This window comes from Erythrobacter sp. Alg231-14 (assembly GCF_900149685.1).
Lineage (GTDB): Bacteria > Pseudomonadota > Alphaproteobacteria > Sphingomonadales > Sphingomonadaceae > Erythrobacter.
Genome location: NZ_LT702999.1, coordinates 1 through 461,373, shown reverse-complemented (window position 1 = coordinate 461,373; position 461,373 = coordinate 1). Strand labels below are relative to the sequence as shown.

Here is a 461,373-nt window from a genome sequence, read left to right as displayed (position 1 = left end):
TTCGCGGCTGCGATCTGCGGTTCTATGCGGTGCGCGCACGATTGAATTGTCAAGTGATGCGCAGGGTGATGAACTGTGCGCCCCAGTTTCTCCGGTTCAATTGCAGAGAATTTCTCCGTTCATCGCATGTCCCGCTCTTGCCAACCGTTCAATGTGGCCTGTCCTCTTGATTGTTCATTTGCGCGCAAGGAAGGGGCGAACATCGCTTTCATTCACGACTGAATGCACCCGAGAGGATAGGCGATTAACCTAAGTTCAAAGGGGGTTATGCAAGCTATATCTGCGACAGGCGGCTAGGGGATACGCCTCCTAGAGCCACGATTGTGGCACAAATATGCAGATATGGCGGATAACTGTCGAAGGAGTACCACTATGAAATTCACAGCCAACACATCCATGATGACTGCCACAATGTCATCAAGAGCGCTGATTTGTGCGGCATTGCTGGCCGTGCCGGCGGCGGCTGTTTCGGCGCAGCCTGTTCCTGTGCCTGCCCAAGGCGCAACAGAAGCCGAAGTTTTGACCACCGTATACGCGCCTCAACCACCTGCATTGGAAGGCCTTGCAGAAGGACCAGAGCTTGATGGATTTATCTCCGCACGCAATGGCAACCGGGTTCAGGTCACCACAGCCGACGGCACCAACACGATCGTCACGATCACCGACGAAACTAGCATCCGCGCACGCGGCGGCTTTCTGGGCCTTGGTCGGGACACATTGGGCGCTGACGCGCTATTGAATGGTTTGCCTGTTCAGGTGCGCACGCGCCAATGGGATGGTGGCCTTGTTGCCAGCCGTGTCCGTTTCTCTGACGAAAATCTTGAAACGGCCACCATGATCCGCAGCGGTACGTCGCAACGTTTTGCCGAAAATGAGATGGCCATCGATGAAAACGCGCAAGCAACCCAAGCGTTGCGCGGTCGCTTTGGCGATATCGATCAATACAATATCCGTGGCACAACCAATGTCTATTTTGACAGCGGGCGGTCCAATCTCTCGCCTAGCGCACGCAATCAATTGTGCCGCGCCGCAGCGCAAGCAGAGCGAACCGACAACGCGTTGTTGCTGGTCGTGGGATACACCGATTCGACGGGCAGTCAGGAAGTGAACCAGCGGTTGAGCGAAGCCCGCGCATCCAGCGTGGTAAACTACCTGCAACAACAATGCGGTTGGGCCCCATATCGCATGTTGACCCCAACCGGCATGGCGGCATCGGACCCTGCGGCGGACAACACAACCGAATACGGTAAATCGCAAAATCGCCGTGTCGCTGTGAATGTCTTGGTCAGCAAGAGCGTCGATGGATTGTAAGGCGCGATCCACATGACACAGCAAAAAGGGCGGGCCGCGTGGCTCGCCCTTTTTCGTATCAGGTCATGACCCTGGTGCTCAATTGGCGGCGGCTAGGCTCTGCATTCGCTTAAGATAGCGGGCCAGAACATCAATCTCGAGATTGACGTTCGCGCCTTCGGTCAATCGACCCAAAGTGGTCACTTCGCCGGTATGGGGAATGATGTTCAGCAAGAAGTCGCACGCGCCATCGGGCCTGTCTCGCACGTCATTGACCGTCAAGGATACGCCATCGACCGTGATGGATCCTTTCTCCGCGATGAAGGGCGCCATTTCGGCCCGCGCACGAATAGCGACTTTCCAACTGTCCCCGCTTCGTTCGGAAAGAACCACTTCGCCAATGGAATCCACGTGGCCTGTCACAATGTGGCCGCCCAATTCGTCGCCCATCCGCAATGACGGTTCAATATTCAGTCGCTCGCCTTGAGCCCACATGTCTGGGCGGGTTCGGCTAACGCTTTCCGCCGAAACATCGACATCAAACCAAGCTTCGCCTTCGGCTGTCCCTTTGTCGACGACAGTTAAACAGACCCCTGAACACGCAATGGATGCGCCAATATCGATGCGCGCCGCATCCAAGGGTGCAGCAATGCGCAGCCGCAAATCGCCGCGCTGATCGCTGTGTTTGATTGTGCCGATGGCGGTTACGATCCCGGTGAACATGCAGGTACCTTTTCTTGGGGTCTATTTTCTATCGCGCAGATAGGCGTTGAAGTCATCGCTGCCAAGTTGGCGTCTTTCGGTTTGTATCCAGCGGCCATGCGCGCCTTCCAATTCGGATAGCCCAATATCCCCTAGGCTGCGCATCCCATCACCGATCACGATCGGTGCGCGGTACAAGTGGATCTCGTCGATCAAATCCTCTTTCAAAAAGCTCGCTGCGGCACCGGCACCACCCTCTACATACAAGGTCAGAACGCCATCAAGATCCGCGATTTGAGCGGGCCGATTGATAACACGAACCCCATCGGGCGGCACGCCGCGTGACAACAAGATCCGGCTAGGACTGCGATCCTCCAACCCCGGGAGACGAACAGTTAATCTGGGCTTGTCGCTGCGCCATGTCGCACCGCCGACAAGGATCGCGTCGTGACGTGCACGTTGGGCATGGACATGGGCGCGGGCGACTTCGCCTGTGATCCATTCGCTGGTGCCATCGGCCAAGGCGATACACCCATCCAAGCTCGTCGCCAGTTTCAGCGTGACGCGCGGCCGGCCAAAATTGGCGCGGGAGAAATATCCACCCAAACTTTCGCGCGCGCTTTCGTCATTCAAAACAGCGACCGAAATGCCCGCTTTCTTTAACCCATGGACGCCTTTGCCCGCCGTGCGTGGATCGGGATCGAGCTGTCCTATCACAACGCGCGATGGTCTTATGGAGGCAACCAAATCGGTGCAGGCCTGGCCACGGTCGGATTGATGAGCGCACGGCTCCAACGTCACATAAAGAGTGGCACCGTTGGCTTGTTCAGAGGTAATTCCTGCCAAAGCCATTGCCTCGGCATGAGGTCGCCCCCCTGTCTGGGTCCAACCGCGCCCAAGAACGCGCCCATCCTTTACCAACATCGCGGCAACACCGGGGTTGGGGCGGGACAAGGGGTGTGCACGCGCGGATAGGCGGATGGTAGCCGCCATCCAATCTGCGTCACCGGGCAGATGGGCAGTTATTGAGAGGGGCCTTCGCTTGGGGGTGGTTGCACAGGCTGTGCAGGGTCAGCGTTTGCTTCTGCAGCACCACCTTCGCCCTCACCTTCGCCAACGCCTTCGCTTCCAAAGATTTCATTGCGGCGTTCCAATGCGGCGGCTTCTTCTGCGGCGCGTTCTGCGTCGGCGCGCCGTTCAATTTCCTCGACATCCATGCCTGCGGCCGCGCCCAGTGCTTTGTATAAGTCCCGTTTGCGCTGAGCGAGTTCGGCATCGCGTTCTTCGCGAAGGTCTTTCACTTCCTGATTTTCAATGTTCGATGCGATGATCTCTTCGTCGGTGCGATCGGGATCAAATGTCGTAATGTAATCGATTTGGGGACGCGCGGGGTCGACATAAAATGTCTCCCATCCCAGCGCGTAAAAAATCAACGCAAAAGGCGCCGCCGACGCAATCAGGATCGGAAGGCGATAGGGGTTTGGCTTTCGGAATTCATTCCAAAAATCCATAATGCCCGGTGCGGGATTGAAGCGCGAATTTGCAAGCATGTTTTGGGATATAAGGGGTGCGCGCCCGCAACACCAGAGGGCGCTTTGGCCAAAATCAATTTGCTTGGTTTAGGGGTATTCCACGCTGATCGGCACGCGGCCACGCAAATTCCCACTCGCATGGGTTTCAGCATCGATCACCAAAGTGCCCGAGAAGTTAAACTCAAGCTGGCCATTGGAATCGAGCGTTGGGAACCCTTCCAAATCGCTGACAAAGTCTCGGATGCGGGCGTTGCCACCGGTTGGATCGCGCATTGCAACCTCATTGGGAAGATCGACTACGATTTGTTCAAACGGTGCGCCGGTGATCATTGCGCGACCTGTGATGGGCATTCCACCCAAATCATCAACGTCACCAACAAGGTATTTTTGCCCGCTGTCGAGATCGAGAATAATGCGCGCCTCGCCATCTCCCAGCAGGACCACGCGCCCAAAGTCTATGTCGCTTTCGATGGTGATTTCGAGCCGTTGGCAGTTGCGGTTTTGATTTCCGTTTCCGTTGCCGTTGCCGTTTCCGTTACCATTCCCGTTGCCACGGCATCCCGGGGGTAAATCGCAATTCGGGCAATTGCCTTGCGCGCGCAGCTCTGCACCCACCCCGGTAAGAGCGGGAATCATGAAGGCTAACGCCATCAGAGCAAGAGGGATCGCCCGAAACATGACCGCAAGTTAACCGGATAGGGTTAATGAAAGCCTACGCGTTGTTTGGTTGCCACTGTTTGCCGCGCGCAGGCTTCAACCGAAACTGGTGTAAAGGGTCCGCCCTTTTTCTTTCAGCCAACGGTCGGCAGTCTTCAAATCGTCTTCGTAAATGGCACCCAACAACGCATAAAAGGCCGGGCTGTGATCGAAATGGATCAAATGCGCGACTTCGTGAGCGACGACCGACCGCCGGACGAAATCAGGCGCCTGAACCAATCGCCAATTCAGCCGAATGCGGCTTTTTTCTGAACAGGAACCCCATCGTTTCTGCGCTCGCGATAGGGCGACCGGCACAGGGGATAAGGACGCGTTGGCCGTGTAGTCGACCATGTCGATCTCAAACAAAGCGAGCGCCTCACGCTCCATCCAACGTTTTAGTCGGGTTTCAAGCCCGGCCAGCGCGCCGCCCAATCGTATGGTGTTGCCGGCTAAGACCGGCTGACGCGGCGCGGCCTCTTCCCAATCGACCCGCCGAGTTTCGCCGCGATAGAAAATCTCGCTGTCCGGGCCCAAGATTTGGCGTTGGGGAATTTTGGCGTGTTGGGTGGTCAACCATTCGTGCCGAGCATTGGCAAAAGCAACGGCTTCATCAGTGCGGGCCCATCGCGGTAAAGTGATGCGGACTTCACTGCCATCGGGGGCTAAGCGCAAAGTCATGCGTTTTGCGGTCGCATGTCGGCGCAAAACAATCGAAGTGGGCACCCCGTTCAGTTCTATCTGGGGATCGGCGTCTTTTTCAAAAGTGGATCGTTTGAGCCAGTCGATCACTCACCGGCCTCCTCGTCCACGGCAAAACCAACAGGGGCATTCGCAGCGACGTTGGGTGAGGCCCATTCGATGATGTGATGTTCTAATGGTCCTGCATCCACTTCGCTGATGACACGCCCCGCAACCGAAACTCCGGCGCGCTTAACCGCTTCACGATCGCCGCTGATCAAATAATGCCAACTGGGCAGGGATCGTCCTTCGGCTCTACGCCGATAGGCGCAAGTGGTCGGTAACCAAGGCACGTCCTCCACGATCGCCAGCGTCAACCGAAGGCAATCGGGCACGAACGCCTTGCGGTTGCGATAATCGGAACATTGCGCCGTTTCACAATCCAGCAATTTGCACGCCACATTGGTGTCGGCGATGGCGCCGGTGTCGGCGTCTTCGATTTTGTGCAGGCAACATCGGCCACACCCATCGCACAACCCCTCCCATTCAGCGCGGGTGAGCGAGGCGAGGGGCATCTCCCAAAACTGATCCCGCAATTCGCTCACATCAACGGACCCAAAGGTCGAGTTCCGCGGCGACTGCATCGGCACCCTGATCGGTGGGCAGCGTCGCAAGCGGTTTCCCTTCTGGATCGAAGAGGTAGACGATGGTGGAGTGGTTCATCAGATACCCGCCTCCCGGCGTGTCTTCACCGCGGGAATAGGCAACCGCGAATGTTTTGGCAGCGGCTTCGGTTTGCTCCTTAGTTCCGCGCAGGCCAATGATGCGATCCGAAAATGCGCTGGTGAATTGTTCTAGAACTTCGCCTGTATCGCGTTCAGGATCGATGGTGATGAAGATCGGTTGGATCTTGGCTGCCAATTCTGGCTCACTTTCTGCGAAAGTGTTCAATCCTTGCGCCATGCGTTGCATGTCTGTGGGGCAAATGTCGGGGCAATAGGCAAACCCGAAATAGACAATTCGATATTGCCCATCAAAGTCGGCCCAGCGGACAGGTTCGCCCGCGCTGTTCGACAATTCAAATTCACCGCCGATTGTAGCCCCTTCAAGCGGCGGTTCGACGGGATAGTCGTTTCCGGTGCCGCAACCCGACGCCAACATCGCGGCAGGAAGAGCAAAAAGGGTGAGGAAAGGCTTTGGAATGGCGCGGATGTTCATGGTCTGCTAATTGCGTCCTTGCAAAGGGGACCCTATCTAATGGGGGCCGCGATTGTATGTGGCAGGAAATCCGAAAGGTTCAAAGCGTGGCGTTAAATCTCATCCGCAAATTAGGGGCGAATTCTGGCGTTACCAGTGCGGTCTTTGCGTCGCTGTTTGCATTTGCTGCGATCTCTCCCGCTGCGGCACAATTGTATTCCGAAGGCTACGAATTCCTCGAAGCGATTAAAGACCGCGATGGCGACGTCGCGACCGAGATGTTGAATGTGCCCGGCACACAGATCGTCAACACGCGCGACATCACGACCGGCGACACCGGTTTGCATGTTGTAACCGCGCGGCGCGATACATTGTGGGTTCGGTTCCTGCTGCAACGCGGTGCCAATCCAAACATCCGCAACAACGAGGGCGTTACGCCGCTCCAACTGGCAACCCGGATGGGTTTCATCGAAGGGGTCGAAGAGCTTTTGAAAAAGGGCGCGATGGTCAATGTGGCCGATAGTCAGGGCGAAACGCCTTTGATTGCGGCGGTCCATCAACGCAATGTTGCATTGATCCGGCAATTGTTGAGCGAGGGGGCCGACCCTGATCGCAACGACAATTCGGGCCGGTCGGCGCGCGACTATCTCGGATTGATGAGCGGCAATTCATTGATGGTGCGCGAATTCGAAGAAGCCGACGCCGCGCGCCAAGGTTCTGGAACGCAAGAGCAATACGGGCCCTCTTTCTAATATGACCGACACAACCCCAGATTTCGCTGATATGACATTGGATGAGCTGCGCATTGCGTTGGCTCCTGATATTGCGGCATCGGCAATTTTTGACGGTTGGAATGAAACCGCGTTGATCGCGGCGGCCGAAATGGCAGGCGCGGATCCAGACATTGCGAAACTTGCCTTTCCCGATGGCGGGTTGGGGGCCAGCCGCGCCATGGATATGATTGAAGCGTGGATCACATCGGTCGACATGGCGATGGAAGCGGAATGGCCGCAAGAACGCCTCGCTGAACTAAAGATTCGTGAACGAATTCGCGTGCTGGTTGCGTTCCGGTTGGATGCTGTGGAACACATTGATGAAGCGGTGCGCCGTGCAATGGCGATTATGGCTATGCCGCAAAACGCCTCACGTTCCATGCATCTTGGTTGGCGCTCGGCAGATATTATGTGGCGGTTGGCCGGCGACACGGCGACCGATTACAATCATTATACCAAACGCGCGATTTTGGCTGGGATCTATTCCGCAACGCTCGCGGTTTTCGTCAATGATGACAGCGAAGGGAAGGCAAAGAGCCACGAATTCCTTGGCCGGCGTATTGATGGTGTGATGAAGTTTGAGAAATTCAAACATCAGTTGACCAGCGGAGAGCGGGAAATGCCCAGCCTGACGCGGTTCCTTGGGCGTTTGCGCTACCCCTCGCGGTAATTACCCCCAATTCAAAGGTGTAAAAAGCCACAGGGCTTCTCGCTCTGCGCTTCGCGCTGTCCTATCACCGGGTTCAACAGATTCGCGCGGGCATGGCGCTGCGCATTTTTTACCGGAAGGAATGGTTCATGGCGGGCTCGCTTAATAAGGTCATGTTGATCGGCAATCTTGGGGCGGATCCTGAAATCCGCTCGTTCCAAAATGGTGGCCGCGTTGCCAATCTGCGCATCGCGACCAGCGAAAATTGGAAAGATAAGAACACCGGTGAACGCCGCGAGAAAACCGAATGGCACACGGTTGCGATTTTCTCTGATGGGCTCGTCAATGTTGTCGAACGCTACCTAAAAAAGGGCAGCAAAGTCTTTGTCGAAGGCAAACTGCAGACCCGCAAATGGCAAGATCAAAGCGGCAATGATCGCTACTCCACCGAAGTGGTAATCCAAGGTCTCGGTGGGACGCTTACTATGCTCGACGGTCGCGGCGAAGGCGGCGGTGGCGGCGGCTCCGGTGGTTATGGCGGCGGCAATCAAGGCGGCGGCCAAGGCGGGGGTGGCGGCGGCTGGAACCAAGGCGGCGGCGGCTCAGGCAGCGGTAATGGTGGCGGTTCGGGCGGCGGATTTGGTGGCGGCGGTCACGATGATTTGGATGACGACATCCCGTTTTGATCAGACACGGTTGACCAAGAAATCAAATCGGCCTCGCAGGGAAACTTGCGGGGCCGAATTGTTTGAAGGGTGCTCTTGGCGCTCGTGGGATTGCTCCCCAAGGTTATTCACGTCGTCAGATAAAGGGTTTCGGCGACGCGTTGCCATTCTTGTGTTGGCCCAACAAGCATCCGGATCGCCGTTCCGCCAAACCCCACCACAACCGCCAAAATGCTAGCCCAATGAAGTCGGCCGAGTGAGCGCCAATCATAGATCAGGAAGATTATTGGGAAGGCAATGGCGACAACGCCCGCCAAGGGTTCAATGCCAATGGTAAGGCCCAATCGGGCCGAGGCCGGAGCAAGCATCATCACGCCTGCTAAGACTACGAGGCGCTTATGCGCCGACGCATTCTTGCGGTTTGCGAGCGCCAGAATGTAGAAAAGCGCAAAACCGATCAAATCCATTGTCGGGAAAATCGTCGACCCAGCTGGGGAAAGACCCGCGATCGACGATGCAGGATTGACGATCATCCCCTTTGTCACAAAATAGCCGGTGATGAGCATGAACAAGGTCAAAGCGACGCTCGATGCTCCCAGCTGTTTGTGGAGCTTGAACCGTGAGCCGCGGATCAAGCGGGCTTGGTATGCCGTTAGACCGTACCATCCCAGCATGATCACCCCATGGGCAATTAGCATGGGGCTTGGGGGATAGATGAATTGATCCAGGAACATTGCGGCCGAGCCGAAGCCGGCAAAGATCAGCGCTATCATCAACAGCGTAATGTAGAAGAAAAAGCTCTCCGAGCGCGCGTTAATCGTCATTGTACCCCACCCCAATTGACTCGCCCATCAAACTGACAGGGCGATGGCATGAGTGCAAGGTGGGGCCGGATGTCAGCTTTTAGTTAGCCCCTTGAGCATTTCAGCCATCGGACCGTCTTGTTCGCCTTCGCCGACAATCCCGGCCTTTTTGCGCGCGGCGTCGGCTTCTGGACCTTCGGCAAAGGGATCGATGGCTAGGCCCAATGTCTGAGCAACCGCTTCTCCCAAATCAAAGGCGTCGCCGGAATAATCGATTTCGTCGCAATCCTCTGCGTCCAACTCAACCTCGATCTCTCCATCCTCGGTATGGGCGGGATCCACGGCACCTTCCTCAATAAAGCGGAGGTCCAGCGCTTCATTGACGGTCACTGGGAAATCCTCGCCCGAAATGGCGCAGGTTTGAAGAACCGCGGCGCGCAATGTCCCGGTTGCGCGAATAGAAGAGCCACGCTGTTCCAGGGCAACTTCTGCGCGCAATTGATCAACGCTGGGCAGGGCAAAACGCGCGGCCAAGGCGGCACGCTCATCTGCATCCGCTTCGACGACGACTGTGTCGCCGGGAAGCCCTTTGACTTTAATTCGTCTGGATAATTCCGGCGAAAATTCGGGGGAGAGGCTTGGTTCGCTCACCATATCTCGTTCGCTTTCAAAACTTTTTCGTCATCAAAACCGGCGAGACGTTCAGACAAGGCGAGCAATTTATCTGCAACCTTTGGCGCTGCGATTGCATCATCGGTGCCTTCGCTGAAAGTGACATTGCGCGATACCGCTGCGATCAATTTGTCGCGATCTTTGTCGACCAATGCTCCCCGATACGCGCCGAGCCGGCCGCCCAAAACGCTCATCAATTTGCCGATACGTTTGCCCACGACAACATCGTTGACGCCGAATTCGCGCAATTGTCCGTCCATGTCTTCAACAAACAGTTCCGCCAATAGCGCGCTTTGAGCCCGTTTTTCACTGGCTTCGACCCGCACCATCACCGTGCACAACACCGCCGTGATCAAATCAAACCGCCCACCAACGGTGTCCGATACGTTGCAATCGGCGTAAAATGACGGTTCACGCGCCAATTCGACGACACGGTGCCAAAGCGGTCGCACCGCTTCGCGTGGGTCAGGGGCGGTGCCTAAGAGGCGGGAGAGAAACGACATAAAGGGCTTTCTGAAAGAACATTTTTGGCGACCACGCCGCATTCATCGACAATTCACAGGATTAATCGCAGTTCCCAATACACCGCTTTGGGTTACGCGTGGAAGGACCGGCGTTGCAAGGCCCTGCGACACGCCGTAAGGCGGTTGAGATATAAGCTGCGCAGCGCGCGCGACAAGACATACAATGTAACGGGAATTGGTCGACAAAATGGGATTGAACGGTTTGGCAAATAGCGGTGTATCTCGCAAATACGTCAGAGCGGCGGTGCTTGGATGCGTTGTAATCGCATTGGGTGCGTGTTCTTCGATCCGCGAATCGCGCGGATTTATCAACGATCCCGTTTTGACGCGCTCGGTCCAACCGGGGATCGACAATATCCGTTCGGTCGAAGGTACATTGGGACGGCCAACATTTGCCAGCCAATACGGCAATCCCACTTGGTATTACATTTCCAGCACTACGGGCCGTCGTCCGTTTGTGCGCCCGCGTATTGATTCGCACTCCGTTTTGGCGGTTCGTTTTGATGCTGCGGGCAATGTCGCATCGGTTGATCGCTCCGGTATCGATGAAGTAACGTATCTTCAGCCCGATGGCGACATGACGCCGACTTTGGGCCGTGAGCGTAGCTTCCTCGAAGATCTGTTCGGCAATATCGGTCAGGTCGGAGCAGGCGGACCGGGCGCAGGGCCGGGCGGTCCATAAAGGCGGACTTAGTCTTAGGGCGGTTGGATAAACTTGATCCCTTTGATTGAACGCCCATATCGCAGGGCATGACAGACGCACATTCCACCTCCCATTCGAGCCACGGTCTAATCCAGTGGCACGGCACCACAATTATTGGCGTGAAGCGCGGCGATCAGACGGTGATCGCGGGCGATGGTCAGGTGTCGATGGGCAACACCGTGATGAAACCCAATGCCCGTAAGGTACGCCGGATCGGCGATGGCGGCAAAGTCATCGCAGGTTTCGCAGGCGCGACCGCCGATGCGTTCACATTGTTTGAGCGTTTGGAGCGGAAGTTGGAGCAATATTCCGGACAATTGCTGCGTGCATCGGTGGAATTGGCCAAGGATTGGCGCACGGATAAATATCTACGCAATCTCGAAGCTTTGATGATCGTGGCCGACGATGAATGTTTGTTGGTCCTTACCGGAAATGGCGATGTCCTTGAGCCGGAAGGCGGCATTGCCGCGATCGGATCGGGCGGGAATTACGCGCTCGCCGCAGCACGAGCATTGTCCGATTACGAAGAAGACGCAGAGCAGATTGCGCGCAAGGCTATGGCCGTTGCTGCCGACATCTGTGTCTTCACCAACGGCAATCTGACCGTTGAAACCGTTTGAATATTTCGAAAGACACCATGACTGATACCTCCACTCCCAATGCGCTGACGCCGAAGCAAATCGTCGCGGCTCTTGATGATCACATTATCGGCCAAAAGGATGCAAAACGCGCGGTCGCCGTCGCCTTGCGCAATCGGTGGCGGCGTCAACGCCTCGGCGCGGATTTGCGCGATGAGGTGACGCCAAAGAACATCTTGATGATTGGCCCTACCGGTTGCGGCAAGACAGAGATTAGTCGCCGTCTTGCGAAATTGGCCGAGGCACCGTTTGTCAAAATCGAAGCGACCAAATTCACAGAAGTGGGATATGTTGGCCGCGACGTAGAACAAATCGCGCGTGACCTCGTCGAAGAGGCGATCCGGTTGGAAAAAGAGCGTCGGCGTGAGGCAGTCCGCGAAACCGCGTCCGAGGCGGCGATGGAGCGTCTGCTCAACGCATTGTGTGGTGACAGCGCATCCGAAGCGACCCGCGCCAGTTTCCGCGAACGGATCGTGCAAAACGCGATGAATGAAGTTGAAGTCGAAATCGAGGTTTCGGATTCGCCCAATGTGCCATTTGATATGGGTAACATGGGCGGCAATATGCAGATGATCGACTTGTCTGACATGATGGGCAAGGCATTCGGCAAAGCGAAAAGCAAAAAACAAAAACTGCGCGTGCCCGAAGCGTGGGATAAATTGGTCGATGAAGAGGCGGACAAACGTCTCGACGACGAAGACGTAGCACGCGTCGCTCTTTCGAATGCGGAAACTAACGGCATCGTTTTCCTTGATGAAATTGATAAGATCGCTGTTTCCGATGTGCGCGGCGGCAGTGTTAGCCGCGAAGGCGTTCAGCGCGACCTGCTCCCCTTGATCGAAGGGACCACGGTTTCGACCAAATACGGCCCCATGAAAACAGACCATGTCCTGTTCATTGGATCGGGTGCGTTTCACCTTTCCAAACCGTCTGATATGCTCCCCGAATTGCAGGGGCGTTTGCCAATTCGCGTGGAATTGCGTGCGTTGACGCAGGAGGATTTCGTGCGGATTCTCTCCGAAACACGCGCCAATCTGGTTGAACAATATCGCGCTCTAATTGCGACAGAGAACGTGACGCTCGACATCAAAGACGACGCGGTAGAGGAAGTGGCAAGCATTGCTGCGCGCGTGAATGAAGGTGTTGAAAATATCGGCGCCCGACGGCTTCAGACTGTGATGGAAAAGCTGCTCGAAGAAATCAGCTTCGAAGCCGAGGATCATGGCGGCGAAACGATCACGATTGATGCCGTTTATGTGCGCGATCGGTTGGGTGATTTGGCGGGCAACACCGATCTGTCGAAGTACATCCTCTAAATGAAGTCTGGCTCCGTCAGCGATCTAAAAGCCATGTTGTTAGGCATGGACCCCGTCCTGTCCGATAGGGTTTGGGCTTTTCATGCGATTTCGGACCCGGCATTTATTCCCGACACCGCGTTCGCCGTTATCCGAGAGGCGGAGGGTGTAAGCTGCATTTTACCTGCCCAAGCCGCTCCGACGGATGCGCCCCAATTCGCACAGATCACTTTGCAAGTGCATTCCGATCTCGAAGGGGTTGGGTTGACTGCGGCGGTGTCGACCACGCTCGCCACGTCGGGAATCGCATGCAATGTGATCGCTGGATTGCACCACGATCATTTGTTTGTTCCATGGGATAGGCGCGAAGACGCGTTGGAGCTCCTTAAACGCCTTAGCCTCGACGCGCGTCGATAATTTTCGATCGTTCAGCAGATAGGATGGGCCATAGGATGGAATTGCCGGTTGAAACGTGCGCGGCGGCGCGCTTTAAAGCTCCATTCGTTTTATAAAATGGGGCCCTCTACATGATCCGCACATTCTTGCTCGCCAGCGCCGCTGCAACCGGCCTGGCATTGGCGGCGCCGGCATTCGCCGAAGCGCATTCCGAAGCAACCGATGCAGCGCCTTTGAGCGTGCCCGAAATCGAATACACGATGTGGACACTCGACAACGGGTTGCGGGTGATCGCGATTCAAGACGACACGACCAGCACCGTCACGACATCGCTTTGGTATGACATTGGATCGAAGCTGGATCCTGAAGGGCGCAGCGGTTTTGCGCATTTGTTCGAACATATCCTGAGCCGCAAAACCGAAAACATGCCCTACAATATGATCTATGGGCTTACGGCGGATATCGGGGGCACGCGCAACGCATCGAATTGGGTCGATCGGACCAACTATTTCGAACAGGTCCCCGCCGCTTATCTCGAAACGATGTTGTGGACCCATCGCGAACGGATGGCCAACGTGGTCGTTGATGATGAAGTGTTCGAGACCGAGCGCAATGTCGTCAAGGAAGAGCTGCGCCAGCGGGTGCTTGCACCGCCATATGGCAGGCTACAACGATTTGTTTTGCCAGAAAATGCATATGACGTGATGCCGCATCGTCGGCCGGGCATTGGATCAATCGAAGATCTCGACAATGCGACGTTGGATGATGCACGCGCATTTTACGAAGCGTATTATGGGCCGGACACCGCATCCTTGATCGTCGCGGGCAATTTCGACATGGCCAATTTGCGCGCGTTGGTGGATCAATATTTTGGCGATATTCCGCGCCGGGCAAATCCAATTGATTTGACCATCGAAACCCGTGAACCCGAAGTGACCGGACCGCGCACTGTCAACGCGACCGCGCCCAGCGTGCCATTGCCTGTGGTTGGCGGCGTGTGGAAAGGCGTACCGGCGACACATCCCGATGCCGCCGCGTTGCAGGTGCTCGATTCCATTTTGGATCGGGGTGACAACAGCCGATTGAACAACGCCCTGGTCCGTACAGGGCAAGCGGTGGAAGTCGCATCAGGCGTTTCCAGCTTTCGCGAAGCGGGGGCATTTCAGGTCTACGCCATTGTTCGTGGACCGGGCCAGATGGACACCGCTTCCGCCACATTGGACGCGGAGTTGGAGCGAATCCGCTCCGAATTCGTAACCGCTGCGGAATTGGCAGAGGCCAAGAACGAAATCATAGCCAGCACCCTTCGTCGTCGGGAAACCGCGCGTGGGCGCGCATTCGAATTGGGCGAGGCATTGGTGTCCACCGGCAACCCTGACGCCGCCGATATGCGGTTGGCCGCCATCAACGCGGTGACCGCCGATGACGTCTTGCGCGTGGCAGCGTTTTATCTGGACCCACAAAAACGTGTGACCGTCACCTACACTGCGGGAGAGGATGACGCGGCGACTTATGCCAATCCCACTCCAATGCCGGAATTTCGGACATTGCCACCAGCGGTTGGTGTTATTCGTGAAGTCCGACCCGAAGGGCAGCGCATGGCGCCCCCTCCACCTGGTGAGAGCCCAGCGGTGATGGCGCCTCAGATTGTTGAGGCGACTTTGTCCAACGGAATCGAAGTGGTGGCGGTGCAGACCGGGGACGTTCCTATTGCGACGATTTCGATGCTGATGCCCGGGGGCAGTAAAACCGACCCGCGTGAATTGGCCGGTGTCGCGCAAATGGCTGCGAGCTTGGCTGATCGCGGCATTCATGGAATGGATGCAAGCGAGATTGCTGCAGGTTTTGAAAGCTTGGGAGCGAGCTTTGGCGGCGGCGCGGGGAGCGACGGTACAAGCTTTAGCCTGACCGCGCCGGTTGCAAACCTTGCGGAAGCCGGAGCATTGGCGGCGGAAATCGTCAAAGGCGCAATTTATCCAACCGAGGAATTTGAGTTGGAACGCGCACGCGCTTTGGATGGGTTGCGCGTGCAAATGCAGGAACCCGGCGGTCTGTCACGCTATGTCGCGCGGGTCGCGATGTACGGCGATGCGCCCTACGGCACACAGCCAAACGGCACGGATGAAAGCCTGTCGGTGATCACCCGCAACCATCTGCTCGAACATCGTCAGCGATATTTCCATCCTGATCGGATGAAGATTGTTATCAGCGGTGGCATTGCCCCAGACGTAGCGATCGCCCGAGCCGAAGCGATGTTTGGCGATTGGAGCACTCTTCTCCGGGCTGGCCCTCTTCCCGAGGAAGCGGCGGGTGCGCCGCAACCGGTGCGCACCATCGTTGTCGATTTGCCTGATGCGGGACAGGCTGCGGTTGTCGCGGCCGTTCGCGCGCCATCGCGGACCGATGCAGACTTTTTCCCTTTAGAATTGGCCAACAGCGTTTTGGGTGGCGGATCCAGCGGGCGTTTGTTCGAAGAAATCCGGACCAAGCGGTCTTTGTCCTACGGTGCCTATTCCGGTTTTGCCGATCGCCGAGACACCTCGATCCTAACCGCCAGCGCGCAGACCAAGAACGACACAGCGGATGAAGTGGCGCAGATATTCCTTGATGAGTTTGACCGACTTGGATCGGAAGAATTGAGCGAAGATCTCCTACAGCGCCGCAGGCTCTATCTCAGCGGTGCCCATGCCCGGGCGTTGGAGACGAGCGGTGGTTTCAACCGGATCGTAGCGACCTTGCTGCAACAAGGATTGCCGGCTGAGGAAGCCGCGCGATTTGCAGCGCGATTGGCTGCGGTCGATGCCCAAGCGGCAACCGCAGCGGCCCGCGAATATGTTGATCCCGATGCGGCCACGATTGTCATTGTCGGCGATGCTTCACAGTTTCTCGACGATCTTTCGGCGGTGCGTGACAACATTGAAGTGATCTCCGGCGATCAATTGGATCTGACCTCAGCTACCCTTAGAAAACCGGAAGAGCCAAGCGCGGTTGAGGAATGATGCGGAGAAGGGGCGGCGGCTATTCCGCTGCCTCTTCCACGTTCTCGTTCGCCTGTTGCGACCACATTTCGGCATAGAGGCCACGCGCTTCCAACAGGCTGGCATGGGTACCGCTTTCTGCGAGTTTCCCACCATCCAACACAATGATCCGATCAGCATCCGCGATCGTCGAAAGCCTGTGTGCGATGGCAATTGTTGTCCGCCCTTTGGCCAATCGTTTGAGCGTGCCTAGGATCTCTTGCTCGGTCCGGGTGTCCAACGCGCTGGTCGCTTCGTCCAACAACAAAATCGGCGGGTTCTTAACCAGCGTCCGTGCAATGGCGACGCGTTGTTTCTCTCCGCCTGATAGTTTCAATCCACGTTCTCCGACGGTGGTGTCGAACCGGTCCGGTAGACGATCGATCAACGGCATTAGGGCGGCATCGCGCGCGGCCTGCTCAACCACAGATTGATCGGTGCCTTCTGCGCCATAGGCAATGTTGTATGCGAGCGTGTCGTTGAACAAGACGCTGTCTTGCGGGACAATGCCGATTGCCGCGCGCACGCTGTCTTGTTGTGTGGCGGCAATATCCTGACCATCGATCAAGATCCTGCCGCCTTGCGGATCGTAAAACCGGAATAGCAACCGGCCTATCGTGCTTTTGCCAGCGCCGGAGGGGCCAACAATCGCCAGTGTGGATCCGGCCGGAACTTCAAAGCTTAGGCCGTTTAAGATTGTGCGTTCGTCTTCATAGCCGAACGTCACATTGTCAAAACGCAGGGATGGTTCCTGCACGGCCAATGCGGGGGCGCCCGGCGCGTCTTCCACTTCGACTGCGGTGTCCATCAATCGGAACATTTCGGCCATGTCGACCAATCCTTGGCGGATGGTCCGGTAAACCCAGCCCAATAGATCGAGAGGCCGGAAGAGTTGCATGAGGTACGTGTTCACGAAAACCAGATCGCCAACCGTAAGCTCCCCTTTGCTCCATCCCCAAACCGAATAGGCCATTGCGCCCGCCATCAAGGCGTTGGTAATTCCGGCTTGAACCACATTGAGCAAGGCGAGCGAGTTTTCCGATTTCACCGCCGCTTGGGCATAGGCACGTGCGGCGCCGGCATAGCGATCTTCTTCGCGTTGCTCCGCGCCGAAATATTTGACCGTCTCAAAGTTCAAAAGGGAATCCACGGCACGGTGCAGAGCCTGGCCGTCGAGATCGTTCATTTCCCGGCGCAATTTAGTGCGCCATTCGGTTATCCAGCGGGTGATCGCGATATAGGCAACAACCGTCACCGAAGTCGCGGCGACCAGCTCCCACCCAAAATTCAGGTAGAAGATGACCGCTACAGCAATCAATTCGATCGCCGTCGGCGCGATGTTGAACAGCAGAAAATAGAGCATGGAATCGATGCTCTTTGTCCCGCGTTCGATAATCTTCGTAACTTCGCCTGTGCGACGATTGAGGTGAAAGCGCAGGGATAGACGGTGCAGTCGATGGAAGACGTCTTGGGCCAATGACAACGTGGCCATTTGCCCGACCCGTTCAAATGCGACATTGCGCAAATTGTCGAACATCAAAGATGTGAACCGGCCCAACACATATGCAGCGACAAGTGCCATTGCGACCTGGGCACCCGCCGCGATTTCTGCCGCGGCGCCGCTGCCCTCCATCGCGTTGACCGCACCCTTATACGCAAAAGGTAATGCCAATGTGACACCCTTTGCGCACAGCACCAATGTCATTGCGATGGCGATGCGCACCCGCAATTCGACATTATCGCTTGGCCATAGATAGGGCAGGAAACGCCGCAGCGTTTTCCAGCTTTCCCCTTCGGGTGCGGAGGGGCGATCGGAAGAGGCGGTATCGGGCGGCATTGCGACGCCCATGTGGGCCTCCCATTGCCTTACGACAAGGTGAGGACCCCGGTTCGTCTAATCTTTGATACGTTTAAAGCAGGGATCAGTTGATCGGCGCTTGAATACCTCGGATCCGGTTGCGACGCATTTCGCGCGCAACATTGCGAGGCACGTCAAACAAGATCCGGTTGCGCGAAAAATCGATCGCGACCCGATCAAACATCTTCAAATGTTGCATACCAAGAGCCAGAACCGGTCGGTCGCTCAATCCCAACGCTTCGAATGCCGGTGCATCGGCGAACGCCAATGGCACATTGGTCAGTTGAAGCCCTTCGATAGTGAGCGAGCGAACAAACGACATTTCGCCCACAATAGAAACGCCGTTCACATCGGTCGTCGTGACCTCTTGTGCGCGTTGTGTGCGGATGCGGTTTTGCAAGGCGAGATTGCCGAGACTGCCTTGCGCCCCAGTATCGATGATAACGGTCGCACGAACCCCTTCGACCATAGCATCTGTGATCAACAACTGGCCCAATTCCTGTCGTGCGCGCACGATGATTTCGAAGCCTCTTCGGTAATTGCGGATGTCGGAAACTTCTTGCAGGGCGATTGTGTCGTCGCGAAAATCAATAAGGACGCGGAAATCTTGAAGGCTATCCAATCCCAAGATGCCATCCGCACCCACATGCTGGCGATCCAACACGGGCGAGATTAGGTCGCGGACCGTGTGGCTGCCGAAAGTCATCGTGTCGACTTCGACCACATCGACCGCGCGGCGGCTGGCCATGCCGACCAAAGTGGCGGTTCCGAATGGGGTCAATTGAAGACCTTCATTGATCTGGTGCGTAACCGCGGTCGCTTGGCTGCCGGTGTCGATCATGAAATCGAACGGCCCGGCACCTTCAATCATTACGGGGACGGTGAACCGATTGTTGCGGTCGCTGTCGAGGTCGAGGATCTCGGTTGTTGGATCGGTCAGACTAGGCGCAATCGCTTCGGTGATCGCTTCGGTGGCGGGTGATTGGGGAACGGCGGGCGGTTCAACAGCGGTGGTTGCCGCGCTGGATCCAATCAGGCTGGCTGTGATTGCGGGCAACGCCCATAGATATGTCATAGTCTCATCCCATCACAATTTCGCAGATAGGGGTTCTGCGTTTGTATGGGGAAGGTATCAGAGAAGCGGGGGTTCTCCAAAAACACGCTCGCCTACTGGCACAGCTCTTACGGTGCAGCGTCTTAACGATGATGTTATGCGGCGACGCTTGTCGTATCTTTGTTTCGGAGCATCGCCCAAGTCTCCCGAACGATACTGCGATATCCGAACCAGAACGTGGCTCCGTATACCGAGGCGCCAATGGCCGCATAGGATAGAAGAGCGAAGAGGGGGCTTTCCAATTCTAACAAGCGTTGCGCCAACGTAACCGCCGCGGCCATTGCTGCACAGGCCAACGCGATTGGGATAACGGCACCAATCAATGCGATTGGTGAAACGCCAATGCGCGGCAATGTAACCGCCAACGTGACGGCGCACAAAGCGGGCGCGGCAATCCACCACGCATAAACCAAGCCCATTGGGCCTGCGGTTACTCCCCAAAGGAAGACGCATGGAAAAATGATTGCGCCGCTAATCGCGGTAAAGAGATAGACTTTTGTTCTGCCCATGGCGTTGGTCACCGGAGAACAGATCAATTGCAGCGCAAAAGCGGGCATCACTATAGCAAGGCCGGACAGGATCGGGATTAACCCGGTCCACTTCTCTCCCATCAAGACAAGGATCGCCGGTTCGCTGGTCAGCGCGAGGCCTATATATGCAGGCGCGCTAACCATCATGACCAATCGGACCGTTTTTAGGAAGTAGGGCCCCAACGGTTTCTTCGCTCTGTGCAATTCGGAATACGCCGCGAGCGCGACTTCGTTGATGGGCGGGATAAACCGACCAGTCACTATCAGTGCGAGGAACAGCGCCTGAGTATAGAGACCCAGATCGTAAGTCGTCATCAAGCGACCGGCGATCACAACGTCGGCTTGGCTTTGGATGATCCAGAACAACTGGCACAAAGTCAGGGTCCCGCCATACGTAAATAGGTCCCATGCGCCGGCGGGGTTAAAGATGGGGCGTATCCAAAGCCGTGCGGCGATCATCAATCCGATGGCGCGCGTGACAAAAATCGACAGGCCGGAATAGATCAAGGCCCATACACCCCAACCGAGCCATGCCAGCACCAGCGCCGTCATTGCCCCGACGAGCGCGCTGAACATGTTGACCTTGCCTTGCTTGCGGAACTCCAATTGGCGCGCCAACCATTCCGATGGCATCGCGATGAATGGGATCGTCAAAAAGATCGCTGCCTGGACGCGCAACATATCGGCGACGATGGGTTCTTCGAAATATGCGGCTGCATAGGGAGCAAAGGCGAATTGGATGCAGGCCAAGATACCATTGGCCAAGAGCAGCATTCCGAAAACCTGACCGACGCGCCGATCATCCAAATGATCGGTCTGCACTATAGAGGTGGCGAAACTCTGACCATTAAGGAAGGCGAGGGCGGTGACGACCACCTGGCTCATCGCAAACAAGCCGTAGTCAGACGGGTCCAGCAAACGCACCACTAGAAAGGTGGAGGTCCATGTGATGATCTGGGCCGCCACTTGTGCGCCCCACCGCCACGCGACTGCCGAACGCACGCGTGTCGCAAAGTTCGAATCATCGTGCGCCTCTGCCCCGTCTTTATGCGGTGCAAAGGCCGAATCTGATTCGGATGAGGTGGCGGCTTGGTCCATAAAGAGGCCGATAGACGTCAAAAGTGAAGAAATGGCCCAATTGATTCACCGATTCAGACGTGAATCAGAGGCCAAACCGCGACCCAAACCAGCCTTATCGCTTGAAAATCACCGCACAGACCCCATTTCAACAGGATACCGGGGCTCTGAAACCCGCGGAATTCTGGGAAAAATGCGCTTTTTTGAAATATTATTGCAAAAAGGCGTTGACCGAATCTCAGACCCCGCCTAGATGAGCTCCACCGACGCGGCGCAGACGGCTTCTACCGCCTTCGCAACGATCGGTCGCCAACATAAACGGATAGCCGGTCCCCCGGTGTAAATCGGGGAAACCATTGCTGTCCGCCATTTGTGTCTGGTAGGCTCTTTGACATTGTTAGTTTTTGATGAAGGGACATGTGGGCGACGGCGTCCGGTCTGGGGATATTAAGGCTCCAGATACCGGTTAAATTCAAGCCGATGCCACATCCTTATCACCTCCACAGGTGGTATGTGATGATACATGTTCATTCGTATCCATTACGTTTGACAGTGCAGGTATCGGCTCCTTGATATTCTGGCTTGTTAAGATGGCAGGGCTTGACCCTGTGCTTGATAGGTTAGTTTCACAAACTTGAGAGTTTGATCCTGGCTCAGAACGAACGCTGGCGGCATGCCTAACACATGCAAGTCGAACGAACCCCTCGGGGTGAGTGGCGCACGGGTGCGTAACGCGTGGGAACCTGCCTTTAGGTTCGGAATAACTCAGAGAAATTTGAGCTAATACCGGATAATGTCTTCGGACCAAAGATTTATCGCCTTTAGATGGGCCCGCGTTAGATTAGATAGTTGGTGGGGTAATGGCCTACCAAGTCGACGATCTATAGCTGGTCTGAGAGGATGATCAGCCACACTGGGACTGAGACACGGCCCAGACTCCTACGGGAGGCAGCAGTGGGGAATATTGGACAATGGGCGAAAGCCTGATCCAGCAATGCCGCGTGAGTGATGAAGGCCTTAGGGTTGTAAAGCTCTTTTACTAGGGATGATAATGACAGTACCTAGAGAATAAGCTCCGGCTAACTCCGTGCCAGCAGCCGCGGTAATACGGAGGGAGCTAGCGTTGTTCGGAATTACTGGGCGTAAAGAGAACGTAGGCGGCTATCCAAGTCAGGGGTGAAATCCCGGGGCTCAACCCCGGAACTGCCCTTGAAACTAGGTAGCTAGAATTCTGGAGAGGTTAGTGGAATTCCGAGTGTAGAGGTGAAATTCGTAGATATTCGGAAGAACACCAGTGGCGAAGGCGACTGACTGGACAGATATTGACGCTGAGGTTCGAAAGCGTGGGGAGCAAACAGGATTAGATACCCTGGTAGTCCACGCCGTAAACGATGATAACTAGCTGTCCGGGCTCATAGAGCTTGGGTGGCGCAGCTAACGCATTAAGTTATCCGCCTGGGGAGTACGGTCGCAAGATTAAAACTCAAAGGAATTGACGGGGGCCTGCACAAGCGGTGGAGCATGTGGTTTAATTCGAAGCAACGCGCAGAACCTTACCAGCCTTTGACATCCTAGGACGATTTCTGGAGACAGATCTCTTCCCTTCGGGGACCTAGTGACAGGTGCTGCATGGCTGTCGTCAGCTCGTGTCGTGAGATGTTGGGTTAAGTCCCGCAACGAGCGCAACCCTCATCCTTAGTTGCCATCATTTAGTTGGGCACTTTAAGGAAACTGCCGGTGATAAGCCGGAGGAAGGTGGGGATGACGTCAAGTCCTCATGGCCCTTACAGGCTGGGCTACACACGTGCTACAATGGTATCTACAGTGAGCAGCGATCCCGCGAGGGTTAGCTAATCTCCAAAAGATATCTCAGTTCGGATTGTTCTCTGCAACTCGAGAGCATGAAGGCGGAATCGCTAGTAATCGCGGATCAGCATGCCGCGGTGAATACGTTCCCAGGCCTTGTACACACCGCCCGTCACACCATGGGAGTTGGTTTCACCCGAAGATAGTGCGCTAACCTTTTAGGAGGCAGCTAGCCACGGTGGGATCAGCGACTGGGGTGAAGTCGTAACAAGGTAGCCGTAGGGGAACCTGCGGCTGGATCACCTCCTTTCTAAGGATAATCATGAAAGCGCCGATGCTAGCCATCGGAAGTGCTTCATGGCTTCCAAAGAACATTGCCGTCGTCCTCATGTCCTTTCATCAATCAGATACAGCGTTACGCTGGCTGCAAAGCTGTGTGTTTCGTTGTTTGCCTGAGCCGGCTCACGCCCGTTGCGGCAGCCTCTTATTTAAGGGGCGGTCGGAATTGGTAGATGTGGGCCTGTAGCTCAGTTGGTTAGAGCGCACCCCTGATAAGGGTGAGGTCAGAAGTTCAAATCTTCTCAGGCCCACCACGCCTAGCCATTAGGGGCCTTAGCTCAGCTGGGAGAGCACCTGCTTTGCAAGCAGGGGGTCATCGGTTCGATCCCGATAGGCTCCACCAGGCATTTTAATCTGATAGATGAAAAGAAAGCAGATCCGGCTACGGCCGGTCAGGCGACATTGGTCGCCGAACATTTGACATTGTGAATGGGTTTTTAAATCGATGCCGTGGCGGTATCGTCGCAAAGGATCAAGCCTTCGGGTTTGAGTTCTTAACGCGATCGATATCATCACAATATCAATCAAAATTGATTATCTGGCTGAGATAATTCTTCTATATCATCGTTAAGACGCACAGTCCTTATGCAAGGCTGTCGTTGATGGTGTAGATTCTCAAGCGTGAGGTAAGAGCATTTGGTGGATGCCTTGGCATGTACAGGCGAAGAAGGACGTGGCACGCTGCGATAAGCGTCGGGGAGATGTGAGCAATCTTTGATCCGGCGATTTCCGAATGGGGAAACCCACCTTCACCATTTCTTTCTGATTACTTTCGAGTGATCAGAGCGAGGTGGATAAGGTATCACCTTAGTGAATATATAGCTTTGGTGAAGCAAACCCGGGGAACTGAAACATCTCAGTACCCGGAGGAAAAGACATCAACCGAGATTCCGTTAGTAGTGGCGAGCGAACGCGGACCAGGCCAGTGCCTTTTCATAAATTAGCAGAACTCTCTGGAAAGTGAGACCGTAGTGGGTGACAGTCCCGTATGCAAAAATGATTGAAAAGGACTTGAGTAGGGCGGGACACGTGAAATCCTGTCTGAACATGGGGGGACCACCCTCCAAGCCTAAATACTCGTACATGACCGATAGCGAACAAGTACCGTGAGGGAAAGGTGAAAAGCACCCCGATTAGGGGAGTGAAACAGTACCTGAAACCGAATGCTTACAAGCAGTTGGAGCCCCTTTGGGGGGTGACAGCGTACCTCTTGCATAATGGGTCAGTGACTTAATCTAGCATGCGAGCTTAAGCCGTTAGGTGTAGGCGAAGCGAAAGCGAGTCTGAATAGGGCGACTGAGTATGTTGGATTAGACCCGAACCCCGGCGATCTAGGCATGACCAGGTTGAAGGTGCAGTAACATGCACTGGAGGACCGAACCGTTTAATGTTGAAAAATTATCGGATGAGTTGTGTTTAGGGGTGAAAGGCCAATCAAGCCGGGAAATAGCTGGTTCTCCGCGAAATCTATTGAGGTAGAGCGTCAGATGTATGCCGATGGGGGTAGAGCACTGGATGGGCTAGGGCTGCGCGAGCGGTACCAAACCTAACCAAACTCCGAATACCATCGAGTCTTGTCTGGCAGACAGACGGCGGGTGCTAAGGTCCGTCGTCAAAAGGGAAACAGCCCTAACCTACAGCTAAGGTCCCCAAGTCATTACTAAGTGGGAAAGCATGTGGGAATCCCAAAACAACCAGGAGGTTGGCTTAGAAGCAGCCATCCTTTAAAGAAAGCGTAACAGCTCACTGGTCTAAATAAGGGTTCCTGCGGCGAAGATGTAACGGGGCTAAAGTAATGCACCGAAGCTTAGGGTTCATAGTTTACTATGAGCGGTAGCGGAGCGTTCCGTAAGTGGTTGAAGCCAAAGGGTAACCGATGGTGGACATATCGGAAGTGCGAATGCTGACATGAGTAGCGATAAAGAGGGTTAGATGCCCTCTCGCCGAAAGACCAAGGGTTCCTGTTCAATGCTAATCAGAGCAGGGTAAGCCGGCCCCTAAGACGAGCCCGAAGGGGGTAGTCGATGGGAACCACGTTAATATTCGTGGGCTTGGAGATGTGTGACGGATGGTGGAAGTTGTGTGGCCTTATTGGATTGGTCATGCAGCCAAGCTGTTCCAGGAAATAGCCTCTCCGTATAAACCGTACCCGAAACCGACACAGGTGGTCAGGTAGAGTATACCAAGGCGCTTGAGAGAAGTATCCTGAAGGAACTCGGCAAATTGCCTCCGTACCTTCGGAAGAAGGAGGCCCTCTCACTGGGCAACCAGTGTGGAGGGGGCACAGGCCAGGGGGTAGCGACTGTTTATCAAAAACACAGGACTCTGCTAAGTCGGCTTCAAGACGACGTATAGGGTCTGACGCCTGCCCGGTGCTTGAAGGTTAAGAGGAGGAGTGCAAGCTCCGAATTGAAGCCCAAGTAAACGGCGGCCGTAACTATAACGGTCCTAAGGTAGCGAAATTCCTTGTCGGGTAAGTTCCGACCTGCACGAATGGCGTAACGACTTCCCCACTGTCTCCAGGATATGCTCAGCGAAATTGAATTCTCCGTGAAGATGCGGAGTACCCGCGGTTAGACGGAAAGACCCCGTGCACCTTTACTGCAACTTCAGAGTGGCATTAGGAAAGAGCTGTGTAGCATAGGTGGGAGGCTTTGAAACTTGGGCGCCAGTCCGAGTGGAGCCATAGGTGAAATACCACCCTGCTGTTTTCTGATGTCTAACCAACTACCGTTATCCGGTAGTGGGACCCTCTGTGGTGGGTAGTTTGACTGGGGCGGTCGCCTCCTAAAGAGTAACGGAGGCGCGCGATGGTAGGCTCAGGCCGGTTGGAAACCGGCTGCGAGAGTGCAATGGCATAAGCCTGCCTGACTGCGAGACCGACAGGTCGAGCAGAGACGAAAGTCGGTCATAGTGATCCGGTGGTCCCTCGTGGAAGGGCCATCGCTCAACGGATAAAAGGTACGCCGGGGATAACAGGCTGATGATTCCCAAGAGCTCATATCGACGGAATCGTTTGGCACCTCGATGTCGGCTCATCACATCCTGGGGCTGGAGCAGGTCCCAAGGGTTTGGCTGTTCGCCAATTAAAGTGGTACGTGAGCTGGGTTCAGAACGTCGCGAGACAGTTTGGTCCCTATCTGCCGTGGGCGTCGATACTTGAAAGGAGTTGCCCCTAGTACGAGAGGACCGGGGTGAACATACCTCTGGTGTACCAGTCATGCCGCCAGGCGTGCCGCTGGGTAGCTATGTATGGACGGGATAACCGCTGAAAGCATCTAAGCGGGAAGCCTCCCTTGAGATTAGGTATCTTCGAACCGTCGTAGACCACGACGTTGATAGGCTGGGTGTGGAAGCGCAGTAATGCGTGTAGCTAACCAGTCCTAATAGTTCTGATCGCGCTTGAGAGTCTGCACTGTCAACGACAGCTTTGCTGTCTTTGGTAGGAAGATTTTCCAGCCAGATACGCCCAAGTAACACTTCGCACGGTGAAGATTGTCCCGTGCGACATCGATTTAACCCAAACTTTCGCTGGCCCCATTGCTTGGTGGTCATAGCGTCTGTGACCCACCCGATCCCATCTCGAACTCGGCCGTGAAACCAGATAGCGCCGATGGTACTATGTCTTAAGGCATGGAAGAGTAGGTCGCCGCCAGGCATTGAAGCCAGCGATAGCGCGGGAATAAACCCATTCACTAGTCAAAGGGCTGACCTTCACGGGCAGCCCTTTTGGCGTCTTTAGAATCCGCTCATGATGTTCGGTTTTGGAGACTCCAAAGCTCGGTAGCGCGGGATGGAGCAGTCCGGTAGCTCGTCAGGCTCATAACCTGAAGGTCGTTGGTTCAAATCCAACTCCCGCAACCAGCATCATATTGAATTCATTCAGCAAAAAAGGCCTCGCCGTTACCGGCGAGGCCTTTTTTGCGTTTGAACTGTAAGCATATAGGAAGCAATATCCTTTAAATTTGACCACGCGCCTGCAAGCGGGATGCTCAACGGCATGCTAACGACAAGAGCACTGACGCGATCGGCCTTACATACTTTGACCCGCCTCCTGGCCTCGAGCGGTATATTTTGGCCTTGTTTGATGTCCAGTTTCATTCTGACGTTGTCGAAGGTGTTCACCCCGCTTCTTTAGGGCAGTTGTTCTTGACGGTTCGCGGCAGTGTGAGTGGCAACTTCGGTGGAGGGGAGGACATTGCTGACGATTGTGCCGTTCTGTTCAATGCCTTTGATGTAGCCCCCCTATCGGGCCGCAGGTCCATTTTGGTGTCGCTGTCTCCGTATGGCCGGGCCGCACTCACCCAAGCCTCCCTTGAGGAATATGGGAACAGAGTAGTCCCTGCGGATAAGCTGCTTGGAAACGAGGTTAGTCGTTTGAATGACGATATCTCCCATCGGCGTCTCTCCCATGAATCCGCCGCCGAACAATGTTGCATCGAGGTTGCGGGCTGGATTAGCCAGCGATTGTCACCCATTCCGGCCGCGCATGAAGAGATCATTGACCAAACGCTTGCGTGGGTTGGCTGATCTCTCAACGCATCGGTTGAAGAACTGTTCAAAGATACCGAGTGCTCGCGCCGGCAGGTCGAAAGGCTGGTGCAACGATATTATGGCTTCGCACCCAGAGGACTGGCTCGAAAATTCCGTGCAATCCGCGCGGCCAACCTTCTGGCCCAACCCAATCTTACAGACGAGGGCGAAGCAGAAATCGCATGCGCCTTTGTCGATCAACCGCATATGATCCGCGAGATACGCAGATTTTGTGGTTACACGCTCTCTCGTCTTGGCGGTAGCGGCGACCCTATGTTCATGCGCCAAACGGATATGCAAAACCTCGATAGGTTCAGACCATACCGGCCGATTGGAAAGGGGGAACGGGCCGAAGGATCGCCACTTTGAAGCAATGCCAATTGGGGTAGACCAAACCGTCGTTTCTAACGTTTCAAACGCTTCAAACTATGGCCAAAGATCCTGCATCTCATCGTAAGAACTAACACCCGTTTTAGCTGATGCTGCGGGCGGCTTACGATCGGTTGCTTCTGCTTCGAACCCACATCGATCACGGGGCGCTATGGTTCCCTCGTATACGTCTGACGCCACGCCAAGCCATCCACGCTGTTAGGAATAGGGCACCAACAATCCCAACCAAAACCAGATAGAGCCAAGGGTAGTTTTCCAGCATCCGTGCGGTAGTGTTCGATCTGATCTGGCTTACAGTGTCGTACCCCTCAGGCATTTCAATAACACCTGCCTCCTTAGTGTAGGCTTCGTATTCGTTGAGAAGGTCGTCCAACACAGCCGGCTTTGTTTCGGAAAGATCGGTCGTCTCTCCCGGGTCTAAGCTGAGATTGAACAATCGCCAGTTGCCATCGCCGACCGGCGGCATGCTCCGCGTGATTTTGTAATCGCCTTTGAAGATCGCCGAGTTTCCGGAAACCTCAATCGCGCGGATGTCTCCATCATCATACGCGCTTTCTGCCTCTCCCCTCAGGACCGCCAAAAGGCTGCGCCCGCTCATCGGGGTTGCGTCCTCTGGGGCGCCACGTGCACCAACCCAGTCGAGAAGTGTTGGCGCGATGTCTGTCACCATCGCAGGGCTGTCAATCCGCGCAGCCTCCAACCCTGGACCTGCCACGATAAGCGGCACTCGAATTCCGCCTTCTGTGGCGTAGAACTTGTACCACGCGCCCGGGGTGGCTGCGGCGGAAGCCCATTCTGGACCGATGAAGCCCCAGCTGCCTTGGCCGCCCAAATTCTCTAGACCGGTGTTATAGCCCGTGAGCTGAAGATAGATCGCAAGCGCCGCATTGTTGTCTCCGCGCGATGGCTCTGGCCCGTTGTCGGAAGTCACCACAAAAATAGTGTCTTCATACTGGCCGGTTGCCTTCAGATGATCGATAAATCGGCCGATATAATGATCCATCGCGTCAAGCATCGCCGCGTTGACCGCCATCCTCGCGGCATACAGCGCGCGTTCTTGTTCGCTCAGATCATCCCATTGTCTTAGATCCGGCGGGAGATCGGCTAGGGCCGATCCTCGTGGGATCAGACCCAATTCGATGGCCTTGCCGTGGCGCTCTTCGCGCAGTGCGTGCCAACCCGAATTATACCGGCTGTCATACTTGGAAATGAACTCCGGCGGGGCTTGGACAGGAATATGGATCGCTTGAAACGGCAGATAGGCAAGGAATGGCTTTTGGCTATCGGTTGTCTCAAGGTAATCGATCATGCGATCAACGATGAATTCTGACGAGTAAAAATCATCTGGCAAAACCGCTTCTACCCCGTCCTCGAACCACGGCGCCTCTGCGTAAAACGGGATGTATGACTTGTCCTCCCAATTGTCCGCACCAGAAGCGGCCAAAGCGAAGCTCCGATCAAAGCCATGAGCCTGCGGCATTTCGGTTGGCTTCTTCCCCATGTGCCATTTGCCGACCATGAGAGTCCGATATCCCTCCACCCGCAGCCGATCAGCGATGGTCAAAACGCCGGGTTCAAGAGCCATTGAATAGCCAGGCTGTCCCGCTTGCTCATCGGGCAATACTTCGGGAATGGTTGCGACGCCCGTCCGATGATTGTCGACCCCAGTGAGCAACATTGCTCGCGATGGAGAGCACAATGGCGAGGACCGATATTGGGTGAACATGGCCCCCCGACGCGCCAAAGCATCGATGTTTGGGGTGCTGGCCTCCCCGCCATAAACCCCAAAATCCATCAGAGCCGCGTCATCGACTAGGATGATTACGATGTTGGGTTTTGTGCTAGGCTGCGCCTGTGCGATGCCAACAGTGGCGGTGATCGCGATAAAGAAGAGGCTCAGAGCGGCAATGGCTGGCAGGCTCGAGCGTGCAAATAGCATGATCAGGGTCTCCACTGTTTTGCCCGGTTTCTAAGGCAGTTGCTCCGACGCAAACATGGTGGCATTAATAGTGTCATAATATGGGGGAGGTCAATCCTTGATCCCGTCATTGGTCCACTCGCGAAGAGGAATAACATGGCAAATCCGTTGAAAGCAGTCTGGCGCGACGCAAAATTTGGTCTACGTTTGCTGCGTGTGTTGCGTCTGTTTGGCGACCTTAAACCGGACGATACCAGAACGATTGCCGATGATTTCGAAGAAGTAATCGATGCCCACCCCAACAAAGTGGCGTTCGTCTTTGAGGGAGAGAGCACGACCTATCGCCAGTTTGAAGAGCGCGCCAACCGCGTCGCGGCTTGGACGATGTCGCAGGATCTCAAGCCCGGTGATGTCGTCGCGCTGGACTTGGAAAACTGCCCCGATTTTGCAGCGATCTGGTTTGGCCTGTCCAAAGTCGGCGTCGCCAGCGCGCTCATCAACACCAATCTCGAAGGTGAGGGATTGTCGCATTGCATCGGGATCGTAGATGCAAAGGCGGTGATTGCTGGCGGCGTGCAGGCGGCGCGGGTGAAGGCATGCCTTCCTAATCTGGAGAGCAAGCCCAACCTTTGGGACCTTGATGGTGAACACGGACAAAATCTGTCACTGGCGGTCAAAGGGCAAAGAGCGACCAGACCCGATCGAGCTGTGAGACAGCATTTGCAGGGTAAAGACACTGCTCTGTTTATCTACACATCTGGCACCACTGGCCTGCCGAAAGCGGCCAAGATCACGCATCTCAAGATCAGAGGGACCGCAAGGACCTCTAAGGCGCTCGTCCGGATAGAGGCCACTGATCGTCTCTACATCACGCTGCCTCTCTATCACATCACTGGTGGAGGATTGGGACTGGTCGGGGCTCTAAGCGTTGGCGCGACGATCATTTTGAGGCGCAAATTCTCAGCGTCTGAGTTTTGGGATGACGTAGCGGATAACAATGCCTCTTTGTTCGTCTATATCGGCGAATTGTGCCGCTATCTTCTGGGCGCTCCGGATCATCCCAAACAGAACAGCCACGTGCTGCGCGCGGGATTTGGCAACGGTCTTCGCGGTGAAGTCTGGAGCCCGTTTGTCGAACGGTTTGGGGTTCCGACAATGCGGGAACTTTATGGATCGACCGAGGGCAACGTATCCTTCCTGAACCTTGATGGCACGATTGGTGCAATTGGCCAGATGCCGGCCTGGATGGGTGCGAAGATTGGGATGGAGCTGGTAAAGTTCGATGTTGTCGAGGAACAGCCCATTCGTGGGCCGGATGGGTTTTGCATTAGGGCAGATGTGGATGAACCCGGCGAAGTCTTGGGCAAGATCACCGATGTCGGGAGGCAGTCGTTCAGCGGATATCACGATAAGAAGGCAACCGAATCCAAGATCCTGACAGACGTCTTCGAGCGGGGCGACAAGTGGTTCCGAACTGGTGATCTGATCCGCCGTGATGCCAACAATTATCTCTATTTTGTCGATCGGATAGGCGACACTTTTCGTTGGAAGGGTGAGAATGTCGCCACCAATGAAGTGGCAGATGTCATGTCCAAATACCCCGGCGTTGAATTGGCGAATGTCTATGGCGTTGAGGTGCCGGGCTTTGAGGGAAGGGCGGGGATGGCAGCGCTGACGGTTGCGGATGATTTCTCCATGCCCGGCCTTGCGCAGCACTTGCGTGCAGGCTTGCCAGTCTATGCCGTGCCCCTCTTCCTTCGCATTCAGCCAGAGGCTGAAACGACCGGAACCTTCAAATTCCGCAAGGTGGAGTTGGTAAACGAAGGCTTTGATCCAGCGCGAACTGAAGACCCGATTTGGTTCCTGAAGCCCGATGAGAGCGAATTCAGCCCTCTTGATCAAAGGATCCATGAAGGGATCACAGGCGGAGCATTGCGCCTTTAAGTCCCGGCTTCCATTGTTGACACTTAAATCAGCACTAGTTATGCCAAAAGAATATGGCACGTTAGATGCTGATATATGGGAGAGAGATGATGGCGCTTACTCGATTGAGTGGTTTTGCACGCGGTGGTTCGAAGGTTGCACTGGCTGCGGTCCTAGGTTTGGGAGCAGTAGCGAGCCCCGCAATGGCGCAAGAGGCCAATGCTGAGGGTGAAGAGGCGCTTGAGGCTGACGAATCGGTCATCATCGTTACCGCGACACGCCGTGCACAGGACGTGCAAGATATTCCGATTGCCGTGACCGCGGTTGGTCCAGCTCAGCTTGAGGCGCAGGCGGTTGACGATGTCACCGACCTTGGCAGCGTCGCCCCTAGCTTTAACGTGTCGCGAGCGGCAGCCGCTTCCAACGGCGTCACGCTGCGAATTCGCGGTGTTGGCACAACGTCCAACAATATCGGTTTTGAAAGCGCCGTGGGCGTCTTTATCGACGGGGCTTACCAATCGCGTCCAAGTGTCGCTCTTTCGGAATTTGTCGATGTTGAGCGGGTCGAAGTGCTTCGCGGGCCGCAGGGAACGCTGTTCGGTCGCAACACCTCGGCAGGCGCGCTTAACGTGATAAATCGCCGCCCTGATCTGGGTGAATTTGGCGGCTTTGTGAATGCAAGTTACGGCAATTTTGACCAGTTCAGCCTTCAGGGCGCGATCAATGTTCCGGTGGTTGAAGGCGCTGTGGCGCTGCGCCTTACTGGTGCTTACCGCGAGCGCGAAGGATTTATCACCGTCGTTGATGCAAGCGGTGCCGAGATCGGCAAGACCAATGATGTCGACCGGTATCTTGTGCGCGGTCAGATTGGTTTTGCGACAGATGGCGGGATCGAAGGCCGATTGATCGCTGATTTTTCGAAAGACACCAGTTCGTGCTGCGGAGGGATTGAACTTTTGCAATCTCCGATTGAAACCGCTGGGCTGTTCAATCTGGTGGGCCTTGGCCCGCGTGGAGGCATGGCGTCACCTGCGGTCGCGACCAACGCTTTTGATAACACGACAGCGCGCCAAGCTCTCGATAATCGCACCGTGACATTGAGCCGAACCCCGAGCGCGGATGTTGAAAACTGGGGCATCACTGGCGAGATCGAGGTGCCGATCAGCGGCAATGTCGATCTGATTTATGTCGGGTCGTACCGCGAATATGAGGCGAACGAGGCGTTCGATTCCGACTTTTCGGCGCTCGATGTGTTCAATGTCGTCAGGAACACGACGACGATTGACACCATGACGCATGAACTGCGTTTGCAGGGTGATGCCTTCAATGGCCGTGTCGATTGGCTGGTCGGTGCGTTTTATTCTGACGAAGATATTCTGGGAGACGGCATCTTGTCCCTAGGGCAGGACTACGATGCGTTGGTCGGGGCCACTTTGTTCGGGCCGACCGGCGGTATGTTCGGTGCCAACCCCTTGCGCATTTTGTCCGGGGGTTTTGATCCGGCTGCTACGATTTCGAACAATCAGTTTGGACAGTCGGCGGAGAGTTTCTCGGTCTTCACTCATAATGTGTTTTCGGTGACGGACAGGCTCGATCTGACCCTTGGTCTGCGATATTCCGATGAGAGCAAAGATGGCTTCTACGCGCAGCCATCCAACACAAATCCCGTCTGCACCTCGCTTGCGGTACGGGCTGCAGCTGGCGCTCTTCCGCCGGCTTTGGTCGGGCCGGTAATCGGGCTTGGCTGTTTCCCACTGACGGCGCCAGCGAACTTGCCGCAATCCGTGGCGTTGCCATTGCCGCAGACCTTCGCTGCCAATTTTGAAGATGATGAGCTGATCTACACCGCCAAGCTTGGTTATGAGTTTGACGCCGTAAATGTCTATGCCAGCTACACGCATGGCTACAAATCGGGCGGTATCAACCTGGATGCAACAGCAGGCGTGAATGCGTCTGATCCGACTTTCGCTTCGGAAGAAGTGGACGCGTATGAAGTGGGTTTGAAGGGACGCTTTCTTGACGGTGACATCACCGCAAATCTTGCCGTCTTCTACGAGGATTTCAGCAATTTTCAGGTGCTTGAATTCACGGGAACTCAGTTTCAGAGTTTCAATGTGCCCAAGGCCAAAAGCACAGGTTTTGAGCTAGAGGCGGTGCTGCGCCCGACCGATGGCCTAACCATCAACACCTCGCTGGCTTACACCGATGCGCGCTACCCTTCCGATTGTGCGACGGCGGCCGATGCGCTCTCGGTTCAAAACCTGTGCGGGTTCAGCCTGACGAACGCGCCTGATATCGTCGCGATTGTGGGGGCAAATTACGAAGTCGCGGTGTCAGATTTGCTCGATTTCTTCGTGAATGCCCAAGCACGCACAGTGAGCGATAGCCGAACTTCTACGCAAGGGCGCGCGACGCCGCCAAGCGCTGCTGCGCTTGGCCAAACGCCGCTTCTGCCGTTTGATGTGCAGGATGGACTGACGACGGTGAACCTGCGTTTTGGGATCAAGCAGGCCGAAAGCGGCTGGGCGATTGAGGCTTGGGCGACCAACCTTACCGACCAAACCGCGCGCGGGGTTACATTCAACACGGCTTTGCGCAGCGGTTCCAGGTCCGCTTTCATTGCGCAAGAACCGCGCATGTATGGAGTTACCCTCAGGGGTGAATTTTGACGTTCTCTCCACTTTGGTCAAAATGGAAGGGGCGGCCGCATGGGGCTGTCCCTTCTTCGTTTTTGCAAAATTGAGGTCAATCGATGAAGAAATGGCAGAAAATTGTTGGCGTTGTTCTGGTCTTGGCCGTGGTTGCGGCAGCGCTCGCCTACACGTTTAGGACAGACCTTATCCTGTGGGGCGTAAAGAACCGCGACCTGCCCGCAATCGCAGCTGAGACACCTGAGATAAATTGGGAGCAAGGCCCAGAAGAAGCCGTTCAGCCAGCTGGAGAGCGGCCTCCCAACGTCATTCTAATCCTCGCAGATGATCTTGGAATCAACGATATATCAACTTTTGGTGGTGGGGTTGCGGGTGGTCTTGTCCCTACGCCAAACATTGATCGTTTAGCCGCCGAGGGTGTGAATTTCACCAACGGTTATGCGGGCAATGCAACTTGCTCGCCTTCGCGCGCGATGCTCATGACGGGGCGCTATGCGACCAGCACAGGGTTCGAGTTTACCCCCACGCCGGCCAGCATGGGGCGCGTCGTCAGCTCGGTTTCTGGAGACATCAGACCTGACCTCCCCTCTGGCGTGTTCAATTCCGAAGCCGCTGACCTGCGCCCGCCCTACGAGGATCAGGGGCTGCCATCTGAGGAAGTCACTGTCGCTGAGATGCTCGCGGGGAAGGGCTACCACAATATTCATATTGGTAAGTGGCATCTCGGGGTCAGCGAAGAGATGGACGCGCTGGGCCAAGGATTCGACGAAAGCCTCAATATGAGCGAAGGGCTCTATCTGCCCGAGGACAGCCCCGATGTCGTGAATGCGAAGGTCGAGTTTGATCCCATTGATCGGTTCCTATGGGCGTCTCAGCGTTTTGCCGGATCATTCAATCGGTCAGAACTGTTTGCGCCCGGCGGATACCTTACCGACTGGTGGACCGACGAGGCTGTTGAGGCGATTGAGGCAAACAAGAACCGCCCATTCTTCATGTATGTAGGCCATTGGGCCCCGCACACGCCCTTACAAGCAACGCGCGAAGACTATGAAGCGGTTGGCGACATCAAACCGCACCGTCTGCGGGTTTACGCAGCGATGATTCGGGCGCTTGATCGCAGCGTTGGTCAGATCCTCGATAAACTCGAGGAAGAAGGCCTCGCGGACAACACCGTTGTGATCTTCTCAAGCGACAATGGCGGGGCGGGATATATCGGTCTGCCCGAGGTCAATGCGCCCTATCGCGGCTGGAAACTCACCCTATTCGAAGGCGGCGTCCGGGTGCCTTATATGATGCGTTGGCCTGCTGGTATTCCCGCTGGTCAAACAATTGAGCAGCCGGTCACGCATATCGACATTTTCCGCACGATTGCCTCGATGACCGGGGCCCAATTGCCTGACCGTAAGATCGACGGTGTTGATCTTTTGCCTGTTGCCTCTGGCAGAGGCCCGATCGAGCGCGCCGATGACGCGATTTACTGGCAGAGCGGCACCTATTGGGCCGTACGCGCGGGCGATTGGAAGTTCCAGATTGATCAGCATCAGAACAAGAGCTGGCTATTCAACCTTGCTGACGATCCGACCGAGCAGGTCAATCTGGTCGAGCGGGAGCCTGAGATGGCTGCCCGCCTCTTGGGCCTTTTGAACGAACACCACAAAGATCGTGAACTGCTCTACCCTTCCACGACCTTGATGCCGGCAATGATCGATAAAACGCTCGCCGATCAATATGAAGAGGGTGATGAGCTGATTTATTGGCCAAACTAGGGGGGGAGCAGGAAATGAACCGTGCGAAATGGATTTGGCTCGTTTGCCTTGGACTAGTCTATGCCAGTTTTTGGGTCTGGTATGGCGGCAATGGCGATCCGATTTCTGAGGAAGAGGGATTGGAGATGCTCGCCAAGGTTGAGCAGGTTCACTCTATCAAACTGGAAGATACGCCCGAGGGCAGCATGAGCCGCAATTTGCGCGACATGCTTCCCAATGATGACGGCAAGGAGTTCTACGCCGTCAACTTGGAAACGCGCGCGGATGGCCCGGCAGCGCTGGAGGCAGAGGCGAAGTATGGCGCAATCGTTTTTCCGCTTCTGCTGGAGCGGGGCGGGCACCCTGTCTTTGTGAGTGAGCGCGTAGGACTGATGCTCGGCAAATATGGCGAGGGCGTCGATCGGGTGGCTGTGGTGCGCTATCGGTCTCTACGTGATCTCATTGACATGATTGCGGACGAAAGGATGGTCGAGGGCAATGCGTTCAAGAACGCCTCTCTCGCGCATACCGAGGTTTTCATTACCCGCCCAACAATCACCTTCGTGCAGGTCAGGTTGATGGTTGGGATGTTTCTTGGTCTCTTTGCATTTCTAGGGTTGGTTGTGATTGGGCGTATCCAGAGAGGGCGCGGGGATGCCACTGCAACCTGAACCGAGGAACAACCCGAACGGGCGGATGATGACTGATCCGCCAGCCTTGTTGCGCCATCTTATGCGGCGAATGTTCGACCGCGTAACCAAGCTCGATCAGCGCAACAAAGCGCGCGCCAAAGCGGAAAGGGCGCGGGTAAAGGCCGCTGAGCCGCACAGGGTTGAATACTTCCACCAGCATGACGATCCCTATTCGCGTCTTGCTGAGCAAGTTCTTGGCCTTCTTGCTGAACGCTATGACGTGCAGCTCGTGCGCCATGAAATCCGGGCGAGCGGGGGCGAGAATCAGCCTGAACTTGAAAAGCTTGATACATGGGCGCGCCGCGATGCGGAGTTGATTGCGCCGCATTATGGGCTGCTAAGACCATCTGAACTGGCTGAATGCGAGCACACGCTCGCTTCACAAGAGGCCCTCGATGCAGGAAGCAAACGCCTCGCTGAGCTCGGACACTATTCCGGTGCGATGTTTTATTGCGGCGGTGAATGGTATTGGAGTGTTGACCGGTTGTTCCACCTTGAACAGCGGCTGCGCGATCTTGGCGCGTGTCTTGATCCGTCGAGTCCCTTCATTTGCCCCAGGCCCGACATCGATGTGTGCGGGATCGACGCAAGCATGCTCACGCTCGATTTCTACCCCTCGCTCAATTCGCCCTACACCTCGATCATCTATGACAAGACCATTGCGATGGCGCGTGAATGCGGCATTCAGTTAAATCACAAGCCCGTCTTGCCTATGATTATGCGCGGTGTTCCGGCGACCCGCGAGAAGGGTATGTATATCATGTTCGACACAGCCCGAGAGGGCGAGCATTTGGGCGTTGGCTTTGGCCCGGTGATGACACCGATTGGAGAGCCCACGCGGCAAATCTATTCGCTGCTCCCTTGGGCGCGTGAGCAAGGACGAGATACGCATCTGCTATCGGCAGCTCTGGATCTGGCGTTCCGCAAAGGCATTGCGCTTCATCGCAAATCTGGGGTCAAGCAGGCGGTTGAACAAGCAGGTCTCGATTGGACAGAAGCCAAGCAGCATCTTGGAAGCGAAGGCTGGAAGGATGAAACAGCGCGCCACCAGATTGAGATGAGCGAAGAGCTCGGCCTTTGGGGTGTGCCGAGCTATCGCTTGCAGGGCGGCGTCGGCGAAGAAGATTTGTGCGTCTGGGGTCAAGATCGCTTGTGGCTCATCGCCGCCGAGATACGAAGACGCGGCAAAAGCGCTGGAATTGTGGCACAATGAGTGCCACTGAGTGGCCCGAAAAGATAGGGGAAGGCATGAGCCAGGCCAATATTGCAATAGTTGATGCGCTGAAAGCCGAAGCGCCGTCGAGCGACGGTCGCCGAGCCCGCAGTCAGGCGAGCCGGTCCAAGATTATTCGCGCGATGATGGACCTGATCGAGGGCGGCGACCCAGATCCCAGTACTGCCACTGTTGCGAAGACGGCAGGTGTAGGACTTCGCTCCCTCTTTCGTCACTTTGAGGACAAGGACGCCATCTATCGCGAAATAGATGCGGCCCTGATGAAGGGCTATCGGCCGATCCTTGAAGCGCCCTACAAGTCTGATGATTGGCGCGAGCGCCTGATGGAACTCATCGAACGCCGCTGCGAAATCGATGGCGCGACTGCTCCTTATCGAATCTCTACCACGGCTATGCGCCAGCGTTCGAAGTTTCTGAAAGAGAACTTTCAGAGGGTGCACGATACCGAAAAAGCGCGATTGAACTCGATCCTGCCTAGCCAGCTGCACACAGACACCGCGTTGGGCCGTTCGATCTTAGTCGCGATGAGCTTTGATACTTGGCGAATGCTTCGCGAAGATGAGCATTTGTCCGCGGGCGAAACGGTCAAGGCGGTGAAACAGATGGTCGGAGATGTTATCGCGCGCTTGGATGACTGATGGTGCGGCGTTCGGCATTCTTTCTGCTCCTGCTTTTGGCTGGATGTTCTGTAGGTGAGGAGCAAGAGGGCGCTCTTGCGAGCGGTGCACTATGTGACGGAATTGCAGAGGCTCAGATGATCTGGGTCGAAGGCGGCAGTTTCGTAATGGGCGAGGATCCACTCTACCGCGAAGAAGGCCCGCCTCGCACGGTAAGTGTCGATGGATTCTGGATAGCCCAAACGGAAGTGACCAATGCGCAGTTTGCGCAGTTCGTCTCCGCAACAGGATATGTGACAGCGGCGGAACGAGGGCCTCCTCAAATTGAAGGCGCACCGTCTGAAATGCTCCTACCTGGCTCTGCCACGTTCCGCGTGCCGACACAGGATAATCGGAGTTGGTGGGCTTGGACTGTCGGCGCACAGTGGCGTAGGCCCAATGGCCCGGCCTCGTCTATCGAAGGGCGCGACAATGATCCCGTGGTCCAGGTCTCCTATGACGATGCGCTAGCCTATGCGAGCTGGGCACGCATGAGCCTGCCAAGCGAAGAGCAATGGGAATATGCTGCCAGAGCCGGTGCGGGCAGTCTGCCGGAGCCTATAGATGCTTCTGGCAAACCCCAAGCAAACTATTACCAAGGCGTCTTTCCAGCAAAAGACGTAGGCGATGATGGCTACACCTCGCGTGCGCCGGTAGGGTGCTTCGAACCGAACGCGTTTGGGCTCTACGATATGATCGGTAATGTCTGGGAATGGACCACAAGTAGTGCGGGGAGGGCCGACGCACCCGGCCCAGTCCCAACGCCTGTAAACGTGATCAAGGGTGGATCTTTCCTGTGCGCGGCCAATTATTGCGCGCGATATCGGCCCGCTGCGCGCCAGTTCCAAGAGCGTGATCTTGGCACCGACCACATCGGCTTCCGATTGGTCGATACGCGGCGCCCCCCTCCTTCAACTAGTTCACCTTCAAACTAGACAAGCCCGCCCCTTCAATATATTGACACTAATAGTGCTACAATATGGAGTGGGTTGATGCAGGTCGTAAACCAGACGGTTCCATCGCCGGAACAAATGAAGGAATTTTTCGGCTCTGGAGAAGACGGCCCGTTCGTGATGGTCAACCTGCTGAAGTTCAAACAGCGGGCCGAATATGCAGATGGCCGTGATAACGATCTCACTGGTGCGCAGGCTTATGCAATCTACGGTGCAGCGGTTGGGCAATGCATCGCAGATGTCGGGGGAACACCGGGCTTCGCGGGCGAAGTTACGGGGCTGCTGCTCGGCGAAGTCGAGGAAAACTGGGATACCGTTGCACTCGTCGAATATCCGTCGCTCGAGGCATTTCGCTCCATGATGATGTCGCCCGAATATCAGACAATCGCTGTGCACCGTTCGGCTGGCCTTGAAGGCCAACTCAACATCCGCGCCAAAGCGCGTCCGCTCGGCTAATCGGAGAACTTTGAAATGAAGAAGCTTGCTCTTTTTGCTGGCATCCCACTGCTTTTGATCGCTGGCTTCGCATTGGCTTTGCCATCCATTCTCAATGCTGCCGGACTGCATCCTCATTACGAGGGAGCGGAGGTAAATCTCAGCGAAAAGCGCGCGCTGATCATTACGACCAGCCATGCAACGCTAAATGCTCCGGGTGAAACCTCTGGCGACCCGACAGGCGTGTTCGGCTCCGAGATGACGGAGCCGTATTACGAGTTTCTTGCTGGGGGCATGGAAGTCGATATTGCCAGCATCAATGGGGGTGAGGTCCCGATCGACCCGCAGAGCTTTCTCTATATGATAAAGACCGACGCCGATGAACGCTTCCTCGAAGATGAGGAGTTTCAAGCTAAGGTCGGAAACTCAATCCCTGTCAGCCAAGTTGACGTGTCGCAATACGACGTAATCTTTCTCGCTGGCGGCTGGGGCCCTGCCTATGACTTTCCTGAGTCAGAGGCGCTGGCAAGCTTGGTCAGCGAAGCTTACTACGCCGACCATACGCCAATCCTCGCCGGGGTCTGCCACGGTCCCCTAGGCTTCGTGCGTGCGCTTGATAACGAGGGCAATCTCCTGGTCGCGGGACGCCGCATGACGGGTGTTACGGATAAGCAGGTCAAGGAATTGGGGATCGAGATCACGCCTTATCATCCCGAAACCGAACTCCGCAAAGCGGGTGTGTCGTTTGAGTCCTCGACCGCATTCAGAGACATGTTCGCCAATCACGTCACGACTGACGACGAAAGGCGCTTCGTAACCGGGCAGAACCAGAATGCCGGCGCTGAAGTCGCTAACACCGCCATGGTCCTGGTTAGTCAGTCAGGTTCCTAGTCGGCCCTTTTCTCGGGCCACAACGCCAAGACCAGCATGACCGCTGCGACAATCGGTAATACCGTCGCAGCGGTTGCGCCGGGGGCCGTCCCCACGGTTTCAAGCGGCTTATAAATACCGACAAGCTTTCGTCCGGCATATTCGAGGAAGATAAGCAGCCACAAAAGCGGTACCATCGACTTGTAGCGGACAGCTGCAAGCAACATCACCAGTCCCATGGCAAGCTGCGCCAAACCCCACAAGGCAAAGATCGTGATGATGCCTTGTGCGCCGCCCTGTGTGTAGGTGTCCAGCGGAATAGTGGCGATACTTTGTGCCCCGCCATCGGGCGCAGTAATGTGGTGCTGGCTGCGCCATAAGGTCACGGCGGTCAGCGGGTAGAAAAGCCACAGCGCGATCTTGTTGCCGCGATAGACATTGTCAAACTGCTTAGGAAACAGGCGGTTCAAAATTGCATTGGACATCGGCGGCTCTCCTTCACTGCGCGAAACTTGAACGACCCTTGATACCCCAGCGACCGTCTTCAAAAGTCACGATATAGAGCGATTCATAGGACTGAATTTTCGATCCATCTTTGCGAAAGCGCACGAAGGTGGTGGCTACATGAACCTTTGTGTCATCTGCCTGCACAATATCGCGCTTGGTCCACGCACTATGGTCCCAGTCGGGCCCAAGATATTGCAGCAGATTTTGCCGCCGTTGTTCCTTTGACGTGTTGAGGAGCGGCATGAAATCTTCGGCGTTTTCGGCGATCGTGATTGTCCCGCTGGCATAGCGGAAATGCGGGAAGTGATAAGCCGTGAAATGCTTGTCCAAATCGAGCTCGTTCAGCCCGTCCATAAAGACGTCGAGCACGCGCATGATTTCTGCATCACGCGCCTCGTCGGACGCTTGATGTGCCTTCGCGGTACTCATCGTGCCTAAAGAAGCGACTACCAATGCCAGGCATGCCCAAAACATCTTGAGCGGTTGATCAAAATGGCGGCGCGTCATTGCAAGAACTCGAAGCAGTTACTGTCACTCAAGATCGGATCAACCTTCGCCCGCGTATCGGCGTCGAGTTTGCCGTAACGATGCCGCAATTCGCGCAGGCATTTCAGCTGATATTTGAAGGTGCCTTGCGAATAGGGGAGGCCGGCAACTTCGATACTGAACGTGTCTTCGCCTGCCTCGGCGGCAGCTTCATTGGCGAGAAGGAAGGGCACATAGACACGGCCCACTTCGGCCAGGAGGCTCTCCACCACTGGCTTTAGCGGGGCACCGTCTTCGTCCCATTCACCCTCGATGCCTGATGCGTCATCCACGTGAAGAAGCCACCGAAAAGCATAAGGGAAATCGGCGCGCATCATGGCCTGTGCAGTGGGATCCACGCCGAGCTGTGAAAGCTGCCCATAAAGGCTGAATTCAGCGAGCGAAGGACGCGTGCCGAAGAGCCAATGTTCGTCCGCCACATGATCCTCAAACGCTTGCAATATTCGCCTGGTCGAAGCCTCGATCAACGGGAAATTCTCGGCGGTGCAGCCCACCATTGCCATGCGTCCAACCTGCCGCTCGCGGAACACTTTTGCCATGCCTTGGTTTGCGTCTAACCCGCCGCCTTTGAGCGCGTCAAAGGACAGCCAGCGGCTCATCTGCAACTGATCGATCTCTTCCAGCCAGCGATAGCCAAACATCGCCTTTGTCACCCATTCATCGGCGAAGTCTTCGAGGATATGGGCGATGAACGCTTTTGCCGGATCAGTTGGCACAATGCTCCGCTCATGGTGGCGCGTTTCCAGATCGTAGAGCACCGGGGTGGAGTCATTGCGAAAAGTCCCGTCGGGATATTCGATCACGGGAATAACCGGGGGAAGCGATTTTTCCGTCGCCAATTGCTGAACATATGCGCCCGATGACCAGAGGTGAGTGATCCGGCGATACCGCATCAGGCTGCGCATTTTCATCGAATAGGGCGAGCCCAGCGCGCCATGGATCGTGTAGGTCATATGCGCTCTCACAATTGGTTTGATTGAGTGATTTCGTCGTTGCCTGCAGGCATGGAAAAAAGCATTCCGTCTTCCCCGACCACTATTGAACCGTCAAAGCGGTTTTCCGCATCGCCCAAGAATGCCGGATAGAGAAACTCGGACGGTAACGGCGGGACAAGGTGGGACAATACGAGCATCTTTGCGCCTGCCGATTGCGCGCTTTGCGCAGCGTCTTCTGGCGATGCATGATAGTCTTGGATATCGAGCATAATTCTAGCGGCAAATGGATTGTCTAGCTCCAACATCCGCTGCCGCATCTCTTCGACCATCACGGGCTGAAGCGCGTCGTGGACAATGATGTCAACGCCTTCGCACACGGCTTCAAGGTTGGATGATTTAGAGGTGTCGCCGCTGATGCAAACCGATCGGCCCTTGTAGTCGAACCGGTATCCTACTGCCGGGTCAATCGGCGCATGGTCGACCGTGAATGCGGTGATGGTGAGGCCACCTTGCTCGAGAATGACGCGGCGCTGACCGTCCATCTCAAAAGGAAGGGCAAGCGCGCCGCCTCCAGAAGGTGGCACCACTTCCTCGCCGTGGTGTGCAATGCGATAGGTGTCGTCGGTCGCGTAGGCCGCGTTAAAACCATCGACGATCACTTCCACACCGCTTGGCCCGTGGATGGAGATAGGAGCCGTCGATGCTCCTCGAGTCCAGTGGAACAACATAAGCGGTCCCAGCCCATCGATATGATCCGAATGGAAATGGGTCAGCAACACGCCGTCCAAGGCGGCAGGGTTGATCCCCATGAGGTTGAGAACCCTGTTCCCGCCTTCGCCAATATCGACAAGGAACATCTGGTCGCCAGCGACAATGACATTGCACGGTCCAGCCCGCTCAGGATTGGGCATAGGAGAGCCCGTTCCACACAGGCCAACATGCAAGCCGTCATCGAGCCCTGCGAGGGTATCGCGGCTTGCATTTGCCTCAACACCGCGCTGGAATAGCCAACCGCCAATCGGCTTTTGCAATAACAGTACTGCAACGACCCCGACGATAACGAGAGCGCCCGTTGCGATGACGATTTTTCTGGCCACACTTCCTCCCCCGTTCGGCTAAAACTGACACTTCGCATGTCGAAAGGCAATTGCCAAATCGACCCCCATCATGCAAAGTGGCATGAATAGTGTCAATAGGGGGTCCTCTTTGGAGGTGGATTTGGAGATGGGCATAGAGGCAATGCAGCTTCGAATGACGGATTACCCGGGGCAAGCAGCGCCGCGCGATTTTTGGGCTCTGACCTGCGATCCGTTGCGCGAATGCGGCGATGGCGAAGTGGTCGCCGCGATTGATACGGTCTCCATTGACCCGGGCATGAGCGGCTGGATCACCAACAAGCGCAGCTACATGCCGCCGGTTAAACCCGGCGGCGTCATGCGCGCTTTTGGCGTGGGCGAATTGGTTGAGAGCAAGTCCGATAAGTTTGCAGTCGGCGACTGGGTGACTGGTCTTACTGGCGTTCAGACCCACGGCGTTTTCCGCGAAGGACATCTGAGGAAGATCGACGCCTCGCTAGCACCGCCTCAAAAATTCCTAAGCGGGCTTGGCATGACCGGATTCACCGGTTTTTTCGGCATGAGCGATATCGGCCAGCCCAAGCAAGGTGAAACCGTCGTGGTATCGGCTGCATCGGGCGCGGTCGGCTCCATCGCCGCACAGATCGCCAAAGCGGCAGGCGCGCGGGTGATCGGTATTGCTGGCGGACCAGACAAGTGCGCTTATTTGCAAGGTGAACTCGGTCTCGATCACGCGATTGACTACAAGAACTGCAATGTGGGCGAAGCTCTGGCGCAGGCGTGTCCTGACGAAATCGACCTCTATTTTGACAATGTCGGCGGAGAGACGCTTGAGGCCGTACTGGGCCTGATGAAGTACCAAGGCCGCATCGTCGTATGCGGTGCAATCTCGCAATATGATGACTTTGCAGGTGCACAAGGCCCGGCGAACTTCATGTCAGTCGTAACCCACAGTCTTAGCCTGCGCGGCTTTACCATGGCCGACTACATGCATCGTGTGCCCGAAGCGCTCGATTGGCTTGTTCCGGCATGGAAAGAGGGGCGTCTAAAAATGCGCGAACATGTGGTTGAAGGGATTGAGCATTTTCCTGATGCCTTTGACATGATCTTTCGCGGTGAGAACCATGGCAAATTGCTTTTGAAAGTGAACGGATAACAATGGACTATTTGCGCACCCCAGACGAGTGTTTTGAAAACCTTGCTGACTATCCTTTCGCTGCGAATTATGCCGATGTCTCCGATCAAGAAGGCGGCACGTTGCGGATGGCCTACGTTGATGAAGGCCCGCGCAATGGACAGCCTGTGGTGATGATCCACGGCAATCCAACGTGGAGCTATATGTGGCGAAAGCTCATCCCGGTTTTGGCTGATGCAGGCTACCGCGCGATCGCCATTGATCTGATCGGGATGGGGCGTTCCGACAAACCCACCAAGATGCACGACTACACCATTGCGCGCCATGTCGAATGGGTGCGTGAGGCATTGTTCGAAAAACTCGACCTTTCTAATGCGAATATGATCTTGCACGATTGGGGCGGGATCATTGGTCTTCGCGCACTTGCCGATCATCAGAACCGCGTGGCCAGCATTATCATGTCGAACACCGGCATCCCAGTACGCGATCCCAGTGAGCCGATCACGCATATGGCGCGTAGCGGCACCAAAATGCTGCGTCGTTTCCAGCTGTATATTCGGTTTCGCAAGAACTGGAAGCACTGGAAACTGCTTCGTAGAATTGTCTTTGCAGATATGCCTGACGGTGATGTCGCTGGTTTTGCTGCGCCCTATCCGCACAAGCGATACCTGATCGGAAATCGCCAGTTTACGCAAATGTTGCCAACCCGGAACGACAACCCGATCCTGGAAGAGAACTGGCATGCAATGCAGAAATTGAAGGGCTTTGAGAGACCATTCCTCAATCTGTTTTCTGACAAAGATCAGGTGATGCCAAAAGGCTACGAAACTGTTCGACCAGCCATTCCCGGGACTCGCGATTACGAACCCGTGATCCTAAAAGGCGGGTCGCACTTCCTGCTTGAGGATATCCCTGAAGACTACGCAGAGGCGGCTCTCGCGTTTCTAAATTCGATCAAAGGTAGCTGACATGGGCGGACGAACAGAACTGTGGGTGAATCGCAAAAACCTCCGTGAAACCAAAACGGCCCGGTTGGATCAGCGGCCTCTCGAAGAGGGTCAAATCCGTGTGAGCATCGACAAGATGGGCCTGACAGCCAATAATATCAGCTATGCCTTGTCGGGCGATATGATCGGGTATTGGAAATACTTCCCCGCTGAAGGTGAGTGGGGGAATGTGCCGGGCTGGGCCATGGGCGGTGTCGTGGAATCGCGCAGCGCTGCTATTGCAGTTGGTGAACGCCTCTATGGCTTTTTCCCAATGGCGAGCGAAGTTGTGCTTGAGCCAGGCAAGGTTGCCGATGACCTGTTTGTGGACGCCGCGCCCCACCGCGCCGAACTGCCCACGCTCTACAACCAATATTCTCGCACCGGGGGCGAGCCGGACTATCTGAAATCACTCGAAGACGAACGGTGCCTTCTCTTCCCGCTCTTTGTCACAAGCTTCGTCTTGTATGACTATCTGATCGACAATGCGTTCTTTGGAGCGCAGCAGATTGTCATTGGATCGGTTTCCTCAAAGACGGGCTTTGGACTTGCACATCTGCTCAAGAATGACCCCAATGTTGGACAGCAGGTCATCGGCATCACATCACGGGGCAATGTGGACTTTGTTCAAAGCCTCAATTGCTGCGATCAGATTGTGACCTACGGCGATGAAAGCGCGATTGACGCGAACCTTACCGCTGCATGGGTTGATATGTCGGGCAATGGCCCGCTTACCAGCAGGCTGCACCACTTGCTGGGTGAGAATATGGTCGAGAGCTGCATTGTAGGGGCAACCCATTGGGACGCCGAGCGAGGGCGGGAAAATGATCTGCCGGGCGCAAAACCCAGTTTCTTCTTTGCTCCCGGTCATATCGCCAAACGCGATGCGGAATGGGGGCAAGGTGAGATCTGGCGGCGCGGGTCGGTCGCTGGTGCTGAAATTGCGAAATCGGTTTCCGATCACATTGCGGTTGAAGCCATCTCGGGTTCAGGCGGCGTCGCTAAAATCTGGCGCGATATGCTGGATAACAAGGTTTCACCCAAGCGCGGAGTAATGATCTCTATTTGATCTTTTGCCTATTCAGGAGAGTGTCCAATGAAAACATCTATACCAATTGCCGTTTCAGCCCTTCTTGTGGCGACACCCTTGCTAGCGAACGAAGTGGCTGACGATCAGGCAAAGGCACGGGAGAATTTCCAGCAGGCGGACGCAGATAATGACGGAGAGCTGACCCCAGCCGAATTTCGAGAATTCATTAATGCGAATGCTGATGATGGGTTGGGTCGGGCAGGGATGGTGCGCCGCTTTGGCGCGTATGACACTGCATTTGGGAGGATAGACAAGAATGAGGATGGTTTGGTGACACCAGCTGAGCTGTCTGCGGCAAGGAGAAATTGAGCCATGGCTTTGAAACTTCATTTTGCGCCCAATAGCCGCGCCAGTCGGATTAGCTGGTTGTTGGAAGAATTGGGACTGCCTTACGAACTTAACATGATGTCTTTTCACCCCAAGGACTTGAAGTCGGATGAGCATCGCGCGCGTCACCCGCTTGGCAGAGTGCCCGTATTGGAGGACGGTGACATCACCATCTTCGAATCCGGCGCAATCGTTGAGTACATTTTGGAGAGGCACAAAAACGGCGGGCTCAAGCCCGATGTAAACGACGCCGCATTCCCACAATACCTCCAATGGTTTCACTATTGCGAAGGCATGGTGATGCCGCCGGTCAACACAATCGTGGTGCACACGTTGTTGTTGCCTCCTGAACGACGCGATGAAACGGTGTTGATGCAAGCGCGCAAGCTGCTGACGCGTGCGTGGCAACCTGTCGAAGAATCGCTGGAAGGTGATGACTACCTTATCGGTGATTTTTCCGGCGCCGACATTATGCTGGGCCATGCCGCCTTTATGAGCAATCGGCTTGGGTGCATCACCGACGATATGCCAAATCTAAAGGGGTATGTTCAAAGGATTACCGAGCGGCCTGCATTTGCAAAAGCGATTGCGATGGGAGCGTAATTTAGCGGCCGCGAAAATCGGGAGGACGATTCCCTAGAAGACTGCTGACCCCTTCGCGAAAATCTTTGGTCTTGTCGGCGATGTTTTGCTCGTGATCCGAGGCTGCGAAAGCATCGTCGTAGCAATCGTCGATTGCTGTCCAAATTTGCGCCTTCATCGCGGCGAGTGAGCGTGGCGCAGAATTGCGGGCCAGATTGCGCGCATATTCGTTTGCGTGATTCATCAATGCATTGTCATCAAGCACGGCGTTGACCACGCCCAGACGCTCGGCTTCCTCTCCGTCAAATCGGCGGGCAGTATAGAGGAGGTCGGCTGCTCTCGCTGATCCGATAAGGCGCGTCAAAAGCCAGGCGGAATTCTTCTCACCCGGTACGCCTAGCCGGGCAAAGGTCGCGTTGAACAATGCCGATCGTGCGGCAAATCGAATGTCGCAATGGAGAGAGAGGATAAAGCCCCAGCCAAATGCAGGTCCATTCACGGCTGCAATCGTTGGCTTGCGGCTGGTGATCAGTCCGTTCCAACCGCCGCTGAAAAAGCGCTTCATGGCCGGGCCGACTGTGTCGTCCCAACGCGGATTTGTCGGTGGGTTGGTCTCTACGCGGCCGCTTTGGCCGGTGCCAATGACATCCAGATCAAGCCCGGCAGAAAAGCCACGGCCGGAGCCGGTGACAAGGATAACCCGCACGGCATCGTCTTCGGAAGCCGTCGCCACGAGTTTGAAGAAACCGTTCAGCATCGCCGGCGTTAATGCATTCAATTTTTGGGGGCGATTGAACGTGATGGTCGCCACACCTTTTTCGACCGCATAAAGAATGTGGTCGTCAGTCATGGTTGGATGTCTCCCCAGACTTCCTGATTATCCTGACGTTCCATCCTGCGATTGGTGCGAAGGGTGAAGAGGGTTTCGAGTCCGGTGCTTTCGAAGATTGCTCGGATCGCAGTTTGCCCCTCTTGTGGTTGGCGGTCAAAGGCGTCTTGAAGCCTTTGCAGCAGGTAAAACCGGTAGGGTATGACCACGGTATTGATAGCCGCCCCTCTCCACTCAAAAGGCGCCAACCCCAATCCGCTTTTCATCGATTTGTTGTTTGTCTGGGCACCGGTCTCGACTTCTGGGTTCGCTTCCAGCCAACTGTTGGCGCGATCCACATGGGCGGTGATTTCCGGCACGTAATCGTCCGAGATGAAGCGCATGATGTGCAGAAGACTATCAGGCAGAGCGTCACTCTCGAATAGATCACCGCCGGAACGATCCATGGAGTCGTCAACAAAGACCTCCGCCATGTTCATCCGCTCGACCCAGCGGAATACATTGGGGGCGCTGATCTGCATCAAGCGCAATGGGGCGGGGTCGCGACCCAAATGCGCATACATAGCGCCGATCAATCCGTAATCGGCGATCGTCGCGTGGCCACCAAGGATGAACGGATGTTCCTGTAGATGCCGTTCCATGAGTAAAAGGAACTGGGCGTAGCTTTCTTCGACAAGCTTGTAGGTGTCAGGATTGACCCCGAACACCTCCGCCGCTTTGCGCATACGGCCGCTGGCATGCAGAAAGGCTGCGTCTTCCGCTTCTTTCGGTAGACCTGATGGGAGGACATCGCGGAATGTCTCTCTTAGGAACGGCAGGTTCACCTCATCAAAGTTCCAACGATAATGCATCGCCGGGCGTAAAAGGCCGTGTGAACCGAACAATTCGAACAGATGCGCAATAAGCAGCAGCTTGGGGTCGGTTGGATAGATCGGATTCTTGCTAAAACCAGCGCCGTCGAGATGGTCGATAATTTCTGCGCCATCCTGAATGATTGCATCGTCGGGTGTTTTGATCACCGGAATGATCCACCGTCCGATTTGCGGAACGACTTTGCCAACAAACTCCTCACTTCCAGCCTTCACTTCGGAGAATGGGACAGAATGTGTCCGCATGTAAGAGCGTGCGCGAGCCGTGTAGAGAGATCCGGCCATTCCATAGAGTGTGTAGGTCAAAGTTCAGCCTTTTCTGGCATTTGCCAAATACGATGAATATGGCACTATTAGTGCAAATACATTATATCCGTCAATGCGCCACGCGACTAGACTCAATAGTGAGCCTTAGGAACCGCCGACATAAAGCGGCCCCAAAAACGAGCGCCTGGCCATTATTGCAAATTCGTCGCAGAAGCATTAGTATTGTTATTGACTCTTATTCGCAATAAGATCAAAAGTGCTCCCAGCTAATCATCATTCCTGGCGTTCAAGGGGCCCTATCAGTGATTTCCAAACTTCATTCCTCATCCGTTTTTGCGCTTTCCGCTTCCGCATTGGTCGTAGCTGCACTGCCCAATATGGCCCAGGCACAATCCGCGCCCGGCCCAGATTATGAGAACAACGATGGCTCCGAGCCGGGTCAAATCACTGTCACCGCCACGCGTACGCCCGTGGCACTGGAAGAAGCTCCGGCCACGATATCGGTCATCACTGACGACGAGATCGCCGATCAATTGGCGACGGACACCCGAGATTTGGTGCGGTTCGAACCGGGCGTCACGGTCCGGCGCGCGCCCGCTCGATTTGGAGCCGCGCTGGGTTCAACCGGACGTGCGCGCAATGAAGATTTCGTCGTTCGCGGTATCGGCGGCAACCGTGTGTTGATTCAAGTTGATGGTATCCGGTCGCCGCAAGGTTTCAGCTTTGGAGCTCAAGATGTTGGTCGGGGTGGATCGACCGATGTCAGTTTAATCAAACAGGTTGAGATTCTGCGCGGTCCCGCCTCGGCGCTTTACGGCAGTGACGGTCTTGCCGGTGCGATCAGTTTTACCACGGCCGATCCAGGAGACTTGTTGGGCGCTGACAGCTTTGGCGGCTTTGCTCGTGCGCAATATTCCAGCGAGGATGATGAGTACGCCAACACCATCACCTTGGCGGCGCAAAGTGGGAACCTCTCCGGCTACATCGGGTACACTCGTCGGGATTTTAGCGAGCTGGAAAACCAAGGGGAAACCGGCGGCACAGGATCAACTCGCACTTTGCCAAATCCGACCGACGGCCACTCAAACGCCGTCTTGGGCAAACTGGTTTGGAGTGATGGAGAGCACCGACTGCGCCTTACCGGCGAACGGCTCGAAACCGAAATCGACACAAATGTCCTTTCAGGAATTGGCCCGGTGTTTCTGTTTGGCCCTTCACCCACATGGACGGTGGATCGATTGGAGGCGAGCGACACCACAAGTCGCGCGCGTGTTTCCGCCGATTGGACGTTCACAGGAGAGGCCGGCGATGCCATCGAATACGCATTTCTCACAGCCTATTACCAGCAAGGTGAAGATGAGCAGTTCACCGAAGAAGACCGCACGCAATTAAGCTTTATCCCTGCGCCCAATCGAACCCGCCTCAACACGTTCGACAACGAAGTATATGGCCTCAGCGCCGAGGCGCGCAGTGCATTTTCGTTCGGTTCCATCGCCAACACGATTGCCGTGGGCGGCGATGTAAGTTGGACCCGTCAAGAAGGGCTACGCGATGGGACAATCCCCCCGACCGGGGAGGTATTCCCCACGCGCGCCTTCCCGGTCACCGACTTTACGTTGGGTGGTGTTTTCATCGCGAATGAGATTGCGCTCTTTGATGGGGTTTTGACCTTGTTCCCGGCGTTGAGGTTTGATTTCTATGACCTCAACCCAACGAATGATCCCTTGCTGCCAACATTTGAAGCCAGTGACCAAAACGACAATCGCGTGTCGCCCAAGCTGGGCGCCGCCCTACGATTGGCAGATGATTTCCTCATTTTCGGAAACTACGCCCAAGGCTTCCTCGCGCCCACGCCCAGTCAGGTGAACAACTTCTTTGAAAATCTGGCTTTTGGATACACGTCGTTACCCAATGCCGACCTAGGGCCGGAAACAAGCGAAAGTTGGGAATTGGGCGCGCGCTATGTGGGCGACATTTTCTCTTTGCAAGTCGTTGGGTTTCAAGGAGACTATGACGATTTTATCAGCCAGCAGGTCGTGGGCGGTTCGTTCACACCGCAAGACCCTGCGGTGTTTCAGTTCGTCAATTTCAATCAAGTTGAGATCGATGGGTTCGAAGTCAAAGGGTCAATGAAGCTCGACAGCGGCTTCACCGCTCGATTGGCCATCGCATACGCCAATGGCGATGTGATCAACTCCGATGGAAGCCGCACGCCGTTGGACACGGTTGATCCATTTAGCGTTGTCGTGGGTTTGGGCTACCGTGATCCACAGGGTCGCTATGGCGCCAATCTCATCGCCACCCACACTGCGCGCAAAGACGCCGATAATGTTGAGCGTGCGCCGGATGGTTTGGATCTTTTTGTGCGGCCTGATCAATCGACCATCTTTGATCTTACTGCATTCTATTCGGTGACCGATAATCTGAAACTGCGTGCGGGCATCTTTAATGTGTTCGATGACAACTATGCCCTTTGGTCCGATGTGCGCGGCCTAGGCGTTGACGACGCTGCCATCGCCAGTGCCTTCACGCGCCCCGGACGCAATGCAAGCGTTTCAGCAACGTTCCAATTTTGAATTATTCCATGTTCTACCAAGGAAGGATTTCGACGATGCTCACTCTCAAAAAAACGATGCTTATGGGCGGCTTTGCCCTGACCGCTTTGATCACAATTCCGGCACCAGCTCTCGCCGATGATCCAATCGAGCGGAGTGGGGATGCAGCGCAGGCGGCATTCCAGGAAGACCGGGCTACCATTCTGGCCATGGCGGGGGATTTTCGTGTCCGGTTCGACATGCAGGAATCCACTGCTTGGATGGATGGGTATGAACCGATCGAGCCCAAAGTATCCGGGGGTCATGAAAGTGTGCGCGTGATCGAAGACACCGGAACGCGCATCGTATTGCAACATCTCCTTGTGGTTGGGTCCGACGAAGCGCCGTATATCGTCAAACACTGGCGTCAGGATTGGGAATTCGAACCGCAACAGATCCTTGCCTATGAAGGTGGTGACGGTTGGGCGATGAAGCCCGTACCCGAAGCGCTCAGGGCAGGACGTTGGTCGCAAACGGTTTATCAAGTTGACGACAGCCCGCGATATGCGGGGTGGGGCGAATGGCAGGTAACCAATGGCGTGCGGCGCTGGCGTTCAAATTGGACAACGCGGCCGCTGGCGCGACGTGATGCCACTCGATCTCCGATTTACGATCGCTATATCGGTATCAACCGTCATCAGATGACACCCAATGGATGGATCCATTGGCAAGACAACACAAAGATGATGCCGTCCGAAGACGGCCGCGAAGATTTAGTCCCGGTCGTGCAGGAATATGTTCTCAACACCTATGAACGGTTTGACGGATATAACGTAGCCGCAGCCGATGCATATTGGACCAACACATCCGAGTTTTGGGCGGCCGTGCGTGGAAAGTGGGATGAAGTGGCCGAGGCGCAGGGCGGCATTCGGATCGCACAGGAGGCCAATTACGGCACCGATATTGCCGCGGAATTGCTGCGATTGGCCGATGCAATCAACAAAGGTGAAACGCCATCCGCCGACGCGACACGCGCCGCGCTTGCTTTGATCGAAGAAGGGACAGCACAAAACGGCGGGTAGTTCAGTGTTGCAGAGTCGAGGGGGAGCCAAGCGTTATCGCGATGAACACACGGCTTCCCCCAATCCAGCGAAGGGTCGCTCCACCCAACTTCGACTGCTTATTTCCTCCGCTTGAAACTGCGCCCCTCATACGTTCGGACCGCGTTGCCCCGCTCAACCGATTTGTTTTCAGACCACATCGCCGCGTCCGATTGTTGCGCCTGCGCGGCTTCGCGTTCTTCCAACATCAATGCAATTCTGAGTTGGGCGGTCTTCTTGTTTGCTAACTGCGATCGTTGATCTTGGCAAACACATGAAAGGCCGGTTGGCGTGTATTTCGCGTCATTGAACAAAATGGGAAAAGACTTCGCCGCTTATAGGGTGTTTGCTGTGATCAGCGACTAACCCTCTCTTACCCGGTTCAAGAATGCTGTGACTTGAGCGTTGAGGGTGGATGCCTGATGTTCCAATTCGTTGGCACTGGCCAAGACTTGGTTGGCGGCGGTCCCGGTTGAAAGCGACAATTGGCGAACGCGATCGACATGGCCGTTCACTTTGTCGGTCCCCCGCGCGGCGAGATCGATGTTTCTGGCCAGATCTTGGCCCGCGACCGATTGTTGATTGACAGCGCTAGCAATGGCCATTGTTGTGCTGTCCAGGTCTCTTACTTGGTTCGCAATGGCACGCAGAGCGGCGACGCTTTCGCCGGTCTTGTCCTGCATGGCGCAAATTTGGTCTGCAACCTCCCGCGTTGCCCGACTGGTCTGCATGGCCAGTTCTTTCACCTCGCTGGCGACCACGGCGAAACCACGTCCCGCTTCGCCGCCGCGCGCCGCCTCTATCGAAGCGTTGAGTGCAAGCAGATTGGTGCGTTGGGCGATGGTCTGAATCAATTCGACGACTTGGCCAATTTGATCGGCAGAATCGGACAGTGCTGAGATCGTCGTATCGGCCTCTTCGGTTGCGTCATGCGCGAGCCTTGCCATTGCGCTCGAGGAAGTGGCTTGTTGGCTAATCTCTGAAATCGAAAGGGCGAATTGGTCGCTGGCTGCGGCGGCGGCGGTTGCTCCAATGCTGGCCTCTTCCATGTGCCGGGCAAGGTCAGATGTCCGCTCGCTTGCTTCATCGGCGGTTGAGGCCATTTTGGACGCTGTAGTGCCAAGCTGACCTGATGCGGTTGCCACTGTGCTCACCACATCGCCAACCGTCCGTTCAAATTCCAGTGCGACATCATGAAGCAATGCCGTTTTGCGGGCCTCTTGATTTTTCCGTTCTGTTTCACGTTCTTGTTGCAAACGCATTTCTTGATCGGCCCGCTCGCTGCGTTCGTGGGCCCACAATTCAAGCTGTTTGTTGGCGCGTTTGAACATTGCCAACGCGCGCAGCATTTCCCCGAACTCGTCCTTGCGATCGTGTCCCTTGATGGTGAAATCTCGCTCGCCTCGGGCGAGCGCTGTCATGCCTTTGGAGATTTCGAGAATCTTCTGCGATACGTTCTTGGAGAAATAGCGCAGGCCGACGCCCAAAATCATCGCGGCTGCTGCGCCCAATGTTACAAGGACCGCGATCATATAGGCGAAATATGTAAGGCCTGCCGCTTGGCTCCGTTCGCGTTGGTCGATGAATCCGTCGGCAAGCTTTCGGGTTGCCTCCACCAATTGCTCGCCACTATCTGTCAGTCGTTGACCCAACAGCGATAGCCGTTCGGGGTTGGCCCCTTGCTGTTGGGCGGTTGTAACGATGATGAAAGCTCCGTTGTAGCGATCCAAGTTCGACTGCATCCGCGCAATCTGAGGGCGCAGCGATGGCATCGTGTCGCCAGTGACTTGATCTATTGCATTGATGCGCGCCTTGGCGTTCTCATAGGCGTTGCGTTGCTGTTCCAGCATGGTTTGCTCGCCGGTTAAGACGAAGCGCGCAGAGGCGTAGCGAAGGTCACCGGCAAGACTGCGCAGTTCAACAGCTTCGTAGAGCGCATCGTTTGCTTTTTCCGACGCGGAGTAACGCAGCCGCAATTCCCCCAAGCCCAGTGCAAGGATCAATGCCATCGCAAATGATATGAAGAAAAAGACGCCGAAAATGGCGTGAACTTTCCCTCGAATACTAAGGTGTCGAAACCATGCAATGCGTTCCAAAGCCGCGCGTTTTGGGCGCTGTATCAGACGGGAACTAGGAGAGGCAGAATCACCGGCGCCGGTTCGGCTGGATTCCTCCACCCGCGTCATCATGTTCATGAAATGCACCCCAATCCCGACTGTCGCATGCAGGCGACGGACCGAGGGCTTTGGTGAAGGAAAGTCCTTTACAATGCTGGGATCTGCACCCCAGTCATTGCACTTAGACGGGGTTGGTCACAACGCTTAGCCTTCGCGGACTTTGGCAAGGAAAGTGTCGACCTGACTGCGCAGTGTCGACGCCTGTTGTTCCAATGCGGTTGAGCTCGACAAGACTTGGCTCGCGGCTGACCCGGTTGAGATCGACAATTCGTGCACTTCCTTGATGTGGCTTGCCACTTGCTCCGTGCCACGCGCTGCAAGATCGATTGAATGGGCAAGATCTTGCCCAGCAACCGATTGCTGGTCGACGGCGCTCGCAATAGAAACGGCCGTCGTTTCCAATTGCTGCACTTCGTTGGAGATGGATTTCAACGCTTTCACGCTTGCACCGGTCGTATCCTGCATTGAGCAAATTTGTTCAGCGATTTGCTCGGTCGCACGGCTGGTTTGCATCGCCAATTCTTTCACCTCGCTGGCAACAACGGCGAAACCACGTCCGGCCTCGCCGCCACGCGCCGCTTCGATTGATGCGTTCAAGGCGAGCAAGTTGGTGCGTTGAGCGATGGTCTGGATCAACTCAACAATCTGACCAACCTGCTGTGCAGATTGAGACAGTTCAGCGATTGTAGCATCGGCTTCGTTGGCGGAATTCGTGGCCTTGCGAGCCAGTTGCGCGGAAGATGCGGCTTGGCGACTGATTTCACCGATGGACATGGCAAATTCATCGCTTGCTGCGGCCGCCGCGGTGGCGCCGGAATTGGCTTCCTCCATGGAAACCGCGACATCGCTTGTGCGGGTGCTCGATTGCTCCGCCGTTGCGGCCATCATGGTGGAGGTGGATTGAAGCTGGCTCGATGCGCTTGCCACGCCGCTCACCACATCGCCAACGGTCCGTTCAAACTGGTCCGCGATGTTGCGCAGCGTTTCTTCACGCTCTTGGCGCGCCGCATCTTCTTTATTCTGCTGACGCGTTTTCTCTTCCAATTCCTCACGCGCTTTCTCTTCGCGCTCTTTGCCCAATCTCTCCAAGTGCTTACTTGCACGCAGGAAAACCGACATGGCGCGCGCCATGTCACCGATTTCGTCGGTGCGGTCTTTGCCTTCGATTTCGATTGCTTTTTCACCAGCCGCCAAATCGCCCATTTGATCGGACATTGTACGAAGCGGAAGTCCGACATTGCGATCAAAATACCGCTGAGCCACGACGGTCAGAAGGGTGAGCAAGCAGGCGAGGGCGATCCAACCCAAGAGCAGGTTTGAAGCCAATTGCGATCCGGTTTCGGACATTTCGTGCGCACCGGTTTCCAGCGCGGTGGCCATGCCGCTCGCCGCTTCGAATGCCGCTTCCCCGCTCGAAGCGATGATGGCTTGCGTTGATGCAGGAATTCCATTGCCATTTGTTGCGCTGGCGATTGCATCGCGCATACGCTCCACCGGAACTCGCACAGAATTTATGACTTCAGCGCTCGGCCCGGTTGCCTCTGGTGCGACTTCGCGCAGTTGGGCCAGTTTGGCGGATGCTTGATCCAACCGTGCGGTCGCCTGAGCGGCACGTTCAGTGTCACCGTTGGCAATGAATGTTTCGGCGTGCCGTTGCGCTTGCGAGAGATCGACTACGATGCGTTCCGAGACGACGGCTTGGTCATGAGCTTCGCCCATGCCGCTCGCGCTTGAACTCACTTCGACAAAGCCAGCAATCATCATCAAGCCAGCGAACAAGGCGAAAGCCAGATTGACGCCAAAGAACCATGTGATCTTGCGCCCAATGGGCAAGCTAGAGAACCAGCCCAAAAGCCCGGTTTTGGACTGTTCCAATTCCACGCCTGCGGCCGCTTCTTCGACTCGCTTTGCTTCCAAGTCGACTGCGATGTCTTGTATAGCGCTCATGAAAAATTCCCACCCGTCCCTGTTGCTGCGGATGCAGACGCGGCGGTCTGCTCTGCACCCACATTTGGTTGATTGGCCGTATTCTGCGGCATGATTAGTCTGTCGATTTCGTTTGCAGGCATGGCTTTGTAATACAGCCACCCTTGGATCTGATCGCACCCTGCAAGGCGAACCATATCAGCCTGTTCTTGTGTCTCGACGCCTTCTGCAGTGACATCCATGTGCAATGCGCGCGCAACCGCGATGCTCGACAACATCATTGCGCGGCTGCCGTCGTCTTCTCCGGCCTGCACCACCAAGCTGCGATCCAGCTTGAGTTTCTCAAATCGGAATTGACGCAAAAATCCGATCGAAGCGTAACCGGTTCCAAAGTCATCAAGCGAAATTCGAACACCAAATTTGCGGATCACATCGAGGCTGCGTTCGGCGACGACGGGATCAAGCACAAGACAGGTTTCGGTCACTTCTAGTTCGAGGAGGTGGGCCGGGAAGCCTGTTTCTTCCAAGATTTCGCCCAATTTGATGGGGAACTCTGGATTGCGCAATTGCGCGGCCGAAATGTTGACCGAAAGCGTGATGTTGTCCCAACGAAGCGCATTCTTGACTGCTTCGCGCAAGACCCAAAGGCCAATTGGGTTGATGATCCCAGATTCCTCTGCGACCGGGATAAAGACATTCGGACCGATCTTACGATTGTCCTGGCGGTTCCAACGCAAAAGCGCCTCAACCGCAACAATCTTACCCTTTTCAGCGTCGACAAGCGGTTGATAAGCCAACTCAAACTCGTCATTTGCGAGGCCAGTGCGCAGATCGTCTTCGAGCTCACGTACAGCTTCGCGGCGTTGGTCAAACGTTTCGTTGAACCATGTGCAGCGCATTTTGCCACCGCGCTTTGACATATACATCGCTACGTCCGAACGACGCAGCATTTCGGTCGATGGGAGGCGGCTTGCGGCTGTGCTGCGGGCCAATCCGATGCTGGCACCAACAGTGATGGAGCGGCTACCGACCTGAATTGGTTTTTGCAGTTTTTCTAGGACTGTTCGGCAAATCCCTTCTAGGATCGTGCCGGCGACCCGACCGTTCATGACTGCTGCGAATTCATCCCCACCCAAACGGTAACATTTCGCCTCTTCGCCGCATGTCTCTTGAAGCAGCTTCGCGCATTCTTGGATCAATTGATCGCCAAGCGAATGGCCGTAGTGATCGTTGACCTGCTTAAAACTGTCGAGATCGATGAGAGCGATTGCGACTTCTTCGTCGCCCCGCGAATACCGTTCAACATCGGCATGCAATGCGCGGCGATTGGGGAGTTTGCTCAATGTGTCCGTGTTGCCCAGCGTTTCCAGTTCGCGAACATTGGCGATGCCGGTCCGACTCAACAGAAAAATCGTCGCAGCGTAGATCAACGCCCCGGCGATCAATAAAGCTTGTGGTGATGCAAAGGCCAATACGTCGCTGGCGATGACGACCATCGCTATCAATGCAAAGACGAATGAAATCGTGGCGAGCGGAACCATGACCAGCCCGATTGGGGTCAAGCGCATTGGTTTTCTTGGTTTTGGCACCACAGTTCCTTTGCTCACGCCGATCGGCGCAGTTGCGTCGACGGGTTTTCTAAAGAGCAATGGCTAATTTATGGTAAAATACTTAGCGCGCCGGTCATCAAATCTGGCCCGCGATGTTAACCTCAACCCGCCAGCGGGACGGGATTGAGCACCGAATTGTCCTGCAATTCGTAGAGGCTGGCCCGTTGGGCCGACGGTTTGAAAGCGCGGGTTTGACCGACCACGGTTTCCCCCGCTCCCAACATCAAAAATCCGTCGCTGGCCAGCGCATTGGAAAGGCGATGGAACGCCAGTTCGCGGGTCTCTCTCTCAAAATAAAGCAAGACATTGCGGCACAATATGAGGTCAAATCGCTGCCGGGCAGGGGGTTCGGTCAATACATTGTGTTGTTGAAACCGGGTGATGGTGCGCACGTGGTCGCGAATTTGCCAACCATCGGGCGTCTCATCAAAATGGCGGAGCATTTGCGCAACGCCCAGTCCGCGCTGAACCTCAAATTGGCTGTACAGACCTGTCCGCGCGGTGCGCACAACCGTGTGCGACACATCCGTGCCCAAAATGTCGATTGTCCAACCGCGCCATTTTTCCTTTTGGTCTTCGAACAACATGGCGAGGGAGTGAACCTCTTGTCCGGTGGAACATCCGGCGCACCAGATCGAAATCCGTTTTGTGTGCTCACGTCGGCGGGCGATTTCAGGAAGAAGTTCGTCCGGAATCTGATCAAAGGTCGGCTTGTCACGAAAGAAATAGGTTTCGTTGTTCAACAGCGCTTCGACCACTTCCGAAGCCAGGTCATGATCCGTGGCTCTACGTCGCGGTACATCGAGCAAACAAACAAGTTGATCGACATTGCTGATATTGTGTTCGCGAAACACTCCGGCGAGAGCGGTGGCAACGCGCCAGCGGCGGCTTTCGGTCAAATGTTGTCCGGTCCGCTCGGCCAGAAGGTCGGCGATGATTTGATAAGAGGCTTGGCTGACTTCCATACCGGTCAGCGTGCTGCGCCTTGTGTCTCAGGTTGTTGGGCGACGGCCCCAGTTAAGGAGAATTGATCCATTATCGCTGCCCCCAATTCTTCGGGAGACGCAACGAGGCTGGTTAAGCCAGCCTTTGCAACGGATCCGGGCATGCCCCAAACGGCGCTGGTTTCGGCATCTTGTGCCCACACTGTGCCGCCTGCAGCGGTCAAAAGTTCGGCCCCTTCCAGCCCATCACGTCCCATTCCAGACAAGATGATGGCGAGGACGCGGCCTTCGCAGATCTCTGTTAAGCTCGACAGCATGGGATCAACCGATGGCATGCAGCCATTTTCTACCGCTTCGACTTTGATCCGGGTGACAAGACGATCGCCAATGCGGCGCGCAACCATGTGTCCATGACCCGTGGCGATCGCAATCTCGCCTCTGCGAATTTCGGTGCCATCTTCCGCGATATGCGTTGGCCGTCCGCTGGCGACTTCGATCTGACGGGCGAAGACAGGGATGAATGAACTTGGAAGGTGCTGTGTGATCAAGATCGGCAGATCAAAATCAGGGGTGAGTTTCCGCATCAAGACGTTGAGCGCGTGGATGCCACCTGTTGACGCGCCAATTGCCAGAACATCGGGCCGTTTTGTCCGTCTTTTCTGACGGTCGGTTTGCTTGCGCGTATCGTCGGGTGTGGCCGACCCGGCGCCTGATTTGGCGGGATCGTTGGCTCCGCCCAGCGCGCGGATCTTGGATAAAAGTTGGCTGCGATATTCTTCGTTGAATCCACCAGGTCGGGGCTTCAACATGGTGTCCGCTGCGCCAGTTGAGAGCGCCTGAACGGTGGCCTCGGCCCCGTCTTCGGTAAGCGATGACACCACCATGACTTGCGCCTCGGGTGCGACCTTCAATATCATCGGCAACGCTTCGAGACCGCCCATTCCGGGCATTTCAAGGTCGAGCAGAATGACATCGATGTCTGCGTCTTTAAGTTGAGCAATCCCGCGTTCAGCGCTGCTCGCGGTTTGAGACACGACCATCCCTGCGTCGCTTTCGACCATGCGTTTGAACACTGTGCGGACGGTCAAAGAATCGTCGATCAACATCACACGGATTGCGTCGGCCGGTCGGTTCGCCACAGGCGCAGCACCCGCCTGACCAGTTGAAGTTTCATCCAACGGATTGGCTTTGCGCAGCAAACGCGAGGGGGAGGAAGTCGGTGCGTTCACGCGAAACCCACCAATTGCAGTTTGATCTGAAGAGTTTCGTGATCAAAAGGTTTCATTACATATTCGTCCGCGCCGGCGCTGATCGCTTCGCGGATATGGGCGACATCATTTTCCGTGGTGCAAAACACGACTTTCGGTTTGTCCCCGCCCGGTCGCTGGCGCAGTTGCGTGATGAATTCGATCCCGGTCATGACCGGCATGTTCCAATCCAAAAGGACAACGTCAGGCATCGCAACAAGGCACGCATCCAGACCCATTTGACCGTTTTCGGCTTCGTCCACGGTGAAACCGAGGGTTTCGAGGATATGTCTCGAAACTTTGCGGATTACTCTGGAATCATCGACGATTAGGCATGTTTTCATGGCGCATCCTTCGATCTTGGTCGCCGGTGGGGCGATCTTACTGATCGGAACGTTTGAGTATTAGGCTAAGAAAGTAAGCATAGAATTAAGCCGCCCCTGCGAAGGGTTCGGGACCAGCGATCATTTGAGGCAGATCGATCAACAAGACGGGGCCGTCATGGGTTTCGATCATTCCCGTTGCAGCGCGCGCCCATTCTCTGCCAAACCCACCGGGAACCTGTTCCGGTTCACTCGCAGCGGTGGTGATGTCTTCGATGGAATCCACGCGCAGAGCGTAAGAATAATTTTCGACGGCCACGACAATCGCACGATGATCAAGCGACCACCTATTGGCATCAAAACCCAATGCACGTCGGCAATCAATCACCGTCAATGCCTGACTGCGCATGGCAGTGATCCCCGAAATAAAGTCGGGCGAGCGCGGCACGGGAGTGACCGAACCGACTTCGATGACCGAGCTCACGTCATGCGCGTTGAATGCGCAACGACGCCCAGCGATTTGAGCCAAAACAAGCAAGTTGTTCATCACCGTTCCCCTCCGACAGCGCGCGCTTTGCGCAAGGCATCGATGACCGCTTCGCGATCGTAACGATAGATCGTTGACGCGCCCTCAGTGGCTTCGGGCAGATCACGAAGGCGAATAACCGGAGAGTTGAACGTCACATCCAACGCCAGAGCGGCTTCGTATTCATCATCAAACCAAATCGCCACATCCTGATCCGGTTCATCAGATTTCGCGATGTTATAGCCAGCAGACGTCACCAGTGGGCCTAGGATTGTCCGGGCCCAATCAGAGTCCGGTAACCGGCATTTTGGTTTCTCGGCGTCTTGCGGTGCCTCACCATGACGGGCGAACAATTCGTGGCCATCGATCAAGGCGATGGTTTGGCCGTTCACCAACGTCACAGCCTCTATCAAGGCGTCATCGGTTTCGGGTTTTAGAACGTCGTCCAATTGTGTGGCATCATCAATTTCACGCACTGCATAGAGCAATTCACATGCACCATCGGTTAGTCGCAATAGACGTACTTTTTCCGATGATATTGGCCCGTCGGGCAATCCAATCAGTGGAAGTATTGCGCCATCAATGACCGCGCGCGGTGATGCACCAGAAAGATCAATTGCTGATACGGGAGCGGTTTCGATCCGTTGCACCAGTTCCAACCGAACGGCACAGCGGCGCCCGTTGTAATCGGTAAACACCATGGCCCGGCATGCATCTTGTTCGTCGTCTGCCGATTGGTCGTCGAACGATTGAAGTACCCGGTTGCGAGCGTCTGAGACAAGGCCGTATTCACCCGCAATGTTGGTCACATCGAGAAGCAAAACAGGTTGGCCATCATCAAGCAGCGTGGACCCCGCGTAATACCCGCTGCGCATCACTGCAGGGGCTAAAGGTTTGACCACAACATCGCCGTGAGAATGAATTCGGTCCACCGCCAAGGCAAACAAGTCGCCGCTGGCCAAACGCAACATCACCATTGTGTGTTCGCCTTGGACCAAATCTCCGGCCGGTAGATCCAATACTTCGGTCAGCATCAGGCATGGAACCCGGTTGCCCCGGAATGTGACCAAGGCCGTTTCACCCATTTGCGTGTAATCGAGAGCCTTGGATGATGCGTGGATGATCTCTTCGACATAACTTTGCGGAATGGCAAATCGTTGATCGCCAATCTCGACGGTCAATCCGGCAATGATGCTAAGGGTGAGGGGCACTTGCAGAGTGAACATAGTGCCCACCCCAAGAGTGCTGGTGACTTTAATGCTGCCACCGACCCGTTCCAAATTCTGACGAACGACATCAAGGCCCACACCTCGTCCGGATACGCTGCTGACTTCTTCGGCTGTCGAAAAACCAGGCTCAAAAATCAATTGCAGGATGTCTTCGCGGCTCAATTCGGTGCGCTGACTTTCCGAAATTAGGCCGGTCGCAATGCCTTTTGCCAAGATACGCTCAGAATCAATACCCGCGCCATCATCGCTAACGACGATAGAAATTGTGTTTCCGGATTGGCGCGCAGAAATAGACATGATGCCCACCTCGCGTTTGCCATTGGACAAGCGGGTGGTTGGGCTTTCCATCCCATGGTCAATTGCGTTTCGTATGATGTGAGTGATCGGATCTCGGATCGTCTCAATCATCTCACGATCCAATTCCACGTCACCGCCTTCGAGGTCGACCATGACTTGTTTGCCGAGTTCAGCAGAAAGGTCGCGGACAAGCCTGGGCAGGGCAGCGAATAATGTCTCAATCCGCTGCATCCTCATGCGGGTGATGGCATCACGTACATCGGCAAGTATGGTGGTCAGCCGCTCAAACGGACCGTCGATAGTTGGTTGGGTGCCCGCTTGGCGCAGTCGATGCGCAAGATCATTGCGTGCTAAAACCATGTCGGAAACGCCGCTCATGACACGGTCGAGCAAATCAACCGGCAATCGGATTGAGCGTTGAGGTGTGGGAACGTTTTCGGATTTCTTGCCAACGGGGTCGTCGCCGGGCGCAGGGACGGCGTCGTTCAATAGATCGCTCGCAGGCGCATGCGGGAAGACCGGAATGTCAGCTGTCTGTGCGCCGGGTGCCAAGGCTGCGATTAATTCCTCATCGCCGCCCTCTGTAAATTCTTCACCTGCTTCGATGGCGTCGACCATGAGCGCGATCCGGTCGATAATCGCTAGAACCGCCGTGACCAGCGCGCCGTCGGCTGTGCGTCGTTCGGATCGGCAATCTGCCAATGCATCTTCGGCGGCGTGCGACAATTCGGCAAGGCGCGGAAAATCGAAGAAGCCGCAATTGCCTTTGACTGTGTGCACAAACCGGAAAATTGTATCGAGGCGCGCGCGGTCGGCCGGATCGGCTTCCCAAGCAACGATCTCCCCTTCGCTGGCCTCCAGCATTTCCCTGGTCTCTGCGACGAAGTCCGTCAGCAGGTCATCCATGACACATTTGCCCCTTTACGACGCGCGGTATTCGCGCACGGAGCACTTATGAAGCGGGATGGTTAACGAAAGCCTATCGCCGGCTTGGGCGTCATCGGACAGGTGCGCGACGGACCAACACCCAATAAATCAACGCGACGCCGGTAACGCCGCCAAACAGGTTCGCTGCCAATTCGGCTGTGTAGATCGCTTCGCTTCCCCAAGTTGCGACTAAAAGCCACGCAACCGGCAGCATAACCAGAAAGACACGAACCGCAGATTGGGCGAGTGCAAAGGACGCTTTGTCGACCGCGTTCAAAATGCCGTTGGCAACAATCAACAGACCAAATCCCGCATAACCCCACGCCGCAATGTTGAGGTACAATGCGAACTCTTCGACCACTCTTGCATCCTCCGTAAAGAGATATGCGAGGAATTCTCCGCCAGACACCATCGCGATGGCAATTCCAAGGCCCCAAATGATGCAGAACGCGAAGGCATAAAGAGCCGCTTGGCGAGACCGATCAAACTCGCTTGCGCCCCAATTTTGACCAACGATGGCCCCAATGGACCCAGACAGCGCGAGCAAAGGCACAGTTGCGAAACTTTGCAACCTTCCGGCGGCGCCAAATCCGGCGACCGCGGCTTCCCCTTCGAGCGCGACAAGAGCGGTAAGGATGGAAAGACCAATCGGGTTGATCGAATTTGAGAACGCCGCCGGACCGGCGACACGCATGATCGAAGCCGCTGGATCGACCAAACTGGTGTTGCGCAACAATCCAAAATCAAGCGGGATGGCCGATTTTCGGGTCAAGACGACCGCCACGGTAAGGCCGATCACCCAACCGATAATCGTCGCATAGGCTGCCCCTGCCATGCCGAAACCTTCAACACCAAATGCGCCGGTGATTAGGAACGGGTCCAAAACCCAGTTTGCAGCCGCGTATGAAATGGAAATAGTGCTGGTCTTTCGCGCTTCCCCTTGACCGCGAAGCACACCGTTGAAACCCATGATCGCCAGGATCAACGGAAAACCGAGAGCAAATGGCTCCATGTAAATACGTATCAAGCCCAAGAGATGATCGGGTGCGTTCATCAGCGCAAAGAGCGGATCCAGCAATGCAAACAGGATCAATCCTATCATCACGCCTGCGCCCGCCGCGAACACAATACCAAAATTTGCCCGCTTTGCCGCGCGGGCATCATCGCCTTCACCCAGCGCGCGCGCGATGACGGAATTGATCCCGACCATCACCCCAACACCTAAAGATGAGAGCGCAACCGAGATAGGGAATATGAAAGAGATGGCGGCGAGTTCTTCGCTGCCCAATTGGCCGATGAAATACGCATCCACCAGCGAAATAGACATGATCGCAGCGACGCCAACAATCGCGGGCATCGTTTGATCGATGAGGTGTCCGATGATGCTGCCGCTGGCCAGTTTGGCATTAATCGGCCGATTTACCGGAGTTTGGGCCGAGCTGGTTTCATCATCTTTCATGCAATGATGCGCCTAGCTGCATGGAGCACAGGTGGCAATTCAATGCGACCAAATGACGCAAAGGAATTGCGGGATTGTTTGAAATGCGACCGGTTGATAGCCGTCTCCTGCAGGCCAATATCGCGGCAATGCGCGAAAACCTTTTGCAGCCGATGCCCACCATGCGATAAGGTCGGGCAAAATATCAGACCGAAGGGATCATTCCATGGCAACACAGCTAAAGCCAGACGCAAGCCTTGAAGGCAAAGTCAGCAAAGAAGAATGGCAAGCGCGCCTAGATTTGGCCGCGTGTTACCGCATTTTTGACCACCTCGGCTGGTCCGAATCGATCTACAACCACATTTCATTGAAAGTGCCGGGGGAAGAGAACACTTTCCTGATCAACCCGTTTGGCTTGCTTTATGATGAAGTGACGGCTTCGAACTTGGTCAAGATCGATGTCGATGGAAACAATGTTGGCGGATCACCCTATATGGTGAACAAGGCCGGCTTCACCCAGCACGCCTATTTCCACAAACATTTGGGTAGTCGCGCAGATGCGATTTGCCACGTCCACACCACCGCAACAATGGCAGTGTGCAGCCACAAAGATGGCCTGGTCCCAACAAACTTTTATGCCTGCAATTTTCAGGATCAAATCGGCTACCATGATTTTGAAGGCGTGACGGTTCGTGCCGAAGAAGGCGAACGATTGGTCCAAAACCTCGGCAATCACACGATCTTGATGCTGCGCAATCATGGCCCCGTTGTCATGGATAGCGGCATCCAAGGGATGTTTGTGAAGATGTGGGCATTGCAGCGGGCTTGCGAAATTCAAGTCGCGACACTTTCACAAGGCGAAGCAAACATCGTCCCGCAAGAAGTCGTTGATGTGCACCAACGCGATCTTCACGTCATGCAATCACAAGGCGGAGCGGGCATGTTCGACTTCGAAGCGTGGAAACGCCGCGTCGATAAGATTGATGACAGCTGGCGCGCCTAATTCCAACGTTTTGACATAAGGTGCGCATATGCCGCGCATGACCATCAATGACCGTCCGGTGGAGTTCGATCTCGATCCGGACATGCCGTTGCTTTACGCGCTGCGTGAGGCCGCGAACCTAACCGGCACGAAAAGCTGTGGTGGGGGCGATTGCGTTGGCGCCTGTATGGTATTGGTCGATGGTACTGCGCTTAGATCATGCCGCATCACTTTGGCTGAAGCAGAAGGCCGCCTGATCACCACAATCGAAGGTTTATCTCGCGATCGTTCGCATCCGATGCAGCAAGCGATGGTCGCCGAACAAGCGATCCAGTGCGGATACTGCACGCCCGGGATAGTCATCGCGGGCGCGGCTTTGTTGCAACGCAATTCCGCACCTACGAAGGCGGAAATCGAAGACGCTATTCCCAACCTTTGTCGCTGCGGGGTGTATCCGCGGTTGATGCGCGCGGTTGAGCGGGCTGGCCGGGTGGTCCAACGACGTGAAAGCATAAGCGCCGCACCGGCGCCGGGTATAGAGGCGGCCGATGCGGCGCAGAATGTTCCGGCTCTCAGAGTGCCCTCGGACGCTTCCAATCCCGAAGCATCCGAGGATTGATCCCGCTTAGAATCGCCCAGTGATGGCGAACCGGGCGTTCAATGGCGCGCCCACTGTCGCCTGATGGGTCGAATGGCTGTTCGGGAAGTAGAGCGTATCTGTGAGATTTTCGACGTTCACTTGCACCCGGAAATTGTCCGACAAATCGTAATATGCCGACGCATCAATCCGCGTATAGGCCGGCAACACAGCCGAATTCCCGTTGTTGATGAAGCTCTCATCCTGATGCGTCAGGCCAAGTCCGATGCCGAAGCGATCAGTGACTTCCACTTGGTTCCAGATTGAGAACATGTTTTCCGGCAACTCGCGTGGACGCAAACCAGTTGGGCCAGCCTGAGTAACCTGTTCACCATCAAGGAAGCTGTATCCGGCAGAGACGGACCAGCCCGGCATAATTTGACCTTGCACCTGAAGTTCGACCCCCTGGACGGTGGAATCGACGACCACGAAAGCAGATGCATCGTTGTCATCGACCTGCGGAGAGCTTTGTTCGATTTCGAACACGGCGGCGGTCAGGCTGAGGCCGGAAACGAAGTCCCATTTCACGCCGGCTTCGAGGTTGGTGAACGTGTTGGGGGCCAATACATTGTTGTCGCCGTTGATGTTGGCAAATTGCTCACCAGAGCGCGGCTGAAAGCTCTCCGAATAGCTGGCATAGATGGAGATGTTGTCCATCGGTTTGATGATCAGACCGCCGCGTGGAGAGAATTCCTCGTCCTTGCGCGTGCGCAGATCCGCAGCGGGTACATTCAACACTTCGATGTCGAAGCTGTCGAAACGTCCGCCAATTACGATATTCAGCCAATCGGTGAGCGCGATCTCATCCTGGATGTAGAGAGAGATTACATCCACTTCGACTTGCGTGAAATCGTTAAGGTCGCTGAAGCTGTTGGTTGTCGTGCGCCCGTCGGCCAAAACGCCCACATTGCCGCGCAGGTTCAACGGCCGCGTTGCGTCGAATACGGCGCGGTCCGTTCGTGGTGAACCAAAGAATGGGAACGGGTTGGTTGTTTCATCAACTGCAAAATTGGCGACATCGGTCACCGATGTGTCGAACCGTGTGTTCAACCGATTCTGATCGGATGATGTGCTGATGAATTCGCCGCCCACCAACAATGTGTGGCCAAGGCTTCCCGTTTCAAATTCGCCGATCAGATTGCCCGATAGGATGAAATTCTGACGTTCCGTGGTGTCAATGTATCCATCCAGTTCGACTTGGTTTGTGGCTGGATCGTAATCGTTGGCAAAGAAGTTGGAATAGACCTTTTCATAGTCGCCATAAAAAGCTGTGATGACGCCTTTCCAATTGTCGGAGAAATTGTGTTGGAGGTTGGCGCGCAACAAATGCGCTTCGAGGTCGAGGAAGTTGTTGTCCTCATCGCCAAAAACGACGTCTTGCAACGCTTCGACAGGGCGTCCGTCGTCACCAGTGACGATGCCGCGATCAATGAACCTGTCGTGGTTTGCATATTCATAGGACAGGTCGAGGATCGTGTTCTCGCCCAAGGCCAAGCGCGCGGTCGGATTAAAGCCAATCCGTTCACCATCGTAAAAATCACGATGGTTGTTGAGGCTCTCATACGAAGCATTCAAACGAAATGCGGCGTTCTCGCTCGAGGAAAGGTTGATGTCGCCCTGGATGCTGAATTCGCCAAACGTGTCGATGGCGATTTGTCCGCCGCTGAAGGTTTCGCCCAAGACACCCTTTTTCGTGACTCGGTTCAAAACGCCGCCCGTGCCACCCCGACCGAACAGCAAAGCGTTGGGACCACGCAGGATTTCGACCTGTTCCAGATTGTATAGGCCGCGATAGTATTGAACGTCGTCGCGAACGCCATCGATGAAGAAGTCGGCTGTTGACCGAACGCCCCGGAAGACAATTGCGTCGCGGTGGCCCTCGCCTTGCGATGTGTTTACGCCCGGCGTGTAGTCGACAATCTGACCCAGACTGGTGATGCCGCGTTCAAGGATTTCTTCATCCGAGGTGATCGTTAGGCTTTGCGGAATGTCGATGATTGGGGTCGGGGTCTTGACCGAATTGATCTGGCTCGACTGCAAGACTTCACCCGTCACGATAATATCAGAGCGATCTCCATCGTTGCTGTTTTCCGCTGTGTTTTCGTTGGCTTGCGCGGTCACAGGGAATGCAGCCGCCGCGCATGATAGCAGCAAAACTGCGCGGGAAATCGATCGAGTCATTAAGTTTCCTTCCGAATATGCGGCTGTCGCTATTGCAACCTACTCGCAAGTGCAAGGAATCTTTTGAGAATAGTTATCAAAAACACCCAATCGGAGATTTTGCTTCAGATTGTGTGGCCAATTTGCTTCAAATCTATTAGTCGGAGGGCAATCTAAATCGCACCATCACAAGGATCGGCTAACTATGAAAGCGACACTCTGGCACAATCCGAAATGTGGGACATCGCGCAAAGTGATGGCCATTTTGGAAGAGCGTGACGGCGTCGAATTGACCGTTGTGGAATACCTCAAAAACCCGCCAACCGCTGCAAAGCTTGAACAGCTTTACAAGGATGCGGGTATCACACCGGCAAAGGGGCTGCGATTGCGCGGGACCGACGCTGAAGAACGCGGCCTACCTGATGCGGATGCGCAAACGGTCATCGATGCAATGGTGGCCGATCCCATTCTGATCAATCGCCCATTGGTCGAAACGGATAAGGGTGTCGCGATTTGTCGCCCGCAAGATGAAGTGCTCAAATTGCTATAGATCTCATTCGAATGTCTCGCGTTCGGCGGTGAGCGATGAGTCACTCGCCAATCCGCGCCACCCTAAGACGAACACGGCAAAGCATAAGGCGATGATCAAGCCAAAGCCGAGCCAATCATTGATGTTGTAGAGCCAGACGCCAAGGGCGGGAGCGTAGATAAAGCTCGCTCCGGCGACGCTGGCGACGACGCCCGATGCTTGCCCTTGTTCTGCCCGTGTCACTGCCAGCGATGTGCCGGCGGTGGTTCCAGGACGAAACAGACCAAAGCCGAGAGAGGCAATTGCATAGCCCAATGCGATCGTATGCAGATTGCCCGCCAATCCCAACATGGCCACGCCAAATGCAGCGACTAGAATGCCCGACAACGTGGCAGCACGGGGGCCAAGGTTGAACCGTGGGATCAATCCCCATTGGGCCAACAAAGTCGCAATTGCGCCCGACATTAGGACAAGACCGACCGGGCCAGCCCCCTCGGCGGGACTGTCGCGTAGTCCAAGACGGTCCAAAACTAAGAAGCCCGAGATGCCCAAGACCATCGCTTGAGCGTGGCCGCCAACCAGACCGCTAATCACCCAAGCGCGCAAACGCGGCTCAAACCATTTTAGCCGTCTTGGTTCGGCGTCTTGATTGGCGTCGTTCTCGTCGTCGTCATCGCCGCTGCCGTGTTCTTGCAATGTTGGGGCGCCCGGCCCGCTGGAATACGCTGCAGTGCGCCCTCTGGCGGCAAACTGCGGTTGGTCATTGGGCAACCGAAACCGGAGGATGATCAGAGCCACTAAGCCAATCGCGGCGAAGCAAATAAACGGTCCAGTAAGGCCCAATCCTAAGAACGGTAGAACCATCAATGGGGCAAGGGCTGGGCCGATAACCGTGCCAAGTCCAAAACTTGACGCGATCAAGGATAGAGCATTGGTACGTTCCGCCCGCGGCGTGCGCGAGGCGACATAGGCTTGAACAGCAGGAGGGGCTGCGCTGCCAAACCCGCCATACAAACTGCGCGCAGCAGCAAAGGCGATCAAAGCCCAAAACGCAGTCATCCAACCTGAAAGTCCGGCCCAAAGCGCGGCACCGCAAAGAGCCATGGATACGACAAAACCGACCAGACCCAAGGCCATCATCGCTTTGCGCCCGCGTCTATCGGATCGCCGCGCCCAAATTGGTGCGCACACAACCCATAGCAAAGCGGACCAACTGTACGCCAAACTGATCCAAACGTCGTTTACCTTCAACGCGGTGCCAATAGATGGCATCACGGATTGCATCGCGGTGTTGCCCGCCGCGGTGACGAGCATGACCACAAATAGCAACGCCATCCGGCCGCTTGAAATTGGGTTGGTTGTTGATTTTTCCGAAGTGGGTGAGGACATCAATGCGCGCTTATTCGAATGTCTCGGCATCTACGTCGCCGGTTGATGATGAAAGTTGGCGATGGATTGCGGCAACCACAATCAAGAAAATGCCGCCCGTAGTTGCATCAATCAAGCTTGAGAAAAAGCTTGTTCCGATCTGACCAGCAGTGCCGCCGACAATTGAGAAAATGGTCCCGAACACCATGCTGGAGATCACGGCGATTAGCCCAACAGTGATGAGCAGCACCAAAAAGAACACAAACAAAAGAATCGAGTTCCCTTTGGTCAAAACCCATGAGCGCTTCATCGCTGCGATTGGATTGAGAACTCCTTCCATGCCGATGATCGCTGGGACCAAAGTCAATTTGATGGCGATGTAGACGAAGCCAACGACCATCAACAAAATGACAGGAATGCCCAAAAGCGGTGAAATGGCTATGGCAAGACCGCCGATCAGACTGATCAGAGCAACGACCCCGATCATTACGATCACTTGGCTAGCAAGATAAGAGGGTGTGCCCTGAATTCCGGTTTTGATCGCCTCGCCAACGGTTGGCGCGCCGCGGTCAGAGAACAGCGCCAGCGTGGCAATGGCGCCAGCAAACTGCGCCAACAATCCAATAATCAAAAACGGCCAAGCGCCCGCATAGGCATCTCCGATATACCCTGAAAAGATCTCAATCGCCGCCTCGGGCGATGCGCCGGGTGGTATCTCAGGCGGAGTAGGGTTCGAAATTTCAGGAAAAAGCAGCGCAATCGTGAAAGCCGGCAAGAAATAGAATATGCCCAATACGGTCGCGATTAGGCCCAAATTGCCCATCAACAGCGCAACTGCATCGTCCCACGCTTTGCCCATGTCGAGTTTCAACGCACTTCCCCTATCTACGCTTTTGGCCTTTGCATTTCGGTCCCGCCCATTGTGACATGCGCGGCCTCAATTACAGCCGAGTTGATTGGCCGGGCACAATTCGCCCTTGATCTAAGGGTTCAATGCCCCCACCCAAGAACTATGGCAAGCACAGCTCCTCATTTGACCCCATTGACCAGCGCGTTAAGCGTCGAATGGCGACGTGAGAGTGGCCTTGTGCCTTATGCTAATGCACTCAACCAAATGGACGAACGCAATGCGGCCATTGCCGCGGGCAAGGGGCAGGAGCAGGTGTGGTTGCTGGATCACCCACCGGTCTACACTGCCGGAACCAGCGCGGATAAGGCAGAGTTAATCAACCCTCAGTTCGACGTGATTGAAGCCGGTCGGGGCGGCCGGTACACGTATCACGGACCGGGCCAACGCGTCGGCTATTTGATGCTCGATCTTGGCAAGCGGGGTAAGGATGTTCGCTGTTTTGTCCATTCAATTGAGGGATGGGTGATCGATACACTTTCCGATTTCGGTGTCGATGCATGGCGATCTCAGGGGCGCGTCGGCATTTGGACCCGTGACATAGATGGCAAAGAAGCAAAGATTGGCGCGATCGGCGTGCGCGTGCGCCGTTGGGTCACGATGCATGGGTTCTCTGTGAATTTGGACCCGGACCTTTCGCATTTCGGCGGGATTGTGCCGTGCGGGATTGAGGAATTTGGCGTCACAAGTTTGGCTAAGCTTGGCAAAACCGTGACCAATGATGAATGGGATTCGGCTTTATATGCGCGCGCAGAAGGCTTCTTCGGCGCGTTGGAAGCGGCCCGGCAAAAGGCGTGTAAGACATAATGAGAAGTCTATTAAAACTGAGTGCGATCGTCGCGCTGCCGATGGTTGTATTGACCGGTTGCGAAGAGGAAGCTGCGCCCGAAGAGGCAGTGGTCACCGAAACGGGCGGCACTGTCAGCGGCGAAGTGTTGGGCGGCACCATCAGCGACGACATGATTCCGCTCGAAGAGCTCTCTTCGACCTCTCCACCCGCAGAGCGCTCTGTGGTTACGACGCAGCAACGCCGAACCGATGGCGGTCAAACGACCGTTGAAACCACCATCGAAACGACGGTTGAACCGGCGGATGGCACGCAAAGCGCCGATCAACCGGAGCCGCCAGAAACACCAGCGACCCCGGAATAAACGGCGAGTTACGCGGCGTCTGCGGCCCTTTCTTCGGCCAACGTCGGGTAATCAATATACCCTTGTGGGATGGGGAAGTACCAGCTTTTAGGGACGTCCTTGTTCGGGTTGAACTCCGCGCCTGCTGCGATCCGTTTTTCCAGATCAGGGTTGGAGATATATGGGCGACCAAAGCTGATCGCATCGCATTTGCCGCTTGTTACATCGTCATCGGCCTCTTGCGCTCCATAATCGGAATTGAGGATAAGCGGTCCCGAAAAAATGCCGCGGATCATCGGACTTTGCTTGGGCACGTCGGTCTGTCCAAAGGTTCCGTCAGGGCCGGGTTCGCGCAGTTCGAGGAAGGCGAGGCCAAGTTCTTCGATTACCCGTGTTGCGGCGCCAAATGTAGCTTCGGGATTGCTGTCATCGGTTCCTTGTGAGTCGCCATTGGGAGATAGGCGAATACCGACCCGATCCGCGCCCCAAACATCGATAATCGCTTCGAGCACTTCGCGCATGAAACGGGTGCGGTTTTCGGGGGAACCACCGTATTCATCCGTGCGCAGATTGGTTTTGTCGCGCAGGAATTGGTCAACCAGATATCCGTTGGCGCCGTGCAATTGCACGCCGTCAAAGCCGGCCTTTTTGGCATTTTCTGCCGCACGCCTGTAATCTGCAATGGTCCGATCAATGTCGGCCTTGGTCATTTCACGGGCGGTCGCATATTCGCTTTTGCCTTCGGGAGTATGTGCTTCGCCGGGGGCCTTAGTGGCGCTGGCAGAAACGGGCGGCTCGCCGCCCAAGAAATAGGGATGCACGATCCGACCCATATGCCAAAGCTGCAGCACGATCATTCCGCCCGCATCGTGAACGCGATTTACAATCGGTTTCCACGCCTCGGTTTGTTCATCGCTCCAAATTCCAGGTGCAGAAGGCCAGCCCAAACCTTCGACACTGATCCCGGTTGCTTCGGTCAAGATCATACCGGCGCCTGCACGCTGTTCGTAATAGGTGCCCATCATTTCATTGGGTGTGAACATCGGATCCGCCGCGCGACCGCGCGTGAGTGGGGCCATGAAAATGCGGTTCTTAGCTTCAAGCGCACCCATCTTGAGCGGCTGTAAAAGAGCGTCATGCATTGAAGATATCCTCTGATCTTTGACGTGTAACTTCTAACTTTCCTATTCACTTGGCGACAGGCGAGCTACGGCGCAAGTATGGAAATGAAGAGGCTATCAAAAGCAAATCTTGGCAAAGGGCACGCCTTGCTCTTGGGACTGGCTTTGTTGGGTGGTAATATCGCGCTCGCATTGGGGCCCTGGCTTGTGCGATTGACCGATACGGGACCGGTAAGTGCGGCGTTCTGGCGCTTGTTTCTCGCGCTGCCTTTTCTGATCGTTTTCGCCAAGGTTGCCGGACAAAAACTGACCGGAATGCCAAAGCGGACGATGGTGTTGGTGGCGATTGGGGCACTGGCATTCGCCAGTGATCTTGCCAGTTGGCACATCGGGATCGGCATGACGCGATTGGGCAATGCGACCCTTTTTGGCAATGCCGGGTCGATCATCCTGCTGTTTTGGGGGTTTGTTGTCGCGCGGATGTTGCCGCGCGGGCTGGAGTGGCTGGCGATTGTTTTTGCGTTGTCGGGTGCGGGCATCTTGCTGGGCCGCAGCCTTGAGATTTCGACAGAGACATTTGTCGGCGATCTATTTTGTGTCATCGCTGGTCTGCTTTACGCAGTGTATTTGCTGACCCTGCAGGGAGAACGCTCGCGCTTTGGTGCGTGGAGCCTGTTGGTCTGGGTAAGTGTGTTTGCATGCCCCGCATTGTTAGGACTCGCGGTGTTTTTGGGAGAACCGATTTGGCCATCTGATTGGACGCCGGTGGTGGCGTTGTTCATCACTAGTCAGCTGATTGGGCAGGGGCTGCTGGTCTATTCTCTCGGCCATTTCCCACCGCTCATCATCGGCCTCGCATTGCTAACCCAACCCGCCATCGCAGCGGTGATAGGGTATTTGGTGTTTGGCGAAGTACTGACGCCTCTGGATATGGTGGGCATGGTGCTATTGGGGAGCGCGCTGGTGGCGGCGCGGGCTACTCAGAAGAAAGCAGTGGAGGGCAAATCACCAAGCCCAGCCTAACCTAGCCGCCTAAAGCTATGCCTTCTTCGGCCAATTGCGGCGCTATTTGATCTCGTATTAAGGATGCTATTTCGGATAGTGTAATTGTGAAGACGCCCCCGTTCGCCTCCTCCCAGTTTTGCTTACCCTCCATATAATCAGGGAATTCAATGTCTCGGTTCGCTTCGGCAGTAACCGACGCATCGAGAGCTTCGCGAGAAACTGGAATATGGCTGATCTCAATTGGATCACTTTGCCCCGGTATTGCGATGCCAATCATTGAAATGTGATAGACAGTCATCGGTTCATCTTTGGGGCCAATTTGACCGACTTCTTGAATTTTGATCAAGGCCCCTTCGTCAATTCCTCTGTCACTAAATGCCCAGACTTGCCCAGCCTCATAGCGCTCATTCTGGGCGTATGCCGATGCGCTCATCGCGAATGCGGCGATTAAGGCTAGCAAGGCTGCCCAGAGGTTAGGGCGCACTAAACGGCACCTTGCCCAAATCGCCCAGCCCGACAGTTCCGCTGGCCATGCCAAGCATCCGGTCGAGGCTTTCTTTTGCCTTTAAGCGCATGCCTTCTTCGATCTCAATCTTCGGTTCCAGATCCCGCAGAGCGGTGTACATTTTCTCCATCGTGTTGAGCGCCATGTACGGGCAGATATTGCATGAGCAGTTTCCGTCCGCACCTGGTGCGCCGATAAAGGTTTTTTCCGGCAGCGCCTTTTCCATCTGGTGCATGATGTGCGGCTCTGTTGCGACGATCAAAGTGTCCCCTTCGAACGCTTGCGCGAACTTCAAAATACCGCTGGTGGAACCGACATAATCGGCGTGATCGACGATCGTGGGTGGGCATTCTGGGTGAGCGGCAATCGGCGCGCCGGGGTGCTTCTCTTTCAGCTTCAGCAGTTCTGTTTCACTGAACGCTTCGTGGACGATGCAGACGCCGGGCCACAGCAACATTTCTCGGTCAAACTTGCGGCTCAACCATCCGCCTAGGTGGCGGTCGGGACCGAAAATGATCTTCTGATCGGCCGGAATTTGCTCAAGGATAGTCTCCGCACTGGAGGAGGTGACGATGATGTCTGACAACGCCTTCACCTCGGTTGAGCAATTGATGTAAGTCAGCGCGATGTGATCGGGATGCGCCTCGCGGAAGGCCTTGAATTTCTCCGGCGGACAGCTGTCCTCGAGCGAACAGCCGGCATCCATGTCAGGCAGAATAACGGTCTTTTCAGGCGACAGAATTTTCGCTGTGTCAGCCATGAATTTGACGCCGCAAAATAGGATGACGTCTGCGTCGGTTTCGGCAGCCTTGCGCGACAATTCGAGGCTGTCGCCCACGAAATCGGCAATATCTTGAATATCGGGCGTCTGATAATAATGCGCGAGGATCACTGCGTTGCGTTCTTTGCGCAGGCGGTTGATTTCAGCGTGCAGATCATCGCCGCTAGGAACTTTGGTTTCGATGCTCATCGTGTGATCCTCAATAACAATCTTACGTGCAATGTAGTGATTAATGCGTCGATTTGCGAGCGATTTACGCTGTTAATGTGCTAGCCTCTTCTCAGGGAGAATCTTGAATGTACGCACTCAATCTGACGGAAGCCTATTGCCCGGCACAGGCGGACACCGAATATTGTGAGCGCACCATCGAACAGGTGCTGCGCGAAAAGGTTGCGGTGCAAGGCGAAGCAAAGGCTTTGCGCGAATTGTTGGCCGATGGAACGCTCGGGCGTGAGTGGACATACGCACAACTTCTCCAAGATGCCGAACGATGCGGTCGTGCGCTGGCGGCGCGGCATCAGGCGGGCACGCGGATCGCAATCATGGGCGGCAATTGCCCGGAATGGGTGCTGGTCCAATTGGGTGCGGCAATGGCGGGCCTTGTTTTGGTGACAGTCAATCCCTCTTTCACCGTACGCGAAGTGAGATATGTGTTGGAACAATCGGGCGCGGGTGCGGTCTATTACCAACCCAATGTGCGCGGAAGTGCGCTGCGTCCCGTCGTAGACGAAGCGGCCGTTGGCACCACGGCGTCAGATTTCGTCATCGACATCGAAGATCACGCCGAATTGTTTTCAGGAGAAAGCGATGGAGAGCTGCGCGCGACGAAGCCGCATGACGTTTGCATGATCCAATACACGTCCGGAACCACGGGCTTTCCCAAAGGGGTCCTGTTGCACCAACACGGCTTGGTCCAAAGCAATTACGATGTGTTCGCGCGGTGGGATTTGGCGGCGAGCAAAACTGTTATGTGCCCATTCCCCCTATTCCACACAGCGGGCAGCGCAGTCTGTGTTTTGGGCGTATTGACGCACGGCGCGACATTGCTGTTGGTGTCCGTGTTTGATCCCGTTGCCGTTGCCAAAGCGATTGAACGCGAGAAACCCGAAGTTTTGGGCGGTGTTTCGACCATGATTTTTGCCGTTATCGAAGCGGCCAGGGCGACCGGAACCGACGTATCTGCGATCCAACAAGTGATCAGCGGCGGCGCAATGGTGCAACCGGAATTGAACCGCGCGGCGCAAGAGGTTTTCGGCGTACCGATCCTGATTGTTTACGGTCAGACAGAGACATCCCCCACGATCACGGCGGCATGGCCCAACGATACTGGCGCGGATTTGACCGAAACAATTGGGCAGGCGGGCTCGCATATGGAGGTGGCCATCCGCTCGCCGTCGGACAATTCGGTTTGCGCGGTGGATGAACAGGGTGAGATTTGCATGCGCGGGTTCAACATGATGGTCGGCTACAACGACAATCCGGCGGCGACTGCTGAGACGATCGACAAAGACGGTTGGTTGCACACTGGCGATCTGGGCACGATGTGCGCTCGCGGATACGTGCGGATCACAGGCCGAGTGAAAGAGATGATTATTCGCGGCGGCGAAAACCTGTTTCCGGCGGAGATTGAGGCTGCGATGTTGGAGCATCCCGCCATCGCCGAAGTCGCCTGCGCCGGTGTACCGGATGACAAATGGGGCGAGATTGTCGCGTGTTTTATGCGGATGGCGGACGGGGCAGAGCGTCCGGATGACGATGCGTTAAAAGCCTTTATCCGCGAGCGACTGTCACCGCAAAAGACCCCTGCGCATTGGGTGTGGCTCAAAGAGTTCCCGCTAACAGGTTCAGGCAAGATCCAGAAATTCGCGCTGGCAGAGGCGTTTGCTAAGGGGGAGTTCGGCTAGGTCCGCGTCCAATCCCAATTTCAGCCGTCTGAATAATACTAACCCAGCCTGCCTAAATCACGCGCCAAATTTCCCCTTCTTCTGATCCATCCATCACCGCCAAACCGCGTCTTTCCAAGTCAATCAAATGCGCCGTCACGCTCATTTCCGCCGCACCGATCAGGCGCTCATCCAGACCTTTGTACATGTCAGGAATGAAATCTGATACAGGCCGCGCGCGTTCGGTCATTAACCGTACAATCTGGTTCTCACGCTGGCGGCGATGGCCGATCATGCCGCGCACCAATTGACGTGGCTTTTCAATCGCGGCCCCATGGGCGGAGTGATAACGGACGTCTTCGCGGGCCTGCAGTTTATCCAAGCTCGCCATATAATCGCCCATATCGCCATCAGGCGGGATCACCACGCTGGTGGACCACCCCATGACGTGATCGCCGGTGAATAGCGCGCCGCTTTCTTCCAAAGCAAAGCACAAATGGTTTGATGTATGACCCGGCGTTGCGACGGCGGTTAACGTCCATCCGGTCCCGCGCATCTGCTCGCCGTCTTCCATCACGCGGTCGGGTTCATACGTGGTGTCAAAAGCCTCGTCAGAGCGTGGTCCATCCACTTTTAGCACCAACGGTGCGCAGCCCACGATGGGCGCGCCTGTTTGCTGAGTCAGTGGCGCGGCTGCGGGTGAATGGTCGCGGTGGGTGTGGGTACACATGATCGCGGTAACTTTGCGCGGCCCAATGGCGGCTTGGATGGCCTCGATATGCTCTGGATCGTTCGGCCCCGGATCAATCACCGCGCAATCGGGCCCGTCTTGTGGTCCGACCACATAAGTCTGTGTCCCGGTGTAAGTGTAAGGAGAAGCGTTGGGCGCCAGAACGCGCAGCACCAAAGGTTCGACTTGATCCGCCAGCCCGGTCGGCCACGGTTTAGGGGGAATGCCTGCCATGGGGTTGTATATGAAGCGGAGAATGGCAGAAGTCGATTGCGAGTTTTGTTTGAGTGTCGCGGGTCGCCCGGCATTTCTGGAGAATTGAATGTCTGACTACATCCTTGTCCTAGACGAAGGCACCACCTCCACCCGTGCAATGTTGTTTGCAAGCGACGGTGTCTTGGTCGCAAGCGCGCAAGAAGAATTGACGCAGAATTATCCGCAGTCCGGCTGGGTCGAACATGACGCGGCGGAGATATGGGACAAGACGTTGAAATGCGCGAACGCTGTCATCCCCAAATCTGGCGGTGCGGCGATGATCGCAGGGATCGGCATCACCAATCAACGTGAAACGGTTGTTGCTTGGGACACCGCGACGGGCGAACCGTTGACCAATGCGATCGTTTGGCAGGATCGCCGCACTGAACCGCTCTGTGTAGAATTGCGAGCAGCCGGCCATGAAACCGACGTGCAACGCCGCACTGGCCTATTGTTGGACCCCTATTTCTCCGGCACAAAAATGCGCTGGATGTTGGACAATGTTCCGGAGGTTCGTGCCGCGGCTGATGCGAACACGCTGGCATTTGGTACCATAGAGAGCTGGTTGGTCTACAAACTCACCGGGGGTGCTGCTCACATCACCGACGCCAGCAACGCCAGCCGAACCTTGCTGATGGAACTGGCCGGAGAGGGATTCGATGCGGGGCTATGCGATTTGATTGGGGTGCCGATGTCCGCATTGCCAAAAGTGACCGATATGTCCGGAGACCTTACTCAGACCGATGTCGGCTTGTTCGGCAGCGCCATCCCGATCACGGGTTTGGTTGGCGACCAACAGGCAGCGACAATCGGGCAAGCATGTCTTTCGCCCGGAGAGACGAAGGCAACTTATGGCACCGGAGCATTCGTTCTAACCAATCAAGGCGAAACCATTCCGCATTCGACAAACCGGTTGTTGGGCACGGTTTTGACCCAAATCGATGGCAAACGGACCTATGCCATTGAAGGATCGGTGTTTGTCGCTGGCAGCTTGGTGCAATGGCTACGGGATTCAATTGGGATCGTGCAAACGGCTAAGGAAACCGAGGCGTTGGCGCGATCGATTGAAACAAGCGCAGGGGTCACCATAGTCCCAGCCTTGTCGGGGCTGGGTGCGCCGCACTGGAATGCCGAAGCGCGCGGGGTGATCACGGGATTGAGCTTCGCTAGCGGCAAGGCCGAGATCGCAAGGGCCGCGTTGGAGGCGATGGCGCATCAAACGCACGATTTGGCGAGAGCCTTTGCTGCCGATGGCACGGCATGGGGCACTTTGCGGATCGACGGCGGCATGGCCGCGAACGACTGGATGGCTCAGGATTTGGCCGATGTTTTGGGTGTCCCGGTAGAGCGGCCAGACTTTGTCGAAACGACAGCTTTGGGTGCTGCAATGTTGGCCGCGACAGGGGCGGGGCTGTACCCTGATCTTGAAAGTGCCAGCGATGCGATGCGCGGAAAGCTCACCACGTTTACGCCGAATATGTCGAATGCGACACGCAGTGAGCGGCTTGCCCAATGGGAAAAAGCGTTGTCGGCCGTTTAGCCGAGGTCGGAAAGCCGGCGTTCCAAACGCGAATGGATGGCACGAGCGGGTGATGCCATTTCGAACCCACTGCGCCACGCTTCATCAAGCCTGGCGATCCTTTGGTGCAGACGTTCAGTTTCCGCGATCAACTCGCAGGTCTCTGGCTCAAGACAGCTCAACGCCTTTGGGTCTGTTTCGCGATCAGACGGAAGGGTTCCGTTACGACGCACTTGGTTTTCGCTGAGTTCGCCGGAAAAGAACGCCCGTTGATTCAACAACCAGGCGAGGATGTGCATCATCCGGGTCGTTGTCTTCAGTCCTTCGGTGGACAGAGCTAAACGTACCGTCGCGTCTTCGCCTATCTCTGGCTCACGAACGCCCAATGCGAACACGGCACGAACATCATCAGCAAGGACCAAGGCCTCGCTGTACAAAGCCTCGATGATCGGGCGTGAAAGGTTCGTTGTGCGTGTCATATGTCGGTTTCGATATGCTCCAACGGTGCGCAAAGCCAGCCGACTATGGTTACTATCCTGATAGGATTTTTCTGCGTCCCGGAACGGAACATTATGTGCCGTATATTAACGATAATTTGAATTTCGACGCGGGTGTAAGTAATAATTCGATGTGCGCAATCAAATTCTATGACATAGATATAATTAAGTGATCCTGGAAGTATTAGGCAATTATGTCTGGAAGCAAAGTGTCTTCGATTATTGATATTTGATCTTTTAGTCTCAACTTACGCTTTTTCAGCCGCGCAATCTGAAGCTGATCGGACGATCCAGCAAGAGTCAAAGCCTCCACCGCCGCGTCCAGGTCGCGATGCTCAGATTTGAGCAGTTCCAACCGGTGCTGCAATTCTTGCTCGTTCATTGCTGTCAAAACTCGCCTGATCAATCAAAGGGGCGCGCGCGATATGCGGTATTTTCAATGAAACCGCTACGCTCTTTTGCGCATTAGCGGTTTGGTGCCACCGTCGTTGGATAGGTGGTGACCCTATGTGGAGTCCCGTGTGAGCGTTCAGAAAACCAGCAGTTCGTCGCAAAAACACGCACAGGCGGCGATTCATCTTTAATCAGCCCTTTGCAAGTTAGCTTGAGTGTGATCAATTCGTGATCAGCGGCCCGGCCGCTTTGTGCCGAGTCGCTCCCCCGGAGTTGGCCCACACACATGGTGTGATGGTCGATCCAGTGAAATAGGAGACACGCAAATGGCATCAACCGCAGCATCATCTCACATGAACGCTCTCCAATCGAAGCACGCAGGGCTCGAAGCGCAGCTCCGCGATGAACAAACCCGCCCGGTGCCAGACGCGGTAATGATCCAGGAAATTAAGAAGCAGAAATTGCGACTTAAGGAAGAGATTGCTCGCTGTTAGCGGCGCGTTCTCATTCAATATTGATTGGTCGCAGCGGTCACGGTCCCGGTTTGGGCGTTCGCTCGTCGTGTAGGCCCATTGCAGAGAGGGGCTCTGGCCTCTAACCCGTATCCACCATGACCGCCGCTGCTTCCAACTCTGCCCGTCAAATCCTCACTCGTCTGCACGAAGTGATGGCATCGCGGATGCATGCCCAAGGCAAACTTGATCAGGTCGTAGAGACGATTGGTGAATGCCTTACGTCCGAGGTGTGCTCAATATATCTTCTGCGCGAAGGGATGTTGGAATTGTTCGCGACGCGCGGCCTTAATCAAGAGGCTGTGCACGTTACGCGCATGGCGATCGGGGAAGGGTTGACCGGTGTTATCGCGGATAATGTCGAAACCCTTAATCTGGCTGAGGCTAAGGCGCATCCTGATTTTCAATATCGGCCAGAGACAGGAGAGGAGAAATTCCACTCCTTTGCTGGCGTACCGATTGTCTATCGCGAACGCGCCGTGGGCGTGTTGTGTGTGCAGCATCTTGACCCGCGCCGGTACGAAGAGATCGAGATTGAGGCGTTGCAGACCACGGCGATGGTCTTATCCGAATTGATTGCCAACGCCGAATTGGTAGACGAAGAAGAAGCGCTCGGTCTGTCTCCAACTCAATCCGGTCAACAGACAATATCCGGTCTTACCTTGGTGAAGGGTTTAGGCGCCGGGATCGCCGCCTATCACCAACCGCGCGTTCAAATCACTCAGGTGATGGCGGACGATATCGAGGCGGAGCGGGAGCGGGTTTATCGCGCGTTTGATAAAATGCGCGAACAGATCGACACTCTCGCCGGCCAAGCTGAATTTGGCATCGGCGGCGAACATGAAGAGGTCTTAGAGACCTACAAAATGTTTGCTTATGATGAAGGTTGGTCGCGTCGCATCAATGAATCGATCGATAGCGGTCTAACCGCAGAAGCGGCGATTGAGCGGGTGCAACAGCACACCCGGATGCGCATGCGAGAAATTGACGATCCGTTGTTGGCGGATCGCATGCATGATCTGGAAGATTTGGCCAATCGCCTGCTTCGCATTGTCGCTGGGCAGATTGGGACCGCCGCCCAGCAAGGATTGCGCAAGGACACGATCCTTATCGCGCGAAATTTGGGACCGGCGGAATTGCTCGAATATGACAAGCGTCGTTTGAAAGGCGTCATCCTCGAAGAAGGCTCGCTCACGGCGCATGTTGTCATTGTCGCGCGGGCGATGAATGTCCCGGTTTTGGGTCGGGCGAAAAGCCTTCGCGGGATCGTGCGTGAGGGCGATGAAATCCTATTGGACGCGACGGCCGCCACCGCAACTGTGCGGCCTCAATCTCAAGTCGCTGAGGTTTTTGCTCAGCGCTTTGCCAAGTCACGCGAGAAACAGGCCACCTATGCGACTTTACGCGATGTCGAACCGTTCACGCGTTGCGGGACGCGCATTCAGGTGATGATGAATGCCGGTTTGCGCGACGACATCAGCTCGCTTGCGCTGACGGGTGCCGATGGCGTCGGCTTGTTTCGGACCGAATTCCAATTTCTAGTCTCGGCAACTTTGCCGCAACGGGAACGACAATTGCGATTGTACCGTGATGTGTTGGACGCGGCGGGTGACAAACCAGTTATCTTCCGCACGGTTGATATTGGCGGCGACAAGGCTGTTCCTTACCTCAATTCAGACATAGCAGCGAATGATGAAAATCCTGCGATGGGGTGGCGGGCTCTAAGGCTGGCGCTTAACCGCGAAGGGTTGATGAAAGCGCAGGCGCGTGCGTTGCTAGAGGCGGCGGCCGGACGCTCATTGTATGTCATGTTCCCGATGGTGTCGGAGCCATGGGAATTTGATGATGCAAAGGCGGTATTCGAAGATCAATTGAAATTCTTGAGATCAAAGAAGAAGCGTGTGCCGGAGCATGTCCGATATGGTGCGATGCTCGAAGTGCCCGCCTTGGCTGAGGTGCTCGATCTGCTGCTGCCCAAATTGTCATTTTTGTCGATCGGGACCAATGATCTGACCCAATTCCTATTCGCTGCGGATCGCGGCAATCCGGCATTGGCGGAGCGGTACGATTGGCTCAGCATGCCGATTTTACGGTTCTTGCGGCGGGTCATCCGATCGAATGTCGGCAGCGATGTTGAGATCGGTGTTTGTGGTGAGATGGGCGGGCGCCGATTGGAGGCGTTGGCGCTGCTTGGGATTGGATATCGTCGATTGTCGATTACTCCGGCTGCGGTTGGGCCAATCAAAGAACTGGTCCGAAAGGTTGATCTGAACGAAATCAGCGCCGCAATGGAAACATGGCTCGCCAATCCCGAGACCAACCTGCGCACAGAGTTGACCGCATGGGCCGCTGAAAGAGACATCGAAGTCGATTGATCAGGATTTGAAGCCGCGTTCGAACCGGACCTGCAAAAGCGTCATTTTCCGCGTTTTGGCCATCGAAAAGCTCTAATTGGCTCTGTTCTCGGTCACTTCGGCGGCCAATACATGATTTTACGCAGTGAATCCTTGACAGCTGGTAAGTCTGGCAGCTTCAACGGGTTTACAACGAATCCAAAAACCACGGTTAAGTGGATGGGGTCATGGATAGCGAACTGGACAGCAACACCGAAGAGCTAGGCGAGCCTGTTGAAACAGTGCCCGCTGGACCTGGCGATCGCCTGCGTTCAGCGCGCGAAGAGAAGCGATTGGAGTTGTCGCATATTGCGGCAGAGACACGCATCCCCGTGCGTCATCTGCAATCCATCGAATCCGGTGATTTCGACAATTTGCCTTCGCGGACTTACGCGATTGGATTTGCCAAAACCTACGCTCGTTCGGTTGATTTGGATCCCGAAGAAATCGCCCAGGCTGTGCGCGAAGAATTGGCCGATGGTCATGCACAACATTCCGCAATGGCGGGAGGGATGGAGCCCGGCGATCCCGCGAAACTGCCTTCGCGAGGCCTTGCGTGGTTTGGTGGCTTTGCGGCCTTTGCTTTGGCGGTTGGCGTCATCGCTTTCGCCAGCACCTATTTTGGCGCAGGGGCCAATCCAGCCTCTCTTATTGCAAATACCGAAGAAGCAACCGACGAAGAGGCATTGGCCGATGCATCCAACCCCACGCAGGGCGAAGGTTCCAACGCGCCAGCGATTTCGGGTGGACAGGTGATTTTTACCGCGCTCGAAGATCTCCAATGGGTCCGTTTTTACGACGATGGCGGGGAAGTGTTGTTCGAGGCGGGCATGGCAACTGGCGATACATTCGAAGTGCCAGAAGCCGCTGTCGATCCGCGTATCAACACCGGCCGGCCTGATTTGTTTTCGATAACGATCGGCGGACAATCGGTGCCCAAATTGGCAGAAGAGCCGATCACGTTGGGTGATGCACCAATTTCCGCCGATGCGCTTTTGGCGCGTTCTGATTTGGCCGGCGCTGCGCAGTCTGTGAACTAAGCAGCCGATTGGGCAATATTGGCGGTGCGTTGATAGTGCACCGCTGCTCTTTCTCTTTCACCCAAGGCTCTGGCTCGTTTTGACCTGATTGCCGCGCATTCCCCCGATAAGTCGCTTTGCGGGGTCGACTTGAGGCCGACGGTTGGGCACAGATTCCACCTGTGTTCATGCGCGCAATTCTACGCCGACGATGACTTATGTCCTTCGCGTAATCGCGCCAAAGCAAGTTTTGGGAGCCTAACCCGCCATGACCTCTTTTAAGATGCCGCCATTGAAGATCACTGCATTGAGCGCCGCCCCAGCGATTGGCGCACTTGTTTGCGCAGCTCTTGTCGCGACCACGCCTGTTCCGGCGATGGCGCAAGACGATACAGAATCCCGCCTTCGCCGCGCCGAAGCGGAAATCCGCGCTCTACAACGCACGGTTTTCCCTGGTGGTGATGGCCGCTTTTTTGAGCCGCAAATTTCGTCCGATGGATCAGGGAGCACGAATGGAGCACGCTCAAACGCGCCATCGACGACGGCAGTGACCGATATTCTTGCGCGGTTGGATGCATTGGAAATTCAATTGCAACGCTTAACCGCTCTCACAGAAGAAAATGCCAACGCGGTTGGTGGTTTGGACGTTCGTGTAACTGCGCTTGAAGACCGGGCCGTGGCTGCGCCAGCAACCGGCACGACAACGTCAGACGGTGCGATCGCTGATTCCGCAAGCACCTCGCTACAATCATCCGACCAAAACAGCGCGTCCACCGCAGGGGCCGACAGTAGCGATGTCGCAACGGGACCATCGCCAGAACGGATCGCAGCGGTTCAGGAAATCACCAAGCCACAGTCCGAAGATGCAGGCGATGATGAATATTCATACGGTTTCCGACTTTGGAATGCAGGCTTTTATCCTGAAGCTCGCCAACAACTCGCGTCTTATGTCGAAGGGTATCCCGACCATTTCCGTCTAACCTATGGCCGAAATCTACTGGGCCGGGCGTTCCTTGATGATAATATGCCCGAAGAGGCGGCGCGATGGTTCCTGCGCAATTATCAAGCGGATCGCACCGCCCGACGGGCGCCTGACAGCTTGCTGTATTTGGCTGAGTCGATGATTGCGATGGAAGACACACGGCGTGCCTGTATCGCTTTGGCCGAATTTGGCGACACGTATCCGGCGGTAGCTTCTGGCCGTTTGGCAGATCAGTATGAGAGCAATTTGCGCCGAGTAACCTGCGAATAACGCTTATGCTTGGCCTGGTTAGGGGGCGCTGATTGATACGTCCATTGACATTGCTCGTCTGAAACAACGTCATACGGATGTTGTTGCGCGCTTTCGTGACGCAGTCGACGAACTGTGGCCGCAGGAGGATCGCGATCCATCGGATGTAGGTGCGGCGGGCCCATTGGGGCTGGCCGTATCTGGCGGGCCGGATAGCCTCGCTTTGTTGTTGCTGGCTCATGCGGCAATGCCCGGCAATATTGCCGTTCTCAGCATCGATCACGGACTTCGGCTTGAGGCGAACAACGAAGTTGCCTTGGTCGAAGGGATCTGCTTGCAATTGGGCGTGCCGTTCACTGGCGTTCGCGTTGATGTCGGGCCCGGCAATGTCCAAGCAAAAGCCCGAGATGCGCGCTACGCCGCATTGGCACGATGGGCACAAGAAGATGGCGTTGGCGCCATTGCCACCGCGCATCATGCCGATGATCAGGCCGAAACACTGTTGATGCGTTTGGCTCGCGGCAGCGGAATGGCAGGGTTGGCCGGAGTGCGGTCGTGGTCGTCACTACCCAATTCAGATATCCCGTTGATCCGGCCGCTCTTATGGGCGCGCAAGGGTGAATTGGAGGCCTTGGTGGGTGACGCTGGGATACTTGCCGTCAACGATCCTTCAAACTCCAACCGTGCTTTTGACAGGGTCCGAGTGCGCGATCATTTGGCAAAGCACGATTGGTTGGATGCAGAAGCCTTAGCGAGCAGCGCGGGTCATTTGGCGGAAGGATGGCGAGCGCTTGAATGGTACGCCGAACTGGATTGGGCCGAAATGGTCGCCCCTGATCCCGATGCCGCCGTTCAGCCCGCATTGCAGTATTGCGTGAACGTTCCGCGGACCATTCAAATTGAAACGGTTTGCCGGATCATCGCTGAACTGGGTGGCCGCGTGACGCGCAGTGAAGCGGGGCGTGCAGCGGATCGATTGTGGCGCGGTAACAACGCATCGATTGGCGGCGTTCTTGCCATGGCAGGCGTTGAAAAAGTCGCAAAGGTGGGCGTTGAAATGCGCGTCTGGCGGTTCTCACCCGAACCGCCTCGCAACGCGCATTAGGACATAATTTTGTCGCCAATGCCGATCATTTGACCGCGTGTGATCACAACACGATCACCGCGCTTAGCAATTTCGAACAGTTTTTCGGCAAACGGATCAGGCACGCCAATGCAACCATGCGACGCATAGCCGTTTTGGACCGGCGAACCGTGGATGGCGATGCCATCCCAAGTCAGACGTAGAGTCCATGGCATTGGCGCGTTGTTGTATTTCTCCGAAACGTTGTCGCGTTCTTTGGTCAAAATCGGGAAGGTGCCGAGCGGGGTCGGATGCGATGTGGTGCCCAGCAGCGCAACCGCTGTTCCAATTTCGTGACCATCGCGGAAAACGCTAATGACGCGGGCATCGAGGTCCACGGTCATCACCAATTCACCTGTCGCAGGGGCACGGGATTCGTCCCAATACCATTCTCCGTATCGGATAGTGCCTTCGATCGGAAGGATGCTTTTGACCACAAATGGATCATCGCTGACTGCGATCCGCGGGGCAGAAGGTGTGGGGGCAGGGGTGGCCTGCACTTGCGGATTTGAAATCATGCGGGCGGCTGGACCTCGAGGCGCCTCTTCCACTGCGATTGTTGGCTCAGGCAGAATAGGGGCGGCAACAGGTGCCGGCAAAGACGCTGTGACCGGTGCAGGCGGAAGTTCTGGTAGATCTTCGACGTCGGTCGCTTGCACGTCGTAGGGTTGAGGCAAGCTAGGATCAACAACAAGTGAGGCACCGCCGGTCGTGGGGTCAATCGCGCGAATGGCACTTTCTGCGTCGGCAGCAACTTCGACAGCGGCGTCTGCGGCATCATCGACAGAGCTCTGTGCAGCGACAAGTGTAGCCCCGCCAAGAAGCGCAGCGGCAGCAGCAAAGGCGGTCAATCGGAGGGTTGTAAAAGCCATCATGCCAAAATCCTAAATGCGAATCCTTAAAGGAACGCTCTTTGTAACTGGCCCACGTTATGCCGCTTTCGGCGGTGAACGGCCAGTGACTAACGGGCGCAAACGGCCCGCCGTCCCTTCGGGGGACGGGGGCAGAGCAAAGGTTAATATGTAAAAATTCGTAAGAGAGCCGCGATGGATCGGATCCCTAGCGCTTTATCCGTGCGCTCCAAATTGATTGGCGATTGCCACAGACAGCCGCAACATCAACGCGTAGGCTCGCTCAATCGGATCGATGTAGTCGCGCGTGATTTGCGCATACCCCTCGACGGACGCATCCGGATAATCGGCGGGAGCATCCATCGCAAAATCGCTGGTCGATGGGAAATGCGTCGGGAAAGCGCGCCGCATTTGGGCCAATGCATCGTCAATTCGCAAACTGAACACCATTTCCAAAACATCTTCGCGGCTGATGTCGTTCGCGCGGCTAAACACCGGAACGGACACGGCCTTCAAGAAAATATGCTGCATCAAAGCGAGTCTTAGAGCCTGCGCCGCACCAATCATGCGACGGGTGTTCTCTGTTGTCGGTTCGGGTTCTTCTGGCGGAAGGTGGTCCAACAACCGATGGAATTTGAGCGCGTCGACGCGCAATCGTGAGGCAAGCCGCCGGAACACGCCGGTGCGATCATCCTTGGTCAGATATTCCGCCAACACTTCGCAAGCGCGCGACAAATGCGGCTCTGTCCCTCGATAGGGGCGGGTCGCCCAGTAGGCGGAATTGAACAATTCGCCGTGGGCCGCGACGGTCTTAACGCTGGCCAATGCGTTGGACGTCCGCGCAAGCCGCAGCAATTGCTGACCCCGCTCGCTTTCGGTCAACAGCGCGGCGACCTCTTCGTAATTTCCGTCAGCCGCAGAGCCTATCCCAGCGATGACATTCACTGGATAACCCAATTGTTGAAGGATTGAATTGTGCGGGATTGCGCGGATCTGCCGTAGGTTCATGTCGCGATCCGCCGAAAGGTCGGATTGGCGGCGGGAAACTCGGCTTCCGGTGGAATTGAGAAGGCCCAATCCGAACGCGGTTACGGCGCGAGAATAGGTTGCGCTGCGCAAATGAGCGCGTTGATGCGCGCGTATCGCACGATAGAAATCGAGGCTGATGTCCGTGCGCGTGTACAATGGGTCGGTGTTTTCCCGGGTTGAGTCGGGGCTTTGCGTGATGATCCGGGTCAACGTGGCGCGGGCCAGCTCGGGCCCTCTGAAATACATATACCCGTCGCCGCCCTGGAAGCTGACTTCGGGCTCCAGCTCAATGTCCGACCCGGCAAACTGACTGCGTGCCCAAGGGCTCATCGGCCAAGTCAATCGGTCGGCAAAGCCGGATGGATGTGCCCCGCGTCCCATGCTTTCGCCATGGGTGTTGAAGATCAATGCGGAGACATCGGCCAAATTGTTGCGTGCCATGGCCTGCGCCATGCGCCCATGCAGCCGCTCAATCGCAAGGCTGGCTGGGATTTGACCCACAAACCGGCCAGCGTCCGAAAAGCCGGTTTGGATACACACACGGCCGCGCAGTCGTGCGTAGGATTGGTATTGCTCTTCGGCGCACAAAGCCTCGAGGAAGCGGCCGCCATGCTCAAGCGCGCTTTCAGTCTCAAACAAAGGAGAGACATCGACCCGATCATCAATTCCAAACAGTTTCGACAGATACAACGCAGCCAACACAGTGGATGGTTGTTCGCATTCCGCAATCAACATCCGAATGGGCGTGTCGGCGTCGATGTGTCCGAGTATTTGCGCTATGGCCAAGAATTGCCGCGTCGCCGTTGAGCTTTCGATGGCGAGGCTGGCGAAATTGGTGCGTTTGGGTTCAACATCCGCGAGCATTCGCCGCAAAGTTCCCATCGCCCCCTTGCTGGCCAGATCGAGTTCGGGTGTGTCGCTCAAATGGCTGCGGATTGCGTTGTGCAATTGTTTCGCGTTCACGCGGAAATGGACATGCGCCATACCAAGGCCATCAGACCGCATCGTGGCGGCCAGTGTTTTTAATGCAACGGCTGTGCTCGTATCGGAGGCGCCCCGAGAGTCTGCTTCTAGCGTGGCAATAATATCGCCCAATGAAGTCAATTTGTCCGGACTGTCGGCGGTCAATTGGTTCGCTGCGCGTGACAAATCCGCCGGATCGGTAAGGTCATCGGCAAACGCAGTCGCACACATATTGGTGTGGTCTTCGGCCGCGCGCAGTTTGGCTACAATGGGGTGGGCAGCATCAATAGCCTCTAGCGCCTTCGCATAACGCGCCAAACGCATCGCTTTTTCCTGAAGTCGGAACAGGATCGATGTGTACCATTTGATGTCGGTGCGACCGTCCATGTCATAGCCGACCCATGTCGCGAAACGAAACGGCAATGGGGTCACATCATGCCAATCATCCGGCCACGTCGCGGCGGCATGATTTAGTGTTTCAGAGACGATATCGGCGCGCGCATCTTGCGCATCAGCGATCGCCGCCATCGCCTGTTCGTGTTCATACTGAAGGGTGACCGCCGGGCGTTCTTCGCCCGATGCGCAGGTTTCCCGATTGATCGTCGTGCCTTTTGTCGCTTTGTCCGCAACGGCCCCGGTTTGGGCAGGGGTCAACAGAAAGGTCGGATGCGCGGTGAAAACCGCGTGGAGACGCGGCGTTTCCCAGCGTGCTTTGAACGCATCAAATGACCCGTCGCGTTCAAAAACCGATGCGAGATCGGCGCGATTGTCCGTCTCGCCAACCGGAGCAAGCAAGCGTTCAAGGCGCTTTGCTCGCGATTTTAAACTGCCGCATTCCAATTCTGCGACCAAACTTTCGAGTGCATCAAGGTCTGTTCCCCCGCCTTCGAGATCGCGCGACAAGTCCAATCCCAATTGGAAAACAGGATTGAACAAAGGGGTTTCGCGCGTTCGGGCGTGCAATTCCTTCAACCGTTCACCAAGATCGGCGACAGAATTCAGGGGGAGCGTCATGGTCATAGGTCCTCAAAATACTTTTGGCTGAACGCCGCCGCCGCCCCGAAAAGGCCGGGTTGCGGATGGCTTATAAGTTTAACGGGCATGGTCGCCATGAGGGATGCGAACCGCCCTTTCGCCTTAAATCGTTCGGCAAAGCCGGATGATAGCAAAGTGTCGCGGATCCGGTAACCGAGCCCGCCCGCGATCACTACGCCATTCGCGCCTTGGGTCAACGCGATATCGCCCGCAACGGAGCCCAACGCCAAACAAAACCGGTCCACCGCGGCAGATGCTAGGCTGTCTCTGCCATTTTCGCCGCCGGATACCCCCGCGCTCCACACGGCAACGTCGTCCAATTCATGGACAGCGCGCCCCTCAAGCGCGGCAAGCGCGTGGTAGATATCGACAATCGCCGGGCCCGACACCACGCGTTCGTTGGACACACGGGTTAATTGTTTGCGCAGCCGCGCTAAAATCGCGTCTTCAATCGCATCAAGCGGCGCGAAATCGCCATGCCCGCCTTCTGTCGCTTGAACGCGATAGTCGTCGCCCGCTTTGCGCCAGAAATACGCAACCCCCAACCCAGTGCCTGGGCCAACAACCGAGATTGTGCCGGTATCGGGTAAGTCTTGATCGGGTCCGGTTAGGTGGACAAATTCATCCGATGATGCGCGCGCGGCGGCATGCGCGACCGCCTCGAAATCATTGACGATAAGATGGCGATTGCAACCCAGTTTTTCTTCGATCAAGGGCGGTCGAATGATCCATGGATTGTTGGTAAACCGGATGATGTCGGGGTTCACTCTCCCGGCAACGGCCATTGCAACGTCGCGAGGTAGATCTCCACCCATCTGCGCGCGAAAGGCGCCCCAAGCTGTTTCAAAACTGGCGAACGCTTCGGTTTTCAATGTGACCGGTTCACTTAGCCCAACGGTTCCGTCGTTCTTGATGGAGGCAATTGCGAACCTTGCATGGGTGCCGCCAATATCAACCGCGACGATGTCTCGCGTTGTAATCTCTGGGCCAACCATCCTATTACAGTCCCGCGCTGGCCAGCATGGCCGATGCGCCTTGTTCCGCTCCATCGGCGTGCACTTGGAACATCCGGAAAAGTTCGCGCCCAACGCCATGCTCTGCAATAGGCTCTTTGGCGGGAATGCGATCGGTCAGATCTGCCGAGGTTGAGAGCGCGCCGGTTGCGGCACAAACCCGAACAATATCCCCATCGCGCAGCAAGCTGAGCGGTCCGGCCTTCCCATCCTTGGCCTTTGCTTCGGGTGTTATGTGAATGGCAGCAGGCACTTTGCCGCTAGCGCCAGACATGCGGCCATCCGTAACCAATGCAACCTTGTGCCCGCGATCTTGAAGCACAGCGAGAGACGGCGTCAAAGCGTGCAATTCTGGCATTCCGTTGGCTCTTGGCCCTTGGAAACGGACCACGACGACGACATCGCGATCCAGTTCACCGGCCTTAAATGCATCGGTCACCGCGCTTTGTGTTTCGAAAACGCGGCACGGCGCCTTTATGGTCCAACGATCTTTGGAGACCGCCGACGATTTGAAACAGGCGCGGCCCAGATTGCCGGTCAAAAGCTTCATCCCGCCGTCAGTCTGGAATGGGTCACTCGCCGGACGAAGCATCGTTTCATCGCGAGATGCTTCGACCTTCTGCCATGCCAGCTCATCATCCTGCCAAACCGGCTCTGATGCGTAGGCCGACAATCCGTCGTCCCAAACTGTAAGGATATCTCCATGGGCGAGGCCTGCATTCACCAGTTCATCGATGACATAAGCCATGCCGCCCGCGCTGTGAAAATGGTTCACATCGCCCGCGCCGTTGGGATACACTCGGGCAAGCAAGGGAACGACGCTCGACAGCTCGGCCATGTCGCTCCAATCAATGTGAATCCCTGCTGCACGTGCCATTGCGGGAATATGGATCGCGTGATTGGTGGATCCGCCAGTCGCAAGCAGGCCAATGACGGCGTTGATGATCGCTTTTTCATCGATCACTTGCGCCAATGTTCTTTCGGTTGTGCCGGCCAATTGAGCCAATCTGTGAACGGCCGCTCGGTCTAAGGCTTGTCGTAATTTGGTGCCCGGCTGGACAAAGGCCGCGCCTGGCACATGGAGCCCCATCATCTCCATCATCATCTGATTGGAATTGGCGGTGCCGAAAAAAGTGCAAGTGCCCGGCGAGTGATAAGAGCCGAGCTCGCTTTCCAGCAATGTGTCGCGACCGACTTCGCCGGCTGCGTATTTTTGACGGGTTTCTTGTTTTTGCTTGTTTGAAATGCCGCTTGGCATGGGGCCGGATGGAACAAAGATCGCCGGCAAATGGCCAAACCGCAACGCGCCGATAATCAACCCCGGCACAATCTTGTCGCAGATGCCCAACGCCGCCACGCCATCATACATTTGATGCGACAAGGCGACGCCCGTTGCCATGGCGATGTTGTCGCGGCTGAAAAGCGATAGCTCCATTCCGTCTTCGCCTTGCGTTACGCCGTCGCACATGGCCGGGGTGCCACCAGCAACCTGCGCGGTTGCGCCGACTTCACGGGCAAAGATTTTCAAGCGATCAGGATACCGACCATAGGGTTGGTGTGCTGAAAGCATGTCGTTGTAGGCTGTAACAATACCGATATTGGGCCCGCGACCCGACTTCATCGCGTCTTGATCCTCCAACGCGCCGGCGAAGGCATGGGCAAGGTTGGAACAGGCGACATCTTTATGTTCGGGGCGACGATCCGCTTCGCGCCGCATCAATTCAAGATAATCAGCGCGCCCTTTGCGAGAATTCTCGATCACACGCGATGTCACGCGGTGCAGGGTGTCATGCAGCTTACTCATGCCAGCTTACTCCGTCGCGTTCCGTCAAAGCTATGGCGGCGCTTGGCCCCCAATTGCCTGCATTGTACGGTTTGGGCGTTACGCCATGCGCCTCCCATTCGGACCTTATCGCATCGACCCATTCCCATTGAGCTTCGACTTCGTCGCGGCGTACAAACAAAGTCTGATCGCCTTTGATCAGGTCGAGCAGAAGGCGTTCATAGGCAATTCGTCGATGTTGTCCGACAAAGGCGTCTGGCATCTTAATTTGCAACGGCACTTCGCGCAGGCGCACGCCGTTTTCATCAAGACCTGGAACTTTTGCCATCAACGATAAGGTGATGTCTTCATCGGGCTGGATGCCAATAAGCAAGCTGTTGGGTTGCAAGCCAGTGCCAGCCGATGTGCCGGATGCTGTGCCGCCTTTGCCACCGGCAAAGATGGAGTGTGGGACGCATCGAAACTGCACCAAGATTTCCGTCACGCGTTCGGGCAGACGCTTGCCTGTGCGCAAGTAAAACGGAACACCTTTCCAGCGCCAATTGTCCACATGCGCTTTGATCGCAGTGAACGTCTCTGTGTTCGAATCTTTGCCCAATTCTTCATCGTAACCGGGCACTGCCTTTCGATCGATTGCGCCGGCGCGATATTGTCCGGTGACTGTTTCATTGGCCTGTGGCGGGCGCAGGGCGCGCAGCACTTTGACCTTTTCATCGCGAACGGCCGTTGCATCAAAACTGGTCGGTGGCTCCATCGCCACCAATGCCAACAATTGCAGCATATGGTTTTGAACCATGTCCCGTAGCGCGCCTGCATCATCGTAGAATGCTACGCGTCCTTCGAGGCCGACAGTCTCTGCGACGGTGATCTGAACGTGCTCGATCACATTCGAATTCCAGATCGGCTCAAACAGGATGTTGGCAAAGCGCAAGGCCAACAGATTTTGAACCGTCTCCTTGCCCAAATAGTGGTCGATGCGGAAAATGCGATCTTCGCTGAACGCGGAGGCGACCGCGTCGTTGATCTCTGCCGAAGAGCCAAGGTCTGTGCCAAGCGGTTTTTCCAAACACATCCGCACGCGTTCGCCGGTCAAACCGGCATGTTCAAGCCCTGCGATGGTGGGGCCGAAAAGGCTGGGCGCGGTTGATAGGAAAATCGCCAATCCGCCGGAGGTGCCAGCCTCTTCTTCATCACCTTTAGCTGCGCCTGCCTGTGCGACTTTCTCTGCAAGCGTTTCGAACCCTTCGATCGAACTGGCGTCCAACTGTTGGTAGCTTAGTCGATTGAGAAACGTGGCCATTCCGCCGCGGCGTTCAGCCGGCAGGAATTCCTCCAAAGAGGCGCGCGCCATTTCACGGAATGTCGCGTCATCCATGTCGCTGCGCGCTGTGCCGATAATGGCGAGATTTTCGGGAAGAAGCCCATCAGCATCCAAAGCGCAAAGGCTTGGCAACAATTTGCGGCGTGACAAATCGCCAGTCGCTCCGAACAAGAGCAGTTTATCGGCGGCAAATGCGGTCATCAAAATCCCCTTAAACCCCATCGGGTATCAGGCCCAAAAAGGGCGCACAATTGTTAGCGTTAACAATACAGCATTTCAATCGCTTATGGGCGAAAATATCAGTCTCAAAATGCGCCCATCATTGATGGTTTCTCACCTTACGCAATTTTCCCGTTTCGCACAGGGGCTTACGCGGTGACTTGGCTTTTAACATCGACCGCGCTGCTCAAAAATTCAACCGGGCCAAATGTGGTGAGAAAGCTAACATCGGCGGCATCGCGGCCAACGCCGATGATCGCGGCATTGGAAAGGTCGGCCATTCCTGTGGCGTCGACCAATTGCCAATAGCCGTCGCAACCGCCGGCTTGGTTATCGGTTTGCGGGTTGGTTTTGCTGCTTACAAAGACCTGAGCAACTGCGTGAAAATCCTGTGGTGTGACACCCGGTGCGTAACACGCCACGTACCGTGCAGGAATGGACGACGCGCGCGCCAATGTGACGAAGACGTGCGCGTAATCACGGCAAATGCCTTGTCGTTTGATAAAGCTTGCGGTTGCATTGGTGGACGCATCGGATGAGCCGGGGACGTATTCGAAATTATCGAAAATCCATCGACGAATGGCCTCAATTCTCGCTCCGCCGTGCGTGCCCGCAAATTCTGATGCAACCAGCCCTTGAAAGTCATCGGCGCGGCAATATCGCGAATCGAGCAGATATTTGACCGCATCCCCGGGAAGGTCATGCGGTTCTATCGCGCGGCAATCGGTCAATTCTAGATGCTGGCGTTTGGGGGAAACTTGGGCGGAATATTGCACCTCGATCCGCCCAGCACCGCGGAGCCAGATCCGTTCGCCAACGCCATCATCGGCCGCCACACGGGAGAATTTCTCTGTGTCGGTGATCCGTGTTTCGCTTTGTATGTCGCTTTGATCGGGTGTTTGGGCCACCTCAAATTGCAACAATGCCGATGTTGGCCGCTCGAATGAGAAAGCAAATTGAGAAGAGATCTGGATGGTCATGCTGATCTCTCATCTACCCAATGTTCGCAAAATTTGCGCTTTCAAAATTTCCGATGCCAATCCGATTGCCTACCGCAACGGCTACCCACCCTATTTGGTGATTAAGCGTCGGAAATGGGATCGCCCGCAATCGCTCCAAAAAGGTCATGGGCATCGGCATCTTCGATCGCAACTTGGACTATGTCACCGGCTTTGAGCGTGGTGGGAACTTCGCGAAGATAGACCGCTCCGTCGATCTCTGGTGCGTCGGCTTGGCTCCGTCCCGTTGCACCGATGTCGCCGTCTTCGTCAGCTTCGCCAACTTCGTCGATAATAACCGGCAAAGTGCGGCCCACTTTATCGGCCAACTTGGCGGCGGAAATGCGCTCTGTGACTTCCATCAAGCGAGCGTAGCGTTCTTCCTTGACGGGTTCGGGAACTGGGTCGGGCAGGTCGTTGGCTTTGGCCCCTTCGACGGGTTCAAAGCGGAACGCGCCCACCCGGTCGAGCTGTGCTTCTTCGAGCCAATCGATGAGGTATTTGAAATCATCCTCGGTCTCGCCGGGGAACCCAACCACGAAACTGGATCGAATGGCGATGTCTGGACAGATGTCGCGCCAGCTCTTTAGGCGTTCCAGCACCTTGGCTTCGTTCGCCGGACGACGCATGCGTTTCAAGACCGATGGCGCAGCGTGTTGGAAGGGAATGTCGAGATAGGGGGTAAGAAGGCCCTCAGCCATCAGTGGGATGACCTTGTCAACATGGGGGTAGGGATAGACATAATGCAGGCGCACCCAAGGGGCGATTCCATCCGCTGTGCGCAATCCGCCAAGTTCGCGCGCCATATCGGTCATGTGAGCGCGCACGGGGGAGCCCTTCCAATCGCGTTCCTCATGCCGCGTGTCGACACCATATGCCGATGTGTCTTGGCTTATAACCAGCAGCTCTTTGGTTCCTGCTGCGACCAATTTTTCCGCCTCGCGCAGCACCGCATCAATCCGGCGGCTCGTCAATTTGCCGCGCAAATCAGGGATGATGCAGAATGAACAGGAGTGATTGCAGCCTTCGGAAATCTTGAGATAGCTGTAATGGCGCGGGGTCAATTTGATGTCGGGCTGTGGGATCAGGTCGACATAGGGACCCTGCGATGGAGGCGCGTGTTCATGCACCGCGTCTACGACTTGTTCGTATTGATGCGCGCCGGTTACTGCCAACACTTGGGGATGAGCGGCGCGGATCGCGTCGGCTTCTTCGCCCATGCACCCGGTGACTATAACCCTGCCATTTTCATTAATGGCTTCGCCAATCGCGGCCAGGCTTTCTTCCTTTGCGCTGTCTAAGAAGCCGCAAGTGTTCACCAACACCACATCGGCGCCGGCGTAATCCGGGCTCATCGCGTAGCCATCCGCGCGCAGACGCGTAAGAATACGTTCGCTGTCGACCAAAGCTTTTGGGCAGCCGAGGGAAACCATGCCGACACGCTTTTGTGGGGCAACGCGTTGAGCATCGGGGAGGGGGGGTGTGGTGTTCATAAGCGCAGCGCCCCTACACTGCTTTGTTTCGAGGTGCCAGCTTTCCTGCGCACCCGTATCGCGTTAAAGATAGGCGCAGTTAGGGAGGGATGGATCAATGAATGATTTTGCATTGTGGCCTGTGCTGGCCGGAGCGGCTGCGTTTTTCGCGGTGGGTGCCCTTTGGTATGGGGTGTTGTTTGGCAAAGCGTGGCAGGACGCGGCCGGATTGTCGGATGAGGATGTTCAGAGCGGCAACATGGCTCTAATCTTCGGCCTTACATTCCTGTTTGAAGTGTTGATCGCCATGGTGTTGTGGCATTTGATCGCGCGCACAGGTGCAGCGCCACATGTTGTGATGATGATGTCCGTTGGCTTCGCGCTTGGCATTATGGTCCCAGCTATTGGGATCAATTACTTGTACCAACGCAAATCGGGCAAATTGTTCGCGATCGATGCGGGACACTTTACCCTTGGCATGGCCGCGATGGGCGGGGTCTTCCTGCTGTTCCTATAGAGGATTATTCGCCGTTACCGTTGCCATTGGTGGACGGGACAATTTCAACAATCACGTCGCCGGGCTGGAGGTTGTCACATTCCTCTTCCCAAAAACCGATCGCGCGGCCATTGCGGTAAATTCGCAGGCCGCGCCCGCCGCTGGTTAGGTCTGTGATCGAAGAGCCGCATTCTTCTTCTTTCACCACGCGTTCTACCAATTGGACGCGGCCAGAAACCGAGGCAAGATCGGCTAAATAGTCGGCGATATGCGCGCCTTTAGCGCTTCCGGCGAGCAACAATCCGGTAAAACGGACCGGGTTGATGACGTTGTTCGCCCCGGCTTGGCGGGCCAGCAATTCGTTGTCATCTGCGCGCACAACGACGCTGATCGGCACTTTTGGAGCAAGATGACGAACGGTCAGCACGATAAGGATCGACGTGTCATCGCGACCTGCCGAAACTAGAACGGATTGCGCCTCTTGAATGCGGACCGCCTTCAATGTTTCATCCCGCGTGGCGTCAGCGGCGATAACATTCACGCCCAGTTTTTCTGCCGCAGCGAGGCGATCTTCGCTCGGATCAACAACCACGATGTCGTTTGCGTCCGTGCCGCGTTGAATAAGCTCCTCGACGCTTTGTGAACCAGAAATGCCATAGCCAAGCACGACGACATGACCGGAAAGCTTGTCTTGAATACGGGCCATACGCCACTTCTCCCAGCTGCGTTTGATGATGAAATTGTAGGCGGTGCCAACGAAAATAAAGAACACGGCGAACCGGATCGGCGTAACGATGACCGCTTCGACCAATCTGGCTTTATCCGTAACCGGTGCGATGTCGCCAAACCCGGTCGTGGTGATCGAAATCATCGTGAAATAGACGATATCCAAAAAGCTGACATGGCCATCGACGTTGTCGACCAATCCATCGCGATCGAACCAGTGGATCAAAACCACAATCGAGATCAGGAAAAAGGCTGCGCCCAATCGGATGCTGAGGTCGCCCCAAACCGGGATTTTAACCGCGCGCCTCAAAGGTTTGAACTTGCGCGCAGCCACCGTCTTGTCCGGCTTTGCCTTGAAAATCTGATCGGTTTCGCTTTTTGCCATGTCCCGCCGTCTTATTCTGCAAACCTGCTCGCAAGCGTATCAAGGCTCGCATAATGGGTCAGGTCGAGCTGCAACGGTGTCACCGCAACATAGCCATCGTCAATGGCTTCTAAATCGGTGCCATGATCAAGCGTGTGTTCAATAGCATGCAGGCCGAACCAAAAATACCTTTGCCCGCGGGGGTCTTTTCCTTCGACAATGGAGCCGCGCGCGTAATCGTGGAAACCTTGGCGAACTATTCGAACACCTTTGACCGCATCGGATGAACATGGGGGGAAATTCACATTAATCAAAGTGCGCGATGGGAACTGAGCATCCAACAGCGGCTTGATAACCTTCGGACCCCAGTTCCGAGCGGCAGCGAATTCTGCATCGGTCCCGGCTGTTTCGTGGCTGTACACCTGACTAAAGGCGATAGAACGGACGCCGGCCAACGCCCCTTCGATCGCTGCCGAAACGGTGCCCGAATAGGTGATGTCATCCCCTAAATTGGCCCCGCGATTGACGCCGGATAAGATGAGGTCAGGCGCATCGCCCATCACTTCGCGCAATGCCATCATCACGCTATCGGTGGGTGTGCCGGTTACAGCAAATCGACGTTCGCCAAACTTCTGCAAACGCACCGGACGATTTAGCGTGAGCGAATGACCCGCACCCGATTGTTCTTCGGAAGGAGCGCAAACCCAGATATCATCGGAAAATTCGCGGGCTATTTCCTCCAACACGGTGAGGCCCGGTGCGTGGATTCCATCGTCATTGGTGATGAGAATGCGCACTACGAAATCGGTTCCAACTTGGTCACGCCGCCCATGTATGGGGCAAGAACTTCGGGTACAATGACGCTGCCATCTGCCTGTTGGTAATTTTCAATCACCGCGACCAAAGTGCGCCCCACCGCGAGGCCTGATCCATTGAGAAGGTGGAAGTATTCGCTCTTTTTCGATCCTTCGGGGCGATATCGCGCGTTCATCCGGCGCGGTTGATAGGTTCCGCCATCAGAACATGAACTGATCTCACGATAAGCACTTTGACCCGGCAACCAGACTTCGATGTCGTAGGTTTTCATCATGGTGGCGCCCATGTCGCCAGAGCACAACGCCATTACCCGATAATGCAGGCCGAGATTTTGCAGCAATCCTTCTGCGACGGCCGTGATCCGTTCATGCTCTGCTGCTGCGTCTTGGGGCAGGGAGGCACAGATCATTTCCACCTTTTCAAACTGATGCTGTCGAATGAAACCGCGCGTGTCGCGCCCTGCCGCGCCAGCCTCGGATCGAAAGCACGGGGTCAAGGCCGTTAAACGCATTGGAAAATCGCTTTCCGCAAACAATTGTTCGCGGAAAGAATTGCCCAGCACCATTTCGGATGTCGAAATGAGCAAGCGGTCATCGGTTGTGCGGAATAGATCTTCGGCAAATTTGGGCAATTGCCCGGTGCCATAGCCGGCCTCTTCGTTGATCAAGAGCGGCGGATTGCATTCCGTAAATCCGTGCTCACGCGTGTTAGTGTCAATCATATATTGACCCAATGCCCGATGAAGTCGGGCCATATCACCGCGTAAGAATGTGAAGCGCGCGCCCGAAATTTTCGCACCCGTCTCGAAATCCATGCCCAAGGCTGGCGCAATATCGGCGTGCTCTTTCGCGTCGAAATCAAAGCTCGGTTTTTCACCCCACTCTCGAAGATATACGTTGTCATCTTCGCTTTCGCCGTCGGGAACGGACGGGTCGAGCATGTTGGGCAGCACTATCAAAGCGTCTTTCAACGCCTTTCCAGAATCGCGCTCACGTTCTTCAATGTCGGACATGGATTGCTTCAATTGAGAAACCTCGGCTTTTAACGCTTCGGCGGTTTCTTTGTCGCCTTGGCCCATGGCTTTGCCAATGGCTTTCGATGCCTCATTGCGGCGACTTTGCGCCTCCTGCAGTTGGGTCGATAGCGAGCGCCGCTCTTCGTCCAAAGCAAGAATGCTCTTGGCAACGGGTGCAATTCCACGCCGTGCCAACCCTGCGTCAAACCCATCTGGGTCGTCTCTTATCAAACGTATATCATGCATAAGCGCAGCCTATGCCCGCTTCGTTAGGTGAATAAAAGAGCGGATCCGTCGCGCACTGCCTGCCCAGCTTTATGGAAGGTCCAGCATCACGCGCGATGCAAGGGCAGAAACTTGCCCAGGATCCGTTGGCGTATCGGGCGCAATCGGTGCGTTATCCGGCCAACGGTCAAGCATAGTGTCCAAAGTTTCACGAACGGCAACTGCTTTGGGTGCGTCCAATGTTTCGGCAATGTCGCGCGCGACTTTAACAAAGCCCCACGCGTCTTGATATTCCGCCGCATCGGTGACGACACCTTCGGTGACCGAAATCGTGTATTCTGCGACGGCGGTTTCCATCAAGAAACGGATTTGGGCGGAGGGGTCGGCCTGCGAAGCGTCGCGCATCGCGGCAAGGTTCGCCTCAGCCGCGTTTAACAATGGTTCGATTTCATCGGCGCTTTGCCCAGCTTCCAAAGCGGCGGAAACGCCTTCAAATGGGGCGGGGTCAAACCCAAGCGCATCGAGCCCGGCGCGTTCATCGGCGTGGGTTTCGGATACGGGGTGCATCAAATGGGGGGCGGCCATCGCGCTTTCCCCGGCTCTATACAGCGCAAGACCAGCTTCGACATGACCAGCCATAAAGACCAACCGTTGATCTATAGGGAGCGCGCCTGGTCCTCCGCTTTCGCCGTTTTCTCCAGCCTCGCCTGCTTCACCGATCTCCCCGGCCTCGCCTAGTTCGCCAGACTGCGCCGCCTGTGCGCTTTCGCCCGCTTCGCCGCTTTCACCGGCTTCGCCCGAACATCCGGCCAAACCGGCCCCTGCGAGCGCCGTTGCCAAACCCAAACCGGCCCATGTTTTCAACTCGACTTTCATTTCCGTCGCTCCGCAGATACTGTTTCGGCCCTCAACTTTAACCACCTGAGGACACTATGCAAACCTTGATGCCAGTCACGCGGAAGCACGGGTTATGATACTCAAAATCGCCGCAGTTCAGGATCGTGACCTGCTGATGAAAATGCGCGATGGATTATCGACGTTGAATTGGCGCGACGGTCGCGAAACTGCTGGCGCGGTGGCGCGTGGGGTTAAGCGAAATGAACAAGCGGTGATGAATGATACTGCAGGCGCACAAATGCGCGATGCGATTGTTCCCATCATCTCTGAAAATCCGGTCGTAAAGGCGGCCGCGCGGCCGCGTCGAATTTCCGCCCCGATGATCGCCAGAACAGGGCCACGAGGATATTATGGCGCGCATGTCGACAACGCATTGATGGGCACTGGCGATGCGCGACTGCGCAGCGATATTTCCTTCACCTTGTTCCTTTCCGAACCCGATGAATATGACGGTGGAGAACTGGTTGTGCACACGGCGGGCATGACGCAGTCGATCAAGGGCGAGGCGGGGGAACTGGTTTTGTATCCTTCGACAAGCATCCACGAAGTGCGCCCCGTCACCAGAGGCTCTCGGGTCGTGTGCGTCGGTTGGATCGAAAGCCTGATACGCGATCCATCCCAGCGAGAAATGTTGTTCGATCTTGAGAATTTGCGCGCGACATTGCGGGCCAATCTGCAAACAGACGCTGCCGAATTGATCACCTTGGACAAGACGATCGCCAATCTGCTGCGAATGTGGGCGCAGGCTTAAACTAAGCGACCTCTGAATCAGAATTGTATTCTGAGAGTGGATACAAAAAGCCCACCCGAGCGGGGCTGTTCGCCGCCACTCGGATGGGCCAATTTCATTGCGCTTCTTAGCTGCTCGGCAGTGCCTTTTGCGTTGGGGGAGCGGAAAGCTCGGCCAGAATATCATCGGCCGAACTGCTTTGCCCGCCAATTCCGGCTTCGAGCAATTGTTGGTCGAGGTCTGCGCCCGATTCCAGCGCCGCCAATTCTTCACCAGCTTCAAGGCGCGCGGAGACGGTCGCTTGCTTGTCGCGAATACGCTCCAATGAACCCATCGCGCTGCCCAATTTGGAATTCACACCGGAATGCGACGATGCAATCGCGGATTGTGCGCGTTGCAGGGAGTCTGTGGCTTTGACGCTTTCGACTTCGCGTTTCATCGCGGAAATCCGGGTTTCGGTTTCCTTGACGGTGCGCATCATCGCTTGTTGTTGGGCCTGCATATTCGCAAGGTCGCCTTCGTCGCGCGCCAAATCTGCGCGGGTTTCGGCCACACGCTCTGCCAATCCACGCGCCAAGTCTTCCCGACCAGCATCCATCGCAGATCGGGCATTTGCGATGTCGCGTTGCTCTTTATCGCGCAGGTCGTTGGTGCGTTTTTCCAATTTCTTGGCGTTGGCCATCAACCCGGCCAGATCGCTGCGCGCCTGACGCAGAGAATTGTCGGCATCGCGCAATTCCTGATCCAGGATACGCATGGCTTGGCTGTCGGCTACGCCTTCAGCGGCTTCGTTGACTCCGCCACGCACCGCGGTGAACAATTTACCCCAAACGCTCATGCCTGCTCTCCCAATTTTTCAGCGTCGCCGCCGCTTTCGATCCATTCGCCGATCCATTCCGCCGCATCCACGGCGTTTGCGCTCAGCACGCTGACTTCTTCCACCATGGCAGTGGCATCCGACCATGCGGACAACGCGCCAAACAATTCGTACCAATCCGCGCCATCAACGCGCGTGATACCAAATGTTGAAAGGGGGATCAGTTTGTGAACGGCCAACAATGTCCGTTCGAATGCTTCGCGATTGGGAACGTCGCTGGCTGGAATTAACATCACGCTTGCCAAGACCTGCTCTCCGCTGGCCGCGACTAGCACATCGAGATCACCGCGTTCTTTCAAAGTCACGCGCAAAACATCGCTGCCCGGTGCCACGTCAACATCCACATCGCCCAATGCTTCGGGGTCCGAAGCAAAAAGCTCGGTCAAAGTGGACAAACTCCACCCACTTTCGGGAACAGGCCAGTTTTCCAGCATTTCAAAATCCTTTGCTTTGGTATTGTGCTCCTATTAGAAGAAGCGCGATTACCGATCAATTACATGTCATTCAGATGGGCGTTAATCAATCCAATGCCAAGGGCTTAATGGCAAGGATTTGCTGCCTAGAAATTGGTGGCGTAGATTTGACGTCATAGGCACGGATAGGGCAATCAACTTGAAAGACCGTGAACGGGGGTGGGCGAAATGCCAGTGATCAAAAACGTCTGGCAACGCGTCTATATCGCAGTGGCGACGCTTTCGTGGTTCGTATTGATCGCCGCCTTCATTGTGCATGCGTTGATTTCTTACGGTGTCTTTGTCCATGCGGGCGAAGAGGGCCTTACTGATAGTTTTCTGACATTTGCGTATTATTATGTCACAACTGCAACGACGGTGGGTTACGGCGACCTGTCACCGTCAAGCGGCGAAGGGCGGCTGATCGCGCTTTTGTTCGTGTTGCCAGGCTCAATCGCGCTTTTTACAGCATTTTTGGGTAAGGCGGTCGCCGATATCGGTGGATTTTGGAGACGACGATTGAACGGCTTGGGTGATTACCGATTGAGGGCTAACCACACCATTATTGTCGGCTGGCAGGGCGGGCGTTCGCGCCACTTATTGACCATGATGATGGATGATTGCCCAGACGCAGAACGAATGGTGCTGATCGCGCCGGATCTCGAAGAAAACCCCCTGCCAGAACAATTGGATTTTGTTCGCGCAGAAAGCCTTTCGTCGGTAGCGACCTATGAACGCGCCGGCAGCGCCGGAGCGCGCGCCGTCGTCGTGCGCGGCGACAGCGATGACGACACATTGGCGGCAACATTGGCCGCTAAGGCGGCGGCGCCCAACGCGCATGTGGTTGCGTATTTTGATGACGAACGTTCCGCCGAATTGATCACGCGACACGACAGCAGCGTTGAGGCGATCTCTTCCATTGCGATTGAGTTGATGGTTCGCGCGTCTCGCGATCCAGGGGCATCGCGCCTCGCCAATCTGATGTTCTCTTCGCACACTCAGGATACTGCGTTTTCAATGCAGATCCCGAATGATGCGCCGACATTGCCGTACATGACATTGTTGCAGGGGCTAAAGCGTTCGCATGATTTGATGCTCTTGGGAGTGTGTGACACCAAGACTGGTGATGTCGATCTCAACTGCGATCTCGAAACGCTTTTGGCCGGCGGACAAACTATATTCTACCTTGCGGATAAGCGGGCCGACCCGTCTGATATCAACTGGGGCGCATTTGAAGGCGTTGTAGCGGCATGATCCGCAAATTTTTCGGTAAGAAGGACGAACCAGAAACACCGCGCGAATGGGGCCCCTTGGCGGTCGCGATTGGCGGCGCTTTGGACGTGGACATGTTGGGGGTCGAGGCGGCGATTGTTGCTGGTGAGCCGGGCATGCCGGTTCCTTCAGGTGGACCGTTCATTGTTGCTGCGGTGGGCACCGCGCAATTCGACGCCGATGTTTTTCTGACGCGGTATTATGACGAAGATAACCGCATATTGCAGGTGCTGGCTCCGAAAGGTGCGTCAGCCGAACGCATTGCCGATATCAGCATCTACCAACCATGGGACAGTGTGAGCCCGGCAAGCGAAGCCGATTGGAGGACATGGACTGGCCCCAACGGATATGTCGGCGCACGGGTGTATGACGCAGACGGTTTGCTGTTTGATCGATATTGGGGCGATGGCGATGGGCAAGCAGAGCTTGTCGAATTTGTCGAAAGCGTCAATGATGGCGATACGACAACGCGTATCCACCAAAGATGCATGTTGTACGCGCGCCCAGTCGGCAATGGAGAAGAGATGCTCCTTTTAAATATTGAGCGCGATTTGGATGATGATGCGACCGAGCAAGGGGCATCGATTGAGTTTCTTTTGGGATACGGCCTGGGCGCGGCTGATGTGCGCCGAGTTTGATTTTGATAGGCAATCGGGGAGAGTTTAGATGAATGGATATGTTAGCGGATTGCCCGCTTTTTTGGCGTATTTCGGAACAGGCGTTGCGCTGTTGGTGGTGTTTGCGACGATCTATTCGTTGATCACCCCGCACAAAGAATTGAAGCTCATCCGCGACGGCAACAGCGCAGCGGCAACGGCCTATATGGGTGCATTGCTTGGCTTTAGCATGCCGCTCGCATCCGCAGCAGCCAACTCGGTTTCCTTGGTTGATTTTGCGATTTGGGCATTGATTGGTGCGGTCATCCAATTGATCGCGTTCTTCATCGCATCGCTTTCGCAAAAGGGTCTGTCTGATCGGATTACTGGCGGCGAAATGGGCGCAGGCGTTTGGGCGGGCGGCATCGCGCTGATCACCGGGATGCTAAATGCCGCTTGCATGACATATTGAGGAGGACGGCATGACCGCAATTGCATCAGCAAAAAAACGCCGCCGCTTCGCTTCTGGCACTCGCAAAACGCTCGCTTTAGGCGGTATTGCGGCGGCAGGCTTAGCCGTATCGGGATGTTCGGACGACGTGCCCGCAGAGTATCAATTCTCTAGCGTTCAGCAATGCACCACAGCCGGGTTCGATCAGGCCGTGTGCGAAGAGGAATTCAAGCAAGCGCAGGCGTTGCACACAGAGAATGCCCCCAAATTCGACAATGAAGCAGCATGCGAAGAGCAATGGGGCGAAAATCAGTGTCGACCGGCCTATTATCAATCGCAACGCAGCAGCTATTTTTCGCCTTTCTTGACCGGATATTTGGTCTCATCGGCGTTGCGCGATGTGCGCGGGTACAATGGGTACTACGATTATCGTGCGCGAAATCCGGGCTATGCGCCCACCACATTGTACAAAGGGCGAACCGGCGGCGACGTCACCATTTCCCCTCGCAGCAAGACGGTTACACCGGTGAACGTCAACACTCGTACGGCGGCGCGCGGTGGATTTGGCGGGCGTAGTTCTGGACGCAGCAGTTTTGGCGGATAGATAGGTATTTGTGGAGCGCGTAGCCCTTCCCGAACGCCCTAATTGGCGCGAAAAAGCAGCAGAAGCCGGTTTCGGATTTCACGAAATGTACGGCGAGCCATATTGGCTCGACGATGCGGCGTATGTGTTCTCGCTTGATGAGATTGAGCGGGATATTGAGACACCAGCAGAAACTCTGCACGCAATGTGTTTGGACATCATGCCGGACATTGTCGCGAGCGAAGAGATGCTGACAAAGCTGGCCATACCGGCCGAGCACCACGATTGTGTTCGAGACAGCTGGAACGATGGCGACCGGCATATCTATGGCCGGTTTGACTTCGCCTACACCGGCGATGGCCATAGTGGAGACGGCGGCGTTGCTAAATTGCTGGAATACAATGCCGACACGCCAACCTCAATTTTCGAAGGTGCCTGGTTTCAACACAATTGGATGATCGATCAAATCGAAGCTGGCGTCCTGCCGGAAGATGTCGACCAATTCAATTTGTTGCAGGAATCCTTGATCGATGCATTCGCAACCTTCGCGCCGGATCGGATTTTTCACTTTGCTTGTTGGATGTCGAACGAAGAGGATCGCGGCACCACCACTTATTTGATGGATTGTGCGGTTCAGGCCGGGCACCAAACCGAGATGATCGACATCCAAGACATTGGAGTGGATGATGAAGGGCGGTTCACAGACATGTCTGATCGAACCATCGATCGGTGTTTCAAACTGTATCCATGGGAAGACATGTTTACAGAGCCGTTCGCTGAACATTTGCGGCCCGGCGTGTTTGTCGAACCCGCTTGGAAAGCGGTGCTCTCTAACAAAGCGATCTTGCCCTTGCTGTGGGATCGTCACCCCGGCCACCCCAATTTGTTGCCAAGCTATTTCTCGGATGACCCACGGGTTGCCGATCTGGGCGAATATGTGACGAAACCCTATTTCTCACGCGAGGGTCAGAATGTCGACCTGATTCAAGGCGGTAAAACGACTGAGGCAGCGCAGGGCGCATACGGCGGATCGCCGCGTGTGGCTCAAGCCTATTCTCCGTTGTTTGAAACTGAAGGGCGGCACGCGGTCTTGGGCGTTTGGATGGTTGGTGACCGCGCCGCCGGTCTGGGAATGCGAGAGGACAGTTCACGCATAACCAAGGATATGTCGCGCTTTGTCCCGCATATTATCCAAGACTAGCAATCGGTAGCCCACACGCATTCACAGATGAGGCGCGCTGAATGGCGCTATATGCTTTCGGAAACTGTGTGCCCGGAATGGTGGGCGCGGCAAGGATTGAACTTGCGACCCCACCCGTGTGAAGGGTGTGCTCTACCACTGAGCTACGCGCCCGTCCTTTGCAGAGCGGCGTAAGCGCACACTCTGGACAGGCGCGGGCATCTACTGCGCCACAATGGGTAATGCAAGGTCAGAACCGGGCATTCGGCATGCCTCAATCATTGCCGAAACGGACACACAGGGTGCGCGCCATGTTTATCGCGCGAGCCATGCCCCAATCAGATCCATCAGCCCGTGCGTTTCGCGAGAAGAGACCGGACGCATTTGTGTAGGGCATTCAAGGCAATAGGCCTGAATACCTTGTGACCCTGAAAGCCGTTGGGCATCGCGGGTCAATTGGCCCAAGAGATTGCCACGTCGGCGCGCTGCCATAGCGAAAAGATCGCCGCCCCGCATAGTCGCATCGGGAACGGCGACAACCATCGGCGCGATGGCATTTGTCGCCAATTGGCGGATCAGTGAATCGTAATTGGCCGGCGACGAACCGAGGAAACGCGCGCTCCAATCATCGCTTTCGAGACCGGCCTCACCGGCCACCCAATTCAATGCCTCTTCCATTCCTCCGAATTGATCGATCAGGCGATTTTGATTGGCGGTGCCGCCATCCCAAACGCGACCTTGCGCGATTTGGTCGACCGCTTCGACTGTCATGCCACGTGCTTCCGCGACGAGGGAGAGGAAGTCGGAATAGGTGTCGTTCACACCTGCTTGCAAAATCGCGTCCACTTCGGGGCTAAGCCCCGCGACCAAATCGGGCTGACCCGACAAGGGTGTGGTTCTATAACCATCGGCCGACACACCGATTTCGGCGGCAGCATCCTCGAACGTTGGCAACACTGCAAATACGCCGATAGACCCGGTGATGGTTTCTGGTTGTGCAAAGATACGATCGCCCGCAGTCGCGACCCAATATCCGCCGCTTGCCGCGACGTTGGCAAAGGAAATAGCAACAGGAATATCTTTGCTGCGATAGCGTTCGACGGCGCGGCGAATCTCTTCGGATGCGAGGACCGAGCCGCCCGGTGAATCCACGCGCACGACAAGCCCTTTTAGACCATCGTCATCCAGAGCTTCATCGAGCAACCCCGCAATGCGATCGCCGCCTGCACTGCCTGGGCCGGTGTCACCATCAACGATGATGCCAGCCACGGTTACAACCGCAATTTGATTGCTCGAACTGCCGGTTCCAGGGCCTACATCAGCCAAAAATGGTGACAGGTCGCTCGCTGCAAAGGATCCGGGTGCGTCGCTCCAACTGTCTTCGCCCGCAATTTCCGCAACGCGGGTACCAAACTCAACTCTGTCGCCAAGCGCATCAACCAATCCGGCATCCAGCGCCGCCTTTGCCAGATCGCCAGACGATGCCTCAATCCATGCAACTGGATCGCTGGTCACTCGGTCGAGCTCCAATTCAGGGCGAGCTTTGCTGACATTTGCCCGCCACTCTTCCCACAAAGCGCCATAGAGACCAGCCCGGTTTTCTCGCGCGGCGTCGGAAGGACCATCGAGAATATAGGGCTCCACCGCGGATTTGAATTCGCCCACCCGATAAACGCGTGTGTTGATGTTCAACCGATCGAGCAGTTCAGCGTAATATAGATTGCTACCACCGGGGCCCGCGATCAACGCGCCGCCTAAGGGATCGGCCCAAACTTCACTGGCATGGGCCGCGAGATGCATGTGATCGTCGCCATAGCCAATGGCGTAGGTCAAAACAGGCTTTTCGGTTTGACGCACGCGGTCCATCGCCTCGCCAATGGCTTGCAAATGGACCTGACCGCCGCCGGCAAACGCGCTCATATCAATTACGACCGCTTTAATGCGCTCATCACCCGCCGCTGCATCCAATGCACGCACGAGATCACGGGCCTGATGTTCAACCGGCGGGGCAGTTCCCGAAAGCAATGTAGATAGCGGATCAACTTCGGAGCGCTCTTCCACGACGAATCCTGAAAGGTCGATATACAGCGCGCCATCGCGGACCTGACCGGGATTGGGCGAAGCGGACAGAATGCTGAATAAAGCCAAGAAGAACAGCAGCATGAATATTAGGACAAGTGCATCTTTGATCCCAACGATGACTTTCCATGCTTTGCCAATGAAGCTCATGCGTATTTGTGTCCTTGTCGTAGCCTTATCATCCGTCTGCGCGCGGATGGTGACGATGTTGGTGCCATATAGCCACGCAAATTCCAAACTTCCATGGCGCTGAGTCGTTGAATGGGTTGAGCGTTGCACGCACCTCGACTAGAGGCTTGGCTTTAATGGACACGACGACTTCTTCTGACGCGCTTCAGCGGTTTCCCGCTGGACGGCTCGCCTTTCCGCATCGGGACCTTACCGGCATTGGTAAGCTTGAACGGCATGAGATCCTCTATTTGCTGGCTCAGGCGGAGCAATGGGTCGATTTAAACAGACAGAGCGACAAGCATGCAGGGCTGTTGTCTGGCCTCACCATCATCAACGCCTTTTTCGAAAACTCGACACGCACCCTGCTGTCGTTTGAGATTGCCGGAAAAAGGTTGGGTGCGGATGTTGTGAACATGCACGCGGCGCAATCAAGCGTGAAGAAGGGGGAGACGCTGATCGACACGGCAATCACCCTTAACGCGATGCGGGCCGACGCGATTGTCATTCGGCATGCCTCAAGCGGCGCGACGCAATTGATTGCGGACAAGGTTGATTGCCCAGTCTTGAACGCCGGTGATGGTAGTCACGAACACCCGACGCAGGCGCTGTTGGACGCGTTGGCGTTGCGTTATGCGTTTGCGCGTCGCGGCGAAGAAGCGGAAGATTTCACCGGGCGGACAATAACGATCTGCGGTGACATCCTTCACAGTCGCGTGGCCCGATCCAACATTTTGTGTTTGCAAGCGATGGGCGCAAATGTCCGGCTGTGCTCCCCGCCAGCATTGATGCCCGACGGGGTCGAGGCGATGGGCGCGCAGCCGTTTCACGATTTTGACGCAGCTTTGGATGGGACCGATGTAGTCATGATGCTGCGCCTTCAATCCGAACGGATGGCTGGTCAATTCATACCTTCCGCTCGCGAATATCATCATCTCTATGGTCTCACTCAGACCCGTTTGGACAAGGCTGCGCCCAATGCTTTGGTCATGCATCCCGGACCGATGAATAGGGGTGTTGAGATCGACAGTGATGTCGCCGACATGCTGGATCGATCGATTATCACGCAACAAGTTGAAATGGGCGTCGCTATTCGCATGGCCTGCCTTGATGTTTTGACCCGGTCCGCCCGCGGTGTGGAGGGATGGTCATGAAACAAGCGTCTCCCCTTACGATTACAAATGGCCAAGTGATTACGCCCGCTGGCATTGTGGTCGGCGCGGTTCGATTGATCGATGGGGTCATTGATGCGGTCGGCGCTGATGTCGCTGCGCACGATGGTGACACTGTGTTGAACGCCCAGGGAAAATTGATTGCACCTGGATTGGTCGATTTGGGCGTGTTTGCGGTGGACAAACCGGCGTTTCATTTTGGCGGGATTACACGGGCAGCATTGATGCCCGATCAATCTCCGCCGCTCGATTATCCCAGCCGAGTTGCTTATGTCGCCAAAAGCGGAAAACCCGATCTTTGGGTGCATCCGTTGGCTGCGGCAACACGCGGGTTGGAGGGCGCCGAATTGGCTGAGATCGCCCTGATGCGCGAGGCCGGCGCTCGTGGAGTAGCAACCGGGCGCGGCTGGATTTCAGACAGCGGCGTGATGCTGCGACTGTGCCAATATGCTGCGATGCTCGACCTAACCGTTGTCGCCCATGCAGAGGATGGCGATCTTGTCGGGGACGCTGCTGCGACATCCGGTGAAATTGCGACCAGATTAGGATTGCCAAGCGCACCTGCACAAGCCGAAGCACTTGCTTTGGCTCGTGATATCACATTGGCCGAGATGAGCGGTGCGCGCGTGCACTTCCGTCAGGTAACAACAGAGGCCGGTTTTGACCTAATCCGCGCGGCCAAGGCGCGGGGCGTTCGCGTCACTTGCGGCATCACGCCTGCGCATTTCATGCTGTCCGATTTGGCCAGCGCAGATTTCCGCACATTCACGCGCCTTTCTCCGCCATTGCGCAGCGAAGCCGATCGCCTCGCGGCGCGCGCGGCTATTGCCGAGGGGGTGATCGATGTCATTTCCAGCGGGCATGATCCGCGCGGTGCAGAAGATAAACGCTTGCCCTTCGCGGATGCAGAACCGGGCATGGCGGGGGCAGAGACACTGCTAGCCATGGTGTTAAGCTTGGTCCGCGACGATGTGATCGATCTGGCCCGTGCGTTCGCGATGCTCGCCGAAGCGCCAGCCTCGCTCTTGGGAGTGAAAGCAGGGGCGATTGTTCCCGGGTACGAAGCCGACATCGCTATCATCGATCCTGATGCACCTTGGGTGATTGATCGCCGGAAGATGGAGGCGACGGGCGACAACACCCCGTTTGACCGTTCGGGCGCGCAAGGCCGCGTGAAAGCCTTGATCAAGGGTGGCGTTTCAATTCCGATCTAGAGGTCGATCCCTTCGCTCCAACCTTTGTGATGGCCGATCCTCATTGGATGGCGTTGTCATGGGTGGACCGGTGCTAGGAATCTCATGCACAAAAAAGCCCCCGATCGCATTCGCTATCGGGGGCAGTTTTTGCTGAATCTCTCAGTGATGAGAGGGGATTGGTTTACCGCGTGCGAGCCGCGATCCGAACGCCGCGATCCACGGCGCCAGCTGGTGGGTTGGCCGCGGCATAGGCGAAGCAACCGCCGCCCGATGACTTAACCGAATTGCACATGTTGCGCGCCGAGCGTTGGCCGAAACCAGCGGCGGCTACGCGGAAATAGGTGCGGTCGTTCACTTGCGCTTCGGTGATTACAACGTCGTGATCGGCCAATTGTGGCCAACGGCTCTTCATTTCGCGCCACTTGCCTTCGGCCAATGCGCGACTGCTAAAGCTGCCCAATTGGACAAGGTGCGTGGCCGAAGATCCGGTTGCAACTGCCATACGCCGTTGTGGGGTAGGGGTTGCAACGCGGGTTGGAGCGCGACGCGGAGCAGAAGCGCGTTCTGGAACGGCTTGCACAACAGCGTTTGATACAAAGCGTGGTCCAACGCGGGCTGGGGCTGCGGCCACTGCTGGCATAGACAGCGACGCGGCGGTGCTGGACGGATTGGTCACAGGCGTAGGAGCAGCAGCAACACGAACAGGAGCAGGTGTTGGATCAAATGTTCCGACTGGCTCTGGGTTGTTCGATGCAGGAGCTGCCGCCGGTACGGTGTCGATGCCGAACGCCATCGCTTCGCTTTGACGTGGGCTTACAGGAACAGAGCTCTCTACGTCAGCGGCGGCCAATTCTGGCGCTACGTCGGCATTGATTTCGTCGGCGCGCGTTTGTTGCGCTTCGGCCACCAACATGGGCTGGCTCGGGAAGTTCGCCAAAGCCAAATGTTGTGGTTGACCGGCGTCGCTTACTGGATTGATGCCCAGCAATCCCGCAACGCGGACTTGGTAATCTTCGGGACGCGCGGTGGCGGCCCAATCGGCGAGACGCGCATCGATTTGATCGGCGGGCACATCTTCGGCTGCCATTACGCGCGCTGCGGGCCAATTGCCGGCCAATGCATAGGCATAAGCGAGGTTTTGACGCGCCTTGGAGGTGTTGTTTCCGTTGCGGATGGTGTTCACGAGGTGGTGAACGCCCTGCTCAGGCTGTCCCGCCAAGGCGAACGCCAGGCCGAGGTCAGCGGAAGGAATGGCAGTTTCGAAATCGCGCAGCATAGACACGGCCGCGTCGTTTTCTCCGAGGGCAACTTTCGTCAAAGCAAAGCTAAGAACCGTGCGCGGATCTTCGTCGCCCAGATCAATTGCCTCACCAAAAGCCGTTGATGCGGACGCGAAACGACCCGATTCCAAATAGGCAGCGCCCAACATTGCCCGGTAACCGGCATTGCGTGGCTCTGCCAATACGGCCGCCTCAGCGTGTGTGACGGCGCGATCGACTTTGCCATCTTCAAGCGCGGTTTGAGCTTTGGCAAACGAGACTTCACCAGCGGGGGCCGATGCGGCACAACCAGCCAAGGCCATGCTCGCCAAAGCGGTGCTGATGAAAAGGGCCATGTTTGGACCACTTGAGTGTTTGCCGGAAAGGCTCTGATTGCGGCTGGAGTTGCGGCGGGCCATTTGCGTTTCCTCTAAATTAACCATGATAAATTGCGGTTTGGTGTTCGTAGAAAAATGAATGTCAGGTGCGTTTCATGCGGCTTGTAAGAAGATCGAGGTCATCGATTTCGGCGAAGGTCGCATCGAGAGCTTGGGTGACCAATGCTTGGGCGCTGATCCCTTGCATCGTTGCTGCGAGACGCAGTTTGAGATGGCGATCAGTGTCGAGCCGCAACGTGAATGCTGCGCGACGCGCATGCCTTTCGGTGATTGGCTTTGCCTTGGCTTTGGTCTTAGATTTCTTAGCGTCTTTCTTCGCCAATCCGCGCTTTTTGGTAACGGGCTTCGATTTGATCAAAGCCTGTTCGGCATCTTCCACACCGGCTTCGTTTGCGGCCTCATTGAGGACGACGTTTTTGGCGGAGTGATTGATGGAAACGATTTGAGCGCTTTCACCATCCTCTGCACCCATATCGTTCCAGCCCAAATCTTCGAGCTGTTCCTCTGCCACCATTTCAGGCAGCGGTGCGAGTTGAGGACGCATGGCGGGTTTTGCACCGCCCTTTCGAGCGAGCAAAGTCGGTCCTAGCGAGGCGAAGCTGGCTTCGGACATAGCGCTGCGACCCCTTACTGAGCCACTCGGCGGCCAAAGCCACCGCCGGGACGATTAACCCCGTTTGATTGCGCATGCGCATGACCGGTTCCCGGTGCTGCGAACACGGTGCGCCGGAAATTCTTTTCCAGTCGATCCGAAATATACTTCCACAATGCGGTCATTTCCGCAGCAGAGCGACCTTCAGGGTCGACCTCCATCACGGTGCGACCATCGATCATCGATGCGGCGAAATCCGTGCGATGATGCAGAGTGATAGGAGCCACGGTGCCATGTTGTGACAATGCAACGGCGGCTTCGGAGGTGATCTTCGCCTTCGGTGTCGCAGCGTTGACCACGAACACCAACGGTTTGCCTGCGCGTTCGCACAGATCCACCGTAGCACCCACAGCACGCAAATCATGCGGACTGGGGCGGGTTGGAACCACGATCAACTCAGCCACACCGATCACCGATTGGATCGCCATCGTAATGGCGGGCGGTGTATCGATCACAGCGAGTTTGAAACCTTGTTGACGCAACACCGCAAGATCATTGGCCAGCCGAGCAACGGTGGTTTGTGCAAAAGCGGGATATTCCGCTTCGCGTTCATTCCACCAATCGGCAAGCGATCCTTGCGGGTCGATATCGATCAGAACGACCGGGCCTGCGCCTGCGCGCTGAGCCTGAACGGCCAGATGTCCGGATAGGGTCGTTTTCCCCGATCCGCCTTTCTGCGATGCCAAAGCGAGTACACGCAACGCTTGGGTCCCCCTGATAATAGACCTGTAAACCGCCTGATTGCGGTTGGATGAGATAGTGGATCGCAGACTACCCCTAATTTTGAGTTAACAAGCGATGCCGGGGATTGCGGTTTGATCGGTGTCGTGTGCTGGCTTTTGATCGTTTGCGCGGTCCGATCCTGCGCCATTGGCCGAACTCTATCGGCGCGCATTAACTAAGGAGTGCGCGCATCGTTGCCGCCTCCATTGACCAATGCATGGGGCGCGAGAAACGAAATGCTAACCATTCCTTCACTATGATCGTTGGCAATCAATGCGAATTTCGCGGCCCAAAAAGTTGGGACCATCACAAGGAGTGCAGATCAAATGGCATATCGCACAAAACGTTCATCGCTTGGCTGTTGTTTGACATCAGTGGCAGCAGCGCTTGCGTTGCTTTCTTCGCCTGCTTTGGCGGATGTGAAGACAGGCGTCGATGCATGGAGCGCGGGCGACTATGTCACGGCTGTGAATGAGTGGCGCGGTCCAGCGCAAAATGGCGATGCCGATGCTCTGTTTAATCTGGCGCAAGCGTACCGTCTTGGACGCGGCGTGGAAGCGAACATAACGCGCGCCCGTGAATTGTATGCCGAAGCAGCAAATCGCGGCCATGTTAAGGCGGCCGATAACTACGGATTGTTGTTGTTCCAACAAGGTGAACAGTCCACGGCCATGCCATTGATCGAAGCGGCCGCGGGTCGCGGGGATCCGCGCGCGCAATACGTTTTGGGCTTGGCGCATTTCAACGCAGATTACGCGGCCAAAGATTGGGTGCGCGCTTATGCCTTGATGACATTGGCGAACAGCGCTGGCCTGCCACAAGCAGGCACAGCTCTGGCACAAATGGACAATTATGTTCCGTTGACACAACGTCAGCAGGCCCAATCGCTCGCGCGTCAATTGGAAGCGCAAGCGGCACAGCGACGTGCAGCAGAATTGGCTGCAATTGATCTAGGCACAGGACCTGCAGGTGGCTCACCTGTCCCCGCTGACATTTCCAACACACGGCCAGCTGCTAGCGCTCCGACGCGAACCGCAGCAATTACGCGACCTGCTCCGTCGCCGAGGCAGTCAGAGCCGGCTCTTGCACCGGCCCCCGTTTCAGCGCGTGCTGCAGACCCTGTGACGCAGAGCCCATCGGCTGTGATGAACGGATCTTGGCGTGTTCAACTCGGTGCGTTTGGCGTTTCTGGCAATGCAGAGCGTCTCTGGTCGAGATTGTCGACCAATCCCGCGCTTTCGGGCACCCGCAGAAGTCTCGTCTCCAGCGGCAGAATAACCCGATTGCAAGCGGTTGGCTTCACCAGCAGGGCGCAGGCACAAAGCGCATGCGACACCTTGAAACGCCAAGGTCAGGCTTGCATGGTGGCTGGCAACTAGTCTCACATTGTTACGCTCATCGATTGATATGCGCGCGCGGTCACTAAATTCCTTTCCCTCATCGAGCTGAATGCTACGATGGCGGCCTTCGTTCCAAACAGCGGAGTTGAGGGGGAATTCATCATGAGCGATCCGGTAACCGCCGATCAAACGCAACCGGCAATCAACGCTGATGAAACAGGTGGCGCTGTTTCGGCGCCTGTTGGTGTTGCCGACCGGATCGAGAGTCTCGATTTCATTCGCGGCATTGCTGTCATGGGCATCTTGGTGGCGAACATCGTCGCGTTTGGCCAACCGTTCAGCGCGTATATGTACCCCGAAGCTTTCCTAACCGAACACGGCGAAGTCTCAGAATGGCTCGCCGTGGCGCAATATGTTTTGATCGACACCAAGATGCGCGGCCTGTTCACATTGTTGTTCGGCGCGGGGCTGTATTTGTTTATGGAGCGTGCCTGGGCACGTGGGCAAACGCGCTGGTTACAGGTTTGGCGATTGGCGGTTTTGTTGCTGTTCGGGGCTATCCATTTCTACCTGATCTGGATTGGCGACATCCTCATGTATTACGCTTTGATTGGGTTCGCCGTGGTCCCCATGCTGCGATTGTCGGCAAAGACCCAAATGGGGATTGGTTTGACCGGATATTTGGCAGGAGCCATTTTCTTTGGTGCGGCCATGACGGTCCCATATCTTGTTGCAGAAACGGACCTAGGTGAAAATACTGCTTTTGCCGAAGCCGCGACATCGATGGAGACCGCCAAAACGATGGCGTTTGCCAATGATCGGATAGAAACGCAGTTGATTCAGTCCGGCGATTGGGTCGGCTTGGTTTCGCATCGGGTTGTCCAAAATGGGTTAGATCCGATTGGGAACGTCCTATTTTTTGGCTTCGAAACGTTGCCGTTCATGCTGATTGGTATTGCCCTCTATCGAACCGGCTTCTTTAGCGGGGCGATTGAACGATCCACCTTGCTCAAATGGGGTTGGATTGGTGTTTCGGTCGGCGGTGCGATGAGCCTTGCGATCGGGGTATGGCTGAAATCCGAAGGGTTTAGCTATTACGGCACGCTGGCAGCGTTCATGGGGTGGAGCCCGATCCCGCAATTCTTCATGGTGTTAGGCATTGCAGCTTTGTTGGTCGCGTATTCTCCGGGGTGGACAGGTTGGCTGGCGGACCGTGTGCGTGCGGCTGGGCGCGCAGCTTTCACCAACTACTTGGGGACATCTCTCGTGATGATCTTTGTGTTTCAGGGATGGGGTCTGGGATTGTTCGGTGAATTGAACCGACCTCAATTGTACGGGGTGACCTTTTTGACCTGCGCTTTGATGCTCACATGGTCAAAGCCTTGGCTGGATCGTTTCCGCTACGGGCCTTTGGAGTGGTTGTGGCGGTGCTTAACCTATCGGAAGATGTTCCCTCTCAAACGCTAAGATCGCGATTTTGGGCCTTGTGCATCGTTAGGTGAGCCCGCGTTGCGCGCCTATTCCGGCGACAACATATAGGCGGCCATTTCTGGCTCTTGTTCGTCGGGGAGGGCAGACAGCCCTGCATAGACAGCCACGCCGACTTCGCATTGCTCTTGCGGTGACAACGCCGCCATGGCCGCATCCGATGCGAGTGCAGCCTGCAATTCGGGGGCAATTCCGGTCGCCGCGATCGAATCGCCCAATCTGTTGAAATCGGCTTCGGTTGGCTCGGCATAGGTCTGCGGATTGTCACGCCCTGCTGCGGATGCGCGGACAAGCGCCTCGTTGCGGCGAGCTATCGCGGCGGTTGCCAGGGCATTTCCGTCATCGATCAGGACCCATTCCCCCATGGTCATCGCGCCGCATTGTTCGACTGCGCTGCGTTGAAGCGTTTGGTATAATTCGCTTTCTGCGGCGCTCCAACGGATCAATTCTTCTGCCGGTGCTTTGATCGAATCCAACCCAATCCGCGCAAAAAACTCTTGCGACCAAACTGCGCCAACCTGTTTGCTCAATTCATCATAATTGCTGGCGCTAAGATCCAATTCGAGAGCTCGACCCACGAGTTGGTTAAAATCATCGGGATATTCTTCTTTGATAGTGGCCCATAGGTTTTCCGCGCCGGGAGTGGACAGGATGCCCTCTTCGATGGCGGCGGCTTTCTCTTCGGGAGACAGTGCGCATGCCGATAATGACGCACACATCACACCCGCGATCATGAGCTTTGCGAATTGTGTGCGTTTGATCATTCTGTGAGCCCCGGATTGATTGGTTTTGACGGCGACGGCCATCATGAATCGCATCCAGTCTACGGTCCGAATTGCGCGGAGCAACAGGAAATGGTGGTGAAAGCCGCTGTGAGTTATCGGATAATCGCGCCATCGCATGGCGAAATTCGCTTGCTATTGAGATTAATTCGCATAAATAGGTTGTGCAAACGATTCGCAGGAGTGATTAGCGCCCCATGTATACTTGCATTTGCAATGCAATTCGCGAAACCGACCTGCGCGCTGCCGCGCTGAAGTCGGGCGGCAACGCTGAATCGGTGTATGCAGCTCTTGGAAAACGGCCCAATTGTGGGCAATGCCTTGGGAAGGCAGGAGAAATTATCGATCAAGAGCGGGCCGGTTGTGCGGCCATGTTTTCTTGCGAAAAAGTCGCAATATAGACTCGCTACCCGCAACTGCGAACGTGTCGCAACGCGTTGATTTTTAAAGAAAAATTTTGACACCCCCCTTGCAATAGTGTGGTTGTAACTCCTATTTATAGGCTCACAGCCGCGCGGATATCCCTCTGGCGCGGACCACCGAAATTAGGGGACACCGTCATGAAGGGCGATCCAAAAGTAATCGAATTTTTGAACAAGGCTCTCACCAATGAGCTGACTGCGATCAATCAATATTGGCTGCATTACCGTGTGCTTGATGATTGGGGTGTGACCAAGCTTGCCGATTATGAGCGCAAAGAATCCATCGAAGAGATGGAGCATGCCGACAAATTGGCCGAGCGTGTGCTGTTCCTTAATGGATTGCCCAATTTTCAAGCGATCCACAATTTGCGCGTAGGCGAAACGGTCCTTGAAATTCTAAAGGCTGATATGGCGTTGGAAGAAGACGCTATCCCGCTTTTGCGCGATGCGGTCGCTTATTGTGAAAGCGTACGCGACTATGTCAGCCGCGATCTGTTCAACGGCATCCTCACCAACGAGGAGGAACACGTCGATTTCCTCGAAACGCAATTCGACATGATTGAGAGAATGGGTTTAGAAAACTACGTTCAGCTTCAATCCAAATCGGTCGCTGAGTAATAAGCAACCGGGAATTTGCGTAACGGTTTTACGGGGCGGGGCATGTCTGCTCCGCCCTTTTTCGTGTTCGACGTCGCGGTCTTACGGTTCCATCTTGGCCGACCCATCGGCCGCCAATAAAGTTTCGCGAAGGAAATAAATCAAACCTGTGATCAACAGGCCGATCGTAGCCACCCACAATATCGCCACCAAAGAACCGATCGGTGTTTCAATGTAGGCGGACAAAAACAGCACCGCGATCACGATGCTAATGACAACGCCAGCACCGGTCGAAAACTTGATCGCCATCCGGGCAAACTTCCGTCGCATTCGTAACCATGCGAGCTCCTTGGCATGGCTCACTTCGCACGCGCCGTTCACCGGATCGGCCAACCGCTCTATCCGGCCGGCTAGCCAGATCAAACGCGACATCATTACATTCATGATGCTGCCAATACCCACCAATAAAAATGCCGGCGCCAGACTAAGCTCTACCGCTTGCTGCACACGAGCCGTGGAGGCGGTGCGTTCCAATAGGTCGGTCGCGATTCCGGCGCTTAGAATGTCGACGATCATGTCTTGTTCGATCCGCTGGAATAATTCCCGCCTCCGCCTTTGTTGGCGTTGTAGGGGTTCTTGGGCGATTTCAACGTGACCCGAACAGGCACTGCATCAAAGCCAAGTTTGGCTCGGATACCGTTCACCAAATAGCGTTCATAGCTCGTCGGCAAGTCATCGAGCCGGCTGCCAAAAACCACAAAACGCGGCGGGCGCGTTCCGACTTGGGTGATATAACGCAGTTTGATCCGTCGGCCGCCAGGCGCAGGCGGGGGGTTGGCGTCGAGCGCATCGTCAAACCAGCGGTTCAGCGCGGCGGTCGGTACACGCTTTGACCAACTTTGGCGCAATTCAAATGCGGCGCTGAGCATGGTGTCGAGCCCTTTGCCGGTTTTTGCAGAGACCGCGAACAACGGAACGCCGCGTACCTGCGCAAGACCATCGTGCAACGCGCCCTTGATCCCGTTGAAAAGGCCGCTGGGCGTGTCATTGCCGCCTTGGCCTGCAATGTCCCACTTGTTGATCGCCACCATCAAGGCGCGCCCTTCTTCAAGCGCGTGGGCGGCGATTTTGAGATCTTGGTGCTCCAGTCCCTGAGTCGCATCGAGCAACAGGATCACAACCTCCGCGAAATCCACTGCGCGCCGGGCATCCGCAACCGAAAGCTTTTCAAGCTTCTCGGTGACATTGCGTTTCTTGCGCATGCCCGCTGTGTCGATCAGCCTAATTTCTCGTTCGCTGTTTACATTGCCGTTTTCGTCGGCTGCGGCCTTGGGATCGTGCCAGATCCAATCGATCGCAATCGAATCGCGCGTGATCCCTGCTTCGGGACCGGTCAACAATCGGTCTTCGCCCAAGAGTCGATTGATCAATGTCGATTTACCGGCGTTCGGGCGGCCAACGATGGCGAGCTTTAAGGGGCCTGCGGGTCTCTCTTCCTCTTCGTCGTCTCCGAACTCATCGGCATATTGCGCGGCCTCTTCGGCGGCGTCGGCCTTTTCGCCAATAATTGGCCACAAGCCTTGGAATAGGTCTGCAATACCTTCTCCATGCTCTGCGGATATGGCAACCGGCTCTCCAAAGCCCAACGAATAGGATTCGAAAACGCCGCTTTCTCCGGCTGCGCCTTCTGCTTTGTTGGCGACCAGAACGATCGGGACGTCGTTTTCGCGCAAGTACCGCGCAATTTCATTGTCGAGAGGGGTCAGACCCGCCCGCGCATCAATCACGAACATCGCCGCGTCCGCGCCCTCTAAGCTGGCCTCTGTTTGTTTGCGCATCCGGCCGGGCAGAGTGAGTTCATCTTCGTCTTCCCAGCCTGCGGTGTCGACGACGGTGAATTGAAGACCGGCAATTTCGGCATCGCCGAGACGCCGATCTCGCGTTACGCCCGGTTGATCATCAACAAGCGCAAGTTTCTTACCCACCAGCCGATTAAACAGGGTGGATTTGCCCACGTTGGGACGACCGATGATGATGACCTGAGGTTTCATAACTTGCACGAAAAGTGGCGCTTCACTCGCCACATGGCAAGCGAGCAGCCCCTTTAGTCCTTTTTGGCAATAGGGGGATTGTCGCCCAAGTCTTCGAACCAGGCTTCAACCGGGCCGGTCAACTTGATGGTCAGCGGCTGACCTTTGCGATCGAGAGTTTTGCCCGCTTGGACACGGACCCAGCCTTCGGTGATAGAATATTCTTCGATATCGTTCCGCACGCGGTCCTTAAAACGGATGCCGATTCCACGCTGCAACGTTTCCGCATCGAAATGCGGGCTGCGTGGATTAACCGAAAGGTGATCGGGCGGGGTGTCGTTTTTTGTTTCTTCGCTCATATCCGGCCCTTTAATCGTGTGATGCACGCGAAACAAGCGCGTTCCACTTGCCCTTTCATCCAAGCGGCGATACAGGCCCGCTACGTTATACGCGCGGGTTGGGCTTTTAGGCTCTCCCGCGCGGCTTCGTTCGGGGCTGCGGGCGTGGCGGAATTGGTAGACGCGCTGGTTTTAGGTACCAGTATCGTAAGATGTGGGGGTTCGAGTCCCTTCGCCCGCACCAATTCGCCCCGGCGGCGGTGTATATTCGGACTATGTGATACCTTGCTCAAGAAGGCTTTAGTGTAAATCCTATGCAAACCAAGCAGACCACAAACGAAGGGCTCAAGCGCGCCTATTCGATCACCATCACGGCTGGCGAAATTGCCGCTAAAGTTGACGCAGAAATCAAGAAGGTTGCACCGCAAGTGCAGATGCCTGGTTTCCGGGCGGGCAAGGTTCCTGCGAATCTCGTCAAGAAAATGCACGGCGAACAGCTGCACGCACAAACATTGAACGATACGATTCGCGAATCGGTCGACGGTTTGCTGAAAGACGAAGATCTTCGTCCCGCAATGCAGCCTGCGATTTCGCTGAACGAAGATTACGAAGAAGGCAAAGACGCAGAAATTTCGGTTGAGCTCGAAGTGCTCCCGACTGTTGAAGCGCCAAGCACGGACGATCTGAAGCTTGAAAAGCTGGTCGTTCCAGTGACCGACGCTCAAATCGACGAAGCGATCGAAGGCATCGCCGGTCAAAACAAGAGCTACAAAGACGCGGCCAAAACCAAGAAGGCTGCCGACGGCAACCAATTGATCATCGACTTCCTTGGTAAACTTGACGGGGAGCCATTTGAAGGCGGCGCCGCCGAAGACGCAGCTTTGGTCATCGGTTCGGGTACATTTATCCCAGGCTTTGAAGAACAATTGGTCGGCGCGAAGACCGGTGATGAAAAAACCATCACTGTGACATTCCCTGAGGAGTATCAGGCAGAACACCTCGCCGGTAAGGAAGCGACTTTCGACGTAACCGTGAAAGCGGTGAAGGTAGAAACCGACACCAAGATCGACGATGAATTCGCCAAGAACCTTGGCCTCGACAGCATCGACAAGCTGCGTGAGATCATGTCAGGTCAATTGGAACAGCAAACCGCTGGTCTCACTCGCACGCAAATGAAGCGTTCGTTGTTGGATCAATTGGCTGCTGGCCACGACTTCGAAGTTCCTGCGACCATGGTTGATGCGGAATTTGAACAAATCTGGGCTCAGCTTCAGCAAGAAGCGACGAAGGAAGAAGATCCCGAAGCGGCTTTGAAGCAGATCGAGGAAGAAAAAGACGATTACCGCGGCATTGCCGAACGCCGCGTGCGTTTGGGCTTGCTCTTGTCGGAAATCGGACAAGCGAACAGCGTCGAAGTCACTCAGCAAGAGATGTCGATGTTGGTCCAACAGGCATCGCAGCAATATCGCGAAGAAGATCGCGAACGGTTCATGCAGTATATTCAGCAAGATCCGATGGCTGCGGCACAATTGCGCGCGCCATTGTACGAAGACAAGGTCGTCGACTTTCTCTTTGACAAAGCGGACGTGACCGAACGCGAAGTGACTGTCGAAGAATTGCAGGCGGCTATCGAAGCGGACGAAGAAGCCGAGGTCGAGAAAGTCAAAGCTGCTCCAAAGAAGAAAGCGGCTGCGAAGAAGGCACCGGCCAAGAAACCAGCAGCGAAAAAAGCACCGGCCAAGAAAGCCGACGCGGACGCAAAACCTGCGGCTAAGAAAGCGCCTGCGAAGAAGGCTCCAGCTAAGAAAGCACCGGCCAAGGCTGCCGCCAAGCCTGCTGCCAAAAAAGCCCCAGCCAAAAAGGCTCCTGCAAAGAAGCCAGCGGCAAAAAAGGCACCGGCAAAGAAAGCTGACTAATTCGGCAGATCTGCCCTATCGGGCCGGTCTCCAACGACGAAATGAGGGCTCGGGCAGCGTTGCTGTCCGGGCCCTTTCATATGCGGCGCCGGCTTTCAAAACATCGTGATCGGCCCATTGTGCGCCGAAAAAGCTGATGCCGACAGGCAGGTTTTCGACCGACCCCATCGGCACAGTTAGGTGCGGATACCCAGCAATGGCGGCGGGTGATCCGAAACCAATCGACCCGTTGAAATGATCGCCCAGCACTAGATCACTCATCCAAGCGGGGCCTCGTGTTGGCGCGACCAAGAACTGCACGTCGTTGTCCGATAGAAGCACGTCGAGTGTTTCTTCGCCTGCAATGCGAATGGCATTGGCGCGGGCCGTTTCGTAGGTCTCTTGGTCTGTGGTTGCCTGTGCGGTTTGAAAGATACCTTGATCGAACCATCGCATTTCGGTCGCTGCATTGGCGTCGTTAAATGCGATGATATCTGCGAGCGAACGGGGAGTTTCCCCTTCGTCAAATTCTGGGATCGAAGCCAGATATTTGCCCATCTCTTCGCGCAATTCATATAGGAGCACGGTGAAGCTGTCGGAATACATTTGTGGATTCGGTTCAAAGCTGATGTCGACCAAAATCGCACCCGCCTCTTCCAAATCGGAGAGCGCGGCGTTGAAAACGGCTTCTACCGATTCATTGCTGCCCACTTGGTCGCGCATCACGCCAATCCGCACACCCTCCAACGAAAATTCGCGCAAGCCAGCGGTGTAGTCTGTGATCCGCTGTGCACCGATCGTGGCGCTGTCTGCGCTGTCTTCACCGGACATAGCCGACAACAACAGAGCCGCGTCATAGACATTTTTTGTCATCGGACCGGCGGTGTCTTGGGTGGAGGAAATGGGAACAATATGGGTTCTGCTGACCAAGCCAACACTGGGTTTAAACCCGACAACCCCGTTGATAGAGGCTGGGCAAGTGATGGACCCGTTTGTCTCGGTCCCAATCGCTGCCCATGCGAAACCGGCGGCAATCGCTGCCCCGCTGCCTGATGATGATCCGCATGTGTTGCGATCAACGGCGTGGGGGTTGCGTGTTAATCCCTCGACCGCGCTCCACCCGCTTGTTGAATTGTTGCTGCGAATATTCGCCCATTCGGAAAGGTTCGTCTTACCCAGAATGACTCCGCCCGCTGCGCGAATATTGGCGATCAGTGGCGCATCGCGCGCCGTCATGTTTTGCGCCAAGGCCAAACTTCCGGCTGTTGTGGCGAATTCGCTCGTCTCAATATTGTCTTTCACCAGAATGCTGCGCCCACGCAGGATGCCGGTTGATGCGAGACGGCGTGCCTCGACAGGGGCTTCGACATTGTAATCAATCACTGCGTTCAACATCGGGCCGTTATCGTCGAGCGCCTGAATACGCAGAATGTATTCGGTCACCGCCATCGTTTCACCGAAAGAAGTGTGCATCTGCGATTGTTCGACCGCTTCGGCTGCGTCACCTTCTGATTGTGGATTGTCCTGAGCGTTCGCGAAGCTGGGCATTGCGCCAGTCACTAGGGCGGTTGAAGCGAGCAATGCGCCAGCGAAGAGAGGCGTGATCAATGATTGTTTGTCCATGTCAGCATCCTGCGACAAATGCTGCCATCATGGCAAGTGGCGGATCAACAGGCGCGGATATGTGAGCTGAGCCTCGTGATCGGTAAAGCGGCTGGTAACGGTTTTGCACTATGGCTCTGCGAAATTAGACACCGCGACATTGCCCCTTTTGGAGCCACCTTCCGATGACGACCCCTGAAACGATCGGTGCACCGCGCAAACACTATCACGATATTGATGGTGCGCGTTCGGTTCTGATGTTCCTATCCGTCGCATTGCATGCAGGCACGGTCTACGCACCTGCGCGGCCATGGATCACTGCAAATACGGCCCGCGCAGATTTCTTCGATTGGTTGATTTTTGGATTTCACCTTTTCGTGACGCCGACCTTTTTCTTTGTTGGTGGGTTCTTTGCTGTCTTGCTGCTGTCGCGGCGCAGCGCAGGGGACTTTCTTTGGAACCGGTTCTTGCGAACCGCGGTGCCTTTGATCGGCGTGGCGCTGACATTCAACATGGTCGAACACTACCTACGCTGGGTTGATGCATCTGGATCCAACGGAGGCGGCGCAACTGGTGTTCTGGATTGGGTCGGATCCCCCGCCTTTGTCGACATGTGGGTCGGGGGCACTTGGCAATTGCACCTGTGGTTCCTTGTCAGTTTGATCCCAATGTTCGTGTTGGCGATGGCGGTTCAAACCATTGTCCCGACGAATTCAAGGGCGCGTGGATTCGCTGTTTCTGTGGCGGATTGGTTTGGGGGATTGATTGCGGGCACTGTGCCTTTTGCATTCGGCTTGATCGTCCTCGCGGCGGCCAACACGGCGAATTACGCCTCTGCCAGTATGGTGCCTGGAGCATACGATCTGATCGTGCCGGGCTTTCAAAGCTGGTACAAATTGACAGGCGAATTTCCGTTCTTTGTCATCGGTGTGATGGCCGCTTTGTCGCCGCGATTGCTCAACGCGTTGGTTCAATGGCGGTGGTGGATGCCGCTTGCCGCTGCCGCGGCGCTCTATTTCCAACCCTATGCAAACCCGGATCAAACTCTTGTGGTCGGCTTGACCATGCTGTTCCTCAATCAGCTATCGATCTGGACCTTGGTTCTGTTCATCCTACAATTCTTCCACCGCTTCTTTAACGAAGGTGGTCCGCGCACCACGTGGCTCGCCGATTGTGCGCTGTCGATGTACCTGTTCCACCATTGTTTCGTGTATATTTACGGGCGGATGTTGGTCGATGTGGATTGGCCGATTGGGATTGAATTTGCGATACTCACCATTGTGGCCGCCGCCACTGTCATTGCCATTCACGAAGGGGTCGTGCGACGGTTCGGCCTCATCCGATTGCTGTTCAACGGCAAGACAGATGTGGTTCAAGTGCGCAAACAACCGGGCCTTTTGGGCGCGTTCTTTCCCGAACGGACCAATCTGGTGGCAAAAAGCGCGACAAAATCGGGACAATCGGCAAAGCTTTCCCCAAAGGTATAGCTGCGCCCCCTTGAAACTGTGGCGGGCGCGTCCGACATGTTTCATTCGGAATTAAAAGGACTGCATTCATGATCAACTTGTTCGGCAATGATGGCGAAACTCACGGCACACAGGGTCAGTTTACGACCGATCCATTGACCGGCGCATTGGTGCCGATGGTGGTTGAACAGACCAGCCGCGGTGAACGCAGCTTCGACATTTTCTCGCGGCTCTTGCGCGAACGCATCGTGTTTGTGACCGGCCAAGTCGAAGACGGCATGGCGTCGCTGATCACGGCACAATTGTTGTTCCTTGAAAGCGAAAATCCATCCAAACCCATTTCGATGTACATCAATTCGCCCGGTGGCGTGGTCACCGCCGGCATGGCGATCCATGATACGATGCAATACATCAAACCACGCGTTTCGACGGTGTGCATGGGACAAGCGGCGTCGATGGGCAGCTTTCTTTTGGCGGCCGGTGAGCCTGGCATGCGCGTAGCATTGCCCAATTCACGGATCATGATCCACCAACCTTCAGGCGGTGCGCGCGGCATGGCGTCGGATATCGAAATTCAGGCGCGCGAAATTCTGCGCATCAAATCCCGGATGAACGATCTGTATGTGAAATACACGGGCAAGACGTTGAAGGTTATCGAAGATGCGATGGACCGCGACACGTTCCTTGAGGCGGAAGAGGCCAAGGAATTCGGTCTGGTTGACAAAGTGTTTGAAACACGACCGGAATCAGAAGAATCCGAAGATGAAAAAGGTTCGGGCGGCGCTCCTGAGTGATTGTGCTTGGGGTGGCGGGCTTGATCGTTGATCGGCGCGCTAACGCCTTCTGAAAAACCGGCCCAACTCGGGACGTCCTTACCAATCCTTCAGGCATCATGCGCTATTCAGGCAATAATGGTGCATGAAAAGCACTTAACTGGACCCAAAACCCTCAGCCATATGTTGATTCATCTGGCAGTGAGGATACACTTGCCGAATCCGCGCGCGCCCATCTTCGCATGCGTTGGCCGGATTTGAGGACAATAGGAATGACCAAATTGAGCGGATCTGACAGCAAAAGCACCCTATATTGCAGCTTCTGCGGCAAGTCTCAGCACGAAGTGCGCAAATTGATCGCAGGGCCTACGGTCTTCATCTGTGATGAATGCGTTGAGCTGTGCAATGACATCATCCGCGAAGAGACAAAAGCAGGGATCGCCGGCAAGAAAGAGGGCGAAGTCCCTACGCCGTCGGAGATTTTTGCGACACTCAATGATTATGTCATCGGTCAGAACTCTGCGAAGCGGAACCTGTCCGTGGCGGTTCACAACCATTACAAGCGCCTGAAACATTCGGGTAAATCGGGCGAAGTCGAACTGGCGAAATCCAACATCCTGTTGGTTGGCCCAACCGGTACGGGTAAGACTTTGCTGGCCCAAACATTGGCGCGCACTTTTGATGTGCCGTTCACAATGGCCGATGCGACGACCCTAACCGAGGCGGGTTATGTCGGTGAAGATGTTGAAAACATCATTCTTAAACTGCTGCAATCCTCCGACTACAACGTCGAGAAGGCACAGCATGGCATCGTCTACATCGATGAAATTGATAAGATCACGCGTAAGGCAGAAAATCCATCCATCACGCGCGATGTTTCGGGTGAAGGTGTGCAGCAGGCATTGCTGAAGCTTATGGAAGGCACGACCGCGTCGGTGCCGCCACAAGGTGGCCGCAAGCATCCTCAGCAGGAATTTTTGCAAGTGGACACGACCAACATCTTGTTCATTTGCGGCGGCGCGTTTGCGGGTCTTGATAAGATCATCGCGGACCGTCTGCAAAAACGCTCCATCGGTTTCGGCGCGCATGTTGCCGACCCGGACAAGCGCAATATTGGTGAACTGCTTGAGCAGAGCGAACCAGAAGATCTGCTGAAATTTGGCCTGATCCCTGAATTCGTTGGCCGTTTGCCGGTCATCGCAACGCTGCATGATCTTGATGTCGATGCTCTGGTTACGATCTTGAGGGAGCCGAAAAACGCTTTGGCAAAACAATATGCCAAGCTGTTTGAGCTTGAGGATGTTGAGCTGACCTTTACCGAAGAGGCGCTCAAAGCAATCGCGGAAAAGGCAATCTTGCGCAAAACAGGCGCTCGCGGACTTCGCTCCATTGTTGAGGCGATCTTGCTCGATACGATGTTCGACTTGCCCGACATGGATGGTGTAACAGAGATCGTGATCGACGAAGACGTGGTTGCGGGCAAAAAAGAACCCATCCAAGTTCACGGCGGCGAGGCTAAGGAAGAGGCGGCTTAACCCCCTCACTGGAGCCTGTTGGTAGAACGCAATTACTTGTTTGTATGCAGCCAGAACCGGCTGCGTACCCCGACGGCTGAGCAATCTTTGCTGATCTGCCAGGTATCTGCACGATGTCTGCGGGCACAAACAGAGACGCCGAAACGCCATTGTCCGACGAATTGATCGAATGGGCGGACTATATCTTTGTGATGGAGCGTCCTCACCGCAAGAAGTTGCAAGACAAGCATCGCGCTGCGTTGAAGGACAAGCGGCTGGTTGTTCTTGATATTCCCGATGGTTTTGAGCTCATGGATCCAAATCTGATCCATATGCTCAACGTGAAGATGAGTCGCTGGATTCCCACGAATTGAACCCATGAAAGTTAAAACCCCGCCCGATACTTGGAGGAGCATCGGACGGGGTCGGGATGTAGCGCCACCCCTTGTAATTGGGAGGGGAACGGCAGAGCGGCGCTATCTAAGCAAAGCTACGGTTCAGCCCGGCAGAAAGACGCCATCAGTCACGTGAATAATTCCATTTGATGTGTTCACGTCGGCTGTGGTCACTGCGGTGGCCCGGCCTGCGGCATCAGTGATAACAATCGTATCACCCGAAAGCCGTGCCGTAAGCTCAACGCCAGCCAGCGTTTCGATGGTGGCTTCGCCGCCGTGGCGGTTGATCAGGTTGACCAAATCCGATGACGTCACCGAACCGGAAACTGCATGATAAACCAACACGTTAGTTAGCTGACCTTTGTTCTCTGGACGCAGCAATGTTGCGACGGTGCCATCAGGTAATTTAGCAAAAGCGGTGTCTGTCGGCGCGAACACGGTGAAGGGGCCGGGGTTTGATAATGTGCCCGCCAGATCGGCGGCAACAACTGCTGCGACCAATGTTTCATGGACGCCGGTGCTTTGTGCGGTTTGCACAATGTTCGGCGATTGGTTCGCCGAGTTGTGGTGATGCGCGGATACCGGCGTGGTGGCAATCGCCGCCAAACCAGTTGTCGCAGCCACAGCAGCGAGAAGGGCGGTCTTAAGTGGCTTTGTAGGGATAGGCATTGGGATCTCCTTAGTTAAGGCAAGCCCTCCCGATCTTGCGCAGAAGCTACGCTTTGTGTCGCAAAGCGGATGCGGAGATGTGCAAATTTATTTTAAAATTGCGATTTTGCGTCTTTGGTCGACGGACCCTCACAGTGATCCGTACGCCAGAATGACGTTGATTACACCTGAGAGAACGCCCCTTCGGCAACAACCGGACCGGCCGCATCACCTTCCGGTTTTCCGCCAATTGGTTCGCGTGTCAGGACAATCGAAACCCCGTCGCCCATATTGCCAACAATCTCTTCTGAAAGCTGGGTCGCGATGACTTCGCCGGGTGAGACCAGGCCTAGCGATTGCAATTCGCTGCCATCCGCTGGGACCAACCACAATTCGTGATCGTGAACACCATCTGCCGTTAGGCCGATGGCCCCAACCAACATTTGTTCACTTTCGGGCATATAGGTCACATCCAACCGCAATCCGGTGTCGCCGATTGGCACCTGAGCCACCAAGGGGTCGGCAGCGGCGAGAACGGGATCATTAGGAGCTGTTTGATTGCCGGGCACTGTCAATATCACGGCAAGCATCAAAGCAGCCGCCGCCGATGTGATGGCGGCGGTCCAACGCCACCGTGTCAGACGCGATTGCAAAACGACGATTTCGGCGCCGTCGGGCGTGTTAATCTGAGCGTTCACTTCCGCATCAATGCGCGCCCAGACATCGGAACTGGGTTCCATGGCCGTGACGTCGTCCGTTAGTGGAACGAACCAATTGTCCCACCAATCTTTGCGCCAGGCGAAGTCCTTATCCGTTGCGACTTTCCCGCGCGCTGCCATCAATTCTTCGCCCTCAAGAAGGCCGAGCGAGTATTCCGCCGCGATCATCGGATCGTCGCGTGTGATATCGGCGGCGCCATCTTGTGGGGTGTTGGTAGGATCCTGGCTCATGATGCCACCTCACTCGCTTCGAGGCAGGCACGCAGTTTTTGTAAGCCGCGTCGGATCCAGCTCTTCATTGTACCCAAAGGCACATCGGCGTGCTCGGCCAATTCGGCATAGGTGTAGCCATCAAAAAACGCGCTGCGGATGTGGTTTTGTGTGTTTTCGTCCAGTCCGCCCAAACAGGTGTGAATTTGTGCCGTTTTCTCCGCATCCACCAACAACATATCGGCCAAGGGTGCGGAATCGGGAAGCGGGTTCGCTTCTTCAACCGGGACCGCTCCGCCACGGACTTTGCCAGTCCGCAGTCGGTCCACTGCGCGGTTGCGTGCAAAAGTAGCCAGCCACGAAATCGGGCTCGCCCGTGTTGGGTCGTACCGGTCGGCGCGCTGCCACAAATTCACATAGACGTCTTGCAAAGCGTCCTCGGCTTCCTTTCTATCCCCCAAGATACGGAAGCAAATTCCAAAGAGTTTCACTCGGGTAGCGGCATATATTTCTTCAAGTGCCGCGCTGTCGCCATCGGCAAGGCGTACCATCGCCGCGCGCAATTGTTCGCGTGCCGCCGATGCGGCGTCTGCGGCGTTGTTTTTTGACGTGTCGGACATCAGCATCCTATCCCGCAATTTTTTGGGTCGCGCGCGATTTGGATCGTGACATGACCAATGCCAAACCGTTCTTGCAGAGTATCGGTAACGTCGTGCAAAAACGAATCTGCGTTTGCTTGACCTGCGCCGTCTTGCAACGATCCGCCTGCGGTTGCGTTCGGCATCACGAGATGCGCGGTTAGCGCGGTCTCTGTTGTCGACATTGGCCAGATATGCAGATCGTGCACGGCGTCCACCCCTTCTAGCGATGCCAAATGCGCCCGGACTTCGCCGACGTCAATACTTGCGGGAACTGCAAGCAAGCCCATTGTTATGCTGTCTTTAGCGAGCCCCCACGTTGCCCACGCGATCACTGCAACAATTGCAAAACTTACAAGCGGATCAATCCACCAAAAACCGGATAGAATGATGGCCAATCCCGCGATGACAACTCCGGCCGAAACCAGTGCATCGGTCGCCATGTGGAGATAGGCACCACGAATGTTGAGGTCGTTTTGTCCGCGCATAAACAGCCAAGCGGTCACGGCGTTGATCAAGATGCCGACGCTGGCAACCACAACCATAACCATGCCTTGGGGCTCACTGGGTTCGAAAAGACGGCGGATGGATTCGAACAGGATCGCCCCGACCGCGACCGCCAACAACAAGGCGTTTGCCAAGGCGGCGAGTATCGTCGAGCTCTTAAATCCGTAGGTGAACCGACCCGATGGTGCTTGTTTTGCCGCGACGCTTGCACCCCAAGCCAGCATTAGCGCGAGCACATCGGACAGATTGTGACCTGCATCCGCGACCAATGCCATTGAACCATAGGAAAACCCGAATGCGGCTTCGACGACGACAAACCCAGCGTTAAGCACAATCCCTATCGCAAAGGCACGACCAAAATCCGCGGGTGCATGGCTATGTCCGTGGGCGTGCCCATGTCCATGTCCGTGATCATGATGACCCATATGCCCGTGAGAGTGTCCCATAGCGTTCAATCGTAGACGCAGGAATCCAGTCCGTCACGTTGAACGATCGCAATCCGGCGTTCGATTGAGTTTCCATGGCGCGCGAGCCAGCCGCTGGGATTGATCACCGCGCGCTTTTTGGGTTGGGGCAATGCAGCGGCCATACGGCTAGCTTCATCAGGGCTAAGCCGGGCGGCGGAATGGCCGAAATAACGCTGCGCCCCGGCTTCGGCGCCGTAGGTGCCTATCCCGGTTTCTGCGACATTGAGATAGACCTCTATTATGCGCTCTTTGCCCCAGACTTTCTCGATCCAAAACGTAAACCAAGCTTCCAACGCTTTGCGGAGATAGCCGCCGCCCTGCCACAAGAACACGTTTTTGGCGGTTTGTTGGCTGATGGTGGAGCCGCCGCGAATGCGCCCCCCTTTGGCGTTGTCACGTGCGGCTTGTTCGATGGCCTCGGTGTCGAATCCCCAATGGTCGCAAAATTTGGAATCCTCCGACGCGATCACCGCCGCGACCAAATTGGGATCAATGTTGGCAAGGTTTTCCCAATCTTTGGTGATGCTGTTTTCATCCATCACCATGGTCGCGGTCACCGGCACAGGTATCCACTTGAACGCGATCACAAGAATAAGGCTCAATCCGACGAACCATAAAATGGCCTGGGCAAGGAGGCGGGCGACGCGCCGTATGATGTTCGATGCCATAGAACTGAAAATAGGCACCCGTTTCGACCTTCGCAATCGCGGAAATTGGTCGCCAGCTATCCTTGCAGCATTGGGGCCTAGTTATCCGGATGTGCATGCGCCCAAACAACGTAGCGCAGTGGGCCAGCTTCATCGCTATCAAACGGATAGCAGGTGGTCAGCGCGATCATGCCTGTTACGCCTTGAACCCGACCGTCGGTCGGATGGGAGAATTCATCCCAACGCACAATCTCAACGCGCGCGACGCGGAAATTGGCGGTGCTTCCATCGATCCGTTCCAACCAAACGTCATCCCCGATCAACAAATGCTGCACGAATTCAAAATGCGTGTCGCGATGTGCGGCAAGGACCGTCATCCCCTTTGATCTGTCGTCAATCAAAGCGGTGGGACCGAAGGCCATTGCTTCGCCTGATCCGCCCGAAAGCACGATCTCACTTTCTCGCAATCTGGGCGCGCTCACCCGAGCAATTGGCGCGGTATCGGCCCAGTTCCACGGTTTGACCGGCGTTCTCGTGGCGAGCCCTTCGTCAAAAGCCTCCGCCAATAGAACCTGAGCGACTTGTGCCTTGACCGGGATGTACAATGATTGAGCGATCAATACCCCACCGGCGACAATGGCGGCGATGAAAACCCACCGACTAAGGGCGCGCCGGACTACTCCTTCCTTTGCGACGCGCCCATATGCGGTGGGGGTGGGTAGAGCGGCATCCATCAGCCGGCCGCCCGCAGAAGGCGATGCGAAACCAGCCGCCTCAGGATCCGTTCACGGCCGGCCCCGACCAATCCCAGCAGCAGGATCATTAGGCCCAGCATTAGGGTGAGCCTGTACCCAGTGGAGGTGTTGGGAAGTTCGAGTCGTTGGCGCTGTTTCTCGCTTTCGATCGGCATATCGCGCGATCCCATCGCGGCATGGGTGCCAAACAGATGATCGAAATCCCAACCCGCCGGCAACAGCAACGGCAATTCCTCGCGGGTCAACTGAGCCCCGTCCGGGCGGCTTGGCGTGTCATCCACCGCGATCAAGCTGGTCCGGGATGTGACTAGGTGAAAATCCATTCCCAACTCCTCGATCGCAGTATCAGCAAGGGCATGCGACATTTGTCCCGACCAACGTTCGGCTTCCACTTCGGCAATTCTGCGGTTGGCCCAAAGTTTGGCGACCACGTCGCTAGGCGTTGCTTCGCCTAGGTCGAGGCTGTGGCTCCACCTTTCGCCTTCGATAGTACCGCTGACCGTCAAAGTGCCCCGCAAATGACGGGTTCGACCCAGAAGGACTACCGGCTCCCCGGCATAGAGATCTGGAAGTTGGCGTGGGGCAAAATCAATGTTGCCGCCTTCGACCCGCGCAGTCAGGTCGGTGACAACGGGCTGGGCCAAGCGGCTGAGGAGACGTTGCATTTGATGCTCGGCCTCTTCGCCCATGCCGACATGGGTGAACGTGCCGCGCCCAGCTTCTGCCATACGTCGCATCAGAAAGGAGTTTGGCGCAGAACCAATGCCGACCATGAAAACTCTGCTTCGACCGCGATTCTGATTGATTTCCTCCATCATTGCAGCCTCATTCGACAGCGAACCGTCGGTGAGAAAGACGATCTGGCGCACTGATGTCGTTTCTGCGCCGTCTCGGCGGGGACCAAATTGATCGTCCAGCGCAGCGCGGAGAGCAGGGAGCATCTGGGTCCCGCCATTGGCGTTTAGCGCGTGAGTGAATGTCTTTGCCCGCGCTAGATTGCGATCATTGGCAGTCACAGACGCGCCGAAGAGATTGGTGATCGTATCGTCAAACCGGATGATGTTGAAACTGTCCTGCGGGCGCAGTGTTTCCAAGGCGTAGAGCAAGCTGCGCCGTGCGGCGGGCATGGATTCGCCAGCCATCGAGCCAGAATTGTCGATCACAAACACCATCTCGCGCGGCGGTGCTTCGCGCGCTGTTTGCGCAGAGGGCGGGGTGATTGTCGCCATCACATAATCCAATTCAGAATGCGTTTGCCGAAACAGGCCCAGTTCCGGTGCGCCTCCACTTGCGCTCCATCGCAATTCGAAGTCGCGATTTGCTGGGATCGATCCGTCGGCCAAAGAGACGGTGCGAGTTGGTCCTTCCCCGGCAATATTGATGGCGTGATAGGGGCTTGAGATTGCCCCTGCTGTGAAACCGGGGTCAAGATTGACGGTGATCGACACCGGGTTCAATCCTCCACCGGCGCGGGCAACCATATCGGGATCCGCCGTTGGTGCGGTTAGGTCAGCGGCCCCGACAAGAAGTGCCGCATTGTAAAGCGATCCTGTGGTTGTGTCTGACCCGCCGTTGTCGTTGCCCGCCAAATAGCGTGGCCCAACGACCAATGGCATGCGTAGGGAATAATCCCCGGCAACCTGAGCGATGGGGGCCTGAAACTCGATCTGGACCAGAACCGTTTCACCGGGACCGACATTGGCGATGGAATTGCGGAACATGTTGGGCCGATGTTGTTCGACAAGAGCTGCCTTTTGGCCGTTCTCCTTGGCTTCCTCATACATCTCCTGCGCGATCTCCTTTGGTTTGATCACGCCGTCAAAGATGCGGCTGCCGACCACCATTTTGAGCGTGTCGACCGCTCCATTGTCGGGCAGGGGGTAGAGATAGGTCGCCTCCATCCATTGATCGGATGTGTTGCGAAACGCCTGTGTTACGATGACGCGCGCGGTTTGGCCCGACACGTTAGCCACAATGTCGGTGCCCAGCCGAACAGCCGGAATTTGGGTAGCAACATTGCCGGTCCCGCGAAGGATTAGACCGCCTTGCGATGACGCCGGTATAGGGCTTCTTTGGGCTGGCTCATCGGGTGTTCCGGTGCGCGCGGTCACATTGCCGATGGGGTTGGCCGTTGCCCTAGAAGATAGAGTTGAAATGGTCACCGCGAACAGCGCAGCCACCCCCAAAATAAGCATAACCACCAGCCCATCTCTATCAGGAAATCCTGCAATTCGTCGCATGTAAGCCTCCATTCATCGTCTACATCTATCCCCTTATCGGCGACGAGTGGCGGCGCGCCATGGCCAAGAAAGGCCGATTTCCGCCACTTATGCGGACAGGTCGGTAGCGATTTGAGGAATTGTGCGGATGTGTGCGGTTTTGTGCGGATTGAAACAAGACAGGGGATGAACGATGGGGTATGCGAGTTTCATGAGTGACTTTGACAATGCGCAGGTGGCGTTTCGCCTAAAGGAAGAAATTGCGCGTCGGCGCCTTTCGCGCGCCGGTTTGGCAGAAACGGCGCGTTTGAGCATTTCGACGTTAGAAAAAGCGATGTCGGGCCGGCGGCCATTCACATTGGCCACTATTGTCCGGTTGGAAGAGGCGTTGGGTTCATCGCTTCGGGGCGAAGCGGAGGTGGAACCGGCTGGGCCGGCGCTAGCCCCGCCTGAAATGGGATCATATGTCCGGCAAGCGGTTGAATGGATCGAAGGGGAATACCTCACCCTGCGCGCCAGCTTCGGTGAGGAGAACGCCGTCTATGCCTATCGCACTCAAATCCGCTGGAGCAGCGCGAAGGGGCATCTGGTCTTCGCCGAAAGCGATCGGGTGGACGCAACCTTTGAACAGGCTGGGTTTGTCTCCATGCCGCATTTATCGGGCCACACTTATTTGATGACAAGCGAGGCAGGTCAGTACCGTATGATCATGTTGGGACGCGCCACGCGGGAAAGGCGGATGTTCGGCCTGTTATCGACATTGCAAGTTGGGCAGGGGTCGCAATTGGTGCCGGTGTCGTGCCCTGTCGCATTTGTTCCGATGGCGCAGATGGACAACCCGGATTTCGGATTGGTGCGCGATGGCGATGCGCGTTGCACCGAATATCGCGGGCTATTGGACACCGCGCTTGATGGCGATTTTTGCCGGCTAAGGCGGTGAGGCGTTTGAGCCATGATCATTGTAGCAGAAGGGATCAGCGCAGCCGGTAAAACCACCTTTGCGCGCCAATTCGGCGAAGGCCGGTGGCTGCCAGAAATCGAGGCCAAAGGGGAAAGGCCGGGACCGGATGATCCGCTAAAGGATCACGCGCGTTTTTGGGCGGATCACAACGCATTCCGGTTTCAACTCTCGCAAGAAATTGAAGCGAAGCATGGCTTTGCAATTTGCGATACCGACCCGATGAAGGTGCATTATTCATGGTGTATGGAGAGGGCCGGTTTTCATTGGCCGGACAAATTCGAAATTGCGGTGCCGTTTGTGCGTGATGCGATATCGGAACGCCGGCTGGGTTTTGCCGACTTGTACTTCGTCAAACGCATTGAGCCAGAAATCGCGCGCGCCCAGAAAGAAGGCGATGCAACGCGACGGCGTGGCAATTTTGACCAACATCTTGCGCTTCAACCGCATTTGATCGACTGGTTTTCTGCAATGTCAGGTGCATTGCCCGGTTGCGTTCGGTGGGGCTTTCCGGAAACGGATGCTCTTATTGGCGAAGTGAAAACAAAAACGCCGGAGGATAACCCCCGGCGTTTTGATGTTTCGGTGTTCGACGATCTGATCCGCCGATTGCCGGATTGACCTTACGCCATTCCAGGCAAAAGCTTCTCACCTGCGATACGCTGCATTGCCTTTTGAAGTTTCTCAAAGGCGCGCACTTCGATTTGACGGATGCGTTCGCGTGACACGTCGTAAACTTGCGACAGTTCTTCGAGTGTCTGCGGTTTTTCCGTCAATCGGCGTTCGGTCAAAATGTGCTGTTCCCGCTCATTGAGCGAGTCCATTGCCTCAACCAACATACCGTGCCGCACATCGGCTTCTTCTGCGTCGGCAACCGTTTCATCCTGCAAAGGACGATCATCGGTCAACCAATCTTGCCATTCGCCTGCGCCTTCTTCGCCGTTGCGCATCGGTGTGTTGAGCGATCCATCGCCCCCCATCATCATGCGGCGGTTCATGTTGACGACTTCTTGTTCTGGAACGCCTAAATCGGTCGCGATTTTCGTCACGTCATCGGGGTGAAGATCGGAATCTTCATACGCCTCAAGCTGCTTCTTCATCCGGCGAAGGTTGAAGAACAACTTTTTCTGAGCCGCGGTGGTGCCCATTTTTACAAGGCTCCACGAACGCAAGATGTATTCTTGGATCGACGCTTTGATCCACCACATCGCATAGGTTGCGAGGCGGAAGCCGCGATCGGGTTCAAATTTCTTGACGCCCTGCATCAACCCGACATTCCCTTCGGAAATGAGGTCGGATACGGGCAGGCCATAGCCGCGATACCCCATCGCGATTTTCGCAACGAGACGAAGGTGGCTCGACACAAGCTGAGATGCTGCCTGTGGGTCCTCATGTTCGGCGTATGCTTTCGCGAGCATATATTCCTGCTCTGCGGTCAGCACGGGGTACTTTTTGATCTCCGACAAATAACGGTTGAGGCTTTGCTCTCCGCTGAGTGACGGGACGGTGGACTTTGCTTTGCTCACTTTTTCCCAAACCTTTCTAGTGTCGACCTCTGATGCCGGACCCCTGATGGGCATCCGGTCTTTTGGGCCACATGGTTACATATACAGTGCGTATGTCTGTATTACGAGAGTTTGACGCAAAATGTTGCGCCATTCATCGATTAAAACGCGCCAGTTCGTCGATTAGTTCCTGCATATCGTCGGGTAAATCCGCGCGAAACCTAAGGTTTTCTCCGAGAATCGGGTGTAAAAACCCCAGTTCCGCCGCATGAAGTGCCTGACGCGCGAAACTCAATTCAGACAGGATCGGCTTCAACGCCTTGGGTGTTTTGCCATACAATTGATCTCCTAGTAGCGCATGGCCGATTGATGCGCAGTGAACACGCACCTGATGCGTCCGACCAGTTTCGAGGCGACATTCAATGAGTGCGCTCGTTTCCAACCGTTGAAGAGCTTTGTAATGGGTAACGGCATGTTTTCCGCGTGAGGAATTCTTTTCAAGCACAGCCATTTTCTTGCGGTCGCGATCGCTGCGGCCCAGTCTTTCGTCGATCGTGCCCTCAGCGGGGGTCGGATATCCGCCGCAAACGGCCAAATACCGCCGATGCACGCTGTGTTCCGCGAATTGCGCAGCCAGCCCTTCGTGCGCTGCATCGGATTTGGCGACCACCAACAGGCCCGATGTGTCTTTGTCGATCCGGTGAACAATGCCGGGCCTTGCGACCCCTCCAATACCGGATAACTGCCCGCCAGATTGAGTTGCGCAATGGTAAAGCAAGGCGTTGACCAATGTTCCATCGGGATTGCCCGCCGCCGGATGTACAACCATCCCAGCGGGCTTGTTCACCACAATAAGGTGTTCGTCCTCAAAGGTTATCGAAAGGGGGATGTCTTGTGGCATCGCGGTGGCAGAAACGGGCGCGGGCACTATGATGCGGAATTCGGCTCCGGCTTTGACCTTAGCCGAAGGCGACATCACTGGCGCACTGTTCAATTCAACCATTCCGTCGGCGATCAGCGATTGGACCCGCGCACGCGACAGATCCGTCGCATCGGCAAGCGCTTTATCAAGCCGAGCCGGGGCGACGATGACACCAATGATGATTTCCGCATCGGACATGCGTAAAGCCATGCGCGATGGACATTCATGTGACAAGCCAAACGCTAAACGCGATGATTGCCGCCGCGCATGAGGCGCATCCAAACGAGGCCTGTGGAATCTTACTTGGGCGGTTCACCGGCCACGCAAAGAGCGACAGTGTGACCATTGCAGCCTTCATCCCGGCCAAAAATGTTCATCAGAGCCCGCAAACTCACTTTGAAATCGATCCCCAGACGCTCATTGATGCGCATCGCAATGCCCGCCATGGGGGCGCGCAAGTGATTGGGTGTTTTCATTCACACCCAAAAGGCGTGGCCAAGCCATCCCAAACCGACCTCGACTTGGCCGCCAATGACGGAGCAATTTGGGCGATCTTCGGCGCAGTTGAAGGAGCAGACGGCGACCCAAAAGCGATCCGTTTCTTTCGTGCACCGGTTGAGCCGGTGGATGGTTTTGGGGAACGGAGTTTTGCGGAGCTTTTCATCGTCCCGAACGAAAGCTAGAACACGTCTATGACATCACAAACTGAACTCGCCGCGCTTATGTGTTCGCGGCTATGCCACGACATGCTTTCACCTGTTGGTGCCTTGTCGAATGGCCTCGAATTGCTTGCCGATGAGCAAGATCCCGAAATGCGCGCGCGTTGCATCGAATTGCTCGAACAAAGCGCCAAAATTAGCACCGACAAGCTCAAATTCTTTCGCCTCGCCTTTGGCGCGGCCGGTGGGTTTGGCGAAGCCGTGCCGGTTGAAGAAGCGCAGGAGGTGATCGCTGCGTTGGCCAGCGATGCGAAGCGGGTCGAACTCAATTGGGCCATTTCGGAGAGCTCTTTGCCCAAACCGGCTGTGAAGGTGCTGTTGAACTTGTCCCAGATCGCTTTGGACGCTTTGGTGCGTGGCGGTACTCTGGACATCGGGGCAGAACGGCGCGGCGGCAATGTTGAGATTGTCGCACGGGCAACGGCAGAACGGATCGCCTTCGACGAAGCGATCGGCAACACTTTGCAAGGCGAAGTCGGCGCGGACGACATTTCCAGCCGGAATGCAGCGGCGCATATGATTGCGCTTTTGGCCGAGGAAATGGGCGGCGGTCTGCAATACCAGATTACCGACGGTGCTTTGGTATTGGGGGCGGTCTTGCCCGAACCCGAAGGCATGATCGGGTGAACGGCGAATTGGGAGAATTGCCGGAATGGCGTGACATGGAAACCAGCGAGCTGGTCCATGCAGTCGCTCCCTCTCCCAATTGCAATGATCGCAAACTGCCCATCACAATGTTGGTGGTGCATTACACCGAAATGAAACCGATTGAGACCGCATTGGCGCGGTTGACCGATCCCGATGCGGGTGTCTCGGCGCATTATTTGATCAGCGAAGAAGGCATTGTCACCCAGTTGGTATCGGAGGCAAAGCGTGCTTGGCATGCCGGAGCATCCTATTGGCGAGGCACAAAAGACGTTAACTCCGCGAGCATTGGAATTGAATTGGATCACCCCGGTCACGCCGGCGGCTATCGAGATTTCACAGATGTTCAGTTTCAGGCGCTGGTTCCACTAATCGCTCGCATTGTGAAACAATACGATATCCCAAGAGCGAACGTCGTGGGCCATTCCGACGTTGCTCCGCTGCGTAAGATCGATCCGGGCGAGTTATTCCCTTGGGATCGTTTGGCGGAATATGGGTTGTGTTTGAAACGCCCAGAGAGATTGGAACAGATTGATCCGTTTCACAACGAAGGGGCTTTTATCCTCGCGCTGGAACGGTTTGGCTACGACATTACCGAAGGCCGCAAAGCGATAGAGGCGTTTGAACGCCGGTGGCGGCCCGAAAAGATTGAAGGAAAGCCAGACGCGCAATTGGGCGCGATATTATGGCATTTGCTATTGGAACGTGACCGCGGGACGGCACGATAAATGCGAGATTGCCGAGCGCGCCGAAACACGAAGTTTACAAATCGGTACAGCGCGCTTCGGCAAAATCTGCTCTGATCGGAGCAACGATAATCATCAATGGGAGGGAACATGCGATGATGAAGAAACTTGCAGCCGAATTTATCGGCACATTTTGGTTGGTTTTTGGGGGCTGTGGCTCGGCTGTATTGGCCGCTGCATTTCCAGAATTAGGCATTGGTTTTGTGGGCGTTTCGCTCGCCTTCGGCCTGACCGTTTTGACGATGGCCTATGCAGTTGGCGGTATCTCCGGTGGTCACTTTAATCCAGCCGTCTCGTTGGGTCTCGCTATCGGTAAGCGTTTCAGTTGGGGTGATTTGATCCCCTATTGGGTCGCACAAGTTCTCGGTTCCTTCGTTGCAGCAGGCGTGTTGTTTGTCGTCGCCAGCGGTGTTTCCGATTTCCAAGCGGGCGGTTTTGCATCCAATGGATACGGCGAATTGTCACCGGGTGGATTTTCCATGACTGCCGCCTTGGTGATCGAGATCGTTTTGACCGCAGGGTTCCTGATTGTGATTCTGGGTGCAACATCTTCCAAGGCTCCGGCTGGCTTTGCGCCGATTGCGATCGGTTTGGCACTGACTCTGATCCACTTGATCTCGATCCCGGTAACCAACACATCGGTCAATCCGGCACGCTCGACCAGCGTGGCGTTCTACGCAGACACTGCCGCTGTGCCTCAACTTTGGCTGTTCTGGGTTGCTCCGTTGATCGGCGCTGCGATTGGCGCGCTAATCTGGAGCTTCCTGCTTTCGCCTGACGAAGCCGAGTGATGGCCGCGCAGATAGAATGAAGACATTGGAAGGGCCGGCTTTGCTAAAGTCGGCCCTTCCTCTATGGAGCTACCCATCAGGGGGCTGAGGCAGCCGCGTGGATCCGTTTGGGTTCGCGAGGAAAGTCCGGGCTCCACGAAACAAGGGTGGCGGGTAACGCCCGCCGAGCGCCCGCAAAACGGGCGTTTAGGGAAAGTGCCACAGAGAGCAAACCGCCGATGGGCCACGCTGTTCACACAGAAGGCCACAGGTAAGGGTGAAAGGGTGCGGTAAAAGCGCACCGGGGCGTTGGTGACATCGCTCGCATGGTAAACCCCACCCGGAGCAAGGCCAAATAGGGGTCTCGCGCCTGTTTTCAGGCAGGAGTGGTTCGCTCTGAGAGATCCGGGTTGGCTGCTTGAGCCGTTCAGCGATGGACGGCCCAGATGAATGGTTGCCACCGCGCGTCAGGTCCTTTCGGAAACCGCCCGCGGATACAGAACCCGGCTTATGATGCCCCCTGATACATATTCTGAGATGTTGGAACGGCTCGGCGATGCAGTCGTTGGCACACCATGACACATCAAACGGATATCCGACGCAGCCTGATGCAACGCATCGCTGTTCTTATCGCAGTCTTTGTCCAAATTGGCGCAACCTTTTTGCCGCAGCTTGGGTTTGGCGAGCCAATCGGCGATCGATCGGATTCAGTCCGCACCTTGATTACTCCTTCGGGATGGGCATTCGCCATTTGGGGGCCGCTCTTCCTTGGCTCGGCTGTGTTTGCAATTTGGCAGGCCCTGCCAGGGCAGAGCCGAAACGGATTGCTCAATACAATCGCGTGGCCTGCGGCCGTCGCCCTATCGGCGCAAGGCGTCTGGGCGACCTACACGCAGTTTGCCAATCTAACCGCGATTTCGGCGATCATCATTCTGGTGTCGCTAGGCGGGTTGTTGATGTGTCTTCGCGCATTCGTCTCTGCGCAGAGCATGTCCAATGGTGAACGTTGGTTCGCGGCGCTTGTGTTGAGCGCATTGGCCGCGTGGCTCACGGCGGCTAGCATCGTGAATATTTCGGCCACGCTCGCTTTTTATGGGATTGGCGGCGGGTTTGCGTATCCGTTGGCTGCGGCGACAATGATTGTCATTGGCGGTGTGATCGCTTCGGTTGCGGTTGCGCGGTCTCGCGGCAACCCTTGGTACGCCCTTGTCTTTGGCTGGGCATTGCTTGCGATCTATTTTCGCGGCGGACAAGAATCGAGCAGCATCGCAATCGCATGCGCCGCATCGGGCGTATCGGTGATGGTCGCTATGGCGGTGACCATCGCAAAGCCATCCAATCGTCGTCACTGGATTGGCATATAGAAAAGGGGCCTCACCATATTGGCAAGGCCCCTTGTTCTGCGTTGTAGGTTCGACCCGGCGCTAGAAGCGCCAGCTTAGCGAAAGTCGCCCTTGGTCGTTGGAAAGCGCACCACGCCCCATATCCGACGTCACCGAAAGCGATGCCGTTAGATTGTCACCAACGCTCATCTCTGCGCCAGCATTGACCGAAACCCATTGTGGGTCCAGCGCATTGGCGATTGTGAATGGTGTGTCCGCCGCACCAAAGAAGCGCGCCGTGACCACATCCGACGTATCGGCCAATTCGCGCGCATAGGCGACAGAACCGAAGGCCCGGATCGCGCTCTTCTCACTCGTCGCAATGTCGAACGATGTCATCGCACCGATCTTTGCCCCCATCGATGTAAAGGTCCGGTCGGCCACCGATAGGCCAAATGAACCCGCGCCGACCTCGTCGTATCCGCCGATGGAATTGCGAACATAATCCATGCTCACAACAGGGCCGACTTCAAAGCCTTGGGCCAAATCAAACGCATACCCGAACCGGACGCCGCCAAAGGTTTGTTCCCCATCGGATTGACCGACCGCATTTGTGTATGCGTTTATGAAATCACCTTGGGCTGCTCTGTCGCTGCCGAATTGTTGTTCTGCGGTCCCAGCATAGCCATCGGCGAACAATCCGCCATCGGACCAAGATGCATAGATCGCCACCGACTGGCTTTGATCTTGTTGCGCCCGAAGCGTGCCGGTGGACTGGCCAGAATTGCGGATGTTGGACACCGCAACGCCAAAACTGAACCCTTCGGTGACCTGCAAATCGGCGCCGATGGTGATTTCGCCCGCTTGGGCTAGAGACGCTTGTTCAAGGGCATTGGCTCCGATCACGCTGCCGTGACCGGCATGACCCGTAACCGCGCCGTTGGTCCCGAAAGAACCAAATCCGGCGGCGCCATTCCCAAGAACGCCCGAATGCTGTCCGCCGTTTAGGTAGACACCCGAGGCGCTGCCAAAGACTCCAAGTCTGCCTGTCTCAATCGGCGTGTTCCCAGCAAGAGCAAAGCTTGCATTGCCCGCAGCCGAGAAACCACCGGCCGCACGCGATCCACCGCGCAGCGCGAGATTGCGTTGCGCAAGTTGACCGGTGAAGCGTTGGGAGAAGCTGTTCGCGGTAAAGGTCTGGTTGAACGCGTTGACCGGTGTCAACGACGTCAATGTCGCCCCCAAAGTATCGACCGTCGCGCCATCCAAGACGGCAAACATATCGGAAAATTCCGTGAAATTGGATGCCCGCAATGTGTCGAGAGCGGAACCCAATGACCTAAGCGAGCTGTTGCGGCCTAGAATGTCTCGGATGCTGCGCGCGCCGACTTCGACGATCACACTGTTGTCCTCAATCCGATGTTCCGCGATCAACAAGGCAGAATTGCTGAGGAAGGTGACATTCGCAAAATCGCCGTCGATTTGATCCGCGGTTAGCAAAGTGAATTCTGTGCCAAAACGGACCCGGCGGTCTGTGTTGGACAAGATCAATTCGCCATCAAGGATCGCAGCGCCTGTCACTGTGTAGCTATCGGCGCTTACTACGCTGCGTCGGCCCACCGAAAAATCGCCCCACAACGCGCCGCCGCTGGTTTGGATGTAGTCACCATCGATGGTGAGCGATCCAAAACCCTCTGCTCCGCCTGCGCTCAACATCCCTTCGAGGTTGAACAAAGCGTTGGTGTTGATCGTGCCGCCGTCGCCTCGCAATTCACCACCAGCAAGGGTATAAATCGCGGTATTCAATGTGCCGTCGATCTCAGCAAATCCATCAAATTGTTCAACACCGATGATACTGGTGAATTCCCATTCATTGGGGAGCACGAAACCGGCCCGCCGGTGATCAACAACAAGTTTATCGATTTCAACGTCAAGATCGACCGTGGTTATGCCGCGCCGTGTTAGATGCACTTCAAAATACTGAGCCGGATTTTCGAATGCTGTGCCGATTTCACCGTCGGTGTTTTGTGGAACAAATCCCGTTGATCCAGGGCCAACCAACACAGAGCTCGAAGGAGTATTTCCACCGAAATTCGGCGTTCCTTCCGCTGGCAAACTGACCGAATTGATGTCGGGATATTCCGACACATCATTGCCAAGTATCAATCCAATGCTCGGCCCGGTTTCAAAGACACCGGGTTCATCGCCCGTTGGCAGTCCGTTGACCAAAGTGCCGGTTCCATCATCAATGAGGAAACCGGGGTCAAGATCCTGGGTCCAATGATCGGGGTCCGACCAATTGCCGTTTCCGCGTTTCGCCGAGACATATTTGTACGCGGTGTTTTCGCTTAGGAATTCGAAGAACGGATAGAGCGGGTTGTAAAAGCTGATATCGCCAAATGTATTACCAACCCCAAAGAAGTCGTACCCGCCGCTCAAAACGGCTGTGATAACAGGCGGGCCGCCCAATTGGTCTGCGATTAGGGGCGATCCGCTATCGCCTCCGGCGGTGGCAACCTCATTCGGCAGGGCATCGCCATCAAACCAATCGATGGAAAGTACCGCATCGAGGGTCTCGCAACTGATTCTGCCATCGCCAAAAAAGACACAGCGATCTTCGCCAGGGCCGATGCGATCCGGGTTGTCAAAATCGGTAAAATAGAAATTTTGAGTGACTTCGCCGAAATTCGCTGTCGGGGCAAAATCAGGGGCAATCGTGTCAATCAAGTCGGCGGGTGACGCGATCGCGCCCAACATGTTCTCGCCGACCCGGCGCAGAAAGCCGATCGGGAGATCGCCGAACAATGCGCTATCCGCGGTCCCGAAACTGCCATAGCCGACCTGCACAACATGCGTCAGCTCTGTCAGCGGAGTCAGAAGAATGGGCAATGATGGTACGTCAGTGATCGGCGTGTCGACCGCGATCAATGCGATATCGGCCCAAGGAAATCCAAGTCCGCCATTGTCCAGATTGGACGACGCATGAATGACCACATCGGTGCTGCGCGCGACGCCGCCTTCGGTGTAGTTCGCGCCAGTGCCTAGATATTCAAAGAACCGAGTTGATGAATTGACCCCGGTCGAGATCAATTGCGTGCGTGCCGCGCCGTTTTCGGCCAGGCCATACGCTTCGGAAGAGTTCGAATTGACGCAGTGCGCGGCGGTCAAAATCGTGCGTGGGTTGATGACGCTCCCGGTGCAATTGAAAAAGATCTGACCCGATCCATTCACCTGGCTAAAGATTTGGACAACGCTGGGTTGCGTGTTGTCGAAATCAATCGCGCCGTCCAATCCGACATCATCCCGCGAAACGATGCGCGGTTCTGCGGGAACATCCAATGCAGAGATGTCGCCGGTGAAACGCGGCAAGGCCAAAGTAACGGGCTGATCAAACGTTGAACTGATTGGGCCGCTGTTCAAACCTGCAAATGTGTCGATCGGTGATTTGTCCGGCACGCGAGGATCGTAAACTTCCCGGCTTTCCGGGGCGTATTCCCGGCCAGTCGTCAGGTCAAAACTCGACTGAAGCTGATCCTTGGTGGATCCAATATCGGAAGAATCCGCTGTGTCTTCGTCAAGAAATTCAAAGCTCAGATTGGCATCGCTCGCCGCGTTGTCATCGCCAGATGCGTATGCTGGCGTTGCTGCAAGCGCACCCGAAAGCGCGACCATGCCTACGCCTGAAAGAAATCTACGTTTGATCATAAAAGCCCCCATGGATTGAATTACCCCTACCCGAGCAGGAGGCTACAATAAAAAGGGCGAAATTCCCAATTGGCAGAGCAATTTTTTCGCTGAACCAGAGGCTTGGTGGGACAGGCGATGCACCTCTGCCCATAACGAAAAGCGCCGGTTTGCGTTTCTGTCGCAAACCGACGCTTTTCATTGTCAGATCGTGTTTTGGATCGCGAGAGGTTAGCTACGGCCGATGCTTGTATATTCGAATCCAGCGGCGCGCATGTCGTCCGGATTGTAGATATTGCGCAGATCAACCAAGGTTGGCGACGACACCAGATCTTTGACTCGGTCCAGATCAAGCGCGCGGAACACATCCCATTCGGTCACGATCGCAACAACATCGGCGTCTTTGATCGCAGCATAGGGTTCATCGCACATTGCGACTTGCGGCATGAGCGGTTTGGCGATTTCCATCCCTTCGGGATCGAACGCGGATACGATGACACCGGCATCGGTGAGTGTCTGAGCGACTGCGATCGCGGGCGAATCGCGCATATCATCTGTGTTGGGTTTGAACGTCAGGCCCAAAAGCGCCGCGCGTTTGCCGCGGGCATTGTCGGCACCACCAAGCGCATCGAGCACTTTGCGGCCCATTGCGCGTTTGCGGCTCTCGTTCGTTTTGACAACCGCCTCAACAATCCGAGTAGGGCTATCATAATCTTCTGCGGTCTTGAGCAATGCCAGCGTATCTTTGGGGAAGCATGATCCGCCATACCCCGGCCCAGCATGCAGGAATTTGGACCCGATGCGGTTGTCCATTCCGATACCGCGGCTCACATCTTGAACATTCGCGCCGACTTTTTCGCACAGATCGGCCATTTCATTGATGAAAGTGATCTTTGTCGCGAGGAACGCGTTGGCGGCGTATTTGATCAGCTCGCTCGTCCGGCGTTCGGTAAACAATATGGGCGATTCATTGAGGAAAAGCGGGCGATAGACTTCGCGCATCACGTCGCGACCGAAATCGTCTTCGGCACCGATGACAATGCGATCGGGACGTTTGAAATCGCCAATCGCCGCGCCTTCGCGCAGAAATTCTGGATTGGACACAACGGAGAATTGATGGGCCGTCCCGCTGTCTTTCAGAATGCGCTCCACTTCGTCGCCTGTTCCAACGGGGACGGTCGATTTGGTGACGACCACGGCGGGGTTTGCCATGCTGTCGCCAACTTCTTTGGCAACGGCGTACACAAATGACAGGTCGGCATGGCCATCGCCGCGACGGCTGGGTGTGCCAACAGCGATGAAGATGGCCGCCGCATCTTTGATCCCTTCGGCAAGGGACGTTGTGAAAGACAGACGTCCGGCTTTCACGTTGTTTTCGACCAATGAGTCCAATCCCGGCTCATAAATCGGCATGACGCCTTCGTGCAGTCGATCAATCTTGCTTTGATCTTTATCAATGCAGACAACGTCGTGGCCAAAATCGGCGAAACAAGCGCCCGAAACCAGGCCAACATAGCCCGAACCCACCATTGCAATCTTCATGGCGTTATGCCCCTAGTATTTCTCAAATGCTTCTGCGCGCGCCTTTAGCGAAGGGGCACAAAAATATGGTAAAGACGCAGGTGATACCAACGCCCTTGGTTTGGTTTTATGCCCGTTCGCCCTGAAAGACTTCGATCGGGCCGCCGTCAATCTGGCTGGCCTGAAGGACGCGTCTTTGATCGTCTTCGAGCACGAGGGCCGTAAGCACACCTGAACGAAAAGCGCCAGTGTCAATCCCGATCCGGTTGCCGCAATCCATGACCTTGTCAAAGATCGTGTGACCATGGACTACAACCTTATCCAAGGCCCCTTCGTGATCGAGGAAACGGTCACGGATCCAAAGCATATCGGCGCGTTTTTGCTGATCAAGCGGCACGGCTGGATCAATGCCAGCGTGTACGAAGAGATAGTCACCGGCGATGATCATCTCTTCGAAATCTTTCATGTAGTCGATGTCGGCTTGGGGGATCAGTTGCGGCATAAGAGCAAACAATTCGTCCAAGTTCATCGCGTTGAATTGCTTGCGCGACAAACCATAGGACAGCACGGTTTCGCGTCCGCCATGTTTCAAGAAATGGCGAAGAATCTCGGGCTTCTTAAACGAGTTGAGGAACATTTCCTCATGATTGCCGGCCAATACGCGCACCGATCGTTCGGCTTGCCATGCTTTTGTGCGGGCAATAACGCCGGCACTTTCCGGTCCGCGGTCCACCAAATCTCCCAACAGGATTACATGGCTTTCGGATTCGGGACGGGACGCGTCATCGACATCGATTGCTTCGATTAGAGCGGCGTATAGATCAAGCCGACCATGGATATCGCCAATCACATAGTAGCGCGTGCCGGCGGGCACCGCAGGAAGCGGAGCGCTGGGCCGGGGACGGAACATTTTGCGGATGGCGTTGAACATAGTTGATCTAAATTTGAGCCTTTAACCGGACATTTCTTCGCGTTGATCCAAAGTCATGCGGTTTACAAATAAGGCCGCCGGATGGGACCGCATACGCGGGTAAAAAGGGAAGGTGTCGTGAGGTTGCCGCTTTAATAGGATGCAAGCTGAACGGCAACTGAGCTGTTGTATGTTGTTGTGTGCGCGACGGAATTGCGTCCGAATGAACCGATGCGGTGGTGCAAAATTTCAACAGTTGGCCGGACTTCTTTCGCGAAGTTGTGCGCAGCGTCGCAATTTCTCTTGTGCTGTGCAGCATTTGTGTGCACGATTGTTTCACATTCGGATGAGATTGCTCATAAAAATACGCAGCCTCCGAGTGTGCAGGTGGGACGAAGCAACAACATTAAGTTTAAGGAAGTTGTAATGCTCACGTCCATCCGCGGCCTTTCGGCCGCAACCCTCTCCGCTGGTCTGCTCTTTACCGCAGCTCCTGCATTCGCTTCGGAAACAACCGAGGCTCCTGTTGCTGATGATACTATCAGCCCAGAATTGATCGCAGCATCCGCCGCGCTCGATAGCAAATCCGCCGATTCGTCCGATGTGGCTCTGTCCACAAGCACAGAGCGCGCTGTTGAAACGATTGATGTCGATTCAACCAGCTCCTTTGGCGGTGAAAGCGGTCTGACATTCTCCGGAAATGTCGCGTTCACTACCGAATACCGTTTCCGCGGTGTTGATCTGTCTGGTGGTGAATTTGCCGTACAAGGCGGGTTTGACATTGGTCACTCGTCCGGATTCTACGTCGGCACTTGGGCATCAAACCTTGATGAACAAACCGTTGGCTATGGCTCGACTGAGCTTGATCTGTATGGCGGTTGGAGCGGTGATCTGACCGATGGCGTTTCCGCCGACGTCGGCGTCATTGCCTATCTGTATCCGGACGCTGGTCCCGGTGATTTTGACTACGTCGAATTCTACGGCTCACTGAGTGTTGGAATTGGCCCTGCATCGCTTACAGGCGGTCTTGCCTATGCTCCTGATCAAGATTCATTGGGCAGCACCGACAACCTGTATCTCTACACCGATCTGGGCATCGGCATCCCTGACACACCGATCACAATCAACGGCCATATCGGTTACACCGATGGGTTCTTGACGTTTACTGGCGACAGCAAAGCGTTCGATTGGTCAATTGGTGCCGATTTCGCGACCGGTCCGGTCACTTTCAGCGCAGCTTATGTTGGCGTTGAAGGCGATGCATTGATCGATGCGGGCAAAGTCTTCACCGATGACGCATTCGTGCTCACGGTTGCTGCGAGCTTCTAAGGAATGCTTTAGCACACGGACAATAACCTGCAGTTTAAGCAGGAGGAACGGGGCGCGGGACTGTAATGGTCTCGCGCCTTTTTCTGTTGTGACGGCACTGTATTCATTGGGTTGCTGATGCGCTTCCCCGGCGTGCCCGCTGCTGGTGATCCACCGATCCCCTTGCGGGGCATTGCGCCGCGCCCTAGCTGTATCGGCGAAAGGACATCCCCAAATGACTCAGTTTCTTCATTCCATGATCCGCATCACTGATCCCGATGCTACGGTCGATTTCTTCAAACTCATCGGCCTTGAAGAGGTGCGCCGTTTCGATGTTGAGGCAGGGCGCTTCACGCTCATTTTCCTTGCTGCGCCGGGCGAAGAAGGCGTCGCAGAAGTGGAATTGACCTACAATTGGCCACCCGAAGACGGCAGCACGCCGGAAACTTACGATGGCGGGCGCAATTTCGGACACCTCGCTTATCGGGTCGAGAATATCTACGAAACGTGCCAGCGGATTGCGGATGCTGGCCACATCATTCATCGCCCACCGCGCGATGGTCATATGGCGTTTGTTAAATCACCCGATGGAATTTCGGTTGAATTGCTTCAGAAAGGCAATTTGGAACCGCAAGAACCATGGGCCAGTATGGAAAACACCGGCACTTGGTGAAGCAATAGGAAGCGGGCCCAGCGCGCATTACGCTGCGCTGGGCGCTTCTCCTTGATCGTCGCATTCGTCCTCGGGATGCGTCGTCGTTAGGCGCAAGACCACAAAGCCAAGAACCGCCGAAATCGCCGATCCGGTCAGAATGCCAATTTTGGCTTCTTCGATAAACATTGGCTGATTCGGGAATGCGAGGCCGCCGATAAACAGGCTCATCGTGAATCCGATTCCGCAAAGGATCGATATGCCCCAAATTTCGGGCCAACTGGCGTTCTCAGGACGGGGCGCAAAACCTGTCTTGTCCGCGATGAACACTGTCGTGAAAATGCCAACTTGCTTGCCCACGACCAAACCAGCGGCAATCGCGATGGGCAGCGGATCCAACAACGCCTCTGGCCCCATGCCTGCGAACGACACGCCCGCATTGGCAAAGCCAAAGACCGGAACAACCAAATACGCGCTCCACGGAGCAAGGCCGTGTTCCAATTTTTCCAACATGGAATTGCCGTCACGCCGATGCAGCGGGATGGTCAACGCGGCCAAGACGCCAGCGATTGTCGCGTGGACACCCGTGTTCAGGACGCAATACCAAAGGACCACCGACATCAAAATGTAGGGCCAAAACACGCTAACCTTCATACGGTTTAGCCCGACCATGATGCCCAAAACGACCACAGCGGCGACCAACCAGGCCATTTTGATCGTCGGCGTGTAAAACACCGCAATAACCATGACCGCGCCTATATCATCAACAATCGCAACGGTGAGAAGGAAGAGGCGCAAAGATGCAGGCACTCGGTTGCCGAGCAAGCCGAGCACACCCATCGCAAACGCGATGTCTGTTGCCGCAGGGATTGCCCAACCGCTTGTGTATTCACCGCCACCGGACACTGCCATGTAAACCAGAGCAGGCGCCGCCATCCCCGCCAGCGCCGCAACCATAGGCAGGCGTCGCGCAGCGGGATCAGACAACGATCCTGAGATCAGTTCACGTTTCACTTCCAGCCCGACGACAAAGAAGAAAATCGCCATCAAACCATCGTTGATCCACAAATGGAGATCATACAGTTTGGGGATCGGGGTCCATGGCAATTTGCCGTAGAACAGATCTTTGTATTCCGTCGCGAACGGAGAATTCGCAGCCAACATCGCGGCCGCAGCGACAAGGATCAAAAGCACGCCCGCAGACGCATCACCGACGAACAATGCGCGCACAGGCGCAAATAAACGGCGAAGTGGAGGGGCGGTCGTGTTCGATGTGTCAGACATAATGGTGCCCCTTTTCAGAAAAGTGATGGTGGTTGCAAGGTTAAACAGGGGGCGTTAGGTTGAATTCTTAACAGGGAGTGGGGTCGCTTTGTCTGTGTTTGGATCTGTATTTGGATCCCTTTCCGGGGCCATTACCGGGATGGGCGACGCTTCGGGTGTTGTTACCGGCCTTGGTTGGAACCTGTGGCAATGGACCGCGATCTTACAGCATGAATTGTTGTTGTTCGCCGGTATTTTCTTCCTGATTGGCGCTTTGGATGATCTCGCGGTGGATCTTCTGTGGCTTTGGCAAAAGCTCGCTGGGCGCATCAACACTCCACAGATTGAACGGCGAAGGTTGCAGCAGGCTGACCTACACGGAAAGGCCGCGATATTTGTGCCCGCTTGGCAAGAGGCAGAGGTTATCGGCGCAACGATTCAACATCTGCTAGAATCATGGCCGCATGAAGAATTGCGACTGTATGTCGGGATCTATCGCAATGATCCGCAAACATTGGAAGCCGCAATGCGCGGTGCGCGTAGCGATGCTCGGTTGCGATTGGTGATCCATGATCGCCATGGTCCCAGTACGAAAGCCGACTGTTTAAACCGATTGCACGATGCGATGCGTGCCGATGAAGACCGCAGCGGTGCCCGCTTTTCTACGATTTTGTTCCATGACGCCGAAGATATGGTCGATCCCGCTGGTTTGGGATTGCTGGACCATGCGATCGCATCGGGTGCCGATTTTGCGCAATTGCCGGTTGAACCGTTGCCACAAGGCGGGCGCAATTGGTTGGGCAATCATTATTGCGAAGAATTCGCCGAGGCGCATGGCAAAGGCATGGTCGTGCGCAGCGAAGTCGGTGCCGCGCTTCCGGCGGCGGGCGTCGGCTGTGCAATTTCCCGCAGCGCGCTCGACAAATTATGCGCAAAACACGCTGATGGTGAGCCGTTTGAGCGGGAATCGCTAACCGAGGATTACGAATTGGGCCTCTCTATCTTTGAAAGCGGCGGGGCATGCGAATTCGTAAGAGCGCGAGGCGATGATGGTCTTTTGATCGCAACGCGGGCGTATTTCCCTTCTCGGTTGGAGCACATCGTCCGTCAGAAAACCCGCTGGGTTCATGGCATTTCACTACAGGGATGGGATCGAACAGGATGGTCCGGCGGTGTAATCGAAACCTGGATGCGCGCGCGTGATCGCCGTGGGCCCATTACCGCACTTGTTTTGCTGCTGGGTTATACGCTGTTTGTCTTGACGTTGGCATTGTCGATCGCGGTCGGCATGGGATTGGCACAACCGACACCCTTAAGCCCGTTTTTGACCGGGCTGCTCATCGTGAATTTGTGCTTTTTCGGTTGGCGCGTTGCATGGCGATTTACCTTCACAGCGCGCAACTACGGATTGGTCGAAGGCGTGCTTGCCGTGTTGCGTATCCCGGTGACCAATGTGATCGCAATCATGGCAGGTTGGCGCGCGGTTGTTGCCTATTCGCGGACCTTGTCAGGGCGCGCGATCGAATGGGACAAAACGCCGCACACGCGCCACCCTTTGGGCGGGGTGCCGTCTTCTAAAGGACTGGCCACCAATATGAGGGCGCCTGTGCCACGAACCGGCCCGGTGCGAGCATGAACGGCGGTATGACAACCAAAGGCACGGCTTTGCCGGTTGGGACAAGAAATCGGGGCGGGCCGCTGATCATGCTCGGCCTCGTGCTGCTCGTATGGATTGCGGCTCGTGTGGTCCTTTGGGAAAGTCCATTTGTTGCGATTGAATTGCCATCGGTTGAATTGCTGATCGCCAAGGACGATCGTTCTCTTAACGGCGCGGGTGGCGAGTCGACGAACGTGCTCGTCGGTGAAACGGACCCTGCGCCACCGCCTCCACAAACTCTGGCGAAGGCAACAATCGGCCAACCTTGGACTGACAGTTCTTTGATGTTTGGTGCCGAAACCGGGGCGTTTCAATCGGCCAATGATCAATCGGCTGGGCTGCAAAGCCACAACAGCTATGGCACAAGCCCCCTTATCGCGTCCGGGCACAGTTTCCTTATGGCCGCTGCGTTCCGTGTGGATTGGGCCGATAGTTCCGATACCTCGGTTTCAAATGCGGAGATCGCGGAGCTTAAGGAGCGCGTCACCGAAGTTAGCCCTATTGGTCCGGCTGTGATGTTGCCCATTCGCAATCTGGATCGATGGTCCCTCGATGCGTTTGCGTTTTATCGACAAGGGTCGGGCTCCACCTCTATTTCGCAAGGGCGCGTGCCGGTCTACGGAGCAAGCCAGATTGGCGCTAACATACAGTACCGGATTGCGCCGGGATCGGACCTTGATCCACGTGCCTTTGTGCGGGCCTATCGCGCATTTGTGCCTGACGGAGAAAACGAAGTGGCTGCAGGCCTGTCGGCGCGCCCGGTGAAGGCGATACCAGTTCGGGTTGCGGCTGAAATGCGGGTGACGAACAACTCGTTCGGAACTCAGGCGCGACCGGCTGCCTATGCTGTCACCGAATTGCCAGTTTTGCCTTTGCCGTTTGATATCCGTGCCGAAGCCTATGGCGGAGCCGGTTACGTCGGGGGGCGGGCCAACACGCCATTTGTCGATGGCCAGGCCTCGGTTTCGCGTCAGGTTATGAGCATTGATCGTCCCGGTGGCCGTTCGGTTAATTTCAGTGTCGGCGCGGGTGCATGGGGCGGGGCACAACGTGACGCCAGCCGGCTGGACGTGGGCCCAAGCGCGCGGATCGATCTGACCATTGGCGATGTGCCCGCGCGCATTTCTGTCGATTGGCGCGAACGTGTTGCGGGCGATGCTGCGCCCAATTCTGGCATTGCAGCAACGCTTTCTACTCGTTTTTGATCGAGAATTCTTCACGATAGCGGGGATCAGGGGCACGCCCTCACTTCCCACTTTCGCATCGCTCAGCTAGTCCGTTTCTATGGATGTTTACCTCCCCATCGCGAATCTTTCAGTGAACGGCCTGTTCATTGTGCTTTTGGGCGGGTTGACTGGAATTTTGTCGGGCCTGTTTGGGGTCGGCGGCGGTTTCTTGACCACGCCTCTTTTGATTTTTTACGGCATTCCACCAACGGTTGCGGCCGCATCCGCCGCGACTCAGGTGACAGGCGCGAGCGTTTCGGGCGTTTTGGCCCATGGTCAACGCAACGGCGTCGATTATCGTATGGGCCTAGTGATGGTGGGCGGCGGCGTGGTTGGCGCCCTGATGGGGGCGGTTTTGTTCCGCTTGCTTCAATCTTGGGGTCAGATCGATGTCGTCATCAGCTTTCTCTACGTCATTTTGCTTGGCACGATTGGATCGCTGATGATGCGAGAGGCGTTGGAGGCCCTGCGCCCCGGCGGCACATCCGGCGATGCGAACCCTCGTAAACGTCGCCATCACCCTCTTGTCGCAGGGTTGCCCTATCGTGTGCGATTTTACCGTTCTGGCCTCTACATTTCACCCATCGCGCCTTTGATCTTGGGTGTGTTGGTGGGCATTTTGACGATGTTGATGGGCGTTGGCGGCGGCTTTATTCTGGTCCCGGCCATGCTCTACATCCTCGGTATGAGCGGAAACGTCGTTGTGGGCACATCGCTTTTCCAAATCCTGTTTGTGACGATGGTCACAACCATGACCCACGCATTGACCACGAAGGCTGTCGACATAGTTTTGGCGGGATTGTTGTTGTTGGGATCGGTGTTGGGCGCACAATTCGGAACTCAGATCGCTATGAAAGCGCGTCCCGAAGTTTTGCGGATGGTTCTGGCCGGAATTGTTATCCTTGTCGCGCTTCGGATGTTGTATGGTTTGGGCGTGCAGCCCGATGAAATTTACACGGTGAGCCCGCTGTGAAACGCGGCGGCGTTTCTCGAATTCTTGCCCCTTTGGCGCTGTTAATCTCCGCCCCTTTTTTGATGGGGCAACGCGAACCGGTTCTGGTGCCGGAGGTAAGCCAATCCCGCATTGAGGTTCGACAGGGATTCACCGGCGCGAACCTGTTGCTCTATGGTGCGGTGATTGATCCCGCTGCTGCGTCTAGCCGGACCGAATATGATATTGTCGTGGTGGTAAAAGGGCCAACTGAACGCATCCGACTGCGCGAAAAGACGCGGATCGCCGGTGTTTGGATGAATGCCCGATCGAACGACTTTCAATCCGCACCCTCATTCTTTGCCGTATCGGCATCCCAACCCATTGATGAGATCGTGGATGCGCGCACCGCCGCCATCTATGAACTAGGCACCCGATTTATCCAGCTTAGTCCGACGGGCCAGATTGAACCGGAAGAACAGGCCCGGTTTGCCCGCGGTTTGGTGGAAACCCGCGAACGGCTGGGTCTCTATAAGGAGGAATCCGGCGGCGTCCGCATCAGCGAGGGCGTGTTGTATCAGGCGCGGATTGAGCTGCCCTCCAATGTAACGACGGGGCAATACACGGCGGAAACTTTTGCGATCTCGGATGGTCGAGTCCTGGCCAGTGCCACAGCGGATATCGAAGTGGTAAAAGTCGGCCTCGAAGGGACCGTCGTTTTCGCAAGCCAGCGTTGGTCGCTCTTCTATGGAATGGGCGCGATTATCCTTTCGGTTGGAATGGGATGGTTGGCGGGCCGGTTCTTCGCCCGCGGCTAAACGTCTGGTCTTTGGCAATTAAAGCCTCAAGCGATCGACAATATTGACCCGATCTTAACCTCGTTCCGGCAATTGTTGATGCCAAGTGGTCATAGGGCCACGGGCTAAGGAACACCGCATGACCGATATGGGTAATCACAATTTCGCTTCTTCAGGTGACAGCGCTCAACAAGGCGCTCCGGCTGCTGCAGAGCCCGCTGCTCCGGCCACTTACAGCAACGAGAACGCGACCCAACCTATTGGGGTTGTGTTGGAAATTTCCGGCGCAGGTTCGCAAATTGCACTTGATCTACAACGCCTTAGTGAATGTATGGAAGACGAAGATCGATCGGTGGCTTTGGCCGGTCAGGTCGGCAGTCAGATCAAGATCCGCGTCGGCAATGCATGGCTGCTCGCGAATGTGCGGGATCAACGCAAGGATCGCCGCAATGAGAGCGGCATCATTGCGCATATCGATTTCCTAGGTGAGGGTTCCGAAGAAAAGCTGACGGGGCGAATCCACGGGTTCAAACGCGGTGTGACGCGTTATCCTGTTCCGGGCGCCCTTATCTATCCCGCGACGACCAAAGACCTTGAACAGATCTATGCCAGCGACGGCCGCGCGAACATCACCATCGGGACGGTTTTCCCGACAAAAGATATTCGCGCTGGCCTGTATATTGATGCGATGTTGGGCAAACACTTCGCGCTGCTGGGTTCAACCGGTACGGGTAAATCGACCAGCGCGGCATTGATCCTGCATCGCATTTGTCAGGCCGCGCCCGAAGGTCACATCGTGATGGTTGACCCGCACGGAGAATATTCCGCGGCCTTTCGTCAGACCGGTCAAATCCTTGACGTGGGCAATTTGCAGATGCCCTATTGGTTGATGAATTTCGAAGAGCATTGCGAAGTGCTTCTCACCAGCGACGGCAACGAACGTCAGGTGGATATGGATATTCTGGCCAAATGCTTGCTGCATGCGCGGTCGAAGAACCGACTCGCCGAAACTATGGGCAAGATCACCGTCGACAGCCCGATCCCGTATCTGTTGTCGGATCTTTCGACCAAAATTCAGGACGAAATGGGTAAGCTGGATAAGGCGACCTCTTCTGCCCCATACATGCGTATCAAAGGCAAGCTGGATGAGTTGAAGAACGATCCGCGCTATCAATTCATGTTCTCCGGCATGTTGGTTGGCGACACGATGGCCGATTTCATTTCCAAAGTTTTCCGGATGCCCGGCGACGGCAAACCAATTTCTATCATCGATGTGTCGGGCGTTCCGTCGGACATCACATCGACGGTGGTTGCGGTTCTATCGCGGCTTGTATTCGATTTTGCGATTTGGGGCCGCGAAGAACGCACTCGGCCAATCCTGCTCGTTTGCGAAGAGGCGCACCGTTACGTGCCCAATGAGAAGAATTCGGACGGGTCATCGGTGGCCAAAATCCTTAGCCGGATCGCGAAAGAAGGCCGGAAATACGGTATTTCACTGGGCCTAATCACTCAGCGTCCTTCTGACCTTGCCGAAGGCGTCTTGTCGCAATGCGGCACGATCCTTTCGATGCGTCTCAACAACGACCGCGATCAGGCTTTCGTGAAAGCGGCGATGCCCGAAGGCGCGCGCGGCTTCCTCGATTCCATTCCCGCATTGCGGAACCGAGAGGTGATCATTTGCGGCGAAGGCGTCGCAATCCCTATCCGCGTCAATTTCGACAATCTCGAAGAGCACAAACGGCCGGCATCGGAAGATCCGAGCTTTGCCGAATTGTGGAACAATGGCGGCGGCGAGGAAGAATTGGTCGAACGCGTCGTATTGCGTTGGCGATCACAAGGGTGATTCAGCCGCTCTTGGCATGTTCTCTCCGATTGACACGCCCTGTTTCTGCTGAAGAATCGCTAGCGCGCTAGTTGCTGGCCACCACACGTCCCAACAAGGCATCGAAATTCTCGATCTCGGTCCAATCCGTCGCTGACGGGTTGTAGCGCAGGTTGTACAAAGGCCGTGTGCCGCCTGCCTGCCCGCTGTTCTGACCCAGATCGTTGAACGCAATCTCGCCGGTGACCCCGTTGAAACGCTGTGTGCGAAGGGTTTCGACCAATCGTTCGGAAGTGATGTCGCCGCCCATGCCGGCGATCGCCTGCTTGATGACAAGGCCGGAATCGAACGCGATGGCTTCCGATGTTAGGCTTGGCGTCAACGGACCGAACACCGCTTCGAAGCGGCGAGAATCCGGCAGGCCGCGCGTGTCCGCAGGGCTTCGGCGTATCTCGTCCATCGAGAAGAGACGATTGTGCTGAATATCCATCTCGTTGCTGACTTGCTGGACAACTCTGCTTGTGTTCCAGCCCCCCAACAATGCGGCACGCGGCGCCTCGGAAGAGGCATAGAAATTCTCGACCAAGACCTTAAAATCGGTGCTGTAACCGAGGACTATAATCATCTTGTTCTCGTCAAAAATCTGACGCGAACTGGCCAATTCGAAACTGTCCATGATTTGGCCACGGCGGAAGTTTATCGTCCGAACGCGCCCTTCATTGTACCAGTCTGACCATTGCGGCAAACGGTCGGTGATGCCGCGGAAAAACAGTTCACCGTAACTCGGTTCTGCGGAATTTGGCACCGACTCAACCATCAAGACCAATTCCACACCGCTTTCGATGGTGTTCTGCGCCAGTCGCGCAAATTGTTCAGACCGTTCGTCAACGCCGGATCGGACGCGGAACAACGGCAGGTCCCTTTGCTCCCATCCCAGATCCCCGCGTGATGCCGCGGTTGTAAGAAGGATCGCAGGCGATCGACCGCTTTCCTCAACCACTTCTAGAACGCTGGGCGTGAATTCCGTGATTGTTGGTCCGACAATTGCAATCACATTGCGTTGCGCCAAATTGGTCCGCAATCCTTCCATCAGTTCCGGGGCGTCGCGTCCCTTCATTTCGTCGATCGTTGCGGTCAGATCGCGGATCGTGACGGACGGCGTGTCGCGGAAGGACGCTTTCAATCCCTCCGCTTGGTTCACACCGAAACCATCGCTGGGAAAGATGCTTAGGACCACCGGAGACATGTCATCGGGTGGAGGAGGGGCGCTTCGACCGCCAAACATTTGCAGGGCCAGCAATCCTGCGACCACGATACCCACGACGCTTGCAGCGGCAGGCCAATAGCGTTTCCACACCGGAGCACCGTTGGTGTCGTTGGATGCTGCGGCAGCAGAAGGCGCCGGGCTTTGCACGGCAGCAACAGACGCAGTGGCCTCGGGCGATGATGTGATATCGTCGAGCAATTCCGCCTGAGTCTTTGGCGTACCCGATTCTGGAAGACCGGTCGCCGGACCGGCCAGCTTACGCACCGAGTCCAAAAATTCGGGCCAATTTGCGCTTTTCGTGGGGTCTTCACCGCCATCCTGCAATTCGGCGGCTTGAATGCGGCGGAAACCGCGAGGGATCACGACCTGATCGATGGTAATGGGGACCAAGGTGTCGGTTTCAACACCGTCTTCGGCCTCTTCCTTTACCCAGCGGCTGTTGATGGATTGGTTGGACCAAACCACGATGATGGCCTTGGAGCTTTTGATCGCTTTGTCGATCACATGGTCGAATTCTTCGCCCGCGCGAATGTCGCGGTCCCACCACACTTCATACCCTTCGGCTTGAAGCGCTTTGGCGATGTAATCGACACGTTCCCGGTCTGCCCGGGAATAACTGATAAAAATATCCATGAACCTTGCCCCTGCATGAATATTAGGTTGCGCGCGTGTCCCCGTAAAGATGAATATGCAAACGGTCTGACATGCGAAATTTGTGTTCAACACACACACCGCTGAGCCATTTTTGCCTATTTCTCAGCGTGTTACTATCGATGCCCTCGGCCATGAGGAATGTGCGGTCCGATGCGAGGCGAAATTTATCCCGAAGCGCGATCACCTCTTCGACGTCCGACGAATCGGAAATGACGAATTTGAAAAAGGCGCGCGGATCGGCCGCAAACGCATCGAGTCGCTCAGGAACAAGGGCGAGCTTCGACGGATTGCCTGAATGGCCCAGCTTTGGGCTGATGTTGAATTGATCGATCCGAATGTCGAGCCGCGCGGGCGGTTTAACGGTGCCGTTGGTTTCAACCTCCACCGACATATCCGGCAACAATTCGAGCATCTCGGCAAGTGCGCTCGATTGAAGCAGAGGCTCTCCGCCGGTGATGACCAAGCGTTTTTGGCCCAATGCCGCGATTCTGGCCGCTGCATCCTCGGCGCTCAAGGTGACCTGATTGGACTTTCGGTCAAACGTGATCCCATCGCGATGCGGCTGGTTCGACGGGTTGGATGCTCCGTCAAAATTCCATGTGTAGGGCGTGTCGCACCACGTGCATGCAAGATTGCAGCGCGACAGACGAATGAATGCGACCGGCATGCCAGCGCTCGGCCCTTCGCCTTGCAGGCTGGCGAAGATTTCGGGGCCGCCATGTTCCTCATCAGTTGCGAGCGTTAGATCCACTTACCCGAGCCGCGCCAATGCCTGCTCAAGCCGTTCTGCCTCTTCGGAATGATGCGCAAAGTCTGCCTTTGCCTTCTCGACGGCTTCGGGTTTGGCGCGTTCGACAAAGTTCGCGTTGGACAGACGTCCTTCGAGAGACTTCGCTTCCTTTTGACTCACGGCGAGCGCTTTTTCGAGGCGGGCTTTCTCTTCCGCGATGTCGATGATCCCTTCGAGAGGGATGATGAAGACATCGGTTTGACCGCCCGCTTGCGCCGTCACCTGCATCGCAGCCCCATCGGGCGCATCGCCGACGGTGACCGGGGTAAGCCGAGCCAACCGTTCAACGGCGGCGCTGCTGCGTTCCAATGTGCTGGCCGCAAGGGACGAAGCGTTGGGTAAGAACGCTGCCAGTTTGGCGCCGGGTGCAATGCCCAATTCGTTCTTGGCGCTGCGCACATTGCTGGTCAGGTCGATGACCCAATCAATTGCATCGGTGGCGTCTTTGGACACTTCGGCGCGTGGGTTGGGCCAGCTGGCCGTGATTAGATCGTATTGGCGTTTTCCACCGGCAAAGGCAGCTTGAGAATGCCACAATTCTTCGGTGATGAAAGGCATGAATGGATGCAACATTACAAGAATTTGATCCAGCGCCCACCCTGCAACGGCGCGTGTTTCGACGGCTGCTGGGTTGTCGTCTTCGCCATTGAAGACCGGCTTGATCAATTCCAGATACCAATCGCAAAACTTGCTCCAGGTGAATTGATAGATGGCACTTGAGGCCGCATCGAAACGCAGATCGGCCATAGCGGCTTCGATTTCTGCGCAGACTTGAACGACTTCACCGATGATCCATTGGTTTGCTGCAAGACGCGCTGGCGGCGCCTTCAATGTTTCGGAGGCCCCGATGCCATTGGATTGGCAGAACCGTGTCGCGTTCCAAAGTTTGGTGGCGAAGTTGCGGTATCCTTCCACCCGCTTTTCATCCATTTTGATATCGCGGCCTTGGCTTTCCATGGCGGCCATAAAGAACCGCAATGCGTCCGCGCCGTATTCATCAATAAGGCCAAGCGGATCGACCACATTGCCTTTTGATTTCGACATTTTGGATCCGTCGGCGGCGCGCACAAGGCCATGCAAATAGAGTTTTGGCCATGGGGCCTTACCCATATTGTACTGGCCCATCATCATCATTCGCGCATCCCAGAAGAACAGGATGTCGAACCCGGAAACGAGCAGGCTGTTGGGAAAGTGCTTGTTGAGAAGCGGTTGGTTTTCTTCGGGCCAGCCAAGCGTGGCGAATGGCCAAAGGGCAGACGAGAACCACGTGTCGAGAACATCGCTGTCCTGCGTTAGAGCAACGCCTGCGCCTGCTTTTCCTTGGGCTTCCTCTTCAGTCGCGGCGACAAAGATGTTGCCATCAGCATCGAACCAAGCTGGAATACGGTGACCCCACCACAATTGACGAGAGATGCACCAAGGTTGGATGTTTTCCATCCAATTGAAGAATGTCTTTTCCCACGTTGCGGGTACAATTTCGATTTCACCGGATTTCACTTGCTCGATCGGCTTTGCAGCGAGTTTCTCCGCATCAACATACCATTGATCGGTCAGCCACGGTTCGATCACGACACCGCCGCGATCGCCAAAAGGCGTTGCGATTTTGCGCGGCTCGGCGTCGTGTTCGACCTCTTCGCCTTTCTTCGTCTTGGCGATGTGCGGGATGAGGAAGCCGTCTGCTTTCAACCGCGCAACCACGGCTTCGCGCGCACCGTCTTTACCGTCGCGCTTAAACCGGTGGAGATCGATGAATTCATCCGGCACCAATCCGTCGGAGACTTGGCAAACATCGGCATTGCCATCCAACATGTTCAACATATCGCCCGCGGCGATACCGGCGCGTTTGCCGACCTCGAAATCGTTGAAGTCGTGGCCCGGCGTGATCTTCACCGCGCCGGAACCCAATTCAGGATCGGCGTGTTCATCGGAGACAATCGGGATGCGGCGTCCCGTAATAGGCAGCACGACATGCTTGCCCACGACGCTGGCATAGCGTTCATCGCTTGGGTGAACGGCAACGGCCATATCGGCGAGCATTGTTTCAGGGCGGGTGGTGGCCACTTCGATGTAATCGCGGCCATCGCCCAATGTTACGCCGTCTTCCAACGGATATTTGAAGTGCCAGAAACTGCCCTGCAAATCCTGCGTCTCAACTTCGAGGTCGCTAATAGCGGTTTTGAGCTTTGGATCCCAATTCACCAGACGTTTGTCACGATAGATTAGACCATCATTGTAGAGATCAACAAAGGTCTTGAGCACCGCTTTGTCAAAGTGCGGGTCCATTGTGAATTGTTCGCGCGACCAATCCATTGAACAGCCAAGTCGCCGCAATTGGTTGGTGATTGTCCCGCCGCTTTCGTGTTTCCATTCCCACACTTTATCGACGAATTCTTCGCGGCTGTAATTGGTGCGTTTGTCCTGACGCTCCTCCATCTGGCGTTCGACCACCATTTGAGTTGCAATCCCAGCGTGATCCGTGCCGACCACCCACAATGCGTCTTTGCCGCGCAACCGTTCATACCGGATCACGATGTCTTGCAAGGTGTTGTCCAACGCGTGGCCAATATGCAGCGATCCGGTCACGTTGGGTGGCGGATTCACGATGGTGTAGGGTTCCGCATCTGGCCGTTCGGGGCGGAAACCGCCGGTTTCTTCCCAATGGCTGTACCATCGCGCCTCAATATCGGCGGGGGTGAATGTGGTGGATAGTTCAGAATTGGACATTGTTTTGGCTCACTAGCGTTCACGGATGGCATCACACCCGAGAAAAAAGAATCCCGCCCCCATGCCAAGCCATTGGTTGCGGTGCAACAACTGACAAGCATGGCTTGTGATGCGCGGCATTTGCTCGCATATCGTGTTCGTTATGAATGGGGCCGCGCAATTCACACTGGAACATGGCGATGACGGGCGCACTGTGCTTGCTCTGTCGGGGCCATTAGTTGTGTCGACGATTGGTCCAATCGATCAGGAATTGCGCGCGGTCGCCGATTCGGTGACCACCATCGATCTGGCGAATGTTGAAGAGTTTGACACCGTTGGTGCGTGGGTCACGTGCCGATTGGCGGCGCATCACGGCGCCACGATCACCGGCGCGGGTCGACAGGCTCAACGGTTGCTTGATGCGGTCGAAGGGGCTGCGGGCGATTCAGAGATGACTCCGCCGCGCGTTCCCGTCTGGAAAAGAGTGCCAGCCGGGGTCGGTGAACAGGTTTTCGCTGCCAAATCGGGAATTTTCGGGGTGATCGGGTTTTTCGGTCACATCCTGATCGGGTTTGGCAGTTTGATCAGGCATCCTTCCCGTTTTCCGATGCGTGCATTTGTGCGCCAGATGGAATTGGTTGGCGTTGCCGCTTTGCCGATCATCGGTTTGATGAGTTTCTTGATCGGCATCGTCATCGCGCAGCAAGGGGCGGTGCAATTATCTCAGTTCGGCGCGGAAACACTGACGGTGAACCTTGTTGGTCGGATCACTCTTCGCGAACTGGGCGTGTTGATGACCGCGATCATGGTCGCGGGACGCTCTGGCAGCGCGTTTGCCGCTCAAATCGGAACAATGAAATTGACCGAAGAGGTCGATGCGATGCGCACGATCGGCATTTCACCGATTGAAAAATTGGTGATCCCGCGGATCCTCGCCTGCACGTTTATGATGGTGCTTCTGGGGTTTTACGCTTCGGTAGTGGGGATCATTGGCGGCGCAGTGATCGGCCAATTTGCGCTAGGCATTCCTTTCTTCACCTTCATTGAGCGCATTCAAGAGGTGGTGCCATTGCACGATGTGTGGGTCGGATTGGTAAAGGCGCCGGTGTTTGGATTGATCGTCGCGTTGGCCGGTTGTTACCACGGCATGCAGGTCGAAGGAAATTCCGAAGAGGTCGGCAAACGCACGACCTTGGCCGTCGTCTCGGCAATTTTCGCGGTGATTGTGTTGGACGCTTTTTTCGCGGTCTTCTTTACCGAAATCGGATGGGGTTGATGCGATGAGCGAACGGGAAGACGCCACGCCAGCGCCCCTTGCCGCGACCAGAGCCGCGCGCGATACGCCGCCAATCGTCATCGAAGGGTTGGTCAACAAGTTCGGTGATTTTGCCGTGCATGACGGGCTCGACCTGACAGTGAATCGGGGCGAGATTATCGGCGTCGTTGGCGGGTCCGGCACAGGCAAATCGGTCCTGATGCGGTCAATTATTGGCCTGCAACACCCCGATGCAGGGCGGATTGATGTTTTGGGCCAAACCATCACCGAAGTGGATCCCGATCAGGATATTGGCGTGCGATGCCGGTGGGGGGTTTTGTTTCAAGGTGGTGCGTTGTTTTCGACGCTCACGGTGGGCGAAAATGTCGAAGTTCCTCTACGGCAGTTTTACCCCGAAATCGGGGATGAGTTGCGACGGGAAATTGCGCGGTACAAAGTGTTGTTGTCGGGTCTGCCCGAAGAAGCGATCGCAAAGTATCCGTCGGAATTGTCGGGCGGGATGAAGAAGCGTGCGGGACTTGCTCGCGCCTTGGCGCTTGATCCAGAATTGTTGTTCTTGGACGAACCGACGGCAGGGCTTGACCCTATTGGCGCGGCAAAATTCGATCGCCAAACCCGTGAATTGAAAGAGACATTGGGTTTGACAGTGTTCTTGATCACTCACGATCTCGATACGCTGCACGAAATTTGTGATCGCGTCGCGGTGTTGGCGGATAAGCGGGTGATCGCAGTCGGCACAATCCCGGAATTGATGGAAACCGGGCATCCGTGGATCGAAGAATACTTCAACGGCCCGCGCGGTCGCGGCGCACAGGCGGCGCATGATGGCGTCAGTGCGGGGGAAGCGTAATTCATGCCAATGCACAAGATCATAGACACGCATCGCGCAAGGCGTTCATAGAGGCGGACGATGGAAACAAGAGCCAATCACCTTTGGGTAGGCGCGGTCACGCTGGCTTTGCTGGCGGCGATGGCGGTGTCGATCGTGTGGATCGCCCGACTGGGTCAGGGCGCGGTCAACGAATATGATATTTTCTACGGTCAATCGGTGTCCGGCCTCGCGAATGGCAGTCAGGTGGCCTATGCCGGTGTGCCTGTTGGCCAGGTAATCGATATCGCATTGTCGGATGACAATCCGGAATTTGTACGGGTCCGCATCAGGGTAAAGGACGAGGTGCCGATCCTGGTCGGGACCACCGCCACCATTCAATCCAGTTTTACGGGCGTATCGACCATTTTGCTTGATGGGGCTCGGGGCGGGGCACCGGCGATTACGTGCGAAACGACTGCTTGTCCTGAAGAACGCCCGGTCATCCCGCCCAAAGATGGTGGCATCAACGCATTGCTCAACAACGCGCCATTGTTGTTGGAGCGACTGGCCACTCTGACGGAAAATCTCAACATCCTGTTGGGACCAGAAAATCAGGAACAGTTGGCCGGGATTTTGGAAAATTCCAATCGACTGACTCAAGAATTGGCACAGACTGCGCCCCGGCTTGAAGGTACCTTTGCCGAGCTTGAGGTCGCCTTGCGTGAGGCAGGAGAGGCTTTGAACGCGTTTGAACAAGCGACCGCGACAACGGACAAATTGTTGAACGAAGAAGGCCCGCTGCTGGCACAAGAACTGCGCGGCACACTTTCATCGGCGAACGATGCGGCGGCGGCATTGGCCGCCACATTGGAAGACACGCGGCCTGCGGCGCGGCAATTGCGCGAATCAACCCTGCCGGCGGCAGAAGCCACTTTGCAGGACTTGCGGACCACCAGCCGATCGTTGCGCGCCATCACTGAACGGCTTGAAAATCAAGGCGCAGGCGCGTTGATCGGCGGTCAAACACTACCTGATTACGAGCCGTGAAGAGGGCGCTGGATATGAATTCGATCAATAAAGCGCGGGTCCTGTTCGCCGCTGCGATTGGCTTAGGACTTTCGGGCTGCATCAGTTTGGGCGCTGCCGAACCTCCCGAAAGCCTCATCACGTTGTCGTCCACCGCCGTTGCACCGGCGGGATCGGGCGCAGAGACCGGCAGTGAGGGATCCGTGGGGGCCATCGCAGTTTTAACGCCGGAAACACCAGCGAAGCTGGATGTGTTGCGGGTGCCAGTGAACGTCTCAGACACCGAAATCGCCTATTTGCAAGAAGCGGTTTGGATTGAGAAACCGGCGCGATTGTTCCGGCGACTCTTGGGTGAGACGCTGAGAGTGCGGGGCGGTGCGCTTGTTCTCGACAGTGACGACACGCCAATCTTGGCGAGCCAATTTGTACGCGGAACATTGATCGACATGACGTTCGATGCGCCAAGCGGTTCGGTCGTTGTGCGCTATGATGCCATCCGAACGAATGCCGATGGCGTCGTGACATCGCGTCGGTTCGAAGCGCGCGAAGACGGCATTGCACCCGAAGCAGTGTTTGTCGGTCCTGCGCTGAATCGCGCGGCCAACACAGTCGCGAGCGATGTCGCTGACTGGGTGCTTTCCGGCGAATAATCCGTTGATTTACAATCCGGTTTTGATTTGGTTGGCGAAACCTTAGATTGCCAATCTCGTCGCCTTTTGCGCCTTAAGAAAATCAGATTGTCGCTTTGCTCTGCGCTCTTCGGCTTCGGGGTCACGGCCCCACAGGTCCGCCTGCCATTCTTCTTCCAAGCTCGCGGCCTGCCACAAGGCCATTGCCTCTGCATCGTCGTCCGTCTCGCTAGCTGTAAGACCCACGATCAGCGACGCAGCAAGGCTGGTCATCAACTCAATCCCAGCAAGCGCAAATGGGCTTTGCGCGCCCAGTCTTTTGCGCAAATGGGCGAGGGCAGCATCGCTTTGTGGCCGGTGGATGACGCCGCTCACTCGCGTCATTGCAACGCCCTCTCGTGCTTCGAAATCTGCAACTATCGGTTCCCAAACGTCGATTTGGCGTGGGTATAACGGCTCGTCCGGATCAGCGCGGTACAGAAGAGTATCGGTGTCGCCATAAGCAACAATCTTGTCGGCGGCGGCAGCCGTGTCGGCGCCGACTACATCAATCGCATAATCGACCATATCGCGAATGGGAAAAGTGGTCGGATCCAACTCTTCGCTTTGAACTGCCCACTCTTGAGCCAAAGCCGTTGCCAATCGTTGGGTTGGAACGATCTGTGTGGTTCCTTTTACAGTTTTTAGACCGCGCCCGTCCAAGGTCACTTGCCAACCGCTGCCTTCGACAGAGCGTGTGCCCACATCATCGTAAAACCGTTTCATGGTTTATGGTTTCTCCGGCGGATCGCGCAATTCTTTATCGTTCGTGGTGAAACGGCGAGCCAAGAGTGGAGGGCCAAAGAAAAACCCGCCCATACCGATCACGACCATGACGATGCCAACCCAATAGGGCGCGTTCAATGCATCTTGGGTAACCGCAATGCCCGCAAGGAGAAGACCCAATGATATCAGGCGCAAGACATTGAGCCACAGAAATTGTGCTTGGGCGCGGATGCGCGCTTCGTCGGTGGTGTCGTTCATTCTGTGTCACTCAAAGTGTTTTGGCCTAACAATTCATCGCCCAAATGCGCCGCATTGCGGGTTACGATATCGGCACCCGTGGCCATCAGCTCGGGTGTCTCGTGATAGCCCCATGCAACGCCGACGGCGCGAACATTCGCGGCGCGGGCCATCTGCATATCAAAACTGGTGTCCCCTATCATCACCGCGTCCGCCGCGTCGGCGCCCGCTTCGAACAAGGCGGCTTCCAACATGGCGGGATGGGGTTTTGATGGATGTCGATCGGCTGTTTGGAGAGAGACGAAAAGATCGCTTAGATCATGCGCGGCAAGGACGGCGTTCAACCCGCGATCCGATTTTCCTGTCGCCACCGCCAAACTCCATCCTGCATCGCGCAGTCGATGCAATAGATCGGCAATTCCATCGTATAGCGGTTCATGCAGCATCCCTTCCTGACGTCGGGCGAAATAGCTGCTTTTGTAGAATTCGACTACGTGACGGACTTGGTCTTCGTCCAATCCCGGCGACAATTGCCTGATTGCAACCGGCAGGCTTAGGCCGACGATGCGCCGAATATCATGGCGACTGGGCGGCGCAATTTTTGCACGATCAAAGGCGCTTTCCATCGTGTCGCAAATATCCGCCTGACCATCGACCAATGTCCCGTCGCAATCAAACACCGCCAGTTTTGTCATCGTGCAACCTTACGCATCCATTGAGCCAATTCTGAATTGCCAGCCTTTTCAACTCCGTCGGCGATCCGGGCGCGTTCGGCGGCATTTTTCTTTTGCGACAATTTGAATGTTGGCCGCCATTCTTCAACCGTCATCGCAAAACCGGCGATACCGCGAAACAGGCCAGACCACACCCGGTCGCTGGATTCCGAAGCTTGCCAAGGCACCCCTTCGATACGGCTTTCGAATGTGGTGATCACATCATGCAGGAGAGTTTCCAATTCTTGATCTTCGAGATTGCGGATCGTCCCTTCCATCTCGAGCGCGGCGTAATCCCATGTCGGTACCGTGTCACGATTGTCGTACCACCGTGGCGACACGTATCCATCGGGCCCGTTCACCGTAATCAACGCGGTTGCGCCATTCAGGTGCGGGGTCAACGCATTGCTTTGTGCCAGATGGAACCGAATTTCATTTTCACGCGAAAGCAGGATTGGAACATGTGCCACCCGCGGCCCGTCGGGTGTGGTTAGAAACACCATGCCAAACCCGATATCGGCAATCATGGATTTGAACATTGCCCGGTCTTCGCTTCTGAACGCGGGGTTTGGGTGCATTATCGGCGACCCTTGGGCTTTGCTCCGGGCTTGGTGCCGGGTTTGCCTTTGGCCTTCTTCTTCGCTTTAGCGACTTTGTTGGCGGTGCCCATCGACGTTGTGCGACCGCGTCGCTCGCCGCGCCGATCTTTGCGAAATTGTTTTGCGTGACGCCGAGCGGCCTGTTTCTTTTCCGCTGGCGTGCGTTCCGGCGTTTCTTCGCGCACTGGGGAAGCATCGCTTTGGCCCTCTTCAAACCCCAAGGCCTCCATGCTTGCGGAGAAATGAGCCGGAAGGTCGGCGGTCACATCGAGCTTTCCGCCGGTCCCTTTCCCTTCGGGTGTCGCAATGATCAAACGGCGCGCATGAAGGTGCATTTTACGGCTTATGCTGCCAGTGAGGAAGGCGTCTTGGCCTCCATATTTGCCATCACCAACGATAGGATGGCCAATCGCGGCCAAGTGCACCCGCAATTGGTGAGTGCGCCCGGTAAGCGGTTCGAGCTCAACCCAAGCTGCTTTCATCCCGGCGCGTTCGATGACGCGATATCGGGTCTTTGCCGTGGCGCCCTCTTCCTCGTCCACGTGCATTTTTTCGCCGCCTGTGCCAGGTTGCTTGGCGAGAGGGGCATCGATGGTTCCTTCGCGAACCTGAGGCACTCCCACCACCAACGCCCAATAGACTTTGCGAGCGCTGCGCCCAGCGAAACGACGCGAATAACTGGCAGCGCTTCCGGGGCTGCGCGCGATCAACAACACGCCTGAAGTGTCTTTATCAAGTCGATGGACCAAGCGCGGGCGAACGCCGCCGCCCTCGGTTCCGTCATCTTCAACGAATGCATCAAGCAAACCATCAACGTGCTTTGTAGTTTTGCTGCCACCTTGCGTGGCAAGACCGGGCGGTTTGTTCAAGACAATCGCGCTGGGCGTTTCACGGATCACCATGGCTTGCGCCTCGGCAATATCCTCTGCGGTCAGCTCACGGCGTTTGCGCGGGGCTTTGTGTTTGGCCTCGCCACCCGGCGGCACACGCAGCACTTGACCTGCGGCGATGCGATCTTCGGGCTTTGCGCGTTTGCCATCGACCCGAATTTGCCCGGTGCGGGCCCAACGTGAAATGGTAGCGAAACCGATCTGCGGCAGGTTTCGTTTGAACCATCGATCCAGGCGCACGCCATCATCGTCTTCGTTGACGGTAAATTGGCGCACCTCTTTCGCGGGCGATTGCGGTTCTTGCGTCGGTTGCGGTGTGTGTTCGCTCATGGTGCGCTCTGTATCATGGCCAGTCCGATAAGAAACGCGGTCATCCCCGCGATCATCGACACCGATCCATAGGCAAAAGAAAGGAGAATATGGCCGCGTTGGACCAATGTGATCAATTCGGCGCTGAATGCGCTGAATGTGGTGAACCCACCCAGCAACCCGACACCAATCAACAAACGCAGCGTTTCACTCGTTTGATCGGGCTGAGATCCCCGCGCCAGCCAACCCAGCAAAACACCCATGGCCAAGCTGCCTGTGACATTGATCATCAAAGTTGCCCATGGGAAACCGCTGGCCGAACCCAATGCGTGAGTGATCAACCGTCCCAATTGGAACCGGGCAAGCGCGCCCATTGCGCCGCCAAGCGCAACGCAAAGCGATGCAAACACAGGAGAGAGGCCAGTAGACGACATTTGCGGCTGCTCTTAGCCCTGCGGATTGCTCCTGCATAGCGTCGCGTGGGTTTCGCTTGGTTAAAGAGAGAGCAAATACGGCGCGTTGATATCTTGCCATTTTGTAGATGCGCCGCTATGTGCGCCTCAGATAGAGCGTGTTCTGGGCCGTTTTGGCGTGGATCTGCGCCCGTTCCAGCGTCAATTTTACGCGCATTTACCGCGATTCGCCCGGTGGTTTGTCGGGCGAGTGGTTTTGGTGGTTTTGTGCGCCGATAAACACATAAGGTAGTAGTCGTTTATGCAAATCATGGTTCGCGATAACAATGTCGATCAGGCCCTGCGCGCGCTTAAGAAAAAGCTGCAGCGTGAAGGCGTTTATCGCGAAATGAAACTGCGTCGCCACTACGAAAAGCCAAGCGAAAAGCGCGCGCGCGAAAAAGCCGCTGCGGTGCGTCGTGCACGCAAGCTTGAGCGTAAGCGTATGGAACGCGACGGCATCAAGTAAGCCGTAAGCGTGGGATTAATCGCGTTGCACCGATAAGAAGGTGCATCAATCGCTTGAATCCCGACACTGGATAAGCCATCAGGGCGCGGACCAATTCCGCGCCCTTTTGTCATGCGGAAAAGGGGGTTTTCGCATGACTGTGCCGTTTAAAGGCCCACCGGGCGCCATTTTGCAAAGAAGAACACTATGACCGAAGTCACTCGCGTTCCGCTCCAACCTATTGCCAAAGGGTCTTTGACCAAGCTGTGGTTGGGCGTCCTTTTTGCCATTTTACTGGGCGGCGCGCTGGCCTGGTCGGCGATGCCCAAGGGATTGGCCGTGGACACAATCGTCGCCGGCGAAGGCGCCAATCCGCAACCCGGCGATATGGTCTTTGTGAAATACAAAGGCATGCTGGCGTCAAACCGCGAAGTGTTTGACGAATCGCAAGATATTCCTTTGCCGGTTCAAGGTGTCTTCCCAGAAGGCAGCCCGTTCCCAGTGGAGGAAGGTGCCACGATTGAAGGTTTCTATCAGGGACTGCAGCAAATGCAGAAAGGTGGGACATACGAACTCTATATCCCGTCGGATCTCGCCTATGGCGCAGAGCCGCCGCAGGGCGCGCCCATTCCACCAAATGCCGATCTTATTTTTGAGATCGAAGTGGTGGATTTCATGAGCCGCGAAATGTTCGATCAAAATCTGGAAATCCTGCAACGTGCCATGGCAGCCAGCCAAGGTGGGTTGGGTGGACCTGGTGGCGCCGAAGGTGCTCCGGCTGGACCGCCTCCGGGACAGTAACGTTAAGATTGGCCCGGGGTTTGTCGTCGGGCCCGTATAAAGACGGAAAAATGCATGTCGGTTGATAAACAGACCGTCGCCAAGATCGCGTCGCTGGCGCGCATCAAAATGGGCGATGAACAGCTTGAGGCGCTTGTGCCTGAGCTGAACAATATCCTCGATTGGGTCGAGCAGTTGGGTGAAGTGGACGTGACCGGTGTTGAGCCAATGTCCGCGGTGATCCCCAACACTTTGCGCCTGCGCGACGACGTAGTGGACGCAGACCCCAAAACCGGCGGCGGCAAGCGCGACGAAGTGCTCGCCAACGCTCCAGCGGCTGAGCACGGCTTTTACGGCGTGCCAAAAGTGATTGAATGAGCATGACTGATTTTACCTCTCTGGGCGTGAAGGCCATTCGCGATGGTGTTGCCGGTGGCGACTTTACCGCACGCGAAGTGGCCGAGAGCTTTAACACCGCCGTTGCTTCAGCTGCCGAATTGAACGCGTTTATCGTGACCACGCCGGACCATGCATTGGCCGCTGCGGATGCGGCGGATAAAGCGCGCGCTGATGGCAAGGAATTGGGCGTGATGGCCGGCGTGCCAATCGGCATGAAAGACCTTTTTGCCACCCAAGGCGTGCAAACGACCGCTGCCAGCCATATCCTCGAAGGGTTCACACCCGAATATGAGAGCACGGTTTCACAGAATTTGTGGAATGCAGGCGCGGGGATGTTGGGCAAGCTGAATCTTGATCAATTTGCGATGGGTTCATCGAACGAGACATCGTATTTCGGCAATGTGTCTTCGCCTTGGCGCAAAGAAGGCAGCAATTCCGCGATGAGTCCGGGCGGTTCATCGGGCGGTTCATCGACCGCCGTTGCCGCGCGTATCGCACCGGCCGCGACCGGCACAGATACGGGCGGTTCGATCCGCCAACCCGCCGCCTTTACTGGGATTTGCGGGATTAAGCCGACCTATGGCCGTTGTTCGCGTTGGGGCGTGGTGGCGTTTGCCTCTTCCCTAGACCAAGCGGGCCCAATGGCGCGATCGGTTGAAGATTGTGCCATTATGTTGGGCGCGATGGCGGGCTTTGATGCCAAGGATGCAACCAGTCTGAAGATGGACGTTCCCAATTGGGAGGCGGCCCTGTCCAGCGACCTTAAAGGCAAGAAGGTCGGCATTCCGCGCGAATATCGCATGGATGGCACGGACGATGCGATCATGGCATCATGGGAGCAGGGTAAAGAATGGCTGCGCGATGCAGGCGCCGAGATTGTCGATGTGTCGTTGCCGCACACCAAATACGCGCTGCCTGCTTATTACATCATCGCCCCAGCCGAGGCGTCTTCGAATCTCGCCCGGTATGATGGTGTGCGTTATGGTTTGCGCGATCTGCCGGATGGCGCCGGACTACAGGATATGTACGCCGAAACACGCGCCGCCGGATTTGGCGATGAGGTTAAGCGCCGGATTTTGATCGGCACCTATGTGTTGTCGGCTGGATTCTACGATGCTTATTACACGCAGGCGCAAAAGGTGCGGGCTTTGGTCACGCGCGATTTTGAAAACGCTTGGGCCGAATGCGATTTGATCCTTGCACCCACGACGCCAACGGCTTCGTTCCCATTGGGTTCGCTCAACGACGATCCATTGACGATGTATTTGAACGATGTGTTCGCGGTGCCAGCGTCGCTCGCTGGTTTGCCTGCGATGAGCGTCCCTGCGGGTATGAACCCCGATGGATTGCCGTTGGGGCTGCAACTGGTTGGCAAGGCGTTTGACGAACAAACTGTTCTTAATGCGGGTCTTGCGATTCAAGAACGCGCCGGGTTTACGGCACAACCGGAGAAGTGGTGGTGACACCATTTGAATGGGGCATTTTGGCGATTGTCGCGTTGGGCTTTGTTGTGCCGGCGTGGATCGTAGCGTTCGGATTTCTCGCTCGATCACGGCGTCCTGAAGCCGAAGAACCGAACAAACGGTATTTCGCTTATGCGGCTCTTTTGCAGTCGCTGCACGCACAGATGGACATCAAAACTCGCACAGTGCGCAACGGTCCTTTGTTTGCGGCCACTGTGCGCGAGCTGGCGAATTACCCCGAGTATCGCACCTTAAGCGTGTTGTTCCTCGAAGAGATCACCGTGACCGGCACGAAGAAATTCGACAATGTCGTGCGCGCGGAATTGAAAGCGGTTGAGGCGGGGCTGTTGGACGCGGCTGATGCTTGAACGCATGACAAAAATGCATTGGTTCCAGATTGGCTGGACCCTTCTTGTGATCGCATGGATGATCAAGTTCGATTACTGGGAACGCATTGTCGACGGCGGTTGGGTAGACGCCTTGATCGGATTGGGGGTTTACCTTGCTGTCACGGCGTTGGCGCATCTTGGCCAGAGATTGGAAAAGACATTCAACATCGGCGAGGCGCGCTTTAACAGCCGCACGGGCAAGGTGCTTAAACCGGGTGAGCCGAACAGATGATCGCTGTCACCATCTTCCTCGTTTGCTTTGTGATCCTTGTCGGGGTTGTCATGTATCTTTCGCAAACGATTGAGCATGGTGAGGCGCGGTTCGACAAAGATGGGAAAGTCATTCGAAACGACGATGATCGGGCAGCGGGTCCGGCAAGACCGGCTGAGCGGATTGAAGATAAGGACGAGACTTAATTGGAAGAATTGTTGCTGCTTCCTGTGATCGCTGCAGCAGCGCTTATCGAACCAATTGCGTTATTGATCGCGGACCTAGTTGGCATGGCAATGGGATTGGGTTGGCGCCATTATTCGAAGAAACGGGCCGCGCAAAAGGCCGAAAAGAAGAGACTGAAAGAGACCTTTAAATGAGTGATTACCGCATTCAGGGACAAACGGGTGAGTGGGAGGTTGTTATCGGCCTGGAAGTCCACGCCCAAATCACGACCCATTCAAAGCTGTTCTCCGGCGCTTCCACCACATTTGGTGCAGAGCCCAACAGTCAGGTTTCCTTGGTGGACGCCGCGATGCCGGGCATGTTGCCCGTACCAAACCGCGAATGCATCCGTCAGGCCGTGCGCACCGGCATGGCCATCGAAGCAGAGATCAACGCGTGGTCGCGCTTTGATCGCAAGAACTACTTCTACGCCGATTTGCCTCAGGGCTATCAGATCAGCCAGCTTTACCACCCATTGGTGGGAGAGGGATCTCTGCTCATCGAAGCGGACGAGAAAACCGGGATTCCCGAAGACAAAGTGATCGGCATCGAACGTATCCATGTTGAACAGGATGCAGGCAAATTGATGCATGATCAGCATCCGACCATGTCCTATGTCGATTTGAACCGGTCCGGCGTTGCTCTGATGGAAATCGTCAGTCGCCCGGATATGGGTTCGCCCGCAGAAGCCGGCGCCTATGTCCGCAAATTGCGCAGCATCCTGCGTTATGTTGGATCATGCGATGGAAACATGGAAGAAGGTTCCATGCGTGCTGACGTCAATGTCTCCGTGCGTAAGGTGGGCGATGAGCTGGGCACGCGTACCGAGACGAAGAATGTGAACTCGGTCCGTTTCGTGATGCAAGTGATCGAATATGAAGCCGCGCGTCAGGTCGATCTGATTGAAAGCGGCGGCAGCGTGGATCAAGAAACACGCCTATTTGACGTCGCAACGGGCACCACGCGGACAATGCGGTCGAAAGAAGACGCGCATGATTATCGCTACTTCCCAGACCCCGACCTTTTGCCGTTGGTTTTGGAAGACGACTTTTTGGCCGAATGCCGCGCAAGCCTTCCCGAATTGCCGGATGCAAAGCGTGTGCGTTACACCGACGAACTGGGCCTTACTGCATACAATGCGCGCGAGCTGACCGCTGAAGTGGAAACGTTTGGACGTTTCGAAACGCTTTTGGGTGTTGCTGCGGATGCTATGGGCAAAGCGGAAACCGAAGTCGCGACTCAGGTGGCGAACTGGGCGTTGTCCGTGGCGCCGGGTGTGATCAAATCGGCCAAGGAAAACTTTGGCGACGAAGTTGATCCGACCCGCGCAACCGGGGAACGCCAGGCTACGATCCTTGCCATGCAAGACAAAGGTGAGATCAGCGGCAAGCAAGCCAAAGAGATATTCGAACTGGTCCTGCGCACTGGCCGCGAACCGGGCGAAATTGCCGATACCGAAGGGTTGAAACAGGTCAGCGACACCGGCGCGATCGAGGCTGCTATTGACGAAATCCTCGCCAATAACGGCGACAAGGTTGAGCAATATAAGGGCGGCAAAGACAAGCTGTTCGGTTTCTTTGTGGGTCAGACCATGAAGGCGATGCAGGGCAAAGCAAACCCGGGCGTGGTCAACCAACTGCTCAAAGACAAATTGGGCTAGAATTGCTTAAACGGGTCGCATTGTTGGGACCGCTGCTGATCGCGGCGCTTCTGGTTGGCGGTTATGTCTATTTGCACGATCCCTTTGCGCGCGATGGGACGCAATTGTTGCAGGTTGCGTTGTCTGAAGAGGATCCGGCGCTGGACCGGGTCGGAGCTCTAAAATATCACGGCGGCTTGGACATTCCACGCATGGGTCAGAACATTGGCGGTCTGTCGGGCCTTCGCTGGGATGCGGATAGCGGACGTTTGCTGGCGATTACCGATGATGCGCGCTGGGTTCGGATTGCGCCGGACGAGTCGGGTGATCGGCTCATAGGAATTTCCGCGATAGAGTCTGGCAATTTGCTCGGCCCGGATGGCCAAACGCTGACCGGAAAAGAAGACGGTGACAGCGAAAGTCTGATCTATGATGCCGAAGGCGGGTGGTTTGTGACTTTTGAACGCAATCATCGCATTCTGAGTTATGGAGAAAGCCTCTCTGGCGTTGGCATTCAGACCCTGTTCGATGCCGAAGCAGAGCTAGGTGAACTGGAGGGCAACAGTGGTATGGAGGCGGTCGCCGTCAGCGCAGAATCCCAGTTAATCTGCGCTGAGCGGAAAGCTCAATCCCAACGATCCAACTGTGTGCTCCATCGCACCGAGACCGATAGCTACACTGATTTGTCTGTGCATCCGCCGTCAATGCTCGAAGGGTTGGGTGCGGTGCCGACCGATGCTGACGCGCTGGGTGATGGCGTATTTCTTGTGCTTTTCCGTTCCTACTCACCCACCGAGGGAAACAGCGCAGCGATTGTCGCCTATTCTCCCGACGGTTCGCGTCGTGACTTAATGACCCTGCGCCCACCCATGACGGTCGACAATTTCGAAGGGCTGGCCGTGCGCGAAGAGGTCGCCAAAGATGGGCAGCGCCGTACATTCATCTACATCGTTAGCGACGACAATTTTTCGGGCGGACAGCGGACTTTGTTGATGAAATTTGAGATCGTCGCGAACGATTGATTGGAGGGGTTTGCGGCCAATCTCTCCGTTATCTCCCCCGAGCACCTTACAATTTGTGACTTTACACGTGCCCGCTGCGCTGCGAGCCTTACCGAAAGGGAAGGGAACAGTTATGCAGGGTTTAACCAAGGGTTTGCTTGGCGCCGGTGTTGCGTCGCTGCTTGCGTGGGGCACGCATGCGATGGACGGCGCGAACTATATCGACACAATTGAAACGGATATGCAGGGGGCTTTGGCTTCGGCAGGAGTGGAGGGCGCATCGCTTTCGATGCAGCGCGATCCGTTGTCGCGGATTGCGATTGTGGACGGTGTAACTGATCCGGATGAACGCGCTCGGATTGAGGCAATGTTGATCGAAACTGGCAAAGTATCCCATGTGCGCTGGGCCGATGATGGGATCGCGGATGCCGAAATGTATTCCGGCGAACTGACCTCCACCGATGGGGCAGAAGGTACAGCGGCCGACCTTGCGACTGGAATCGAAGACACCTCAGCAGTGACCGGCGCAAGCGAAGAGCAGGTCGCCGATTGCCAAAGCGGTGTTGACGCATTCATGGACGGAAAATCGATCCTGTTCCAAACGGGAAGCGCCTATCTGGCCGAAGAATCGATCGCAGTAGTCGATGGGTTGTCTGAACGTCTCACGGCCTGCACTGGCATGAGTGTCACGATCGGCGGACACACCGATGCGACCGGTACAGATTCGGTCAATATGAGCATCAGCCAAGCGCGCGCGGACGGTGTTGCCAGCGCTTTGGCCGAACGCGGTGTCTCCACCGCTCGGATCACGGCGATTGGATATGGATCAAGCCAACCGGCCGTTGAGGGCGACGGTGCGAATGCCGCCAATCGGCGGATTGAGTTTACACTTGATGCTGGCGCTGGTGCGCAAGGGGGAGAGTAATCATGTCGCTACTTTTGGAAAGTTGGCTCATCGTAATCGCTGTGTTTCTGATCGGTCTTGCGATCGGTTGGTTCATCTGGGCGCGCAATTGAAGAGGCGGGGGAAAGACACATGTTTCAGATAATTATGGATAATCCGCTGCGCTTCATTCTTGCATTGGTGATCGGGATCGCCACTGCGTGGTGGATATGGGGGCGCTTGAGCGCTTCGGGATCGACCGCTTCGCGAGAAGGCACTTCTCAAGCTGCACCAAAAGTAGAACCGGCCCCAACGCCTGCGCCAAAACCCGCTTCGGCACCAGAGCCTGAGCCAGCGCCTAAGCCTGTTGTTGAGCCGGAAGCTGTTGCGCCGGTCGCCGCAGCGGGAGCAGCGCTTGCCGCCGCATCGGATGGCGACGAAGACAAACCGAAAATCGCCGCCGCTGTTGGTGAAAGCGATGATTTGACCCGGATCAAGGGTGTTGGCCCTAAACTGAACGATCTGTGCCTATCATTGGGCGTTCGCCGGTTTGATCAAATTGCGCAATGGTCAGATGCAGACGTTGCAGAAGTGGATCAATATTTGAAGATAAAGGGCCGCATCACTCGCGACCGTTGGGTAGATCAGGCAAAGCTTTTGGCCACTGGCGATGATGCCGGGCACAAGGCGGAGTTTGGCTAAACGCTCGACGTTTGGAGAGTTCCAAACTGGATAAGAAAACCCGCCGAAAGCGAAAGCTCTCGGCGGGTTTTCTGTATTTGTGTTCGGCGCGGACGTCCGCGCCAAAGGCTCGCTTAAGCGCGCGTGCCCGACAATGGCATCGCACCGAATGCACCAGCATTCACGGTGCCGGTCAAGCTGTCGCCGTCAATGGTCGCTTCACAATCGAGCGTCATTGGCATTGGAACAGTCATGTTCATTTTCCATGTGAGCGTGTTGCCGTCGACTTTACCTTCTTCGGTGTCCATCGAGCCCATGCCGCCTTCGAGTTTACCAGCGAAAGAGCCATCGCCGTTGTCGGTGACGGTGAAAGTGCCGGCTTGATCGCCCATTGGGCTTTTGACGGTGGTGTTATAAGTTCCTGCAACAGACATGTGTCTCTCCTTTGAAATGATCGCAATTATCGCGCCTCCGCCATGTTTGGCCAAAGCTTGCGGCGTGTTCTTGCACGTCAAACGGGGGTGTTCAACCTCTATTGGGCAGATGCGAAAATGGGGCGGAACCCGCGCAATTGCGAGGTCCACCCCATTGTTTAGTATGCCGTAGCGTCAGGGTTATTCTGAGCTTTCGATTTCGCGCACTTCGACGGGCAGGCCAAGTTGTTCCAACTGTGGAGCAACCACCTCTGCATCGCCGACGATCACCCAAACGAAGTCTTCAACATCAAGCGCTGCACGGGCAGCGGCATCAAGGCTGTCGGCGGTTTGCGCGCTGTAACGGCCCACCAGACTTTCGTAATAGTTATCTGGACGGTCATACAGGGAGATGGCCTGCATGGCGCCCAGGACGCTACCGGATGTTTCGAAACGTCCCGGCAATTCGCCGATCTCGCTCGCCACATTGCGGGCCAGTTCATCCTGCGTCACGCCATTCTCGGTAAGGAATTCGGTTGTTTCACGGATCATCTCTGCGACCGAATCCCCGGTGCGATCCGCCTGAACGCCGCCAGAAATTGCGTAGACCACACTGTTTTCACGGGCCCGGGCGCCACCGCGAACGCCATAGGACCAACCCTTTGTCTCGCGCAGGTTCATATTGAGCCGCGCGAGGAAGTTTCCACCCAGCGAATTGTTCGCATTCGTGAAATCAACATAGGCCGGGTCGCTTGCATCCAATGGCGTGACTTGAGCAGCCAGAATGAAGCTTTGTGGAGAATTAGGACGGTTGATCAAAACGATGCGATTGCCGTCGGTGGTCTCACTGACAAGGGTAGAGAAATCTTTCTCACCTTTTTTGACATCGGCCGCTTCCCAATCGCCGAATGCGGCGTTCAGTTGAGAGACGATGTCGTCCATTGGCAAGCTTGAAATGACGAAGACTTGGCCGTTGTCCGGACGGATCCATGTGTCCTTAAACGCCACCAGATCATCACGAGTGATGGCGCCAACGCTTTCGATTGTGGTTGCGCCGCCATACGGAGCCATCGTGCCGAACAATTCAGTGCCGATGGTCCGACCTGCGATCCCTTGGGGGGAACGCATTTGCGAACGAATGCCGGTAATGGTCTGTGCCTTCACCCGTTCAAGGTCGGCTTCATTAAAGGCCGGCTCACGGATGATTTGACGATACAGATCCAGCGAAGGCGCGAGATTGGCCGACAACGCTGACAAGGTGAACGATGAACGATCATCGCCGCCGCCCACATTAATGCTCACACCAAGACGTTCGCGCGCTTCGGCGATCTCTTGGCTGCTCATATTGGCGGTGCCTTCGTCGTAAAGGCCTAATGTCAGACTTTCGAGCCCGCGCATGTCCACGGGATCGGCCGCGGTGCCGGCGTCAAACGACATCGTGATGTATGTCGCGGGGACCGCATCTCGCATGGCGTATGTAAGCTGCATTCCATTGGCCAATGTGGTCCGTTGAAATTCAGGGAAGTCGAGCTGGGCGACCGATTCAATCGCAGGGGCCGGGCGAACCACTGACACCGTGATTTCTTCTGCAACGCCTTCGTCCGCCGCTTCTTCGTCGCTTTCGGCGGCAACACTGGCGGCTTCTTCATAAGTGTCTTCGCGCTCACCCGGTTCCATAACCAGGGTGAAGGCAGGCCGGGTCATCCACCGCTGCATCGCTGCGGTCACGGCCTCTGGCGTGATTGAGGCAAGCACTTCGAGTTGGCTGACTGCAAAGCCGGGATCACCGGCCAGAACTTCGCCGCGTGCAAGCGCAACAGCTTTGCCGCCGAAGCCGCCGACTTGTTCAAGCCCGCGGATTGTGCCGGCCAAATCGCTGGTCGCGGATCGGCGCACTTCGTCGGCCGTTGGCCCTTCGGCCACGTATTCCGCAACAATTTCATTCAACCGCGCTTCAAGCACTTCGAGCTCAACACCGTCGCGCAGCGTTGCGCTGACATTGACGATGCCGACACGTTGGAAATCAAAGTTTCCGGCGGACACGCCCACGGCAAGCTGCTCTTCGCGGACAAGGATTTGATCCAAGCGGCTGGACAACAATCCACCCAATACATCCGCTCCAACGGTGAGAGCGGTTAGCTCGTCGCTGGTGATGCCCGGAACAGGCCAGAATAGGTCAACGGTGGTGGCTGCAACCTGATCGCGCATCACGGTGCGAACTGGCTCTGACAATGTGGGCACTTCGGCGGCGGCTTGTGTGTTAACCGGGCCGCGCGCGATGGGGCCAAAATATTGCTCCACCATTGGGCGCGCTTCTTCGGCGGAAATGTCACCGGCCAAAACCAATGTCGCGTTGTTCGGGCCATACCGATCGCGGAACCAGTTTTGCACCGTGTCCATCGATGCGGCGTCCAAATCGGCCATCGATCCAATTACAGAGTGTTGGTAAGGGTGACCGTCTGGAAAGAGAGTTTCCAAGATCTCATAGAACACCAAACCACCCGGCTGATTGTCACCTTGGCGCTTTTCATTTTGGACAACGCCGCGCTGATTATCGAGCTTTTCCTGCGTCACAGCGCCCAACAAATACCCCATGCGATCGCTTTCCAACCAAAGCGCGCGTTCCAATGCGGGGCGGGGCACCGTTTGGAAATAATTGGTGCGGTCGAAATTGGTGGTACCGTTGTAATCGGTTGCACCCATTTCCTGTAGATACTGGAAGTAATCAGCGGGCGCGTTTTCCGACCCGTTGAACATCAAGTGTTCGAACAGATGAGCAAAGCCGGTTTGGCCAACGGGCTCGTCTTTCGATCCAACATTGTACCACACGGCGACGCCAACGATCGGCGCTTTGCGATCTTCATGGACAATAACGGTCAATCCATTTTCAAGCTCAAATTCCACATAAGGGATTTGGACCTGAGCGACGAGGTCTTGCAGGTCGCCTGCGCCCTCATTCTCGGCGGCTTCCACATGCGCATCGGCAAATGCGGGTGAGAAGGGCGCAGCGATGGCGATGCTGATCGCGGTCAAGCTGGCGGTGGCAAAACGTAATTTCATGGATTGTGTCCCTTTTAGAAATTATTTGTGTTGGTTTGGATCGTTGCGCGACGGGCATGGCCCGATCAACCAACTCGCGATCCTCATCGACGAAACGTATTCACTGCTCGATAGGTTCCTTTCACCGCGCGTTGGTGAATGTTTCGGAGCTGGTCGCAGCGGCGCGCACATCCTCTTCCCAGAACCGCACCGGCTTTAACCCATGATCGACATAGATTTGCATTTGGTCGGTGTAATGCGGGCTGCTTGGTCGGGTTGTTGCCGCGCCAAACGGTTGAATGGACCGGGATGACACGCGGCCACCATCAGTGGGCCATTCAACCCATTGGATAAAGCTGTCGCCGTGAACCAGGCTTAACCGGCCATCATCATCGACCACCCATGTTGTGGACGCGCGCAAAGTGTCCGATCCACCGTCCAAAGGCAGGTCAACATCACCCTGGCGCAGGCGGAGTAGGTCCGACATTGGCGGATCAATTCGCCCAAAATGGGTGTTGAGATGTCGGACTGCCGTTTCCAATGCCTCTGCGGCGTCCGGCCATGGCTTGTTGTTGTATTCGGCGCCCATAAAGTCGCGGATGATCAACAAGGCCAAAGCGTCGCCTCCGCCGACATTGTCCGCAGTAAAATCCCATGCGAGCAACAATTCACGTCCACGCGCCACATCGCCTTCCAACGCGTCGCCGTCCATCGCTTCGAGGTCAGACCACAATTGCTCCAAATACCCTTCGCGGACATAGCTGGTGTCGTACTTGATACGCTCCAACGCGGCGCGGTCCAACTGACCGGCCTCGGATAACAACGTATAGGCCCGTCGTGAACGGTTCGTCTGCTTGCGCTCCACGCCCAAGACCGGTGAGAAATCGGTCGGATCGAGATCGCTTCCCTCGCCTGCTGCGGTGAATGGTTCGTTGTTCGCATTGTAAAGCCAGCCAGAGGCCGGGTTGATCAATTTGGGAATCTCTTCAAATTCGACCGTACCGTTCCAAATTAGATCGCTGCGATTGCCGGGCAGTATGCCGCGCCAATTGGCCTGAACAACGTCCAGTTCGGGGCGATCCGGAATGGCGGCGTTGTAAATATAGGCGATATTGCCTTCGCGATCGGCATAGACGAAATTTGTGCTGGGTATGGCCATGCGGGCCATTTGGGACTGCCATTCTTCAAGGTTCGCGGCTTTGTTGATGCGATAATAGGCATCCAATTGGTCCACGCTTTCCATGCCGCCGAACCGGATCGCGAAATAGCCGTTGTCGTTCTTGATCACTGGGCCGTGTATGCTGCGATAAATGGTGCGGCTAACGGGAAGTGTGATGGGGCCAAATTTCACCGGCAGCGTGACTTCCTCCACGCCCAATTCCAACCATTCGCCATCCATTTCATAGGTAAGGGTGTGGTTGTTGCCTTCGACAATCTTGCTGACGGTCAATTCATAGACATCCGTCATATCGGGGCGGTTGACCGTGTTGGTCCATCCAAGGTTTTCGTTGTGGCCCAAGAATGGGAACGGCGATCCTGGGAAATTGGCGCCCGTAAAGTGCCATCCTTCTCCGCTTTGAACGCCCAATTCGTACCACGCCACACCGCCGCGAAGGGGTTGGTGTGCGTTTGAGATTAATGTTGTTGGGCCGCCCGATCGTTCCGGCGTTACCGCCCACGCATTGGAACCAAGATGACCGGCTTCTTCGCCCCACGGCAGCACAAGTCCGCCGCGTTGTTCTCGGGGCTCTAATGTATCGGATGCGCGAGCTACGTCGTCCCCCACTTCGTTCAATGCTGGATCTTCGGTGACCGGGGCAATTTTGCTCGGCCTTGGAAAGCCGGGAATGTCTTCGCCAAATTCACGGCGCAACTCTTCGCCCGCAACCAACGGGCCGATTACATTGCCAAGGCCGTAAAAGAACGGTTGCCTCAGGATAAAGCCGGCGGCGATGTCTTCGCCGTTCACGGGGAACAACTTGGCCAGCTTTAACTCATCCGGATTGTCTTGGGCATATTGGTTCAAACCGGCAGCATAGGCTTCGAACAATGCGCGAGTGTCGGCCGGCAACTCGCCGTATTTACGCTCTGCAGTGCCGCGCGCATCAAGCAGGTGATAGACATAATCGAATGTCGCGCCATCTTGCCCTGCGATTGCGCCGTATCGCCCCTTGGACATTGCGGCGACATCCTGAAGCGTGAAGAAGTCATCTTGGGCGTGTGCAATCGCGACACCATACGCGACGTCGGCGTCGGTGTCGCCGTAGATCATAGGCACTCCAAATTCGTCGCGCACGATTTCTGCGGTGTATACGCGATATTCTGGCGCTTCGCTTTCATGCGCGAAGAACGGTTCCCATGTCGCCAATCCAATGAATGTGACGATCAGCACTGCCACGATTCCCCACGCGGCGCCTTTTACGAATTTCATCTGTGGTTCTCTCCAACCCTAATGCCGCACCAATCGCCGGGACAGAGGAGGAGGTCAAGCAGACCTTGAAAAGCAACCCGCTTTGACCCACCTATTCAAGTAACACACCTAGATACTCTCTGATCAAGGGACATGAGATGAATCTCGATAAATTCACTGACCGCGCAAAAGGCTTTTTGCAAAGCGCCCAAACGGTAGCAATCCGGATGAACCATCAACGGATCACTCCGCTGCACTTGCTCAAAGCTTTGTTGGAAGACGAAGAAGGCATGGCGGCCGGATTGATCCAACGCGCTGGCGGCGATGCATCATTGGCGGTGAGCGCGATTGACACAGGGCTGGGCAAGATACCGGTTGTGACCGGGGGCGGGGCGCAACAAACGCCGGGTCTCGATAACGACGCGGTGCGTGTGCTCGACAACGCCGAACAACTCGCCGAGAAAGCCGGCGACAGCTTCGTGACGGTTGAACGGTTGCTGACCGCGCTCGCGCTTGCGACGGGCAAAACAGGCGAAGCGATGAAGGCGGCCAATGTCACTCCGCAATCGTTGAACACTGCGATCGAAGATTTGCGCGGCGGGAAAAAAGCCGACAGCGCCAACGCCGAAGCCAATTACGATGCGATGGAAAAGTTCGCGCGCGACCTGACTCAGGCGGCGCGTGATGGCAAACTTGATCCGGTGATCGGTCGGGACGAAGAAATTCGGCGGACGGTCCAAATCCTTGCCCGGCGGACCAAGAACAATCCGGCTTTGATCGGTGAACCCGGTACCGGCAAAACCGCCATCGCCGAAGGGCTCGCGCTGCGTATCGCCAACGGTGATGTGCCCGACAGTCTCAAAGGACGCACTTTGATGAGCCTAGATATGGGCGCGTTAATTGCCGGTGCGAAATATCGCGGTGAATTTGAAGAGCGGTTGAAAAGTGTTTTGGACGAAGTGAAGAATGCCGATGGGCAGATCATCTTGTTCATTGACGAAATGCACACCCTAATCGGGGCCGGTGCTAGCGAAGGCAGCATGGACGCGTCGAACTTGCTGAAACCTGCTTTGTCGCGGGGTGAGTTGCATTGCATTGGTGCAACCACACTGGATGAATATCAAAAGTACGTTGAAAAAGACCCGGCTCTCCAACGTCGATTCCAAATGGTCTATATTGACGAACCCAGCGTCGAAGACACGATCAGCATCTTGCGCGGGATCAAAGACAAATACGAACTGCATCATGGTGTGCGCATCACCGACAGCTCAATCGTTGCAGCGGCGAGGTTGTCTGATCGATACATCCAAAACCGTTTCCTACCAGACAAGGCCATCGACCTTATGGATGAGGCCGCATCGCGTATCCGTATGGAGGTGGAGTCGAAGCCTGAAGAGATTGAGGCGCTGGACCGCCGTATCATTCAGCTCAAGATTGAAGAAAGCGCTCTCGCAAAAGAAGACGATGCCGCATCGCGCGACCGGCTGGAAAGCCTGCGCAAGGAATTGGCGGAGTTGGAGCAAGACAGTTCCGAGCTGACCACCCGTTGGCAGAACGAGCGCGACAAGATCGAGGCCGAGGGCAAGATCAAGGAAGAGCTTGATCACGCGCGGCTGGAATTGGAGCAGGCGCAACGCGAGGGCGATCTCGCTAAAGCGGGTGAGCTTTCATACGGAACAATCCCAGATCTGGAAAAACGTCTCGCGGCAGCGGAAGATCTCACAGAAAACGCTCTTTTGCGCGAAGAAGTGACCGAAGAAGATATTGCGAGCGTTGTTAGCCGCTGGACCGGGATCCCCATCGACAAAATGATGGAGGGTGAGCGAGAAAAGCTGATGGAGATGGAATCCCTCCTCGGTAAACGCGTGATCGGCCAAATCCCCGCGATAGAGGCCGTGTCCAAAGCCGTGCGGCGTGCGCGGGCGGGCCTTCAAGATCCAAACCGTCCATTAGGCAGTTTCCTTTTCCTCGGACCAACCGGCGTCGGCAAAACCGAATTGACCAAAGCCCTGGCCGAATTTCTGTTTGATGATGATCAGGCACTCGTTCGGATCGACATGTCCGAATTCATGGAAAAGCATTCAGTCGCACGCTTGATCGGCGCGCCTCCGGGATATGTCGGGTATGATGAAGGGGGCATGTTGACCGAAGCGGTCCGCCGCCGGCCTTATCAGGTCGTGTTGTTTGATGAGGTGGAAAAGGCACACACCGACGTGTTCAACGTCCTGCTCCAAGTGCTTGATGACGGGCATTTGACCGATGGGCAGGGACGCAAGGTCGATTTCTCGAACACTTTGATCATTCTGACCTCCAATCTGGGCAGCCAACATCTCGCCAATTTGGGTGATGATCAAAAGGTCGCCGAAGTCGAAGATCAAGTCATGGATGTCGTTCGCGGACATTTCCGTCCCGAATTCCTCAACCGTTTGGACGAAATTATCTTGTTCCACCGTTTGGCGATGGAGCACATGGCGCCAATTGTGAGCATTCAGGTAAAGCGTGTTCAAAAGTTGCTTGATGATCGCAAAATCACTCTGGATCTCACCGATGCAGCTTTGCGTTGGCTGGGCCGGGTTGGATACGATCCAGTGTATGGCGCGCGGCCGTTGAAACGTGCGGTTCAACGCTATCTGCAAGACCCCTTGGCTGAGAAGTTGATCGAGGGAACCGTTAGCGATGGAGCCCATGTGAAAGTCGATGAAGGCGATGGGCAACTGCAGATTGAGGTCGTCTGACCCGCCCACTCACGCACAGCGATTATTCAGCGAGATCATCCAGCGTCGAAGGGGCGATTCTGGGCGATTCTTGCGATGCATTTGTGACGCAGGCGCTCACTGCGGCCCGTTAACCTGACTATTCAGTTTCGGCCCGATTTGGCTTGTGGCGCGGTTTATTGCGCAGGAGCCGGGTGAATTTATACTATTTGCAAAGTGCAGCGGCCGCGATGTTGCATGTGCGAAGAAGGGGCTGTGGGATTCTCGCAACACCGCCCCGAAAAGTGTTTGTTACATGAACGTCTCATTTACATAGATCACCGCCTATTGCACACAAACGACACCGCAGGGGCTTTGTGCCGTAACCACCAAGGGGATTCTGCGCACACAAACGGGTAATTTGTGTGTTGTTGAATGAGTTGGTTCGGGACCAAGGCTTCGGTTGTCGCAACTGGAGTGATCATGAAGAAGTTTCATAACAATTCAATGAAGGCGCTTGCCTTCTCAGCATCGGCTATCGCGTTCGTGATGGCTGGCCCCGTTAGCGCTCAGGACGCTGGCGATGAGGGTTCCGAAGAAGAGGAAGAAGAGCAGGTCGACGTTACGACTGATGCTTCGGGTCAAACGCAAGGCCAGGGCGGCATCACCGTTACTGGTTCGCGCATTGTCCGCGATACATACAGCTCGATCTCACCGCTTCAGGTTCTCAGCACAGAAAACCAACAAGCCGTTGGTGCTTTTGACCCCGCGCAAATTCTGCAGCGTTCGGAAGCGGCCGCTGGTCAGCAAATCGACGCGACCTTCCAAGGCTTCGTCCTTGATAACGGTCCGGGTTCGCAAACGATTAACCTTCGTGGTCTCGGCGCTGGCCGTACCCTGGTTCTCGTAAACGGCCGTCGCCTTGCACCTTCGGGTGTGGAAGGTGCGCCGGTTAACCCGTCGATCAACCTTATCCCTGCATCGCTCGTCGATCGCTACGACCTTCTGACTGACGGTGCTTCGTCGGTTTACGGTTCTGACGCTGTTGCTGGTGTTGTGAACGTCATCTTGCGCAAAGACTTTGATGGTCTTGAGCTTCAGGTGAACGGCGACATCAACCCAATGGGCGCAGGCGAAGATTACACGATCAGCGCGGCTTGGGGCTTTAACACCGACCGTGCAGTGTTCGGTATCGGTGCGGAATATCAATTCCGTGACGAAGTCCGTGCACGTGACCGTGACTTCTTGTCCGGTTGTAACACGCACTATGAAGTGGATCAGGATGGTAACATCTTTACCACTGGCTTGCGTGACAACGCGGTTGTTCAAAACCGTACGCCAGGCGTCAGTGTTTCTGAAAGCGAATGTAAGATTGCCGGTATTTCCGGTCGTATCTTCCAGCCGTTTGCACGCTTTGGTTCGGTTTATTTCCCAGCCAACGGAAATATCGCCAACTTCCCGATTGATCCCAACACGGGCAATCCATTCAACTTTGGTGAGTCGACCGACGCATTCGGTACGGATCTTGACTCCAATGGCGACGGCATCCGTGATATTGACTTCCAAAACGTCAACACCAACGCTTCCGAAGCGGAATTGAACCGTACGTTCATTTCGCAACAGGAATTGTACAATGTGTTCGCCTATGGTGAATACACGTTGCCGGGTGAAGCCAACCTGACGCCGTTCTTCGAAGCGCAATATACGCGTGCCGAAATTTCGGCTCCGGGCGCTGGTCTGCCGCAGATCTTCCCATCTGTTCCGGCTCCGAACCAGTTCAACCCATGCAACTTGGCACAGCCTAACGGCGTTGATTGTCGCTCGGTTGATAACGCCTTGCTGGGCTTGACCAACGGTGTTGCTCCGGCGCTCTCGACTGGCTTCTCGCTTCCAACCATTCCAATCGCCTCGATCGTAGGTGACCGGAACAACTTTATGGTTGAGCAAGAGCAGTATCGCGGTGTGATCGGTCTGCGTGGCGATTTGCCATTCATCGGTTCAAGCTGGACCTTTGAAGCGTCGGCTTCGTACTCGCGCTCGGATGGTACATCTTCGCGTGACGGTATTCGTGAAGATCGCCTCGCACTTGCTTTGGGTCTCGATCCAACAGCAGACTACGATGGCGACGGTATCGTCGACAACGACGGTGACGGCATTGCCGACGATTACGACAATGGCGTGAACGTCTTTGGCGGTAACCCACTGTTTATCGGTGAATGTAACAGCGCTGGATTGGCTAACCCTGATCTCGCGGCGCCTGACTTGATTGCTGGTTGTGTGCCGGTGAACTTGTTCGCTGCAAGCGTGCTTACCGGTGCGCAAGGTGACTTCGAAACACAAGCTGAGCGTGACTATGTCTTCGATCAGCGGACGTTTGACACCACTTACGAGCAAATCCTTCTGTCGGCATACGTCACAGGCGATCTTTTCGATCTTCCTGCTGGCCCGGTCGGCGTTGTGATCGGTGGTGAATGGCGCGAAGATAAGATCGACTCTGAGCCTGCATTCACGGCTTCGAACGGTCTGTTCTTCGGCTTCTTCTCCGATGGCGGTGCCAGCGGTTCGAAGACCATTCGTGAGCTCTTCGCTGAGGTCGACATTCCGTTGATGGCTGGTGAAACTCTTGTTGAAGAACTGACACTGAACGTGTCGGGTCGCTTCACTGACGAAGAGTTTTACGGTTCGAACGGCACATTCGCCATCAAAGGCGGCTGGCGTCCGGTTCCACCACTCTTGTTCAAGTTTAGCTATGGTACGTCGTTCCGTGCACCGAACCTTCGTGAGAACTTCTTGCGCAGCCAGTCGGGCTTCTTGAACTTGTTCGATCCATGCGCCGTTCCTGACGATGCATTTGTTGCCGGCGCTTACGATCCAACCTTGGATCAGCGCGACGACTTCGTACTGAACAACTGTCTCCGTGAAGGTCGCGATCCAACCCGCGTTGGTATCGACGATGAAAACCTGAACACACAACAGTTCGTCAGCGGCGAAGTGACTTCGGGTGGTACATTCGACCTCGAACCGGAAACATCACGTTCGATCACAACCGGTTTCGCGTTTGAAGAAAGCTTCGCAAGTGGCTTCGATTTCGCGTTCAACTTCAACTACTACGACATCAAGTTGAAAGACTCGATCATCGAGCCAAGTGCGCAGTTCATCATCAATGACTGCTACAACCGCGAAGATGAAAGCGTCAGCCAGTTCTGTTCACGAATCGGCACTGAGACGATCAACCGTCAGCTTATCGACGGCGTCTTCCAAGGCTTCTTGAACCTTGACCAAGAATCGGTCCGTGGTTTGGATATCAACACAACCTTTGGTTACCCTGTGACCATCGGTAGCGAAGTGTTCGATCTTCAATTGAACCTGGTTGCCAACAAGTTGATTGAACGTTCGAACCTCTTCACCAACGATGATGGTTCGATCGAACAAGCAGACTTCGCTGGTGAGTTCGGCTTCCCAGACTGGACTGGTCGTGTGACCCTTAACGTCGATTGGAAGGACTTCCGCTTCACGTGGCAGACCCGTTACATCGATGCGGTTGCTCAAGATCCAGTGGGTGTTGATGAATTCGACGATGCCTTCGGTAACCTCGGCACTGGTTTCCTTTCGGACACTTGCTTGGGTGATGGCACTGCAAACGTTGCCGGTGACGGTCGTTTCTGCCGTGACGTTGGCTTCGCTGATGAATACTTCGAGAGCTCGGCTTCGGTCCGTTGGGACAATGGCGATCTCCGCATCATCGCGGGTGTTCGCAACCTCTTCGACGAAGCTCCACCACTCGTGGATAGCGACGAAGTGCTCGCCATTTCGAACACACCAATCGGCAACGGCTATGACCTGAACGGACGTGAGTTCTTCGGTCAGCTTCTCTACCGCTTCTAAGGCGTAGACAGCTTGATTAGGCTATAAAGAGCGGCCTCTCGGCACTTGCCGAGGGGCCGCTTTTTTGTATAAATGTCCTCAGTGCGTTTTCACCGAGTGGAGGTGACGTGAAAACGTGGGGATCACTGGAACACAAAACTGAAAAGAGTTTGACCATGAAGATTTTGAAGAAGCCTCTTATGGCCGCAATGTTGGGCGTATCCGCGCTTGGTCTTAGCGTGGCTGCACCCTCCGAAACGCAAGCAACATCATCGGTTCCAATCGATGTTTGGGCGCTGCGGGATGTTGTGAACGCAGTGCAAATTTCACCTGATGGTGAGCACTTGCTGGTCCACATCAACCCAAGCCGCGAAGGCGATTATCTGCTCCAGATCTACAAGACATCAGATCTGTCGACTCCGTATCGCACACTCGCTGCCGATCCGATGGAAATCATCAGTGCGCGCTGGGTTAGCGATAATGTGATCGTCGGTAACGCTTGGGAAATTAAGCGCGAAACCGTGCGTCGTCAGGAAGATGACACGCGCAATTACGCCACTTATTTCTACAATCTAGAACGCAACAAGTTTAGCCAGGTTTCCGGCAATCTCGCCATCATCAACACATTGCCGGATGAGCCTGACTCAGTTCTCGTTGCGGCGGCCGATGCTGTGGCAGATTTGGGCGTTGACCCATTCGCAGCATTCCGTCCGCGGTCCTATTATCGTCTGAACCTGCGCACTGGTTCACAAAGCCTCGTGATGCGCGGCACACGGAAATACGGGAACATCCAATTCGACAACCAAGGCAACCCACGCTTTGCAATCGGGCAAGACTCTGATTTCACAGTTAAAACCTACTACCGTAAGCCTGGTGATGGTTCGTGGACCCAATTCGGCGAAGTCTACGATCAAGACGACCACGACAATCTGTGGCGCTTCCTTACTGGCTTCCAAGGCCTCGCTCATATTGACCAAGACAATCCAAACCTCGGTTACATGATCGAAGCGCGCAACGGCGCCGACAAAGCATCGCTGTGGGAGTTTAACTTCGAAACCGGTGAATTCGGTGCCGAAGTCTTCGCTGCCGAAGACGCCGATGTCATGGCAGTGGGTACCCACTCAATCCCGGGCAACGAAACGCTTGCGTTCGCTCAATATCCGGGCGCCAAATGGGAACGTCATTGGTTCGATGAGGAAGAAAAAGCGCTGTACGAAGCTCTCGAACAGCAAATTCCTTACGCGCACCAAGTGAGCATCTCGAGCCGTTCGTATGATGGTCGCACAATGGTTGTAAGCAACCGTGGTCCGCGCGATCCAGGATCGTTCTGGCTTGTGAAAGACGGGCAACTTGCCAAACTTGGCAGCCGCAACCCGCTTCTCAATCAAGACGCGCTCGCGGACGTTGAGTACATCCGTTACACTGCGCGCGATGGCATGACCATTCCGGGCTATGTGACCAAGCCACGCGGTGAAGGTCCATTCCCATTGGTCGTTTTGCCACATGGTGGTCCGCACGTACCGGAAGTGATCGGCTATGACGAATGGGGCCAATTGCTCGCTTCGGCGGGCTACATGGTGCTTCAACCTGGATACCGGATGACGGTTGGCTGGGGTAAGGCGCACTTTGACGGCGGTTACGGCGAACATGGCGGTGCCATGCAAGACGATAAAGATGACGGCGCGCTCTATCTTGTAGAGCAAGGCCTTGTTGATCCGGATCGGATCGCGATGTTCGGTTGGTCATATGGTGGTTACGCCGCGCTCGTCGCGACCAGCCGCGAAGACAATATCTATCAGTGTGCCATCGCCGGTGCAGCTGTGGCCGACCCTGCGAAGACATATCGTCTTGGTGCTGGCCGTGCGGGACGTATCCCGCGCGCGCTTAACGATTGGGCGGAGCGTCGTGGTACGATCGGCATCAACCCAATTGAGGAAGTTGAAAAGGTCAACATTCCGCTCTTGATGGTGCATCCTGAAGATGACAGTCGCGTGCTGTATTACCACTTCGAAGACTACAAGAAGGCCTTCGAGGAAGCGGGTAAAACGGGCGAATTCGTGACACTCGAAGACGCTGACCACTTCTACCGTACCTTGATGTACACCCACCAACAGCAATTCTACACCAAGATGCTGGACTATCTCGCAAACGATTGCGGGCCCGGTGGTCTCTAAGACGATTGCTTGAACCGGGCGTTCTTTGAACGCCCGGCTTCGGCACAAAAAAGGCCCGGCCATAATGGCCGGGCCTTTTTGTTTCTGACGAGAACTATCGCCTCATTGGATGCGGCGACCTTTTACGCCCAACTGACCGTTGATACGGATGAAGAAGTAGCCGAGCGCCGCCGAATTGAACTCCACCGTGTCGCCTTCTTGAATGCGGCGCAGGCGGCGTGGGATGTTCTTCATTTCCCAAACTGCACCCTCTGCGGTCGTAAAGCGGGCCTTGCGTGATGACAGATACCGCACACTCACGACGGTCGTGGTGAAGAGCTCTTCCTCCTCCTCCTCCTCATCATCGTCGCTCCCAAAAATCCCAAGATCTGGAAGGTTGAAGCCGAACAAGCTGCGGCGAGTCTGACGCACATCATCGCGATCGACCACCTGAACTTCGCCTTCATCGCTCGCGGTAACAATGCTCCCCACGGCGGAGTCGAAACATTCCAACCGCTGCGCATCTTCGGCAATTTGTTGGCAAGCCTTCAGCCCTTCAAGATAATCGGCATCCTCACCCGGGGCGTCTTGGGCCTGCACAGGGCCGGCAAGCATTGCCATCGCCGCAGCCGCCGATAGCGCGGTCATGGACACACCTTTGGTCAAGAAGGCATCGTCCCGGATAGCTCGATACTTCTTCATGACAGCCCGCGGCGTCCGCGAAACGAGCAAAGTCGGCAATTCCATCGAAAGTCCTCCGAAATGTGCGCATCGCGAACGATCTGACGCACTGTAATGATGCGCGGCGAATGCCACCGCGCCCGTTCAATTGGGCCACCCTATGGTGCACAGGAGATGGAATAAACCCCTTGCACACACAACTGTAGCGTGAATGCCACAGGTCACACTGAACCTAACAACTATGATACATGTGAGATTGCGGACGAGGAATGTAATGTCATAAGTCCGCCACATACGGGTAACTGCCCGTACGTTTGAATTGTGCGTCGTTTTGACGTGCATATCCAAGGGGACTAAAATGAACCGCTTTAGCAAGGGCTCGCTCCTGGCTGGGACAATCATGGCCGGTGCCATGGTCGCCACACCAGCGATGGCTCAAGACGCCGAAACTGGCGAAGGTGCATCCGAAGACAACCGTATCGTTGTTACAGGTTCGCGCATTCAACGTCGCAACGTCGAAACAGCTGCTCCTGTCGCTGTCGTCGAAGCAGAAGAGTTTCAGCTTTCGGGTACGGTCAACGTTGAAAACGTGATCAACACTCTTCCGCAGGTTGTGCCAGGCACGACCTCATTCTCGAACAACCCAGGTAACGGTACTGCGTCGCTGAACCTTCGTGGTCTCGGCTCGACTCGCACCATGCTGTTGGTCAACGGCCGTCGCTGGATGTTCTTTGATACCAACCAAATTACCGATTTGAACACCATCCCGAACTTCCTTCTGGAATCGGTTGATGTTGTTACCGGTGGTGCTTCGGCCGTTTACGGTTCTGACGCTCTTGCTGGTGTTGTGAACTTCCGTCTGAAAGAAGTCGAAGGCGTCGAAGTTGGTGGTCAGTACTCGATCACTGAAGAAGGCGACGGTTCGCGTTATCAGATCCACGCTGCAATCGGTTCCGATTTTGCAGATGGTCGCGGTAACGTCACTGTGTTTGGTGAGTACTTCAATCGCGAAGAAATCTTCCAGGGCGACCGCACGTTCTCGAACTTCGCTCTTGGTGGTAACCCACTTCAACAGCTCGGTTCTTCGCTTCCACCTGAAACACGCCTCCGTTACGACGGTGATGGCGATGTGACTGGTACTTCGTTCGAAGCCAACAACAACCTCGCGATCTTTGGTTCGCCTGGTTCGCTTCGTGCATACGAAACACCGCGCGATCTTTATAACTACGCGCCGGTCAACTACCTGCAGCTCCCACAAGAGCGTTATTTGCTTGGTGGTATCGCTAGCTACGAAGTTTCGAGCGCTCTCGAAGTTTACGGTGAACTCACATACGTCAACAATCGCGTTGACGCTGAGCTTGCTCCTACTCCGATCCTCGTAAACACCTTCCTCGACATCGATTCGTTGGTTGCCAACGGTTTCATCGATGCCGGTTCGGAAGCTGAGCTTCGTTCGCTTGACGCATCGGAAACTGGCGCTGATCAGAACAACGGCCTCGTCGATGTTCAAATCCGTCGTCGTCTCCAAGAAGCTGGTGGTCGTCGCAACTTGGACGAGCGTAACGCATTCCGCGTTGTTGCTGGTGCACGTGGCGAGATCAACGAGTACCTGAACTACGATGCGTATTACCTGTTCTCACGGACACGTAACTCGAACATCCAACAAGGTAACGCTTCGGTTTCACGCTTCACGGCTGCTGTTAACGGCACCGGTGCTGACCAAATCAACATCTTCGGTCTGAACACTTTGTCGGCTGACGATGTGGATGTGTTCCGCATTCAAGCGCAAAACGGTGACATCTCCACTCTTGAAGTCGTTTCGGCTGTGCTTTCGGGTACATTCGGTGACTTCGCTCTGGGTGCGGCTGAGCCCGTAGGCTTCGCGTTCGGTGCAGAGCACCGTTCGGTTAGCTCACGGTTCATCCCTGATGAGTTCTTGGCTTCGGGCGACGTTGCTGGCTTTAACGCTGGTCAACCTACCGAAGGCAGCTACAGCGTTGACGAGCTCTTCGCTGAGGTGAACATCCCTTACGAAACCGAAAGCGGCATGCGTTTCGAAGTTAACGGCGCTGCTCGTTACTCCGACTACTCGCTCAGCACCGTTGGTGGTGTTTGGACTTACGCCGGTGGCGCTCAGTTCACACCAATTCCTGATGTGACCCTTCGTGGTCAGTATCAGCGTGCTGTTCGTGCTCCAAACGTGGGTGAATTGTTCCAAGGTACAGCCATCGGCTTCCCTGGTGCGAACGATCCATGTGCTGGTGACGGCGCAGGCGGTGGACCAATCCCAACAGGCGCGCTTCTGGCAATCTGTCAGGCAAACGGCGTTCCTGCTGGCAACATCGGCAACAACGCTGTTCTTCAGCCAGACGGCCAAATCGCAGCACTCTTCGGTGGTAACCCTAACCTTCAGGAAGAAACTTCGGACAGCTTGACCTTCGGTGTCGTGCTTCAACCGTCGTTTATCCCAGGTCTGACCATCACCGCTGACTACTTCGACATCACTGTCGACGATGCGATCCAAACGATCAGCCTTCAGCAAGCTCTGGATATCTGCTTCAACCAGGTACAAGATCTGACTGACCCACGTTGCCTCAACTTTGTTGGTACACGTGACGCTCAAGGTGCGTTTGGCCGTGACAATCCACCGGTTCTCGGTGGTGCGAACATCGCAGAACTCAGCGTTTCGGGTATCGATCTTCAGGTCAACTACTCGACCGACGTTCCGTTCTCCTTCATGAGTGATGGCGACGCGCGTCTTGATGTCCAATTCTTGGGCACCTGGACCGAATCGTCTGACGTTGCACCGGATCAAAACGATCCAACCAACATTGACACATGTGCTGGTGAATTTGGTCTGACATGTGGTGAGCCAACGCCTTCGTTCAAATGGACGTCGCGCTTCAGCTACATCGATGGTCCTGTGACTGTTACGACGCGCTGGCGTCACCTCTCGGGCGTTCAAGATGACGATCCGGGCGTTGACTACATCGTTGAGCGTATCAGCGCATACGACCTCATCGATCTGACGCTTTCGGTCGACGCGACTGAAAACTTCACTGTGACAGCTGGTATCAATAACCTGTTCAACACCTTGCCTTCGACTCCTCAGTTCGATGCAAGCGGTCAGGTTATCAACAACACCAACTCACTGCTTCTCGGCGACTTTAACAACGCTGAGCAGTCGAACACTTACCCGAGCACGTATGACGTGCTGGGCCGTGACTTCTTCGTCTCGGCACAGTTCCGCTTCTAATCGGACATGCACCAGCCCCGGTTTCGACCGGGGCTGGATGCAAACAAAAAGGGCGCCAGACTTCGAGTCTGGCGCCCTTTTTCGTTTTTCCGTCGAACGCGCCTAGTTCAAGGCGTGCCAGATCGAAGAGGCTTGGCGTTACGAAAAGGTGATAAAGTCCGCCAATTCTCGGCCGGTCGGTTCACGAATCGCAAGCGTCTCGTTCAAGGTTAGACCGTGCTTTGCAAAAGCCTCTGCTACCTTGTCACGGGCATCGGCGGTGGTGCATGCCCCCGCCAACGATTTGATCCGGCCCAGCTCGTTTTTGGCATGGCCCTCAATAATCCCGATTGTTTCTGTGATTGAACCAACACCTGCCTGACGACCCATAAGGCACGACCGTCGGATTGCTTCGGGAATTTCCCATGCGGGCGATGTTTCACCAAACTTCGCGGCGCCTTGTGTAGCGACTTTGCCAGCGAGTTTTGCAGCACGATCAATCCCGGATGCACCACCTTTCAAAGCGGCTTTTACCTTCCTCGCCACGCCTTTCTCTTTCAAAGCCCAGAGCAATTCGTTGCGACGTTGCCGGTTGTGTTCCAGGATCGGACCATCGCCCCGATGAACCATCAAGCCCACTCTACCGCCGGAGGCCAATACGCGCGCTATCTCATTTGCGACCCTTTGAGTGTCTCCATATTCGAAGCCAAATTGGCTGGTGACGGCGTTAAATCGGCCGTCATCAAATGGGAGGCTCTCCATCGCAATACCGCCGCGTGTTTCGGTGCCGGCAGGGGGAAGGGGGAGTTTTGGAGCGAGGTCGATACCGAGCAATTGCAGATCTGATCGTTTTGAAAGCATCCATCGCAGGACCCGACCGTCACCCGTAGCCAAGTCCAAGACTTTGGCTTTGTCCGGCAAATCGGCGCAAAATCCGAACCACGCTTCTTTCTGCGCCTGTTCGATTGCAGCCCATCGTTGCGGCAAACAGCCGCCACCGCTGCTATCGCCGCTGGTCCCTTGCGAATTGAGCGCCCAAAAATCGCTCCATGCCTCTTGTGATTGGTTTGTCGCCATGGCTGTTCGTATGTGTCCTTAAGAAACCACGTCAAAGGCAACCGTCATGCGTTCTGATGCTGCGGTCTTTCCCGATGCGAATGGAGTTGTGCCGTGATAGGCTGTGCTGGGGAACAGCGCCAGATGCCCTGGCTTTGGTTGAATAGAAGCAAGCGGTTCGAGATTTAGACCAAGGTCCGATTTCGGACGCCCAATCTCTAACCAGCCTTGGCGGTCCTTCCCGCCGACTTGTTGGGAAGAGGCATCAGGCACAACCAAGTACAGCGCCGATGAGATCATCCCTTGAGGATGGATATGCGCAGTGTGGTGGTCGCCGCCCCCCGTCAGCCTTACTGACCACGACCCCGCCAAACGCCATGGTTCATCGCGCAACCGCAACATAGGATGGGTCTTGTCCATCTTCGGCAGGTCCGCGCGATACTCCTCCAACGTTGCCACAATCGCATCGTGCAGTTCGGACAGTATCGCTTCCGTTCGATGAAATAGGACGCCGCGTGTTTGCGTTCCACCGCGCAAGGATTGCCCCAACGGCATCGCCGATCCCGCGTGCAGAACGCGCAAATGTTCAGTCGCGTCATCCAAAAGGTCGCTGCGGGCAACCAGCGGACGGAATTGGATCAATCCATCCTGTTCGTGCAGCCACGCGGCGTTCGCTTTCGCCGTTTCGCCATCCAGCAAACGCCAAACTATGCCGCGCAATGACCATGCGGTTATGTCCCACGGTTCATCGGCCAAGGCTTCTTCCAACAACCCATCAGCTCGATCGAATTCACCCGTCCGGATCCTATGGCGCGCTTCGTGCACCGCGCGTCGCGGCGTCCCGGAGGGCAACTGCGCAAAGACGGCTTCGGCCCGCGTCAAATCTCCAGCGGATCCAGAATGGACCGCTTCCAACAATGTGAAATGCGGTTCATTGGGGAACCGTGCGCGCGCATCGGCTGCGACGTCTGCCGCTTCCGCTGCGAAATCCAACCCTGCCAAGGTTTCGGCATGGGTCGCGGCGATGTTGGGATCTTGCGGTGCCTTTAAACCCGCATTGCGAAAGGGCGCCGCAAAGTCGCTTTCCCCGGCGGCCAATCGCAATCCGGCAAGAAAGGAATGCGCGGCGATGAATCCGGGCGCTTGCGTCGACAATTGTTCGGCAATGGCCAGCGCGCCGGCTCCATCGCCGGCCACATCTAAAGCTTGGGCCTTGCCCAGCCATAGGTCTGCTTCGCCTTGATTGACCGCAAGTGCGGCATCGAAGCGTGCGACCGCGTCTTCTTCTCCGCGTTCAATCGCGACGCGGGCGCGGCCATGCAAGGACAGGGCATGCCCCGGTTCCAGCGATAAGGCTGCATCATACCAATGGGCGGCTTCCGCCGGTTGACCCAGCGCGCGATGGGATAGGGCGCGGATGCTACCGTATCGTGCGACGGATCGACCAACGGTTTCGTGCTTTTCCAATAGGGCAATCGCATCAGCATGCCGCTCCAGCCTTTGCAGAGCGATGGATCGGTTCAAGGCGTAATCAAGGGTTTGTGGGGCGAGGGTGCAAGCGGCGCCAAATTGGGCGACAGCTTTTTCGGCGTCCCCTAATTTCAACGCCAGTGTGCCCAAAGCATCGGCCAATGAGGCGTCGCTGGGATGGGTGTTGCGGGCCTGATCCGCAATGCGCATTGCGCCGGCCAAGTCGTTCGATTGCGCCGCCGACCGAATGCGGGCCATAAATTCCATTGGGGACATCGCCTCATTGCCATTTGTGCCCAAGGGGGATGTCATTGCGACCGCAGCCAACCTGTGACGGCCATCCGCCCAACTGGCGCGAATGGCGGGACGTAGCTGACCATGTGAGATTGCGGCACCTTAAACAGGTTGAGCGCGTTGTATCTTGGGCGGAACCCTTCCACGACGTCGCCTTCGTCGTCGAGGAAAAGTAAATAGCCACCCCAATCCGGACACCAATTGGGCGGTGCGAAATTGAGGACGTAGGCGACTTCCCACCCCTCACCAACATGGCTGTCGATGTGTTGGCCAAGATAGTGGTTGGGCGCGAACAAAGACGCCTGACCATCGGCCTTTAACAAGGCGTCGATACCCGTAATATCCCGAGCCAGATCCATGAATTCCGGCGCGTTGAGATGTTCCAACAGGATCTCGTGCGGGCTGTTGCTGGCCCATTCTTCCTGAATTGCGGTCAGGATGGGATAATGGGCGAAGCGGAATCCGTATTCCCCACGTGCGGAATTGTCATGCGCGCCTTGGATGGCGGCGTTCACGGTCCGCTGCCCTTCGGGGGTGCGCATGTCTTCAGCGCGAAAACTCTGGCGGTTTTCATCGCCTGCGCCCGTAGCCATTCCCCACGGTGTGCCTTTTGCCAACACGGTGAGAACTTCGCGCGCCGTTTCCTCGGTCAAAACATCACGGATCTGAACGCGAGACGTCGCCGCAAAGCGCGCCGATAGAGCGTCTCGATCCAATGCCGGGTTCAATTCAAAAAGTTTCTTCATCGTGTCGTCCGTAACCGCCAATACCCCGCCTTGACCAGACTATTTGATAGGTTGATTGAAGGTGTCCACTTGCGGCATTGGGTTGATCCATTGATTTGACGAGCGTGGTCCCATAACCCGGTCTCAAATCGAAACGTGTTTGCAAAAAGGAATCACCACAATGACCACAGCCTATATCGTCGACGCCGTTCGCACCGCCGGTGGCCGCCGCGGTGGCCGTCTTGCCGGAGTGCACCCTGTCGATCTGCTCGCCAAATCTTTGGATGCGATCCTGGATCGGTCCGGCATTGATCCGCATGCGATCGATGATGTGGTCACAGGCTGCGTTAGCCAAGCAGGTGAGCAAGCGGGCCAAGTGGGCCGGATGGGCGTTCTGGCTTCAAAGCTGCCCGAAAGCACGCCAGCGGTTTCGATTGATCGCCAATGCGGCAGCTCGCAACAAGCGATCCAATTCGCCGCGCAAGCCGTGATGAGCGGCACGCAAGATGCCGTCATCGCCAGCGGTGTTGAAAGCATGACCCGCGTGCCGATGGGCAGCAACATGACGCTGCACATGAAAGAGGGGTTGGGCAATTACATGTCTGACGGCGTGAAGGACAAGTATCCCGGCGTGCAATTCAGCCAGTTCATGGGCGCAGAAATGATCGCCAACAAACACGGTTTTTCTAAGGAAGAGCTCGACGCGTTTGCTTTTGAAAGTCACCAACGCGCGATTGCCGCTACCGAAGCGGGAGCGTTTGCAAACGAGATTGTGCCTGTTGAAATCGAAACGCCCGAAGGCACCGAAATGCACACAATCGACGAAGGCATCCGTTTCGACGCGACGTTGGATGGAATTGCGGGCGTTAAGCTGATCTCACCAGATGGCAAGATCACGGCGGCTTCTGCCAGCCAAATCTGCGACGGTTCCAGCGCTGTCTTGGTAGTGTCCGAAGAAGCGTTGAAGCGTCACAACCTCACGCCGATGGCGCGCATTCACAACCTTACCGTCACCGCTGGCGACCCAGTTATCATGCTTGAAGAGCCGTTGTTCGCGACTGACAAAGCCTTGAAGCGCGCTGGTTTGAAAATCGATGACATCGACCTGTACGAAGTCAACGAAGCCTTTGCGCCCGTTCCTATGGCGTGGCTAAAGCACACTGGCGCCGATCCCAAGAAACTCAATGTCCATGGCGGTGCCATTTCTTTGGGGCATCCGCTTGGGGCGTCAGGCACGAAATTGATGGCGACGTTGGTTCACGGGTTGCACCGGCATGGCAAAAAATACGGGCTTCAAACGATGTGCGAAGGCGGCGGTGTCGCCAACGTGACCATCATTGAACGCGTCTAAAAATTTGAATTAAAACCCCTTTTGAGAGGAAATGTAATGGAAGTTTCAGTAAACACCCCCGCCGTTGTTACCGGCGGTGCTTCGGGTCTTGGCGCGGCAACGGCGCGCGCTTTGGCGGCAAAGGGCGCGAAAGTCGCGATCTTTGATATGAACGAGGAAAAGGGTGAAGCCATGGCCGCTGAGATCGGCGGCGTGTTCTGCAAGGTCAATGTGACCAGCGACGAAGACGTGGATGCCGGTTTTGCAAAAGCCCGCGAAGCCCACGGACAGGAGCGCATCCTGGTCAATTGCGCAGGCATCGGCAACGCGATCAAAACCGCATCGCGCGACAAGGCATCGGGCGAGATCAAGCATTTCCCGACCAGCGCATTCGATTTCGTCATCCAAGTCAATTTGATCGGCACGTTCCGTTGTATCGCAAAATCTGCCGCTGGTATGATGACCCTCGATCCGATTGGTGAAGACGGCGCGCGCGGTGCGATGGTCAACACGGCATCGGTTGCCGCCGAAGACGGTCAAATGGGCCAAGCAGCCTATTCTGCATCCAAAGGCGGCGTTGTCGGCATGACATTGCCGATTGCACGCGATTTGATGCGCGAAGGCATCCGCGTAAATACCATCCTGCCGGGTATCTTTGAAACCCCGTTGATGAACGCTGCACCGCCACAAGTGAAAGAGGCGCTTGCTGCTTCTGTCCCGTTCCCGAAACGTCTGGGTTATCCAGAAGAGTACGCGAAGTTGGCAATGACGATGATCGAAACCGGCTACTTCAACGGCGAAGACGTGCGGCTTGACGGCGCGATCCGCATGGCTCCGCGGTAAATCAACGCGCGGCCCTAGGCCGCGGTATTTGTCGTAAATTTGCACGGCCGCTTGTCCGAACAGGGCAGGCGGCCGTGTTGTTTTGTCGGCCATTGCACAAAGACTAAGAGGTATGCGCAGACGCCGATCTGTGGTCTTTACCCAATCAAGTGGGTCGTCGTCATCCTAACTTTCTTGCGCTTTTCAACGGTCAATGACTGTGTCAGGAATGCCCGCAAGGAGATCGAAAAGCATGACCGAACATACCCAAATTCTCGTCGATAAGAGTGATGGCGTTGCGACAATTACGTTGAACCGTCCGGAGAAAATGAACGCGTATACCCGGACGATGGGGGCCGAGATAATGGCCGCGATGGACGACATCGATGCCGACGATACCGTCCGCGCTGTCATCTTCACTGGAGCAGGGGATCGGGCCTATTGCGCCGGGGCGGATTTGACACCGGAATCCGGCGGTCAGATATTCTCAGATGGAGCCGAGGTGGAGAGCCTTTCGGACGAACGCGTGCGCGATGGCGGCGGGCGACTGACATTGCGATTGTTCGAAAGCAAAAAGCCCCTGATCAGCGCCTGCAATGGGGTCGCAGTTGGTGTGGGAGCGACCATGCAGTTGGCGATGGATATCCGTCTTGCGTCGGCCCATGCACGCTATGGATTTGTCTTTGCCCGGCGTGGCATTGTGCCCGAAGCGGCGTCAAGCTGGTTCTTGCCCCGGATTGTCGGCATCTCCCAAGCTTTGGAATGGTGCTATTCTGGCCGCGTGTTCGACGCCGAAGAGGCGAAGAGCGGCGGTTTGGTGCGCACCATCCATGCTCCCGAAGATTTGCTTCATGCCGCGCAAAGCATCGCGCGTGAGATTGCTGACAACACATCGGCAATTTCTGTGTCAATGACACGGGCAATGATGTGGCGCATGATGAATGCAGACCACCCGATGGAAGCGCACAAGATCGATAGCCGTGCGATTTATCGCCTTTCGCGCGGAACCGATGCCCAAGAAGGCATCGCCAGCTTCCTAGAGAAACGCGATCCGGTTTACCCGGGCAAAGTCAGCGAAGATATGCCGGACTTTTACCCGTGGTGGTCCGAACGCGAGTACGAATGATCGCGGACCATTTTGAACGGTCGGGCTGGTGACGACTTGCAATAGGTTGTGGTTTCATGGGAAACCAATTGCATGACAGACCCGGCTCACCACAGTTCTGAACATTCTGCCAGCGATGGCGAATATCAATTGAGCGGCTTTTTGCCCTACCAATTGTCCATCGCATCCAACGCCGTCAGCAGCCTGATTGCGCAGCGATACCGCACGCGCTTTGGCCTGAAAATAATGGAGTGGCGGGTAATGGCGGTGTTGGGGGACGCTGGTAGCAATGCGAAGGACGGGGGTAATGATCGCTCCGGACGGCTGACGCAGCGTGACCTGACCGAGGTGACTTTGATGGACAAGGTCGCGGTCAACCGCGCTTGCAAAGTGCTGGAAGAGCGCGGTTTGATCATGCGGGTCGAAAACCACAAGGATGGACGGTCCCATCTGCTTCAATTGACGCCAGAGGGCGAAGAGATCCACCGCGAAGTCATGCCGCTTGCCAAAGCGACCGAGCGAGAATTGTTTGAAGGTTTCGACGCCGACGAAGAAGCCTCACTGCGCGACATGCTTGAACGGATGCGGGTGAGGGCGGCCACGATTGCGGGCGACGCCGGATAATAGGCTTCGCGATATTGCGCACAGCAAAAGGGCCGATCTGCGCTATGGCAGGCCGGCCCTCTTTGTTTGGTGTTGGGTGTGTTTGCTTATTCGACTGGGTCGATAAGAGCGTCGGAGATCGAACAGGCCGCAGGGCCAAGGATCACGATGAACAACACCGGAAGAATAAACAGGATCAACGGAATGGTCATGATCGCTGGAAGACGTGCGGCTTTTTCTTCGGCGCGCATCATGCGTTCATTACGGAATTCTGCAGACAAGACGCGCAAAGCAGATGCGAGCGGCGTACCGTATTTTTCGGTTTGGACCATGGTGGTCACAACGCCTTTCACCGCTTCGAGGTTGACGCGATAGGCCAAGTTATCAAACGCCATTTTGCGTTCTGATAGGAATGACATCTCAATCGCGGTCAACGCGAATTCATCGCCCAATTCCGGGTAGGCCCTGCCCAATTCTTTCGCCACGCGGTTGAACGCTGCATCAACGGTCAAACCGGCTTCGGCACAGATCACGAGCAGATCGAGGGCATCTGGCAGACCTTTTTGGATTTCAAGCGTCCGCTTTGATGCTTTGTTCGAAAGGAACAATTCGGGCCCTTTATAACCAGCGATCAGCATCACCGACACCGCGCCAAGGCGGGTCATTGGTCCCCAATCTGGGAAATATTCGACGACGTAAATCATCAAGAAGCCAATGGCGCCAAGCACGATCGGCATGATCGCGCGCAAGCCGATGACGATTACGGCCAGTTCTTTGTTGCGATAACCCGCATGGGCAAGCTTTTGCTGAACTGCCTGAATTTGGCTTTGTTCGAGCACGTTCAACTTGCCAAGGCTGTCTTTAACCTTGTCGGTCGTGTCGGATTTGCGCACCAGGCTGGCGCGTTTCTTGGTGCCGCCGGTAACGATGCCAGCTTTCAATTCATCGCGGCGATCGTTGAGCGATTTTACGCGTTTTGCCATCGGATCTTTGATCGTGACCGCGGCGTAGATTGCCATGATCACCGCAAAGGCAGCAAGACCGGCCAAGACCGTCCCAACAAGGACGATATCAAAGCCAAGAAGCGTGGGGCCGGGAGTTTGGTTTAGCATGTTCCTAATTTCCCCGGATCAGATTTCAAAACTGACCATTTTGGCCATGATAAAGACGCCGATGCTCATCCAGCACAGCCCGCCAAGGCCAGCCACGATCAAGCGATCTTCGTAGAAGAACCCGCCCAGATATTCGGGATTGATCCAATAGATCAGGCCAAAGACGATGAACGGCAAAGAACCAACGATGTAAGCGGAAGCTTTCGACTCAGAGCTCATCGCTTTAATCTTCAGCTTCATCTGAGAGCGCTTGCGCAAAACGTCGGCTAAGTTCGACAGAGTTTCCGCCAAGTTACCGCCCGTTTCACGTTGGATCGCCAAGGTGATGCAGAAAAAGTTGAATTCCGGAATGCCAAGACGGTCGGCCGTTTCTTGGAGGGAATCTTCCATCGTTTTACCGATTTTGATCCGTTCAGTGATCCCTTTGAACTCGATGCCAACTGGGCCGTCCACTTCTTGCGAAACCACGCCCAATGTCTCGGTCACTGGCAAACCAGACCGAAGACCACGCACCAAAAGTTCGATTGCATCAGGGAATTTTGCGTTGAAATTGTTGGTCCGCTTTCCGATCAGAAATCCGACCACAAGATGCGGTATACCGAGGCCCGCAACCGCGCCAACGCCAAGCGATAGCAGCGGCGCGCCGCTTTGTAAGAAAACCAACACCGCAACCGCGATGATGATGCCCAAAGATGCATACACATATTGCGAAACGGCCCAGCCTTTGCCGGTCCGGTCGAGGCGCATTTCAAGCGCCTCGAGACGCGATCCCGATCCGGCTACCTGATGAGATTTTGGTTTCCGGGCCGCGATGGCTTTCTTGAATTGAGACTCAACCTTGGCGTCGGTGCTTTCGGAATGGCGATAGCGCAGCGATTCAAGGCGCCGCTTTTGTGCTTTGCCCGTTCCAGATCCGGCAATCAGAAAATAGCCGGCAACGAGCACGGAAAAGATCACCACCGTGATGAGCAGGGTATCGAAGAAATCCATGTCGGCCTCGTTTGCCTATTCCTGTGTTGTGCCCGATCGGCGCAACTGGTTGATTGTAGTGACAAAGGTCCAGGCGATTGCCCTTAGCTTTGCTCTGTCTCTTGTGCCTCTGGCCTTGGCCAATGGCTGAAAAGTGTGGATTGGAGCCGCCCGCACAACGTGAGAAACACGTTCGCGGGGGCGCCAATCATGCCAGCTTATTCGGCTGGCTCTGCTTCGGGGCTCTTCTTCTTGGCCAAGAGGCCTTTCAGATCGAATCCACCAAGCAGTGATTTCTTTTGTTCGCTGACGGCAGCGAGATCTTCCTCGCTGGCGCCTAAAACACGCTCGGCGATTTGCTTGATTCCGGCGGTCGCCTTGGATGACTTGTTCGCTTCGATAAACACTTGGCCAAGTTTGGCGGCGTTTGACGCGGCTTTGATGTCATACGGAACGGCAAAATCGACTTTGCGTTCGATTGAGGCTTCGAAATCGGCCTTGCTGATCTCTGCCACGCCCGGTTGGACTTTGTTGGCGACGATCATAGGATGCGCGTGAGCCGCGTTGGTTTTCAGCCAAGACAGAATGCGGATCGTGTCACGCGCCGAAGCCAGCGTCAGTTCGCAAGTCAGCAAGACAAGGTTCACATCGGCGAGCAAATGCGGGAAGTTGATCAGCATATTGCGTGGCAGATCGATGACGGTCATTTCGAACGCTTGGCGGAATTCTTCCTCCAATTGTACGAACGCAGACCCATCGGTCATCAACGGTTGGCTAATCGGAGCTTCCGCCGAAAGGATCGACAAATTGTCGTTCGCACGGATCATTGCGCGTTCGATGAACAGACCGTCAATCCGGCTGGGATTGTCGATCGCATCGGTCAGGCCACGACCCGGCTCCAGGTCAAGCGCGAGCGCGCCTGTTCCGAAGTGCACGTCGAGATCAAGCAATGCCGTGGGCACCTGGTGATGTTCGCTGAACAACCAAGATAGCGACGTTGCAAGAGTGGACGCGCCGACACCGCCGCGTGTTCCAACAATCGCGGTTGAGATGTGGCGTTTGACCGCTTCACCATCGCCGGCCTTGGGTGATGTGAACACTGCAAGAGCGCCGTTCAATGCATCGTGCACGGCCTGTGCATTCAGCGGTTTCAGCAGGTAATCGTGGATGCCGCTGGCGAGAAGGTCGCGATAGAGGCGAACATCGTTGACCTGACCAATCGCAATCACGACGGTTCCCGGTTCACAGACTTCCGCCAAAGCGTTGATGTCGTTCAGCGGATCGCCGCTTTCGGACAGGTCGACCAAAAGGATCGCCGGACTTGCGCTGACGGACAAGGATTGGACCGCATTGCGCAGGCCGCCCTTGTTACACTTTTCCGGCTGCCAACCCATTTCGATGACGATTGGGCGCAGCACGTCGAGTGCGGCATCGTCACAAATATAGGCGGCAAAGGCGTCACGATTGCCGGGGAGACCCGATTTCCAAGGAGCAGTCATGGATCAGTTTCCTCCGCCAGTTGCGTTTTGAAGTCCGCCTGCACCGGTCGGTGCGGTTTCGCGATAGGTTTGAATGGCCCGTGTGCCGGTCGCGACAACGGTTTCACCGGTCCCGCTCTGACCTTCGAGAAGGTCTTCGGGATTGGCGACCATAGCGGCCAGATTGCTGTTCACGGCACAACCATAGCCGGGGCTGGTTGCGTTCCAGTAGTTTGAATCGGATTTGGCCGACCAATCAGGGCATCCAGGAACAGAAGCGCTGGACCGCGTGATCACAACGCGTGCTTTGCCCGGTTCGAGCATGCCAACCGTTGTCGGAGCAACGGCGCTGACAATGATGCCGTAACGCGCGGCCAGATCGTTGACGGCATTGGAAACCGCCGGATTGTTGCCGGGGTCTTCGATGCTAACACGATCACCGTAAGACAGGTCCATCGTTTCAAACCAACCGTTCAAACGTTGTTGTTCTGAAATCGAGAGGCCTGAGCGGTTCGTGTCCACATCCATCGTAAAGTTGGTGCGTTCAACGACCGGTTGTTTGGTGCTGTAGAGCGACGTGTTTGTTGGCATTCCTGCGCAACCCGCCGCAACGAGGCCGAGCGAAAGGGCAACTGCGCCCATCAATTTGCTTTTGCGTGGCTTGTTCATGATCTGAACCTTTCGCTGAAATTAAAGGCTGAAACCGGGCGTCGCGGCGTCAGCTTGACGTTCGCGGGCACGATTGCGTGTATCATCGGCGCGACGCGGGTTTTGCGGCGCGTTTGGAACGATGGCGGCCGGATCAGCGTTGCTGATGTCGGGATTTGGGGCCTCATCACCAGCGGCGGTTGGTCCCGGGCGGCTTTCACCGCTGACACCGGAATTGTCCTGATAGGTGATCAGTTGCTCAAACTCATTGGCAGAGTGATAGCCATCGGTCGGCAATTTGATTTCACCAGCGTTCACCGGCTGAACCAAATATGGCGTTACGATGATGACCAATTCCGTTTCACCACGGCGGAAATCGCGACTGCGGAATAGGTTGCCCAAGATCGGCACATCGCCAAGACCGGGCGCTTTATCCAATGCGTTTTGCGCGTTGTTGGACAACAGGCCGGCAATCATGAAGCTTTGACCAGAGCCAAGTTCCACAGTTGTTTCTGTGCGACGGATCGTCAGAGCCGGTACCTGAAAACCGTTGAGAGTAACGGCGCCCTGGCTCGAAAGCTCAGAGACTTCTGGGCGGACACGCATTGAAATGCGGCCGTTGGCCAGAACCGTTGGTGTGTAAGCGAGGCTTACACCGAAATCGCGATATTCGATGGCCACGTTGCCCAGACCCTGAGAAATCGGGATTGGAAATTCGCCGCCGGCCAAGAAGGTCGCTGTTTCGCCCGAAAGCGCAGTCAGGTTTGGCTGAGACAAGGTTGTCACAAGGCCAAGACGTTCCGAAAGGTCGAGCGCGCCGAGCAGGTTCAAACCAAACAATCGGCCAAGACCTGCGAGCGAAGTTCCCCCTTGTGAGTCTACCGATGGGCCAACAATCTGTGTGCCATCGGGGAGGACAAACGAAGTTTGAGCCGCGCCGTTACCAGCACCAAGTGGTCCGCCGAAATTGAATTCGGTTCCGCCGATTGAACGGCCGGTACCTGCCCCGAAACGGAAACCGTTGGTGCCATCGGCAGATTGGAGGTTGCCGCTGATCGTTCGAACGAGGCTGCGGCTGACTTCGGCGAATTTCACTTGCAGGTTAACCTGAAGCGGGGTCGCGGTGCGAAGACGGCTGATGACGTTTGCGTCCGCGCCAAGAAACGCTTGAACAAGGCGTTCGGCTTCGGCGGCGTCTTCAGGGGCTGCAACTGTACCGGTCAACAACACAGTGTTGGTGCCCATCGTTGCCACGCTTACTTGAGCGTCCGGCATGGCGAGCGCCATCATCTGATCGATGCTGCCGATGTTTGAACCAACGCGAATGTTTGCGGAAAAGATCACATCGCCGCGTGCGTTGCTGGCGTAGATCGTTGTTTCGCCACCGGCTTTACCAAACACGTAAAGCTGACGCTGAGATTTGATTTGAACGTCTGCCACGTTTTCATTGGCAACAAACACATCGGTCATGGAACCGGGAATGGTCACAAGTTCACCGCGACCGATCGACAAAACGATCTCTTGGCTTGGGCTGACGACTTGCTGAGCGGTTGCGCTACCGGACGGCGCGGCCACCATGGGCAACGCGACGACACCGGCAAGCAATGCCTTTGCAAATGTTTTCATTTTCAATTGGGCTTTCATTTTCTGCCCCCCCGTGAATTTTCCAGATTGGGTCCCGACCGTGTTGATCGGGATCGTCGTGCTGTGTGTTTCGGCTGACATGATCATTTCCCTCAACGAACCGTCAGACCGGCGGCAGGCACGGTTTGGCTAACCTGGCCAGCGCCGCGGGCGGTCGCTGTGCTCACCGAACCCCCAACGGGAACTTCGGTGGTGGCTTTGCCGCGGCTCACGCGGACCGTAGGGCCCGTGTTCACTGGCGCGCCGTTGACTTGGGCAGGGACGCCCGGAGCCGGTGCGGTGCGTTGCGGACGACGATTGCCGTCGTCTTGTGAAGGCACATTGCGACGTTGGAAACGCGACACATCACCACCGGTTGAGAAGGTTGAGCCGCTATCCACTGGTTGGCCCATGGCCGTGCGAAGGATGCGCTCTTCTTCTTCTGCCGAAGCGTTCTCAGGAATCTGCACATCACCTGCGGCAATAGCGCGTTCCAGTTCGGCTTGGTTGTCGGCGATTGAACGAAGCACCAAGGTGAGCTGACCGATGGTTTGGGCAACCGCGACCTTTTCAGCGATCTCCGGCGTCACTTCGAGAGTGACCGTACGGAATGCGCGGACAACAGTTTTGCCTTCTTCATTGGTAACTTGTTCGGTTGTTTGGTCGGTCGCGAGAACGCGCAGATTGCGAAGAACAGTCTCTGCCGCTTTCAATGGACGACCTTCGCCCTCAACCGTTTGGGTAAGGACCATGTCAACGCGGTCACCCGGGAAGACAAAGCCGGCAACACCGGTTTTGGCTGACACAGGCACCGTGACGGCCCGCATACCAGCGCCAAGCGCCGCAGCGAGGAAGCCTCGATCGCCAGGGCTAACCAGCGACCCTTGAGTCACAGGTTCACCAGCGGTGACCGGGAAACGCACAACCGTACCGAGCAGACCGCTCATATCGGCTTCACCTTCGATGAAGTACGCGTCTTGGACGAGTTCTTCGGGCCAATCTTGATAGCCCATGGCATCGGCCGTGATGATCGTACCCACGGGAAGGGCGCGGTTTGCGACCAACACTTTAGGGCCTTGCTTCTCTGGTACGGCTGCCTCTGCTGTTGGCGCACCGTCACCTGCGAACATGCTCCGCGCAAGGAACGCGCTGCCAATCGCAACGACCAGCGCACCAAGCAACAGAACCAGTTTCTTCCTATCCATGGCTAATTAGCCCCCTAATGTCGGCCCCAAGAAATTTCGGGCGGGTATGGTTGCAACGATTAAGTCCGAATTGGTTAAGATCGGGTTCACGCCGGACCCTAAGCAAAGGTCGGAACCGCAATAAGTTTTGGAAAAAGCACCCAAAGCGCGCCAAACGCGATGGCGACCCCATAGGGGAGCCTGCCGGGCGTTTTGGGTTTGAACACAATTCGACGGGCGATAAAGCCGACAGCCATAAGGCCGCCGAACATCGCCATAACAATGAGGAAGCTGAGATAATTCATTGGCATCAGCCAAAGCGACAAAGCAGCCAGCAACTTTGCATCGCCGCCGCCTATAAATAGAATGCCGGTGTTATAGCCGATCGCCAATATGCCCATCAGCAACGACGTGATCACCACGGCGAAACCAATCTGCCACGCCATATCCGGCCAAAGCGATAGGCCGCTGGCCCACCAAAACGCCGGTGCGCCAAGCGCAATGCATATGTTCAACCAATTGTCGATTTGACGCCGCTGGATATCGGTAACAGCGGCAAAAATCAGCGCAATTGCCAAGGCAATCAGCAGCCCGTATTGAATAGTGGTCATCAGCATGTGGCCCCCGAAAGAGATTTGCGAAGGGGATTTCCTTCGCGCTTCCTTCTTGGATGGCGGTGCTACAGGCGAGTGCTTACCAAATAGTAACCAAGATCGGAGGCGTCTCGTTAGGATGGCCGACACCAACCTTAAGGAAGCCCAATTGAGCGAAGAAATGGCGCACAATGCCAACAGGAATGGGGGTATCGACCGGCGTTCAATCCCGCCCCACGCCGCGGAAAGCACATGGAGCGCGGCCGATGGTCATTCGCTAAGGCGTATCGATTGGCCCGGTGACACAAGCAATGATGCAGATGAGACCGGCCTGCGCGGGTCGATTCTTTTCATGCCGGGACGTGGAGATACGTATGAAAAGTATCTCGAGAGTTTAGAAGAATGGCACCGCGACGGATGGCGTGTGACCGCGTCGGATTGGCGCGGTCAGGCCGGGTCCGGGCGCTTGGGCAAAGATGCGGTGACCGGGCATATCGACGATTTCACAACATGGGTCGATGATCTAGCGCACTTTTGGCAGCAATGGATCGACGAGACGCCGGGGCCGCACGTCTTGGCCGGGCATTCGATGGGCGGGCATCTGATAATGCGCGCACTGGTCGATAAACGTTTTGCGCCGGATGCTGTTTTTCTGAGCGCGCCAATGTTGGGGTTGAGCGGCCCGCCGTTGCCCATGGCTTTCCTGCACGGGGTGGCGAAAATGATGAACGCGGTGGGTGAACCCACTCGACAAGCGTGGAAGTGGAGCGAAAAGCCGGGCGAAGTGCCTGCAAGCCGATCCAGCCTGTTGACGCATGATGGCGACCGTTACGACGATGAATTGTGGTGGCGTAACCAGCGTCCCGAATTGGTGATGGGCCCGGCGAGCTGGCGATGGGTAGAGCGAGCCTATGCGTCGTGGCGACGGTTGGAAGAGCCGGGTGCAATAGAGGCAGTGCAAACCCCGGTGTATATTGTGTCTACATCATCGGATAAATTGGTCAGCCACGATGCCAATGTCCGGGCGGTTTCGCGATTGCCGAATGGCAGATTGTTAGAGTTTGGCGAAGAGGCGCATCATGAAATACTGCGCGAGGTCGATGCGGTGCGCGATCGTATGATGCAGGGTATTGCAGCGTTTCTTGACGATGTGGCTCCCAAGAATGCCGCATCACAACCGACGCGACTATCGCCATCGGTGGCCTTTGGGGAATAATGGCGAACGGGCTTTACGATTTTGCGATTGTCGGTGCGGGGATGGCAGGGGCCAGCCTCGCGGCTGAACTCGCGCCCTATGCAAAAGTGCTTGTTCTCGAAGGGGAGGACACGCCGGGCTATCACTCGACCGGTCGATCCGCGGCGTTCTGGGAAGAATGTTACGGTGGGCCGGGTGTGGTCCCGCTCACCTTGGCATCGGGCAATTACCTGCGCGATAACGGCTTTTTGCGGCAACGCGGCGCGCTGTATATCGGGCGCGAAGAAGATCGAGCGGCGATGGATGGCTTTGTAGATGAATTCGCTGGGACCGGGGTCACGATAGAGCGATTGAAAGCGTCCGCGTTGGCGACACGGGTCCCGCAGATAAAACCGGAATGGAACGACGCGATCTGGGAACCGGCCTGCGCGGATATCGATGTTGCCGGGCTGCACCAACATTACTTGTCCAAAGGGAAGCAAGCGGGCGTAGATCTATCGTGCCGGGCGATGGTGGTCGGTTTGGATCGCGAAGATGGCGGGTGGCGGATTACATGCCGCGATGGTTCCACCTATCGCGCGGCGCGTGTTGTGAATGCGGCAGGTGCGTGGGCCGATGACATTGCACGGTGGGCCGGGGCGCAAGCATTGGGAATCGAGCCAAAACGCCGGACCGTGGCGCAATTGCGAGTCGATCCGGTTGCTCCCGACGATTTGCCGTTGGTCTTGGACGTCTCAGGCGGGTTCTATTTTAAATCTGACAATGGCCGCTTGTGGCTTAGTCCGCATGACGAGATCCCCAGTGTGCCATGCGATGCAGCGCCCGAAGAAATCGATGTCGCGCGCGCCATCGACCGTTTTGAAAACGTCACCAATTGGCGCATTCTCGCGGTTGAGCGTCGCTGGGCCGGGCTAAGGAGTTTTGCACCCGACCGTCTGCCTGTTTACGGGCCCGACCCGATAGTTCCGGGTTTCGATTGGTTCGCGGGACAAGGCGGCTTTGGGATTCAGACGGCGCCCGCCGCGGCGCGGGTGGGGGCACAGATCCTATTGGGACACGGTCCCGACACGCTGACACGCGGTGTGGATACATCTAATTACGCGCCTGCCCGTTTTTCCGATCGAAAAGCACGCGTCACGGGGTAGCCACGCCCGGAGCTATCTGTAAGATACAAGTCAAGTTCAACACGACGAGGGAGAGCAGACATGGCTCACAAATTTGAAATCTACAAAGACAAAGCCGGCGAATTCCGCGTTCGCTTTAGCTACAATTCCGAAGTGATGTTCTCCACGCAAGGCTATTCCAGCAAGGATAGCGCGAAGAACGCAATCGCTTCGATTCAGAAGAACGGCCCAAATGCGCCGACCGAAGACAACAGCTAACCGCTGATCTTTGAGAACGAATCCGACGGGCGTGTCGCTTTGGCGGCGCGCCCGTTTTTCGTAGGAAGAGAGAGGCCTGCGCCGGAATTCGACCGCCTACCCTTCGGCTGCGAACCGATCCGCTTCATCGCTGGCCAGTTTATCGACTCGTTCATTTTCCGGATGCCCGGAATGCCCCTTGACCCAATGCCAAGTCACTTGATGCCGCGCCGCAGCGTCGATCAATTGGTGCCAGAGATCGGAATTGCGGACGGGTTTTTTGCTGGCGTTGACCCAGCCGCGACGTTTCCATCCTTCGACCCATTTGGTCATGCCATCCAATACATATTTGCTGTCGGAATACAGATCCACCGCACACGGTTCGGTAAGCGCGGATAGACCCTCAATCGCGGCCTTTAGCTCCATACGATTGTTGGTGGTGTCTGCCTCTCCGCCACACAATTCCTTTTCATGATCGCCTTTGCGTAGCAACGCACCCCAGCCGCCGGGGCCGGGATTGCCTTTGCAAGCACCATCGGTGAAAATCTCTACGTTTTTCATATTCTTGATCCCAACTCGGCGATCTATGCCCAATCGCACGGTTCAGGCAAAGGCGTCGGCGCCGTGTTCGTCGTAAAATCGCCACCGCGAAACGAATTGCATCGGATCTTTTCGCATGACCAAGGCATCGTCGGGGGTGTCGAGCCAATCTTCCGCACGGCTGGCCACGAACCGCAAGGTCGCGCCCTTGGCGATCTCGGGCAGCAAAGCCCGTTCATCATCGCCAATGGGCCGAACGCTTTCATAACCGCGCAAAACCGCCGACCCGCATTCGGGATTGAAGGCGTTGGTGGCCGTATCAAAGCCCCACGCCGCGTGCGTCACCGCGATATCCAGAGCCATCGCGCCGGTGCATGCGAAGTAAAAATCGATCAACCCAGTGACTTGATCGCCCAGCATTAGGACATTGTCCGGGAAAAGGTCGGCGTGAATTTGTGTGCTGGGCAATTCGTTCAGATTGAGGGCGGCAGCCTGTCGTGCCGGTTCAATCATCGCGGGCAGCAACGGATTGATCGAGGCAAGGCCATCGCTGCCGCACGTTTCCAGAACCGCCAAATTGCTGGCGAAATCCATCGTATTCTCACGGTTCAACGGGAAATCCGCGCTCGCCGCGTGCAACCGTGCTAACGTCTCGCCCACGGCGTATGCTTGTTCAGGCGTCGCTGTGTTGGGTGACACTCCGGGCAAAAACTCAATGAGAGCAATGGCTTTACCGTCCAGCATGCGAAATGCGTTGCCATCACGATCATGGATCGTCCGCGGTACCGGGCATTGTTTCGCCGACAAATGATCAAGCAAGCCGAGGAAATACGGCAGGTCGGCCAATTCAATCCGACGTTCATACATGGTAAGAATGTAGCGGCCACCTTCGCCATCGCTGGCGGTCGAAGGGCCGGTTGTCTCGATCAACCAATTGGAGTTCGACACCCCTTCGGCAATACCCTTAGCCGACACCAGATCCCCGACATCAAAATGCCCTATCAACTCAGCAAGCTTTTCCGCGCCAAGATGTGTGTAAACCGCCATATCGCAACGCCCGCCGAGTTTATTCGGTCAATTGACGCGGCAGCTTAAAGACCATTTTTTCTTCGGCTGCGGTGATTGTTTTTTCGTGGACTGGTCGCAAGGCGGCCAACGCATCAACCACTTCGCGCACCAGAACTTCGGGTGCGGAAGCGCCTGCGGTAAGGCCGATCGTTCCAACCCCGTCGAGCCACGCTGGATCAATTTCATCGGCGCGTTGGATCAACTTGCCCGGCGTACCCAACCGTTCAGCCACTTCGACGAGGCGCAACGAATTTGAACTGTTGGGGGCACCCACGACAAGCACCAAGTCGCAATCGTGCGCCAATTCCTTCACCGCGGCTTGGCGGTTGGATGTGGCGTAACAGATATCTTCTGCTTTGGGCCCGCTAATGTCCGGATACCGCCGTTCAAGCGCTTGAATCACTTCGCGTGTATCATCCACCGACAATGTCGTCTGAGTGAGATAGGCAAGCGGTTCATCAGGGGCAAACGGCAAAGTGTCGACGTCTTCGATTGTTTCAACCAATGTCATTTCGCCCGGTTCGACCTGACCCATTGTGCCGATAACTTCGGGATGACCTTCGTGGCCGATGAAAATGATGTGACGCCCTTTTTCCAATTGACGTTCCGCTTGGCGATGAACTTTGGACACCAGCGGGCAGGTCGCATCGAGATAGATCATGTTGCGCCGCTCTGCCTCTGCGGGGACCGCTTTGGGAACGCCATGCGCGCTAAACACGACCGGCGCATCACCGGGAACCTCGTGCAACTCTTTGACGAAAATCGCACCCTTCGCCTTTAGTCCTTCGACAACATATTTGTTGTGGACGATTTCGTGGCGAACATAGACCGGCGCGCCAAACCGCTCGAGCGATTTTTCGACGATCTCAATGGCCCTATCCACGCCGGCGCAAAATCCGCGTGGCGCAGCAATCAACAAGTTGAGCGGTTCATTATCGGACGAAGAGGGCGAAGAGGATTCTTGAAAGGGTGCGTTCATACGTCCCCCTCTAGCGCTTTGCTCTGTGTCTCGCTAGGGCGAGATCGTGTCTGGCGAGAATGATCGCCGGTTGGACGATATATTCGAGGGTAAATTTCAATGACGCTTCGCCTGCCCGCTTTGCACGGATCAAAATTTCCGGTGCTTGCTCCGGTTCTTGCCATGGTCGCCACATTGGGGGCCTGTTCGCAAGAAGGTGCGTTGGTCGTCGATCAAGGCGTCGGCATTACGTCGGTTTTGACGTCGTGCCCTGCGGTTGGCATTCCGAATTACACCGGCGACGTTACGACGTTCCGCGCGGGCGGCACCGCAACATCGGGCGATCTGGATATCTCTGCGTCGATGACCAATCTGCGGTCGACATGTGATGACACGACCGACCGCGTCTATTCCGAAGCCACATTTGATGTGCGCGCCCGGCGCACCGATGTGCGCGGTGCGCGTACGGTTACATTGCCGTATTTCGTCACCGTGCTTCAAGGCGGAAGCGCAGTTGTGACAAAACGACTGGGCGAAGTGACGTTGACCTTTGCCGACGGGCAAGAACGCGCGGAAGCTAGCGGTAAGGCGGGTTCGTTTGTGAACCGTTCTGCAGCGTCGCTACCCGAAGATATTCGCGAACGGATCACCCGACGACGACGGGCCGGCGATCCAGAGGCGGCGCTTGACCCGCTTGCCAACCCCGAAGTGCGCGCCGCGATCGCCCGTACTCGGTTCGAAATGCTGGTTGGTTTCCAACTAACCGAAGAGCAATTGGCCTACAACGCCACGCGTTGATGTGAACGCTCCGACAGGGGCGCGATCCTTTTGTACCTACGCCTATTGGGCGCATTGCAATGGGCGCTCATCCGGGTGTCATGATGCCCCCGGCGTGAGTGTCGCGATGATCTATTGGCTTTTTCCATTCCTCTGATTGCGCTAGGCGCGCTCGTGAGATGACTGATATGAAAACTCTGTATTCTGCCTATTCGGGCACTGTTGACGCTGTTTTAAACGGCTTGGTTGCGGATGGCGTTTTGCCATCCGATGCATCGTTCAAGAACGTAACGCTGGAGCCGCCGCGCGATCCCTCGCATGGCGATCTGGCCACCAATGCCGCAATGGTGTTGGCCAAACAGGCGAAAACGAACCCGCGCGCTTTGGCCGAACAAATCGCCGCCAAGCTGGAGGCCGAAGCAGGCGTGGTAAGCGCCGAGATTGCCGGACCGGGCTTTATCAATCTGCGTTTGGAATCGGGCGCCTGGTTGGATGAATTGCGCGCAATCACTGAGCTAGGTGATGATTATGGCCGTTCCACCATGGGGGCGGGAACATCGGTGAATGTGGAATATGTCTCTGCCAATCCGACCGGGCCAATGCATATGGGCCATTGCCGGGGCGCAGTGGTCGGGGACGCTTTGTCGAGCTTGCTCGAATTGGCCGGACACACGGTAACCCGCGAATATTACATCAACGATGCCGGCGGTCAGGTCGACGTGCTCGCCCGTTCTGCGCATTTGCGGTACCGCGAAGCGTTGGGCGACGCGATCGGTGACATCCCAGAAGGGCTGTATCCTGGCGACTATCTTATTCCCGTCGGAGAAGCCTTGGCGAAAACCTTGGGCGATGCGCACAAGGATGCGCCGGAAGAGGAATGGTTGCCGGTTTTCCGGGCGGAAGCCGTTGCGCGGATGATGGACCTGATCAAGTCCGATCTCGCGCTGCTCGGTATCCATCATGACACTTTTTCATCCGAAGCCGATCTGCATAAGGCCAAGAAACCCGACGCCGCCGAAACGTGGCTGCGGGAGCATGATTTTGTTTATGACGGCGTTCTCGAGGCGCCCAAAGGCAAAGCCCCACCAGAGGATTGGGAGCCGGTTGAGCTACCCTTGTTCCGGTCGACCAAATTTGGCGACGATCAAGATCGCCCGATCAAGAAATCAAACGGGGCATGGACGTATTTCGGTGCCGATTTGGCCTATCACATGCAAAAGGCCGAAAGCGCCGATGAGCTGATTGATATTTGGGGTGCGGATCACGCAGGCACCGTGAAACGGATCAAGGCGGCCGTTGCGGCCCTTTCAGAAGGGAAGGGTAAACCCACCCCGTTTGACGTAAAATTGGTCCAGATGGTTCAATTGATGCGCGCCGGTGAACCGGTTAAAATGTCCAAACGGTCGGGCAATTTCATCACCATTTCCGACATGGTCGAAGAATTGGGCAGCGATGTAGCGAAGAACATCATTCGTTTCACGATGCTGACCCGCAAGCCCGAAGCGCAAATGGAGTTTGATTTTGCCAAAGTGGTGGAGGCGTCAAAAGACAACCCCGTTTGGTATGTTCAATACGCCCATGCCCGCATTCAATCGACGATTCGCAAAGCTGCGGACGATGAGGGTGTTTCCCCGTCGGCGGATCACATCGCACAGCTTGGGGATGAAGAAATCACCCTGATTCGGCGGGCAGCTCAATTCCCACGCGAAGTCGAAGCGGCTGCGAAGGCGCGTGAACCCCACCGGATCGCATTCTACCTGTATGACCTCGCGACAGACCTTAACGCTTTCTACAGTTTGGGTAACACTGACACAGAAAAGCGCTTCATCTTGAAACAGGATCAGGGTTTATCCTCAGGTCGGCTTTTCCTTGCCGCTGCAATAGGGCAAGTTCTTCGTAACGGGCTTCGCGTGTTGGGCGTGGAAGCTGTCGATAGAATGTAAGAGGGTGCGGATCGGTGATTATTGAAGCCGAATACGAAGACATTGAATCCGGTGAAACGGATGAAGGTGAATTGGATCTGTCGGAAGACGACAGCTTGCCATGGCTCGAAGCGGATGAAGAAGACGAAGGATCGGGCGGTGTGGACACCGTACGGCTCATCGCGCTTTTCCTGATCCTCGCGCTTTTGCTGTTCGCGATCATCGGTGCGATCTGGCACTTTTCAAACCGTCCAAGCGGCGATCAACAAATTGCCGATGGCAGTTTGATCGAAGCGCCCGATGGACCCACAAAAGTGCGCCCGGATGATCCCGGTGGCAAAGAATTTGAGGGCACAGGCAATGTCGCACCTGTCGTTGGCGGCGGTGGCACGCCAGAAGGTGTGTTGAACACCGATGGTTCGAGCGCCCAAGGAACAGGCGTTGATGCTGCTGGTAACAGTGGCAACGGATCCGGTGCTGGCGGCGGCTCCTCCTCAGCAACGACAAGCACGAGCGGCGTTGGCGTTCAACTTGCAGCCTACAGTTCGCGCGCACGCGCCGAACAAGGGTGGAATGATCTGAGCCGTCGCACCGACGCGCTTTCGGGTGCGCGCTATCGCATCGAAGAGGGCACCGTGGATATCGGTACGGTCTATCGCCTTCAGGCGGTCGCCAGCGATCGCGCCGCGGCCGATCAATTGTGCGCCGCGTTGAAAGCGGATGGGTTGGACTGCCAAGTCAAGCCGTAAGCATTGAACTGCGAAACGAGGGCGATTGATCGGTTTTCGGACCAAAATCGCCCCTTCGCGTCGATTCCCGCTCATTTCTGGCGAAAAAACCCGCGATGGATGGTTAGCGCGCTTGCTTGAACGCGTCGGCGCTGCGAGGATTCGCTTATGATTCCGGCAATTTTCGGATGCTCCGGCCCAACACTCACAGCCGATGAGCGCGCCTTCTTCAAAGAGGCGGACCCGGCAGGGTATATCCTGTTTGGGCGCAATTGTGTGGACCCTGTTCAATTGCGCGCATTGACCGACGATTTGCGCGATCTTCATGGCCGCGATCGGTTGCTTATTTCCATCGATCAAGAAGGCGGCCGCGTCGCTCGGTTGCGCCCTCCGAATTGGGCTGCGTATCCCGCTGGCGAAGCGTTCGACAGACTGTTTGATCTTGCCCCGGCCAGCGCAATCGAAGCGGCCCGCGCCAGCGCAAAGGCCATGGCGCTGGAATTATCGGCGATGGGCATCACGGTGGATTATCACCCACCGCTTGATGTGAGGCAGCCGGGCGCACACGACGTGATCGGCGATCGTTCTTTGGGCAGCAATCCGATGCAAGTGGCTGCCATTGGTCGCGCAATCTTGGATGGATTGACAGCGGGCGGTGTCACCGGATGCGTAAAACACATGCCAGGGCACGGGCGCAGCATGGTCGATACGCACAAAGAAATGCCCACCGTCCATGCGTCCGCAGAAGAGCTGGAACATGACATTGCGCCGTTCCGGTCCCTCAGTTCGGTTTTGATCGGGATGACGGGGCACCTCAAGTTTCCCGTATGGGATGCCGATCACCCTGCCACCTTGTCTGAAACGATCATCCGCGATGTGATCCGCGGCGCGATCGGGTTCGATGGTCTATTGTTGACCGACGATATCGATATGGAGGCGTTGGACGGGACGATCCCTGAGCGCTCTGCGCGGGCCCATGCCGCTGGTTGTGATATCATTCTAAATTGTTGGGCAAAAATGGACCATATGGTCAGCATATGCGACGTTTTGCCCACGATGGGCGAACTGACGAAAGAACGACTGGATCGCGCCCTATCGGCCACGCGCATCGCCGACACTATTCCGCAAGAGCGTGACGAATTGTTGGCCAAGCGGGATGCCTTGCTCGCGACAGCAATGGGTGAGGCCGCAGGATGACCCAGACCAAACAAGATGGTTTCATGCTGACAGGCGGAGCAATGGGTAAAAGTGAGCCCAATGCGAACATGCCCGAGAATTGGCCTCCGGACGACGTACCGCGTCAGGGTGCGAAATCTGGCGATGATGCGCTCTATCTCGAACTGGATGGTTGGGAAGGGCCACTCGATCTTTTGCTGGACCTATCGCGCCGTCAAAAGGTTGATTTACGGGCAATCTCGATCCTTTCTTTGGTTGATCAGTATCTTGAGTATATTGAACGGGCGCAGGACCTGCGGTTGGAATTGGCGGCCGATTATTTGGTTATGGCGGCGTGGCTGGCCTATCTGAAATCCGCTCTTTTGCTGCCCAAGGATGAGCAAGAAGATCCAAGCCCAGAAGAATTGGCGTTAAGGCTGCAATTGCGGCTGCAACGGCTGGGTGCCATGCGCGAAGCGGCGGCGCGATTGATGGCGCGCGACAGGATCGGACGCGACATATTTGTAAGAGGCGCTCCTGAAGGCCTGCGCACCGACCGCAAGACTATGTGGAAGAGCGACGCATTCTCTCTGATTCAGGCGTATGGGCAGGTCAAAGCACGCACTGCACCGCGTATTTATCACGTCTCGGATCGGCCGGTTATGACACTGGACAGCGCGCTGGATCGTGTGTCGGCCATGTTGGGGGTCACGTTGGAATGGATGGAAATTCGCGATTTTCTGCCGCGCCATGCGGAACCTGCGCTGCGCAAATCGGCGCTTGCGTCGAGTTTTGTTGCGGCGTTGGAGTTGGCGCGATTGGGTCGGGCAGAAATCGCACAGGAAGGGGCCTTTGAACCGCTGCGTATTCGCCGTTTGAAAGAAGGGGCGTCCGCATGAGCGAAGAACGCACCGAAGCGACCGAAACTGAGAACACTGTACCCGACGCGATCGAGCGGGCGTTGGAGGCGACGTTGTTCGCCTCAGAAGAACCAATGACGGTGGACGCGTTGGCCGATCACTTGGGTGGTTTGGATAAGCAGAATGTTCGCGAGCGGTTGAAATCATTGACGGAACAATACCAATCGCGCGGCGTGCATTTGGTCGAACGCGGCAAGAGATGGCATTTTGAGACCGCGCCGGACCTTGCGCATTTGTTGCGGCGGGAAAAGGAGCAGGTTCGTCGGCTTAGCCGCGCGGCCACCGAAGTGCTCGCCATTGTTGCGTATCATGAGCCCGTGAGCCGTGCGGAGATCGAATCGATCCGTGGTGTTCAAACCAGCGGCGGGACCTTGGATGTTTTGATGGAGGCCGGGTGGATCAAGCTCGCCGGTCGCCGAGATGTCCCCGGTAGGCCGGTTATTTATGCGACCACGCCGGAGTTTCTTGATCATTTTGGCTTGGTGTCGCGGCGCGATTTGCCAGGCATGGACGAACTGCGCGCGTCGGGATTGTTGGACCCAGTCGATGATGCATTTGAAGAAGCGATGGGAGCGGCTGATGAAGCCGCCAAAGTCGATCAAGGATCGGAACAGGACTCTGAGCAAGAATCGGATGAAATATCCGACGATGGATCGGGAGAATCGGGCGCGGATGCCGTTGCAGGCTTGCACGCCGAATCCGACGATCACGACGGCGAAGCAAGGTAATCAAGGTCGCGCTGGTATCGGGCGGCGTTCGTCCCTATATTGGCGACAGCAATTCCCATCTGGGACAATTAAGAGAGAATTCGCATGGGCGGTATCGGTATCTGGCAAATCCTCATCGTGGCCTTGGTTGTGCTCGTCCTATTTGGGCGCGGGCGCATCTCAGAAATGATGGGCGATTTCGGCAAAGGGATCTCAAGCTTTAAAAAGGGCATGACCGAGGAAGAAGGCGCGGAGTCAAAACCAAAGGCACAGATCGAATCCCCGGCTAAGGACGCAACTGCCTCTGAAACGAAAGCCAGCGAAACAAACGATACTCCCGGCTAATTTCCCTTGTTCCAATCCCGCCGCGTTGCGCGATTGCGCACCGGGTGAAGGCCTGTCGAAGGCCCATTTGAAAGCAGACCGCAAGCCACATCATGTTTGATATCGGCGCTCTTGAACTGTTCGTAATCGTTGTCGTCGCGGTGCTCGTGATCGGGCCAAAAGACATGCCGCTTGCGATGCGCACGGCGGGCCGATGGATTGGCAAAGTCCGCAAGGTCTCTTCTCATTTCCGGACAGGCGTTGACGCGATGGTTCGCGAGGCTGAGTTGGAGGATATGGAAGCCAAGTGGAAGGCGCAGAATGAGGCGATCATGAAACGATCCGCCGCATCAAGTGAGGCCGACGCAGGCGAACCCATCATGACCGGGCCACCGCCAAAGATCGACGATGGTGCTGCGGCGTCGGTTCAGGATGTCGTTGATAAGGCGGAGCCTTTGCCGACCTCCGGTTCGACCACCACGCCAACCCCGAAATCGGGGGAATAGGCGACAATGGCGTTTGAAGTGGACGATATTGACGAAACACGCGCACCGTTGCTCGATCATTTGATTGAGTTGAGGGCGCGTTTGGTGCGTTCTGTTATCGCGTTGATGATCGGTTTCGGAATTTGTTTTTACTTCGCGGACCCGATTCTTGGCTTTCTGGTGCAGCCGTTGAAAGACGCATTCCCCGAAGGCGAGGGGCAACTGATCTTCACCAAATTGCCAGAGATTTTCTTCGTCGAATTGCGCGTGGCGTTGTTTGGCGGGTTCATGATTAGCTTTCCGATCATCGCCAATCAACTTTGGGCGTTTGTCGCGCCGGGGTTGTACGCGCAGGAAAAGAAGGCGTTTTTGCCTTTCCTAATCGCGACCCCAATTTTGTTCATCGGCGGCGCGTCCTTGGCCTATTACATTGTTATGCCAACCGCATTTCGATGGTTCCTTGGCTTTGGCGGCGATGCCGGAGGGTTGGAGGTGCAGGCGCTTCCTGCGGCCGGCGAATATCTTAGCTTGGTGATGCAATTCATCCTCGCATTTGGGATGACTTTCCTGCTGCCGGTTTTGTTGATGTTGTTGCATCGCGCAGGGATTGTCAGCCGCGCACAATTGGCCGGGGCGCGGCGTTACGTGATTGTTGGGATCGTTGCGCTTGGCGCGATTGTGACACCGCCGGATCCGGGAAGTCAGGTGATCTTGGCGATCCCGTTGCTGTTGTTGTTTGAAGGGTCGTTGTTGCTCATGCGATTGCAAGAACGGACCATGGCGCGTTCCAGAAAGGGTGAAGACGCAGCAGAGGGCGCATCAGATCCCGATGCCGACGGCGATCAAAAAACCGCACAGCCCACGGAATAGAAAAGTCGGGTGCACACAAAAAAGAGGCCCCGAAATCGGAGCCTCTTTCGTGACCTATCTGCAGAGGATTTTGGTCGTTATGGGCTAACAGAATCGTCGTCGCTGGTTGCGGCGATGATGCCACCAACAACGGCGGCTGCGCCAAGAATCGCGATCAGAAGCGTCGATGCACCACCAACCTTGCTCTGCCCTTCGACCTGCTCGACCGAGCGGTCAAACGCAGCCTCTGCGATTGCTGGCGAAGCAGCAAGGGAAAGCGCCGCCGTTGCCAGAGCGATGTTACGGATCTTCATCAAAGTTTCTCCTAGTGAGTTTCTGCGACTAAACTCGCGGTAAAACCGCGTGAGCAGAATGAGTTTGACAACATCAACTTCCGATAAAAACTGTGCCTGGAGTTGCCGTCAGAACAGTTCAAACTATCGAGCTACACCCCCGCCATCGCACAAGATCGATTGTCATAGGCATCGGATCAACGCGAAGGTCACGCATCAACGCCGATTGGACAAGCCGATCCATGGGAGACGACAGGCAAGGGAGCAGCGGGTTAAGCGGTGAAGCCATTCCCATTGCACCCTCATGCGTCTCTTTGGTTTTTATCGGTGACCAAAATATGAAAATAGCGCAGTAAATCAACCACCTACGGAACACTACGTAGTGGGTTGCTTGTATCTGTTAAGCATCATGACCGGCCATGTGCGCGGTCCATTGCGCCTTACTGATTGAGGACACGAACCCCGCCGACCCACACTTCGCGAACTTGTGTGTTGCGGATGTCTTGTGGTGAAGACAGCAGCGGGTCACGGTCCACAAACAGGAAATCGGCCCGTTCGCCCGGTATCAATCGGCCAAAACGACCATCGGCAAATCCCGCAAAGGCGGCATCCGATGTAAACGCGGCTAGGGCTTGCTCTCTGCCGATGGACTCTTGAACGCGCCATCCGCCAAACGGTTGTCCATCCGCATCGGTTCGAGAGATCGCGACAGCCATGCCAGCAAAGGCATCGGCGGGCTCAACCGGGGCATCCGACCCGAACGCCAATCGGCCGCCCACTTCCAAAATGCTGCGCCATGCATAGGCCCCACCTAAACGGTCTTCGCCCAATCGCGCCTCTGCCATGGTTCGATCCGATGTTTGATGCAGCGGCTGCATTGAAGCGATCACGCCGAAATCTCCAAACCGATCAAGATCGGCCACATCGACAATCTGGGCGTGCTCAATCCGCCAACGGCGATCACCGGTGTAGCTTTGCGACAATTCGGCAATGGCCATCAACAGATCGGAATTGGCAGCATCCCCGATCGCGTGAACGGCGGTCTGGAAATTGTCCATAGCTGCGCGGCTCATCCGATTGCGCAATTGCGCCGGCGTGGTGAGGGGGAGGCCGGTGCTGCTCGCCTCATCCTCATACGGTTCTTTGAGCGATGCGCCGCGCGATCCCAAGGCTCCGTCGAGATAGAGCTTTATGCCATTAAGGCGCAGGCGATCTTCATACAGCCATGGGGTGGGGCCGGGGCCACCGATGAGCTCCATCGTTTCTACACTGTCCGCGTATGCCATGATGCGGATGCGCAATTGACCAAGATCGGCGGAACGGCGGAACGTGTTCCAATCCACCATCGGTGTGCCCATGTCCGCCACGGCGGTAATACCATTGGCGAGCAAGCGTTGTTGCGCCATCGCGAAGGCGGCGTCGCGATCCTGAGGGCGCGGTGCGGGTACGCTGTCCCCGACGATGGAGATCGCGTTGTCTATGAAAATGCCGGTTGGATTGCCTGCAGCGTCGCGAATGATCCTGCCACCGTCAGGATCTCGCGTTTCGGCGGTGACGCCGGCTTTCTCCATTGCCGTGCTGTTGGCCCAATTCGCGTGGTTGTCCGCGCGTTCGAGCCAGACCGGCCTGTCTGGTACGATCGCATCAAGTTCCGCCGCCGTGGGGAAACGGCCAAGGCCCCATTTCTCCTGATTCCATCCCCGACCCAAAATCCAAGGGCGGCCTTGATTTTCCTCAGCAAACGCAGCGATTTTGGCCAAAGCTTCGTCGAGGTTGTTGGTGTCGGACAGATCCAGCGTCAGCGCGGCAAAGCCCATATCCATCACATGCACATGGGCATCGATCATGCCGGGCAACATGACTTGCCCTTCGCCGTCCAATGCAAACTCAACATCATCGGGACGTTCCTCGCCCCGTTCCAATGTGTGAGTGATCCGTCCGTCATCATCGAACACAATTGCGGTAAAACGCTTTACATCACCCGCCTCATCAATGGTCACACCATCCACATTGTAGATCAATGTGTCGGCCATCGCCGGTGTTGCCATCAACGTCGCGCCCATCATCAGGCCCATCGCCATCGGGGCGGCCATAGAAAGCGATCGAGGTGTCGCGAAAAGATTGCGGATCATTGGAGGTCTCACTATCAAGAATTGGTTTACGATGAAGGTGGGGTTTCGGAAGCCTTAGCCAGCCGAGTGATAAGGGCGCTGGTGTCATGGCGGCTACCGCCTTGTGCCTGAACATCGGCATAGAATTGATCGACCATGGCCGTGATCGGCGACGACAGGCCCAGCCGTTTCGCTTCATCAAGGGCATAGCCTAAATCTTTGCGCATCCAATCGATCGCAAAGCCGAAATCGAATGTGTCCGCCGTCATCGTGGCCCAGCGATTGTCCATCTGCCAACTTTGCGCCGCGCCGCCGGAAATCGCCTGATAGGTTTTTTCAAGATCCAATCCCGCGCCCTGCGCCAGCCGGACCGCTTCGGATAACCCGCCCAAAACACCCGCGATGCACATTTGGTTCGCCATCTTTGCGGTCTGACCCGCGCCGCTTGGCCCGACATGAACAATGGATTTGGCATACGCCTGCATGACGGGCTCGGCCCGGTTCATCGCGGCCTCATCACCGCCGCACATAATGGCAAGCTGTCCGTTTTCTGCGCCCGCTTGGCCGCCGCTAACCGGGGCATCGACAAAATCGATGGATTTGCTCGAACACACTTCGGCCAATTGTCGCGCCATATCCGCAGAGGTGGTCGTGTGATCGACCAACAAGGCGCCGTTTGCCAAAGATTTCAGAACGCCGTTCTCGCCCGTCGTGACGGCGGCCAAATCGGCGTCATTGCCCACGCAAATCATTACGATTTCCGCCCCGCTTGCCGCATCCTTTGGCGAATCTGCGAAATCAAGTTTCAGACCATCTTTTGCCCAAGCTTGCGCCCAATCCTGAGCGCGTTTGGTTGATCTGTTATAGGCGGTAACGCGGTGCCCAGCGCGAGCGAGGTGTCCGGCCATTGGCCCGCCCATGACGCCAAGGCCAATGAAAGCGATTGATTTTGTTTCGTTCATAACCGCGTCGATTAATCGGTAATGCCGCGATTGCCAAATCTTCTGAATTGCCCTTACGGTAATGAAGGATTAGAGGCGCGATCACTATGAATGCATCAACCACAAATCTCGACGCCGCCCCCGGGCCGGCCGATCTGACAATCGAAGACGTGCGCGCCGCCGCTGCTCGGATTGATGGCGCGGTGGTCAAGACACCTTTGATGCATTCGATTACACTGTCTCAGATTACCGGGGCGGACATTTGGTTGAAATTCGAAAACCTTCAATTCACCGCCGCGTATAAAGAGCGCGGCGCGCTCAACGCTTTGCTGCAATTGACCGAAGAGCAAAAGGGGCGCGGCGTTATCGCTGCGTCGGCGGGCAATCACAGCCAAGGCCTATCGTATCACGGCACCCGATTGGGTGTGCCGGTGACTATCGTGATGCCAAAGACAACGCCTACCGTTAAAGTGATGCAAACCGAAAGCGTCGGCGGCAACGTTGTCCTCGAAGGGGAAACCTTTGACGAAGCGCACGCCCATGCGCGTGAATTGGAAAAAGAACGCGGATTGACCTTTGTGCACCCGTTTGACGATCCAAAAATCGCGGCGGGGCAAGGGACCGTTGCGCTTGAGATGTTTGCAGAAAAATCTGATTTTGATTGCATCGTCACGCCGATTGGCGGGGGCGGATTGATTTCCGGCATGGCCACCGTGGCCAATGCATTGAATCCCGACACCGAAGTGGTCGGCGTTCAAGCTGGCCTTTTCCCAAGCATGTTCTCGAAATTCAAAGGCGAAGATCGCGATTGCGGCGGCGACACGCTGGCCGAAGGAATCGCCGTGAAAAAGCCCGGCGATTTCACCAGCCAAGTGATCGCCGAAAAGGTCAACGATATCCTTTTGGTGGGCGAACCCGTTTTGGAAAAAGCGGTCGCCCTGCTGCTTCAGATTGAGAAAACCGTTGTCGAAGGGGCAGGAGCCGCTGGACTTGCTGCGGTGCTCGACAATCCAGAACGATTTAAGGGCAAATCCATCGGCCTTGTCCTGTGTGGTGGCAATATTGATACGCGGTTGTTGGCCAATGTCTTGTTGCGCGATCTCGCACGGCAGGGGCGTTTGGCGCGCTTGCGCGTCACGCTTCAGGATCGTCCGGGCGCTTTGTTCAAGGTTATGCGATTGTTTGATGCGCACAATGTGAACATCATCGAGATTTATCACCAACGCATCTTCACAACTCTTCCGGCCAAAGGCCTCATCACCGACATTGAATGCGAAGCGCGCGACGCGGAACAGGTCGAACGATTGGTCACCGCTTTGCGCGATGCCAATTACGCGGTGCAGGTCGTTGAGTTGAATTGATCCACGGTTGGCGGGCTGGCCGATTCGCTTAAACTTGCGATCAAATCGTCGTTCTGTGTGGGCGCGTTAAAGCTTGCGAATAGGCTGTCCCACAACGCAACGCCTCGCTTTGCGAACGCAAAGCAATCGTCCAATCCGGATCAAGTCAACGGTAGATTTTGTGCAAAGTAACCCATTATTCACCCTGTTTTGTGGTTAAGGGTCTTTTACCGCAGGGGGCGAATGGGCATAAGAATGTCTTAACAAACGCATCGTCGATTCCCCATCCGCGTTTCTTTGCATGGTGGGGGGCGCATTCCGATAGGACAAAGCCAGAACCGTGACGGCCCCGATCCGCTTTCCCCGTTTCTTTGTGACGAGCCCCGCGCCGTGCCCCTATTTGCCTGGGCGTAGCGAGCGTAAGGTTTTCACTGAACTTAAAGGCGATCACGCGGATCAATTGAACGAAGCGTTGGGCCGCATTGGTTTTCGTCGCAGCCAGACGGTCGCGTATCGGCCAAGCTGTCTGGATTGTCAGGCATGCGTATCCGTGCGCGTTGTCGCCAATGAATTCAGACCTTCGAACACGCAAAAGCGTGAGATCAAACGCAATCGCGATTTGATCACCACGGAATGTCGACCGTGGGCGACCGATGAACAATTTGAATTGCTCACCAAATATCTCAGCGTGCGTCATCCCGATGGTGGTATGTCCACCATGGATGAGATGGATTACGCCGACATGGTGGAACACACGCCGGTGACAAGCTCGCTTGTTGAATACCGGGAACCAACGGAATCGGGAGAGCCCGGCCGGTTGGTGGGGGCGTGTCTAACCGATCGTCAGGGTGATGGCCTTTCGATGATCTATTCGTTCTATGACCCCGATCACACCGATCGCGTGGGATTGGGCAATTACATCATCCTCGATCATATTCAGCGCGCTGCCGAAAACGGGTTGCCGTATGTATATCTTGGCTATTGGGTCGATGGCAGTCCCCGTATGCAATATAAGGTGCGCTATCGTCCGCTTGAAAAACTAACCCGCGAAGGGTGGCAACGGATGGACGATGAAGAGCAGAACAAGTTGATTGCCGCAGCCACGGCAAGGCGTGACAAATCTGCTGGAACAATCGATGGTGCTAGGGGTAAAGACGGACAACCCGTTAAATTCCCAGCGAGCTGAGTACTTTTTTGCGATTTCTAAAGCTCAATCTGGCCCTTGTGGCTGGGCTGACTGCATCCGGTGCCTTAGCCGCTGGCCCGATCACCGCGTCCGGAGCAATGTCGATTGCTCAAGATGGGTTGGATCGCGATGTCCAAACCTCACCCGGCGAAACGAACGCTCCCGTTACGAATGATGGGAATGAAGGCGAGACAGAAACCGCACCGGCTCAAGGGCAATCCTCGCTGCAAACGCTCGACGATTTGATCCCCCAAGACGCGGTTGAGAACGCGCTCGATTGGGCCGGTCAAGGAACGCAATCAGACAACGACGTTGGCGACCTGCAATCGTCGCCTGGGCCAAATGCTGCGCCGTCACAGTCCCCTGTTGATGGAGAGGGTCTGTCCGCGGAATTGCCAGTCACGGCGCCGTTCAACACCGATGCGACCTTGAACGCATTGACGCTGCCCATGCCTCAGCCGTTGGAGCGCGATCCCGATTTGCCGTCATTGGCCGATATCGAAACACCCGAATTGATCGAGATTGAAGAGTTGGTGGAATTTGTGGTGAGCGATGAACTTGTGCTCGCCTTTCCAAAAGAGACCGGTCGATTCCCCGAGGAAGCCGAATTTGTTCAACGGTTCCGAGCTCTGTCTTCGATTGAGGCGTTGGAATCGGATCAAGATACAGTGCCTCAATTGGCGGCCCGGGCGCGATCCGACGAAGAATTGCTCGTTCAGATGTTGCGAACATACGGATATTACGCCGGCGAAGTCGTGCGCCAATTGTCCGGCGGTAGGCGCGGCATTGCTGACGCTGCCGGGGGTGACGCGGGAGAGCGCCGAGACGCCTCTGATGGCGCCGTGGACACTCAACCCAAAGTGCGTTTCGATGTCATTCCGGGCAATCGGTACCGGTTTGGTGCCATCAATTTGGGCGCGTTCGATGCGTTGCCTAGCGACGGCGTCGAAGATTTGAGAGCGGCTTTCGGCATCCGCGTGGGTGACCCGCTTTACGCCGACAAAATCGTCATCGAAGAGAGGCGTCTGAGACTAGCTCTTGGTGAAAACGGGTATCCTTTTGCCGAATTGGGTGAGCCATCCCTTTTGATCGACCATGCGCGCGAAGAGGGTGACCTCACGCTATCGGTCAGCCCCAATGGGAAATTTGCATTTGGTGAGGTGCTCAGCAGCGATCCCGATTTCCTGTCCAGCCGCCATCTCCAACGCATCGCCCGATTTGACCCCGGCGACATCTATCAAACCAGCATGCAGGCCGATTTGCGTCGCGCCATTCTGGCCACGGGATTGGTGTCGCAAGTGGTTATCACCCCGCGTGAGACACAGGCGCCATTGGAGGGTCAGCCGGGCGCTGTTGCGTTAGATATTGCGTTGGAACGGGCACCTTTGCGCACGATTTCCGGTGCTATCGGCTTTGGCACGGAAGACGGCGTCAAGGTTGAGGCCGCATGGGAACATCGCAATCTTTTCCCACCTGAAGGGGCGCTGCGTCTTCGCGGTATCTTGGGCACGCGCGAGCAATTGGCCAGCGTCACCTATCGCCGCAGCAATTTTCAAGCGCGCGATCAGGTGCTCACTATTGATGCCTATGTCAGCGATATTGAAACCGAGGCGGTTGATGCCCGCACCGTCGCGCTGCGCGGGTCTTTTGAACGTGTTTCAAACCTGCTTTTTCAAAAACCGCTGAGCTGGCAAGTCGGCGCAGAAATGCTCTACACCGATGAACGCAATCGCGTGACCAACGGGGTTCAGCGCCCGCGTCAAACCTATTTGATTGGCGGGCTTTTCGGCAGCGCGACGCTCGATTCCAGCGACGATCTGCTTGATCCCACCACCGGATACCGAGTGACCGGATTTCTCGCGCCCGAAGTGTCCCGCTCTCTCGGTGCGGAGAGTTTCTACCTGCGCGCTCAGATCGATGGGAGCGTCTATCACGATACAGGCCCAGCCGTCATTGCAGGCCGGATAAGAGCGGCCACGATCCAAGGGGCGCAAGCGGGCGACATCGCACCATCGCGCAGGCTCTATGCGGGCGGCGGCGGATCGGTGCGCGGTTATGGTTTTCAAGGTATCGGCCCGCGCAACACGTTTGATGAACCCACTGGCGGCGGGTCGCTGGTTGAGTTTGCGTTGGAGGCGCGGGTTCAAACCGGACTGCTCGACGGGGCGGTTGAATTTGTTCCCTTTGTCGATGCCGGCTCCGTCGCCACCGGGTCCAGCCCCGATTTCAGTCAGATCCAATTCGGGGCAGGGGTTGGCGTCCGCTACAAAACCAGCTTTGGACCGATCCGCGTCGATGTGGGTGTCCCGCTCAACCCAACACAATTCGATGCGCCGGTGGTGGTCTATGTGTCATTGGGGCAGGCGTTTTGATGGCGGAGGAGACCAACACAGCGCCCGCCAATGCGGACGCGCCAGAATCCGGCAAAGGCAACAAACGCCGCTGGGCCAAGCGGATCGGTTGGGCGCTCGCCATTCTTTTGACGCCGTTTGTCTTGATCGCGATTGTGTTGAGCACTTCGATTGGCAAACGCATCATCACCGATCAGATCGCGCAAATTTCTCCGGCTTCGGGCCTCGCTTTTGAAGTGGGTCGGATCGAGGGGGACATTTACGGCGAAGCGGTGCTGCACGATGTAACGGTCAAAGATCCTCAAGGTGCATTCCTAACCATCCCAGAAGTCACGTTGAGTTGGCGGCCTTTGGCGTGGTTGTGGAGCGGCGTTGATATCCGCGAATTGACCGCGCGACGGGGAACTTTGGAACGACTGCCCGAATTGTTGCCCGGCGATCCTGATGCGCCGTTTTTGCCCGATTTTGACATCCGTGTTGATCGTTTCGAAATCGATAATCTGACGTTGGCAGAAGGCGTCGCGGGCGAAGATGCGCAAAGGGTCGACCTGGCTGCGAAAATCGACATCCGCAAGGGGCGCGCATTGGTCGATGCGAACGGCACTTTTGGACCAGAGGATCGGATCAAGCTGTTGCTCGACGCACGGCCGGATGGCGATGCCTTTGATCTGGCGCTGGATTACTATGCGGCGGCCGATGGTCCCATTGCGGCGATGGCCGGATTGGGTGCCGCCTATAGAGCCCGAATTGAAGGCGATGGTCGATGGAGCCGATGGCTTGGCCACGGTGTCATGACCCGCGAAATCGCAACCGGAAATGGAGATGCTGACGGTTTGCAACAAGTCGCGGGTTTCCGCTTGACTAACGACGCCGGTGTCTACGGATTGATTGGACAAGTTAGACCGACATTGACTGATGGATCGATAATGGATCGGGCATTGGGCAATGCGGTGTCGTTGGCACTTAACGGTACTCTGACTGACGCCACGTTTGATGGCGACATCGTGGCGGTATCCGATGCGTTGCGGGTCGGTGGCTCGGGCATCGTTGATCTGGCAGGGAACCGCGCGGACGGATTCGAAATGCGCGCCTTGTTGCGGGACCCGGAATTGATGGCGGGCATCGTCCAATTGGATGGCACGCGGGCGACCGCCGTGCTTGATGGACCGTTTCGGGACCTTTCGATCGATCACAATCTAACAGTCGAAACATTGACGGCGCCGGGTGATGTCACGGGGCAGCGCCTAGGACAAAGCGGTGTTGCCACCTTTGACGGAGAAGCCTTGCGTGTCCCCTTGAATGTGACGGCGCAAAGCTTTGTCACCGGAGCAGAGTGGCTGGATCCCCGCTTGGTCGGCGGCACATTGAACGGCGCATTGACGGTCACCGGTTCGCGGCTGGAGGCTGATAACACTCGGGTGGTCTTTCCTGGATTGGAGGCGCAACTGACATTGCGCGGGAATATGACGTCGGGCGCCTACACATTGGCAGGCCCGATTGACGCGCGGGCGTTTGAGATTGACGATGTGGGTCGCATCAACGCGAATTCCAAATTCAACTTGGCATTTGGATCGGGCGCGCCGTGGACTTTGACCGCGTCGGTTGCCGGGGCGTTGAACGACCTATCCAACTCCACAATTGCACGTTTTGCCGGTGATCCGCTGCGTTTTGATGGCGAACTTTCGATGGGCGGGGCGACGCCGTTTGAACTGAACGATGTTGCCTTGGAAAGCGCACAGCTATCGGCGCGGATTGATAGCCAACTCCTTGAGGGGCGAACCACTCTAACAGGTGGTGGACGTCATTCGGAATTTGGCGCGTTCACAATTGACGCGGATATCGCAGATGATGGACCGCGTGCGACCCTGGTTCTGGCTGATCCGTTTCCAACAGCCGGGCTTTCAGATGTGCGAGTTGGCATAGCACCAAACGGTGCCGGTTTCGGATTAGACGTGTCCGGTGGATCCATGCTTGGCGCGTTTGACGGCCGTTTGGGGCTATCGCTCCCCTCTGATGGTCCAACCAAGATTATTATCGATGCGCTGAACGTGCACCGAACCAATGTGACCGGCGCGCTTGAACTATTGGATTCGGGAATTGCCGGAAGCCTTGCGCTAAACGGAGGCGGGCTTGACGGTGCGATTGCATTGTCACCGGGCGATGCCGGAACGCAAGGATTTGGCCTAGACGTGGCCGCGCGCCGGGCGCGATTTGGCGGAGATATCCCGATAGCTTTGGCATTCGCCGATATCAAAGCACGCGGTGGGATTGACGCTGAAAGCAGCCACGTGGAAGTCGATATAGATGGGCGCGGGCTAGAATATGGGGCGCTTTCGCTGGCCAATTTCGCCGCGCAAGCAGAGATAGTCGACGGACGCGGAAATGTTCAGGCATCGATTGCCGGTCGACGCGCGGACCGGTTCGCGGTCAAAATGGATGGTCAATTCACGCCAGACCGCATCGCGTTGATCGCAGAGGGCGAATATGGTGGTCGGCCGATCACAATGCCGCGCCGCGCGGTTTTGACCCGGTTGGAGAATGGCGGATATCGCTTGGCCCCCACTCAAATCGGGTTTGCACGCGGCTTCACCATTGTTGAAGGGGAAATGAGCGGGGATAGGACCGCGCTTGAAGCACGCTTGGCACGGATGCCATTGCGATTGGCCGATTTGGCCGGCGCGGACCTTGGTTTGGGCGGGCGTGTTTCGGGGCTGCTCAGTTGGTCTCAGAACGGTGCAGCTGCCCCAATCGCCAATGCGCGGATGCAAATCGAAGGGTTTACACGCTCTGGCTTGGTTCTTTCATCGCGCCCTGTTGATGTCTTCGCTGTTGCCAATCTGAACGCGAGAGAACTTGCTTGGGGCGCACGCCTTCTCGAAGGGGATACGCAATTGGGGCGGATCAATGGGCGGATCGCTATGCCGTCGGTCGATGGCCGCTCTTTATCAGACCGGTTGATGAGGGGGCGGTTGGATGCGCGTTTTGGATTTGATGGCCCCGCGCAATCCCTTTGGCGGCTCGCCGCGATCGAGGCGTTCGATTTAACCGGTCCTCTTTCCGTCGATGCGCGCGCAACCGGAACGTTGAACGCGCCGCGCATTGCTGGCGATTTGTCGAGCGACGACCTGCGATTGCAAAGCGCCATCTCAGGAACAGATATCGACAATGTGTCTGCACGCGGTCGGTTCGCCGGATCGCGACTTGAACTGACCCGCTTCACCGGCACAACCGATGGCAACGGAACCGTCAGCGGCAGCGGCTTTGTCGATTTCGCCGATATGTCCGCCAATCGCGGCCCGCAAATCGACATTCGCGCCGCGGTGGACAAGGCGCGATTGCTCAACGCCAATGGTCTCGATGCAACAATTACCGGACCTTTGCGCATCGTTTCCGACGGTGTGGGAGGTGCAATAGCAGGCCGCGTCGCGGTTGATCGGGCAAGCTGGACTTTGGGCGTGGCGGCAGAGGATCTTCGCCTGCCAACCATTGCCACAACCGAAATCAACCGTTCGGATCAATCCACGCCCCGCGCCAGCACCGCCGCCGGAACGTGGCGATATCTAGTCGATGCGCGCGCCCGCAACCGCATTGCTGTCGACGGACTAGGCCTCGACAGCGAATGGGGCGCAGACATTGCATTGCGCGGAACGGTGGATGACCCACGCATTGGAGGAGAGGCCCGATTGGTGCGCGGCGATTACACCTTTGCCGGCACGCGTTTTGACCTCACAGAAGGCCGTATCGAGTTCGACGCAAGTGAAGCGATTGATCCACGGCTCGACATCACGGCAGAGGCGAGCGCGAACGACACCGATGTGCGGATCGCAATCACGGGCAATGCCCAAACTCCCCAAATCGATTTCTCATCGACCCCCGCTTTGCCGGAGGAGGAGATCCTCGCCCGATTGCTTTTCGGAGGTTCGGTCACATCGTTATCCGCGACCGATGCCGTTCAATTGGGCGCCGCGCTTGCGGCTTTGCAGGGAGGCAATGGAGGCCTTGATCCAATCGGACAATTGCGACGTTCCATCGGCCTTGACCAATTGCGCATCGTCAGCGCCGATCCCGCATTGGGGCGGGGAACGGGCGTTGCTTTGGGCAAGAATTTGGGCCGCCGGGTCTATGTCGAATTGGTCACCGATGGTCAGGGGTACAGCGCAACCCAAGTCGAGTATCGGATCACCAGTTGGCTCGCCTTGCTCGGCAGCATCACGACGGTTGGACGCGACAGCGTGCTGGCCGAAATCAGCCGCGATTACTAGCTCGCATAGAGCTTTGCTTCCTCCGCACGGCGACGGACCAGACCTTTCAAAACCCGCCCACCGGCCTTGTTCCATCGGGCAAATTCGACAGTTGCTGCGGCGTGATCGCCGGCGTTGTGGCGTTTGGTCAAAGTCGCGCGGGCGATGGCGCCGGTGTTGTAGTGAAAGCTGACCATGGCATCGAATTGCGATTGCGTAGTCGGCGTGTCGCCAATCGCCTGCGCCACGTCGCGGGCATAGCGTTTAAGGTCTCTGGCAAGGCGTGCGTCGCATTGCGCCTGAGTCCAGACGGTGCCGGGCCCGATCCGATGGCCCAAGGCATCCGATGTTTGATCGTCGACGCCGGTTGCACCCCATCCAATGGTCCATGGGTGGTCACCGGTGCCGGGATCGGGATAGGCTTCTACGGTGCCATCGCGGCGCAATCGTGCGCACCCTTCAAATCGTTTGATCAAGGCTGTGCCTGCCTCTGAAATGCGCATAGGGTGGGTAATGTGATTGCCATCCTTGTCTGTCTTGCGCCGTATCGCCGGGACACTTGGACCGGATGTTACACGGTCTTTGGTGAAATCATTGGGGTGGCCATCCACCCGTGTCTCCAATCCTGTGTCCCATGCGTCGTCCATGGCATCGACTTCGGATTGTTTGAACCCGCGTCCCAACATGCGTCGCACTGCATCAAATAGCGGTTTGCGACGGTTTTGGGTTGGACGGGTGATGTTTGTATCGGGGTGTGATTGCGGCATTGGGGGACCTCAAAACAAAGGGGATTGTTGGAAGTGAGGCCGACTCAGTAGTCACAAAACGGCTGTGTAGGAAAATGGATAGTTCCGAACGCGCCTGTGCTTCGTTCCTTTTGTGCGGCAATGTTCCAGTCAATCTGGGGCGATTGTGGGCATTGCGGCTTTCCCAGTCGCCCACAAAAAAGGGCCCGGTCTTGCGACCGAGCCCCTTGTTGCGAACTGATATGAAATCAGGCGCTGTAATACATATCGAACTCAACCGGTGAAGGCGTGGTTTCGAGGCGCAGAACCTCTTCCCACTTAAGTTCCATGTAGGCTTCGATTTGATCGACCGAGAACACATCGCCTTTGAGCAGGAATTCGTGATCGGCTTCGAGAGCTTCGAGAGCTTCGCGCAGCGAACCGCAAACAGTCGGCACATCTGCGAGTTCAGCAGGCGGCAGATCGTAGAGGTTCTTGTCCATAGCTTCGCCTGGGTGGATCTTGTTTTCGATCCCATCAAGGCCCGCCATCAGCAGAGCCGAGAAGGCGAGGTATGGGTTGGCAATCGCATCAGGGAAGCGGAATTCAACGCGCTTCGCTTTTTCACCAGCACCGTATGGAATACGGCACGAAGCCGACCGGTTGCGCGCCGAATAGGCGAGCAGAACGGGCGCTTCAAAGCCAGGGACCAAACGCTTGTAGCTGTTGGTGGTGGCGTTGGTGAAGGCGTTGACAGCCTTCGCATGCTTGATCACGCCGCCGATGTAGTAAAGGCAGTTTTCCGAAAGACCGGCATACTCATTGCCCGCGAAAGTCGGCTTGCCATCTTTCCAGATCGACATGTGGCTGTGCATGCCGCTACCGTTATCTTCTTTGATCGGCTTTGGCATAAACGTCGCGGTTTTGCCGTAAGCGTGCGCGACTTGTTGCACGACATATTTGTAGACCTGCACTTGGTCAGCGGCCGTCGTGAGCGAGGAATAGGTTATGCCAAGCTCATGTTGAGCAGCCGCCACTTCGTGGTGGTGCTTGTCCATGTTGAGGCCCATTTCCATCATGGTCGAAACCATTTCGGCGCGGATATCCATGGCGCTATCAACCGGAGCAACAGGGAAATAACCGCCCTTTGCACGCGGGCGATGGCCCATATTGCCCATTTCGTATTCTTTGCCGGTGTTGGTCGGCAATTCGATGTCGTCGATGGCAAATCCGCTGCCGGCATAGCCGTCTTCGAAACGGACATCGTCGAACATGAAGAATTCAGGCTCTGGCCCGACATAAATCGTGTCACCAATCCCGGTCGATTGTAGATAAGCTTCGGCGCGTTTCGCGGTTGAGCGCGGGTCACGGGCATAAAGTTGGCCATCGGATGGCTCAACAATGTCGCAGAAGATTGAGATCATCGGCGTCGCGCTGAACGGATCGACGTAAACCGAAGACATATCCGGTTTCAGGATCATGTCGCTTTCGTTGATCGCTTTCCAACCTTCGATGGACGAACCATCGAACATCAATCCGTCTTCAAGAGCGTCTTCGTCCATAACGCTGGCGGCCATAGTGAGGTGCTGCCATTTGCCCTTTGGGTCGGTGAAACGCAGATCAACCCATTCGATTTCTTCGTCCTTGATCTGTTTCAGAACGTCCTTGGTGGTAGCCATGTTGTATTCTCCAGCTTTGATTTTCGAGAGAGGGCCCCGCCGTTTGCCGGGCCGATAAGGTCATCAATGTGTGGTGGTTGGGGCCGCGTGTTAGATTGCGTCGTCGTTGGTTTCGCCCGTCCGAATTCGCAGGGCGGATTCGATCGGTGAAACGAAAATTTTGCCGTCGCCGATCCGGCCCGTCTGCGCCGCCGCAGCCACCGCTTCGACGACCCGTTCGGCCTGTTCATCGGCAACGATCACCTCAAGTTTCACCTTAGGCAAAAAGTCGACGACATATTCGGCGCCGCGGTACAATTCTGTGTGCCCTTTTTGTCGGCCAAAACCGCGCGCCTCAGTGACAGTGATGCCCGACACGCCAATTTCATGGAGCGCTTCCTTCACTTCGTCGAGTTTGAAGGGTTTGATGATCGCTTCGATCTTCTTCACGTTTATCTCTTCCCGAATAGGGTTGGAGTTCAGCATTATTCTATCAAGAATCATGCCAAGGGATGTCATAGTTCGCTATTCGATCCCCACGAAGGCGCAAGGAAGATTGCGTATGCCCGATCGAGTAGCAACATTCGCACGCGAGTCGCAACCGTGCCCAAAGGGGTGGCGTAACGTGCCTAAAATTTAGGCAGTCCAATCCTGCACGCAGCATCGCTGCAGCGCGTTATGTCGCTAGATTCGAAGTCCTGCCGTTTCGGGCAGGCCGCACATTATGTTGAGGTTTTGGATCGCGGCACCCGATGCGCCTTTGCCGAGATTGTCGAGCCGGGCGATCAATCGAGCGTGCGATTGATCCGCGGCAACGCTTACAAACAGCTCTAAACCGTCCCATGGCTCAGCGCCTTGCGACAAAGTAATTTCGCTGGGCAAACCGGACGCGACTTTGACCAATGGTGATGACGCGTAAAACTCATTCAAGGTGTTTTGCAGATCAGACGATGTCACTCGACCGGGCAATGCCGACAACACAATCGGTGTGTCGACGACCATGCCCCGATGCGCGGCGATGACGCTTGGAGAAAAGACCGGTGGTCCGTCAATCCCGCTGTATGTCTGCATTTCGGGGAGATGTTTGTGGCCATGGGCCAATCCATAGGTTCGAAATGCGAGATTGGGCTCATTGTTAAATCGATCAATCAATGCATTGCCACCGCCGGAATATCCGCTGACGGCGTTGACGCTAAATGGGTAGCTGGTTGGCAGCAATCCCGCCCGTACCAACGGCGTAACCAACGCTAAGAAACCGGTAGGATAGCAACCGGGATTGGACACCAATTGCGATTGCGCCACGTGGTCTTGCCCAACAATTTCTGGAAATCCATAGGTCCAGTCGTCCGCAACGCGGTGCGCGCTGGACGCATCGATGATCCGCGTATCAGACCCTTCGGCCAATTGTACCGCTTCGATAGCAGCCGCATCGGGCAAGCAAAGGATCGCGACATCGGCGGAATGCAGCGCATCTTTGCGCGTGGCTTCATCTTTGCGTTGAGCATCATCGAGCACGATCAGCGAGAATTCTTCGCGACCCGTCAACCGGTCACGAATCTCAAGACCGGTTGTTCCGGCGGCTCCATCGATGAAAATCTTGGTGGTCATGCGTTATCCCTTAGCGGGATCAATCCGCCAGACAACTGGCTTTCATGTAACCGCTTGGGCCATCCGGGCCGAGACATCCCCAAACCCAATTGCCCGCAGAATCCAAAATTTCGATCCGAGTGCCGGCTTCGAAGTGGTGCAGGATGGGGCTGTCATCGCGCGTGTTTTCCATCACATCCGCGCCATCATTGCCCACCACGCCTGTTGTTGGGATGACGTAGTGCGCCGCAAGATGTTTCCCGGCCAATGCAATATGGGCCAAATCGCCGCGCAGGGGCAATGTTCCGGGCGCAGGCTTTTCAACCGGGCCTGCAAGGCCCAGCACGCCTTCTGGCACACTGTACTCAACCGTGGATTTTGACGCCCCGCTCATGCGATTAATTTTCTCCAGCCCCAAACCCAAGGGACTTTGTGCGCACGCGCTTAGACGCAGACGCCACGATGAGCAAGTTACGCCGAATATCGCGCCTTCACCATATGGAACGCAGCGCGCAGTCCATAGGCGGTTCCGCCCTTTGAACGGCCGGGTTTTGGATAGGGTCGCCATGCGAATGTGTCGAAGTGCACCCAGTCAATTCCGTCACCGACAAACTTGTCCAAAAACAGTCCCGCGACACTGGCCCCGGCATAGGGGTTGGATTGCGCGTTCACGATATCGGCAATGTCGGATTTCAGATATTCACGATACGCTTCGGGTAGTGGCAAGCGCCATGGTTCGTCATCATTGGCTTTGCCCGCATCGATCAGAGCTTGCGCGGTTTCATCGCGCCGCGCCATCATCGCCGCGTAATCGGGCCCCAGCGCGATCCGGGCGGCCCCGGTCAAGGTCGCGAAATCGATGATGAGGTCTGGCTCTTCCTCGCTCGCGCGGGTTAGAGCGTCGCCCAGTATCAATCGCCCTTCGGCGTCGGTGTTGTGGATCTCCACCGAAATACCCTTGCGGCTGTTCAACACATCGCCGGGGCGGAAGGCCGATCCCGCGATCGCGTTTTCCACGGCGGGAACAATCAAATGAAGTCGGACATTCAACCCGCTTTCCATGATCAATCCGGCAAGAGCGATAGCGTGCGCTGCGCCGCCCATATCTTTCTTCATCAACCGCATGCCCGCGGCGGGTTTGATGTCGAGGCCACCGGAATCGAAACACACGCCTTTGCCGACAATCGCCAGTACTGGGGCGTCTTTGGCTCCGTCCTTTGCGCTCCATTCAAGGTGCAGGATGCGCGGCGCGTGATGGCGCGCAGCGGCGCGGCCAACGGCGTGCACCATCGGATATTCCTGTTCCAACGCATCGCCTTTGGTAACCGATAGAGTCGCACCGTGCGCCTTTGCCAGTTTCTCGAACTCGTTTTCGAGAGCGGCTGGCCCCATGTCTTCGGCGGGCGTATTGACCAGATCGCGAACCAGCATCTCTGCTTCTGCCTCTGCGATCAATGCGGGCATTCGGCCGACTTGTTGCGACAACAAAACGCGGGGCCCCGTGGCCGCGTCGTCTTCTTTGTAGCGGGTGAATTTGTAATGCGCTGTGACCCAACCAAAAACGGCCATGCCAGGCTGCGCGTCGGTTAGGCGATAGGTTCCTTCGGGCAAGCGCGCGGACAAGGCGGCCAAACAGTAGGTCGAAAGATTTTCTGGATTGGCAACCCCGCCCACGCCAAACACGCCGTCGCCATCGGGCACGATCCCGACGCTACCGGCCGCTCCGTCGAATTTCTGCGCATCCAATGCTGCGCGTTGCCCGGCGGACAAGGTCCGCGCGAATTCATCAAACGTGGATTTTGTGGTGAGATGGATTGCTGTGGCGTCCTGGCCACGGTCGGGCTGGATCAAATCTTTGAAATGGGTCATGCGGTTTTCATAATCGCGCCCGCCCGCATGTCACGCATCAATTGCGCGTAATCCCCCTCTCGCCATCGGGGCATGGCTTCGCTATATGCACGCGCATGACAGAATACCAACTCGTTGAAGGCGATAAGACCGTTTACCGCGACGGCACGATTAAACTCCACACCGAAGAAGGTTTTGAGGGAATGCGTGCCGCTGGCCGCCTTTCCGCAACAATTTTGGATGAGGTTGCCAATTTGGTTCAACCTGGCGTGACCACGGCCAGCATTGATGATGCGGTGCGGGGCATGATGTTGGATGCGGGCGCCGTGCCTGCGACGCTTGGCTATCGCGGCTATGCGCATTCCAGTTGTATTTCGATCAACCACGTCATTTGCCACGGCATCCCGGGGCCAAAGGTTTTGAAAGAAGGCGATATTTTAAACGTGGATGTCACATCGCTTTTGAACGGATGGCATGGTGATACGTCGCGCATGTTTTTTGCGGGCGAACCGTCGATCAAGGCAAAGCGACTGGTTGATGTAACCTATGAATGTTTGATGCTAGGCATTGCCGCCGCGCGTCCCGGTGCCCGATTGGGCGATATCGGCGCCGCGATCGAGGCGCATGCGAAACAATTCCGTTATGGCGTTGTGCGCGAATTTTGCGGCCATGGGTTGGGCCGTCTTTTCCATGATGCTCCCGAAGTGGTGCATGCCAGCAAGGCGGGAACAGGCCCCGAACTGAAACCGGGTATGTTCTTTACCATTGAACCAATGATCAACCTTGGCAAACCATGGGCGAAAGTCTTGGGCGATGGGTGGACCGCGGTGACGCGCGACAAATCGTTAAGTGCGCAATTCGAGCACAGTTTGGCGATTACCGAAGACGGCGTGGAAATCTTCACCAAAAGCCCCACAGGCAAGGATAAGCCTCCATATTGATGGGCGCCCTTACACGCGCTCGTGTTTAAGCCAGGGAATGATACTCCAAATTAACTGATCCAACTAACCCAGTCGACATCGGCTGGGCTTATCGTGTTCCTAACAGAAGAGCAGCATCTTTAAGGAACACGCCCTATGTCTGTGATTACCATCGGCATTCTTTTTGCGTCGATCGGACTGATCCTGGTCGCAACCTATTTGGACCTACCCTATTTCGGAGATGGCGCAGGCGCTCTGCTTGTCGCGGGCCTTTGCTATTCCTTCGTGGTGGCCAAACGCGAGGCCGCTCTTTTAACGTATGTGTTAAGCGAGGATCAGATCTTCGAAGAAGATGAACCGCGCGCAAAGGCGCCCGTGCCGGAAGGCTTGGGAGAAATCCCCCGGTCACGTTCAGTCTAAGAGTGGTTAGATTTCCCGCGCGGCCCGTATCGCGGCGCCTGCGGCAAATGGTGCGATCGCAACCAGCAACAGGCTAATCGCTGCGACAAAGCCGAGACTGGCCGTATCCTGACGCGCCAACGCGCCCGCGCCAAAGATCAAAATCGGCAGCGCGAGCGGCACCAGCAAAAGGCCGGATAATGCCGCGCCGGCACGCAAACTTGCGGTGAGCGCGGCAATCATAAGGCCAATCGCAGCAAGCCCCGGTGTCCCCACCGTCAGGCCGATCAAAAGCAATTGCAGACTAGGCCCATCAAGGTTGAGCAACGCTGCGGCCGGGAATGCGGCCAATATCAAGGGCGGCCCAAAACTGATCCAATGCGCGAGCAGGCGGATCGCCATCATCGCTTCTTCCGCTACGCCGCGCAGGCGCAATTGATCGAACGTGCCCAATTCAATGTCTTCGGCGACGAGTTTTTCCAGCGGCAAAATCGCAGCCAGCAAGGCTGCTATCCACACCACGCCGCCGCCGGTTCGCGCCAACAGCGCGCCATCTGGACCGACCGCAAACGGATAAAGCATCGCAACGGCCACAAAAAACACGGTCGGCAACGCCGCCCCGCCGCCGGCAAAGGGAAAGAATTTGGCCAGATCGCGGCGGAATAAAGCGGAGATCATTCCTCGTCCTCATCCGATATTGGCGCGGCGAAATCGCTCAGTTCGAGCGTGCGCAGCCCATCGATCTTCAACGTTTGATGCGACGCGATAAGAGCAATGCCCCCATCATCCACATGGGACTGAATTAGGGCCGTGACCTGATAAATGGCGGCAACGTCCAATCCCGATAGCGGCTCATCCAAAAGCCAGACGGGCACATTGCGCCCGATCAACACCGCAAAGCTCGCGCGTTTGCGTTGCCCGGTGGACAAATAGCGCACCGGTACTTCGATTAACGGCTCAAGCCCCAGCAGAGCGAGCGTGTCGGTAGGATCGTAGGGTGCGTCGATCCGGTTCCAAAACGACAAGGCTTTGCCCAATGGGAGATCGGGATCGAGGGCAGGGCGTTCATCCAACAAACCCACAGCCCCGTGGCATTCGATCGTCCCTGCATAAGGCGTGGTCAATCCGGCAAGCGCGCGGATCAACGTTGTCTTGCCCATGCCGTTCGCACCCGTCAGGTGCAACGCCTCCCCGCTTTCCAATGCAAAGCCAAGCCCGCGAAACAGCAAACGGTCGCCGCGTCGACATGCGACACCTTGCGCCGTTAAGGCCGGGGCAATTTCAAGAGAAGCAGAACCTTGCATGCGCTCACGCGTTAGGCAAAAGCATGCCCGCTCACAACACAAGCTTTTCCGAAAGGCCTATTGATGACCACCGTACCCGAACTTGATGATGCAGATCGCGACCGTCTATTGGCCGATCACCCGGAATGGGAATTGACCCGCGAAGGCAAAGCGATTGCGCGCACGTTCCAGTTTGGCGACTTTTCCGAAGCGTGGGGATTTATGAGCCGCGTGGCCTTGATTGCCGATCGCCATGATCATCACCCCGAATGGTTCAACGTCTATGCCAAGGTCGAAATCACATTGAACACGCATGATGCCGGCGTTAGCGGCGGCCTATCCCTGCGCGATGCGAAAATGGCGCGCGCGATCGATGCATTGATCTGATGCGTTGGATCGGTGTCATCGCAGCCTTGATGGCGGTGTCCTGCACCGGGCCTGATGACGGTGTCGATCCTGATCCCGATGTTGATGAAAGGGCTGCCTCGATTCCGACGGGAAATCGTGAGCCGGTCTCCGATGATGCTCCGGTTCAATCGGGCCAAGTTTGGACCGGAACCCTGGGAGGGCTGCCGATCACGGCGTGTTTTGACGATCCCGAAACGATGGAAGGGATTTATTATTACGATGCGCACCTGCGCCCCCTTCGATTGGTGCAGATTGATGAGGCGGCGCCCAACGTCCTGACCGAAATTGAAGGGTTTTCCGACCTAAGCGGCGCGACATGGACGATTGATGACATGGGTGAGGAACGCATGTCCGCAACGTGGCGCAACGACGATCGCGCACTGCCCATTGCATTGAACGCTTCGCAGGTTGAGGTCGGCGGCGAGCTTGGCGGATCGTGCCAGAGTGCCCAATTTGTTGAGCCCTTGCTGGTCGGGGGATCCGTACGCGAAAGCGCTGCCACTCTTGTCGGGATCGAGTACACAAAGCGAAATTACACCGGTCCGGCGCATCTAGGGGACGATGAATATCTAGTCGAAACCATCGCGCTCGATCCGATTCAAGCGGGCGATCCGGCTATTAACGCCGCACTTGCCAAGACTTTGCCCGATGGCACGGTCGATCATGTCATGGGCGAATGTATCGCGTGGCATATGCCGGCTGGCGGCACCGGTTATCTGACCGAGACTTTGATCCCCACATTGATAACGCAACGGTGGTTGAGCGTTGATCGGGTGGGCAGCACTTTTTGCGGGGGCGCTCATCCCAGCCATTTCTTTACGGCTGCCATTTATGACCGCTTCGACGGGACAGAAGCCGACCCATCGACGTGGTTCAAACCTGATGCATTGGTGTTCTATGAATTTGAGGACGAAACCGATCCAGCCTCAAAACGGCCTGTTGCCGGCTTGTCGCCTTCATTGGTGACGAAAGTCGAACTGAATTGGCCAGAGGAAGATGGCGGTGAATGCCACCATGTCCCCGAATCGGGCATGGGGTGGACATTAGGATTGGCGAAGGACGGAGTGGTTTTTATCCCGCAATTGCCGCATGTCATCTTTGCTTGCACCGCCGCCGTGACGATCCCGTGGAATGAACTGGATCCATTCCTATCGGAAACCGGCCACGACGTGCGCGCAAGCTTACAGTGACAACGTGCCTTTAGATCTCAACGCCAATCCCGGTTTTGCGCATTTCTTTGCGCACCATTCCGGGCAACCACCGCTGCATAAACCGCAGACGTTTCGCCATTTTGCCGACGGTGTAATGCAGATCATCGCCATGAACAGCGCGCCAAACGACTTCTGGCACGATGTCGACAGGGTTCACTTCAACCCCTTGCTCGAGCAGAGTTTCTTTGGCGGTCTGGTTGGACTCCTCGTTCACTTTACCGATAATCGCTGTGTCGATGAAACCGGGGCAGAGTGAGGCGACGGTGATACCGTCTTCGGCCCATTCCGCATCCAGGCTTTCGGTCAATCCGCGCACGCCCCACTTCGTCGCGCAATAGGCGGCAAGGCCGGGTGATCCGATGATCCCGGCCAAACTGGCGGTGTTGAGCAACACAGATCCCGGCGCGGTTTCGGCCAAGTATTTATGCGAAGCCTGAGCGCCCCAGATCACGCCTTTCATATTGATGTCGAGCATCCGCGTGATTTCGTCTTCGTCTTGATCCGCCAGAGCCCCGCCATCGCCAATCCCGGCATTGTTAAAGACTGCATCGATCCGCCCGCCGGCCGCTTTGGCAAAGTCGGCAAGGGCGGTTTCCCATTGGCGTTTGTCGCGCACATCCAATTCATGCGTGGAGGCACAGCCGTCTTTGGCTTGCGCTAGTGTTTCTTGCATTCCGGCCGCATCAATATCGGCAATGCCAACGAACCACCCGCGTTCCGAAAAGAAGACGGCAACCGCCCGACCGATGCCCGATGCACCGCCAGTTACGAAAATCGAACGACGTGTTTCACCTGCACTCATGGTGTGTTCTCCCAATTAACTTGATTTGCCCAAAAGGCCTGATGCGGCGCGTTGTTGTTTGCGCACGCGGCCCGGCATCCATCGTTTGGCGAAGTTGATGCCTTTTGCCGTTTTCCCGACAAGGTGATGCAGTCCATCTCCGTGAACGGCATTCCATACGGTTTCGGCCACCTCTTCGACCGGCGTAATTTCCAAACCTGCGGCGACGACCCGGTCACGGACCATTTCGTTGGATTTGCGGTTGCCGGTGCCGTTCAAAAGTGGGGTTTCGATAAAGCTGGGGCAGATTGAGGACACTTTGATGCCATCCGGTGCCCATTCTGCATCCAAACTTTCGGCGATGCCGCGCACCCCAAATTTTGTGGCGCTGTAAACGCTCATCCCGCTTCCGCCAGCAATGCCGGCCGCGCTGGCGATGTTCACCAAAGCCGAGTTTGGCGCGGTTTTCTGGAGAAAGGGATAGACCGCTTGCGCGCCGTACAACACACCGCGCAGATTGATGTCTAGACATCGATCGATTTCCTCAACGTCCAAATCTGCCAAATGCCCACCTGTGCCGATGCCAGCATTGTTGATCATCGCATCGATCCGCCCGCCTGCGGCGGTGGCTGCGGATTCCAAGGCAACATCCCATGCATCGCGGTCGCGCACGTCAAGAACGTGGGAATATTTGAAGCCACCTGGGATCAATCCCAAAGTGTCTTCCATCCCCGCGCTGTCGACATCTGCAATGCACACGAACCAATCACGCTCGCCGAAAAACCGCGCAACCGCCCGACCAATGCCGGATGCACCGCCGGTGATGAAAATGCTTCGCCGTGCAGCGCTCGTATCGTGTGACATGGGATCCCTCTTCCGATTTCTATTTGAAACTGGTCTAGGGCGTCATGGTGGGTTTGTCATTACCCTGTGAAAGGGTGTCCCCTATCCGCCCAACCCTTGGACATGGGCGGCGCCTTCGACCACCTGAGCCGTCGATGGATCAAGCACATTGGCCAAGGGTTCCGCGCGAACATCGCCTTTGTCAGCCAATGTCTGGGCAAGGAAATTTTCCGCGATGGCAAAGAACGAAATTGAATTCTCAGGTTTCGCAAATCCGTGCCCTTCATCGGGGTACAGAACATAGGTGACCGGGATATTCGCGGCTTTCATCGCGGCGACGATTTGGTCGCTTTCATCCTGCCTCACCCGTGGGTCATTGGCGCCTTGAGCGATCAACAGCGGTTTGGTGATCTGGTCCGCTTTGTAAAGCGGGCTGGCCGCTTTCAACATGGCCAAGCCTTCCTCGGTGCCCGGATTGCCCATCCGTTCGTGGAAGATTTTGACCATAGGAGCCCAATATGGCGGAATCGTACCCAACAATGTTTCAAGATTGGATGGGCCAACAATATCGACACCACACGCAAACACGTCTGGCGTAAATGCCAGCCCCGCCAGCGTCGCATATCCACCGTAAGAACCGCCCATAATGGCGACCGCATCGCGTTTGGCGATCCCTTGATCGACGGCCCAATCGACGGCGTCGATCAAATCGTCATGCATCGCAAGGCCCCATTGTTTGTTGCCAGCGTTGATAAACCCTTTGCCAAAACCGGTCGATCCGCGAAAGTTAACCGACAACACCGCAAAGCCGCGATTGGCGAGCATTTGATGGATTGAGCTGAACCCATATGTGTCGCGGGCCCACGGTCCGCCATGCACCAACAAAACCATCGGCACAGGCGCGCCCGGCCGGTCGGCACCCTTAGGCGCGCTGGATGAGGGAAGCGTCAGGTAGGACGGCAGCGTCAGCCCATCGCGCGATGCGATTTCAACCGGATGCATCGGTTGCAGCGGCGCTCCGTCCAATTCGGGCCGGGTGGTGTAAAACGGGGTCAGCGTTTGCGCGTCCCGATCGTAGATGTGGGTCGAGATCGGCGCGTCGAGCGGGTCGTTCCACACAATCCAGGTGCGGTCGTCTTCGGTCCGTGACATCACCCCCGACTGCCCTTCGAACTGGGCATCGATCCAATCGAAAGACGCCTGAATTTCGGGATCGAGCGCGTGCCAATGCGTTTTCAAATAGGTAACAGAATAGGCTAGAACTTCGCCGGTCTGCTGATGGCGCAGACTGCCGCCAATATCTGCCTTTTCATCTTGAGCGATGAGGGTTTTCTCTCCGGTTGCCGTGTCCTGAGCGTACAAGGCGGCAGTATCTCTACCTCGGCTGTCCAACCAATAAAGGATCGACCCATCCGTTGTGTATCCCGCGGGGGATGTGGTCATCGCATCCTCCATTGCCGTGCTTTCAAACGCCGTGTCGGCGACAACATTGTCTTCAATGCGGAAGTAATCCGTACCGCCCTCGGCATTCTGGTTCATCGCCATCCGCAATGTCAGCGTGTCATCGGCCAGGAAGCCTGCAAACTTGGTGTTTTCAAACACCAATTCGAGCGCGCCGGTCGTCAAATTGAGGCGGTGAACGTCATGGAATTGAGGGTCGCGATTGTTGAGACCCACTAGGATCGCATCTTTGATCGTGTCCGATGCACCAACAATATCGACCCGCGTGTTTTCAAATGGGGTGAGAGTTGTTTCTTCGCCGGTTTCGACATCAACCCGATACAGCAGGAAATTCTCATCGCCGGCTTTGTCTTGGATGAACATCAAACTGGTTGCGTCGGGGGACCACATATATTGCGGGATCGGGCGGTCGGCGGAATGCGTCATCAACCGCGCTGCATCTGGATTAGAACGGGGAGCGATCCAAATGTTCATCACGCCATTTTCCGGCGCGAGCCAGCTTAACCACTTGCCATCCGGGCTGATGCGTCCTTGCGAACGGGTCGGATTCCCGAACAGGTGATCGCGCGGAATAAGCGTGGTGGTGTCGAGTGCGGACGTGGCGGCGGTCATGGTCTCTCCCTTGGGTTAGGGTGACAGCTAGGAAGCGCTGGCGGGAATGCAAATTTTTGTAGGTTCTAGGGCGATCGATGACGGGTCATTTGCAGACACTCGATTGCGTTGGTCAGGGGCCTCCCGCCGATCACGGGTCGACGCGATCATCTAGCGAACGCTGCCCTCAATGATGTCGCTCAAAGAAGGTAAACGCTGTTGTGTTCGTTAGTCAGCGCGTTAGTAATACCACCTAACCCGAGTCGCAAAATCGGCGCGAAAGACCACCAAAGTGGCAGCGCACCATGATTTACAGGGCGATCTTCGACTCGAGTGTTCTGCGCAATCATTTGACGCGACACTCTCCGAACTTTGCCCCTTATTGGGGGAATTATTGTGAAAATCCGTTATTATTTGGCAGGCTCAATGCTTGCGCTTGCGACCACCGTTCCTGCCTATGCGCAGAGCACTTCGACCATCAATCAAACCGGCAACGATGGATCAGCCGAAGTTACCCAAACCGGTGAGGGAACCAATTCGAGCGACGTAACTCAAGACGGCGCCAACAATGCGGTCTTCGTTACACAAGTTTCGGAATCGGGTGAGACGAACAATTCGACGATCCTTCAGGATACCGGTTCATCTTTCAACACAGCCACGGTGAACCAAACGGGCGAAGGCAATGCCAGTGACATCGTGCAAGAGGGCACGCTCTCAGGTGCCACTGTGACGCAAACCGGGTCCGACAACGATTCACTTGTCACTCAAACTGCTGGAGGCTTTGCCACCTTTCCGGTGGTTACCCAAACAGGCGATCAGAACAGCTCTACTGTCACGGCAACCGGCGCTGCGGGGGTGATTAACGTTACACAAAACAACGACATTGACGAAACACTCGGCAACGTATCGGTTGTAAGTCAGTCTGGCGCTGGCGCAGCCACCGATGTCAATCAGGACGGTCAAGAGAACGATTCTGTCGTCGTTCAGGGCGGGGCGTTTGCCAATGTGGATGTGGACCAGACTGGCACGAACAACCGTTCAAACATCAATCAAACTGCTCTCTTGGCGACGGTCACAGTGGCGCAAAATGGCTCCGACAATGAAAGCGATGTCAGTCAGACGTCTGGCGGCACGATCGGAGTCCTACAAGATGGATCGGAGAACCTCTCGGATGTGGTCACCACGGCCTTCACGACTGTTAATGTCGACCAAAGCGGGGATCTGAACGAATCCATCGTTATTGGCGGTGCGGGTGGGTCGACTGCGACCATTGATCAGGACGGAACCAGCAACGTGTCGAGTGTGGAGCAGAATTCGGCCGAGCAATCGAGGCCGTGTTCAGGCTTTTTTGAGTGCTTGTTGACAGGAGGCGGCCCGGTTCAGGGCGCCATTCTGAACGAAAATCAGGTCGCAACGATAACGCAGAACGGCGAAGACAATGTCAGCTTGCTAGAGCAATTTGGCCGCGATCAGACAGCGACTGTGAACCAGACCGGTGACGGAAACTTCTCTATCGGGCTTACGCTTGGTTCTGCGGGCATCTTACAAGTTGGGCAAAACCAAAATGCCAGCCTCACACAGGGAGGCAACAACAACCGGTCAAGGATTGAACAGGGCACCAACGGCGATTTCGCTATCGTGACCGACGCTTCGAGCGATGGCAACACGGCCAATGTCACTCAAAATGGCGACACCGGGACTTCGGTCCTTAGCCAAAATGGCGATCGCAACACGGCGACCTTGCTGCAGGATCTTGCCGCTATCGATGCGGAATCAACCATCACCCAACTTGGCGCTGACAATGGGGCAACTGTCTCGCAAGGCGGCATTGGTGATGCTTCTGCAATCAGCCAAGACGGTGCCAACAACGCCATCACTGTAACGCAGAATTTTCCTTGATCGGCTGAAATTGTCCGATGGGGCGGCGCCGGAATTTGCTGTGCGCCGGCCCATTCCGGATCGCCGAAACAAAGCATTTGTTGGCAATATCATGATGGGGTGTTGAGGGTTCGCCTCCCACTCAATTGTGGTCCCTTACAACGCGGGGTTCGCGTAAAAGTGCCATGTGAAGATCGCCATTGCGCCCCGGTGCGGTGACCAACGTTCACCAAGCGCGCGGCATTCTTTCTCATTGGGGCGCTCGTCTATTTCGAGCAGCCGTTTCACCCCTTCTTGCACCGCCAAATCGCCCGCAGGCCATATGTCCGTGCGCCCTTCGGCGAAGAGCAGATAAATCTCCGCTGACCATCGCCCGATGCCTTTGATGCGTGTTAGCTCCGCAATTGCTTCTTCGTCATCGGCTGGCATCGCGTCAAAATCCAGCTCACCTGCTTCGATCAACTCGCACAAAGAACGGGCGTATCCTTGCTTCTGACGCGACAGACCACAGGCGCGCAATGTGTCAAAATCGCGTTCCAAGAGACAAGCTGGTGTGAATTCTTCGCCGACCTCTGCGACCAGTTTGTTCCACATGGATGCCGCCGCTGCGACAGACACTTGTTGCCCCACAATCGTGCGCAGCAAAGTTTTGTAGCCGCGATCGCGCAAGCGCGGTTCGGGATAGCCGATGCGGGCCAATTCCTCGCCGACTCGCGCATCTTTCGCGCCCAATGCGTCCAATTCGCGGTTCAAAATTTCGGCGGTCAGTCCCATATGCTCTCCTCTTGACAATACCATTAGGTTGCCAATTTTCTCGGAACGTCCTAGCGCGCTTTCGATTTTATCCAAGCGCCCAAGGCAATGCGCGCCTTGCGTTCAATGCTATTCAAAGAGGAAACCCACCATGCCAAAGTTGATCGTCACCAATCGCGACGGCGAAACGAGCGAAATCGACGTTGAAGATGGTCTGACCGTCATGGAAGCTGTGCGCGACAACGGCTTTGATGAATTGTTGGCTTTGTGTGGCGGGTGCTGCTCATGCGCGACGTGCCACATCGTGATCGACGAAACATCCGTAACGCTTCCTGAGATGAGTGAAGATGAAGACGATCTGCTTGAATCGTCGGATCACCGCAAAGAAGGTTCGCGCTTGTCTTGCCAGATTCCGTTCACTGCGGAACTCGACGGCCTTAAGGTCACGATTGCTCCCGAAGATTGATGGCGCGGTTTGAGTGAGTGCTCGCATTGGCGAGCACTCCTCTGCGCATTTATTTTGGCTTCCGTTTGGCCAATCTAAGGGTCCAGACGGCGTCACGCGGTGTTTGTGGGGGCTGCGCAATGGACGCGGCAAAGATGGCTTTTGCAGCGCCATAGGTGATCTGCATTGCCGAGCGCGCTCCCAGCTCCTAAATCCGCATCTATGAACATCACTAAGCCTATTGGCGACACGCTCGCCCTGATCGGAAACACGCCCCTTGTTCGGCTCGCTGGTGCTAGCCAAGCGGCCGGTTGTGACATTTGGGGCAAATGCGAATTCGCAAACCCCGGCTCCAGCGTGAAGGATCGCGCGGCGCTCTACATGATCCGCGACGCAGAAGAACGCGGCGATTTGAAACTGGGCGGTACTGTCATCGAAGGGACGGCGGGCAACACCGGCATCGGCGTCGCGCTTGTCGCGAACGCACTGGGGTACAAGACGATCATCGTCATGCCGGACAACCAATCCAAAGAAAAAATGGACACGTTGCGGGCGTTGGGCGCTCGGTTGGAATTGGTGCCACCGACCAAATATGCCGATCCCTGCCATTTCCAGCACGTATCGCGTCGTATGGCGGAAGAAACAGAAGGCGCGGTGTGGGCTGGGCAATTCGACAACACCGCCAATCGGCGCGCGCACATCGAGACAACCGCCCCTGAATTGTGGGAGCAGAGCGGCGGCAAGATTGACGGTTTCACCTGTGCAGCCGGAACCGGCGGCACGATTGCGGGCGTCGGCATGGGGTTGAAAGAAAAGAACCCCGATATTCGCATCGCGCTAACCGATCCGCATGGTGCGGCGCTCTACAACTATTACGCGAATGGCGAATTGAAAGGCGAGGGATCATCCGTCGCCGAAGGGATTGGTCAGGGCCGGATTACCGCCAATTTGGAAGGCGCGCCAATTGATACGCAATTCCGCATTTCCGACGAAGAAGGGATGAAATGGGTTGCGCAATTGCTACGCGAAGAAGGGCTGTGTCTCGGCCTGTCCAGTGGGATCAACGTTGCCGGCGCGATTGCATTGGGCAAACAACTTGTCGCAGAAGGTCGCGACAAACCGCAAATCGCTACCATCCTGTGCGACACCGGTTTCCGGTATCTTTCGACGCTCTACAACGCGGAATGGCTGGCATCGAAAGGTTTGCCGGTGTTCGATTGGTTGGAGCAATCCAACAGCGATTGATCGACACACGCGGATCGCGGGGCTAAACCGACACACATGACAGGCGGAAAATTCTCGCGGCGCGTATCCGAAGCGCAATCTGTGCAGCAAGGCACCGCCGAAGGCGAGGCGCCTCCCGAAGGTGCGCCGTTGGGCGGAACCAAGTCTGAGGCAACGCAGCGGCTTCAGGTCGGCTTGTTCGGCATTGGATCCATGGTCTTGCTAGTCGGATTGGCCAGTGTTTTGGGCAATCAGGCCGATTTGACGCAGGAGGGCGCGGTCCCCGATGCCGCGCCGACGACCGAACCAACAGAGGCGGCGTCGCAACGCGACCCGCTCGCCGATGCTGGGATTGTTCCTGACATCCCCGCAGAACCAAGCCCAACGCCGACCGACTTGCCGGCGGATTTGCCGCCATTGTCGGCGGAGGACACCGCACCGGTCGACGATGCGCCCGCTCCTTAAAGATGGTTTGGATAGCGTCGCCATTGCCCTTTTAGCCGTGTGCCAATGGGGTTTAAGCGGTTGCGAGGCGAGGGTTGATCCGACCACTGATACTGATGTGGTTTTGATGACCCCCGATTGCGCGGAGACGCAGCCGTTGCCAACTTTGGGTCTGATGACGGGCCTACCGCTCAATTTCCCCCTAGGTGTCGATTTTGCAAACTACGCACGCGGCGAAGTTGATCCTCCGTGGCAAGCTAAAGCGCTGGGGCAATGCCATAAAGTAATCCCGCTTGATACGGTTGCGCCGATTGCCGCTCTTGACCCAAACGCCGCTCCGACAAATCCTCTTAGCAATCTGGCGCGGCTGGCGATTGTGCAGCCGCGCGGCCTTTCGCCGCAAGACAATGTCGCGCTGGACGATTGGGTGCGAGGCGGGGGACGCCTGCTCTTGGTACTCGATCCCATGTTAACCGGTGAATACGACCTGCCACTGGGCGATGCGCGGCGACCCAACGCTGTGGCATTCATTCCGCCGGTTGTGGCACGCTGGGGTATGACCATCACCTTTAACGAAGCGCAGGAGTTTGCCGCGCGAACGGTGACCATCGGTGACGGGGAATTTGCGGTTCTATTGACCGGCGAGATCGAAGCAGCGGGCCATGCCTGCCTCCGCAACGACGCGTATCCGGTGCAGCAATGCGCCGTTGGAGAGGGGCTGGTTACCATTGTGGCCGACGCCGCCGTTTTTGAAGACGAGCAATTGGCGGGCGAGAATGGTAGTGCAATCAACGCGTTGCTTGCCTTTGCGTACGACGATTGATCGCGCCCAATAGGGTGTTTGATGACGGCAAAATTGGTCATTCGGGAATATTACGGGAAATCACTGAAGGCTTTGAGGTGAGGTGGGACTCGTTCGGGGCTTTTGCGGGATTCTGACGGATTATCAGCGTAATGTTGCGGGATCTTGCGGGAAATTCGGGGTCTATTTGACGTCGGATGCGAGTTTTTACGAAATAGAAATTAAAGTAAATCAACAATTTACCGTTTAATCCCGTGATTTTCCTAGAAAAACCCTAGTCACCCGCCTGCTTCCCGGATATTACCGTCTTCCATCAAACATGCCTGTTTGCCCCGCGTCATCCCGATTGGTTGGCGCGCTGCTCCCGTTCGCGCGGGTGCGGCGACGGAGAAGATCTGTCCAAAGGGGGCTGCTTTGCGGGGTTCGGGCGCGTTTGAGGAGGTCAGCCTGGTCAATGATTGGCCGGCAAAAGAGGGGTTGAGAATAGTCGCGTGGCTACGCTGGGAGCATATCATGGACAGGCCTATTCGCCGATCGGCGATAAGGGTCGTTTTGTCCTGCCTCCGGCATTTCGCAAGGCGGTGAAAGACGCGTCCGGCGGCTCAAAGACACTGTGTCTGCTCGCCCATGAACGGTTTGATTGCCTGATCGGTTTTGGTCTTTCGCGGATTGACCGCCTGCATGAGCAACTGGACCGTGAAGAAGAGCGGGCGATCCGTTTGCAGCTCAACGATTTTGACCGCGACGTGCGCGCCGGACAATTGTTTCAATTCGAACAAATCCCCTACGATGACAGCGGTCGATTTGTGATGCCGGATCACTTGAAAGAGCTCGGCAAGGTTGAAGGCGGCCTGTATTTTCAGGGCGGCGGCGAATTCTTCTTTGTGTGGAATCCGGCGGAATTGGCCCGGATGGACACATCGTGGAAGGGCGCTCAGGCGACGTGCAAACGCTTGGTTGCCGAGGCTGAGGCGAAAGCAAAATCCAAGGGGGCAAAGAAATGACCCCGCAAATCGCGACCGCTCCTCATATCCCGGTTCTCCTCAATGAAGTGGTCGCCGCCATTCAACCGAAACCGGACATGTCGGTGATCGATGCGACCTTTGGCGCAGGTGGATATTCGCGCGCTTTGTTGTCGTCGGGTGTCCGGCTTTATGGATTTGACCGCGATCCGAACGCGATCCGCGATGGTGCGGGGATGGTTGCCGAATTTGATGGCCGGCTGTCGCTGCACGCCGAACGGTTCTCTGACATGCGATCTGAAATGACACGGATTGGCGTGGATCAAGTCGATGCGGTGGTCATGGATATTGGCGTGTCGTCGATGCAGCTTGATCAAAGCGCGCGCGGTTTCGCTTTTTCATCCGACGGTCCGTTGGATATGCGGATGAGCCAATCGGGTGAAAGCGCGGCGGACTTTCTCAATTCCGCCGACGAATCTGCGATTGCCGATGTGCTTTATCATTACGGCGAAGAACGTCAGTCCCGCCGTGTGGCGCGCGCGATCGTTGCCGCGCGTCCTCTTGAGACGACTGGCGATCTGGCCCGCGTGGTGCGCCGCGCATTGGGGCACAAACCGCACGACAAGAAAGATCCTGCGACCCGCTCGTTTCAGGCTGTTCGCATCCATGTGAACGATGAATTGGGCGAATTGCGTGCGGGTTTGAACGCTGCCGAAGCTTTGTTGCGCGAAGGTGGGGTGTTGGCCGTTGTTAGCTTTCACAGCCTCGAAGACCGCATCGTGAAGCGGTATTTGCGCGAAGCATCGGGGGCAGGGCGCGCCGTGTCACGCCATCTACCCGGCGAAATTCCCGGCCCGCCGCCAACCTTTGTCAACGTTTCAAAAGCCATCCGACCAAGCGTCGCCGAAATCGACGCAAACCCCCGAAGCCGTTCCTCCATCCTCCGCCACGCCATCCGCACCAGCGCACCAGCAATTGAAAGGGCAAGCTCATGATCGCCACCGGCTCTCGCATTCGCCAAATCGGTTGGGTCGCGGTGCTCGCGACCTGCTTGGCTTTGTTCGCTGTGCTCAGTTTCAATGTGCATGCGGTCAAAAGCGAAGTGTCGTTGGCCGAACGCAAGATTATTCAATTGGAGCGTGAAACGCTGTTGTTGGAGACCGAATTTCAAACTCGCGCAAGCCAACGGCAATTGGCCGAATGGAACGCGGTGGAATTGGGTTATCGCGCGCCTCGCGCCGACCAATACCTTGAAAGCAATCGTCAATTAGCCAGTCTAGGCCAGCCTGTAGGCCCCGAAGCGCCCGCGCCCATTCGTGTGGCCCGCGCCGATTTGAGTGGCCCCGATGCGCAACCGCGAGAGATGGTCTCTCCGTTGACAGGTGATCCGATTACTTTGGCGTCGATCGATGCGAGCGAAGATGCTGGCGCGGTCTTTACCGAGGCGTTTGGTGAATTCCTGATCGAAGCATCGCCGATCCGTGCGGCGAACGCCCAAACGCCGGGCGATGCGACACTATTGGCGGCCGAGACCAGCGAATGACGGCGATCGCGTTACATTCTGGGGCGGGAGCCGCGGGATCTGAACCGACCCTGCCTTTTTCAACCCCGCAGCAAACAGGCCGGTTGAATGCCCATGAACCGGGCCCCGCCATTCCGGCCGGCCGGGTGAAATTTGTCCATATGCGGTACAGCCTATTGGTCACGGCGCGGCTGCGGCTGTTGGTGATTATTGGCGTGTTCGCCTGTGTCGCATTGGTCGCGTTGATGCGCGTTGGATATCTTGGTTTTGTCGGCGCTGCGCCAAGTGAGACAAACCTTGCCGATGCATTGTTGCCGCCGCGCGGAGAGATCACCGATCGCAATGGCACTCCGCTTGCCCGCACATTCCCGGCCTATGCCTTGTGGTTCAACCCGCGCGCCATGGGTGACGACGGCGCGCCATTGGTGGCTGAACCCGATGCCGTGGCTACGCGCCTTCAATCTATTTTCCCCGATCTTGATGTGGAACGCACCGTTCGCGTTTTGTCATCGGATCGCGGCGGTTACATCATGCGCCGCATTCTACCCGAAGATGCAAACCGGGTTTTCGAATTGGGCGAAGTCGCCTTGGAAATTCCGCGCGAATATGACCGCCACTACCCACAAGGATCATTGGGATCGCATGTTCTCGGCTACGTCATGGAAGACGACAGCCGCGAGCTTGTCGGCCAATTGGGCATGGAGCAGGTCCTTAACCCGCAATTGTCTGATCCGGAATTGCGTGGAAATCCGATTGCATTGTCGATTGATCTTCGGGTTCAGGGTGCTCTCGAAGATGAGTTGAATAAAGGCATGTTGGCCACCGACGCCATTGGCGCGGCGGGCATCGTATTGGATGTAGACACCGGGGAAGTGATGGCGATGGCCTCGCTCCCTGCGTTCGATCCGAACTTGGCCAATGTTCAACATTCGCCCAACATCTATAACCGCGTCACCAATGCGACCTACGAATTAGGATCGACGTTCAAGCCGTTGACCATCGCCGCCGCAATCGACGCCGGTGTCGTGCGCGATTTGAGCGCGGAGTGGGACGCGAGGCCGGTTGAGATGGCGGGACGGCTGTTCCGTGACCTGAAACCAAAGGGCGACACCCTTAACGTACCAGAAGCGTTGGCCTATTCATCCAACACCGTAACGATGCGGATCGCCGATGAATTGGGCGAAGCGCGATTGCGCCAAGTGATGTTGGACCTGGGCATGAATGTGCGGCCCGACATTGAATTGCAGGCTCGCGGTAAACCGCAATGGCCCCAAGAACGACCCAACGGCACGTGGTCGCGGCTTACCAATATGACGGTTAGCTATGGTCACGGTATTGCTGTCACGCCGCTTCATTTGGCCAGCGGCTATGCCGCCATGGTCAATGGCGGAATTTGGCGTCCGGCCACGTTGCGCCGGGTTGAACCGGGTGCGCAAGATCGCGGTCACCGCGTGTTCAAGGCCTCGACGTCATCGCGGATGCGTCAATTGCTTCGCATGATCTCGATCTACGGCACCGGACGCAGCGCCAACGCCGCCGGCTTTCGTGTGGGTGGTAAAACCGGCTCGGCCGAAAAGGCCTCGGGCGGTGGTTACCGCGAAACCGCACTTATTTCGTCCTTTGCCGCCGCCTTTCCTATGGACCGACCGCGTTACGTCGTGGTCACCGTTCTTGATGAACCGCGCGGCACCGCTGCTAGCCGTGGGCAACGCACGGCGGCATACACCGCCGCGCCGATTGTGAATGAGTTGGTTCCCCGGATTGGCCCGATGTTGGGCGTATTGCCCGATGCCAATCGCGATGTGGACATTTCTGATCTGCGTTATTTGGTGGAGGGACGGCGGTGAAGCTTGCCGCATTGATCCAACGCGCCGCGATCAACGGCTATTGCGACACGGTGGCCGCCACAGATGTTGGCGATGTGACCGTCACAGGCTTTGCTATCGATCATCGCAAGGTCGCGCCGGGCACAGTCTTTGGCGCATTCAAAGGCGAGAAATTCAACGCAGAGGATTTTATCCCTGCCGCGATCGAGGCCGGCGCGGTGGCGATTGTCGCGTCCGGGGATGTTCACGTCGAAGGCGCGATGCACATTGCGAGCGATGAGCCGCGTCAATCCTTTGCGCAATTGGCATCGGGTTTCTTCACGCCGACGCCACGGCATATCGTCGCGGTGACCGGAACCAACGGCAAAACGTCCTGTGTTGAAATGACTCGCCAGATTTGGCGCATGTGCGGCGAACGCGCGGCCAGCATTGGGACTTTGGGCGTAACCACGCCGGATGAAAGCGTTTCCACCGGATTGACCACGCCGGATATCGTGACGTTCCTTGGCAATATGAGCGGATTGGCGCGCGAAGGCGTCACCCATGTCGCCTATGAAGCATCCAGCCATGGCCTTTCGCAATACCGCAATGAAGGTTTGCGGGTTGCCGCCGGCGCGTTCACCAATTTTAGTCGCGATCATCTGGATTACCACGATACGATGGACGCGTATTTCGCGGCCAAGATGCGGCTGTTTGATGAAGTGGTTGAGCCGGGTGGATCGGCGATAATTTGGGACGGCGGGGATAATTGCAAGTGGACCCGCCGCGCCATTGGGCATGCGCGAAATCGTGACCTGCGCGTGCTTGTCGTTGGGTCGCCTTGTGCGGACGATCCGGACACGGATCATGGCACCTTCCTTCGCCTGACAAAGCGCGAGGCGACCCAGCTCGGCCAAATGCTGACCGTTGAATACGAAGGGGCCGAACGTACCATCAAATTGCCATTGATCGGCGCTTATCAAGCGGCCAACGCCCTGGTCTCGGCGGGCTTTGCGCTGTCGCTTGGTGCGGAAGCATCACAAGTTTTCGACGCGGTCACCCGCCTTCAACCGGTGCGCGGCAGATTGGAACGCGCGGTCATCACGCCGGTCGGTGCCCCTGTTTATGTGGATTACGCGCACACGCCCGACGCATTGGAAGCGGCCATCGCGGCATTGCGCGGCCATGTGGACGCGGCACGGGGCGGCAAACTGATCGTTGTATTCGGCGCTGGTGGGGATCGCGACACGGGCAAAAGAGGCCCGATGGGCTCTGTCGCCGCGCAATTCGCGGATGTCGCGATTGTCACGGACGACAATCCACGCGGCGAAGATCCCGGCATCATTCGAAGCGCGGTTCTAAGCGGCGCAAACGCGGCAAGCCACGTAACAGCGATTGCCGGTCGACGCGAAGCTATCGCCGCAGCCACCGCACAAGCGGGTGCAAACGACATCATTCTCATTGCCGGAAAAGGGCATGAGCAAGGACAGATAATCGGTTCTGGAGACGATATGAAAATATTGCCATTCGACGATGTGCAGGTTGCACGCGAATGCGCCGCTCAAGGGGTATCGGCATGAAACCTCTGCACGCACAATCGCACGCTTTGCTGCACAAATGGCCGTTGGATCCGCGCGATGCTTTGCCTATGTCCTTGTGGGATGCGGCCAGCGTTGAGGCCGCCACCGGCGGCCGCGCAAGCCACGCCTTTCAGGCATCCGGCGTCGAAATGGACAGCCGCGATGTGCGTCCCGGTGACATCTTCATTGCCTTAAAGGGTGAGGCGATGGATGGTCACAAATTCATCGATGCAGCGTTTGCCAAAGGCGCGGTTGCCGCAATCACGGATCGTGCCGTCAATTACCCACACGTCTTAGTCAAAGACACAAACGCGGCGCTTCACGCGCTTGCGCATGCCGCGCGCGACCGCAGCGATGCGACCCGGATTGCCGTAACGGGCTCGGTCGGAAAAACCGGCGTGAAAGAAGCGATCTTTGCCAGTCTTAACCGTGCCAGTCGCGGGGCAGCCCATCGCTCCGTTCGCAGTTACAACAATCACGTTGGTGTTCCACTGAGCTTGGCCAGATTGCCCGCCCGCGCGGATTTTAGCGTGTTTGAAATGGGTATGAACCACACCGGCGAAATCGCTCCATTGGCCGATCATGTTCGCCCTCACATTGCGTTGATCACCACAATCGCACCCGCTCACATTGAAAATTTGGGCAGCCTTGAGGCGATCGCGGATGAAAAATCACAAATCTTCACGGGGATGGTGAAAGGCGGCACCGCCATCATCCCTGCAGACAGCGAATACACCGAGCGGATGGTCAACCACGCGCGAAAATTGGGCGTAAAGGTCGTTACATTTGGACGCAGCGCGGATGCCGATGTGCGGTTGCTTGATGCCATTCCCGAAGGGCACGGCGGATCGCTCGTCACCGCCGATCTTGGCAGTCAACGCGTGTGTTATTCCGTCGCCGAGCCGGGCGACCATTGGATTTCCAATTCTTTGGGGGTGATGGCCGCCGTTCGCGCCGCAGGTGGCGATTTGGCCAGCGCCGGTTTGGCGTTGGCCGAAATGGGCGGATTGAAAGGCCGCGGCGCGCGATTTGATATCACAGCGGTTGGCGGCAAAGCGTTGCTGGTCGATGAAAGCTACAATGCGAACCCAGCATCGATGCGCGCAACGCTGCGAGCATTGGGTCAAACACCTGCACACCGCCGGGTCGCGGTGCTGGGCAGTATGAAGGAATTGGGCGATTTTGCTCCACGCTTTCACGCGCAGCTCGCGGAACCGTTGGCCGATGCACAGATCGACCATGTGATCCTAGTTGGCGATGAGATGCGTCATCTGGCCGTAGAGCTGGGGAGAAGGAGCGCCGCCTCGCTTGGCTTTACCCCCAGCTTCGCGCATTGCGAAGGGCCTGCGCAAGCCATGGCGGAACTCGATATGTTCGGTCTTACAAACGGGGATGCGGTGCTCGTAAAGGGTTCCAATTCGGTTGGCTTAGGCAGTCTGGTGTCACACTTTACGCGCGATCAAAAATGACCCGCGCTCAAGGGATCTGAATGCTCTATCTGATCGCTGAATGGCTTGGCTTTGAAGGCTTATTGAATCTGGTTCGATATCAGACGTTTCGTTTCGGCGCGACGTTGATGACGGCGTTGGTATTTGGACTGATAATTGGTCCAAAGTTCATCAACATGTTGCGCGTGCGCCAAGGCAAAGGGCAGCCGATCCGCGAAGATGGACCACAAAGCCATCAGGCAAAAGTGGGCACGCCGACTATGGGCGGGCTTATGATTTTGGTGTCCCTTGCATTGTCATTGATGCTTTGGATGGACCTGCGCAGCCCCTTGGTTTGGGCATGTCTTGCGGTGACGATCGGTTTTGGTCTGATCGGTTTTCTGGATGATTACGACAAAGTGTCCAAAAACAGCCATGCCGGCGTTTCGGCAAAGGTCCGGTTGCTGGGTGAATTCATCGTCGCTGGGATCGCCAGCTACCTCATCGTCAGCCAGATCAACACCAATCTGTACATCCCGTTCTTTTCGGATGTGAGCATCCCGTTGGGCCCGTTCTATTACGTGTTCGCGGCGGTATTTATCGTGGGATTTGGCAATGCGGTGAATTTGACCGATGGGCTGGATGGCCTGGCGATTATGCCGGTAATCATCGCATCGGGCACATTTGCGATAATCGCCTATTTGGTCGGGCGCGCCGATTTTAGCGAATATTTGGGTATTCCGCATGTGCCGGGCGCGGGCGAGTTGGCGATATTCTGCGCCGCGATAATGGGCGGCGGATTGGCGTTTCTTTGGTTCAACGCACCGCCTGCCGCTGTTTTTATGGGCGACACTGGTTCACTCGCGCTGGGTGGGGCTTTGGGTGCGATTGCGGTTGCTGCGCATCACGAAGTGGTTCTGTTGATCGTCGGCGGATTGTTCGTCGCCGAAACCGCCAGCGTCGTTATCCAAGTGTTCTGGTTCAAACGGACCGGCAAACGGGTTTTCCGTATGGCGCCCATTCATCACCATTTCGAACAGCTCGGCTGGAGTGAGAGCAAGGTCGTGATCCGGTTTTGGATCATCGCGATTATCCTCGCGCTTGTCGGGCTTGCCACGTTGAAGCTGAGGTAACGCGCCAACCGTGATCACCTCCACCGCCTTTGCCGACAAACGTTACGCGATCCTCGGGCTCGCGCGTTCCGGCGCGGCGGCGGCAGAAGCGTTGTTGGCAAGCGGTGCGGATGTGACTGTGTGGGATCGCCAGCCCAATGCGCGCGAGCCATTCGAAGGGCGGTGCACCATCGCCGATCCGTTGGAGATGGACCTTACCGGATTTGATGGATTGGTGGTGTCACCCGGCGTGCCGTTGAACACGCATCCGATTGCTGCGCATGCCGCGCAATTCGGTGCTCCGATCATCGGCGACATCGAATTGTTCGCGATTGCCCGCCCTGAATTGCCCCCGCACAAAGTGATCGGCGTGACCGGCACCAATGGTAAATCCACCACAGTCGCCCTAATCCACCACATCCTTCGCAAAGCGGGCATTCCCAGCGTTCTGGGCGGGAACATTGGTGAACCGATTATGGCGCAAAAGCCGTTGGCGCCCAATGATCGCGGAGATGCTGTCTACGTTCTCGAATTGTCGAGCTATCAAATTGACCTCACATTCAATCTGGATTGCGATGTCGCAGCGCTGACCAATATCACGCCCGATCATCTTGATCGCTATGCCGGGTTTGAGGCGTATGCCGCATCCAAGGCGCGCCTATTCGCCATGCAATCGGCGGGACGCGTATCGGTGTTGGGTGAAAGCATGTGGCACGACCATCGCGAACGCATTGATCAATACGATCAAGGTCAAAGCGAGTTGTGGTGCAATCCAAACACCGATCCAGCCGATCCGTTCGGCCTGATGACGGCGGGGGGTGAGCCACTAACTGCGCAAGCCGATTGGCCTTCATTGCAAGGGCCGCACAATTACGAAAACGCCATCGTGGCAATTATGATGTGTCAGGCATTGAACCTGTCGGATCAAAGCATCGCCCAAGGGCTGCAATCCTATCGCGGATTGCCGCATCGGATGGAGCGTTTGTGCACCGAGGATGGTGTCCTCTTCATCAACGATAGCAAAGCAACCAACACAGCATCGACCGCCCCGGCATTGGCGGCGTTTCCTTCCGATTCCGCGCATCGCCGGGTTCATTGGATCGTCGGCGGATTGGCCAAAGAGGATGGTCTGGGCGAATGCGCCAACCATTTGGGCAACGTGGCTGCGGCTTACACCGTTGGTGAAGCGGGGCCGCGATTTGCCGAATTGTTGGATGGCAATGTGCCTAATGTCGAACGATGCGAATTGGTGGGCGAGGCCGTGCGCCGTGCAAGATCCGCATCCAAACCCGGCGATGTCGTCCTCTTCTCTCCGGCTTGTGCGAGTTTCGATCAATTCCGTGATTATGAGAAACGCGGCGAACATTTCCGCCAAGTCGTTGGTGTAATCGCCGAAGATGGCGTGGATTGCACGCCAGCCGGGATAATCGGTTCGGGATCCATGGGAAGCGAAGCCGCATGAGCACCGCCTATTCCCCATCCAATCATGGCACCAACTCTGCCGTTCGCGGCGATGCCAAATTTCACGCACCCGTTCCCACCCGTCGCGGCTTGGGCGAAAAGATGCGCGTTTGGTGGCGCGAAGTCGACAAATGGCTTTTGGGACTTGTCCTCCTTTTGATGATGTTGGGCACAGTTGCCGTTGCGGCGGCATCGCCGGCGGCGGGCAATCAATACAATGTTGGTGAATTCGTCTTCTTCAAACGTCACATCGTTTTCCAAATGCTGGGCGTGGGCGTGATGGTTGCGGTTTCATTCGTCAGCCGCGAAAACGCGCGGCGCATTGGCATCTTGATGGCGGTGGCGATGCTATTCCTGTTGTTCCTTGTGCCGATTATCGGAGTCGAAAAGAACGGCGCGCGCCGTTGGTTGGACCTTGGTATGTCTCTTCAACCGAGCGAATTTCTAAAACCCGGTTTTGCGATCCTGCTGGCGTGGATGTTGTCTTGGCGATTGCGCGATCCAGAATTGCCCGTGTTGGGATACGCGACATTGACGATGGCACTGGTGGGCGCGTTGTTGATGCTGCAGCCCAATCTTGGCGCGACGATCCTTTTTGGCGGCGTTTGGTTCGTGCTGGTCTTGCTGTCCGGTGTGTCGATCCAACGTGTCGCCGCGCTTATCCTAGGTGGGTTGGCGTCGATCACGGCGGCCTATTTCCTGTATGACAATGCGCGATACCGCATTGACAGTTTCTTTGGCGGGGGCACCGCCTTTGATCAAGTCGACTTGGCGCAACGCACATTGTTGAATGGCGGTTGGACCGGCAGCGGTCTGTGGCTGGGAACGCGCAAAATGAACCTGCCAGAGGCACACACGGATTACATTTTCTCTGTGATTGGTGAGGAATTTGGGCTTTTGATGTGCGGCCTATTCCTTATCCTATTTGTTGCGATCGTCGCGCGCGCATTGGTGCGGTTGGTTGACGAAGAAAACCTATTTGCGCTCCTTGCAGGGGCGGGCCTTGCCACCCAAATCGGTGGGCAGGCGTTCATCAACATGCTGGTAAACCTTCAACTCTTCCCGTCGAAGGGCATGACGTTGCCATTGGTCAGTTACGGTGGTTCATCCACCATTGCCGTGTGTTTCACGATCGGCCTGTTGCTCGCCATTACACGGCGCAATCCGTTCCTCGAACGCGAAACGCCGGGATTAAAGAACCTATTTGAGCGCCAAAAGAATGAGGAGCGCACATGAACAGCGAAACGACACAGCACGTGCCAACCGGCGCCAGTCGTCATTTCGTCCTCGCCGCTGGGGGCACCGGGGGGCATTTGATCCCTGCCTTTGCATTGGCAGAGGAACTGCATGCGCGCGGCCACCATGTTGCATTGATTACAGATGAGCGTGGCGCGAATATTCCGGGAAAGCCTGAATTTCTGACCGCCCACATTCTGCCAGCCGGTCGCTTTGGCAAAAATCCCTTGCATTGGTTTGGCGGCGTTCGGGCCGTCATCGAAGGGCGCAATATGGCGCTGCGACTGTTTGAAAGTTTTGAACCATCGGCGGTGATTGGCTTTGGGGGATACCCCGCATTGCCGGCTTTGTTGGCATCTACATCGGCCGGAATTCCCAGCGCTGTGCATGAACAAAACGCGGTCTTTGGCCGGGTCAATCGTCTCTTGGCCGGGCGCGTCCAAGCGATTGCGACATCATACCCCGAAGTCGCGCGGCTAAAGCCCAAGCACGTCGAAAAGACGCATCTTGTCGGCAATCCCGTGCGCGAAGAAGTTCTGGCGTTGCGCGATGAAGACTACCCTGAGCTCACCGAAGAAGGGTTGTTGAGGGTTTTGATCACGGGCGGAAGCCAAGGGGCAAGCGTCCTATCCGAAGTGGTCCCCGATGGTTTGGCTATGTTGCCGCCGGCCTTGTGCCAACGGTTGCAGGTTACCCAGCAATGTCGAACCGAAGATGTTGACGCGGTGCGGGAACGGTATGCCAATCATGACATTCCGGCCGAACTGGGCACCTATTTCGAAGACATGCACGAACGGCTGGCGGGGACGCATTTGTTTATCGGTCGAGCGGGCGCATCGACGATCGCGGAATTGACCGCAGTTGGACGCCCGGCGATCCTAATCCCATTGCCGATCGCGACCGACGATCATCAAGCGGCAAACACCGGCGAAATTGCGAAAGCCGGCGGCGCGCGTATGATCCGCCAAGACAATTTCACACCCAAAGAATTGGCCAAGCAAATTCAGGCTTTAGCCCAAAACCCAACCAGCTTGGCCAATGCCGCGCATGGCGCCTGGAATTGCGGACGGCCCAAAGCGGCGAAAGACTTGGCCGATTTGGTCGAAAGTATGGGCGGCATTGATTTGATGGATGTCATCCGAGTGGGCGAGGCCGCGCCGAAAAAAGCCGCGTCCGCCACGAAACCGCAGACCGCGACCCGCGATCGGGGCGAGGACGCCGTTCGATGAAGGGCGTCGGCACAGATATTGGCACGATCCACTTCGTAGGAATCGGCGGCATTGGCATGTCCGGCATCGCCGAGGTGATGCACAATCTTGGCTACAATGTTCAGGGCAGCGACCTTTCCGACGGGCCCAGCGTTGAACGCCTGCGCGCGCGCGGCATTGCGGTGCATATCGGCCATGCAAGAGAAAACGTTGCGGGCGTATCCGTGGTCGTCACGTCAACCGCCGTGCGCCGCACAAACCCCGAAGTCGCGGCCGCTTTAGAAGAACGTATTCCGGTGGTTCGCCGCGCCGAAATGTTGGCGGAACTAATGCGGTTGAAATCGACCGTCGCTGTCGCTGGTACGCACGGTAAAACAACCACGACCAGCATGATCGCCAGCGTTCTGGACACCGGCGATGTTGACCCAACGGTCATCAATGGCGGTATTATTGAACAATATGGTTCCAACGCGCGCCTTGGCGATAGCGATTGGATGGTGGTTGAGGCCGATGAAAGCGATGGCAGTTTTCTAAGGCTCGACGGCACAATTGCAGTTGTGACCAATATCGACCCCGAACACCTTGATCATTACGGCGATTTTGAAGGTGTGAAACGCGCCTTTGTTGAGTTCATTCACAACGTGCCGTTCTATGGCGCGGCGATCTTGTGCGTGGACCACCCTGAGGTTCAGGCCGTGATTGGCGATGTGCGCGATCGCAAGGTCGTAACGTATGGTTTCTCTCTTCAGGCCGACATATGCGGCGTCAATATTCGCCCCAATGAGGGGGGCAACACATTCGATGTGATTGTGCGTCAACGCGGCGAAGAAGACCGCCGGATCGAGGGCGTGCATTTGCCCATGCCCGGACGGCACAACGTTCAAAACGCTCTTGCCGCGATTGCGGTCGCGATTGAAATGGGATGCGCAGACAGCGTTATTCGTGAAGGCTTCAACAGCTTTAGCGGCGTGCGTCGCCGCTTTACCAAAGTTGGGTCGATTGCCCTTGATGGTGCGGTGGTCAGTGTGATTGACGATTATGCCCATCACCCAGTTGAAATTCGCGCCGTGTTGGGCGCGGCACGCGAAGCCGTTCCCGAAGGGCGCGTCATCGCGGTTGCCCAACCGCATCGCTACAGCCGCCTGAACGATTTGATGGATGATTTTCAATCGTGTTTTAACGATGCCGATATGGTGTTTGTAACCCCTGTGTTCGAAGCCGGGGAGGACCCGATTGAAGGCGTTGACGCAGAAAGCCTTGTTGCTGGGTTGAAATCACGCGGTCATCGCAGCGCGCGCACAGTGTCCAGCCAAAGCGACCTTGCCATCACACTTGCCGCAGAAATCGAACCGGGAGACATCATCGTGTGCCTCGGCGCGGGGGATATCACCAAATGGGCTGCTATGCTTGCGGGCGCGATTGAATCAAAGCGGGAGGCATGACGAACATGACACAACCCGATGACTGGACTTCTCCGGAAAATGGCCGCGACAACGGCATGGCGCCGACCTGCGCCGTTGATGGCGGTGCCAGCGCGCCCGTTCCAATTGAGAACATCCGTGGCCGGCTGACTCAAAATGCGAGTTTGGCCAAACATGTTTGGTTTAAAGCAGGCGGAAACGCCGATTGGCTATTTGAACCCGCAGATCTCGATGATCTGAAATCCTTTTGCGAAAACCTAAACGGTGACCATCCCGTCATGGCGTTGGGTGTAGGTTCCAACATGATTATCCGCGATGGGGGCGTGCCCGGCATCGTTGTGAAATTGGGTAAGGAATTTGCCAATGTTGAGGTGACCGGCGACACCACTGTGACCGCCGGTTCGGCAGCGCCTGCCAATATGGTTGCCCGACGCGCAGCCAAGGCGGGCATTGATGGCTTGGCGTTCCTGACTGGCATTCCGGGATCGGTAGGCGGCGTCACCAAAATGAACGGCGGCTGTTACGGCCGCGAAACATGCGATGTCTTGGTCGATTGCGATGTGATTTTGCCCGACGGGCAGTTTGTCACTTTGACCAATGCCGATCTTCAATATTCATACCGCCATTCCGTTTTGCCCGAAGGGGCGATTGTGGTGGCGGTTCGGTTTGAAGGTGTGCCGGGGGATCCGGACGCGATCAAAGCCGAAATGACGCGCATTTCTGATCAACGCAAAGGCGCACAACCCATCGGCAGCATGACCGGCGGATCGACGTTCAAGAACCCTCCTGGCCACAGCAGTTGGAAATTGATCGATGATGCGGGATGTCGCGGCCTGATGAATGGCGGCGCTCAGGTCAGCGAGAAGCACTGCAATTTCCTCATCAACACCGGCTCTGCCACGGCGACAGAAATCGAAGCATTGGGAGAGATGGTGCGCGAGAAAGTTTACGCCAATTCAGGCGTTCAGCTTGAGTGGGAAATTAGACGCGTGGGTCGGCCATGACTGCAAAACCACCCCTCCATATCGTGGTCCTCATGGGCGGCTGGGCGAATGAACGCGAAGTGTCCTTGATGAGCGGTGCGGGCGTTGCCGATGCGTTGGAAATGAACGGTCATTCTGTCACCCAATTGGATTTGGACCGCAACGTCGCCCAACGTTTGGCAGAGTTGAAACCCGATGTGGTTTTTAACGCGCTGCACGGTGTGCCGGGCGAAGATGGCAGCGTCCAAGGTATGCTCGACCTGATGGGTATTCCCTACACCCATTCCGGTCTCGCGACGAGTGTGATCGCGATCGACAAACAGCTGACCAAACAGGCGCTTGTCCCGCATGGCATTCCGATGCCGGGCGGCAGAATCGTTGCAGTCGATGATCTGCACATGCGCGACCCTTTGCCGCGCCCATACGTTCTGAAACCGGTCAATGAAGGATCCTCCGTCGGTGTCGCGATCGTCACCGAAGACAGCAATGTCGGCAATCCAATTGCACGCGAGGCCGTCGGCCCTTGGCAGGATTTTGACGAATTGCTCGCCGAACCCTTTATTAAAGGGCGCGAACTCACCACCGCTGTCATCGACAGCGCCAATGGACCGCGCGCGTTGGGCGTGACCGAGTTGATTATCGAAACCGGTTTTTACGATTACGAACACAAATACACCGAAGGGCGCACACAACATGTGTGTCCCGCCAACATCCCGCCGGAAATCGCCGCATTGTGTGAGCAATACGCTATCAAAGCTCACGAGGTTTTGGGGTGTCATGGCACAAGCCGCACCGATTATCGGTGGGATGACGAACAAGGCGAAGACGGCTTGTTCGTTTTGGAAACCAACACCCAACCGGGCATGACCCCGTTAAGCCTTGTTCCGGAACAGGCGCGTCACGCCGATATTGGGTATGCCGAATTGGTGGAATTGATCGTGATGGAAGCGATCCGCGTCCACAATTTATCAGGGGGATCGCATGGCCAAGATTAAGCGGAGCAGCGGCAAAGGCGTTCGCCGCGCAGCCAAATCGCAGAGCCGCGCCGCGGGCGCGCGCCGGGCAAAGGCAAAGACCACCGGAATGGTCGATCGTGTCATGGGCGTTTTGCCGTTCACCGAAGAACAATGGAGCACGATCTGGCTCACCATCATAATTGGCGGTGCGGTTGGTTTGGCCTTTGTAATCGCCAATTTGGCCGGCGTTCCTGCCATGGCACGCGCGCAAGTCGCGGTGATGGCATCGGATGCTGGGTTCGAGGTCAAACATGTGCGGGTCACCGGCACCGAACGGATGGACGAACGTCAGGTTTACGCCCGCGCTTTGGCACAAAAAGACCGGCCGATGCCACAGGTCGAGATTGAGGCGTTGCGCGCCGAATTGCTCGAACTGCCATGGGTCAAAGACGCGCGAGTTTCGATCCAACTGCCATCGACCTTGGCGATCGATATTGTAGAGCGAACTCCGCACGCCGCCTTGCAAAGACCCGATCGTTTGATGCTTATCGATGCAGAGGGCGTGGAGTTGGAACCTGTTTCGGCAGAGGCCGCCACTGATATGTTGCGCATATCGGGACCGGGCGCTGCAAAACAAGTTGAGCCGTTGGATCAATTGTTGGCATCGGCACCGGCGTTAGGCCCCCAGATCGAAGGTGCCGAATGGGTTGGCAATCGGCGTTGGAACCTGTCTTTCAAAAGCGGCCAAGTCCTTGCTTTACCCGAAGGCGCCGATGAATCGGCAAGCGCATTGGTGAAATTTGCGCGAATGGATGGCCAAAACCGGTTGTTGGGCGGACAAGTGGCTACATTTGATATGCGATCACCGCCGCGGATTTACATGCGTGTGCCGGGCCGTGCGGACGCGGTCGAATTGGGCGAAACGGGGAACCCATAATGCCAGCGAGCAAAGCCGCCTCTAAACAAGTTGCCTCGAAAGCGCGCCTAGCCAAGATATTTGGCGCGGTGAATGTAGGATCGTTCCGCATTTCGGCGATGATCATGGGCGAAACCGAAACCGGCGATTTGATCGTGCTGGGCTCGGGCCATCGCGCCAGCCAAGGCATAAAGCGCGGCTATGTCACCGACATGAAAGCCGCGACCTACGCCATTCGCGATGCGGTGGAACGGGCGGAGAAAAACGCCGGGACCAGCGTTCAAAGCGTGTGGATTGCCTGCGCAGGGGCCGGATTGAAAAGCCGGGTTTCCAAAGTTGAAATCGAAATTGGCGGTCGCCGGATCGAAGAAGAGGATATCGAACATCTCCTGATCGAGGCGCGCGGTATGATCGAACCTGACGGGCGTACCGTCCTTCACGCACAACCGGCTCATTACACATTGGATGGCGCGCATGGCGTTGCCAATCCGCGTGGATTGCACGCCGAACGTTTGGGCGTCGATGTGCATGTCATGTTGGCAGATGGTGCGCCGGTGCGAAATTTGATGGAAGCGGTCCAAAACGCCCACCTCGAAGTGGAAGCGGTTGTCGCTGCGCCGCTTGCATCGGGATATGCGTGTCTTTCACCCGAAGAGCGAGAGCTTGGCGTGGCGCTGGTCGAAATCGGCAGCGACGTGACCAATGTCTCTGTCTTTGCCGGTGGGATGTTGTTGGGTTTGCGCGCCATTCCGATGGGATCAGGCGACATCACTGATGCCGTGGCCAGCGCGTTTGGCATCCGACGGTTCCAGGCCGAGCGTTTGAAATGCGTATCAGGATCCGCCATCGCTTCACCTAGCGATCACCGCGAGATGATCCCCGTGCATGGCCCGAACGAAACCGTCGAAGACGCCAGTGGCCCACAAGCCCGCGGCGCAGATGACAAGAACCGGATTGCGCGCGCCGAATTGATCTCCGTCATCACTCAAGCTCAGGCTGAATTGACCGGCGAAATTGGCCGTTCTTTGAAAGGGATGGGCTTTTCCGGGACCAGCGCAGGTCAAGTTGTCTTAACCGGAGGCGGCGCCGAATTGGCGGGATTGGCTGAATTCACGCAAAGCGCCTTGGCCATGCCCGTTCGCATTGGCCGCACTCCAACCCTAACCGGTCTTCCCGAAGCGCACGCCACGCCCGGTTTTGCGGGTTTGGCGGGCCTTTGCCTTTACGCGGCTGAAGACCCGATAGACATCCGATCGGTTGGCTCACGTTACACCAGCCACAAGGATTTTGGCGGTTCATTGGGATCGACCTTTGCGATTGGTCGGCTTTGGCGGGCGATGCGCGAGTATTTTTGACCGGTTGAAGGTCGGCAATCAGGCCGGCCGCCGGTTGTAAAAACTGGTAAGGTGGTGCCGCAACAAGGCGAGCGGAGGATTCACCAAAGCGAAATCATGGTGTATGAGGGCTAATAACCCGCTGTGGATAAGGATTTTCGCGGGATAACGGGCGCATCGCGAATGTGTCACAGACAAAGAACGTAGAAATAACCGCGCAAAGTGGACCTTTACCCAATTTTGCGTCTGGAGGATTTAAGCGATGAGCATCAATATCGGACCAGCGGACACCGACGATCTGCGCCCCAAGATCACCGTAATCGGTATCGGTGGAGCGGGCGGCAACGCAATTGGCAATATGATCGCGTCTGAAATCGAAGGCGTTGAATTCATCGTCGCGAACACGGATGCTCAGGCATTGAACAGCAGTTCTGCCGAAACGCGCATTCAACTTGGCCCCGATATTACCGGCGGTCTTGGCGCGGGTGCACGTCCCGAAGTTGGCAAAGCGGCGGCCGAAGAAACCGTTGCCGAAATCGAAGAGGCGCTTGAAGGCGTCAACATGGTCTTTATCGCCGCCGGTATGGGCGGGGGCACCGGAACTGGCGCCGCGCCAGTCATCGCCGAAGCGGCCCGCCGCAAGGGTGTTTTGACGGTTGGCGTGGTAACAAAGCCGTTCTTGTTCGAAGGCACGCGCCGTATGCGCGCGGCCGAAGCCGGCATTGCCGAACTGCAAGATCACGTCGACACGTTGATCGTGATCCCGAACCAAAATCTGTTCTTGGTCGCAAAGCCTGAGACGACGTTCAAAGAAGCGTTCGAACTGGCCGACGAAGTGCTTCAACAAGGCGTGCGTTCAATCACCGATCTGATGGTGATGCCAGGTCTTATCAATCTCGATTTTGCCGACGTTCGTTCCGTGATGAGCGAAATGGGCAAAGCCATGATGGGTACCGGCGAAGGCGAAGGCCAAAATCGCGCTTTGGATGCGGCGGAACAGGCGATCGCCAATCCGTTGCTGGATGGGGTGAGCATGCAAGGCGCAAAAGGCGTCATCATCTCCATCATCGGCGGCGAAGACATGAAATTGATGGAAGTGGATGAGGCCGCAAACCACATTCGCGATCTTGTCGATGAAGACGCCAACATCATTTGGGGCAGTGCGTTCAATCCCGACCTTTCGGGTAAAATCCGCGTATCTGTTGTAGCGACAGGCATTGAACAAACCGCATCAGGCGAAGCGCCGCGGGCGACCCCATCATCTTTGTCGAGTTCACGTGCGCCAAAACGGCCCGTTCTCGACCTAGCCGGTGATGGCGCGATGGATGCAGTGGAGGAAAGCGTTGCGGCGGTGGCTCCAGAGCCGGAGCCGGAGCCGGTTATTGAATTGACCGCACCAGAGATGGAACCTGAGGCTGAGCCCGAGTTTGAGGCAAGCGCACCGGTGATCCCGGATCCGGTGGCCGATGCGATGGCTGCGGAAGACGATGAAGATGAAGACGCATCGGATGGCAATGAACCCTTTGACCTGACCGGCATGCAAGCCGGCGACGAAATGGGCGACGAGGGCGACGACGTTGACGGGATCGTTGATCCTCTGGCGGGCCTTCGCGGTGCCGATGATGAAGACGCCGCCATGATGGACGGTGGATCGGAAGCCGGATCGGACGGCGACGGCGAATATTCGGAATATCAGGAAGTTGATGGCGCGGAACAGGATGATCTTCTTGCCGATGCCGACCGGCTGTCCGAAGAAAACAACCCGGTCGAAGCACGGTTGGGCGGCGGACGTCGCCGGGGTATCTTGGGATCTGGCGGTGATGAAGCCGATAGCGGTGGATCCGAAGGCGGAACCGAAGGTGGCGGCGGAAACGCTGCTCCCGCAGGATCTGGCGGTGCCGGTGCCGGTGCCGGTGCTGGTGGCGGTGCAGCAGGTGGTAGCACCTTGTTTGAACGCATGGCCAATCTGTCGCGATCTTCGGGATCGGAAGACGACGATGATGACGAAGATGGTGACGCGCCCGCGCTCAGCATCCCTCGTTTCCTCGGTCGGCAGAACAATCAGTAACGTACGCTAAGGCCATGATTGCGCGGGCGGCTTTGCTCGGCCGCGCTTCATCCAATTTAGCACCCTGTTCGCCCCGCGTTTTGCGCGCACTGGGTGACGCCGCGTCTATTAATGCTTAGCGATTTTGCGTGTGAGTACGATGCCAAACACCTCCCGCCCTATCGCGCTATTGTTTAGCGCGGCCGCTATCGCTGCCGTTCATTTCCTGCCAGTAAACGCCGCGTTTGCTCAGGATTCCACCGCCCGCGAAGTTGTTCAACCGCTGCCATCGCCAGAAATTCAACGTTTGAATCGGGCGTTGTTGGAACTGGCCCGTCGCCCGCGCCGGATCAGCGCACTCTTAGAAGCAGGCGATGCGTCTTTGGCAGTGGACGATCACGATGCGGCCTTGGGGTTCTACGGTCGCGCGGCCGATATCGAACCGGACAATCCACGCGTCAAACTGGGTTTAGCGCGCGTGTACATCAAATCTGGGCGCCCGGTTGAAGCCATTCCGTTGCTTAACGCAGCGCGCACCGGCGGTGTCCCGGCAGGTGAAGTGTTAAGCGATCAAGCGTTGGCGTTTGACCTGGTCGGTGATCAGGATGCGGCGCAAACTGCCTATGCCCGCGCGATTGAATTGAACCCGCAAGACGACGAAGCGCGCCGGCGATTGGCATTGAGTTATGCGATTTCCAACAATGATGTTGGGTTTCAATCGACGCTCGCCCCGCTGATCGAGGCACGCGACGTTGCGGCCATCCGTGCGCGCGCATTTGGTCTGGCGATTTTGGGAGAGCAGGAGCGGGCTGAGGCGATTGTTGACGCCGTGATGCCCCGCGATTTGGCCACCCGCATCAACCCATATCTCGCCTATATGCCCCGCCTGACTGCGGCACAGCAAGCGGCGGCCGCCAATCTTGGTATTTTCCCGCGCGCGGCCGATATTGGCCGTGAAGACCCGCGGATCGCTCGTTTTGCGCAAGAGGGTGCAGCAGGGGCTTTGTTGGAGCCGGTGGGTGAACCACTGGGCGCTCCGATTGCGGCGGAACCACCAGTCCAAATCGCCAGCGTATCGCGCGAGGTGGTGCAGAGCGCCCCACCTTCAGTAGAGCAAGCCGAACCGGTTGAAGCAAACACCGCACGCCGAACCGAACCCGCCAGCCCCGGATTTGATTTGGCGCGGGCATCGGAAACAGAGACCAATTCTGGATCAGGGGCGGTATCGGGCCAAGCATCTTCTTTGCCGGACATCGCCACAACGCAAGTTGTTGGCGAGCAAGCGCAACAATCACGCGGCAATCCAGCGACGGTTGCCGATGCTTTTGCTGACCTCAGATCCGGATCGGATGGTGCCGCAATGCCAGTTGCCGGTTCCAGCGGTGATGCCGTTGATCTCGCCGCGATTGAAATTCCACGTGAAGCACCGCCTCAGGCCGCGCCCGAACCTGCCGAGCCGGAACATGCTCGCCGGATTTGGGTGCAATTGGCCACCGGTCGCGATGTTGATGCATTGCGCTTTGATTGGCGCCGATTTGTTCGCCGCGCGCCCGAATTGTTGGGCGCATTTGAACCCCATGTTACGCCATGGGGGCAAGCGAACCGATTGCTGGCCGGACCGGTCGATAGCCGGTCTGACGCGCGGGCATTGGTCAACGGCTTGGCAAGTGAGGGGCTAGAGACCTTTACCTACACCAGCCCAGAAGGCACGGAAATTCAGCGTCTTAGGTAAAAGTTTGGGTCATCCCCGGCTTTCTTTGCACAAGCTTTGAACAGGCGAAATGGGTTCTCCCCAGCGCTCCACCGCGCGTGCATTGCCATTCGATGTGGGTTGGGGGCATTCGTTAACGCGATGCAAACCAAACCCCTCCTTTCGAAAGCCTTCCCATGAGACCGCGTGAACCTGAATATAGCGCTAATGACGACGCCGCGCCCGTAGAAATGCTTGCCGCTTTGTTCGAAGCGCGTGGGTGGGATTGTGAAGTTGTTGCCGACGATGAAATGGTCGGCGAAGTGCAGGGCAGTTGGGCCAAATACCAATTGCGCGCAATTTGGCGCAGCGCGGACAATGTGCTCCAATTCCTATGCATGCCCGATATCCGTGTCACGGATGAGAAACGGCAACGGGCCTACGAACTGCTCAGTTTGATCAACGAACAAATGTGGTTGGGCCATTTCGACATTTGGTCAAATGGCGACGTCTTGCTGTATCGCCATGGCGTGTTGTTGGGCGATGATGGCATGTTGTCGATCCAACAAGCGCAATCGCTTGTGGAATGCGCCATTGATGAGTGCGACCGTTTTTATCCGGCGTTTCAATTCGTTCTATGGGGTGACAAATCGCCGCGCGACGCGTTGGATGCCGCGATGGTTGACGCGGCGGGTGAAGCGTAGCCATCTAAGGATGCGAAAGGCGATGTTTTCCAATGGCGACCAACGATCAAAGCGGCGGTAAGGCAGGACAATTGTTGATCATCGGATACGGCAATATGTCGGGTGCGATGTTGGCGGGCTGGTTGAATGCGGGGGGCGATCCGTCGCGCTTTGCAGTGCTCAATCGGTCGCCCAAATCCGTCCCCGCAGGGGTCACACAATTCACCGATGTTGCTCAGGCCGTTGAAGCAAACGCCCATGACGCCATCATGCTTGGTTTCAAACCGCATCAATTGGATGAGACCGCACCCCAATTTCAGGCATTGGCCAAGGGTGTCTCGGTGCATTCGCTGTTGGCGGGTAAGACCTTGGCGCAATTGCAGGACGCCTATCCGGGCGCCACATCTCATATTCGGGTGATGCCGAACCTCGCCTCTCGCATCAACAAATCACCGATCATTTTGATGGATCACGGGTTGACCGATGACCAACGCGGCCGTGTTTCGGCCCAGTATGACATCTTAGGCAGCGCGGTTTGGTTGGAGCGGGAGGAGCAATTTGATCTCGCCACAGCCTTGGCCGGCTCAGGGCCGGGCTTCGTGTACCGTTTCATCGACTCTTTGGCGCAGGCTGGGGCGAAATTGGGTCTTGAACCCGACCAAGCGCGCAGCCTTGCATTATCGATGGTCGACGGCGCCGCATCGCTGGCCGCTCAGGCAGACCTTTCTCCGGGGGAGTTGGCCGATCGCGTGGCAAGTCCGGGCGGCATGACACGCGAAGGGTTGAATGTCTTGGATGATGTTGACGCCCTGACTGAATTGCTGACCCGCACACTGGCGGCAACCCGTGATCGCGGGGCTAAGTTGTCTTCAGGCTAGGCCATGATCGAAATTTCAGCGTTTCGTTAATTATAGCACGTGAAAATCTGAACAATTATCGGTGAATTTCAGTCGGTTTCGCTTGAAATCGCGCGGCAAAACACCGATATTGGATGCAGACGGCGCGTATAGTCGCGCCACATTTGGAAAAGTAAGGGATCCACATGGCTGATTGGAGAAACACTCAAGGCGGCGGTCAGGGCTTTGGCTCGGCTCAACGCGCGGGTGGCGATGCCGAAGGGCGCGTTTCCTATGACGAGGGCCTGCGTTCGTACATGCTCTCCATTTACAACTACATGGCGTCGGGCGTTTTGTTGACCGGCATCGTCGCTGTCCTGTTTTCTTGGGGCGACATGGAATCGCCAGCAGCTTGGCTCGCGATTAACGGGGGCCTGCTGTTCTGGGCTGTGAAATTGTCTCCATTGGCCTTCATCCTTGCGATGAGCTTTGGCCTCCACAAAATGAGCCAAGGGACGCTTCAAGCGGTTTTCTGGGCGTTTGCGGTTGTCATGGGCATTTCGATGTCGACGATTTTCCTCGTCTACACCGGCGAATCCATCGCGGTTACATTCTTCGCAACGGCTGGGGCGTTTACGGGCCTGTCGCTGTGGGGCTACACGACAAAGAAAGACATTTCGGGCTGGGGCAGCTTTTTGATCATGGGCGTCATCGGCCTGATCATTGCGAGCGTCATCAACATCTTCCTTGCTTCTGAATCCATGGCATTTGTGATCAGCGGCATCGGTGTTTTGATCTTTGCTGGTCTCACCGCGTACGACACGCAAATGCTGAAAAATCAGTATCAATATGTCCAAGGGACCGAGTTCATGGGCAAAGCGGTCATTATGGGGGCGGTGAACCTCTATCTCGACTTTGTGAACATGTTCATGTTCCTGCTGAGTTTCTTGGGCAGCCGCGAGTAAATCACGCGTAAGCTTCGCAGAACCATTCTGCGGACAGCAAACTGTTGAAACAACAATGCCCGGAGCCTTACCCAAGGCTTCGGGCATTTGCATTGTGGCTCACTGCGCCTAACGCTTCATTGGCGAGCAAGGGTCGCGGTGGCATTGTTCTACGCGCGACTGGCGATGGCGAGAAACGGGGCGTTTCTTGATCGTGGGGGAAGAATGAGAGGCAATCTTACTATGAGCACGGCAAAATCATGCTTGGACAAATCCGGTTCGGGATCACCCACTAAACCGCACGCCGCGACGGCGCCGATCAAGGTGACGACCATTGCGGTTTCGCTTAGCCTTTTGGGCGCGTGTATGGCGCCGGCTGCTGTGCCGCCTCCACCACCACCACCTCCTCCGCCACCGCCCGTGGTTGAGGCCGTTCCGTTCCGCCCACTTCCCCCCGGTGGCGCGTCCTATGTGATGAAAATTCCGGGCAAGGACATTTTTGGCAAACGCCGCACGATCAATCGCGGCCTATCCGAAGATGAAAAGGTTTGGCATTTCCGTTCCGCTTGGAACGTCGCCGCGCTCAATTGTGTGGCCGCGCAATACGATCCCATCCTAACCGCATACAGCGCCTATATCAGCGACCACGAACGCGCACTTGGTCAGGTGAATGACCGGATCGACCGCGAATATCGCGAAGAAACGGGCAACCGACGCGAAGGGATCTTTGCCCGCGAAAGCCAGATGACGTCGGTCTACAACTTCTTTGCGCTTCCTCCGGCGCGTGCGGGTTTTTGTCGGGCGGCGCTCGATATCTCAAACCGCGCCATCATTGCGGAACCAACTGATCCGCTTGCCTTTGCCAAAGACAATTTTGAATTGCTCGAAGAACCGTTTGAGACTTTCTTTGAGGAATACGAAGCGTATCAGCGCGCCTCGGCGGAATGGGATGATCGCTACGGCGCCGAATATGGCGCATCGCAGCCCGGATGGGTCGCGGTGCAGGAGGCGCGCGCCAACGGCGTGGAAGTGCCCACAGTGACCAGCTCGCCCGAATCCACCTTGGCCGCGCCGACCGCGCCGGCGGGCTTGGTCGCGGATCCGGTAACGGGCGTGGGTGTACCGATTGTGCCGGTGCAGGAAAACTTCATCTCGCAACCCGTGGTCGAACCCATCGCAACCGATGACGGCGACGATCAAAGCGCCGCCCCACAATAGGCCCACCAACTCAGCGCGTATGCCGGAAAGGCGCGATTTTGCACTCTTGAAGCCGATGGCGAGTGCGCCTATCGGCTAGGGCACACTTTGGTAACGGGAATGCGGTGCGCTCCCAGCCTTCGGGCGAAAGAGCAATTCCGCGGCTGTCCCTGCAACTGTAAGCGGTGAGTTTCTGCCTCGTGCATACCCACGGTATGCCACCACTGAGCGATAGCTTGGGAAGGTGAGGCAGCAGCATCGACCCGTGAGCCAGGAGACCGACCAGAGTGTGTCGCTTGTGGCTTGGTTCAGGGATTGATCCGGCGCGAAAAACTTTCGTTTCGAGCGACGACTTGGATGGCCGTTGGGGTGTTGCCCTTGCGGTCGATGTTGTTGCGTATTCGAAAGGGATTTTCGAGCATGAAGAATACTAGATTTTTGGCCACCACGGCCCGCTTTGCCGTGGGCATCTCACTTTGCATCGGAGCGCCCGTGTTGGCGCAAGATGCGCAGGACGAGGGGGAAATTATCGAGGACGGCACTTCCGACATCACAATGACCGAACGGCCCGGGCCCAATGCGATTCTGGTCAGCGCCGACCGGTCTGAGGGTGTGTTGTTGGACTCATTTACCGGGTCCGCCACCATCATAACCACCCGACACATCGAAGCCCGCCAAGTGCGCGACATTGCCGATGTCTTGCGCGATGTCCCCGGTGTCGCGGTAAGCAGCGTCGCTGGTCAAACCCAAATCCGCCTGCGCGGCTCCGAAGCGAACCATGTGTTGGTGTTGGTTGATGGGATTGAGGTCTCAGACCCATTTGGCGGTGAATTCGACATTGGCACTTTGCAGGCTGAAATTGGTAGCAGCGTCGAAGTGCTGCGCGGCCCGCAATCCGCACTTTATGGCTCAGACGCCATCGGCGGCGTCGTCGCCTATCGAAGCGGTGACTATGATGGCTTTGGCGCGCGCATCGAAGGTGGAACCCAAGGCACAGTCAACGGCGCAGCGCGCTATGGCTATTCCGCCGAGACGTTAAGCGCTTCGCTCTCTGCCACTTTCGTTAGCACCGATGGCGAGCCCAATGCACGCGGTGGCGTTCGCGATATTGGCCGGGACAGCTACACCGTATCCGGCAAAGTATCCGCGCAACTTTCCGACAATTTTGCTCTGCGTGCGGCGGGCCGTTTCATCCGAACAGAGGGTGAATTCAACAATTCAGATTTTGTCGCCGCCAACCCGACATTCGGCCTGATCATCGACAGCCCAGACACGGCGTTCGAAAATGAGGCGTTCTACGGCCTTGTCGGTGCGCGGTTGGAAACATTGGATGGCAATTGGACGCATGATCTTTCGGCGCAAATCGCCGATATCAATCGCGAGACCGTCGGACCGTTTGGGCCCAGCAATTCAAGCGAAGGCGACCGGTTGAAAGCGTCCTACGTCACCGCCTATAATTTTGGCGGCAGCGACCATTCGGTGTCTTTCGCCGCAGATTGGGAGCAGGAAAGGTTCCGCAACACCACCCCAGGCGGATTTGCCTTCACCGGCCGACGTCAGATTGAGAACACCGGTTTGGTGGGTGAATATCGCTATGTCGGCAACCGCTTCGATTTCTCCGCGGCGATCCGTCATGACATCAACGATCGATTTGCGGATGCCACCACCTTCCGCGTTGGCGCGGGTTACGCTGTGACCGACACAACCCGCCTGCGCGCCAGTGCTGGATCGGGCATCAAGAACCCCGGCTTTTTCGAATTGTTCGGATTTGTCGACGGCACTTTCATCGGTAATGAAGACCTAACTCCGGAAAAATCGACCGGCTGGGAAGTTGGATTGGATCAAGATTTTGCTGAGGGCGCCGTTCGCCTCTCGCTGACCTATTTCGACAGCGAGTTGGAAGATGAAATCTTCACAACCTTCCCCGCACCGACCTTCGTTGCGACCCCGGCTAACCGCACCACTGTTAGCAAACAGCAAGGCGTTGAAATTGCCATCGCCGCAGACCTTGGTTCGGGCATTTCGTTCAACGGCGCGTACAGTTACCTCGATGCCGAAGAAGATGGCGTGGAAGAAGTGCGCCGTCCGGATGAGATCGCATCGGCTGCATTGTCATGGACGGCGCCCGATGATGCCGGGGGTATCACATTGGTCGTGCGGTATAACGGTGAAACGCCCGATCTCGCCTTCACCGATCCCAGCTTTATCCCCGTTCGCGAAACCCTGGATGACTTTACTCTCATCAATCTCAACGCGCGTGTGCGGTTGAGCGAGGGTGTGGAATTGTTCGCGCGGGCGGAAAACCTTTTTGATACGCGGTACGAACAGGTCTTCAGCTTCGTTTCGCCGGGCCAATCGATCATCGCCGGTATCCAGGCGCGTTTCTAGGAAGCGCAGCCCATCCAGGCGGTCGTTTTGGCACACACTCGGCGCAACGGCTGCATCGTCGTAGGCGGCAGGTCATCCTTATGACCCTTCGGGTGGATTTGACCTTCCGCCTATACAATACTCGCTTTCTGGTCGGGAAATGCATAGGGGGAACCCATGCATTTCCTCGATCAGGCAAAAATCTACCTCAAAGCCGGCAGCGGCGGACCCGGAGCGGTGAGTTTCCGGCGTGAGAAGTATATCGAATATGGCGGACCCGACGGCGGCAATGGCGGCAAGGGCGGCGATATTATCCTCAGGTCCGTACAGGGCCTCAACACGCTCATCGACTTTCGCTATTCGCAGCATTTCAAAGCCAAGCGCGGCAACCACGGTCAGGGTAAAGATAAGACCGGAGCAGGTGCGCCCGATCTGGTGATCCAAGTGCCCGTCGGCACTCAGGTTCTGTCCGAAGACAAGGAAGAAATCCTCGCCGATTTCACCGAAGTCGATCAAGAAATCGTCTTTATCGAAGGCGGTATGGGCGGACGCGGCAATGCGTCTTACAAAAGCTCAACCAACCGTGCGCCGCGCCAACATCAACCCGGCGAAACCGGCGAAGAGATGTGGGTTTGGCTGCGGCTAAAATTGTTGGCGGATGTGGGTCTTGTGGGATTGCCCAATGCGGGTAAATCGACCTTTATCAACGCGGTCTCCAACGCTCAGGCAAAGGTTGGGCATTACGCCTTCACCACTCTAGTGCCGAAGTTGGGCGTGGTGCGTCACCGTGCGCGTGAATTTGTGCTGGCGGATATTCCCGGCTTGATCGCTGGCGCTGCGGATGGAGCGGGGATTGGCGATCGGTTCTTAGGCCATATTGAACGGTGCCGCGTGTTGATCCATTTGATCGACATTGCGGGGGATGACCCCGTCGATGCAATGCGCGTCGTTCAAGAGGAACTTGCCGCCTATGGCGCTGGTTTGGAGGACAAGCCGCAATTGGTGGCTTTGAACAAATTGGACCTTGCCGATGATGAATTGGGCAAAGCCTTTGCCGATGAATTGATCAAAGCAGGCGCGGATCGAGTGTTCAATGTCTCCGGCGCGAGCGGGGCGGGTATTGATGCATTGATGGATGCGGTTTTGAGTTATTTGCCCGATCGCACATCAACCGAAACCAACGCCGCAGAAGTTGAAGAAGAGGAAGAAGGTGGCAGCGAGTGGTCACCCATCTGACGCGATGACGGACGAAACCCTAGCAAATGTTGTGTCGGCCAAGCGGTTGGTCATCAAAATCGGCAGCGCTCTGTTGGTTGAGGATGGTAAGCCCGCGCTTGATCGACTTCATTCGCTGGTGGAAGAAATCGCCGGTCTAAGGGCCAAAGGCGTCGAGATTATCGTTGTTTCATCAGGCGCGATTGCATTGGGCGCTGCGCGGTTGGGATTGCCCAAAGGCGGTCGAGCCAGCCTTGCCGATGCACAGGCGGCGGCGTCAGTCGGACAAGTCGGTTTGGCGCAATTGTGGGGTGCTGCGCTTGCTCGGCACGATCACATTTCGGCCCAGATGCTGGTAACGCTCGACGATTTGGAAGAACGCAAACGGTACCTCAACGCTGCTGCCACGTTGGAACGTTTGCTGGAAGCGGGCGTGATACCCGTGGTCAATGAAAATGACAGCGTCGCCACCGAAGAAATTCGTTTTGGCGATAACGATCGTTTGGCCGCGCGCGTGGCGCAGGCGGCCAACGCGCAAGGCGTATTGCTGTTGTCCGATGTCGATGGCCTGTATGATCGCGATCCCAGTCTACCCGATGCGACGTTGATTGAGCGGGTCGAAGGGGTCAGCCCCGAAGTGATCGCCATGGCGGGTGAAGGGTCTTCGTCGGGGATGGGATCGGGCGGCATGCTCGCCAAGCTTCAGGCGGCCCGGATTGCGGAACGCGCGGGCATTGCGCTCGCGATTATCAACGGTAAACCGGATCATCCTATCGCGAAAGCTGTGGCGAACAATCGTGGCACCGTGTTTGCTCCTGTGCGCAGCGACAATGCGCGCAAGGCATGGCTGGGTGGACGATTAGCACCCGAAGGGGTCTTAAGCGTGGACGCCGGGTGCGTGGACGCATTGGGAGAAGGGGCAAGCTTGCTCGCCGCAGGTCTAACCGAAGTCGAGGGCGAATTTACGCGCGGTGCTTTGGTCAGCTTGCATGGCCCCAAGGGCGAACGATTGGGGCAAGGTTTGGTGGAATACAGCGCCGATGAATGCCGCGCCATTGCTGGCCTGAAACAGGCGGAACAGGAAGAGCGGTTGGGTTATGCGCCGCGCGCCGCAGTCGTGCATCGCGATCATATGGTGCGGGGGTAATCGTGCGGCTGGCGATTACAGGTGCGACAGGGTTTGTCGGAAGCGCGGTGATCGATTGCGCCATTGCACAGGGTTATGAATGTCGCGCTTTGACACGCAAAGATCAGGGTGCACGCGATCGCGTCGAATGGATCAAGGGCACGCTTTCGGACGACACGGCGCTGCTGCGGTTGATTGATGGCTGCGACGCGGTGATCCATGTCGCGGGCCTTACCAACACGCCCGATCCGACCGAGTTCGAAACCGCCAATGTCGCAGGAACCGCTGCTATGATTGCGGCGGCCAAACAGGCGAAGGTGAAACGTTTTGTCTTCGTATCTTCGCTCTCTGCGCGAGAGCCGGATTTGTCGGTCTATGGCGCGTCAAAGGCGCGTGCGGAGACCCTAGTGCAGGAAAGCGGGCGCGATTGGACCATTGTTCGTCCACCGGCCGTCTATGGCCCGCGTGACGATGACATGTTCGAACTGTTTCGTTCCGCCCAATTCGGGCTTGTGCCTCTGCCACCCAAAGGAGCGACCTCGATCATTCACGTCGATGATCTGGCGCGCTTGTTGATTGCGTTGGCGGGGAAATCGGCACTCAAATCGATCTATGAACCCGATGATGGGCAGGTTGGCGGATATTCTCATAAGGAATTGGGCAAAGCGATTGGTCGCGCGGTGGGCAGGCGCTCCGTTTTGGCGGTCAATCTACCCAAAGAAGTTTTAAAGCTGGCCGCGAAAGGTGACAAATTGCTGCGCGGGGATAAGGCTAAGCTGACCGCAGATCGGGTCGGCTATATGCTCCATCCCAACTGGGTTTCCCGGTTTGATCGCGCGGTGCCAGCCAACGTTTGGCAACCGCAAATTGGCGGCGAAGACGGATTGATTAAGACCGCGCAGTGGTATGAAAAAGAGGGCTGGCTTTAGCTACGCCGTTCCTGTCTACCCTCACCCGACTATCCGATGCGTGTTGCATCGCTTTATCTTGGGGAATTTCTATGAAGACCGCTCTGCTGGCTGCTGCCATCGTGTGCCTTGCCGCATGTGGGAATGAGGCCAAAACGGACACTTCTTCGGATGCAAGCACTCCAGAATCCTCAGCCACAGCCACAGCCACGGGCACGGCAACTGTCGCTGCCGACGGTGCCCCTTCCGTTGGATCATATCGCGCAGTTGATCAAAACGGCTTTGTTCTGATCGAAGAGCTTCTTGAGGATGGAACCTATGTTTTCTCCGACGAAACAGGCAGCACCATTGAACAGGGCAATTGGAGCCAGAAATCACCATCTGAATTGTGCTTCCTAGCCAATTCCGAAGGTGCCGACGAAATCTGCTATCTCGAAGAGATCAGCGACGACGGCATTTGGCTTTCCACCAATTCTCAAACCGGTGAGACGGCCACAATAGAACGTTTAGAGAGCCAACCGACCCCTTAAAGGAACGGTTCCTCGCCCGGCTTGTGGATCCCGCATTCAGTTTTGTCCCAGCCTTTCCAACGGCCCGACCGCGGATCTTCGCCCGGCGCCACTTTGTGCGTGCACGGTTCGCAGCCGATCGAAGGGAAACCTTTCGCAACCAATGGGTGGCGGGGAAGGTCATGCTCTTCGAAATAGGCGGCGATGTCAGCGGCGCTCCAATCGATCAACGGGTTGATCTTCAAACGCCCTTGGGCATCGGAGGTGTCGACTTCAAACCGCGGCAGGTTGGCGCGTGTTGACGATTGAAACGCCTTGCGCCCAGTGAAGCTTGCATCGATGGTTTCAAGCGCCTTTGCCAACGGCTTAACCTTGCGAATTTCACAGCAACCATCGGGGTCATACGACCATCGCAATCCCGTTTCATCCTTGGCGGCAAGGTCGGCTGCCTCCGGCGTCAAAATGCGGACATCGGTGAAGCCCAATCGCGCGATCAAATCATCGCGATATTGCAATGTTTCGGCAAAATGCTTGCCCGTATCCAAAAAGAGGACCGGCACGCTTTTATCAACGCTGGCAATCAGGTGAAGCAACACCGCGCTTTCGGCCCCGAAACTGGAAACGATGGCAATGTCGCCGGCCAAATTCCCTTGGATGACGCCTTCCAACATCTCTTTCGTCGACGATCCGCGAAACATGCGGTTCAATCGCACGGCGTCATGTTCGGTAAAGCGCGCCGCCGCATCGAGACGGTCGATTTTGCGAACTTCGTTCATTGGCCCACTCCATGACGGCGTTGAGGGATCGTCGAGCGTCCATCAATGGTGCGTTGATAGACATTGTCCCACGTCGCAAAGGCGCGTTCCGCGTCGTCCGTGTCGAGCGCTTTATCCGGCGCAAAGGCATCAAAACCACATCGGCGCATATGGCTAAGCTGGTCGATGCCGACATCGCCAACCGCGCGTAATTCGCCCTTGTAACCGGCCTCGCGAAGAATCCGTGCGGAGGAATATCCGCGTCCATCGCCAAAGCTGGGAAAGTTCACTTCGACCAAAGCCAGCCGATCGAGAAACGGCAAAAGCGTCCGCGCGTCATCGCCCGGTTCGATCCGCACGGCGGTGGCGTTGGTTTGGTCGCAGCACGCATCGACAGTCACTGTGCCGTGATCGGCCGGTTCATCATCACGAAAACGAAATTGGACTTCATCGGGTGAGGTTCCAAGATCAGCGAGATTGTTCTCAGTCATAAAGCGCCTCTTTAAACGGTGCCATGCCGATGCGGCGATATGTATCGAGGAAACGTTCCTCTCCGGTGCGTTGGTCGAGATAGACATCGGTCACTTTCTCAACCGCATCGATCACGCCGTCTTCGGTGAAACCGGGGCCCGTAATCTTTGCAAGGCTGGTGTCTTCGGCTTCGCTTCCGCCGAGCGACAATTGGTAATTTTCCACCCCTTTGCGATCGACACCAAGGATGCCAATATGGCCCGCATGATGGTGGCCACAGGCGTTGATACAGCCGGAAATTTTGAGCTTTAGTTCGCCCAATTTTTCGGTCTTGCCCGATGCATCGAACCGTTCCGAAATGCGCTGGGCGAGAGGGATCGAACGGGCATTGGCCAAGGCGCAATAGTCCAGGCCGGGGCAGGCGATCATGTCTTCGATGGAATCCATGTTGGGCGCGCCCAGATCGGCCGCATCAAGCTGTGTCCAGAGCGCGTGCAGATCGGCGATTTTGACATGCGGTAGGACCACGTTTTGCGTGTGCATGATGCGCAATTCGTCAAAACTGTATTGCTTGGCCAATTGCGCCATGATGCGGATTTGTTCGCCGGTTGCATCGCCGGGAATGCCGCCAACCGGTTTCAACGAAATGACCGCGCTGACATAGCTGTCATGCTTGTGCCGGTGGGTGTTGCGGTCAACCCAAAGGGCGAAGTCTGGATCGGACCGGTCCACGCTCTTCGCACCGTCTTCAAACGCCGGATCGGCAAAGAACGGTTTGATGCGCTCCAATTCTTCGAGCGGTGGTTCAACGCCTTGCTCTTGCATATGGGCGTATTCTTCCTCGACCTGACGCGTGTATTCATCTGCGCCCAATTCATGCACCAGGATTTTGATGCGCGCTTTGTATTTGTTGTCGCGACGACCATAGCGGTTGTAGACGCGCAAACAGGCTTCTGAATATGTGATCAATTGATCGAGCGGCACAAAATCGCGGATCATCGGCGCGATCATCGGTGTGCGGCCCATGCCACCGCCGACATAGAACCGAGCGCCAATCTCACCGTCTTTTTCAACGATTTGAATGCCGATATCGTGCAGCCGCATTGCCGCGCGATCTTTCTCAGCTGCAATCACGGCGATTTTGAACTTGCGCGGCAAATAGGTGAATTCCGGGTGGAAGCTGGACCATTGGCGCAGCAATTCCGCATAGGGGCGCGGGTCGACCAGTTCATCGTGCGATGCCCCGGCAAAATGGTCGGATGAGATATTGCGAATGCAATTGCCGCTCGTCTGGATGGCGTGCATTTCCACCTTGGCCAGATCGGCTAGGATGTCGGCTGCATCTTCGAGCTTGATCCAATTGTATTGCAGGTTCTGGCGGGTGGTGAAGTGGCCATAGCCGCGATCATATTTGTCCGCGATATCGCCCAACGCCGTCATTTGGTCGGAATTCAACGTGCCATAGGGGATGGCCACGCGCAGCATGTAGGCGTGCAATTGGAGGTAAAGACCGTTCATCAAACGCAGGGGTTTAAACTGGTCTTCGGTCAGTTTCCCTTCGAGCCGGCGGCGCGCCTGATCGCGGAATTCTTCCACTCGGGCATCGACCATTTGTTGGTCGTAAGAATCGTATTTGTACATGTTAGATTACCCAGTCGATGGCGTTGAAGTCTGCGGGCGCGTCGGTTGGCTTGATCGTCAAATCTTCGCGCACGGTTGGGCCCAAAGCGCGGATGCGATCTTTGATATGGGCCGGGCGAACGCCGTCGGCGCTGGCCTCCGCTTCGATGATATACGGCACGTTCACTCGTCGCGCGGCCTCTTCGCGGGCGAGAATTTCATCACCGCGATCGCCCACATCGGCGGCGGCGTCGACATAGAGTGACCAGTTTGCACCGTCCCACCAAATGACCGCGCCGGTCTTCAAATCATTGCCGGTCAGAATTTTCACTGTGTTGCCTCTGTGTTTTGCGCTGAAGCCCCCAATTGGGCGGCGTGGGCGGTGTATGCGGTTTGAGAGATTGTTGCGGTGTCGCGCGCGGTAACATCGCCGATCACGATTAGGGCAGGGCTCTTTATCTTTTCCTGATCAACGAGCCCGGGCAATCCGGCCAGCAAGCCGCGCACAACCCGCATTTCCGGGCGTGCCGCGTTCTCGATCACCGCGATGGGCATGTCAGGGGCCAGACCGTCTTCCATCAATTTTTCGGCAATTTGGGATGACGTCTTGACGCCCATGTAAATCACAAGGGTGCGCCCCTTACCCGCAAGGCCCGACCAATCTTGGTCCGACAAACCTTTGCATTGGCCGGCAACAAAGCTGACGACGCTGGCGCTGTCGCGGTGGGTCAAAGGAATTTGAGCCGCTGCAGCTGCGCCGTTTGCAGCCGAGATACCGGGCACGATTTCGACGTTCACGCCATGAGCATGCGCCAATTCGGCCTCTTCGCCGCCGCGACCAAAGATCAAGGGATCGCCGCCTTTCAACCGCACGACATCATGACCGGCCTGCGCCTCGCGGACCAAAAGCAGATTGATATCGTCTTGAGGCAAAGTGTGGCGTGCGCGCTGTTTAGCGACGCTGATCAGGCGGGCGTCGGGATGGGCAAGGGCGAGGATTTCGTCGCTGACCAAACCATCATGGACCAACACGGCGGCCTGCCCAATCAAACGCGCCGCGCGCACAGTCAACAGATCAGGATCGCCGGGGCCAGCGCCTACCAAGAATATCGTGCCGCTTTGTGCACGATGGGGTGCGTCATTGGGCGCGCCATTGTTTGTGCCGTTGTTCATGGAGGCCGAAATGGCCTGCGCAGGCTTTCCATGCCAGCGAGAATGGATTGGGGACGATCAAGGAAAGCTTTTGTCGCCTGGTGAAACCGCTTTTAGCGGCGCCCAAATCCACAGGAGTTTCGAGGGTCTAAACCCCGATCAACCTGCGTCCAATTTGCCCGCCGCCATCAATTCAACAATCTGATCCAATTGTTTGGATGATCGCAAATGCAAATCGCGTTGGGGGAACGGGATTTCGACATCGTTCTGTTTAAACAATTCCCAAACCCGCATATAAACGTTGGAGCGGATATTGGCGAGGCCACCTTCGGGATCCTGTATCCAGAAACGCAATTCGAAATTGACGGAATTGTCACCAAATTCCATCAGGTTAACGCGTGGCTTGGGGTGCTTCAAAACGCGCTCTGTGTCGTCCGCCGCTTTGTAAAGCAGCCGTGTGACCAATTCCAAATCGCTGTCATAGGAAACGCCCACGGGTGCCCGCACGCGCACTTCCTTTGAACTGTAAGACCAATTCACCACCTGATTGATCATCAAGTTTTCGTTGGGGATCAAATGCTCCGTCTGATCGCGGGTGATGACAGAAATGGCGCGAATACCAATTTTGCGGATCTGACCGACCGCTTCATTGCCGGCCTGATCGGTGACGGAGATTACGTCGCCCGGTTTGATCGATTTGTCCAAGAGCAACAAGATACCCGAGATCAGGTTGCCGAATGTCTTCTGCAAACCGAAACCGATGGCCAAACCAAACGCACCGCCAAAAAACGCCAGTGCGGTAAGATCGATGCCCAGCATGTCGATCCCGATCAGGAATGCGAGCGCCCAGATGGCAATGGTGCTGAGTTTTTCAGCCAGAAGTTTTTGCGTGCTGTCGAATTTTGAGATCCTCTGAATGAGCCCCCGGCTGATCCGGGTGGCCATCCATGCGGCAGTGAGAACCAGCGCGATAACGCCGATTACAAGCAACACATCGAGCAGCGAAATCCGCATATCGCCAAGTTCAAAAGCGACAGATTGGAGTGAGCCTAGAAACGCACCGGCGGTTTCGCTCTGTTCGCCAACGCCTTCTACAAAGTCCTGCGACACTTCGATCGCTTCCACCGGCTCTTCTGGTTCGCCCTGCGCGGTCTGCTCTGTTGCGCCTTCCTCGGCACTTGTGCCTTCGGCGGAGGCGGGATCGATCGTTTCGGCCTCTTCTACAATCGGCGCAGCAGCGGTGGTCATGTCATATCCATCTTGGTCAAAGCCTGCGCTAGATCCGCGATCAGGTCGTCTTTATCTTCGAGCCCAATTGATAGGCGTATCGCGGCTTGCTGACCACCCTCATGCTGGGTTTGTGGGGACATGACGGAGCGATATTCGTGCGGGAAGATCGGCAAAGCGAGACTTTCGAACCCGCCCCAACTGTATCCGATACCAAACAGGCGCAGACTATCGACAAACCGCGCGGCTGCGCCCGGGTCAATCGTGCTCAAAGTAAAGCTAAAAAGGCCGCAACCGCCGGCAAAATCGCGGCGCCAAATGGCGTGACCGGGATCTTGGGGAAGCATAGGGCACATCACCCGTTCAATGGCGGGATGCGTGGTCAGCCATTGCGCGATTTCAGTCGCGCTTTGCGTGGTTTGAGCCAATCGCATCGCCATGGTGCGCAATCCCCGAGACGCCAGCGCGGCGTCATCGGGTGACACCACTTGCCCCAATTGTTGCGACGTCCGGCGTAGGGCGCGGTACCACCGTTCACCAGCGCAGGCGGAACCCATCATAAGATCAGAATGCCCGCCCACGTGCTTGCTGAGGCTTTGCATGACGATGTCGCAGCCATGGTTTAGCCCGGCAAAGCCGAGTGCGCTGGCCCATGTGTTGTCCAGCAAACAGACCGCGTTGGCATCGCGCGCAATGGCCGACAAAGCAGGAATGTCGCACACTTCCATGGTCAAACTGCCGGGGCTTTCGAACCAAACGGCGCGGGGTTTGTGATCGCGGATCAAGAATTCGAACGCGGTCATGTCCAAGGGATCGAAAAAGCTGTGTGTGATGCCCATGCGTTTGAGCAATCCAGTCGCCATGGCGCGCGATGGATCGTAGGAATTGTCGCTCATCAAAAGATGATCGCCCGGCTTCAAAACGGATAGCAGACTTCCGGCGATGGCGGCCACGCCGCTGGGATACAACACCGTGCCATGCGCGCCCGGTTCAATATCGGTCAGCGCCTGTGCAAGCGCCCATTGGGTTGGCGCGCCGCGCCGGCCATAGAAAAAATCGCCGTCTTCGTTGGATTTCAACGCCGCTTTACGGTCGGCCTCGGTTGCATAGAGATGCGTTGAGGCGCGCCACACGGGAGGATTGACCACCGCGCCAGTCCATTCCGTCCGCCGCCCGGCATGGGTGACTTGCGTGGCGGGTTTGTCCGGTTTGTCGCCGTCAGAAACGCTCATATTGCCAAACTCATTGCGGGCCCTGCTCTTTGGGTGTGGTGGGATCGGCTTCCCATTCTTGCCAGCTTCCATCGTAAAGGCGTGCCGTGTCCACCTCTGTTAGATGCAAGGCAAACACAAGAACACTGGCGGTGACGCCGCTGCCACAGCTTGTGATGATAGGGCGGTCCAAGTCGACACCGGCGGCGATGAACAAGTCGCGCAATGCTGCGGGGTCTTTAAATGTTCCATCCGCATTGAAGACCTGGCCAAAGGGGGCATTAAGCGCGCCGGGAATTCGGCCGTTCTGACCACCATGCACCGGGTCAATTCCGCTCCCAAAAACGCGATCGGCGGCGCGCGCGTCTAGAATTTGCGTCGTACCAATTGCGCCGCTTTGCAGTTGGTCGCTTACGACGTTCAAGATCTCATGTTTTGAGGCAACTCGCCGCGGACTTTTCAATCGAGATGCAGAGGATGCCGAAGTCGTTGGCAATGTGGCGTTGTTACCCGGGCCGCTTTCCATAGAGCCGCCTTCGACGCGCCATTTCTCCAATCCGCCGTCCAAAATGGCAACGGATGTTCTGCCATGCGCGATCAATGCGAACCATGCGCGGGCCGACGTTTTGACGGCGCTGTCATCGTACAGAATGATCCGGTCGTTTGCACCGATGCCCAACTGATCCAGCCGCAGAGCCAATTGATCCGCATTGGGCAAAGCCGCGGGAACTTTGGAGGTGGGGTCCGTCAGATTGGCCAGATCGAGATAACGAGCACCGGCAATATGCGCATGTTCGAATTCTTGACGAGCATCACGTCCTGATGCGGGCAAGTGGCGCGAAGCGTCCAAGATCACGAGGTCTTTCAACCCGTGTTCTTGCGTCATTTGCGCGGCGAGCCAATCGGTCGAGACGAGGCTATCCATGGAAGATCTCCGAAAAGAAAGCGATGCCGTTTGCGGTAGCGCGACGCCGTCACAGTGCCAAGCTTGGTCGGGCGGTGGAACCGGATGAACCGGCTCCTTTGCTACCTAAGCAGGGGTGGGCTGCTTGATCAATTGGGCCCGAAGGTTGGGCAATCCGCCAGGTGGGCCATCCAATGGCAATGGGTGGACGCGTGTTTGGCTGGTCGTGCTGGGCGTGCCGACGACAAAGGAGCGGTTGGCAATAATGGTCGCCGGTTCGCCCGCGCTATCCGATTGTCGGACGACACGAATGTGCAAAAGAGGGATAAACAGCGGTTTCGCGCCCTGTTTGATCGCTTTTACTTGGTTGAGCGGCAATTGAAGTTGGCCGCCGACGCGATGGGATTGTTGCGGGCCAATGCGCTCAATCTTCGCTATTTCGGTGCCGCCCAATAGCGGGGTGGCATTGGCTGCGGCGCTTTGGGCGCAGGCCAGATTGGCCAAAACGGTGACATCGCGCAGCGCATTGTCGTCGCGATTGGCGAGGTCCAGCCGGAAATCGACAGAGAACATCATGACGCTGCGCGATCCACCTACCATTTCCAAAGCCAGATCCAATCGAGGTGTGGATGTCGCAGCGGTAGGTTGCGGGGGCACGGGTTGCGCCGATGGCGTAGGTGCAGGTGCAGGTTTGGGCGCAGGCGGTGGCGCAAAAATTGGCGCGAACTCTGGAGTGGGCTCCGAAGCCGGCGGGTGGGCAGGTTCGGGAGGGGGCGGCGGAGGTGGCGCCGGTGGAGGCGGAGTTGCCGGGGCCGCAGTCGGTTCGGGTTTAGCGGCTTGTACCGGGTCCATCGGCTCCGTCGCGGATGCGTCGTCCTCTGTTCCGGTTTGCTTGATCACTGTGTGCACGCCGTAGGCAAGTGAAGGACCGTCAGCATCGGGCTGGATCGATTCCAACCGGCGGCGCCGCCAGAATGAAAACGCCAAAGCCAAGGCCAAGATCAACATCACGCCAAGCCCAATGTAGACTCGATCGCGGATCACGCCTGCGCCGGCTTGCGATATCTCGCTTGCGCTGAGCGGAGGCGGAGCGGTGGATCCGGTCGTTATGTCGGGTTGAGCGGATGAACCGGTTTCGCCGTCGGGGCTAACATCATACCAGCCATCCGGGCCAATGGGGCCTTCGCCGTCGAGGCCAATCTCTGTGTCAAAGCCGGGGCCGGATACCGATCCGCTGGGCGGCACAATCGCTGCATCCCCCTGCAATGTCCGATCGGTTGATGCTTGTGGGGTGGATCGGGGGGCAACCGAGGCCGGGTTCGATGATTGCGAACCGGCTGTTCCATTGGCGGGCGCTCTGTTGGTTGTCGGCCGGTTGGACGTTGGCGCAGCGCGGGAAGGAGTAGGCGTCGGTGAAGGCGGGCGCGTCGCGGCGGCTGCTGGCCTTCGAGTTGGCGCTTGGGTGGCTGCGGGTGCCGGTGCGGTTGTTTGCGTCGGAGTGGGCGTGGGGGTAGGAGCCGGAGTGGGGCGGCGATCGGGTATGATGCGGGGGCCAATGGGGACACCGGCGCGTTCATCCGCGGGCCCTTGCGGAACGGGCGTCGGCGTGGGCGAAGGGGTCGGAAGAGAGAAACCACCCGGCGAATTTTGCGCCGACAAAGGAGACACGGCCGAGAAACCGCTCGCAATCGTCAAGGCCAGCGCGCCCACACCAAAAGCCAATCCCATCCGCACGCGGATGCGGGGCAAGCGAGGGCCGCTCGTGTCGGCAAGCGGGTAAAGTTTGGGCGCGCGCATCATGCGTTTAGCGTGTCGTTGGCCGTTTTAAGCGTTTGCATTTCGGGTCTGACCATTGCGATGTCCAATCGGTCACCGGTCCGACCGTGGGGCTCTCTGACATAAGACGCAAAACGGCGGCGTCCAGTTCCTCGCTTGCAACACGGCATCTTTCACGGCAACAGCGCGGCATGGAAACCACACCCGCCTTTTTGGGCAAAGACACGCCTCTGCCCACATCGCCCGAAGACGCAACCTTGGACTATGTGCCCAATCCCAGAGAGGGATCGCTTTATCTGGTCCGTTTTGCCGCGCCTGAATTCACATCCTTGTGCCCGGTTACGAACCAACCTGATTTTGCGCATCTCGTGATCGATTACGCGCCGGGCGACGCCATCGTCGAATCCAAGAGCCTTAAATTGTTCCTAGGTAGTTTCCGCAATCACAACGGCTTTCACGAGGACGTAACTGTGGGAATTGGGCAACGTTTGGCCAAAGAAATGCAGCCGAAATGGTTAAGAATTGGCGGATATTGGTACCCACGCGGCGGCATCCCAATCGACGTTTTTTGGCAGACCGGCGCACCGCCATCCGACCTATGGTTGCCCGACCAAGGGGTCGCTCCGTACCGGGGAAGAGGCTGAAATTCTGGGCGGCTCGATCGCTCTGAAAACACCCTGAATTTTCGATGAGAATGCGTGGTTAATTCGGTCCGACTAAGGGCCAGTACTGCCTTCATTTATCAGTAATATTCTATGAATACCTCCAAGCCTGCAAAGCGGGTCGCACCAGTTTGCGCACAATTATGCTCAAGCGCGCCCCACACGTGACCGTACCCCCGTTTCTCACCGTTAGAGGCTTAAACATGACCAACTCTTCTTCGATCAAAATCCGCGCCATTGGCGGTGCTTCGGCGCTTGCTTTGTCGGTCGGGCTTTCTGTTGGCATGGCCGCACCGGTCTTTGCGCAATCCGCACCCGCGCCCCTGATCGCTGCACCGACGCCCACGGCGCCGGCTGTTCCGGCCAATGTCGAAGAATGCGCGATTGTCAGCGGCGTGGTCACATGCGCACCGGGTACAGACGCCGATGGCTTTCTGGATTTCACCGACGCGCCTCTGGGCCTCGACATTCAAGACGGTTCGGTTGTTCAAGGCCCGGTGGTGATCACCGGCGCTGTCACGGGCGGCGTTGATGGTTCGATCCAGACAGCGGGTGATTTCGATGGTGGCTTGTTGGCCGGGGCGGGGTCAAATGTCACCAATGACGGTTTCATCCAGACAACCGGTCAATTCTCGGTCGCGGTCGAAGTGGGGGCTGGTTCCGCGCTGACCAACAACGGCACGATCTACACCAGCGGCGACAATTTCTCTGACGCCATTTCGTTGTCAGAAGGGGCCACTTTTACCAATTCAGGCCTGGTGCAAACGGATGGGGCGGAATCGTTCGGCGTGTTTGGCGCGGGCGATAGCATCACGGTCACCAACACATCCACCGGCACCATTGTTACCAGCGGTGAGGCCAGCTTTGGCATTGCGGTTTTGAACGATGCGAACATCACCAATGATGGCTTGATCCAAACCTTTGGCGATTTCGGCATTGGCATCGACACGCAAGAAACCGGGACGGTCACCAATTCGGGCAACATCGTCACCGGCGGGGCGAGCGCGATTGGCGTTGGTATGCGGAACGACGCAACCTTCACCAACACCGCCAGCGGATCGATCGCGACATCCGGCGATGAAGCGCGCGGGGTCTCCGTTCTACTGCGCGGCACGATTGTGAACGATGGCAGCATCACCACCAGCGGCGATACAGCGGTGGGCGTGCGGGCCTTGGCGGATTCGACCATCACCAACAACGGCACCGTCGCAACCACGGGAGCCAACGCATCCGACGCGTTGGAAGTGCGCGACAATTCGGTCGTTAACAACAACGGCATTATCCAAACAGGTGGTGAAAATTCACTCGGCGTGTTCGGTTTGGGTGACGGTGTTACGGTCAACAATGCTGCCGGAGGCGAGATTTCGACAACGGGTGACGGCGGCTTTGCCGTTGCGTTAGAAAATGACGGTGTCGTTCAAAATGATGGCGTGATCCAAACCACGGGCGAAGCTGGCATTGGCGTCGACTTTTTGGACGGGGGCACCCTCGTCAACACTGGCTCGATCACAACAACGGGCGATCTGGCCATTGGCGTGTCGATGCTCGACGACGCCACTTTCACCAACACCGGTTCTGTTGCGACCAGCGGCGGCAATTTGGGTGTGGTCATCGTCGGCGCGAACAGCACGGTCGAAAATGACGGCTCAATCTCCAGCGTCGGTGACGATGCCATTGCGATCATTGGCGGTGATGCCACCACGGTCACCCTCACCGCGAACAGCGTCGTATCAACCCAAGGCGACAATGCCGGCGGTGTTGTGATTTTGGGCGCGGGCAATGTTAGCAATGCCGGATCGATCACGACCCAAGGCGACGGCGCACAAGCCGTAACCATCACCGGCGATGCCACCGTCAACAATACCGGAACTATCACGGCTGATTTGGCGCGTATCTTTGATATTGGCGGTGTCGCGATCGTCACCAACTCAGCCTCGGGCACGCTGACATCGGGCGGCGATGATGCCATTCGCTTTTCAGGCGATGGATCCAGCCTGACCAATGAAGGCACGATCAGCAGCACCGGCGGTTTCGGCACAACATTGAACGCCGATGGGGTGAACGATGTTGTGTTGGTCAATTCCGGCACGATCAGCGCGGGCGAAGACGCCTTTATCGCGGTTGCGGCTGGTGACAATTTCAACGCCACCAACAGCGGCACGATCTCTTCGTTCTTTGTCGGTGTTGCCGCCGGTGATGGATTGTCGCTCGACAACGCAGCGACCGGTTCGATCACATCGCAAGACGGCCCCGCAATCGCGGCGGGCAACTTGGCAGTGATCACCAATGCAGGCACCATCAGCAGCGCGACTGCGAATGCCATTGAAAGTTCGAACACCGCCGACGCGATCTCGCTGGACAATTCCGGCACGATCGAAAGCACGGCCGGCGGCGCGGGCGTGTTGTTCGACAACGGTTCGATCACCAACGCAGCGGGCGGTTCGATTTCCGGTGACATTGCCGGCATTTCAAGCCCCGGCACAGGCGCACTCACCGTCGTCAACTTTGGGTCCATCGAAGGGCTAATGGGTGATGCGGTGTTGTTGGGTGACGGCAATGGCGAATTCCAACAATGGACCGGCGCGACGGTCACCGGCAATGTTGATCTCGAAGGCGGCGATGACACCTTCATCCTCGAAGGATCGAACTCGTCCGTCGCTGGAATGATCCTTGGCGGCGCGGGCGCAGATACGGCCATTATCGCCGGCACGCTTGATGCGGACAATTTCGGTGGGTTCGAAACATTCCAGTTCGGATCCGACCTTGGCGGCACCTTGAACGATGCCCGTATCAGCGGCGATCGCACGGTGGATGGCGATGTTGCCATCGCTGGTGAAGTTGTCCTTGGTCTTGGTGTTGACTCGCTGACATCCACTGGGTCGATCACATTGGAAGACACCGGCACCGTCACCATCGAAACGCCGCTCGACGTGGCGTTAGTTGGTCAAACGGTCTTGGTCCTCCAAGACGGCACCGGGTTCACCGACAACGGCGGAACGATCAACATCATCGATGATGATTTGTTGGTCGATTATGTCCCCGTGGTTGGCTCGCTTTCGGTGCAAGTGAACGCGGTCAATCAACTGATCACATCGGCCGATTCCAATTTGGTCACATTCGGTTCCGCCATCACGACTGCGTTGAATGCAGGCACGTTAAGCCAGGACAATTTCGACCTCATCAACGGCTTGCCGGATGTTGACGCCTTCGAAGCGTTGGCAATCGATGCCCTGCCAACATTGAACAACGGCGCGGCGCGCGAAATCTTTGAAACCTCCACCGCCGCAAGCGACGCCCTAAACCGGCATTTGGCTGGCGAAGGCACGGGCATCTGGGGTCAATTCATCCTGCGCGGCGCCGATCAAGATGCCTTGTCATCAACGTCGGGCGCGTATGAAAGCGATCAAACGATCTTCACAGTTGGCGGTGACTTTATGGTCGGAGACATGGGCCGTGTTGGTCTGATCGCGAGCTATGCCGATATCGAAAACGACAATCTGAACGGCGCTGTTGTTGGCGGGCAAACCGAAATTGAAAGCATCAAAGTGGGCGGCTATTTCGCGGCCAATTTTGCAGAACGTGGCTTCCTGAACGGGGAAATCGCTTATCTGAGCGGTGAAATCGAAGATCAGCGCGGTGGCTCACTGGGCGCGATCAATTCGGCCTATGACTTCGATGGCTTTGCCTACAGTGCGACGGTCGGTTTTGATCTTTTGCCGAATGACAGTTTCGCATTGACCCCATCATTGGGCGTGAACGGCGCAACGATTGGGTTCGATGATGCGGTCGAAGCGGGTGGTTTTGCATTGAACGTCGCACGCGACGATGCAAACTTTGTCGAATTGCGCGGCGGATTGGCGCTTTCGGGCGAATTGTCGCCGCAATTTAGCGGCTTTGTCCAAGGCACCGTGGTGCAAGATTTGGGCGATGACGCGCGGACATTTAACCTGACCTCGGCGCAATTGGGCGCGGTTACGGTGATCTCACCGGATCGCGAACAAACCCGTTTTGAATTGGGCGCGGGCGCGAGCATGGATGTGACCGAAACATTCTCCATCGAAGTCGGATATCTGGGCGATTTCGCAGATGGTTATGACGCGCATTCCGGCCGTGTGACGGCGCGGGTTGCGTTCTAAGCGGTCCGATCACGAACACAAAAAGGGGGACGGTCATGCAAATGGCCGCCCCCCTTTTTCTATGTAGTCGTCGGGTTCAAACTGCGCCGATAAATCGGGCGCCCGTATGACGGCCCAACAATTGGTTCAGCCATGCATCGTGCCGATCCTTGGCAACAACGGCAACTATGCATCCGCCAAACCCGCCGCCGGTCAATCGCGCGCCATCTGCGCCCAATGCGACTGCATCGGCGACCAAGGCGTCAATCGCCGGTAGAGACATCTCAAAATCGTCGCGCATCGAAACGTGGCTTTGGTTCATGGCCGCGCCCAATGCCGCGATATCGCCCGACTTCAATGCATCTATTGCGTCCAAAACTCGACGATGTTCGGTCGCGCAATGCAATGCGCGTTTGCGAAACGGATCGGCCAAATCTGACGTGGCAATGTCATCCGGGTTCAACGCGCATAGGTCATCGGTTCCGAAATGCGCCTTTGCTGTGTCGCATTCCCCTTTCAACGCGCCATAACGCCCATCGGTCAATTTCCGCGTGAGGCCCGAATGCACCACGACAATGGCGTGATCTTTCGGCAGCGCGACAAGGCTGTGGTCTAGCGATGTCGTGTTGAGCGCCATGGCCGTTCCCGGAGTGGCTAAGGAAACCGCCATTTGATCCATGATCCCGCACGGCACCCCCATATATTCGTTCTCAACGCGCCGGGCCTCGACCGCGATTTGGGTGTTGGATATGTCTGATCCGTGGGACGCACGGGCTGCTTTTAAAATGGCCACGATCAAAGCGGCGGAGGAGGATAGGCCGGATCCTTGCGGTATGGTTGACCGGATGGCGATATCCGCACCGCCATCAATCAGTTTGAGGGCATGCGCGCGTTGGACTGCGCCCACCGCCGGATCCGACCAATGTTCCGATGCCGCTTGATCCAAACCGCGGTTTGCGACGGTATCGTATGCGTTGGCCGCCACAGTGATCGATCGATCATCGCGCGGCGTTAGATCAACCTCCAAACCGATGGATAGGGCCGCTGGTAAGACCATTCCGCCATTGTAATCAATGTGTTCGCCGATCAAATTGACCCGCCCTGGGGCGGAAGCATGCACCATTTTACCCGACATCGCGTAGCGCCTTAACCGCCGTTTCCGGCATCACGTCAACGGTGAACACACCGGTGTGTTGTTCCACCGAAGCAAGATATTTTACCCGCCCCGGCGCCCGCAAAAGCGGGTAAAATTGTACTGAGAAATGGTATCCCTTTGTTCCGGCATTGGGCGCTGCATGAAGCGCCATCATCGTCGCGGCGGGTTGTTGGAAGATCGCGTCGTATCGCCGCGTCACTTCACCCATCATCGCGGCGAGCCCTTCCAATTCCTCGTCGGTGCAGGCCCACGGTCCGGCTCTACAAGCGCGCGGCGCAACCCACACTTCGAATGGGAAACGCGCAAATCGTGGAACAAATGCGGCCACGCCGCCCGCTTCGGCCAATCCATAATCGGGCATCGCAGCGGTGATTTCAGCGGATAAGTCATAGCCAGCGGCAAATGCATCCACCGCCCGTTGCTGCACCAATGGAACCCGTTCAAATCCGTAAATCTGGCCATGGGGATGGTGCAGGGTGACGCCAACTTCATCGCCGCGATTTTCAAACGGCAGGACATACTGGCATCCGGCCGCGAACAAGGCCTCATATCGGTCGATCAATGCCGCAATCAGAACCTGTCTGCGATCCGCGCCGATCGAATGGAGGTTGCCTGATCCGGCCGGATCGTAAACCACCACATCGCAGGCGCCGCGCGCCGGTTCCGCGTTTATCCCGGCCAACGTCGCCGCTTGTGATGCGGATGGATGGAAAGCGGCAAATTTGTTTTCGAAAACCGCCAATTCAAAATCGGAAAACGGGATCTCAGTTTCCGGACCGCCGGGTACAGTAGGGGCCAGGGGATCATCGGCGGCGGACGGCTTGAATGTCCGGTTCTGCCGATGGGCGGCATAAACATTCCATTCGTTGCGCAGCGGATGATAGCGCAGCTCCCCCCCTTGGGCGAGATCATCGGCCGATTGCAGGGACGGTTCTAGAACATGGTGTTCCCGCCCATAAAGCCGGAGCATCCGACCATCGGCCTTTTCGAAATCGCGCCGGTGCACTGGGCGACCGCCGATTGAGCGGGCGAGCGGGATGGTTGCAGTCAAAGCTCTAGTCCTCGGATTTGAGATGATAGAACAGGCACGTGTCAGGGAAAATCAACGGGGGCACAACACCAAACTCCATCAATGTCGACCCAGAGAACACCGCGCCATCCCCCATCAAATCGACCGCATCAATGATGGACGGCGTGCTGATCGATGGATTGCGATCGGGCCAGACGATGCGGATGCGATATTGCATCGCCGGGTCCAGCCCCACGAAACGCAGCCGGCGTGGATGCGTTGCAACCTCGGTGTCCAATTTTGCGTAAGAGAACAGCGCCTCTTTGTGATCCGTCGATACACAACCCACGGCATTGGTTTCCGGCGTTGTGTCGAGCCGCCAAAACCGCCCGTGATGGATCAATGCCCGATGGTTTTTATAGAGCGCAATGCCGGCTTTCAACACGGCGAGGTCGGCGGGGTTTTCCTGACGTAAATCCAGCTCCATCCCCATGTGACCAAACACGGCCGTCGCCACGCGGAACGCCATAGTGAATCGCCGCCCAGTGATATGACACCGTTTGGGCCCCACATGGCTGCCCAAGACACGCAATGGGAAGAAGTGAGACGCACCGCGTTGGATCACTTGCCGTTGTCGCGCGTCGTTGTTGTCGGATGTCCATACGCGGTCAGTGTGGCGCAAGACGCCAAAATCGGCGCGCGCACCGCCCGAAGAACAACTTTCAATTTCAAGTTGAGGATGCGCGTCGCGCAACGCTCGCATCAATCGATACACCGCCTCTGTTTGGTGATGCATTGCCGCTCTTCCGCCGCTCAACACGCCATCGCTGGCGGGGTGATGGGTGTCGCGATTCATGTCCCATTTGATGTAATCGATCGCGTATTCGGTCACGCAATCGCCAATCGCACTGAACAAATAATCGAACACCGCGTCTTTCGTCAGATCGAGCGTCATTTGACCGCGAAACGGCACGGCATCGACGCCGCTCGCGTGCAAAACCCAATCGGGATGCGCGCGGTAAAGGTCGCTATCGGGATTGACCATTTCCGGTTCAAACCAAAGGCCAAATTCCATGCCCAATTCCCGCACCCGATTCACCAAGGGGTGCAATCCGTCGGGATAGACATCTTTCGACACGAACCAATCGCCCAACCCGGCGGCATCGTGGCGGCGCCCACCAAACCATCCATCGTCCAGCACGAACCGTTCCGCGCCCACTTTGGCGGCGTTTTCGGCCAATTCGATCAGGGTCGCCTCATCATGCAGGAAATAGACCGCTTCCCATGTGTTGTAATGGACCGGGCGAGGCTTGGTCTGACTGCGGGCGTCGATTGCGTTCACAGCGATGTGATCGTGAAACGCATGGGAAGCACCGTTAAAACCGTGGTTGGACCACGCGACGAGCATGTCGGGCGTGCGATAGGTTTCCTGCGCGGCCAATCGAACTTCGCCGGGGCAATTCAATGCGCCCAATTGAACGAAACCGCGTCCGTCATTGTGTCGATCCACCCGCATCCGGTGATTGCCGCTCCATGCAAGGTGGAATGCGGCGGCGGGGCCGGATGTTTGAGTGGTTTCTGGTGCAGCCAGGATCCCGCCGGGAAACACATCGTGGCTGGTACGGCCACGGGTGTTCTCGCGCAGGATGCTTCCTTGAAAGGCGGGGATTTCCTCAATGTGGAATTCGCCCGACCATCGCCCGGTGAAACTCAAAAAGCGACTGAGTTCAGGATTGAAGGGTAGACATAGAGCGGCGCACCAATCGATTTCGAAGATTGCATCGCTGAGGTTTTCGATCTGAGTGTTCGCCGTCAAAATGCCGGTGGCCGGATCGATGGTGAATGTGTGGGTGGCGGCCAATCTCAATCGGGCGTCTTCGCAGTGAATGATGATGCGATTGCTGTCGTGTGTTTCGACATTGGCGACGCGCAGATACACTTCCCAATCGCGGCCATCGCGGTGCCCGGTGAAACCCGCCGGACCCGACATACCGCCGCCCAATTCATTCATAATCGACGCAGGAACTGGAACAGATGCGCTGCCGGGTGCATGTTGGCTGCTGGAGAGCAGGGTCAGATCCGAAGCGGTGGCCCCGGCGATATCCGGTCCGGCATAAACGATAATCGGTCGGTGCGATGGGGTCGCTTCGATCGCCAGAAATGTCCCGGCGGCGCGCAATTCGTAGTATGCAGCGCTCGCTGCGTTCTCGCCGGCTGGGGTGTTGTCGCTCGAATGGTTCATCGGGTTCAAACCGTCCTATCACTTGCTCATATTTCTCAAACCGGCGCCGCCATACCCGCCATTATCGAACATCGCCCGCTTAATCACGCGAAACGGCCTCAATTGTTTCGGACAATTTGTCTGACTCAATCGCTCGACTACCTGTGCGCATCCGTAACCAGCCCCAAGGTTCGGCGTCATTTCTGGACCATTTCTCGGCATGCGCCCTTGCCGAGAGGTGGCGAAGTTGAAAGAGAGGGGTGAGCGTCAAGCGCGTCAACGATGCGTTTATAAGAATGCGCAAAACAATCCGGGTGAGGGAACACCAATAATGAGCATTATTCAGGTCGCAGTATTCCTGACCATCACTGCAATGATTGCCTTTGCCACTTATATGCATTGCCGGGGCAAGGGCGCCGCGCGGGGCAGCGGCGCGGGGGATGAGAAAGACTACTTTCTCGCCAATGGCGGGCTGGCTTGGTATTTCGTCGCTGGCTCTATCACCTTGACCAATCTGTCGACCGATCAACTGGTCAGCATGAACGGCAATCAAATGCTGCTGGTCGCGTGGTGGGAATTTGCAGCGGTGGTGGGCTTGTTTATCTTAGCCTTTGTTTTTCTTCCGGTTTATTACAAAAACAACTGCACCACTACGACGGAACTGCTTCAGAAAAAATACGGCGACAAACATATTCGCGCGTTGATCAGCTTGCTGTTTTTGGCTGGCAATCTGTTTATTTTCCTGCCCGCGATCCTTTATGGCGGATCGAAGTTTTTCCTGTCGATGTTGGGTATGGATGAGGGGCTACAGAACTTGCTGCTCTTCTCTGTCATCCTTGCCGTTATCGGCGCGGCTTACGCGATTTTCGGCGGCCTGCGGGCTGTGGCGGTCTCGGACACCTATTCGGGGGTTCTTATCCTAAGCCTCGCCTTGGTGGTGGTGTTCCTTGCCTTACGGGCCGTCAATTTCGACCTTAGCGGCATTCCAGCCGAGCGCCTCACATTGGTGGGTGACAACGATTCCGACATTCCGTGGCACACATTGTTGACCGGCATGATCTTTATCCAAACGTTCTATTGGTCCACCAATCAGACGATCACACAGCGCGCGATGGCCTCTCCCACCGTGAAAGAGGCACAAAAAGGCGTCATGGCGGCGGCGGGCATCCGTTTGTTGATCGTGCCGCTTATCGTGGTGGTGCCGGGGATCGTATCGTACAAATTGTTCGGCGATGTCCCGCAAGACGGCGCCTATGGCCGGATCGTGGCCGAAGTGCTGCCGATGTGGCTTTCGGGCGCATTTGCCGCGGCCCTGTTTGCGGCGGTTCTGACGACGTTCAATTCGATCCTCAACGCGTCGGCCGCGCTTTATGTGTGCGACATGCACGAAGCGTATGTGGGTAAGACAAAGAGTGTGGGGCGGCTGGGCGCAATCGTGTCGGTTGTGATGAGCGTGCTGGCGCTGGCGCTGGTGCCGTTTTTCGCCAGTCAGGAAAGCCTGATCAACACGGTTCAGCAGCTCTACGGATTGCTATCCATGCCGATCCTGTCGGCGTTTATCGTTGGGCTGGCGTTTCGCAATGTGAAAGCCGCCGCATCAATGGTCGGCGTGGTCGCTGGGGTCGGTTTCTACGCTTTTTGGAGTATGGTTTGGGAGCCCGCGCATTACATTCACGGAATGGCGGTCACACTGATTCTATCCGTGGCGGTGTCGTTGATCGTCAACCGTTTGGTGTTTGGCCAAACGGCAACATTGGCGATCGGAGATGATCCGGCTGTTGAACAACCTGCCTAGAAAGTCTGCTTTTGCAGGGCGCGCGTCCCCGGTCGATTAACCCCTCTGCCGCTGGATATCCTTGGTGCGCGCGTCGACTGTGCGGAACGCTTTGAATGGCGGCACGCTTTCATCGACTGTACCGTCATGGCCCAACGTCCAAAGCTGTTCGTAAAACCAATAAATGCCGGCAAAGCCATTGATCGCTTTGACCGTCTGAAAGCGCTTTAGAAAGCTCAACCAACCGGGGATCACGTCAAGATTGTCCTCATAACGCGGCAGATCATCGCGGCCTTCAATCAATTGCTTGGGCGCATCGGTGATCAGGCACATCGGACGGCCAATGCCGATCACATCGGCGGCCCCTTGATCCAATGCCTGTTCCATCGCAGCTCGGCTGCGAAATCCACCCGTGACCATCAACGGCACGTTGACATGGGCCTGCATCGCCTGAGCGAAATCGACGAAATACGCCTCTCGCGCGGCGGTGGAAGGGGCAACATTCTGCGCTTCTTCGGCTTCCATCCCTTCGACGCCCATCAATTTGGGTTGTTCATATGTGCCGCCGGAAATTTCGATCAAATCAACCGTATCTTCCTCCAGCCATTTGACCACCTTCAGGCTGTCTTCAAAATCAAAGCCGCCTTTTTGGAAATCGGCGCTGTTGAGTTTGACGGAGATCGGGAAAGTCGGGCCAACGGCAGCGCGCACGGCGGCGACGATTTCGCGTAGGAACCGGGCGCGGTTTTCAAGACTGCCGCCATATTCATCGGTGCGCAGGTTCACGCGTGGGGATAGGAATTGAGATATCAGATAGCCATGGGCCCCATGCACCTGAACGCCGGTGAACCCTGCATCCTGCAACGCCTTTGATGCCATGGCCCAACGCGCAACGAGATCGGTAATCTCATCAGTGGTCAGTGGGGTTGGCTTTGCAAACTGGCCACCGGGCAGGGCGAGGGTCACGTTGGAAGACGATTTGGGCGCGGGGTTGACCAATTTTTGTGTCTGGCGTCCCCCATGGCTGATCTGCGCCCAGAGATGGTTGCCGCCGCGCGTCCCCGCTTTGGCCCAGCTTTTCAGCCGTGCGGCCATATCTGCATCGGGTTCCCGATCAATGATGACATTGCCGGGCCGCTCCAAATGATCCTTGTCGACGATCACATTGCCGGTTAGCAGCATGCCTGATCCACCATCGGACCAAAGACCGTAGAGCCGCTCCAACGCTGGTGTGGGCCGGCCATCGGGTGTGGCCAATCCTTCGGTCATCGCCGCCTTGGCAATACGGTTTGGCATGACCGCGCCGCATGGCAGGGTAAGGGGTGTGGCTAGCATCGGCTCTCTCCAGAACAGTTGTATTTTGCAACTGGACTAGCGGCGTCTCGAGCAAATCTCAAGTGTGGGCGGCTTCGCTGCCGGTTTGGAACGACACAGGATGGGCACGTCGGATCATGCTTGGCGCACGTTACGCGCTTGCTGGGCGAAGGACGATAACTGATTTTGGTTTTGGGGTCATCCCGTCGCTTACGCTTGGGGTTATTGACAGAAAGCCATCCGCTGGATGGATTTCTCAAATCAAAAATGGTGCCGGCTGCACGATTCGAACGCGCGGCCTGATGATTACAAATCAACTGCTCTACCAACTGAGCTAAGCCGGCCCATTTTTGCCTGCGTTTTCGCAAGCGAAATGCCCGCTAGCCGCAAAGGGTACCGCTTGTCCAGACCAGTTTTGCATCGCCCACCATGTAGTTCGACATATTGGCTTTGGCTTTTTGTCGATTGCAGTTGCGTTTCGCGCCATTGAGGCTTGAATTTGGAGTGTTCTAAGATACATCTTCGACCAGATTCAAGGGATGGGTAATGGACGACGACATACACAAACAGATGGTTTTTGAACGGAATCGGAAGTCGAAAGGCGTCGCCTATCTCTTCTGGTTGTTCACAGGCTGGTTTGGAGGACATCGATTTTATGCAGGCAAAACAAAGTCGGCCGCTGCTCAACTCATCCTAACGCTGACGGGCATCGGGTTCATTGTGACGCTGTTCTGGTGGTTGGCAGACAGTATTTTGATCCCCGGCATGGTCAACGAACGCAATTTGGAAACTTTGGAAATGATTCGTGGGCCTGTTCGCGGCCCAGAAGGCGTACGCATGCAGGATCAAGAACCGCGTCCCGCGACCCCTCAACTTGATCACAAACGCGAAGCTATGCTCAACGAATTGCGCAGCACGGGTTACAAGAAAGAACGCCGCGATCCTACGAATCTGTATTAATTGCGGGCGGTCACATCGCGCCGAATGTCCAACCTTCGGTCCATGCGATTTCTGCGGTTAAAAAACGCGGGCTCCACCGTTTCTCATCTGGTGCCGCTTTGCGCATCCAGGCCGCCGTTAACAAAGCGTCGGAAGAATGATCATCGATTTCGCCATATTCGCGCACGGGCGGGCTGCCCAACGCCTCCAACGCGACGTTCAAATCGGCATAGGTCAACATTTTGGTGCGTGACCCACTCATGGCGGCGGCCTCTTTTGAAGCTAGCCCTGTGTAGATTTCAACCAGCATAGAGCCACCTTGGACCGCGCGCCGATCGGGCACTGGATCCATCGGCCACACCGCCAAATCTCCGCGCAATTGATGCAGCATGCGCATGCCGGTCAAAGACGATTTGCCGACTTGCGCCGCGCCGACAAGGTTGAAATTGCTCACCGGACGGCACTTCTGACGCCGCTGTGCGATTTCGGCTTCGCGAAAGCGGCCTTCTTTCGTGATGGCATCAGGCAATAGGAAGCAATCGCCTTCGTCATCCTTGCCATGCCGGAAATATCGCGATGCGAAGGGGTGCGAAACAAAGCTCTGCGCGCCCAAATGCGGATCGTCGGCGCAGATTTCATCGATCATGGCCCACAACTTCTTGGCGTGGGTGGGGCTGGCGTCCCAACCGGGAAAGAACGCCCCGCAATCGTTGAACGGTAACGAGATGCCCAAATCCGCGCCGACCAATGTGTTCGCCGGTAAATCGTCGCGCAACAAACCCATCACTTCGGTGCGCGACCATCCGCCCGATGGCGCTTGAACCAGAACCGGTGGCCCGCCTTCGGCTTCGGCAATGGCGAGCGCGATGCCCTTGTGCCGCTCACCGCGAGCACCGGACCAATCAATGGCAAGGAAATGATCGAATTTTCTCACGCTTCCCGTTCCGTCCTAAGCTTATCCCAATAAGCGATACGTTCGCGCACTTTGCGTTCAAAGCCGCGCTCCACCGGTTCGTAAAACGTCATCGGTGCCATGCCATCGGGCCAGTAATTGTCGCCGGAAAACCCAGTATCGGTGTTGTGATCATAAGCGTAACCGTCGCCATAACCGATGTCTTTCATCAATTGTGTCGGCGCGTTCAGTATGTTGGCGGGCGGCATCAAGCTGCCGGTCTCACGAGCGGCTTTAAACGACGCTTTCTGTGCTGCATATGCGGCGTTGGATTTGGGGGCGGTGGCGAGATAAAGGCAGGCCTGAACGATGGCCAATTCGCCTTCGGGACTGCCTAAGAATTCATAGGCGTCTTTGGCCGCCAAACATTGGGTTAAAGCGTTCGGATCGGCCAATCCGATGTCTTCGGATGCAAACCGCACCAACCGCCGAAGGACATAAAGCGGCTCTTCGCCCGCGGTCAGCATCCGTGCCATATAATACAAGGCCGCCTGAGGATCGGACCCGCGCAGAGATTTGTGCAGCGCGCTGATCAAATTGTAGTGGCCGTCGCGATCCTTGTCGTAGACCGCAACGCGTCTTTGCAAAAATGCGCCCAAAGCCGCCGGATCCAACGGTTCGGTGAGGGCCGCGTTGTACAATGTTTCCGCCTGACCCAAGGCAAAGCGACCATCGCCATCCGCGCTCGCGATCAAGGCGGAGCGTGCATCAGCCGTAAGAGGCAGAGGCCCTTTCAACGTTTCGGCGCGGGTCAACAACGCGTTCAACGCGTCTGCATTCAACCGTTCAAGGATTAAGACCTGCGCTCGGCTCAACAACGCAGCGTTGAGGGCAAAGCTAGGATTTTCGGTCGTCGCGCCGACCAATGTGACCGTGCCTCGTTCGACGAACGGCAAAAAGCCGTCTTGTTGGGCGCGGTTGAACCGGTGGATCTCATCCACGAACAAAAGTGTCTTTTGCCCGGCTTTGGCCATCTTGTCGGCTTCGGCGAAGGCTTTTTTGAGATCGGCAACGCCTGAGAAAACCGCGCTGATAGAAACAAATCGCATGCCGACGCTGTTGGCGAGCAATCGGGCGATGCTGGTTTTACCCGTGCCCGGCGGCCCCCAAAGGATAATGCTGGCCAACTTCCCCGCTGCAACCATGCGGCCGATCGCGCCTGTTGGACCGGTCAAATGCTCTTGCCCGATCACTTCGCCAAGGTTCTTTGGCCGCAATTGATCGGCCAACGGGCGATCCGCCATCGCCTCGTCGCCAAACCGGTCATCCGCCGCGCCCGAAGTGTGATCCGGGGCATCATCTCCAAACAAATCTGCCATTCGTCCGATGGAATAGGCGACTGGTCAGAAAATACCATTCGGCACTTGTGGATTCGTTTTTAAGATATATCTTTGATCTATCGAAGATATGAAAAGAGTATCTTCAAAGGGACTGATCGATGGAACAAAGATCACAGGAGACAAGCAATGACTTGGCAGAAACACCGCAGATATTCCCGCCGTTCGGCCAACAATTGGGCCGGGGGCTGGGACAAAATGGGCCCAATGATCGCAATGATGGCGTCATCCGCCAATTGGGGATCGGATTGGAGCGACGATATGCACGGCGGCTTTGGTGGATCGCGCGGCGGCCCCGGCGGTGGATCGGCGGGCGGACGCAAACGCAGAGGCCGTATGTTTGGCGCCGGTGAATTGCGGCTCGCCCTGTTGGCGTTGATCGCGGAAGAGGAGCGCCACGGTTATGAATTGATCAAAGCGATCGAAGAAATGACCGGCGGTGACTACGCACCCAGCCCCGGAGCGGTGTATCCGACGCTGCAATTGTTGGCCGACGAAGGAAAGATCGCAGAGGCCAAATCGAAGGACGCGAAGAAGCCCTTCAAAGCAACCGATGAGGGCACGGCCGAACTCGAAGAACGCAAAGACGAAGTGGATGCGTTGATGGGCCGTTTGGGTAAACACGGCGAACGCGCAGAAAAGGTGAAATCGCCGGACCTGTTTCGCGCCATGGGCAACCTTGCCACGGTCCTTAAAAACCGCGCCCGCAGTGGGAAGCTTGACAAAAACGCCATGGATGAAATCGTCGACATTATTGATGAAGTCGCCAAGCGGATTGAGCGTTTGTAAGGAAGCCAAAGGATGTTCCAGATAAGGGGCGGGGCATGCTTCGACTTGCCCCGCTTCCGATGTTCTGACAGGTTCCCCCTATTCGGACGGGTCGCGCCGTATCGGGGACGGACACAATGAACACAATTCTGGGTCAATCAAAAACGCCGTGGCACCTATGGGTGGTCGGTATTGTATCGCTGCTTTGGAATCTGGGCGGTGTCGTAAGTTACACCCTCACAGAGCTGGGCCAACTCGGGGATATGGGCTTTTCTCCCGAAGAGCTGGAATATTTCTACAGCTTCCCAACATGGGCCGTCGCCGTATGGGCGTTGGGGGTGTGGGGATGCTTTTTCGGATCGGCGGCGTTGTTGTTGCGCAGCAAATGGGCCGTTTGGTTGTTTGGTATTTCGATTGTCGGATTAGTCGGGACGACAGCGTATCAACGCATCGCCAGCACGCTGCCTGAATCCATGCAAACGACCGGGCAAGACCTGTTCGCGGCGTTGATTTGGATCATCACAATTGGCCTGTTTTTTTATGCCAGTCGGATGAAACGCGCAGGCGTCCTATCCTAAGGGCTTTGAACGGACCTGATCGGGCCTAGGCCAGTCGTGACCGGCCTAGGCCCGATCGGGGTCCCTTCATCACATTGCCAACAATGCGCGTTTTACGGTCGGCGTATCAGCCGGATACAGCCACAGCGCTTTCCGCTTCTTGCAACGCGCGCCGGTCGTTGATGAGCCGGACATACATGTCCGCCACGACCTGATTGATCGCTTCCCAACTGTATTCATGGCTGCGTTCTTCGCCTGCGTGACCGTGGGCCATGCGCAATGCCGGATCAGTGCAGTACGGCGCGATCGCCTCTGCCAATCCCTCGCTATCGGGGGCAGCGTTCGCGCCTTTGCCCGAAAGTGGGATGAGCCGGCCGGTGACGCCATCATTGACCAAGCTGGATGCGCCGGTTGCGCCCGCCGCCACCACAGGTAGGCCGCATGCCATCGCTTCCAATGTCACGTTCCCGAAAGTCTCTGTGACCGATGGATTGAAGAATATGTCACCGCTGGCCAAGGCTTGACCCAGATCCGCGCCGGTTTTGAAGCCGGCGAAAATGCCGCCGGGCAACGCATCTTCGAACCATCCGCGCGCCGGTCCATCGCCGATGACCAGGACTTTGTGCGGCACTTGGCGTTTGCGCAATTGGACGATGGTTTCGGCAAATACATCGAGGCCTTTTTCCATCACCAGCCGTCCTAAGAACACGATCGCCACATCGTCATCTGCAAGGCCGAGCGACCGGCGCCATTCCAAATCGCGTCGTTCGCTAGAGAAAACCGTGCGATCAACGCCGCGTGTCCAAAGGCCGATATCGTCGTGCATATCCATGGCCAACAATTCGTCGATCATGCTTTGCGACGGCGCGACCAAGGCGTCGCAACGATTGTAAAAACGCCGCAAAAGCCGGACCACCAAAGGCTCCAGAAATGCGAGCTTGTAGTAGCGCGGGTAGGTTTCAAACCTTGTATGAACCGAAGATAGAACCGGGATGTCGTGGTCTTGGGCCCATCTAAGGGCGGCGTGACCGGATGGATCAGGCGACGACAAATGGACGATGTTGGGTTTGAATCTCTCCAAATCCCGCCGCACCTTTGCGCCCAGATGGGTTGGCATGCGGTATTCTCCGCGCCCCTTTACCGGCATGCGCACATTGGGCACGCCGATCAGATCGCCGGTCGGCGGAAAATCGGGTTCGTTGGTGGTGGGGGAATAGACGCGCACAGCGGCGCCTTTACCCAAAAGTGAGCCGACCAAGCGATTCAACGCCTGATTCGCCCCATCTCGGGTGTAATTGTAATTGCCACTAAACAGGGCGATGCGAAGGTCGGATGTTTCCATTGCCCCTGCTTTTAGGCGAGCGCGCCCGAGAATGCGAGTGATGGATTGCGGCAATGGGATAAGAATTCACGCTCGTTCATTGACTTGTCATCTGCCGGGACTAGAGACGCTCCCGGGCCACGCGGTCCCAACGCCGCGCGAGCTCTCTGTAAGGAGAGAATACATGACTGAACTACCCGCTGTACCGGCGCTCAAACCTGCGCGTCCGCAATTTTCATCCGGCCCGACTGTAAAGTTCCCCGGATGGTCTCTTGAAAAATTACAAACCGATTCGCTCGGTCGTTCGCACCGTTCGGCGCTGGCAAAAGGTCGCCTGAAATATGCGATTGACCTAACGCGCGAATTGCTTGGTGTTCCCGACGACTATCTGGTCGGCATCATGCCTGCATCGGACACCGGCGCTCTCGAAGCGGCGATGTGGACCATGCTCGATCCCGCGCGCCCGGCAACGGTTGCCGCATGGGAAAGCTTTGGCAATGTCTGGATCCAAGACGCGGTGAAGCAGCTTAAGCTGCCCAACTTGACGACATTGTCCGCCGATTATGGTGAAATCCCTGATCTTGCCTCCATCCCACAAGACAATGACGTGGTGTTCACATGGAACGGCACGACATCGGGCGCGATGATCCCCAACACCGATTGGTTAGAGCCAGGCCGCGAAGGGATCACGATCAACGACGCGACCAGCGCCATTTTCGCAATGGAAATGGATTGGGCAAAGCTCGATGCAACCACGTTTAGCTGGCAGAAAGTGATGGGCTCAGAAGCGCAACACGGCATGCTGATCCTGTCACCCAAGGCGGTGGAACGGATCGAAAGCTACAATCCGTCTTGGCCTCTGCCAAAGCTGTTCCGAATCAAAAAAGGCGACAAGATCAACAAAGGCATTTTCGAAGGCGCAACCATCAACACGCCATCGTTGCTCGCCACCGAAGATTACATCGCTGCCTTGGAATGGGCGAAATCGATCGGCGGGCGCCAGGCCATGTTCGATCGCGCAACCGCCAATGCGAACATCGTCAAGGATTGGATCGAATCCACCCCGTGGCTGCGCAATATGGTTGCCGACCCGGCGCAGCGCACGAACACCGGCGTGTGCATGATGTTCCAAGGCGAATGGTACGATAGCCTTTCCGCCGATGAACAGGCCGCAGTGCCCAAGAAAATCGTCAAGATGCTCGAAGAACGGCATGTTGGATACGATTTCAACGGCTATCGCGATGCCCCGCCATCGTTGCGCATTTGGTGCGGCGGCACTCTAGAGCAAGAGGATATCAAGCGCCTCTTGCCTTGGATTGAGTGGGCCTACGAAACCGTCAAGAACGGCTAATTAACGGCGCGGCCCGGAACGCATTGCGTGACCCATTTCGGGGTCCGGGCCGCCGCTTTTCAACGAAAATTATCCAGCCCATCCGCGCTATGATCTATGATCGGCGCGCCCGGCTGATCCGAAGGAATTTACGATGAGCAATTCTCCCATCAAACCACGGGTTCTGATTTCTGATAAGATGGACCCCAACGCTGCTCGCATTTTTGAAGAACGCGGTTGCGACGTCGATGTCATCACCGGCGAAAACGCCGAAGAACTGACCGCGCGCATTGGCGAATATCATGGGCTTGCGATCCGCAGCTCGACCACGGTTACTCCTGCTATCCTTGATGCGGCGACCAATCTGAAAGTGATTGGCCGCGCCGGGATCGGCGTGGACAATGTCGATATCCCCTATGCCAGCGGCAAAGGTGTGGTCGTGATGAACACGCCATTTGGCAATTCGATCACCACGGCCGAACATGCAATCGCCATGACCATGGCCGTTGCGCGGATGATCCCTGCTGCGAACGCCCGCACGCAGAACGGCGAATGGCCCAAGAAAGACTTTATGGGCGTCGAAGTCACCGGGAAGACCGTTGGCTTGATCGGAGCAGGCAATATCGGCTCTATCTTTGCCAGCCGCGCCCAAGGGTTGAAAATGAAAGTGATCGCTTACGATCCTTTCTTGACCGAAGATCGCGCCGTTGAAATGGGCGTTGAAAAAGTCGACCTCGACACGCTTTTGAGCCGTGCTGATTTCGTATCGCTTCACACGCCGTTGACGGATGAAACTCGCAATATTTTGAGCCGCGAACGGTTGGAAAATGCGAAACCCGGCATTCGCATCGTCAATTGCGCACGCGGCGGTTTGATTGATGAAGCGGCGTTGAAAGACTGCCTTGAAAGCGGTCAGGTTGCTGGTGCGGCATTGGATGTGTTTGCCCAAGAACCGGCCAAGGAAAACCCATTGTTCGGCGCACCAAACTTTATCTGCACTCCGCATCTTGGCGCATCGACCACCGAAGCTCAGGTCAATGTCGCATTGCAAGTGGCCGAACAAATGGCCGATTATCTGGTCAATGGCGGCGTGACCAACGCGCTCAACATGCCATCGCTTTCCGCAGAAGAAGCGCCCAAGCTTAAGCCTTACATGGCGCTTGCCGAAAAACTCGGGAGCCTTGTCGGTCAACTTGCGCATGGCAATTTGACCAAGATCAGCATCGAACGCGAAGGCGCCGCATCGGAATTGAACGGCAAACCGATTACAGGTGCCGTGCTGGCCGGATTTATGCGCCGGTATTCCGACACGGTGAACATGGTCAACGCGCCGTATCTGGCGAAAGAGCGCGGCCTAGAGGTGAGCGAAATCCGCCAAACACGCGAAGGCGCGTACAACACATTGATCCGCGTGTCGGTTGAAACGGATCAAGGCACCCGTTCGGTTGCGGGCACATTGTTCGGCAAAGACGCGCCGCGTCTGGTCGAAATTTTTGGCATCGGTATCGAAGCCGATCTGGCCGGACACATGTTGTATGTCGTGAACGATGACAAACCCGGCTTTATCGGCCGCATCGGTACATTGTTGGGCAGTCAGAACATCAATATTGGCACGTTCAACCTTGGCCGCCGCGACGCAGGCGGCGAAGCGGTGTTGTTGTTGTCGCTTGATGACGCCCCCAGCAGCGATCTGGTCGCAGAGGCCGAGGGTCTTGACGGCGTAAAAATGGTCAAAGCGCTCTCTTTCTAAGGAGCAACCCGTTCAACCGCCGACGAACGCGATTTGGGCGCGTCGGCGGTTGTAGCGGCGATCATTGTATTCTAGCGCGCACCAGACATGACAAAACCCTCTGATCTCCTGCCTGAAGGTCTCGAAGACCGCCTTCCCGCCTCTGCTGCGCGCATCACCAACACGATGCGCGCCTGCCTCGATGTGCTGGATGGGCATGGATACGACCGTGTGCGTCCGCCCGTGCTGGAATTTGAACAATCGTTGGAGAGCCGGATGACTCCGGCGGGCGGCGGTGTCAGCACCCGGAAAATGTTCCGCTTTGTCGATCCGATCAGCTTGCGAACACTCGCGCTGCGTTCGGACATCACACCGCAGGTCGGACGGATCGCCGCGACCAGCATGAAAGACGCGCTGCGCCCTCTTCGCCTGGCCTATTGTGGTGACACTGTGCTTATCAAAGCGAGCCAGCTTGACCCGGCGCGCGAGCGTTTGCAATTGGGCGGCGAATTGATTGGCGCGGACACAGTTGCCGCGGCCAGCGAAATTGTGATGCTGGCGATCAACGCGCTGAAGGCTGCGGGGCTAAAAGGGATCTCGGTCGACTTCACATTGCCCGACCTGCTCGACACTTTGGCCGCCGAAGACACGTCGATGGATGCCGACACCGTCGAAGCGATCCGCAAAGAGCTCGACACCAAGGACGCTGGCGGATTGAAAGCTGTCGGCGGTGAGGCTTATCTCCCGCTGCTGTATGCAACCGGTCCGTTCCCGGACGCGCTTGGCAAATTGCGCGAATTGGATGCAGGAGGCGCCTTGGCAACCCGACTTGACGGGTTGGAAGCGATCGCGGCAAGCGTCGGCGATGCGGCGAGGATCACGCTTGACCCGACCGAGCGCTATGGCTTTGAATATCAAAGCTGGTTTGGCTTTACGATCTACGCAGAAGGGCTGCGTGGCGCGGCCGGTCGCGGTGGAACGTACCGGATCGGCGGCAGCGATGAGGCGGCAACCGGCTTTACCCTCTACATCGACCGGGTTGCTGAGGTGTCTCACATTGAACAGCTGCCACGCTGGAGCATTTATCTGTCGTTTGGACATGATCCAGAAACCGCGAAAACCGCGCGGGGGCAGGGGCACCGGGTCATTGCGCAACTTTCCGATGATGAGGACCCGCGCGCAATGGGATGCACCCACATTATGAGCGCAGGCGACATCAAACCGTTCTAAATCCGCGATTCAGCAAAGGAAGCGGGCCGCGGCGAATGTGCGTTATCCAATCGCCTAACGCGATAATCGTCATCAAGCTGTTATTCACGATCAAAAGCATATAGCTTCCAACAGCGATCTGTTTTTGATCATCTATTGGGGGCTTTCATGAACCGTAACCATGCATCACTTTTGGCCTGCGCCGGGTATTCACTTGCTGGAATACTCGCGATTTCATCTACGGGTGCGCGGGCCAATGTTGATGAATATTCGGTCGGGCCGAGCTCTTCGGTGGAGATCAATCTTGAATTGTGTTCGTCCGAGACACAGCTGGCGGTGCAGGGGGATGGGGGAACCGATCTCGATTTCATCGTGTCAAATCCTTCGGGCGCTTCGGTTCATTCCGACCAAGGGATAGACGATTACCTCAGCGTCGTCGTGGAAAAGAGCGGCAGCGGATGCGGCACGTTCAACCTGTCGGTGACCAATTTGGGTGATGAAACCAACGCCTTCCAAGTTGTGCTTGAACCCATCTCCGAAGGATCCACCCGTGTCGCGAAATACGCGCTTGGCGGGAATCAAAGCGAAACGGTCGAATTCAACGCATGTGGGACCTCAGCCGAATTGAATGTTCGCGGTGGTGGCAACACTGACCTCGATTTTGTCGTTCGCAATTCTGATGGCGCGGTCGTGCACGAAAACGACGATCTTACCGACGTCACAACGGCAACCTTGGCCGGATTGCTGTCCGATTGCGAAACGTTTGAAATGGACGTCAGCAACCTTGGCGACGAGTTCAACGCATTTTTGGTCATTGTTGAGCCGGACGGCGTGAGTGAAATCGCCTTTGACGGCACAGCACCCACCAGCAGCCTTGCATCGGGTCTATCAGGTGCGTCCAGCGTGGCAGAAGGCGAAGGTGCGGGCGAGTACCGGGCCGAGGCCAATTCGGCTCTGACCATCAATCTGCCGATTTGCGGCGCTAACCGCGTCGAAGTGCGCGGCGATGGCGACACCGATCTCGACTTTTCCATCACCGACCTATCGGGTCGGACGGTTCACAACGATCTGGATCTGTCCGATGTGACCTACGCGACGCTCGCACCTTCGTTGGAGGAATGCGAGAATTTCGAAATGGTGGTGACCAATCTGGGTGAGGTGTACAACGACTTCTCCGTTGCCATCACCAGTGTTGATGATTTGGGCGGTGTCTCGGGTCCGGGCGAATATCGGGTCAACCAAATGGGCGCGACAAAGGTGTTGTTGCGGACGTGCTCGGTCACGACGGTCTATGCACGCGGCGATGGTGACACCGATTTGGATTTCACCATCAGCGACAGCGAAGGCGAACAGGTCCATTCCGATTTTGATCTGACCGATCAAACCGAATTCGAAGTCGATCCGGGTAATGAATGCGCCGATTATCAAATGAGCGTCAGCAATCTGGGCGATGTTTTCAACGTCTTGACGGTGTCGTTCGACACGCCGCCCGACATTCCAGAGGCGACTGAACCGACAACATCGAACAGCCCCATTGCGATTGATGCCGCCAGATCTTCGTCCAACACCGTCGTTGGCGAAGGTGCCGGCGAATACACTGCGCCGGCCAACGACACGGTTTTGGTCAATTTGCCCGTTTGTGAAACAACGTTTCTATCGGTCGAAGGGGACGGCGACACCGATTTGGATTACTTGATCCGGTCCGAAAGCGGCGACGTTGTTCATTCCGATTATGACCTGACCGATGTGACATACACCACATTATCGCCCAGCGGCGATGCGTGCGAGACATTCTCTATGTCGGTTGAGAATTTGGGCGGCGTCTTCAACGTCTTTCAAGTTGGATATGGGGGTGCAGCATCCCCCAATTCTACAGCGGCAAACTCGGTTGCTGCGGCGGCAGAGGCTGCTGCCGCGGCAGTAGAAGCCGTCGCCGAATCGTCTGGCAATGATGAAGCCACTGCGGTCGCGGTGGATGTGCCTGACGACACGATCAGCACGGATGGGTACAATCGCAACATTGCGATCCTAAACCGAACGGGCGAAGCGTTGAACTTCATCTATTGGTCCAATTCCGCGACCTACGATTGGGGCGATGACAAATTGGGCGACACGTCGGTTTTGGCCGCGGGGCAACAGTGGAATGTCCATGCGGGCGATTCATCCAGCGCCTGCCTGTTTGACTTCCGCGCTGTGACCGAAAGCGGTCGCGACATTTCGTTTACACGCATCGACGTGTGCAGCGTGACCAGCGTGAAATTTGAGTAACACTGAGCGCGAGCGGGTTTAGAGACAAACCAGAGTTAGGGACTCGCTGCGCCGCCGGGGATGTATCTCGGCGGATGGGTTGGGGGCCGATGCCGGGCGCCGATCTTGATGCGATCATTCCTGTTAAAATCGCACGATTGGCTCTGCGGTCGCAGGGTTGGTGCAAGAATCTCGCTATTATAATGGTTTGGCCGTATTTTTTTACGGGTGGATCACCGCTTTCGGTGGTCAAAATGACGCGCATCCTGCATCCATACACGGGCGAGACGACCGGGCGCTTGCCCTAGGACGCGCGAGGGCCTAGGCCCGCGCCGTTTGTGCAATCCAAACCGCATCAGAATGGAACGATAAGACCATGGCGAACGTCACCGTAATTGGCGCCCAGTGGGGCGATGAAGGCAAAGGCAAGATCGTCGATTGGCTGGCCAGCCGCGCCGATGTTGTTGTCCGGTTTCAGGGCGGACACAATGCGGGCCATACGCTCGTCATTGATGGCAATGTGTACAAATTGAGCCTTCTGCCATCGGGCATTGTGTCTGGCACTATGAGCGTCATTGGCAACGGCGTTGTGTTGGACCCATGGGCCTTGCGCGATGAAGTCGCCAAATTGGAAGGGCAAGGGGTCGCGATCAGCGATGACAATCTTGCCGTGGCCGACAATTGCCCTTTGATCTTGCCGTTGCATCGCGATCTGGACGGGCTGCGCGAAACGGCGGCGGGCAAAGGTAAAATCGGTACGACAGGGCGAGGCATTGGCCCTGCATACGAAGACAAAGTGGGCCGCCGCGCAATCCGCGTCTGCGATCTTGCGCACTTGGATGCGTTGGAACCGCAATTGGACCGTTTGTGCGCGCATCACGATGCGTTGCGCGCCGGTTTTGACCAACCGCCGGTGGATCGCGAAGCGTTGTTGGCCGAGCTGCGCGAAATCGCGCCCTTTGTGCTCCGCTTTGCGCAGCCTGTTTGGAAACGGCTCAAGAAGATCCGTAAAGCGGGCGCCAAAATTCTATTCGAAGGGGCTCAGGGCGTCTTGCTGGATGTGGATCACGGAACCTATCCTTTCGTCACCAGCTCCAACGTGGTCAGCGGTACGGCATCATCGGGTTCCGGCCTTGGTCCCAACGCCACCGGTTTCGTCTTGGGCATTGTAAAAGCGTACACGACCCGCGTCGGCAGCGGACCATTCCCGACCGAATTGGAAGATGAAGTCGGCCAAACGCTTGGTGAAAAAGGTCATGAATTTGGCGTGGTGACTGGCCGCAAACGCCGTGTGGGTTGGTTTGATGCGGTCATCGTGCGGCAAACCTGTTCGGTTTCCGGCGTGACGGGGATTGCGCTCACAAAGATCGACGTCCTCGACGGGTTTGAGACTGTGAAAATCTGCACTGGATACCGCTTGAACGGGAATGTGTTGGATTACCTGCCAAGCCATTCCGCAGACCAGGCCAACGTCGAACCGATCTACGAAGAGATGGAAGGGTGGAGCGAAAGCACCGCCGGCGCGCGTTCATTCGCTGATCTGCCTGCCAATGCGATTAAGTACATTCAACGCATTCAAGAGTTGATCGAATGCCCCGTATCACTGGTTTCCACCAGCCCAGAGCGGGATGACACGATCCTGATGCGGGACCCTTTCGAAGATTAAGGGTTTCGCGCCGAACCAGTCCAGACCTGGGACACAGGGTAAGGCAGGCGAGGGACACAATTGCGAGCCATCGCAAGGCGGCGTAAAAGGCTCTCTGAGATGAGAGTGATCGTCGCCCTGTTTGCATTTTTGATGCTGGCATCCTGTGCCGGGTCCACCAACTTGTCCGGCGATGCACCCAATAATGGGCGCGTTATGACGTCACCTTTTGCGACATCCTTGCCCCCGGTGGTTCAGGGCGGAGTGCAAGGACGCTACGCCAGCCGCGCCGTGCCGCGCGATACGTTGGGCCAACCGCTGGTCGCCGACTATTTGGTCATCGATAAATCGGAACGCTTGTTGATCGCGTATCAAGGCGGTCGTCCAATTCGCGCCTATCGTGGATTGCAATTTGGCGACGCACCGGCGGGCCACAAACGGTTTCAAGGTGATGAGCGAACGCCAGAGGGCGTCTATACAATCGACACTCGCAATCCGCGCAGCTCGTTCCATTTGTCGCTGCGCATATCCTATCCCAATCGACAAGATCGCGCCTTTGCCGAATATTACGGACGTTCGCCCGGCGGGGATATTTTCATCCACGGCCAACCCACCGGTCGCTCCGGCCGGATGCGGGGCGATTGGACCGATGGGTGTGTGGCGCTCACCAACGCTCAGATAGAAGAGTTGTGGCAGATCGTGCCCGACGGAACGCCGATTGAAATCCGGCCGTGACTGCGCCCGCCGGTGCGCCGCTTTATTTGTCTTTTTCAGACAACAGCGCGACCTGAACCTGAAGGTGTTTTACTTCGCGTAGGATCGTGAGCATGTTCATGCGTGCAAACATCCATTCCTTGATGAAGCCCTGCACGATCAAGACCGCCAAAGCGGCAATCGCCCATAATGTGTGTTCCATCGGATCGCGGGTGTGAGCCACCTGCCATATTGTGAAGAGCAACAATCCGCCCAACACGACCGCGAACGCAAAGACCAGCTTTGCCCAACCGCCAAGCGGCCCTTTCCAGCTGTCACCGAGTTGACGGAACAATCCGCGGTCGGCCTCCAGTGTTTCAAGGAATTCGCGGTCATCCGCGTTCAACGCTTGCGCGATGGCGTCATCGGTCTTGGTCATCAAAATTCTCCTTTAGAAATTATCGGTTAGGGCCGCTTTCAACGCGCGGCGAGCATGGAATAGACGGCTTTTGGCGGTGCCTTCGGGGATGGATTGGATCATCGCGATCTCCTTCAACGTGACCCCTTCGACATAGTGCAAATGCGCGGCCAAACGTTGATCGGGTGGCAGTTTGGCAAAAGCTTGCGCGATGGCCGCGCTTTCGGATTGAGCCGGCGGAGAGAGCGGCGCGGTATCAGCAACGTCAATGTCTCCATCGTGGTCTTGGATCGCCGCGCGTTCCTTGATGGTCGTGCGCAGATGATCGGCCCCACGCCGGTGCAAAACGGAAAAGGCGTAACTGCGAAAGCGCGCGGGATTGCGCAAATTCGGCAGGCCCTTCCAAATTCCGATCCAACTGTCCTGAACCAAATCGGCGGCGGCATCGATATCGCCGCAATATCGCCGTGCTGCCCGCAAAAGGCGGGTGTTCCAACGGTGATGCAATCGGTCCAAGGCCCTGCGATCGCCGCGTTGGATCATGACGACAAGCAATTCGTCGAACAATTCGCCCGTGTGATTGGCGTGGTAAGAAGGTCTGCGATCTGCCATCACTTACGTAGTCGTGCAAAGCGCAGCAAAAGTTCAATTCACGCGGTGGAAAAGGCATATTTTCTTCGATAATCTTGACTTGATCCTTTTTTGTTCTACTCTCGTTCTACTTTCATAGGGGGCGATTCCATGACTCAACTTGATTATCAGACCAATGATTTTTCGTATGATGCCGTCGAAGAGGACCCTCAGGATGCGTCTGATCACGACATTGCATTGGCCGCCAGTGTCGCGATCTTTGCCGATCGACATTCTATGCGGGCCGAAATTGGCGATGATTTGTCCGGTGCCGGTTTCCGCACCGTCGATGGCGGCCCCGTTTCCAACTTGATCGAAGGGCCCGTGACGCAATTGGGCGATGTTGTGATGGTTGATTGTCCAATGATGGACGCAACAACCTTGGCTGCTTTGGTCCGGCTTGATCTGCGCGCGGCGCAATCGGGTGCGCAATTGATCGTATCGACGTCGATTGATGCGTTGGACGATGTGTTTGCTGCGTTGGACCAATCCGATCCCCAAATCCTGGTCCAGCCCAGCCGCGCCGAGCGCGTTCTGGCGGCCGGACGGGTCTTAGCCAATGTTTCCAATTCACGCGTGCGTGAAATGACCGAGAATGATCGGCTCAATTTGTTGCACCTGTCGCGTCAGGTCGAGGCGATTGCGCAAAAACTGGAAGGTTTGTCGGGTCACCCGGCCGGTGCTGAGGCGATGCAAGCATCCTTACGTGCCCATGCGAAAGACGGGGTCAGCAATGCCGCTATGTTCGGGATGGGCGGAGGATTGGCCGACGCTGGAACAGGGACAGTGGAAAGCGAGGCCGCGCGGTTCAATTCGGCGCGCCCTCCATTGCCCGATCCGCGTCTCGTGCGTCAGGTGATCGCCGGGCGTCAGGCGCGAGCCAAGTTTTTCGACGCGGAAATGTTTGCCGATCCAGCGTGGGATATGCTGCTTGATCTGACGGCGGCGCATGCCGAACACAGCCGTGTTTCGGTCACTTCGCTGTGTATTGCGGCGGCGGTTCCCGCGACCACGGCGCTGCGATGGATCAAACAATTGGTTGAAACTGGCGTGTTTGAACGGGTTGCCGATTCTTCGGACCGTCGGCGTGCTTTTATCGGATTGAGCGAGAATTCTGCCGACGCGATGTCGCGCTATTTCTTTGAAGTGGAAACCCCCGCCGCGCGCGCCGCGTGATTGTGTGCGGCTGTACGATGGTGCGCCTAAGTGTGGCTGTTTAGAATCACGATCAACGAATTGGGCTGTGTCACCGTTTGACAGCGAGATGGTTTGGCAGCACTTGGCCCGTCGCATTTTGCGATGTCGCAAACAATGCGCTGGGCGTCGGCGCGGGCCCTCGCGAGGACATCTGGACTGATATTGCCTTTCACACAGACTGTGTCCGCTTCGCCCAACATCCGTGCCTGTTTCAGAGTTAGATCTTCGGGATCGGCGCTGATTAATGTGTATTCCACAATCGTGGTCGATTGCGGCTTTGCATCCATAGCCAGCCAATCAACCACGCGATCATTGGAAGCAGGGTTAAGCGCATCCAACGTGCCGCCTTCGCGTAGGGCATCATCGATCGCCCGGCGACGGTGCGCACCGTCTGGATAGCGTTTTCGCAATTGGGGCCGCGCCGCAAACAAGGACTGCGCCAATCGACCAAGCGATTGCGGCAAGATGCGTTCTAACCGCAAGCGCAAGTGCTTCGCCAATCCCGCCGACGCGCCGCCAGTGCCAACCGCAATCAGAACAGGGTTTCTGTCTAAAATGCTTGGCGTTGTGAAATCGCAAAGGTCCGGACGATCAACAACGTTCACCAACATTCCTGCACAACGCAGATTGATTGCTGCGACTTCGCACGCCTTGGCATCATCATACGCGACAAAGGCGATGCGGACGCCTTCATCAATCGCGCGCGCTTGATCATCGACCACAACCCCGCCGGCGCGTTCAACCAAACGGCGTTTGGGTTCCGCAGCGCCGTCATCGCCCAACACAAGAACGCTTTGACCGGCGATCTTATGGAACAGGGGAAGGCTCTGGATCTCACTCATCGATATGCGGTTCTATACAAGCCAATCGGGTACGCGTTCGGCGTCCATAATCTCACCGGCGTCAATTCGATCTGCGACGACCGCATGGCGATCGCCGTCCACCAAAACCTCCGCAACAAATCCGCGTGAATTGTACGATGAAGCCATGGTCGCGCCATAGGCACCCGCCGTGCGGAACACTGCAAGGTCGCCGGTCTTCAATTGGTCGCAAGTCCGACCCATCGCGAATGTGTCGCCTGTTTCGCAAATCGGGCCCACAATGTTGGCCGTCATGTCCGCGCCGTTTGGTTCAACCGCCGCGAAATCATGATACGCACCATAAAGCGCCGGGCGGGCCAAATCGTTCATCGCGGCATCAACGATTACGAACGGATCGTTGATACCCCGTTTCACGCGCACCACGCGGGTCAACAAAACTCCGGCATTCCCCGCGATCACGCGGCCTGGTTCAAAGATCAAAGCAACGCCCCAATCCTTTGTCACTCGAGCGACCATTGCCCCGTAATCAGCGGGGGGCGGCATCACGTCTTCCTTGCGATAGGGGACACCCAATCCACCGCCCAGATCGACATGCGTGATCGTGTGACCGGCCCCGCGTAGGGCGACGACCAACGCGCCGAGTTTCTCAAACGCCCGCTCCAACGGGGCAAGATCGCCCAATTGGCTGCCGATATGGACGGCGACGCCGCGCAGATTTACGCCAGGTTGACCGGCGAGTTTGCCAAAAATCTGGCCTGCCTCGTCAATCGGAACACCAAATTTGTTGTCGGCTTTACCGGTGGAGATTTTGTCATGCGTGCCCGCATCAACATCCGGGTTGATCCGCAAAGCGCAGTGCGCGGTCCGGCCCATGGCTTCGGCGATCTCCGCCAATTCTAGGCCTTCTTCTTCGCTTTCAATGTTGAATTGACCGATCCCGGCCTCCAACGCGGCTTTCATCTCAATGCCGGTTTTGCCCACGCCGGAAAACACGATTTTCTCGGGCGCAATACCGGCGGCCAAGGCGCGTCGCATTTCGCCAACCGACACGACATCTGCGCCATACCCTTGTTGTTGGAGCACTTTGAGAACCGCGAGGTTTGGATTGGACTTAACCGCAAAGGCGATCAGTTTTTCGGGCACGTCGCTCAACGCGTCTCTGAACACACGGGCGTGGCGTTCCAATGTCGCGCGCGAATAAACATAAACAGGTGTACCAACCGCGTCTGCGATGTCCGGCAGAGCAACATCTTCGGCGTGCATCACGCCGTTTCGGATTTCAAAATGGTCCATTGGGATCGGTCTTTGATAAAGGGGTTATTCGGGCGGAAGGTCGAACGGATCGTCTTCGCGTTCTTCGGATCGGCGACGCAATTCTACGCTGCGTTCGGGCGCGGCCAAAGCACCAAGCTCAAGCAGCTGTTCTGCATCGGGGCTCTGTTGTTCACCATACGTGGGTTGCGGCAAACTGGCGCCGGCCTGCGGCTCAAGACCTGTACGTGCACCACAAGCCGTGGTCGCGAGCGCCGCGAATACTACCAAAGCAATACGCATCATTGATCCCTTTCAGCGGCCGCGTTCAACACGTCCATGGCTTCGTTCACGCGCTGCTTTACCTGATCGGGGGCGGTCCCGCCATAGGATCTGCGGGATGCAACCGATGCCTCGATCGATAGGGCTCGGTAGACGCTGTCATCAATGCGCGCATCGATCGCCTGCAGATCGGCCAAGGCCAATTCTTCAAGTGAGCAGTGTTTCGTATCGGCAAGCTTGACCGCTTCGCCGGTGATATGGTGCGCTTCGCGGAACGGTATGTCCGCTTCTCGCACCAACCAATCGGCCAAATCCGTGGCGGTTGCATGTCCCGCTTGGGCGGCGGCACGCATACGGTCGGATTTAAACGTTGTTTGGGCTATCATGCCAATCATCGCCGCCACCGAAAGATCGAACAGGCCAGCGGCTTCAAAAACCGGCGGTTTGTCATCCTGCATGTCCTTTGAGTAAGCCAAAGGCAGACCCTTCATCGTGATCATCAACGATGTGCACGCGCCAATGATCCGCCCTGAATGGCCACGCACCAATTCGGCGGCATCCGGATTGCGTTTTTGCGGCATAATCGATGATCCGGTCGATAGGCTATCGGGCAAGGAGGCGAACCCAAACGGTTGGCTGGCCCAAAGGATCAATTCTTCTGCCAATCGGGAAAGGTGGATCGCGCATTGGCTCGTCGCCATAAGGTAATCGAGCGCAAAATCACGGTCCGATACCGCATCCAGCGAATTGCGCGTCGGTTCCGCAAAACCAAGGGCGTGCGCCGTGGCGTCGCGATCAATTGGGAAGCCCGTTCCCGCCAATGCCGCCGACCCCAATGGACATTGATCCAAACGCTCTTGGGCCGCTTCGAACCGAGCAACATCGCGGCCTAGCATTTCAAAATACGCCAAAAGATGATGTCCCAGCGTCACCGGCTGAGCGGTCTGCAAATGGGTGAAGCCGGGCATGATCGTATCGGCGTGTTCGCCTGCGCGTTCCACCAATGCGGCGCGCAATGCGTTAAGCCCGGCAATTGCCCGACCATTGGCCGTTCGAACCCAAAGGCGGAAATCGGTCGCGACCTGGTCGTTTCGGCTGCGCGCGGTGTGCAGGCGCCCGGCGACAGGGCCGATGATTTCGGTAAGGCGCGCCTCGACCGTCATATGAATATCTTCGAGGTCCCAATCCTCGGGAACGCCATCGCGTTCGTATTCGCCCGCAATCTGATCCAGCCCGGCGGTGATCGTGGCGGCATCGTCGGCGGACACAATCCCTTGAGCGCCCAGCATCGCCACATGCGCCTTTGATGCGCGGATGTCCTCGCGCCACAAGATCTTGTCAAATGGGATCGAGGCATTGATTTCGCGCATGATCGCGCTAGGCCCTTCGGCGAAGCGGCCGCCCCACATGGTGTTGGAGGATGCTCCGTTGCTGGTTGATTGGGAGTCCGTCATGATCCGTTCGATTTGTCTCGCTGCTCTTGCTGCTTTTGCGCTTTCGGGCTGCGATAGTGGGGCCGGGGATAGGGCGCAAGAAACTGCTGCTACCGATACGCAAAGCGCGGCTCCGCCTCCCCCGCAATTGCCGGGACAGATTGTGCGGGCCTTTGCCGGCACACCATTGCCCGCTCAGGTGTTTGAAGACCCAGATGGCAACACGCTGGACCTAGCCGCTCTTGATCAACCGATATTGCTGAATTTGTGGGCGACGTGGTGCGTGCCATGCGTGGTTGAAATGCCAATGCTGGACACTTTGGCGGACGAAATGGACGGCGAAATCCGCGTCATCACCATAAGCCAGGATATGCGCGGCGCCGAAGTGGTTGGGCCGTTCTTTGCGCAAAGAGACCTCCCACGGCTTGAACAATGGTTGGATCCACGCGCCGATCTCTCGGCGGCGTTTGCCGAAGGTGGGTTGTTGCCGATGACGATATTGTTCGATTCGCAGGGCAATGAGGTTTTTCGAATCGCCGGTGCATATGAATGGGACAGCGAAGAGGCCATTGCCCGCATACGCGAAGCGCTCGCCGACGCGGAAAGCGGCGCTTAACCGCGCCAATCGGCGCATATTTCCGGCGAAACATGAAAAACGTGGTGGGCGATGACAGGCTCGAACTGCCGACCCTCTCGGTGTAAACGAGATGCTCTACCAACTGAGCTAATCGCCCCACGTTGAGCGCAAGGAACACAAAATTGTTCGCTGCGGTGAAGGCTATCTAGCGGCAAAAGGTTCAAAATCAATTGCTGTCTTCATAGTTTCTCGTCAAATCGACAATTATGTCCGAAAAAACCCCTGCTCATTCCGCATATTTCCCGAAAATTCGGGTTCTTGCCACCGGCGGCACCATTGCCGGTATGGCGGGGTCGGCGACCCGGCACGAATATCGTCCGGGTCAGATCGGGATCGATGATTGGTTGGAACGCGTGGCCGAGTTTGGCCTTGCTGCGCATTTGTCCGGTGTTCAAATCGCCAATATCGGATCGGAAGATATAGGCCCGCCCGTCTGGTCCGCGCTGCATTCTGCCATTGGCGATGCGATGGCGGATGATGATGTGGACGGGATCGTGATCACGCACGGCACCGACACAGCCGAAGAAACCGCGTTCCTTCTCGATCTAACGCTGCCGGCGACAAAACCCGTGGTAATCGTAGGCGCGATGCGACCGGCGGATGCCGTAGGCAGCGACGGGATGCGCAATTTCGTCAATGCGGTGCGCGTTGCGAGCGATCCAGAAGCGTCCGGTCGCGGAGTGGTTTTGGTGATGGGCGATCGTATTTTGGCGGCGCGTGATGCCCGCAAGGTCCGCACACGCGGCACCGACGATGCGTTTCGCGGATTTCCCCGTGGCAGCATTGGTTTGGTCACGCCCGCCGCGCTGGAATGGTTTGGAAGACCTTGGCGCGAAGGGGAGGGAGCGCGCTACGCCTATTCCGAAGCGATGCCCGAAGTGCCGATCCTTTACATGGGGGCGGGGATGACAGCCGAATTGGTGGACCGAATTTTACCAGAGAACCCGCGCGGCATAGTGATCGCCGGAGTGGGCGAAGGCAACATGCCCGACGCCGTGCGCGAGAGATTGATCGCGCATCGTAAGAATGGCCTCATCGTCGTCCGCGCCAGCCGCGTTGACGAAGGGCTCGTAGATCGAGAGCCTGAGGATGATCCCAACGGCTTCGTCGCGGCCCGCGCTCTCAACCCACAAAAATCGCGTGTGCTTTTGATGGTTTTGATCGCCAATAAAGAAGGCGACCTGAACCGGGTTCAGGCCGCCTTCGATAATCCGTAATTTAGACGCCTAAGCGTCAGGCCTTACGACCAAGGTGTCACGAGATACTTCTCGCCAGTTTTCATCTGGCGATAATCGGTGATCGCTTCTTTGGTCAGCATCTCTTCGAGATTGACTTTCGCTTTGTAGCTGGAGGCGAATGTCGTCGTCAGGTTTTGTTGGACGCGGGTGCGCATTTTGATGACGGTTTCCATCCCAGCCTTGGCGAGGAACGGCGTCAACAACCAACCCGATACGGTCCATTGCAGGCCATAAGACGGCGTCAAAATGGTCGGGTTTTGTAGATCAAGACGGCCATATTGGTACATCTTCTTGTCTTGGTTTGATCCGTAGCGTGAATATTCATCCATTTGCGATGCCGCGACCTGTTCCATCGCTTTCAACACGCCATCGGTGTTTTGACCGCCGCCAATTGGGTCAAAGCCAAGGAACGCGCCGGTTTCTTTAATCGCAGCGCGCAATTGGGCCATGTAATCGTCGTCCGATGAGTTCACGACATGCGTCGCGCCCATACCTTTGAGAAGATCGACATGTTCCTGACGGCGGACAATGTTCACAAGTTTCATGCCGTCTTCGAGGCAGATTTTGTTGAGCATTTGGCCAAGGTTGGACGCGGCAGCCAAGTGAATGATCGCATCGTGCCCTTCCATTTTTGCCGTTTCGACAAAGCCCAATGCGGTCATCGGGTTCACAAAGCTGGACGCGCCCGCTTCGGAGGAATGATCGCCTAATGGCAAGCACATCATCGCATCGGCGATGGCGTATTGGCTGAATGCGTTGCCCGGAACACAGGCGACGCGTTGGCCCATCAACGCTTTGGCCATGTCGCTATCGCCGGTCGCGACGACTTCGCCGGCGCCTTCGTTGCCCGCAGGCAGGCGTTGGCCATGGCGGTTTTTCTGACCGGTCAAAAACGGCTCAGGCATATTGGCCACGACTTTGCCGTTGGAATATTCGGCGGTGTCGAAATCGGCCGCGCTGGTGAGGATCGCGAGATCCGATGGATTGATCGGAGCGCCTTCCATTTTGACCAACACTTGATTTCCGGTTGGTGCCGGGAATGTCTCTTCGCTCACTTCAAGCGTCAATTTCCCTTCCGCGCTGAGCGTGGTGAAAAGCTGTTTGCCGGTGGTGGTCATAGGGTTTCCTCTCTTATTCGGGATAGATTGCTTTTACGAAATACAGGCCTTGAGGTGGGGCATTAAGTCCCAATTTGCAACGGTCTTTTGCGGCCAGCGCCTCGGCCAGCTGATTCTCTGTCCATGTTCCCGCTCCCACCAATTTCAAACATCCGACCATCGAACGCACTTGATGATGCAGGAAACTGCGGGCGGCGGCGTGCACGTGGATCTCTTCGCCATATTCGGTTTGCGCCCGTTCTACGTCCAACCGGTCTAGGGTTTTGACGGGGTCGTGCGCCTGACAATGGGCGGAACGGAAGGTTGTAAAATCATGCCGCCCAGTCAAAGCCTGCGCCGCGCGGTGCATGGCATCGACGTCCAAATCGTGCCCAACCTGCCAAACCCGGTCTCGTGCCAAAGTCACAGGAGCCCGGCGGTTTACGATCCGATAGACATAGCTGCGCCCGATACAGGAAAAACGCGCGTGCCAATCGTCGGAGACGACTTCGCATGCCGTGATGGCAATCGGATCCGGGCGCAGATTGGCGTTGATCGCTTCCATCAACCGGAACGGAGCAATGTCTTTCTCGATATCGACATGGCTGCGCATGGCGAGGGCATGAACACCGCTATCGGTGCGGCCTGCGCTGTGTAGGATGGCTTCCTCTTGGCAGACACGGGCGATCGCCTCTTCGATGCTTTGCTGGACGCTGGGGCCGTGTTTCTGCCGCTGCAATCCCTGAAACGGGGAGCCGTCAAATTCGATGGTGAGCGCAAACCGGGTCATGCGAGAATTGTCGATGGTTCGACGGAATTGCCGCGCAGGAAATCGGCCCTGTCCATCGCAGGCTTACCAGCGCGTTGTAGGCGCAAGGGACGGATCGCCCCGGCGCCGCACGCAATGCCGAATTTATGGTCCAACACTTCCCCCGCTGCACCCGTCCCATCCATGACTTGTGCGAGGAGCAATTTCACCCGCTCCGGCCCATTTGCGGTCTCCAATTCGAACCATGCGCCGGGGAACGGGGCGAGCCCGCGTACTTTCGCCTCAATCGCTTCGGCGCTCTCGCTCCAATCGATCCGCGCTTCGGCTTTGTCGATTTTTGGGGCGTAGATTGCGGCGCTGTCGTCTTGAGTTTTGGGCGGAAAAGCGGGGAGGTCGGACAAGACCTTCACCATCGCCTCGGCGCCCAATTGGGCCAGTTCTTCAGTTAAATCGCCGGTTGTCTTGTGCCCAACCGGGGTGCGAACGACGTCCAACATTGGGCCGGTGTCCAATCCCGCCTCCATTTGCATGATCGTTACGCCCGTTTCGGTGTCGCCTGCCATCACCGCGCGGTGAATAGGGGCGGCACCGCGCCAACGCGGCAAAATCGACGCGTGGATGTTGAGACAGCCATTCACCGGGGCATCCAACACGGCCTGTGGCAGGATCAAACCATAGGCCGCCACTACGGCGATATCCGCGTTCAATGCTGAAAATTCCGCCTGCGCCTCTTCATTGCGGAGCGATTTGGGGGTGCGAACCGGGATGCCCAATTCATCCGCTTTGGCATGAACAGGGGACGGGCGGAGTTTCTTGCCGCGCCCCGATCGGCTGGGCGGTTGTGAATACACACAGGCGATTTCGTGGCCATCAGCGTGCAATGCTACCAAGGCGGGCACCGCAAAATCGGGTGTTCCCATAAATGTGATGCGCATAACTTCACCGCCTTGGCTTTGTGTTCGTCGCGCCAGCCCCTATCTCTCCCCCCATGGCATCGCAAGAGATCGAAGCACTTTCGGGTGCGTTGGCCCGACTGCCGGGCTTAGGACCGCGTTCTGCGCGGCGGGCGGTTTTGTGGCTGGTTAAGAACCGGGAACAGGCCTTGCCCGCTTTGTTGGAGGCGTTGGATGCGGTGTCGGAAACGCTGATCGAATGCACAACCTGCGGCAATGTCGACACCAGCGATCCTTGCGCGATCTGTGCCGATCCGCGCCGCGATCCACGGGCTTTGTGTGTTGTGGAGGATGTGGCCGATGTTTGGGCGCTTGATCGGGCGCGGCTTTTCCGCGGACGGTATCATGTGTTGGGCGGGAAATTGTCCGCGCTTGATGGGATTGGACCCGAAGACCTGAACATCGCATCGCTTTTGGACCGGGTGGCGACAAGAGACGGCGAAACGGCGGTGGACGAAGTTGTGCTCGCCATGAACGCCACGCTGGAGGGGCAAACCACCGCGCATTATCTGGCCGAGCGGCTGGAGGAGCATAAGGTTCGCATCACTCAGCTTGCCCATGGCCTGCCGGTTGGAGGGGAATTGGACTACCTCGACGAAGGCACGCTGGCACAAGCTCTGCGCGCCCGGCGGCCTGTTGAATAGAAATGTTTGAATAGCCGATTGCCGTAATCGGAAAGCTCGGCTTGCAGCGGGCGCCGACCCGCACTATTTGAACTCCATGGCTATCCTAGAAATCCTTGAAGTGCCGGATCCCCGGCTCAAAACCGTGTCTGTCCCGGTCGAAGCAGAAGAATTTGGCGACGATCTAAGGCAACTTGCCGATGATATGTTGGAGACGATGTATGACGCGCCGGGCATCGGCCTGGCCGCGATTCAAGTTGGCGTGCCCAAACGGATGTTGGTGATCGATCTTCAACCCGAAGATCCCGACGCAGAACCGATTGAATGCGGGCATGATCACGGCGAAGGCGCCCACACGCACCCCGCGACCAAGAAAGAGCCGCGTGTTTTCGTAAACCCGGTTATCGTCGATCCTGCGGAAGAGTTTTCGACCTTGAACGAAGGGTGCCTGTCCGTTCCTGAAATCTACGCCGATGTGGATCGCCCCGCGACCTGCACGGTCAAATATCAAGACTTGGACGGCAACCACCACGAAGAAGCGCTCGAAGGGATGATGGCGACCTGTCTCCAGCATGAGATGGATCACCTCGAAGGCATTCTCTTCATCGATCACCTGTCGAATTTGAAACGCAAAATGGCGTTAAAAAAGCTGAAGAAGATGCGTCAGGCGGCGTAAACGTCCGACTTCATATTCGAGGCCGTTTTTACATCCAATCGACCCAAAGATCGTGCCGATTTGTTCGCACGGTCTGCCGTGGGGTTTGCGGCAAAAACCGATCATTCGGGGATATTTCAGCCAAAGCTGGAGTTCCTGATTTGTTCCGTGTTATAAGAACGCATGGATAATCCGATTCTTTTGATCATCGCTTTGGTTCTCGGTCTCGCATTGGGCGGGGGTGCGGCGTGGTTCTTTGCCTCGCGCCCCGTCTCGGAATTGCGGGAGCAGTTTGCAGAGCGTGACGCGGAGGCGAAAGAACTGGATGGCAAATTTCGCAGCGCCATCACGGAGCTTGCGACGATGTCGGAACGCGCGGCACGGGCCGATGGGCTGGCGGGGGAGCTTGACAAAGCGCGCGCCCAAAATGCTCAATTTCAGGCGGAACGCGCTGGTTTTGCTGAACAAAAAAGATTGCTCGAAGAATCCCGCAACAAGCTCCTGACTGAATTTGAAAACACCGGGGCCAAAGTGCTTCAACGCAATCAGGAAGAGTTTCTGAAACGCGCGGAGGCTCGGTTTAAGCAATCGGAAGAAACCGGCGAGGCCAAGATTAAGACCTTGCTGGCTCCGGTTGGCGAACGTCTGGAAAAATACGAAAAGCAGGTCGAAACGCTGGAGAAACAGCGGGTCGATGCATTCGGGCAATTGAACGGCCTGATCCAATCCATGCGCGAGGGGCAAGAAGAGGTCCGGCGCGAGGCGCAGCGGCTCGGCAATTCGCTCACCAACGCGCCCAAAGCGCGCGGCCGTTGGGGTGAGCGGGCGTTGCAAAACCTGCTCGAACAATGCGGATTGGCGCAGCACACCGATTTTATGATGGAGCATTCGGTGGACACCGAAGAGGGGCGTTTGCGCCCTGATGCGATCATCAACGTGCCGGGGCAAAAGAAGCTGGTGATCGACTCGAAAGTATCGCTCAACGCGTATCAGGCTGCGTTTGAGGCTGATGATGACGACACGCGCAAACTGCATTTGGACGCGCACGCCAAATCGATGCGCGGCCATGTCCAAACCCTTGGTGCGAAATCGTATCAAAGCCAATTTGAAGAAGCGCCCGATTACGTCATCATGTTCATCCCAGGCGAACATTTTGTGACCGCAGCATTGGACGCCGATCCAGAGCTTTGGGATTTTGCCTTTGAGCGCCGCGTTCTGCTGGCAACCCCCACCAACCTGGTCGCCATCGCGCGCACCGTCGCGCAGGTGTGGCGTCAGGATGGATTGGCGAAAGAGGCGCAGGAAATTGGCCGGATGGGTGCGGAATTGTACGATCGGTTGCGGGTCGCTGGTGAACACTTAAAACGCGTCGGCGGCGGGCTCGACAGCGCGGTTAAAAACTACAACAAATTCGTCGGCAGCTTTGAACGCAATGTTCTTTCATCGGGCAAACGCTTGGCCGAAAAAGGGATCGAGATCGGCAAAAGCGAAATCGAAGACGTGCCGCTGGTCGAAAGCACTCCGAATTACAACGCAGCCGATGCTGAGGACGTCGAAGTCGACATTCCGGCCATTGAGAACAGGAAAGACGCAGCAGAGTAAGTTAGCCGTCCAAACCGGCCAATACCTCATACGCCAACACCGCGCCCGCCACCGCAGCATTCAATGAATCGGCCCGCCCGCGCATGGGCATGGTGACGCGCAGATCGCATTCGGCCTCATAGGCCTCTGGCAATCCTTGGGACTCGTTTCCGACCAGAATGAAGCATGGTGATGTATAGGCGGCGTTGCGATACGGCACGGCGTCGCGCAGGGATGCCGCCACCAATTGGCCGGGTCCGCCGCGGAGCCATGGTAGAAATTCATCCCACCGCGCCTGGGCGATTTTTTGCGTGAACACCGCGCCCATGCTGGCGCGAACGGCCTCTGCGCTAAACGGGTCGACGCAATCGTCGATCAGGATCAATCCACCGGCACCCACTGCATCGCATGTGCGCAGCATGGTGCCTAAATTGCCCGGATCGCGCAGGTCTTGCGCCACCATCCAAATCGGCGCGGTTTCTCGTTCGATTTGCGACAGGCCTGTGTCGAATTCATCAAACAGGCCGACCACGCTTTGCGCGTTGGATTTGCCGGTGATTTTGGAGAGAATGTCCGGGGTGGTTGTTACGATTTCTCCACCGGCTGCCTCGACTGCGGCTTCCAACCGATCGATCAATTCATGGGGATCGCGGTTTTCGGCCAGCACCAATTCGCGCGGCACGCGCCCGCTAACCCGCGCATCTTCGAGCAAACGGAGCCCTTCAACCAAAAACTGCCCTGTGCGTCGACGATGTTTCTTATCCCGCAAAGACCGCAGATATTTCACGGTTGGGTTGGAAAAGCCGCTGATATGTTTGCGTGTCATTTTGTGGCCCTATCGCCCAACAAAGCCCGAATAAACGCCAAATAGCGCGGCCTATTCTTCGCCAAATCCGTCTTCGACCAACGCGACGAGCTCTGCCAGAACGTTCTCTGCATTCTCGCCGTCGACGATCAATTCGACCGTGTCGCCTTTGGCCGCGCCCAACATCATCAGGCCAAGGATCGAAGCGCCGCCTGCTTCATTGTCGCCTTTGCCGACGCGAACCTGCGCCCCATCAGGCAATTCCGCGACGGCGCCGACAAACTTCGCGCTGGCCCTTGCGTGCAGGCCGCGTTGATTGACGATGGTCACCGATTGACGAAATTCGCTCATTCAACCGACCTATTTGGCCGCACTGGCAGCGCGGGGCGCGGCGTCAGCACCCAGAAATTCGCTCGCCACTGTGATGTAATTGCGCCCGGCGGTTTGCGCGGCTTCGACCGCTTCGACCACATCCATGCATTTGCGCGCGCCGGCTAGCCGGATGAGCATCGGTAGATTGATTCCGGCAATCACTTCGACCCGTCCCGTTTCCAACAAGGATATCGCGAGATTGGAGGGTGTGCCGCCGAACAAATCGGTGAGGATAATGACGCCTTTGCCGGTATCGACCGATTGGATCGCTTCGGCGATTTCGGCCCGGCGTTGTTCCATATCGTCATTGGGGCCGATGCATACGGTCACGATCGCGGTCTGCTCTCCGACGACGTGTTCCATCGCTTCGAGGAATTGGTCCGCCAAGCGGCCATGGGTTACAAGGATCAAGCCGATCATCTGCGCATTCAATCCGTTAGAGCCGTGCGGCAGGGGGCGGTGCGACGGTGTGGTCTCTTCGAAATTCGGTGTGCGGGAATCGTCATTGTGTTCTTCCAAAGTCACCCGGTTCAAAAATCGCCCCGATCACCGGCGCTGCCCTTCGATTTCATCAGCAGCGCGCGAGGCCAAATTGCGGTGGCGGACAGTGGGCGAAAATCCCGCCTCGCGCAAGCCTTGCGCCATGCGTTCCGCGCTGAAGACGGAACGGTGTCTCCCCCCGGTACAACCAAACGCGATGTGGACATAGGATTTGCCCTGCGCATCGTAGCGGGGGAGCAGAGTGAGCAGCAGTTGTTTGATCTGATCAAAGGAGGTGTGAAAGGCGGGGTCGCGTTCAATGTGTTCGCCGACCGGCGCGTCTTTGCCCGTCAATTCGCGTAACTCTTCGACCCAATGCGGATTGTCCAAAAACCGCATATCGAACACCAGATCGGCTAAGGGGGGCATGCCCCGCGCAAAGCCAAAGCTTGAAACGGTCAGCGTCATCTCTGCGGCTTTATCATCGCCGAACAGGTTGCGGACTTGTGCCTGCAAATCGTTGGTCGCCATCGCCGATGTGTCGATCACGATTTCGGCCCATCGCCGCAGTGGCTCCAGCAATTCGCGCTCCGCCGCGATACCGTCTTGCACGGTACGCCCTTGTGCCATGGGGTGGCGCCGGCGCGTTTCGTTGTACCGCCGCTCCAACTCTCCGCCCGCACAATCGATGAACATGAAGGTGAGGGCGATATCGTCGCGTTGAGCCAAGGATTTGGCCAGCGCGACCATTTCATGTGGTATCAAGCCGCGCGTGCGCGAATCAAACCCGATGGCCAACGGCGCGCGCCCAGATGATGTCGCCGTGTTGGGTTCGCCTACCAAGCGATCCAAGAGCCGCACGGGGAAATTGTCGATCGTTTCCCACCCCAAATCCTCCAACACATCGAGCGCGGTCGATTTGCCGGCACCGGACAATCCGGTCACCAACAACAATCGTTGCCGTGTGTCGTCCGATGCATCGGTCGCAGGAGTGGGGGAGGCGGTTTGCATAGACATGCTTTTCGGCGCTTAGGCGGCGGAAGTGAAGCAGCATTTTTGCACAATCCCCTTCGCTTACGCTTAATCCTTGGAAAGTCCGTGTTTTTCCAAAGCGCGTTCGGCCCGCAATGCCGGCGCGATGGTGCCGGGGGCGAAATCAAGACGCGGTATCGCCACGCCCAAATAGTGTTTGACCGGCAAAGTATCAGGCAGGCGTTCGCCAGACTCACCCAGATCAATAATCAAGGCGAGCGGTGCGGGTTCACCTATTGGCGTGTCGAAGAGGCCCACGCCGTGAACTTCGATCACGCCGCCAATATTCGGAGGTGGGCTTGCCATGATGCGATTATCGACCCGGCGCAACGTCACTCCATCATCGCCGATCAATTGGGCTCCACGATCGATCAAGGCCAAAGCGAGCGTTGACTTGCCGCTGCCCGATGGCCCTTCGATGGCAAGAGCGCGGCCATCGATCGCAACCGTGGTCGCCTGAACAATGATAGTGTCGTCTGACACGTCTTAAGCATCCGCGGGCAATTGCAATCGCAAACACGCGCCCCGCTTTCCATCGGGCCGCCCCTCTGCGGTTAGATTGCCGTCATGGGCCTCTGCGATGGTTCGGGCGATGGCGAGGCCAAGCCCGGAATGGTTGCCAAAATCTTCTGCGTCCGGCCGGATGGAATGGAACCGGGTGAACACCTTTTCGCGCGAATCTTCGGGAATACCGGGCCCGGAATCGCACACAGTCAAAGTCACGCATTCGCCGTCATTGTCGATCATCACTTCGATTGGCGCTTCGGGCGGGGAAAAGGACGCTGCGTTGTCGAAGAGGTTTTCAACCACCCGCTCCAATCGTGCGCCAACGCCCAAAACCTTTGCCGAAAACCCACGCGCATCCAATTCGATGCGGTGGTCTTGGTTCTCTGCGCGGTTCTCTCTGTTGCCGATGATCGCGCGCACCAAATCCGTTAGGTCGATGCTTTCCAGCGTGGCGCGCGACATTTCGGAATCGATCCGGCTGGCGTCTGAAATCTCGCTCACCAAACGGTCGATCCGGCGCACGTCATGTGTGGCGATCTGTTCCAGTTCCCGTCGCAAATCGGGATCTTCCACTTTGGGCAGGGATTCCACCGCGCTGCGTAAGGATGCGAGCGGGTTTTTGATCTCGTGGGCCACATCGGCGGCGAAACTGTCCACGGCATCGATCCGTTGACGCAGAGCCGATGTCATGTCGGACACGGACCGGGCCAATTGCCCAATTTCATCGTTGCGTTCAGGAAGGCGAGGAACCTCCACATCGCGTTCACGCCCCTGACGCACCTTTTGCGCGGCGCGGGCCAGCAATTGCAGCGGGCTAACAATTGTCCGCGCCAGATACAGCGACAACAAAGCAGATGCGAACAAGACCGCCAAAGTGGCAATCACAAGCGCCGAACGCGCGGTCCGAACGCTTTCCGTGATATCGACCGCGTTGCGCACCGTTAACAAGGTTGCCCCTCTCAACCCGACCGGGGCGGCCGCGGTGATTACGGGGGTTCCATCGCGCCAATGATACAGCCGCACTTGGCTCAAGCCTTGTTCGCGCGCCTCGACCAATTCGGGGAAAGCATCGGCGGTTTGCGCGTCTGGTTCGACATAATCGGGCACATCTTCCGCGCGCACGATGGTGCTGATGGCGTTGTCCAACCAACGGGTGAATTGTTGATCCCATTCATCGTCGCTGATGTCGTCGAATTGAAACGCGGGCTCGGCCAGTTCAAAGCTGTCAGCCCACAACAACCCTTCGATGTCGAACATTCGCATCCGCATCCCTTGTTCTAAGCCGATTTGAACCAGCAACGCTTCTTGGCGTTCTTTGGATGCGCCGGCCAAGGCTTCTGCCGAAATCTGCGCTTCAATCCGGGCAAGTTTGAAGCGTTCATCGATCAACTGAGTGCGATACGTATCAAGATAAAAGAGCCCGCCCGACAAAAGTGCAAGCGGCAGAATATTCACGACCAAAATGCGGGCCGTTAATGAAAAGCGGCCGACAATTCCGGGTTCGTCGTCGCCGGTAAGACCGATTTGTGGATCAGCCATCGTTGAAGCTGTATCCCGCGCCATACAACGTATCGATGGCGTCGAATGTGTCGTCAACCACACGGAATTTGCGCCGCATGCGTTTGATGTGGCTGTCCACGGTGCGGTCATCGACGAAGATATCGTCAGGATAGGCAGCATCCATCAATTGATTGCGGCTTTTGATGACACCGGGACGCGCTGCCAACGCTTCGAGGATCAGAAACTCGGTCACGGTTAGGCTGACGGCTTGTTTGTTCCACGTCACGTGATGGCGCGCCGGGTCCATATACAGACGCCCACGATCAATCTTGGGGTGGACGGGTTGGGGGGCGCTGGTTTCGTGGCCGATGGTGCGGTCGGGCTCTGCGCGTCGCAAAATGGCGCGAATGCGCGCGGTCAACAGGCGCAGGCTGAACGGTTTGGCGATGTAATCGTCCGCGCCCAATTCCAATCCGGCTTCTTCGTCGGCTTCGTCGTCTTTACTGGTCAGAAAAATAACCGGCAGCGGCCCATGCGCGCGGACCCGGCGCAGCAATTCAAGCCCATCCATCTTCGGCATTTTGATATCAAACACGGCCAAGTCAGGTGGATTGTCGATCAAGGCGCGCAGCGCGGTTTCCCCGTCGGAATACAACCGCGTGACAAACCCTTCGGCTTGAAGCGCGATGGACACCGTCGTCAGGATGTTGCGATCATCATCGACCAAGGCGATCTCAATCGCTTGCTTCGGCGCGACTGTGTCTGTGTCGCCGGGGCTGGATGTGGTTTGCGCATCGGCCTCATCGGACGATTGGTCTGATGCGATGTCGCCAATCTCGGTTTGCATGTGGGTCATTGCTTTCTTTGCCGCCTGAATGCGGAACGGTAGCGCCATCGCGGCGATGAAACAATTGCGCTTCTGCTGGTCCGACAAGCTCCGCACCGCGACCCGTTCTGCGCCCGGTGTGGATTGCGAAAATATTGTGCATTGCAGCGAAAAATCGGCGGTTTGACTCAGGGACGATCGCGCATCTATGCCCACCGCCGGATTGGGACCCGTGCTCGTTTTCGAATCGCTACCCTGACCTTTTGAGCGCCTTTACCGTTTCACGGTTTCGGCGCGCATCGGCAGTTTGGCGAACGTCACATGGCATTTGCGCCCATTATCGAAGACAGAAATTTTTGCACAATCCGATCTATATAGGAGACGCTACGTTGATCCCCCTCGCTCAATCGCTCGCCGACCAAGGTATTCATACAAAAGCCGAAATTCACTCTAACCTTGGTACATCCGCCTTGGTCGAATCATCGATCGCGGCCAAAGAAGGCGCTCTGTCCAAACACGGCGCGCTGGTTGTCCAAACCGGTGCGAAAACCGGACGCAGCGCCAAGGACAAATTCATTGTCCGCGATGCGACGACAGAGGACACCGTATGGTGGGGCAAGGTCAACGCGTCGATGACGCCGGATCATTTTGCCGCGTTGAAAGAAGATTTCATGGCGGCGGTCGCGGAAAAAGAGACGTTGTATGTCGCCGATCTGTTCGGCGGTTCACAACCAGAGCATCGCGTGAATGTGCGCGTGATCAACGAATTGGCGTGGCACAATCTGTTTATTCGCACATTGTTGGTGCGGCCAACCGCCGAAGAATTGGCGGACATCACACCCGAATACACCATCATCGATTTGCCGAGCTTTAAAGCCGATCCGGCGCGTCACGGAACCAATTCGGAAACCGTGATCGCGGTTAACCTGACCGAGAAGCTGATCTTGATCGGCGGCACGAAATATGCCGGCGAAATGAAGAAAAGTGTCTTTGGCATTTTGAATTATCTGCTGCCGACCAAAGGCGTGATGCCGATGCACTGTTCATCAAACATCAGCGCGGATGGCAAAACAGCCGTGTTCTTTGGCCTTTCCGGCACCGGTAAGACGACGCTTTCTGCGGATGCATCGCGCACGTTGATCGGCGATGACGAGCACGGTTGGTCCGACACCGCGGTCTTCAACTTCGAAGGCGGCTGCTACGCCAAGATGATCCGCCTTTCGGAAGAAGCAGAGCCCGAAATTTACGCCACCACGCGCCGGTTCGGAACCGTGTTGGAAAACGTGGTGATGGATCCGGAAACACGCGAGCTTGATTTCGACGACAACTCGCTCGCTGAAAACACCCGCGGTGCCTATCCCATCGACTACATCCCGAACACGAGCGAAGACAATCTGGGCCCAGTACCCAGCAATGTCGTGATGTTGACGGCGGATGCGTTTGGCGTGCTGCCTCCCATTGCGAAATTGACGCCGGAACAAGCAATGTACCACTTCTTGTCCGGATACACGGCCAAAGTTGCAGGGACCGAAATCGGCGTAACCGAGCCAGAGGCAACGTTTTCGACCTGTTTCGGTGCGCCGTTCATGCCGCGCCACCCCAGCGTCTATGGCAACCTATTGAAAGAACGCATCGCCAAAGGCGAAGTGCAATGTTGGTTGCTCAACACCGGTTGGACCGGCGGCAAATACGGCACCGGAAATCGGATGCCGATCAAGGCAACCCGTGCATTGTTGAACGCCGCGCTTGATGGCGATCTCGACAGTGTAGAATATCGCGAAGACGCCAATTTCGGTTTTGATGTGCCGGTGCATGTCCCCGTTTTGGCAGAGGCTGGCATCGATCAAACGATCCTTGATCCGCGCAGCACCTGGTCGGATACAACAGATTACGACGCGACGGCGAGTAAGCTGGTAAAGCTGTTCATCGACAATTTTGCCGAGTTCGAAGCGCATGTAGACGAAGGCGTGCGCAACGCCGCCCCCGCGGCGGCGTAAACCGGCTAACACCGAAACAGGAAGGTATTTCGACTATGAGTATTCTTGACGGCATTATGCAGCAAGTTGCAGGCTCTCCCGACACTGTTGCCGCCTTGGCGGAAAAAGTGGGCATCGATCCCGCCATGGCAGAAAAAGCCGTGGCCGCATTGGGCGCTTCGCATGCGCAAGACGGCGATACGGTCGAATTGGCAGCGGAGAAAACCGGTCTTGATGCCGGTGCGTTGAGCGGCATTATGGAGCAACTGGGCGGCGAAGGTGCATTGGGCAGCATCGCCGAAAGCATGCAGGGCGATTCGAAACTTTCCGGCGTTTTGAGCATGTTGGACCGCGATGGCGATGGAAGCCCGTTGGATGACATTGCCGGTCTTGCATCGGGATTGTTCGGCCGCAAATAGACGCAACTCCACCACTTTTCATCTCACCAAATACAAAGGATACGATCATGAGCCTAGCCGCAATGCTTCAGCAAACCGGGGCGATCACATCCATGGCGCGCGAATTGGGTGTCGATGAGAACACCGCAAAAACCGCCGCGGGCGCATTGTTGCCTGCGATTGTCGCGGGAATGGGCCGCAGCGCCACTGGTGGCACCAGCACGCCCGATCCGATGGGTGGATTGGGCAGCCTAGCGGGAGCGATCCTGGGCGGTGGCGGTTCGTCAGGCGGCGGCCTTGGCGGAGCGTTGGCCGGTGGATTGGGTGGCGGATTGTTGGATGCGGTTTTGGGCACGTCGCCAACGCCCACTGCACCAGGCAACGATATCCTTGGCAACATTTTCGGCAGCAAAGATGTGAGCCGGTCGGTCGCTGGCGAAGTCGCGTCGTTGACGGGCATCGACGAGGGTTTGCTTAAAAAAATGCTCCCGATCCTCGCCATGGCTATTGCCGGCTATATGGCAAAAGAGGCCACTGGCGGGTCCGGTGCACAATCGAGCGGCAACAACCCATTGGGCGGCATTTTGGGGTCCATCGTTGGCGGAATGATGTCGCGTTAATGTGACCGGGGATCGGCATGTTGCCCGATCCATTCCCCACAAGCGGTCGCGCCACATTGCGCGATTGCCAAGGGTGGCCAAAACCTTGAAAAGTGGCATAATGTTTCCCGCAACCATGCAGTGACCTGCGTGGAAAAGGGGACTGTTACCTATGGGTCATCGAATTCGCGCGTTAATCGCGATCGTCACGGCTGCGTTCATGACGATCGCGCTGGCCACGCCTGCACAGGCGAAATGGCACAAGGCAGAGAGCGACCGTTTCGTCATTTATTCTGACAGCCGAGCGGACGATTTGCGCGAATTTGGCGAGATGTTGGAACGATACCATATCGCCATGGAGTTGGAGAGCGGCCGCCAAGTGCCGGTGCCCAGCCCATCCAACAGGCTAACGGTTTTTATGGTCGGCAGCCGCGATGATTTGCGCGATGTCTATGGCGCGGGAAGTCGATCTGCTGTTGCGGGCTTCTATATTCCGCGCGCAAACGGTTCGGTCACCTTTGTCCCGAATATCCGCATTCGTTCCGGCGGTGGAGGGCGCGTTCGAACCGGCACCCGATATTCACGCAGCAGCGGCACAGGCGCCCTCGACCGCGCCTTGTCCACATTGCTCCATGAATACACGCACCATTTCCTCATCGCGTCGGCCCGGCACGCCATGCCGCGTTGGTTAAGCGAAGGGGCGGCGGAGTATTTTTCATCGGCGCGTTTCAACGAAGATGGCTCGGTTGATATCGGCCTACCCAACAATGATCGCGCCTACGAAATCAGCCAGGCGGCGCCGGTGTCGCTGCGCCAATTGCTCGACTACGAATTGTACCGCAGCAATCGCAGCGGCGCCTATGACGCCTATTACGGTCGTTCGTGGTTGTTGTACCACTACTTGCGGTTCAACCCCAGCCGTTCGGGCCAATTGGTCCAGTATTGGCAGGCGGTCGCCTCCGGCGCGGACAGCCTAGAGGCGGCGGAACAAATTTTTGGAAATCTCGACCGGCTTGAACGCGAATTGCGCGATTATGGGCGTCAAACATCGATGTCGGGAATGCGATTTGGATCGGGCGATATTTCGATCGGCACGGTGAGCGTGTCCGCGTTGAGCGATGGTCACGCGGCGATGATGAACGTCATCATCCGGTCTAAACGCGGCGTGGACGATGAACGCGCGGATGAAATCGTCGCCAATGCGCGGTCAATCGCGCAACGTTTTCCCGATGATGCGAATGTCTTGGCTGCGTTGGCAGAGGCGGAGTACGACGCGGGCAACGATGACGCAGCGATTGCCGCCGGTACGCGGGCGATTGCCGCCGATCCAACCGTTCTCAACGCCTATGTCCAAAAGGGGTACGCCCTGTTTCGTCAGGCCGCCGATGCGGATGATAAGGATGCGGCCTATGCAGCTGCGATGGAGCCATTTCAGGCGTTGAACGCTTTGGAAGCGGATCACACACAACCGTTGATCTATTTCTATCGCAGTTTTGCAAGGCGCGGTGTGGCACCGCCCGATGGTGCTAAATTCGCCTTGGAACGTGCGACCCAATTGGCGCCGTTTGATCAATCGTTGGCGATGGAAGTGGCGGCGATGAAGGCGGCGGATGGGGAAACGGTGGTTGCCCGCTATTTGCTCGCACCGATTGCGGCCGACCCACACGGCGGACGCCAATCCAGAAGGGCGCGCGCCATGATCAATTTCCTTAGCCGTGTTCCCGATGGACAGCGCGTTAACTTTCGCGACCTGATGGACGCTTCGAACGCGGGCGATGCTTCAGACGAAGATGACGCCGAAGACGGTGGTGAAGGCGGCACGGGCGAAGCCGCCGCTCTGATCCCTTTGTAACGCGGCACTGCCGTTCATCACCGTTTGACCTTTTGCAACGCATCGCTCGTCCTGCGATGCGCCGGGGGTCTATTCGGTAACGAAATAGGCCGAAATGGCCGATTGGACCGGGATCGCTTGACCGTCGTGCTTGTCGGATAAGAACGCCAAGAGTTCGCCGATCTGTGCGGCCTTTTCGCCGCCATGCGGATTGCTGGCCAGCGGCTGGAGGGCCGCGCGCGCTTCGGAAATGCGGCCATCGTTCATGTGCATCATCCCGGCGATCAACCACAATTCCTGATCAAATGGGGCCAATTGCGCCGCGCGTACCAATGCGGCTTTGGCATCGTCGCTGGGAACGGCATCCTGCTCCGCGAACGATCGGTACATGTAAACCAGCGGAACGGTGTGTTCAGGCTCCATGGCGTTGAGGGCGAGCAATGGCACCATCGCTTCTCGATAGGCGGCACCGCGTTCTTCCGGGTCGGTGATGGCGCGGGCCAAACGAAAACCGGCGCGTCCTTGCACCACATAGGCGCGCGTTGCGGCGGGATCGACGGCAATCGCGCGCCTCGCCGCGGCGATAGCGGCGGCGTCATGACCGGCCCCGTATTCGGCATGGGCAAGCACGGTGAGAACCTTGGGGTCATCGGGGAATGAACGAGCAATGTCGCGCGCTTGTTCGGCCAATTTTTCAACATCTTCGGCAACCACGCCGCGATCCGATCCCATCTGAATGTGCATCGTGGCGGCCTCCCCATCCGAAAGCGGACGAATTGAGACCGCGCCGGCCGTTATGTCTTCTGGAGCGACGCGATAAGGTTCCTGTCGCAGATCGCGATAATGGAGGTACAATTGCCGTTCGATCACACCAAGATCACCGAACACCTTTTTTGCTGCATCGAGCGACGGCGTGCCGCTCAAAACTTCGAGCCAATATTCTCGCAATTGGCCGCTGCGCTCCTCTTTCATTGAGAAGTAATGGTAAAGGAGCCAGCTCCGGCCATAAAACGCGCTCTGCCAAGTGGTGTTTCGCGTCCTCAGTCTTTCCCAATCCAATGTGAGCAGTTGGGATACGCTCATCATTTCATCGGGTTTGACGAAAATATCGAGGTCGCGTCCCTGTGCACGCGTCCCCAAATACACCGAACCATCTTCCCCGAAATATACGTTCGAGAAGAATTCTGCGGCGCCTTCGTTCATCCATAATGGCATGGCGAAACGTTCGGTCGAGCTCAGGAAATGGTGCGCGTATTCGTGTAGGAGAACGACAGTTGAAAGGGTCGGCAAGCCCTGTTTGTTCTCAACATCTTGGACGAACGCAAAGCTGCCATCCCAACGGGGGAGATAAAACCCGGCCACGCTTCGCGAGCCGGCCAATCGGCGCAATTGATCCGCCGATCCGATGGAATAGACGGTGACTCGATTGGACGGGCTGGGCTTTGCGACGGTTCTGCCGGTGAAGTTTTCCATCGCGCTGTGATAGCGTTCTAGGTTTTCCGCATAGAGGCGGACTTCGTCTTCTTCGGCGTTGGCGTAAATGACGAAGTAATCGCTTTGCGCCTCGTACCATTTGGCGCTTGCTGGTTGCGCCAAAACCAACCCACCCGCGATAAATGCGAGAAGAGTGAGAACCCTATGAACCATCAATTGCGTCCCTCTCATCAATGCCTGCGACTGCACGATGCGGCGGGAAGTATATGAAATTTTTGGTGTTTGACTAGCCTGTCAAATGTGGGGGACGGATAAAGGCGATCAAGTGTGATCCGCCAATTCATCCAGATATGTCCAAATACGGCTTACTACGACCGATCCTTCTCCCACGGCGCTGGCCACGCGTTTTACTGAGCCGGATCGCACATCACCCACCGCGAAAATGCCGTCCGTTCCCGTTTCAAACGGGCTTTCCCGGCCCACCGATGCGCCGGTTAGGACAAAGCCTTTATCGTCAACCTCGACCAATCCCGACAACCATTCGGTGTTGGGGGCTGCGCCGATCATGATGAACAATGCACGGGTGTCGATCCGACTTTCGCCATCGGGCTTTGTGAATGTGACCGCGTTCAACCAATCTTCGCCGTGCAATTGGGTAACCGTGGTGTTGTAATGGATCGTGACCCTTGGGTCGGCTTCCAATCGGCGGGAAAGGTAGCTCGACATGGATGCCGCCAAACTGTCTGAGCGGACGACCAAATGCACATGCGCTGCGCTGCGCGATAGGTACATCGCGGCCTGACCGGCGGAATTGCCGCCGCCGATGACGACCGCCTCGGTCTGTGAACAAAAACGGGCTTCCATTTCTGTGGCGGAATAGAAGATACCAGCGCCTTCGAGCTCGCGCAGTTTTTCAAGCGGCAATCGCCGGTATTGCACCCCCGTGCTGACCAAAACGGCCTTTGCGCAGATTTCGTCCGTTCCCGCCTGACCGCCATCTAACAATGCGCAGTAGGTGCCGTCGTCGCGCCGAGTTAGCTTTTCCACCCGCCTGGGCATTGCGAATGTTGTGCCGAATTTCATCGCTTGGATTTGGCCGCGATAGGTTAAGTCGGTGCCGCTGATCCCGGTTGGGAAACCCATGTAGTTTTCAATGCGGCTGGATGTGCCCGCTTGACCGCCAATGGCCATGTCTTCGACGACGATCGCGTCCAAACCTTCGCTGCCTGCATAGACCGCCGCCGCGACGCCCGCCGGACCGCCGCCGACAATCAAGACATCAAAATCGCGGCGCGCGCAAATGTCGAGATCAAGGTTGAGGAATTGCGCCACTTTGCGCGGGGTCGGATCCTCCAATTTCGTATCGGTGCCAAGGATGACGCTGGGTTCGTGCCCAGCCATATCGCACAATGTGTTTGTCTCTTCATCGCGCGCATCCATGTCGTAGCTTTGAAAGGGAATGCGGTTGCGCGACAGAAACCGTTCGACGGCCTGAACCTGAGGATCGCGATCCGCACCTATGACTTTGACCGATCCGTTGCTGAGTTCAAATTGTTTGGCGCGCCGTGCCGCGAACACTGTGATGATATGGTCCGACAATTCCGGAATGCGGTTCATCAATTCCAACACGCCTTCGCGCGGAGCCTCGATCACTTTGGTGTCCACCGCCGCCCGAATTTTGAGGTAATTGGTGGCGCGATTGAGAAAGCCGATCTCCCCCAAAAACTGCGTCGGGCCAAGGCCGGATTCCAGCAAGCGTTCGCCGTCATACGGGTTCACGACCTCCAATTCACCGTCGATGACATAGACGAACGTGTCCATCACTTTGCCGATTTCTGCGACGATGTGACCGGCCGGATACGTGCACTCTGTGCCAATCTGCGCGATGGCATCGACATGGGCCTGTGCCAAAGGCACGCGCTTCATTGTTTCGAGGTCGGGGCCGATTTGTTCCACGCAACGTCTCCTGAATAACGGGGCAAAGCCTTAGATAGGGAGCGCGCCGAGCAATTCCATGCTGCTCATACGGATCATATCCGGCGCCTATCGGGGCCGCGTATCAGGAGTGCGCCAATCCGATCGACTTTCCCGAATTTCGGCAACGCGCTCCTGCATTTCATCGCTCAAACACAGCTCGGGAAGATCGGCGCTGTCCTCTTCGGCCATTTCGTAACACCGATATTCTGCCATTCTAGGAGGGATCATCGAAAGAGGTTCGGATGATGTATCACCGGCTTCGATCAATAGGTGCAACGGCTCGATCTGACTGAGCAGAAACAGCCTCGCCTCCGCGTCACGGACATCATTGTAATTGTCGCCGTCAGGCTCTGGCACGGTGACGTCCAATGATGCAGTGGGGATCGTGTTCAATGAGGACGCCGCATCCGTAAATTGGCCTGTTTCACGCAGCGCGTTGGCCACACGAAACCTCAAAAACAATGTGTCGAGATCGTCGGGAACAACGGGAACATTGCCCGCGCGCTGCGCAAATTCGGTTTGATAGCGGGTCTTGATCTCTGGCGCCTCATCGACCTGCCATGCAGCCCGCATCATGAGGAAGACCGGAGCCAGCGATGCGGTGCTTTGCATACGCTCCTCAAGCCATGATGCTCGGTAATAGGTGGTCTCTCCTCGCATCGCTTGATACGCATCGGACAAAACCAGTCGTGTCAGTTCGGCGATCTCGTCCTCTTCAAAATTGCGATACATGACCAGAGCGTTTTCCGGACATTCCGCAAGGGGCATCGGGAAATACCAACTGCCATAGGGACGCCCATCGGGTCGCGATCCAAACGTCGAATAGCTCCCTGTTTCTACGTGACGGAAGGTCTCACCGCCGACCGGGCAAGTCTTCTCAACCTCTATCGGCATACCGGCGTGGGCGGCGGCGGGGATCATCACCAAACAAGCGGCAGCGGCGCGAAGTATCTTCATGGATTAAGCTCCGATTGATTATGCTCCCGCGATGTAACGATCGACCGTTTTTCCAACCACATCCAACGGTGCGTTCCCGCCCAGAATGACGGCGGTGTTGAACGCCTTGAAATCGTAGGCTGACCCCATTTCCGCTTCGGCCCGCGCGCGTTGCCGGACGATTTCGGAATGGCCGATTTTGTAAGAGCACGCCTGACCGGGCCAACTGCAATACCGGTCCACCTCGCCCGCGACTTCTTCGGGTTTTGACCCGTTGCGTTCGACAAAAAAGGCGTTGGCTTGTGCTCGGGTCCAGCGTTTGGAGTGCAGCCCGGTGTCGACAACCAACCTGCATGCACGGAAGGCAAGGCTTTGCAGGTAGCCGAGCCGACCGACTGCAAAATCATCGTAGGCGCCCAATTCATCGGCAAGCTGTTCCCCGTACAACGCCCAACCTTCGCTGAAAGCGCCGAACGCCAGAATGGAACGGATCAATGGCAGGCGGTTGGAATACTCGCCCTCCCAAACATGGCCCGGGATGCTTTCATGGAATGTGAGATCCGGCAGGTCATATTTGCGATGCAGGTCGGTGGACCGCAGGTTTATCCAGAACCGGCCGGGTATGCTTCCATCCTTGCTGCCCGCGCCACCATAGGCGCCGGGCGCGCCAGCCTCTTCGTTGATCGGGATACGGCGGACTTCCATATTGGGATTGACCAATTGGTTGAACGCACGCGGCATTTGCGCTTTGATCCATTCGATCCGCTCATCAATAAACGCAAAGATTTCTTCGCGGCCCGGATCGCCCTCGGCAAATTTGTAACGTGGGTCGTTGCCCAAGGCCTGCATTCGTTCGCCAACGGTGCCTTGGGTGTAGCCGATATCGCGCAGGATTGGATCCATCCGGCCATGCAATGTGGCCAATTCATCCAACCCTTGTTCGTGGATTTCATCCGGGCTGAGTGATGTCGTGGTTGATGCGCTGGTGGACCATGAATACCACGCTTCCCCTTCGGGCTGCGCCCAAATACCGGCGTTTGACGTGGCGACGGCCCGTTGCGCTTGCAATTCTTCCAATTGTCGTTGGAGAGCCGGGATCAAACGCGTGTTCACAAGGCCCAATGCCTGACGCGATGCGGTCGTGGCCGGGGCCAAATCTGAGGCCAATAGCGGTCCCACATAGGCGCCGCCATTGTTCGCGGCGTCCGCGATGTTGGCCTCCATTTGAGCGATGGTTTTGTCCAATAGGAAATCGGGCGGTACCACGCCCATTCCGCGCGCTTCGGCAATGCGATCGGTTTCCCCGTCCAAAACGTCGCTCACCTCGTTCAATCGACCAAGGTAATATTCGACATCTTGCGCATCTCGCAGCGGCTGTGTCGCGCCGAAATGACGCGGGAAATCGATGTAACCGCCGACATTTTGAATCACGAGATAAGGGGCGTTGCGCCAGCTGCCCACGGCGACATCGCCATAGGGTAAAGCCATCCCTTCGAGTGCTTTGGAATAGGCGCTTTCCACGACTTCGAACCCGGTCAATTGATCCGGCGTCAAACCCTCTTTGGGATAAGACCGCGCATCGTCCAACAATTGCGTCAGAGTGGCGCGATATTCTTCACGCCCGCCTTGGCCGGCGGCGCCGAATGTCCCGCGCCAATCGGCATAGGCACCGGTGTCCACACCAAGTCCCGTCGCGCGCCCCGGTTCATGCGCGAGCATTTTGTAGGCAATGTCATCCAGCTTGGCATCGGGGCCCATCATGCCGGTTGCCGATGCGCCGGGCTGGCCCGGTTGGCCATCGGCCCCGCGCACATTCATGCATCCCGGCATAAGCGCCAAAGCAGACGCGCCGCCAAGCCCGGATAGGGCCTGACGGCGCGTAAGGTTTTTCATTGTGAAGCTGGTTTTTGTCTCTCTCATTCCGTGAGTGTTAACCCACAGATGAGAGCTGTCAATCAGTCCTTCAGATCGGCGGGAACGATGCCGCCGGCGGCTGCGATTTTGTTCATCACCGCCTTGTGAAGCGCGATGTTGTCTTCCGCTGTTCCGGAGTAATCCGCATTGCCGAGTTCCTGAGCCAATTCCTTGCGGTTGGCGTAGCTGGGATCGATCTGAACCAGTTTCATCAGGTCGACAATCGATGTCTTCCAGTTGAGTTTGTCAGAACCAGGGATGCTGCCGATGCGTTGTTCAACATCAACACCGCTGATTGCATCGCGCTTTGGCGCTGCTGCTGGTGCTGCTGCAGCTTCTGGTGCCGCTGCTTCTTCTTCGTCCGAACCAAAGATTGCGTTCGAGATTGAGCTAAAAATTCCCACGATATTCTCCCATAATAGACCCTAGATATTGTGCACCGACGCTAGACGCAAAGCTGGCAATGTTCCAGTGCCATGATACAGGTTTTGACATGTCGGAATTTGGCCCAGAATTTGGCGGGAGCGGAATAGGCCGGTGATAGATTTAGTGCTTTCAATTGTGGTGCTCGCGGCGATCCTTTTGGTCGCAGGCGCGTATTTCCTTTGGCGCCGCACGGGTGAGGCGAAACAGCCGATGTTGATGGTGTTGTTGGCGGCCATCGCGATCGGCAATGTCTTAATCTGGACGGTGCCGACCGCGGATGGGTCATCGCCCCTTGATCAAGCAGAAGCGGCCGAGGCGCGCTAACACCCCGGCCGCCTGATGGAATTTGAAGCGGTTTATTCTGGGATTTGCCAGTTTACCGAGCTGGCAAAGGTGCCTGCGACCGGTTCGCCGGCGCTGTCTAAGGCCGGATTGAACCGCGCCCGACGTTGCAGCAGACGGCACGTCGCCCGATCCAACACATCATGGCCGGTTGAGTTTGTGATCGAACAATTGGTCACACGGCCACGTGCATCAATCGAAAGGCTGAATGCCGCGACACCCGAATAGTCGCGATTGATCCAACTGGTGCGGTAATCGTCATTGGTGATCCAACCGCTGGCATTGCCGCGCGGAGACGCGGCGATGGGGTCAATGGCTGGGGGTCCCGCCGGAATGACGGTGCCAAAATCCACCGGTTCTGAACCGATGCCAAAATCGTCACCAAGTGTCGGGAGGGTGCTGATCGGGGTGCTGGCGCTTTCTGAGAATTCAAAACCCGTGTCCGGGCGTGGGGGTGGGGGCAGTATCCTGGGGTCTGGCTGTGTGGTTTGGGTGGTTGGTTCGACCTCCGGTACAACTTCGGGCTCGACGATGGGATCAATATCAATGGCGGTGTATTGGTAGCCTTCGAGGTCGTCGTCGATAGGCGGGGTGACCACTTTGATCGCCAGTCCCAAAACCAGCAGCACTCCAAACGCGCCAGGAACGCCAAGCGCCCCAAGAACGGCGACCGGATTGGTCCGGTTTGTTGTGTTAACATAGCTCATTGTTACATCTCCTCTCACCGATGATGTGTTGCTATGTTACAACATCACTTTTGATAGGCAAGGACTATCGAGTTGCGGTTTGGGACCGGTATCGTTGTGCAACGGGTTGAATTCTTGAAATATTGTTGTTTCTTGGGGTCGGTTTTCGCGCCCGGCTCGGGGTGCGATTTCATCGCTCACACGCCCTTTGGGTGCGCCAAAGCGCGCGCCGGAGCGTTACGGCCGCGCGCAGGCGTTTATGCGGTTATCCAATCAGGCAGAATGGCCGCCGTGCCGCATCCAGCGCCCGAGGGCGCGCAACAATAGGGGAATTAGGTGATCCTCAGATCACTTAATCGGGCAATCCGGTGACAGACGGAAATCCAAATAATTGTCGACCGACGCCATCATTTCTTCGGTTTCGTTTTCGAAGAAGTGGTTGGCGCGCGGGATTTCATCATGATGGATCGTGATGTGTTTTTGCGTGCGCAATTTGTCGACCAGCTTTTGAACAGCGCTTGGCTGAACCACGGTGTCCGCTGCGCCTTGCACAAAGATGCCGCTGGCGGGGCAGGGTGCGAGGAAGCTGAAGTCGTACATGTTGGCGGGCGGCGCGATGGAGATAAAGCCGCGCACTTCGGGGCGGCGCATCAACAATTGCATGCCGATCAACGCGCCAAAGGAATAGCCCGCAACCCAAGTAGTTTGCGCCTCTGGGTGGATGCTTTGCACCCAATCAAGCGCGCTGGCCGCATCCGACAATTCGCCAATGCCGCTGTCAAAGCTGCCTTGGCTGCGTCCGACGCCGCGAAAGTTGAAACGCAAAACGGCAAAACCGCGATCCGCGAATGTTTTGTACATCCGTTGAACGATGCGATCGTTCATGGTTCCGCCGCCTTCGGGATGCGGGTGTAGGATCATCGCAACCGGTGCGCGCGGACGCGGTGGAGGGGAGAAACGACCTTCGAGGCGGCCTTCTGGACCGGGGAAGATGACTGATGGCATCGGCAAAACCTTGCGAAAATTGGATAGGCGAGATGCGCGCTGGCACCTGAGAGAGCGCGCTCTATATAGGTATCCATGCAATTTACGCAATTTTTTGTCGGATAGACCACAAGTGGGACGGATTTACCTCGATCACGCGGCGACTTCTCCGCTGCGTCCAGAAGCGCGCGCGGCGATGGAGCAAGGCTTTGCTCTATGGGCAAACCCGTCCAGCCCGCATGCCGAAGGGCGCAAGGCGAAGCAGGCACTTGAGGATGCGCGCGACCGGATCAAGCGGGCGCTGGATTGGGACGGCGAGCTGATTTTTACCAGCGGCGCGAGCGAAGCGCTGGCGATTGCTCTGCGATACGCGAAGGTTGAGCGCAAAGTAGCAAGCGCGGTCGAACATGATGCGGTCTATGCGGACGGGGCCGAAACGTTCGACTATATCATGCCGCTTGGCGAGCGCGGCGTCGTTGGACGCGGCGAAATTTATGAGGCTGCGGGCGCAGTAGGGACCGGTCCCAATGACGATCTCCCGTCCACTTTGATTTTTATGCAGCACGTCAATTCGGAAACGGGCGCGGTTTTCGACCTTGATGGATTTCGGCGCATCGCCAACAATTTCGAGAAAACTCAGATCCTATCCGATTGTTCGCAAAGCGCGGGGAAGATCGCGTTGCCAAACGCCCATATGGCGGTGGTATCGGCGCACAAATTGGGCGGGCCGATTGGTGTTGGCGCGTTGTTGGTGCGCGATTATGCGGCGCTCAATCCGATGGGTGGGCATGAACGCGGATATCGCCGGGGGACGGAAAATGTGCCCGGTGCGATGGGGTTTGCCGCCGCGCTGGAAGCGGGCGAATGGCACACGACTTCTGAGCAGCGGGAGCAGTTCTTTGCCGAATTTGGCGACGCGCGGCTGAACTTTCGGGATCAGAGCGATTATATTGCTGCCTTGTCACACCCCAGCATCAGCGCGCAGGCGCTCCTCATCCGCCTAGACGCAATGGGGTTTGCGGTGTCGGCGGGCAGCGCATGTTCCTCCGGCACGCTTAAGAAAAGCCGCGTTCTCGATGCCTTCGGCGTGTCCGATGACGTGGCCGCGCGCACGATCCGGGTTAGCCTCGGCTGGAGCACCACGCAGGACGAGTTGGAGCAATTCGCCGGGGCGTGGAGGTCGCTCACGTGATCTACCTCGATTACCAAGCGACCACGCCGCTCGCACCCGAAGCGCGCGATGCGATGTTGCGGCATTTGGATGGGCCGGATGGCACCGGTTTTGGCAATCCGCACAGCCCGCACAAATTCGGGCGTCAGGCGGCGGCCGCCATTGAACTGGCGCGCGAGCGGGTGGCGGCGTTGTTCCCATCTGGCGGGCAAGTGATCTTCACCGGCGGCGCGACCGAAGCGCTCAATCTGGCAATCCGCGGCAGCGGGGGATCGGGCGCCGTCGCGTTCAGCGCCATCGAACACTCCGCCGTCGGCGATACAGCCCGCGATGGGAGTGGGCATCATGTTCTTGCCGTGGACGAGTATGGCGTTTGCGATCCTTCACAAGACCTTCCCAAAGACACCCGCATGATCGCGGTTATGCAGGTGAACAATGAGATCGGCGTGGTCCAACCCAGCGCGGATTGGCACCGCCGCGCGAAAGAGGCGGGCGCTCTATTCTGTGTTGATGCGGTGCAGGCTTATGGCAAAGTCGCGGTTGCAGAGGCCGATTTGATCGCGGTCAGCGCGCACAAACTCCACGGGCCCAAAGGCGTTGGCGCATTGTGGGTGCGCGACGGGATTGATCTCAAACAGCAGCAAACCGGCGGCGGGCAAGAGGCGGGCCTGCGATCGGGCACTTTGTCGCCTGCATTGATCGCCGGCTTCGGCGCGGCGGCACACATTGCCGCAGATCGCATGGAGCAGGATGCAGAACACGCCGCGCAATTGTGGCACCGCATGCGCACCTTGTTTGAAAGGTGGGAATTGAACGGCAGCGCGGACGCGCGTTGGCACGGCAATCTCAACATTCGCAAAGAGGGCCTCGACGTATCGCGCCTTATGTCGGAGTGTCGCACAATAATGTTTTCCGCCGGCAGCGCGTGCGCCAGCGGATCGGGACGGCCCAGCCATGTGTTGAAAGCCATCGGTCTTACCGATGCTCAGGCGAAATCCTCTATCCGGTTGGGATGGGGACGGTATACGACCATGGACGACATCGAAAAAGCCGCCGGCATCATCGTCGCCGCGGCTAAGGAGCAGGATCAGTGGGGCTAAACGTCACCTTTATCGAACAAGGCGGCAAACGCGTGACCGCCAGCGCCGACGCAGGGGACAATCTGCTTCGGGTTGGACAGGCGGCTGGCCTCCCGCTTGAGGGCACATGCGAGGGCCAAATGGCGTGTTCGACATGCCATGTGATCGTCGCGGCGGAATGGTTCGACCGACTGACAGAGGCGAGTGAGGAAGAAGAAGACATGCTGGACTTCGCGGCCGATGCGCGCCGCACCAGTCGCCTATCGTGTCAGATTGATCTGACCGATGACATGGACGGCTTGACCGTCAGCATCCCTTCGCAAAGCAGCGATGCGAGACGGATGTAAGCGGGGGCAGATATGAATATGCTAAGATGCAAAGCGCTTTGCGCGGTTCTTGTCGGTGCCTTGCCAATGGCTCTTGCTGCACCGGTGCACGCTGAGACATTTGTGGCCGTTGCGCAGCTCCACGATTTTGATGCCGGGCCTCAAATTATCAGGGATTTCTTTCAAGCCGAATTCAACGGCGAAAGCCGCACGCCTTATCAATCGGGGCGATGCGTGGGCGGCAATGCCTTGTATCAAAGCCGCGATGGGGTGAAGGATGACAAACCCATTCAGGTTCAAGAGATCATGCTTCTCGGTGAGAGGGAGCAGGTTTCAATGCGGCCTGTCTATCTTGTTCGTGGCATTCGAACGGTATGGGCGCGCGATCGGCATATTGAACTTTCCTGCGCTTGGATGGTGAACTTCAACGGCAACAGCATTCACATGGTTCGCGAAGCGGGCGAGCTGCGCTATCTGTTCAATTAGGGCCGCCTTTGAATCACAACTGACCAACGGCCAAAACGCATAAATCAGGGCGGAATCGTACCACTGTGACCTTACAAAACCGGGCCAAGGCCCTTGTCGAATCCAGCGGGTTCGAACGTTTCATTATTTCCGTGATTGTAATCAACGCGATCGGGTTGGGGGTGGAAACATCCCCGGGCGCGATGGCGGTTGTTGGCGGAGTTGTTTCCTGGCTGGATACGGTCGCGCTGACGATTTTTGTCATCGAGCTGGCCATCAAATTGTTCGCCTATCGATTGGCGTTCTTCAAAAGCGGATGGAACATTTTTGATCTGATCATCGTGGGATCAGCCTTTGCCCCGTCGGGCGCGCAATTCTCCGTCTTGCGGGCTTTGCGCATTTTGCGCGCCTTGCGATTGGTGTCCGTGGTGCCCAGCATGCGCAAAGTGATCGTGGGATTGTTCAGCGCCATACCCAGCATCGCAACCGTGATCATCATGCTGCTTTTGCTGTTTTATATCAGCGCGGTGATGGCAACGCGCTTGTTCGGCGAAGCGTTTCCCGAATGGTTCGGCAATCTGGGGGCGTCGCTTTATTCCTTGTTCCAGATTATGACTTTGGAAAGCTGGTCAATGGGCATTGTCCGCCCAGTGATGGAGGAATTCCCCTTTGCGTGGGCGTTTTTCGTGCCGTTCATCCTGCTGACCAGCTTTATCGTGCTCAACCTGTTCATTGGTGTGATCGTCAACGCCATGGCCGAAGCGACAGAGGATGACGCGCACAGCGAACGCGAAATGATCATCGAACAGCTAAAGGGCCTGCGCGAAGAGGTTGCGGCGTTAAGGAATGATCGTGGAGGGGATGCCCGGTAAGACGGCCCAGTTCCACCTGTCGCTAGAATTCGGTCAGGCCTGTTTCGATCCTATGCGATCATCATGGGGCCAATGCGAAACCGCCGCGCTCAATCGTGAACACGGCGGTGTCTTGAATTGTTGTAGTGCGGTCGGGCGATTAGGCCGCTGATTCAATCGACGTTTCAGGCGCTTTGCCGGCCGCCAATCGGCGTTGCACAGCGATTACGCCCCAAACAACCAATCCGATAGGGAAGACGATTGAGCTGAATAGGATGATGAAAGCCGCAATGTAACCAAGGATCGATCCGATCTGTCCCAATGCCCCTTGAACCGGCGTCAGGAAATCGTTGGTGATGGGCATCCCCGTTTCATACCGTACTGTGATCCGACTGAATGCGACGCGCCCTTCCATTGCGGTGAGCCAGCTGCGCGCTTGGTCAATCTCTTCATTGACGCGGGCGACGCTGCGTTCGGCTTCGACCAATTCTTCGACCGTACCGTTACGCGTGGCCAACACCTCCATCAATCGATCCCGCAATTGCGTGCGTGCCCGAAGACGAGCCTCGGTGTCGACGATCTGTTTGGACAATTCCTCGGATGCGATCTCGGCTGAGATTGGCTCGGCGCCGGAATCTTGCGCTTCGTCCTCCAACAAAGCGCCAAAGGCACGAGCTTGTCGACTGGCGATGGCCATTTCCAAAACGCCGCGCACATCATCGGCCTCTTCTCCGGATTTGCTCATGCCCAAAATCTGGCAAGCGGCCGTGCCTTGTTGTTCGCACAATGTGGCGTGGCGGCGTTGCAAGGGTCCGATTTTGTCGGCCGGCATGCGCCAGCGATAGTCATAAGTGTAGGCGAGTTGAGGCATGGTCACGCCAATTGCGGCCAGTTCCGGGATCGCAGATCCGTCCACGTCGTCCTGACCAGATTCGAGGGCAACGCCTGCGTCATATGCTTCGTTCGAAAAATCAGCGGTTTGATTGGGTGCTTCGCTGCACGCGGCAAGGGAAATTGTGGCGGCTGCAACGGCGGCGGTGCCCAAAATGGTCCGATATTTCATCAACTCTCTCCTGAATTGCGGGGTGGAATAAGGCAGGATTTAGGGATTCGCCTTATTCTCGCCATATTTGTGCCACATTTTGACCACAATTCAACCCTGCGATTTCAACCCCTTCCTCAGCGTGACTTTTTCCCGCTGTGCACGCGCCCATCTGCCTGTCCGAATGTCGGAAGGGTGGCTTGTCGGGTTTTTCAGGCTTTTGGCGTTCAACTGCTCTCAAGAGCGGACGGACATCGTCCATTTTCGCCTCTGGATTTCACTCAAACATCGCCCATCAATTGCAACCGCTTCCATTCCTGTGGAAACGCCTCTCCCCGCGCTGCGCGACGCTTGCTAGACCGGCGCCATGTCCGATCCGACCACCACAGATGATTCTAATGAATTCGACGCCATCGTCGACGCACCGTTCGACGCCGCTTTGTCAGAACGGTACCTCGTCTATGCGCTCTCCACGATCACCGCGCGTTCGCTCCCGGACTTGCGCGATGGGTTGAAACCGGTCCACCGCCGGTTGTTGTGGACGATGCGGCAATTGAAGTTGGATCCATCCAACACGTTCAAGAAATCCGCGCGCGTCGTTGGCGAGGTTATCGGTAAATATCACCCGCATGGCGACACGGCCGCTTATGACGCGATGGTCCGCCTGGCTCAGGATTTCTCGCTGAGATATCCTTTGGTCGAAGGGCAGGGCAATTTCGGCAATGTCGATGGCGATAACGCTGCGGCCTATCGTTACACCGAAGCGCGCCTGACCAAGACTGCGATGCAGTTGATGGAAGGGTTGGACGCGGGCACCGTTGATTTCATCCCGACATACAATGGCGAGGAGGAAGAGCCGGAATTGATGCCGGGCCTGTTCCCCAATCTGTTGGCCAACGGGGCCAGCGGGATTGCGGTGGGCATGGCGACCAACATTCCATCACACAACGTCGCCGAAGTGATCGATGCAACGTTGGAATTGATCGACAATCCCAGCGTTGAACACGAACGCTTGATGGAATTGATGAAAGGCCCCGATTTCGCCACCGGCGGCCAAGTCATCGACAGCGCGGAGGTAATCTCTCAAGCGTATCGCACCGGTCGCGGCAGTTTCCGCCTGCGCGGTGTGTTCCACGCACCCGAAGCGGACAAGGCCGAAGATGTCGCCGCAGGGATCGAACGGTTGGGCGGCGGCCAATGGCAATTGGTCATCACGGAAATCCCGTATCAGGTGCAAAAGGGCAAGTTGATCGAACAAATCGCGCAAGCGATTGCCGATAAGAAACTGCCCATCCTTGAAGATGTGCGCGACGAAAGCGACGAAAGCATCCGCATCGTGCTGGTCCCGCGCAGCCGCAATGTTGACCCGGAATTGCTGAAAGAGAGCATCTTTAAGCTAACCGATATGGAAACGCGGTTCGGCCTGAACATGAACGTGCTCGACGCAACGCGAACGCCGTTGGTCATGGGGCTGAAAGAGCTTCTGGAAAACTGGACACGGGCTCAGATCGAAATCCTGCAACGGCGCACACAGCACCGGCTGGATCAAATTGAGCGGCGATTGGAATTGGTCGAAGGCTATATTGTCGCCTTCCTCAATCTTGATCGGGTGATTGAGATCATCCGCTACGAAGACGATCCTAAAGCCGTGATGATGGCAGAGTTCAATCTCACCGATCGTCAGACAGAGGCCATCCTCAACATGCGCCTGCGTTCTTTGCGCAAGCTGGAAGAGATGGAGCTCCGCACCGAAAAAGACACATTGTTGGCGGAACAGGATGACCTGCAGAAATTGCTGGAAAGCCCGGCGCGCCAACGCACTCGGTTGAAAAAAGATCTGCGCACGCTGCGCAAGGATTACGCGGAAGACACGAAATTGGGCGCGCGGCGCACGCGCATCGAAGAAGCCGCCCCGATCGTCGAATTTTCGATGGACGCGATGATCGAGAAAGAGCCTGTCACCGTGATCCTATCTCAGAAAGGATGGATCCGCGCGGCAAAGGGCCACGTCGATTTGACGCAGGAGTTTAAGTATAAAGAGGGTGATGCACTCGCCTTTATCCTGCACGCGCAAACCACCGATAAGGTGTTGATCGCGGGTTCGGACGGCCGATTCTTTACGTTGGGTTGTGACAAATTGCCGGGCGCGCGCGGTTTTGGTGAGCCGGTGCGTACGATGATCGACCTTGAGAGTGAGGCATCGGTCGTCAAAATGTTAGTCCATAAGGATGGCGGCCGCTTGTTGCTCGCATCCACCAACGGCAAAGGCTTTATCGCCGAGACCAAAGAGCTTTTGGCGGAGACGAAAAAGGGAAAGCAGGTCGTGAACCTGAAAGGGACAGCCGGATTGCAAGTGATCCGTGAAATTCCCGAAGGGCACGATCACATTGCGGCGGTGGGCGACAACCGCAAATTGATCGTCTTCAACCTAGAAGAAATGCCGATCATGGCGCGCGGTCAAGGTGTGATGCTGCAACGGTATCGCGACGGCGGATTGTCGGATGCAACCACATTCATCTTGGCCGAAGGGTTGAGTTGGAAAATGGGCGGGTCGGGCGAACGCACGCGGACCGAAAACGATATTTGGCAATGGAAAGTCGCGCGCGGCGCGGCCGGGCGCATGCCGCCGCAAGGCTTCCCCAAAGACAACACATTTGGATAGAAAAAAGCCGCGGCGACCGATGAAGGTCTCCGCGGCTTTTTTACAATCGGCCAAAATATGACCGGTTAAGACTTATTCGCCAGCGGCATCCGCGGCGGCGTCTTCTGCGGCAGCAGCAGCCATTTCGGCTTCTTTCGCTGCGGCTTGTGCCGGGGTTAGGATTTCGGCGCCTTCGGGAACTTCAACCGTGTTTGCGGCCAATTGTTCGGCCGAATACAACGCCATCAACGCGCCCGATGGGCTGACTGCGAAGCTTTCGCGGGTCAATGTGATGATGCCGGCTTCGCTTTGCACGATGACGGTGTTTTCGGTGTCGACGGTAAAGACAGTGCCGGCTGGTGTGCCTTCGGCGCTAACCACGGCTGCGCCTTCGACCAAGGCCGCATCGCGCGCGGCGTTTGCAGCAGCAACTTGCGCATCCATCATTCCGTTGATTTGCGCCTGAGTAGCGTTGACCGACCATTGGCCGTCGCGTTGCGCCAAAAGGTTCGCAGGAAGAGGCGCGCTGTGTTTGCCAGTGTCGACCGTTACGACGCCGCCTTCATTTGCGGTGACGGTGCCGATTGGCGCGTCATCATTGCCCATCACGGTTGCGCCGACATCCTGTGCGCTGGCCGCAAATGGGGATAGTGCGACCGCCGCAGCGATCAGAGTTGGCTTTGCAAACTTGCCAAAATTCCCAGTCATCATTGTAAAATATTCTCCAGTGTTGGTTTCGTCTTAGGGGGATGCACAAGGCGCATGGATAGATATCCAATGGCCAAAGCGTGCACCGGTTCCCGGTTGATGAACGCGCGATCGATAAGGCGGTTTTGCCAAACCATCGGGTGCATTGCGGTGTATCGGTTGAAGGGGGTGAAGGCGCGCTTAACGCGGGCCAGCAATAGTGAAGATCTTAGGGCATTTCCTCCGCTAAGATTGCGTCCACGCGGGATTTGTCGGGGAATCCTTCGGCGACCCATCGACGTTCCACCGCGCGCAGAATTCGCGCCACATCGGGGCCCGCTTGGACCCCGCGTTTCACGATTTCTCCGCCTTTTATCGGGAATTGCGGCGGTTCCCAATCGGCAATGGTGCGGGCTTCTTCTCCCAAAAGCAGCAAGCGATCGACTGCGAAGTCCACACCGATGCGATAGGCCAAAGCTTGGGCGGTGCCGGCCTGATCGGTGAGTCTTTCCGCCGCGCAAGTCAATCGCGCGCGCTGAGCCCGCGAAAGGCGCAACCGAACCGCGACAGAGCCGCTGACATCGGGTGAGGGCGGCAACAACGCTGCCAACCGGCGCAAGGGTTCGGCTGCGAAGCCTTGGTCTGTTTCGTGACCGATCAATTGCGCCAATGCTTTCACATGCGGAGCGCGGCATTCTGGCAAGATGACACCCAAAACTCCGGCTTCGCGCATGCGCGCAACGGTGTCGTGGGGATTGGGAAGCGACAAAATGCCGATCATTTCGCTGGCGATGCGCTCGCGGCTCAACCCCTTCAATGTGCTGGCGAGGTCGGCGCATGCCTCCTCTGCCTCCGCATCGAGATCGGTGCCAAAGCGCGCTTGGAACCGGTAATATCGCAGGATCCGCAAATGGTCTTCGGCGATGCGTTGACGGGCATCACCGATAAATCGCAATCGCCGCGCCTTCAAATCGTCGATCCCGCCGAAATAATCGGAAATTTCCAACGTTTCGGGATGGGCGTACAACGCGTTGATCGTGAAATCACGGCGCGCGGCATCGTCTTCCCATCGATCGGCAAAGGCCACCGTGGCGCGTCGGCCATCGGTGGATACGTCGCGGCGCAATGTTGTCACCTCGACCGGGCCATCATCCAATATGGCCGTGACAGTGCCGTGTTCGATCCCCGTTGGAACCGTTCGAATGCCGGCTTTCTTGCACAGTTCCACCACGATATCGGGCGTGTGTAGGGTGGCGCAATCGACGTCATGGACCGGCATTCCGATTAATGTGTCGCGCACTGCACCGCCGACCCACCGGATGGAATCCACGCCCAATGCCGCCGTGATTGCGCGCATACCATCGCGATGCGGCCAGTCGGCTTGGGATAAAGATTGCAAGGGTTGGGTCACAGCCAATGCGCTAACCAAAAAAGCGAGGGGATAACAAGCCCCTCAACCGAGCCAATTTGAACGGATGCGGCGGTTTGTCGCGACTTTAGCCTGTCTTCAGCCGTTCTGGTGGGATGCGCAACGCCAAATTCGCGATGATCGCGGCGGTGACGCCCCATATTCTAAACCCGTCATAATGCATATCGAGATAGCTCCGCATTGAGCCACGCCAAAACGTCTCATTCTCGATCCAATTGTCGCGCTCCAACAAAAGCGAAAGCGGCGGATCGAACCACGCCTCCACCTCGGCGGGGTTGGGTTTTAAGTCCAAATTGGGCGGGACGACCGCCAAAACCGGGGTCACGTCAAATCCGGTGCCGGTGGAAAATAGGTCGCTGGTCCCGACCACTTGAACAACCTCGCGCGGCAAAGCCAATTCTTCCTCTGCCTCGCGCAGGGCGGCGGTTATGGCGTCTTCGCCGGGATCCAATTTGCCGCCAGGAAACGCGACTTGCCCTGGATGGCTGCGCATGCCGGTTGGTCGCTGGGTTAGGATCACGGTCGGTTCGGGTTGATCGGTAACCGCGATTAAGACGGCGGCGGGCGTTTGTTCCCCGGCTACGACGAATTCCGCATCCGATTTTAGGCCCGTCACCGGGTGAGCATGCCCTTCTTCGAATAAGGTGCTTAGGCGGTTGAACAAGGCGCTCATCGCGGCACAACCATCACGACGACAGCGAGAAGATCGCGCCTTGGCTGGTCACGATCAGGCCGCTGTCCAAATCATCGCCGCTCATTTCAAGAGCAAGGTCGACCAATTGGGCATAGGTGGATCGGTTAAGCCGCGCCTCGCATCGACCGCGCACATGCAAATAGATCGCCGGAGTGTCGGGATCACCCGCCACTCTTAGAGCGTTGTCGGGCCCGGCCACCACCAATTCATCGGTGTTCAGGCGAAAGGCGATTTCGCCTTCGGTGTGGACGCAATCCACCGCGATAAACGCGGCGTCATCCACCTCAATCGACAATTTCTCAAACGGTGTGACCAACCAATGTTGACCCGCTTCGTCGCGGGTCAAAAGCCCGGAAAACGCGCGCACCATTGCGGGACGACGGATCAACCCACCTTCGTGATACCATGCGCCATCTTTATCGATGCGCATGTGGCTTTCCCCGATCTGCGTCGGGGCCCAACCTTCGACCGGCGGCAATTTGCGTTGCGCCACTTGTTCGGCAATTTGCGCCAAGGTGAGTTCGGCAAGGTAGGGTGGCGGTTCGTACGGCATAGATCAGATACGCGATGCCAGACCCGACGGTTTCGTCAAAGAAGAAACTCAATGCGATCGATGGGATGCGCGGGTACGGCGCAATCGCGAAGCCAACATCTGCGACGCTTTATCCTTGCCAAGGACCCAACATGCCTTCCGATGGCATGGCCGATAAAGCGGCGCCGCGGGCCAACAAACGTTCCGGTTCAAAGGGGCCGGGGCAATGCCATCCGCCGGTTGCCGCCGCGGTAAAGCCCCAACGCCCGTAATAATCGGCATCGCCAATCAAAACCTGCGCAAAAGACGGTGACCCATCGCTCGCCAGACGCGCTTCTGCGTCCAGCATCGCCATCATCAACCCTTGGCCAAACCCTTCGTTTTGACGTTCGGGAACCACCGCGACCGGGCCGACCATAACCAAAGGTACAGGGCGCCCTTCGCGGTCGGTTAGAGCGATAGGATAACATTGAATTGTGCCGACCAGCATCTCTTCTGCGTCGAGCACGGCGAAACTCAACGCATCGAGGCATTCCATTCCCATGCGCATGCGATAGGCGGTGCGCGCATGGCGATCCGGTCCGAACGCACGATCAAGCAACGCCTCAACCATAGAGGGTTCAACCGCAGAAAGCGGAATGATGGTGGCGGTTTCGGCTTCGGAAGATGTGTCGGCAGTCATGGATTGGGGCGGTTAAGCGCTTTTGCGCGTTACGCCAACCAAAACTCCACTACATCGTGATCCGCAGGACCCGGCCGTCTTCACCGTCTTCGGCAACCCAGATTGCGCCATCCGGCCCCTGTTCGACCGAACGCAGGCGTCCGCCGACCTCATATCGGGCCACTTCGCGGGCAGCATCGCCATCAATTTCCACCCGAACCAAAGCGCGGCTGGATAGTCCCGCGATCAACGCATCGCCTTGCCAATCGCCGAACATCTCTCCGGTGTAGAAAATCATATCGCCCGGCGCGATGACCGGGGTCCATGTGATGGCGGGTTTGGTGAAGCCATCATCATCGGTGTGATCGGGGATTGGATCGCCGTTGTAATTTTCGCCGTACGACCGCGTGGGCCAACCGTAATTGGCCTCTTTTTGCACCAAATTGAGTTCGTCACCGCCGGCAGGGCCGTGTTCCACATCCCACAAGCGCCCCTGAGCGTCCCAATCCATGCCCAAAATGTTGCGGTGACCATAGGACCATATTTGCGGGGTTACGCCGTCGCGATCGGCAAATGGATTGCCATCGGCCACAGTCCCATCAAGGTTCAAACGAACAATCGAACCCAGCGTGTTGGTCAAATCTTGGGCGGGCGTTTGCTTTTGCCGATCACCGCTGGCGACGAACATATATTGTTCATCGGGTGAAAACGCGATGCGGTGGGAATAATGGCCGCGCCCGGAAACCTTGGGCGCTTGACGCCAGATCACCTCTAAATCGTTGATGGCGCATTCGTCATCCGCTTCGATGCACACCAATGTGCCGCGACCCACAACCGCGCCGCGCGCGCCGGAATCGTCCGCCGACGTCCCCATCTCCGCCCAGCTTAAATAGATCGTCCGCCCGTCATCGCGATCCGCCTCTGATGGCAGAAACGCGACATCGCCCAAGCCGCCCTGTCCGCCAAAGGCGACCTCTGGAACGCCATCAACCGTGATGATTTCACCTGTGTTGGTTTGCATCAATTTGAGCGTGCCGCTCTTTTCCGTGATGGCCAACGTGTTGGTCCCCGGAATGAATTCGATCGCCCATGGACGGTCAAATTCGCCCATCTCATCAACAATCAGCAATGACTGATCGGCGCCGGCCGAAGCGGTTTCCCCCGTTTCTGCGGTCGCGCAACTTGCGAGGGCGATAGCGGGGAGAGACAAAGCGATTGGCAACGCAGATACGCGTTGCGACACGGCGCGAGCGGCAAGAGCCAATGCGGATGGCGTTTGGGGAAGAATGTGCATGACTCAGGTAACTCCTGACATTGAGAATAGTGCCCAACAGGGGCGCTTTGATCCCGCCAACACCGTGATTGGCGTTGACGAAGCGGGCCGCGGGCCGTTGGCGGGTCCGGTGGTCGCCGCTGCGGTTGTGCTGGGCCAAGAGATACCGGCAGGTTTGAACGATTCCAAGAAACTTTCGGCCAAACGGCGTGCGGTGCTCGATGAACAAATCCGCGCGACATGCGGGTGGGCCGTTGCGGTAGTCGATCCGGATGAGATTGACCGCATCAATATATTTCAGGCGACGATGGTCGCCATGACCCGATGCGTGCGCGATTTGGCCGCGCAGATGCCTCATGCGCTGACGATGGTGTTGATCGATGGCAATCAAACACCCGAACGCCGATGCGAAGAATGGCAGTGGCCCGCCCGCGCAATTGTTGGCGGGGATGGCATTGAACCCGCGATCAGCGCGGCGTCTATCATCGCCAAGGAATGGCGCGATCGCATAATGATCGAAGCCGCCGCCGCGCACCCGCATTATGGCTGGGAACGGAACAAGGGTTACGGCACCAAACAGCATATGGAGGCGTTGCGCGTTCACGGCCCAACACCGCTGCACCGGCAAAGTTTTGCCCCCGTTGCTCAGGCAACCTTGATTTAGCGCGGCCGAATTGATTGGAAATCCGTTTTATTGCGGTTTCGGCGCGACCCGGCCTTTTGCCCGACGGCACGGTCGCGTAGACGCGGCGCATGATTGAAGCGATTCTGTTGAGTTTGGGCGGCCTTATCGGCCTTGCCGTGGGTGGCGAATTGTTGGTGCGCGGGGCGGTGGGTATTGCCCAAAAATTGGGCGTCTCGACCCTATTTACCGGTCTTGTGATCGTTGGCTTTGCCACGTCGATGCCCGAAATGGTGGCAAGCGTTCAGGCCAGCTTGGCCGGCTCTCCTGAAATCGCGTGGGGCAATATTGTTGGATCCAACTTGGCCAACACTTTGTTGATTTTGGGTGTCTCGGCTCTGGTCGCGCCGATCATCCTTTCGGGCAGCGGTCGCCGCGATGCGGTGGTGGCTTTGGCCGCGACTGTGCTGCTTTGGGGGCTGGTTCTGGCGCAAGTTGGATCCGTTTGGATTGGGGTTGCTCTGTTGGCTGGCATCTTGATCTACATTGTGTGGCGGTACCGCAATCCGGGCGCCACGGGCGAAGACGACGACATGGAAGAGGCCCCATCCAACGGTTGGATCGCCAGCGCTTTGTTTGTTGTTGGCTTGGCCATTCTGGTCGCGGGCGGTGATGCGTTGGTGTCGGGCGCGATCACATTGGCGACCATATTCGAAGTGCCCGAAACGGTCATTGGCTTGACGGTTGTAGCTGTGGGCACGTCCTTGCCCGAACTCGCGGCCTCCATCGCGGCGGCGCTGCGCGGGAAATCGGCGCTGGCGTTGGGCAATGTGGTTGGATCCAACATTTACAACATCCTGTTGATTGGCGGCGCAACCATGACCATCGCACCGTTTGCCTTGCCGTTGGAATTGGCAGGCCTTCAGATGGCGTTGTTAACCGCCAGCGCGGCCGGATTGCTCGCTCTTATGTGGTTCGCGAACGGCATCGGACGGGCTTTGGGTGCTTTGTTGGTCGCTGGCTTTGCCGCCAATGTGGTGTTGGTGTTCGCCTGAGTCCTGAACGCAACACCACCCCATCTGGAGTCCGCCCGATTCCTACGGACTCTATATCTTGTGCCGGTCACTCTTTGTTCTCAACCCCGGCCCGCCTGCTTACCAATCGTTAACCATAACAATCCAGAATCTGCGTGCTTGACGTGGAGTCCGCGAGGACTCATGCCCTGTGGATAACTTTGGCAATCAATACGGTTTGGGTAAGAATTATGGGCGTGATGGAAACAACAAAGGTGCGGGCAAAGCGGTCTGTAAAGGCACGCGCCGAGGACGTTCGCGCTCTATTGCCAACCGGCCAAATCCTGTCGGGCGATTGCATCGAGGCAATGCGTTCGCTGCCCGACAATTCGATCGATTGTGTGTTCGCGGATCCTCCGTACAACCTGCAATTGGGGGGCGATTTGAACCGGCCCGATGGCAGTGAAGTCGATGCGGTGACCGATCACTGGGACCAATTTGACAGCTTCAAAGCCTATGACGATTTCACGCGTGCATGGCTGATCGAAGCGCGCCGCGTGCTTAAACCCGACGGCGCATTGTGGGTCATCGGCAGCTATCACAATATCTTCCGCGTGGGCGCGATCTTGCAAGATATCGGCTTTTGGATTTTGAACGACGTCGTGTGGCGCAAAACCAACCCGATGCCGAATTTCAAAGGGACCCGTTTCACCAACGCCCATGAAACGATGATCTGGGCCAGCATGGGTGAAAAGGCCAAATATCAATTCAATTACCGCGCCATGAAAACGCTCAACGACGAACTGCAAATGCGCAGCGATTGGGTTTTGCCGATCTGTTCGGGCGGAGAACGTTTGAAAGAAGACGGCAAGAAAGCGCATCCGACCCAAAAACCAGAGGCGCTGCTTTACCGCGTGCTGCTTGCCACCACAGAGAAAGGCGACGTTGTGCTCGACCCGTTCTTTGGCACGGGCACGACCGGCGCAGTCGCGAAACGTTTGGGTCGCGAATGGATCGGTTGCGAACGCGAAGATTTCTATCGCGGTGTTGCGATGAAACGGATCGCCAAAGAATTGCCCTTGGATGAAAGCGCGTTGACCACGATGCAGTCCAAGAAATCCGAACCGCGTGTTGCCTTTGGCGCGGTGGTGGAAACCGGCCTCATTCCCGCTGGTAGCGAAGTGTTTGACAAAAAACGCCGCTGGGTCGCGACTGTTCGTGCCGACGGCTCGCTAGACTGCAAAGGGCAAGTGGGATCGATCCACGGTCTGGGCAAAGAATTGCAAGGCGCGCCATCGTGCAACGGTTGGACGTTCTGGCATTATGAGGTTGATGGTGAAGTGAAAGTCGTCGACGCAGCGCGCGCGCTTTACCGGCTCGCCAACGAAGATTGATCGCAAAGGTCGATTGCGGCCTGCGCCGTTTCTGCTTCACCGGCCCCCGGTCACATACAGGCATTGTCCAGTTACCCAACTTGACGCGGGTGAGGCCATATAGACAACGGCCGCCGCAATATCCTCCGGGTCGCCGTACCGGCCCATGGGGATGCCGATATGTTTGAGCAATTGCGTGCGTTTTTCATCCGTGTCGGTCCCCATGCAATCGTCGAAATTCTCGGTGGGGATGGGGCCGGGCGCCACGGCGTTCACGCGCACATTGGGTGCGGCTTCGACCGATAGAGTGCTGGTCAAACTGTTCACGGCCGCTTTCGACGCGCCATAGGGGCCGTTTTTGACCTGAGGGCCAAAGGCGGATCGCGAAGAGATGTTGATGATCGCGCCGCCTTCTTGCGCCATGCTTTGCACAGCGATGTTCGATCCCATCCAGACCGCTTTTAAATTGAGCGAGATTTGCGCATCGAAATGCTCTTCGGATGTGCGGGTTAGATAGCGCGGTTGGCCATCGGGGATACCCCCGGCGTTGTTGACCCAAATGCTGACTTTGCCGAGTTCTTTGACTGTTTGATCCGCAAGGTTCTGCAACGCGTCGAAATTGGTCGCGTCGGTGGCGATGGGCAGGGCTCTGCGGCCCAAGGCGCGGATTTCTTGCGCGACCGCATCAAGGTCGCTTTGCGTACGGGATGCAACCGCCACATCGGCGCCCGCCTCGGCCAATCCGATGGCAATCGCCCGGCCAATGCCCTTGCCTGCGCCCGTTACAACGGCGACTTCCCCGTCGAGCCGAAACTTGTCCAAAATACCCATGTCCCACTCCTGCCTATGCATTGACCAATTTCCCGCAATCATAGGCGAGGCGCGCGATCGGGGTACTGATCGATAAGCTAGGATCGTAGGTTTATCGGCATGCGAATTCTATGTCCTCAAATGGATAAGGAAGCGGTCGCAAGCAGGAGGAATGCAAACTCCAACCCGTCATCGTGTACATGTATTCTCCGAGATTGAATCCCGCGCCATTTGTTGGCGACCAGCGTTTCACCATGCTGTAGCCTTGTGGGCCAACTCGCTCGAATATCCATCTGCTACCATCAAAGCCGAATCCACAATAATCTGCCGGCTCTTCAAACAGGCCTTCCTCATCCAACAGTCGCTTTAACTCCGAGGATTGTTTTGACGACAGTTCAATCCTTTTTGAGCTCGCAATTGAGTCAGGTTCGTCACCGCCATATCTGCTCATGCGTTTGGCAATAAGAATGTACTTGTCGGCTGACTTATGCACGCGAATGAAAACGGAGGCATTGAAACTAGGTAAGTAGGTAAAACGGAGTGCGAAGTCTGGTGACGCGTCGTTTTCCGAGAGAAGGAAGAAAGAAGGTTCGCGTGCGGCCATCCATTCTCTAGGATACCATTCGCCCTCATATTCTCCGATCAGCGGACGAGGGGGAGAACTATCGCCGCAACTTTCGGTACTCGGTTCTCCGTATGATTTTGGAAAGTATCCCGACGCAAACAACTCCGTTGACCGTTGAGTATTCCCTTCAAACTGGGCTTCATACTCGTCATCAAATTGGGAGGGCTGGATGCATCCAGAGGTCAGCAAAACAATGGCGAACAACGAAAGTTTAGGCGGCAACATTGATGCAGTCTAGCGGTGGGGACGCGCGTCCACAATTGGGCAAAAGAGGTCACGCATCAAAGCTGCATTGTCCAAACGAACTAATCGCATCGGATGGCCCCAACGCCGTCACCATACCTATCCTTGTGAACATTTTTCGCAGGCACACTGTCCTACACCGCATCGTCACGCTAGAACGTTTTGGATGACGCAAACCCGCAGAAAACAGCCAGAAAGTTTGGCCCTTGGACCGTGTAACATGCGGTCCATGTCTCCCAAGGTGCCTCAATATCCCATAGGCTTTGGAGGCGCACGATGACCGCTTCGGTCTATGTCCAACCCATCGGATTGTCCTCCGGTCCGCAATCGGAATCGCATGGCGATGGGCCGGGCGCGATCCGTCTGGCAGGCAGCATGGTCTATGCCAGCCGCTTTGCATTGGTGGTGCGCGAAGATGGCAAGGTCGCGCATCGACGCGTTTTTGGCCTAGGTGAAGTGACAGAGGCGCTGGGCGAGCCAGAGGGGCGCTGGGGTGCTGCTTTGGCGTCGGAGGCGGAGCGGCAATGGACGAACCTGCAATTGGTGCATGCGCCGTTGCAATTGGGGGAGCGGACAATCCGGCTCGATCAACCGCAAGTTATGGGCGTTCTAAACGTTACCCCCGACAGCTTTAGCGACGGCGGTGAGTTTCTGGAAAAACCCGATATTGGCCGGGCCCATGCCGCCGCCATGTTGGAAGCGGGCGCGGCGATTATCGACATTGGTGGCGAAAGCACGCGTCCCGGTGGTGCGGCCACTTGGGAAGGCGATGAGATTGATCGGGTCATGCCCGCGGTTGAATACTGTGCAGGCATGGGCGCCGCGATCAGCGTGGACACCCGCCGGGCCGGCGTTTTGGAAGCCGCTATCGCAAACGGTGCGCATCTCGCCAACGATGTGTCGGCGTTGCGGTACGATCCCCGGATGACGCAATTGGTCGCAAACAGCGGATGCCCGGTCGTGTTGATGCATGCGCCGGGAACAGGCGAAGACCTGCACGAAGGCGAAGGCTACGCCAATGTCGTCACCGACGTTTTCGACATGTTGAAGGAGCAACGCGCGCGCGCCATTGCGGGCGGGATTGCCGAAGAACGCATCATGCTCGACCCCGGCATCGGCTTTGGCAAATCGCTGGCCGACAATTTGGCGTTGATCAACGCTTTGCCGTTGTTCCACGCGCTTGGGTCGCCGCTATTGTTGGGGGTTAGTCGCAAACGCATGATCGGCGCACTGTCCAACGAAGAGCCTGCGCATCAACGGTTGGGCGGGTCGGTTGCCTTGGCCGTTCGGGGAATGGAGGCCGGCGTCCACCTGATCAGAGCGCATGACGTGGCCGACACTATCCAAGCGCGCAATGTATGGCGCGGCCTGCGCGATGCGGCGCTCACGGATTTCAGCCAATTGCCGGATTAGCCCCTGCGCGTTTAAGACAGCCATCATAGAGTCACACGCGCTGTGCATGCGAAGCGCGAACAGATCATCAGGAGACACCCAATGCGTCCAATCTCATTCCTCGCAATCGCCGCGGCCACCGCTGGCCTTTCCGCCGCGCCGTTGTTGGCGGATGGTCATGCCGAATCCGCTGCGACGGATGCTCCGGTTGAGGTCTCGTTGACCGCGGATGAACTGCTCGCGCCATTCTATGCTCAATTGGAACAAAGCATCGAATTGCCGGTCGCTGGTTCGAATCCATCGCTTTCTGGTGACACGACTTTGACGCGGATCGCCTTTGGCAGCTGCAATCACCAATCGCGTTCGCAACACATGTGGGCGCAGATCGCGGCGCAGAACCCGCAGATGTTCCTGTTCATTGGGGACAACAATTACGGGGATCAATTCTGGAAGGGTGATGCCGCGCTAACCACTCTGCGCGCGGCCTATCAAAAGCAAGCCGAGACCCCTGAGCTCGTCGACTTTCGCGCCAACATCCCGATGATGGTGACGTGGGACGATCACGATTTCGGCTTCAATGATGGCGGTGCGAACTTTGCCTTTCGCAGTTGGTCTGAGATGATTTTTGAGACATTCTGGAATTCGACCGACGAAGTCCGATCGCGCCCTGGCATCTATGAAAGCCGCATGTTCGGCGCGGATGGTCAACGCACCCAAATCGTGATGCTCGACACGCGCTATTTCCGGTCTGACTTTGACAGCATCCCATATTCGCCGCAGCGTCCGCCGCTTGGGCCATACGTGCCGAGTGACGATGCGACTAAAACCATACTTGGTGATGCGCAGTGGGAATGGTTGGAGCAAGAATTGGCCAAACCGGCCGACCTGCGCATCATTGTGTCGTCGATCCAAGTGTTGACCGATGCGCACAATTACGAAGCGTGGGAAAGCCTGCCGCTTGAACGTGCAAAGCTGTATGCCATGCTGGCAGGGCGCGAGGAAAGCGGGATGGTGATGTTGTCGGGCGATCGCCATGCGGGTGGCATTTACACCGATACACCCGAGGCCAGCGGTGGTGAGCAAATGTGGGAGCTGACCAGTTCCTCGCTCAACTACTCCTTTGCCTCAACCGAACAAAACACCGCGCGCGAACCCGATGACAAACGTGTCACCGACTTCATCTCAGAAGAGAATTTCGGTTTGGTCGATATTGATTGGGCATCGCGCAGCTTCACCATGTCGATGCGCGGCAGCGAAGGCGAAGAGCGGGTGACGCGCACCGTTCAATGGTGATGTGAGGGCGGCGTTAGAGGGTAAAACCGCCGTCGGACACTAAGACGTGGCCCGTGATGTTCGATCCTGCATCGGACAGCATGAACAGCATTGAATCGGCGATTTCCTCCGATGAAGCAAAGCGTCCCGACGGTGTTGTTTGCGCCATTTTCTGGATCGTGGCGTCGCGGCCAAACCGTTCAACGGCGCGGCGAAAATCGTCTCCGCTTTCCCAAATGGCGGTGTCCACGCCGCCCGGCGCAATGGCGTTGACCCGAATGTTGTCTTTGGCCCCTTCCATCGCGGCGATGCGGGCCATATGAGCGACGGCCGCTTTCGATATGCCATAGGGGCCGACACCGGGCACAGGTTTCACGCCTGTTGTGGATGCAGTGATAACCGCGCTGCCTCCATCGGAAGCCTTCATCGCGCGCATCGCGCTGCGCAATGTAAGAAAGGCACCGTCCAGATTGACGTCCATGATGCGCCGCCATTCGGACATGGTGAGATCCGATATCGGTCCGCCAGAGCCGATACCGGCATTGACGATTGCATGGTCCAATCCGGTTAGGCGCGGTTCCAAGACATCCCAAAGTGCCTCGTCGCCAACGCTGCCGATGATGGTCTCCACGTCGCATTCAAGGTTCAAGGCGGAGAGGCCTTCTTCATCGACATCGACGAGGAACAGCTTCGCCGCCCCGCGTTTTGACAACGCCCGTGCGCAAGCCGCGCCGATACCGGAGGCGGCTCCAGTGACAAGCGCGATGCGCCCTTCGAATGTGCGGTTGAAATCTTGATTTGAAATGTTGGTCATGGACCAACCCGCTAATGCGATGTGCCCCCGCTGTCGAGGCGCGTTATCGGTGAGACGGCAAAAAGAGCATTCGGCATCAAGGGGCGCGAAACATTCCGCGGTCCTAGCCCCTGCCGTTGGTTAGGCGGCGTTGTCGATCCCAAGATCGGAAAGCTTGCGGTACAGAGTCGAACGTCCAATGCCCAATCGCCGTGCTACCTCTGTCATACGACCCCGATAATGGCCGATGGCAAGGCGAATGACGTCGGCTTCGATCTCTTCAAGAGGGCGCAGATTGCCGTCATCGGTGTAAAGCATGATGCCCACACCGTCATGTGCGCTTGCTGCACCACTGGCATCCATTTCGCCCAGCAATTCAGAGAGCTGTGGGAAGCTATCGGCGGTTAGCATATCGCCTTCGCAATAGACCGCCGAACGGAACAGGACCGATTGCAATTGGCGAACATTGCCCGGCCAATCATAGGCGCTCAACAACGCCAAGGCCGTTTCCGAAACGGTCAAATGGGTTAGGCCCGGTTGCTCACCGATCCGCCCCAGAAAATGACGTGTGAGGGCAGGGATGTCGCCGGTTCGCTCTCGCAATGGGGGCAGATTCACCCGCGTCCCGCCAAGCCGCGCGGCCAATCCGCCGTCAAAAACCCCACCTGCGGACAATTGGGCAAGGCTAATATTGCTGGCCGACAGAATCCGAACATCGACCCGGAAACCATGGCTTGCGCCAACGGGGCGAATGATGCCCGTTTCCAAAGCCTCAAGCAGGCGATGCTGCACAGGAATGCTCAACCGATCGATTTCGTCGAGGATCAAGGTTCCGCCATCGCAATGTTGCAGCGCGCCGATCTGACGATCAAATGCGCCGGGAAAGGCGTTTGGCTCGTGGCCGAACAACACCGATTCGATGGAGTTCGGGGCGACGCTGGCAATGTTGATGATGCGCAACGGATCTTTCGATCGAGGCGATGCCGCGTGCATGGCCAACATCAGCATTTCTTTGCCGGTGCCGCTTTCCCCTTCGATTAGCGCGTGGCTGTGTCCGCGGGCCGCCTTGGCCGCTTGGGCCAATGCCGTGCGGAAAGTTGGAGCGGTGCCGATCATCGCATCGAAATCGAGGCTGGCCGACATCTTTTCTGTGAGCGGAGCCAATTCGTCGCGGGGCGTTTCACGCGTCGTGACGCTGCGCAATGCGTCCATTAAACGATCGGGAGAAACCGGTTTGACAAGATAGTCGCTGGCACCGGCGCGCATCGCTTCGACCGCAAGAAGCGGGGATGCGCTGGTGGTCAGCATTAAGATTGGCAGTGCGGGGCGGCGTTCCTTGAGCTCTGCGATCAAGGAGCACGCATCGTCGCCGGGGACCCATTGATCCAACAAAATGGCCGACAATTGCATACCTTCACGGGTGCCCAACATCGCGATTGCGGTTTCGGCGTCACCGGCCACCACCGTGCGCCATCCTTCGCGCGCAGCGATGGCAGAAATGAGGCGGCTTTGCGCGGGTTCGTCGTCAATCAACATGACGACGCGCGTTTCATCGCGGGCGTCATCCACCAGATCGGGCTTTGATTCCAGTTCTGACATAGTCCCAGCCATGATTTCTCCAAACCTCCGGGAAACCGTCCCAGAGTGACACGTGACTTGTGCATAAGGCTGGCGGGTAAAGACGGTGTTAAGCGTGTTGGAACGGATTTGTTGGTTGTGCTGAAATGTGTCGAATTTTTGCACGGACTCCTGTTGTTTTTGGGAGCTCTACCCCGGATCAGTGCAAAGGTGACTTGAGATAGGGCGAACGCTTCGATACGGCGTCATTTCGAAGCCGGCGCAATTTTCGGCTACCTTTAGGCAAGCACGCCGTTAAGATTATTTCGAGAGGACTTACTATCATGACAGTGCATGACATGGATAAAGCGCGTTCAACCTATGATGGTTTCATGGGAACGCTCAAATGGACGGTGCCGCTTCTTTGCGTGCTAACCTTCATCGTTATCTTGCTCATCGCCGAATAAAGGCAGACCTGTCCTGTGAAGATCGCTGTATTGAAAGAACGCGCCGCCGGGGAAACCCGCGTGGCCGCAACGCCGGAAACGGCGAAAAAATTCATGGCTCTCAAAGCCGCGGGAGACACTGCGATCGAAGTCGCCGTTGAAAGCGGCGCGGGAGAGTCGGCGGCGATTTCTGATGCGGCCTATGCCGATATCGGGGCCACAACGGGCAAACTGGCGGCGATTATGAAAGATGCCGACATTGTGCTCGGCATTCAGGCACCGGATCCAAAGCACCTAAAGGGTGCCAAGAAAGGCGCGTTGGTCGCGGCTTTGTTTGATCCGTTTCAAAACGGCGAATTGGTCGCAGCCTATGCCAAGGGTGGATTTGAGGCGCTTTCGATGGAATTCATGCCGCGCATCACTCGCGCGCAAAGCATGGATGTCCTCTCCAGCCAATCGAATCTGGCTGGATACAAGGCGGTCTTGGCTGCGGCGGACGCATACGGCCGTGCCTTCCCAATGATGATGACGGCGGCTGGCACCGTGAACGCGGCCAAGGCGTTTGTGATGGGCGTCGGCGTCGCAGGCCTCCAAGCGATTGCAACAGCACGCCGTTTGGGTGCGCAGGTATCGGCCACAGACGTGCGGTCCGCGACAAAGGAACAGATTGAAAGCCTCGGTGCGAAAGCGATCTTCGTCGAAGATGTCGCCGGTATCGAGGGCGAAGGTTCCGGCGGTTACGCGACCGAAATGAGCGATGAGTACAAAGCGGCTCAGGCAAAGCTTGTCAGTGAACATATCGCCAAACAAGACATTGTGATCACCACCGCCCTGATCCCTGGACGGGCGGCGCCGGTCCTGATCACCGACGAACAAATCGCGTCGATGAAACCGGGCAGCGTGATCTTTGACCTTGCGGTCGCGCAAGGCGGCAATGTCGAAGGGTCAAAGCCCGATGAAACCGTTGTGAAGCACGGTGTGAACATCATCGGTTTCTCGAACACACCTGCGCATTTGCCCGCCGATGCATCGGCGCTGTTTGCGCGCAACCACTTCAATTTCCTCTCTGCATTTTGGGATGCAGAAACAGGCGCGCCGGTTCTCGACGAAGAGATCGGCGATGCCATCCGCCTCACCAAAGGCGGCGATATTGTGAACGACCGGCTGAAGGGAGCCTAAGACGTGGATTTCATCAGCATTCTATCAATCTTCGTGCTGGCGTGTTTCGTCGGCTATTATGTGGTCTGGTCGGTGACCCCCGCACTCCACACGCCTTTAATGGCGGTTACCAATGCGATTTCTTCGGTGATCATCGTCGGCGCTCTTATCGCGGCGGCTGACGCGGATAGCATGACGGCGAAGTATCTCGGCCTGTTCGGTGTGGTTTTGGCCAGCGTAAACATTTTCGGAGGGTTCGCCGTGACGGAACGGATGCTCGCCATGTATAAGAAAAAGGAGAAGTAAGAGATGACCTTCTCCATTTTAGCAGCAGCCGCAGACGGCGTTTCCGGCACTGAATCGTGGGCGATGCTCGCCTATCTTGTCTCAGGCGTGTTCTTTATCCTCGCATTGCGTGGGCTTTCTAGCCCGGCGACGTCGCGCGCGGGCAATCGCAACGGTGTGATCGGTATGATCATCGCGATTGCGACGACCCTCATCACTCACAAAATCGCCAATATCGCAGAGATCGGCATCGCCATTTTCTTAGGCGGGATCATCGGCGTCACGGTGGCGCGCAAGATTGCAATGACCGCGATGCCCGAATTGGTCGCAGGTTTTCATAGCCTTGTCGGCTTGGCCGCCGTTGTGGTGGGCCTTGCGGCGTGGCTCGACCCGGCCAGTTTCGGGATCACCGATGCTGCTGGACAAATCCTTGTCGTCAGCCGGGTTGAACTTGGCCTGGGTATCGCCATCGGCGCTATCACCTTCTCCGGTTCGATTATCGCGTTCTTGAAATTGTCCGGCCGGATGAGCGGTTCGCCGATCATGCTGCCTGGGCGTCACCTTATCAATTTAGGAACTCTGACCGCGATCATCGGATTGATCGTCGCCTATGCATTGTCGAATGCGGCGGGTGCGGGTGAGGGTCAATTGATCATTTGGGTGACGGTGCTCGCCTTTATCATCGGGTTCCTTCTCATCATCCCAATCGGCGGCGCAGATATGCCGGTGGTTGTGTCGATGTTGAACTCATATTCCGGCTGGGCCGCCGCCGCGATGGGCTTTACGCTGGGCAACAGCGCGATGATCATCACCGGCGCGTTGGTCGGTTCGTCGGGCGCGATCCTGTCTTACATCATGTGCAAAGCCATGAACCGCAGCTTCATCAGCGTGATCGCAGGTGGATTTGGTGCGGATGACAGCGCCGGGGCCAGCGGCGAGCCGCGCGAACAACGTCCGTATAAGCAAGGCAGCGCGGACGACGCGGCCTATATGTTGGAACAGGCCGAGAAGGTCATCATCATCCCGGGCTATGGTATGGCCGTGGCGCAGGCTCAACACGTGCTGCGCGAAATGGCCGATACGCTGAAAGAGAAAGGCGTTGAAGTTAAATACGCCATTCACCCGGTGGCTGGGCGGATGCCGGGCCATATGAATGTCCTGTTGGCTGAGGCCAACGTACCGTATGATGAAGTGTTCGAGCTTGAGGATATCAACTCCGAATTCGCGACCGCCGACGTGGCGTTCATCATTGGCGCCAACGACGTCGTGAACCCGGCGGCAAAGACTGACAAATCATCGCCTATTTACGGCATGCCGGTGTTTGACGTGGACAAAGCAAAACAGGTTTTCTTCATCAAACGTTCGATGGGCGGGGTCGGTTATGCCGGTGTCGACAACGATGTGTTTTATATGAACCAAACCGTGATGTTGTTGTCCGACGCCAAGAAAATGGTCGAAGGCATCGTCAAAGCGTTGGATTGATCGAAAAAGAAGATGCGTTTTCTCATCATCCTTTTGATCGTGTTTGGCATCGGCGTCGGCGCGTGGTTCTTGTTGCGCGATGACGGCTTGGTTGAACAAGTGACAGAGGCGCGCGTTGAACAGGCCTTGATCGCCAATGGCGTTCCCGATTCTATGGCGCAATGCATGTCGGAACGGTTGGTCGATCGTCTCAGTATCAACCAATTGCTGAAACTGGAAAGATTGGCCCCGCAAGAAGGTGAGGCGCGCCTGCCTCAATCTATGGGCGCGGCGATGGACCGGTTGAACCGGGTCGAAGATAACGAAGCGGTGCAACAATTGGTGCGCGCAGGCAGCGGCTGCGGCATTCAAATGGGTCTCGATATCTTCGGCGGCTAATCGGCTTGCAATCTTCCCCTTCGATGGGCCACAAGGTGCATCGGAGAGGGAGAATTCCATGATCAAATTGCCAAACGTACGCCTTGCTGCGGCGGCCTTGCTGTTATCCAGCGCCGCCCCCGTTTGGGCCGAAACCCACACGATTACGCCGGGCGAAGGCGCGCAAGAACGTTTGCAAGAAGCATTGATCCTTGCCGAACCGGGCGATGAAATCGTTCTGGAGGCTGGGCGTTACGTTCTAACCGACGGCCTTAGTCTCGATGTCGATGGTGTCACCGTGCGCGGCGCGGGGATGGACGGAACGGTTCTAGATTTCACGACCCAAGCGGGATCGGGTGAAGGGCTGCTGGTCACATCAGACAACGTAACGTTGCGTGATTTCGCATTGGAAAACCCCCAAGGCGACGGGATTAAATCCAAAGGCGCAGACAACATCGTATATTACCGCGTCCGCGTGACGTGGACCAACGGACCCGATGCGGGCAACGGCGCCTATGGGATCTATCCCGTCGAAAGCACGGGCGTATTGGTTGATGGTGCCAAAGTAACAGGTGCATCGGATGCCGGTATCTATGTCGGCCAATCGAACTTGATTACCGTGCGCAATTCCATCGCAGAGGCCAATGTGGCCGGAATTGAGATTGAAAACAGCCGCAATGCATTGGTCGAACACAATATTGCCATCCGCAACACCGGCGGCATCTTGATTTTCGATCTACCCGGATTGCCTGTGATGGGCGGCGGCAATGTCATTGTGGCCAACAATCTGGTCGTCGCTAATGACACGCCGAACTTTGCCCCTCCCGGCAACATTGTCGCGGGCGTGCGGCGCGGGACCGGCATTATGGTTATGGCCAATGACAATGTGTTGATCGAAAACAATATCCTTCAACAAAACCCGACCGCGCCGATCATGGTTATCGCCTACACCCAACAAACCGATGATGAACGCTACAACCCCTTTCCGAGGGATGTGGTGGTCGCAGAGAACAATTACGGCATCGGCGGTGACGATCCTCAATTGGAAGGCGCAGAAATGCTGCTCGCTGCGTTTGGTGGGGCGTTGCCACCGGTCTTGTGGGACGGATTGGGCAGCCTGACTGCGGTTGCCGGTACGCAGGGTTGGTCTTTGAACCTAACCGAGGCGGGCGTAGGGCTGGACGGTGCATCGCCATCGCCGCTCACAGTGCCAGAGCCTGAGGCGGAATTTAACCGCGACGGTATTGGCGCTCCTGCCGAATTGGACGCGCGCATTTCGTGACACGTTCCGCATCGTTCTTGATGGTGGCCGTTTGTGCTTTGGGCGGCTCGTTTGTCGCGCAATCGACATTGGCGCAATCTGCCGCATCGCTCGCTGTCAATGATGGTGTGATCGTGACCGACGGCATGCCGCGCATGTTGGCGGATTTCGGCTTCTTCGCCGATGCCGCTGGCACGGTGCCAGTTCCTGGACTGATCTCCTATGAATTGAACACGCCATTGTGGTCGGATGGCGCGGATAAACTGCGCTATTTGTATGTACCCGAAGGGTCAATGGTTGAAAGCGACGGGGACGGCTTGCTGCAATTCCCGGTTGGCTCTGCAATCATCAAAACGTTCGCATTCGGGGAAGGGGCGGATCAACGTTACATCGAAACGCGTGTCTTATTGCATCGTGCAGATGGATGGATTGCTCTGCCATATCGTTGGAACGAGGAACAAACCGAAGCGCCTCTTGCGTTGGCGGGGGCGCGTGTATCGATTGCGACGCCCGCTGGTGACGAAATCAGTTACCGCATCCCGAACAAGAACCAGTGCAAATCATGCCACGCATTGAACGATGCCGTCATGCCAATTGGGCCCAAAGCGCGCAATTTGTCTTCGGAATTGTTGGCGCAATTGGTGTCACAAGGGCGCATGGATACGCCGCCAAAAGTTACGAGCGTTTTGCCTGTATGGGGCGCAGCCGGCGGGAATATGGCGGCGCAAGCTCGTGCCTATCTCGATGTGAATTGTGCGCATTGCCATCAACCCGGCGGCGGGGCGTCGAATTCGGGCCTCGATCTGCGATGGGAACAGGATGATGCCTTTGCCGTCGGCGTGCGTAAACCGCCAGTTGCCGCTGGGCGCGGGGCAGGGGGGCTGTTGGTCTCTATCGAGCCAGGCAATCCCGACGCATCAATTTTGGTGCACCGAATGAATTCGGCCGAACCGGGTGTGGCAATGCCCGAATTGGGTCGATCAACGATCGATCATCAGGCGGTCAGGGTGATGCGTGATTGGATTGCGGAGATGGACGAATGAAGTGGATTTTGCGCATTCTAGGTGTGATCGTAGCGGTGCTCGTCATTGCGTTCTTCGTCTTTCGCACGCCCGACACGGACGCCGCCGAAATGCGCGCCAAATATGCCGGCGCTCCGTCGCAATTTGTTGAAATTGGCAACGGGGTCACCGTGCATTTGCGCGATGAGGGCCCAACGAATGAAGATCCCGACGCGCCGACGATCCTGCTTTTGCATGGGTCCAATGCCGATTTGTCGACTTGGGAACCTTGGGCCGACGCGTTGTCAGAAACCCATCGCATTGTCCGCTTTGATCAAGTGGGACACGGCCTAACTGGCCCCGATCCAGCAGGCGATTACAGCCGGGCCAACTATGCCGATGACATCCGCGAAGTCGCCGACGCGCTCGGCCTTGATAGCTTTATCATCGGCGGCAATTCGATGGGCGGCAAACACACATTGGCCTTCGCCGTGGCGTATCCAGACCGCGTCGACGCAATGATCATTGTCGATGGCAGCGGCGGGACCGTGCCAAAACCTGCGGATGATGAGGAAAAGAACAGCGGCAATATCGGTTTCACCATTGCCCGGATTCCCGGCATCAACTTGATCGCAGAACAAATAACGCCGCGCGCCTTGATCGCGCAAAGCCTTGAACAATCGGTGTCTGTCAAAGACATCGTCACCGATGAAATGGTTGATCGCTATTGGGAAATGCTGCGTTATCCCGGCAATCGCGCAGCGACAATGGCGCGATTTTCAACCGACTATGAACCGATGACCAAAGCCGAAATCGCTGCGCTTGATATGCCCACATTGATCCTATGGGGGGAAGAGGACCGTTTGATCCCGGTTTCGGCGGCGCGTTGGCTGGACCAAGCATTGCCCAACAGCGATTTGGTTGTTTATCCAGCGATCGGCCACCTCCCGCAGGAAGAAGCGCCCGAAGCAACTATTGCTGATGTGCGGGGCTGGCTTGCCGGTTTAAACACTCAATCCGAAGAATAACGCCCGATTAAACCGGTGTTTACCATCTAACCCTTTCACAACCCGTTTCAATTCAGTGCCTATGGACGTGTGGTTCGCTTGGTCGCTACACATGATGCCGATGGATATGGATTCGAGGAACGGCTTTGCGTAAACTGGGCATGATTGGCGGTATGAGTTGGGTCTCTACCGGAATATATTACGATCGGATCAACCGGATCGTGCAACGTCGCGCGGCCCCTATGGCAAGCGCACCGTTGTTGATTGAGAGCCTCGATTTTTGTCAGCTTTACGCGATCCGTGAAGACAAAGATTGGAAACGCGCGGCCAGTATTTTGGCAGAGAGCGCCAAACGGCTCGAAGGGGCCGGGGCGCAAGCGTTGATTATAAACGCCAATTCGATGCACAAATTGTACGATGACGTCGCCGCCGCCGTCGACATCCCCATCCTGCATATCGCAGAATTTGTTGGCAAAGCGTTGAAGAAGGCGGGGCGCAAGAAAGCCGCTCTGATCGGAACTCGCAATGTGATGACCGAGAGTTTTTACCGCAAACGCTTGGTCGCGCACGGCATCGATTTGTTGCCGCCCAATATGGTCAATGTCGAAACGCTGGACCGCATCATTTACGACGAATTGATGGTGGGCAAATTCACCCGCGATGCAGAACGCACGATGAAAACGATCATCACCAACAAGGCACAAGAGGGTGCGGATTCCATTGTACTTGCCTGCACCGAATTGGATTTGATCGTGGATGTTGATGCCAATGTCTTGCCGGTGTTCGACTCTACAAGAATCCATTGTGAGGCGGCCGCCAACTGGATTCTTGAGCAAGAAGCGGCGGATTAATTACCAGTTCGACGTTCATATGAAACGCTTCGTCGGATTGACCCATCGGTAAGGGTGTACCTTGGCGATAACAATCGTAGTTGCGGGTTTGAATTTGCTAATGAACAATAACTGGCAAGTTCCGGGTCTTCGGGTCGCACCGATGACCCAAGAGCGTTAAAGCTCTTGGGGCCGCTTACCACCCCCCCATTGCACCCGGTGAGCGGTCCCCTTTTTTGGGTTTTCCCTGCAATCTGCGCCACAATGTGCCTCTTTCGGGACTGTCCACCGCATTCCACCGGGGTTGCTGTTCTGTTCCCGTTGAGCCGCCAAGCCGGCTGACTTAAGCGGGTTTGGTGATGACACGCGCCCCCTATGCCGCCGATCCCAACGCTCATGGCGGACGGGAATTCGCTGCCTTGAACCGTTCAACCGGCGAAAGTGCCGCCGACGCGCCCCAAGAAACGCGAGGGCCGCGCACCGATTTTCAACGCGACCGCGACAGGATCATCCATTCGATGAGCTTTCGTCGCCTTAAATCGAAAACTCAGGTTTTCATCGCGCCAGATGGCGACCATTACCGCACGCGATTGACCCATTCTATCGAAGTGGCCCAAGTCGGCCGCGTTTTAGCGCGCGGATTGGGTTTGGACGAAGATCTGACAGAGGCGTTGTGCCTTGCCCATGATCTGGGGCACCCACCCTTTGGCCACGCGGGGGAAGACGCCTTGTCCGATGCCATGGCGCGCCATGGCGGATTCGATCACAACGCTCAGGCGTTGCGCACAATCATGCGATTGGAAAGCCCGTATCCTGAGCATGACGGATTGAACCTGACATGGGATCTGTTGGAAGGGTTGGCCAAACACAATGGGCCGATTGCCGCGCCGAACTGGGCTTTGGCGCAATTGGATCAGGCATTCCCGCTCGCTCTGGGTACTTGGCCCTCGCTTGAGGCGCAGATCGCGGCAGTTTCCGATGACATCGCCTATGACAATCATGACATTGACGATGGCCTACGCGCTGGTTTTCTCGACCTCGATGACCTGCTCGAGCTCGACTTTCTGGCGGATCAATGGCGCGCGGTGGAACGCCGTTTCCCCAACGCGCCGCGTGATCGCCAATTGCGTGAGCTGATCCGGGATCAGATTGGATTGATGGTCAATGATGTTTTGGAACATTCTCGAAATGCGGTGAAGGGTTTTGGTTCCGTTGCAGAAATACGCGACGCAGGACGTCAATTGGCGGGCTTTTCACCAGCCATGCAAGACCACGAACGAACGTTAAAATCGTTCATGTACGAAAAGCTGTATTACCACCCTGAACAAGTCGCTGCCGCGTCTCGAGCGCGCGACGTGATTGCGCGGTTGTTCGCGGCCTATTCCCAAGATGCGACTTTGATGCCGCAACGTTGGCAGGATGCGCTGCCGGAAAGCGACCCAGATCGCAGCCGCACCATTGCCGATTTCATCGCGGGGATGAGCGACCGTTTCGCCATTCAATCATGTGAGAAAATTTACGGCGAACGGCCCCAAGGATTGATCAATGTCTGATGCGCACAAAGAGAAAACGCCGGTGCGATTGGGTTTGGTCGGTGCGACGGGTTTGATTGGGCGTCGCCTAATCACCCTATCAAGCGCCGGCGAAGAAGCCCGCATCGTTGGTATTGCACGCAGAGAAGTCGATTTGCCGAAAGGCGCGCGGGTCGAAATGTTTGTGGCTGAGCCGGAAAAATGGGGCGAAGTCATGGAAGCGGTCCGCCCCCAGGCGCTTATCTGCGCCTTGGGAACGACATGGAAAAAAGCAGGTCGGGACGAAGCGGCCTTTCGCGCGGTTGATCACGATCTCGTCGTTTCGACCGCCATCGCGGCTAAGCAATCTGGCATAACGAACATGGTGTTGGTCACCGCCGCGGGTGCCGATGCTCAATCTAAAAGCTTGTATATGCGGGTCAAAGGCGAGGTGGAGCGCGCGGTGTCGAATGTCGGTTTCAAACGGCTCGACATATTGCGTCCCGGCCTTTTGAAAGGGCCCAGACAGAATGATCTGAGGCCGATCGAAGCGATCGCGCAAGTCGTTAGCCCGTTGGTTGATCCCTTGATCCCGGCAAAGTGGGACATGTACCGATCGGTTGACGCCGACTTGGTTGCGGAGGCGATTTTGGGTCTTGCGTTGCGCAAGGCCGCGGGCCGCTTTACCCATGACAATGAAGCGATGAAACGCGCCGCGCGGGAATGGCGGACGAAAGCAGGGCCTGCGCCGGAATAGACGCGGCGCATATTAGGGAGTGATCGGCAATGGATTCTGAAGGTTGGGCATTCGTCTTTAGCGCGGTCAACGGCCTCGCTCTTATCGCTTGGATCGGTCTTGCGTTTTTGCCGCGTTGGCCCGCTCTTCTCTCTGCTGTGATGTATCTGGGCGTGGGATTGTTGTGCCTAGCCTATTCCATGACGCTTATTGGCGTAATGTCCGGGTTATTGGCCGGCGGTGCCGGCGATGGTGCCGGAGCAGATTTCTCCTCCATCGAAGGAGTGCGATCGATCTTTTTGAGCGATGGCGGCGTTGTCATTGGGTGGACCCATTACCTGGCGTTTGATCTGTTTGTTGGGCTTTGGATTGCGCGGGATGCCGATGCCAAAGGCGTCTCTCGATTCATCCAGGCGCCGATCCTGTTCTTCACCTTGATGGCAGGTCCATTGGGCCTTGGCATATGGCTGATACTGCGCGAACCGGCCGCGCGCAGGCAAGGACGGTTTCAATAACGCCATTTCCGTTGCGTAAAGCAATGGACCTTGGGCCTCCAACCTGCTTAATCTCTTTTCCAAAGATAACCGGAGAGAGATCAGGCAAATGGCCGTAGGCGTGCACCATACATTCACAACCTTTGATGAAATCATGAACCATTGGGCTGCCAATCGCCCTAATGGCACCGCTTTAGAGCATGAGGGGCGCTCCGCGTCCTTTGCAGAGGTGGATGTTTTGACTCGCCAGTTGATCGCTTTGTTCAAAGCGAACGGCATTGCGAAAGGCGACCGGATCGCATGGCTTGGCAAGAATTCTGACCGTCACTGCCTGCTCTACATTGCCGCAGGGCGCATGGGTGCTGTGTTGGTGCCGATCGGTTGGCGTTTGGCCCCACCAGAGATTGCCTATATTTTGGGTGATACCGGGGCGAAATTGGTTTTTACCGGTGAAGGGTTTGCCGAAACGGCGCAATCTGTTGCCTCACAGCTTCCCAACAAACCGCATGTGATCGACGCCGATGCCGCAATGGCCGAAGCCGCGGCGATGGATCCGGCGAGTTATGAACCACCGCATCAAGATGATCCTATTCTACAACTTTACACATCTGGCACCACCGGCAATCCTAAGGGCGTGCAGCTTTCCAATTCGAACCTTTTCGAATTGCGAATTTTGGGGAATCAAGCGGGCGTTGATTGGAACCACTACGAAGAGGACGACTGCGTTTTGTTCGCTATGCCTTGCGCGCATATTGGTGGCACCGGCTTGATCAACAATTCGATTGCTAACGGCGTGCGGTGCCGTGTCGATGCCGAATTCACACCCGATGGCGTCCTTTCCGCGATTGAAGCTGGTGCGACGCATTTGTTCATTGTGCCGGCAGCGCTACAAATGGTGGTCCAACATCCGAAAGCTGCTGAGACCGATTTCAGCAAGCTTAAATTCTTGATGTATGGCGCTGCGCCTATGCCGCTTGAATTGCTAAAGGAAGCGGTCAAGACAATGCCCAACGCGGGCTTTGTCCAATTGTACGGCATGACAGAAACCACCGGCACGGTTACCGCGTTGGGACCGGAAGATCACTCGATCGAAGGCAACCAAAGAATGCGTTCGGCGGGCAAAGCAATCCCGGGTGCCAACATCGAAATTCGCGGCCCAGACAACAAAGAATTGCCGTTCGGTGAGATTGGCGAAGTGTGCATCAAATCGCCGTCCAACACGGCCGGTTATTGGAACTTGCCCGAGGCAACCGCCAGCACAATCGACGCCGAAGGTTGGGTCCACACGGGCGATGCGGCGATCATGGATGTCGATGGCTATGTATATATCCAGGACCGCATCAAAGACATGATCATCTCTGGGGGCGAAAACGTTTATCCCGCAGAAGTCGAAAGCGCGATGTACGGTCATCCCGCCATCGCCGAAGTCGCCGTAATCGGGATCCCCAGCGAGAAATGGGGCGAGGAAGTGAAAGCCTGTGTCGTCTGCAAACCGGGCCATGAGCTCGATGCCAACGATGTGATCGCCTATACGCGCGAACGGGTTGCCGCGTTTAAAGCGCCCAAGACCGTCGATGTGATCCCTGAATTGCCGCGCAACGCCTCTGGCAAAATCCTTCGCCGCCAACTGCGCGATCCGTATTGGGAAGGGCAGGAACGGCAAGTTTCCTGAGCATGAAAAAGCACGCCCCCGCGACCCTGCGCAATCGAGAGGTGATTGCGCAGGCTTTAGCGGAGGAATTGCCGCAGGATGGCCTTGTGCTGGAAGTGGCGAGCGGTTCGGGTGAACACGCCGTGTTCTTTGCCGACCGGTTCCCGATGATGACATGGCAGCCGAGCGACCCAAATGGCGAAGCCGTTGCCTCCATCCGCGCTTATCGCACCGAATTTTCGGGCACGAACCTACGCTCACCAGTTGTCTTGGACGCATCCATGCCGGATCATTGGAATGCAGAAGCCGTTGATGCAATTGTGTGCATCAACATGACACATATCAGCCCATGGGCCGCGAGCGTGGGATTGTTCAAAGGCGCTGCGCAGATTTTGAGCGGCAAAAGTTTGCCGCTTATTCTGTACGGCCCATATTTTGAGCACGGCGTAGAACCAGCCCCTTCGAACATCGCATTTGACGAAGGATTGCGCGCACGCAATTCGGAATGGGGTATCCGCCGTCTGGCGGATATGGACGCATTGGCCCATGCGAACGGCCTGACCCGAACTGCGCGTCGGGAAATGCCCGCCAACAATGTTTTCTTGGTCTATCGACCTGGTTAGGCCGCAAGCTTAATCGATGATTTCTTCGCCGGTGCGTCCGACCGATTCAATGTCACGGCCAAGGCCTTGAACGGTGTTGCAAGCCGCGCTGGTTAAAGTCAGAGCGGCGAGGGCGGCGGTGATGATTGTCTTTCGGATCATGATGGTTCCTCTTGCGCGTTTATTCTGGAGCTATCTCAGCCTTTTTGTGGGCGATCGCCAGTTTACGCTCTCGCCATGCGATGAGTAGCCCCGCACCAATGATAAGTGGAGCGCCGAGCCACAAATTTGCAGATGGCTCCCGATCGAACACCGTGAAACCATAGGCGGTCGCCCAAAGCAGCGATGTGTAGTCAATCAAGAGGACCATGCCCGCGGATCCAAAGCGCAGCGAGCTGGTGAGCAAAATTTGTGCAGCCGCCCCGCTCAGGGCCATTGCTATGATAATAAGCCATGTGTCGGCGTCATGCGCGCCTGCGAAGAAAGGCATCGCCATCATAAAGACGGGTGTGGAAAGTGCAGTGAACCAGAATATGATGCTCCACGGGCTTTCGGTCTTGTTGAGATCCTGAATTTGAAAGCTAATCATGGCAACCATCGCCGCGGCGGCCAACGCAACGAACACGCCGAATGCGGTGATTTCACCGCCCATGCCGGTCGGCTGCATGATAACCAAAACACCGCACGATCCGACTAGAACAGCGGCAGAGCGATAGAGGCCGACGCGTTCGCCAAACATCGTAACGGCGATCACAACGGCAAAGAACGGCGCGGTGTAGGAAAGGGTGGTTGCCTCCGCCAATGGCAACAACAGCACGGCGCCGTACACAAAGAACATGCAAAATCCGCCCAACGCTGCGCGCCCCGCATGACTTTTGATTCGATTGGTTCGCAGTGTTGCGAGCTTTCCAAGCAGCGCCAATCCCGCCGTGATCAAGGCGAAAGTTATCATCTGCCGCCAAAAAAGCATCTCGACCAGATGAACGCCGCGCTCACCGCCCAGCTTAACCAACATCCCCATCGTCGCGAAAACCACCGCGGTGAGAAGGCGCAGGCCGATTGCAAGCATAGGGCGAGGGCGAGCGACAGAGCCATCCATGCGGGCTGCTTTAGGGTACAGGTGGGTTTGCGCAAGCGCCACGGCGCACTACATGCGTTGCCGACATGGATTGGCTTACAACTTTAGAATTTGCGAGCGATGCAGAATTGCTCGCCTTGTCTGGCGCGTTGTGTTGGGTCTTTGCGGGCGTGTGCCTGATGATGGAACGGGTTCGCAACGCGCGCCGGTCGCTCGATGCATTGGAAAAAGTGGGATGGGTGCCTTGGACCAACCTGTTCATTGCCGCCGCGATTGTTGGCGGCGGTATGCTGGCAACGAGCCTTCCGGTTGTTCTGGGGAATTTGTGACGCTAGCGTCGCTTCTATGCTGAAACACGCTTTAGCCGCGGCCATCTTGTTTCTCTCGCCGGTCTCTGCATCCGCAAGCACGTTTAACTGCTTCTTTCCGACCGCCGAATCCGGATATGCCAAAAGTCTGACAAGCGATGTTATCTTCGTTGGAGAATTGCTGGATTATGAGCTGGTCGATGACCTTTTTATAGACGAGGAACACCCAAGTGTGGTCGCGACCTTTCAAGTGGCAGACACATTAAAGGGGGAGGCACCTGAGCTGGTTAAGGTCGAACTGGGCCTGATGTACAATCCGACCGATGAAATCGGTATCCCGTCGGGTTCGGTGATTGTCTTTGGTGTTGCCCGCCCGACCGGATCAACGGCGCAGGACACGCCGTTCTATTTAAAGACATATTTCTGCGGACGTGGAGCAGTCTTGATTGGGTCCGAGCAGAATGTCGAGGCGATAAGGTCGTGGCTCGCAACCGGTGAGGTGCGCGCGCACGAAGTATCAGAAGGCTATAGATTTGGGGGCCCCCTAACCGGAAGCCGTCCGAACGACAGGTTCTATTGGGTTCTGATGGCATTCATCGCTTTAGGAGCGGCAACTGCGATCGCCCTCACGATTAGAAGGCTGCCTAAAATCGCTTAGAGGCACGCTTCCAAATACGCTTGGTCAAACCCGTATTGACGGGCCTTTTCAAGAGTATAGGGGCGCAGGCCAGAGGCGCGGAATTCGCCCATGATCTTGCCGTCTTCGCTCTCATCGAGATACTCGAATTTGAACAGGTTCTGGGTAACGATCACGTCGCCTTCCATCCCGATCACCTCGGTAATGTCGGTGGTTCGACGCGAACCATCGCGCAAACGCTTAACCTGAACGATTAGGTCAACCGATTCCGCAATCTGTGTTGAAATCGCCTGTTTCGGGATTTTGATGTCGCCCATCAGGATCATGTTTTCCATCCGGCCAAGGCATTCGCGCGGGCTGTTGGCGTGAAGCGTACACATCGAACCATCGTGGCCCGTGTTCATCGCCGCGAGAAGATCGAAACACTCGGCGCCACGAATCTCACCCAGAATAATCCGGTCAGGACGCATACGCAGGGCGTTTTTCACAAGGTCACCGATCGTAATCGCGCCTTGCCCTTCAAGGTTAGGCGGACGCGTTTCCAGCGGCAGCCAGTGCGGTTGTTGCAGGCGAAGTTCCGCGGCATCCTCAATCGTCAGAACGCGTTCGCCCGGGTCGATCATTTTCGACAGGGCGTTGAGCATGGTCGTTTTACCAGAACCGGTACCGCCAGAAATAACGATGTTCATCCGGCATGCGCCCGCGATTTTTAGCGCGGTGCACATCTTTTCGCTCATCGAACCGAATTCTTTGAGCATGTCCAAAGTGATCGGTTTTTCGGAGAATTTACGAATGGAAATCGCGGTACCGCGCAGCGACAGCGGCGGAACAATAACGTTCACACGAGAGCCGTCTTTCAAGCGAGCATCGGCCAGCGGCGTGGTTTGGTCGACGCGGCGGCCAACTTGGTTCACGATACGCTGTGCGATTTGGAAGAGGTGTTGTTCGTCGCGGAACCGGATCGGCGCGATGGTCAACTTACCCTTTTTCTCAATATAGGTTTGGTCCGGACCGTTGACCATAATATCGGACACGTCCGGGTCGTTGAGCAATTCTTCGAGCGGGCCAAAGCCCAGCAATTCATCGATCAGAACCTTTTCAAGCGCGAATTGTTCGCGCCGGTTCAGCGTGACCTTCAACTCGGCCAGCACTTCCATGATGATCGGGCGAAATTCTTCCGACAATTCTTCCTTGGAAAGCGTTGCCGCGGCTTCGGGATCAACCCGTTCGAGCAAGCGCGGAAGCACTTGTTCTTTAATCTTGTGAACAGACGCCTCGAACCCGCCGGCTTCTGCCTCGGCAGTGTTGGTGGCGTTCATCCGCTCTTGCAGACGATCCATCGCATTGGCTGTGGCGTTGCGGTTCGGCTTGGCCTTGGGGGCAGGCTTGGCCGCTTCGGTGTCTCCGCCTTCTGCTGGCAAAGGCGGGAACTGTTCCCCACCATCACCGGTTTCTTCGGACTTTGGGGCGCCGCCCTTCATAGGTCGTGCGACGCCAAAAGCTGGCTTTGCGCCAGGTCTCATGCCGCCTGCGCCACCCTTTTTGCCGAATGCACTCATTAGTCAGCCCCCGAGGCTCAAAACAATTCCATCCGCCTGATCGCAAATTATCGCGAACGGCGTCTCTCGAAGATTGGTGAATAATTGGGAAACCTTAATTTTTCCCCAAAATCGACACCTGTGTTGAGAAAGAAGCCAGCGGCCAATCCACCCGGTTGCGACGGCTGGGTTCTGGGGGATGAGTTCTGTGATAAATAGCTGAAATAAAGCAATAAGTAGTCAAGAAAATCGCCGAACTTGCGCCAAAAGTGGGGGCTGCCAAGGGCTCCAAATAGATTGGTTAAGACAGCGGCGGAAAGGATTATCCCGCCGCGCGGGCTGGCGCTTTTCTTAAAACGTCCTTTACCATAGAGCGGACGAGTAGCGGATTGGAGATGTCCTATGCGACGGATCCCCTCCCATGTCAGGGCAAAGCCCAAACCGCAGGATATTAGGCAAGATCTATGCAGAAACTGTTGGGAGCATGGAGCAAGCTTGTCGGCGGGAATGCCGCCAATGGTGTACTGCAATTGGCAATATTTGCTGTCGCCGCGCAGGCATTGGATCTGGCGGCTTTGGGCGTCGTCATTTTGATTCAGGCTTATGTGCGTTTGGTGGATGGATTGCTGAATTTCCAATCCGTGAACGTCCTCACGAATTTTATGGCGGAAGTTCAAAGCGATAGCGGAAATTCAAATGGCGGCGCGAACAGGCGCGACACGGGCAATACGCGGCTGCGCGGATTGGTGAAGGCAGGGTTGCTGGTAGATTTTGGAACGGCGTTCGCGGCGACGGTGGTTGCGATTGTTGGATTGCCCTTTGTCGCACCATGGCTTGGTATTGGGCCGGAATGGGTCTGGCTGGGGGTGGCTTATTGCGCGGTGATTGCGACGCGAGCCTTTGGCGCGGTGGAAGCGGGTTTGCGATGCTTTGACCGGTTCGGAGCGATCGGGTTGCGTCCGGTTGTCTCGTCCTTGGTCATATTAGTCGGATCGATCGCCGCGTGGTTTATGGGCGCGGGTGCTCCGACATTCCTGTTGATCTGGCTCGTCGGCGAAGCGGTCGCCAATTTGGCGTTCCTGTTCTGGGCACTTTTATCGTTGCGGGGCAACGGTTTGGGCGATCTTCGCAGCGCCGATGCCCGCGGTGCCATCGCGGCCTCGCACAATTTTTGGCCTCTGATGTGGCAGACCAATGCTACGTTCGGCATCCGCATGTTGAGCCAAGAGGGTGATGTGATCCTTGCCGGTGCGATTTTGGGTCCTGCTGCGGCCAGTTTGCTGCGCGCGGCGAAAAATCTCGCCAATCTGGTGGGACAATTGGGCCGGCCGTTGCAACAAATTGCCAGCGCCCCGATCGCGCGTCTGGCCGCCCAAGGTGATGGGTCCGGCGCGGTGCGTTATGCAGGGCGTATTGCGGCAATGGCCTGTGCAGGGGGATTGGCCTTGGCGGCGATTATGTTTGTGATGGCCGATCCCATTTTGACCATCGCATTTGGTCCAGAGTTCGGCGCAGCGGCCACGATCACTGCGATCTTGTTTGGTGCCCGAGCGCTGTATCTATCCGGCGTAACTTTGATGCCGTTGTTGATAGCGTTTGATAATGGGGCCCGGTTTTTGGGCTCTGTCATTGCCGGCACGGCGGCGTTCTTCATTGTCCTATCAACCGCGATTGCGCCACTTGGCCTGATTGGTGTCGGCCTGGCGCATATCGCGTTTGAAGTGGTGTGGTCCGCCTATGGCTGGATTACTGCTCGCCGCGTGGCGTAGGGGGTTAGGCCCGACCGAAGACCTTTTTCACCTTGCGAGAGATCGCGCGAGCGGGTTGAGCCGCCTCTGCGTGGAGATATTGGTCTGGGTGAACAAGGTCCAGCATCGTAGCGGTGCCCGAAGTTACTTTGGCCAATTTTGCAGCGGCCTCCGATCCTTCGCGGGCGTAGACCAACATGTTTTGACGGTACCAAAACGCAATGTTTTCGTCTTGCCAGATCAACGGCCGAATGGGGTCAAAGGCGATGTAATTCTTGCTCTGAAAATGATCCGCCCAGTAGCTTTGCCATTGTTCATTGATATGGCCGGTACCGCCTTGAAACGGGATCGCAGCCGAGAACATTACACAATCGCTCAACGCGCAAAGATCGTCGACAAAACTGGCCGCACGCGATGGATCCAGATGTTCGGCAACCTCGAGCGAAATCGCCAGATCGAACTTGCGATCCGCTTCCACTTTGGCTTCGAGATTTTGAAAGCTCACTTCGTCGGGATCGAGCACCAGATTAGCAGTCTTTGCCCAAGGGCCTTCGAAACCGTGCACGTCTTTGATGCCCAATTCGCGGGCAACCGCCAACCATGTGCCGACCCCGCAACCCACATCGCAGGCGCTCTTGGGATCGACCCAATCGATCACCTTGCCAATAATATGCCGAGCGGCGGCGCGGGTGCGCGCATCACGATTGGCGTGGAAATCGGTTCCATAAAGGGAATCGGGGGATTTCAGTGTTGTCGACATGTTTTGTATGACCGCTCGCTTGTAGTTCGTAACGCTTGGTAAGAAATCTTAGTAACTGCCGGGTTAATACGCGCAAATGGTCAGTCCAATTGTCTCTACTATCGCGATGATGATTCCACGCCCAGTGCGTAGGGGTCTGAAAACTCAGGTAATTCCTCCGGTGCTTAGAACGCTGCGTGGAATTCAAGGAAATGTGCCCAAAGCGCCCAAAGCGCGCGAATACCGCGTGAAAGGGCGCGAAACCTTTGTTGGATACTACGAAATTCAACCCATCAGCATGGATGGAAAGGCGGTTTTGGCGCACAATTCGACCGTCGCGCGTCAGGCGTTGACTGGGTCTGAAGCTGCCCAAGTCGGTTGGTTCGATATTGAAAGCGGCCAATGGCACGGCGTTGCAGAAACTCAATTGTGGTGCTGGCAAATGGGTGCGCGGCTGCGATGGTGGGATAGCGCTGGCCCCCGGACATTGGCGTTCAACACCATCGTAAACGGCGAACCGGCCCATTGTTTGGCTGACGGAGACGCGAACGGCACCGTCAAGATCCGCAAACATTGCGATGTGCCTTTGTTTGACGCGAATGAGAATGCCGGCGTTGGTCTTTCGTTGAATTTTGCGCGATTGGCGCGGTGTCGGCCCGGCTATGGTTATCCGGTGTTGGACGATCCATATGCACGCGAAAACATGCCCGATAGTGACGGGGTAACACTCGTGGATTTGAACACGGGAAAGGCCGATCTTGCATACGCGATGCCGCGTTTTGCCGAGGCGACACCCGGCGCGCATGCGGACGAATATCACTATTTGAATGCGGCCTTGTTAAGCCCGAATGCCAAGCGGTTTTCTGTCCTGTATAAACGGCTGCCCAATCCCGATGACGTTCACGGTTGGACGGTGGATGCGTTTGTCGGAAATTGCGACGGCAGCAGATTGATGCATGTTCCCTTGGATGGTCGCGCGTCCCATTATTGGTGGTTGGACGAAGATCGCATTGCCTACACATCCAACAAAGGGATCGGATCCAGCTATGTTGTGTTCGATTGTCGCGACGGTTCGTTGACTCCCCTGGACCCGGCGATGCCGGGGGTGGATGGGCATCCCAGTCTTCATAGGGAAACGGGGCATTGGGTGACCGACACCTATCCCGACCTTTATAGCGAGCAGACATTGTATGTGCTCAACGATCAGGCCAGCAAACGCCGCGAATTGGGTCGGTTGTTGGCCAAGCGCGAATATCAGGATGAATGGCGCTGTGACTTGCACCCGCGATGGTCACGCGATGGGAATTCGATTGTGATTGATTCCACGCATGAAGGGTATCGCGCGCTCTATCTGGTTGATGCGGCGGGATAAAACATGCCAGCGATCACCGTCTTGATGGGAGTGCATAACGGCGCGCAATTCCTTGCCGAAACTATGGCGAGCGTCGCGCATCAGAGCTTCAACGATTATGAGTTTCTGATTGTTGATGATGCGTCCAGCGATGCCTCACCCAAGATTTTGGCGGAGGCGGCGGCGAAGGATCCGCGTATTCGCGTGGTCACCAACACTGAAAATATCGGCCTAACTCGGTCGCTGAACCGCGGCCTACAAGAGGCGTGGGGCGGGTATATTGCGCGCATTGACGCCGATGATGTGTGTTTGCCCGATCGGTTGGCGATCCAACACGCGCATATGGAAATGCATGCCGACCATGTTGGCGTCACGTCTGGATTTGAGATGATTGATGCCGATGGCCATCGTGTCCGAACCGTAGATCAACCTTTGGATGATTGGCAGGTCCGTTGGACGCTGGGTTGGAATCCACCCGCTCCGCATCCCACATTTATGTTCCGTCGATGCCCAGATGGACGGGAACCGATTTTTTATGATGAAACTTATCGGACGGCGCAGGATTTTGACCTTTGGGGTCGGCTTTCCGCTTTTGGTAAGACGAGCCGCTTGTCCGATGTATTGATCCAATATCGCCGCCATGACGGGGCGATCACTCATGGAAAACGCCACGAACAAGCGCAAAATTGCGCGGCCATTGGCAGTGGACATTCAAGCGCGCGATTGCCGGCGGAGATCTCCGAAAGGTTGGAGCCCTTGATGGCGTTGTTTTCCTACAACGCAAAGGCTGATCCTGAGGCAATTCGAACAGCTATCGCCGGGGCCGATGCAATGGTCGCGTATGACACGGCCACCGCGCCTAGCGCGCAGCACCGTCGCTGGGTCCGGCAAATGACCGCCGGATTGTTGGCCGATGCCATTTTGTCGCGTGCTGGCGGACTGTCTTCGCCCGCGTCGATCGCGGCGTTTGTGTGGCACGGCCGGGCGCATTTGCTGCATTTGGCGAGTGCGGTTTTGGACGATCCAGGAACCGCGTTAAAATCGTTGCGCAATCGCAAATCGGCATAGGTGCGCGATCAATCGGAATAGGCGGCAGACGTGTCTGCTGCGACCCTGCTCCAACTGTAATGCTCTTGCGCCTTGGCGGTGGATCGAGAGACGAAAGCGGCGCGGTCTGTTTCTGACCAGCTTGCGATCTCAGCGATCTTCTTGGCCCATGCTTGCGCGTCGCCAGCGGGCAATTGAAAGCCGGTTTCGCAATCAATCACCGCGTCGCGCAATCCGCCGCTGGCCGCCGCCAAAACGACGCCACCTGCGCTGGCTGCTTCGGGTGCGACGAGACCAAAGCCTTCATATTCCCCATTCTCAATTTCAATATTGGGAACAATGACGCACGCGGCCTTTGCGAAATACTGGGCCAATTCTGCTTGAGGTTTTGGGCCAAGAAATTCGACTTGCTGATGATTGAGAGCCGCGTTCTCCGTTTCGTCCCATCGGGTGCCGATGACGGTAATGCGCGCGGTTTCCGGGAGGAGGGGGAGCACGTTGGAAACGAACCAATGCAATCCTTTTCGTCGGACTAAGCGTCCGGCGAAAACGATCCGATCGGTGTCAATTTCATCGGCTGGATCGCTGCGCAAATCTGTGGCCAAGGGGACAACTGCGTCGCTGTTCCAATTGATCGACAACAATCGGTCGCGCGTTGCACGAGAATTCGCGATGACCCGCGCTTTTGATAGCAATCGAGCACCCAGTGACAGGAACGCTGCGTAAGCGGACCCTTTTAGGCCGCCACGTGCGCCGTATGCGACATCAGTGCCATGCGCGGACAAGACTATCCGCGCCGATGGGAAGAACAATCGTGCCATCAATGCCAATGGCCAAATGGCCATGTCACCCAGATGGACGATTTCCGGCTTTTGTGATGCGCGATCGGTGGCCATCGCGATCAGACGTCCAATCACGATGAAAGGGAACGACAAAAGCGCCAAGACACTCGGCGGTTGCCCATTGTCACGACCTTTCAATGCGATGACGTCAACCGGTTGAATCTTTGCCAGTTCCTCGGCCAACCGTTCGCAATACGTCTCCATCCCGCCGACAGCTGGGCCCCATTTTCTGGTGATGAAGACAACACGCGGTTTCGCGGTTTCAGGGGTAGACGCGTCCATCGATCAAAACCCACGCCAGTACGGGCGTTCCGGCGCGTCGCGTTGCGGTGGTTTCAAACCATCACCCCAAATGATGCCGGCTTGCCCTTCGCCCGGATTAGTCAGGTTGATGATCCCACGTTCCAATTCAGTCACGTCGCCGACCTCGAATAACTCGCCATCGATGGCAATTGCTTCCCCGGTCACGGTATAGGGTCCGGGCACCATGACTTCGTATGGGACGACGTCACCGGGCGCAATGTCCCGTCCGGCAAGCCAGAATGGTCCCCAAAATGGACGATATGTCGCGCGCAAGACATCGCGCTCTTCGGCGCGGAACCGAACTGCCTGTGGCAATTCGTGCATCATAGCGAGGAGGGTGGGGTTTTGCTCGGGCTCTGCGGTCAAAAGGAGCGGTACGGTCTCTTCTTCCAAAACGCTGCGGAAATATCCGCCGCCGCCGGCATACGTCCCCTCGATCCCCCACCGCGTAAGGAAACCATTGGCCTTGCGATGGGCGGGTAGCAAATCGGGAAAATCGAAATAGCCGACGGGGGTGCCGAAAATTTCATCCGCCGCGATTTGGATGTCGCGTTGTTGATCCATGCGGGATGGGCCATCGACCGCCCAAACGACAACGCCGCTTAACGCGGCATAGGCGATCAAGGCGCGCAATCCATAACGATCGGCAATCGCGGCGACGCCCACCACGCTGGCGGCGATCACTGGCGCGAGCATCATGGGGTAGAAATACGGCAATGTGTTTCGATAAATCAGCAAGGCGGCCAGCGGCGCGATCAGCCCTGCAAGGGCAATTGCTTCATCGCGCGGGCGTTTGACTAGAACTGCAAGTGTGACTGCAATCGCGGCTAATGCCGCCACAGAAAGGATCGCCGCCTTCACAGCGAAATGCAGATAAATCGGCCACCCCGCAAACAACATCGATCCACCCACGTTGCCCGCATAGGAGGCGGCCTGTGCTGTTTCGCCGCCATTCAATATCGCGGCGTGCCAAGCATATGTCGCGGCAAACACGAACGCTGCGACAATTGGAATAGCTGCATTCCGCATCGCTGTTGCGATTGTGAATTGACCCTTTGACCAACGCAGCCATGCCAAACCGGCAAATGCAGGCGCGAACAGTGCCGCTTTCAATGTCACCATTCCGGCAAGCCCGATCAACGCACCGGCCACGAGGATCCAACCCATCGACAGCCGTGCACGCGCCAAGACCGCCAACGATCCAGCAATCATGGCGGCGGCGAGCGGATCGGTCCGGAACGACCATCCATGTTGCATGGTGAAACCTGCTGCGAGCCAAATGAGCGCTGCGGTCAACGCATAGTCGCGGCGCGCAAACGCCCCGGAAATCACCGCGACACACCCAGCCGTAATCAATGCGCAGAGCCACATGACCACACGGCCAATGATTATTCCATCAACACCGCTCGATACGACTGAAGGAATCCATTGGAATATCTGTACATGCAACGTTTGAAGGGGGCGTAAGATGTCGCCTTGTGTGAAATCAACAATCTGACCGTAGAAATAGAATTCGTCCCAGTTGATCGTCCGGGTCAGAGCAAATTGGAATTGAACCAACGCTATGATGGCAAGCGCGATAAGCACCAGACGCGAATGGTCCCGCTGTTCGGGCGGGACCGTTTCCACTTCTCGTGGTGCGTTTTCGTCTGACGCGGAGGCTGTTTCCATGAAGGTCATGGGTGGCCGTATCAGCCAGCTCGCGAAATAGGAGCGTCAACAAAGGCGGCTGTTTTGTCGTCACCATCCGCAGCGTCAATTGCTGCGTCGCTTTGCTGTTCCAGTTTTTCTTCGATCCGGCGCAGTTTGAGCATGTTCGCTTCGAGCAGCTTGCGGTTTGTGGCGATCAAATCGGCCAATATGCCTAGCGTCGAAACCAGCACACCTACGGTCAGCAACGCCCCGCCAATCACAAGCGATTGAATATGACCATCGCCGTCTCCAGTGGCAAAGAACCACAAGAACCGGCCAATCGGATACAATCCAAGGACAGTCGCCAGCATTCCCAATCCCACAAACACACGAAGAGAATTGAACGTTGTGTAAGCGCGCAGAATGGTCACGCCGGTTTGTTGGATGAAACGCGGAATGGATTTGAACAGTCGCGAGGGGCGCGTCGCGGCGTGTGTGCGGATCGGCACGCTGGTGATGGCAAGCCGTTTGCGGCCCGCTTGGATCAGCATGTCTGTCGTGTAGCTGAAATCGGTGGTGATGTTGATGCGTTGCGCGGCATCGCGGCTCATCGCGCGAAACCCGCTTACCGCGTCGGTGATGTCCGTTGCGGATAGAGTGCGCACGACATAGCTGCCCAACCGTTGGAGCAGACGTTTACCGCTGCCGAAATGGGCGTTGCCGGCGACGGAACGGTCACCGATGCAAATGTCTGCCTCACCCGATGCAACGGGGGCAACGATATGCGCGATGTCCGCGCCTTCATATTGGCCGTCGGCATCGGTGTTGACAATAATGTCGGCACCTTCAGCCAAACATTTGTCGATCCCGCTGCGAAACGCTTCGGCAAGTCCGCGATTGCGACGATGGCGGACCACATGGTGAACGCCCCAACGGCGCGCGACACCCGACGTGTCGTCTTGGCTGCCGTCGTCGATGACGAGATATTCGATCGCATCGATGCCCGGAATAATGCGTGGCAGTTTCGCCAGCGTGTCGGGCAACACTTCTGCTTCGTTGAGGCAGGGTATTTGGATGATCAGCTTAGTCATAATGAACGTAATGGCCCCGGTTTCGGCACAAAATGCCTCTATGAAAGGTGGTGTTACCGGGGGGGGATTAAGCAATCGTAAACCATGAATGGGCGGGCAGACGCGATGGCTTGCCTTTCGCTGAGGCATAGCCCACGGCGGGCCATGGACACACACAATCACCGACGACCCATGATGGACCAAACACCATGACTCCGATGGAGCGCAGCGGGTTGATTTATGCCGTCACCGGCTTTGCGATTTTGTCGGTGGGCGATGCTGTGGTGAAAAGCATGGCCGATCTTTGGCCGCCCTATGCGGTGGCCGCGATGCGTTTTTCAATTGGCGCATTGGTTTTGTCGGCCTTGCTGTGGCGCAGCGAGGGGGCAAAGGCGTTTGTTCCTCAAAACTGGCCGTTGCAGATCGCACGGGGCGTTTGCCTATCATTTGCCTCGGTGAGCTTTTTCTCGGCGATTTACATCATGCCTTTGGCAGAGGCGATGGCCATCGCGTTTCTATCGCCTATCCTCACTCAAATCTTTGCAGGGATTTTCCTGGGCGAAAGGGTGAAACCCAAAGTTTATGTGATATCCGTCGTTGCCTTGGTGGGGGTCGTTATTATCCTCCGCCCTAACCTTGCGCTTTTGGGTTGGGGCGCAATCTTACCGTTGATTTCCGCAGTGTTTTTCGCGGTGTTGATGGTGCTCAACCGCGCCAGCGCAGGTCAGGGCAGCGCCTTATCGATGCAGGTTTTTGTCGCGGCAATGTGCGTCCCGATCCTTGTATTGGTGTCTGTAGCGGCAAAAATGTCGGGAGAGCCAACGTTGGATTTTGGATGGCCGCAATGGGATGTGGTGGCGCGTTGTACGCTTGTGGCTCTCACCGCCAGCATCGCCCATTGGATGGCCTATATCGGCACCACTCGCGCGGGCGCGGCGCAGGTTGCACCGACAATCTATGTTCAGATGGTGATCGCGGTCGGCATGGGATGGGTGTTCTTTGATGACGTGCCCGATCTGTACACAGTGCTGGGTGCCGGATTGATCATAGCAGCTGGCCTGTATCTCTGGCGCGACGGTATCAATCCGGAACCGGACCAAAATGCCAAGACACAACCGAAACGGACATAGAAACCCGAAAAAACGCGAACCTTGTGGCTTTCTTCAAGTCTTATTCAACCTTACAGGGTTAACGGCGTCAATTGACCGGCCTTTGTCCGGCGCGATTTTCAAGACAGGGAATATCAAAGCGTATGTGCGGCATTATTGGTATCGTGAGTTCGGATGCAGTGGCGGATCGTTTGGTCGATGGCCTGCGTCGTATGGAATATCGCGGCTATGACAGCGCCGGCGTGTGCACTTTGCATGATGGCAAATTGGTCCGTCGCCGCGCCGAAGGCAAATTGATGAACCTGGTCGGTGTTCTGGAAAATGATCCGGCCCCTGGAACAATCGGGATTGCGCACACTCGGTGGGCAACGCACGGTGCGCCAACATCGGCAAATGCGCACCCACACGCGACGGATGAAGTCGCGATTGTGCACAATGGCATTATCGAAAACTTCAAGGATCTGCGCGCCGAATTGGCGCAGGATGGCCGGACGTTTGAAAGCGAAACCGACAGCGAAGTAGTCGCTCACCTCATCTCTCGCGAGATCGAAAACGGGGCATCACCCGAAGAATCGGTGCGCAGGGTGTTGCCGCGATTGCGCGGAGCCTTTGCCCTTGCAATTGCGTTTCGCCAGCATCCCGATTTGTTGATCGGTGCGCGATTGGGATCGCCATTGGTGATTGGTCACGGAATAGACCCAGATAACCCGGAGATGTTCTTTGGTTCCGACGCGTTGGCGTTGGCGCCGTTGACGCAACGGATCACCTATCTCGAGGAAGGCGATTGGGCGATTATTCGCAACGACCGCGCGCAGATTTTTGACGAGGAAGGGCGCGAAACATTCCGCCAAGTTCAACCGTCGGGCGCGTCAGCGGCAGCGGTGGAGAAGGGCAATTATCGCCACTTCATGCAGAAAGAGATTTTTGAACAACCCACCGTTGTTGCGCAAACTCTTTCGTCATATTTGCGCCGAGAGGACAATTCGGTTGCCTTGCCTCAGTTTGATTTTGATCTGTCGGGGGTGAAACGACTTACGATTGTCGCGTGTGGCACGTCGTATTACGCCGGTCTTGTGGCGAAATACTGGTTCGAACAATTCGCTCGCGTCCCGGTCGATATCGATGTCGCATCGGAATTCCGTTACCGTGAACCTGTTCTTGAAGAAGGCGGCCTCGCTTTGTTTATCTCCCAAAGCGGAGAGACGGCCGACACACTGGCCGCGTTGCGCCATTGCAAAGCCGAAGGTCAGACCATTGGCGTGGTGGTGAATGTCCCGACCAGTTCGATGGCGCGTGAGGCAGATTTGCTACTGCCTACCCACGCAGGCCCCGAAATCGGCGTTGCATCAACCAAAGCGTTCACCTGTCAATTGGCGGTGCTTGCTGCGCTGGCGGCGAATATGGCGGTCGTCAAAGGCAAGCTCACGCGGGAGCAGGAAAAGGACGTTGTCGCACACTTACTCGAAGCGCCCGCCGCATTGAACGCGGCGCTTGATCATGATGACGACATCGCTGCTATGGCACCCTTGATCGCGCCGGCGCGCGACGTGCTCTACCTTGGCCGTGGTCAGGATTTTCCTTTGGCGCTAGAGGGCGCCCTAAAACTTAAAGAAATCAGCTATATACATGCCGAAGGTTACGCCAGCGGCGAGATGAAGCACGGGCCGATCGCGCTGATCGATGATGAGGTTCCCGTCGTGGTGATCGCACCATCGGGACCTTTGTTTGAAAAAACCGTGTCGAACATGGAAGAAGTCCGCGCGCGGGGCGGTAAAGTGGTGCTTATCTCCGATGCAAAAGGGCTAGAGCAGGCAGGCGAAGGATGCCTTGCGACTATCGAAATGCCCGTTGTTCACCCGCTCATCGCGCCTTTGGTTTACGCGATTCCGGTGCAATTGTTGGCGTATCATGTCGCTGTGGTTAAAGGGACCGATGTGGATCAGCCGCGCAATCTCGCGAAATCTGTCACGGTTGAATAAAGACCACACTAAGGACATTCCTATCGCAACAATACGGTTTCCGACGGCAAAATAACGCCGCGCTTTACTTGCCACTAACCTTTTCGCGTTAACTGCAAGCATTGTGAACGATACTCCTTCATCCCCCGAACGGTCGATCGAGCAAAATCTGCCAATTCTGGCGGTGCTTGGTCTGTCGAGTAAAGGGGATATCGATTGGGCGCGCCTGCGTGGTCTGCAATACGCTGCGCTCGCAAAATTGACGTTCAATCGGGCCTACGTCCACGCATTGCTTAGTGTTTTCGTCGCGCAGATGTATCTCGCGTCGGCTGGGCCGATTTGGGTGGGCGGATGGATCGCCGCGCTTGCCTTTGTCCATATTCGCGGCGCGATGGTGGATCGCCGGTTGGCCGATGCCGATCGTCGTCCTGTTTCGATTTCAGAACGTTGGCAACACGCCGCGACATCAGTCTTCTCTGGCCTGTTGTGGGCGGTGCCGCTAGTTGTCTTTTCCCCGCTGGGCACTGTCGAAGAAGCGATGGCATTGTTGCTGGTGGTAATGTTGTTGGTGGCGTGTTCGGTGTATTTCTACACCACGTCACCGATCAGCATTATGATCTTTACCGCAATCGTTGGCGCGGCAGGGATCGTGCAGCCGGTTTTGACGCAGCAATGGTTTGTTGCAGGTGCAGTTACTCTTTTCACCCTCGCGACGTTTCTGGGCACGGTTCAGGTCGCACGCATGTATTTGACCGCTAGACTTGCCGAGGACGGCGTTGCGGAAAAAGAAGAAGTCGTCTCACTGCTTCTACGAGAATTTGAAGAGAACGAGGCAGACTGGCTGTGGGAAATTGATCCTCAGCGGCGCTTGCGTTCGGTTAGCCCGCGCTTTGCATTTGCATTGAATATGTCGGACCGTGATGTCGAAGGGCAACCTTTGCTTGAATTGATCGCGGGTGCCCATTGGGAAAGCGGCAATTTCCCAGCCAGCTTGCACGATTTGGCAGAGCGGTTGCGCAATCGCGAGAACTTCTCAAACTTGATTGTCCAAGTTTCAATCCATGGCGCTGATCGTTGGTGGGAATTGTCCGGCACACCGATCCGCGACGAACGCGGCAAGTTTGTTGGATTCCGCGGCGTTGGCTCGGATGTGACGGAACAGCGCGAGTCGAGCGAAAAGATCGCGTATCTTGCCCGCTACGATACGCTCACTTCGCTGCCAAACCGCTTGATGCTTACCGAAGCGTTGGGCGACGCGTTGGAATACGCACAGCATTGGCGCACGCGTTGCGCACTGCTGATGGTGGACCTCGATCGGTTTAAGGCGGTGAACGATTCCTTGGGCCATATGACCGGCGACAAAATGTTGGCCCAGGTTTCGGCACGGCTTGAATCCCTGATGAGTGACAACGCTATGGTTGGGCGATTGGGTGGCGATGAATTTGCCATTGTGATCCGCGATGCGAGCGATCTCGACGTGCTGCACAATCTCGCAGACAAGGTGATAAAGTCGTTGTCAGAACCATATCTGGTGGATCATCAAACGCTTTACGTTGGCGCCAGCGTCGGATCAGCAATTGGACCGCGCGATGGCAAAACGGTCGAAGAATTGATGCGCAACGCCGACCTTGCCTTGTACCGTGCAAAAGATGCGGGCGGCGGCGAACATTGCCGGTTTGAACCGGTTCTTCATGCATCGGCGGAAGAACGCCGCCAACTCGAAGCGTCTTTGCGCAAGGCGTTGGGATTGGATGAATTCGTTCTCCATTACCAACCCGTCGTTGATGCGCGTACCGAAGAAGTCGTCAGTTTCGAAGCACTTGTCCGCTGGAACAGTTCGGATCATGGCTTCGTGAGCCCGGGCAAATTCATTCCATTGGCCGAAGACACTCGTCTAATCGTACCGATCGGCAAATGGGTCCTGCGTCAAGCATGTCATGAGGCGCGCAACTGGCCCGAAGACGTCAAAGTCAATGTGAATGTCTCGCCTGAGCAATTGCTTGAACCCGATTTCCATCAGGAAGTGGTCGATGCCCTTGCCGCCAGCGGTCTGCGCCCAGAGCGTCTTGAGATTGAAGTGACCGAGAGCATCTTCCTGCGCGACGCGACCATCGCCCGCAATGCCTTGGAACAAGCTATGGCGCTTGGCTGTTCGATCGCGCTGGATGACTTTGGGACAGGATATTCGTCGCTCGGCTACCTGCGCAAACTTCGATTCTCAACGATCAAAGTCGATCGAAGCTTTGTCCAAGGCGCCGGTCAGGGCAGCAATGAAAGCCTTGCGATCATCAACGCGGTTGTCGCCATGGCGAAAAGCATGAACATGACAACCACGGCCGAAGGTGTCGAGGATGCGGATGAAGCGGAGCTGATCCGTAATTTGGGCTGTGACAAGATCCAAGGCTTCTATTTTGGTCGCCCAATGTCCAGCGAAGAAGCGTTGCGCCTGTTCTCAAACGGAAAAGCCGCGCTGCGCAAAATCGCTTAAGAGGCGATTGCTTCTAGATCGATCGAAGTGGCGTTGATTTATGCCGCTACGAGGTTGGCGATCACGTTCTCAAACACACGGCGACCATCCGATCCACCCATCGAAGCATGGGCAGCGGGTTCAATCGCGCGTTCTGGATGGGGCATCATGCCCAAGACACGGCCATTGGCGCTCAAAACACCCGCAATGTCACGCAGCGATCCATTGGGATTGACCGCGTATCGGAACGCGATGCGATTGTCGCCTTCAAGCGCCGCCAATGTCGCATCGTCGGCGAAGTAATTGCCATCATGATGCGCAACCGGGACACGCAGTTTTTCGCCCTGATCGAACCCCGATGTGAACAAGGATTGGTTGTTCTCAACCGTAAGATCGACCGTCCGGCATACGAAAGTTTGACCGGCATTGCGCATCAACGCACCGGGCAACAACCCGCTCTCTGTTAAAACCTGAAACCCGTTGCACACGCCCAAAACGGGCACGCCGCGTTCTGCTGCTGCAACGACCGCGCGAAGAATGGGGCTTTTGGCGGCCATCGCACCGGAGCGCAGGTAATCGCCATAAGAAAATCCGCCCGGAAGTGCGATAAAATCTAGATTGTCTGGCAAGTCGGCATCGCCATGCCAAACACGCAAAGCGGGCTGTCCTGAAACGGCTTCAATTGCGACCGCCATATCACGATCGCAATTGGACCCGGGGAAGGTGACGACTGCGGCGCGAAAGCTCATTAGGCTGCTTCCGTTTCGTTGGTTAGTTTTTCAATCGCAAAATCTTCGATCACCACATTCGCAAGCAATTTTTCGCACATTTGGTTGAGCGCGTCGTCGCTGGTGTTGTCGGCGACATCCATCTCGATCATGCGACCTATCCGAACATCATCGACACCATCAAAACCCAAACTGTCGAGCGAATGGTGCACGGCGCGCCCCTGAGGGTCGAGGACGCCGGGTTTGAGACGGACGAGAATGCGAACTTTCATGAAAGCGTGTCCTGCGATTGATTGGGGCGGTAACGCCCGGTGATGTTCTGGATCACGCCTATAACGGATGCCGCCCAAGGCGCAATTGCCTAAGGGCCAGCAATCAACGGCTTCGTTGGCAAAAAATGACGTCTCCAATCAAGGAGCCGTTTGCTCTCCGCCTTCTTGGTCCTCATTGTCGCTTTCTTCGGGCAGCACCAAAAATTGGACGGCGCTGTCGATAGAGAGATATTGTTGGGCTTCGCCTTGAATATCATCGGCGGTGATAGAACGCAGCATGTCAGGGCCGATGAACCATCGTTCCAATCGATCGCCTTCGCTTTGGACCCTATCGGCAAGGCCCATCCATCCGCCCAACGATTTGAGCGCGTTGTCATACGCCTCCAGCAAGGGCGCACGTGCCCGATCGATGACGTCTGGATCAATCGGTTCATTCCGAATTTCATCAACCAATGCGGCAATCGCGTCGCGTGTCGGCCCAACCTGATCGACATCAACAGATGCAGAGACAGTAAAGCTGCCATAGTCGGGATAGATGCGGCTCATCGAACTGGATGCGCGCGGTGAATAAGCCTGACCCAATTCCTCACGGAGCCGATCGGTTAGCTGAATTTGAAACACCCGAGCGAGCAAAGAGACGCGCATTGCTTTGGCGAAATCACTGTCATCGGTCGTGGGCCAAACCAAGCGGACCAACGCTTGATCCGCTTCGCCTTGGTGACGCAAAATGTGCTCTCCGCGATCCGAGGTGAAGGCGCGTATCCGTTCCTGTGTTCGGGGGAGGAATTCGGACTCTCGCGATGGCAGCGCGCCGATGGTTTGCGCAACCGCGGCGATGGCGTCGTCCTCTTCAAAGTCTCCGACCAGAGCGATCTCAATCGCTCCGTTTGCCCAGCGATCGCCAATTGCCGCTTCCAATTTTTCGTAATCCAGCGCGTAAAATTCGTCGCGGGTTTGTAGAGAGAAGCGAGGATCGCCGCCGGAAAGGATTGCACCGGCTTGCGTACCGTATGCCCGGCCAGGTGTTGAACGCAGCGTTTCGAAGAAATTGTCTATCCCTTGGCGGAAGCGTTCCAATCCTTCGCGTCGATATCCCGGATCGGTAAGGCCCGCCGTCAAAAGCTGCATTTGCAACGTGAGATCGCGCGGCGTCGTGCCGCCTGTAAAGCTAAAGACATCCGGCGCATTCGATAGCCGGACGCCAACGCTGCGACCGGCCAAAACGCTTTGCAATTCATCGGCGCTGTGTTGTCCCAAGCCGCCCGATGGCACCGACCCGATCAAGTATGTGCGCAATGGATCATCGCGCGTGTTCAACAAGGATCCGCCATCGACCGACATTCGGAAACTGATCCGGTCTTCGCGGATGTCGGTCTTTTTCAAGGTTAGGCGAACGCCATTGGCAAAGGTGATGTAGCGAAAGCCGAGCCGTTCCTCTGTGGTGTCTGACACGATCGAGCCAGCGAGGCCGAAATCGGTGTAGGCAAACGCAACCGATCCCGTGTCCAAGGGTGCAGCAATCGGAAGAGCCATTGCGGCATCAAATGCGGCGCGTAAGCCTTCCTCGCCGCCTTCGGGCGCGGTGCGCCCCTGAAACCGGATCAAGGGTTGTTTGTCAGGATCGTTGAAAGGCAGCGCCCGCTCCACCACCGCCGTGTGAACGGCATCGGGTGTGATTGAGGGGAGGACCGCGTTGAACAATTCCAATTGAAATTCGGGAACAGTGGGCACCACATCATTGGCCACCAGGTTCAAAGCGGCATTGGCAAATCCGCCATTGCTGCGCGTTTCTGCGCCTGCGACACGGTTTTCAATGCTGGTGCGAATATTGGCGATTTGTTCGTCCACTTCGGCCTGAGTGAATCCGTAGGTCAGCGCTTGATTGACTTCGCGTACGGCGGCCAACACGCCATCGCGCCATTTGCCGTCTTCGCTTGAGATGTTGATGCTGAAAGAGCGGGCGTCTTCGAACAGGTTCGACCCGCCGTAGCCCGCGCGGCGAAACGGAGCGTCTTCGCCGCGCGCCAAACGGCTCAACCGGCGTGAAATGATGCCAAAGCCAACGCCGCGCAACAATGCGTCTTGGCGATTGGTCAATGTGTCAGGAACATCGATCCATTCGCCCAACACAGATATGGAAACGCTTTCCGACAAAGCCGGGTCGAGGTAGATGTCGGTCAATCCTTGCCGGGTTGGATCAATGGGCCCCGTTATCGGATCTTCTGGGGCTTCGGGGCCAGTCCAATCGGAGAAACGCTCGCGGATGGCAGCTTCCATCACAGGGACAGGGATATCGCCCACGATGACAAGGACAGTGTTGCGCGGCGTGTAGGTCCGTTCATACAGACCACGCAATTGCTCCGCACTCGCCGTCTCAAGGCTTTCGAGCGTTCCAATTGGCAACCGTTCGATGAAACGGGCACCGGGAGCAGTGAATTCCATGCCGTCTTCGCGCGCGCGTTGCGCAAATCCGCGCCGGTCGCGGCGTTCGGCCAAAACAACGCCGCGTTCGCGATCCACCGCGTCTTGGGCGATGGTCAATTCGCTGGCCGTTTCACGCATCAACATCAACGCGGTCCCCAACAATTCTTCGTCATTGCGGGGCAAGTTCAACATATAGGTGATCGCGTTTAAACCGGTCGATGCGTTGGTGTCGGCACCAAAGGCCAATCCCTCTCGTTCCAATAAGGCGACCATTTCGCCTTCGGGAATACCGGCCGATCCGTTGAACGCCATATGTTCGAGGAAATGCGAAAGGCCGCGCTCATCCGCGGTTTCGTCCAGCGAACCCGAGTCAATGCGCATCCGAACCAACGCGGTCCCTTCCGGCGTCGCGTTCTCGCGCAGGACATAGCGCATACCGTTTTCGAGCACGCCAAATGTGTAGCCCGGATCAACCGGGATATCGCTTTCTTCAAAATACCAAGTCGGCGCTTGCGCAGTTGCGTCACCGTTTTCGGCAATGGCTGCCTCCGCTTCACTCTCTTGCGCGGCAAGGCTGTGGGTCAAAGCGACGTTGGGCAGGGCAATCAATGTCGCTGCATAAAGGATGCGAACGGAAATTGGGCCGATTGGGAAATTGGAAAGCTTGGACATATGAAATGTTTTATAACCCATTGAAATACAGAAGATGAACGCGGTTATTCATCGGGAATGTCTAAAGCGGCATTGGGATCATCCAACGCCACTCTGATCAACACAAATTTGGCGGGGAAAGGGAATGTTCCGACGGTAACATCAAGATTGCCGTCGCTGCGCAGGCGCATTTCAGCGTCCCCGCTTAACAAGATGTCGCGGCCCAAATACGTGCCGGGTTCATCCTCACGGATGTTGGTCATCGTAACTTGGTCGGGTTCGACCCGGAAAAGTAGAACGTGGTTCCAACCATCAACTGCGAATGCGCGTCCTCGTTCAATCCGCAATCTCTTATTGTTGCTGGATATGCGCCAAATGCCATCGATCGGCAAAGGCGTTCCGATATCCACCGCGTATCGATTGGGCAAAGCCGCACCGAGTGAGATAAGCCACGGCTTTTCGCTATCAATGTCGCCCCCGGTGGCGTTGGGGTCCAACAATTGCGCGATGTTGATCTGCGCAAAGGACGCATAGGCCCCGTCTGGATATCGTTCCAGATACGCGCGATAGGCGCTGACTGTGTCCGCTTGAACGGCCTCCAACCAAGTGTGATCGTCCAGACCACTGGTTGTTTCGCCGGCGACATCGCGGATCGTGTCGAGTGTGTCGACCACGCGTACAAAATCCACTGATCGCGATTGTGTTGGTGGGCTTTCAATGGTGCAGTCGGAACAGGGCGCGGGCGCTGCATCATCTTCGACGTACAATTCCGACAGCCACGCCATCGCTTCATCGGGCCCATCGACCAAGAATAAAGGGCGACCCGTCATCGATGCCGAGATAAAAGGCCTTTGATCCCCCTCCGTCGCAGACAAAACATCGTCGCGGACCATCCCGCCCAACATTTGTACCGGCAATCCGGGCTGAACGATGCGCCGGGCCAATGCCAAAGCAAATGGCGAATTGCCGTCTGCACCATCATAGGCAAAGGCACCGGGTGCAGCGGCATAGATCACCAACATATCGTCAACTTCCAACGGGGCTAGCCCGCGCGAAACGGAACGGTTTTCTCCCTGCCAGCGGTTGGAGAACGGATTGTTGCGGCACGCATCAAGGATCGCGATCCTGAGTTTTGCGCCTTCAAGTGTGTCGAGAATGCGACCCAGTTCGACCGCTTCGAAAGGCATGTCTCGTTCGGAATCCAGCGTCGCATCAACCGGCAACAACCAATTGATGCCGGAACTTTCGACCCCGTGTCCGGCATAATAGACCAAGGCCGCATCGGCCCCGTCGGCCTTTTCGCGGAATTCGCGCAGGCGAGCGAGGAAGTCGGCTTGATCCAGGTTTTCGGCCAGCTCGACTGTATCAAAACCCGCGCTTTCCAGCGCACCAGAGATCAATCGCGCATCGCGGCTGGGATTGGCGAGTTGGGATGTGTTTTCATATGTGGAATTGGCGATAACCAGCGCAACGTTTCGCGCCGACGCCGTACCGTTGAAGAGCAGGGAGAGAGCCGCGGTCAGAATTAACCCGGCCAAAGCCCGTTTCAGCCTGTCTAGGCGTGGCTTTTGGAAACATTCGCCGAACGCTGGCGCGCGTGATTGCACGAGCCCAGCGGCGTCTGTTGCCAGTTTTACGGATGTCATCACCGCTCCCCCATTCGTGCGACATGTAATCGACGTGGGGCAGGATATATCAAAGGGGGCGTTCGTCCAGAATTAAACCGGCGACAGCCCGATGATCAGTGATTACTTTTTAACAGGCGGCGTACCGCGCAGGCGAGAGCGATGGCTAGACAGGTCGAGCACTTCGCCCGGACCGTTGTCTTCGTCGTGCATAAGGCCAAGCCGTCGAGCGACTTCGCGATAGGCTTCTTCTTCGCCACCAAGATCGCGACGGAACCGGTCTTTATCCAGCTTTTCGCCCGATTTCATGTCCCACAACCGGCATCCATCTGGGCTGATTTCATCGGCCAGAATGACGCGGCTGTAATCGCCATCAAACAGCCGACCAAATTCGAGTTTGAAATCGACAAGGCGGATATCGATCCCGGCGAACATGCCGCAAAGGAAATCATTGATGCGGATCGCCATCGAAGAAATGTCGTGCATCTCCTCGTTGCTGGCCCAATTGAAACACGCAATGTGTTCTTCTGCGATCAAGGGATCGCCCAACGCATCGTCTTTGTAGTAATATTCGATCAGGGTGTGGGGCAGTGGTTCGCCTTCTTCCAAACCCAACCGTTTGCAGATCGAACCCGCGGCGACATTGCGCAACACGACCTCGATCGGAATGATCTCAACCTGACGCACCAATTGTTCGCGCATATTCAAACGACGTATGAAATGCGTGGGGATGCCGATATGGGCAAGGCGCGTGAAGACGTGTTCGCTGATCCGGTTGTTGATCACGCCTTTGCCGTTGATGGTGCCCTTTTTCTCCGCGTTAAACGCGGTGGCATCATCTTTGAAATATTGGATGATCGTGCCCGGTTCGGGACCTTCGTAAAGGACTTTGGCTTTGCCTTCGTAGATTTGGCGGCGGCGGGACATGATCGGTAACCCCTCTATCGCCAAAATACGCACGCTAAACGAATGGTGCCCGGGGGCGGAATCGAACCACCGACACGCGGATTTTCAATCCGCTGCTCTACCCCTGAGCTACCCGGGCATTCGCTGCGGCGTCGAATTGGCGGTTATGCCGATCCGGGCGAGCAAATGAGAGCGGCGCTATGGCGAAGGGATTGATTCTTGGCAAGTGGGAAATGCTCAACTTTCCTAATCCTGTCGATCCCAATCGCTTTTTGCGATGTCATCTGGGCTCGCTGGATCGCCGGGAACGGCGTAACCATCGCCAAACCATTTGGCCAAATCCCGGTCTCGACAACGCTGAGAACAGAAGGGCGAATGATCCGGCGATCGCGACTTCTTACAGATTGGGCAGGGGCGGTTTTTGGCGGTCATAGGCTAACAATCTGCGCATGTGGTGCTTCGAGTGCAAGGCCGGGATCGACCTCTATTCGCACTTCTCTTCCCGTACGCCGGCGCAATTCATCCAACCATTCAGGCTTTATCTTGGATTTGATCGCAGGGTTCACGATGAGCAAAGTTTCGCCTGCCCCTTCGACCCGTTCGGCAGCACGCATGGCGGCGCGTGCGCATGTCGCCGTTCGCGATGTCGCAAAACGATGGAGCAGCGAAGGGCCATTCAACCGCGCGACCAATTGGACAAAGCCAAAGCCGTTCATCGCGGTGCTTTCATGCGACCAACCGTCAAGGCATTCCGCCAAGCGGGCATCGTAAGCCTTCCGATCGCGTTTATCGACGATCGTAGGGAAATCGATGCCGATATTGCCGCCAATGTCGAACCATCGCAATCCTCGTGCGATGGTGGGGATGGCATTGTGATACGCTTCTTCGGGCCACGAACAATCAATGTCGATCAACGTCATGGCGGGCACCGCGTCGATAACCAATTGGCCGCCGGTAAAGGGCAAGGCGGCCTCGCTCGCGGCGAACCACACCTCCTCCCAAAGACCCGATGGAAAACGCGTGACCTCTTTGCCTTGGGGCAATGGTCCGGCGTCTTGCGCAATGGCTTTGTCCATTTCAGCGGGCCGCACACAACGCCCCTGTGCCATCTTAAACCGTCCACGTTCCGCAATAGCGGCGCGGGTGACTTGAAACGTGACGGTTGCGCCCTCTGTCACGTCGCGCGGCAGGCGAGAGACGAGCAATTCGGCGCCGTTATCCAGCCGCGCTGTGCCGCGATTGGCGCCGCTCGCCTTTGAAACTAAGACCCCTTTGGCCAATTGTCCGGCGTACAATTCACCGGGCCAATGGATCTTGGCGGCAACAACTTCATCCCCGTCAATCAACATCGCGCGGTCTTCACCAACACCGCGTTCGATCAACCATTCAGGGCTGGGCCTAGCCAATTTGGAATCCCGCCGATTTTAACAGAGCGCGCGTCTCATACAAAGGGAGGCCCATCACGCCGGAATGACTGCCCTTGATCCATTGGATCAAACCTTCGGCGGCCCCTTGAATGGCGTAGCCACCGGCTTTTCCGCGCCACTCGTCGCTGGCGAGATAATGGGCGATTTCTTCGTGAGAGAGGCTTTTGAAGCGCACAATATTTTCATTTAACCGTTCGCGCAACGTGCCGTCGGGCGCGCGCAGAACCACGCTGGAAAGGACGGTGTGACGCCTGCCGGAAAGCAAAGTGAGGCATTTGTGTGCCTCCACCTCGGTCTCGGTCTTTGGCAAAATTCGTCGTCCGGCGGCCACGACGGTGTCCCCAGCAAGAACAAAGCCCGCCGAAGCACCAACAGCCTCCGCTTTTTCGCGCCCCATTCGCAGGGCGTAATCGCGCGGCCGCTCATCTTTCAGAGGGGTCTCATCAATATCCGCAGGTGTGATGGCATCGGGCGTTAGGCCCAATCGTTCAATCAAGTCGCGCCGACGCGGCGACGCGGATGCCAATGTAAGATGAGGCGTGCTCAAACCGGAAAATTCTCGATTTTAAGCCCAAGCCCTTAAGCGGGGCCAGGGCCTTGGCCCGGACCACCGCGGCCCGGCATAAATCGGTAGGTGATACGCGCTTTGGTAAGGTCATACGGGGTCAATTCGCACAACACTTCGTCGCCGACCAACACACGGATGCGGTTTTTGCGCATTTTGCCCGCCGTGTGGCCCAACACTTCATGGCCGTTTTCAAGCTCCACCCGAAACATCGCATTGGGCAGCAGCTCGACGACGCGCCCGCGCATTTCGAGAAGTTCTTCTTTGGCCATGGTATTCCTTCAAAAATAGGGCTGCCGGGCAAAAACTGCGCCGGTCTAATACGTAAACTACGCGCGCCGTTTAGCGATGGTGAGAACAAAAGGGAAGCCCGAGCGTTAAGGTGCGGCAATGGGTTGGCAGCGGACGCGTTTGGATCACGGGCTGTGCAACCGTTGCGCAACACTATCGGCGCCTTTCTGCGCACACGGTCACCCCGAGCCGCATGTGTCCAGATTCCGGCTGCCAATTTCACTCTGGTGCAAGCCGATACAATTCATGGGCTTGCGCGTTTTTCAATTCCGCTCAAAAGGGCGCCTCATGACCCTCTTTCCCCTCGACAAAAGCTTGATTGCCAAATCCGCCTCTCAGCGTAGAAGACCCGCGAAATCTACCATAGCAGCCAGATTGCTGGCGGGTGCGGCGTTCGCCGGGACGATGGCGATGCCTGCTTTTGCACAAGATGGTGGTGCCTCGGGCGAAGGAAGTCCCGACCAAGGCGGAACGACCCCAGCGCGTTCCAACACACCACCAGAGGCCGAAACGCAAATTGGGACCGGTTCTGGTATTGTGGTTGAGGGGCGCCGTTTGCGGGGGCAATTGGATGTGGAGCAAGACCCCATCCTCGAACTGGGTGAGGCGGAGATTGCCGCAGAGGGCGTCACATCGATCGCCGACCTGATCACCCAAATAACCAATCAAACCGGATCGAACCGTGGGCGGGGCGGCGGACGTCCGATCATTTTGATCAACGGTATACGCGTCGGGTCGTTTCGCGAATTCGCCAATTACCCGCCAGAGGCTCTCGAAAGATTGGAAGTCTTTCCAGAAGAAGTCGCCCAACGTTTCGGATTTGCGCCCGATCGTCGGGTCATCAACCTCATCTTGAAAGACAATTACCGCAATGCGGAGGCCGAATTTGAATTCGAAGGTCCATCACGCGGTGGTTATCATCAACGCGAACAAGAATTTGGCTATCTTCAAATCGCCAATGGCGCGCGCATCAACGTCAATTTGGAGGCGAGCGACACGTCGTTTTTGACGGAGGATGAACGCTCCATCATCCAAACGCCTGGGTCCGTTTCCGATGTGGCTGGCGACCCAGATCAGGCACCGTTTCGAAGCCTTGTGGGCGATACGCGATCGCTCGAAGGGAACATTAGTTGGGCCAAAGCGATCATCGATAGCGGCGTATCACTCTCCGCAAACGCGAATTACGCACGCAATGATTTCCGCACGTTACAAGGGTTGAACACCGTAGTGTTGACCGACCCCGTCGGTGAGAGCGTGTTGCGCACATTCGGCGAAGAAACGCCATTGGAGCAGCGCGGGTCTACCGACACGTTTTCAACGTCTGGCTCGCTCACGAAACCGATCAATGCCTTTCGATTGACCAGCACTTTTAACGCCAGTCTTTCTGAGACGACGCAGGAATTCGATCGGCGGTTTGATACGACCGATTTAATAGCCGACGCATTGTCAGGCGATTTGGCGTTGGATGGGGATTTACCCAACGCGTTGGATGGCACCGCCGATGCCGACTTTGATACCGCACTTACTCGCACGATATCCGCCAGTTCATTGTCCACATTGCGTGGGCCCGTTGCCGAATTGCCCGGCGGTGAAGTGTTGGCGACATTCGACGTGGGCTACAATTGGACGAATTTAGAAAGCTCGGACACGCGCAACACGGTGCCTGTGGATTTGACGCGTGGTTCTTTGACCACTGGGGCGAATTTAGTGGTCCCAATCACAAGCCGCCGGACTGGTTTCGCCGATGCGCTGGGCAGTGTCACGGTGAATGCGCAAATTGGGCTGGAGCACCTTTCCGACTTTGGCACATTGGGCGATTACACGGTCGGATTGAATTGGAAGCCGTTCGATAAGCTCGATCTATCCGCGACCTACATCACGCGTGATGTTGCGCCGAGCCTGACGTCGCTGGGCAATCCAGTGGTGGAATTCCTCAATGTTCCGGTTTTTGATTTTGTGAACGGCGAAACGGTGCTGGCGACGGTGACAACCGGGGGCAATCCGGACCTGTTGGCCGAAACGCAGCGCGACTGGAAGTTTGCAGCGAATTGGCAACTGCCCTTTTGGGACGGCGCACGATTCACCGTGGAATATGTGCGCAACCGATCGGACGATGTTACGCGCGGCTTTCCCACCGTGACCGCGGATATCGAAGCGGCCTTTCCTGATCGCATCACCCGCGATGCCTCAGGCACATTGACCGCGATCGATCGCCGGTTCGTCACTTTCGCCGAAACCCGCGCAGAACGGATCAATTTCGGGCTATTCTTCCGGGGCACAATCGGCGCCGGTGACCAATCAAACCAACGCGGCGGCAGAGGCGGCGGACGGGGCAGGGGCGGCGCGGCGCGTAGCGGAGGCGGAAGTCCGCGAGCTGCGCAGTCCGGCGAAGGGCGTCCTAGCGGTCCCCCTACACGCGAAGGCGGACCTCCAAGCGCCGAACAGCGCGCCGCGTTTATGGAGTTCCGGACCCGCATTTGCGCCGATGACGGGATGGATGTCCTAACCCGTCTAATCGAAGCAAACGCAAATGGCGAAGATCTATCGGCGACGATACCGGGGTTTGATGCGCAGCGATTTGATCGACTTTTGGCGCGCGTACGGGCCGATGACGGCACCGTCGATCCAGTGCGGCTGGCGCGTGTGCGTGAACGGATCTGTCGCTTTGACCCTTCGGCCGATGGGGCGGGTTCCGATGCAGCAGGGGGCAGAGGCGCGCGCCGCACCAATGGAGCCGACGGCGAAGCGAGAGGGCCACGTGGCCGTCAAGGACCACGTAACGGCCCCGGTGGGGCCGTCTTTGCTGCGTTCCGCACCATTGCCTGCGCCGATGATGGAGTGGTCCGGATCAAGAACTTGATCGCGCGGATCGATGCCGGCGAGGACGTTTCGGATGAACTTCCCGGATTTGATCTTGCAGGTGGACAAAGGATGATTGGGCGTCTGCGCGACGCCGATGGCAATGTTTCCGATGAAAGGATTGTCCGCATGCGGGGCCGCCTGTGCAGCACCGAGAATGGCGGTGAAGGAGGGACCGCTCAAGGGAGCGGCACGCCAGCACAATCCGCCGGTGGTCCTCCACCCGGTTTCAACCCGCTCGCCCGGCGCAGTTTCCCGGGCTTCCGTTACTTTGTTTCGGCCAACCACACGGTTGAATTGGCCAATGAAATTCTGATCGCACCGGGTCTGGACCCGCTCGATCAATTGGACGGGCAAGCGACAGGCGTATTTGGTCAGCCGCGCCATTCCTCTCGAGTGGAGGCGGGTATTTTCGGCCAAGGTGTGGGAATGCGACTTTCGGCTCGTTACACCGGATCAACGCGATTGGATGGGTCGGCAGGGGCCAACGACATTTTCTTTGACGATTTGGCGACGTTTGACCTGCGAGTCTTTGCTGAAATCGGTCAATTGGTTGGACGCGACGATGGCGTGTTGAAAAACCTGCGGATCAGCTTGCGCGCGGACAATGTGTTCGATGCGCAACGACGGATTGTGGATGCGAATGGGGACACCCCGATCAACTACCAACCATTCCTAGTCGATCCGGTCGGGCGCTTTATCGGGGTCGATGTGCGCAAGCTTTTCTAAGCGGTGCCTGATTCAGACACCGCATCCTAAAATTAGGTCATGTCAAATTTGGGGAACAACAGCTGTTGCCCCGGTTTGGCTTCAAACGGCGCCCATTCGCCCTCTTTTTGCGCCAACCTATCCGCCAATGCGATCATCACGCTTGGGTTGACACCGAGGCCGCAATGGCTGGCATAAACGGCGATGTTCTCGCTGGGGTGGCCGTTGGTCTTGTGCGGATCTTGCACGCTGCCGCGCCAGTGCACGACGCCATCGGTCTTTGTTAGGATCGATGTCGTTGGAACCGGCGGCGCGATGTCTAGGCCTCGGAATTGACCATCACGCAAGCTTTCGGGTTCTTCGCCGTTGAAGAATTTGAACAAACGCGCGGCGTTGGTGTGTCCGCGATCATCGCTAATCGGGCTGCCAAGGCTGACAACGATCCGCACTTTTTCTGGAACCAGTTTGGCCAGTTCGCGGGCCAAGACGCCGCCCAAACTCCACCCGACAAGCGACACTTTGCGTCCGCTGTCATCGGCTAGGCGATTGATCTGCTCTTCTAGTTTGCCGATCAGTTCTTCGTTGACCCGGACATTGCGACCAGAATTCCAGCCATGTGCATCGTAGCCCAGTTGTTTCAGCAGGCCCCGCATTGGGCGGGTGGACGAATTGGTCGCCATGAAACCAGGCAATGTAAGGACCGGATGGCCATCACCCTTTGGTAGGGTCGATAGCAAAGGACGCATCGCGTAAAACGACGCGAATTCGAACATCGCGCGCCCTTCTGACCAAGTCCAAAAACGATTGGGCGGGGTCGCGATACGCGTGGGTTTCTGCCGACCGCCTTTGCCGTCATCGACAACGATGCTTCCCGCCATGGGTTGGCCGGATAGTGGTGCGATGCTCGCCATTATTTGCTCTCCTGAGGACTCGCGCCAGTTTTCTTACTGGTCATCGTTTTCTTTGTTGCTGCGCGCGGTTTGCGTTTGGCCGGGGCCTTTGTTTCGGCCTTTTTAGCGGCCGGCTTGCGCGTGGTGGTCTTGGCCGGCGCAGTTTTGCGGGCTGGTGCCTTCTTGGCCGTTGCCGCCGTTGTTGATGTCGCCTTACCCTTTGCCGTTGACGGTGCATCACCGACAGATTTCGATGCTGCCAACAATTCGTCAAAACTGTCCTGAAGGCATTGCGAGTAGAATTCCGGATCGGGCATGATGTCACGGCATGCTGTGAAGCTGATATAGGCTTCGTCGACATAGGATTGCACGACATGCGCAAGACCCAATCCATCGGTTAGGCAGATTAGTGAAAGCGCCATGCTTTCCATCCGCGCGCCCGACGAATAGATATGAACAGGCGGTCCGGGAACATTGGTGACAACCGTGTTGAACGGCATCGCGACTTTGTGTGCGAGGCTAACACGGCTGAACAATTGGGCGCCCAACGCCATGTAGAACAGCGGATTGACCTTGCTAACCTCGGTCATGGTGCGTGCGCCCAATGCGTTGGTCATCGCCTTGGAATTGCTGGTTTGACCATAGACATATTCCAACCGCTCTTGCGGATCGGCGATATGCGTTCCCAATGGTGCAACCATCGCAGCGACTTGGTTGCCCATGTCGCCCTTTTCGTCGTCGGACCGGACGGAAATCGGGGCCATGGCGGTCATGGTCGATTTAGGAAGGTCGCCTTTGCTGCTTAGGTATTTGTGCAGGCCCCCGCCAATGATCGCGATCGCGACATCGTTGACTTTCGCTTTTGGCAAAAGGGCGCGAATGGCCTTCATATCCGCGAGAGGGAAACTGACCCCTTCGACCACGCGGTGTGGCGAAATGGATCGGTTAAACCGGGTGCGAGGGGGCACCATGTCGGTGCTAAGTTTGAATTCGCGCGCAACCAAGCCTTTGATAGCGCTAGCCACGCCGGGCACGGCCTGTGCGGCGACTTGCGCCTGTTTCAATGGGTTTAGGATTGCGTTGAAATAGGATTTACCCAGCAATTCCATCGGACCGGGCACTTTTTCCGGTTTCCACGTATCGGGCGCGTTGGGCGGCGCAGTGCTGGGTGTGACTGTGTGCAGCGCTTCCATCAAATCGATGCCGCTCATCCCATCAATTGCGGCGTGATGAACCTTCGTCACAAAGGCAAAACATCCCGGTGGATAATCGCGCACATTGTCGAGCCCTTCGACCACGGTGAATTCCCAAGGTGGGCGATTTAGATCGAGCGGCCGTGCATGGACGCGAGCCGCTTGAATACACAACTGCCGCCAATCACCCGGTTTGGGCAAGGCAACGTGCCTGACATGATATTCCAGATCGAAATTAGGATCTTCAATCCAATATGGAAAGTCCAAATCAAAGGGGACCCGAACCAATCGTTGCCGCATGGTTTTTGACAATTGCATCCGCGATTCAATGAATTGCAGGATATCTTTGAAACGGACAAAGCCGCCCGGCGCTGTTGCAGGGTTGTAGATCAGCACGCTGCCGATATGCATCGGTGAATTCGGCGATTCCATCGCAACAAACGATGAATCCATACCTTGCAATTGGCGCAAAGGTCTCTCCTAATACACTGTTGACGATCAACAGTTACGGCCCGCATTGGGCCAATTACCACTGGCCTAAGCAGGATTTTCCATCATGACAAGGTAACGCAAGCGTAAGTGGCGCCGAGCGTTGGGCGTGCTTTGAGCGGGCAAAAGCGCCGATTGCCTTTATCCGAATGTCTCGGCGCATGCTGAACCGGCCGCGACCCCGCTGGCCCATGCCCATTGGAAATTGTACCCACCCAGCCAGCCCGTGACATCAACGGCCTCGCCAATGGCGAAAAGGCCTGGAACCGATTTCGCTTCCATTGTTTGACTAGACAGATCGGTGGTCGAGATGCCGCCAATGGTGACTTCGGCCTTTGCGAACCCCTCCGTTCCGTTGGGCCGGAATCGCCAATCCGCCAATTGCGCCGCCGCTGCGCGCAAGATTTTGTCGGGAACATTTCCAAATTCGGTGGTGATCCCCAAGGTCGAGGCCAACTTCATCGAAAGGGCATCTGCCAATCGGTCGGGCAAATGTTCGGACAACGCCTTACGCAGGCCGGCGCGGGGGTGATCGCGCTTCATTTGGATCAACCAATCGGGATCGGAATGCGGCAGGAAGGCTATGCCAATATCCTCTCCGTGCCGCCAATATGATGATATTTGCAGGATCGCTGGGCCGGAAAGCCCCTTATGCGTGAACAAGGCCGCCTCATCGAAACTGCCTTTGACCTTGCCCGACCCCGCACGGGCGCGAACTGGCGCGGAGACGCCGGACAATTCGCGGAATAGAACGTCGTCCTCACCCAATGTTAGAGGGACTAGAGCCGGGCGCGGTTCCACGACTTTTAATCCGAATTGTCTTGCCAGATCATAGGCAAAGCCCGTGGCGCCCATCTTAGGGATCGATGGACCCCCAGTGGCAATCACGATCGCTGGTGCGGAATAGCTTGCGCCATTGGCGATCAAACCAAAAGTGCCGTTGCCGTTTGCGGGGCCGTCTTTGACCACTTCGGTCACTTCAGCATCGCAAATCACATCGACTTTGCCCAAAGCGTCGTTGCACTCATCCAAAAGCAATTGAACGATTTGCTTGGCCGAACCGTCGCAAAACAATTGGCCCAGAGTTTTCTCATGCCATTCGATGCCGTGCTTCTCGATCAAGGCCAGAAAGTCGCGGGGGCGATACCGGGCGAGGGCGGACTTTGCGAAATGGGGATTGGCCGACAAGAAATTGCTGGGCGTGGTTCCGATGTTGGTAAAGTTGCAGCGCCCGCCGCCTGAAATCAGGATTTTCTTTCCCGGCTTTTCCGCCTTTTCAAGAACGGCGACATTGAGCCCGCGTTTTGCCGCTTGCGCAGCGCACATGAGACCCGCGGCCCCGGCGCCCAAAATAATGACATCATATTTTTGCATGCAGCTGCCGATAGTCGTGATGGCGCGCATTGCCAATGTGGCCATGAAATCCCTATCTGTGGGTCATGTCCAAAACTCCGGCTGGAAGACCCGATACGCCACCCAATGGCCCCGATGCGGCGGATCGTTTTAACGAAAGCCGTGCGGCGTACACTGTGGCAAGCGCGCAGCCGAATTTGGATGCTGGCGTTGAGGCCATTCGTGAAGTTGTCAAAACCCTTAAGCCCGTTCCGGGCGTTTACCGGATGCTCGATACGCGCGGCGACGTTTTGTACGTGGGCAAGGCGCGCAGCCTAAAGGCACGGGTGGCAAATTACACTCAGGTTGCCGGGTTGACCCAGCGATTGTTGCGGATGGTGAGTCAATGCCGCAGCATGGAAATCATAACCACCAATTCCGAGGCCGAAGCGCTGCTGCTTGAAGCGCAATTGATTAAGCGGTTTCGTCCTGCTTTCAATGTGTTGCTTCGTGATGATAAGAGTTTTCCTTTCATCCTACTACGCGGGGATCATGCCTTTCCTCGGATCCATAAACATCGCGGCGCGCGCCGCGCAAAAGGAAACTATTACGGTCCCTTCGCTAGTGCCGGCAGTGTGAACACGACACTTAACGCGCTGCAGAAGTTGTTCCTTTTAAGGTCCTGTACTGACAGCTTTTTCAACAACCGCGACCGACCCTGTTTGCTGTATCAAATCAAGCGGTGTTCGGCGCCATGTGTGGGGCGGATTTCAGAGGAAGATTACGATGGACTGGTGAAGCAGTCGAAGGATTTCCTCGCCGGAAAATCGGGCAAAGTTCAGGCTGATCTGGAAAGGCAAATGGCCAAGGCAGCCGAGGATTTGGATTTCGAAACCGCAGCAATCCTGCGCGATCGATTGCGCGCGGCGACATTTATTCAAGGGTCGCAGGCCATCAACGCAAGCGGTGTGGGCGATGCCGACGTCTTCGCTTTGGCGTCAAAGGGCGGGCATATTGGGGTGCAGGCGTTTTTTATCCGCGGCGGGCAAAATTGGGGCCATCGCGCCTTTTTCCCGACGCATACAAAAGACGTGGAGGAGGATCAGGTCCTCTCCAATGTCATGCTGCAATTTTACGAAGAAGTGCCGCCACCGCCCTTGGTCTTGGTCGATCGAGAGATGGGGGAGCGCGCTTTGATTGAGGCGGCATTGAGCGAAGTGGCCGAGAAGAAGGTCACATTGACGATCCCCCAGCGCGGCGACCGGCGCAAACTTTTGGCCCAAGCAACCCGCAACGCCGCCGAAGCGTTGGAACGCAGGTTGGCGGAGACGGGGACGAAGGCAAGGACTCACCGCGAGTTGGCCGAATTTCTTGAACTGGGTGAGCCGCCAGAGCGTATCGAAGTGTACGACAACAGCCACATCCAAGGCGCGCAAGCGTTGGGCGCGATGGTGGTTGCCAGTGCGGAGGGCTTTGAGAAATCGCAATACCGCAAATTCAACATCAAGACCGCCAAGACCAACGATGATTACGGTATGATGCGCGAAGTGATGGAGCGTCGTTTTTCCCGTGCGATGAAGGACGATCCCGATCGTGAACGCGAAGGTGTGTGGCCCGATTTGGTGTTGGTCGATGGCGGAAAAGGCCAATTGTCGAGCGTGATGGAGGTGCTGGGAGAATTGGGCATTGAGGACCTGCCTGTGATCGGCATCGCCAAGGGGCCGCATCACGGACGCGAAGGGCGCGAGGTGTTCCATTTCCCCGATGGACGAGAGAAAATGCTGCCGACGAATTCGCCGGTGCTGTTTTATGCACAACGATTGCGTGATGAAGTGCATCGATACGCCATTGGCGCGCATCGGGCGAAGCGCAGCAAGGCGATAACCGCAAGCCCATTGGATGAAATCCCCGGCATCGGCCCGGCGCGTAAACGCGCATTGCTCCTCCATTTTGGAACGGCCAGCAAAGTGCGCGCCGCTTCTCTAGAAGACTTGCAACGCGCGCCCGGCGTCAGCGCAACCGTCGCCCGACAAATCTATGATTTCTATCACGCAGGCGGATGACACGATTGTTGCGGTTGGCGATGCGTCAGTTTGATGGCCGTGCCCACCTAAATTCATAGGACGGGGCCGCATCTACAGAATTGCCGCCAATGCCCCATTGAATCAAAGCCGAGGCCCGTCTAGCCCCTTCGCAGGAAACACTTTTCCGCATCCGACTCGAAGGAGGAAACATGAAGAATTTTCACCGTATGCCGCTCGCGCTTGTCGCGTTTGTTGCTGCAACCCCGGCTCTCGCGCATGAGGCTGATTTCCTTCACAACCACGCCGAAGGGCTGATGGTTGCAGGCGCACTTGCTTTGGCTGCTGGCGCTGGAATGGGCTGGAAATGGCTTTCTAAGCGTTCCGCCAAATAATTCAGCAATAGGGAATAAAGACATGACCAACATGCTTATCAATTTGGCTGAGAAAGCCGGCCTTCTCGTCACAGCAAAAGCGCATTGCGATGTGCCTTGCGGTATCTACGACACTGGACCTGCTTTGTACCATGCCGTTTCGGTTGTGCGGTTGATGGATCAATTCCTCGCTGCCGATGACAGCGCGTTTTTGACCAAAGCGCGCCTCGTTGCGAACAAAGAAGAGCAAGCGGAGAAAGTGAAGCACGAAATCCGCGTGATCTGGGGCGATTACATTAAACCGCCTGTCGTGGAGAAATATCCAAACATCCACGACCTCACTCACTCGATCATGATGACCGCGTCAAAGTGTAAGCAAGATTGCCATCGTGAAGATGGTGAGAAGCTTGTTGAGTTGGTGAACGAGTTCGCCGAAATCTTTTGGGCGACCAAAGGTGTGGAAACCGGCAAAGGCCCATGCCCTTACGAACCAAAGCTTCCGGTGGTTTATCCCAAACTCTAGAATTGTGATTGGGTCATAATATTGTAATACGTCACGGAGCTAACAAGAGCTGACAGAGAATCAGCTCGGTTCCGGGAGAAACGAACAATGGCATTGTTCGGTATTACATTGGTTTTGGTGGATGGGGTGAGCATGGGTCGTGTGCTCCCCCATCGCACTCTTGCCCTGTTTAGGCGCAAGAGAAAGGTTTCAAAGGGCGATATTGTCCTAGTGGAACACCCCGAATTTGGACGAATAGTGAAGATCGTTGCGGCGGTAACCGTGAACGGTCGGTATTCCCTGCGCGGCGCGCATCCCAATTCAACCAGCGAAGAACGATTGGGCGCAGTCGAAGGAGCCTTTATCAAGGGCACTCTGGTCTGCCGCTTGATTAAGGGTAAGCCGCTCGCAGCCTAACACGTTAGTCTGGATGATCCCCGGACCGCTGTTTTTAAGCCGCCAATCCGTCCCGTTTGAACGCTGCATCCGCGCGCAATTGCGCATGTTCAACCCATGTTGAATGCACACCGCTGCTAATCTTATGCGGCAATTTTGCCCGACAGATGGGGCCTTTGGTCACATCACTCGCATCCAAAATCGCCAGCTCAGAACCGCCCGTATTCTCATCGATTAAGAACGTGACGAGATACCCATCCGCTTCATCTTGCGCGTGCTTTTTGGGGACCATGGGACTTTCGCTGGCATAGACGCCATCGGGCAATTCATACACCTCCTCTTCGCCGGTCGTCGTGTCATGGCGGACATAGCCGTTGAACAAGAACCATCCGGGCCGCGACGTGGTCGACCAGATATACCTGCTCTTCTCCATCAGGAATTGCGGATTGATCATCCCAAATTCAACAATCCGATCGCCCAAACGCTCTTCCACAGTCTCGCCCGTTTTCAGATTGAAACGCCAACGGTGCAGGCGGCTTTGGAAAGAATGCTCGTCAACATAGGCCATCATATGGCTGTACTGCCCGGCCTCTTTGATTGGGTCAGGCATCGGTTTGTCCTGATAATACCCTTCCAAAATGACTTCATCGCCTTCTTCCCATGCATTGGTCCAATGCAGGACATAGGTTGGCGACGCTTCGAACCAGCGGATGTCCTCTGGCTGACCATGGCGGGGGATAAGAGCAAACCGCGTGGGCACGCCGTCGTGAATGCGCGCAGCGTGGATATCGCGCTCTAGCAAATCGGCATCCCAATACAGCGGCATGTCGTTCAGGATCGACCAATTGCGCGTTATCGCCATATCGTGCGGCAGGCGCGGGCCAGAAAGCGGAATGGGCACGTAGTGCGCCAGCTTCCCTTCGCGGTTGACCACGCCGTAATGCATGTAAGGCGCGTATTTGGAGTAGTTGAAGAACATCATTTCGCCAGTGGCTTCGTCCACTTTGGGATGCGCCGAAATGCCATCCAGCGGCCCCCATGATGCTTTGCCCAAATTCTCGAGCGTTATCGGATCCATCTGCCACGCTTCGCCGCATTGATAGAGAGTGGCGATCGCCACGCCGGCATGGACAATAATATCGGTGGAGCCGGTGTCCTTTAATCCTTCGTGCGCGCCAAAACCGGGGCGTTTGGATGTTCCAACAGGATCCATTAGCCCGCCCCAAAGAGCGCCGCCGGCTACCTGTTCCGCTTCAAAACAATGCGTGCGAACAAAGCGGTTGCGATAGCTCGCTTTGCCGCCCGAAATGCTGACCTGATGGATCATCGCATCGCCATCAAATGGGTGATGCCGGCCCAACGGTTGATGCACCGGATTTTCGGTGTTTCTCAGGTAAACGCCGTCAAGATCGGCCGGGATTTCGCCCTCAATCACTTCAAGCTCATCCACATCCACCTCTTCGTGGACGGGTGTCCAAGGACCCGAAAGATATGGGTGATTGGATGGCTCTAGGCTGATTTTGACCGGCGGATGGCGTGTGACCTGCATCGTATTCTCCCAAGGGCGTATTGTCCCTCTAATCAGCAACAAGTCAATGCGCGTAGATTGCGACTTTGATCTGGATCAAAGCCACAGAACGGCATCCAGAATACCTTGCGAAGCATGGCAAGGAGTAGTCCCATGAAATCGATCTTACTGCACATTGACACTGACCCCTGCATGGAGGCGCGCCTGCAAGTGGCTATGGATATCGCGCGTGCATATGATGGACATATCACTTGCCTTCAGGCGGTCAGCTATGAGGTCTTTGCGCCGGGTGATTTCTACGGTTCGGCCATGGCCGCCGCGTTGCCAAAGATCAGGGAAGCCGCTGAGAGTTTCCGGGCCAAGGTTGAAACGGATCTAACCAACGAGGATGTGTCTTGGGAATGGCGGTATCTCGATGGCATGGCAGAGCACCGACTGCTGGAACAATCGGCGCTGCATGACATCATAATTATTGGGCCAAATGATATTGGCGATCCGGGATCGCACCGTCCATCCGCGATGGCAGGTGAGTTGGCGCTTAAGGCACCCTCACCAGTGCTGGTTGTGCCGGGCGACAGCGATCGGATGGACGTCGAGGCCCCTGTGTTCATCGCTTGGAATGGGTCACCAGAAGCGTCCGTTGCATTGCGCGCGGCTGTGCCGTTGCTGAAATTGGCAAAGCAAACCATCATCGCCAGCGTTGCCGAGCCCGATGAAAAGGAACGCTTTGTTTTCCCAGCCGCTGAGGCGGCAAAATATCTGAGCCGCCACGGAATTGATGTTGAGGTGGTTGATCTGCCGCGTGGCGATGCAAAGGTATCAGACGTCCTTACCAAGGCAGCGCAAATGCGCGATTGTTCGATGATGGTGATGGGCGCCTATGGCCACTCACGGCTCGCGGAGATGCTTTTGGGTGGTGTGACGAGGCAGTTCCTAAAGGATCCAAAGGTGCCGATTTTGTTGGCAAATTAGTCGGATTTTGCTCACTTGCCTTTGCGCCGCCGCATCATGCCCTCTTGTGCCACACTCGCGATGAGGTCTCCGCCCTGGTTGAAAATGCGACCTCGGTTGAAACCGCGCCCGCCGCCGCTCCACGGCGCATCTGTGACATAGAGCAGCCATTCATCGGCGCGCGCCTCGCGGTGGAACCAAACCGTATGGTCCAGACTGGCGCCGACCAATTCTCCGCGCATCCAACTTAGACCATGGGGAAGGGCGCTGGTGCCCAGCAAAGTGTAATCGCTGGCATAGGTTATCAATGCGCGGTGGAGCGCGGGCGTATCGACGTCTCCGGGCACCGGGGCGGCGGTGCGGAACCATGTGTGTGCACGCGGTTCGCGAGGCTCGCTGTTCATCCAATGCAATTTGTCGATCGTCCGCATTTCGATCGGGCGCGGCCGCAGCATTAATGCGCGATGCGCTTCGGTCAGCTTATCGCCCATCGCATCCGCCATGGACTGGCGCACTTCCATATCCGATTTGAGCGTTTCGGGAGGCTCAACGTCGGGCATGGGGGCGTCTTCGTGGCTTAGACCTTCCTCCGGCACTTGAAAACTGGCCGTGAGGTTCAGGATCGGTGTGGAGGTACCGTCTTCATTTTCTTGGCTGGCAATGACACGGCGGTTTGCAAAGCTGCGCCCGTCAAAATCCCGTTCGATCCGGTATTCGATGGGAATGCCTTCGCGGCCACCGCGCAGGAAATATGCGTGGAGCGAATGCGCCGATTTGGTTTCGGGCACGCTGGATTGTGCGGCCTGCAATGCCTGAGCCAGCACTTGCCCGCCAAAAACTCGGCCGATGCCGCCCTTTTGAGCCAAGCCGACATGTACATCCGACGCCCGCTTCTCAACGGTCAGGAGTTTGGTGAGCCCGTTGATGAGCTGTTCGTTTGAAGGAGTATCAACCATGCTGCAGGCCATGCGAGGCGGCGCGCTGCGCGTCAAGCGTGAGGAGGGTGAAGAAGTCCGTTAGGACAGCGCGTTAGACAGGCCGAGCTTGCGCAGAGCGCGATAAGCAAAGGCCTTTGTCCGATTGGTTGAAGGCCAGCGGCCCGGCGGTGCGGGGGCAAATCCATTCTTGCGCAGAATATGGTTCAATCCGCGCGCGTCGCTTTCGGCGTAGCTCCATTCGCTGCGCCATGTGATCGACAGGGAAATCGAGCTTTTCGGCCCATTTCGAACAAAGTGCGGGGCCATGACGGGAACATAGACCGCCTGACCCGGGTCCAAGGCAAAGGCGCGTGCGCCGTCCATCAAACTTTCATTCCAAGTTAGCTCACGCGGTCCGCCAGTGTGGTAGCTTTCATGTACAAGATCGGCTGCGAAACGCGCATCGCCGGCGGGGAATTGGGTCATGGTTTTAGACCCGCTCACCTGAAGCAAGATGTTGTGTTCTGGATCAAAATGGTAGGGCGTAACGGCGTTGGGGCTCGAGATGAAAATGAACCCTTGCGGCGTTAACATCGCGCCGGTTTTGGTTTCAATTTCATCGCGAATTTCATCCAGCAGGTCGACCACAAGGACCCGATAGGCGGGCACTTGTTCGACGTTTTTGAGCACCGCCCAGCTGTTCGCTTTGGCGACTTGGCGGATTGTGTCTGCGATGGATAGACCGGTCGATGCCGGTTTTCCTTCCACGCCAATGTCCACATCGCCACGATTGTATTCCACGCTGTCAATGGGAAGGCGTTCCCCCAATTGTGCCAATGCATCCAGCTCCAACAAAGGATGCCGGTTCAATGCGTGTCGCAACAGGTGCGGCGTTTCGGGATAGGATGCAGCAAAATTTGCGCGCGCCTCGGAGTCGAAAATGGCAGGGTCTGATGCGCGGATAGGATCCCATTGTTGAGACGTGTTGGGAGCGTTCATGATGGGGTGTTTCCTGTGGCTTGGTTCTTGCGCTGGCCGCGTGTTTCATAGGCCATCAAACCGGCAAAGATGAGCCGTCGCAGCGGACCACCAATGGCGATATTGCGGCTAACCATTCGGCGCTTTCCGCGCCAAATGCGCTCAATCATAGAGTGACCTTGCACCGCACAGCTATCGGTCCATTCCACATCGGCGCGCGCCAACATTTCGAGGTTTTCGATTTGAAGCAGCAATCCCGGCGAAAAGCGGGCAAACGCTTCGTCAAAGGTCGTTTTGAAACTGTACGCACCCGGCGGGGTGACAAAATTGGCCAACATCGCAATGGGACGTCCATCCAACAACATGGAAAGCCGATCCAATCGGCCTGCTTGGGCTGCGCCGGATAAAGTGGCAGCAAAGAAGTCTTTGGTTTGTGAGGCGCTGGCCAATGCAGAACCTGCATCGCCTTTCCATCCGGCGGCCTCCAACGCGAGAAAGTCCGCGATCCATGGCTCGATGCGGTCAATGCCGCTGGCTCTTTCGATCACGAGAATCCCGTGATCCTCAAGCCGTTTGCGCTGGCGGCGCAGTTCCTTGCGTTTTTTGGTGCTCATTGACGCTTCGAGATATTCGGACGGGGTTGCGTCCGATGCGAGCATGGCGCGGGCGCTCTTGTGGACATCGGCGGCCTTGCGACCCGTTTGATCCAACACTGCGTTCAACGCGGCGTTTGCGGGACCATCGGCGGGCAAATGGGGCAAATGGAGAAAGGTTGCGCGTCCCGGATTGCGATCGCACCAATGGAGCAGCTTTTGCCAGAAGAGCTCTTCATACCCCTTTGCAATCAAGGGTGCCCCGCAAAACGCGTTGTCGTGCAACCAGGCCTTCATATGGGGGACCGGGTTGCCGTAATAATCCACGCTCACCGCCATCGGGCACAGGCCGATCATCGCATCGCCATCATACACGGCCAACACATTGTGTTTGTCCGACGGCTTGTCGCCGTGATGGGCTGTGTATTGCCCCGTGTCGGAGGTGAATTGTTCAAAGGACGGAAGAATGAACCACGGTTCGAAATAGGGGTTGGGTTCGCTGGCCTGGGTGATCAATTCTTCCCAAGCGGCGAGGAATGACGGGCGCGTGAATTCAGCTTGCGACAATGCGCACACGGTTCCGCCGTCGTTGGACATGACGTCGGACGCGACGAGAGGAAGCGATGGCGCATGAGCCAGATCCACTGTGGTCACTTCCTTTCTGCCTACTGCCTGTGCGTTAACCGTTACAAGGCACGCGATCTTGCGCGCCCTGCGCGATCATAACGCGGCTGAGTTAACAAAGGTTTGGGAGTGGGAATGAGGCCAGTCATCGTGATCCAACGGCGCATCTGGCCAGCGCCAGATGCTGGCAGTGTTTAGAACTAAACCGTGCCCACCAAAGCAAAGCCCCGCCCGGATTGCTCCGGACGGGGCTGTGTTTGTTACCAAACTTGGAGTGAGGCTTAGTGGCCCCCAGCCAAAGCCGCGAGCAGAAGCAACGCGACGATGTTTGTGATCTTGATCATTGGGTTCACAGCTGGGCCAGCGGTATCCTTGTAAGGATCGCCAACCGTGTCGCCCGTCACCGCAGCTTTGTGCGCTTCGGAGCCTTTGCCGCCGTGATTGCCGTCTTCGATGTACTTCTTGGCGTTGTCCCACGCGCCACCACCGGCGGTCATGGAAAGCGCAACGAAGATGCCCGAAATGATCACACCCAACAGCAAAGCACCAAGAGCGGCAAAGCCCTCAGCCTGGCTGCCGGTGGCCCATGTCACGGCAAAGTACACAACGATCGGTGCGAGAACCGGAAGCATCGAAGGAACGATCATTTCCTTGATCGCAGCCTTCGTCACAAGGTCCACCGTGCGAGCATAGTTAGGACGGCTGGTGCCATCCATAATGCCCGGGTCCGCAGCGAACTGTGCACGCACATCAACCACAACGTCGCCGGCCGCGCGGCCAACGGCGGTCATGCCCATCGCACCAAACAGGTACGGGAGCAGTGCGCCGAGCAGCAAGCCAACGATGACATACGGGTTTTCAAGGCTGAAGCTAACCGCGAGATCTGGGAAGAACTCTTTGAGGTCAGCGGTGTAGGCCGAGAACAGAACCAGAGCAGCAAGACCGGCAGAACCGATTGCGTACCCTTTGGTCACTGCTTTGGTTGTGTTGCCAACAGCGTCCAGCGCATCGGTTTTTTCCCGGACGCTTTCTTCCATTTCAGCCATTTCAGCGATGCCGCCAGCATTGTCGGTCACAGGACCATACGCATCAAGCGCCACGACCATACCGGCCAAAGCCAACATCGAAGTTGCCGCAAAGGCAATGCCCATGAGACCAGCGAGCTGGTACGTCACAATGATACCGATCACGATTACAATCGTTGGCAATGCAGTCGATTCAAGGCTGATCGCCAGACCTTGAATAACGTTGGTGCCATGGCCGGTTTCGGACGATTTCGCGATAGAGCGAACCGGACGATATTCCGTGCCAGTGTAATATTCGGTGATCCAAATGATCAGGCCAGTGATGACCAGACCAACCATCATTGCGTAGAACAACGACATACCGGTGAACGTTTGATCGCCCAGCGTGTATTCCGTGCCCATGCCAACCGCGTAATCGGTGGCAAAATAAATCGCGACAGCCGACAATACGGTGGTGACGATGAAGCCTTTGTACAAGGCGCCCATGATGTTGTTCGATTTGCCGAGACGCACGAAATACGTTCCGATGATCGAAGTTACGATGCAGACACCGCCAATGATCAGCGGAAGGCTCATCAAGGCGTAAAGGTCAGCAGCCGCGAGGCCTGTGAACAGCAATGCTGTCAGAACCATCGTTGCACCAACGGTCACAACATAGGTTTCGAACAAATCGGCTGCCATACCGGCGCAGTCACCAACATTGTCGCCCACATTGTCGGCGATGGTTGCTGGGTTGCGTGGATCATCCTCTGGGATGCCGGCTTCGACTTTACCGACTAGATCGGCGCCCACGTCAGCAGCTTTGGTAAAGATACCGCCGCCCAAGCGCGCAAAGATCGAAATCAACGAAGCGCCAAAGGCCAAACCAACGAGAGCGTCGATGACTTCGCGTTTTTCGGCCAGAACGGTGAGATCCAATCCCATGCTGGTGGTCAGCACGTAGAAGAAACCCGCAATGGCGAGCAATGCGAGGCCAGCCACGAGCATGCCGGTCACGGCACCTGCGCGAAACGCCACGGTAAGACCTTGTTGAAGGCCTGTTTCCGCGGCGGCTGCTGTGCGAACGTTTGCCCGCACCGAGATGTTCATCCCGATAAAGCCAGCAACGCCAGACAAGACAGCGCCGATCACAAAACCAGCCGTCAAGATCGGGCCAAGCAAGATGAAGACGATAATGGCAACGACAACACCAACGACCCCGATGGCGGTGTATTGACGTTTAAGATAGGCTTGAGCGCCCTCTTGAACGGCGCCTGCAATCTCTTGCATGCGTTCGTTACCAGCGCTCGATCCGAGCACTTGGCGGCTGGTGACGATACCATAAATAATAGCAAGCGCGGCCAGGCCAATTGAAATGAGTGTTAAGTCCACTGAATGATCCCCTTCCCAGTGTGGAAATGCGTCTGGGTTCTCCCATTGACGCTGTGGCGGGGACCATACGCACTGCGTCTGGGCGCGCAAGCGGGAAAAGGGCAGAATCCGGCCATTTCACCAGTTTTGCTAAGGTGTTGCCCGATTTGGTGTCAGACCGGGTGCGTCAATGGCGAAAACCAAGGCCATCGGCGTTCACGATTGGCTCTGAGTTGAAGATCAGAGGGGCAAATCCACGAGGCTCAACCGTCCCGATTCTTGAGGCGTCCACCGGCGCTCTTTGTTCGGGTGGAAGGGTGAACAACAGCTCATAATCGTCTCCCCAACGCATGCAGTCCTCGGCCCGGTCCTGCATCGCAACAGGGACCGCATCTGCATCGATCGCGATGGTCACTTCGCTCGCCTCAGCCATCCGAAACGCATCCAGCAACAATCCGTCAGAGACATCCATCATTGCTGTGACGTGCGGAGCAAGAGAGCGACCCTCGTCTAAAAGGGCGCTGGGTCGGTTGAATGCTCTTGCATGATCGCAGACCCCTTCGAACCCCAACATCGCCCTTCCCAAAACGCCGGTCACCCAAAGATGATCGCCGCTGCGTGCGTTTGTCCGAGAAGGGACCGGCGAATGGGTCGCTTTTCCAATCGCGGTTAGGCCGAATGTGCGGGATTGATTGGACATGGGATCGCTGCGCCCAATCGTATCGCCTCCCAAGATCGGGACGTTGTAATGCGCCGTCACCTCGGCAAGCCCTTGGACAAAGCGGTCGTCGCCTTTGCCCAAAGTGTATCCAAGGACAACGCCGATGGGTTCTGCCCCTTTTGCCGCCAAATCGGAGAGGTTCGTAGCAACCAATTTCCACGCGACATCGGCCATATCGGCGTCGTCGCGGAAATGGACACCCTGCGCCATGGCATCGTGGGTGACGATCAAAGTTTCGCCGCCAATCTCCAAAATTGCGGCATCGTCGCTTAACCCCCGCGCTCCGGCATGCAGGGGAAGGCCTTTGAGGGCTTCGATGAAAGAATGTTCGTCGATGGTCGCCTCTATTGAACCGAGCTTATGCGCGTGCGTCCTTTGCCGCTGCGTCAAGGATGCCGTTGACGAATTTCGCCTCTTTGTCGTCAAAGAATGCTTTGGCTACATCGACATATTCGCTGATGGCGGTGGCCAAGGGCACATCCGCTCTGGCGATCAATTCATACGTGCCAGCGCGCAAGATTTGGAGCATGGTTTTATCCAGCCGAACCAGTGTCCATCCTGATGACAACTTGTCCGTAAGGACTGCGTCAATTTCGTCGCGTCGCGCATCGACGCCGCGCACGATGTCGTCAAAGAATTCCACCTCTGCGTCGGCATAGATTTCGCCTTCGTGGTCTTCATCGTCGACTTCGCGACCCAGTCGATGTTGGTGAAATTCATCCAACAATTTGGAAAGGGCGGTGCCTTCCATCTGCAATTGATAGAGGGCCTGAACCGCGGCCAGACGTGCGGCGGATCGAGCGGTGGAGCGCGGGGCGGTGTTCATTTGAGGCGGAGTTCCACGGATTTAGCATGAGCGGGCAGCCCTTCGGCGTGGGCGAGCGTCGCCGCCGCGGGGCCGATGGCGTTGAATGCGCCATCGTCGAGGGCGATGAAGCTGGTTCGTTTCATAAAGTCGAGAACAGACAGCCCGCTGGAGAAGCGTGCTCGGCGCCCCGTTGGCAGGACGTGATTAGGCCCGGCGACATAATCGCCAACGGCCTCGGGTGTCATCCGGCCAAGGAAGACGCTGCCGGCATGGCGAACCTTTGGAAGCATGGATTCCGGATCGTCAATCGCGAGCTCTAAGTGCTCAGCGGCCAATTGATTAATTAATGCAGGGGCTTCTGCGCCAATGTCGTTTACGACGACGATAACCCCGTGTTGATCCCAGCTCGCTTTGGCGGTCTTACCGGTGTCGAGCAGGCTCAATTGTAAAGTGATTGAATCTTCGACTTGCGCGGCAAATCCGGCGTCATCGGTGATCAGAATGGATTGCGATGTCGGATCATGTTCCGCTTGGCTTAACAAATCGGCGGCGATCCAATCGGGATCGTTCTTGCCATCTGCGACCACCAAAATCTCGCTCGGTCCGGCGACCATGTCGATTCCGACGACACCGAACAATTGCCGTTTCGCTTCTGCGACATAGGCGTTGCCGGGGCCGGTGATGACATCGACGGGCTTAATCCGATCCGAACCATACGCCAACGCGCCGACCGCCTGAGCGCCGCCGACGCGCCAGATCTCATCAACTCCCGCAAGGTGCGCTGCGGCAAGCACCAGAGGGTTGGAATTGCCTTTTGGCGTGGGGGTGACGACAACGATGCGTTCAACCCCGGCCACTTTTGCTGGAATGGCATTCATCAACAAGGATGATGGATAGGCCGCCCGGCCACCGGGCACGTAAAGACCGGCCGCATCCACGGGGCGCCAAATTGCGCCCATGCGCACGCCGGCATCATCGGTGTAGTCGCGATTTTCCGGCAATTGCGCTTCGTGATAGGCGCGGATCCGGGTGGCCGCGAGGTTGAGCGCGTCGCGCAATTCCCCGTCCAAGTCTTCATAGGCCTGTGCGCAGCGTTCCGGCGTGATTTTCCAGTCGGCATCGTCGATCAATGAATAACCATCATACCGCTGCGTGTATTGAACCAAGGCATCATCGCCGCCGGTCTTCACTGTGCGCAGAATGTCCTGCACCACGCCAGCAACGTCGCTATCAGCTTCGCGCCGGGCATTTACGACGCGGGCAAACAGCCGGTCGAACTCTGGATCAAGGGTCGAAAGAGTTTGCATTACGCTTGAGCCATGTCCTTGCGAAAGGCGGCGACCAAATCGGCAACGCGCGGATCGGTCTTAAGAGCGGCCCGGTTTACAATCAAACGGGCGGAAATGTCGATGATCCGTTGGGTTTCGACCAAACCGTTTTGTTTCAATGTTGTGCCGGTCGAGACAAGATCAACAATCTGACGCGCAAGGCCAAGCGAGGGAGCAAGCTCCATCGCGCCGTTCAACTTAACGCATTCCGCCTGAATGCCTTGTTGTTCAAAATGGCGTGTCGTTAGGTTGGGGTACTTGGTCGCGACCCTTAGGTGGCTTGCCCCCGACGCGTCCTCTGGGTCGCCGGCCAAGCGCGCAACCGACAATCGGCAATGTCCGATATCAAGGTCAACCGGCGCGTAGAGATCGGCGTAATCAAATTCTTCGACCACATCCGAACCGACGATCCCGATCTGAGCCGCGCCGTGGGCAACAAACGTCGCAACGTCAAACGCGCGCACTCGAATTAGGCGCATGTCTTCACGGGTTGTATCAAATGAAAGCGACCGGTTGGCCTTGTCGTGAAAGCCATCCTCAGGCACGACGCCAGCGCGCGCCATAACGGGGAGCGCTTCGTCAAGGATGCGCCCTTTAGGCACAGCAAAAGTCAGTTGCTTGCTGAAAGTGGGGGTGTGTTCAGTAGTCATCGCGCGCCGGGACTTAGGGATTGGGCGTACAAAGGGCAATGACTAGGACGCGTTGATCGCATTTGCTGATCGCATGGTGCGCAATTGCAAGCCATCCGAACCCCCGTTTGATCGATGCGATCGAAGTTTTGACAGTTCAGTCCCGAAAGGAAGGCTATGGCATGAATGACACCGGAATTATGGCGATCGAAGAATTCCAGGCCGCGCTTGATTGGCAGGCTACTCATGCACACGAAAACGGCGCGCCGTGCACCGCGCGGGTTATTCGCGCATTGGCAAAAGTCCGCGAAAGCGACACCGCGACCGGACGCCGGATCGCTCAATGGAAAGGCCTCACTTTAAAAGACGCGATGCCGCTGCGCATGACAGGCGGCCTGCATCATCTGGTTCTGACCGGTCAGGATGATCGGTTGGCGCGCGTGTATAGCGGGCAGATAACGGATCAGGACCAGATTGATCGGCTGGTGTGTGAATTGGTCGAAACCTACGACACGGTGTTGTTGCCTTGGCTCGATGGTCCACCACAAACGAATGAAGCAGGACGCTCGGCCAGCATCATGGCGGGTCTGTTGTGGCTATCGCGCCGAGTGTTACCACGGTTCGAATTGTTCGAATTGGGGGCAAGCGCCGGGGTGAACACGATGTTGGACCGGTATCACTTTACATTGGGAGACACGACAGTTGGGCCGGATGGTTCACCAATGCGGATTGCGCCCGAATGGCGCGTTTCGGATCAGGCCACAGATAGAGCGTCACCGCCACCGCCATCGCCCGATTTTACGATTGCTTCGATTTGTGGATGCGATGTCACGCCGATTGATTTGTCGGACACGTCCAGCGCTTTGCGCTTGAAAAGTTACGTGTGGCCCGATGCGCCGGTTCGCATGGGTCGGATCGACGCTGCGATCCAATTGGCCAATGAAAATCCCCCTGACCTCGTGGCGCAAGACGCCGGGGCCTTTGCCATCGATCAACTGGCCAAACCGCAAGAGGCCGGTACGACCCGTGCCATGTTCCATTCGATCATGTGGCAATATATGCCAATCGAAACACAAGACGCCATCCGCCAAGCTTTCGAATTAGCTGGAGCAGACGCGACGCCCGATCGCCCATTGGCGTGGGTTTCGTTGGAAACGGATCCTGCGACATTCCGTCATGAATTAAACGTCAGATATTGGGCAGGTGGAACCGATGATGGGCAATCGACTTTGCTGAGCGTCGCCCACCCACATGGCGCTTGGGTGGAATGGTTCGGAGTTTAGGACGCTTACGCTTCTAAGAACTCTTCTATCGCGCCGTTTACGGCGCCGGGTGCTTCCCATGTGACGAAATGCCCGCAATTTGGCACCATAAAGATCGTCAATGGATCAACGACTTCGTCCATTCCTTTCATGTTCTCAGGTGGCAGGGCGAGATCATCCATCGCCCAAATTACCAAAGTCGGAATTGTAAGATTGGGTAGGGTTGATTGCGAGTAGTCCGCCGGCAATTCGAACGGCTCATCCATGCTGGGCACAACCATCGAGCTGGCCCGGTAGTAATTGATCATCCCAAAACAGGCATCGCGATCCGACCAATCGTCGAGCAGAATGGCCCGTTCCTCGGCGGGCATTGTGCTTTGGCTGCCCCATTCCGCCTCTTGTGCCATCAAACCGGCGATGCCGTGTTCTCGGATAAGCGCATCATTGGCCGGATCACGGAACGCGGTCATGTATTGGCTCGATCCACGTTGACCGGGATGGGTGTAGAGCAATTTTTGGAAAATGGCTGGGTGCGGCGCATTGGCGATGATGGCGCGTTCGACCCGCGCGTGTTGGCCGCTTAACGCAACACCCCATGCGATCGCGCCGCCCCAATCGTGCCCCACGATTGTGAATGTCGCGATGCCCAATGCATCCGCCAATAGAAACACATCTCCGATCAATTTATCGGGAGAATACGCCTCAACCTCTTGGGGTTTTGATGATCCGCGATACCCGCGCTGGTCCGGCGCGATACACCGATATCGGTCGGAAAATTGCGCGATTTGATGGCGCCAAGTCCGATGATTCTCAGGAAAACCATGGAGAAAAATCATAACCTGCGCATCAACCGGTCCCGCATCAACAATGTCGAGCTCTATGCCGTTGCCTAGGGTAACGCGTTTTTGTTCTAACAAAGCATCAAGATCTTGATTTGCGGTGCTGTTTGGACCTGTCACGCGCTCTCTTCCATCCGCTCCATATATCCGCTGGCGACCATTGCAGCGACTTGATCTAGCAACGCTTCGGGTGTGCGACGCATCTCGCCCATGGCTGCTTCTCCGCCTTGGGCGACGATGATTTCGCGTTCGCCAGCTGCCATACCATCCAACATGGTTTTGGCCGCATCAACCGCTGGAATGCCTTCGTCGATGACTTTGTCGCTGACGCCGCGTTTTTTGCCGTCGGCGACCAAAGCGTTGCGGGCCACGTCGGTGGCGACGGAACCGGGATAGATCACGTGCACTTGAACGCCCATTTGCGACAATTCACCGCGCAACGCATCGCCATAACCGGCCAGACCAAATTTCACGGCGCTGTAGGCGGTGCGCATTGGCACGCCGACTTTGCCCGCGATCGAGGAGATAAAAGCGATGTTGCCGCTTCCGCGATCCGCCATGTGGCCGATCAATCCCTGGGAGAAGGCGATCTGAGCCGTCAGGTCGATGGCGATAATGTCTCGATAGACCTGCATTTCTGTTTTGAGCGCGCGGCTGCGCTGAGAAACGCCGGCATTGGCGAACGCGATGTCCACCCCACCTTTCCATGCGATCGCTTTGGCAGTGGCGTCAGCCAATGCGTCGTCATCACGAACATCAAACGGCAGGATCAAAGTTTCACCGCAGCTTGAAGCCACTTCGGCCAAGCGTGCTTCATCCCGCCCCGATAGGACCAGATGCGCGCCGCGCGATGAAATATCCCGCGCCAACGCCGCACCAATGCCCGATGAAGCGCCTGTAATCCATGCGACTTTGCCTGTGTAATCCATGTCTCTCTCCCGTTTTTTAGTGGGGATAGATCGTCGCGATGGGCTCGGCAATCAGCTTGATTGAGAAGCTTGAATAAATTCGGCCAGATTCTCAGGAAACACCGCTTCGTGCCAATCCGACAGTTCGTCCATTGAGAACCAGCGGTGTTGAGTCATAACCTTTTGTTCCAACACAGTGTGACCATCGGTCGTAATCGTTGTGTCCGATACGCGCAGGATGAAGTAGCGCTCATCCGCCTGCACTGGTTCGCCCTCTACGGTGATGAATTCGGGCGTGGTGCGGGCGATTTGTTTGCCGGGATCGGCGGTGATGCCGGTTTCTTCAAACAATTCGCGCCGTGCGGCTTGCTCAAATGTTTCACCGAGATCGCATTCGCCGCCGGCCGTCACCCAAAAGGGCGGGCGATCGTCCACGTCAAACCGGAACATAAGGACTCGTTCGTCCGGGCCGACCACGATTATCCGTGCGGAACGGCGGATGCGTTTGGTATTGCCGAATTCGTTCATGCTGGCCCCAGTTCGTGCGCCCGTTTCGTGGTCGCGATAGGTGAGTGAGCTCGTAACACCGGAGTAGGGCCAAACACCGTCACGACCCAATTCATCATGCAGGCGCGCTTGCCCTAATCGCAACGGCATGAACGCGTTGCCCAACAATGTCGCCCAACGCTGCGATCACTGCGCGTTGGCGTGCAAGGCGGTTCATATCGGCAAAGGTGGGCGCTTCGATCACGATCGTGAAATGGGATTCGCCTGAACCGTCATCGCCCGAATGTCCGGAATGTTGAGCGCTGTCGTTGATGATTTCGAGAGCGGTGGGCGCAAGAGCCTGCTCAAGAAGTCCGCGCATTTCATCTGCAACTGTTCCGTTCATTGGACTGTTTCTTTCTTTGCAACTGTTCAGACCTTGGAATCTGGCGTCTCGCACGCCATTCTCAAGGGCTTATGGCACAAACCCGATTCCATGGCCGGTATGAAGATGAAAGTCGCCGCTGCGAAGCGCCCGGTTGCCGCGATGCGGGAGAATTTCGTGCACCCGGACACCGGCCCAACGGATTTGATGGTCCGGGGCAATGGCGCTGGTTTTGTTTGGAACATGTCCGTCAATTCAACGCCGGATACGACTGGTTCGAAGGGATGAACGCCGAAGAAATCATCGCCGCGCAATCCCCGGCCAGTGGGTGGCGAACAGAAAGCGCCGCCTTTAGCCCGCGCGCCGCCGTGGATGGAACGCCGCGTTGGGCCGATTTTGATGATCCGCTCGATGCGATTTCTGCCCGTGCAGGCGGCATTCGCAGCCGCGCCGAACGTGAGGCGAAGATGGCCATGGATGGCCGTTTTTCCAAGGCAGAGGCGCAAGCGTTGGACATTATGGGCCTTGGTTCGGAAACGGATCGACGGCGGTTGCGACAACGCTATTCTGAACTTGTCCGCCGATATCATCCCGATCGCAACGGTGGCGATCGGTCGCATGAGGCACGGCTGTCAAAAGTCGTTGATGCCTACCAATTGTTGCGAAAAAGCGCGGTGATCGCTTAACCGGCGGCCTCGATCAATTTGGCGTCGATAGCGTTGGCCTCGACATAGGCTGGGCGGTTTGTGCACCGTTCAACATACGCCTTGAAAGCGGGCGTTTCGGGAATGGATCCGAACCGCAATCCCCACACAAATTGGCTGCCCACATAGGTGTCGGCCATGGTGAAACGATCACCGGCGGCGAAATCGTTTTGTGAAAGCCATGTTTCCATCGCTGACAAGGCCAGATCTAAACTGCCAAATCCCGCCATTGCGGTGCGTTCTGGCGGAACTTTCCAATCCATCGCCGCGGCAATGACGGCTTGTTCGATCGGTCCGGCGGCGAAAAACATCCAACGGAAATAGGCGGCGCGTTCATGCGGATTGGGCAACAACCCTTTATCTGGATGAGTTTCGGCAAGGTAATGATTGATGGCGGCGGCTTCGGTGATGACGTGATCGTGGACCGAACCGTCTGCCCCCGCGAGATGGTGCACCAATGTGGGAACTTTGTTCATTGGGTTGATGGCGATGAAATCGTCGGGCCGTGTCGCCCAATCAAACACCACCTGATCATAATCCGCCCCGGCTTCGTGCAAAGCCCATCGCGCAATCTGCCCTCGGCTCATCGCGACTGTGTAAAATGTGAACTCAGCCATCTCTCATTCTTTCGCCTTAGCGTGGAAAATCTGTTCAAACCCGCCCAAGATCATGCGCTTTCCATCCATCATGTCGGGTGGTTCCATGTTTTGCATGCGATCGTCATGCATCATCTTTTCATGAGCGGCGTCGCTGGTCGCTTTGTCAGGCCAGATGATCCACGAAAAGACGATTTTCTCACCGGCTTCGGCTGCGACCGCGCGGCGAAAATCGGTGACTTCACCGTCGGGCACATCGCTTTCCCAATTTTCGGACACTTCAAGCGCGCCAAATTCGATGAACATTTCGTCCATGACACGGGCCATTTCCAGATAATCGTCCCGGCGATCACCTTTTACGCCCAAAACCGCTCCTTGCACATACATCGCGAACTATCCTCTTCCCTTAATATTGGGCGGCCATAGCAGACACGAGCATGTGTGCGGGCTAATTTTGTTTAAAGGCCCATCGCAGAGTTCGCCCCATGCCCCACGTCGCGGCGCGGGCGGGCAGGGCGGTCAAAACCGGTCGTTGCAAATGCAGCATTTTGCGGCCCCAATCCGGCAACATGGCAACCGCATCGGCGCCGATCATTGTTTGCACTGCCGGCGGGGTCCCCTTTGGCCGCTGGTTTAGAACCAACTGCGCTACTTCACGTGCAGCCGCAGACGGGCGTAAATCGGTGCGCAGCTCGCGAAAGATCGCGTCGGCTTCCGCGCGCGTTTCTGGCACAGGATCCGCGCCCAACGCCCGCGCAACGATGGCAAATTGGCGGTAATATTCATCCTGATCGCTACGCGGCATGTCCGCACGGACATGGCGCATATACCCGGCGAGGAAGCTTTGCGCTTCGACCAGATGGACCCAGGCCAAAGTGCGCGGATTGGTCGCTGAATAGGGAGAACCGTTGGGCAACGTTCCGCCGATGCGCGCATGAATACGGTTCACCCGTTCAATTGCCGCCATGGCGTCATCGCGGTGGCCGAATGTTGTCACCGCAATAAACCGCGCGGTTCGGCGCAGGCGGCCGTGCATATCTTCGCGGAAATTGGAGTGGTCCAACACCCCCTGCAATGCCTCTGGATGCAGCATTTGCAGCATCAATCCACGGATGCCACCGGTCATCATTCCAACCAGATCGGCATGAACCATTCGGATCGGTGTGTTCTTTTCATACAGAGCATCGTCGGAAGGGGGGACGGGCTTTTGCCCTCCTGCGCGATCGTTGAATACGCCGCGCACCTGATCGACCACTTTAAGGCGTAGAGTTTCTATGGGATCCGGCATGCACCCCATATGGCCCATCGGCACGCTTTTGTCAGGGGATGATCCGCGACTGTAGAGCAAGAACCGCATTGTCGAATGCGTCGCCCGTGCCCGCTGCCTTCGCCAACAATTGGGCCCCTTGGAGTTGTGCGAGCGTTGCGATTGCCTCATCCTTGGGCGAAGCGATCGCATTTATCGTCTTGTCGGTTTGTGCGGTGGTGAAGACATCTTCAAACCAAGCGGCTGTGTTCGCGTTCGTCTTTTCCAATGCGGCGCGCGCTGCATCGCTCAACAATGCCGTGTCCGTGGCAAGAGCCGCACACAGACAGGCCGATGATCCTTCATCAATAGCGCCACGATAAAGTGCAATGGCACCGTTTAACGCTTCGCCAGCGGTCCGTGCTTCGGTTCGGATGGCGGAGAACGCAACGTCCAAATTGTCAGCATACCGTTCGATCAAGGCGAGGGCCAAATCCGCCTTCTTGGGGAAATGGTGGTGAATACTCGCCTTTCGTATCCCGGCATCGCGAGCGAGATCGGCATAACTAAACCCTGCAAACCCGCGCGTGCGGATTGCATTTTCGCCCAAGTCGAGAAGCAAAGTGCGTGTTTCCATCATGCCTACCATCTAGTAGGTTGACATGCGTGAGGCAAGAGTTCAATTGAAGTGCCTACCTACTGATAGGTTGATTCGATTTTGGAGTGATGAAGATGCGAATTTACGATGTTGAAGGCTTCCCCAATCCCGCACGAGTGCGCATGGCTCTGGCTGAGAAGAACGCTACGCAGAACGTTGAATTTGTCACCGTGGATGTGATGGGCGGCGAACATCGCAGTGATGATTTTAGGGCGAAGAACCCCGATGCTACGGTTCCGTTTGCGCAGTTGGAATGCGGAACACATATCGGTCGATGCACCGCAATTATTGAATATATTGATGGCGCCTTTGATGGTCCGGCATTGATTGGCGACACGCCGCGTCAACGCGCGATCACGCAAATGATGAACCTTCGCGCCGAAGACGGTTTGGTCGATGCTGTTGGTGCGTATTTCCATCACGCTACCGAAGGGCTCGGCCCGGATCTGGAAACCAACCAATTGCCGGCATGGGGTCAGCGGGGGTACGAAACCGCGCAATCCACCATGCGATACCTCGATACAGTTTTGTCCGATCAACCGTTCGTCGCAGGTGATGCGTTCACCATGGCGGATATCACAACCTTTGCCGGGCTCGCTTTTGCCGATTTCGCCAAAGTTGAAATTCCGTCTGAACTTGGCAATCTGTTATCGTGGCGCGATCGCACCGCGGCCCGTTACTCGGAGAGCTAAGATGCACATTCATTCCGATTTTGATGCGACCGTCTGCGTTCGAACCGATCGCCTTGAATGGCAGGCGTCGCCCATGGTTGGGGTGGACCGACGCATGTTGGATCGGATCGGCGATGAGGTGGCCCGCGCCACCTCCATCGTCCGATACGGCAAAGGCAGCGCCTTTTCCGAACACACCCATTCGGGCGGAGAAGAATTCATCGTGCTGGATGGTGTGTTTCAGGATGAACATGGCGACTATCCTGCGGGCACCTATGTTCGCAATCCCGTGGGCACACATCACATTCCCCGCTCTGACCCGGGCTGCACAATCTTTGTGAAATTGTGGCAGTTTGATCCAAATGATCAGGAGCAGTTTGCCATCGACCTCAACACAGTGGAGCTCACCGCAGATCCCGCTTACATCGGGGTTCATCGCGCCCAATTGGCATCGCGAGATTACGAAAACGTCGCGCTGGAACGGTGGGATGCCGATACACAGGCGGCGATCGGCGATCCCGGAGGTTTCGAGATACTAATCCTCGAAGGGAGTGTTCGATTGGAGGGGGAAACCTATTCCGTCCACGATTGGATTCGGTGGCCCGCCGGGCAATCGGCGGCATTGCAAGCCGGTGAACAGGGCGCGCGCTTTTGGATTAAACGGGGCCATCTATCCGATATTCGCATTCCGAACCGGGATTAGAATGCGCCGTTCCATTCGTATTGCGGCATTGTTCGCAAAAATGTCAGGGGTAGGCGGGCAAGCGGCTCTTGCCCGACGGCGTTTCGCGCATTAACGCTGGCCGCGAAATGACCTCTCAATCTTCAGCAGACTTCGCCGGCGACAGCGCCATCCCATCGCAACCGGACACAACGGTCAACGTGCGTGACACGTTTGGCATTGATGTCGATTGGGACATTCCCGCATTCAGCGAACCCAGCGAACATGTGCCCGAACGTGATGACAGTTATGTCTTCGATCCCGAAACGACTTTGGCGATTCTTGCGGGCTTTTCCCACAATCGCCGCGTGATGATCCAAGGGTATCACGGCACGGGTAAATCGACGCATATCGAACAGGTTGCCGCGCGATTGAATTGGCCCAGTATTCGGGTCAATCTGGATGCGCATATCAGCCGGATCGATTTGGTCGGGCGCGATGCGATCGTTTTGAAAGACGGTTTGCAGGTTACGGAATTCAAAGAGGGCATCCTTCCATGGGCGTTGCAACACCCCGTTGCCCTAACATTTGACGAATACGATGCCGGTCGTCCCGATGTGATGTTCGTGATCCAGCGTATTCTGGAATTTGATGGCCGTTTGACGTTGCTCGACCAAAATCGCGTGATCACACCAAACCCGTATTTCCGCCTTTTTGCGACCACCAACACAGTCGGACTTGGCGATACGAGTGGTTTGTACCACGGCACGCAGGCGATCAACCAAGCGCAAATGGATCGCTGGAACGTGGTCGTGGCGTTGAATTATTTGCCCGCAGAAACAGAGCAGCAAATCGTCAAATCCAAGACTCCGGATACGGACGATTCGATGATCGCGGACATGGTGAAGGTTGCCGATTTGACCCGCCAAGGGTTCATCAATGGCGATATCTCCACCGTTATGAGCCCACGCACGGTTATCACTTGGGCGCAAAACGCGGCGATCTTTGATTCCGTTGGTTTCGCGTTCCGCCTCTCGTTCCTCAACAAATGCGATGAAGCAGAGCGCACATTGGTGAGCGAATATTATCAGCGTGTCTTCAACGAAGATCTGCCTGAAGGTGCTGTGGCGGGAGCGTAAAGCGCTGAACTCGAGCCTGGACAGCGAAAGTGCGTTGCATGGCGCAAGCCGACTTGCGTCGAGGTGTAATACACTGCTAACACAGTAGGCGATGGCGCTGTTTGAACGATTCTGGAAACGCTCTGAGCGTGGTGGGAGTCGCTCCGAAGATGGGGCGGGGGGTTATTATGCCCTTTACGATTCGCAGCGGCCGTTGGACCCAGACGATGAACCACCTGCCTATCGACCGGCCGGTTCGCCCGATTACGCATCTTGGGATGCGCGCATGTCCAACCTTGATGGACATGTCGCAACGGCGGAACGGCAACGTTCGCCCATGTGGACTCGCCTTTTCTGGCAGGGGCGCCGCAAACGGTGGTGGGCCGTTCGTATCGTTGCGGCGATGTTGTTGGTGTTTGTCTTTCTGATCGCCTGGCTTGCGATCACAGCGCCGCTCTCCAAAAGTCTTGAGCCGATTGCATCCCCCCAAGTGACATTGTTGGCGAGCGATGGAACGCCAATCGCCCGCAGCGGTGCCATGGTCGATGCCCCGGTGGAAGTTTCGGATCTGCCGCCGCACGTGATTGAGGCGTTTCTGGCGATCGAAGACCGACGGTTCTATTCCCATTGGGGCGTTGATCCACGCGGCATTGGCCGCGCAATTTGGACTGGGCGCGGGGGCGGCAGCACGATCACCCAGCAATTGGCCAAGTTTACATTCTTAACCCCGGAACAAAGCCTTTCCCGCAAGGCCCGTGAGGCGTTGATCGCGTTTTGGCTGGAGGGATGGCTCACCAAGGATCAGATTTTGAGCCGGTATTTGTCGAACGCCTATTTCGGTGACAATCAATACGGATTGCGCGCGGCAAGTTTACATTACTTCTATCGCCAACCCGAAAACCTATTGCCTCAACAAGCCGCGATGCTCGCTGGTTTGTTACAGGCCCCTTCGCGCTACGCCCCGACCAAACATTATGACCGCGCCAAAACGCGGATGGATTTGGTTGTCGGATCGATGGTCGCGGCTGGTTATATGACTCAGGCCGAAGCGGATGCATTGCCTGCTCCCGTCTTGGATGTGCGCACGCGCAATGACGTTCCGACCGGCTCGTATTTCGCCGATTGGGCTTTGCCGATTGCACGCGAAGATATGGAACCCGGCTATGCGCGTCAGGTGATATCAACCACTCTTGATTCTCAACTGCAATCACTGGCCCGGCGCGTGACGAACCGCGCAGGATTGGGCGACGCACAGGTTGCTTTGGTCGCGATGCGGCCCAGCGGCGAAGTGGTCGCGATGGTCGGCGGCAAAGATTACGCGAGCAGCCCCTTCAATCGCGCGACGCAAGCACGACGGCAACCGGGTTCAACCTTCAAATTGTTCGTTTATCTCGCCGCGTTGGAAGCCGGGTGGGAACCCGACGACACAATTGACAACACAGCCATCGAAAAAGGCGCATATCGGCCAAAGAATGCGCGTGAACGGTATTCGGACCTCATCACTTTAGAAGACGCCTTTGCATCATCCAGCAACGTGGCGGCCGTCCGGCTGTTCAATGAAATTGGCAGCGAACGAGTGATCCGCACCGCGCGTTCATTGGGCGTGACATCCGCAATGCCCGAAGGCGATCCCAGTTTGGCATTGGGCACGTCGACTATGACTTTGTTGGAGCTAACGTCGGCCTATGCCGGGGTGGCCGCTAATCAATATCCGGTTCGCCCCTACGCCTTTACCCCCGAAGAAGAGAGTTGGTACGATTGGTTCTTCACCCCTTCTGATAGCGCGTCGGAACGGACCCATGATGATATCGAACAAATGCTGCGTGCTGCGATCAATCGCGGAACAGGAGAGGCGGCCGAATTGCCGATCGCCAATTTCGGAAAGACCGGCACAACACAGAACTATCGCGATGCTTTGTTCGTTGGCTATGCGGGGGACTTGGTCGTGGGTGTGTGGGTCGGCAATGATGACAATTCACCATTGGATCGTGTGACCGGCGGCGGATTGCCAGCGCGCATCTGGAAAGATTTTATGCGCAGCGCTCTATCCCTGCCTGCGCCCCGCAAAACGGCTGCTCCCGATCCCCAAGGGCCGGTGCAACCGGTCGACATCGAAGAAGGTCAGGAAATCCCATTGGGCGAAGAGATCCCGCTTGGCGAAGACGGGACCTCTATCCGATTTGATGAAGAGGGCGTGATCCTATCCCAAGACGGAGTGCCGGTGGAATTGCGGTTGGATGAAGACGGTTTCCGGATCGAAGAGGTTGACGACTAAGCCGCGCATCGCACCCGTCGCAATCGATCGATCGAACCGCAGCGCGGGTCACTTCTTCAAATTTATGCCATCAATATATTCATGATCGCGGTCGCAATCGGGCGTTCTCGGTCGCTTTGCCACGCCTCGACCGTGATGTTGGCATTGCGCCTTCCCAATCGTGTGATGCGCCCTTTTGCAAAGCTGGTGCGGGATTTGCCTGCGGATAAATACTGGACCGTAATGTTGACCGGTTTGAACTGAGCCTCGCGGCCTTCTTCGTCCAACCGCGCACGGAGCGCCGCATAACCGGCATTTTCAAGCAAGCCGGCCGTGGCGCCACCGTGATAATGCTGGGGGCGACCTTCGACATTGGATCCGAAATCCACCGAAAGGACGGGCACGCCGCCTTCCATCTCGTGCAATTCAATTCCCAAGGCACGGGCATAGGGAGGCAGTATCACGTCTTTACTCATCATCCGTACTCGATGTGCTAGATGCTGGATTGACAGGAACATTGCCCTGCCTCGGGTCGTTTGAGATTGTCATGAATACACCTGCGACATGCGCGACAGGATCGTTGATATCGCCGTCATGGGCGATGCCACGCACAAACGCGGCCGAGCGAGTTGTGCGATAGCATTCAACCCGTCCCCAAACGGCGCTGCGCTCTCGCGCTGGTCGCTGATAATCCACTCTCAAATCCAACGTCGCGACAGGTATAAAGCTCTGCTTTGTTTGCCAGATGGACATGCCGCTTGCCATGTCCATCAAACTGACGATGGGTCCCGAAGCGAGCACTTCGCGATCCGCCTCTCCCAACAAATCTTCGCGCCATGGCAATTCCAATTCGACCCAGTTGTCGCCCTGATCCGAAAAGATCAGCCCAAGCCAGCCGGTGTGACCGCCGCGAAAGAAGAACTTGCTGGCATCCCGCGCGCTAAAGCCGGGCGCGGACCGTGTTTCTTTTGTGCTCATTTATGAAACCAATTGGCTGTATGACATTGAATTACCATCATTTAATTTCAACATCCCGTTATTCTGGATCAATTTGACGTCCGTGTTGTCGCAATTCCGCCCAACACACAATCAAGAGGACGTGCATCCATGCCTAAAATCGACCTTGCTAATATTCCAGGGCTTGAAACCGCTCAAGCCGTGTTTGGCGCCGTAAAGGCCAAAGCCGCAACGTATGACGACAGCATCGTTGAAGTTATGGTCTATGTCTACGACACAGCACCGCCACCTCCGCCACCGCCACCGGGCCTGTTTTAAGCGGGGCTTGAGATAGATGCATGTGCATCGGGCAATTGCGGCGTTGCGGAGCGATCAGGCTGCGCAGCGCCGCATGCAATCCGCCATGGAATTGGCCATGGCCCAATGGCGGGAGTTGGAAAAAACCGCCGCCATAGCGGATGAATTGTCGCAATTCGATTTGGGGCGCCCTCTCACCCATTTGCCAAACTTGCATGCATTGATGATTGACCACGCGGTTGCCCAAAGGGAAACGGCGCGGTTTTTCGATATTGTCATGTCGGCGCTTGCTCAAAATCCCCTTGGCGAAACTCCGCTGCGTCACAGTTCGAGTGAGGGGTTCGCACGGATGCAGTTGATGCAATCCGGCGGGACGACATTGTCATTGTGTACCTACGAACCGGTTGAACATGTGAAAGAACCGATTGTTGCAAATTTTGTCGATTGCGACGTGTTTGAAATCGTCCTTGCGGGCACTGCGGATGGTCAATTCCACACGCTTGACGACCGTCATGGAATTGGTCCGCGTGTTAAAAGCGACCGGACGCACTGGCGGGCAAGTGATTGTTTCCGATTAAGGGCATCCGTCAACAGTCGGGACATTGTCATCGTCGCGCAAACGCTCCTCGTTCTGCAACTAAGCCGTTCGCCAAAGGTTCGTGGCCCCTCCCGCGAAATTCAATTGAACAACAACACGCTCATTCGCAGCGTAAGCGGCGATAAGAGTGCGAGCGAAAAGGTCATGGCGCTGGCCGTGTTGGGCGCGTTGGACCATCGCGAGGGGATCGGCGCTATGGAAGCCTTTGCCAAGAACGCGACCGAGGACCGGGATGCGCGGTGGGAGGCTGTGCGTCAGGTCCTTGCGATGGATTCGCGCCGCGGTGTTGAATTGCTGAGTGAGTTGGCGACTGGCTATGAGAATAGTTTGTCCGAACCCGCATCCACCCTCATCCAACATTTGCGCAATGGACAACCGCACTTGTTCTCCTTGATCGAGTCGGTCGCGTAATGCCCCAGTTGATCGACACTTCGAACCTATCGCCATGTTCTTTGCCCGAAGCGATTGAGGCCTTAGCCGAAATTGATTTTGACCCCCGCGACATGGAAAGCACCAAAGAAGCGGGGCATTGGCTCGAAAGGCTGTCGAACAATCGCACATTCCTTGCCGACATTCTGCTTGATCGATTGGCCGGGAAAACCACGGGAACGCTGGACAGCGGGTATGGGCCTCAAGCCATCATGTTAAGTCCGTTGCGTGGTCGGATGTTTCTACGCGCCAATATCTGGCCCGCCGAACACGATCTGTGCTTTCGCAACAGCGGGGCCAGAACCTTTGTCTACGGCGTGCCCCACGATCACAATTTCTCATTCCTCACCAGCGGATATCTGGGCCCCGGATATGCCAGCGATTATTATGAGTACGATTACGACGCAGTGACCGGGTATCGCGGGGAGAATGCGGGCCTTCGCTTTATCGAACGCAGCGCGCTCCACCAAGGGAAGATGATGCTCTATCGTGCGCATCGCGATGTGCATTCAC

General features: G+C 56.5%; 420 protein-coding genes, 8 tRNA genes, 3 rRNA genes, 1 other RNA gene and 1 riboswitch. Of the genes, 226 read left to right on the top strand and 206 right to left on the bottom strand.

Going from position 1 to position 461,373, the window contains the following annotated elements:
- Positions 1 to 372 precede the first annotated feature (372 nt).
- Entirely contained in the window at positions 373 to 1,311 is a 939-nt protein-coding gene (locus BQ8290_RS02170) for an OmpA family protein (RefSeq protein ID WP_337660921.1), read from the top strand.
- A gap of 78 nt (positions 1,312 to 1,389) precedes the next feature.
- Here the strand turns inward: BQ8290_RS02170 and BQ8290_RS02165 are convergent, their stop codons facing one another.
- The 7 genes from BQ8290_RS02165 to BQ8290_RS02135 all read right to left on the bottom strand — a co-directional run bounded on the left by BQ8290_RS02165 (position 1,390) and on the right by BQ8290_RS02135 (position 6,119).
- Entirely contained in the window at positions 1,390 to 2,013 is a 624-nt protein-coding gene (locus tag BQ8290_RS02165; RefSeq protein WP_108787232.1) for a riboflavin synthase, read from the bottom strand.
- 21 nt (positions 2,014 to 2,034) lie between these two features.
- Positions 2,035 to 2,985, bottom strand: coding sequence for a bifunctional diaminohydroxyphosphoribosylaminopyrimidine deaminase/5-amino-6-(5-phosphoribosylamino)uracil reductase RibD (gene ribD / locus BQ8290_RS02160; RefSeq protein WP_337660920.1), 951 nt, complete (start codon positions 2,983 to 2,985; stop codon positions 2,035 to 2,037).
- Between the two features lie 29 nt (positions 2,986 to 3,014).
- Positions 3,015 to 3,542 carry a hypothetical protein gene (locus BQ8290_RS02155; protein ID WP_337660919.1) on the bottom strand — a complete coding sequence of 176 codons (528 nt, stop codon included), beginning with the start codon at positions 3,540 to 3,542 and terminating at the stop codon, positions 3,015 to 3,017.
- A 69-nt stretch (positions 3,543 to 3,611) separates the two neighbouring features.
- Complete coding sequence (locus tag BQ8290_RS02150; RefSeq protein ID WP_337660918.1) at positions 3,612 to 4,160, bottom strand: DUF4402 domain-containing protein; 549 nt, start codon at positions 4,158 to 4,160, stop codon at positions 3,612 to 3,614.
- A 117-nt stretch (positions 4,161 to 4,277) separates the two neighbouring features.
- Positions 4,278 to 5,012: a YgjP-like metallopeptidase domain-containing protein gene (locus BQ8290_RS02145; RefSeq protein ID WP_108787226.1), complete on the bottom strand. Its 735-nt coding sequence runs from the start codon at positions 5,010 to 5,012 to the stop codon at positions 4,278 to 4,280.
- Positions 5,009 to 5,506, bottom strand: coding sequence for a YcgN family cysteine cluster protein (locus tag BQ8290_RS02140; protein ID WP_108787224.1), 498 nt, complete (start codon positions 5,504 to 5,506; stop codon positions 5,009 to 5,011). The genes BQ8290_RS02145 and BQ8290_RS02140 overlap by 4 nt, the downstream gene beginning before the upstream one ends.
- A 1-nt stretch (position 5,507) precedes the next feature.
- Positions 5,508 to 6,119, bottom strand: a complete 612-nt coding sequence (locus BQ8290_RS02135; RefSeq protein ID WP_108787222.1) for an SCO family protein — start codon at positions 6,117 to 6,119, stop codon at positions 5,508 to 5,510.
- Between the two features lie 86 nt (positions 6,120 to 6,205).
- On the opposite strand from BQ8290_RS02135, the gene BQ8290_RS02130 reads away from it, so the two are divergent.
- From BQ8290_RS02130 to ssb, 3 genes are all read left to right on the top strand, one after another.
- Entirely contained in the window at positions 6,206 to 6,850 is a 645-nt protein-coding gene (locus tag BQ8290_RS02130; RefSeq protein ID WP_337660917.1) for an ankyrin repeat domain-containing protein, read from the top strand.
- A 1-nt stretch (position 6,851) separates the two neighbouring features.
- Positions 6,852 to 7,541 (top strand): COQ9 family protein, encoded by a 690-nt coding sequence (locus tag BQ8290_RS02125; protein WP_108787218.1) that lies wholly within the window; start codon positions 6,852 to 6,854, stop codon positions 7,539 to 7,541.
- A gap of 128 nt (positions 7,542 to 7,669) precedes the next feature.
- Positions 7,670 to 8,206: a single-stranded DNA-binding protein gene (gene ssb / locus BQ8290_RS02120; RefSeq protein WP_108791763.1), complete on the top strand. Its 537-nt coding sequence runs from the start codon at positions 7,670 to 7,672 to the stop codon at positions 8,204 to 8,206.
- A 107-nt stretch (positions 8,207 to 8,313) separates the two neighbouring features.
- Here ssb and BQ8290_RS02115 read toward each other — a convergent pair whose 3' ends face one another.
- From BQ8290_RS02115 to BQ8290_RS02105, 3 genes are all read right to left on the bottom strand, one after another.
- The gene (locus BQ8290_RS02115) at positions 8,314 to 9,009 is read right to left on the bottom strand and encodes a hypothetical protein (protein ID WP_108787216.1); all 696 of its coding nucleotides are present in this window, start codon (positions 9,007 to 9,009) and stop codon (positions 8,314 to 8,316) included.
- 72 nt (positions 9,010 to 9,081) lie between these two features.
- A complete protein-coding gene (locus BQ8290_RS02110) occupies positions 9,082 to 9,642 on the bottom strand; it encodes a YceD family protein (RefSeq protein ID WP_108787214.1) in 561 nt (186 codons plus the stop codon).
- The gene (locus BQ8290_RS02105; RefSeq protein ID WP_108787212.1) at positions 9,636 to 10,163 is read right to left on the bottom strand and encodes a ubiquinol-cytochrome C chaperone family protein; all 528 of its coding nucleotides are present in this window, start codon (positions 10,161 to 10,163) and stop codon (positions 9,636 to 9,638) included. Before BQ8290_RS02105 ends, BQ8290_RS02110 begins: the two co-directional genes overlap by 7 nt.
- 265 nt (positions 10,164 to 10,428) lie before the next feature.
- On the opposite strand from BQ8290_RS02105, the gene BQ8290_RS02100 reads away from it, so the two are divergent.
- The 5 genes from BQ8290_RS02100 (at position 10,429) to BQ8290_RS02080 (ending at position 16,215) form a co-directional block, all read left to right on the top strand.
- Positions 10,429 to 10,866, top strand: a complete 438-nt coding sequence (locus BQ8290_RS02100; protein ID WP_443112332.1) for an outer membrane protein assembly factor BamE — start codon at positions 10,429 to 10,431, stop codon at positions 10,864 to 10,866.
- A 68-nt stretch (positions 10,867 to 10,934) separates the two neighbouring features.
- Complete coding sequence (hslV, locus tag BQ8290_RS02095) at positions 10,935 to 11,507, top strand: ATP-dependent protease subunit HslV (RefSeq protein WP_108787208.1); 573 nt, start codon at positions 10,935 to 10,937, stop codon at positions 11,505 to 11,507.
- A 17-nt stretch (positions 11,508 to 11,524) separates the two neighbouring features.
- On the top strand, positions 11,525 to 12,841 hold the full coding sequence (hslU, locus tag BQ8290_RS02090) for an ATP-dependent protease ATPase subunit HslU (RefSeq protein ID WP_108787206.1): 1,317 nt from the start codon (positions 11,525 to 11,527) through the stop codon (positions 12,839 to 12,841).
- Complete coding sequence (locus BQ8290_RS02085; protein ID WP_108787204.1) at positions 12,842 to 13,237, top strand: ACT domain-containing protein; 396 nt, start codon at positions 12,842 to 12,844, stop codon at positions 13,235 to 13,237.
- Positions 13,238 to 13,347: 110 nt separating this feature from the next.
- Positions 13,348 to 16,215: an insulinase family protein gene (locus tag BQ8290_RS02080; RefSeq protein ID WP_108787202.1), complete on the top strand. Its 2,868-nt coding sequence runs from the start codon at positions 13,348 to 13,350 to the stop codon at positions 16,213 to 16,215.
- Between the two features lie 19 nt (positions 16,216 to 16,234).
- Here the strand turns inward: BQ8290_RS02080 and BQ8290_RS02075 are convergent, their stop codons facing one another.
- The 3 genes from BQ8290_RS02075 to BQ8290_RS02065 form a co-directional block, all read right to left on the bottom strand.
- Positions 16,235 to 18,070, bottom strand: coding sequence for an ABC transporter transmembrane domain-containing protein (locus BQ8290_RS02075; protein ID WP_108791761.1), 1,836 nt, complete (start codon positions 18,068 to 18,070; stop codon positions 16,235 to 16,237).
- A gap of 85 nt (positions 18,071 to 18,155) precedes the next feature.
- Positions 18,156 to 19,166 carry an aspartyl protease family protein gene (locus BQ8290_RS02070; protein ID WP_108787200.1) on the bottom strand — a complete coding sequence of 337 codons (1,011 nt, stop codon included), beginning with the start codon at positions 19,164 to 19,166 and terminating at the stop codon, positions 18,156 to 18,158.
- 134 nt (positions 19,167 to 19,300) lie between these two features.
- Positions 19,301 to 20,833: an oligosaccharide flippase family protein gene (locus tag BQ8290_RS02065; RefSeq protein ID WP_108787198.1), complete on the bottom strand. Its 1,533-nt coding sequence runs from the start codon at positions 20,831 to 20,833 to the stop codon at positions 19,301 to 19,303.
- A 609-nt stretch (positions 20,834 to 21,442) separates the two neighbouring features.
- Between BQ8290_RS02065 and BQ8290_RS02060 the strand changes: the two genes are divergently transcribed.
- The 8 genes from BQ8290_RS02060 to BQ8290_RS15265 all read left to right on the top strand — a co-directional run bounded on the left by BQ8290_RS02060 (position 21,443) and on the right by BQ8290_RS15265 (position 27,859).
- Positions 21,443 to 22,928, top strand: a 16S ribosomal RNA gene (locus BQ8290_RS02060).
- A 206-nt stretch (positions 22,929 to 23,134) separates the two neighbouring features.
- Positions 23,135 to 23,211: transfer RNA gene (locus tag BQ8290_RS02055), tRNA-Ile, on the top strand.
- Between the two features lie 13 nt (positions 23,212 to 23,224).
- Positions 23,225 to 23,300, top strand: a tRNA-Ala gene (locus tag BQ8290_RS02050).
- Positions 23,301 to 23,573: 273 nt separating this feature from the next.
- Positions 23,574 to 26,364: ribosomal RNA gene (locus BQ8290_RS02045) — 23S ribosomal RNA — on the top strand.
- Positions 26,365 to 26,500: 136 nt separating this feature from the next.
- Positions 26,501 to 26,615, top strand: a 5S ribosomal RNA gene (rrf, locus tag BQ8290_RS02040).
- Together the 16S, 23S and 5S rRNA genes with 3 tRNA genes alongside form the textbook arrangement of a ribosomal RNA operon.
- Before the next feature lie 129 nt (positions 26,616 to 26,744).
- Positions 26,745 to 26,821: transfer RNA gene (locus BQ8290_RS02035), tRNA-Met, on the top strand.
- Between the two features lie 210 nt (positions 26,822 to 27,031).
- Positions 27,032 to 27,487 (top strand): hypothetical protein, encoded by a 456-nt coding sequence (locus tag BQ8290_RS02030; protein WP_108787196.1) that lies wholly within the window; start codon positions 27,032 to 27,034, stop codon positions 27,485 to 27,487.
- Positions 27,488 to 27,511: 24 nt separating this feature from the next.
- Entirely contained in the window at positions 27,512 to 27,859 is a 348-nt protein-coding gene (locus tag BQ8290_RS15265; RefSeq protein ID WP_108787194.1) for a helix-turn-helix domain-containing protein, read from the top strand.
- Positions 27,860 to 28,019: 160 nt separating this feature from the next.
- On the opposite strand, the gene BQ8290_RS02020 is transcribed toward BQ8290_RS15265, so the two are convergent.
- Entirely contained in the window at positions 28,020 to 29,819 is a 1,800-nt protein-coding gene (locus BQ8290_RS02020) for a sulfatase-like hydrolase/transferase (RefSeq protein WP_108791759.1), read from the bottom strand.
- Positions 29,820 to 29,954: 135 nt separating this feature from the next.
- Here BQ8290_RS02020 and BQ8290_RS02015 point away from each other — a divergent pair, with 135 nt between their 5' ends.
- The 9 genes from BQ8290_RS02015 (at position 29,955) to BQ8290_RS01975 (ending at position 40,978) form a co-directional block, all read left to right on the top strand.
- Complete coding sequence (locus BQ8290_RS02015; protein WP_108787192.1) at positions 29,955 to 31,742, top strand: long-chain-acyl-CoA synthetase; 1,788 nt, start codon at positions 29,955 to 29,957, stop codon at positions 31,740 to 31,742.
- A gap of 65 nt (positions 31,743 to 31,807) precedes the next feature.
- Positions 31,808 to 34,390 carry a TonB-dependent receptor gene (locus tag BQ8290_RS02010; protein ID WP_337660915.1) on the top strand — a complete coding sequence of 861 codons (2,583 nt, stop codon included), beginning with the start codon at positions 31,808 to 31,810 and terminating at the stop codon, positions 34,388 to 34,390.
- An 83-nt stretch (positions 34,391 to 34,473) separates the two neighbouring features.
- Complete coding sequence (locus BQ8290_RS02005; RefSeq protein WP_108787190.1) at positions 34,474 to 36,138, top strand: sulfatase-like hydrolase/transferase; 1,665 nt, start codon at positions 34,474 to 34,476, stop codon at positions 36,136 to 36,138.
- Positions 36,139 to 36,152: 14 nt separating this feature from the next.
- Positions 36,153 to 36,788 (top strand): hypothetical protein, encoded by a 636-nt coding sequence (locus BQ8290_RS02000; RefSeq protein WP_108787188.1) that lies wholly within the window; start codon positions 36,153 to 36,155, stop codon positions 36,786 to 36,788.
- Between the two features lie 28 nt (positions 36,789 to 36,816).
- Positions 36,817 to 38,022 (top strand): DsbA family protein, encoded by a 1,206-nt coding sequence (locus BQ8290_RS01995; RefSeq protein WP_337660914.1) that lies wholly within the window; start codon positions 36,817 to 36,819, stop codon positions 38,020 to 38,022.
- Positions 37,962 to 38,681, top strand: a complete 720-nt coding sequence (locus tag BQ8290_RS01990; RefSeq protein WP_337661520.1) for a TetR/AcrR family transcriptional regulator — start codon at positions 37,962 to 37,964, stop codon at positions 38,679 to 38,681. The genes BQ8290_RS01995 and BQ8290_RS01990 overlap by 61 nt, the downstream gene beginning before the upstream one ends.
- Positions 38,681 to 39,634, top strand: a complete 954-nt coding sequence (locus BQ8290_RS01985; RefSeq protein WP_108787185.1) for an SUMF1/EgtB/PvdO family nonheme iron enzyme — start codon at positions 38,681 to 38,683, stop codon at positions 39,632 to 39,634. The genes BQ8290_RS01990 and BQ8290_RS01985 overlap by 1 nt, the downstream gene beginning before the upstream one ends.
- Before the next feature lie 57 nt (positions 39,635 to 39,691).
- Positions 39,692 to 40,108, top strand: coding sequence for a DUF1330 domain-containing protein (locus BQ8290_RS01980; RefSeq protein WP_108787183.1), 417 nt, complete (start codon positions 39,692 to 39,694; stop codon positions 40,106 to 40,108).
- A 15-nt stretch (positions 40,109 to 40,123) separates the two neighbouring features.
- Positions 40,124 to 40,978: a DJ-1/PfpI family protein gene (locus tag BQ8290_RS01975; RefSeq protein ID WP_108787181.1), complete on the top strand. Its 855-nt coding sequence runs from the start codon at positions 40,124 to 40,126 to the stop codon at positions 40,976 to 40,978.
- Here BQ8290_RS01975 and BQ8290_RS01970 read toward each other — a convergent pair.
- From BQ8290_RS01970 to BQ8290_RS01955, 4 genes are read right to left on the bottom strand one after another with little or no spacing between them, the layout of a single operon-like run.
- On the bottom strand, positions 40,975 to 41,442 hold the full coding sequence (locus BQ8290_RS01970) for a hypothetical protein (protein ID WP_108787180.1): 468 nt from the start codon (positions 41,440 to 41,442) through the stop codon (positions 40,975 to 40,977). The genes BQ8290_RS01975 and BQ8290_RS01970 overlap by 4 nt on opposite strands.
- 13 nt (positions 41,443 to 41,455) lie before the next feature.
- Positions 41,456 to 41,971, bottom strand: a complete 516-nt coding sequence (locus tag BQ8290_RS01965; RefSeq protein WP_108787177.1) for a hypothetical protein — start codon at positions 41,969 to 41,971, stop codon at positions 41,456 to 41,458.
- Positions 41,968 to 42,963: a glutathione S-transferase C-terminal domain-containing protein gene (locus BQ8290_RS01960; RefSeq protein WP_108787175.1), complete on the bottom strand. Its 996-nt coding sequence runs from the start codon at positions 42,961 to 42,963 to the stop codon at positions 41,968 to 41,970. The genes BQ8290_RS01965 and BQ8290_RS01960 overlap by 4 nt, the downstream gene beginning before the upstream one ends.
- A gap of 8 nt (positions 42,964 to 42,971) precedes the next feature.
- Entirely contained in the window at positions 42,972 to 44,042 is a 1,071-nt protein-coding gene (locus BQ8290_RS01955; RefSeq protein ID WP_337660913.1) for an MBL fold metallo-hydrolase, read from the bottom strand.
- 154 nt (positions 44,043 to 44,196) lie between these two features.
- Here BQ8290_RS01955 and BQ8290_RS01950 point away from each other — a divergent pair, with 154 nt between their 5' ends.
- The 5 genes from BQ8290_RS01950 to BQ8290_RS01930 are packed head-to-tail and all read left to right on the top strand — an operon-like array spanning position 44,197 to position 48,162.
- On the top strand, positions 44,197 to 45,177 hold the full coding sequence (locus tag BQ8290_RS01950; protein ID WP_337660912.1) for an NADP-dependent oxidoreductase: 981 nt from the start codon (positions 44,197 to 44,199) through the stop codon (positions 45,175 to 45,177).
- A 2-nt stretch (positions 45,178 to 45,179) separates the two neighbouring features.
- A complete protein-coding gene (locus BQ8290_RS01945) occupies positions 45,180 to 46,124 on the top strand; it encodes a haloalkane dehalogenase (RefSeq protein ID WP_108787172.1) in 945 nt (314 codons plus the stop codon).
- Position 46,125: 1 nt separating this feature from the next.
- The gene (locus BQ8290_RS01940; RefSeq protein ID WP_108787170.1) at positions 46,126 to 47,211 is read left to right on the top strand and encodes a DUF2855 family protein; all 1,086 of its coding nucleotides are present in this window, start codon (positions 46,126 to 46,128) and stop codon (positions 47,209 to 47,211) included.
- A gap of 27 nt (positions 47,212 to 47,238) precedes the next feature.
- Positions 47,239 to 47,541, top strand: a complete 303-nt coding sequence (locus BQ8290_RS01935; RefSeq protein ID WP_108787168.1) for an EF-hand domain-containing protein — start codon at positions 47,239 to 47,241, stop codon at positions 47,539 to 47,541.
- Between the two features lie 3 nt (positions 47,542 to 47,544).
- Positions 47,545 to 48,162: a glutathione S-transferase N-terminal domain-containing protein gene (locus BQ8290_RS01930; RefSeq protein ID WP_108787166.1), complete on the top strand. Its 618-nt coding sequence runs from the start codon at positions 47,545 to 47,547 to the stop codon at positions 48,160 to 48,162.
- Position 48,163: 1 nt separating this feature from the next.
- Here BQ8290_RS01930 and BQ8290_RS01925 read toward each other — a convergent pair whose 3' ends face one another.
- Both BQ8290_RS01925 and BQ8290_RS01920 read right to left on the bottom strand, forming a co-directional pair.
- Positions 48,164 to 48,991, bottom strand: a complete 828-nt coding sequence (locus tag BQ8290_RS01925; RefSeq protein ID WP_108787164.1) for an enoyl-CoA hydratase-related protein — start codon at positions 48,989 to 48,991, stop codon at positions 48,164 to 48,166.
- A complete protein-coding gene (locus tag BQ8290_RS01920; RefSeq protein WP_337660911.1) occupies positions 48,988 to 50,145 on the bottom strand; it encodes a glutathione S-transferase N-terminal domain-containing protein in 1,158 nt (385 codons plus the stop codon). The genes BQ8290_RS01925 and BQ8290_RS01920 overlap by 4 nt, the downstream gene beginning before the upstream one ends.
- Before the next feature lie 263 nt (positions 50,146 to 50,408).
- Between BQ8290_RS01920 and BQ8290_RS01915 the strand changes: the two genes are divergently transcribed.
- Positions 50,409 to 52,682, top strand: a complete 2,274-nt coding sequence (locus BQ8290_RS01915) for a TonB-dependent hemoglobin/transferrin/lactoferrin family receptor (protein WP_337660910.1) — start codon at positions 50,409 to 50,411, stop codon at positions 52,680 to 52,682.
- Positions 52,683 to 52,717: 35 nt separating this feature from the next.
- Positions 52,718 to 53,722, top strand: a complete 1,005-nt coding sequence (locus BQ8290_RS01910) for a DUF6607 family protein (protein ID WP_337660909.1) — start codon at positions 52,718 to 52,720, stop codon at positions 53,720 to 53,722.
- 380 nt (positions 53,723 to 54,102) lie between these two features.
- On the opposite strand, the gene BQ8290_RS01900 is transcribed toward BQ8290_RS01910, so the two are convergent.
- The 9 genes from BQ8290_RS01900 to BQ8290_RS01860 all read right to left on the bottom strand — a co-directional run bounded on the left by BQ8290_RS01900 (position 54,103) and on the right by BQ8290_RS01860 (position 66,405).
- Positions 54,103 to 55,935 carry a methyl-accepting chemotaxis protein gene (locus BQ8290_RS01900; protein WP_337660908.1) on the bottom strand — a complete coding sequence of 611 codons (1,833 nt, stop codon included), beginning with the start codon at positions 55,933 to 55,935 and terminating at the stop codon, positions 54,103 to 54,105.
- A 126-nt stretch (positions 55,936 to 56,061) separates the two neighbouring features.
- The gene (locus BQ8290_RS01895) at positions 56,062 to 57,864 is read right to left on the bottom strand and encodes a methyl-accepting chemotaxis protein (RefSeq protein ID WP_337660907.1); all 1,803 of its coding nucleotides are present in this window, start codon (positions 57,862 to 57,864) and stop codon (positions 56,062 to 56,064) included.
- Positions 57,861 to 59,411 (bottom strand): EAL domain-containing protein, encoded by a 1,551-nt coding sequence (locus tag BQ8290_RS01890; RefSeq protein WP_108787156.1) that lies wholly within the window; start codon positions 59,409 to 59,411, stop codon positions 57,861 to 57,863. The genes BQ8290_RS01895 and BQ8290_RS01890 overlap by 4 nt, the downstream gene beginning before the upstream one ends.
- 143 nt (positions 59,412 to 59,554) lie before the next feature.
- Positions 59,555 to 60,418: a CheR family methyltransferase gene (locus tag BQ8290_RS01885; RefSeq protein WP_108787154.1), complete on the bottom strand. Its 864-nt coding sequence runs from the start codon at positions 60,416 to 60,418 to the stop codon at positions 59,555 to 59,557.
- Positions 60,419 to 60,423: 5 nt separating this feature from the next.
- Positions 60,424 to 61,626, bottom strand: a complete 1,203-nt coding sequence (gene cheB, locus BQ8290_RS01880) for a chemotaxis-specific protein-glutamate methyltransferase CheB (RefSeq protein ID WP_337660906.1) — start codon at positions 61,624 to 61,626, stop codon at positions 60,424 to 60,426.
- On the bottom strand, positions 61,623 to 61,988 hold the full coding sequence (locus BQ8290_RS01875; protein WP_108787152.1) for a response regulator: 366 nt from the start codon (positions 61,986 to 61,988) through the stop codon (positions 61,623 to 61,625). Before BQ8290_RS01875 ends, cheB begins: the two co-directional genes overlap by 4 nt.
- A gap of 85 nt (positions 61,989 to 62,073) precedes the next feature.
- Positions 62,074 to 62,514, bottom strand: coding sequence for a chemotaxis protein CheW (locus tag BQ8290_RS01870; protein WP_108787151.1), 441 nt, complete (start codon positions 62,512 to 62,514; stop codon positions 62,074 to 62,076).
- Positions 62,514 to 64,925 (bottom strand): chemotaxis protein CheW, encoded by a 2,412-nt coding sequence (locus BQ8290_RS01865; RefSeq protein WP_108787149.1) that lies wholly within the window; start codon positions 64,923 to 64,925, stop codon positions 62,514 to 62,516. Before BQ8290_RS01865 ends, BQ8290_RS01870 begins: the two co-directional genes overlap by 1 nt.
- 91 nt (positions 64,926 to 65,016) lie before the next feature.
- Positions 65,017 to 66,405, bottom strand: a complete 1,389-nt coding sequence (locus BQ8290_RS01860; RefSeq protein ID WP_108787147.1) for an MATE family efflux transporter — start codon at positions 66,403 to 66,405, stop codon at positions 65,017 to 65,019.
- Between the two features lie 205 nt (positions 66,406 to 66,610).
- On the opposite strand from BQ8290_RS01860, the gene BQ8290_RS01850 reads away from it, so the two are divergent.
- Both BQ8290_RS01850 and BQ8290_RS01845 read left to right on the top strand, forming a co-directional pair.
- Positions 66,611 to 67,387, top strand: coding sequence for a class II aldolase/adducin family protein (locus BQ8290_RS01850; RefSeq protein ID WP_108787143.1), 777 nt, complete (start codon positions 66,611 to 66,613; stop codon positions 67,385 to 67,387).
- A 28-nt stretch (positions 67,388 to 67,415) separates the two neighbouring features.
- The gene (locus BQ8290_RS01845) at positions 67,416 to 67,985 is read left to right on the top strand and encodes a 2Fe-2S iron-sulfur cluster-binding protein (RefSeq protein ID WP_108787141.1); all 570 of its coding nucleotides are present in this window, start codon (positions 67,416 to 67,418) and stop codon (positions 67,983 to 67,985) included.
- A gap of 6 nt (positions 67,986 to 67,991) precedes the next feature.
- Here the strand turns inward: BQ8290_RS01845 and BQ8290_RS01840 are convergent, their stop codons facing one another.
- Positions 67,992 to 70,184 (bottom strand): TonB-dependent siderophore receptor, encoded by a 2,193-nt coding sequence (locus tag BQ8290_RS01840; RefSeq protein ID WP_108787139.1) that lies wholly within the window; start codon positions 70,182 to 70,184, stop codon positions 67,992 to 67,994.
- 184 nt (positions 70,185 to 70,368) lie between these two features.
- Here BQ8290_RS01840 and arsC point away from each other — a divergent pair, with 184 nt between their 5' ends.
- Positions 70,369 to 70,713, top strand: a complete 345-nt coding sequence (gene arsC / locus BQ8290_RS01835; RefSeq protein ID WP_108787137.1) for an arsenate reductase (glutaredoxin) — start codon at positions 70,369 to 70,371, stop codon at positions 70,711 to 70,713.
- A 3-nt stretch (positions 70,714 to 70,716) separates the two neighbouring features.
- Here arsC and BQ8290_RS01830 read toward each other — a convergent pair whose 3' ends face one another.
- Together BQ8290_RS01830 and BQ8290_RS01825 are read right to left on the bottom strand one after the other, a co-directional pair.
- A complete protein-coding gene (locus BQ8290_RS01830) occupies positions 70,717 to 72,081 on the bottom strand; it encodes an MFS transporter (protein WP_337660905.1) in 1,365 nt (454 codons plus the stop codon).
- Positions 72,082 to 72,091: 10 nt separating this feature from the next.
- Complete coding sequence (locus BQ8290_RS01825) at positions 72,092 to 72,931, bottom strand: hypothetical protein (RefSeq protein WP_337660904.1); 840 nt, start codon at positions 72,929 to 72,931, stop codon at positions 72,092 to 72,094.
- Between the two features lie 141 nt (positions 72,932 to 73,072).
- On the opposite strand from BQ8290_RS01825, the gene lipB reads away from it, so the two are divergent.
- On the top strand, positions 73,073 to 73,774 hold the full coding sequence (gene lipB, locus BQ8290_RS01820) for a lipoyl(octanoyl) transferase LipB (RefSeq protein WP_108787133.1): 702 nt from the start codon (positions 73,073 to 73,075) through the stop codon (positions 73,772 to 73,774).
- The gene (locus BQ8290_RS01815) at positions 73,774 to 74,118 is read left to right on the top strand and encodes a hypothetical protein (RefSeq protein ID WP_337660903.1); all 345 of its coding nucleotides are present in this window, start codon (positions 73,774 to 73,776) and stop codon (positions 74,116 to 74,118) included. The genes lipB and BQ8290_RS01815 overlap by 1 nt, the downstream gene beginning before the upstream one ends.
- 8 nt (positions 74,119 to 74,126) lie before the next feature.
- Here BQ8290_RS01815 and BQ8290_RS01810 read toward each other — a convergent pair whose 3' ends face one another.
- Complete coding sequence (locus BQ8290_RS01810; protein ID WP_108787129.1) at positions 74,127 to 75,239, bottom strand: oxidoreductase; 1,113 nt, start codon at positions 75,237 to 75,239, stop codon at positions 74,127 to 74,129.
- Positions 75,240 to 75,323: 84 nt separating this feature from the next.
- Between BQ8290_RS01810 and BQ8290_RS01805 the strand changes: the two genes are divergently transcribed.
- Positions 75,324 to 76,241, top strand: coding sequence for a DMT family transporter (locus tag BQ8290_RS01805; RefSeq protein WP_337661479.1), 918 nt, complete (start codon positions 75,324 to 75,326; stop codon positions 76,239 to 76,241).
- Between the two features lies 1 nt (position 76,242).
- Here BQ8290_RS01805 and BQ8290_RS01800 read toward each other — a convergent pair whose 3' ends face one another.
- Both BQ8290_RS01800 and nadA read right to left on the bottom strand, forming a co-directional pair.
- Positions 76,243 to 76,707 carry a hypothetical protein gene (locus BQ8290_RS01800; RefSeq protein ID WP_108787124.1) on the bottom strand — a complete coding sequence of 155 codons (465 nt, stop codon included), beginning with the start codon at positions 76,705 to 76,707 and terminating at the stop codon, positions 76,243 to 76,245.
- Positions 76,697 to 77,698 carry a quinolinate synthase NadA gene (nadA, locus tag BQ8290_RS01795; protein ID WP_108787122.1) on the bottom strand — a complete coding sequence of 334 codons (1,002 nt, stop codon included), beginning with the start codon at positions 77,696 to 77,698 and terminating at the stop codon, positions 76,697 to 76,699. Before nadA ends, BQ8290_RS01800 begins: the two co-directional genes overlap by 11 nt.
- A 107-nt stretch (positions 77,699 to 77,805) precedes the next feature.
- Between nadA and BQ8290_RS01790 the strand changes: the two genes are divergently transcribed.
- Positions 77,806 to 79,413 (top strand): AMP-binding protein, encoded by a 1,608-nt coding sequence (locus tag BQ8290_RS01790; RefSeq protein WP_108787121.1) that lies wholly within the window; start codon positions 77,806 to 77,808, stop codon positions 79,411 to 79,413.
- 52 nt (positions 79,414 to 79,465) lie between these two features.
- Here the strand turns inward: BQ8290_RS01790 and BQ8290_RS01785 are convergent, their stop codons facing one another.
- Positions 79,466 to 80,356 carry an MBL fold metallo-hydrolase gene (locus BQ8290_RS01785; protein ID WP_108787119.1) on the bottom strand — a complete coding sequence of 297 codons (891 nt, stop codon included), beginning with the start codon at positions 80,354 to 80,356 and terminating at the stop codon, positions 79,466 to 79,468.
- 88 nt (positions 80,357 to 80,444) lie between these two features.
- On the opposite strand from BQ8290_RS01785, the gene glpK reads away from it, so the two are divergent.
- On the top strand, positions 80,445 to 81,917 hold the full coding sequence (gene glpK, locus BQ8290_RS01780) for a glycerol kinase GlpK (protein WP_108787117.1): 1,473 nt from the start codon (positions 80,445 to 80,447) through the stop codon (positions 81,915 to 81,917).
- Here the strand turns inward: glpK and BQ8290_RS01775 are convergent.
- Positions 81,914 to 82,375 carry a DUF1465 family protein gene (locus BQ8290_RS01775; protein WP_108787115.1) on the bottom strand — a complete coding sequence of 154 codons (462 nt, stop codon included), beginning with the start codon at positions 82,373 to 82,375 and terminating at the stop codon, positions 81,914 to 81,916. The two genes, glpK and BQ8290_RS01775, sit on opposite strands and share 4 nt — an antisense overlap.
- A 202-nt stretch (positions 82,376 to 82,577) precedes the next feature.
- The gene (locus BQ8290_RS01770; protein ID WP_108787113.1) at positions 82,578 to 82,775 is read right to left on the bottom strand and encodes a DUF465 domain-containing protein; all 198 of its coding nucleotides are present in this window, start codon (positions 82,773 to 82,775) and stop codon (positions 82,578 to 82,580) included.
- A gap of 337 nt (positions 82,776 to 83,112) precedes the next feature.
- On the opposite strand from BQ8290_RS01770, the gene BQ8290_RS01765 reads away from it, so the two are divergent.
- From BQ8290_RS01765 to tilS, 5 genes are all read left to right on the top strand, one after another.
- The gene (locus BQ8290_RS01765) at positions 83,113 to 83,280 is read left to right on the top strand and encodes a YdcH family protein (protein ID WP_337660902.1); all 168 of its coding nucleotides are present in this window, start codon (positions 83,113 to 83,115) and stop codon (positions 83,278 to 83,280) included.
- A 116-nt stretch (positions 83,281 to 83,396) separates the two neighbouring features.
- Entirely contained in the window at positions 83,397 to 85,673 is a 2,277-nt protein-coding gene (ptsP, locus tag BQ8290_RS01760) for a phosphoenolpyruvate--protein phosphotransferase (protein ID WP_108787109.1), read from the top strand.
- A 206-nt stretch (positions 85,674 to 85,879) separates the two neighbouring features.
- Entirely contained in the window at positions 85,880 to 86,731 is an 852-nt protein-coding gene (locus tag BQ8290_RS01755) for a RodZ domain-containing protein (RefSeq protein ID WP_108787107.1), read from the top strand.
- Between the two features lie 247 nt (positions 86,732 to 86,978).
- Positions 86,979 to 87,962: a tetratricopeptide repeat protein gene (locus BQ8290_RS01750; RefSeq protein WP_337660901.1), complete on the top strand. Its 984-nt coding sequence runs from the start codon at positions 86,979 to 86,981 to the stop codon at positions 87,960 to 87,962.
- 163 nt (positions 87,963 to 88,125) lie between these two features.
- Entirely contained in the window at positions 88,126 to 89,046 is a 921-nt protein-coding gene (gene tilS / locus BQ8290_RS01745) for a tRNA lysidine(34) synthetase TilS (RefSeq protein ID WP_337660900.1), read from the top strand.
- On the opposite strand, the gene BQ8290_RS01740 is transcribed toward tilS, so the two are convergent.
- From BQ8290_RS01740 to rimO, 7 genes are all read right to left on the bottom strand, one after another.
- Complete coding sequence (locus tag BQ8290_RS01740; RefSeq protein ID WP_337660899.1) at positions 89,043 to 89,939, bottom strand: L,D-transpeptidase family protein; 897 nt, start codon at positions 89,937 to 89,939, stop codon at positions 89,043 to 89,045. The two genes, tilS and BQ8290_RS01740, sit on opposite strands and share 4 nt — an antisense overlap.
- Before the next feature lie 192 nt (positions 89,940 to 90,131).
- Positions 90,132 to 92,921 carry a phosphoenolpyruvate carboxylase gene (locus tag BQ8290_RS01735; RefSeq protein WP_108791737.1) on the bottom strand — a complete coding sequence of 930 codons (2,790 nt, stop codon included), beginning with the start codon at positions 92,919 to 92,921 and terminating at the stop codon, positions 90,132 to 90,134.
- A 2-nt stretch (positions 92,922 to 92,923) separates the two neighbouring features.
- Entirely contained in the window at positions 92,924 to 93,937 is a 1,014-nt protein-coding gene (locus BQ8290_RS01730; protein ID WP_108787103.1) for a glucokinase, read from the bottom strand.
- Positions 93,938 to 93,941: 4 nt separating this feature from the next.
- Positions 93,942 to 95,759 carry a phosphogluconate dehydratase gene (edd, locus tag BQ8290_RS01725; RefSeq protein ID WP_108787101.1) on the bottom strand — a complete coding sequence of 606 codons (1,818 nt, stop codon included), beginning with the start codon at positions 95,757 to 95,759 and terminating at the stop codon, positions 93,942 to 93,944.
- A complete protein-coding gene (zwf, locus tag BQ8290_RS01720) occupies positions 95,752 to 97,260 on the bottom strand; it encodes a glucose-6-phosphate dehydrogenase (protein WP_108791735.1) in 1,509 nt (502 codons plus the stop codon). Before zwf ends, edd begins: the two co-directional genes overlap by 8 nt.
- Positions 97,261 to 97,427: 167 nt before the next feature.
- Complete coding sequence (locus tag BQ8290_RS01715; RefSeq protein ID WP_108787099.1) at positions 97,428 to 98,258, bottom strand: transglutaminase domain-containing protein; 831 nt, start codon at positions 98,256 to 98,258, stop codon at positions 97,428 to 97,430.
- Positions 98,259 to 98,359: 101 nt separating this feature from the next.
- Positions 98,360 to 99,769: a 30S ribosomal protein S12 methylthiotransferase RimO gene (gene rimO / locus BQ8290_RS01710; RefSeq protein WP_108787097.1), complete on the bottom strand. Its 1,410-nt coding sequence runs from the start codon at positions 99,767 to 99,769 to the stop codon at positions 98,360 to 98,362.
- A gap of 97 nt (positions 99,770 to 99,866) precedes the next feature.
- Here rimO and BQ8290_RS01705 point away from each other — a divergent pair, with 97 nt between their 5' ends.
- Positions 99,867 to 100,265, top strand: coding sequence for a DUF1761 family protein (locus BQ8290_RS01705; RefSeq protein WP_108787095.1), 399 nt, complete (start codon positions 99,867 to 99,869; stop codon positions 100,263 to 100,265).
- A gap of 4 nt (positions 100,266 to 100,269) precedes the next feature.
- Here BQ8290_RS01705 and BQ8290_RS01700 read toward each other — a convergent pair whose 3' ends face one another.
- The 4 genes from BQ8290_RS01700 to BQ8290_RS01685 all read right to left on the bottom strand — a co-directional run bounded on the left by BQ8290_RS01700 (position 100,270) and on the right by BQ8290_RS01685 (position 104,266).
- Positions 100,270 to 101,355 carry an NAD-binding protein gene (locus BQ8290_RS01700; protein WP_108787093.1) on the bottom strand — a complete coding sequence of 362 codons (1,086 nt, stop codon included), beginning with the start codon at positions 101,353 to 101,355 and terminating at the stop codon, positions 100,270 to 100,272.
- An 11-nt stretch (positions 101,356 to 101,366) separates the two neighbouring features.
- On the bottom strand, positions 101,367 to 102,131 hold the full coding sequence (surE, locus tag BQ8290_RS01695) for a 5'/3'-nucleotidase SurE (protein WP_108787091.1): 765 nt from the start codon (positions 102,129 to 102,131) through the stop codon (positions 101,367 to 101,369).
- Positions 102,131 to 103,411 (bottom strand): serine--tRNA ligase, encoded by a 1,281-nt coding sequence (gene serS, locus BQ8290_RS01690; protein WP_108787089.1) that lies wholly within the window; start codon positions 103,409 to 103,411, stop codon positions 102,131 to 102,133. Before serS ends, surE begins: the two co-directional genes overlap by 1 nt.
- A 69-nt stretch (positions 103,412 to 103,480) precedes the next feature.
- A complete protein-coding gene (locus BQ8290_RS01685) occupies positions 103,481 to 104,266 on the bottom strand; it encodes a collagen-like protein (RefSeq protein ID WP_108787087.1) in 786 nt (261 codons plus the stop codon).
- Positions 104,267 to 104,360: 94 nt separating this feature from the next.
- Between BQ8290_RS01685 and BQ8290_RS01680 the strand changes: the two genes are divergently transcribed.
- Positions 104,361 to 105,038, top strand: coding sequence for a Fe2+-dependent dioxygenase (locus tag BQ8290_RS01680; RefSeq protein WP_108787085.1), 678 nt, complete (start codon positions 104,361 to 104,363; stop codon positions 105,036 to 105,038).
- Between the two features lie 106 nt (positions 105,039 to 105,144).
- On the opposite strand, the gene BQ8290_RS01675 is transcribed toward BQ8290_RS01680, so the two are convergent.
- Both BQ8290_RS01675 and BQ8290_RS01670 read right to left on the bottom strand, forming a co-directional pair.
- Positions 105,145 to 105,855 (bottom strand): PspA/IM30 family protein, encoded by a 711-nt coding sequence (locus BQ8290_RS01675; RefSeq protein WP_108787083.1) that lies wholly within the window; start codon positions 105,853 to 105,855, stop codon positions 105,145 to 105,147.
- Entirely contained in the window at positions 105,852 to 106,328 is a 477-nt protein-coding gene (locus BQ8290_RS01670; RefSeq protein WP_108787080.1) for a DUF2170 family protein, read from the bottom strand. The genes BQ8290_RS01675 and BQ8290_RS01670 overlap by 4 nt, the downstream gene beginning before the upstream one ends.
- A 207-nt stretch (positions 106,329 to 106,535) precedes the next feature.
- Between BQ8290_RS01670 and BQ8290_RS01665 the strand changes: the two genes are divergently transcribed.
- From BQ8290_RS01665 to BQ8290_RS01645, 5 genes are read left to right on the top strand one after another with little or no spacing between them, the layout of a single operon-like run.
- A complete protein-coding gene (locus tag BQ8290_RS01665; protein WP_337660898.1) occupies positions 106,536 to 107,600 on the top strand; it encodes a potassium channel family protein in 1,065 nt (354 codons plus the stop codon).
- Positions 107,597 to 108,256: a DUF2491 family protein gene (locus tag BQ8290_RS01660; protein WP_108787078.1), complete on the top strand. Its 660-nt coding sequence runs from the start codon at positions 107,597 to 107,599 to the stop codon at positions 108,254 to 108,256. Before BQ8290_RS01665 ends, BQ8290_RS01660 begins: the two co-directional genes overlap by 4 nt.
- Before the next feature lie 28 nt (positions 108,257 to 108,284).
- Positions 108,285 to 108,686 carry a DUF350 domain-containing protein gene (locus BQ8290_RS01655; protein WP_108787076.1) on the top strand — a complete coding sequence of 134 codons (402 nt, stop codon included), beginning with the start codon at positions 108,285 to 108,287 and terminating at the stop codon, positions 108,684 to 108,686.
- A gap of 10 nt (positions 108,687 to 108,696) precedes the next feature.
- Positions 108,697 to 109,269, top strand: a complete 573-nt coding sequence (locus BQ8290_RS01650) for a DUF1190 domain-containing protein (protein ID WP_108787074.1) — start codon at positions 108,697 to 108,699, stop codon at positions 109,267 to 109,269.
- 10 nt (positions 109,270 to 109,279) lie between these two features.
- On the top strand, positions 109,280 to 110,449 hold the full coding sequence (locus BQ8290_RS01645) for a glutathionylspermidine synthase family protein (protein WP_108787072.1): 1,170 nt from the start codon (positions 109,280 to 109,282) through the stop codon (positions 110,447 to 110,449).
- A gap of 78 nt (positions 110,450 to 110,527) precedes the next feature.
- Here the strand turns inward: BQ8290_RS01645 and BQ8290_RS01640 are convergent.
- Both BQ8290_RS01640 and sppA read right to left on the bottom strand, forming a co-directional pair.
- Positions 110,528 to 110,602 (bottom strand) — tRNA-Val (locus tag BQ8290_RS01640).
- 141 nt (positions 110,603 to 110,743) lie between these two features.
- Positions 110,744 to 112,657 (bottom strand): signal peptide peptidase SppA, encoded by a 1,914-nt coding sequence (gene sppA / locus BQ8290_RS01635; protein WP_108791731.1) that lies wholly within the window; start codon positions 112,655 to 112,657, stop codon positions 110,744 to 110,746.
- Positions 112,658 to 112,812: 155 nt separating this feature from the next.
- Here sppA and BQ8290_RS01630 point away from each other — a divergent pair, with 155 nt between their 5' ends.
- Together BQ8290_RS01630 and BQ8290_RS01625 are read left to right on the top strand one after the other, a co-directional pair.
- Positions 112,813 to 113,829 carry an aspartate carbamoyltransferase catalytic subunit gene (locus BQ8290_RS01630; protein WP_108787070.1) on the top strand — a complete coding sequence of 339 codons (1,017 nt, stop codon included), beginning with the start codon at positions 112,813 to 112,815 and terminating at the stop codon, positions 113,827 to 113,829.
- The gene (locus BQ8290_RS01625) at positions 113,826 to 115,061 is read left to right on the top strand and encodes a dihydroorotase (RefSeq protein WP_337660897.1); all 1,236 of its coding nucleotides are present in this window, start codon (positions 113,826 to 113,828) and stop codon (positions 115,059 to 115,061) included. The genes BQ8290_RS01630 and BQ8290_RS01625 overlap by 4 nt, the downstream gene beginning before the upstream one ends.
- A gap of 163 nt (positions 115,062 to 115,224) precedes the next feature.
- On the opposite strand, the gene BQ8290_RS01620 is transcribed toward BQ8290_RS01625, so the two are convergent.
- The 3 genes from BQ8290_RS01620 to BQ8290_RS01610 all read right to left on the bottom strand — a co-directional run bounded on the left by BQ8290_RS01620 (position 115,225) and on the right by BQ8290_RS01610 (position 118,053).
- A complete protein-coding gene (locus BQ8290_RS01620; protein ID WP_337660896.1) occupies positions 115,225 to 116,721 on the bottom strand; it encodes an SPOR domain-containing protein in 1,497 nt (498 codons plus the stop codon).
- A 61-nt stretch (positions 116,722 to 116,782) separates the two neighbouring features.
- Positions 116,783 to 117,313, bottom strand: coding sequence for a toxin-antitoxin system HicB family antitoxin (locus BQ8290_RS01615; protein WP_108787063.1), 531 nt, complete (start codon positions 117,311 to 117,313; stop codon positions 116,783 to 116,785).
- Positions 117,314 to 117,327: 14 nt separating this feature from the next.
- On the bottom strand, positions 117,328 to 118,053 hold the full coding sequence (locus BQ8290_RS01610; protein WP_108787061.1) for an AAA family ATPase: 726 nt from the start codon (positions 118,051 to 118,053) through the stop codon (positions 117,328 to 117,330).
- 348 nt (positions 118,054 to 118,401) lie between these two features.
- Here BQ8290_RS01610 and BQ8290_RS01605 point away from each other — a divergent pair, with 348 nt between their 5' ends.
- Both BQ8290_RS01605 and BQ8290_RS01600 read left to right on the top strand, forming a co-directional pair.
- A complete protein-coding gene (locus BQ8290_RS01605; protein WP_108787059.1) occupies positions 118,402 to 119,454 on the top strand; it encodes an SPOR domain-containing protein in 1,053 nt (350 codons plus the stop codon).
- A 123-nt stretch (positions 119,455 to 119,577) separates the two neighbouring features.
- Positions 119,578 to 120,882 carry a DUF418 domain-containing protein gene (locus tag BQ8290_RS01600; protein ID WP_337660895.1) on the top strand — a complete coding sequence of 435 codons (1,305 nt, stop codon included), beginning with the start codon at positions 119,578 to 119,580 and terminating at the stop codon, positions 120,880 to 120,882.
- 50 nt (positions 120,883 to 120,932) lie between these two features.
- Here BQ8290_RS01600 and BQ8290_RS01595 read toward each other — a convergent pair whose 3' ends face one another.
- The gene (locus BQ8290_RS01595; protein ID WP_337660894.1) at positions 120,933 to 121,667 is read right to left on the bottom strand and encodes a hypothetical protein; all 735 of its coding nucleotides are present in this window, start codon (positions 121,665 to 121,667) and stop codon (positions 120,933 to 120,935) included.
- A 215-nt stretch (positions 121,668 to 121,882) separates the two neighbouring features.
- Here BQ8290_RS01595 and BQ8290_RS01590 point away from each other — a divergent pair, with 215 nt between their 5' ends.
- Positions 121,883 to 122,086, top strand: a complete 204-nt coding sequence (locus BQ8290_RS01590) for a (2Fe-2S)-binding protein (RefSeq protein ID WP_108787055.1) — start codon at positions 121,883 to 121,885, stop codon at positions 122,084 to 122,086.
- 159 nt (positions 122,087 to 122,245) lie between these two features.
- A complete protein-coding gene (gene bfr, locus BQ8290_RS01585; protein WP_108787053.1) occupies positions 122,246 to 122,725 on the top strand; it encodes a bacterioferritin in 480 nt (159 codons plus the stop codon).
- 81 nt (positions 122,726 to 122,806) lie between these two features.
- Here the strand turns inward: bfr and BQ8290_RS01580 are convergent, their stop codons facing one another.
- From BQ8290_RS01580 to BQ8290_RS01570, 3 genes are read right to left on the bottom strand one after another with little or no spacing between them, the layout of a single operon-like run.
- The gene (locus tag BQ8290_RS01580; protein WP_108787051.1) at positions 122,807 to 123,280 is read right to left on the bottom strand and encodes a DUF2721 domain-containing protein; all 474 of its coding nucleotides are present in this window, start codon (positions 123,278 to 123,280) and stop codon (positions 122,807 to 122,809) included.
- Positions 123,277 to 124,755 (bottom strand): ribosome biogenesis GTPase Der, encoded by a 1,479-nt coding sequence (gene der / locus BQ8290_RS01575; protein ID WP_108787049.1) that lies wholly within the window; start codon positions 124,753 to 124,755, stop codon positions 123,277 to 123,279. Before der ends, BQ8290_RS01580 begins: the two co-directional genes overlap by 4 nt.
- 53 nt (positions 124,756 to 124,808) lie before the next feature.
- Entirely contained in the window at positions 124,809 to 125,093 is a 285-nt protein-coding gene (locus tag BQ8290_RS01570; RefSeq protein WP_108787047.1) for a DUF3297 family protein, read from the bottom strand.
- Between the two features lie 138 nt (positions 125,094 to 125,231).
- On the opposite strand from BQ8290_RS01570, the gene BQ8290_RS01565 reads away from it, so the two are divergent.
- Positions 125,232 to 125,316: transfer RNA gene (locus BQ8290_RS01565), tRNA-Leu, on the top strand.
- A gap of 70 nt (positions 125,317 to 125,386) precedes the next feature.
- Positions 125,387 to 126,988, top strand: a complete 1,602-nt coding sequence (tig, locus tag BQ8290_RS01560; RefSeq protein WP_108787044.1) for a trigger factor — start codon at positions 125,387 to 125,389, stop codon at positions 126,986 to 126,988.
- A gap of 15 nt (positions 126,989 to 127,003) precedes the next feature.
- Here the strand turns inward: tig and BQ8290_RS01555 are convergent, their stop codons facing one another.
- Positions 127,004 to 128,590: an amidase gene (locus BQ8290_RS01555; RefSeq protein WP_337660893.1), complete on the bottom strand. Its 1,587-nt coding sequence runs from the start codon at positions 128,588 to 128,590 to the stop codon at positions 127,004 to 127,006.
- A gap of 164 nt (positions 128,591 to 128,754) precedes the next feature.
- On the opposite strand from BQ8290_RS01555, the gene BQ8290_RS01550 reads away from it, so the two are divergent.
- From BQ8290_RS01550 to BQ8290_RS01535, 4 genes are all read left to right on the top strand, one after another.
- A complete protein-coding gene (locus BQ8290_RS01550; RefSeq protein WP_108787042.1) occupies positions 128,755 to 130,056 on the top strand; it encodes an acyltransferase family protein in 1,302 nt (433 codons plus the stop codon).
- A 68-nt stretch (positions 130,057 to 130,124) separates the two neighbouring features.
- Positions 130,125 to 130,829, top strand: coding sequence for an ATP-dependent Clp protease proteolytic subunit (locus tag BQ8290_RS01545; protein ID WP_108787040.1), 705 nt, complete (start codon positions 130,125 to 130,127; stop codon positions 130,827 to 130,829).
- A gap of 251 nt (positions 130,830 to 131,080) precedes the next feature.
- Complete coding sequence (gene clpX, locus BQ8290_RS01540) at positions 131,081 to 132,343, top strand: ATP-dependent Clp protease ATP-binding subunit ClpX (RefSeq protein ID WP_108787038.1); 1,263 nt, start codon at positions 131,081 to 131,083, stop codon at positions 132,341 to 132,343.
- Positions 132,344 to 132,456: 113 nt separating this feature from the next.
- Complete coding sequence (locus tag BQ8290_RS01535; RefSeq protein WP_337660892.1) at positions 132,457 to 132,696, top strand: phosphotyrosine protein phosphatase; 240 nt, start codon at positions 132,457 to 132,459, stop codon at positions 132,694 to 132,696.
- Between the two features lie 123 nt (positions 132,697 to 132,819).
- Here BQ8290_RS01535 and BQ8290_RS01530 read toward each other — a convergent pair whose 3' ends face one another.
- From BQ8290_RS01530 to BQ8290_RS01500, 7 genes are all read right to left on the bottom strand, one after another.
- Entirely contained in the window at positions 132,820 to 133,386 is a 567-nt protein-coding gene (locus tag BQ8290_RS01530; RefSeq protein ID WP_108787036.1) for a fasciclin domain-containing protein, read from the bottom strand.
- Between the two features lie 161 nt (positions 133,387 to 133,547).
- Positions 133,548 to 134,315 carry an anti-sigma factor domain-containing protein gene (locus tag BQ8290_RS01525; RefSeq protein ID WP_108787034.1) on the bottom strand — a complete coding sequence of 256 codons (768 nt, stop codon included), beginning with the start codon at positions 134,313 to 134,315 and terminating at the stop codon, positions 133,548 to 133,550.
- Positions 134,312 to 134,914 (bottom strand): sigma-70 family RNA polymerase sigma factor, encoded by a 603-nt coding sequence (locus tag BQ8290_RS01520; RefSeq protein ID WP_108791725.1) that lies wholly within the window; start codon positions 134,912 to 134,914, stop codon positions 134,312 to 134,314. The genes BQ8290_RS01525 and BQ8290_RS01520 overlap by 4 nt, the downstream gene beginning before the upstream one ends.
- Entirely contained in the window at positions 134,914 to 135,885 is a 972-nt protein-coding gene (locus BQ8290_RS01515) for a cation diffusion facilitator family transporter (RefSeq protein WP_108787032.1), read from the bottom strand. Before BQ8290_RS01515 ends, BQ8290_RS01520 begins: the two co-directional genes overlap by 1 nt.
- A gap of 5 nt (positions 135,886 to 135,890) precedes the next feature.
- Positions 135,891 to 136,574 (bottom strand): monofunctional biosynthetic peptidoglycan transglycosylase, encoded by a 684-nt coding sequence (mtgA, locus tag BQ8290_RS01510; RefSeq protein WP_108787030.1) that lies wholly within the window; start codon positions 136,572 to 136,574, stop codon positions 135,891 to 135,893.
- A gap of 77 nt (positions 136,575 to 136,651) precedes the next feature.
- Complete coding sequence (locus tag BQ8290_RS01505; RefSeq protein ID WP_108787028.1) at positions 136,652 to 137,287, bottom strand: class GN sortase; 636 nt, start codon at positions 137,285 to 137,287, stop codon at positions 136,652 to 136,654.
- Positions 137,287 to 139,503 (bottom strand): marine proteobacterial sortase target protein, encoded by a 2,217-nt coding sequence (locus BQ8290_RS01500; protein WP_108787026.1) that lies wholly within the window; start codon positions 139,501 to 139,503, stop codon positions 137,287 to 137,289. The genes BQ8290_RS01505 and BQ8290_RS01500 overlap by 1 nt, the downstream gene beginning before the upstream one ends.
- Positions 139,504 to 139,738: 235 nt before the next feature.
- On the opposite strand from BQ8290_RS01500, the gene BQ8290_RS01495 reads away from it, so the two are divergent.
- A complete protein-coding gene (locus tag BQ8290_RS01495) occupies positions 139,739 to 140,467 on the top strand; it encodes a helix-turn-helix domain-containing protein (RefSeq protein ID WP_337660891.1) in 729 nt (242 codons plus the stop codon).
- A gap of 12 nt (positions 140,468 to 140,479) precedes the next feature.
- On the top strand, positions 140,480 to 141,106 hold the full coding sequence (locus BQ8290_RS01490) for a hypothetical protein (protein ID WP_108787022.1): 627 nt from the start codon (positions 140,480 to 140,482) through the stop codon (positions 141,104 to 141,106).
- A gap of 2 nt (positions 141,107 to 141,108) precedes the next feature.
- Here BQ8290_RS01490 and rpoH read toward each other — a convergent pair whose 3' ends face one another.
- Positions 141,109 to 141,951 (bottom strand): RNA polymerase sigma factor RpoH, encoded by an 843-nt coding sequence (gene rpoH / locus BQ8290_RS01485; protein WP_443112331.1) that lies wholly within the window; start codon positions 141,949 to 141,951, stop codon positions 141,109 to 141,111.
- A 193-nt stretch (positions 141,952 to 142,144) separates the two neighbouring features.
- The gene (locus tag BQ8290_RS01480) at positions 142,145 to 143,110 is read right to left on the bottom strand and encodes an RluA family pseudouridine synthase (protein WP_108787020.1); all 966 of its coding nucleotides are present in this window, start codon (positions 143,108 to 143,110) and stop codon (positions 142,145 to 142,147) included.
- Between the two features lie 29 nt (positions 143,111 to 143,139).
- On the opposite strand from BQ8290_RS01480, the gene BQ8290_RS01475 reads away from it, so the two are divergent.
- The 6 genes from BQ8290_RS01475 to BQ8290_RS01450 all read left to right on the top strand — a co-directional run bounded on the left by BQ8290_RS01475 (position 143,140) and on the right by BQ8290_RS01450 (position 147,156).
- Positions 143,140 to 143,595, top strand: coding sequence for a M67 family metallopeptidase (locus BQ8290_RS01475; RefSeq protein WP_337660890.1), 456 nt, complete (start codon positions 143,140 to 143,142; stop codon positions 143,593 to 143,595).
- Between the two features lie 9 nt (positions 143,596 to 143,604).
- Positions 143,605 to 144,258, top strand: coding sequence for a histidine phosphotransferase family protein (locus BQ8290_RS01470; RefSeq protein WP_108787015.1), 654 nt, complete (start codon positions 143,605 to 143,607; stop codon positions 144,256 to 144,258).
- A 35-nt stretch (positions 144,259 to 144,293) separates the two neighbouring features.
- Positions 144,294 to 145,004, top strand: a complete 711-nt coding sequence (locus BQ8290_RS01465) for an N-acetylmuramoyl-L-alanine amidase (RefSeq protein ID WP_108791721.1) — start codon at positions 144,294 to 144,296, stop codon at positions 145,002 to 145,004.
- A gap of 113 nt (positions 145,005 to 145,117) precedes the next feature.
- A complete protein-coding gene (aqpZ, locus tag BQ8290_RS01460) occupies positions 145,118 to 145,813 on the top strand; it encodes an aquaporin Z (protein ID WP_108791719.1) in 696 nt (231 codons plus the stop codon).
- Between the two features lie 77 nt (positions 145,814 to 145,890).
- Positions 145,891 to 146,319, top strand: an RNA gene (rnpB, locus tag BQ8290_RS01455) — RNase P RNA component class A.
- A gap of 48 nt (positions 146,320 to 146,367) precedes the next feature.
- Positions 146,368 to 147,156: a hypothetical protein gene (locus BQ8290_RS01450; RefSeq protein ID WP_108787013.1), complete on the top strand. Its 789-nt coding sequence runs from the start codon at positions 146,368 to 146,370 to the stop codon at positions 147,154 to 147,156.
- Between the two features lie 60 nt (positions 147,157 to 147,216).
- Here the strand turns inward: BQ8290_RS01450 and BQ8290_RS01445 are convergent, their stop codons facing one another.
- From BQ8290_RS01445 to BQ8290_RS01435, 3 genes are all read right to left on the bottom strand, one after another.
- Positions 147,217 to 150,819, bottom strand: a complete 3,603-nt coding sequence (locus BQ8290_RS01445; RefSeq protein WP_337660889.1) for an autotransporter domain-containing protein — start codon at positions 150,817 to 150,819, stop codon at positions 147,217 to 147,219.
- A gap of 210 nt (positions 150,820 to 151,029) precedes the next feature.
- On the bottom strand, positions 151,030 to 152,340 hold the full coding sequence (locus BQ8290_RS01440) for a nucleotide sugar dehydrogenase (protein WP_108787009.1): 1,311 nt from the start codon (positions 152,338 to 152,340) through the stop codon (positions 151,030 to 151,032).
- Between the two features lie 106 nt (positions 152,341 to 152,446).
- Positions 152,447 to 153,250: a metallophosphoesterase gene (locus BQ8290_RS01435; RefSeq protein ID WP_108787007.1), complete on the bottom strand. Its 804-nt coding sequence runs from the start codon at positions 153,248 to 153,250 to the stop codon at positions 152,447 to 152,449.
- A 405-nt stretch (positions 153,251 to 153,655) separates the two neighbouring features.
- On the opposite strand from BQ8290_RS01435, the gene BQ8290_RS01430 reads away from it, so the two are divergent.
- Complete coding sequence (locus BQ8290_RS01430) at positions 153,656 to 154,558, top strand: TorF family putative porin (RefSeq protein WP_108787005.1); 903 nt, start codon at positions 153,656 to 153,658, stop codon at positions 154,556 to 154,558.
- Positions 154,559 to 154,772: 214 nt separating this feature from the next.
- The gene (locus BQ8290_RS01425; protein ID WP_108787003.1) at positions 154,773 to 155,210 is read left to right on the top strand and encodes a VOC family protein; all 438 of its coding nucleotides are present in this window, start codon (positions 154,773 to 154,775) and stop codon (positions 155,208 to 155,210) included.
- A 27-nt stretch (positions 155,211 to 155,237) separates the two neighbouring features.
- Here the strand turns inward: BQ8290_RS01425 and nhaA are convergent, their stop codons facing one another.
- Entirely contained in the window at positions 155,238 to 156,473 is a 1,236-nt protein-coding gene (gene nhaA / locus BQ8290_RS01420) for a Na+/H+ antiporter NhaA (protein ID WP_108787001.1), read from the bottom strand.
- A gap of 94 nt (positions 156,474 to 156,567) precedes the next feature.
- On the opposite strand from nhaA, the gene BQ8290_RS01415 reads away from it, so the two are divergent.
- From BQ8290_RS01415 to BQ8290_RS01395, 5 genes are all read left to right on the top strand, one after another.
- Positions 156,568 to 158,088 (top strand): glycosyl transferase family protein, encoded by a 1,521-nt coding sequence (locus BQ8290_RS01415; RefSeq protein WP_337661478.1) that lies wholly within the window; start codon positions 156,568 to 156,570, stop codon positions 158,086 to 158,088.
- An 8-nt stretch (positions 158,089 to 158,096) separates the two neighbouring features.
- Positions 158,097 to 159,314, top strand: a complete 1,218-nt coding sequence (locus BQ8290_RS01410) for a hypothetical protein (RefSeq protein WP_337660888.1) — start codon at positions 158,097 to 158,099, stop codon at positions 159,312 to 159,314.
- Positions 159,315 to 159,393: 79 nt separating this feature from the next.
- Positions 159,394 to 160,308, top strand: coding sequence for a TSUP family transporter (locus BQ8290_RS01405; protein WP_108786995.1), 915 nt, complete (start codon positions 159,394 to 159,396; stop codon positions 160,306 to 160,308).
- Positions 160,309 to 160,370: 62 nt separating this feature from the next.
- A complete protein-coding gene (locus BQ8290_RS01400; RefSeq protein ID WP_108791717.1) occupies positions 160,371 to 161,084 on the top strand; it encodes a TIGR02186 family protein in 714 nt (237 codons plus the stop codon).
- 118 nt (positions 161,085 to 161,202) lie between these two features.
- Positions 161,203 to 162,906 (top strand): helicase HerA domain-containing protein, encoded by a 1,704-nt coding sequence (locus tag BQ8290_RS01395; RefSeq protein ID WP_108786993.1) that lies wholly within the window; start codon positions 161,203 to 161,205, stop codon positions 162,904 to 162,906.
- A gap of 67 nt (positions 162,907 to 162,973) precedes the next feature.
- On the opposite strand, the gene BQ8290_RS01390 is transcribed toward BQ8290_RS01395, so the two are convergent.
- Genes BQ8290_RS01390 through BQ8290_RS01380 form a run of 3 tightly spaced genes read right to left on the bottom strand, consistent with a single transcriptional unit; the run spans position 162,974 to position 168,320 of the window.
- Positions 162,974 to 164,785: a TIR domain-containing protein gene (locus BQ8290_RS01390; RefSeq protein WP_108786991.1), complete on the bottom strand. Its 1,812-nt coding sequence runs from the start codon at positions 164,783 to 164,785 to the stop codon at positions 162,974 to 162,976.
- Positions 164,786 to 164,807: 22 nt separating this feature from the next.
- A complete protein-coding gene (locus tag BQ8290_RS01385; RefSeq protein WP_108786988.1) occupies positions 164,808 to 165,557 on the bottom strand; it encodes a radical SAM protein in 750 nt (249 codons plus the stop codon).
- The gene (locus tag BQ8290_RS01380; RefSeq protein ID WP_108786986.1) at positions 165,558 to 168,320 is read right to left on the bottom strand and encodes a valine--tRNA ligase; all 2,763 of its coding nucleotides are present in this window, start codon (positions 168,318 to 168,320) and stop codon (positions 165,558 to 165,560) included.
- A gap of 142 nt (positions 168,321 to 168,462) precedes the next feature.
- Here BQ8290_RS01380 and BQ8290_RS01375 point away from each other — a divergent pair, with 142 nt between their 5' ends.
- The 4 genes from BQ8290_RS01375 to BQ8290_RS01360 are packed head-to-tail and all read left to right on the top strand — an operon-like array spanning position 168,463 to position 172,062.
- A complete protein-coding gene (locus BQ8290_RS01375) occupies positions 168,463 to 169,575 on the top strand; it encodes an MlaE family lipid ABC transporter permease subunit (RefSeq protein WP_108791715.1) in 1,113 nt (370 codons plus the stop codon).
- Between the two features lie 4 nt (positions 169,576 to 169,579).
- Entirely contained in the window at positions 169,580 to 170,425 is an 846-nt protein-coding gene (locus tag BQ8290_RS01370) for an ATP-binding cassette domain-containing protein (protein WP_108786984.1), read from the top strand.
- 60 nt (positions 170,426 to 170,485) lie between these two features.
- Entirely contained in the window at positions 170,486 to 171,433 is a 948-nt protein-coding gene (locus tag BQ8290_RS01365; RefSeq protein WP_108786982.1) for an MlaD family protein, read from the top strand.
- A 14-nt stretch (positions 171,434 to 171,447) separates the two neighbouring features.
- A complete protein-coding gene (locus tag BQ8290_RS01360; RefSeq protein WP_108786980.1) occupies positions 171,448 to 172,062 on the top strand; it encodes an ABC-type transport auxiliary lipoprotein family protein in 615 nt (204 codons plus the stop codon).
- Positions 172,063 to 172,104: 42 nt separating this feature from the next.
- On the opposite strand, the gene BQ8290_RS01355 is transcribed toward BQ8290_RS01360, so the two are convergent.
- The 6 genes from BQ8290_RS01355 to crcB are packed head-to-tail and all read right to left on the bottom strand — an operon-like array spanning position 172,105 to position 175,988.
- Positions 172,105 to 172,806: an ATP12 family protein gene (locus BQ8290_RS01355; protein WP_108786978.1), complete on the bottom strand. Its 702-nt coding sequence runs from the start codon at positions 172,804 to 172,806 to the stop codon at positions 172,105 to 172,107.
- Between the two features lie 3 nt (positions 172,807 to 172,809).
- Complete coding sequence (locus tag BQ8290_RS01350) at positions 172,810 to 173,064, bottom strand: hypothetical protein (protein WP_108786976.1); 255 nt, start codon at positions 173,062 to 173,064, stop codon at positions 172,810 to 172,812.
- Positions 173,061 to 173,738 carry an HAD-IA family hydrolase gene (locus BQ8290_RS01345; protein WP_108786974.1) on the bottom strand — a complete coding sequence of 226 codons (678 nt, stop codon included), beginning with the start codon at positions 173,736 to 173,738 and terminating at the stop codon, positions 173,061 to 173,063. The genes BQ8290_RS01350 and BQ8290_RS01345 overlap by 4 nt, the downstream gene beginning before the upstream one ends.
- Complete coding sequence (locus BQ8290_RS01340) at positions 173,735 to 174,334, bottom strand: FMN-binding negative transcriptional regulator (RefSeq protein WP_108786972.1); 600 nt, start codon at positions 174,332 to 174,334, stop codon at positions 173,735 to 173,737. The genes BQ8290_RS01345 and BQ8290_RS01340 overlap by 4 nt, the downstream gene beginning before the upstream one ends.
- The gene (locus BQ8290_RS01335; RefSeq protein ID WP_108786969.1) at positions 174,334 to 175,575 is read right to left on the bottom strand and encodes an RluA family pseudouridine synthase; all 1,242 of its coding nucleotides are present in this window, start codon (positions 175,573 to 175,575) and stop codon (positions 174,334 to 174,336) included. The genes BQ8290_RS01340 and BQ8290_RS01335 overlap by 1 nt, the downstream gene beginning before the upstream one ends.
- On the bottom strand, positions 175,572 to 175,988 hold the full coding sequence (gene crcB / locus BQ8290_RS01330; RefSeq protein WP_108786967.1) for a fluoride efflux transporter CrcB: 417 nt from the start codon (positions 175,986 to 175,988) through the stop codon (positions 175,572 to 175,574). Before crcB ends, BQ8290_RS01335 begins: the two co-directional genes overlap by 4 nt.
- 280 nt (positions 175,989 to 176,268) lie before the next feature.
- On the opposite strand from crcB, the gene rpsU reads away from it, so the two are divergent.
- From rpsU to BQ8290_RS01275, 11 genes are all read left to right on the top strand, one after another.
- On the top strand, positions 176,269 to 176,475 hold the full coding sequence (rpsU, locus tag BQ8290_RS01325; RefSeq protein ID WP_006834591.1) for a 30S ribosomal protein S21: 207 nt from the start codon (positions 176,269 to 176,271) through the stop codon (positions 176,473 to 176,475).
- A gap of 186 nt (positions 176,476 to 176,661) precedes the next feature.
- Positions 176,662 to 177,255 carry an FKBP-type peptidyl-prolyl cis-trans isomerase gene (locus BQ8290_RS01320; RefSeq protein ID WP_108786965.1) on the top strand — a complete coding sequence of 198 codons (594 nt, stop codon included), beginning with the start codon at positions 176,662 to 176,664 and terminating at the stop codon, positions 177,253 to 177,255.
- Between the two features lie 54 nt (positions 177,256 to 177,309).
- Positions 177,310 to 177,612 carry an Asp-tRNA(Asn)/Glu-tRNA(Gln) amidotransferase subunit GatC gene (gatC, locus tag BQ8290_RS01315; RefSeq protein WP_108786964.1) on the top strand — a complete coding sequence of 101 codons (303 nt, stop codon included), beginning with the start codon at positions 177,310 to 177,312 and terminating at the stop codon, positions 177,610 to 177,612.
- 2 nt (positions 177,613 to 177,614) lie between these two features.
- Complete coding sequence (gene gatA, locus BQ8290_RS01310) at positions 177,615 to 179,096, top strand: Asp-tRNA(Asn)/Glu-tRNA(Gln) amidotransferase subunit GatA (protein WP_108786962.1); 1,482 nt, start codon at positions 177,615 to 177,617, stop codon at positions 179,094 to 179,096.
- Complete coding sequence (locus BQ8290_RS01305; protein ID WP_337660887.1) at positions 179,093 to 179,464, top strand: hypothetical protein; 372 nt, start codon at positions 179,093 to 179,095, stop codon at positions 179,462 to 179,464. The genes gatA and BQ8290_RS01305 overlap by 4 nt, the downstream gene beginning before the upstream one ends.
- Positions 179,457 to 179,717: a hypothetical protein gene (locus BQ8290_RS01300; protein ID WP_108786959.1), complete on the top strand. Its 261-nt coding sequence runs from the start codon at positions 179,457 to 179,459 to the stop codon at positions 179,715 to 179,717. Before BQ8290_RS01305 ends, BQ8290_RS01300 begins: the two co-directional genes overlap by 8 nt.
- Positions 179,714 to 179,902: a hypothetical protein gene (locus BQ8290_RS01295; RefSeq protein WP_108786957.1), complete on the top strand. Its 189-nt coding sequence runs from the start codon at positions 179,714 to 179,716 to the stop codon at positions 179,900 to 179,902. Before BQ8290_RS01300 ends, BQ8290_RS01295 begins: the two co-directional genes overlap by 4 nt.
- Before the next feature lie 170 nt (positions 179,903 to 180,072).
- Positions 180,073 to 181,581, top strand: coding sequence for an Asp-tRNA(Asn)/Glu-tRNA(Gln) amidotransferase subunit GatB (gene gatB, locus BQ8290_RS01290; RefSeq protein ID WP_108786955.1), 1,509 nt, complete (start codon positions 180,073 to 180,075; stop codon positions 181,579 to 181,581).
- 2 nt (positions 181,582 to 181,583) lie between these two features.
- Complete coding sequence (locus tag BQ8290_RS01285; protein ID WP_108786953.1) at positions 181,584 to 182,582, top strand: esterase-like activity of phytase family protein; 999 nt, start codon at positions 181,584 to 181,586, stop codon at positions 182,580 to 182,582.
- Positions 182,583 to 182,694: 112 nt separating this feature from the next.
- A complete protein-coding gene (locus BQ8290_RS01280; protein ID WP_108786951.1) occupies positions 182,695 to 183,486 on the top strand; it encodes an OmpA family protein in 792 nt (263 codons plus the stop codon).
- 111 nt (positions 183,487 to 183,597) lie between these two features.
- Entirely contained in the window at positions 183,598 to 184,146 is a 549-nt protein-coding gene (locus tag BQ8290_RS01275; RefSeq protein WP_108786949.1) for a hypothetical protein, read from the top strand.
- Positions 184,147 to 184,259: 113 nt separating this feature from the next.
- Here BQ8290_RS01275 and BQ8290_RS01270 read toward each other — a convergent pair whose 3' ends face one another.
- The 3 genes from BQ8290_RS01270 to BQ8290_RS01260 all read right to left on the bottom strand — a co-directional run bounded on the left by BQ8290_RS01270 (position 184,260) and on the right by BQ8290_RS01260 (position 190,008).
- The gene (locus tag BQ8290_RS01270) at positions 184,260 to 184,559 is read right to left on the bottom strand and encodes a hypothetical protein (RefSeq protein WP_108786947.1); all 300 of its coding nucleotides are present in this window, start codon (positions 184,557 to 184,559) and stop codon (positions 184,260 to 184,262) included.
- A 180-nt stretch (positions 184,560 to 184,739) separates the two neighbouring features.
- Positions 184,740 to 187,598, bottom strand: a complete 2,859-nt coding sequence (locus tag BQ8290_RS01265) for an insulinase family protein (RefSeq protein ID WP_108786944.1) — start codon at positions 187,596 to 187,598, stop codon at positions 184,740 to 184,742.
- A gap of 121 nt (positions 187,599 to 187,719) precedes the next feature.
- On the bottom strand, positions 187,720 to 190,008 hold the full coding sequence (locus BQ8290_RS01260) for a penicillin acylase family protein (protein WP_108786942.1): 2,289 nt from the start codon (positions 190,006 to 190,008) through the stop codon (positions 187,720 to 187,722).
- Positions 190,009 to 190,145: 137 nt separating this feature from the next.
- On the opposite strand from BQ8290_RS01260, the gene clpB reads away from it, so the two are divergent.
- The 3 genes from clpB (at position 190,146) to BQ8290_RS01245 (ending at position 198,718) form a co-directional block, all read left to right on the top strand.
- Entirely contained in the window at positions 190,146 to 192,722 is a 2,577-nt protein-coding gene (gene clpB, locus BQ8290_RS01255) for an ATP-dependent chaperone ClpB (protein ID WP_108786940.1), read from the top strand.
- Between the two features lie 441 nt (positions 192,723 to 193,163).
- Complete coding sequence (locus BQ8290_RS01250; RefSeq protein ID WP_108791713.1) at positions 193,164 to 196,565, top strand: TonB-dependent receptor domain-containing protein; 3,402 nt, start codon at positions 193,164 to 193,166, stop codon at positions 196,563 to 196,565.
- A gap of 155 nt (positions 196,566 to 196,720) precedes the next feature.
- The gene (locus BQ8290_RS01245) at positions 196,721 to 198,718 is read left to right on the top strand and encodes a prolyl oligopeptidase family serine peptidase (RefSeq protein ID WP_108786938.1); all 1,998 of its coding nucleotides are present in this window, start codon (positions 196,721 to 196,723) and stop codon (positions 198,716 to 198,718) included.
- 102 nt (positions 198,719 to 198,820) lie between these two features.
- Here the strand turns inward: BQ8290_RS01245 and BQ8290_RS01240 are convergent, their stop codons facing one another.
- Positions 198,821 to 199,345, bottom strand: a complete 525-nt coding sequence (locus BQ8290_RS01240; RefSeq protein ID WP_337660886.1) for a hypothetical protein — start codon at positions 199,343 to 199,345, stop codon at positions 198,821 to 198,823.
- Positions 199,346 to 199,736: 391 nt separating this feature from the next.
- On the opposite strand from BQ8290_RS01240, the gene BQ8290_RS01235 reads away from it, so the two are divergent.
- On the top strand, positions 199,737 to 202,634 hold the full coding sequence (locus BQ8290_RS01235) for a TonB-dependent receptor domain-containing protein (protein WP_108786936.1): 2,898 nt from the start codon (positions 199,737 to 199,739) through the stop codon (positions 202,632 to 202,634).
- 138 nt (positions 202,635 to 202,772) lie between these two features.
- On the opposite strand, the gene BQ8290_RS01230 is transcribed toward BQ8290_RS01235, so the two are convergent.
- Genes BQ8290_RS01230 through BQ8290_RS01220 form a run of 3 tightly spaced genes read right to left on the bottom strand, consistent with a single transcriptional unit; the run spans position 202,773 to position 206,179 of the window.
- Positions 202,773 to 203,690, bottom strand: a complete 918-nt coding sequence (locus BQ8290_RS01230) for a methyltransferase domain-containing protein (RefSeq protein ID WP_108786934.1) — start codon at positions 203,688 to 203,690, stop codon at positions 202,773 to 202,775.
- Between the two features lie 18 nt (positions 203,691 to 203,708).
- Positions 203,709 to 205,451 (bottom strand): putative 2OG-Fe(II) oxygenase, encoded by a 1,743-nt coding sequence (locus BQ8290_RS01225; protein WP_108791709.1) that lies wholly within the window; start codon positions 205,449 to 205,451, stop codon positions 203,709 to 203,711.
- On the bottom strand, positions 205,448 to 206,179 hold the full coding sequence (locus BQ8290_RS01220; RefSeq protein ID WP_108786932.1) for a 2OG-Fe(II) oxygenase family protein: 732 nt from the start codon (positions 206,177 to 206,179) through the stop codon (positions 205,448 to 205,450). Before BQ8290_RS01220 ends, BQ8290_RS01225 begins: the two co-directional genes overlap by 4 nt.
- A gap of 160 nt (positions 206,180 to 206,339) precedes the next feature.
- Between BQ8290_RS01220 and BQ8290_RS01215 the strand changes: the two genes are divergently transcribed.
- The 4 genes from BQ8290_RS01215 (at position 206,340) to BQ8290_RS01200 (ending at position 210,039) form a co-directional block, all read left to right on the top strand.
- Entirely contained in the window at positions 206,340 to 207,509 is a 1,170-nt protein-coding gene (locus tag BQ8290_RS01215) for an acetyl-CoA C-acetyltransferase (protein WP_108786930.1), read from the top strand.
- Positions 207,510 to 207,545: 36 nt separating this feature from the next.
- Positions 207,546 to 208,331, top strand: a complete 786-nt coding sequence (locus tag BQ8290_RS01210; RefSeq protein ID WP_108786928.1) for an SDR family NAD(P)-dependent oxidoreductase — start codon at positions 207,546 to 207,548, stop codon at positions 208,329 to 208,331.
- A 232-nt stretch (positions 208,332 to 208,563) separates the two neighbouring features.
- Complete coding sequence (locus BQ8290_RS01205) at positions 208,564 to 209,436, top strand: enoyl-CoA hydratase-related protein (RefSeq protein ID WP_108786926.1); 873 nt, start codon at positions 208,564 to 208,566, stop codon at positions 209,434 to 209,436.
- Between the two features lie 72 nt (positions 209,437 to 209,508).
- Positions 209,509 to 210,039 carry a MarR family transcriptional regulator gene (locus BQ8290_RS01200; protein WP_108791707.1) on the top strand — a complete coding sequence of 177 codons (531 nt, stop codon included), beginning with the start codon at positions 209,509 to 209,511 and terminating at the stop codon, positions 210,037 to 210,039.
- Between the two features lie 86 nt (positions 210,040 to 210,125).
- On the opposite strand, the gene BQ8290_RS01195 is transcribed toward BQ8290_RS01200, so the two are convergent.
- Both BQ8290_RS01195 and BQ8290_RS01190 read right to left on the bottom strand, forming a co-directional pair.
- Positions 210,126 to 211,130 carry a type II secretion system F family protein gene (locus BQ8290_RS01195; RefSeq protein ID WP_108786924.1) on the bottom strand — a complete coding sequence of 335 codons (1,005 nt, stop codon included), beginning with the start codon at positions 211,128 to 211,130 and terminating at the stop codon, positions 210,126 to 210,128.
- Between the two features lie 18 nt (positions 211,131 to 211,148).
- Positions 211,149 to 212,120, bottom strand: coding sequence for a type II secretion system F family protein (locus BQ8290_RS01190; protein WP_108786922.1), 972 nt, complete (start codon positions 212,118 to 212,120; stop codon positions 211,149 to 211,151).
- On the opposite strand from BQ8290_RS01190, the gene BQ8290_RS15045 reads away from it, so the two are divergent.
- A complete protein-coding gene (locus BQ8290_RS15045; RefSeq protein WP_337660885.1) occupies positions 212,119 to 212,250 on the top strand; it encodes a hypothetical protein in 132 nt (43 codons plus the stop codon). The genes BQ8290_RS01190 and BQ8290_RS15045 overlap by 2 nt on opposite strands.
- A 67-nt stretch (positions 212,251 to 212,317) precedes the next feature.
- On the opposite strand, the gene BQ8290_RS01185 is transcribed toward BQ8290_RS15045, so the two are convergent.
- From BQ8290_RS01185 to BQ8290_RS01165, 5 genes are all read right to left on the bottom strand, one after another.
- Positions 212,318 to 213,598: a pilus assembly protein CpaE gene (locus tag BQ8290_RS01185; protein ID WP_108786920.1), complete on the bottom strand. Its 1,281-nt coding sequence runs from the start codon at positions 213,596 to 213,598 to the stop codon at positions 212,318 to 212,320.
- A gap of 3 nt (positions 213,599 to 213,601) precedes the next feature.
- Positions 213,602 to 214,246, bottom strand: coding sequence for a CpaD family pilus assembly lipoprotein (locus tag BQ8290_RS01180; RefSeq protein ID WP_108786918.1), 645 nt, complete (start codon positions 214,244 to 214,246; stop codon positions 213,602 to 213,604).
- A gap of 21 nt (positions 214,247 to 214,267) precedes the next feature.
- Positions 214,268 to 215,869, bottom strand: a complete 1,602-nt coding sequence (locus tag BQ8290_RS01175; RefSeq protein WP_108791705.1) for a type II and III secretion system protein family protein — start codon at positions 215,867 to 215,869, stop codon at positions 214,268 to 214,270.
- 92 nt (positions 215,870 to 215,961) lie between these two features.
- Positions 215,962 to 217,053, bottom strand: a complete 1,092-nt coding sequence (gene cpaB, locus BQ8290_RS01170) for a Flp pilus assembly protein CpaB (protein ID WP_108786916.1) — start codon at positions 217,051 to 217,053, stop codon at positions 215,962 to 215,964.
- Positions 217,054 to 217,151: 98 nt separating this feature from the next.
- Positions 217,152 to 217,643 (bottom strand): A24 family peptidase, encoded by a 492-nt coding sequence (locus BQ8290_RS01165; RefSeq protein ID WP_337660884.1) that lies wholly within the window; start codon positions 217,641 to 217,643, stop codon positions 217,152 to 217,154.
- 163 nt (positions 217,644 to 217,806) lie between these two features.
- Between BQ8290_RS01165 and BQ8290_RS01160 the strand changes: the two genes are divergently transcribed.
- The 3 genes from BQ8290_RS01160 to BQ8290_RS01150 are packed head-to-tail and all read left to right on the top strand — an operon-like array spanning position 217,807 to position 220,202.
- Positions 217,807 to 218,841 (top strand): alpha/beta fold hydrolase, encoded by a 1,035-nt coding sequence (locus BQ8290_RS01160; protein ID WP_108791703.1) that lies wholly within the window; start codon positions 217,807 to 217,809, stop codon positions 218,839 to 218,841.
- Positions 218,841 to 219,965: an FAD-dependent oxidoreductase gene (locus BQ8290_RS01155; protein WP_108786912.1), complete on the top strand. Its 1,125-nt coding sequence runs from the start codon at positions 218,841 to 218,843 to the stop codon at positions 219,963 to 219,965. Before BQ8290_RS01160 ends, BQ8290_RS01155 begins: the two co-directional genes overlap by 1 nt.
- Before the next feature lie 60 nt (positions 219,966 to 220,025).
- Positions 220,026 to 220,202: a DUF1508 domain-containing protein gene (locus BQ8290_RS01150; RefSeq protein ID WP_108786910.1), complete on the top strand. Its 177-nt coding sequence runs from the start codon at positions 220,026 to 220,028 to the stop codon at positions 220,200 to 220,202.
- A 96-nt stretch (positions 220,203 to 220,298) separates the two neighbouring features.
- On the opposite strand, the gene rnhA is transcribed toward BQ8290_RS01150, so the two are convergent.
- Genes rnhA through ispH form a run of 3 tightly spaced genes read right to left on the bottom strand, consistent with a single transcriptional unit; the run spans position 220,299 to position 222,768 of the window.
- Entirely contained in the window at positions 220,299 to 220,742 is a 444-nt protein-coding gene (rnhA, locus tag BQ8290_RS01145) for a ribonuclease HI (protein ID WP_108786908.1), read from the bottom strand.
- A 42-nt stretch (positions 220,743 to 220,784) separates the two neighbouring features.
- Positions 220,785 to 221,768: a homoserine kinase gene (locus BQ8290_RS01140; RefSeq protein ID WP_108786906.1), complete on the bottom strand. Its 984-nt coding sequence runs from the start codon at positions 221,766 to 221,768 to the stop codon at positions 220,785 to 220,787.
- A 19-nt stretch (positions 221,769 to 221,787) separates the two neighbouring features.
- Positions 221,788 to 222,768 carry a 4-hydroxy-3-methylbut-2-enyl diphosphate reductase gene (ispH, locus tag BQ8290_RS01135; protein ID WP_108786904.1) on the bottom strand — a complete coding sequence of 327 codons (981 nt, stop codon included), beginning with the start codon at positions 222,766 to 222,768 and terminating at the stop codon, positions 221,788 to 221,790.
- 99 nt (positions 222,769 to 222,867) lie between these two features.
- Here ispH and BQ8290_RS01130 point away from each other — a divergent pair, with 99 nt between their 5' ends.
- The 9 genes from BQ8290_RS01130 to tatC all read left to right on the top strand — a co-directional run bounded on the left by BQ8290_RS01130 (position 222,868) and on the right by tatC (position 230,635).
- Positions 222,868 to 223,545, top strand: coding sequence for a hypothetical protein (locus tag BQ8290_RS01130; RefSeq protein ID WP_337660883.1), 678 nt, complete (start codon positions 222,868 to 222,870; stop codon positions 223,543 to 223,545).
- Positions 223,546 to 223,703: 158 nt separating this feature from the next.
- Entirely contained in the window at positions 223,704 to 225,467 is a 1,764-nt protein-coding gene (argS, locus tag BQ8290_RS01125; RefSeq protein WP_108786902.1) for an arginine--tRNA ligase, read from the top strand.
- A gap of 14 nt (positions 225,468 to 225,481) precedes the next feature.
- Positions 225,482 to 226,195: an SPOR domain-containing protein gene (locus BQ8290_RS01120; RefSeq protein ID WP_337660882.1), complete on the top strand. Its 714-nt coding sequence runs from the start codon at positions 225,482 to 225,484 to the stop codon at positions 226,193 to 226,195.
- 147 nt (positions 226,196 to 226,342) lie between these two features.
- Positions 226,343 to 227,371, top strand: coding sequence for a beta-N-acetylhexosaminidase (gene nagZ / locus BQ8290_RS01115; RefSeq protein ID WP_108786901.1), 1,029 nt, complete (start codon positions 226,343 to 226,345; stop codon positions 227,369 to 227,371).
- A gap of 68 nt (positions 227,372 to 227,439) precedes the next feature.
- The gene (locus BQ8290_RS01110; RefSeq protein WP_337661476.1) at positions 227,440 to 228,228 is read left to right on the top strand and encodes a segregation and condensation protein A; all 789 of its coding nucleotides are present in this window, start codon (positions 227,440 to 227,442) and stop codon (positions 228,226 to 228,228) included.
- Entirely contained in the window at positions 228,225 to 228,977 is a 753-nt protein-coding gene (gene scpB, locus BQ8290_RS01105) for an SMC-Scp complex subunit ScpB (protein WP_108786899.1), read from the top strand. The genes BQ8290_RS01110 and scpB overlap by 4 nt, the downstream gene beginning before the upstream one ends.
- 84 nt (positions 228,978 to 229,061) lie before the next feature.
- On the top strand, positions 229,062 to 229,301 hold the full coding sequence (locus tag BQ8290_RS01100) for a twin-arginine translocase TatA/TatE family subunit (protein WP_108786897.1): 240 nt from the start codon (positions 229,062 to 229,064) through the stop codon (positions 229,299 to 229,301).
- A 92-nt stretch (positions 229,302 to 229,393) separates the two neighbouring features.
- A complete protein-coding gene (gene tatB / locus BQ8290_RS01095) occupies positions 229,394 to 229,786 on the top strand; it encodes a Sec-independent protein translocase protein TatB (RefSeq protein ID WP_108786895.1) in 393 nt (130 codons plus the stop codon).
- A 6-nt stretch (positions 229,787 to 229,792) separates the two neighbouring features.
- The gene (gene tatC, locus BQ8290_RS01090) at positions 229,793 to 230,635 is read left to right on the top strand and encodes a twin-arginine translocase subunit TatC (RefSeq protein WP_108786893.1); all 843 of its coding nucleotides are present in this window, start codon (positions 229,793 to 229,795) and stop codon (positions 230,633 to 230,635) included.
- 77 nt (positions 230,636 to 230,712) lie between these two features.
- On the opposite strand, the gene BQ8290_RS01085 is transcribed toward tatC, so the two are convergent.
- The 3 genes from BQ8290_RS01085 to BQ8290_RS01075 all read right to left on the bottom strand — a co-directional run bounded on the left by BQ8290_RS01085 (position 230,713) and on the right by BQ8290_RS01075 (position 233,980).
- Positions 230,713 to 230,928 carry a hypothetical protein gene (locus BQ8290_RS01085; RefSeq protein ID WP_108786892.1) on the bottom strand — a complete coding sequence of 72 codons (216 nt, stop codon included), beginning with the start codon at positions 230,926 to 230,928 and terminating at the stop codon, positions 230,713 to 230,715.
- Between the two features lie 419 nt (positions 230,929 to 231,347).
- A complete protein-coding gene (locus BQ8290_RS01080; RefSeq protein ID WP_108791695.1) occupies positions 231,348 to 232,988 on the bottom strand; it encodes an amidohydrolase family protein in 1,641 nt (546 codons plus the stop codon).
- Positions 232,989 to 233,065: 77 nt separating this feature from the next.
- Positions 233,066 to 233,980, bottom strand: a complete 915-nt coding sequence (locus BQ8290_RS01075; RefSeq protein ID WP_108786890.1) for an NAD(P)-binding domain-containing protein — start codon at positions 233,978 to 233,980, stop codon at positions 233,066 to 233,068.
- A gap of 86 nt (positions 233,981 to 234,066) precedes the next feature.
- On the opposite strand from BQ8290_RS01075, the gene BQ8290_RS01070 reads away from it, so the two are divergent.
- The 4 genes from BQ8290_RS01070 to BQ8290_RS01055 all read left to right on the top strand — a co-directional run bounded on the left by BQ8290_RS01070 (position 234,067) and on the right by BQ8290_RS01055 (position 243,098).
- Entirely contained in the window at positions 234,067 to 235,320 is a 1,254-nt protein-coding gene (locus BQ8290_RS01070) for a threonine ammonia-lyase (protein WP_108786888.1), read from the top strand.
- 319 nt (positions 235,321 to 235,639) lie between these two features.
- Entirely contained in the window at positions 235,640 to 236,485 is an 846-nt protein-coding gene (locus BQ8290_RS01065) for an arginyltransferase (RefSeq protein ID WP_108786886.1), read from the top strand.
- A 38-nt stretch (positions 236,486 to 236,523) separates the two neighbouring features.
- On the top strand, positions 236,524 to 238,857 hold the full coding sequence (locus BQ8290_RS01060; protein WP_337660881.1) for an autotransporter assembly complex protein TamA: 2,334 nt from the start codon (positions 236,524 to 236,526) through the stop codon (positions 238,855 to 238,857).
- A complete protein-coding gene (locus BQ8290_RS01055) occupies positions 238,857 to 243,098 on the top strand; it encodes a translocation/assembly module TamB domain-containing protein (protein ID WP_108786884.1) in 4,242 nt (1,413 codons plus the stop codon). The genes BQ8290_RS01060 and BQ8290_RS01055 overlap by 1 nt, the downstream gene beginning before the upstream one ends.
- Here BQ8290_RS01055 and BQ8290_RS01050 read toward each other — a convergent pair.
- From BQ8290_RS01050 to BQ8290_RS01025, 6 genes are all read right to left on the bottom strand, one after another.
- Positions 243,095 to 243,844, bottom strand: a complete 750-nt coding sequence (locus BQ8290_RS01050) for a glycoside hydrolase family protein (protein WP_108786881.1) — start codon at positions 243,842 to 243,844, stop codon at positions 243,095 to 243,097. The genes BQ8290_RS01055 and BQ8290_RS01050 overlap by 4 nt on opposite strands.
- A 227-nt stretch (positions 243,845 to 244,071) precedes the next feature.
- Entirely contained in the window at positions 244,072 to 245,481 is a 1,410-nt protein-coding gene (gene glnA, locus BQ8290_RS01045; protein ID WP_108786879.1) for a type I glutamate--ammonia ligase, read from the bottom strand.
- Between the two features lie 90 nt (positions 245,482 to 245,571).
- Entirely contained in the window at positions 245,572 to 245,910 is a 339-nt protein-coding gene (locus BQ8290_RS01040; RefSeq protein WP_108791691.1) for a P-II family nitrogen regulator, read from the bottom strand.
- A 234-nt stretch (positions 245,911 to 246,144) separates the two neighbouring features.
- Positions 246,145 to 247,068 carry an N-acetyl-gamma-glutamyl-phosphate reductase gene (gene argC / locus BQ8290_RS01035; RefSeq protein ID WP_108786877.1) on the bottom strand — a complete coding sequence of 308 codons (924 nt, stop codon included), beginning with the start codon at positions 247,066 to 247,068 and terminating at the stop codon, positions 246,145 to 246,147.
- Positions 247,069 to 247,087: 19 nt separating this feature from the next.
- On the bottom strand, positions 247,088 to 247,441 hold the full coding sequence (locus BQ8290_RS01030; RefSeq protein ID WP_108786875.1) for a hypothetical protein: 354 nt from the start codon (positions 247,439 to 247,441) through the stop codon (positions 247,088 to 247,090).
- 77 nt (positions 247,442 to 247,518) lie between these two features.
- A complete protein-coding gene (locus tag BQ8290_RS01025; protein WP_108786873.1) occupies positions 247,519 to 248,916 on the bottom strand; it encodes a leucyl aminopeptidase family protein in 1,398 nt (465 codons plus the stop codon).
- Between the two features lie 95 nt (positions 248,917 to 249,011).
- On the opposite strand from BQ8290_RS01025, the gene map reads away from it, so the two are divergent.
- Both map and BQ8290_RS01015 read left to right on the top strand, forming a co-directional pair.
- Positions 249,012 to 249,836, top strand: a complete 825-nt coding sequence (map, locus tag BQ8290_RS01020) for a type I methionyl aminopeptidase (protein ID WP_108786871.1) — start codon at positions 249,012 to 249,014, stop codon at positions 249,834 to 249,836.
- 135 nt (positions 249,837 to 249,971) lie between these two features.
- Positions 249,972 to 250,235 carry a hypothetical protein gene (locus BQ8290_RS01015; RefSeq protein ID WP_108786869.1) on the top strand — a complete coding sequence of 88 codons (264 nt, stop codon included), beginning with the start codon at positions 249,972 to 249,974 and terminating at the stop codon, positions 250,233 to 250,235.
- A 6-nt stretch (positions 250,236 to 250,241) separates the two neighbouring features.
- Here BQ8290_RS01015 and BQ8290_RS01010 read toward each other — a convergent pair whose 3' ends face one another.
- Together BQ8290_RS01010 and ccmA are read right to left on the bottom strand one after the other, a co-directional pair.
- A complete protein-coding gene (locus BQ8290_RS01010; RefSeq protein ID WP_108786867.1) occupies positions 250,242 to 250,892 on the bottom strand; it encodes a heme exporter protein CcmB in 651 nt (216 codons plus the stop codon).
- The gene (gene ccmA / locus BQ8290_RS01005; protein ID WP_337660880.1) at positions 250,889 to 251,518 is read right to left on the bottom strand and encodes a heme ABC exporter ATP-binding protein CcmA; all 630 of its coding nucleotides are present in this window, start codon (positions 251,516 to 251,518) and stop codon (positions 250,889 to 250,891) included. Before ccmA ends, BQ8290_RS01010 begins: the two co-directional genes overlap by 4 nt.
- Before the next feature lie 63 nt (positions 251,519 to 251,581).
- Between ccmA and BQ8290_RS01000 the strand changes: the two genes are divergently transcribed.
- Entirely contained in the window at positions 251,582 to 251,884 is a 303-nt protein-coding gene (locus BQ8290_RS01000; protein ID WP_108786865.1) for a 4a-hydroxytetrahydrobiopterin dehydratase, read from the top strand.
- On the top strand, positions 251,884 to 253,095 hold the full coding sequence (locus BQ8290_RS00995) for a hypothetical protein (RefSeq protein WP_108786863.1): 1,212 nt from the start codon (positions 251,884 to 251,886) through the stop codon (positions 253,093 to 253,095). Before BQ8290_RS01000 ends, BQ8290_RS00995 begins: the two co-directional genes overlap by 1 nt.
- 10 nt (positions 253,096 to 253,105) lie before the next feature.
- Here BQ8290_RS00995 and BQ8290_RS00990 read toward each other — a convergent pair whose 3' ends face one another.
- From BQ8290_RS00990 to BQ8290_RS00980, 3 genes are all read right to left on the bottom strand, one after another.
- Positions 253,106 to 253,918: an SDR family oxidoreductase gene (locus tag BQ8290_RS00990; RefSeq protein WP_108786861.1), complete on the bottom strand. Its 813-nt coding sequence runs from the start codon at positions 253,916 to 253,918 to the stop codon at positions 253,106 to 253,108.
- A gap of 15 nt (positions 253,919 to 253,933) precedes the next feature.
- Positions 253,934 to 254,761 (bottom strand): SDR family oxidoreductase, encoded by an 828-nt coding sequence (locus BQ8290_RS00985; RefSeq protein ID WP_108786859.1) that lies wholly within the window; start codon positions 254,759 to 254,761, stop codon positions 253,934 to 253,936.
- 81 nt (positions 254,762 to 254,842) lie between these two features.
- Complete coding sequence (locus tag BQ8290_RS00980; protein ID WP_108786857.1) at positions 254,843 to 256,813, bottom strand: alpha/beta fold hydrolase; 1,971 nt, start codon at positions 256,811 to 256,813, stop codon at positions 254,843 to 254,845.
- Positions 256,814 to 257,188: 375 nt separating this feature from the next.
- On the opposite strand from BQ8290_RS00980, the gene BQ8290_RS00975 reads away from it, so the two are divergent.
- On the top strand, positions 257,189 to 258,691 hold the full coding sequence (locus BQ8290_RS00975) for a beta strand repeat-containing protein (protein ID WP_337660879.1): 1,503 nt from the start codon (positions 257,189 to 257,191) through the stop codon (positions 258,689 to 258,691).
- A gap of 135 nt (positions 258,692 to 258,826) precedes the next feature.
- Here the strand turns inward: BQ8290_RS00975 and BQ8290_RS00970 are convergent, their stop codons facing one another.
- The gene (locus BQ8290_RS00970) at positions 258,827 to 259,444 is read right to left on the bottom strand and encodes a DNA-3-methyladenine glycosylase (protein WP_108786853.1); all 618 of its coding nucleotides are present in this window, start codon (positions 259,442 to 259,444) and stop codon (positions 258,827 to 258,829) included.
- Positions 259,445 to 259,574: 130 nt separating this feature from the next.
- Here BQ8290_RS00970 and BQ8290_RS00965 point away from each other — a divergent pair, with 130 nt between their 5' ends.
- From BQ8290_RS00965 to BQ8290_RS00820, 30 genes are all read left to right on the top strand, one after another.
- The gene (locus BQ8290_RS00965; protein ID WP_108786852.1) at positions 259,575 to 259,889 is read left to right on the top strand and encodes a 2Fe-2S iron-sulfur cluster-binding protein; all 315 of its coding nucleotides are present in this window, start codon (positions 259,575 to 259,577) and stop codon (positions 259,887 to 259,889) included.
- Positions 259,890 to 260,090: 201 nt separating this feature from the next.
- Positions 260,091 to 261,113: a cysteine synthase A gene (locus BQ8290_RS00960; protein ID WP_108786850.1), complete on the top strand. Its 1,023-nt coding sequence runs from the start codon at positions 260,091 to 260,093 to the stop codon at positions 261,111 to 261,113.
- A 36-nt stretch (positions 261,114 to 261,149) separates the two neighbouring features.
- On the top strand, positions 261,150 to 261,557 hold the full coding sequence (locus BQ8290_RS00955) for a hypothetical protein (protein ID WP_337660878.1): 408 nt from the start codon (positions 261,150 to 261,152) through the stop codon (positions 261,555 to 261,557).
- Positions 261,558 to 261,564: 7 nt separating this feature from the next.
- On the top strand, positions 261,565 to 262,359 hold the full coding sequence (locus BQ8290_RS00950; RefSeq protein WP_337660877.1) for a hypothetical protein: 795 nt from the start codon (positions 261,565 to 261,567) through the stop codon (positions 262,357 to 262,359).
- Between the two features lie 470 nt (positions 262,360 to 262,829).
- Positions 262,830 to 263,342, top strand: a complete 513-nt coding sequence (locus tag BQ8290_RS00945) for a division/cell wall cluster transcriptional repressor MraZ (RefSeq protein ID WP_108786846.1) — start codon at positions 262,830 to 262,832, stop codon at positions 263,340 to 263,342.
- Entirely contained in the window at positions 263,339 to 264,295 is a 957-nt protein-coding gene (rsmH, locus tag BQ8290_RS00940) for a 16S rRNA (cytosine(1402)-N(4))-methyltransferase RsmH (RefSeq protein ID WP_108786844.1), read from the top strand. Before BQ8290_RS00945 ends, rsmH begins: the two co-directional genes overlap by 4 nt.
- Positions 264,292 to 264,843, top strand: coding sequence for a hypothetical protein (locus BQ8290_RS00935; RefSeq protein WP_108786842.1), 552 nt, complete (start codon positions 264,292 to 264,294; stop codon positions 264,841 to 264,843). The genes rsmH and BQ8290_RS00935 overlap by 4 nt, the downstream gene beginning before the upstream one ends.
- Positions 264,844 to 264,983: 140 nt before the next feature.
- Positions 264,984 to 266,669: a peptidoglycan D,D-transpeptidase FtsI family protein gene (locus BQ8290_RS00930; protein WP_337661475.1), complete on the top strand. Its 1,686-nt coding sequence runs from the start codon at positions 264,984 to 264,986 to the stop codon at positions 266,667 to 266,669.
- Positions 266,666 to 268,207 (top strand): UDP-N-acetylmuramoyl-L-alanyl-D-glutamate--2,6-diaminopimelate ligase, encoded by a 1,542-nt coding sequence (locus BQ8290_RS00925; RefSeq protein ID WP_108786838.1) that lies wholly within the window; start codon positions 266,666 to 266,668, stop codon positions 268,205 to 268,207. The genes BQ8290_RS00930 and BQ8290_RS00925 overlap by 4 nt, the downstream gene beginning before the upstream one ends.
- Positions 268,204 to 269,676 carry a UDP-N-acetylmuramoyl-tripeptide--D-alanyl-D-alanine ligase gene (locus BQ8290_RS00920; protein ID WP_108786836.1) on the top strand — a complete coding sequence of 491 codons (1,473 nt, stop codon included), beginning with the start codon at positions 268,204 to 268,206 and terminating at the stop codon, positions 269,674 to 269,676. The genes BQ8290_RS00925 and BQ8290_RS00920 overlap by 4 nt, the downstream gene beginning before the upstream one ends.
- A 20-nt stretch (positions 269,677 to 269,696) precedes the next feature.
- On the top strand, positions 269,697 to 270,767 hold the full coding sequence (gene mraY, locus BQ8290_RS00915) for a phospho-N-acetylmuramoyl-pentapeptide-transferase (protein ID WP_108786834.1): 1,071 nt from the start codon (positions 269,697 to 269,699) through the stop codon (positions 270,765 to 270,767).
- A 10-nt stretch (positions 270,768 to 270,777) separates the two neighbouring features.
- Positions 270,778 to 272,208: a UDP-N-acetylmuramoyl-L-alanine--D-glutamate ligase gene (gene murD, locus BQ8290_RS00910; RefSeq protein ID WP_108786832.1), complete on the top strand. Its 1,431-nt coding sequence runs from the start codon at positions 270,778 to 270,780 to the stop codon at positions 272,206 to 272,208.
- Entirely contained in the window at positions 272,205 to 273,443 is a 1,239-nt protein-coding gene (locus tag BQ8290_RS00905; RefSeq protein WP_108786830.1) for a peptidoglycan glycosyltransferase FtsW, read from the top strand. The genes murD and BQ8290_RS00905 overlap by 4 nt, the downstream gene beginning before the upstream one ends.
- Positions 273,440 to 274,672 (top strand): undecaprenyldiphospho-muramoylpentapeptide beta-N-acetylglucosaminyltransferase, encoded by a 1,233-nt coding sequence (gene murG / locus BQ8290_RS00900; RefSeq protein WP_108786828.1) that lies wholly within the window; start codon positions 273,440 to 273,442, stop codon positions 274,670 to 274,672. The genes BQ8290_RS00905 and murG overlap by 4 nt, the downstream gene beginning before the upstream one ends.
- A complete protein-coding gene (gene murC, locus BQ8290_RS00895; protein ID WP_108786826.1) occupies positions 274,669 to 276,093 on the top strand; it encodes a UDP-N-acetylmuramate--L-alanine ligase in 1,425 nt (474 codons plus the stop codon). Before murG ends, murC begins: the two co-directional genes overlap by 4 nt.
- The gene (gene murB / locus BQ8290_RS00890; RefSeq protein WP_443112303.1) at positions 276,090 to 277,076 is read left to right on the top strand and encodes a UDP-N-acetylmuramate dehydrogenase; all 987 of its coding nucleotides are present in this window, start codon (positions 276,090 to 276,092) and stop codon (positions 277,074 to 277,076) included. Before murC ends, murB begins: the two co-directional genes overlap by 4 nt.
- Entirely contained in the window at positions 277,073 to 278,050 is a 978-nt protein-coding gene (locus tag BQ8290_RS00885; protein WP_108786824.1) for a D-alanine--D-alanine ligase, read from the top strand. The genes murB and BQ8290_RS00885 overlap by 4 nt, the downstream gene beginning before the upstream one ends.
- Entirely contained in the window at positions 278,037 to 278,948 is a 912-nt protein-coding gene (locus BQ8290_RS00880) for an FtsQ-type POTRA domain-containing protein (protein ID WP_108786822.1), read from the top strand. Before BQ8290_RS00885 ends, BQ8290_RS00880 begins: the two co-directional genes overlap by 14 nt.
- Positions 278,948 to 280,282, top strand: a complete 1,335-nt coding sequence (ftsA, locus tag BQ8290_RS00875; RefSeq protein WP_108786820.1) for a cell division protein FtsA — start codon at positions 278,948 to 278,950, stop codon at positions 280,280 to 280,282. Before BQ8290_RS00880 ends, ftsA begins: the two co-directional genes overlap by 1 nt.
- A 241-nt stretch (positions 280,283 to 280,523) precedes the next feature.
- Positions 280,524 to 282,329, top strand: a complete 1,806-nt coding sequence (gene ftsZ, locus BQ8290_RS00870) for a cell division protein FtsZ (protein ID WP_108786818.1) — start codon at positions 280,524 to 280,526, stop codon at positions 282,327 to 282,329.
- 139 nt (positions 282,330 to 282,468) lie between these two features.
- On the top strand, positions 282,469 to 284,040 hold the full coding sequence (locus BQ8290_RS00865; protein ID WP_108786816.1) for a tetratricopeptide repeat protein: 1,572 nt from the start codon (positions 282,469 to 282,471) through the stop codon (positions 284,038 to 284,040).
- 155 nt (positions 284,041 to 284,195) lie between these two features.
- The gene (locus BQ8290_RS00860) at positions 284,196 to 284,702 is read left to right on the top strand and encodes a YbjN domain-containing protein (protein WP_108786814.1); all 507 of its coding nucleotides are present in this window, start codon (positions 284,196 to 284,198) and stop codon (positions 284,700 to 284,702) included.
- Between the two features lie 32 nt (positions 284,703 to 284,734).
- A complete protein-coding gene (locus BQ8290_RS00855; RefSeq protein WP_108786812.1) occupies positions 284,735 to 285,559 on the top strand; it encodes a pyrroline-5-carboxylate reductase dimerization domain-containing protein in 825 nt (274 codons plus the stop codon).
- A gap of 164 nt (positions 285,560 to 285,723) precedes the next feature.
- Positions 285,724 to 286,482, top strand: coding sequence for a Bax inhibitor-1 family protein (locus BQ8290_RS00850; protein WP_108786810.1), 759 nt, complete (start codon positions 285,724 to 285,726; stop codon positions 286,480 to 286,482).
- A gap of 222 nt (positions 286,483 to 286,704) precedes the next feature.
- Positions 286,705 to 287,679 carry a hypothetical protein gene (locus BQ8290_RS00845; RefSeq protein ID WP_337660876.1) on the top strand — a complete coding sequence of 325 codons (975 nt, stop codon included), beginning with the start codon at positions 286,705 to 286,707 and terminating at the stop codon, positions 287,677 to 287,679.
- A gap of 71 nt (positions 287,680 to 287,750) precedes the next feature.
- Positions 287,751 to 287,959, top strand: a riboswitch (cobalamin riboswitch).
- Positions 287,960 to 288,078: 119 nt separating this feature from the next.
- Positions 288,079 to 290,046 (top strand): TonB-dependent receptor domain-containing protein, encoded by a 1,968-nt coding sequence (locus BQ8290_RS00840; RefSeq protein WP_108791683.1) that lies wholly within the window; start codon positions 288,079 to 288,081, stop codon positions 290,044 to 290,046.
- Positions 290,047 to 290,202: 156 nt separating this feature from the next.
- A complete protein-coding gene (gene cgtA / locus BQ8290_RS00835; protein ID WP_108786808.1) occupies positions 290,203 to 291,261 on the top strand; it encodes an Obg family GTPase CgtA in 1,059 nt (352 codons plus the stop codon).
- A 4-nt stretch (positions 291,262 to 291,265) separates the two neighbouring features.
- On the top strand, positions 291,266 to 292,387 hold the full coding sequence (gene proB, locus BQ8290_RS00830; protein ID WP_108786806.1) for a glutamate 5-kinase: 1,122 nt from the start codon (positions 291,266 to 291,268) through the stop codon (positions 292,385 to 292,387).
- The gene (locus tag BQ8290_RS00825; protein ID WP_108791681.1) at positions 292,387 to 293,295 is read left to right on the top strand and encodes an NAD-dependent epimerase/dehydratase family protein; all 909 of its coding nucleotides are present in this window, start codon (positions 292,387 to 292,389) and stop codon (positions 293,293 to 293,295) included. Before proB ends, BQ8290_RS00825 begins: the two co-directional genes overlap by 1 nt.
- A 71-nt stretch (positions 293,296 to 293,366) precedes the next feature.
- Positions 293,367 to 293,804 (top strand): hypothetical protein, encoded by a 438-nt coding sequence (locus BQ8290_RS00820; RefSeq protein WP_108786804.1) that lies wholly within the window; start codon positions 293,367 to 293,369, stop codon positions 293,802 to 293,804.
- On the opposite strand, the gene BQ8290_RS00815 is transcribed toward BQ8290_RS00820, so the two are convergent.
- The 9 genes from BQ8290_RS00815 to BQ8290_RS00775 all read right to left on the bottom strand — a co-directional run bounded on the left by BQ8290_RS00815 (position 293,801) and on the right by BQ8290_RS00775 (position 302,923).
- The gene (locus BQ8290_RS00815) at positions 293,801 to 294,559 is read right to left on the bottom strand and encodes a phosphoadenylyl-sulfate reductase (protein ID WP_108786802.1); all 759 of its coding nucleotides are present in this window, start codon (positions 294,557 to 294,559) and stop codon (positions 293,801 to 293,803) included. The two genes, BQ8290_RS00820 and BQ8290_RS00815, sit on opposite strands and share 4 nt — an antisense overlap.
- Positions 294,556 to 295,029 carry a DUF934 domain-containing protein gene (locus BQ8290_RS00810; protein ID WP_108786800.1) on the bottom strand — a complete coding sequence of 158 codons (474 nt, stop codon included), beginning with the start codon at positions 295,027 to 295,029 and terminating at the stop codon, positions 294,556 to 294,558. The genes BQ8290_RS00815 and BQ8290_RS00810 overlap by 4 nt, the downstream gene beginning before the upstream one ends.
- The gene (locus BQ8290_RS00805; protein WP_108786798.1) at positions 295,022 to 296,650 is read right to left on the bottom strand and encodes a nitrite/sulfite reductase; all 1,629 of its coding nucleotides are present in this window, start codon (positions 296,648 to 296,650) and stop codon (positions 295,022 to 295,024) included. Before BQ8290_RS00805 ends, BQ8290_RS00810 begins: the two co-directional genes overlap by 8 nt.
- A gap of 1 nt (position 296,651) precedes the next feature.
- Entirely contained in the window at positions 296,652 to 296,960 is a 309-nt protein-coding gene (locus BQ8290_RS00800) for a DUF2849 domain-containing protein (RefSeq protein WP_108786796.1), read from the bottom strand.
- Positions 296,957 to 297,802, bottom strand: a complete 846-nt coding sequence (gene cobA, locus BQ8290_RS00795) for a uroporphyrinogen-III C-methyltransferase (RefSeq protein ID WP_108786794.1) — start codon at positions 297,800 to 297,802, stop codon at positions 296,957 to 296,959. Before cobA ends, BQ8290_RS00800 begins: the two co-directional genes overlap by 4 nt.
- A gap of 138 nt (positions 297,803 to 297,940) precedes the next feature.
- Entirely contained in the window at positions 297,941 to 299,029 is a 1,089-nt protein-coding gene (locus BQ8290_RS00790) for a mechanosensitive ion channel domain-containing protein (RefSeq protein WP_108786792.1), read from the bottom strand.
- Positions 299,026 to 300,240, bottom strand: a complete 1,215-nt coding sequence (gene metC / locus BQ8290_RS00785; RefSeq protein ID WP_108786790.1) for a cystathionine beta-lyase — start codon at positions 300,238 to 300,240, stop codon at positions 299,026 to 299,028. The genes BQ8290_RS00790 and metC overlap by 4 nt, the downstream gene beginning before the upstream one ends.
- A gap of 10 nt (positions 300,241 to 300,250) precedes the next feature.
- A complete protein-coding gene (locus BQ8290_RS00780) occupies positions 300,251 to 301,144 on the bottom strand; it encodes a rhodanese-like domain-containing protein (protein WP_108786788.1) in 894 nt (297 codons plus the stop codon).
- 105 nt (positions 301,145 to 301,249) lie between these two features.
- Complete coding sequence (locus BQ8290_RS00775; RefSeq protein ID WP_337660875.1) at positions 301,250 to 302,923, bottom strand: hypothetical protein; 1,674 nt, start codon at positions 302,921 to 302,923, stop codon at positions 301,250 to 301,252.
- Between the two features lie 167 nt (positions 302,924 to 303,090).
- On the opposite strand from BQ8290_RS00775, the gene queF reads away from it, so the two are divergent.
- Positions 303,091 to 303,543, top strand: coding sequence for a preQ(1) synthase (gene queF, locus BQ8290_RS00765; RefSeq protein ID WP_108786782.1), 453 nt, complete (start codon positions 303,091 to 303,093; stop codon positions 303,541 to 303,543).
- Between the two features lie 221 nt (positions 303,544 to 303,764).
- Complete coding sequence (locus BQ8290_RS00760; RefSeq protein WP_108786780.1) at positions 303,765 to 307,697, top strand: autotransporter domain-containing protein; 3,933 nt, start codon at positions 303,765 to 303,767, stop codon at positions 307,695 to 307,697.
- Positions 307,698 to 307,773: 76 nt separating this feature from the next.
- Here BQ8290_RS00760 and galK read toward each other — a convergent pair whose 3' ends face one another.
- The 3 genes from galK to BQ8290_RS00745 are packed head-to-tail and all read right to left on the bottom strand — an operon-like array spanning position 307,774 to position 312,083.
- Complete coding sequence (gene galK / locus BQ8290_RS00755) at positions 307,774 to 308,811, bottom strand: galactokinase (RefSeq protein ID WP_337660874.1); 1,038 nt, start codon at positions 308,809 to 308,811, stop codon at positions 307,774 to 307,776.
- Complete coding sequence (locus BQ8290_RS00750) at positions 308,801 to 309,883, bottom strand: galactose-1-phosphate uridylyltransferase (protein ID WP_108786776.1); 1,083 nt, start codon at positions 309,881 to 309,883, stop codon at positions 308,801 to 308,803. Before BQ8290_RS00750 ends, galK begins: the two co-directional genes overlap by 11 nt.
- A 4-nt stretch (positions 309,884 to 309,887) precedes the next feature.
- Entirely contained in the window at positions 309,888 to 312,083 is a 2,196-nt protein-coding gene (locus tag BQ8290_RS00745) for an alpha-galactosidase (protein ID WP_108786774.1), read from the bottom strand.
- 310 nt (positions 312,084 to 312,393) lie between these two features.
- On the opposite strand from BQ8290_RS00745, the gene BQ8290_RS00740 reads away from it, so the two are divergent.
- Positions 312,394 to 313,857, top strand: coding sequence for a sodium:solute symporter family transporter (locus BQ8290_RS00740; protein ID WP_108786772.1), 1,464 nt, complete (start codon positions 312,394 to 312,396; stop codon positions 313,855 to 313,857).
- A 36-nt stretch (positions 313,858 to 313,893) separates the two neighbouring features.
- Here BQ8290_RS00740 and BQ8290_RS00735 read toward each other — a convergent pair whose 3' ends face one another.
- On the bottom strand, positions 313,894 to 315,171 hold the full coding sequence (locus BQ8290_RS00735) for an oxidoreductase (protein ID WP_108786770.1): 1,278 nt from the start codon (positions 315,169 to 315,171) through the stop codon (positions 313,894 to 313,896).
- Positions 315,172 to 315,418: 247 nt separating this feature from the next.
- A tRNA-Thr gene (locus BQ8290_RS00730) sits at positions 315,419 to 315,494 on the bottom strand.
- A gap of 202 nt (positions 315,495 to 315,696) precedes the next feature.
- Between BQ8290_RS00730 and BQ8290_RS00725 the strand changes: the two genes are divergently transcribed.
- Positions 315,697 to 316,110, top strand: a complete 414-nt coding sequence (locus tag BQ8290_RS00725; protein WP_108786768.1) for an NINE protein — start codon at positions 315,697 to 315,699, stop codon at positions 316,108 to 316,110.
- Positions 316,111 to 316,120: 10 nt separating this feature from the next.
- Here BQ8290_RS00725 and BQ8290_RS00720 read toward each other — a convergent pair whose 3' ends face one another.
- Both BQ8290_RS00720 and BQ8290_RS00715 read right to left on the bottom strand, forming a co-directional pair.
- Positions 316,121 to 317,023 carry a hypothetical protein gene (locus BQ8290_RS00720; RefSeq protein WP_108786766.1) on the bottom strand — a complete coding sequence of 301 codons (903 nt, stop codon included), beginning with the start codon at positions 317,021 to 317,023 and terminating at the stop codon, positions 316,121 to 316,123.
- A complete protein-coding gene (locus BQ8290_RS00715) occupies positions 317,020 to 318,360 on the bottom strand; it encodes an AAA family ATPase (protein WP_108786764.1) in 1,341 nt (446 codons plus the stop codon). The genes BQ8290_RS00720 and BQ8290_RS00715 overlap by 4 nt, the downstream gene beginning before the upstream one ends.
- A gap of 147 nt (positions 318,361 to 318,507) precedes the next feature.
- On the opposite strand from BQ8290_RS00715, the gene BQ8290_RS00710 reads away from it, so the two are divergent.
- Positions 318,508 to 319,167, top strand: coding sequence for a PadR family transcriptional regulator (locus BQ8290_RS00710; RefSeq protein WP_337660873.1), 660 nt, complete (start codon positions 318,508 to 318,510; stop codon positions 319,165 to 319,167).
- A 116-nt stretch (positions 319,168 to 319,283) separates the two neighbouring features.
- Positions 319,284 to 319,724: a hypothetical protein gene (locus BQ8290_RS00705; RefSeq protein WP_108786762.1), complete on the top strand. Its 441-nt coding sequence runs from the start codon at positions 319,284 to 319,286 to the stop codon at positions 319,722 to 319,724.
- A gap of 106 nt (positions 319,725 to 319,830) precedes the next feature.
- Here the strand turns inward: BQ8290_RS00705 and BQ8290_RS00700 are convergent, their stop codons facing one another.
- Positions 319,831 to 321,045: a glycosyltransferase gene (locus tag BQ8290_RS00700; RefSeq protein ID WP_108786760.1), complete on the bottom strand. Its 1,215-nt coding sequence runs from the start codon at positions 321,043 to 321,045 to the stop codon at positions 319,831 to 319,833.
- Positions 321,046 to 321,208: 163 nt separating this feature from the next.
- Between BQ8290_RS00700 and BQ8290_RS00695 the strand changes: the two genes are divergently transcribed.
- The 6 genes from BQ8290_RS00695 (at position 321,209) to BQ8290_RS00665 (ending at position 329,919) form a co-directional block, all read left to right on the top strand.
- The gene (locus BQ8290_RS00695; protein ID WP_108786758.1) at positions 321,209 to 322,375 is read left to right on the top strand and encodes a phosphoserine transaminase; all 1,167 of its coding nucleotides are present in this window, start codon (positions 321,209 to 321,211) and stop codon (positions 322,373 to 322,375) included.
- 133 nt (positions 322,376 to 322,508) lie between these two features.
- Positions 322,509 to 324,104 carry a phosphoglycerate dehydrogenase gene (serA, locus tag BQ8290_RS00690; protein ID WP_108786756.1) on the top strand — a complete coding sequence of 532 codons (1,596 nt, stop codon included), beginning with the start codon at positions 322,509 to 322,511 and terminating at the stop codon, positions 324,102 to 324,104.
- An 87-nt stretch (positions 324,105 to 324,191) separates the two neighbouring features.
- The gene (locus BQ8290_RS00685; RefSeq protein WP_108786754.1) at positions 324,192 to 325,313 is read left to right on the top strand and encodes an ATP phosphoribosyltransferase regulatory subunit; all 1,122 of its coding nucleotides are present in this window, start codon (positions 324,192 to 324,194) and stop codon (positions 325,311 to 325,313) included.
- Between the two features lie 147 nt (positions 325,314 to 325,460).
- A complete protein-coding gene (locus tag BQ8290_RS00680; RefSeq protein WP_108786752.1) occupies positions 325,461 to 327,560 on the top strand; it encodes a hypothetical protein in 2,100 nt (699 codons plus the stop codon).
- A 355-nt stretch (positions 327,561 to 327,915) separates the two neighbouring features.
- Complete coding sequence (locus BQ8290_RS00670) at positions 327,916 to 329,205, top strand: adenylosuccinate synthase (protein WP_108786748.1); 1,290 nt, start codon at positions 327,916 to 327,918, stop codon at positions 329,203 to 329,205.
- A gap of 99 nt (positions 329,206 to 329,304) precedes the next feature.
- On the top strand, positions 329,305 to 329,919 hold the full coding sequence (locus tag BQ8290_RS00665) for a L,D-transpeptidase family protein (RefSeq protein WP_108786746.1): 615 nt from the start codon (positions 329,305 to 329,307) through the stop codon (positions 329,917 to 329,919).
- A gap of 22 nt (positions 329,920 to 329,941) precedes the next feature.
- Here the strand turns inward: BQ8290_RS00665 and BQ8290_RS00660 are convergent, their stop codons facing one another.
- Both BQ8290_RS00660 and BQ8290_RS00655 read right to left on the bottom strand, forming a co-directional pair.
- A complete protein-coding gene (locus BQ8290_RS00660; RefSeq protein WP_108786744.1) occupies positions 329,942 to 330,316 on the bottom strand; it encodes a DUF6768 family protein in 375 nt (124 codons plus the stop codon).
- 12 nt (positions 330,317 to 330,328) lie between these two features.
- Positions 330,329 to 330,907, bottom strand: coding sequence for a sigma-70 family RNA polymerase sigma factor (locus BQ8290_RS00655; protein ID WP_108786742.1), 579 nt, complete (start codon positions 330,905 to 330,907; stop codon positions 330,329 to 330,331).
- A gap of 129 nt (positions 330,908 to 331,036) precedes the next feature.
- Between BQ8290_RS00655 and BQ8290_RS00650 the strand changes: the two genes are divergently transcribed.
- Positions 331,037 to 332,101, top strand: coding sequence for a MarR family transcriptional regulator (locus BQ8290_RS00650; RefSeq protein WP_108786740.1), 1,065 nt, complete (start codon positions 331,037 to 331,039; stop codon positions 332,099 to 332,101).
- Between the two features lie 26 nt (positions 332,102 to 332,127).
- Here BQ8290_RS00650 and BQ8290_RS00645 read toward each other — a convergent pair whose 3' ends face one another.
- From BQ8290_RS00645 to argH, 4 genes are read right to left on the bottom strand one after another with little or no spacing between them, the layout of a single operon-like run.
- Positions 332,128 to 332,964, bottom strand: a complete 837-nt coding sequence (locus BQ8290_RS00645) for an NAD(P)-dependent oxidoreductase (protein ID WP_108786738.1) — start codon at positions 332,962 to 332,964, stop codon at positions 332,128 to 332,130.
- Positions 332,965 to 332,976: 12 nt separating this feature from the next.
- The gene (gene lysA, locus BQ8290_RS00640) at positions 332,977 to 334,236 is read right to left on the bottom strand and encodes a diaminopimelate decarboxylase (RefSeq protein ID WP_108786736.1); all 1,260 of its coding nucleotides are present in this window, start codon (positions 334,234 to 334,236) and stop codon (positions 332,977 to 332,979) included.
- 24 nt (positions 334,237 to 334,260) lie between these two features.
- The gene (locus tag BQ8290_RS00635; protein WP_108791677.1) at positions 334,261 to 334,497 is read right to left on the bottom strand and encodes a hypothetical protein; all 237 of its coding nucleotides are present in this window, start codon (positions 334,495 to 334,497) and stop codon (positions 334,261 to 334,263) included.
- On the bottom strand, positions 334,497 to 335,885 hold the full coding sequence (gene argH / locus BQ8290_RS00630) for an argininosuccinate lyase (protein WP_108786734.1): 1,389 nt from the start codon (positions 335,883 to 335,885) through the stop codon (positions 334,497 to 334,499). Before argH ends, BQ8290_RS00635 begins: the two co-directional genes overlap by 1 nt.
- 43 nt (positions 335,886 to 335,928) lie before the next feature.
- On the opposite strand from argH, the gene BQ8290_RS00625 reads away from it, so the two are divergent.
- A complete protein-coding gene (locus BQ8290_RS00625) occupies positions 335,929 to 336,525 on the top strand; it encodes a redoxin family protein (RefSeq protein ID WP_108791675.1) in 597 nt (198 codons plus the stop codon).
- Positions 336,526 to 336,567: 42 nt separating this feature from the next.
- Here BQ8290_RS00625 and BQ8290_RS00620 read toward each other — a convergent pair.
- A tRNA-Val gene (locus tag BQ8290_RS00620) sits at positions 336,568 to 336,643 on the bottom strand.
- 109 nt (positions 336,644 to 336,752) lie between these two features.
- Between BQ8290_RS00620 and BQ8290_RS00615 the strand changes: the two genes are divergently transcribed.
- On the top strand, positions 336,753 to 337,763 hold the full coding sequence (locus BQ8290_RS00615; RefSeq protein ID WP_108786732.1) for an asparaginase domain-containing protein: 1,011 nt from the start codon (positions 336,753 to 336,755) through the stop codon (positions 337,761 to 337,763).
- A 23-nt stretch (positions 337,764 to 337,786) separates the two neighbouring features.
- Here BQ8290_RS00615 and BQ8290_RS00610 read toward each other — a convergent pair whose 3' ends face one another.
- Genes BQ8290_RS00610 through fmt form a run of 3 tightly spaced genes read right to left on the bottom strand, consistent with a single transcriptional unit; the run spans position 337,787 to position 340,585 of the window.
- Entirely contained in the window at positions 337,787 to 338,902 is a 1,116-nt protein-coding gene (locus BQ8290_RS00610) for an alcohol dehydrogenase catalytic domain-containing protein (protein WP_108786730.1), read from the bottom strand.
- Positions 338,903 to 338,915: 13 nt separating this feature from the next.
- The gene (gene truA / locus BQ8290_RS00605) at positions 338,916 to 339,671 is read right to left on the bottom strand and encodes a tRNA pseudouridine(38-40) synthase TruA (RefSeq protein ID WP_108786728.1); all 756 of its coding nucleotides are present in this window, start codon (positions 339,669 to 339,671) and stop codon (positions 338,916 to 338,918) included.
- On the bottom strand, positions 339,668 to 340,585 hold the full coding sequence (fmt, locus tag BQ8290_RS00600; protein ID WP_108786726.1) for a methionyl-tRNA formyltransferase: 918 nt from the start codon (positions 340,583 to 340,585) through the stop codon (positions 339,668 to 339,670). Before fmt ends, truA begins: the two co-directional genes overlap by 4 nt.
- 53 nt (positions 340,586 to 340,638) lie before the next feature.
- Here fmt and recR point away from each other — a divergent pair, with 53 nt between their 5' ends.
- The 3 genes from recR (at position 340,639) to BQ8290_RS00585 (ending at position 343,483) form a co-directional block, all read left to right on the top strand.
- The gene (gene recR, locus BQ8290_RS00595; protein ID WP_108786723.1) at positions 340,639 to 341,247 is read left to right on the top strand and encodes a recombination mediator RecR; all 609 of its coding nucleotides are present in this window, start codon (positions 340,639 to 340,641) and stop codon (positions 341,245 to 341,247) included.
- A 76-nt stretch (positions 341,248 to 341,323) separates the two neighbouring features.
- Positions 341,324 to 341,902, top strand: coding sequence for a peptide deformylase (locus tag BQ8290_RS00590; protein WP_108786721.1), 579 nt, complete (start codon positions 341,324 to 341,326; stop codon positions 341,900 to 341,902).
- A gap of 162 nt (positions 341,903 to 342,064) precedes the next feature.
- Positions 342,065 to 343,483, top strand: a complete 1,419-nt coding sequence (locus tag BQ8290_RS00585; RefSeq protein ID WP_108786719.1) for a DNA recombination protein RmuC — start codon at positions 342,065 to 342,067, stop codon at positions 343,481 to 343,483.
- A 1-nt stretch (position 343,484) separates the two neighbouring features.
- Here BQ8290_RS00585 and BQ8290_RS00580 read toward each other — a convergent pair whose 3' ends face one another.
- The 7 genes from BQ8290_RS00580 to BQ8290_RS00550 form a co-directional block, all read right to left on the bottom strand.
- Positions 343,485 to 344,288, bottom strand: coding sequence for a TrmH family RNA methyltransferase (locus BQ8290_RS00580; RefSeq protein WP_108786717.1), 804 nt, complete (start codon positions 344,286 to 344,288; stop codon positions 343,485 to 343,487).
- 51 nt (positions 344,289 to 344,339) lie between these two features.
- Positions 344,340 to 344,618, bottom strand: a complete 279-nt coding sequence (locus tag BQ8290_RS00575) for an HPr family phosphocarrier protein (protein WP_108786715.1) — start codon at positions 344,616 to 344,618, stop codon at positions 344,340 to 344,342.
- A 9-nt stretch (positions 344,619 to 344,627) separates the two neighbouring features.
- The gene (locus BQ8290_RS00570; protein ID WP_108791673.1) at positions 344,628 to 345,059 is read right to left on the bottom strand and encodes a PTS sugar transporter subunit IIA; all 432 of its coding nucleotides are present in this window, start codon (positions 345,057 to 345,059) and stop codon (positions 344,628 to 344,630) included.
- A gap of 126 nt (positions 345,060 to 345,185) precedes the next feature.
- Positions 345,186 to 346,130 carry an RNase adapter RapZ gene (gene rapZ, locus BQ8290_RS00565; RefSeq protein ID WP_337661472.1) on the bottom strand — a complete coding sequence of 315 codons (945 nt, stop codon included), beginning with the start codon at positions 346,128 to 346,130 and terminating at the stop codon, positions 345,186 to 345,188.
- A gap of 69 nt (positions 346,131 to 346,199) precedes the next feature.
- Positions 346,200 to 346,634, bottom strand: a complete 435-nt coding sequence (locus BQ8290_RS00560) for an HPr kinase/phosphorylase (RefSeq protein WP_337660872.1) — start codon at positions 346,632 to 346,634, stop codon at positions 346,200 to 346,202.
- A 3-nt stretch (positions 346,635 to 346,637) separates the two neighbouring features.
- On the bottom strand, positions 346,638 to 348,197 hold the full coding sequence (locus BQ8290_RS00555; protein WP_108791669.1) for a stimulus-sensing domain-containing protein: 1,560 nt from the start codon (positions 348,195 to 348,197) through the stop codon (positions 346,638 to 346,640).
- Complete coding sequence (locus BQ8290_RS00550; RefSeq protein ID WP_108791667.1) at positions 348,190 to 349,005, bottom strand: response regulator; 816 nt, start codon at positions 349,003 to 349,005, stop codon at positions 348,190 to 348,192. The genes BQ8290_RS00555 and BQ8290_RS00550 overlap by 8 nt, the downstream gene beginning before the upstream one ends.
- A gap of 368 nt (positions 349,006 to 349,373) precedes the next feature.
- Between BQ8290_RS00550 and BQ8290_RS00545 the strand changes: the two genes are divergently transcribed.
- The 4 genes from BQ8290_RS00545 (at position 349,374) to BQ8290_RS00530 (ending at position 353,809) form a co-directional block, all read left to right on the top strand.
- Entirely contained in the window at positions 349,374 to 350,981 is a 1,608-nt protein-coding gene (locus BQ8290_RS00545) for a phosphoenolpyruvate carboxykinase (protein WP_108786711.1), read from the top strand.
- Between the two features lie 35 nt (positions 350,982 to 351,016).
- Positions 351,017 to 351,379, top strand: a complete 363-nt coding sequence (locus BQ8290_RS00540; RefSeq protein ID WP_108786709.1) for a hypothetical protein — start codon at positions 351,017 to 351,019, stop codon at positions 351,377 to 351,379.
- 47 nt (positions 351,380 to 351,426) lie between these two features.
- Complete coding sequence (locus tag BQ8290_RS00535) at positions 351,427 to 351,978, top strand: DUF937 domain-containing protein (protein WP_108786707.1); 552 nt, start codon at positions 351,427 to 351,429, stop codon at positions 351,976 to 351,978.
- 151 nt (positions 351,979 to 352,129) lie between these two features.
- The gene (locus BQ8290_RS00530; RefSeq protein WP_108786705.1) at positions 352,130 to 353,809 is read left to right on the top strand and encodes a DUF1570 domain-containing protein; all 1,680 of its coding nucleotides are present in this window, start codon (positions 352,130 to 352,132) and stop codon (positions 353,807 to 353,809) included.
- Positions 353,810 to 353,878: 69 nt separating this feature from the next.
- Here the strand turns inward: BQ8290_RS00530 and BQ8290_RS00525 are convergent, their stop codons facing one another.
- The 5 genes from BQ8290_RS00525 to BQ8290_RS00505 form a co-directional block, all read right to left on the bottom strand.
- Positions 353,879 to 355,435 (bottom strand): hypothetical protein, encoded by a 1,557-nt coding sequence (locus tag BQ8290_RS00525; protein WP_108786703.1) that lies wholly within the window; start codon positions 355,433 to 355,435, stop codon positions 353,879 to 353,881.
- A gap of 108 nt (positions 355,436 to 355,543) precedes the next feature.
- Positions 355,544 to 357,178 (bottom strand): FAD-dependent oxidoreductase, encoded by a 1,635-nt coding sequence (locus tag BQ8290_RS00520; protein WP_108786701.1) that lies wholly within the window; start codon positions 357,176 to 357,178, stop codon positions 355,544 to 355,546.
- Between the two features lie 87 nt (positions 357,179 to 357,265).
- Entirely contained in the window at positions 357,266 to 358,156 is an 891-nt protein-coding gene (locus tag BQ8290_RS00515) for a hypothetical protein (protein ID WP_108786699.1), read from the bottom strand.
- Between the two features lie 18 nt (positions 358,157 to 358,174).
- The gene (locus tag BQ8290_RS00510; RefSeq protein WP_337660871.1) at positions 358,175 to 360,028 is read right to left on the bottom strand and encodes a DUF885 domain-containing protein; all 1,854 of its coding nucleotides are present in this window, start codon (positions 360,026 to 360,028) and stop codon (positions 358,175 to 358,177) included.
- A gap of 62 nt (positions 360,029 to 360,090) precedes the next feature.
- Positions 360,091 to 360,453, bottom strand: a complete 363-nt coding sequence (locus tag BQ8290_RS00505; protein WP_108786695.1) for a DUF3597 family protein — start codon at positions 360,451 to 360,453, stop codon at positions 360,091 to 360,093.
- A 133-nt stretch (positions 360,454 to 360,586) separates the two neighbouring features.
- Between BQ8290_RS00505 and BQ8290_RS00500 the strand changes: the two genes are divergently transcribed.
- Positions 360,587 to 360,799 (top strand): hypothetical protein, encoded by a 213-nt coding sequence (locus BQ8290_RS00500; protein WP_337660870.1) that lies wholly within the window; start codon positions 360,587 to 360,589, stop codon positions 360,797 to 360,799.
- Between the two features lie 32 nt (positions 360,800 to 360,831).
- Here the strand turns inward: BQ8290_RS00500 and BQ8290_RS00495 are convergent, their stop codons facing one another.
- Positions 360,832 to 361,524, bottom strand: coding sequence for a TonB family protein (locus BQ8290_RS00495; protein ID WP_108786693.1), 693 nt, complete (start codon positions 361,522 to 361,524; stop codon positions 360,832 to 360,834).
- A gap of 327 nt (positions 361,525 to 361,851) precedes the next feature.
- On the bottom strand, positions 361,852 to 362,508 hold the full coding sequence (locus BQ8290_RS00485; protein ID WP_108791663.1) for an alpha/beta fold hydrolase: 657 nt from the start codon (positions 362,506 to 362,508) through the stop codon (positions 361,852 to 361,854).
- A 94-nt stretch (positions 362,509 to 362,602) separates the two neighbouring features.
- On the opposite strand from BQ8290_RS00485, the gene BQ8290_RS00480 reads away from it, so the two are divergent.
- The 5 genes from BQ8290_RS00480 to BQ8290_RS00460 all read left to right on the top strand — a co-directional run bounded on the left by BQ8290_RS00480 (position 362,603) and on the right by BQ8290_RS00460 (position 366,400).
- Positions 362,603 to 363,679, top strand: a complete 1,077-nt coding sequence (locus BQ8290_RS00480) for a cysteine desulfurase family protein (protein WP_337660869.1) — start codon at positions 362,603 to 362,605, stop codon at positions 363,677 to 363,679.
- Positions 363,676 to 364,758, top strand: a complete 1,083-nt coding sequence (locus tag BQ8290_RS00475) for an aminotransferase class V-fold PLP-dependent enzyme (protein WP_108786687.1) — start codon at positions 363,676 to 363,678, stop codon at positions 364,756 to 364,758. The genes BQ8290_RS00480 and BQ8290_RS00475 overlap by 4 nt, the downstream gene beginning before the upstream one ends.
- Positions 364,749 to 365,084, top strand: coding sequence for a 2Fe-2S iron-sulfur cluster-binding protein (locus BQ8290_RS00470; protein ID WP_108786685.1), 336 nt, complete (start codon positions 364,749 to 364,751; stop codon positions 365,082 to 365,084). Before BQ8290_RS00475 ends, BQ8290_RS00470 begins: the two co-directional genes overlap by 10 nt.
- A gap of 12 nt (positions 365,085 to 365,096) precedes the next feature.
- On the top strand, positions 365,097 to 365,549 hold the full coding sequence (locus tag BQ8290_RS00465; RefSeq protein WP_108786683.1) for a hypothetical protein: 453 nt from the start codon (positions 365,097 to 365,099) through the stop codon (positions 365,547 to 365,549).
- Positions 365,550 to 365,614: 65 nt separating this feature from the next.
- Positions 365,615 to 366,400, top strand: a complete 786-nt coding sequence (locus BQ8290_RS00460) for an ion transporter (protein ID WP_108786681.1) — start codon at positions 365,615 to 365,617, stop codon at positions 366,398 to 366,400.
- Between the two features lie 139 nt (positions 366,401 to 366,539).
- Here BQ8290_RS00460 and BQ8290_RS00455 read toward each other — a convergent pair whose 3' ends face one another.
- Positions 366,540 to 367,442: a DUF4349 domain-containing protein gene (locus BQ8290_RS00455; RefSeq protein ID WP_108786679.1), complete on the bottom strand. Its 903-nt coding sequence runs from the start codon at positions 367,440 to 367,442 to the stop codon at positions 366,540 to 366,542.
- A 346-nt stretch (positions 367,443 to 367,788) separates the two neighbouring features.
- On the opposite strand from BQ8290_RS00455, the gene parC reads away from it, so the two are divergent.
- The gene (gene parC / locus BQ8290_RS00450) at positions 367,789 to 370,083 is read left to right on the top strand and encodes a DNA topoisomerase IV subunit A (protein ID WP_108786677.1); all 2,295 of its coding nucleotides are present in this window, start codon (positions 367,789 to 367,791) and stop codon (positions 370,081 to 370,083) included.
- Between the two features lie 72 nt (positions 370,084 to 370,155).
- On the opposite strand, the gene BQ8290_RS00445 is transcribed toward parC, so the two are convergent.
- From BQ8290_RS00445 to BQ8290_RS00420, 6 genes are all read right to left on the bottom strand, one after another.
- Positions 370,156 to 370,773 (bottom strand): hypothetical protein, encoded by a 618-nt coding sequence (locus BQ8290_RS00445; RefSeq protein WP_108786675.1) that lies wholly within the window; start codon positions 370,771 to 370,773, stop codon positions 370,156 to 370,158.
- A gap of 205 nt (positions 370,774 to 370,978) precedes the next feature.
- On the bottom strand, positions 370,979 to 372,106 hold the full coding sequence (locus tag BQ8290_RS00440) for a CCA tRNA nucleotidyltransferase (RefSeq protein ID WP_108791661.1): 1,128 nt from the start codon (positions 372,104 to 372,106) through the stop codon (positions 370,979 to 370,981).
- Positions 372,107 to 372,245: 139 nt separating this feature from the next.
- Positions 372,246 to 372,851, bottom strand: coding sequence for a CoA pyrophosphatase (locus BQ8290_RS00435; RefSeq protein ID WP_108786673.1), 606 nt, complete (start codon positions 372,849 to 372,851; stop codon positions 372,246 to 372,248).
- Positions 372,852 to 372,864: 13 nt separating this feature from the next.
- Positions 372,865 to 373,425 carry a DUF1285 domain-containing protein gene (locus BQ8290_RS00430; RefSeq protein WP_108786671.1) on the bottom strand — a complete coding sequence of 187 codons (561 nt, stop codon included), beginning with the start codon at positions 373,423 to 373,425 and terminating at the stop codon, positions 372,865 to 372,867.
- Positions 373,426 to 373,534: 109 nt separating this feature from the next.
- On the bottom strand, positions 373,535 to 374,086 hold the full coding sequence (locus BQ8290_RS00425) for a GNAT family N-acetyltransferase (protein ID WP_108786669.1): 552 nt from the start codon (positions 374,084 to 374,086) through the stop codon (positions 373,535 to 373,537).
- Positions 374,087 to 374,135: 49 nt separating this feature from the next.
- A complete protein-coding gene (locus BQ8290_RS00420; protein ID WP_108786667.1) occupies positions 374,136 to 375,359 on the bottom strand; it encodes a PQQ-dependent sugar dehydrogenase in 1,224 nt (407 codons plus the stop codon).
- Between BQ8290_RS00420 and BQ8290_RS00415 the strand changes: the two genes are divergently transcribed.
- The 3 genes from BQ8290_RS00415 to BQ8290_RS00405 all read left to right on the top strand — a co-directional run bounded on the left by BQ8290_RS00415 (position 375,358) and on the right by BQ8290_RS00405 (position 378,367).
- A complete protein-coding gene (locus BQ8290_RS00415; RefSeq protein WP_337660868.1) occupies positions 375,358 to 376,002 on the top strand; it encodes a ribonuclease HII in 645 nt (214 codons plus the stop codon). The genes BQ8290_RS00420 and BQ8290_RS00415 overlap by 2 nt on opposite strands.
- Positions 376,003 to 376,091: 89 nt before the next feature.
- Positions 376,092 to 377,015: a calcium/sodium antiporter gene (locus BQ8290_RS00410; RefSeq protein WP_108786665.1), complete on the top strand. Its 924-nt coding sequence runs from the start codon at positions 376,092 to 376,094 to the stop codon at positions 377,013 to 377,015.
- Between the two features lie 218 nt (positions 377,016 to 377,233).
- Positions 377,234 to 378,367: a site-specific DNA-methyltransferase gene (locus tag BQ8290_RS00405; RefSeq protein WP_443112330.1), complete on the top strand. Its 1,134-nt coding sequence runs from the start codon at positions 377,234 to 377,236 to the stop codon at positions 378,365 to 378,367.
- Positions 378,368 to 378,403: 36 nt separating this feature from the next.
- On the opposite strand, the gene BQ8290_RS00400 is transcribed toward BQ8290_RS00405, so the two are convergent.
- Positions 378,404 to 379,177, bottom strand: a complete 774-nt coding sequence (locus BQ8290_RS00400; protein ID WP_108786661.1) for a glucose 1-dehydrogenase — start codon at positions 379,175 to 379,177, stop codon at positions 378,404 to 378,406.
- A gap of 91 nt (positions 379,178 to 379,268) precedes the next feature.
- Entirely contained in the window at positions 379,269 to 380,006 is a 738-nt protein-coding gene (locus BQ8290_RS00395) for a hypothetical protein (protein WP_108786659.1), read from the bottom strand.
- Between the two features lie 294 nt (positions 380,007 to 380,300).
- On the opposite strand from BQ8290_RS00395, the gene folP reads away from it, so the two are divergent.
- Together folP and BQ8290_RS00385 are read left to right on the top strand one after the other, a co-directional pair.
- Positions 380,301 to 381,437, top strand: a complete 1,137-nt coding sequence (gene folP / locus BQ8290_RS00390; protein ID WP_108786657.1) for a dihydropteroate synthase — start codon at positions 380,301 to 380,303, stop codon at positions 381,435 to 381,437.
- An 81-nt stretch (positions 381,438 to 381,518) separates the two neighbouring features.
- Positions 381,519 to 382,709 carry an alkaline phosphatase D family protein gene (locus BQ8290_RS00385; protein WP_108786655.1) on the top strand — a complete coding sequence of 397 codons (1,191 nt, stop codon included), beginning with the start codon at positions 381,519 to 381,521 and terminating at the stop codon, positions 382,707 to 382,709.
- A gap of 13 nt (positions 382,710 to 382,722) precedes the next feature.
- Here BQ8290_RS00385 and BQ8290_RS00380 read toward each other — a convergent pair whose 3' ends face one another.
- Both BQ8290_RS00380 and BQ8290_RS00375 read right to left on the bottom strand, forming a co-directional pair.
- Positions 382,723 to 383,502, bottom strand: a complete 780-nt coding sequence (locus BQ8290_RS00380; RefSeq protein WP_108786653.1) for an SDR family oxidoreductase — start codon at positions 383,500 to 383,502, stop codon at positions 382,723 to 382,725.
- 120 nt (positions 383,503 to 383,622) lie between these two features.
- Positions 383,623 to 385,080 (bottom strand): sigma 54-interacting transcriptional regulator, encoded by a 1,458-nt coding sequence (locus BQ8290_RS00375; protein WP_108786651.1) that lies wholly within the window; start codon positions 385,078 to 385,080, stop codon positions 383,623 to 383,625.
- Between the two features lie 302 nt (positions 385,081 to 385,382).
- Between BQ8290_RS00375 and BQ8290_RS15040 the strand changes: the two genes are divergently transcribed.
- The 14 genes from BQ8290_RS15040 (at position 385,383) to BQ8290_RS00310 (ending at position 397,880) form a co-directional block, all read left to right on the top strand.
- Positions 385,383 to 385,505 (top strand): hypothetical protein, encoded by a 123-nt coding sequence (locus BQ8290_RS15040; protein ID WP_337660867.1) that lies wholly within the window; start codon positions 385,383 to 385,385, stop codon positions 385,503 to 385,505.
- Positions 385,506 to 385,520: 15 nt separating this feature from the next.
- Entirely contained in the window at positions 385,521 to 386,663 is a 1,143-nt protein-coding gene (locus tag BQ8290_RS00370) for an NAD(P) transhydrogenase subunit alpha (RefSeq protein ID WP_108786649.1), read from the top strand.
- Between the two features lie 3 nt (positions 386,664 to 386,666).
- Positions 386,667 to 386,948 (top strand): proton-translocating transhydrogenase family protein, encoded by a 282-nt coding sequence (locus BQ8290_RS00365; RefSeq protein WP_108786647.1) that lies wholly within the window; start codon positions 386,667 to 386,669, stop codon positions 386,946 to 386,948.
- A 3-nt stretch (positions 386,949 to 386,951) separates the two neighbouring features.
- Positions 386,952 to 388,409 (top strand): NAD(P)(+) transhydrogenase (Re/Si-specific) subunit beta, encoded by a 1,458-nt coding sequence (locus BQ8290_RS00360; RefSeq protein ID WP_108786645.1) that lies wholly within the window; start codon positions 386,952 to 386,954, stop codon positions 388,407 to 388,409.
- 12 nt (positions 388,410 to 388,421) lie between these two features.
- Positions 388,422 to 388,787 (top strand): hypothetical protein, encoded by a 366-nt coding sequence (locus BQ8290_RS00355; RefSeq protein WP_108786643.1) that lies wholly within the window; start codon positions 388,422 to 388,424, stop codon positions 388,785 to 388,787.
- 58 nt (positions 388,788 to 388,845) lie between these two features.
- The gene (locus tag BQ8290_RS00350) at positions 388,846 to 390,048 is read left to right on the top strand and encodes a parallel beta-helix domain-containing protein (RefSeq protein WP_108786641.1); all 1,203 of its coding nucleotides are present in this window, start codon (positions 388,846 to 388,848) and stop codon (positions 390,046 to 390,048) included.
- A complete protein-coding gene (locus BQ8290_RS00345) occupies positions 390,045 to 391,070 on the top strand; it encodes an SO2930 family diheme c-type cytochrome (RefSeq protein WP_337660866.1) in 1,026 nt (341 codons plus the stop codon). Before BQ8290_RS00350 ends, BQ8290_RS00345 begins: the two co-directional genes overlap by 4 nt.
- Positions 391,067 to 392,056 (top strand): alpha/beta fold hydrolase, encoded by a 990-nt coding sequence (locus BQ8290_RS00340; RefSeq protein WP_108786639.1) that lies wholly within the window; start codon positions 391,067 to 391,069, stop codon positions 392,054 to 392,056. The genes BQ8290_RS00345 and BQ8290_RS00340 overlap by 4 nt, the downstream gene beginning before the upstream one ends.
- Positions 392,057 to 392,181: 125 nt before the next feature.
- Positions 392,182 to 392,886: an amino acid racemase gene (locus tag BQ8290_RS00335; protein WP_108786637.1), complete on the top strand. Its 705-nt coding sequence runs from the start codon at positions 392,182 to 392,184 to the stop codon at positions 392,884 to 392,886.
- Positions 392,887 to 393,224: 338 nt separating this feature from the next.
- Positions 393,225 to 394,418, top strand: a complete 1,194-nt coding sequence (locus BQ8290_RS00330; RefSeq protein WP_108786635.1) for a deoxyguanosinetriphosphate triphosphohydrolase — start codon at positions 393,225 to 393,227, stop codon at positions 394,416 to 394,418.
- Positions 394,411 to 395,133 (top strand): NAD(P)H-binding protein, encoded by a 723-nt coding sequence (locus tag BQ8290_RS00325; RefSeq protein ID WP_108786633.1) that lies wholly within the window; start codon positions 394,411 to 394,413, stop codon positions 395,131 to 395,133. The genes BQ8290_RS00330 and BQ8290_RS00325 overlap by 8 nt, the downstream gene beginning before the upstream one ends.
- Before the next feature lie 29 nt (positions 395,134 to 395,162).
- Entirely contained in the window at positions 395,163 to 395,627 is a 465-nt protein-coding gene (locus tag BQ8290_RS00320; protein WP_108786631.1) for an abscisic acid-deficient protein Aba4 family protein, read from the top strand.
- Between the two features lie 88 nt (positions 395,628 to 395,715).
- On the top strand, positions 395,716 to 397,278 hold the full coding sequence (locus BQ8290_RS00315; RefSeq protein WP_108786629.1) for a long-chain-fatty-acid--CoA ligase: 1,563 nt from the start codon (positions 395,716 to 395,718) through the stop codon (positions 397,276 to 397,278).
- A gap of 2 nt (positions 397,279 to 397,280) precedes the next feature.
- The gene (locus tag BQ8290_RS00310) at positions 397,281 to 397,880 is read left to right on the top strand and encodes a DUF938 domain-containing protein (RefSeq protein ID WP_108786626.1); all 600 of its coding nucleotides are present in this window, start codon (positions 397,281 to 397,283) and stop codon (positions 397,878 to 397,880) included.
- A gap of 9 nt (positions 397,881 to 397,889) precedes the next feature.
- Here BQ8290_RS00310 and BQ8290_RS00305 read toward each other — a convergent pair whose 3' ends face one another.
- Both BQ8290_RS00305 and BQ8290_RS00300 read right to left on the bottom strand, forming a co-directional pair.
- Positions 397,890 to 398,021 carry an entericidin A/B family lipoprotein gene (locus BQ8290_RS00305; protein WP_108786624.1) on the bottom strand — a complete coding sequence of 44 codons (132 nt, stop codon included), beginning with the start codon at positions 398,019 to 398,021 and terminating at the stop codon, positions 397,890 to 397,892.
- A 19-nt stretch (positions 398,022 to 398,040) separates the two neighbouring features.
- Positions 398,041 to 398,958, bottom strand: coding sequence for an EamA family transporter (locus BQ8290_RS00300; RefSeq protein ID WP_108786622.1), 918 nt, complete (start codon positions 398,956 to 398,958; stop codon positions 398,041 to 398,043).
- 65 nt (positions 398,959 to 399,023) lie between these two features.
- Between BQ8290_RS00300 and BQ8290_RS00295 the strand changes: the two genes are divergently transcribed.
- Together BQ8290_RS00295 and BQ8290_RS00290 are read left to right on the top strand one after the other, a co-directional pair.
- Positions 399,024 to 399,266: a hypothetical protein gene (locus BQ8290_RS00295; protein ID WP_108786620.1), complete on the top strand. Its 243-nt coding sequence runs from the start codon at positions 399,024 to 399,026 to the stop codon at positions 399,264 to 399,266.
- Between the two features lie 16 nt (positions 399,267 to 399,282).
- Positions 399,283 to 399,903 (top strand): hypothetical protein, encoded by a 621-nt coding sequence (locus BQ8290_RS00290; RefSeq protein ID WP_108786618.1) that lies wholly within the window; start codon positions 399,283 to 399,285, stop codon positions 399,901 to 399,903.
- On the opposite strand, the gene BQ8290_RS00285 is transcribed toward BQ8290_RS00290, so the two are convergent.
- Positions 399,900 to 401,441 (bottom strand): ATPase, T2SS/T4P/T4SS family, encoded by a 1,542-nt coding sequence (locus BQ8290_RS00285; protein ID WP_108786616.1) that lies wholly within the window; start codon positions 401,439 to 401,441, stop codon positions 399,900 to 399,902. The genes BQ8290_RS00290 and BQ8290_RS00285 overlap by 4 nt on opposite strands.
- 443 nt (positions 401,442 to 401,884) lie before the next feature.
- Here BQ8290_RS00285 and BQ8290_RS00280 point away from each other — a divergent pair, with 443 nt between their 5' ends.
- A complete protein-coding gene (locus tag BQ8290_RS00280; protein WP_108786614.1) occupies positions 401,885 to 403,189 on the top strand; it encodes a hypothetical protein in 1,305 nt (434 codons plus the stop codon).
- A 4-nt stretch (positions 403,190 to 403,193) separates the two neighbouring features.
- Here BQ8290_RS00280 and BQ8290_RS00275 read toward each other — a convergent pair whose 3' ends face one another.
- On the bottom strand, positions 403,194 to 403,928 hold the full coding sequence (locus tag BQ8290_RS00275) for a methyltransferase domain-containing protein (protein WP_108786612.1): 735 nt from the start codon (positions 403,926 to 403,928) through the stop codon (positions 403,194 to 403,196).
- A gap of 193 nt (positions 403,929 to 404,121) precedes the next feature.
- Here BQ8290_RS00275 and BQ8290_RS00270 point away from each other — a divergent pair, with 193 nt between their 5' ends.
- Positions 404,122 to 405,279, top strand: coding sequence for a hypothetical protein (locus BQ8290_RS00270; protein WP_108786610.1), 1,158 nt, complete (start codon positions 404,122 to 404,124; stop codon positions 405,277 to 405,279).
- Between the two features lie 3 nt (positions 405,280 to 405,282).
- Positions 405,283 to 406,326: a glycosyltransferase gene (locus tag BQ8290_RS00265; protein WP_108786608.1), complete on the top strand. Its 1,044-nt coding sequence runs from the start codon at positions 405,283 to 405,285 to the stop codon at positions 406,324 to 406,326.
- Positions 406,327 to 406,334: 8 nt separating this feature from the next.
- On the opposite strand, the gene BQ8290_RS00260 is transcribed toward BQ8290_RS00265, so the two are convergent.
- From BQ8290_RS00260 to BQ8290_RS00250, 3 genes are read right to left on the bottom strand one after another with little or no spacing between them, the layout of a single operon-like run.
- Positions 406,335 to 407,429 (bottom strand): glycosyltransferase, encoded by a 1,095-nt coding sequence (locus BQ8290_RS00260; protein WP_108786606.1) that lies wholly within the window; start codon positions 407,427 to 407,429, stop codon positions 406,335 to 406,337.
- Between the two features lie 3 nt (positions 407,430 to 407,432).
- Positions 407,433 to 409,130, bottom strand: coding sequence for a hypothetical protein (locus BQ8290_RS00255; RefSeq protein ID WP_108786604.1), 1,698 nt, complete (start codon positions 409,128 to 409,130; stop codon positions 407,433 to 407,435).
- Positions 409,131 to 409,141: 11 nt separating this feature from the next.
- Positions 409,142 to 410,173 (bottom strand): glycosyltransferase, encoded by a 1,032-nt coding sequence (locus BQ8290_RS00250; RefSeq protein WP_108786602.1) that lies wholly within the window; start codon positions 410,171 to 410,173, stop codon positions 409,142 to 409,144.
- 188 nt (positions 410,174 to 410,361) lie between these two features.
- Between BQ8290_RS00250 and BQ8290_RS00245 the strand changes: the two genes are divergently transcribed.
- The 3 genes from BQ8290_RS00245 to BQ8290_RS00235 all read left to right on the top strand — a co-directional run bounded on the left by BQ8290_RS00245 (position 410,362) and on the right by BQ8290_RS00235 (position 415,707).
- Positions 410,362 to 411,282, top strand: coding sequence for an EamA family transporter (locus tag BQ8290_RS00245; RefSeq protein ID WP_108786600.1), 921 nt, complete (start codon positions 410,362 to 410,364; stop codon positions 411,280 to 411,282).
- A 122-nt stretch (positions 411,283 to 411,404) separates the two neighbouring features.
- Positions 411,405 to 413,240, top strand: coding sequence for a glutamine--fructose-6-phosphate transaminase (isomerizing) (gene glmS / locus BQ8290_RS00240; protein WP_108786598.1), 1,836 nt, complete (start codon positions 411,405 to 411,407; stop codon positions 413,238 to 413,240).
- Positions 413,241 to 413,343: 103 nt separating this feature from the next.
- Positions 413,344 to 415,707, top strand: coding sequence for an EAL domain-containing protein (locus BQ8290_RS00235; protein ID WP_108786596.1), 2,364 nt, complete (start codon positions 413,344 to 413,346; stop codon positions 415,705 to 415,707).
- A 38-nt stretch (positions 415,708 to 415,745) separates the two neighbouring features.
- Here the strand turns inward: BQ8290_RS00235 and purQ are convergent, their stop codons facing one another.
- From purQ to infA, 10 genes are all read right to left on the bottom strand, one after another.
- Entirely contained in the window at positions 415,746 to 416,435 is a 690-nt protein-coding gene (gene purQ / locus BQ8290_RS00230; protein ID WP_108786594.1) for a phosphoribosylformylglycinamidine synthase subunit PurQ, read from the bottom strand.
- Positions 416,435 to 416,686 carry a phosphoribosylformylglycinamidine synthase subunit PurS gene (purS, locus tag BQ8290_RS00225; RefSeq protein ID WP_108791654.1) on the bottom strand — a complete coding sequence of 84 codons (252 nt, stop codon included), beginning with the start codon at positions 416,684 to 416,686 and terminating at the stop codon, positions 416,435 to 416,437. The genes purQ and purS overlap by 1 nt, the downstream gene beginning before the upstream one ends.
- A 138-nt stretch (positions 416,687 to 416,824) precedes the next feature.
- Positions 416,825 to 419,782 carry an insulinase family protein gene (locus BQ8290_RS00220; protein ID WP_108791652.1) on the bottom strand — a complete coding sequence of 986 codons (2,958 nt, stop codon included), beginning with the start codon at positions 419,780 to 419,782 and terminating at the stop codon, positions 416,825 to 416,827.
- Between the two features lie 44 nt (positions 419,783 to 419,826).
- Complete coding sequence (locus BQ8290_RS00215; protein ID WP_108786592.1) at positions 419,827 to 421,407, bottom strand: caspase family protein; 1,581 nt, start codon at positions 421,405 to 421,407, stop codon at positions 419,827 to 419,829.
- A 102-nt stretch (positions 421,408 to 421,509) separates the two neighbouring features.
- Entirely contained in the window at positions 421,510 to 422,313 is an 804-nt protein-coding gene (gene purC, locus BQ8290_RS00210) for a phosphoribosylaminoimidazolesuccinocarboxamide synthase (RefSeq protein WP_108786590.1), read from the bottom strand.
- Between the two features lie 43 nt (positions 422,314 to 422,356).
- Positions 422,357 to 422,431: transfer RNA gene (locus BQ8290_RS00205), tRNA-Phe, on the bottom strand.
- Between the two features lie 107 nt (positions 422,432 to 422,538).
- Positions 422,539 to 422,724, bottom strand: a complete 186-nt coding sequence (locus BQ8290_RS00200; protein ID WP_108786588.1) for a DNA gyrase inhibitor YacG — start codon at positions 422,722 to 422,724, stop codon at positions 422,539 to 422,541.
- A complete protein-coding gene (locus BQ8290_RS00195; protein ID WP_337660865.1) occupies positions 422,721 to 423,698 on the bottom strand; it encodes a ribonuclease in 978 nt (325 codons plus the stop codon). The genes BQ8290_RS00200 and BQ8290_RS00195 overlap by 4 nt, the downstream gene beginning before the upstream one ends.
- The gene (locus tag BQ8290_RS00190) at positions 423,691 to 424,266 is read right to left on the bottom strand and encodes a Maf family nucleotide pyrophosphatase (protein ID WP_108786586.1); all 576 of its coding nucleotides are present in this window, start codon (positions 424,264 to 424,266) and stop codon (positions 423,691 to 423,693) included. The genes BQ8290_RS00195 and BQ8290_RS00190 overlap by 8 nt, the downstream gene beginning before the upstream one ends.
- Positions 424,267 to 424,298: 32 nt before the next feature.
- Positions 424,299 to 424,556 carry a translation initiation factor IF-1 gene (gene infA, locus BQ8290_RS00185; RefSeq protein WP_108786584.1) on the bottom strand — a complete coding sequence of 86 codons (258 nt, stop codon included), beginning with the start codon at positions 424,554 to 424,556 and terminating at the stop codon, positions 424,299 to 424,301.
- A gap of 307 nt (positions 424,557 to 424,863) precedes the next feature.
- Between infA and BQ8290_RS00180 the strand changes: the two genes are divergently transcribed.
- Positions 424,864 to 428,163: a hypothetical protein gene (locus BQ8290_RS00180; RefSeq protein WP_337660864.1), complete on the top strand. Its 3,300-nt coding sequence runs from the start codon at positions 424,864 to 424,866 to the stop codon at positions 428,161 to 428,163.
- Between the two features lie 32 nt (positions 428,164 to 428,195).
- On the opposite strand, the gene BQ8290_RS00175 is transcribed toward BQ8290_RS00180, so the two are convergent.
- The 3 genes from BQ8290_RS00175 to BQ8290_RS00165 all read right to left on the bottom strand — a co-directional run bounded on the left by BQ8290_RS00175 (position 428,196) and on the right by BQ8290_RS00165 (position 432,133).
- Positions 428,196 to 429,053: an esterase/lipase family protein gene (locus BQ8290_RS00175; RefSeq protein ID WP_337660863.1), complete on the bottom strand. Its 858-nt coding sequence runs from the start codon at positions 429,051 to 429,053 to the stop codon at positions 428,196 to 428,198.
- Positions 429,053 to 430,696, bottom strand: a complete 1,644-nt coding sequence (locus BQ8290_RS00170) for a WS/DGAT/MGAT family O-acyltransferase (protein ID WP_337660862.1) — start codon at positions 430,694 to 430,696, stop codon at positions 429,053 to 429,055. Before BQ8290_RS00170 ends, BQ8290_RS00175 begins: the two co-directional genes overlap by 1 nt.
- A gap of 159 nt (positions 430,697 to 430,855) precedes the next feature.
- Positions 430,856 to 432,133, bottom strand: coding sequence for an NAD(P)/FAD-dependent oxidoreductase (locus BQ8290_RS00165; protein ID WP_337660861.1), 1,278 nt, complete (start codon positions 432,131 to 432,133; stop codon positions 430,856 to 430,858).
- A gap of 20 nt (positions 432,134 to 432,153) precedes the next feature.
- Here BQ8290_RS00165 and uvrC point away from each other — a divergent pair, with 20 nt between their 5' ends.
- The 4 genes from uvrC to BQ8290_RS00145 all read left to right on the top strand — a co-directional run bounded on the left by uvrC (position 432,154) and on the right by BQ8290_RS00145 (position 435,360).
- The gene (gene uvrC, locus BQ8290_RS00160) at positions 432,154 to 434,109 is read left to right on the top strand and encodes an excinuclease ABC subunit UvrC (RefSeq protein WP_108786576.1); all 1,956 of its coding nucleotides are present in this window, start codon (positions 432,154 to 432,156) and stop codon (positions 434,107 to 434,109) included.
- 170 nt (positions 434,110 to 434,279) lie between these two features.
- Positions 434,280 to 434,462, top strand: a complete 183-nt coding sequence (locus BQ8290_RS00155) for a hypothetical protein (protein ID WP_108786574.1) — start codon at positions 434,280 to 434,282, stop codon at positions 434,460 to 434,462.
- 22 nt (positions 434,463 to 434,484) lie between these two features.
- Complete coding sequence (gene sodN / locus BQ8290_RS00150) at positions 434,485 to 434,964, top strand: superoxide dismutase, Ni (RefSeq protein WP_108786572.1); 480 nt, start codon at positions 434,485 to 434,487, stop codon at positions 434,962 to 434,964.
- Positions 434,965 to 435,051: 87 nt separating this feature from the next.
- Positions 435,052 to 435,360 carry a S24 family peptidase gene (locus tag BQ8290_RS00145; RefSeq protein WP_108786570.1) on the top strand — a complete coding sequence of 103 codons (309 nt, stop codon included), beginning with the start codon at positions 435,052 to 435,054 and terminating at the stop codon, positions 435,358 to 435,360.
- Between the two features lie 34 nt (positions 435,361 to 435,394).
- On the opposite strand, the gene BQ8290_RS00140 is transcribed toward BQ8290_RS00145, so the two are convergent.
- Positions 435,395 to 436,888: a carotenoid oxygenase family protein gene (locus tag BQ8290_RS00140; RefSeq protein WP_108786568.1), complete on the bottom strand. Its 1,494-nt coding sequence runs from the start codon at positions 436,886 to 436,888 to the stop codon at positions 435,395 to 435,397.
- A gap of 132 nt (positions 436,889 to 437,020) precedes the next feature.
- Between BQ8290_RS00140 and BQ8290_RS00135 the strand changes: the two genes are divergently transcribed.
- The gene (locus BQ8290_RS00135) at positions 437,021 to 437,839 is read left to right on the top strand and encodes a universal stress protein (RefSeq protein ID WP_108786566.1); all 819 of its coding nucleotides are present in this window, start codon (positions 437,021 to 437,023) and stop codon (positions 437,837 to 437,839) included.
- Positions 437,840 to 437,850: 11 nt separating this feature from the next.
- On the opposite strand, the gene BQ8290_RS00130 is transcribed toward BQ8290_RS00135, so the two are convergent.
- From BQ8290_RS00130 to hisG, 8 genes are all read right to left on the bottom strand, one after another.
- Positions 437,851 to 438,774 carry an acyl-CoA thioesterase domain-containing protein gene (locus BQ8290_RS00130; protein WP_108786564.1) on the bottom strand — a complete coding sequence of 308 codons (924 nt, stop codon included), beginning with the start codon at positions 438,772 to 438,774 and terminating at the stop codon, positions 437,851 to 437,853.
- A gap of 60 nt (positions 438,775 to 438,834) precedes the next feature.
- Complete coding sequence (locus BQ8290_RS00125) at positions 438,835 to 439,734, bottom strand: cupin-like domain-containing protein (RefSeq protein ID WP_108786562.1); 900 nt, start codon at positions 439,732 to 439,734, stop codon at positions 438,835 to 438,837.
- Complete coding sequence (locus tag BQ8290_RS00120; protein WP_337660860.1) at positions 439,731 to 440,960, bottom strand: GNAT family N-acetyltransferase; 1,230 nt, start codon at positions 440,958 to 440,960, stop codon at positions 439,731 to 439,733. The genes BQ8290_RS00125 and BQ8290_RS00120 overlap by 4 nt, the downstream gene beginning before the upstream one ends.
- Before the next feature lie 251 nt (positions 440,961 to 441,211).
- Entirely contained in the window at positions 441,212 to 443,326 is a 2,115-nt protein-coding gene (locus BQ8290_RS00115; RefSeq protein WP_108786558.1) for a sodium-translocating pyrophosphatase, read from the bottom strand.
- 166 nt (positions 443,327 to 443,492) lie between these two features.
- Positions 443,493 to 444,416, bottom strand: coding sequence for a thiamine-phosphate kinase (gene thiL, locus BQ8290_RS00110; RefSeq protein WP_337660859.1), 924 nt, complete (start codon positions 444,414 to 444,416; stop codon positions 443,493 to 443,495).
- Positions 444,385 to 444,852: a transcription antitermination factor NusB gene (nusB, locus tag BQ8290_RS00105; protein WP_108786556.1), complete on the bottom strand. Its 468-nt coding sequence runs from the start codon at positions 444,850 to 444,852 to the stop codon at positions 444,385 to 444,387. Before nusB ends, thiL begins: the two co-directional genes overlap by 32 nt.
- Positions 444,849 to 446,141 carry a histidinol dehydrogenase gene (hisD, locus tag BQ8290_RS00100; RefSeq protein WP_108786554.1) on the bottom strand — a complete coding sequence of 431 codons (1,293 nt, stop codon included), beginning with the start codon at positions 446,139 to 446,141 and terminating at the stop codon, positions 444,849 to 444,851. The genes nusB and hisD overlap by 4 nt, the downstream gene beginning before the upstream one ends.
- Entirely contained in the window at positions 446,141 to 446,812 is a 672-nt protein-coding gene (hisG, locus tag BQ8290_RS00095) for an ATP phosphoribosyltransferase (RefSeq protein ID WP_108786552.1), read from the bottom strand. Before hisG ends, hisD begins: the two co-directional genes overlap by 1 nt.
- Positions 446,813 to 446,973: 161 nt before the next feature.
- On the opposite strand from hisG, the gene BQ8290_RS00090 reads away from it, so the two are divergent.
- Positions 446,974 to 448,074: a DUF2332 family protein gene (locus BQ8290_RS00090; protein WP_108791644.1), complete on the top strand. Its 1,101-nt coding sequence runs from the start codon at positions 446,974 to 446,976 to the stop codon at positions 448,072 to 448,074.
- Positions 448,075 to 448,079: 5 nt separating this feature from the next.
- On the opposite strand, the gene BQ8290_RS00085 is transcribed toward BQ8290_RS00090, so the two are convergent.
- From BQ8290_RS00085 to BQ8290_RS00070, 4 genes are read right to left on the bottom strand one after another with little or no spacing between them, the layout of a single operon-like run.
- Positions 448,080 to 449,012, bottom strand: coding sequence for an alpha/beta fold hydrolase (locus tag BQ8290_RS00085; protein WP_337660858.1), 933 nt, complete (start codon positions 449,010 to 449,012; stop codon positions 448,080 to 448,082).
- The gene (locus BQ8290_RS00080) at positions 449,009 to 449,821 is read right to left on the bottom strand and encodes an SDR family NAD(P)-dependent oxidoreductase (protein ID WP_108786550.1); all 813 of its coding nucleotides are present in this window, start codon (positions 449,819 to 449,821) and stop codon (positions 449,009 to 449,011) included. Before BQ8290_RS00080 ends, BQ8290_RS00085 begins: the two co-directional genes overlap by 4 nt.
- Positions 449,822 to 449,872: 51 nt before the next feature.
- A complete protein-coding gene (locus BQ8290_RS00075) occupies positions 449,873 to 450,457 on the bottom strand; it encodes an NUDIX hydrolase (protein ID WP_337660857.1) in 585 nt (194 codons plus the stop codon).
- Positions 450,423 to 450,692: a BolA family protein gene (locus BQ8290_RS00070; protein ID WP_337660856.1), complete on the bottom strand. Its 270-nt coding sequence runs from the start codon at positions 450,690 to 450,692 to the stop codon at positions 450,423 to 450,425. Before BQ8290_RS00070 ends, BQ8290_RS00075 begins: the two co-directional genes overlap by 35 nt.
- Before the next feature lie 71 nt (positions 450,693 to 450,763).
- Here BQ8290_RS00070 and BQ8290_RS00065 point away from each other — a divergent pair, with 71 nt between their 5' ends.
- Entirely contained in the window at positions 450,764 to 451,357 is a 594-nt protein-coding gene (locus BQ8290_RS00065) for a DnaJ domain-containing protein (RefSeq protein ID WP_108786546.1), read from the top strand.
- On the opposite strand, the gene BQ8290_RS00060 is transcribed toward BQ8290_RS00065, so the two are convergent.
- The 4 genes from BQ8290_RS00060 to BQ8290_RS00045 all read right to left on the bottom strand — a co-directional run bounded on the left by BQ8290_RS00060 (position 451,354) and on the right by BQ8290_RS00045 (position 453,857).
- Entirely contained in the window at positions 451,354 to 451,992 is a 639-nt protein-coding gene (locus BQ8290_RS00060) for a glutathione binding-like protein (RefSeq protein ID WP_108786544.1), read from the bottom strand. The two genes, BQ8290_RS00065 and BQ8290_RS00060, sit on opposite strands and share 4 nt — an antisense overlap.
- A 3-nt stretch (positions 451,993 to 451,995) precedes the next feature.
- Positions 451,996 to 452,358 (bottom strand): DUF1428 family protein, encoded by a 363-nt coding sequence (locus BQ8290_RS00055; RefSeq protein WP_108786542.1) that lies wholly within the window; start codon positions 452,356 to 452,358, stop codon positions 451,996 to 451,998.
- Positions 452,359 to 452,419: 61 nt separating this feature from the next.
- On the bottom strand, positions 452,420 to 453,259 hold the full coding sequence (locus BQ8290_RS00050) for an oxygenase MpaB family protein (RefSeq protein WP_108786540.1): 840 nt from the start codon (positions 453,257 to 453,259) through the stop codon (positions 452,420 to 452,422).
- A 31-nt stretch (positions 453,260 to 453,290) separates the two neighbouring features.
- A complete protein-coding gene (locus BQ8290_RS00045; RefSeq protein ID WP_337660855.1) occupies positions 453,291 to 453,857 on the bottom strand; it encodes a TetR/AcrR family transcriptional regulator in 567 nt (188 codons plus the stop codon).
- Positions 453,858 to 453,949: 92 nt separating this feature from the next.
- Between BQ8290_RS00045 and BQ8290_RS00040 the strand changes: the two genes are divergently transcribed.
- From BQ8290_RS00040 to BQ8290_RS00025, 4 genes are all read left to right on the top strand, one after another.
- A complete protein-coding gene (locus BQ8290_RS00040; protein WP_108791638.1) occupies positions 453,950 to 454,567 on the top strand; it encodes a glutathione S-transferase C-terminal domain-containing protein in 618 nt (205 codons plus the stop codon).
- 1 nt (position 454,568) lies between these two features.
- Entirely contained in the window at positions 454,569 to 455,249 is a 681-nt protein-coding gene (locus BQ8290_RS00035) for a cupin domain-containing protein (RefSeq protein ID WP_108786536.1), read from the top strand.
- Positions 455,250 to 455,356: 107 nt separating this feature from the next.
- Complete coding sequence (locus BQ8290_RS00030; protein ID WP_108791636.1) at positions 455,357 to 456,346, top strand: AAA family ATPase; 990 nt, start codon at positions 455,357 to 455,359, stop codon at positions 456,344 to 456,346.
- 91 nt (positions 456,347 to 456,437) lie between these two features.
- Positions 456,438 to 458,600: a transglycosylase domain-containing protein gene (locus tag BQ8290_RS00025; RefSeq protein ID WP_108786534.1), complete on the top strand. Its 2,163-nt coding sequence runs from the start codon at positions 456,438 to 456,440 to the stop codon at positions 458,598 to 458,600.
- A 62-nt stretch (positions 458,601 to 458,662) separates the two neighbouring features.
- Here BQ8290_RS00025 and BQ8290_RS00020 read toward each other — a convergent pair whose 3' ends face one another.
- Both BQ8290_RS00020 and BQ8290_RS00015 read right to left on the bottom strand, forming a co-directional pair.
- Positions 458,663 to 459,058: a PaaI family thioesterase gene (locus tag BQ8290_RS00020; RefSeq protein ID WP_337660854.1), complete on the bottom strand. Its 396-nt coding sequence runs from the start codon at positions 459,056 to 459,058 to the stop codon at positions 458,663 to 458,665.
- On the bottom strand, positions 459,048 to 459,557 hold the full coding sequence (locus BQ8290_RS00015) for a hotdog domain-containing protein (protein ID WP_108786530.1): 510 nt from the start codon (positions 459,555 to 459,557) through the stop codon (positions 459,048 to 459,050). The genes BQ8290_RS00020 and BQ8290_RS00015 overlap by 11 nt, the downstream gene beginning before the upstream one ends.
- A gap of 129 nt (positions 459,558 to 459,686) precedes the next feature.
- Here BQ8290_RS00015 and BQ8290_RS15035 point away from each other — a divergent pair, with 129 nt between their 5' ends.
- From BQ8290_RS15035 to BQ8290_RS00005, 3 genes are all read left to right on the top strand, one after another.
- Positions 459,687 to 459,854, top strand: coding sequence for a hypothetical protein (locus BQ8290_RS15035; protein WP_337660853.1), 168 nt, complete (start codon positions 459,687 to 459,689; stop codon positions 459,852 to 459,854).
- 22 nt (positions 459,855 to 459,876) lie between these two features.
- Positions 459,877 to 460,842 carry a hypothetical protein gene (locus BQ8290_RS00010; RefSeq protein ID WP_337660852.1) on the top strand — a complete coding sequence of 322 codons (966 nt, stop codon included), beginning with the start codon at positions 459,877 to 459,879 and terminating at the stop codon, positions 460,840 to 460,842.
- The coding region (locus BQ8290_RS00005) for a transposase (RefSeq protein ID WP_108786527.1) at positions 460,842 to 461,373 on the top strand (532 nt) is incomplete at its 3' end. The genes BQ8290_RS00010 and BQ8290_RS00005, both read left to right, overlap by 1 nt.

Coding starts and splice junctions, on each gene's coding strand:
- BQ8290_RS00215 (WP_108786592.1), bottom strand. CDS start 421,407: ATGACATCCGTAAAACTGGCAACAGACGCCGCTGGGCTCGTGCAATCA.
- BQ8290_RS00930 (WP_337661475.1), top strand. CDS start 264,984: ATGCGGTACAGCCTATTGGTCACGGCGCGGCTGCGGCTGTTGGTGATT.
- BQ8290_RS01210 (WP_108786928.1), top strand. CDS start 207,546: ATGGAAGTTTCAGTAAACACCCCCGCCGTTGTTACCGGCGGTGCTTCG.
- BQ8290_RS00140 (WP_108786568.1), bottom strand. CDS start 436,888: ATGCAGGTCACACGCCATCCGCCGGTCAAAATCAGCCTAGAGCCATCC.
- BQ8290_RS01660 (WP_108787078.1), top strand. CDS start 107,597: ATGATCCGCAAATTTTTCGGTAAGAAGGACGAACCAGAAACACCGCGC.
- tig (WP_108787044.1), top strand. CDS start 125,387: ATGCAAACCAAGCAGACCACAAACGAAGGGCTCAAGCGCGCCTATTCG.
- BQ8290_RS00260 (WP_108786606.1), bottom strand. CDS start 407,429: ATGGACGCGTCTACCCCTGAAACCGCGAAACCGCGTGTTGTCTTCATC.
- mraY (WP_108786834.1), top strand. CDS start 269,697: ATGCTCTATCTGATCGCTGAATGGCTTGGCTTTGAAGGCTTATTGAAT.
- BQ8290_RS01445 (WP_337660889.1), bottom strand. CDS start 150,819: ATGATCAAACGTAGATTTCTTTCAGGCGTAGGCATGGTCGCGCTTTCG.
- BQ8290_RS00635 (WP_108791677.1), bottom strand. CDS start 334,497: ATGCGTATTGCTTTGGTAGTATTCGCGGCGCTCGCGACCACGGCTTGT.
- BQ8290_RS01595 (WP_337660894.1), bottom strand. CDS start 121,667: ATGATCAAACGCACACAATTCGCAAAGCTCATGATCGCGGGTGTGATG.
- BQ8290_RS01215 (WP_108786930.1), top strand. CDS start 206,340: ATGACCACAGCCTATATCGTCGACGCCGTTCGCACCGCCGGTGGCCGC.
- BQ8290_RS00665 (WP_108786746.1), top strand. CDS start 329,305: ATGAGAGTGATCGTCGCCCTGTTTGCATTTTTGATGCTGGCATCCTGT.
- BQ8290_RS00375 (WP_108786651.1), bottom strand. CDS start 385,080: ATGTCAGAACTGGAATCAAAGCCCGATCTGGTGGATGACGCCCGCGAT.
- BQ8290_RS01350 (WP_108786976.1), bottom strand. CDS start 173,064: ATGAACGACACCACCGACGAAGCGCGCATCCGCGCCCAAGCACAATTT.
- BQ8290_RS00935 (WP_108786842.1), top strand. CDS start 264,292: ATGATCGCCACCGGCTCTCGCATTCGCCAAATCGGTTGGGTCGCGGTG.
- BQ8290_RS00135 (WP_108786566.1), top strand. CDS start 437,021: ATGAAATCGATCTTACTGCACATTGACACTGACCCCTGCATGGAGGCG.
- BQ8290_RS01165 (WP_337660884.1), bottom strand. CDS start 217,643: ATGACCACTATTCAATACGGGCTGCTGATTGCCTTGGCAATTGCGCTG.
- lysA (WP_108786736.1), bottom strand. CDS start 334,236: ATGGACCATTTTGAAATCCGAAACGGCGTGATGCACGCCGAAGATGTT.
- BQ8290_RS00860 (WP_108786814.1), top strand. CDS start 284,196: ATGAGACCGCGTGAACCTGAATATAGCGCTAATGACGACGCCGCGCCC.
- BQ8290_RS01770 (WP_108787113.1), bottom strand. CDS start 82,775: ATGAACGAGCAAGAATTGCAGCACCGGTTGGAACTGCTCAAATCTGAG.
- BQ8290_RS00380 (WP_108786653.1), bottom strand. CDS start 383,502: ATGACCAACATTTCAAATCAAGATTTCAACCGCACATTCGAAGGGCGC.
- BQ8290_RS00030 (WP_108791636.1), top strand. CDS start 455,357: ATGACCTCTCAATCTTCAGCAGACTTCGCCGGCGACAGCGCCATCCCA.
- BQ8290_RS01625 (WP_337660897.1), top strand. CDS start 113,826: ATGAAACAAGCGTCTCCCCTTACGATTACAAATGGCCAAGTGATTACG.
- BQ8290_RS01155 (WP_108786912.1), top strand. CDS start 218,841: ATGGCGAACGGGCTTTACGATTTTGCGATTGTCGGTGCGGGGATGGCA.
- BQ8290_RS01465 (WP_108791721.1), top strand. CDS start 144,294: ATGGAAACCAGCGAGCTGGTCCATGCAGTCGCTCCCTCTCCCAATTGC.
- infA (WP_108786584.1), bottom strand. CDS start 424,556: ATGGCCAAAGAAGAACTTCTCGAAATGCGCGGGCGCGTCGTCGAGCTG.
- BQ8290_RS02080 (WP_108787202.1), top strand. CDS start 13,348: ATGATCCGCACATTCTTGCTCGCCAGCGCCGCTGCAACCGGCCTGGCA.
- glnA (WP_108786879.1), bottom strand. CDS start 245,481: ATGGCTACCACCAAGGACGTTCTGAAACAGATCAAGGACGAAGAAATC.
- BQ8290_RS00575 (WP_108786715.1), bottom strand. CDS start 344,618: ATGAGCGAATTTCGTCAATCGGTGACCATCGTCAATCAACGCGGCCTG.
- sodN (WP_108786572.1), top strand. CDS start 434,485: ATGACCAACATGCTTATCAATTTGGCTGAGAAAGCCGGCCTTCTCGTC.
- BQ8290_RS00615 (WP_108786732.1), top strand. CDS start 336,753: ATGTCCGAAAAAACCCCTGCTCATTCCGCATATTTCCCGAAAATTCGG.
- BQ8290_RS01175 (WP_108791705.1), bottom strand. CDS start 215,869: ATGAAAGCCCAATTGAAAATGAAAACATTTGCAAAGGCATTGCTTGCC.
- BQ8290_RS00810 (WP_108786800.1), bottom strand. CDS start 295,029: ATGACTGAGAACAATCTCGCTGATCTTGGAACCTCACCCGATGAAGTC.
- BQ8290_RS01345 (WP_108786974.1), bottom strand. CDS start 173,738: ATGACAAAACTGGCGGTGTTTGATTGCGACGGGACATTGGTCGATGGT.
- BQ8290_RS00510 (WP_337660871.1), bottom strand. CDS start 360,028: ATGAAAAACCTTACGCGCCGTCAGGCCCTATCCGGGCTTGGCGGCGCG.
- BQ8290_RS00435 (WP_108786673.1), bottom strand. CDS start 372,851: ATGAGCGCCTTGTTCAACCGCCTAAGCACCTTATTCGAAGAAGGGCAT.
- BQ8290_RS01300 (WP_108786959.1), top strand. CDS start 179,457: ATGCTTGAACGCATGACAAAAATGCATTGGTTCCAGATTGGCTGGACC.
- BQ8290_RS00610 (WP_108786730.1), bottom strand. CDS start 338,902: ATGACCACCACCGGCAAACAGCTTTTCACCACGCTCAGCGCGGAAGGG.
- BQ8290_RS01085 (WP_108786892.1), bottom strand. CDS start 230,928: ATGAAGATCCGTAACATCGCTCTGGCAACGGCGGCGCTTTCCCTTGCT.
- BQ8290_RS02155 (WP_337660919.1), bottom strand. CDS start 3,542: ATGCTTGCAAATTCGCGCTTCAATCCCGCACCGGGCATTATGGATTTT.
- BQ8290_RS00705 (WP_108786762.1), top strand. CDS start 319,284: ATGAACACAATTCTGGGTCAATCAAAAACGCCGTGGCACCTATGGGTG.
- arsC (WP_108787137.1), top strand. CDS start 70,369: ATGAAAGCGACACTCTGGCACAATCCGAAATGTGGGACATCGCGCAAA.
- BQ8290_RS00395 (WP_108786659.1), bottom strand. CDS start 380,006: ATGTTGCCGCCTAAACTTTCGTTGTTCGCCATTGTTTTGCTGACCTCT.
- BQ8290_RS01375 (WP_108791715.1), top strand. CDS start 168,463: ATGAATGGGGCCGCGCAATTCACACTGGAACATGGCGATGACGGGCGC.
- BQ8290_RS00045 (WP_337660855.1), bottom strand. CDS start 453,857: ATGATGGAAACACGCACTTTGCTTCTCGACTTGGGCGAAAATGCAATC.
- BQ8290_RS01525 (WP_108787034.1), bottom strand. CDS start 134,315: ATGAGCCAGGATCCTACCAACACCCCACAAGATGGCGCCGCCGATATC.
- purC (WP_108786590.1), bottom strand. CDS start 422,313: ATGTCCCGCCGCCGCCAAATCTACGAAGGCAAAGCCAAAGTCCTTTAC.
- BQ8290_RS00295 (WP_108786620.1), top strand. CDS start 399,024: ATGGATTGGCTTACAACTTTAGAATTTGCGAGCGATGCAGAATTGCTC.
- BQ8290_RS01435 (WP_108787007.1), bottom strand. CDS start 153,250: ATGTTCAACGCCATCCGCAAAATGTTCCGTCCCCGGCCCAGCGCTCCG.
- truA (WP_108786728.1), bottom strand. CDS start 339,671: ATGACCCGGTTTGCGCTCACCATCGAATTTGACGGCTCCCCGTTTCAG.
- BQ8290_RS00995 (WP_108786863.1), top strand. CDS start 251,884: ATGCGTTGGATCGGTGTCATCGCAGCCTTGATGGCGGTGTCCTGCACC.
- BQ8290_RS15045 (WP_337660885.1), top strand. CDS start 212,119: ATGTCGGCCTCGTTTGCCTATTCCTGTGTTGTGCCCGATCGGCGCAAC.
- BQ8290_RS00485 (WP_108791663.1), bottom strand. CDS start 362,508: ATGCCATCAGTCATCTTCCCCGGTCCAGAAGGCCGCCTCGAAGGTCGT.
- map (WP_108786871.1), top strand. CDS start 249,012: ATGACAGAATACCAACTCGTTGAAGGCGATAAGACCGTTTACCGCGAC.
- BQ8290_RS00180 (WP_337660864.1), top strand. CDS start 424,864: ATGACCCTCTTTCCCCTCGACAAAAGCTTGATTGCCAAATCCGCCTCT.
- BQ8290_RS01495 (WP_337660891.1), top strand. CDS start 139,739: ATGAGTGACTTTGACAATGCGCAGGTGGCGTTTCGCCTAAAGGAAGAA.
- BQ8290_RS01340 (WP_108786972.1), bottom strand. CDS start 174,334: ATGCACCCAAACCCCGCGTTCAGAAGCGAAGACCGGGCAATGTTCAAA.
- BQ8290_RS01860 (WP_108787147.1), bottom strand. CDS start 66,405: ATGAAAGATGATGAAACCAGCTCGGCCCAAACTCCGGTAAATCGGCCG.
- BQ8290_RS00980 (WP_108786857.1), bottom strand. CDS start 256,813: ATGACCGCCGCCACGTCCGCACTCGACACCACCACGCTTATTCCGCGC.
- ccmA (WP_337660880.1), bottom strand. CDS start 251,518: ATGCAAGGTTCTGCTTCTCTTGAAATTGCCCCGGCCTTAACGGCGCAA.
- BQ8290_RS15035 (WP_337660853.1), top strand. CDS start 459,687: ATGCCTAAAATCGACCTTGCTAATATTCCAGGGCTTGAAACCGCTCAA.
- BQ8290_RS01075 (WP_108786890.1), bottom strand. CDS start 233,980: ATGAACGAAACAAAATCAATCGCTTTCATTGGCCTTGGCGTCATGGGC.
- BQ8290_RS01675 (WP_108787083.1), bottom strand. CDS start 105,855: ATGAGCGTTTGGGGTAAATTGTTCACCGCGGTGCGTGGCGGAGTCAAC.
- BQ8290_RS00155 (WP_108786574.1), top strand. CDS start 434,280: ATGAAGAATTTTCACCGTATGCCGCTCGCGCTTGTCGCGTTTGTTGCT.
- BQ8290_RS00340 (WP_108786639.1), top strand. CDS start 391,067: ATGAAGTGGATTTTGCGCATTCTAGGTGTGATCGTAGCGGTGCTCGTC.
- BQ8290_RS00455 (WP_108786679.1), bottom strand. CDS start 367,442: ATGAAATATCGGACCATTTTGGGCACCGCCGCCGTTGCAGCCGCCACA.
- BQ8290_RS00955 (WP_337660878.1), top strand. CDS start 261,150: ATGACAGGCGGAAAATTCTCGCGGCGCGTATCCGAAGCGCAATCTGTG.
- BQ8290_RS01180 (WP_108786918.1), bottom strand. CDS start 214,246: ATGAACAAGCCACGCAAAAGCAAATTGATGGGCGCAGTTGCCCTTTCG.
- BQ8290_RS00735 (WP_108786770.1), bottom strand. CDS start 315,171: ATGCTAGCCACACCCCTTACCCTGCCATGCGGCGCGGTCATGCCAAAC.
- BQ8290_RS01185 (WP_108786920.1), bottom strand. CDS start 213,598: ATGACTGCTCCTTGGAAATCGGGTCTCCCCGGCAATCGTGACGCCTTT.
- BQ8290_RS01600 (WP_337660895.1), top strand. CDS start 119,578: ATGAGCGATCCGGTAACCGCCGATCAAACGCAACCGGCAATCAACGCT.
- BQ8290_RS01830 (WP_337660905.1), bottom strand. CDS start 72,081: ATGTCCTCACCCACTTCGGAAAAATCAACAACCAACCCAATTTCAAGC.
- ftsA (WP_108786820.1), top strand. CDS start 278,948: ATGCCAGCGAGCAAAGCCGCCTCTAAACAAGTTGCCTCGAAAGCGCGC.
- BQ8290_RS00385 (WP_108786655.1), top strand. CDS start 381,519: ATGCGTCCAATCTCATTCCTCGCAATCGCCGCGGCCACCGCTGGCCTT.
- uvrC (WP_108786576.1), top strand. CDS start 432,154: ATGTCCAAAACTCCGGCTGGAAGACCCGATACGCCACCCAATGGCCCC.
- BQ8290_RS01665 (WP_337660898.1), top strand. CDS start 106,536: ATGCCAGTGATCAAAAACGTCTGGCAACGCGTCTATATCGCAGTGGCG.
- hisG (WP_108786552.1), bottom strand. CDS start 446,812: ATGACTACTGAACACACCCCCACTTTCAGCAAGCAACTGACTTTTGCT.
- BQ8290_RS00495 (WP_108786693.1), bottom strand. CDS start 361,524: ATGAGCTATGTTAACACAACAAACCGGACCAATCCGGTCGCCGTTCTT.
- BQ8290_RS02170 (WP_337660921.1), top strand. CDS start 373: ATGAAATTCACAGCCAACACATCCATGATGACTGCCACAATGTCATCA.
- BQ8290_RS00125 (WP_108786562.1), bottom strand. CDS start 439,734: ATGAACGCTCCCAACACGTCTCAACAATGGGATCCTATCCGCGCATCA.
- BQ8290_RS01280 (WP_108786951.1), top strand. CDS start 182,695: ATGCAGGGTTTAACCAAGGGTTTGCTTGGCGCCGGTGTTGCGTCGCTG.
- BQ8290_RS01650 (WP_108787074.1), top strand. CDS start 108,697: ATGACCGCAATTGCATCAGCAAAAAAACGCCGCCGCTTCGCTTCTGGC.
- BQ8290_RS01430 (WP_108787005.1), top strand. CDS start 153,656: ATGCTCACGTCCATCCGCGGCCTTTCGGCCGCAACCCTCTCCGCTGGT.
- BQ8290_RS01910 (WP_337660909.1), top strand. CDS start 52,718: ATGCTCACTCTCAAAAAAACGATGCTTATGGGCGGCTTTGCCCTGACC.
- nhaA (WP_108787001.1), bottom strand. CDS start 156,473: ATGTCTGACACATCGAACACGACCGCCCCTCCACTTCGCCGTTTATTT.
- purS (WP_108791654.1), bottom strand. CDS start 416,686: ATGAAAGTTCGCATTCTCGTCCGTCTCAAACCCGGCGTCCTCGACCCT.
- nusB (WP_108786556.1), bottom strand. CDS start 444,852: ATGAACACCGCCCCGCGCTCCACCGCTCGATCCGCCGCACGTCTGGCC.
- tatC (WP_108786893.1), top strand. CDS start 229,793: ATGGCGTTTGAAGTGGACGATATTGACGAAACACGCGCACCGTTGCTC.
- BQ8290_RS01890 (WP_108787156.1), bottom strand. CDS start 59,411: ATGCGCTTGACCCCAATCGGGCTGGTCATGGTTCCGCTCGCCACGATT.
- BQ8290_RS01790 (WP_108787121.1), top strand. CDS start 77,806: ATGTACGCACTCAATCTGACGGAAGCCTATTGCCCGGCACAGGCGGAC.
- sppA (WP_108791731.1), bottom strand. CDS start 112,657: ATGAGCTTCATTGGCAAAGCATGGAAAGTCATCGTTGGGATCAAAGAT.
- der (WP_108787049.1), bottom strand. CDS start 124,755: ATGAAACCTCAGGTCATCATCATCGGTCGTCCCAACGTGGGCAAATCC.
- BQ8290_RS02165 (WP_108787232.1), bottom strand. CDS start 2,013: ATGTTCACCGGGATCGTAACCGCCATCGGCACAATCAAACACAGCGAT.
- BQ8290_RS00250 (WP_108786602.1), bottom strand. CDS start 410,173: ATGACTAAGCTGATCATCCAAATACCCTGCCTCAACGAAGCAGAAGTG.
- BQ8290_RS00255 (WP_108786604.1), bottom strand. CDS start 409,130: ATGACCTTCATGGAAACAGCCTCCGCGTCAGACGAAAACGCACCACGA.
- BQ8290_RS01815 (WP_337660903.1), top strand. CDS start 73,774: ATGAGAAGTCTATTAAAACTGAGTGCGATCGTCGCGCTGCCGATGGTT.
- BQ8290_RS01295 (WP_108786957.1), top strand. CDS start 179,714: ATGATCGCTGTCACCATCTTCCTCGTTTGCTTTGTGATCCTTGTCGGG.
- BQ8290_RS02105 (WP_108787212.1), bottom strand. CDS start 10,163: ATGTCGTTTCTCTCCCGCCTCTTAGGCACCGCCCCTGACCCACGCGAA.
- BQ8290_RS00425 (WP_108786669.1), bottom strand. CDS start 374,086: ATGACTGCCGACACATCTTCCGAAGCCGAAACCGCCACCATCATTCCG.
- BQ8290_RS00960 (WP_108786850.1), top strand. CDS start 260,091: ATGAACATCACTAAGCCTATTGGCGACACGCTCGCCCTGATCGGAAAC.
- BQ8290_RS01985 (WP_108787185.1), top strand. CDS start 38,681: ATGGTGCGGCGTTCGGCATTCTTTCTGCTCCTGCTTTTGGCTGGATGT.
- BQ8290_RS01275 (WP_108786949.1), top strand. CDS start 183,598: ATGTTTCAGATAATTATGGATAATCCGCTGCGCTTCATTCTTGCATTG.
- BQ8290_RS00550 (WP_108791667.1), bottom strand. CDS start 349,005: ATGCAAACCGAGATTGGCGACATCGCATCAGACCAATCGTCCGATGAG.
- BQ8290_RS01840 (WP_108787139.1), bottom strand. CDS start 70,184: ATGACTCGATCGATTTCCCGCGCAGTTTTGCTGCTATCATGCGCGGCG.
- tatB (WP_108786895.1), top strand. CDS start 229,394: ATGTTTGATATCGGCGCTCTTGAACTGTTCGTAATCGTTGTCGTCGCG.
- BQ8290_RS01225 (WP_108791709.1), bottom strand. CDS start 205,451: ATGACATCCCCCTTGGGCACAAATGGCAATGAGGCGATGTCCCCAATG.
- crcB (WP_108786967.1), bottom strand. CDS start 175,988: ATGTCGTCTACTGGCCTCTCTCCTGTGTTTGCATCGCTTTGCGTTGCG.
- BQ8290_RS00325 (WP_108786633.1), top strand. CDS start 394,411: ATGTCTGATGCGCACAAAGAGAAAACGCCGGTGCGATTGGGTTTGGTC.
- nagZ (WP_108786901.1), top strand. CDS start 226,343: ATGATTCCGGCAATTTTCGGATGCTCCGGCCCAACACTCACAGCCGAT.
- BQ8290_RS01775 (WP_108787115.1), bottom strand. CDS start 82,375: ATGACACGCACAACGAACCTTTCACGCCCGATCATCGAGGCTTTGTAC.
- BQ8290_RS00315 (WP_108786629.1), top strand. CDS start 395,716: ATGGCCGTAGGCGTGCACCATACATTCACAACCTTTGATGAAATCATG.
- BQ8290_RS01130 (WP_337660883.1), top strand. CDS start 222,868: ATGACGCTTCGCCTGCCCGCTTTGCACGGATCAAAATTTCCGGTGCTT.
- BQ8290_RS00790 (WP_108786792.1), bottom strand. CDS start 299,029: ATGACCACCGCTGCTGCGCCGATTGTAGAAGAGGCCGAAACGATCGAT.
- BQ8290_RS02125 (WP_108787218.1), top strand. CDS start 6,852: ATGACCGACACAACCCCAGATTTCGCTGATATGACATTGGATGAGCTG.
- BQ8290_RS00040 (WP_108791638.1), top strand. CDS start 453,950: ATGCGAATTTACGATGTTGAAGGCTTCCCCAATCCCGCACGAGTGCGC.
- BQ8290_RS00820 (WP_108786804.1), top strand. CDS start 293,367: ATGAAGACCGCTCTGCTGGCTGCTGCCATCGTGTGCCTTGCCGCATGT.
- clpX (WP_108787038.1), top strand. CDS start 131,081: ATGACCAAATTGAGCGGATCTGACAGCAAAAGCACCCTATATTGCAGC.
- BQ8290_RS01000 (WP_108786865.1), top strand. CDS start 251,582: ATGACCACCGTACCCGAACTTGATGATGCAGATCGCGACCGTCTATTG.
- BQ8290_RS01895 (WP_337660907.1), bottom strand. CDS start 57,864: ATGAGCGCTATACAAGACATCGCAGTCGACTTGGAAGCAAAGCGAGTC.
- BQ8290_RS01335 (WP_108786969.1), bottom strand. CDS start 175,575: ATGAGCGAACACACACCGCAACCGACGCAAGAACCGCAATCGCCCGCG.
- BQ8290_RS00145 (WP_108786570.1), top strand. CDS start 435,052: ATGGCATTGTTCGGTATTACATTGGTTTTGGTGGATGGGGTGAGCATG.
- fmt (WP_108786726.1), bottom strand. CDS start 340,585: ATGCGCATCACATTTATGGGAACACCCGATTTTGCGGTGCCCGCCTTG.
- BQ8290_RS01195 (WP_108786924.1), bottom strand. CDS start 211,130: ATGCTAAACCAAACTCCCGGCCCCACGCTTCTTGGCTTTGATATCGTC.
- BQ8290_RS01360 (WP_108786980.1), top strand. CDS start 171,448: ATGAATTCGATCAATAAAGCGCGGGTCCTGTTCGCCGCTGCGATTGGC.
- BQ8290_RS00745 (WP_108786774.1), bottom strand. CDS start 312,083: ATGAACCATTCGAGCGACAACACCCCAGCCGGCGAGAACGCAGCGAGC.
- BQ8290_RS01400 (WP_108791717.1), top strand. CDS start 160,371: ATGGGGCAACGCGAACCGGTTCTGGTGCCGGAGGTAAGCCAATCCCGC.
- BQ8290_RS00080 (WP_108786550.1), bottom strand. CDS start 449,821: ATGGATTACACAGGCAAAGTCGCATGGATTACAGGCGCTTCATCGGGC.
- BQ8290_RS00290 (WP_108786618.1), top strand. CDS start 399,283: ATGCTGAAACACGCTTTAGCCGCGGCCATCTTGTTTCTCTCGCCGGTC.
- BQ8290_RS01950 (WP_337660912.1), top strand. CDS start 44,197: ATGACGGATTACCCGGGGCAAGCAGCGCCGCGCGATTTTTGGGCTCTG.
- ispH (WP_108786904.1), bottom strand. CDS start 222,768: ATGAACGCACCCTTTCAAGAATCCTCTTCGCCCTCTTCGTCCGATAAT.
- lipB (WP_108787133.1), top strand. CDS start 73,073: ATGGCAAGCACAGCTCCTCATTTGACCCCATTGACCAGCGCGTTAAGC.
- BQ8290_RS00845 (WP_337660876.1), top strand. CDS start 286,705: ATGAGCACGGCAAAATCATGCTTGGACAAATCCGGTTCGGGATCACCC.
- galK (WP_337660874.1), bottom strand. CDS start 308,811: ATGTCGGGTAAAATGGTGCATGCTTCCGCCCCAGGGCGGGTCAATTTG.
- ptsP (WP_108787109.1), top strand. CDS start 83,397: ATGACCGCCGCTGCTTCCAACTCTGCCCGTCAAATCCTCACTCGTCTG.
- BQ8290_RS00775 (WP_337660875.1), bottom strand. CDS start 302,923: ATGATGCGCGCGCCCAAACTTTACCCGCTTGCCGACACGAGCGGCCCT.
- BQ8290_RS01845 (WP_108787141.1), top strand. CDS start 67,416: ATGCCGCGCATGACCATCAATGACCGTCCGGTGGAGTTCGATCTCGAT.
- BQ8290_RS01260 (WP_108786942.1), bottom strand. CDS start 190,008: ATGAAATTCGTAAAAGGCGCCGCGTGGGGAATCGTGGCAGTGCTGATC.
- BQ8290_RS01190 (WP_108786922.1), bottom strand. CDS start 212,120: ATGGATTTCTTCGATACCCTGCTCATCACGGTGGTGATCTTTTCCGTG.
- BQ8290_RS01220 (WP_108786932.1), bottom strand. CDS start 206,179: ATGAAGAAACTTTTTGAATTGAACCCGGCATTGGATCGAGACGCTCTA.
- BQ8290_RS01605 (WP_108787059.1), top strand. CDS start 118,402: ATGGCATATCGCACAAAACGTTCATCGCTTGGCTGTTGTTTGACATCA.
- BQ8290_RS00805 (WP_108786798.1), bottom strand. CDS start 296,650: ATGTACAAATACGATTCTTACGACCAACAAATGGTCGATGCCCGAGTG.
- BQ8290_RS01100 (WP_108786897.1), top strand. CDS start 229,062: ATGGGCGGTATCGGTATCTGGCAAATCCTCATCGTGGCCTTGGTTGTG.
- purQ (WP_108786594.1), bottom strand. CDS start 416,435: ATGAGCTTTCGCGCCGCAGTCGTCACCTTCCCCGGGTCCAATTGCGAT.
- BQ8290_RS00020 (WP_337660854.1), bottom strand. CDS start 459,058: ATGATGAGTAAAGACGTGATACTGCCTCCCTATGCCCGTGCCTTGGGA.
- BQ8290_RS01730 (WP_108787103.1), bottom strand. CDS start 93,937: ATGGTTGGCCCAGAGATTACAACGCGAGACATCGTCGCGGTTGATATT.
- bfr (WP_108787053.1), top strand. CDS start 122,246: ATGAAGGGCGATCCAAAAGTAATCGAATTTTTGAACAAGGCTCTCACC.
- BQ8290_RS01500 (WP_108787026.1), bottom strand. CDS start 139,503: ATGCTTATTTTGGGGGTGGCTGCGCTGTTCGCGGTGACCATTTCAACT.
- BQ8290_RS01395 (WP_108786993.1), top strand. CDS start 161,203: ATGACCGATATGGGTAATCACAATTTCGCTTCTTCAGGTGACAGCGCT.
- folP (WP_108786657.1), top strand. CDS start 380,301: ATGACCGCTTCGGTCTATGTCCAACCCATCGGATTGTCCTCCGGTCCG.
- cgtA (WP_108786808.1), top strand. CDS start 290,203: ATGCATTTCCTCGATCAGGCAAAAATCTACCTCAAAGCCGGCAGCGGC.
- serA (WP_108786756.1), top strand. CDS start 322,509: ATGAGCAATTCTCCCATCAAACCACGGGTTCTGATTTCTGATAAGATG.
- BQ8290_RS01735 (WP_108791737.1), bottom strand. CDS start 92,921: ATGACGCTCCCCCTGAATTCTGTCGCCGATCTTGGTGAACGGTTGAAG.
- BQ8290_RS01700 (WP_108787093.1), bottom strand. CDS start 101,355: ATGGCAAAAAGCGAAACCGATCAGATTTTCAAGGCAAAGCCGGACAAG.
- BQ8290_RS01885 (WP_108787154.1), bottom strand. CDS start 60,418: ATGGAAGTCAGCCAAGCCTCTTATCAAATCATCGCCGACCTTCTGGCC.
- BQ8290_RS01270 (WP_108786947.1), bottom strand. CDS start 184,559: ATGTCTGTTGCAGGAACTTATAACACCACCGTCAAAAGCCCAATGGGC.
- BQ8290_RS00360 (WP_108786645.1), top strand. CDS start 386,952: ATGACCTTCTCCATTTTAGCAGCAGCCGCAGACGGCGTTTCCGGCACT.
- argC (WP_108786877.1), bottom strand. CDS start 247,068: ATGACCACCAAGATTTTCATCGATGGAGCCGCCGGAACAACCGGTCTT.
- BQ8290_RS00050 (WP_108786540.1), bottom strand. CDS start 453,259: ATGCCGGATCCCATAGAAACTCTACGCCTTAAAGTGGTCGATCAGGTG.
- BQ8290_RS01250 (WP_108791713.1), top strand. CDS start 193,164: ATGAAGAAGTTTCATAACAATTCAATGAAGGCGCTTGCCTTCTCAGCA.
- BQ8290_RS00440 (WP_108791661.1), bottom strand. CDS start 372,106: ATGCGCGCAATCACGGCGGCATTGGGCGTGGATTCCATCCGGTGGGTC.
- BQ8290_RS00320 (WP_108786631.1), top strand. CDS start 395,163: ATGGATTCTGAAGGTTGGGCATTCGTCTTTAGCGCGGTCAACGGCCTC.
- BQ8290_RS00815 (WP_108786802.1), bottom strand. CDS start 294,559: ATGAACGAAGTTCGCAAAATCGACCGTCTCGATGCGGCGGCGCGCTTT.
- BQ8290_RS00645 (WP_108786738.1), bottom strand. CDS start 332,964: ATGAGTGAGATCCAGAGCCTTCCCCTGTTCCATAAGATCGCCGGTCAA.
- BQ8290_RS01970 (WP_108787180.1), bottom strand. CDS start 41,442: ATGTCCAATGCAATTTTGAACCGCCTGTTTCCTAAGCAGTTTGACAAT.
- BQ8290_RS02150 (WP_337660918.1), bottom strand. CDS start 4,160: ATGATTCCCGCTCTTACCGGGGTGGGTGCAGAGCTGCGCGCGCAAGGC.
- BQ8290_RS01940 (WP_108787170.1), top strand. CDS start 46,126: ATGGGCGGACGAACAGAACTGTGGGTGAATCGCAAAAACCTCCGTGAA.
- BQ8290_RS01355 (WP_108786978.1), bottom strand. CDS start 172,806: ATGAAACGGTTTTACGATGATGTGGGCACACGCTCTGTCGAAGGCAGC.
- BQ8290_RS00880 (WP_108786822.1), top strand. CDS start 278,037: ATGGCCAAGATTAAGCGGAGCAGCGGCAAAGGCGTTCGCCGCGCAGCC.
- BQ8290_RS00725 (WP_108786768.1), top strand. CDS start 315,697: ATGGACGACGACATACACAAACAGATGGTTTTTGAACGGAATCGGAAG.
- BQ8290_RS01380 (WP_108786986.1), bottom strand. CDS start 168,320: ATGTCCAATTCTGAACTATCCACCACATTCACCCCCGCCGATATTGAG.
- BQ8290_RS00280 (WP_108786614.1), top strand. CDS start 401,885: ATGCAGAAACTGTTGGGAGCATGGAGCAAGCTTGTCGGCGGGAATGCC.
- BQ8290_RS01490 (WP_108787022.1), top strand. CDS start 140,480: ATGATCATTGTAGCAGAAGGGATCAGCGCAGCCGGTAAAACCACCTTT.
- BQ8290_RS01505 (WP_108787028.1), bottom strand. CDS start 137,287: ATGGATGCCGCTCTACCCACCCCCACCGCATATGGGCGCGTCGCAAAG.
- argH (WP_108786734.1), bottom strand. CDS start 335,885: ATGTGGGGCGGCCGCTTCGCCGAAGGGCCTAGCGCGATCATGCGCGAA.
- BQ8290_RS00310 (WP_108786626.1), top strand. CDS start 397,281: ATGAAAAAGCACGCCCCCGCGACCCTGCGCAATCGAGAGGTGATTGCG.
- BQ8290_RS01050 (WP_108786881.1), bottom strand. CDS start 243,844: ATGCCGCAATCACACCCCGATACAAACATCACCCGTCCAACCCAAAAC.
- nadA (WP_108787122.1), bottom strand. CDS start 77,698: ATGAGCATCGAAACCAAAGTTCCTAGCGGCGATGATCTGCACGCTGAA.
- BQ8290_RS02115 (WP_108787216.1), bottom strand. CDS start 9,009: ATGACGATTAACGCGCGCTCGGAGAGCTTTTTCTTCTACATTACGCTG.
- BQ8290_RS00200 (WP_108786588.1), bottom strand. CDS start 422,724: ATGACCGCCAAAAACCGCCCCTGCCCAATCTGTAAGAAGTCGCGATCG.
- BQ8290_RS01875 (WP_108787152.1), bottom strand. CDS start 61,988: ATGAAAACATGCCTAATCGTCGATGATTCCAGAGTAATCCGCAAAGTT.
- BQ8290_RS00465 (WP_108786683.1), top strand. CDS start 365,097: ATGAATATGCTAAGATGCAAAGCGCTTTGCGCGGTTCTTGTCGGTGCC.
- BQ8290_RS01370 (WP_108786984.1), top strand. CDS start 169,580: ATGAGCGAACGGGAAGACGCCACGCCAGCGCCCCTTGCCGCGACCAGA.
- edd (WP_108787101.1), bottom strand. CDS start 95,759: ATGAGTAAGCTGCATGACACCCTGCACCGCGTGACATCGCGTGTGATC.
- BQ8290_RS01425 (WP_108787003.1), top strand. CDS start 154,773: ATGACTCAGTTTCTTCATTCCATGATCCGCATCACTGATCCCGATGCT.
- scpB (WP_108786899.1), top strand. CDS start 228,225: ATGAGCGAAGAACGCACCGAAGCGACCGAAACTGAGAACACTGTACCC.
- BQ8290_RS01205 (WP_108786926.1), top strand. CDS start 208,564: ATGACCGAACATACCCAAATTCTCGTCGATAAGAGTGATGGCGTTGCG.
- BQ8290_RS00760 (WP_108786780.1), top strand. CDS start 303,765: ATGACCAACTCTTCTTCGATCAAAATCCGCGCCATTGGCGGTGCTTCG.
- rsmH (WP_108786844.1), top strand. CDS start 263,339: ATGACCCCGCAAATCGCGACCGCTCCTCATATCCCGGTTCTCCTCAAT.
- gatA (WP_108786962.1), top strand. CDS start 177,615: ATGACTGATTTTACCTCTCTGGGCGTGAAGGCCATTCGCGATGGTGTT.
- BQ8290_RS01070 (WP_108786888.1), top strand. CDS start 234,067: ATGAATGCATCAACCACAAATCTCGACGCCGCCCCCGGGCCGGCCGAT.
- BQ8290_RS00070 (WP_337660856.1), bottom strand. CDS start 450,692: ATGAACGGAACAGTTGCAGATGAAATGCGCGGACTTCTTGAGCAGGCT.
- BQ8290_RS01580 (WP_108787051.1), bottom strand. CDS start 123,280: ATGATCGTCGACATTCTAAGCGCCGGAATCGCGACCGACCTATTGGAA.
- BQ8290_RS00265 (WP_108786608.1), top strand. CDS start 405,283: ATGCCAGCGATCACCGTCTTGATGGGAGTGCATAACGGCGCGCAATTC.
- BQ8290_RS01555 (WP_337660893.1), bottom strand. CDS start 128,590: ATGGACAAACAATCATTGATCACGCCTCTCTTCGCTGGCGCATTGCTC.
- BQ8290_RS01615 (WP_108787063.1), bottom strand. CDS start 117,313: ATGTCCGAAGCCAGCTTCGCCTCGCTAGGACCGACTTTGCTCGCTCGA.
- BQ8290_RS01025 (WP_108786873.1), bottom strand. CDS start 248,916: ATGACCCATTTCAAAGATTTGATCCAGCCCGACCGTGGCCAGGACGCC.
- BQ8290_RS00650 (WP_108786740.1), top strand. CDS start 331,037: ATGACTCAACTTGATTATCAGACCAATGATTTTTCGTATGATGCCGTC.
- glpK (WP_108787117.1), top strand. CDS start 80,445: ATGTCTGACTACATCCTTGTCCTAGACGAAGGCACCACCTCCACCCGT.
- BQ8290_RS00445 (WP_108786675.1), bottom strand. CDS start 370,773: ATGATGACTGGGAATTTTGGCAAGTTTGCAAAGCCAACTCTGATCGCT.
- BQ8290_RS01245 (WP_108786938.1), top strand. CDS start 196,721: ATGAAGATTTTGAAGAAGCCTCTTATGGCCGCAATGTTGGGCGTATCC.
- BQ8290_RS00715 (WP_108786764.1), bottom strand. CDS start 318,360: ATGGCAGATTTGTTTGGAGATGATGCCCCGGATCACACTTCGGGCGCG.
- BQ8290_RS01620 (WP_337660896.1), bottom strand. CDS start 116,721: ATGGCCCGCCGCAACTCCAGCCGCAATCAGAGCCTTTCCGGCAAACAC.
- BQ8290_RS00355 (WP_108786643.1), top strand. CDS start 388,422: ATGCGTTTTCTCATCATCCTTTTGATCGTGTTTGGCATCGGCGTCGGC.
- BQ8290_RS00710 (WP_337660873.1), top strand. CDS start 318,508: ATGACTTGGCAGAAACACCGCAGATATTCCCGCCGTTCGGCCAACAAT.
- BQ8290_RS01010 (WP_108786867.1), bottom strand. CDS start 250,892: ATGATCTCCGCTTTATTCCGCCGCGATCTGGCCAAATTCTTTCCCTTT.
- BQ8290_RS01750 (WP_337660901.1), top strand. CDS start 86,979: ATGACCTCTTTTAAGATGCCGCCATTGAAGATCACTGCATTGAGCGCC.
- BQ8290_RS01235 (WP_108786936.1), top strand. CDS start 199,737: ATGAACCGCTTTAGCAAGGGCTCGCTCCTGGCTGGGACAATCATGGCC.
- BQ8290_RS00905 (WP_108786830.1), top strand. CDS start 272,205: ATGAGCACCGCCTATTCCCCATCCAATCATGGCACCAACTCTGCCGTT.
- BQ8290_RS00245 (WP_108786600.1), top strand. CDS start 410,362: ATGACTCCGATGGAGCGCAGCGGGTTGATTTATGCCGTCACCGGCTTT.
- BQ8290_RS01230 (WP_108786934.1), bottom strand. CDS start 203,690: ATGGCGACAAACCAATCACAAGAGGCATGGAGCGATTTTTGGGCGCTC.
- rimO (WP_108787097.1), bottom strand. CDS start 99,769: ATGAACACCACACCCCCCCTCCCCGATGCTCAACGCGTTGCCCCACAA.
- BQ8290_RS00430 (WP_108786671.1), bottom strand. CDS start 373,425: ATGCCGTACGAACCGCCACCCTACCTTGCCGAACTCACCTTGGCGCAA.
- BQ8290_RS00035 (WP_108786536.1), top strand. CDS start 454,569: ATGCACATTCATTCCGATTTTGATGCGACCGTCTGCGTTCGAACCGAT.
- BQ8290_RS01810 (WP_108787129.1), bottom strand. CDS start 75,239: ATGCATGACGCTCTTTTACAGCCGCTCAAGATGGGTGCGCTTGAAGCT.
- BQ8290_RS00300 (WP_108786622.1), bottom strand. CDS start 398,958: ATGGATGGCTCTGTCGCTCGCCCTCGCCCTATGCTTGCAATCGGCCTG.
- BQ8290_RS00685 (WP_108786754.1), top strand. CDS start 324,192: ATGACAAAACCCTCTGATCTCCTGCCTGAAGGTCTCGAAGACCGCCTT.
- BQ8290_RS02020 (WP_108791759.1), bottom strand. CDS start 29,819: ATGCTATTTGCACGCTCGAGCCTGCCAGCCATTGCCGCTCTGAGCCTC.
- BQ8290_RS01945 (WP_108787172.1), top strand. CDS start 45,180: ATGGACTATTTGCGCACCCCAGACGAGTGTTTTGAAAACCTTGCTGAC.
- BQ8290_RS00420 (WP_108786667.1), bottom strand. CDS start 375,359: ATGCACATTCTTCCCCAAACGCCATCCGCATTGGCTCTTGCCGCTCGC.
- BQ8290_RS00655 (WP_108786742.1), bottom strand. CDS start 330,907: ATGGCAGATCGCAGACCTTCTTACCACGCCAATCACACGGGCGAATTG.
- BQ8290_RS01570 (WP_108787047.1), bottom strand. CDS start 125,093: ATGAGCGAAGAAACAAAAAACGACACCCCGCCCGATCACCTTTCGGTT.
- BQ8290_RS00330 (WP_108786635.1), top strand. CDS start 393,225: ATGACACGCGCCCCCTATGCCGCCGATCCCAACGCTCATGGCGGACGG.
- BQ8290_RS00985 (WP_108786859.1), bottom strand. CDS start 254,761: ATGTCACACGATACGAGCGCTGCACGGCGAAGCATTTTCATCACCGGC.
- BQ8290_RS01265 (WP_108786944.1), bottom strand. CDS start 187,598: ATGAAATTACGTTTTGCCACCGCCAGCTTGACCGCGATCAGCATCGCC.
- BQ8290_RS01080 (WP_108791695.1), bottom strand. CDS start 232,988: ATGGCGATGGGCCTGATGATGGGCGCGACGTTGATGGCAACACCGGCG.
- BQ8290_RS01995 (WP_337660914.1), top strand. CDS start 36,817: ATGACTGATCCGCCAGCCTTGTTGCGCCATCTTATGCGGCGAATGTTC.
- BQ8290_RS00065 (WP_108786546.1), top strand. CDS start 450,764: ATGGCACAAACCCGATTCCATGGCCGGTATGAAGATGAAAGTCGCCGC.
- BQ8290_RS00515 (WP_108786699.1), bottom strand. CDS start 358,156: ATGAAGATACTTCGCGCCGCTGCCGCTTGTTTGGTGATGATCCCCGCC.
- BQ8290_RS00625 (WP_108791675.1), top strand. CDS start 335,929: ATGATCCGTTCGATTTGTCTCGCTGCTCTTGCTGCTTTTGCGCTTTCG.
- BQ8290_RS02005 (WP_108787190.1), top strand. CDS start 34,474: ATGAAGAAATGGCAGAAAATTGTTGGCGTTGTTCTGGTCTTGGCCGTG.
- BQ8290_RS00400 (WP_108786661.1), bottom strand. CDS start 379,177: ATGGGTATTTTGGACAAGTTTCGGCTCGACGGGGAAGTCGCCGTTGTA.
- BQ8290_RS00740 (WP_108786772.1), top strand. CDS start 312,394: ATGAGCATTATTCAGGTCGCAGTATTCCTGACCATCACTGCAATGATT.
- BQ8290_RS01865 (WP_108787149.1), bottom strand. CDS start 64,925: ATGGATGACCTGCTGACGGACTTCGTCGCAGAGACCAGGGAAATGCTG.
- BQ8290_RS02075 (WP_108791761.1), bottom strand. CDS start 18,070: ATGCCGCCCGATACCGCCTCTTCCGATCGCCCCTCCGCACCCGAAGGG.
- BQ8290_RS00060 (WP_108786544.1), bottom strand. CDS start 451,992: ATGGCTGAGTTCACATTTTACACAGTCGCGATGAGCCGAGGGCAGATT.
- BQ8290_RS00580 (WP_108786717.1), bottom strand. CDS start 344,288: ATGACACGCAAACATATCAGCGGCTTTTCCAACCCAACCGTGAAATAT.
- BQ8290_RS01590 (WP_108787055.1), top strand. CDS start 121,883: ATGTATACTTGCATTTGCAATGCAATTCGCGAAACCGACCTGCGCGCT.
- zwf (WP_108791735.1), bottom strand. CDS start 97,260: ATGACCGCATTTGCCGCCGATAAACTGCTCTTGTTCGGAGCGACTGGC.
- BQ8290_RS01715 (WP_108787099.1), bottom strand. CDS start 98,258: ATGACCATCCAGATCTCTTCTCAATTTGCTTTCTCATTCGAGCGGCCA.
- BQ8290_RS01140 (WP_108786906.1), bottom strand. CDS start 221,768: ATGGCGGTTTACACACATCTTGGCGCGGAAAAGCTTGCTGAGTTGATA.
- BQ8290_RS01365 (WP_108786982.1), top strand. CDS start 170,486: ATGGAAACAAGAGCCAATCACCTTTGGGTAGGCGCGGTCACGCTGGCT.
- BQ8290_RS01390 (WP_108786991.1), bottom strand. CDS start 164,785: ATGGATATTTTTATCAGTTATTCCCGGGCAGACCGGGAACGTGTCGAT.
- cpaB (WP_108786916.1), bottom strand. CDS start 217,053: ATGGATAGGAAGAAACTGGTTCTGTTGCTTGGTGCGCTGGTCGTTGCG.
- BQ8290_RS02000 (WP_108787188.1), top strand. CDS start 36,153: ATGAACCGTGCGAAATGGATTTGGCTCGTTTGCCTTGGACTAGTCTAT.
- murG (WP_108786828.1), top strand. CDS start 273,440: ATGAACAGCGAAACGACACAGCACGTGCCAACCGGCGCCAGTCGTCAT.
- BQ8290_RS00015 (WP_108786530.1), bottom strand. CDS start 459,557: ATGAGCACAAAAGAAACACGGTCCGCGCCCGGCTTTAGCGCGCGGGAT.
- ribD (WP_337660920.1), bottom strand. CDS start 2,985: ATGGCGGCTACCATCCGCCTATCCGCGCGTGCACACCCCTTGTCCCGC.
- BQ8290_RS01630 (WP_108787070.1), top strand. CDS start 112,813: ATGGACACGACGACTTCTTCTGACGCGCTTCAGCGGTTTCCCGCTGGA.
- BQ8290_RS01960 (WP_108787175.1), bottom strand. CDS start 42,963: ATGACCTACACGATCCATGGCGCGCTGGGCTCGCCCTATTCGATGAAA.
- BQ8290_RS00075 (WP_337660857.1), bottom strand. CDS start 450,457: ATGCCGTTGCGATTAGGGCAAGCGCGCCTGCATGATGAATTGGGTCGT.
- BQ8290_RS00555 (WP_108791669.1), bottom strand. CDS start 348,197: ATGGCTGATCCACAAATCGGTCTTACCGGCGACGACGAACCCGGAATT.
- BQ8290_RS00305 (WP_108786624.1), bottom strand. CDS start 398,021: ATGATCCGAAAGACAATCATCACCGCCGCCCTCGCCGCTCTGACTTTA.
- BQ8290_RS00130 (WP_108786564.1), bottom strand. CDS start 438,774: ATGGTTGATACTCCTTCAAACGAACAGCTCATCAACGGGCTCACCAAA.
- BQ8290_RS01670 (WP_108787080.1), bottom strand. CDS start 106,328: ATGCTGGAAAACTGGCCTGTTCCCGAAAGTGGGTGGAGTTTGTCCACT.
- BQ8290_RS02065 (WP_108787198.1), bottom strand. CDS start 20,833: ATGGACCAAGCCGCCACCTCATCCGAATCAGATTCGGCCTTTGCACCG.
- BQ8290_RS01805 (WP_337661479.1), top strand. CDS start 75,324: ATGAAGAGGCTATCAAAAGCAAATCTTGGCAAAGGGCACGCCTTGCTC.
- BQ8290_RS01110 (WP_337661476.1), top strand. CDS start 227,440: ATGCCCGAGAATTGGCCTCCGGACGACGTACCGCGTCAGGGTGCGAAA.
- BQ8290_RS00165 (WP_337660861.1), bottom strand. CDS start 432,133: ATGGCCACATTGGCAATGCGCGCCATCACGACTATCGGCAGCTGCATG.
- BQ8290_RS00410 (WP_108786665.1), top strand. CDS start 376,092: ATGATTGAAGCGATTCTGTTGAGTTTGGGCGGCCTTATCGGCCTTGCC.
- gatC (WP_108786964.1), top strand. CDS start 177,310: ATGTCGGTTGATAAACAGACCGTCGCCAAGATCGCGTCGCTGGCGCGC.
- BQ8290_RS00695 (WP_108786758.1), top strand. CDS start 321,209: ATGACTGAACTACCCGCTGTACCGGCGCTCAAACCTGCGCGTCCGCAA.
- clpB (WP_108786940.1), top strand. CDS start 190,146: ATGAATCTCGATAAATTCACTGACCGCGCAAAAGGCTTTTTGCAAAGC.
- BQ8290_RS00780 (WP_108786788.1), bottom strand. CDS start 301,144: ATGGATAGCCTCGTCTCGACCGATTGGCTCGCCGCGCAAATGACGCAA.
- BQ8290_RS01930 (WP_108787166.1), top strand. CDS start 47,545: ATGGCTTTGAAACTTCATTTTGCGCCCAATAGCCGCGCCAGTCGGATT.
- BQ8290_RS00175 (WP_337660863.1), bottom strand. CDS start 429,053: ATGGCGAGCATCGCACCACTATCCGGCCAACCCATGGCGGGAAGCATC.
- BQ8290_RS01545 (WP_108787040.1), top strand. CDS start 130,125: ATGATCAACTTGTTCGGCAATGATGGCGAAACTCACGGCACACAGGGT.
- BQ8290_RS01550 (WP_108787042.1), top strand. CDS start 128,755: ATGACGACCCCTGAAACGATCGGTGCACCGCGCAAACACTATCACGAT.
- BQ8290_RS00350 (WP_108786641.1), top strand. CDS start 388,846: ATGATCAAATTGCCAAACGTACGCCTTGCTGCGGCGGCCTTGCTGTTA.
- gatB (WP_108786955.1), top strand. CDS start 180,073: ATGAGTGATTACCGCATTCAGGGACAAACGGGTGAGTGGGAGGTTGTT.
- BQ8290_RS00970 (WP_108786853.1), bottom strand. CDS start 259,444: ATGGGACTGACCGCCGAAATTTTGAACCGCGAATTGGACGCATTGGGC.
- BQ8290_RS01685 (WP_108787087.1), bottom strand. CDS start 104,266: ATGAAAGTCGAGTTGAAAACATGGGCCGGTTTGGGTTTGGCAACGGCG.
- queF (WP_108786782.1), top strand. CDS start 303,091: ATGGAAACCACACCCGCCTTTTTGGGCAAAGACACGCCTCTGCCCACA.
- BQ8290_RS01975 (WP_108787181.1), top strand. CDS start 40,124: ATGAAGAAGCTTGCTCTTTTTGCTGGCATCCCACTGCTTTTGATCGCT.
- BQ8290_RS02010 (WP_337660915.1), top strand. CDS start 31,808: ATGCTGATATATGGGAGAGAGATGATGGCGCTTACTCGATTGAGTGGT.
- BQ8290_RS01705 (WP_108787095.1), top strand. CDS start 99,867: ATGAATGATTTTGCATTGTGGCCTGTGCTGGCCGGAGCGGCTGCGTTT.
- BQ8290_RS00855 (WP_108786812.1), top strand. CDS start 284,735: ATGGCGACCAACGATCAAAGCGGCGGTAAGGCAGGACAATTGTTGATC.
- BQ8290_RS00865 (WP_108786816.1), top strand. CDS start 282,469: ATGCCAAACACCTCCCGCCCTATCGCGCTATTGTTTAGCGCGGCCGCT.
- BQ8290_RS00285 (WP_108786616.1), bottom strand. CDS start 401,441: ATGAGTGCATTCGGCAAAAAGGGTGGCGCAGGCGGCATGAGACCTGGC.
- BQ8290_RS00990 (WP_108786861.1), bottom strand. CDS start 253,918: ATGAGTGCAGGTGAAACACGTCGTTCGATTTTCGTAACTGGCGGTGCA.
- BQ8290_RS01935 (WP_108787168.1), top strand. CDS start 47,239: ATGAAAACATCTATACCAATTGCCGTTTCAGCCCTTCTTGTGGCGACA.
- BQ8290_RS00585 (WP_108786719.1), top strand. CDS start 342,065: ATGGATAATCCGATTCTTTTGATCATCGCTTTGGTTCTCGGTCTCGCA.
- BQ8290_RS00670 (WP_108786748.1), top strand. CDS start 327,916: ATGGCGAACGTCACCGTAATTGGCGCCCAGTGGGGCGATGAAGGCAAA.
- BQ8290_RS00850 (WP_108786810.1), top strand. CDS start 285,724: ATGGCTGATTGGAGAAACACTCAAGGCGGCGGTCAGGGCTTTGGCTCG.
- BQ8290_RS01150 (WP_108786910.1), top strand. CDS start 220,026: ATGGCTCACAAATTTGAAATCTACAAAGACAAAGCCGGCGAATTCCGC.
- BQ8290_RS01870 (WP_108787151.1), bottom strand. CDS start 62,514: ATGAACAACTTGCTTGTTTTGGCTCAAATCGCTGGGCGTCGTTGCGCA.
- BQ8290_RS01530 (WP_108787036.1), bottom strand. CDS start 133,386: ATGCCTATCCCTACAAAGCCACTTAAGACCGCCCTTCTCGCTGCTGTG.
- BQ8290_RS01320 (WP_108786965.1), top strand. CDS start 176,662: ATGACCGAAGTCACTCGCGTTCCGCTCCAACCTATTGCCAAAGGGTCT.
- recR (WP_108786723.1), top strand. CDS start 340,639: ATGGCATCGCAAGAGATCGAAGCACTTTCGGGTGCGTTGGCCCGACTG.
- BQ8290_RS01850 (WP_108787143.1), top strand. CDS start 66,611: ATGGCAACACAGCTAAAGCCAGACGCAAGCCTTGAAGGCAAAGTCAGC.
- BQ8290_RS02135 (WP_108787222.1), bottom strand. CDS start 6,119: ATGAACATCCGCGCCATTCCAAAGCCTTTCCTCACCCTTTTTGCTCTT.
- BQ8290_RS00540 (WP_108786709.1), top strand. CDS start 351,017: ATGAGTATTCTTGACGGCATTATGCAGCAAGTTGCAGGCTCTCCCGAC.
- BQ8290_RS01200 (WP_108791707.1), top strand. CDS start 209,509: ATGACAGACCCGGCTCACCACAGTTCTGAACATTCTGCCAGCGATGGC.
- BQ8290_RS00025 (WP_108786534.1), top strand. CDS start 456,438: ATGGCGCTGTTTGAACGATTCTGGAAACGCTCTGAGCGTGGTGGGAGT.
- BQ8290_RS01925 (WP_108787164.1), bottom strand. CDS start 48,991: ATGACTGACGACCACATTCTTTATGCGGTCGAAAAAGGTGTGGCGACC.
- hslU (WP_108787206.1), top strand. CDS start 11,525: ATGACTGATACCTCCACTCCCAATGCGCTGACGCCGAAGCAAATCGTC.
- BQ8290_RS15040 (WP_337660867.1), top strand. CDS start 385,383: ATGACAGTGCATGACATGGATAAAGCGCGTTCAACCTATGATGGTTTC.
- murB (WP_443112303.1), top strand. CDS start 276,090: ATGACGAACATGACACAACCCGATGACTGGACTTCTCCGGAAAATGGC.
- BQ8290_RS00840 (WP_108791683.1), top strand. CDS start 288,079: ATGAAGAATACTAGATTTTTGGCCACCACGGCCCGCTTTGCCGTGGGC.
- BQ8290_RS00535 (WP_108786707.1), top strand. CDS start 351,427: ATGAGCCTAGCCGCAATGCTTCAGCAAACCGGGGCGATCACATCCATG.
- BQ8290_RS00415 (WP_337660868.1), top strand. CDS start 375,358: ATGACTCAGGTAACTCCTGACATTGAGAATAGTGCCCAACAGGGGCGC.
- BQ8290_RS00055 (WP_108786542.1), bottom strand. CDS start 452,358: ATGTATGTGCAAGGAGCGGTTTTGGGCGTAAAAGGTGATCGCCGGGAC.
- BQ8290_RS01900 (WP_337660908.1), bottom strand. CDS start 55,935: ATGAACATGATGACGCGGGTGGAGGAATCCAGCCGAACCGGCGCCGGT.
- BQ8290_RS02015 (WP_108787192.1), top strand. CDS start 29,955: ATGGCAAATCCGTTGAAAGCAGTCTGGCGCGACGCAAAATTTGGTCTA.
- BQ8290_RS00920 (WP_108786836.1), top strand. CDS start 268,204: ATGAAACCTCTGCACGCACAATCGCACGCTTTGCTGCACAAATGGCCG.
- BQ8290_RS01965 (WP_108787177.1), bottom strand. CDS start 41,971: ATGACGCGCCGCCATTTTGATCAACCGCTCAAGATGTTTTGGGCATGC.
- BQ8290_RS00405 (WP_443112330.1), top strand. CDS start 377,234: ATGGAAACAACAAAGGTGCGGGCAAAGCGGTCTGTAAAGGCACGCGCC.
- BQ8290_RS01240 (WP_337660886.1), bottom strand. CDS start 199,345: ATGACCGCGCTATCGGCGGCTGCGGCGATGGCAATGCTTGCCGGCCCT.
- BQ8290_RS01515 (WP_108787032.1), bottom strand. CDS start 135,885: ATGGGACACTCTCACGGGCATATGGGTCATCATGATCACGGACATGGA.
- BQ8290_RS01450 (WP_108787013.1), top strand. CDS start 146,368: ATGACACATCAAACGGATATCCGACGCAGCCTGATGCAACGCATCGCT.
- BQ8290_RS01520 (WP_108791725.1), bottom strand. CDS start 134,914: ATGTCCGACACGTCAAAAAACAACGCCGCAGACGCCGCATCGGCGGCA.
- BQ8290_RS01440 (WP_108787009.1), bottom strand. CDS start 152,340: ATGAAGATTGCAATGGTGGGTTCGGGCTATGTTGGCCTGGTTTCGGGC.
- BQ8290_RS01655 (WP_108787076.1), top strand. CDS start 108,285: ATGAATGGATATGTTAGCGGATTGCCCGCTTTTTTGGCGTATTTCGGA.
- BQ8290_RS01785 (WP_108787119.1), bottom strand. CDS start 80,356: ATGGCAGGCATTCCCCCTAAACCGTGGCCGACCGGGCTGGCGGATCAA.
- cobA (WP_108786794.1), bottom strand. CDS start 297,802: ATGAACAACGGCACAAACAATGGCGCGCCCAATGACGCACCCCATCGT.
- BQ8290_RS02110 (WP_108787214.1), bottom strand. CDS start 9,642: ATGGTGAGCGAACCAAGCCTCTCCCCCGAATTTTCGCCGGAATTATCC.
- ftsZ (WP_108786818.1), top strand. CDS start 280,524: ATGAGCATCAATATCGGACCAGCGGACACCGACGATCTGCGCCCCAAG.
- BQ8290_RS00590 (WP_108786721.1), top strand. CDS start 341,324: ATGGCTATCCTAGAAATCCTTGAAGTGCCGGATCCCCGGCTCAAAACC.
- BQ8290_RS01740 (WP_337660899.1), bottom strand. CDS start 89,939: ATGATGGCTTTTACAACCCTCCGATTGACCGCCTTTGCTGCTGCCGCT.
- rnhA (WP_108786908.1), bottom strand. CDS start 220,742: ATGAAAAACGTAGAGATTTTCACCGATGGTGCTTGCAAAGGCAATCCC.
- BQ8290_RS01405 (WP_108786995.1), top strand. CDS start 159,394: ATGGATGTTTACCTCCCCATCGCGAATCTTTCAGTGAACGGCCTGTTC.
- BQ8290_RS01535 (WP_337660892.1), top strand. CDS start 132,457: ATGTCTGCGGGCACAAACAGAGACGCCGAAACGCCATTGTCCGACGAA.
- BQ8290_RS00965 (WP_108786852.1), top strand. CDS start 259,575: ATGCCAAAGTTGATCGTCACCAATCGCGACGGCGAAACGAGCGAAATC.
- serS (WP_108787089.1), bottom strand. CDS start 103,411: ATGCATGATATACGTTTGATAAGAGACGACCCAGATGGGTTTGACGCA.
- BQ8290_RS00885 (WP_108786824.1), top strand. CDS start 277,073: ATGACTGCAAAACCACCCCTCCATATCGTGGTCCTCATGGGCGGCTGG.
- mtgA (WP_108787030.1), bottom strand. CDS start 136,574: ATGGCATCGAACATCATACGGCGCGTCGCCCGCCTCCTTGCCCAGGCC.
- metC (WP_108786790.1), bottom strand. CDS start 300,240: ATGAGCGTTTCTGACGGCGACAAACCGGACAAACCCGCCACGCAAGTC.
- BQ8290_RS01015 (WP_108786869.1), top strand. CDS start 249,972: ATGTCTGTGATTACCATCGGCATTCTTTTTGCGTCGATCGGACTGATC.
- rapZ (WP_337661472.1), bottom strand. CDS start 346,130: ATGCAAACCGCCTCCCCCACTCCTGCGACCGATGCATCGGACGACACA.
- parC (WP_108786677.1), top strand. CDS start 367,789: ATGTCCGATCCGACCACCACAGATGATTCTAATGAATTCGACGCCATC.
- BQ8290_RS01055 (WP_108786884.1), top strand. CDS start 238,857: ATGGCGGAGGAGACCAACACAGCGCCCGCCAATGCGGACGCGCCAGAA.
- BQ8290_RS01030 (WP_108786875.1), bottom strand. CDS start 247,441: ATGAGCGGGGCGTCAAAATCCACGGTTGAGTACAGTGTGCCAGAAGGC.
- rpsU (WP_006834591.1), top strand. CDS start 176,269: ATGCAAATCATGGTTCGCGATAACAATGTCGATCAGGCCCTGCGCGCG.
- BQ8290_RS01410 (WP_337660888.1), top strand. CDS start 158,097: ATGACAACCAAAGGCACGGCTTTGCCGGTTGGGACAAGAAATCGGGGC.
- glmS (WP_108786598.1), top strand. CDS start 411,405: ATGTGCGGCATTATTGGTATCGTGAGTTCGGATGCAGTGGCGGATCGT.
- hisD (WP_108786554.1), bottom strand. CDS start 446,141: ATGCAAACTCTTTCGACCCTTGATCCAGAGTTCGACCGGCTGTTTGCC.
- murC (WP_108786826.1), top strand. CDS start 274,669: ATGAAGGGCGTCGGCACAGATATTGGCACGATCCACTTCGTAGGAATC.
- BQ8290_RS00530 (WP_108786705.1), top strand. CDS start 352,130: ATGGGTCATCGAATTCGCGCGTTAATCGCGATCGTCACGGCTGCGTTC.
- hslV (WP_108787208.1), top strand. CDS start 10,935: ATGACAGACGCACATTCCACCTCCCATTCGAGCCACGGTCTAATCCAG.
- BQ8290_RS01755 (WP_108787107.1), top strand. CDS start 85,880: ATGGATAGCGAACTGGACAGCAACACCGAAGAGCTAGGCGAGCCTGTT.
- BQ8290_RS00660 (WP_108786744.1), bottom strand. CDS start 330,316: ATGACCAAGACCGATGACGCCATCGCGCAAGCGTTGAACGCGGATGAC.
- BQ8290_RS00090 (WP_108791644.1), top strand. CDS start 446,974: ATGAATGACACCGGAATTATGGCGATCGAAGAATTCCAGGCCGCGCTT.
- BQ8290_RS01980 (WP_108787183.1), top strand. CDS start 39,692: ATGCAGGTCGTAAACCAGACGGTTCCATCGCCGGAACAAATGAAGGAA.
- BQ8290_RS01470 (WP_108787015.1), top strand. CDS start 143,605: ATGACATCACAAACTGAACTCGCCGCGCTTATGTGTTCGCGGCTATGC.
- BQ8290_RS00680 (WP_108786752.1), top strand. CDS start 325,461: ATGAACCGTAACCATGCATCACTTTTGGCCTGCGCCGGGTATTCACTT.
- BQ8290_RS00525 (WP_108786703.1), bottom strand. CDS start 355,435: ATGGTTCATAGGGTTCTCACTCTTCTCGCATTTATCGCGGGTGGGTTG.
- BQ8290_RS02070 (WP_108787200.1), bottom strand. CDS start 19,166: ATGACATATCTATGGGCGTTGCCCGCAATCACAGCCAGCCTGATTGGA.
- BQ8290_RS02085 (WP_108787204.1), top strand. CDS start 12,842: ATGAAGTCTGGCTCCGTCAGCGATCTAAAAGCCATGTTGTTAGGCATG.
- aqpZ (WP_108791719.1), top strand. CDS start 145,118: ATGATGAAGAAACTTGCAGCCGAATTTATCGGCACATTTTGGTTGGTT.
- BQ8290_RS01480 (WP_108787020.1), bottom strand. CDS start 143,110: ATGTCCGATGCGGAAATCATCATTGGTGTCATCGTCGCCCCGGCTCGG.
- BQ8290_RS01160 (WP_108791703.1), top strand. CDS start 217,807: ATGGCGCACAATGCCAACAGGAATGGGGGTATCGACCGGCGTTCAATC.
- argS (WP_108786902.1), top strand. CDS start 223,704: ATGACTGATATGAAAACTCTGTATTCTGCCTATTCGGGCACTGTTGAC.
- BQ8290_RS00700 (WP_108786760.1), bottom strand. CDS start 321,045: ATGGAAACATCCGACCTTCGCATCGCCCTGTTTAGTGGCAATTACAAT.
- ssb (WP_108791763.1), top strand. CDS start 7,670: ATGGCGGGCTCGCTTAATAAGGTCATGTTGATCGGCAATCTTGGGGCG.
- proB (WP_108786806.1), top strand. CDS start 291,266: ATGACGGACGAAACCCTAGCAAATGTTGTGTCGGCCAAGCGGTTGGTC.
- BQ8290_RS00570 (WP_108791673.1), bottom strand. CDS start 345,059: ATGATCGGCTTGATCCTTGTAACCCATGGCCGCTTGGCGGACCAATTC.
- BQ8290_RS01765 (WP_337660902.1), top strand. CDS start 83,113: ATGGCATCAACCGCAGCATCATCTCACATGAACGCTCTCCAATCGAAG.
- BQ8290_RS00275 (WP_108786612.1), bottom strand. CDS start 403,928: ATGTCGACAACACTGAAATCCCCCGATTCCCTTTATGGAACCGATTTC.
- BQ8290_RS01680 (WP_108787085.1), top strand. CDS start 104,361: ATGATACTCAAAATCGCCGCAGTTCAGGATCGTGACCTGCTGATGAAA.
- BQ8290_RS00220 (WP_108791652.1), bottom strand. CDS start 419,782: ATGTCCAAGCTTTCCAATTTCCCAATCGGCCCAATTTCCGTTCGCATC.